The organism is Pseudothauera nasutitermitis, assembly GCF_004801295.1.
GTDB classification, from domain to species: domain Bacteria; phylum Pseudomonadota; class Gammaproteobacteria; order Burkholderiales; family Rhodocyclaceae; genus Pseudothauera; species Pseudothauera nasutitermitis.
In genome coordinates, this window is the sequence record NZ_SSOC01000001.1 from 337,331 (window position 1) to 785,377 (window position 448,047).

406 protein-coding genes, 9 tRNA genes and 3 pseudogenes (2 of these 418 only partly in view) are annotated in these 448,047 nt (G+C 67.6%); 216 read left to right on the top strand and 202 right to left on the bottom strand.

The window, feature by feature from the left end; all coding sequences use genetic code 11:
• The 8 genes from purL to E6C76_RS01640 form a co-directional block, all read left to right on the top strand.
• On the top strand, positions 1-859 hold the 3' end of the coding sequence (gene purL / locus E6C76_RS01605; protein WP_136346518.1) for a phosphoribosylformylglycinamidine synthase. It extends 3,083 nt beyond the left edge of the window; 859 of the gene's 3,942 nt are visible here — the last part of the coding sequence; its start codon lies beyond the left edge, outside the window; it ends in the stop codon at positions 857-859.
• A gap of 2 nt (positions 860-861) precedes the next feature.
• Positions 862-1,587: a hypothetical protein gene (locus tag E6C76_RS01610; RefSeq protein ID WP_136346519.1), complete on the top strand. Its 726-nt coding sequence runs from the start codon at positions 862-864 to the stop codon at positions 1,585-1,587.
• Positions 1,588-1,597: 10 nt separating this feature from the next.
• Positions 1,598-2,842: an Eco57I restriction-modification methylase domain-containing protein gene (locus E6C76_RS01615; RefSeq protein WP_136346520.1), complete on the top strand. Its 1,245-nt coding sequence runs from the start codon at positions 1,598-1,600 to the stop codon at positions 2,840-2,842.
• A gap of 25 nt (positions 2,843-2,867) precedes the next feature.
• On the top strand, positions 2,868-3,260 hold the full coding sequence (locus E6C76_RS01620) for a DUF2946 domain-containing protein (RefSeq protein ID WP_136346521.1): 393 nt from the start codon (positions 2,868-2,870) through the stop codon (positions 3,258-3,260).
• A gap of 218 nt (positions 3,261-3,478) precedes the next feature.
• Positions 3,479-3,934 carry a copper chaperone PCu(A)C gene (locus tag E6C76_RS01625; RefSeq protein ID WP_136346522.1) on the top strand — a complete coding sequence of 152 codons (456 nt, stop codon included), beginning with the start codon at positions 3,479-3,481 and terminating at the stop codon, positions 3,932-3,934.
• 55 nt (positions 3,935-3,989) lie between these two features.
• Positions 3,990-4,403, top strand: coding sequence for a DUF2946 family protein (locus tag E6C76_RS01630; RefSeq protein ID WP_136346523.1), 414 nt, complete (start codon positions 3,990-3,992; stop codon positions 4,401-4,403).
• Between the two features lie 143 nt (positions 4,404-4,546).
• The gene (locus E6C76_RS01635) at positions 4,547-6,610 is read left to right on the top strand and encodes a TonB-dependent copper receptor (RefSeq protein ID WP_136346524.1); all 2,064 of its coding nucleotides are present in this window, start codon (positions 4,547-4,549) and stop codon (positions 6,608-6,610) included.
• A gap of 206 nt (positions 6,611-6,816) precedes the next feature.
• On the top strand, positions 6,817-7,815 hold the full coding sequence (locus tag E6C76_RS01640) for a DUF481 domain-containing protein (RefSeq protein ID WP_168734203.1): 999 nt from the start codon (positions 6,817-6,819) through the stop codon (positions 7,813-7,815).
• Positions 7,816-7,870: 55 nt separating this feature from the next.
• Here the strand turns inward: E6C76_RS01640 and E6C76_RS01645 are convergent, their stop codons facing one another.
• Positions 7,871-9,508, bottom strand: a complete 1,638-nt coding sequence (locus E6C76_RS01645; RefSeq protein WP_136346526.1) for an electron transfer flavoprotein-ubiquinone oxidoreductase — start codon at positions 9,506-9,508, stop codon at positions 7,871-7,873.
• A gap of 151 nt (positions 9,509-9,659) precedes the next feature.
• Here E6C76_RS01645 and E6C76_RS01650 point away from each other — a divergent pair, with 151 nt between their 5' ends.
• From E6C76_RS01650 to E6C76_RS01660, 3 genes are read left to right on the top strand one after another with little or no spacing between them, the layout of a single operon-like run.
• Positions 9,660-10,070, top strand: coding sequence for an acyl-CoA thioesterase (locus tag E6C76_RS01650; protein WP_230976126.1), 411 nt, complete (start codon positions 9,660-9,662; stop codon positions 10,068-10,070).
• A gap of 35 nt (positions 10,071-10,105) precedes the next feature.
• The gene (locus E6C76_RS01655) at positions 10,106-12,067 is read left to right on the top strand and encodes an acetoacetate--CoA ligase (protein ID WP_136346528.1); all 1,962 of its coding nucleotides are present in this window, start codon (positions 10,106-10,108) and stop codon (positions 12,065-12,067) included.
• Positions 12,068-12,078: 11 nt separating this feature from the next.
• Entirely contained in the window at positions 12,079-12,621 is a 543-nt protein-coding gene (locus E6C76_RS01660; RefSeq protein WP_136346529.1) for an isochorismatase family protein, read from the top strand.
• Here the strand turns inward: E6C76_RS01660 and E6C76_RS01665 are convergent.
• The 6 genes from E6C76_RS01665 to E6C76_RS01685 all read right to left on the bottom strand — a co-directional run bounded on the left by E6C76_RS01665 (position 12,611) and on the right by E6C76_RS01685 (position 20,310).
• A complete protein-coding gene (locus E6C76_RS01665) occupies positions 12,611-13,888 on the bottom strand; it encodes a DUF4857 domain-containing protein (RefSeq protein WP_168734204.1) in 1,278 nt (425 codons plus the stop codon). The two genes, E6C76_RS01660 and E6C76_RS01665, sit on opposite strands and share 11 nt — an antisense overlap.
• Positions 13,885-14,577 carry a hypothetical protein gene (locus E6C76_RS21965; RefSeq protein ID WP_168734205.1) on the bottom strand — a complete coding sequence of 231 codons (693 nt, stop codon included), beginning with the start codon at positions 14,575-14,577 and terminating at the stop codon, positions 13,885-13,887. The genes E6C76_RS01665 and E6C76_RS21965 overlap by 4 nt, the downstream gene beginning before the upstream one ends.
• Before the next feature lie 13 nt (positions 14,578-14,590).
• Positions 14,591-15,478, bottom strand: a complete 888-nt coding sequence (locus E6C76_RS01670) for an ABC transporter ATP-binding protein (RefSeq protein WP_136346531.1) — start codon at positions 15,476-15,478, stop codon at positions 14,591-14,593.
• 17 nt (positions 15,479-15,495) lie between these two features.
• Entirely contained in the window at positions 15,496-18,429 is a 2,934-nt protein-coding gene (locus E6C76_RS01675; RefSeq protein WP_168734206.1) for a TonB-dependent receptor, read from the bottom strand.
• Between the two features lie 262 nt (positions 18,430-18,691).
• Positions 18,692-19,723 (bottom strand): FecR family protein, encoded by a 1,032-nt coding sequence (locus E6C76_RS01680; protein WP_136346533.1) that lies wholly within the window; start codon positions 19,721-19,723, stop codon positions 18,692-18,694.
• Entirely contained in the window at positions 19,720-20,310 is a 591-nt protein-coding gene (locus tag E6C76_RS01685) for an RNA polymerase sigma factor (protein ID WP_136346534.1), read from the bottom strand. The genes E6C76_RS01680 and E6C76_RS01685 overlap by 4 nt, the downstream gene beginning before the upstream one ends.
• 268 nt (positions 20,311-20,578) lie before the next feature.
• Here E6C76_RS01685 and rimP point away from each other — a divergent pair, with 268 nt between their 5' ends.
• The 7 genes from rimP (at position 20,579) to pnp (ending at position 29,274) form a co-directional block, all read left to right on the top strand.
• Entirely contained in the window at positions 20,579-21,007 is a 429-nt protein-coding gene (gene rimP, locus E6C76_RS01690) for a ribosome maturation factor RimP (RefSeq protein ID WP_136346535.1), read from the top strand.
• Between the two features lie 27 nt (positions 21,008-21,034).
• Positions 21,035-22,510, top strand: a complete 1,476-nt coding sequence (gene nusA, locus E6C76_RS01695) for a transcription termination factor NusA (RefSeq protein WP_136346536.1) — start codon at positions 21,035-21,037, stop codon at positions 22,508-22,510.
• A gap of 13 nt (positions 22,511-22,523) precedes the next feature.
• Positions 22,524-25,307, top strand: a complete 2,784-nt coding sequence (gene infB / locus E6C76_RS01700; protein WP_136346537.1) for a translation initiation factor IF-2 — start codon at positions 22,524-22,526, stop codon at positions 25,305-25,307.
• Between the two features lie 2 nt (positions 25,308-25,309).
• Positions 25,310-25,690: a 30S ribosome-binding factor RbfA gene (gene rbfA / locus E6C76_RS01705; protein WP_136346538.1), complete on the top strand. Its 381-nt coding sequence runs from the start codon at positions 25,310-25,312 to the stop codon at positions 25,688-25,690.
• Between the two features lie 57 nt (positions 25,691-25,747).
• Complete coding sequence (truB, locus tag E6C76_RS01710) at positions 25,748-26,665, top strand: tRNA pseudouridine(55) synthase TruB (RefSeq protein WP_136346539.1); 918 nt, start codon at positions 25,748-25,750, stop codon at positions 26,663-26,665.
• Positions 26,666-26,741: 76 nt separating this feature from the next.
• The gene (gene rpsO, locus E6C76_RS01715) at positions 26,742-27,011 is read left to right on the top strand and encodes a 30S ribosomal protein S15 (protein WP_136346540.1); all 270 of its coding nucleotides are present in this window, start codon (positions 26,742-26,744) and stop codon (positions 27,009-27,011) included.
• A 160-nt stretch (positions 27,012-27,171) separates the two neighbouring features.
• Positions 27,172-29,274, top strand: a complete 2,103-nt coding sequence (gene pnp / locus E6C76_RS01720; RefSeq protein ID WP_136346541.1) for a polyribonucleotide nucleotidyltransferase — start codon at positions 27,172-27,174, stop codon at positions 29,272-29,274.
• Between the two features lie 96 nt (positions 29,275-29,370).
• On the opposite strand, the gene dksA is transcribed toward pnp, so the two are convergent.
• Entirely contained in the window at positions 29,371-29,796 is a 426-nt protein-coding gene (gene dksA / locus E6C76_RS01725; RefSeq protein WP_136346542.1) for an RNA polymerase-binding protein DksA, read from the bottom strand.
• Positions 29,797-30,203: 407 nt separating this feature from the next.
• Here dksA and E6C76_RS01730 point away from each other — a divergent pair, with 407 nt between their 5' ends.
• The 4 genes from E6C76_RS01730 to E6C76_RS01745 all read left to right on the top strand — a co-directional run bounded on the left by E6C76_RS01730 (position 30,204) and on the right by E6C76_RS01745 (position 31,776).
• The gene (locus E6C76_RS01730; RefSeq protein ID WP_168734207.1) at positions 30,204-31,301 is read left to right on the top strand and encodes a bacteriohemerythrin; all 1,098 of its coding nucleotides are present in this window, start codon (positions 30,204-30,206) and stop codon (positions 31,299-31,301) included.
• Positions 31,302-31,473: 172 nt separating this feature from the next.
• Positions 31,474-31,550, top strand: a tRNA-Pro gene (locus E6C76_RS01735).
• Positions 31,551-31,577: 27 nt separating this feature from the next.
• Positions 31,578-31,654 (top strand) — tRNA-Arg (locus E6C76_RS01740).
• 46 nt (positions 31,655-31,700) lie between these two features.
• A tRNA-His gene (locus E6C76_RS01745) sits at positions 31,701-31,776 on the top strand.
• Between the two features lie 67 nt (positions 31,777-31,843).
• On the opposite strand, the gene E6C76_RS01750 is transcribed toward E6C76_RS01745, so the two are convergent.
• Positions 31,844-32,179 (bottom strand): c-type cytochrome, encoded by a 336-nt coding sequence (locus E6C76_RS01750; protein ID WP_168734208.1) that lies wholly within the window; start codon positions 32,177-32,179, stop codon positions 31,844-31,846.
• Between the two features lie 195 nt (positions 32,180-32,374).
• Here E6C76_RS01750 and E6C76_RS01755 point away from each other — a divergent pair, with 195 nt between their 5' ends.
• Positions 32,375-32,773, top strand: coding sequence for a c-type cytochrome (locus E6C76_RS01755; RefSeq protein WP_136346545.1), 399 nt, complete (start codon positions 32,375-32,377; stop codon positions 32,771-32,773).
• Positions 32,774-32,877: 104 nt separating this feature from the next.
• Here the strand turns inward: E6C76_RS01755 and E6C76_RS01760 are convergent, their stop codons facing one another.
• From E6C76_RS01760 to nosZ (E6C76_RS01805), 9 genes are all read right to left on the bottom strand, one after another.
• Complete coding sequence (locus tag E6C76_RS01760; RefSeq protein ID WP_136346546.1) at positions 32,878-33,492, bottom strand: nitrous oxide reductase accessory protein NosL; 615 nt, start codon at positions 33,490-33,492, stop codon at positions 32,878-32,880.
• The gene (locus tag E6C76_RS22330; protein WP_230976127.1) at positions 33,489-34,139 is read right to left on the bottom strand and encodes a hypothetical protein; all 651 of its coding nucleotides are present in this window, start codon (positions 34,137-34,139) and stop codon (positions 33,489-33,491) included. Before E6C76_RS22330 ends, E6C76_RS01760 begins: the two co-directional genes overlap by 4 nt.
• A 6-nt stretch (positions 34,140-34,145) precedes the next feature.
• The gene (locus E6C76_RS01775; RefSeq protein WP_136346547.1) at positions 34,146-34,685 is read right to left on the bottom strand and encodes a nitrous oxide reductase accessory protein NosL; all 540 of its coding nucleotides are present in this window, start codon (positions 34,683-34,685) and stop codon (positions 34,146-34,148) included.
• Between the two features lie 35 nt (positions 34,686-34,720).
• Positions 34,721-35,536 (bottom strand): ABC transporter permease, encoded by an 816-nt coding sequence (locus E6C76_RS01780; protein ID WP_136346548.1) that lies wholly within the window; start codon positions 35,534-35,536, stop codon positions 34,721-34,723.
• A 19-nt stretch (positions 35,537-35,555) separates the two neighbouring features.
• Positions 35,556-36,455, bottom strand: a complete 900-nt coding sequence (locus E6C76_RS01785) for an ABC transporter ATP-binding protein (RefSeq protein ID WP_211090100.1) — start codon at positions 36,453-36,455, stop codon at positions 35,556-35,558.
• A gap of 40 nt (positions 36,456-36,495) precedes the next feature.
• Positions 36,496-37,788, bottom strand: coding sequence for a nitrous oxide reductase family maturation protein NosD (locus E6C76_RS01790; protein WP_136346549.1), 1,293 nt, complete (start codon positions 37,786-37,788; stop codon positions 36,496-36,498).
• A 14-nt stretch (positions 37,789-37,802) separates the two neighbouring features.
• Positions 37,803-38,228: a transcription regulator gene (locus E6C76_RS01795; RefSeq protein WP_136346550.1), complete on the bottom strand. Its 426-nt coding sequence runs from the start codon at positions 38,226-38,228 to the stop codon at positions 37,803-37,805.
• A gap of 16 nt (positions 38,229-38,244) precedes the next feature.
• Entirely contained in the window at positions 38,245-40,440 is a 2,196-nt protein-coding gene (locus tag E6C76_RS01800) for a NosR/NirI family protein (RefSeq protein WP_136346551.1), read from the bottom strand.
• Between the two features lie 253 nt (positions 40,441-40,693).
• Positions 40,694-42,652, bottom strand: coding sequence for a TAT-dependent nitrous-oxide reductase (gene nosZ, locus E6C76_RS01805; protein ID WP_136346552.1), 1,959 nt, complete (start codon positions 42,650-42,652; stop codon positions 40,694-40,696).
• 206 nt (positions 42,653-42,858) lie between these two features.
• Here nosZ (E6C76_RS01805) and E6C76_RS01810 point away from each other — a divergent pair, with 206 nt between their 5' ends.
• A complete protein-coding gene (locus tag E6C76_RS01810; RefSeq protein WP_136346553.1) occupies positions 42,859-44,130 on the top strand; it encodes a sensor histidine kinase in 1,272 nt (423 codons plus the stop codon).
• Positions 44,127-44,696: a response regulator transcription factor gene (locus E6C76_RS01815; RefSeq protein WP_136346554.1), complete on the top strand. Its 570-nt coding sequence runs from the start codon at positions 44,127-44,129 to the stop codon at positions 44,694-44,696. Before E6C76_RS01810 ends, E6C76_RS01815 begins: the two co-directional genes overlap by 4 nt.
• Positions 44,697-44,757: 61 nt before the next feature.
• Here the strand turns inward: E6C76_RS01815 and E6C76_RS01820 are convergent.
• The 3 genes from E6C76_RS01820 to E6C76_RS01830 form a co-directional block, all read right to left on the bottom strand.
• Positions 44,758-44,833 (bottom strand) — tRNA-Asn (locus E6C76_RS01820).
• A gap of 52 nt (positions 44,834-44,885) precedes the next feature.
• A tRNA-Asn gene (locus tag E6C76_RS01825) sits at positions 44,886-44,961 on the bottom strand.
• Positions 44,962-45,045: 84 nt separating this feature from the next.
• On the bottom strand, positions 45,046-46,254 hold the full coding sequence (locus tag E6C76_RS01830) for an amino acid aminotransferase (RefSeq protein ID WP_136346555.1): 1,209 nt from the start codon (positions 46,252-46,254) through the stop codon (positions 45,046-45,048).
• Between the two features lie 142 nt (positions 46,255-46,396).
• On the opposite strand from E6C76_RS01830, the gene uvrB reads away from it, so the two are divergent.
• Both uvrB and E6C76_RS01840 read left to right on the top strand, forming a co-directional pair.
• Positions 46,397-48,460: an excinuclease ABC subunit UvrB gene (gene uvrB, locus E6C76_RS01835; protein ID WP_136346556.1), complete on the top strand. Its 2,064-nt coding sequence runs from the start codon at positions 46,397-46,399 to the stop codon at positions 48,458-48,460.
• Positions 48,461-48,501: 41 nt separating this feature from the next.
• On the top strand, positions 48,502-48,972 hold the full coding sequence (locus E6C76_RS01840; protein WP_136346557.1) for a low molecular weight protein-tyrosine-phosphatase: 471 nt from the start codon (positions 48,502-48,504) through the stop codon (positions 48,970-48,972).
• A 27-nt stretch (positions 48,973-48,999) separates the two neighbouring features.
• On the opposite strand, the gene E6C76_RS01845 is transcribed toward E6C76_RS01840, so the two are convergent.
• The 3 genes from E6C76_RS01845 to E6C76_RS01855 form a co-directional block, all read right to left on the bottom strand.
• Entirely contained in the window at positions 49,000-50,127 is a 1,128-nt protein-coding gene (locus tag E6C76_RS01845; RefSeq protein WP_230976128.1) for a PA0069 family radical SAM protein, read from the bottom strand.
• 82 nt (positions 50,128-50,209) lie between these two features.
• The gene (locus E6C76_RS01850; protein WP_136346559.1) at positions 50,210-50,641 is read right to left on the bottom strand and encodes a GFA family protein; all 432 of its coding nucleotides are present in this window, start codon (positions 50,639-50,641) and stop codon (positions 50,210-50,212) included.
• Positions 50,642-50,844: 203 nt separating this feature from the next.
• The gene (locus tag E6C76_RS01855) at positions 50,845-53,841 is read right to left on the bottom strand and encodes a ribonuclease E/G (RefSeq protein WP_136346560.1); all 2,997 of its coding nucleotides are present in this window, start codon (positions 53,839-53,841) and stop codon (positions 50,845-50,847) included.
• A gap of 408 nt (positions 53,842-54,249) precedes the next feature.
• Here E6C76_RS01855 and E6C76_RS01860 point away from each other — a divergent pair, with 408 nt between their 5' ends.
• From E6C76_RS01860 to E6C76_RS01870, 3 genes are read left to right on the top strand one after another with little or no spacing between them, the layout of a single operon-like run.
• Complete coding sequence (locus E6C76_RS01860; protein ID WP_136346561.1) at positions 54,250-55,209, top strand: RluA family pseudouridine synthase; 960 nt, start codon at positions 54,250-54,252, stop codon at positions 55,207-55,209.
• Positions 55,202-55,888: an HAD-IA family hydrolase gene (locus E6C76_RS01865; RefSeq protein WP_136346562.1), complete on the top strand. Its 687-nt coding sequence runs from the start codon at positions 55,202-55,204 to the stop codon at positions 55,886-55,888. The genes E6C76_RS01860 and E6C76_RS01865 overlap by 8 nt, the downstream gene beginning before the upstream one ends.
• Complete coding sequence (locus tag E6C76_RS01870) at positions 55,867-56,217, top strand: Rieske (2Fe-2S) protein (protein WP_136346563.1); 351 nt, start codon at positions 55,867-55,869, stop codon at positions 56,215-56,217. Before E6C76_RS01865 ends, E6C76_RS01870 begins: the two co-directional genes overlap by 22 nt.
• On the opposite strand, the gene E6C76_RS01875 is transcribed toward E6C76_RS01870, so the two are convergent.
• Positions 56,218-56,934: an SAM-dependent methyltransferase gene (locus E6C76_RS01875; RefSeq protein ID WP_136346564.1), complete on the bottom strand. Its 717-nt coding sequence runs from the start codon at positions 56,932-56,934 to the stop codon at positions 56,218-56,220.
• Positions 56,931-57,506 (bottom strand): Maf family protein, encoded by a 576-nt coding sequence (locus E6C76_RS01880; RefSeq protein WP_136346565.1) that lies wholly within the window; start codon positions 57,504-57,506, stop codon positions 56,931-56,933. Before E6C76_RS01880 ends, E6C76_RS01875 begins: the two co-directional genes overlap by 4 nt.
• Positions 57,507-57,597: 91 nt before the next feature.
• Between E6C76_RS01880 and E6C76_RS01885 the strand changes: the two genes are divergently transcribed.
• The 9 genes from E6C76_RS01885 (at position 57,598) to E6C76_RS01925 (ending at position 64,237) form a co-directional block, all read left to right on the top strand.
• The gene (locus tag E6C76_RS01885) at positions 57,598-58,110 is read left to right on the top strand and encodes a YceD family protein (protein ID WP_136346566.1); all 513 of its coding nucleotides are present in this window, start codon (positions 57,598-57,600) and stop codon (positions 58,108-58,110) included.
• A gap of 29 nt (positions 58,111-58,139) precedes the next feature.
• Positions 58,140-58,319, top strand: coding sequence for a 50S ribosomal protein L32 (gene rpmF / locus E6C76_RS01890; protein ID WP_136346567.1), 180 nt, complete (start codon positions 58,140-58,142; stop codon positions 58,317-58,319).
• 92 nt (positions 58,320-58,411) lie between these two features.
• The gene (gene plsX, locus E6C76_RS01895) at positions 58,412-59,425 is read left to right on the top strand and encodes a phosphate acyltransferase PlsX (protein WP_136346568.1); all 1,014 of its coding nucleotides are present in this window, start codon (positions 58,412-58,414) and stop codon (positions 59,423-59,425) included.
• Positions 59,422-60,387 (top strand): beta-ketoacyl-ACP synthase III, encoded by a 966-nt coding sequence (locus tag E6C76_RS01900; RefSeq protein WP_136346569.1) that lies wholly within the window; start codon positions 59,422-59,424, stop codon positions 60,385-60,387. Before plsX ends, E6C76_RS01900 begins: the two co-directional genes overlap by 4 nt.
• Positions 60,388-60,444: 57 nt before the next feature.
• A complete protein-coding gene (fabD, locus tag E6C76_RS01905; protein ID WP_136346570.1) occupies positions 60,445-61,377 on the top strand; it encodes an ACP S-malonyltransferase in 933 nt (310 codons plus the stop codon).
• Positions 61,378-61,381: 4 nt separating this feature from the next.
• Positions 61,382-62,137, top strand: coding sequence for a 3-oxoacyl-ACP reductase FabG (gene fabG / locus E6C76_RS01910; RefSeq protein ID WP_136346571.1), 756 nt, complete (start codon positions 61,382-61,384; stop codon positions 62,135-62,137).
• A gap of 92 nt (positions 62,138-62,229) precedes the next feature.
• Positions 62,230-62,469: an acyl carrier protein gene (gene acpP / locus E6C76_RS01915; RefSeq protein WP_136346572.1), complete on the top strand. Its 240-nt coding sequence runs from the start codon at positions 62,230-62,232 to the stop codon at positions 62,467-62,469.
• An 87-nt stretch (positions 62,470-62,556) separates the two neighbouring features.
• On the top strand, positions 62,557-63,795 hold the full coding sequence (gene fabF / locus E6C76_RS01920; protein WP_136346573.1) for a beta-ketoacyl-ACP synthase II: 1,239 nt from the start codon (positions 62,557-62,559) through the stop codon (positions 63,793-63,795).
• Between the two features lie 10 nt (positions 63,796-63,805).
• Entirely contained in the window at positions 63,806-64,237 is a 432-nt protein-coding gene (locus E6C76_RS01925) for a protein YgfX (RefSeq protein WP_136346574.1), read from the top strand.
• Positions 64,238-64,249: 12 nt separating this feature from the next.
• On the opposite strand, the gene E6C76_RS01930 is transcribed toward E6C76_RS01925, so the two are convergent.
• The gene (locus E6C76_RS01930) at positions 64,250-65,227 is read right to left on the bottom strand and encodes a LysR family transcriptional regulator (RefSeq protein ID WP_136346575.1); all 978 of its coding nucleotides are present in this window, start codon (positions 65,225-65,227) and stop codon (positions 64,250-64,252) included.
• 114 nt (positions 65,228-65,341) lie between these two features.
• Between E6C76_RS01930 and E6C76_RS01935 the strand changes: the two genes are divergently transcribed.
• From E6C76_RS01935 to E6C76_RS01960, 6 genes are all read left to right on the top strand, one after another.
• A complete protein-coding gene (locus E6C76_RS01935; RefSeq protein WP_136346576.1) occupies positions 65,342-66,640 on the top strand; it encodes a D-amino acid dehydrogenase in 1,299 nt (432 codons plus the stop codon).
• Between the two features lie 122 nt (positions 66,641-66,762).
• A complete protein-coding gene (locus E6C76_RS01940; protein ID WP_136346577.1) occupies positions 66,763-67,731 on the top strand; it encodes a TAXI family TRAP transporter solute-binding subunit in 969 nt (322 codons plus the stop codon).
• A gap of 164 nt (positions 67,732-67,895) precedes the next feature.
• Entirely contained in the window at positions 67,896-70,499 is a 2,604-nt protein-coding gene (locus tag E6C76_RS01945; RefSeq protein WP_136346578.1) for a TRAP transporter permease, read from the top strand.
• Between the two features lie 34 nt (positions 70,500-70,533).
• The gene (locus E6C76_RS01950; RefSeq protein WP_136346579.1) at positions 70,534-71,316 is read left to right on the top strand and encodes an enoyl-CoA hydratase/isomerase family protein; all 783 of its coding nucleotides are present in this window, start codon (positions 70,534-70,536) and stop codon (positions 71,314-71,316) included.
• A 2-nt stretch (positions 71,317-71,318) separates the two neighbouring features.
• Entirely contained in the window at positions 71,319-73,514 is a 2,196-nt protein-coding gene (locus E6C76_RS01955; protein WP_136346580.1) for an acetate--CoA ligase family protein, read from the top strand.
• A complete protein-coding gene (locus tag E6C76_RS01960; protein ID WP_136346581.1) occupies positions 73,511-74,323 on the top strand; it encodes an enoyl-CoA hydratase-related protein in 813 nt (270 codons plus the stop codon). The genes E6C76_RS01955 and E6C76_RS01960 overlap by 4 nt, the downstream gene beginning before the upstream one ends.
• A gap of 71 nt (positions 74,324-74,394) precedes the next feature.
• Here E6C76_RS01960 and nadB read toward each other — a convergent pair whose 3' ends face one another.
• Positions 74,395-75,990 (bottom strand): L-aspartate oxidase, encoded by a 1,596-nt coding sequence (gene nadB / locus E6C76_RS01965; RefSeq protein ID WP_136346582.1) that lies wholly within the window; start codon positions 75,988-75,990, stop codon positions 74,395-74,397.
• Positions 75,991-76,210: 220 nt separating this feature from the next.
• Here nadB and rpoE point away from each other — a divergent pair, with 220 nt between their 5' ends.
• From rpoE to uvrC, 16 genes are all read left to right on the top strand, one after another.
• A complete protein-coding gene (gene rpoE / locus E6C76_RS01970) occupies positions 76,211-76,810 on the top strand; it encodes an RNA polymerase sigma factor RpoE (RefSeq protein ID WP_136346583.1) in 600 nt (199 codons plus the stop codon).
• Positions 76,811-76,822: 12 nt separating this feature from the next.
• Positions 76,823-77,410 (top strand): sigma-E factor negative regulatory protein, encoded by a 588-nt coding sequence (locus E6C76_RS01975; RefSeq protein WP_136346584.1) that lies wholly within the window; start codon positions 76,823-76,825, stop codon positions 77,408-77,410.
• Positions 77,407-78,378 (top strand): MucB/RseB C-terminal domain-containing protein, encoded by a 972-nt coding sequence (locus tag E6C76_RS01980; protein ID WP_136346585.1) that lies wholly within the window; start codon positions 77,407-77,409, stop codon positions 78,376-78,378. Before E6C76_RS01975 ends, E6C76_RS01980 begins: the two co-directional genes overlap by 4 nt.
• The gene (locus E6C76_RS01985; protein ID WP_136346586.1) at positions 78,375-78,839 is read left to right on the top strand and encodes a SoxR reducing system RseC family protein; all 465 of its coding nucleotides are present in this window, start codon (positions 78,375-78,377) and stop codon (positions 78,837-78,839) included. Before E6C76_RS01980 ends, E6C76_RS01985 begins: the two co-directional genes overlap by 4 nt.
• Entirely contained in the window at positions 78,836-80,278 is a 1,443-nt protein-coding gene (locus tag E6C76_RS01990; protein ID WP_408003458.1) for a DegQ family serine endoprotease, read from the top strand. Before E6C76_RS01985 ends, E6C76_RS01990 begins: the two co-directional genes overlap by 4 nt.
• A gap of 8 nt (positions 80,279-80,286) precedes the next feature.
• Positions 80,287-80,544 (top strand): glutaredoxin family protein, encoded by a 258-nt coding sequence (locus E6C76_RS01995; protein WP_408003459.1) that lies wholly within the window; start codon positions 80,287-80,289, stop codon positions 80,542-80,544.
• 69 nt (positions 80,545-80,613) lie between these two features.
• A complete protein-coding gene (lepA, locus tag E6C76_RS02000; protein ID WP_136346588.1) occupies positions 80,614-82,416 on the top strand; it encodes a translation elongation factor 4 in 1,803 nt (600 codons plus the stop codon).
• Between the two features lie 36 nt (positions 82,417-82,452).
• Complete coding sequence (gene lepB / locus E6C76_RS02005) at positions 82,453-83,241, top strand: signal peptidase I (protein WP_136346589.1); 789 nt, start codon at positions 82,453-82,455, stop codon at positions 83,239-83,241.
• Between the two features lie 14 nt (positions 83,242-83,255).
• Positions 83,256-83,615, top strand: a complete 360-nt coding sequence (locus E6C76_RS02010; protein WP_136346590.1) for a DUF4845 domain-containing protein — start codon at positions 83,256-83,258, stop codon at positions 83,613-83,615.
• Between the two features lie 5 nt (positions 83,616-83,620).
• Positions 83,621-84,292 carry a ribonuclease III gene (gene rnc / locus E6C76_RS02015; protein ID WP_136346591.1) on the top strand — a complete coding sequence of 224 codons (672 nt, stop codon included), beginning with the start codon at positions 83,621-83,623 and terminating at the stop codon, positions 84,290-84,292.
• On the top strand, positions 84,289-85,206 hold the full coding sequence (gene era / locus E6C76_RS02020; protein ID WP_136346592.1) for a GTPase Era: 918 nt from the start codon (positions 84,289-84,291) through the stop codon (positions 85,204-85,206). Before rnc ends, era begins: the two co-directional genes overlap by 4 nt.
• A gap of 18 nt (positions 85,207-85,224) precedes the next feature.
• Positions 85,225-85,956, top strand: coding sequence for a DNA repair protein RecO (gene recO / locus E6C76_RS02025; protein WP_136346593.1), 732 nt, complete (start codon positions 85,225-85,227; stop codon positions 85,954-85,956).
• Positions 85,953-86,711, top strand: coding sequence for a pyridoxine 5'-phosphate synthase (locus E6C76_RS02030; RefSeq protein WP_230976129.1), 759 nt, complete (start codon positions 85,953-85,955; stop codon positions 86,709-86,711). The genes recO and E6C76_RS02030 overlap by 4 nt, the downstream gene beginning before the upstream one ends.
• A 13-nt stretch (positions 86,712-86,724) precedes the next feature.
• Positions 86,725-87,102, top strand: coding sequence for a holo-ACP synthase (gene acpS, locus E6C76_RS02035; protein ID WP_136346594.1), 378 nt, complete (start codon positions 86,725-86,727; stop codon positions 87,100-87,102).
• On the top strand, positions 87,099-88,199 hold the full coding sequence (gene nagZ / locus E6C76_RS02040; protein WP_136346595.1) for a beta-N-acetylhexosaminidase: 1,101 nt from the start codon (positions 87,099-87,101) through the stop codon (positions 88,197-88,199). Before acpS ends, nagZ begins: the two co-directional genes overlap by 4 nt.
• A gap of 10 nt (positions 88,200-88,209) precedes the next feature.
• A complete protein-coding gene (uvrC, locus tag E6C76_RS02045; RefSeq protein WP_230976130.1) occupies positions 88,210-90,048 on the top strand; it encodes an excinuclease ABC subunit UvrC in 1,839 nt (612 codons plus the stop codon).
• A 19-nt stretch (positions 90,049-90,067) separates the two neighbouring features.
• On the opposite strand, the gene E6C76_RS02050 is transcribed toward uvrC, so the two are convergent.
• Positions 90,068-91,729: an alpha/beta hydrolase gene (locus tag E6C76_RS02050; RefSeq protein ID WP_136346597.1), complete on the bottom strand. Its 1,662-nt coding sequence runs from the start codon at positions 91,727-91,729 to the stop codon at positions 90,068-90,070.
• A 146-nt stretch (positions 91,730-91,875) separates the two neighbouring features.
• Between E6C76_RS02050 and pgsA the strand changes: the two genes are divergently transcribed.
• From pgsA to E6C76_RS02065, 3 genes are all read left to right on the top strand, one after another.
• The gene (gene pgsA, locus E6C76_RS02055; RefSeq protein ID WP_136346598.1) at positions 91,876-92,469 is read left to right on the top strand and encodes a CDP-diacylglycerol--glycerol-3-phosphate 3-phosphatidyltransferase; all 594 of its coding nucleotides are present in this window, start codon (positions 91,876-91,878) and stop codon (positions 92,467-92,469) included.
• A 41-nt stretch (positions 92,470-92,510) separates the two neighbouring features.
• Positions 92,511-92,586: transfer RNA gene (locus E6C76_RS02060), tRNA-Gly, on the top strand.
• A 74-nt stretch (positions 92,587-92,660) separates the two neighbouring features.
• Positions 92,661-92,734 (top strand) — tRNA-Cys (locus E6C76_RS02065).
• A gap of 92 nt (positions 92,735-92,826) precedes the next feature.
• Here the strand turns inward: E6C76_RS02065 and E6C76_RS02070 are convergent.
• The 11 genes from E6C76_RS02070 to cysT form a co-directional block, all read right to left on the bottom strand.
• Positions 92,827-93,402 (bottom strand): flavin reductase family protein, encoded by a 576-nt coding sequence (locus E6C76_RS02070; protein WP_230976131.1) that lies wholly within the window; start codon positions 93,400-93,402, stop codon positions 92,827-92,829.
• A 158-nt stretch (positions 93,403-93,560) separates the two neighbouring features.
• Entirely contained in the window at positions 93,561-94,475 is a 915-nt protein-coding gene (gene lepB, locus E6C76_RS02075; RefSeq protein WP_168734209.1) for a signal peptidase I, read from the bottom strand.
• 161 nt (positions 94,476-94,636) lie between these two features.
• Entirely contained in the window at positions 94,637-94,942 is a 306-nt protein-coding gene (locus tag E6C76_RS02080; protein ID WP_136346600.1) for a DUF2149 domain-containing protein, read from the bottom strand.
• A complete protein-coding gene (locus tag E6C76_RS02085; protein WP_136346601.1) occupies positions 94,942-95,460 on the bottom strand; it encodes a MotA/TolQ/ExbB proton channel family protein in 519 nt (172 codons plus the stop codon). The genes E6C76_RS02080 and E6C76_RS02085 overlap by 1 nt, the downstream gene beginning before the upstream one ends.
• A gap of 29 nt (positions 95,461-95,489) precedes the next feature.
• Positions 95,490-99,398 (bottom strand): cobaltochelatase subunit CobN, encoded by a 3,909-nt coding sequence (gene cobN / locus E6C76_RS02090; RefSeq protein WP_136346602.1) that lies wholly within the window; start codon positions 99,396-99,398, stop codon positions 95,490-95,492.
• A complete protein-coding gene (locus tag E6C76_RS02095; protein ID WP_136346603.1) occupies positions 99,398-101,374 on the bottom strand; it encodes a TonB-dependent receptor domain-containing protein in 1,977 nt (658 codons plus the stop codon). The genes cobN and E6C76_RS02095 overlap by 1 nt, the downstream gene beginning before the upstream one ends.
• Before the next feature lie 193 nt (positions 101,375-101,567).
• On the bottom strand, positions 101,568-101,969 hold the full coding sequence (locus E6C76_RS02100; RefSeq protein WP_136346604.1) for a Fur family transcriptional regulator: 402 nt from the start codon (positions 101,967-101,969) through the stop codon (positions 101,568-101,570).
• A 134-nt stretch (positions 101,970-102,103) separates the two neighbouring features.
• On the bottom strand, positions 102,104-103,036 hold the full coding sequence (locus E6C76_RS02105; RefSeq protein ID WP_136346605.1) for a CysB family HTH-type transcriptional regulator: 933 nt from the start codon (positions 103,034-103,036) through the stop codon (positions 102,104-102,106).
• Positions 103,033-104,118, bottom strand: a complete 1,086-nt coding sequence (locus E6C76_RS02110; RefSeq protein WP_136346606.1) for a sulfate/molybdate ABC transporter ATP-binding protein — start codon at positions 104,116-104,118, stop codon at positions 103,033-103,035. Before E6C76_RS02110 ends, E6C76_RS02105 begins: the two co-directional genes overlap by 4 nt.
• Before the next feature lie 14 nt (positions 104,119-104,132).
• Complete coding sequence (cysW, locus tag E6C76_RS02115) at positions 104,133-105,017, bottom strand: sulfate ABC transporter permease subunit CysW (RefSeq protein WP_136346607.1); 885 nt, start codon at positions 105,015-105,017, stop codon at positions 104,133-104,135.
• Complete coding sequence (cysT, locus tag E6C76_RS02120; RefSeq protein ID WP_136346608.1) at positions 105,017-105,874, bottom strand: sulfate ABC transporter permease subunit CysT; 858 nt, start codon at positions 105,872-105,874, stop codon at positions 105,017-105,019. Before cysT ends, cysW begins: the two co-directional genes overlap by 1 nt.
• A 370-nt stretch (positions 105,875-106,244) precedes the next feature.
• Between cysT and E6C76_RS02125 the strand changes: the two genes are divergently transcribed.
• From E6C76_RS02125 to E6C76_RS02140, 4 genes are all read left to right on the top strand, one after another.
• Entirely contained in the window at positions 106,245-107,258 is a 1,014-nt protein-coding gene (locus E6C76_RS02125; protein WP_136346609.1) for a sulfate ABC transporter substrate-binding protein, read from the top strand.
• A 151-nt stretch (positions 107,259-107,409) separates the two neighbouring features.
• Entirely contained in the window at positions 107,410-109,476 is a 2,067-nt protein-coding gene (locus tag E6C76_RS02130; RefSeq protein WP_136346610.1) for a cation:proton antiporter, read from the top strand.
• Between the two features lie 192 nt (positions 109,477-109,668).
• Positions 109,669-110,271, top strand: coding sequence for a methyltransferase family protein (locus E6C76_RS02135; RefSeq protein WP_136346611.1), 603 nt, complete (start codon positions 109,669-109,671; stop codon positions 110,269-110,271).
• Positions 110,272-110,296: 25 nt separating this feature from the next.
• On the top strand, positions 110,297-110,959 hold the full coding sequence (locus E6C76_RS02140; protein WP_136346612.1) for a BUD32 family EKC/KEOPS complex subunit: 663 nt from the start codon (positions 110,297-110,299) through the stop codon (positions 110,957-110,959).
• Between the two features lie 210 nt (positions 110,960-111,169).
• Here the strand turns inward: E6C76_RS02140 and E6C76_RS02145 are convergent, their stop codons facing one another.
• The 6 genes from E6C76_RS02145 to E6C76_RS02170 form a co-directional block, all read right to left on the bottom strand.
• Positions 111,170-111,862: a thioredoxin family protein gene (locus E6C76_RS02145; protein ID WP_136346613.1), complete on the bottom strand. Its 693-nt coding sequence runs from the start codon at positions 111,860-111,862 to the stop codon at positions 111,170-111,172.
• A gap of 16 nt (positions 111,863-111,878) precedes the next feature.
• Positions 111,879-112,703 (bottom strand): ABC transporter permease, encoded by an 825-nt coding sequence (locus E6C76_RS02150; RefSeq protein WP_136346614.1) that lies wholly within the window; start codon positions 112,701-112,703, stop codon positions 111,879-111,881.
• A 59-nt stretch (positions 112,704-112,762) separates the two neighbouring features.
• Positions 112,763-113,605 (bottom strand): ABC transporter ATP-binding protein, encoded by an 843-nt coding sequence (locus tag E6C76_RS02155; protein ID WP_136346615.1) that lies wholly within the window; start codon positions 113,603-113,605, stop codon positions 112,763-112,765.
• Positions 113,606-113,893: 288 nt separating this feature from the next.
• On the bottom strand, positions 113,894-114,937 hold the full coding sequence (locus E6C76_RS02160; RefSeq protein WP_136346616.1) for an HlyD family secretion protein: 1,044 nt from the start codon (positions 114,935-114,937) through the stop codon (positions 113,894-113,896).
• Between the two features lie 26 nt (positions 114,938-114,963).
• Entirely contained in the window at positions 114,964-116,478 is a 1,515-nt protein-coding gene (locus E6C76_RS02165; RefSeq protein WP_136346617.1) for an MFS transporter, read from the bottom strand.
• 68 nt (positions 116,479-116,546) lie between these two features.
• The gene (locus E6C76_RS02170) at positions 116,547-117,977 is read right to left on the bottom strand and encodes an efflux transporter outer membrane subunit (protein WP_211090077.1); all 1,431 of its coding nucleotides are present in this window, start codon (positions 117,975-117,977) and stop codon (positions 116,547-116,549) included.
• Positions 117,978-118,262: 285 nt separating this feature from the next.
• Between E6C76_RS02170 and E6C76_RS02175 the strand changes: the two genes are divergently transcribed.
• Positions 118,263-118,913, top strand: coding sequence for a TetR/AcrR family transcriptional regulator (locus tag E6C76_RS02175; RefSeq protein WP_136346619.1), 651 nt, complete (start codon positions 118,263-118,265; stop codon positions 118,911-118,913).
• A 445-nt stretch (positions 118,914-119,358) separates the two neighbouring features.
• Here E6C76_RS02175 and E6C76_RS02190 read toward each other — a convergent pair whose 3' ends face one another.
• A complete protein-coding gene (locus E6C76_RS02190) occupies positions 119,359-120,633 on the bottom strand; it encodes an FCSD flavin-binding domain-containing protein (RefSeq protein WP_136346621.1) in 1,275 nt (424 codons plus the stop codon).
• Positions 120,634-120,649: 16 nt separating this feature from the next.
• Positions 120,650-120,964: a c-type cytochrome gene (locus E6C76_RS02195; protein WP_136346622.1), complete on the bottom strand. Its 315-nt coding sequence runs from the start codon at positions 120,962-120,964 to the stop codon at positions 120,650-120,652.
• A gap of 292 nt (positions 120,965-121,256) precedes the next feature.
• Between E6C76_RS02195 and E6C76_RS02200 the strand changes: the two genes are divergently transcribed.
• From E6C76_RS02200 to E6C76_RS02230, 7 genes are all read left to right on the top strand, one after another.
• Positions 121,257-121,598, top strand: a complete 342-nt coding sequence (locus tag E6C76_RS02200; protein ID WP_136346623.1) for a DUF2325 domain-containing protein — start codon at positions 121,257-121,259, stop codon at positions 121,596-121,598.
• Between the two features lie 51 nt (positions 121,599-121,649).
• Positions 121,650-121,865 (top strand): TOBE domain-containing protein, encoded by a 216-nt coding sequence (locus E6C76_RS02205; RefSeq protein WP_136346624.1) that lies wholly within the window; start codon positions 121,650-121,652, stop codon positions 121,863-121,865.
• 109 nt (positions 121,866-121,974) lie between these two features.
• Positions 121,975-122,946: a sulfonate ABC transporter substrate-binding protein gene (locus E6C76_RS02210; protein ID WP_136346625.1), complete on the top strand. Its 972-nt coding sequence runs from the start codon at positions 121,975-121,977 to the stop codon at positions 122,944-122,946.
• A gap of 14 nt (positions 122,947-122,960) precedes the next feature.
• Entirely contained in the window at positions 122,961-124,130 is a 1,170-nt protein-coding gene (gene ssuD / locus E6C76_RS02215; protein ID WP_136346626.1) for an FMNH2-dependent alkanesulfonate monooxygenase, read from the top strand.
• Positions 124,131-124,161: 31 nt separating this feature from the next.
• Positions 124,162-124,956, top strand: a complete 795-nt coding sequence (gene ssuC, locus E6C76_RS02220) for an aliphatic sulfonate ABC transporter permease SsuC (protein ID WP_136346627.1) — start codon at positions 124,162-124,164, stop codon at positions 124,954-124,956.
• A 10-nt stretch (positions 124,957-124,966) separates the two neighbouring features.
• Positions 124,967-125,986: an ATP-binding cassette domain-containing protein gene (locus E6C76_RS02225; protein WP_136346628.1), complete on the top strand. Its 1,020-nt coding sequence runs from the start codon at positions 124,967-124,969 to the stop codon at positions 125,984-125,986.
• 83 nt (positions 125,987-126,069) lie between these two features.
• Positions 126,070-126,984, top strand: a complete 915-nt coding sequence (locus tag E6C76_RS02230; RefSeq protein WP_136346629.1) for an EAL domain-containing protein — start codon at positions 126,070-126,072, stop codon at positions 126,982-126,984.
• A 53-nt stretch (positions 126,985-127,037) separates the two neighbouring features.
• Here the strand turns inward: E6C76_RS02230 and E6C76_RS02235 are convergent, their stop codons facing one another.
• The 8 genes from E6C76_RS02235 to E6C76_RS02270 form a co-directional block, all read right to left on the bottom strand.
• Positions 127,038-127,499: a hypothetical protein gene (locus E6C76_RS02235; protein ID WP_136346630.1), complete on the bottom strand. Its 462-nt coding sequence runs from the start codon at positions 127,497-127,499 to the stop codon at positions 127,038-127,040.
• A gap of 153 nt (positions 127,500-127,652) precedes the next feature.
• Positions 127,653-128,177 carry an L-2-amino-thiazoline-4-carboxylic acid hydrolase gene (locus tag E6C76_RS02240; RefSeq protein WP_136346631.1) on the bottom strand — a complete coding sequence of 175 codons (525 nt, stop codon included), beginning with the start codon at positions 128,175-128,177 and terminating at the stop codon, positions 127,653-127,655.
• Entirely contained in the window at positions 128,174-129,370 is a 1,197-nt protein-coding gene (locus E6C76_RS02245) for a M20 aminoacylase family protein (protein WP_330999995.1), read from the bottom strand. Before E6C76_RS02245 ends, E6C76_RS02240 begins: the two co-directional genes overlap by 4 nt.
• Positions 129,367-130,755 (bottom strand): NAD(P)/FAD-dependent oxidoreductase, encoded by a 1,389-nt coding sequence (locus E6C76_RS02250; RefSeq protein WP_136346632.1) that lies wholly within the window; start codon positions 130,753-130,755, stop codon positions 129,367-129,369. The genes E6C76_RS02245 and E6C76_RS02250 overlap by 4 nt, the downstream gene beginning before the upstream one ends.
• A 28-nt stretch (positions 130,756-130,783) precedes the next feature.
• On the bottom strand, positions 130,784-132,427 hold the full coding sequence (locus E6C76_RS02255; RefSeq protein ID WP_136346633.1) for an ABC transporter ATP-binding protein: 1,644 nt from the start codon (positions 132,425-132,427) through the stop codon (positions 130,784-130,786).
• A gap of 8 nt (positions 132,428-132,435) precedes the next feature.
• Positions 132,436-133,266, bottom strand: coding sequence for an ABC transporter permease (locus E6C76_RS02260; protein WP_136346634.1), 831 nt, complete (start codon positions 133,264-133,266; stop codon positions 132,436-132,438).
• An 84-nt stretch (positions 133,267-133,350) separates the two neighbouring features.
• Positions 133,351-134,328 carry an ABC transporter permease gene (locus E6C76_RS02265; protein ID WP_136346635.1) on the bottom strand — a complete coding sequence of 326 codons (978 nt, stop codon included), beginning with the start codon at positions 134,326-134,328 and terminating at the stop codon, positions 133,351-133,353.
• Positions 134,329-134,340: 12 nt separating this feature from the next.
• Positions 134,341-135,951: an ABC transporter substrate-binding protein gene (locus tag E6C76_RS02270; protein WP_136346636.1), complete on the bottom strand. Its 1,611-nt coding sequence runs from the start codon at positions 135,949-135,951 to the stop codon at positions 134,341-134,343.
• 406 nt (positions 135,952-136,357) lie between these two features.
• On the opposite strand from E6C76_RS02270, the gene E6C76_RS02275 reads away from it, so the two are divergent.
• Complete coding sequence (locus E6C76_RS02275; protein ID WP_136346637.1) at positions 136,358-136,636, top strand: DUF1640 domain-containing protein; 279 nt, start codon at positions 136,358-136,360, stop codon at positions 136,634-136,636.
• A gap of 213 nt (positions 136,637-136,849) precedes the next feature.
• Here the strand turns inward: E6C76_RS02275 and E6C76_RS02280 are convergent, their stop codons facing one another.
• From E6C76_RS02280 to E6C76_RS02290, 3 genes are read right to left on the bottom strand one after another with little or no spacing between them, the layout of a single operon-like run.
• Entirely contained in the window at positions 136,850-138,268 is a 1,419-nt protein-coding gene (locus tag E6C76_RS02280; RefSeq protein WP_330999996.1) for an efflux transporter outer membrane subunit, read from the bottom strand.
• Entirely contained in the window at positions 138,265-141,405 is a 3,141-nt protein-coding gene (locus E6C76_RS02285; RefSeq protein WP_136346638.1) for an efflux RND transporter permease subunit, read from the bottom strand. Before E6C76_RS02285 ends, E6C76_RS02280 begins: the two co-directional genes overlap by 4 nt.
• A 31-nt stretch (positions 141,406-141,436) precedes the next feature.
• Positions 141,437-142,660, bottom strand: a complete 1,224-nt coding sequence (locus E6C76_RS02290) for an efflux RND transporter periplasmic adaptor subunit (protein ID WP_136346639.1) — start codon at positions 142,658-142,660, stop codon at positions 141,437-141,439.
• 216 nt (positions 142,661-142,876) lie between these two features.
• Here E6C76_RS02290 and baeS point away from each other — a divergent pair, with 216 nt between their 5' ends.
• The 9 genes from baeS to E6C76_RS02335 all read left to right on the top strand — a co-directional run bounded on the left by baeS (position 142,877) and on the right by E6C76_RS02335 (position 152,377).
• Complete coding sequence (gene baeS / locus E6C76_RS02295) at positions 142,877-144,259, top strand: sensor histidine kinase efflux regulator BaeS (protein WP_136346640.1); 1,383 nt, start codon at positions 142,877-142,879, stop codon at positions 144,257-144,259.
• Positions 144,256-144,990, top strand: a complete 735-nt coding sequence (locus E6C76_RS02300) for a response regulator (RefSeq protein WP_136346641.1) — start codon at positions 144,256-144,258, stop codon at positions 144,988-144,990. The genes baeS and E6C76_RS02300 overlap by 4 nt, the downstream gene beginning before the upstream one ends.
• 251 nt (positions 144,991-145,241) lie before the next feature.
• The gene (gene groES, locus E6C76_RS02305; protein WP_136346642.1) at positions 145,242-145,532 is read left to right on the top strand and encodes a co-chaperone GroES; all 291 of its coding nucleotides are present in this window, start codon (positions 145,242-145,244) and stop codon (positions 145,530-145,532) included.
• Between the two features lie 20 nt (positions 145,533-145,552).
• Positions 145,553-147,190 carry a chaperonin GroEL gene (gene groL, locus E6C76_RS02310; protein ID WP_136346643.1) on the top strand — a complete coding sequence of 546 codons (1,638 nt, stop codon included), beginning with the start codon at positions 145,553-145,555 and terminating at the stop codon, positions 147,188-147,190.
• A gap of 280 nt (positions 147,191-147,470) precedes the next feature.
• A complete protein-coding gene (hutW, locus tag E6C76_RS02315) occupies positions 147,471-148,880 on the top strand; it encodes a heme anaerobic degradation radical SAM methyltransferase ChuW/HutW (protein WP_230976132.1) in 1,410 nt (469 codons plus the stop codon).
• Positions 148,858-149,397 carry a heme utilization cystosolic carrier protein HutX gene (hutX, locus tag E6C76_RS02320; protein WP_136346644.1) on the top strand — a complete coding sequence of 180 codons (540 nt, stop codon included), beginning with the start codon at positions 148,858-148,860 and terminating at the stop codon, positions 149,395-149,397. The genes hutW and hutX overlap by 23 nt, the downstream gene beginning before the upstream one ends.
• Before the next feature lie 79 nt (positions 149,398-149,476).
• Entirely contained in the window at positions 149,477-150,124 is a 648-nt protein-coding gene (locus E6C76_RS02325; protein ID WP_136346645.1) for an NAD(P)H-binding protein, read from the top strand.
• 167 nt (positions 150,125-150,291) lie between these two features.
• On the top strand, positions 150,292-150,960 hold the full coding sequence (locus E6C76_RS02330; protein WP_136346646.1) for a response regulator transcription factor: 669 nt from the start codon (positions 150,292-150,294) through the stop codon (positions 150,958-150,960).
• On the top strand, positions 150,947-152,377 hold the full coding sequence (locus E6C76_RS02335; protein ID WP_168734210.1) for a sensor histidine kinase: 1,431 nt from the start codon (positions 150,947-150,949) through the stop codon (positions 152,375-152,377). Before E6C76_RS02330 ends, E6C76_RS02335 begins: the two co-directional genes overlap by 14 nt.
• Before the next feature lie 103 nt (positions 152,378-152,480).
• Here the strand turns inward: E6C76_RS02335 and E6C76_RS02340 are convergent, their stop codons facing one another.
• The 20 genes from E6C76_RS02340 to E6C76_RS02435 form a co-directional block, all read right to left on the bottom strand.
• Entirely contained in the window at positions 152,481-152,924 is a 444-nt protein-coding gene (locus tag E6C76_RS02340; protein ID WP_136346648.1) for a YbaN family protein, read from the bottom strand.
• 71 nt (positions 152,925-152,995) lie between these two features.
• Positions 152,996-153,583 (bottom strand): biliverdin-producing heme oxygenase, encoded by a 588-nt coding sequence (locus tag E6C76_RS02345; protein ID WP_136346649.1) that lies wholly within the window; start codon positions 153,581-153,583, stop codon positions 152,996-152,998.
• 172 nt (positions 153,584-153,755) lie between these two features.
• The gene (locus tag E6C76_RS02350) at positions 153,756-155,963 is read right to left on the bottom strand and encodes an HlyD family secretion protein (protein ID WP_211090078.1); all 2,208 of its coding nucleotides are present in this window, start codon (positions 155,961-155,963) and stop codon (positions 153,756-153,758) included.
• A gap of 3 nt (positions 155,964-155,966) precedes the next feature.
• Positions 155,967-157,334, bottom strand: coding sequence for an efflux RND transporter periplasmic adaptor subunit (locus E6C76_RS02355; protein ID WP_136346650.1), 1,368 nt, complete (start codon positions 157,332-157,334; stop codon positions 155,967-155,969).
• Entirely contained in the window at positions 157,331-158,125 is a 795-nt protein-coding gene (locus E6C76_RS02360) for an efflux RND transporter periplasmic adaptor subunit (protein ID WP_136346651.1), read from the bottom strand. Before E6C76_RS02360 ends, E6C76_RS02355 begins: the two co-directional genes overlap by 4 nt.
• Positions 158,115-159,800 (bottom strand): TolC family protein, encoded by a 1,686-nt coding sequence (locus E6C76_RS02365; protein WP_136346652.1) that lies wholly within the window; start codon positions 159,798-159,800, stop codon positions 158,115-158,117. Before E6C76_RS02365 ends, E6C76_RS02360 begins: the two co-directional genes overlap by 11 nt.
• Positions 159,801-159,808: 8 nt before the next feature.
• Positions 159,809-169,531, bottom strand: a complete 9,723-nt coding sequence (locus E6C76_RS02370) for a putative Ig domain-containing protein (protein WP_136346653.1) — start codon at positions 169,529-169,531, stop codon at positions 159,809-159,811.
• A gap of 52 nt (positions 169,532-169,583) precedes the next feature.
• Entirely contained in the window at positions 169,584-171,185 is a 1,602-nt protein-coding gene (locus E6C76_RS02375; RefSeq protein ID WP_211090079.1) for a pilus assembly protein, read from the bottom strand.
• 2 nt (positions 171,186-171,187) lie between these two features.
• Positions 171,188-171,787 carry a TadE/TadG family type IV pilus assembly protein gene (locus E6C76_RS02380; RefSeq protein WP_136346654.1) on the bottom strand — a complete coding sequence of 200 codons (600 nt, stop codon included), beginning with the start codon at positions 171,785-171,787 and terminating at the stop codon, positions 171,188-171,190.
• Positions 171,784-172,368 carry a hypothetical protein gene (locus tag E6C76_RS02385; RefSeq protein ID WP_230976134.1) on the bottom strand — a complete coding sequence of 195 codons (585 nt, stop codon included), beginning with the start codon at positions 172,366-172,368 and terminating at the stop codon, positions 171,784-171,786. Before E6C76_RS02385 ends, E6C76_RS02380 begins: the two co-directional genes overlap by 4 nt.
• Complete coding sequence (locus E6C76_RS02390; RefSeq protein WP_136346655.1) at positions 172,365-173,276, bottom strand: tetratricopeptide repeat protein; 912 nt, start codon at positions 173,274-173,276, stop codon at positions 172,365-172,367. Before E6C76_RS02390 ends, E6C76_RS02385 begins: the two co-directional genes overlap by 4 nt.
• Positions 173,273-174,220 (bottom strand): type II secretion system F family protein, encoded by a 948-nt coding sequence (locus tag E6C76_RS02395; protein WP_136346656.1) that lies wholly within the window; start codon positions 174,218-174,220, stop codon positions 173,273-173,275. Before E6C76_RS02395 ends, E6C76_RS02390 begins: the two co-directional genes overlap by 4 nt.
• A gap of 13 nt (positions 174,221-174,233) precedes the next feature.
• Positions 174,234-175,214: a type II secretion system F family protein gene (locus E6C76_RS02400; protein ID WP_136346657.1), complete on the bottom strand. Its 981-nt coding sequence runs from the start codon at positions 175,212-175,214 to the stop codon at positions 174,234-174,236.
• On the bottom strand, positions 175,214-176,626 hold the full coding sequence (locus tag E6C76_RS02405; protein ID WP_136346658.1) for a CpaF family protein: 1,413 nt from the start codon (positions 176,624-176,626) through the stop codon (positions 175,214-175,216). Before E6C76_RS02405 ends, E6C76_RS02400 begins: the two co-directional genes overlap by 1 nt.
• Positions 176,627-176,642: 16 nt before the next feature.
• The gene (locus E6C76_RS02410) at positions 176,643-177,881 is read right to left on the bottom strand and encodes a response regulator (protein WP_136346659.1); all 1,239 of its coding nucleotides are present in this window, start codon (positions 177,879-177,881) and stop codon (positions 176,643-176,645) included.
• A 2-nt stretch (positions 177,882-177,883) separates the two neighbouring features.
• Positions 177,884-178,573: a CpaD family pilus assembly lipoprotein gene (locus tag E6C76_RS02415; protein ID WP_136346660.1), complete on the bottom strand. Its 690-nt coding sequence runs from the start codon at positions 178,571-178,573 to the stop codon at positions 177,884-177,886.
• Between the two features lie 20 nt (positions 178,574-178,593).
• Positions 178,594-180,033: a type II and III secretion system protein family protein gene (locus E6C76_RS02420; protein WP_136346661.1), complete on the bottom strand. Its 1,440-nt coding sequence runs from the start codon at positions 180,031-180,033 to the stop codon at positions 178,594-178,596.
• A 76-nt stretch (positions 180,034-180,109) separates the two neighbouring features.
• On the bottom strand, positions 180,110-181,051 hold the full coding sequence (gene cpaB, locus E6C76_RS02425; protein WP_168734211.1) for a Flp pilus assembly protein CpaB: 942 nt from the start codon (positions 181,049-181,051) through the stop codon (positions 180,110-180,112).
• 65 nt (positions 181,052-181,116) lie between these two features.
• Positions 181,117-181,632 (bottom strand): A24 family peptidase, encoded by a 516-nt coding sequence (locus E6C76_RS02430; protein WP_211090080.1) that lies wholly within the window; start codon positions 181,630-181,632, stop codon positions 181,117-181,119.
• Positions 181,633-181,660: 28 nt separating this feature from the next.
• Positions 181,661-181,879 (bottom strand): Flp family type IVb pilin, encoded by a 219-nt coding sequence (locus E6C76_RS02435; protein ID WP_136346664.1) that lies wholly within the window; start codon positions 181,877-181,879, stop codon positions 181,661-181,663.
• A gap of 338 nt (positions 181,880-182,217) precedes the next feature.
• On the opposite strand from E6C76_RS02435, the gene E6C76_RS02440 reads away from it, so the two are divergent.
• The 9 genes from E6C76_RS02440 (at position 182,218) to E6C76_RS02480 (ending at position 190,837) form a co-directional block, all read left to right on the top strand.
• Positions 182,218-182,610 (top strand): DUF2946 domain-containing protein, encoded by a 393-nt coding sequence (locus E6C76_RS02440; protein WP_168734212.1) that lies wholly within the window; start codon positions 182,218-182,220, stop codon positions 182,608-182,610.
• Between the two features lie 264 nt (positions 182,611-182,874).
• The gene (locus E6C76_RS02445) at positions 182,875-183,342 is read left to right on the top strand and encodes a heavy metal-responsive transcriptional regulator (RefSeq protein ID WP_136346666.1); all 468 of its coding nucleotides are present in this window, start codon (positions 182,875-182,877) and stop codon (positions 183,340-183,342) included.
• 108 nt (positions 183,343-183,450) lie between these two features.
• Positions 183,451-185,622 (top strand): TonB-dependent siderophore receptor, encoded by a 2,172-nt coding sequence (locus tag E6C76_RS02450; protein ID WP_136346667.1) that lies wholly within the window; start codon positions 183,451-183,453, stop codon positions 185,620-185,622.
• Entirely contained in the window at positions 185,609-187,387 is a 1,779-nt protein-coding gene (locus E6C76_RS02455; RefSeq protein ID WP_230976135.1) for an ABC transporter ATP-binding protein/permease, read from the top strand. The genes E6C76_RS02450 and E6C76_RS02455 overlap by 14 nt, the downstream gene beginning before the upstream one ends.
• The gene (locus E6C76_RS02460) at positions 187,384-188,148 is read left to right on the top strand and encodes an energy transducer TonB (RefSeq protein ID WP_136346668.1); all 765 of its coding nucleotides are present in this window, start codon (positions 187,384-187,386) and stop codon (positions 188,146-188,148) included. The genes E6C76_RS02455 and E6C76_RS02460 overlap by 4 nt, the downstream gene beginning before the upstream one ends.
• Before the next feature lie 2 nt (positions 188,149-188,150).
• The gene (locus E6C76_RS02465) at positions 188,151-188,855 is read left to right on the top strand and encodes a MotA/TolQ/ExbB proton channel family protein (RefSeq protein WP_136346669.1); all 705 of its coding nucleotides are present in this window, start codon (positions 188,151-188,153) and stop codon (positions 188,853-188,855) included.
• Positions 188,852-189,262: an ExbD/TolR family protein gene (locus E6C76_RS02470; RefSeq protein WP_136346670.1), complete on the top strand. Its 411-nt coding sequence runs from the start codon at positions 188,852-188,854 to the stop codon at positions 189,260-189,262. The genes E6C76_RS02465 and E6C76_RS02470 overlap by 4 nt, the downstream gene beginning before the upstream one ends.
• 94 nt (positions 189,263-189,356) lie before the next feature.
• A complete protein-coding gene (locus E6C76_RS02475; protein WP_168734213.1) occupies positions 189,357-190,226 on the top strand; it encodes a nucleotidyl transferase AbiEii/AbiGii toxin family protein in 870 nt (289 codons plus the stop codon).
• Positions 190,223-190,837, top strand: coding sequence for a hypothetical protein (locus E6C76_RS02480; RefSeq protein WP_136346672.1), 615 nt, complete (start codon positions 190,223-190,225; stop codon positions 190,835-190,837). The genes E6C76_RS02475 and E6C76_RS02480 overlap by 4 nt, the downstream gene beginning before the upstream one ends.
• A gap of 63 nt (positions 190,838-190,900) precedes the next feature.
• Here E6C76_RS02480 and E6C76_RS02485 read toward each other — a convergent pair whose 3' ends face one another.
• The 16 genes from E6C76_RS02485 to E6C76_RS02560 form a co-directional block, all read right to left on the bottom strand.
• Complete coding sequence (locus E6C76_RS02485) at positions 190,901-191,890, bottom strand: ABC transporter ATP-binding protein (protein ID WP_136346673.1); 990 nt, start codon at positions 191,888-191,890, stop codon at positions 190,901-190,903.
• Positions 191,887-192,933 carry an ABC transporter ATP-binding protein gene (locus E6C76_RS02490; protein ID WP_136346674.1) on the bottom strand — a complete coding sequence of 349 codons (1,047 nt, stop codon included), beginning with the start codon at positions 192,931-192,933 and terminating at the stop codon, positions 191,887-191,889. The genes E6C76_RS02485 and E6C76_RS02490 overlap by 4 nt, the downstream gene beginning before the upstream one ends.
• Positions 192,930-193,835 (bottom strand): ABC transporter permease, encoded by a 906-nt coding sequence (locus E6C76_RS02495; RefSeq protein WP_136346675.1) that lies wholly within the window; start codon positions 193,833-193,835, stop codon positions 192,930-192,932. The genes E6C76_RS02490 and E6C76_RS02495 overlap by 4 nt, the downstream gene beginning before the upstream one ends.
• Complete coding sequence (locus tag E6C76_RS02500) at positions 193,832-194,812, bottom strand: ABC transporter permease (protein WP_136346676.1); 981 nt, start codon at positions 194,810-194,812, stop codon at positions 193,832-193,834. Before E6C76_RS02500 ends, E6C76_RS02495 begins: the two co-directional genes overlap by 4 nt.
• A 24-nt stretch (positions 194,813-194,836) precedes the next feature.
• Positions 194,837-196,429, bottom strand: coding sequence for an ABC transporter substrate-binding protein (locus tag E6C76_RS02505; protein WP_136346677.1), 1,593 nt, complete (start codon positions 196,427-196,429; stop codon positions 194,837-194,839).
• A gap of 144 nt (positions 196,430-196,573) precedes the next feature.
• Complete coding sequence (locus E6C76_RS02510) at positions 196,574-197,044, bottom strand: HAD family hydrolase (protein ID WP_136346678.1); 471 nt, start codon at positions 197,042-197,044, stop codon at positions 196,574-196,576.
• Positions 197,045-197,051: 7 nt separating this feature from the next.
• A complete protein-coding gene (locus E6C76_RS02515) occupies positions 197,052-197,465 on the bottom strand; it encodes a DUF6691 family protein (RefSeq protein ID WP_136346679.1) in 414 nt (137 codons plus the stop codon).
• Positions 197,462-197,911 (bottom strand): YeeE/YedE family protein, encoded by a 450-nt coding sequence (locus tag E6C76_RS02520; protein ID WP_136346680.1) that lies wholly within the window; start codon positions 197,909-197,911, stop codon positions 197,462-197,464. The genes E6C76_RS02515 and E6C76_RS02520 overlap by 4 nt, the downstream gene beginning before the upstream one ends.
• A gap of 8 nt (positions 197,912-197,919) precedes the next feature.
• A complete protein-coding gene (gene xsc / locus E6C76_RS02525) occupies positions 197,920-199,665 on the bottom strand; it encodes a sulfoacetaldehyde acetyltransferase (RefSeq protein ID WP_136346681.1) in 1,746 nt (581 codons plus the stop codon).
• Positions 199,666-199,746: 81 nt separating this feature from the next.
• Positions 199,747-200,787, bottom strand: coding sequence for an ABC transporter ATP-binding protein (locus E6C76_RS02530; RefSeq protein WP_136346682.1), 1,041 nt, complete (start codon positions 200,785-200,787; stop codon positions 199,747-199,749).
• Positions 200,784-201,821 (bottom strand): ABC transporter ATP-binding protein, encoded by a 1,038-nt coding sequence (locus E6C76_RS02535; protein WP_136346683.1) that lies wholly within the window; start codon positions 201,819-201,821, stop codon positions 200,784-200,786. Before E6C76_RS02535 ends, E6C76_RS02530 begins: the two co-directional genes overlap by 4 nt.
• The gene (locus tag E6C76_RS02540) at positions 201,818-202,717 is read right to left on the bottom strand and encodes an ABC transporter permease (RefSeq protein WP_136346684.1); all 900 of its coding nucleotides are present in this window, start codon (positions 202,715-202,717) and stop codon (positions 201,818-201,820) included. The genes E6C76_RS02535 and E6C76_RS02540 overlap by 4 nt, the downstream gene beginning before the upstream one ends.
• Positions 202,714-203,691 carry an ABC transporter permease gene (locus E6C76_RS02545; RefSeq protein ID WP_136346685.1) on the bottom strand — a complete coding sequence of 326 codons (978 nt, stop codon included), beginning with the start codon at positions 203,689-203,691 and terminating at the stop codon, positions 202,714-202,716. The genes E6C76_RS02540 and E6C76_RS02545 overlap by 4 nt, the downstream gene beginning before the upstream one ends.
• 66 nt (positions 203,692-203,757) lie before the next feature.
• Positions 203,758-205,356 (bottom strand): ABC transporter substrate-binding protein, encoded by a 1,599-nt coding sequence (locus E6C76_RS02550; RefSeq protein ID WP_136346686.1) that lies wholly within the window; start codon positions 205,354-205,356, stop codon positions 203,758-203,760.
• A gap of 158 nt (positions 205,357-205,514) precedes the next feature.
• Positions 205,515-207,149, bottom strand: coding sequence for an amidohydrolase (locus tag E6C76_RS02555; protein ID WP_136346687.1), 1,635 nt, complete (start codon positions 207,147-207,149; stop codon positions 205,515-205,517).
• Positions 207,146-208,108 carry a CobW family GTP-binding protein gene (locus E6C76_RS02560; protein WP_136346688.1) on the bottom strand — a complete coding sequence of 321 codons (963 nt, stop codon included), beginning with the start codon at positions 208,106-208,108 and terminating at the stop codon, positions 207,146-207,148. The genes E6C76_RS02555 and E6C76_RS02560 overlap by 4 nt, the downstream gene beginning before the upstream one ends.
• Positions 208,109-208,277: 169 nt before the next feature.
• Between E6C76_RS02560 and E6C76_RS02565 the strand changes: the two genes are divergently transcribed.
• The 10 genes from E6C76_RS02565 (at position 208,278) to E6C76_RS02610 (ending at position 219,754) form a co-directional block, all read left to right on the top strand.
• Positions 208,278-209,900: a GMC family oxidoreductase gene (locus tag E6C76_RS02565; RefSeq protein WP_136346689.1), complete on the top strand. Its 1,623-nt coding sequence runs from the start codon at positions 208,278-208,280 to the stop codon at positions 209,898-209,900.
• Positions 209,901-209,975: 75 nt separating this feature from the next.
• On the top strand, positions 209,976-211,313 hold the full coding sequence (locus E6C76_RS02570) for an aminotransferase class III-fold pyridoxal phosphate-dependent enzyme (protein ID WP_230976136.1): 1,338 nt from the start codon (positions 209,976-209,978) through the stop codon (positions 211,311-211,313).
• Positions 211,314-211,356: 43 nt separating this feature from the next.
• The gene (gene tauA, locus E6C76_RS02575) at positions 211,357-212,373 is read left to right on the top strand and encodes a taurine ABC transporter substrate-binding protein (protein WP_136346690.1); all 1,017 of its coding nucleotides are present in this window, start codon (positions 211,357-211,359) and stop codon (positions 212,371-212,373) included.
• Positions 212,373-213,230, top strand: coding sequence for a taurine ABC transporter ATP-binding protein (locus E6C76_RS02580; protein WP_136346691.1), 858 nt, complete (start codon positions 212,373-212,375; stop codon positions 213,228-213,230). Before tauA ends, E6C76_RS02580 begins: the two co-directional genes overlap by 1 nt.
• Complete coding sequence (locus E6C76_RS02585; protein ID WP_136346692.1) at positions 213,227-214,066, top strand: ABC transporter permease subunit; 840 nt, start codon at positions 213,227-213,229, stop codon at positions 214,064-214,066. Before E6C76_RS02580 ends, E6C76_RS02585 begins: the two co-directional genes overlap by 4 nt.
• Before the next feature lie 136 nt (positions 214,067-214,202).
• A complete protein-coding gene (locus tag E6C76_RS02590; protein WP_136346693.1) occupies positions 214,203-216,131 on the top strand; it encodes a methyl-accepting chemotaxis protein in 1,929 nt (642 codons plus the stop codon).
• A 201-nt stretch (positions 216,132-216,332) separates the two neighbouring features.
• Positions 216,333-216,860 carry a sigma-70 family RNA polymerase sigma factor gene (locus E6C76_RS02595; RefSeq protein ID WP_136346694.1) on the top strand — a complete coding sequence of 176 codons (528 nt, stop codon included), beginning with the start codon at positions 216,333-216,335 and terminating at the stop codon, positions 216,858-216,860.
• Between the two features lie 31 nt (positions 216,861-216,891).
• Entirely contained in the window at positions 216,892-217,866 is a 975-nt protein-coding gene (locus E6C76_RS02600; RefSeq protein ID WP_168734214.1) for a FecR domain-containing protein, read from the top strand.
• A gap of 276 nt (positions 217,867-218,142) precedes the next feature.
• Positions 218,143-218,739 (top strand): DUF6088 family protein, encoded by a 597-nt coding sequence (locus E6C76_RS02605; RefSeq protein WP_136346696.1) that lies wholly within the window; start codon positions 218,143-218,145, stop codon positions 218,737-218,739.
• Positions 218,732-219,754, top strand: coding sequence for a nucleotidyl transferase AbiEii/AbiGii toxin family protein (locus tag E6C76_RS02610; RefSeq protein ID WP_136346697.1), 1,023 nt, complete (start codon positions 218,732-218,734; stop codon positions 219,752-219,754). Before E6C76_RS02605 ends, E6C76_RS02610 begins: the two co-directional genes overlap by 8 nt.
• A gap of 361 nt (positions 219,755-220,115) precedes the next feature.
• On the opposite strand, the gene E6C76_RS02615 is transcribed toward E6C76_RS02610, so the two are convergent.
• The 4 genes and pseudogenes from E6C76_RS02615 to E6C76_RS02630 all read right to left on the bottom strand — a co-directional run bounded on the left by E6C76_RS02615 (position 220,116) and on the right by E6C76_RS02630 (position 227,546).
• On the bottom strand, positions 220,116-220,340 hold the full coding sequence (locus E6C76_RS02615) for a DUF2274 domain-containing protein (RefSeq protein WP_331000000.1): 225 nt from the start codon (positions 220,338-220,340) through the stop codon (positions 220,116-220,118).
• A pseudogene (locus E6C76_RS22600) lies at positions 220,318-220,374 on the bottom strand (hypothetical protein); the annotation flags it as partial. The pseudogene E6C76_RS22600 and the gene E6C76_RS02615, both read right to left, overlap by 23 nt.
• A 33-nt stretch (positions 220,375-220,407) precedes the next feature.
• A complete protein-coding gene (locus E6C76_RS02625; RefSeq protein ID WP_168734215.1) occupies positions 220,408-222,111 on the bottom strand; it encodes a ShlB/FhaC/HecB family hemolysin secretion/activation protein in 1,704 nt (567 codons plus the stop codon).
• 20 nt (positions 222,112-222,131) lie between these two features.
• Positions 222,132-227,546, bottom strand: a complete 5,415-nt coding sequence (locus tag E6C76_RS02630) for an MBG domain-containing protein (protein WP_136346699.1) — start codon at positions 227,544-227,546, stop codon at positions 222,132-222,134.
• 233 nt (positions 227,547-227,779) lie between these two features.
• On the opposite strand from E6C76_RS02630, the gene E6C76_RS02635 reads away from it, so the two are divergent.
• Positions 227,780-228,568 (top strand): helix-turn-helix transcriptional regulator, encoded by a 789-nt coding sequence (locus E6C76_RS02635; protein ID WP_136346700.1) that lies wholly within the window; start codon positions 227,780-227,782, stop codon positions 228,566-228,568.
• Between the two features lie 4 nt (positions 228,569-228,572).
• Here the strand turns inward: E6C76_RS02635 and E6C76_RS22665 are convergent, their stop codons facing one another.
• Complete coding sequence (locus tag E6C76_RS22665) at positions 228,573-228,989, bottom strand: DUF3363 domain-containing protein (protein ID WP_456320480.1); 417 nt, start codon at positions 228,987-228,989, stop codon at positions 228,573-228,575.
• The gene (locus E6C76_RS22735) at positions 228,905-229,237 is read right to left on the bottom strand and encodes an integrase arm-type DNA-binding domain-containing protein (RefSeq protein ID WP_330999998.1); all 333 of its coding nucleotides are present in this window, start codon (positions 229,235-229,237) and stop codon (positions 228,905-228,907) included. The genes E6C76_RS22665 and E6C76_RS22735 overlap by 85 nt, the downstream gene beginning before the upstream one ends.
• Positions 229,238-229,581: 344 nt before the next feature.
• Between E6C76_RS22735 and E6C76_RS02645 the strand changes: the two genes are divergently transcribed.
• From E6C76_RS02645 to E6C76_RS02660, 4 genes are all read left to right on the top strand, one after another.
• Positions 229,582-232,974: a TonB-dependent receptor gene (locus E6C76_RS02645; protein WP_168734216.1), complete on the top strand. Its 3,393-nt coding sequence runs from the start codon at positions 229,582-229,584 to the stop codon at positions 232,972-232,974.
• Positions 232,975-233,043: 69 nt separating this feature from the next.
• Positions 233,044-233,937 carry a HupA family protein gene (locus E6C76_RS02650; RefSeq protein WP_136346702.1) on the top strand — a complete coding sequence of 298 codons (894 nt, stop codon included), beginning with the start codon at positions 233,044-233,046 and terminating at the stop codon, positions 233,935-233,937.
• A gap of 86 nt (positions 233,938-234,023) precedes the next feature.
• The gene (locus tag E6C76_RS02655) at positions 234,024-235,502 is read left to right on the top strand and encodes a surface lipoprotein assembly modifier (protein ID WP_168734217.1); all 1,479 of its coding nucleotides are present in this window, start codon (positions 234,024-234,026) and stop codon (positions 235,500-235,502) included.
• A gap of 290 nt (positions 235,503-235,792) precedes the next feature.
• Positions 235,793-236,677: an NYN domain-containing protein gene (locus E6C76_RS02660; RefSeq protein WP_136346704.1), complete on the top strand. Its 885-nt coding sequence runs from the start codon at positions 235,793-235,795 to the stop codon at positions 236,675-236,677.
• A gap of 169 nt (positions 236,678-236,846) precedes the next feature.
• Here the strand turns inward: E6C76_RS02660 and E6C76_RS02665 are convergent, their stop codons facing one another.
• Positions 236,847-238,178 carry a phenylacetate--CoA ligase family protein gene (locus tag E6C76_RS02665; RefSeq protein WP_168734218.1) on the bottom strand — a complete coding sequence of 444 codons (1,332 nt, stop codon included), beginning with the start codon at positions 238,176-238,178 and terminating at the stop codon, positions 236,847-236,849.
• A gap of 109 nt (positions 238,179-238,287) precedes the next feature.
• A complete protein-coding gene (locus E6C76_RS02670; protein ID WP_136346706.1) occupies positions 238,288-239,916 on the bottom strand; it encodes a long-chain-fatty-acid--CoA ligase in 1,629 nt (542 codons plus the stop codon).
• A gap of 326 nt (positions 239,917-240,242) precedes the next feature.
• Between E6C76_RS02670 and E6C76_RS02675 the strand changes: the two genes are divergently transcribed.
• Positions 240,243-241,271: an ABC transporter substrate-binding protein gene (locus E6C76_RS02675; RefSeq protein WP_136346707.1), complete on the top strand. Its 1,029-nt coding sequence runs from the start codon at positions 240,243-240,245 to the stop codon at positions 241,269-241,271.
• A 67-nt stretch (positions 241,272-241,338) separates the two neighbouring features.
• Here E6C76_RS02675 and E6C76_RS02680 read toward each other — a convergent pair whose 3' ends face one another.
• The 3 genes from E6C76_RS02680 to E6C76_RS02690 form a co-directional block, all read right to left on the bottom strand.
• Positions 241,339-241,959: an EF-hand domain-containing protein gene (locus E6C76_RS02680; RefSeq protein ID WP_136346708.1), complete on the bottom strand. Its 621-nt coding sequence runs from the start codon at positions 241,957-241,959 to the stop codon at positions 241,339-241,341.
• 279 nt (positions 241,960-242,238) lie between these two features.
• Entirely contained in the window at positions 242,239-243,477 is a 1,239-nt protein-coding gene (locus E6C76_RS22180; RefSeq protein WP_136346709.1) for an alpha/beta hydrolase family protein, read from the bottom strand.
• The gene (locus E6C76_RS02690; protein WP_168734219.1) at positions 243,474-244,013 is read right to left on the bottom strand and encodes a Spy/CpxP family protein refolding chaperone; all 540 of its coding nucleotides are present in this window, start codon (positions 244,011-244,013) and stop codon (positions 243,474-243,476) included. The genes E6C76_RS22180 and E6C76_RS02690 overlap by 4 nt, the downstream gene beginning before the upstream one ends.
• Positions 244,014-244,167: 154 nt before the next feature.
• Here E6C76_RS02690 and E6C76_RS02695 point away from each other — a divergent pair, with 154 nt between their 5' ends.
• The 8 genes from E6C76_RS02695 to E6C76_RS02730 all read left to right on the top strand — a co-directional run bounded on the left by E6C76_RS02695 (position 244,168) and on the right by E6C76_RS02730 (position 252,702).
• Positions 244,168-244,884 carry a response regulator transcription factor gene (locus tag E6C76_RS02695; RefSeq protein ID WP_136346711.1) on the top strand — a complete coding sequence of 239 codons (717 nt, stop codon included), beginning with the start codon at positions 244,168-244,170 and terminating at the stop codon, positions 244,882-244,884.
• A complete protein-coding gene (locus E6C76_RS02700; protein WP_230976138.1) occupies positions 244,881-246,107 on the top strand; it encodes a HAMP domain-containing sensor histidine kinase in 1,227 nt (408 codons plus the stop codon). Before E6C76_RS02695 ends, E6C76_RS02700 begins: the two co-directional genes overlap by 4 nt.
• A gap of 93 nt (positions 246,108-246,200) precedes the next feature.
• Entirely contained in the window at positions 246,201-247,682 is a 1,482-nt protein-coding gene (locus E6C76_RS02705) for an efflux transporter outer membrane subunit (protein ID WP_230976139.1), read from the top strand.
• Positions 247,679-248,962, top strand: a complete 1,284-nt coding sequence (locus E6C76_RS02710; RefSeq protein ID WP_136346713.1) for an efflux RND transporter periplasmic adaptor subunit — start codon at positions 247,679-247,681, stop codon at positions 248,960-248,962. The genes E6C76_RS02705 and E6C76_RS02710 overlap by 4 nt, the downstream gene beginning before the upstream one ends.
• On the top strand, positions 248,959-249,735 hold the full coding sequence (locus E6C76_RS02715) for an ABC transporter ATP-binding protein (protein ID WP_136346714.1): 777 nt from the start codon (positions 248,959-248,961) through the stop codon (positions 249,733-249,735). The genes E6C76_RS02710 and E6C76_RS02715 overlap by 4 nt, the downstream gene beginning before the upstream one ends.
• Complete coding sequence (locus E6C76_RS02720; RefSeq protein WP_136346715.1) at positions 249,735-250,952, top strand: ABC transporter permease; 1,218 nt, start codon at positions 249,735-249,737, stop codon at positions 250,950-250,952. Before E6C76_RS02715 ends, E6C76_RS02720 begins: the two co-directional genes overlap by 1 nt.
• A 436-nt stretch (positions 250,953-251,388) precedes the next feature.
• Positions 251,389-252,105 (top strand): hypothetical protein, encoded by a 717-nt coding sequence (locus E6C76_RS02725; protein ID WP_136346716.1) that lies wholly within the window; start codon positions 251,389-251,391, stop codon positions 252,103-252,105.
• A 96-nt stretch (positions 252,106-252,201) separates the two neighbouring features.
• Complete coding sequence (locus E6C76_RS02730) at positions 252,202-252,702, top strand: GNAT family N-acetyltransferase (RefSeq protein ID WP_136346717.1); 501 nt, start codon at positions 252,202-252,204, stop codon at positions 252,700-252,702.
• 88 nt (positions 252,703-252,790) lie between these two features.
• On the opposite strand, the gene E6C76_RS22670 is transcribed toward E6C76_RS02730, so the two are convergent.
• Entirely contained in the window at positions 252,791-253,003 is a 213-nt protein-coding gene (locus tag E6C76_RS22670; RefSeq protein WP_136346718.1) for a SymE family type I addiction module toxin, read from the bottom strand.
• A gap of 911 nt (positions 253,004-253,914) precedes the next feature.
• Between E6C76_RS22670 and E6C76_RS02740 the strand changes: the two genes are divergently transcribed.
• From E6C76_RS02740 to E6C76_RS02780, 9 genes are all read left to right on the top strand, one after another.
• Positions 253,915-254,448: a P-loop NTPase family protein gene (locus tag E6C76_RS02740; protein ID WP_136346719.1), complete on the top strand. Its 534-nt coding sequence runs from the start codon at positions 253,915-253,917 to the stop codon at positions 254,446-254,448.
• Positions 254,449-254,543: 95 nt separating this feature from the next.
• The gene (locus tag E6C76_RS02745; RefSeq protein ID WP_136346720.1) at positions 254,544-255,416 is read left to right on the top strand and encodes a homing endonuclease associated repeat-containing protein; all 873 of its coding nucleotides are present in this window, start codon (positions 254,544-254,546) and stop codon (positions 255,414-255,416) included.
• Positions 255,417-255,480: 64 nt separating this feature from the next.
• Entirely contained in the window at positions 255,481-256,053 is a 573-nt protein-coding gene (locus E6C76_RS02750) for a hypothetical protein (RefSeq protein ID WP_136346721.1), read from the top strand.
• 63 nt (positions 256,054-256,116) lie between these two features.
• Positions 256,117-256,356, top strand: a complete 240-nt coding sequence (locus E6C76_RS02755; RefSeq protein WP_136346722.1) for a helix-hairpin-helix domain-containing protein — start codon at positions 256,117-256,119, stop codon at positions 256,354-256,356.
• A gap of 73 nt (positions 256,357-256,429) precedes the next feature.
• Positions 256,430-256,771: an antibiotic biosynthesis monooxygenase family protein gene (locus E6C76_RS02760; protein ID WP_136346723.1), complete on the top strand. Its 342-nt coding sequence runs from the start codon at positions 256,430-256,432 to the stop codon at positions 256,769-256,771.
• Between the two features lie 155 nt (positions 256,772-256,926).
• Positions 256,927-257,292 carry a hypothetical protein gene (locus E6C76_RS02765; protein WP_136346724.1) on the top strand — a complete coding sequence of 122 codons (366 nt, stop codon included), beginning with the start codon at positions 256,927-256,929 and terminating at the stop codon, positions 257,290-257,292.
• Positions 257,289-258,032 (top strand): LysE family translocator, encoded by a 744-nt coding sequence (locus E6C76_RS02770; RefSeq protein WP_230976140.1) that lies wholly within the window; start codon positions 257,289-257,291, stop codon positions 258,030-258,032. The genes E6C76_RS02765 and E6C76_RS02770 overlap by 4 nt, the downstream gene beginning before the upstream one ends.
• A 69-nt stretch (positions 258,033-258,101) precedes the next feature.
• Entirely contained in the window at positions 258,102-259,004 is a 903-nt protein-coding gene (locus E6C76_RS02775) for a macrolide 2'-phosphotransferase (protein WP_136346725.1), read from the top strand.
• A 10-nt stretch (positions 259,005-259,014) separates the two neighbouring features.
• Entirely contained in the window at positions 259,015-259,281 is a 267-nt protein-coding gene (locus E6C76_RS02780) for a YdeI/OmpD-associated family protein (RefSeq protein ID WP_211090082.1), read from the top strand.
• Here E6C76_RS02780 and E6C76_RS02785 read toward each other — a convergent pair.
• From E6C76_RS02785 to E6C76_RS02800, 4 genes are all read right to left on the bottom strand, one after another.
• The gene (locus tag E6C76_RS02785; protein ID WP_136346726.1) at positions 259,267-260,085 is read right to left on the bottom strand and encodes an AadA family aminoglycoside 3''-O-nucleotidyltransferase; all 819 of its coding nucleotides are present in this window, start codon (positions 260,083-260,085) and stop codon (positions 259,267-259,269) included. The genes E6C76_RS02780 and E6C76_RS02785 overlap by 15 nt on opposite strands.
• A 45-nt stretch (positions 260,086-260,130) precedes the next feature.
• On the bottom strand, positions 260,131-260,814 hold the full coding sequence (locus tag E6C76_RS02790) for a DNA-3-methyladenine glycosylase I (RefSeq protein ID WP_136346727.1): 684 nt from the start codon (positions 260,812-260,814) through the stop codon (positions 260,131-260,133).
• A gap of 87 nt (positions 260,815-260,901) precedes the next feature.
• Positions 260,902-261,408: a GNAT family N-acetyltransferase gene (locus tag E6C76_RS02795; RefSeq protein WP_136346728.1), complete on the bottom strand. Its 507-nt coding sequence runs from the start codon at positions 261,406-261,408 to the stop codon at positions 260,902-260,904.
• Positions 261,405-261,689, bottom strand: coding sequence for a type II toxin-antitoxin system TacA family antitoxin (locus tag E6C76_RS02800; protein ID WP_136346729.1), 285 nt, complete (start codon positions 261,687-261,689; stop codon positions 261,405-261,407). Before E6C76_RS02800 ends, E6C76_RS02795 begins: the two co-directional genes overlap by 4 nt.
• 180 nt (positions 261,690-261,869) lie before the next feature.
• Between E6C76_RS02800 and E6C76_RS02805 the strand changes: the two genes are divergently transcribed.
• The 4 genes from E6C76_RS02805 (at position 261,870) to E6C76_RS02820 (ending at position 267,638) form a co-directional block, all read left to right on the top strand.
• On the top strand, positions 261,870-263,159 hold the full coding sequence (locus E6C76_RS02805) for a sigma-70 family RNA polymerase sigma factor (protein ID WP_136346730.1): 1,290 nt from the start codon (positions 261,870-261,872) through the stop codon (positions 263,157-263,159).
• 129 nt (positions 263,160-263,288) lie between these two features.
• A complete protein-coding gene (locus tag E6C76_RS02810) occupies positions 263,289-265,664 on the top strand; it encodes a TonB-dependent siderophore receptor (protein ID WP_136346731.1) in 2,376 nt (791 codons plus the stop codon).
• A gap of 6 nt (positions 265,665-265,670) precedes the next feature.
• Positions 265,671-266,651, top strand: a complete 981-nt coding sequence (locus tag E6C76_RS02815) for an alpha/beta hydrolase (RefSeq protein ID WP_168734220.1) — start codon at positions 265,671-265,673, stop codon at positions 266,649-266,651.
• A gap of 27 nt (positions 266,652-266,678) precedes the next feature.
• Positions 266,679-267,638, top strand: a complete 960-nt coding sequence (locus tag E6C76_RS02820) for an alpha/beta hydrolase (protein WP_168734221.1) — start codon at positions 266,679-266,681, stop codon at positions 267,636-267,638.
• A 14-nt stretch (positions 267,639-267,652) separates the two neighbouring features.
• Here the strand turns inward: E6C76_RS02820 and E6C76_RS02825 are convergent, their stop codons facing one another.
• The 11 genes from E6C76_RS02825 to E6C76_RS02875 all read right to left on the bottom strand — a co-directional run bounded on the left by E6C76_RS02825 (position 267,653) and on the right by E6C76_RS02875 (position 276,389).
• Entirely contained in the window at positions 267,653-268,900 is a 1,248-nt protein-coding gene (locus E6C76_RS02825; RefSeq protein WP_136346734.1) for an ATP-binding protein, read from the bottom strand.
• A 139-nt stretch (positions 268,901-269,039) separates the two neighbouring features.
• Entirely contained in the window at positions 269,040-269,795 is a 756-nt protein-coding gene (locus E6C76_RS02830; protein ID WP_136346735.1) for an ABC transporter permease, read from the bottom strand.
• Positions 269,795-271,033, bottom strand: coding sequence for an ABC transporter substrate-binding protein (locus tag E6C76_RS02835; protein ID WP_136346736.1), 1,239 nt, complete (start codon positions 271,031-271,033; stop codon positions 269,795-269,797). The genes E6C76_RS02830 and E6C76_RS02835 overlap by 1 nt, the downstream gene beginning before the upstream one ends.
• 70 nt (positions 271,034-271,103) lie before the next feature.
• On the bottom strand, positions 271,104-271,946 hold the full coding sequence (locus E6C76_RS02840) for an ABC transporter ATP-binding protein (protein WP_136346737.1): 843 nt from the start codon (positions 271,944-271,946) through the stop codon (positions 271,104-271,106).
• Positions 271,943-273,034 carry an acyl-CoA dehydrogenase family protein gene (locus E6C76_RS02845; protein WP_136346738.1) on the bottom strand — a complete coding sequence of 364 codons (1,092 nt, stop codon included), beginning with the start codon at positions 273,032-273,034 and terminating at the stop codon, positions 271,943-271,945. The genes E6C76_RS02840 and E6C76_RS02845 overlap by 4 nt, the downstream gene beginning before the upstream one ends.
• Positions 273,031-273,591 carry a carboxymuconolactone decarboxylase family protein gene (locus tag E6C76_RS02850; protein WP_136346739.1) on the bottom strand — a complete coding sequence of 187 codons (561 nt, stop codon included), beginning with the start codon at positions 273,589-273,591 and terminating at the stop codon, positions 273,031-273,033. The genes E6C76_RS02845 and E6C76_RS02850 overlap by 4 nt, the downstream gene beginning before the upstream one ends.
• A gap of 167 nt (positions 273,592-273,758) precedes the next feature.
• The gene (locus tag E6C76_RS02855; protein WP_136346740.1) at positions 273,759-274,370 is read right to left on the bottom strand and encodes a hypothetical protein; all 612 of its coding nucleotides are present in this window, start codon (positions 274,368-274,370) and stop codon (positions 273,759-273,761) included.
• 52 nt (positions 274,371-274,422) lie between these two features.
• Entirely contained in the window at positions 274,423-275,013 is a 591-nt protein-coding gene (locus tag E6C76_RS02860; protein ID WP_211090083.1) for an SCO family protein, read from the bottom strand.
• Positions 275,010-275,366: a hypothetical protein gene (locus E6C76_RS02865; RefSeq protein WP_136346741.1), complete on the bottom strand. Its 357-nt coding sequence runs from the start codon at positions 275,364-275,366 to the stop codon at positions 275,010-275,012. Before E6C76_RS02865 ends, E6C76_RS02860 begins: the two co-directional genes overlap by 4 nt.
• A 34-nt stretch (positions 275,367-275,400) precedes the next feature.
• Positions 275,401-275,865: a copper chaperone PCu(A)C gene (locus E6C76_RS02870; protein WP_136346742.1), complete on the bottom strand. Its 465-nt coding sequence runs from the start codon at positions 275,863-275,865 to the stop codon at positions 275,401-275,403.
• A gap of 38 nt (positions 275,866-275,903) precedes the next feature.
• Complete coding sequence (locus tag E6C76_RS02875) at positions 275,904-276,389, bottom strand: hypothetical protein (RefSeq protein WP_136346743.1); 486 nt, start codon at positions 276,387-276,389, stop codon at positions 275,904-275,906.
• A 407-nt stretch (positions 276,390-276,796) separates the two neighbouring features.
• Here E6C76_RS02875 and E6C76_RS02880 point away from each other — a divergent pair, with 407 nt between their 5' ends.
• The 17 genes from E6C76_RS02880 to E6C76_RS02960 all read left to right on the top strand — a co-directional run bounded on the left by E6C76_RS02880 (position 276,797) and on the right by E6C76_RS02960 (position 294,326).
• The gene (locus E6C76_RS02880; RefSeq protein ID WP_230976141.1) at positions 276,797-279,334 is read left to right on the top strand and encodes an ATP-binding protein; all 2,538 of its coding nucleotides are present in this window, start codon (positions 276,797-276,799) and stop codon (positions 279,332-279,334) included.
• Entirely contained in the window at positions 279,331-280,461 is a 1,131-nt protein-coding gene (locus E6C76_RS02885; RefSeq protein WP_136346744.1) for an ATP-binding response regulator, read from the top strand. Before E6C76_RS02880 ends, E6C76_RS02885 begins: the two co-directional genes overlap by 4 nt.
• The gene (locus E6C76_RS02890) at positions 280,458-281,114 is read left to right on the top strand and encodes a response regulator transcription factor (protein ID WP_136346745.1); all 657 of its coding nucleotides are present in this window, start codon (positions 280,458-280,460) and stop codon (positions 281,112-281,114) included. Before E6C76_RS02885 ends, E6C76_RS02890 begins: the two co-directional genes overlap by 4 nt.
• 275 nt (positions 281,115-281,389) lie before the next feature.
• Positions 281,390-283,675, top strand: a complete 2,286-nt coding sequence (nosZ, locus tag E6C76_RS02895) for a Sec-dependent nitrous-oxide reductase (RefSeq protein WP_136346746.1) — start codon at positions 281,390-281,392, stop codon at positions 283,673-283,675.
• A 68-nt stretch (positions 283,676-283,743) separates the two neighbouring features.
• Positions 283,744-284,055 (top strand): c-type cytochrome, encoded by a 312-nt coding sequence (locus E6C76_RS02900; RefSeq protein WP_136346747.1) that lies wholly within the window; start codon positions 283,744-283,746, stop codon positions 284,053-284,055.
• Between the two features lie 52 nt (positions 284,056-284,107).
• The gene (locus tag E6C76_RS02905) at positions 284,108-284,827 is read left to right on the top strand and encodes a c-type cytochrome (RefSeq protein ID WP_136346748.1); all 720 of its coding nucleotides are present in this window, start codon (positions 284,108-284,110) and stop codon (positions 284,825-284,827) included.
• A 101-nt stretch (positions 284,828-284,928) separates the two neighbouring features.
• Positions 284,929-285,906 (top strand): hypothetical protein, encoded by a 978-nt coding sequence (locus E6C76_RS02910; RefSeq protein ID WP_136346749.1) that lies wholly within the window; start codon positions 284,929-284,931, stop codon positions 285,904-285,906.
• Positions 285,907-285,909: 3 nt separating this feature from the next.
• The gene (nosD, locus tag E6C76_RS02915) at positions 285,910-287,271 is read left to right on the top strand and encodes a nitrous oxide reductase family maturation protein NosD (protein ID WP_230976142.1); all 1,362 of its coding nucleotides are present in this window, start codon (positions 285,910-285,912) and stop codon (positions 287,269-287,271) included.
• A complete protein-coding gene (locus E6C76_RS02920) occupies positions 287,268-288,128 on the top strand; it encodes a 4Fe-4S dicluster domain-containing protein (protein ID WP_136346750.1) in 861 nt (286 codons plus the stop codon). Before nosD (E6C76_RS02915) ends, E6C76_RS02920 begins: the two co-directional genes overlap by 4 nt.
• A 3-nt stretch (positions 288,129-288,131) precedes the next feature.
• Positions 288,132-289,097, top strand: coding sequence for a NapH/MauN family ferredoxin-type protein (locus E6C76_RS02925; RefSeq protein ID WP_136346751.1), 966 nt, complete (start codon positions 288,132-288,134; stop codon positions 289,095-289,097).
• A gap of 16 nt (positions 289,098-289,113) precedes the next feature.
• Entirely contained in the window at positions 289,114-289,965 is an 852-nt protein-coding gene (locus tag E6C76_RS02930; RefSeq protein WP_136346752.1) for an ABC transporter ATP-binding protein, read from the top strand.
• A gap of 2 nt (positions 289,966-289,967) precedes the next feature.
• Complete coding sequence (locus E6C76_RS02935; protein WP_136346753.1) at positions 289,968-290,492, top strand: hypothetical protein; 525 nt, start codon at positions 289,968-289,970, stop codon at positions 290,490-290,492.
• Complete coding sequence (locus E6C76_RS02940; protein WP_136346754.1) at positions 290,493-291,320, top strand: ABC transporter permease; 828 nt, start codon at positions 290,493-290,495, stop codon at positions 291,318-291,320.
• An 8-nt stretch (positions 291,321-291,328) separates the two neighbouring features.
• Positions 291,329-291,811, top strand: coding sequence for a TlpA family protein disulfide reductase (locus E6C76_RS02945; protein WP_136346755.1), 483 nt, complete (start codon positions 291,329-291,331; stop codon positions 291,809-291,811).
• On the top strand, positions 291,808-292,533 hold the full coding sequence (locus E6C76_RS02950; protein ID WP_136346756.1) for a class I SAM-dependent methyltransferase: 726 nt from the start codon (positions 291,808-291,810) through the stop codon (positions 292,531-292,533). Before E6C76_RS02945 ends, E6C76_RS02950 begins: the two co-directional genes overlap by 4 nt.
• Entirely contained in the window at positions 292,503-293,438 is a 936-nt protein-coding gene (gene menA / locus E6C76_RS02955; protein ID WP_136346757.1) for a 1,4-dihydroxy-2-naphthoate octaprenyltransferase, read from the top strand. The genes E6C76_RS02950 and menA overlap by 31 nt, the downstream gene beginning before the upstream one ends.
• A gap of 12 nt (positions 293,439-293,450) precedes the next feature.
• Entirely contained in the window at positions 293,451-294,326 is an 876-nt protein-coding gene (locus E6C76_RS02960; RefSeq protein WP_136346758.1) for a bile acid:sodium symporter family protein, read from the top strand.
• A gap of 2 nt (positions 294,327-294,328) precedes the next feature.
• Here the strand turns inward: E6C76_RS02960 and nosD (E6C76_RS02965) are convergent, their stop codons facing one another.
• The 9 genes from nosD (E6C76_RS02965) to E6C76_RS03005 form a co-directional block, all read right to left on the bottom strand.
• The gene (gene nosD, locus E6C76_RS02965; protein ID WP_230976143.1) at positions 294,329-295,534 is read right to left on the bottom strand and encodes a nitrous oxide reductase family maturation protein NosD; all 1,206 of its coding nucleotides are present in this window, start codon (positions 295,532-295,534) and stop codon (positions 294,329-294,331) included.
• Positions 295,535-295,632: 98 nt separating this feature from the next.
• Positions 295,633-296,571 carry an AraC family transcriptional regulator gene (locus E6C76_RS02970; RefSeq protein WP_136346760.1) on the bottom strand — a complete coding sequence of 313 codons (939 nt, stop codon included), beginning with the start codon at positions 296,569-296,571 and terminating at the stop codon, positions 295,633-295,635.
• Positions 296,572-296,698: 127 nt separating this feature from the next.
• Positions 296,699-297,673, bottom strand: coding sequence for a hydroxyacid dehydrogenase (locus tag E6C76_RS02975; RefSeq protein WP_136346761.1), 975 nt, complete (start codon positions 297,671-297,673; stop codon positions 296,699-296,701).
• 10 nt (positions 297,674-297,683) lie between these two features.
• Positions 297,684-298,697: a D-cysteate sulfo-lyase gene (gene cuyA, locus E6C76_RS02980; RefSeq protein ID WP_136346762.1), complete on the bottom strand. Its 1,014-nt coding sequence runs from the start codon at positions 298,695-298,697 to the stop codon at positions 297,684-297,686.
• A 22-nt stretch (positions 298,698-298,719) separates the two neighbouring features.
• On the bottom strand, positions 298,720-299,478 hold the full coding sequence (gene cuyB, locus E6C76_RS02985) for a cysteate racemase (protein ID WP_211090084.1): 759 nt from the start codon (positions 299,476-299,478) through the stop codon (positions 298,720-298,722).
• Positions 299,475-300,356: an ABC transporter permease gene (locus E6C76_RS02990; protein WP_136346763.1), complete on the bottom strand. Its 882-nt coding sequence runs from the start codon at positions 300,354-300,356 to the stop codon at positions 299,475-299,477. Before E6C76_RS02990 ends, cuyB begins: the two co-directional genes overlap by 4 nt.
• Before the next feature lie 109 nt (positions 300,357-300,465).
• Complete coding sequence (locus E6C76_RS02995; protein ID WP_136346764.1) at positions 300,466-301,413, bottom strand: ABC transporter ATP-binding protein; 948 nt, start codon at positions 301,411-301,413, stop codon at positions 300,466-300,468.
• A 3-nt stretch (positions 301,414-301,416) separates the two neighbouring features.
• Positions 301,417-302,451, bottom strand: a complete 1,035-nt coding sequence (locus tag E6C76_RS03000) for an ABC transporter substrate-binding protein (RefSeq protein WP_136346765.1) — start codon at positions 302,449-302,451, stop codon at positions 301,417-301,419.
• Positions 302,452-302,568: 117 nt separating this feature from the next.
• Positions 302,569-303,375, bottom strand: a complete 807-nt coding sequence (locus E6C76_RS03005; protein ID WP_136346766.1) for a class II glutamine amidotransferase — start codon at positions 303,373-303,375, stop codon at positions 302,569-302,571.
• A 496-nt stretch (positions 303,376-303,871) separates the two neighbouring features.
• On the opposite strand from E6C76_RS03005, the gene E6C76_RS03010 reads away from it, so the two are divergent.
• Positions 303,872-304,801: a family 2A encapsulin nanocompartment shell protein gene (locus tag E6C76_RS03010; RefSeq protein ID WP_136346767.1), complete on the top strand. Its 930-nt coding sequence runs from the start codon at positions 303,872-303,874 to the stop codon at positions 304,799-304,801.
• Positions 304,776-306,524, top strand: coding sequence for a family 2A encapsulin nanocompartment cargo protein cysteine desulfurase (locus E6C76_RS03015; protein ID WP_136346768.1), 1,749 nt, complete (start codon positions 304,776-304,778; stop codon positions 306,522-306,524). The genes E6C76_RS03010 and E6C76_RS03015 overlap by 26 nt, the downstream gene beginning before the upstream one ends.
• A gap of 73 nt (positions 306,525-306,597) precedes the next feature.
• On the opposite strand, the gene E6C76_RS03020 is transcribed toward E6C76_RS03015, so the two are convergent.
• Positions 306,598-307,299 carry an MgtC/SapB family protein gene (locus tag E6C76_RS03020; protein ID WP_136346769.1) on the bottom strand — a complete coding sequence of 234 codons (702 nt, stop codon included), beginning with the start codon at positions 307,297-307,299 and terminating at the stop codon, positions 306,598-306,600.
• 181 nt (positions 307,300-307,480) lie between these two features.
• Here E6C76_RS03020 and E6C76_RS03025 point away from each other — a divergent pair, with 181 nt between their 5' ends.
• The 12 genes from E6C76_RS03025 (at position 307,481) to E6C76_RS03085 (ending at position 321,580) form a co-directional block, all read left to right on the top strand.
• Positions 307,481-308,242, top strand: a complete 762-nt coding sequence (locus tag E6C76_RS03025; RefSeq protein WP_136346770.1) for a GntR family transcriptional regulator — start codon at positions 307,481-307,483, stop codon at positions 308,240-308,242.
• 169 nt (positions 308,243-308,411) lie between these two features.
• Complete coding sequence (locus E6C76_RS03030; RefSeq protein WP_136346771.1) at positions 308,412-309,821, top strand: ABC transporter substrate-binding protein; 1,410 nt, start codon at positions 308,412-308,414, stop codon at positions 309,819-309,821.
• 7 nt (positions 309,822-309,828) lie between these two features.
• Entirely contained in the window at positions 309,829-310,689 is an 861-nt protein-coding gene (locus E6C76_RS03035; protein WP_136346772.1) for an ABC transporter permease, read from the top strand.
• Positions 310,686-311,534, top strand: a complete 849-nt coding sequence (locus E6C76_RS03040; RefSeq protein WP_136346773.1) for an ABC transporter ATP-binding protein — start codon at positions 310,686-310,688, stop codon at positions 311,532-311,534. Before E6C76_RS03035 ends, E6C76_RS03040 begins: the two co-directional genes overlap by 4 nt.
• Before the next feature lie 52 nt (positions 311,535-311,586).
• Positions 311,587-313,314, top strand: coding sequence for a fumarate reductase/succinate dehydrogenase flavoprotein subunit (locus E6C76_RS03045; RefSeq protein ID WP_136346774.1), 1,728 nt, complete (start codon positions 311,587-311,589; stop codon positions 313,312-313,314).
• A 15-nt stretch (positions 313,315-313,329) separates the two neighbouring features.
• Positions 313,330-313,563: a 4Fe-4S dicluster domain-containing protein gene (locus tag E6C76_RS03050; RefSeq protein WP_136346775.1), complete on the top strand. Its 234-nt coding sequence runs from the start codon at positions 313,330-313,332 to the stop codon at positions 313,561-313,563.
• Between the two features lie 7 nt (positions 313,564-313,570).
• On the top strand, positions 313,571-314,536 hold the full coding sequence (locus E6C76_RS03055; protein ID WP_136346776.1) for a HEAT repeat domain-containing protein: 966 nt from the start codon (positions 313,571-313,573) through the stop codon (positions 314,534-314,536).
• On the top strand, positions 314,533-315,873 hold the full coding sequence (locus E6C76_RS03060; RefSeq protein WP_230976144.1) for a 4Fe-4S binding protein: 1,341 nt from the start codon (positions 314,533-314,535) through the stop codon (positions 315,871-315,873). The genes E6C76_RS03055 and E6C76_RS03060 overlap by 4 nt, the downstream gene beginning before the upstream one ends.
• Before the next feature lie 174 nt (positions 315,874-316,047).
• Positions 316,048-316,584, top strand: a complete 537-nt coding sequence (locus E6C76_RS03065; protein ID WP_136346777.1) for an RNA polymerase sigma factor — start codon at positions 316,048-316,050, stop codon at positions 316,582-316,584.
• A 61-nt stretch (positions 316,585-316,645) separates the two neighbouring features.
• On the top strand, positions 316,646-317,785 hold the full coding sequence (locus tag E6C76_RS03075; protein WP_211090085.1) for a FecR family protein: 1,140 nt from the start codon (positions 316,646-316,648) through the stop codon (positions 317,783-317,785).
• 169 nt (positions 317,786-317,954) lie between these two features.
• A complete protein-coding gene (locus E6C76_RS03080) occupies positions 317,955-320,363 on the top strand; it encodes a TonB-dependent siderophore receptor (RefSeq protein ID WP_168734223.1) in 2,409 nt (802 codons plus the stop codon).
• Between the two features lie 71 nt (positions 320,364-320,434).
• Positions 320,435-321,580, top strand: coding sequence for a YncE family protein (locus E6C76_RS03085; protein WP_136346779.1), 1,146 nt, complete (start codon positions 320,435-320,437; stop codon positions 321,578-321,580).
• Between the two features lie 570 nt (positions 321,581-322,150).
• Here E6C76_RS03085 and E6C76_RS03090 read toward each other — a convergent pair.
• The 16 genes from E6C76_RS03090 to E6C76_RS03165 all read right to left on the bottom strand — a co-directional run bounded on the left by E6C76_RS03090 (position 322,151) and on the right by E6C76_RS03165 (position 336,274).
• Complete coding sequence (locus E6C76_RS03090) at positions 322,151-322,969, bottom strand: MetQ/NlpA family ABC transporter substrate-binding protein (RefSeq protein WP_136346780.1); 819 nt, start codon at positions 322,967-322,969, stop codon at positions 322,151-322,153.
• A 48-nt stretch (positions 322,970-323,017) separates the two neighbouring features.
• The gene (locus tag E6C76_RS03095) at positions 323,018-323,680 is read right to left on the bottom strand and encodes a methionine ABC transporter permease (RefSeq protein WP_136346781.1); all 663 of its coding nucleotides are present in this window, start codon (positions 323,678-323,680) and stop codon (positions 323,018-323,020) included.
• Complete coding sequence (locus E6C76_RS03100; protein WP_136346782.1) at positions 323,673-324,530, bottom strand: methionine ABC transporter ATP-binding protein; 858 nt, start codon at positions 324,528-324,530, stop codon at positions 323,673-323,675. Before E6C76_RS03100 ends, E6C76_RS03095 begins: the two co-directional genes overlap by 8 nt.
• Before the next feature lie 222 nt (positions 324,531-324,752).
• Entirely contained in the window at positions 324,753-325,430 is a 678-nt protein-coding gene (locus tag E6C76_RS03105; protein ID WP_136346783.1) for a helix-turn-helix domain-containing protein, read from the bottom strand.
• The gene (gene epsC / locus E6C76_RS03110; protein ID WP_136346784.1) at positions 325,427-326,371 is read right to left on the bottom strand and encodes a serine O-acetyltransferase EpsC; all 945 of its coding nucleotides are present in this window, start codon (positions 326,369-326,371) and stop codon (positions 325,427-325,429) included. The genes E6C76_RS03105 and epsC overlap by 4 nt, the downstream gene beginning before the upstream one ends.
• A gap of 38 nt (positions 326,372-326,409) precedes the next feature.
• The gene (locus E6C76_RS03115; protein ID WP_136346785.1) at positions 326,410-326,961 is read right to left on the bottom strand and encodes a cupin domain-containing protein; all 552 of its coding nucleotides are present in this window, start codon (positions 326,959-326,961) and stop codon (positions 326,410-326,412) included.
• Positions 326,962-327,087: 126 nt separating this feature from the next.
• On the bottom strand, positions 327,088-327,291 hold the full coding sequence (locus E6C76_RS03120; RefSeq protein ID WP_136346786.1) for a hypothetical protein: 204 nt from the start codon (positions 327,289-327,291) through the stop codon (positions 327,088-327,090).
• A 216-nt stretch (positions 327,292-327,507) separates the two neighbouring features.
• Complete coding sequence (locus E6C76_RS03125; RefSeq protein ID WP_168734224.1) at positions 327,508-328,068, bottom strand: phasin family protein; 561 nt, start codon at positions 328,066-328,068, stop codon at positions 327,508-327,510.
• A 137-nt stretch (positions 328,069-328,205) separates the two neighbouring features.
• Complete coding sequence (gene metX, locus E6C76_RS03130; RefSeq protein WP_211090086.1) at positions 328,206-329,369, bottom strand: homoserine O-acetyltransferase MetX; 1,164 nt, start codon at positions 329,367-329,369, stop codon at positions 328,206-328,208.
• Positions 329,366-330,694 (bottom strand): O-acetylhomoserine aminocarboxypropyltransferase/cysteine synthase family protein, encoded by a 1,329-nt coding sequence (locus E6C76_RS03135; RefSeq protein WP_136346788.1) that lies wholly within the window; start codon positions 330,692-330,694, stop codon positions 329,366-329,368. The genes metX and E6C76_RS03135 overlap by 4 nt, the downstream gene beginning before the upstream one ends.
• Before the next feature lie 185 nt (positions 330,695-330,879).
• Complete coding sequence (gene cysK, locus E6C76_RS03140; RefSeq protein WP_136346789.1) at positions 330,880-331,866, bottom strand: cysteine synthase A; 987 nt, start codon at positions 331,864-331,866, stop codon at positions 330,880-330,882.
• A 43-nt stretch (positions 331,867-331,909) separates the two neighbouring features.
• Positions 331,910-332,407 carry a rhodanese-like domain-containing protein gene (locus tag E6C76_RS03145; protein ID WP_136346790.1) on the bottom strand — a complete coding sequence of 166 codons (498 nt, stop codon included), beginning with the start codon at positions 332,405-332,407 and terminating at the stop codon, positions 331,910-331,912.
• Positions 332,408-332,562: 155 nt separating this feature from the next.
• The gene (locus E6C76_RS03150; RefSeq protein ID WP_136346791.1) at positions 332,563-333,357 is read right to left on the bottom strand and encodes a CoA-transferase subunit beta; all 795 of its coding nucleotides are present in this window, start codon (positions 333,355-333,357) and stop codon (positions 332,563-332,565) included.
• A gap of 79 nt (positions 333,358-333,436) precedes the next feature.
• Entirely contained in the window at positions 333,437-334,492 is a 1,056-nt protein-coding gene (locus E6C76_RS03155) for a CoA transferase subunit A (protein ID WP_230976145.1), read from the bottom strand.
• Positions 334,493-334,514: 22 nt separating this feature from the next.
• Positions 334,515-335,642, bottom strand: a complete 1,128-nt coding sequence (locus E6C76_RS03160; protein ID WP_136346792.1) for an acyl-CoA dehydrogenase family protein — start codon at positions 335,640-335,642, stop codon at positions 334,515-334,517.
• Positions 335,643-335,647: 5 nt separating this feature from the next.
• Entirely contained in the window at positions 335,648-336,274 is a 627-nt protein-coding gene (locus E6C76_RS03165) for an RBBP9/YdeN family alpha/beta hydrolase (protein ID WP_136346793.1), read from the bottom strand.
• Positions 336,275-336,504: 230 nt separating this feature from the next.
• Here E6C76_RS03165 and E6C76_RS03170 point away from each other — a divergent pair, with 230 nt between their 5' ends.
• A complete protein-coding gene (locus E6C76_RS03170; protein ID WP_168734225.1) occupies positions 336,505-337,314 on the top strand; it encodes an EAL domain-containing protein in 810 nt (269 codons plus the stop codon).
• A gap of 12 nt (positions 337,315-337,326) precedes the next feature.
• On the opposite strand, the gene E6C76_RS03175 is transcribed toward E6C76_RS03170, so the two are convergent.
• The 3 genes from E6C76_RS03175 to E6C76_RS03185 all read right to left on the bottom strand — a co-directional run bounded on the left by E6C76_RS03175 (position 337,327) and on the right by E6C76_RS03185 (position 342,342).
• A complete protein-coding gene (locus E6C76_RS03175; protein ID WP_136346795.1) occupies positions 337,327-338,451 on the bottom strand; it encodes an AI-2E family transporter in 1,125 nt (374 codons plus the stop codon).
• Positions 338,452-338,554: 103 nt separating this feature from the next.
• On the bottom strand, positions 338,555-339,889 hold the full coding sequence (locus E6C76_RS03180) for a hemolysin family protein (protein WP_136346796.1): 1,335 nt from the start codon (positions 339,887-339,889) through the stop codon (positions 338,555-338,557).
• A gap of 434 nt (positions 339,890-340,323) precedes the next feature.
• A complete protein-coding gene (locus E6C76_RS03185) occupies positions 340,324-342,342 on the bottom strand; it encodes an autotransporter domain-containing protein (RefSeq protein ID WP_168734226.1) in 2,019 nt (672 codons plus the stop codon).
• A 450-nt stretch (positions 342,343-342,792) separates the two neighbouring features.
• Here E6C76_RS03185 and E6C76_RS03190 point away from each other — a divergent pair, with 450 nt between their 5' ends.
• Genes E6C76_RS03190 through E6C76_RS03200 form a run of 3 tightly spaced genes read left to right on the top strand, consistent with a single transcriptional unit; the run spans position 342,793 to position 346,959 of the window.
• Positions 342,793-343,755 carry a TerC family protein gene (locus E6C76_RS03190; protein ID WP_136346798.1) on the top strand — a complete coding sequence of 321 codons (963 nt, stop codon included), beginning with the start codon at positions 342,793-342,795 and terminating at the stop codon, positions 343,753-343,755.
• A gap of 37 nt (positions 343,756-343,792) precedes the next feature.
• On the top strand, positions 343,793-346,459 hold the full coding sequence (locus E6C76_RS03195; protein ID WP_136346799.1) for a cation-translocating P-type ATPase: 2,667 nt from the start codon (positions 343,793-343,795) through the stop codon (positions 346,457-346,459).
• Positions 346,460-346,500: 41 nt separating this feature from the next.
• A complete protein-coding gene (locus tag E6C76_RS03200; protein ID WP_230976146.1) occupies positions 346,501-346,959 on the top strand; it encodes a YqaA family protein in 459 nt (152 codons plus the stop codon).
• Here E6C76_RS03200 and def read toward each other — a convergent pair.
• Positions 346,956-347,492 (bottom strand): peptide deformylase, encoded by a 537-nt coding sequence (gene def / locus E6C76_RS03205; RefSeq protein WP_136346800.1) that lies wholly within the window; start codon positions 347,490-347,492, stop codon positions 346,956-346,958. The genes E6C76_RS03200 and def overlap by 4 nt on opposite strands.
• 15 nt (positions 347,493-347,507) lie before the next feature.
• A complete protein-coding gene (locus tag E6C76_RS03210) occupies positions 347,508-347,876 on the bottom strand; it encodes a cupin domain-containing protein (RefSeq protein WP_136346801.1) in 369 nt (122 codons plus the stop codon).
• Between the two features lie 114 nt (positions 347,877-347,990).
• On the opposite strand from E6C76_RS03210, the gene E6C76_RS03215 reads away from it, so the two are divergent.
• From E6C76_RS03215 to E6C76_RS03225, 3 genes are all read left to right on the top strand, one after another.
• On the top strand, positions 347,991-348,554 hold the full coding sequence (locus E6C76_RS03215) for a flavin reductase family protein (protein WP_136346802.1): 564 nt from the start codon (positions 347,991-347,993) through the stop codon (positions 348,552-348,554).
• Positions 348,555-348,684: 130 nt separating this feature from the next.
• Positions 348,685-348,760 (top strand) — tRNA-Gly (locus tag E6C76_RS03220).
• 225 nt (positions 348,761-348,985) lie between these two features.
• On the top strand, positions 348,986-349,330 hold the full coding sequence (locus tag E6C76_RS03225) for an Arm DNA-binding domain-containing protein (protein WP_456320481.1): 345 nt from the start codon (positions 348,986-348,988) through the stop codon (positions 349,328-349,330).
• Here the strand turns inward: E6C76_RS03225 and E6C76_RS03230 are convergent.
• The 4 genes and pseudogenes from E6C76_RS03230 to E6C76_RS03245 all read right to left on the bottom strand — a co-directional run.
• Positions 349,234-349,521 (bottom strand): AcaB family transcriptional regulator, encoded by a 288-nt coding sequence (locus tag E6C76_RS03230; RefSeq protein ID WP_456320482.1) that lies wholly within the window; start codon positions 349,519-349,521, stop codon positions 349,234-349,236. The two genes, E6C76_RS03225 and E6C76_RS03230, sit on opposite strands and share 97 nt — an antisense overlap.
• Before the next feature lie 211 nt (positions 349,522-349,732).
• Entirely contained in the window at positions 349,733-350,098 is a 366-nt protein-coding gene (locus tag E6C76_RS03235; protein ID WP_136346803.1) for a type II toxin-antitoxin system RelE/ParE family toxin, read from the bottom strand.
• Positions 350,098-350,388, bottom strand: coding sequence for a type II toxin-antitoxin system ParD family antitoxin (locus E6C76_RS03240; RefSeq protein ID WP_136346804.1), 291 nt, complete (start codon positions 350,386-350,388; stop codon positions 350,098-350,100). The genes E6C76_RS03235 and E6C76_RS03240 overlap by 1 nt, the downstream gene beginning before the upstream one ends.
• A 125-nt stretch (positions 350,389-350,513) precedes the next feature.
• A pseudogene (locus tag E6C76_RS03245) lies at positions 350,514-350,684 on the bottom strand (ParA family protein); the annotation flags it as partial.
• A gap of 69 nt (positions 350,685-350,753) precedes the next feature.
• Between E6C76_RS03245 and E6C76_RS22675 the strand changes: the two are divergent.
• Complete coding sequence (locus E6C76_RS22675; RefSeq protein WP_136346805.1) at positions 350,754-351,158, top strand: TetR family transcriptional regulator C-terminal domain-containing protein; 405 nt, start codon at positions 350,754-350,756, stop codon at positions 351,156-351,158.
• On the opposite strand, the gene E6C76_RS21975 is transcribed toward E6C76_RS22675, so the two are convergent.
• Positions 351,153-351,389 (bottom strand): hypothetical protein, encoded by a 237-nt coding sequence (locus tag E6C76_RS21975; protein ID WP_168734227.1) that lies wholly within the window; start codon positions 351,387-351,389, stop codon positions 351,153-351,155. The genes E6C76_RS22675 and E6C76_RS21975 overlap by 6 nt on opposite strands.
• 46 nt (positions 351,390-351,435) lie before the next feature.
• Here E6C76_RS21975 and E6C76_RS03255 point away from each other — a divergent pair.
• From E6C76_RS03255 to E6C76_RS03270, 4 genes and pseudogenes are all read left to right on the top strand, one after another.
• Positions 351,436-351,684: pseudogene (locus E6C76_RS03255) on the top strand (acetyl-CoA C-acyltransferase); the annotation flags it as partial.
• 55 nt (positions 351,685-351,739) lie between these two features.
• Positions 351,740-352,864: an NAD(P) transhydrogenase subunit alpha gene (locus E6C76_RS03260; protein ID WP_136346806.1), complete on the top strand. Its 1,125-nt coding sequence runs from the start codon at positions 351,740-351,742 to the stop codon at positions 352,862-352,864.
• A gap of 14 nt (positions 352,865-352,878) precedes the next feature.
• On the top strand, positions 352,879-353,193 hold the full coding sequence (locus tag E6C76_RS03265) for an NAD(P) transhydrogenase subunit alpha (RefSeq protein WP_136346807.1): 315 nt from the start codon (positions 352,879-352,881) through the stop codon (positions 353,191-353,193).
• Complete coding sequence (locus tag E6C76_RS03270) at positions 353,190-354,569, top strand: NAD(P)(+) transhydrogenase (Re/Si-specific) subunit beta (RefSeq protein ID WP_136346808.1); 1,380 nt, start codon at positions 353,190-353,192, stop codon at positions 354,567-354,569. Before E6C76_RS03265 ends, E6C76_RS03270 begins: the two co-directional genes overlap by 4 nt.
• Before the next feature lie 219 nt (positions 354,570-354,788).
• Here the strand turns inward: E6C76_RS03270 and E6C76_RS03275 are convergent, their stop codons facing one another.
• The gene (locus E6C76_RS03275; protein ID WP_136346809.1) at positions 354,789-355,469 is read right to left on the bottom strand and encodes a Fe2+-dependent dioxygenase; all 681 of its coding nucleotides are present in this window, start codon (positions 355,467-355,469) and stop codon (positions 354,789-354,791) included.
• Between the two features lie 91 nt (positions 355,470-355,560).
• Complete coding sequence (locus tag E6C76_RS03280; RefSeq protein ID WP_136346810.1) at positions 355,561-357,705, bottom strand: TonB-dependent receptor; 2,145 nt, start codon at positions 357,703-357,705, stop codon at positions 355,561-355,563.
• Positions 357,706-357,922: 217 nt separating this feature from the next.
• Here E6C76_RS03280 and E6C76_RS03285 point away from each other — a divergent pair, with 217 nt between their 5' ends.
• Positions 357,923-358,690 carry a response regulator gene (locus tag E6C76_RS03285; RefSeq protein ID WP_136346811.1) on the top strand — a complete coding sequence of 256 codons (768 nt, stop codon included), beginning with the start codon at positions 357,923-357,925 and terminating at the stop codon, positions 358,688-358,690.
• Positions 358,691-358,697: 7 nt separating this feature from the next.
• Here E6C76_RS03285 and E6C76_RS03290 read toward each other — a convergent pair whose 3' ends face one another.
• The 3 genes from E6C76_RS03290 to E6C76_RS03300 are packed head-to-tail and all read right to left on the bottom strand — an operon-like array spanning position 358,698 to position 361,873.
• Positions 358,698-359,813, bottom strand: a complete 1,116-nt coding sequence (locus E6C76_RS03290; protein ID WP_136346812.1) for an alpha-hydroxy acid oxidase — start codon at positions 359,811-359,813, stop codon at positions 358,698-358,700.
• Between the two features lie 3 nt (positions 359,814-359,816).
• Complete coding sequence (locus E6C76_RS03295; protein WP_136346813.1) at positions 359,817-361,160, bottom strand: sensor histidine kinase; 1,344 nt, start codon at positions 361,158-361,160, stop codon at positions 359,817-359,819.
• Positions 361,157-361,873 carry a response regulator transcription factor gene (locus E6C76_RS03300; RefSeq protein WP_136346814.1) on the bottom strand — a complete coding sequence of 239 codons (717 nt, stop codon included), beginning with the start codon at positions 361,871-361,873 and terminating at the stop codon, positions 361,157-361,159. Before E6C76_RS03300 ends, E6C76_RS03295 begins: the two co-directional genes overlap by 4 nt.
• Before the next feature lie 229 nt (positions 361,874-362,102).
• Here E6C76_RS03300 and E6C76_RS03305 point away from each other — a divergent pair, with 229 nt between their 5' ends.
• The 6 genes from E6C76_RS03305 to E6C76_RS03330 all read left to right on the top strand — a co-directional run bounded on the left by E6C76_RS03305 (position 362,103) and on the right by E6C76_RS03330 (position 368,942).
• Positions 362,103-363,170, top strand: a complete 1,068-nt coding sequence (locus E6C76_RS03305; RefSeq protein ID WP_136346815.1) for an ABC transporter ATP-binding protein — start codon at positions 362,103-362,105, stop codon at positions 363,168-363,170.
• A gap of 47 nt (positions 363,171-363,217) precedes the next feature.
• The gene (locus tag E6C76_RS03310; protein ID WP_136346816.1) at positions 363,218-364,255 is read left to right on the top strand and encodes an extracellular solute-binding protein; all 1,038 of its coding nucleotides are present in this window, start codon (positions 363,218-363,220) and stop codon (positions 364,253-364,255) included.
• A 14-nt stretch (positions 364,256-364,269) separates the two neighbouring features.
• The gene (locus tag E6C76_RS03315) at positions 364,270-365,895 is read left to right on the top strand and encodes an ABC transporter permease (RefSeq protein ID WP_211090087.1); all 1,626 of its coding nucleotides are present in this window, start codon (positions 364,270-364,272) and stop codon (positions 365,893-365,895) included.
• On the top strand, positions 365,892-366,398 hold the full coding sequence (locus E6C76_RS03320) for a Fur family transcriptional regulator (RefSeq protein ID WP_136346817.1): 507 nt from the start codon (positions 365,892-365,894) through the stop codon (positions 366,396-366,398). The genes E6C76_RS03315 and E6C76_RS03320 overlap by 4 nt, the downstream gene beginning before the upstream one ends.
• Positions 366,399-366,535: 137 nt before the next feature.
• Positions 366,536-368,314: a sensor histidine kinase gene (locus E6C76_RS03325; protein ID WP_136346818.1), complete on the top strand. Its 1,779-nt coding sequence runs from the start codon at positions 366,536-366,538 to the stop codon at positions 368,312-368,314.
• Complete coding sequence (locus E6C76_RS03330; RefSeq protein ID WP_136346819.1) at positions 368,307-368,942, top strand: response regulator transcription factor; 636 nt, start codon at positions 368,307-368,309, stop codon at positions 368,940-368,942. The genes E6C76_RS03325 and E6C76_RS03330 overlap by 8 nt, the downstream gene beginning before the upstream one ends.
• A gap of 33 nt (positions 368,943-368,975) precedes the next feature.
• Here E6C76_RS03330 and E6C76_RS03335 read toward each other — a convergent pair whose 3' ends face one another.
• Genes E6C76_RS03335 through dsrO form a run of 3 tightly spaced genes read right to left on the bottom strand, consistent with a single transcriptional unit; the run spans position 368,976 to position 373,981 of the window.
• Entirely contained in the window at positions 368,976-372,059 is a 3,084-nt protein-coding gene (locus tag E6C76_RS03335) for a molybdopterin dinucleotide binding domain-containing protein (RefSeq protein ID WP_136346820.1), read from the bottom strand.
• A gap of 59 nt (positions 372,060-372,118) precedes the next feature.
• Positions 372,119-373,216: an NrfD/PsrC family molybdoenzyme membrane anchor subunit gene (gene nrfD / locus E6C76_RS03340; protein WP_136346821.1), complete on the bottom strand. Its 1,098-nt coding sequence runs from the start codon at positions 373,214-373,216 to the stop codon at positions 372,119-372,121.
• Positions 373,217-373,228: 12 nt separating this feature from the next.
• Entirely contained in the window at positions 373,229-373,981 is a 753-nt protein-coding gene (dsrO, locus tag E6C76_RS03345) for a sulfate reduction electron transfer complex DsrMKJOP subunit DsrO (protein ID WP_136346822.1), read from the bottom strand.
• A gap of 411 nt (positions 373,982-374,392) precedes the next feature.
• On the opposite strand from dsrO, the gene E6C76_RS03350 reads away from it, so the two are divergent.
• The 7 genes from E6C76_RS03350 (at position 374,393) to E6C76_RS03380 (ending at position 379,168) form a co-directional block, all read left to right on the top strand.
• A complete protein-coding gene (locus E6C76_RS03350; RefSeq protein ID WP_136346823.1) occupies positions 374,393-374,839 on the top strand; it encodes a hypothetical protein in 447 nt (148 codons plus the stop codon).
• 17 nt (positions 374,840-374,856) lie between these two features.
• Complete coding sequence (locus E6C76_RS03355; protein WP_136346824.1) at positions 374,857-375,255, top strand: hypothetical protein; 399 nt, start codon at positions 374,857-374,859, stop codon at positions 375,253-375,255.
• A 616-nt stretch (positions 375,256-375,871) separates the two neighbouring features.
• Positions 375,872-376,231: a lysozyme inhibitor LprI family protein gene (locus E6C76_RS03360; RefSeq protein WP_136346825.1), complete on the top strand. Its 360-nt coding sequence runs from the start codon at positions 375,872-375,874 to the stop codon at positions 376,229-376,231.
• Between the two features lie 95 nt (positions 376,232-376,326).
• Entirely contained in the window at positions 376,327-376,842 is a 516-nt protein-coding gene (locus tag E6C76_RS03365) for a hypothetical protein (RefSeq protein ID WP_136346826.1), read from the top strand.
• A gap of 70 nt (positions 376,843-376,912) precedes the next feature.
• Positions 376,913-377,995, top strand: a complete 1,083-nt coding sequence (locus tag E6C76_RS03370; RefSeq protein ID WP_136346827.1) for a hypothetical protein — start codon at positions 376,913-376,915, stop codon at positions 377,993-377,995.
• Positions 377,996-378,097: 102 nt separating this feature from the next.
• Entirely contained in the window at positions 378,098-378,463 is a 366-nt protein-coding gene (locus E6C76_RS03375; protein ID WP_136346828.1) for an SH3 domain-containing protein, read from the top strand.
• Between the two features lie 144 nt (positions 378,464-378,607).
• Positions 378,608-379,168 (top strand): hypothetical protein, encoded by a 561-nt coding sequence (locus E6C76_RS03380; protein ID WP_136346829.1) that lies wholly within the window; start codon positions 378,608-378,610, stop codon positions 379,166-379,168.
• Between the two features lie 71 nt (positions 379,169-379,239).
• Here E6C76_RS03380 and E6C76_RS03385 read toward each other — a convergent pair whose 3' ends face one another.
• The 5 genes from E6C76_RS03385 to E6C76_RS03405 form a co-directional block, all read right to left on the bottom strand.
• Entirely contained in the window at positions 379,240-380,136 is an 897-nt protein-coding gene (locus tag E6C76_RS03385; protein WP_136346830.1) for a carbohydrate ABC transporter permease, read from the bottom strand.
• Positions 380,133-381,029, bottom strand: coding sequence for a carbohydrate ABC transporter permease (locus tag E6C76_RS03390; protein WP_136346831.1), 897 nt, complete (start codon positions 381,027-381,029; stop codon positions 380,133-380,135). Before E6C76_RS03390 ends, E6C76_RS03385 begins: the two co-directional genes overlap by 4 nt.
• A gap of 13 nt (positions 381,030-381,042) precedes the next feature.
• Positions 381,043-382,335: an ABC transporter substrate-binding protein gene (locus E6C76_RS03395; protein ID WP_136346832.1), complete on the bottom strand. Its 1,293-nt coding sequence runs from the start codon at positions 382,333-382,335 to the stop codon at positions 381,043-381,045.
• 62 nt (positions 382,336-382,397) lie between these two features.
• Entirely contained in the window at positions 382,398-383,426 is a 1,029-nt protein-coding gene (locus E6C76_RS03400) for an ABC transporter ATP-binding protein (protein ID WP_136346833.1), read from the bottom strand.
• Between the two features lie 49 nt (positions 383,427-383,475).
• Entirely contained in the window at positions 383,476-384,282 is an 807-nt protein-coding gene (locus E6C76_RS03405) for a DeoR/GlpR family DNA-binding transcription regulator (protein WP_136346834.1), read from the bottom strand.
• 181 nt (positions 384,283-384,463) lie between these two features.
• Here E6C76_RS03405 and E6C76_RS03410 point away from each other — a divergent pair, with 181 nt between their 5' ends.
• Positions 384,464-385,645, top strand: a complete 1,182-nt coding sequence (locus tag E6C76_RS03410; RefSeq protein ID WP_136346835.1) for an alkaline phosphatase family protein — start codon at positions 384,464-384,466, stop codon at positions 385,643-385,645.
• A gap of 7 nt (positions 385,646-385,652) precedes the next feature.
• Here E6C76_RS03410 and E6C76_RS03415 read toward each other — a convergent pair whose 3' ends face one another.
• The 11 genes from E6C76_RS03415 to E6C76_RS03465 all read right to left on the bottom strand — a co-directional run bounded on the left by E6C76_RS03415 (position 385,653) and on the right by E6C76_RS03465 (position 393,520).
• On the bottom strand, positions 385,653-386,099 hold the full coding sequence (locus E6C76_RS03415) for a DUF1178 family protein (RefSeq protein ID WP_136346836.1): 447 nt from the start codon (positions 386,097-386,099) through the stop codon (positions 385,653-385,655).
• Positions 386,100-386,209: 110 nt separating this feature from the next.
• The gene (locus E6C76_RS03420; protein WP_136346837.1) at positions 386,210-386,806 is read right to left on the bottom strand and encodes a hypothetical protein; all 597 of its coding nucleotides are present in this window, start codon (positions 386,804-386,806) and stop codon (positions 386,210-386,212) included.
• A gap of 5 nt (positions 386,807-386,811) precedes the next feature.
• The gene (locus E6C76_RS03425) at positions 386,812-387,345 is read right to left on the bottom strand and encodes a superoxide dismutase family protein (protein WP_136346838.1); all 534 of its coding nucleotides are present in this window, start codon (positions 387,343-387,345) and stop codon (positions 386,812-386,814) included.
• A 118-nt stretch (positions 387,346-387,463) separates the two neighbouring features.
• Positions 387,464-387,548: transfer RNA gene (locus E6C76_RS03430), tRNA-Leu, on the bottom strand.
• Positions 387,549-387,556: 8 nt separating this feature from the next.
• On the bottom strand, positions 387,557-387,817 hold the full coding sequence (gene minE / locus E6C76_RS03435; RefSeq protein ID WP_136346839.1) for a cell division topological specificity factor MinE: 261 nt from the start codon (positions 387,815-387,817) through the stop codon (positions 387,557-387,559).
• 1 nt (position 387,818) lies between these two features.
• Complete coding sequence (gene minD / locus E6C76_RS03440) at positions 387,819-388,631, bottom strand: septum site-determining protein MinD (protein ID WP_136346840.1); 813 nt, start codon at positions 388,629-388,631, stop codon at positions 387,819-387,821.
• Between the two features lie 22 nt (positions 388,632-388,653).
• Positions 388,654-389,439 (bottom strand): septum site-determining protein MinC, encoded by a 786-nt coding sequence (gene minC, locus E6C76_RS03445; RefSeq protein WP_136346841.1) that lies wholly within the window; start codon positions 389,437-389,439, stop codon positions 388,654-388,656.
• A 95-nt stretch (positions 389,440-389,534) separates the two neighbouring features.
• Positions 389,535-389,933 (bottom strand): DUF4870 family protein, encoded by a 399-nt coding sequence (locus tag E6C76_RS03450; RefSeq protein ID WP_408003461.1) that lies wholly within the window; start codon positions 389,931-389,933, stop codon positions 389,535-389,537.
• Between the two features lie 12 nt (positions 389,934-389,945).
• The gene (gene hslO / locus E6C76_RS03455; protein WP_136346842.1) at positions 389,946-390,806 is read right to left on the bottom strand and encodes an Hsp33 family molecular chaperone HslO; all 861 of its coding nucleotides are present in this window, start codon (positions 390,804-390,806) and stop codon (positions 389,946-389,948) included.
• Positions 390,803-391,171, bottom strand: coding sequence for an ArsC family reductase (locus E6C76_RS03460; protein WP_136346843.1), 369 nt, complete (start codon positions 391,169-391,171; stop codon positions 390,803-390,805). The genes hslO and E6C76_RS03460 overlap by 4 nt, the downstream gene beginning before the upstream one ends.
• A gap of 18 nt (positions 391,172-391,189) precedes the next feature.
• Positions 391,190-393,520 carry a Tex family protein gene (locus tag E6C76_RS03465; protein WP_136346844.1) on the bottom strand — a complete coding sequence of 777 codons (2,331 nt, stop codon included), beginning with the start codon at positions 393,518-393,520 and terminating at the stop codon, positions 391,190-391,192.
• Between the two features lie 245 nt (positions 393,521-393,765).
• On the opposite strand from E6C76_RS03465, the gene E6C76_RS21980 reads away from it, so the two are divergent.
• On the top strand, positions 393,766-394,110 hold the full coding sequence (locus tag E6C76_RS21980) for a hypothetical protein (protein ID WP_168734228.1): 345 nt from the start codon (positions 393,766-393,768) through the stop codon (positions 394,108-394,110).
• Positions 394,085-394,537, top strand: a complete 453-nt coding sequence (locus tag E6C76_RS03470; protein WP_168734229.1) for a nucleotidyl transferase AbiEii/AbiGii toxin family protein — start codon at positions 394,085-394,087, stop codon at positions 394,535-394,537. The genes E6C76_RS21980 and E6C76_RS03470 overlap by 26 nt, the downstream gene beginning before the upstream one ends.
• On the opposite strand, the gene E6C76_RS03475 is transcribed toward E6C76_RS03470, so the two are convergent.
• The 4 genes from E6C76_RS03475 to E6C76_RS03490 form a co-directional block, all read right to left on the bottom strand.
• Entirely contained in the window at positions 394,524-395,870 is a 1,347-nt protein-coding gene (locus E6C76_RS03475) for a tryptophan--tRNA ligase (protein WP_136346846.1), read from the bottom strand. The two genes, E6C76_RS03470 and E6C76_RS03475, sit on opposite strands and share 14 nt — an antisense overlap.
• A 92-nt stretch (positions 395,871-395,962) precedes the next feature.
• Positions 395,963-396,811 (bottom strand): D-hexose-6-phosphate mutarotase, encoded by an 849-nt coding sequence (locus E6C76_RS03480; protein WP_136346847.1) that lies wholly within the window; start codon positions 396,809-396,811, stop codon positions 395,963-395,965.
• An 8-nt stretch (positions 396,812-396,819) separates the two neighbouring features.
• Positions 396,820-399,507 carry a bifunctional acetate--CoA ligase family protein/GNAT family N-acetyltransferase gene (locus tag E6C76_RS03485; RefSeq protein ID WP_136346848.1) on the bottom strand — a complete coding sequence of 896 codons (2,688 nt, stop codon included), beginning with the start codon at positions 399,505-399,507 and terminating at the stop codon, positions 396,820-396,822.
• Between the two features lie 162 nt (positions 399,508-399,669).
• Positions 399,670-401,016, bottom strand: a complete 1,347-nt coding sequence (locus E6C76_RS03490; RefSeq protein WP_230976147.1) for a sensor histidine kinase — start codon at positions 401,014-401,016, stop codon at positions 399,670-399,672.
• 172 nt (positions 401,017-401,188) lie between these two features.
• On the opposite strand from E6C76_RS03490, the gene E6C76_RS03495 reads away from it, so the two are divergent.
• Complete coding sequence (locus E6C76_RS03495) at positions 401,189-402,643, top strand: NAD-dependent succinate-semialdehyde dehydrogenase (protein ID WP_136346849.1); 1,455 nt, start codon at positions 401,189-401,191, stop codon at positions 402,641-402,643.
• A 5-nt stretch (positions 402,644-402,648) separates the two neighbouring features.
• The gene (locus E6C76_RS03500; protein ID WP_136346850.1) at positions 402,649-403,185 is read left to right on the top strand and encodes a class I SAM-dependent methyltransferase; all 537 of its coding nucleotides are present in this window, start codon (positions 402,649-402,651) and stop codon (positions 403,183-403,185) included.
• A 4-nt stretch (positions 403,186-403,189) separates the two neighbouring features.
• Here the strand turns inward: E6C76_RS03500 and mnmH are convergent, their stop codons facing one another.
• Positions 403,190-404,245, bottom strand: coding sequence for a tRNA 2-selenouridine(34) synthase MnmH (gene mnmH, locus E6C76_RS03505; RefSeq protein WP_136346851.1), 1,056 nt, complete (start codon positions 404,243-404,245; stop codon positions 403,190-403,192).
• A 45-nt stretch (positions 404,246-404,290) separates the two neighbouring features.
• On the opposite strand from mnmH, the gene selD reads away from it, so the two are divergent.
• The gene (selD, locus tag E6C76_RS03510) at positions 404,291-405,331 is read left to right on the top strand and encodes a selenide, water dikinase SelD (RefSeq protein WP_136346852.1); all 1,041 of its coding nucleotides are present in this window, start codon (positions 404,291-404,293) and stop codon (positions 405,329-405,331) included.
• A 15-nt stretch (positions 405,332-405,346) separates the two neighbouring features.
• Here the strand turns inward: selD and E6C76_RS03515 are convergent, their stop codons facing one another.
• Positions 405,347-405,964: an arylesterase gene (locus E6C76_RS03515; RefSeq protein WP_136346853.1), complete on the bottom strand. Its 618-nt coding sequence runs from the start codon at positions 405,962-405,964 to the stop codon at positions 405,347-405,349.
• On the opposite strand from E6C76_RS03515, the gene E6C76_RS03520 reads away from it, so the two are divergent.
• Together E6C76_RS03520 and E6C76_RS03525 are read left to right on the top strand one after the other, a co-directional pair.
• Positions 405,948-406,670 carry an ABC transporter ATP-binding protein gene (locus E6C76_RS03520; RefSeq protein ID WP_136346854.1) on the top strand — a complete coding sequence of 241 codons (723 nt, stop codon included), beginning with the start codon at positions 405,948-405,950 and terminating at the stop codon, positions 406,668-406,670. The two genes, E6C76_RS03515 and E6C76_RS03520, sit on opposite strands and share 17 nt — an antisense overlap.
• Positions 406,671-406,744: 74 nt before the next feature.
• A complete protein-coding gene (locus E6C76_RS03525) occupies positions 406,745-407,506 on the top strand; it encodes a hypothetical protein (RefSeq protein ID WP_136346855.1) in 762 nt (253 codons plus the stop codon).
• Between the two features lie 51 nt (positions 407,507-407,557).
• Here E6C76_RS03525 and E6C76_RS03530 read toward each other — a convergent pair whose 3' ends face one another.
• Entirely contained in the window at positions 407,558-410,854 is a 3,297-nt protein-coding gene (locus tag E6C76_RS03530; RefSeq protein ID WP_136346856.1) for an EAL domain-containing protein, read from the bottom strand.
• Positions 410,855-411,025: 171 nt separating this feature from the next.
• Between E6C76_RS03530 and E6C76_RS03535 the strand changes: the two genes are divergently transcribed.
• Positions 411,026-412,927: a SurA N-terminal domain-containing protein gene (locus tag E6C76_RS03535; protein ID WP_136346857.1), complete on the top strand. Its 1,902-nt coding sequence runs from the start codon at positions 411,026-411,028 to the stop codon at positions 412,925-412,927.
• 98 nt (positions 412,928-413,025) lie between these two features.
• On the opposite strand, the gene fabI is transcribed toward E6C76_RS03535, so the two are convergent.
• Positions 413,026-413,817 carry an enoyl-ACP reductase FabI gene (fabI, locus tag E6C76_RS03540; RefSeq protein WP_136346858.1) on the bottom strand — a complete coding sequence of 264 codons (792 nt, stop codon included), beginning with the start codon at positions 413,815-413,817 and terminating at the stop codon, positions 413,026-413,028.
• Positions 413,818-413,935: 118 nt separating this feature from the next.
• Here fabI and E6C76_RS03545 point away from each other — a divergent pair, with 118 nt between their 5' ends.
• The 7 genes from E6C76_RS03545 to moaE all read left to right on the top strand — a co-directional run bounded on the left by E6C76_RS03545 (position 413,936) and on the right by moaE (position 421,047).
• Complete coding sequence (locus tag E6C76_RS03545; protein ID WP_136346859.1) at positions 413,936-416,107, top strand: ABC transporter substrate-binding protein; 2,172 nt, start codon at positions 413,936-413,938, stop codon at positions 416,105-416,107.
• Entirely contained in the window at positions 416,107-417,084 is a 978-nt protein-coding gene (locus E6C76_RS03550) for an ABC transporter permease (RefSeq protein ID WP_136346860.1), read from the top strand. The genes E6C76_RS03545 and E6C76_RS03550 overlap by 1 nt, the downstream gene beginning before the upstream one ends.
• Before the next feature lie 7 nt (positions 417,085-417,091).
• Positions 417,092-418,507 carry an ABC transporter permease gene (locus tag E6C76_RS03555; RefSeq protein ID WP_136346861.1) on the top strand — a complete coding sequence of 472 codons (1,416 nt, stop codon included), beginning with the start codon at positions 417,092-417,094 and terminating at the stop codon, positions 418,505-418,507.
• A 90-nt stretch (positions 418,508-418,597) separates the two neighbouring features.
• Positions 418,598-419,095 carry a molybdopterin-guanine dinucleotide biosynthesis protein B gene (mobB, locus tag E6C76_RS03560; RefSeq protein ID WP_136346862.1) on the top strand — a complete coding sequence of 166 codons (498 nt, stop codon included), beginning with the start codon at positions 418,598-418,600 and terminating at the stop codon, positions 419,093-419,095.
• Positions 419,092-420,297: a molybdopterin molybdotransferase MoeA gene (locus tag E6C76_RS03565; RefSeq protein WP_136346863.1), complete on the top strand. Its 1,206-nt coding sequence runs from the start codon at positions 419,092-419,094 to the stop codon at positions 420,295-420,297. Before mobB ends, E6C76_RS03565 begins: the two co-directional genes overlap by 4 nt.
• A 33-nt stretch (positions 420,298-420,330) precedes the next feature.
• Positions 420,331-420,588 carry a molybdopterin converting factor subunit 1 gene (gene moaD / locus E6C76_RS03570; RefSeq protein WP_136346864.1) on the top strand — a complete coding sequence of 86 codons (258 nt, stop codon included), beginning with the start codon at positions 420,331-420,333 and terminating at the stop codon, positions 420,586-420,588.
• Positions 420,589-420,591: 3 nt separating this feature from the next.
• A complete protein-coding gene (gene moaE / locus E6C76_RS03575; RefSeq protein WP_136346865.1) occupies positions 420,592-421,047 on the top strand; it encodes a molybdopterin synthase catalytic subunit MoaE in 456 nt (151 codons plus the stop codon).
• Between the two features lie 71 nt (positions 421,048-421,118).
• Here moaE and E6C76_RS03580 read toward each other — a convergent pair whose 3' ends face one another.
• The 3 genes from E6C76_RS03580 to E6C76_RS03590 all read right to left on the bottom strand — a co-directional run bounded on the left by E6C76_RS03580 (position 421,119) and on the right by E6C76_RS03590 (position 425,021).
• On the bottom strand, positions 421,119-421,628 hold the full coding sequence (locus E6C76_RS03580; protein WP_136346866.1) for a phasin family protein: 510 nt from the start codon (positions 421,626-421,628) through the stop codon (positions 421,119-421,121).
• A gap of 244 nt (positions 421,629-421,872) precedes the next feature.
• On the bottom strand, positions 421,873-423,066 hold the full coding sequence (locus E6C76_RS03585; protein ID WP_136346867.1) for a hypothetical protein: 1,194 nt from the start codon (positions 423,064-423,066) through the stop codon (positions 421,873-421,875).
• Positions 423,063-425,021, bottom strand: a complete 1,959-nt coding sequence (locus tag E6C76_RS03590; RefSeq protein WP_136346868.1) for a hypothetical protein — start codon at positions 425,019-425,021, stop codon at positions 423,063-423,065. The genes E6C76_RS03585 and E6C76_RS03590 overlap by 4 nt, the downstream gene beginning before the upstream one ends.
• 159 nt (positions 425,022-425,180) lie before the next feature.
• Between E6C76_RS03590 and clpB the strand changes: the two genes are divergently transcribed.
• Positions 425,181-427,760 carry an ATP-dependent chaperone ClpB gene (gene clpB / locus E6C76_RS03595; protein WP_136346869.1) on the top strand — a complete coding sequence of 860 codons (2,580 nt, stop codon included), beginning with the start codon at positions 425,181-425,183 and terminating at the stop codon, positions 427,758-427,760.
• A gap of 78 nt (positions 427,761-427,838) precedes the next feature.
• Here the strand turns inward: clpB and E6C76_RS03600 are convergent, their stop codons facing one another.
• From E6C76_RS03600 to E6C76_RS03610, 3 genes are all read right to left on the bottom strand, one after another.
• Positions 427,839-428,294 carry a GNAT family N-acetyltransferase gene (locus tag E6C76_RS03600; protein WP_136346870.1) on the bottom strand — a complete coding sequence of 152 codons (456 nt, stop codon included), beginning with the start codon at positions 428,292-428,294 and terminating at the stop codon, positions 427,839-427,841.
• A 7-nt stretch (positions 428,295-428,301) separates the two neighbouring features.
• On the bottom strand, positions 428,302-428,727 hold the full coding sequence (locus E6C76_RS03605) for a hypothetical protein (RefSeq protein WP_136346871.1): 426 nt from the start codon (positions 428,725-428,727) through the stop codon (positions 428,302-428,304).
• A gap of 130 nt (positions 428,728-428,857) precedes the next feature.
• Positions 428,858-429,316: an SRPBCC family protein gene (locus E6C76_RS03610; RefSeq protein ID WP_136346872.1), complete on the bottom strand. Its 459-nt coding sequence runs from the start codon at positions 429,314-429,316 to the stop codon at positions 428,858-428,860.
• 483 nt (positions 429,317-429,799) lie between these two features.
• On the opposite strand from E6C76_RS03610, the gene E6C76_RS03615 reads away from it, so the two are divergent.
• From E6C76_RS03615 to E6C76_RS03625, 3 genes are all read left to right on the top strand, one after another.
• A complete protein-coding gene (locus tag E6C76_RS03615; protein ID WP_136346873.1) occupies positions 429,800-432,661 on the top strand; it encodes a putative bifunctional diguanylate cyclase/phosphodiesterase in 2,862 nt (953 codons plus the stop codon).
• Between the two features lie 85 nt (positions 432,662-432,746).
• Positions 432,747-435,173: a Lon protease family protein gene (locus tag E6C76_RS03620; RefSeq protein ID WP_136346874.1), complete on the top strand. Its 2,427-nt coding sequence runs from the start codon at positions 432,747-432,749 to the stop codon at positions 435,171-435,173.
• A 34-nt stretch (positions 435,174-435,207) separates the two neighbouring features.
• Positions 435,208-436,989 carry a M61 family metallopeptidase gene (locus E6C76_RS03625; protein ID WP_136346875.1) on the top strand — a complete coding sequence of 594 codons (1,782 nt, stop codon included), beginning with the start codon at positions 435,208-435,210 and terminating at the stop codon, positions 436,987-436,989.
• Positions 436,990-436,996: 7 nt separating this feature from the next.
• Here E6C76_RS03625 and E6C76_RS03630 read toward each other — a convergent pair whose 3' ends face one another.
• Both E6C76_RS03630 and lexA read right to left on the bottom strand, forming a co-directional pair.
• Positions 436,997-437,557: a hypothetical protein gene (locus E6C76_RS03630; RefSeq protein ID WP_136346876.1), complete on the bottom strand. Its 561-nt coding sequence runs from the start codon at positions 437,555-437,557 to the stop codon at positions 436,997-436,999.
• A gap of 142 nt (positions 437,558-437,699) precedes the next feature.
• Complete coding sequence (lexA, locus tag E6C76_RS03635) at positions 437,700-438,308, bottom strand: transcriptional repressor LexA (RefSeq protein WP_136346877.1); 609 nt, start codon at positions 438,306-438,308, stop codon at positions 437,700-437,702.
• Between the two features lie 144 nt (positions 438,309-438,452).
• On the opposite strand from lexA, the gene E6C76_RS03640 reads away from it, so the two are divergent.
• From E6C76_RS03640 to E6C76_RS03650, 3 genes are read left to right on the top strand one after another with little or no spacing between them, the layout of a single operon-like run.
• Positions 438,453-438,959: a peroxiredoxin gene (locus E6C76_RS03640; RefSeq protein ID WP_136346878.1), complete on the top strand. Its 507-nt coding sequence runs from the start codon at positions 438,453-438,455 to the stop codon at positions 438,957-438,959.
• A complete protein-coding gene (locus tag E6C76_RS03645; protein ID WP_136346879.1) occupies positions 438,926-439,411 on the top strand; it encodes an FKBP-type peptidyl-prolyl cis-trans isomerase in 486 nt (161 codons plus the stop codon). Before E6C76_RS03640 ends, E6C76_RS03645 begins: the two co-directional genes overlap by 34 nt.
• A gap of 60 nt (positions 439,412-439,471) precedes the next feature.
• Positions 439,472-441,481: an ABC transporter ATP-binding protein gene (locus E6C76_RS03650; protein ID WP_136346880.1), complete on the top strand. Its 2,010-nt coding sequence runs from the start codon at positions 439,472-439,474 to the stop codon at positions 441,479-441,481.
• Positions 441,482-441,548: 67 nt separating this feature from the next.
• Here the strand turns inward: E6C76_RS03650 and E6C76_RS03655 are convergent, their stop codons facing one another.
• Positions 441,549-442,769: a transglycosylase SLT domain-containing protein gene (locus E6C76_RS03655; protein WP_136346881.1), complete on the bottom strand. Its 1,221-nt coding sequence runs from the start codon at positions 442,767-442,769 to the stop codon at positions 441,549-441,551.
• A 158-nt stretch (positions 442,770-442,927) separates the two neighbouring features.
• On the opposite strand from E6C76_RS03655, the gene E6C76_RS03660 reads away from it, so the two are divergent.
• On the top strand, positions 442,928-443,902 hold the full coding sequence (locus E6C76_RS03660) for a diguanylate cyclase (RefSeq protein WP_136346882.1): 975 nt from the start codon (positions 442,928-442,930) through the stop codon (positions 443,900-443,902).
• Positions 443,903-443,944: 42 nt separating this feature from the next.
• On the opposite strand, the gene gloB is transcribed toward E6C76_RS03660, so the two are convergent.
• Positions 443,945-444,706, bottom strand: a complete 762-nt coding sequence (gene gloB / locus E6C76_RS03665; RefSeq protein WP_136346883.1) for a hydroxyacylglutathione hydrolase — start codon at positions 444,704-444,706, stop codon at positions 443,945-443,947.
• A 28-nt stretch (positions 444,707-444,734) separates the two neighbouring features.
• Between gloB and E6C76_RS03670 the strand changes: the two genes are divergently transcribed.
• Genes E6C76_RS03670 through dnaQ form a run of 3 tightly spaced genes read left to right on the top strand, consistent with a single transcriptional unit; the run spans position 444,735 to position 446,682 of the window.
• Positions 444,735-445,472: a class I SAM-dependent methyltransferase gene (locus E6C76_RS03670; RefSeq protein WP_136346884.1), complete on the top strand. Its 738-nt coding sequence runs from the start codon at positions 444,735-444,737 to the stop codon at positions 445,470-445,472.
• A 4-nt stretch (positions 445,473-445,476) separates the two neighbouring features.
• On the top strand, positions 445,477-445,935 hold the full coding sequence (gene rnhA / locus E6C76_RS03675; RefSeq protein ID WP_136346885.1) for a ribonuclease HI: 459 nt from the start codon (positions 445,477-445,479) through the stop codon (positions 445,933-445,935).
• A gap of 18 nt (positions 445,936-445,953) precedes the next feature.
• Complete coding sequence (dnaQ, locus tag E6C76_RS03680; RefSeq protein ID WP_136346886.1) at positions 445,954-446,682, top strand: DNA polymerase III subunit epsilon; 729 nt, start codon at positions 445,954-445,956, stop codon at positions 446,680-446,682.
• Between the two features lie 8 nt (positions 446,683-446,690).
• On the opposite strand, the gene E6C76_RS03685 is transcribed toward dnaQ, so the two are convergent.
• Positions 446,691-447,824 (bottom strand): NAD(P)/FAD-dependent oxidoreductase, encoded by a 1,134-nt coding sequence (locus E6C76_RS03685; protein WP_136346887.1) that lies wholly within the window; start codon positions 447,822-447,824, stop codon positions 446,691-446,693.
• A gap of 25 nt (positions 447,825-447,849) precedes the next feature.
• Positions 447,850-448,047: the 3' portion of a CBS domain-containing protein gene (locus E6C76_RS03690; RefSeq protein ID WP_136346888.1), read on the bottom strand. Its footprint extends 201 nt past the window's final position; only the last 198 of its 399 coding nucleotides appear in the window; the start codon falls outside the window, past its right edge; it ends in the stop codon at positions 447,850-447,852.

Genomic DNA, 448,047 nt, shown 5'->3' on the forward strand with positions numbered 1-448,047 from the left:
CGACCCCAGCGACCCCGGCCTGTCGGTGGTCGCCAGCTTCGACGTCACCGAGGACGTCGCCGTGCCCTTCATTGCCACGGGCAGCCGGCCCAAGGTCGCCGTGCTGCGCGAGCAGGGGGTGAACTCCCAGGCCGAGATGGCCGCCGCCTTCGAGCGCGCGGGCTTCGCGCCGGTGGATGTACACATGTCCGACCTGCAGGCCGGCCGCGTGCAGTTGGCCGCCTTCCACGGCCTGGCCGCGTGCGGCGGGTTCTCCTACGGCGACGTGCTGGGCGCGGGGCAGGGCTGGGCCAAGTCCATCCTGTTCAACGAGGCGCTGCGTGCGCAGTTCGCCGCCTTCTTCCAGCGCACCGACACTTTCGCGCTGGGCGTGTGCAACGGCTGCCAGATGATGGCCCACCTGGCGCCCATCATTCCCGGCGCGCAGCACTGGCCCACCTTCCAGCGCAACCGCAGCGAGCAGTTCGAGGCGCGCTTCGTGATGGCCGAGGTGCTGGAATCGCCCTCCATCCTGCTCGCCGGCATGGCCGGCAGCCGCATGCCCATCGTGGTCAGCCACGGCGAGGGCAGGGCGGTGTTTGCCAGCGCGGCGGACCATGCGGGCGCGCTGGCCGCGCTGCGCCACGTGGACAACCACGGTGCGCCCACCGAGCGCTATCCGTTCAACCCCAACGGCTCGCCCGGCGGGCTGGCCGGGGTGACCACGGCGGACGGGCGCTTCACCATCATGATGCCGCACCCCGAGCGCACCGCGCGCAGCGTGCAGATGTCCTGGGCGCCGCGCTGGCTGGTCGAGGCCAGCCCGGACGCCTCGCCGTGGCAGCGCATGTTCCGCAACGCGCGGGTCTGGCTGGGCTGAGCATGAGCGCGCTGCGCGGGCCGCTCAGTGACCTGTCCTCGCCGGGGGCCATCCTCGGTGAGCTGGAGCACTATCTTTCTGCCGCGCTGCGCGCCGGCGACCTGCGCCTGTCCAACGCGCAGGGCGATGGGCGCAGCAACTCCAGCGAGGACGAGCGCCGCATCTCCTCGGCGCTGCGCTTCTTCGCGCACGCCAATCAGGCCTTCAAGCAGCACGGGCTGAGCATCGAGATCGCCCCGCCGCGCTGCTGGTACGACTTTCTCGTGCGCAACGAGGACGAATCGGTGTGGCTGCCGGTGAACGTCAAGGTCACTGCGATGCGCGGGCAGGACAACATCTCCTCCAAGGAAGGGCTGTTCTACGCGGTCACCGGCATCCGCCCGGAACGCATCGGGCTGAACAACTGGGAGCGCTACTGCGAGGCGGTGGCCGAGCACCTCGATCCGGACACCACGGCGGACTACTACTTCCTGGTGGTGTCCAAGAACGACGTCGGCCACGTGTTCTGGACCAGCCTCAAGCAGATCAACCGGGTGGTGCCCAACGGCAACAATCCGCCCTTCCAGTGCGCCTGGCGCGACAACCAGGTACGCGTGGAGCGCCCGCCGCGCGAGGCGGTGGCCCGTCTGCTCGGCGTGCTGGGTGAAACCTTCCGCCTGCGCGCCGAGGCCTGGCGCTACTACGGCGAAATCCTCGCGCCCCGCGTCAACGGGCTGGAAGCCGACTGAGAACGTACCGATGAGCCGCAAGCTCGACGTCGCCACGCTCGGCCAGGTGTTCACCCCGGACGACATCGTCGCCACCATGCTCGCCCTGCGCCGCAACCACGGCCGCGTGCTGGAACCCTCGGCCGGCGACGGCGCGTTCTCGCGCCATCTGCCCGGCTGCGTGGCGATCGAGATGGATGCGCGGGTGGCGCCGAAAGGGGCGAAGGTGATGGACTTCTTCGCCTACTCGCCGCGTACGCGCTTCGACACGGTGATCGGCAATCCGCCCTATGTGCGCCATCAGGACATTGCCCCGGAAACCCGCGCGCGGCTCGATTCGCAGCTGTTCGACGCGCGTTCCAACCTGTTCCTGTTCTTCATCGAGAAGAGCGTGCGCCTGCTGCGCGACGGCGGTGAACTGATCTTCATCACCCCGCGCGAGTTCATCAAGCTCACCGCCGCCGCGCGGCTCAACGACTGGCTGTTCGAGCAGGGCACCATCACCCACTGGATCGAGACCGGCGACACGCGCATCTTTGACGGCGCGGTGCCCAACTGTGCCATCTTCCGCTTCGTGCGCGGCGACTTCTCGCGCCGCACGCTGTACCGGCGCATCACCGATGCCGACTGGGACGAGCGCGAGATGGTGCACATCGACGGCCAGCTCGCCTTCACCCATGCCCACCTCACGGTGCCGCTGGCCGAGCTGTTCGACGTGCGCGTAGGCGCGGTGTCCGGCGCGGACGACCTCTTCGAGCACCGCGACGGCAACCTGGAATTCGTCTGCTCACGCACCGCCGCCACCGGCGAGACGCGGCGCATGCTCTACGACCTGCGGCACCCTTCGCTGAACAAGCACAAGAAGCGCCTGCTGGCGCGCCGCGTGCGCCACTTCGACGAGAGCAACTGGTGGAAGTGGGGGCGCGCCTACCACGACGCGTCCGGCCCGCGCATCTACGTCAATGGCAAGACGCGCCGCGCTCGGCCGTTCTTCACCCACGCGTGCACCGCCTACGATGGTTCGATCCTGGCGCTGTTTCCAAAGGTCGAGATCGACATCGCGCGTGCCATCGAACTGCTCAACGACGCGGTGCCGTGGGAGGAACTCGGCTTCGTCGTCGATGGCCGCTATCTGTTCACCCAGCGCACCCTGGCCACGCTGCGCCTGCCGGCAGTGTTCGCCGAACTCCTCGGCGCGGCACCCGCCGCCACGCCGCAGTCTGAGCAGGATCAAGTCGCGCGGGACGGCGCGGCGGCTATAATCGCCACGTCCTGAACGCCGCGCACCGCTTCCGCCGCCCATGTCCATCCTCCATCGCACGCGCCTGACAGCCTGGCTGGCCGCCTTCGCGGTGGCCATCGCCGCACTGGCGCCCACGCTCACCCAGGCCATGGCCTGGGCCGGCGATGGATCGGTGCGCTGGGTGGAAGTGTGCACCGTGCTCGGGGTGAAGATGGTGGCGATGCAGGAGGACGGCGCCGATACGGACGCGCCGGCCTCCGGCGACCTGCCGTCCGCCTCCTGCCCGTACTGCAGCCCCCATGCCGGCAGCTTCGCGCTGCCGCCGGGCTCTGCGCTTGCCGTGGCCGCCCTCCAGCCGCGGGAAACGCTGTTTTCCGCGCCGTCCGCCGCGCCGCCGCCGGCTGCTTCGCGGGGCATCCCCCAGCCCCGCGCTCCGCCTTACCCCGCCTGATTTCCGGAACGGCGGCCCGCCCCCGCGGGGATGGGCCGCTGGTTCCGGTCGGCCGATCGGGAAAGGCGGGGGCAATCCCCGCGCAACGCATCGCATGCCTTCGTCGCCATATCCGGCACGACAGGCGTGCGCCGCGCCAGCGCTCCCCTGCGTTCCCGGGACGGCCCGCCTTGCCGTAGCTGTCCATCCCCCGTGGTTCACAAAAGGAGTGCTTCATCATGAAACGCATCGTTCTGCCGCTGTGCTTCGCGCTGCTGTCCGGTTCCGCCCTGGCCCAGGTCCAGGTCGACGAGCCCTGGGTGCGCGCCACCGTGGCCCAGCAGAAGGCCACCGGCGCCTTCATGCGCCTGACTTCGCCCACCGACGCCCGTCTGGTCGGAGTCGCTTCCCCGGTTGCCGGTGTGGCCGAAATCCACGAGATGGTCATGCAGGACAACGTGATGAAGATGCGCCCCATCGAGGCCCTCGCGCTGCCCGCCGGACAGGCCGTGGAACTGCGCCCGGGCGGCTATCACGTGATGCTGCTCGATCTGCGTGCCCAGGTGAAGGCGGGGGAGGAGGTGCCGCTGTCCATCGTCGTCGAGCATGCCGGCGGACAACGCGAAACCATCGAACTGCGCGTGCCGGTGCGCGCGCTGAACGCGGCGGGCGGCCACGCGCCGGCCAGGCACTGAGCAGCGTTTTCGCGCAATCCGCCGAGCTGAGCGCCGTTTTCCCCTCCCGCCCGTGATGCCGCGTTCCTTGCGCCGTATCCGCCTGTTCGCCCGTTTCGCCGTGCTGGTGATCCTGGTGGGCACGCTGGCGCCCGCGCTGATGCAGGCCACCGTGCGTGCGGCCGATGCCGGGCGCTGGATGGAGGTGTGCTCGGTGGCCGGCATGATCCGCGTCGCCAGCTCGCCGGTGGATGCGCAAAGCGATGCCCGCGCGGAGAATGCGCTCGATCTGCGCTACTGCCCGCTGTTCGTCCCGCTGGGCGGCCATGTGGCGCTGCCCGGCAGCGTGGCGTGGCTGCCGCCGAGGCTCCCGGGCGCGCATGTACGGCAATCGTATTCGCGCCCGCCCGCCGTTGCCGCGCGGACCTGGCTGAAGACCTCGCCGCGTGGCCCGCCGGATTCCTGGATACCGCCCATGTCCGCCGCCTGAGGGCGCCGGGCACGCCTGCGCGCCGGCGGCGCGCGCTTTTCCCGATGACACCGCATCACCGTCGTGGCCCGGTCTTCCGGCGCCGCGTGGGCGCGTTCGCCCGTGTCGATCGATCGCACAAGCTTTGTTCAAGGAATCCGGCAATGAAATCCCTGCCATCTCCCAGCCGTCTGGCACTGGCGCTGTGCGCCATGCAGACCGGCATGCTCTGCTCTCCGGCGCTGTCCGCCAGCGCAACCGAAAACACCCTGGGCACCGTGGTGGTCACCGCGCCCACCAGCGCCGAGGCGCTCACCGTGGTCACCGACCCGAAAGCCCCCCGCCAGCCCATTCCCGCGCATGACGGCGCGGACTTCCTGAAGAGCATTCCGGGCTTCGCGGTGATCCGCAAGGGCGCCACCGATGGCGACCCGGTGTTCCGCGGCATGGCCGGCTCGCGCCTGGGCATCTTCCTCGATGGCCAGGAAATCTACGGCGGCTGCGGCGGCCGCATGGACCCGCCGACCGCCTACGTGTACCCCGAGTCCTACGACCGTGTGACCGTGCTGAAGGGCCCGCAGACGGTGCTCTACGGGGCCGGCGTGTCGGCCGGTGCGGTGCTTTTCGAGCGTGACCTGCGCCCGTTGAAGGAAACCGGCTGGAGCCTGAATGGCAGCCTGACGGTGGGCAGCTTCGGGCGCAACGACCAGGTCATCGACGTGAAGGGCGGCACCCCGCAGTTCCAGATCCGCGCGGGCGCCACGCATGCGCACGCCAACGACTACGAGGACGGCGACGGCACCCGCATCCACTCGCGCTACACGCGCTGGAACACCCAGGCCGCGCTGGCGTGGACGCCCGACGAACATACCGCGCTGGAACTCTCCGCGGCGCGCAGCGACGGCAAGGCGGCCTATGCCGACCGGGGCATGGACGGTTCGCGCTTCGCGCGCGACAACGTCGCGCTGAAGTTCGAGAAGCGCGAACTGTCGCCGCTGGTGCAGAAGATCTGGGCGCAGGCCTACCACAATTACGTGGACCACGTGATGGACAACTACAGCCTGCGCGATCAGGTGAACGCCAACGGCTTCGCGGCGATGAATCCCGACCGCATCACCGTGGGCGCGCGCGCCGGCATCACGCTGACGCCCGGCGAGGCGTTGAGCGTGACCCTGGGCATGGATACCAAGCGCGACACGCATCGCAGCCGCGGCGCGATGATGCAGGCGAGTGCCGATGCGGCCAAGGCCGCGTACCGCAGCCTGCCTTATGTGAAGGACATGAACTTCCGCCAGTTCGGCGTGTTCGGCGAGGCGGCCTATACGTTGCAGGACGGCGCGCGGATGGTGGGCGGCCTGCGCGTGGATCGCCATGCCGCCAAGGATGAGCGTGCCTGCGTGGATGCAATGATGTGCATGATGTCGCCCAATCCGACCCGCGGCAAAACGGACCGCGATACGCTGACCAGCGGCTTTCTGCGTTACGAAGGATTGTTGGCGCTGGGCAACTGGTATGCCGGCCTGGGACATGCCGAGCGTTTCCCCGATTACTGGGAACGTCTCAAGCGCGACGAGGACACGCTGACCAGCGCCTTCCTCACCATCAAGCCGGAGAAGACCACGCAGCTCGACGTGGGGCTGAACTGGCAGCATGGTGCATGGAACGGCTCGGTGTCGGCCTACTACGGCAAGGTGCAGGACTACATCCTGCTGAAGTGGGTGGCCCCCACCCGCGTGCGCAACGTCGATGCCACCATCTATGGCCTGGAGGCCGACGCGACCTGGCGTTTCGCGCGTAGCTGGAGCACCACCGCCACGCTGGCCTGGGCACAGGGCGCCAACGACACCGACGGCAAGGCGCTGGCCCAGCAGCCTCCGCTGGAAGGCCGGCTGTCGCTGGACTACGACGACGGCACCTTCTCCTACGGCGCGCTGCTGCGCCTGGTGGCCGCGCAGAAGCGTGTCGATATCGGTTCCGGCAACATCGTCTCGAACGGTCAGGACATCGGCAAATCCTCCGGCTTCGGCGTGCTCTCGCTGAACGCCGGCTGGCGGCCGAAGAAGGGCGTGCTGCTGACCGCCGGCATCGACAACGTGTTCGATCGTGCGTACGCCGAACACTTGTCGCGCACCGGTGCCTCGCTGCCCGGCTTCGTGTTCCCGGCCAACACGCGCATCAACGAACCGGGCCGCAATGCCTGGCTGAAGGTACAGATTGCGCTGAACTGAAGGTTGCGTCCCGTCCCCGCCGTATCGCCGCGCCTGTCGTGGCGATACGGCGCAGCGCAGGGGTAACAAAGTTATGGTGCCGCATTGCAGCAGACACGCCAAACCCTTAGGCTTGACCGTCTTCGGCGCTTCCGACGCCGCATTCGCTCGAACCCGCCCCCGCCATGTCTCGACAGCGTTCTTCGACTTCACGCTTCGCCGTTCTCTTGTTTCTGCTTTCCGCGCTCGGGGTGTCGACAGTGCGTGCCGATGAGGTCATCCTGACCAACGGCGACCGGCTCACCGGCACCGTGATCGCCAAGACCCCCGAAGGCCTGCAGTTGCGCACCGACTACGCGGGCACCGTGCGCATCGACTGGCGCATGGTGGACACGCTGCGTACTGACGAGCCGGTCAGCGTGCTGATGCGCCAGGATGGCGGGATGCTCGATTCGCGCCTGGAACGTTCCGACGAGCCCGGCACGGTTCGTCTGGAGGCCGCCCCCGAGGTGCCGCCGGTACGGTTGGAGCGCATCGCCTACCTGAATCCCACGCCCAGCCAGTCCGGCATGGGCACCGAGTACCAGGGACGCGTCAACCTGGGGGGCAGCGCGAGCAGCGGCAACAGCGATGCCCGCCAGCTGTCTGCCGAGGGTGAATTGAGCGGCGTGGCGCGCGATTCGCGCTTCACCGCCCGCCTGCGCGGCGAACGGCGCACCGAAGGCGGCAACGAGACAGCCTCGAACTGGCTGGCGAATGCCGACCATGATTGGTTCGTTTCGCCCAAGCGCTTCGTCTACGCGCGCGGTTCGGCGGAGCGCGACCGCTTCCGCGACCTGTCGTATCGCCTGACGGCGGGTTCCGGCTACGGCGTGCAACTGATCGACGACGACCGGACCGGCCTGTCGTTGCGCGGCGGCCTGGACTATGTGCGCGAGCACCGCTTCGAGGCCGACGGGCAATCCTACCCGGCCTTCGGCTGGGGTTTGCGCTTCCGCCACTGGCTGATGGGGCGCACGGCAGAGTTCTTCCACGAACAGGAAGGCTACGTGAAGATGGACGACGCGCGCGATGCCACCGTGCGTCTGCGCACCGGCCTGCGCGTACCCATCGTGGACCAGCTGAGCGCGCAGGTGCAGGGCATCGTCGATTGGGAAGGGCGCCCGGCCGAAGGGCGCGAGGCCACCGACGTGACCGTGCAGTTCGGCCTGGGCTACGAGTGGTGAACCGGCAGCCGCGAGCCGGAAACGGAGCGGGGCGCCGAGGCGCCCCGCGTGTGGTTCACATGCCCTGGTAGATCGGCCCTTCGCCGCCCTGCGGGACCACCCAGTCGATGTTCTGCGTGGGATCCTTGATGTCGCAGGTCTTGCAGTGCACGCAGTTCTGCGCGTTGATCTGCAGGCGCGGGCCGCCCTGTTCCTCGACGATCTCGTATACCCCGGCGGGACAGTAGCGTTGCTCGGGGGCGTCGTACTTCGCCAGGTTGATGGCGATGGGCACCGAGGCGTCCTTGAGGCGCAGGTGACAGGGCTGCTCTTCCTCATGGTTGGTGTTGGAAAGGAACACCGAGGACAGACGGTCGAAAGTCAGCACGCCGTCCGGTTTGGGGTAGGCGATCCGGGCGCACTCGGCGGCGGGTCGGAGCTTGTCGTGGTCGGCCGTGTTGTGCAGCGTCCACGGCAGCTTGCCGCCGAACAGCTTCTGGTCGATGCCGAACAGCAGCGAGCCCAGGTACAGGCCCTTCTTCATGTAGGGCTTGAAGTTGCGCGTCTTGTGCAGTTCGTCGTGCAGCCAGCTGCCGCGGAAGGCGGCCGGAAAGGCGGCGAGTTCGTCGCGCTCGCGCGCTGCGCCGACGGCTTCGAAGGCCGCGTCCGCAGCCAGCATGCCGCTCTTGATCGCCGCGTGGCTGCCCTTGATGCGCGCGGCGTTGAGGAAACCGGCGTCGTCGCCGATCAGCGCGCCGCCCGGGAACACCAGTTTGGGCAGGCTCTGCAGCCCGCCGGCGGTGATCGCCCGTGCGCCGTAGGCCAGGCGCTTGCCGCCTTCCAGGTACTTGCGGATTTCCGGATGGTTCTTGTAGCGCTGCATCTCCTCGAACGGGGAGAGATGCGGATTGGCGTAGTTGAGGCCGACCACGAAGCCGACCGCCACCAGATTGTCTTCCAGGTGGTAGACGAAACCGCCGCCATAGGTGGCGTTGTCCATCGGCCAGCCGGCAGTGTGCACCACCAGGCCAGGCTCGTGGCGCTCGGCGGGTACTTCCCAGAGTTCCTTGATGCCGATGCCGTAGGTCTGCGGATCGACGCCCTCGCGCAGCTTGAAGCGGGCTTCCAGCTGTTTGCCGAGGTGGCCGCGACAGCCTTCGGCGAACAGGGTGTATTTGGCATGCAGCTCCATGCCGGGCTGGTAGTTGGGGCCGGGCTCGCCCTCGCGGGTGAGGCCCATGTCGCCGGTGGCCACGCCCTTCACCGCGCCATTCTCGTCGTACAGGATCTCGGCGCCGGCAAAGCCCGGATAGACCTCCACGCCCAGCGCCTCGGCCTGTTCGCCCAGCCACTTGGCGACGTTGCCCAGGCGCACGATGTAGTTGCCCTCATTGTGGAAGCTGTCCGGCAGCAGGGCATTGGGCACGCGGTGCGCGCCGGTCTCGGAGAGGAACAGCACGCGATCCTCGGTGACCTCGGTGTTCAGCGGGGCGCCGCGTTCACGCCAGTCGGGGAACAGTTCTCCGAGCGCGCGCGGGTCCATGACCGCACCGGAGAGGATGTGGGCGCCGATTTCCGCGCCCTTTTCGATCAGGCAGACCGAGAGTTCGCTGCCTTTTTCCTCGGCAAGTTGCTTGAGGCGGATTGCCGCCGCCAGTCCCGCCGGGCCGCCGCCCACGATCAGGACGTCAAACTCCATGGATTCGCGTTCCATCCTCTCTTCTCCTCGGTGTCGCGGGTGCATCGTTGTGCTTGCCATGCGCACGCCGCCGATATTCTACGCCGCCTCCGCGCGGGGGCGGTTGAACATACGGTGGCGTATGTTACAGTACCCGGACACCAAGACCAATAGAGAGGAGACCTGTATGTCATCCGAGCGCAAGCTCCTGCTGACCACCCGCATCCCGGTGCGTTGGGGCGACATGGACGCCTACGGCCACGTCAACAACACCGTGTATTTCCGCTATTTCGAGCAGGCCCGGGTGGAATGGCTGGAGTCCATGGACTTCGCGGTATCGCCGGAACGCGCCGAGGCGCCGGTGATCATCAACGCCAGTTGCACCTTTCTGATGCCGGTGAACTATCCGGCCACGGTGGAAGTTCGTTTGTACGCCGGCGAGCCCGGACGCAGCAGCGTGATGACCTGGTACGAACTGCGCGTGGAGGGCGACGACCGCCTGTATGCCGAAGGCGCCGCCAAGGTGGTGTGGATGGACATGCGCACTGGCCGCTCCGTCGCGCTGCCGGATACACTGAGGACCGTGTTCGACCAATAACGCCGGGCAACGCATCCGGTGCGCAGGAGACAAGCATGAACACCGCCGAACAACCGCTGTGGCGGCCGTCGGAGGCGCGCATCGCCGCCGCCGGCATCACCGCCTTCACGCACCGTGCGGAAACCCGCTGGGGCATCGCACTGCCCGATTACGAGGCGCTGCATGCCTGGTCGGTACGGGCGCCCGAACAATTCTGGACCAGCGTCTGGGAGTATGGCGAAGTGATCGGCGAGCCCGGTTCCACCGTACTCGCCGATGGCGAGTGCATGCCGGGGGCGCGCTGGTTTCCCGAAGCCCGCCTGAACTTCGCGCAGAACCTGCTGCGCGCGCGCGACGAGCGCGATGCGCTGGTGTTCTGGGGCGAGGACCGGGTGAAGAACCGCCTCTCGCACGCCGACCTGTACCGCCAGGTGGCGCGCTTTGCGGCGGCCTTGCGCGAGCAGGGCGTGGGGCCGGGCGACCGTGTCGCCGCCTATCTGCCCAACCTGCCGGAAACCGTGGTGGCCATGCTGGCCACCGCCAGCCTCGGCGCCATCTTCAGCTCCGCCTCGCCGGACTTCGGCGTGCAGGGCGTGCTGGACCGCTTCGGGCAGATCGAACCCAAGGTGCTGGTGGCCTGCGACGGCTATTACTACAACGGCAAGGTGATCGACTGCCTGGGCAAGCTGGCCGAGGTCGCCGCCCGCCTGCCGTCGGTGAAGCGCGTGGTGGTGGTGCCCTACGTGCATGCCCACCCCGATCTGGGCGGCATCGCCCACGCACGCCTGCTGGCGGATTTCGTCGCTGCGCAGCATGACGTCACCGAGATCGAATTCGCCCAGCTGCCTTTCGATCATCCGCTGTACATCCTGTATTCATCCGGCACCACCGGCGTGCCCAAGTGCATCGTGCACGGTGCGGGCGGCACGCTGCTGCAGCACATCAAGGAGCATCGCCTGCACGCCGACGTGCGCCCTGGCGACCGGCTGTTCTACTTCACCACCTGCGGCTGGATGATGTGGAACTGGCTGGTGTCCGGCCTGGCCCCGGGCGCCACGCTGCTGCTCTACGACGGCTCGCCCTTCGCCGGGCAGGGCACGCTGCTGTTCGACTATGCCGACGCCGAAGGCATGACCCATTTCGGCACCTCCGCCAAGTTCATCGACGCGCTCGCCAAGGCCGGCGCCGCGCCCGCGCGCAGCCACCGGCTGGACACGCTGCGCGCGGTGCTGAGCACCGGCAGTCCGCTGGTGCCGGAAGGCTTCGACTACGTGTATCGCGACATCAAGGCCGACGTGTGCCTGTCGTCGATCTCCGGCGGCACCGACATCCTGTCCTGCTTCGTGCTGGGCAATCCGGCGCTGCCGGTATGGCGCGGCGAGATCCAGTGCAAGGGCCTGGGCATGGCGGTGGACGTGTTCGACGAGGACGGCTCGCCGGTACGCGAACAGAAGGGCGAACTGGTGTGCACGCGGCCTTTCCCGTCCATGCCGATCGGTTTCTGGAAGGACGATGACGGCGCGCGCTACCGCGCCGCGTACTTCGAACGTTTCCCCGGCGTGTGGTGCCACGGCGATTTCTGCGAAATCACCGCGCATGGCGGGCTGATCATCCACGGCCGCTCGGACGCCACCCTGAACCCTGGCGGGGTGCGCATCGGCACCGCGGAAATCTACCGCCAGGTGGAAAAGCTTGAAGAAGTGATCGAGGCGCTGGTGATCGGCCAGGACTGGCAGGACGACGTGCGCGTGGTGCTGTTCGTCAAGCTGCGCGAGGGCAGGGTGCTCGACGACGAACTCGTGCAGCGCATCCGCCGCACCATCCGCGACAACACCACGCCGCGCCACGTACCGGGCAAGATCCTGCAGGTCGACGACATCCCGCGCACCAAGAGCGGCAAGGTCGTCGAACTGGCGGTGCGCAACCTGGTGCATGGCCGTCCGGTGAAGAACATCGAGGCGCTGGCCAACCCGGAAGCGCTGGAGCAATTCCGCGACCGCAGCGAACTGAGCGACTGAAGGAGACCGCCATGCTGATGAACGCCGCGCGTTCCACCCTGTTGATCATCGACATCCAGAGCCGCTTGGCGCCGGCCATCGCCGACGGCGAGCGGGTGATCGAACATTGCGTATGGCTGGCGAAACTGGCCGAGCGTGTCGGCGTGCCGACCGTGGTCACCGAGCACTTCCCGGACAAGATCGGCGCCACCGTGGAGGCGCTCCAGGCCGCCACCGGCACCGCCCGCTATGTGCGCAAGGAGTGCTTCTCCGCGCAGGCCGAGGGCCGGCTGGCCGGCACCGCCGTGGAGGCGCGCCCGCAGGTGGTGGTATGCGGCACCGAGGCGCACGTGTGCGTGCTGCAAACCGCGCTGGAGCTGCGCTGGGCGGGCAAGGAAGTGTTCGTGGTGGCCGAGGCGAGCGCCTCGCGCGACCCGGCCAACCGCGATCTGGCCTTCGCGCGCATGCGCGCCCACGGCATCGAGATCGTCGCCCGCGAGATGGTCGCCTTCGAATGGCTGCAGCGCGGCGGCACGCAGTTGTTCTCGGCGATCAACCGCGAGTTCATCCGCTGATTGGCAAGTCCGGGCATCGGCGCATCAGTGGGCCCAATACCGCCAGTGTGATGGCGCCGAACCAGCCGGTAAGCAGGACGAACAACAGATCCAGTCCATGCGGCAGACAGCCATGACGCCGTCGGCACCACAGGATGTATGCGCACAGAGCCGCGGCAATGCCAGCCAGCGTTGCCGGCCAGGGCGCGCCGAAGGTGCTGAAGTACAGGCTGCGCTGGGTGTTTTCGTCGATGTGGAATTCGAGCCTGAAGGGAAACAGGAGTCCCATGCTGTTGGCGCGTATGGCCCGCTTGCCGGCGTCGGCATCGCCTTCATGCCAGGTATGACGCAGCAAGGGGTTGAGCTGCCGGTCGGCCAATACGAATTTCCGGACTCCCGTCTCGTTTCGGGCGTGCGAAAACTCCCAATGCAAGGGGGTTTCTTCCGCGGAAAAAGATTCGGCTGCGGGGCGGTGGCCGTCCAGAGGCAGGCGATGCGGGATGTGGTTTTCCCAATCCAGAAGCAGCAGCTGGTCCGGAAATATGACGATGCCGTGGTATTCGCGGCTGGGCGGCTGCAGCACGCGGATGGCCAGCACGGATGGCGGCAGAATGGTGTCGGTGCGCGTCACCCGTGGCTCGCCATTGACCTGCCACAGATGGAAGACCCGCCATTGGGCATCCACCAGCAAGGCGCCGTTGTCGTAGCTTTTCAGCGTGCTTGCATTGTCTCCGACCAGCCTGGCGGGGTGCGTGAATCCTGCGGCGGCCAGCGCCCGGCTGAAGCGCCGGCTTTTGTCTTCGTCGATCCGGTTTGAAGCGGCGTCGATGAACTCGATGCGATCCGTCATGCGGAACAGGTCGGGCGGGGTTTCCAGACCCTTGACGCCCGGCACCGACTCCATCAGCGTGTAGAGGGAAAAATCAGGTTTGTCCAACTGGCGCGGCGTCAGCCGCATGCGGGTCCCGTGCCTGGCGGCCGCCTCGGGGTCGAACGGCCAGCCGGCAACCTCGTCGGGCAGTCTGCCAAGTCTTTCCAACTCGCGGATATGGGCGAATGGCAGCGCCGCGCGCATTTCATCCTCGGTCAGGCGATTGCCCCGGTCGTCGCTGTAAGACCAGTTGCCGCCACGGTAGTGCTTGAATATCAGGCGTTCCTGATCCGCGCTGTAGGCAATGAGGACGGTTTCATAATCCCTGGGAAACACCTGCTCGACGTAGCCGGGCAGTATCTTCGCCAGCGCCAGCACGGACAGCAGCGCCAGCGCCAGACGTGAGAGCAGCATCATGACGATCCCCTTTTGGCACGGTCGAGGACGTTGCTGATGGTGGCGAACCAGAGCGCAGCGATCAGACCGAACCACGGCAGACCGTCGATGTGGCTGCCATAGCCGCGGGCGTCGACCAGCGCCAGCACGAATACGGTGCCGGCGCCGCCATGCCACAGCCGCCGCACAGGCGAGGTTTCGATAAGAATCAGTGCCGTGGCGGCATAGGCGATGAATCCCGCCAGGCACCAGGGGGCAAGCGTGAGGATCGACAGTCTGGCGGCTTCCGCAGGCATGAACAGGCTGGTGATACAAGCCTGGGCAAGGCACAGGATGCCGACCAGCGCCGACAGCAGGCCGGCGCCCAGTCCGAGGATGAGGAAAAGGGCCTTGTGCTCGTTGACCGGCAGGTGGAAAAACAGCCTCAGCCGCCGGTTGAAGCATTCGGGCACGAACTGGACGGCGGCCAGCCAGACGCCCGAGAACAGCGGCAGATATCGCATGGGTTCGAAGGGCATATGCGAACGGAAAATCACCGCGTTCCACAGGGACAGTCCGCCATTGGCCGATTTCATGCCATGCATGTCGTAGAACGAATCGCCCAGTCCGACCAGTAGCAGCGCAAAGGGAACCAGCCCGAGGTAGCGCAGCTTGATCCATTCCTTGTACAGCAGGCCGCGTACGGCCTGTGTTGCATGCATGTTTTTCATCAACGCGCCGTGCTCAGTATTTTCCGGTCAGGTTCAGGAAGGCATCCTCGAAACCCAGCGGGATTTCCTGCCAGTCTTCCAGGGCGGCATCTTTCTGCAGCAGGGCCTGGCGTACCTGCGCCTCGTCATGGAACGAGCAGACGATGCTGTGCTTGCCGATATGCTCGACGCTGGTCAGCACATCCGTCTTTTCCAGCCGGTCGGACTGCGGGGAACGCTGGAAACGCCATTGCCTGAACGACTCGAAGAAGCGGCCTCGTTCGGCCGAATACAGCAGGCGGCCGTTCTGGATGATGAACATGTGGTCCATCAGGCGTTCGAGATCCTGCACGACATGCGAGGTCAGCAGGATCGTCGTGCCGTGTTCCTGCGCGTAGGCATGCAGGTAGTCGAGGAGCAGCCGGCGGTAGCCGGCGTCCAGGCCCATGGAGTAGTCGTCCAGAATCATCAGCTCGGGCAGCTGCGCCATGACCAGCCCCAGGCACACCTGCGAGCGTTGCCCGAACGAAAGCCGCGACAGGCGCCGGCTTGCCGGCACCTGCAGCTTTTGCACCAGTTGAGTGAACACCTCCGGCCGCCAGTGCGGGTAGAAGTGACGGTAGAACTTTTCCAGTTCCGCAATCGTCATGAAGTCGTGCTGCGTGAAGCCTTCATGCAGCAGGCCGATCTTCCGGCGCGTCTCGGGCCGCAGCCGGTGGCTGGGATCTCCCAGCACCCGGCAGCGGCCGCCGGACGGTTCCAGGAAGCCCATCAGGATGTTGATCGTGGTGGTCTTCCCCGCGCCGTTCTTGCCCAGCAGGCCGTAGATGCCGCCTTTCCGAACCTGGAAGGACAGGCCGTCGAGCACCTGTTTTCCGGCGTAGCTGTGGCGCAGCTGGTCGCATTCGACCAGCGTCGCCATGGACTGCCTTTCCACGGTCAGAATCGGTATTCCAGCCTGGCCTGGACCGAGCGTCCGGGCGCGTAGTAGTCGAAGGACACCGGCTGGCCGCCGACGGTGTACGAGCCGATACCGTTTTTGACCTTCTTGTTCATCACGTTATACACGTCCAACGTGGCGCGCATGGCCGAGTCCTTGTGGCGGAAAAGGTCGATGTCCAGGGACATGTCAATGACGAAGCGCGACGGCAGTTTCCCCTTGCTGTAGGAGTTCACCCGCCAGCCGTCGGCGAGCGTGACCCTGGCGTTGTTGATCAGCACGTCGGTTTTTTTCGTCCAGGTTCCCGTGGTGACCAGACTGACGCGCTCCGACAGCCTGGCCTTCCAGTAGCCGACGATCTGCTGGGGACGGTTGAACTCGCTCATGTCCAGTTTGTTCGCGTCGATCAGCTTGCCGTTGTACATGACGCGGGAACGATCGATCATGCTGGTTTGATCGAGATAGCTGGCGCTGTCCGCCATGTAGTCGATGTAGTTCGATTTGTTGTCGGCAAAGGTGGTGCTGAGGCGGAAGAAATGGTTCCTGAAGTAGTTGTTCGAGATCGAGATGGTGTGGCCGGTATAGGTGTTTTCCCCATCGTTGGTTGCCGCGTAGGAGTTGTTGCCGTTCTCGTCCCGGAACAGCCTGCGCATGATGCCGTCCTTGCCCTGCCGGTAGACGTAGTTGTAATTGACCATGAACCCGGCCTGGAGATTCAGATCGAGGCCGAGGCTGGTTTCGTCCGAATAGGGCGTTTTCATGTCGCTGGCTTCATAGTCCACGCCGGTGTTGTAGAACGTGGGCGCTGACCACTCCAGCATGCCGTTGGCGTCGACGGTGTTGGCGGCACCGCGCGTGTAGCGGTGATAGCCCGAGGTCTTGTACAGGGCATAGTAGAGGTTCGGGCCGCCGTAGTAGCGGGCCTGCCCGGCATGCAGCACGGCGACGTCCTTGCCGAGGATGTTCCAGCTGCCGGCCACGCGCGGGGCGATGTTCAGGTTGCGGTACTGGTCGTCGTAATCCAGGCGGACACCGGGGCGCAGCATGAAATCGGAGAAGGTGATGGTGTCCTGCAACCACAGCGACCAGGTCTGTGTCCTGGCTTTGCGGTCGAATGGCGCGGTCACGTCCTTGGTGCGAAAGTACTGGTCATAGAGCGCGCCGTTGGTGCGCTCCCAGTTGTAGCTCACGCCATCCTGGCCGGAGGCCAGCGGGCCGTCCACTGCTGCGTAGTTCAGGCCGTAGGTGGTACTGCCGCCGCTGACGGCCTCGCCATGCACGATTTCGTTGTTCAGGCCGACAGCGAAACGGTGTGTGGTGGCGCCCAGTTGCAGTTCGTTGAACTCGAAGTCCAGTGCAGCCTGGAAGGTACGCTGCTTGAATTCCAGATCGCTGGCAGCAGTGATGCCATCGGCGGAATAACCGCTGCCGCCCAGCATTCGGCCGTAGTTGGCATTCATAACGGCGGTATATATGGTGGGGGGAGGGGTTCCGGAAGAGCCCCAGTTGGTTTCGCCATAGGTGAACCAGGGCTTGTAGACGTCGGATTCGACGTCCCTGGACGAAACCATGTTGCCGTACTTGACCCGCGCGCTGGCCTTGCCGGCCGGCAGGATTTTCGACAGGTTCAGGGCGAAGTCGTAGGTTCCCTGTTCCAAATCCCATTCGGAATTGATGGCGCGGTTGTTGTAGTAGTTGCCGTTGTATTTGTAATAGACACCGGTCAGGTTCACGTCCAGGCCGGAAGCAGTCTGGCCGCCGACCGAGGCGAAGAAGGTTTCGGCAGTGCGGATCTGATCCTTGGTCGTCGCGGTCGTGGTGTCGATGGTGGTGGCGGAGCGGGCCTGGTACTTGAGTGGAATGCGCGAGTGCGTTTTGTCATACGAAAAGATGGCGGCGAAACGCTCGTTCAGCGGCACGTTGAGCATGAAGCCGCCGCTGTTGCGGGTGTACTCCGGCTGCCGCTGCGCACTGAAGGACTGGTCGAAATCCTCGCCCCGCAGCCCCGCCTCATCGTAGAAAAGCTTGTCCCAACCGCTGCGGCTGTGGCCCCAATGGACTTTCCCGCTGAACCGGCTGGGGTCGGGCTTGCGAGTTTCGGCGGAAACGACGCCGCCGGTAAAGCCGCTGTGATTGACCGGGATGCGCGAGTCGTGCAGTTCGATATTGTCGAGCAGGTCGGGATTCAGGTTGTAGGATTGCGCCGTGCCCAGCGGCTGGGTACCGACGACGACGTTTTCGATGTATGCCGATTGCACGGTGCCGTTTGCGGCTGCGCCCGAGCCGACCGTGGGCGGCGCGACATAGTTGTTGTTGCCCAGGCCGTTGATGACGTAGCGGCTTTCGTAGGGTTTTCCGCCCGAGATGGAAATCTGCGGCGGCTTGATTTCACCGCCCTGCAACGATCTCTCCGCGCTGTTGCTGGTCTGCACCTCCGAATGGAGGGCCAGTGCTTCTTCGATGGAGCCGGACTTGTTCGGCATCTTGTCCAGCAGGTCGCGATCGATGCTCCATTCTGCCCGGTCGGTCACCGTCACCGGCGCCAGCGTACTTTCCCCTGAAGCTGTCCCCGGCTTCAGGGTAAACACCCCCGGCCGCGACACGTTCGCCGTGATGCCCGTTCCCGCCAGCAAGCGCGCCAGGGCCTCGCCCGCGGTGTAGCTGCCCTTGAGCGCGGGTGCCCGCAGTCCGGCGACGGTCGTCTCGTCGAACAGGACCTGGGCCTTCGCTTGCTGCGAGAAAACGCGCAGGCTGCTGTCCAGCGCCTGGGCCGGAATGCTGAATTCGATCCGCGCTTCCTGCGCGCCGGCCGGCGCAGCCATCACCGCGAGTGCCGATGCCACCATCAGCGGAACCGTCGCCGGCCGGAATGCCGCTGCGCAACGGCGCAGATGCGCGGCCAGCCGCCGCCCCTTGAATTTGTTTGCCTGCATTACCACTCCATTCGTCATCGAGATGAAGCGCGATCCCCATCGCGCCCCGGATGCACGCCAAGTGGACATGGCGCGCCGCATAAGCGGCCGGTGGCTAGGTCAGGATTTTCCCGAGACGTGGCTGGCAGCCGTCAGGCCCGAAAAATCCGGGCACTGATAGCTAGAACGGTGTTTTCAGGAAAGTGGGAACCTTCCGGGTGAAAATTTCTGGCAGCCGTTTCCCAGGTACGATCGAAAATGCGGGAAGCGGTCGATTGGCCGTTCAGCGTCCGGCAATCACATACGCCCCGTCGTCCTGCCGCTGCACCCGTACCGGCAACAGATCGGGCAGGGATTCGAGAAAGGCTTCCGGGGCCCGGGTGGCGGCGTAGCCGGAGACGCGCAGGTCGGCGATGCCGTCGCCGTGCAGGTTGACCGGCTGGCCGAGGTAGCGGGCGAGATCCTCGGCGACTTCGGCGAGACGGGTGCGGCGGAAGACCAACTGGCCGTCACGCCAGTCGCCGATGGTGTCGGCGAGTAGCGTGATGGTCTGGTAGCGCCTGCTGACCGGATCGAGGACGAGGCCCTGCTGGGCGGCAAGCCGTATCGGTGGCCGGTTGGCGGACGTGTCCGCGCGGACCTCGACCTGGCCTTCGAGTACCTTGACGACCAGCCGGGGCGGCGCAGCGCGGACGTTGAAGGCGGTGCCGACGACGCGTACTTCGCTGCTGCCGGTGCGCACGGTGAACGGGCGTTCCGGTCCCGGTTCGACATGGAAGAAGGCTTCGCCGTGGCTGAGCCGGATTTCGCGGCGGCGGGGGTAATAGCGGACCTGCAGGTGGCTGTCCATGTTGACGACGATGCGGGAGCCATCGGGCAGGTCGAGCTGTTCGGTCTGGCCGTGGACGGTGGCGAGTTCGGCACTGTAGCGGGGGGTGTTGTCCCAGGCGAACCAGCCGCCGACGATCAGCGCGATGCAGGCGGTGGCGATGGCCGGGGCAGGGAGGCCGCCGAACAGGCGGGGAAGCCGGCGCATGCGCCGGCCGGGCGATGGCCGGGGCGTATCGGCGTACCGGCCGGCCGGGGCATCGGCCGTTTCGGCATCGGTGTCGGCGGCCAGCGCAGGGCGCTGGACATGGGCGAGGTCGTCCCAGGTGCGGGCGAGGCTGGTGTAAGCCTGGCGGTGTGCCGGGTCAGCGGCCAGCCAGTCGGCGAACGCCGCTTCGTCGTCCGGCGTCCATGGCGTGTCGCGGCGGCGCAGGAACCATTCGGCGGCGGTTTCGTGGAGTTCGACGGACGGGGCGGGGGCGGTCATGAGTCGTCATCCGCGCGCCTTGTGGCGGCGGGGTGCAGGTGTTCCATTTGCTCCAGGCTGGCATATTGAACGCGAATCTCGCAATAGGCAAAGGCGCGGGCGAGGTGCTTGACGACCATCCGCCGGGAGATGCCCATGCGCTCGCCGACCTGGTCCTGGGTCAGGCCGTCGAAACGGTGCAGCACGAAGGCTTCCCGCTGGCGTTCGGGGAGTTCGTCGAGCGCCTGTTGCAGGCGTTCGAGACGCTGACGCTGTTCGGTGCGGGCGCAGGGGCAGTCGCCCTCGGCGGCGATGTCGGCGGCCGGTATTTCGCCGTCGTCGTAGGCGACGAGATCGACCTGTTGCCGGGCCGGGCTGTTTCGCCAGAGGTCGTGCGACAGGTTCAGGGCGATCCGCTGCAGGTACGGCCCCTGTTCGTCGAGCGGCAGCGCCTTGCCGGCGGCGGCGAGGCGGAGGAAGGATTCCTGGGCGATCTCCTCGGCATCGTCGCGGTTGCCCAGGCGCCGGAACAGTGCCCGCAACAGCTTCGGCCGCCAGTGGGCAAAGGCGGCGGCGAGGTCGCTTGAGGAATCGGCGCGGTCGCTCATGGATCAAATGGAATGAGAAGCACTCTCGATTATCTCCGCTGTTGGTGCCGGTGGCAATTTCCGTGCGCGATCGGCCGTCTCCCGCGACCTCCTGGTGGCGTGCCTGGAGCGCGGTTTTGTGCATCTTTGCCAGTGCATCGACAACCGGCTATAATCCAAAGGCTTTTTTGGACCCGGGCGGATCTGGTGGATTCGGCGGGTCCGGCTGTTTCCGGTTGAGTTCAACAGGGATGGGCGTTTCGCCCATTTTTTATTTGTGGGCGGTCAAATGAATCTGGAAGCTCTCGTCGAGCAGGTGGTGAGCGGCCTCGGCTTCGAACTCGTGGACTTCGAGCTGTCGCCGCGCGCGCGGCTGCTGCGCGTGTTCATCGATATCGAGCGCGGCATCACCGTGGACGACTGCGCCACGGTCAGCAACCAGCTCACCCGGGTGTTCGAGGTGGAGAACGTCGATTACGACCGCCTCGAGGTTTCCTCGCCCGGACTCGACCGGCCGGTCAAGAAACTCGCCGATTTCGAGCGTTTCACCGGGCAGGAGGCCCAGGTGCGTCTGACGCTGCCGATCGGCAATCAACGCAATTTCGTCGGCGTGCTCGGCGGTGTGAAGGACGGTGCGGTGCTGCTGCGCACCGAGAAGGGCGAAGTCGCTCTTCCCTTCGACGACATCGAGAAAGCGCGCCTTGTCCCCAAGTTTTGAGCATTCGGATGTGGAGGTTTTGAGGAAATGAGCCGCGAAATTCTGCTGCTTGTGGATGCCCTGGCGCGCGAAAAGAACGTCGCCAAGGACATCGTGTTCGCCGCGCTGGAGTCGGCGCTCGCTTCCGCGACCAAGAAGCGCATCCATGACGATGCGGACGTGCGCGTGACCATCGACCGCGAGAGCGGCGACTACGAGTCGGCGCGCCGCTGGGTGGTGATGCTCGACGAGGAAGTGACCAACGATGAGGCCGAGATGGGCATCATCGATGCGCGCGAGATCAATCCGGACATCCAGATCGGCGAGTACATCGAGGAGCCGCTGGAGCCCATCGACTTCGGCCGCATCGGCGCGCAGGCCGCCAAGCAGGTGATCCTGCAGAAGATCCGCGACGCCGAGCGCGAGCAGGTGCTCAACGACTTCCTGGAACGCAAGGAATTCCTGGTTTCCGGTTCGATCAAGCGCATGGAGCGCGGCAACGCGATCATCGAGGTCGGCCGCATGGAGGCCGTGCTGCCGCGCGACCAGATGATCCCCAAGGAAAACCTGCGCGTGGGCGACCGCGTGAAGGCCTTCCTGCTGCGCATCGACCGCGGCGCGCGCGGCCCGCAACTGATCCTGTCGCGCACCGCGCCCGAATTCCTGATGAAGCTGTTCGAGCTGGAAGTGCCGGAGATCGAGGACGAACTGCTGGAGATCAAGGCCTGCGCCCGCGATCCCGGGCTGCGCGCCAAGATCGCCGTCAAGTCCAACGATCCGCGCATCGACCCGATCGGCACCTGCGTGGGCCTGCGCGGCTCGCGCGTCACCGCGGTGCGCAACGAGATCGGCGGCGAGCAGATCGACATCATCGTGTGGGCGCAGGACCCGGCCCAGTTCGTCATCGCCGCGCTGCAGCCGGCGGAGGTGGTGTCCATCGTCGTCGATGAGGAAACCCACGCGATGGACGTGGTGGTGGACGAGAACAACCTCGCCATCGCCATCGGCCGCAGCGGGCAGAACGTCAAGCTGGCCTCCGAACTGACCGGCTGGACCATCAACCTGATGAGCGAGGAAGAATCGGCCGAGAAGTCCGAGCGTGAGCGCGAAGGGTTGCGCAGCCTGTTCATGAGCAAGCTGGACGTGGACGACGAGGTGGCCGACATCCTGATCGACGAGGGCTTCTCCTCGCTGGAGGAAATCGCCTACGTGCCGCTGGCCGAAATGCTGGAAATCGAAGCCTTCGACGAAGACACGGTCAACGAGCTGCGCAACCGCGCGCGCAACGTGCTGCTGACCGAAGCCATCGTCACCGAGGAGCAGCTGGAGAAGGTCTCCGACGATCTGCTCGGCCTCGAAGGCATGGACAAGGCCCTCGCCGCCGAACTGGCCGGCAAGGGGGTTCGCACCCGCGACGAGTTGGCCGACCTCGCCGTAGACGAGCTGGTCGAGCTTGCCGGGATTGACGAAGAACGAGCCAAGGCGCTGATTTCCACGGCCCGCGCCCATTGGTTCGAAGAGTAATGGGAGGGCATCGATGGAACAGATGAGCGTGACCCAGTTTGCCGGCGAACTGAAAATGCCGGCCGCGGTACTGCTCGAGCAGCTCAACAAGGCCGGCGTCGAGAAAAGCGGTGCCGACGATCTGTTGAGTGAACAGGACAAGTCCCGGCTGCTCGAGTACCTGCGCCGCTCCCACGGTGACACCGAACCGAAAGGCAAGATCACCCTGACCCGCAAGCAGACCACCGAAATCCGCGCGACCGACTCCACCGGCCGTGCGCGCACGGTGCAGGTCGAAGTGCGCAAGAAGCGCACCTTCGTCAAGCGTGACGAACTGATCGCCGATCTGCAGGGCGAAACCGAGGAAGTCGCGCCGGTCGAAGCCGTTGCCGCCGTGCCGGTGGCCGAGCTGCCGCCCGAACCCGAGCACGTGCCGGAGCCGGTCGTCGAGGTGGTCGAGAGCGCTCCGGAGCCGGAGCCTCAACCGGAGCCCGAACCCGCGCCGCCGGTCGAGCCGGCGCCCGCTGCCGCGGCCGAAGTGCCCGCCGCCGAGGCCGGGGAGGCGCCCGCCGCCGCACCCGCCGCGCCGGTCAGCATCACCGCGCTGCTCAGCGACGAAGAACTGGCCACGCGCGAGCGCGAAACCCGCCGCCAGCGTGAACTGCTGGAACGCCAGGCCGCCGACATCCGTGCCCGCCAGGAGCGCGAGGCTGCCTCGCGCGCCGCTGCCGAAGCACGCAAGGCCGAGGAAGAGGCCCGCGTGCGTGCCGAGGCGCAGAAGAATGAAGCCGCGGCCGCCAAACCGGCGGCCAAGGGGCCCAGCGGCACCCTCCATCGTCCGGCGAAGACCGAAGAGAAGGGCAGCAAGGACGTCAAGCGCGGGGCCGGCCGTACCGATACCCGCAGCGATGCCGACAGCGCGCGCCGCCGTGGCGGGTTGAAGACCCGCGGTGAGGTTGGCGGCGGTGGTGGCGGCTGGAAGGGCGCCAAGGGCGGCGGTCGTCATGGCGGCCGCCACCAGCAGGACGATCGTTCCAGCTTCCAGGCGCCAACCGAGCCGGTGGTGCGCGAGGTGCACGTGCCCGAGACCATCACCGTGGCCGATCTGGCCCACAAGATGTCGGTGAAGGCCACCGAGGTCATCAAGGCACTGATGAAGATGGGCACCATGGTGACCATCAACCAGGTGCTGGATCAGGACACCGCGATGATCATCGTGGAAGAAATGGGCCACAAGGCGCTCGCCGCCAAGCTCGACGATCCCGATGCCTTCCTGGAAGAAAATGCCGAGCACAAGGATGCCGAGTTCAAGCCGCGTGCCCCGGTGGTGACCGTGATGGGCCACGTGGACCATGGCAAGACCTCGCTGTTGGACTACATCCGCCGCGCCAAGGTGGCCGCCGGCGAACACGGCGGGATCACCCAGCACATCGGTGCCTACCACGTGGAAACCGCGCGCGGCATGATCACCTTCCTCGACACCCCGGGCCACGAAGCGTTCACTGCGATGCGTGCCCGCGGCGCCAAGGCCACCGACATCGTCATCCTGGTGTGCGCGGCCGACGACGGCGTGATGCCGCAGACGCGCGAGGCGATCCACCACGCGCAGGCGGCCAACGTGCCCATCGTGGTGGCGATCACCAAGATCGACAAGCCGGAAGCCAACGCCGACCGCGTCAAGCAGGAACTGGTCGCCGAGAACGTGATTCCCGAAGAGTATGGCGGCGAGGTGATGTTCGTGCCGGTGTCGGCGAAGAGCGGGCAGGGCATCGACGAGTTGCTCGAAGCCGTGTTGCTGCAGGCCGAGGTGCTGGAACTGACCGCGCCGGACGACACGCCCGCCAAGGGCCTGATCATCGAAGCGCGCCTGGACAAGGGCCGCGGTCCGGTGGCCTCACTGCTGGTGCAGTCCGGCACGCTGCACAAGGGCGACGTGCTGCTGGTCGGCGCCACCTTCGGGCGCATCCGCGCGATGCTGGACGAAAACGGCAAGCCCATCGACGAAGCCGGCCCGTCCATTCCGGTCGAGATCCTCGGCCTGTCGGACGTGCCCGGTGCCGGCGACGAGGCCATCGTGCTGGCCGACGAGAAGAAGGCGCGCGAAATCGCCCTGTTCCGCCAAGGCAAGTTCCGCGACGTCAAGCTCGCCAAGCAACAGGCCGCCAAGCTGGAGAACATGCTCGAGCAGATGGCCGAAGGCGAGGTCAAGAGCCTGCCGCTGATCGTCAAGGCCGACGTGCAAGGTTCGCAGGAAGCCCTGGTGCATGCGCTCAACAAGCTGTCCACCGACGAAGTGCGCGTCAACGTCATTCACGGCGCGGTCGGCGCCATCTCCGAGTCCGACGTCAACCTGGCGCAGGCTTCCGGTGCGGTCATCCTGGGCTTCAACACCCGGGCCGACGCCGGCGCGCGCAAGCTGGCCGAGAGCTTCGGCGTGGATATCCGCTACTACAACATCATCTACGACGCCGTGGATGAGGTGAAGGCAGCGCTGTCCGGCATGCTGGCGCCCGAGAAGCGCGAGGAGGTCATCGGCCTGGTGGAGATCCGTCAGGTGTTCAACATCTCCAAGGTCGGCGCGGTGGCCGGTTGCTACGTGCTCGAAGGGCTGGTCAAGCGCAATTCGTCCGCGCGCCTGCTGCGCAACAACGTGGTCACCTGGAGCGGCGAGCTGGATTCGCTCAAGCGCTTCAAGGACGACGTCAAGGAAGTCAAGTCGGGCTATGAGTGCGGCCTGCAGCTGAAGAACTTCAACGACATCCAGGAAGGCGATCAGCTCGAGGTCTTCGAGGTCCGCGAAGTCGCCCGGACGCTCTGACGATGGCCAAGGAGTTCTCCCGCGGCCAGCGCGTGGCGGAGCAGATCCGCCGCGAGCTGGCCGAGCTGATCCGGCTGGAAGTGAAGGATCCGCGCGTCGGCTTCATCTCGCTCACCGAGGTGGAAGTCACGCCCGACTACGCCCATGCCAAGGTGTACTTCACCTCGATGCACGGCGAGGAAGGGCTGGACGAAATCCTCGCCGGGCTGCGCCGCGCCAGCGGCTTCCTGCGCCGTGAGCTGGGCCGGCGGGTGCGCATCCACACCACGCCGGAACTGCACTTCCAGTACGACAAGTCGCTGGAGCAGGGCAGCCGCCTGTCCAGGCTGATCGACGAAGCGGTGCGCGAGGACGAAGCGCGCCACGATCCCAAGGAAGATTGACGCCCGGCACGGCCCGCGCCGTGCCGGTTGCGCCGGTTCCCATCCCCGCCTTCCATCATGCAATTCCGCCACAAGCGCCGCCCCATCGACGGCGTGCTGCTGCTCGACAAACCGCAGGGGCTGAGTTCCAACCACGCCCTGCAAAAGGCGCGCCGCCTGCTCAACGCCGCCAAGGCCGGGCATACCGGCACGCTGGATCCGATGGCCACCGGCCTGCTGCCGCTCGCCTTCGGCGAAGCCACCAAGTTCTCGCAGATGCTGCTCGACGCCGACAAGGGCTACGAGGCCGACGTGCGCCTGGGGGCGGAAACCGATACCGGCGATGCCGAGGGCGAGGTGATCGCCAGCGCGCCGGCCACGGTCGATGAAGCCGCCGTGCTGGCCGCGCTGGACGGCTTTCGCGGCACCATCCAGCAGATTCCGCCAATGTTTTCGGCGCTCAAGCGCGACGGCAGGCCGTTGTACGAGTACGCCCGCGCCGGCGTGGAAGTGGCGCGCGAGGCGCGCACCATCCACATCCACGAACTGGAAGCGCTGGGTTTCGACGGCGCCACGCTGCGCATCCGCGTGCTGTGCAGCAAGGGCACCTACATCCGTACGCTGGCGGTCGATCTGGGCCGCGTGCTGGGTTGCGGCGCGCACCTGAGCGCCCTGCGGCGCACCCGCATCGGACCGTTCACGGCAAGCGACGCGGTATCCATGGAAACCCTGGAGGCCGCCGCCGAAGGTGCCGCGTGCGACGCGCTGCTGGCGCCCGCCGACGCGCTGGTGGCGCATCTGCCGGCGATCGAACTGGACCCGGCATCCGCCGCCCTGCTGCTGCAGGGACGGCAGTTGCCGCTGCCCGGCACCTCGGCCGGTCTGCTGCGCCTGTACGCGGGCGGCCGCTTCCTGGGGCTGGGTGAAACCGACGGGGCGGGGCGCTTGTTGCCGAAACGCCTCGTCGCAACCGGAGAGGGCGCGCCGGGCGCCTGATTTTGTTTGAATTTCCGCTGCGGACTCGGCTATAATCCGCCGCTTCTGATTGACAGAACAACGAGTACGAACGCACATGGCTCTCGATACCACTACCAAGGCGCAAGTTGTTGCCGACTACCAGCGCGCCAAGGGCGATACCGGTTCCCCGGAAGTGCAGGTGGCCCTGCTGACCGCCCGCATCAACGGCCTGACCGGCCACTTCAAGGCCAACGCCAAGGATCACCACTCCCGCCGCGGTCTGCTGAAAATGGTCAGCCGTCGCCGCAAACTGCTCGACTACCTGAAGCGTACCAACGCCGACGGCTACCGCAACCTGATCGAGCGTCTGGGCCTGCGCAAGTAAGTCGCCGGTCGTGACCAGCCCGTCAGCGCCGAATTCGGCGAACTAAGCCGGCAAAGCCGGGGCGTGCCCAAACGGGCCGGCCCGGCTTTGTTGCTTTGCGCGTCCGGGCGTCCCATCCATGCAGTTGTAGTCCGCTGCACTCTGAATAAGGAATATTCCCTTGCCTAACGCCATCAAGAAAACCTTCACCTACGGTGCCCACACCGTCACCCTGGAAACCGGCGAGGTCGCCCGCCAGGCCGGCGGCGCCGTCCTCGTCAACATGGATGACACCGTGGTGCTGGCCACCGTGGTCGCCGCCAAGGATGCCAAGCCGGGCCAGGACTTCTTCCCGCTCACCGTCGATTACGTCGAGAAGTTCTACGCCGCGGGCCGCATCCCCGGCGGCTTCTTCAAGCGCGAGGGCCGTCCGAGCGAGAAGGAAATCCTCACCTCCCGCCTGATCGACCGGCCGATCCGTCCGCTCTTCCCGGACGGCTTCTACAACGAAGTGCAGATCATCGTCACCGTGCTGTCGCTCAATCCGGAAGTGGATGCCGACATCCCCGCGATGATCGGCGCCTCCGCCGCGCTGGCGATCTCCGGCGTGCCGTTCAACGGCCCCATCGGCGCCGCGCGCGTCGGTTACGCCAACGGCGAATACCTGCTCAACCCCACCGCCGAACAGCTCAAGAGCAGCGAACTGAACCTGGTCGTGGCCGGTACCGCCAGCGCCGTGCTGATGGTTGAGTCCGAAGCCCAGGAACTGTCCGAGGCCGTGATGCTGGGTGCCGTGGTGTATGGCCACGAGCAGATGCAGAACGCCATCAACGCCATCAACGAACTGGTCGAAGTGGCCGGCAAGCCCGAGTGGGACTGGCAGCCGCCGGCCGCCAACGAGGCGCTGATCGCCCGCGTGAAGGAACTGGCTTCCGCCGAGCTGGAGCAAGCCTTCAACATCACCAGCAAGCAGGCGCGCAGCACCCGCATCGCCGAGATCCAGAAGCACGTCATCACCACGCTGACCGAAGGCGTGGAAGACGCGCCCTCGGTCAACGAACTGAAGGACATCTTCTTCAGCCTGGAAGCCGGCATCGTGCGCAGCCGCATCCTCAACGGCGAGCCGCGCATCGACGGGCGCGACACCCGCACCGTGCGTCCGATCGACATCCGCGTCGGCGTGCTGCCGCGTACCCACGGTTCCGCGCTGTTCACCCGCGGCGAGACCCAGGCCATGGTGGTCGCCACGCTGGGCACCGGGCGCGACGAGCAGATCATCGACGCGATCGCCGGCGAGTACCGCGAAAACTTCCTGCTGCACTACAACTTCCCGCCGTTCTGCACCGGCGAGACCGGCCGTTTCGGCGTGACCAAGCGCCGCGAAGTCGGCCACGGCCGTCTGGCCAAGCGCGCCCTGGTGGCTGCACTGCCGAAGGGCGAGGACTTCAGCTACACCATCCGCCTGGTTTCGGAAATCACCGAATCCAACGGTTCCAGCTCGATGGCCTCGGTGTGCGGCGGCTCGCTCGCGCTGATGGACGCCGGTGTGCCGCTGAAGAACCATGTGGCCGGCATCGCCATGGGCCTGATCAAGGAAGGCAACCGCTTCGCCGTGCTGACCGACATCCTCGGTGACGAGGACCACCTCGGCGACATGGACTTCAAGGTGGCCGGTACCGAGAACGGCGTGACCGCCCTGCAGATGGACATCAAGATCCAGGGCATCACCAAGGAGATCATGCAGGTCGCGCTGGCCCAGGCCGGCGAGGGCCGCCAGCACATCCTCGGCAAGATGAAGGAAGCGCTGACCTCCGCCCGCGGCGAAGTCTCCGAGTTCGCGCCGCGCATGATCACCATGAAGATCAACCCCGAGAAGATCCGCGACGTGATCGGCAAGGGCGGCGCGGTGATTCGCGGCCTGCAGGAAGAAACCGGCACCGTCATCGAGATCGAGGACGACGGCAGCATCACCATCTCCTCGGTGAGCTCCGAGGGCGCCCAGGCCGCCAAGGAAAAGATCGAGGCGATCACCGCCGAGGTCGAAGTGGGCAAGGTCTACGAAGGCACCGTGCTGCGTCTGCTGGACTTCGGCGCCATCGTCAACATCCTGCCGGGCCGCGACGGTCTGCTGCACGTTTCGCAGATCGCCAACGAGCGTGTCAACAACGTGGGCGACTACGTCAAGGAAGGCCAGGTGGTGCGCGTGAAGGTGCTGGAAACCGACGAGCGCGGCAAGATCCGCCTGTCCATGAAGGTGCTGCTGGAGCAGCAGAGCGCCGGCTGAGCCGTGCGGACGGCATGAAAAAGGGACGCTTCGGCGTCCCTTTTGTTTTGTGCCCCGCGCCTTCGCGGGTGGCCCCGGCGTGGCCGGCGCGCTGGCTTACTTGGCGACCTGGCGTTCGCGCATTTCCTCCAGCGTCTTGCAGTCGATGCACAGCGTGGCGGTGGGGCGGGCTTCCAGGCGCTTCAGGCCGATCTCCACGCCGCAGCTGTCGCAGTAGCCGTATTCGCCGTCGTCGATGCGGCCGAGCGCCTCGTCGATCTTCTTGATCAGCTTGCGCTCGCGGTCGCGGTTGCGCAGTTCCAGCGCGATGTCGGATTCCTGGCTGGCGCGGTCGTTGGGGTCGGCGAATACCGTGGCTTCGTCCTGCAGGGTATGTACCGTGCGGTCGATGTCGTCCATCAGTTCGCGCTTCAGGGTATCGAGAATCTCACGGAAGTGCGCCAACTGCTTTTCGCTCATGTAGTCCTCGCCCTTGGCCGGAACATAGGGCGGGAACTGCTTGTGCAGGGTGTCATCGGGCATGGCTGCGATGTCCGTTGTTCAGGGAAGCGACTTAATAGCAGAAACGTTCCGGGTGGGCAAGGGCGGATTCCGGGGCCTGTGAAGGCCAGGCGAGTGGCCCGCCCTGGAGCGTGTTCCGGAGCCGTCCGCTCGTGCAAACGATCGCCTAATCCCTTGGATGTAGAAGGAAGATGCGTCGGAAGCATGATGGATGGACCTGCAGGCACGACTCTTCCCGGTTCTGGCGTAGCCTTGAAAGGTTTACGGAATGCGCCGCGCGGATATGGCGCGCACTATGCGCTTCGGCATAGAATTCACTCATTTCCGAAATGGTCTTTGGCGCCGCTAGTGGCGCCAAGGCGCAGGCTGTGCGCCGTGGGCGGTGGATGGGCCGTCCGCAGGCGCGCTCTGACGATAGGGCAATAGGCATGAACGAGCTTTCTCCGCTGGCATTGCCCGATCGGCCGGCGCTGACCGTCGAGATGCGGCTGCGCCGTGCCGAATGGCAGATCGAGCGCGCGCAGAAGGTGGCCGTGATCGCCCTGGCGGATCTGGCCGAGCATCGCGACCGGGCCACCGGCGAGCACGTGCTGCGCGTGGCGCGCCTGACTCACGAGATGGCCCGCCACCTGGCCGAATCGGCTGAGCGGCCCGAAGAGCTCGATGACGATTTTCTGCGCCAGGTCGGCATCGCCAGCATCCTGCACGATGTCGGCAAGATCAGTGTGCCGGACAGCATCCTGCACAAACCCGGGCCGCTGACCCCGGAAGAGCGCAAGGTGATGGAGCGCCACGCGGTGGATGGCGGCGCAATGCTGAAGCGGGTGGAAACCCTGTTGAGCGGCAGCCGGCAGTTCGAACTGGCTGCGGAGATCGCCGTGCATCACCATGAGCGCTGGGATGGCAAGGGTTACCCGCATGGCCTGGCCGGAGCCGCGATTCCGTTGTCGGCCCGCATCGTCGGCGTGGCCGACGTGTTCGATGCGCTCAGTTCGGAGCGTCCCTACAAGCGTGCGTGGACGCAGGCGGAAACCCTGGAATACATGCGCGCAGGGGCCGGCACCCAGTTCGATGCGCGCATCGTGGCCGCGCTGCACGGCGTGCTCGAGGAGCGTGACCGCACCCGCCGCATCGTCTGGCAGCCGCACATGACGCTGGGGCACCCGCTGATCGACCACGATCACCAGACACTGCTGGAACTCGTGAATCAGGTGTCCAGCCCATTGACCCGGCGCGACCCCGTGGCGCTCGAATTCGTGCTCGACGAACTGCTGGCCTACACGGTCTACCACTTCGCACGCGAAGAAAAGCTGATGGAGGCCGCGGGCTATCCCGATCTGGCGCAGCACAAGCGTGTGCATGCCCACATGATCGCCCAGGTGCGCGAGCTGCAGGCCCGGCTGGCCGAGGCAGACGAGGCGCTGGGGGACGAACTGCAGGCTTTTCTCGAACGCTGGCTGGTGGAGCACATCCTGGGCGAGGACCGCCGCTACATCCCCTTCGTGCGCGCCGATGCCGAACTTTGAGGAGAGGGGGCGAACGGCACATTTTCCACCCTGTCCGCTTTCCGGCAGGGCGATGTCTGCGGGGATGCCGTCCGTTGCGCGCAAGCCGCCAGGGGTAATGATTTCGACTGTTCGGGCGAGGCGAGAAAGCCGTTTGACGGCCCTTGGGCGAGTGTGTATGATTCGCGGCTCTCGGGGTGTAGCGCAGTCCGGTAGCGCGCTTGCTTTGGGAGCAAGATGTCGGGGGTTCGAATCCCTCCACCCCGACCAGCTCACCCCCGGATGCCCGCGTGGAATCTGCCCGTAGCTCAATTGGATAGAGCACCGGCCTTCTAAGCCGGGGGTTGCAGGTTCGATCCCTGCCGGGCAGGCCAGAGTGAAAGTTTCCGGGTTTCGCCGCAAGGCGGAATCCTGATGGTGGCGGCATTAGCTCAGTTGGTAGAGCGTTGGATTGTGGCTCCAAAGGTCACCGGTTCGAAACCGGTATGTCGCCCCACACAAACAGAAAAAGCCCCGATCGCCCGGGGCTTTTTGCTTTTCCGGGCGTCCGTGCCGCGTCTGGCTCAGAGGCCCAGGATCCACTTCACCACGGCTTCGGCCTCGGCCGCGTTGATCTTCGCCGAAGGCGGCATCGGCGCCTGTCCCCAGATCTTCGCATCCGAGCCCTTGAGCACGCGTTCCGCCAGCACGGGCACCGCGGCGGCCTTGTCGTCGGCGTAGCGCGCGGCGATCTCGGAATAGGCCGGGCCGACCACCGTGCGGCCGCTGAGCAGGTGGCAGGTCGTACAGTTGTTGGCCTTCAGTACGCCGGCCAGTTCGGCGGGCGGCGGGCTGACCGCGGCGGCGGGCAGGGCCAGGCCGGCGGCCAGGACGAAGAGGGCGGTCGTTCGGGTTCTCATTGATTGTTCCTCCCTTGCGGTGGATTGGTTGTCGATGTTGCCAGTGTAATCGAGCCGGGATCGCGCCGTCATGTGGCCAGGAGTCCGATACGTGGGCGGAATTGATGGGAGTCAATCCAATTTGCGCGGGGGCTCTCTAGCATTTGGACCCGTGGCCGTGTTGGCGGCCATCCCGACAGATCAGGAGAGAACCTAATGAACAAGATTTCCCTTGCCGCTGCCGCGTCGCTGGCGGTTCTGCTCGCTGCCTGTGGGCAGGACGCACCCGCGCCCGCCGCGCAGCAAGCGCCTGCTCCGGCTCCCGTCGCCCAGGCCCCGGCTGCACCGGCTCCGGCGGTGAATACGGTGGGCGAGAGCGTCTATAAGAAGACCTGCGCGCTGTGCCATGCGGCAGGTGTGGCGGGTGCGCCGAAGCTGAAGGACAAGGCCGATTGGGAGCCGCGCCTGGCCCAGGGCATGGAGACCGTGTATGACCACGCGATCAACGGATTCACCGGCGAGAAGGGCATGATGCCGGCGCGCGGTGGCGGTGCTTCGCTGACCGACGATGAAGTGAAGGCCGCGGTGGATTACATGGCCTCGACCGTGCAGTAAGCGGCGGATGTTCCGTGCCCGCGCGAAGTGCGCGGGCGCCGACGGAATGTGGAACGGGGAGCCCGAGGGCTCCCCGTTCTGTTTTTGTGCGCCCGCAACGGGTGTCAGTGCGGGTGCGTGGCCGCGCGCAGGGTGGCGAGGCGTTCCGGCGTGATTGCTTCGAAGACGAGTACTTCGCCGCCATGCCGCGCGGCGAAGGTGGTGGCTGCCCCGGCGTCGCGAAAGGCCGGCAGGTCGGGGCCGCGCATCGGGCCGGTGGCGCTGGAGCCGCTGACGAAATGGGCCGTGCGTGCGTCGATCCAGCCGCCTTCCTGATGATCGCTGACGTACAGCGCGAGAATGCCGGCGTCGGCGCGCTGGACATCGTAGCGGCCGGGGTCGGCGAGGAACAGCAGCAGATCCACCGGCGAATCGAAGAAGTGCGCGGCGCCGTCCGTGAAGATGAGCTGGGCGGCCCAGCCCGGGTAGCGCGCTGGATACATGCCGCAGATCGGGCAGCGCGCGTCGGCCGGCACGGCGCGTGCTGCCGCCACCGGCAGGCCGCTGGCCGGATCGTACGGCGTGGCGGCGAATCCGCGCGGCGGGGGGACGATGCAGATGTCGTCCTCCGGCGGGGTGAAGCTGGCGCCCGGCGGCGCCTGCGGCGGAAGCACGAAGGCAGCCGCGAGCAGGGCGGCGAGCGCCGCCCCCGCAGGGAGCAGGACGGCGGCGCGTCTCATCCGTGGCGGGTGAGCAACGGATCGGCCAGCACGGCCTCCAGTACCGCGCGCAGGTTGTCCCAGGGGTCGCGGCCCGGACGGGTCAGCGGATCGGCGACGACCCGGCCGTCGGCGCGGTGCAGATGCTGGGGGCCGTCGCCGGCCAGCGCATGGCCCGGCGCGGTGTCGATGCCCAGGGTGGCGCCGTCCGGCGTGGTCCAGCGCAGCGAGTATTCGTCGGCGGAGAAGTAGTGGGCGGTGAGCTGCACGCCGTCCGGCAGGGTGAGCAGCAGGGCGTCCTGGCGCAGTTCGGCGTGGATGCTGGCGGGTGCGTCGGGCAGGGCCAGCGCGGCGTGCAGCTGCAGGTTCGCGGAGGCGTCCGGCAGTGCGTCGCCGTCCTCGCCCTTCAGGCGGGCGGCCATCAGGCTGCGGGCGGCGTGGCGGGTGGCGTCCAGCGTGCGCGCCGCGAGGTAGTGTTCGTATACCGGGTGCTCGCTTTCGCCGGAGGCGGCCAGTTCGCGTGCGCGGGCGAGCAGCTCGCCGGGCTCCTCGGCCTGGTATTCGGCGAGAATCTGCCGGCGGTGTTCGCGGGTTTCGTACATCAGGCGGGCAAGCCGTTCCATTTCGAAAGCCTGCTCCGGTTCCATCGCCTCGTAGATCGGGTCCATGCTGTTTTACATCCTCTGGTCGTGAAGAGCGCCGCCGTCGAGCACCACCATGTCGGGCTGGACGTCGGCAAAGCGTACGATCTGGCCGCCGAATTCGCCGGCGAACTTCTGCGCGTCTTCCTGGCTGGAGAAGGGCGCGATGGTCGGGCCCATGGCGCCGCGCCGGTTCGAGCCGTGCACGTACCAGGCGCCGCGCGCCTCGATCCAGTGGCCCACCGGTTCGTCCCAGCTGGCCTTGCCCATGTCCTGCACGTAGATCGCGCGCACCTTGCGGATCTGCTCCGGGCTCAGGTAGATGGAGAACATCTCCACGGTGTCGCAGAAGAAGTCCGGCTCGGCCGCCCCTTCATAATGGATCTGCGCCTTGGGGCCAGGGTAGTCGGCCAGCAGCATGCCATCCAGGGCGCAGGAGGTGCTGCGGTCGATCTCGACCGGCACCAGCGCGCCGGTGCCAGTGGAGGACTGTCCGCAGGCGGCGAGCAGGCCGGTGGCCGCGCCGGCCAGCAGGAAATGCCGGCGGTTGAAGCAGCGGTGATGGGTGCACATGGGTTTTCTCCTGAAGATGCCGGCTGCGGGCCGGTCTATTTTCCGAAGCGCCAACTGGCGATGCCCAGCGGCGCGGCGATCCAGCCGAGCATGACCAGGGCCAGCAGCCAGGGCTCGGCGAGCGAAGGGGGGAGCACCGTGGCCAGCCCGTACAGCGTGCGCACGTCTTCCAGACTGAAGATGTTGAGGATGCGGAACACGTCGGCCGGATTGAGCAGCAGCAGCCAGGGGAAAAGGTCGCCGCCGTACTGCCCGCCGGTGACCACCAGGGCGCCCAGCAGCAGCAGGTCGAACACCAGCACGAAGAAGAACCACAGGGCGATGGCCAGCCCCGAGGCGCGCGTGCGGTCGGCGGCGAATACCGACAGCATCACCGCCAGGCTGAGGAAGGCCATGCCCAGCAGCACCGAGGAAGCCATGAAGCCGAAGTAGTGGAACAGGGCGTTGAGATCCAGTTGCGCGGCCAGCACTATCGCCACCAGGCCGAAGCCGGCCACGGTGGAAAAGGCCAGCGCGCCGGCCAGACCGAGGTATTTGCCCAGGATCAGCTCGAAGCGGGTGATCGGCATGGACAGCAGCAGGTCCAGCGAGCCGCGTTCGCGCTCGCCGACGATGGCGTCGAAGCCCAGCAGCAGGGCGATCAGCGGGATCAGGTAGATCACCAGGCTGACCAGGCTGGCGATGGTGACCTCGATGGAGCGGAAGCCCACCGCGCCCTGCTGGGCGGCGCCGAAATAGGCGATGACCAGCGCGAACACGGTGAACACCAGCGCTACCGCCAGCACCCAGCGGTTGCGGATGCGGTCCCAGAATTCCTTGCCGGCGATGGTGGCGACTTGCGAGATTTCCATGGTCGTGTCTGCCCCTTCGTCAGTCCGAGAAACCGAAGAACACGTCTTCCAGCGACGGTTCACGCACATGCAGGTCCAGCACCCGCCCGCCCAGGGTGGCCAGCGCGGCGAACACCGCCATCTTGGCTTCGCGCCGCACCTGCACCGCCACGCGGCCGTCGTGCGCCTCGATGGCGACCACCGGCAGGCTGCCCAGCGCGTCGCGCACCGCGGTGAAGTCGGCCTCGGCCACCCGCAGGTCGAACCACAGCGGCAGGTCCATCTCTTCACGCAGCGCCTGTACCGTGCCCAGTGCCTGCACCTTGCCCGAGGCCATGATCGCCAGGCGGTCCACGCGCTCCTGGATCTCGGCCAGGATGTGCGAGGTGATCACCGCGGTCACCCCTTCGGCGCGCAGGCCGCGCAGGATCACGTAGAACTCGCGGATGGCCTCCGGGTCCAGGCCGGTGGTGGGTTCGTCGAGGAAGAGGATCTGCGGCCGGCCCAGCAGGGCCTGCGCGAAACCCAGGCGCTGGCGCATGCCCTTGGAGTATTCGCGCACCCGGCGCGCGGCGGCATGGGCCAGGCCGACGCGCTCCAGCACCGCGCCGCAGTCCGCAGCCGGCGCGTTCTTCAGCTTGGCGAAGAAGTGCAGCGTCTCCAGCCCGGTGAGGTTGTCGTAGAGCACGACGTTTTCCGGCAGGTAGCCGATCCTGCGCCGCACGGCGCGGAAGCCGCCGCCGCTCACCGGCGCGCCGTCGATGGTGATCTCGCCCGCGCTGGACGGGATCAGGCCCAGCAGCATCTTGAACAGCGTGCTCTTGCCCGCGCCGTTGTGGCCGATCAGGCCGAACAGTTCGCCGCGCTGCACGGCGAGATCCACGCCGTCCACCGCGCGTACCGCGCCGTAGTGCTTGGCGGCGCCGCGCACGCGGATCACCGCTTCGCCGGGCGCATCGGGGGCACCGCCGGCGAGGGGCTCAGCGGCTGCCTGGATAGTGCTTTCCACGCCAGTCTCTCCAGTTCTCGTTCTTGGGCTGCATGCGCGGGTTCGGGTCGACCACGCTGGGGGCACGCAGCAGGGGGAATTGCTGGCCTACAAGACGCAGCGTCTGCACCGCCGGGCTGGCGAGCAGTAGTTTCATCAAGGGGTGGCGCCAGGACAGGCGGTCCACCAGATCGTTGGCTTCGTAAGGCACGTCGCCCAGGCCGTCGCCGTTGCGGTCCCAGCCCAGGTAGTTGCTCCAGTGGTTGCCGGCTTCTTCGCCCCACACCATGTCGCGCGCGCCCACGTAGCGCACCTGTTCGCGGTTGCCGACGAAATCGTTGAGTTCGATCTCGTTGTTCTTGGAGCCGGCCCACAGGTGCACGCCGACGATGTTGTCGGTGACCAGATTGCCGCGCAGGGTGTTGTATTCGGCATCGTAGATGAAGAAGCCGCGCGAGTTGCCGGCCACCACGTTGTTCTCCACCACCGCATCCTGGATGGTGCGCAGCATGATGCCGTGGTCGGAGTTGGCCCACACCCGATTGTTGCGCACCATCTGGTCGCGCACTTCCATCAGCGCCAGGCCGCCGCGGTTCATCCACACGTCGTTGTCCTCCCACAGATTGCGGTAGGAATTCATGTAGTGGGTGCCGTAGCGGCTGTGGTGCAGGCGGTTGCCGCGGAACACCGCATCGTGGCTCACATCCACGTACAGCGCGTCGCGCACGAAGCTCACGTTGTTGCCGATGACCTGCACGCGCCGGGTGTTGTAGAGCTGGATGCCGTTGCCGCGCATCGGCGAGCGGTATTCGCGCTTTCCCGTGATCAGGTTGCCCTCGATCCGCACGTCGTTGGCCTGTTCCACCCACAGACCGAACAGGCTGTAGGTGATGTCGCAGTTGCGGATCACCGCGCGGTGCGAGCCGGGCCAGATGTAGATGCCGGCGTTCTGCTCGCGCAGGCTGTCGCCGGAGTCGGAGACGATCAGCCCTTCGAGGGTGACGTCTTCGGCGGTGACGCGGATCACGTCGCCCTTGAGCCCGCCGCTGATGGTGGGGCGATCCACGCCACGCAGGGTCAGCGGCTTGTCGATGCGCAGGTTTTCCGCGTAGCGGGCGCGCTGCACCTCGACCACGTCGCCGGCGCCGGCCGCGTCGATGGCGGCCTGGATGGATTCGCCCGGACGCACCGTCCACACCGTGGCCGCGCCCGCGGGCAGGGCGAGCAGGGCGGCGAGCAGGGCGCAGGCGCGGAGCAGGGCGGAGCGGTCCGGAAACTGGCGCATCGGCACGACCGTCCTTACAGCACCAGCAGGCCGGTGGACTTGAGCGCGATGAACAGGGCCGCGCCGATCAGCAGGTTCTTGAAGCCGACGTAGCACAGCATGTCCATCAGCGTGGCCCTGCGGTAGCGCCGGCCCCACCACGGGCCTTCCTTGACGTAGGGTTTGGAGCCCAGGCGCACCACCACCTCGAACACGCTCCAGCCGAACCACCAGCCGATGATGGCGCCGGCTTCCAGACGGCCCAGCGCGGCCAGCACCCACATCAGCGTGGCGCCGGCGGCCAGCGCCAGGCCGGCGGCCTGAAGCGCGCGCTGGCCGGCGAAACCACGGCGGCTCCACGGCCACAGGTGGTCCCAGATTTCGGCGGCGATCAGGCCCAGGGTGCCGTGGCCGGCGTAGGGCGGTTCGACCGGGTCGGTGGGCATCGTCGGGTTGACCATGGGGTTCTCCTTGTCCTCAGGCGGCGGCGGGCTTGGCGGCCGGCACCGGCTTGATGGGAATATAGTAGCCGTCCGCGCCGATCGGCGTCAGCGGCAGGCCGGCCTTGGTGCGCCGCTTGCGCTCCTGGGCCAGCGGCGGGCAGGCGTGATCGTCGGTGTACAGCACCATGCAGTCCAGGCACAACATGCATTCGCGCGGGTCGATGCGGCCGTCCTTGTCGATCGCCAGCGAACCGCAGCCCTTTGCACAGGCCTTGCAACTGTCGCACTCCTGTTTGCGCTTCAGGCCGAACCAGCGGAAGGTGGTGGGCATGGCCAGCGCGGCGCCGAGGGGACAGAGGTATTTGCAGAATGGCCGTTCGATGAAGATCGACAGGCCCAGCAGGCTGGCGGCGAACAGCGTGTAGGGCCAGCTGCGGTTGAACAGCCCCACCAGGAAGGTGGTCTTGAACGGTTCCACCTCCGCCAGCATCTCGGCCAGCGTCATGGAGAACACCGACACCGCCAGCAGGCCGAAGAACACCGCGTACTTGATCCACTTCAGGCGGTCGTGCAGGGCCTGGGGCAGCTTGAACTGGTAGCGCTTCAGGCCGATCGCGCCGCCGACCTTGTAGAGCAGCTCGGAGAGCGAGCCGAACGGGCACAGCCAGCCGCAGAACAGCCCGCGCCCCCACAGGAAGACGGTGACGATGATGAAGATCCAGAACAGGAAGATGAACGGATCGGTGAGGAACAGCTCCCAGGTCCATTGGAACAGCAGGGCGTGGAACCAGGTGAGCACCTGGGTGATGGAGGGCTGGGCCATCAGATGGAAGCCCACGTAGCCGATGCTGATCACCCAGGCGGTGTACTTGAAGGCGTTCACCGGCCACTTGTTCTTGTGCGTGGAAGCACGCGTAAGGCGGTCGCGCTGGGCATACACCGCGGCCACCGCCACCAGCAGCACGGCGAACAGGCCGATTTCCAGCGCGCGCGTCTGCCAGACGCGCAGCCATACCGGGGTGGGCTTCTTGATCGCCGGACGGCCGCCTTCCAGGTAGTGGGCGGGAATCCAGAATTCGGTGTCGAAGTTGGCGAAGCTGCGCTGGCCGGTGGCGCGGTCGACGCGGTTGCCGAGGAACACGAACTTCCACGGATAGGCGGCGGAGAAGCTCGCGCTCTGGTGTTCCGGGCGGATGATGAAGATGGCTGATTCATCGTAGGCTGGCGCGCCGGCGGCGGCCAGGCCGTACAGGTTGCGGTAATCCAGGTCGCGGAAGGTGAAGGTGTCGGAACCCTGGCGCACCTGCACGCGGTCGTACAGGCCGCCGCGCACGAAACCGGAGCCCTTGAAGGATTCGCGCCCGCCGCTGCGGAGGACGAACAGGGCGTGCTCGTCCTCGCGCAGCTGGGTCATCAGGTTGCGCCAGGCGGTTTCGCCGAGAAGTGTGCGTCCCACGTCCGGCTGGTTGAGGTAGCCGAACCACAGGTCGATGAAGGGCGCTCCGCCGTCGCGGGGCAGGCCCACCTGTTCCGGACGCACGGTGAGGCGCTTCACGCTGCCTTCCTTGACCAGCGCGCCCCAGTCGAGCGCCGCGCCGGTTTCCTTGAGGCGCGCCGGCTCGCGCACCACGGGCTCCAGGATGCCGACCTGGCGGGCCACCGCGCCGCCGGAGGCCATCATCACCTGGTTCTGCGCGATCACCGTGACCGTGGCCCCGGAGATGGCGTCCAGGCCGATCACGTCCTCGCCCGGGCGGGTGCGGCCCACTTCGATGTTGGCGCCGACGAATTTGCCCAGGTATTGCTCGTTGAACTTCACCATCGCCGATTCGGGGATGCCCAGCAGCAGGATGGGTTCGGAGTGCTTGAGGATCTTCACCCCGGCGAAGTGGCCCTGCGGGCCCATGCCGATCAGGGTGACCACCGGCTTGCCCGAGTAGGCGGGAATGTCGGTGATGTCGGTGGACAGCATGACGTAGCCCACCAGTTCGCGCCGGCCATCGCGCTGGGCGTAGCCTTCCACGTAGAACGGCCGGCCCTTGCGTTCGCTGAATTCGGTGGCGCCGGGCAGCACTTCGCTACAGGGCGCGTAGCTGCACAGATCGGGCGCGGTGTTGATTTCGTCCGGCAGCCGGGCGTTGTAGGCGTCGGCCAGGGCCGTAGGGACCAGCAGGGCCAGTGAAACTGCGCCGAGCAGATTGCGCAGGAAGGCCGGTATTGTCGTTTTCATGTTCTCTGGAGGGGCGCTGCGGAGTTGTGCATGGTTGCGGCCACTCTAGAAGCGGATGCTTAAGTTGTACTTGTTCCGTATCAATTCACCTGGATGGCCTTTGTGGTCGGGCGCGCAGGCAAAAAAACGAGGGGCACGCGGCCCCTCGAAGAGATCACCCGATCGACCCGCTCCTGGCAGGAGCGGTTTGCACGGAGCGAGGCGCGAACCTCGCCCCAGTGCGCGGTGACGCAGTCGGAATATCGTTGTCGGCTCAGGCCTCGACGATCATCCGGCCGCGCATTTCCAGGTGCAGCGCGTGGCAGAAGTGGGTGCAGTAGTACCAGTACACACCCGGCTTATCGACCTTGAAGGTCACCGACGCGGTTTCCTGCGGATTGACGATGAAGTTGATGTTGTGGTTCGGGATGGCGAAGCCGTGGGTGAGGTCCTCGATCTTGTCCAGGTTGGTCAGGATGATGGTGACCTCGTCACCGCGCTTGACCGTGAATTCGCGCGGATCGAAGGCCGGCGCCAGCGAGGTGATCTTCACGGTGACCTTGTTGCCGTTGCGGGTCACGCCAGCTTCCTTCGGATCCTTGACGGCCAGCGGGAACTCGTCGAGCGAGTAGACCTGCTTCGGATTCAGCAGCTCACGCTTGAAGATGATGAAGTCGTGCGGCTCCGGGCGTACCGGGTGGTCGGCCACCAGCTTCATCTTGTCGCCGGAGATGTCGACGATCTGCTCGGTTTCGGCGTGCAGCGGGCCGACCGGCAGGAAGCGGTCCTTGGAGAACTTGCAACCCACCATCAGCCACTTGCCGTCGGCGGCCACGGTTTCCGACTGCGAGGCGTTGGTGTGGCCCGGCTGGTAATGCACGTCCAGGCGGTCGACCACATACTGTGCGGAGGTGTCGCCACTGTGGAACTTGATGGCCGCGTCGATGTTCCACTTGACCATCTGGCTGTCCAGGAACAGCGTGGTGTAGGCGTTGCCACGACCGTCGAAGGCGGTGTGCAGGGGCCCCAGACCCAGTTCGACCTCGGCGACGATGGCCTGGTCGATGTCGGCCAGCTTGCCGTCGAACCAGTCGAGCACCTTGGCCAGTTCGATCACCGTGGCAGTGGGCGACAGCTTGCCGGCGCAGATGAAGTACTTGCCGTCCGGGCTGGCGTTCACGCCGTGCGGGTTCTTCGGCACCGAAACGTAGCCCACCAGTGCGGTGGCGGGGTCGGCGTTGGTGGCCTTGGTGCCGTCGACCACGGGCACCTTGGAGTCGCCGTAGGTGGTGAACTTGCCGTCCTTGACCGCCTGCTCGATGCGCGCGATGTTGAAGAAGATGCACGAGTCGCGCTCGGCCGACATCATGCCTTCATAGTGGTGGCCGCCTTCGGTGTTGTACTGGTTGGACGCCGCCAGCTTGCCGTCGTAGGAGGTGGCAACCAGGTCGCAGTTGCCGTCGATCAGCACCTGCCAGCGCACTTCCATGGTTTCCGCATCGACGCAGGAGAACAGCGCGCGGTACTTCTCGGTGTTTTCCGTGTCGCGCCCGTCGTTGGGCAGCGGGGTGTGGAACTCGGCGCCGCAGAACACGCGGGTGGTGTAGTTGATCGCCGGGTCCACCGGGTCGCGCTTGTCCGGGAAGATGCCGTGGAAGCCCTGCACATTGGGCAGTTGGGTGATCTTGTCGCAGATGAAGTAGTCGAGGCGGATACGCGCGATGCGGCTGTTGATCTTGTCGTTGATCCAGGCGTAGCGGCCGTCGTAGTTGCCGTCCTTGTAGGAGGCGTGGGTGTGGTGGGTATCCGCCACGGTGTAGCGCAGGCTGCCATCCGGCTTGGTGCCCATGATGGCCTTGGATTCGTTGGTGTGGCCCCAGCCCACCAGCGCGTCCGGCACGAAGCACGGCACGCGGTGCAGTTCGCGTCCGGAGGGCAGGCCCAGCACGCGGAAGTCGCCGGTGTGGCCGCCGGACCACAGGCCGTAGTAGGTGTCCAGTTCGCCCGGTTCGAGGTGGTACTTGCCGGCAGCGCCGGCGCTGGCCGCAGCGGCGGCCCGCGGAGCGGCGGCCGGAGCCGCGGCGGCGGGGGCCGCTGCCTGCTCCTGTTTGCAAGCCGACAGGCCCACGGACAGGCCGGCGCCGGCCAGGCCGGCGAAGGCCGCGGTGTTCAGGAATTTGCGACGGCCCTGATCGGGTTGGGCGTCGAGCGTTGTGGTTTGGTCTTGGCTCATGGTGGTGCGGCTCCCTTCAACAAGAGGTGATCGGTGATCGGCCCTGCGCGGCCCGTGTCCACGCGTGCGTCGTTTTGACGCTGCGACGATTTGTCGCACTCGCACTGTAGGGGAGGCGCAGCCGGACTCACCTTGATTTAGGACAAAAACGAAAATTTCTTTGGAATGCGCGCCATGCTGTCCCGCGCGCGTGATAATCCCGGCTCATGAAAACCTTCCCGGACACGGAAAGCACCGCGCAGCCGCTGGGGCGCGTGCAGTTCGCGCGGCTGGTGCAGCTGCGCTGGCTGTCGGTCGGCTGCATGGCGCTCGCGGCATTCGCGCTGCCGCCGCTGCTGGGGATCGAACTGCCGCAGGCGCATCTGTTGGCGGTTGCGCTGGTACTGGCCGCGGCGAATCTGTTCAGCATCGCCTGGGCGGCGTATCGTCCGGCCCATGGCGCGCCGGTCCTGTTCGGCCAGCTCGCGGCCGACCTGGCCGGCTGGAGCGTCTTCCTGTATTTCAGCGGCGGCGCCACCAATCCGCTGATCTCCCTGCTGCTGCCGCTGGTGGCCATCGGCGCGGCCATCCTGCCGGCCGCCCTGGGCTGGCTGCTGGCGGCACTGGCGGTGGCGGCCTATTCGCTGCTGTGGCACCTCAACCGGCCGGTGGCCTTCCACAACCATGCGGACGCGATGCACTGGCATCTGGCCGGCATGGGGTTCACCTTCGCCCTGTCCACCGTCGTGGTGGTGTGGTTCGTGGCGCGCGCAACCGCCGCGCTGCGCCGGCGCGAACGCGAACTCGCGGCGGCGCGCGAGGCGCGCGCGCGCGACGAACGCATCGTCGCCCTGGGCAATCTGGCGGCAAGCGCCGCGCACAAACTGGGCACGCCGCTGGGCACCCTGCGCATCCTGATCGACGAGCTCGAGCGCAGCCAGCCCGCGGGCGCGCCGGCGCGGGAAGATCTGGCGCTGATGCGCGAACAGGTGGAGCACTGCAAGCAGATTCTGGGCGGGCTCACCGCCGACGCCGGTGCGCTGCGCGCCGAGGGCGGTGCGGCGATGCCGGCGGAGGACTGGGTGGGCGGGGTCGTGCGGCGCTGGCAGGCCCTGCGTCCGCACGTGACCGCGCGCCTGCACTGCGATGGCGATCTGGCCCATACCCGGATCGTGGCCGATGCCACGCTGGGCGAAGCCCTGCACACGCTGATCGACAATGCCGCCAATGCGGATCCGCAGGCGGTGGAGATCGACGCGCGCCTGCGCGCGGGCGTGCTGCAGATCGAAGTGAAGGACCGCGGCCCCGGCATTCCACCGCCCTTGCTGGCGACGCTGGGCCACGCCCCGGTGGCGCCCGGCGCGGACGGCCTGGGCATCGGCCTGTTTCTCGCCCGCGCGACGCTGGCGCGGCTGGGCGGCGACCTGGCACTGGGCGCGCGCGAGGGCGGTGGTACGATCGCGCGGCTGACTGTTCCGCTGGAAAGCATCCGCGCATGAACGCATCCCATGCCGCCGAGCCCCATCCCGGCGCATCCCATCCCCATCTGCTCGTGGTCGATGACGATCCGGTGTTCAACCGCGTACTGTCGCGCGCGCTGGCGCAGCGCGGCTTCACGGTGTTCAGCGCGCACAACCAGGAGCAGGCCCTGTTGCTGGCCGACGCGCAGGAGCCGGAATTCGTCGTGCTGGATCTGAACCTGGACGGCGAGTCCGGGCTGAAACTCATTGCGCCGCTGCTGGGCATCAACCCCAATGCACGCATCCTGGTGCTGACCGGCTATGCCAGCATCGCCACCGCGGTCAACGCGGTCAAGCTCGGCGCGGTGCAGTACCTCGCCAAGCCGGCCGACGTGGAAACCCTGATCAAGGCCCTGCAGGCGGACGAACTGGCGATCGACGATGCAATCGGCAGCCAGCCGCTATCGGTGGATCAGGTGGAGTGGGAGCACATCCAGCGCGTGCTGGCGGAGCACGATGGCAACATCTCGGCCACCGCGCGGGCGCTCAAGATGCACCGGCGCACGCTGCAGCGCAAGTTGGCCCGTCCGCCGGGACTGCCCTGATCTTTTCCAGGAAGCGGGGCCAAAGAAAAAGCCAACCCGGAAGGATTGGCTTTTTCTTTTCTGGCTCCCCGACCTGGGCTCGAACCAGGGACCTACGGATTAACAGTCCGGCGCTCTACCGACTGAGCTATCGGGGAATAAACGAATTGTGTGCTGCATGTTCCCTGGCGGGCCACGGAACGGAATTCCTGGCTCCTCGACCTGGGCTCGAACCAGGGACCTACGGATTAACAGTCCGGCGCTCTACCGACTGAGCTATCGAGGAACAGAGCCGCGCATTCTAGGTGGCGAACGGCGGTTCGTCAATAAACCGGCGGCAATTTTTCGCCTGCCGCCGGGGTGGCGGAGATCAACCCTTGGTGACCGCGGCGATGGCCTGGGCCACGTAGCCGATGTTCTTCGAGTTCAGCGCGGCCAGGCAGATGCGGCCGGTGGACACGGCGTAGATGCCGAACTCGGCGCGCAGGCGCTCCACCTGGGCGGCCGACAGGCCGGTGTAGGAGAACATGCCACGCTGCTTGGCGACGAAGGAGAAATCCTGCGTGGCGCCGGCGGCCTTCAGCTGATCCACCAGGCCGGTGCGCATGGCACGGATGCGGTCGCGCATGCCGGCCAGTTCGGTTTCCCATTCCTGGCGCAGTTCGGCGGAGTTGAGCACGGCCGCGACCACGGCGCCGCCGTGGATCGGCGGGTTGGAGTAGTTGGTGCGGATGACGCGCTTGACCTGCGACAGCACGCGGGCGGATTCGTCCTTGCCGGCGGTGACGATGGTCAGCGCGCCGACGCGCTCGCCGTACAGCGAGAAGCTCTTCGAGAACGAACTGGAGACGAAGAACTGCAGGCCGCTGGCCGAGAACGCGCGCACCGCCACGGCATCCGCGTCGATGCCGTCGGCGAAGCCCTGGTAGGCCATGTCGAGGAAGGGCACCAGGCCGCGCGCGCGGCAGGCGTCCACCACCTCGTTCCATTGGGCGTCGGAAAGGTCGGCGCCGGTGGGGTTGTGGCAGCAGGCGTGCAGCACGATGATGGAGCCGGCCGGGGCGGCTTCCAGGCTGGTCTTCATGCCGGTGAAGTTCACCCCGCGGGTGGCCGCGTCGTAGTAGGCGTAGGTATCCACCGGGAAGCCGGCGGATTCGAACAGCGCGCGGTGGTTTTCCCAGCTCGGGTCGGAGATGTACACCGTGGCGCCGGGCAGCAGGCGCTTCAGGTAGTCGGCGCCGACCTTCAGCGCACCGGTGCCGCCGAGGGCTTCGACGGTGACCACCTGGGCGTTGGCGATGAGGGCGGAATCCTTGCCGAACAGCAGGTTCTGCACCGCGCCGTTGTAGGCCGCCGGGCCTTCGATGGGCTGGTAGCCGCGCGGCGGCTGGGCTTCCAGGCGGGCCTTTTCGGCGGCGCGCACGGCGCCCAGCAGCGGAATCTTGCCGTTGTCGTCGTAGTACACGCCGACGCCGAGGTTGACCTTTTCGCTGCGGGTATCGGCGTTGAAGGCTTCGTTGAGACCGAGGATCGGGTCACGGGGCGCCATTTCGACGGCGGCGAAGATCGAGGCGGACATGTGGGCTCCAGTCGTTGGGGAAGGGCGCGCCGCGGGGCGGTCGGCAGGCCGTGCCGTGACGCGCGAAATGGTCAATAATCGACGTTTGGCGTGGCGTCCTGCGAGGCGCCGCGGCCACCCGAAACGAAGCGGAAATTCTAGCATGACGAGTCCTGCGGCCAGCGCGCGCGTGATCACTTACGAAGGCAGTCCGTTCCGCCTGCATCAGCCGTTTCCGCCCGCCGGCGATCAGCCCACGGCCATCGAGCAACTGGTGGAAGGCATCGGCGACGGGCTGATGTTCCAGACCCTGCTGGGGGTGACCGGCTCCGGCAAGACCTACACCATGGCCAATGTCATCGCGCGCTGCGGGCGCCCGGCGCTGGTGCTGGCGCCCAACAAGACGCTGGCCGCGCAGCTGTATTCGGAGTTCAAGGAGTTCCTGCCCGAGAACGCGGTGGAGTATTTCGTTTCCTACTACGACTACTATCAGCCCGAGGCCTACGTGCCCTCGCGCGATCTGTTCATCGAGAAGGATTCCAGCATCAACGAGCACATCGAGCAGATGCGCCTGTCGGCCACAAAGAGTCTGATGGAGCGCCGCGACGTGGTGATCGTGGCCACCGTGTCGTGCATCTACGGCATCGGCGACCCGGTGGACTACCACAGCATGGTGCTGCACCTGCGCGAGGGCGAGCGCATTGCCCACCGCGACCTGATCGCCCGCCTGGTGGCGATGCAGTACACCCGCTCGGACATGGATTTCCGCCGCGGCACCTTCCGCGTGCGCGGCGACGTGGTGGACGTGTTCCCCTCGGAAAACGCGGAACTCGCCGTGCGCATCGAGATGTTCGACGACGAGATCGAGCACCTCACCCTGTTCGACCCGCTCACCGGCCACCTCAAGCAGAAGATGGTGCGCTTCACCGTGTATCCGTCCAGCCACTACGTGACGCCGCGCGCCACGGTGCTGAAGGCCATCGAGGCGATCAAGGAGGAGCTGAACGAACGGGTGAAGTTCTTCCAGCGCGAGAACAAGCTGGTGGAGGCGCAGCGCATCGAGCAGCGCACCCGTTTCGACCTGGAGATGCTCAACGAGATGGGCTTCTGCAAGGGCATCGAGAACTACTCCCGCCACTTGTCCGGGCGCGGGCAGGGCGAGGCGCCGCCCACGCTGATCGACTATCTGCCGTCGGATGCGCTGCTGTTCGTGGACGAATCGCACGTCACCGTGCCGCAGGTCGGCGGCATGTACAAGGGCGACCGCTCGCGCAAGGACAACCTGGTGGAATACGGCTTCCGCCTGCCCTCGGCGCTGGACAACCGGCCGCTCAAGTTCGACGAGTTCGAGCGCCTGATGCCGCAGACCATCTTCGTCTCCGCCACGCCGGCGGCCTACGAGGAAGCGCACCAGGGCCAGGTGGTGGAGCAGGTGGTGCGCCCCACCGGGCTGATCGACCCGGTGGTGGCGGTGCGCCCGGCGATCACCCAGGTGGACGATCTGCTCGGCGAGATCCGCCGCCGCGTGGCGGCCGAGGAGCGCGTGCTGGTCACCGTGCTGACCAAGCGCATGGCCGAGGACCTCACCGACTACCTGGGCGAGAACGGCGTGCGCGTGCGCTACCTGCACTCGGACATCGACACCGTGGAGCGCGTGGAGATCATCCGCGACCTGCGCCTGGGCGAGTTCGACGTGCTGGTGGGCATCAACCTGCTGCGCGAGGGCCTGGACATCCCGGAGGTGTCGCTGGTGGCCATCCTGGACGCGGACAAGGAAGGCTTCCTGCGTTCCGTGCGTTCGCTGATCCAGACCATCGGCCGCGCCGCGCGCCACATCCACGGCACCGCCATCCTGTATGCCGACCGGATCACCGATTCGATGAAGGCGGCGATCGGCGAAACCGAGCGCCGCCGGCAGAAACAGATCGATTTCAACGCGGCCCACGGCATCGTGCCGAAGACGGTCACCAAGCGCATCAAGGACATCATCGACGGCGTCTACAGCACGGCGGAAGGCAATGCGCGCGATGCGCTGCGGGTGGCCGAGGACAGTGCCGATTACGAAGTCATGGATGAAAAAGGGCTGGCCAAGGCCATCAAGAAGCTGGAAAAGGCCATGCAGGAACACGCCCGCAACCTGGAATTCGAAAAAGCGGCGGCCGCGCGCGACGAGTTGTTCCGTCTGCGCCAGCGAGCCTTCGGCGCGGACCGCCACGACGAAGCGTGACCCGGAGACGGGCTCTGACAGAGAGGGAGGAAGCCGTACGCATGAAGCGCATCTTGTTCGTTTGCACCGGGAATATCTGCCGCTCGCCCACCGCCGAAGGCGTGGCGCGCGCCTTCATCGAGCGTGAGGGCCTGGGCGGCGAGGTGGAGGTGGATTCCGCCGGCCTGAGCGGCTATCACGTCGGCGAGGCGCCCGATCCGCGCAGCCGCAAGGCCGCGCTGAAGCGCGGCTACGATCTTGCCGGATTGAGCGCGCGTCGCCTGGAAGTGGTCGATTTCCAGCGTTTCGATGTGCTGCTGGCGATGGACCAGGAGCATCTCGAATCCATGCTGGAAATGTGCCCGCCGGTCTACCAGCCCAAGGTGGCGCTGTTTCTCGACTACGCGCACGGCACGCAAGGCGAGGAGGTGGCCGACCCCTACTACGGCGGGGACGCGGGCTTCGAGGCGGTGCTCGATCTGTGCGAGGCGGGTGTGCGCGGCATCCTGGAGAAGCTCGGCCTGCCGCGCTGAGGGCGCTGCCGGCGCGTTCGGTGCTGGCTACTCGTCGAACAGGCGCAACTGGCGCGCATCCGCCGCAGGCGGGCGGAAGCGCGTGGTGTCGAACACCGGCATGGCGCGTGCATGCAGGCCCAGGCGGGCGCAGGCGCGTTGCAGGCGCTGGCGGTAGAGATCGGCGAACACGCCTTGGCCGCGCATGCGGTGGCCGAAGCGCGCGTCGTTGAGGCGGCCGCCGCGTGTCTGCGCAATCAGGCTCAGCACGTGGCGCGCGCGTCCCGGGTAGTGGCGCACCAGCCAGTCGGCGAACAGTTCGCGCAGCTCGTGCGGCAGGCGCAGCAGCACGTAGCCGGCCGTGCGCGCACCATGCGCCTGCGCGGCTTCCAGCACGCTTTCCAGTTCATGGTCGTTGAGCGCCGGGATCAGCGGCGCGCACAGCACGCCCACCGGAATGCCGGCCCGCGCTAGCCGCGCCATCGCCGCCAGCCGGCGTGCCGGCCGCGCCGCGCGCGGCTCCATGCGGCGCGCCAGTTCGTCGTCCAGCGTGGTCACCGAGAACATCACCTGGGCCAGCCCGTCGCGCGCCAGATCGGCGAGCAGGTCCACATCGCGCTCGATCAGCGCGGACTTGGTGATGACGTGCACCGGATGGCGGGTGGCGGCGAGCACTTCGAGGATCTGCCGGGTGATGCCCAGGCGGCGCTCCACGGGCTGGTAGGCGTCGGTGTTCACGCCCAGCGCGATGGGCGCGCAGCGGTAGCCGGGGCGGGCCAGTTCGGCGCGCAGCAGGCGGGCGGCATCGGGCTTCCAGCTCAGCCGGGTCTCGAAATCCAGGCCCGGCGAGAGGCCCAGGTAGGCATGCGTGGGACGCGCGAAGCAGTAGCTGCAGCCGTGCTCGCAGCCCCGATAGGGGTTGATCGAGCGGTCGAAGGGAATGTCCGGCGAGTGGTTGTAGGACAGCACGCTACGCGCACGGTCGATTTCCAGCACGGTGGCCGGGTTGCAGCCGTCTTCGCCATCGTCGCAATCGGCGCCCGCGATGCCGTGCGCGGCCAGAGCCTCTTCCGCATCGTGGATGCGCGTCCAGGCCGCGTAGCGGCTGTCGGGCGACAGCGTGCTGCCGCGTCCGCGCGGTACTGGCGTGAAAGAGGCGGGGGGCGGTTCGGGCATGGCCATACTTTGAACTGTTCAAAAATACAGTTCAAAGTATGATCCGTAAGACACGCGGGCTCAAGAGCCGCCGGCGGGTGTTTCAGCCCTGCGTGCCGGGCGGAGCGTAGAGCGCGAACACTTCCGCGCCGGTGAGATCGCGCGTGGCATTGGCAAAGCGGTACCAGACGGGTTTGTCGTCGATGAAGATCTGGCTGTCGAACAGCCACGGCTGTCCGCCATCCACCAGTCCCACCGGCACGGCGTAATGGCTGCCGTCGCGCAGGCGGTAGAACAGGTGGGTGCCGCAGGTCTTGCAGAAACCGCGTTCCGCCCAGTCGGAGGAAGGATAGACGGCGAGCTGCGCTTCGCCTTCGATGCGCGGTGCACCCACGCATTCGAAGGCGAACATCGGCCCGCCCGACCATCTGCGGCAGATGCCGCAGTGGCAGGCGCCGACTTCATGGCTGGCCGCCGTGGCGGCGATGCGTACCGCGCCGCACAGGCAGCGGCCGTCGAGTTCGAAGGTATCCATGGGGCTCCTCCTGATGCGTGCCCGGTAGGCGAGGTGCCGGGCGGGAATGCAGATCCGGATTTCCTGGCAGGCCCTGGCAGCACCACTGCTGTGGGCGCGGATGTATGCAGTATAGGCGGTACCCCGGAGCGGGCCGAAAAGCGAACGGGCCGCCATGCCCGAGGACATGGCGGCCCGTTCGTGCGTCTGCACGCGGTAGTGGATCAATCCTTGCGGACGGTTTCCACCTGCTGCAGCGGTTCGTCAGGCAGCGGCTGCACCGGCTTCGGCCGGCGGCCCAGCGGCTGCTGAGCGGGCGGCTCGACCTGGCCGACGGTGTCGGCGAGCTTGTCGCGGCTGGTCTCGATCATCACCAGGCCGCTCTGCTCCAGGGGGTCGCCGAGGTCGATCGGCGCGGCCGGCGAGTGCGACGGCGCCACATCGGCCGCCACCGGTTCGGCGATCAGCACCGGCGCCGCTTCCACTGCGGCGGGCTGGACGATTTCCTCGGCAGGCGCGGGCTCGGCGGCAACGGCCAGCGCCACTTCGGCCACGGCGGGGGTTTCTTCCGCCGTACCGGCAGCCGCTTCCGCGACCACGGCTTCGGCCGTTTCCACGCCGTTCATCAGGGCGGGGGAGGCTTCCTCCGCCGTCACCGGCGCGGCGTCTTGCGCGGCGTCGCTGAGAGCCGGTTCGGCGGCCTCGTCCACGACCGGGGCCGGGACGTCGTCGATCGGCAGTTCGCCTTGTTGAGGCGCTTCCGTGCGAGCGGCCGGCTGGGCGGCTTCCTGCTCCGTGTCCGCTGCGGGCTGCGCGGCGTCCGCGAGGACCACCGGCAGCGGAGCCGGTGCGCTGTCCTCGGCCGGGGCGATGGTTTCCACCGCGCCGACCGGCACCGGTGCGGGGGCTTCGCTCTGCACGCCGCCTTCTTCCGCTGCTTCGCTGGCGCCTTCGGCGGCGATCACGTCGGTCGCGCCTTGCTCGCCATTGGCGCGACGGTCGCGGCGGCCGCGGCTGCGGCGGCGGCGCTTCTCGGTGCCGCCTTCCTCGCCGGCGGCCTGGGTGTCCGGCACGCTGTCGGCATTGCCTTCGATCGCTGCCGGCGCGACGAGCGCGGCGGTGGCGAGCTCGACGGCCGGCGTTTCGGCGGCCTTGTCGGTGGTGGCGGCTTCGGCGTTGTTGCGCGGACTGTTGCGGCCACGGCCGTTGCGGCCACGGCCGCCTTCGGCGCGCTCGGCCCGCTGCTCGGTGCGTTCAGGACGTTCGGTGCGCTCCGTCCGCTCGGCGCGTTGCGGCTTCTCGCGTTCCGCGGTCTGTTCGGTCTTGTCGGCGCGGCTGCGGCTGTTGCCGCCTTCCTCGCGTTCGCCGCGGGCGTTCTGGCCCTGGCCGTCACGCCGGTTGCGGCTGCCTTCGCGGCGCGTATCGCCGCGGCCGCGGCCACGGCTGTCGCGCTTCTGCGCGCCAGTGCCGGCGGCGGCAGGTTGCGCGGCCGGGGCGCTGGCCGGGCGTTCGCCGCGCAGCCAGCCCATGAGGCGGGCGAACAGGCCGCTGCCCTGGGGCTTGGCGGCCGGCGCGGCGGGTGCCGCCGGCTTGCTTTCGGCGATGGGGGCGGGTTGTTCGGGGGAGATGCCCTTGACTGCGGCTTCCGGGCGGGCCGGCTTGCCTTCGCCGTTCTTGGCCGGCAGGCGCAGGTCGGCTTCGGCCGGCTTGGCGGCCATCTGGTAGCTCGCCAGCGCGATGTCTTCCAGGTTGAGCTGGTCGTGGCGCAGGCGGATGATCTCGTGCTGCGGCGTTTCCAGGTGGCGGTTGGGCACGATGATGAGCTGGATCTTGTGGCGCATCTCGATGCGCGCGATGTCCACCCGCTTCTCGTTGAGCAGGAAGGTGCCCACGTCCACCGGCACCTGCAGGTGCACCGCGCCGGTGTTCTCCTTCATTGCTTCCTCTTCGAGGATGCGCAGGATGTGCAGCGCCGAGGATTCGGTGCTGCGGATATGGCCGGTGCCGTTGCAGCGCGGGCAGGGGATGTAGCTGGTCTCGGCGAGCGCCGGGCGCAGGCGCTGGCGCGACAGTTCGAGCAGGCCGAAGCGGCTGATCTTGCCGGTCTGCACGCGGGCGCGGTCGTGGCGCAGGGCGTCGCGCAGGCGGTTCTCCACCTCGCGCTGGTTCTTCTGCGACTCCATGTCGATGAAGTCGATGACGATCAGGCCGCCCAGGTCGCGCAGGCGCAGCTGGCGGGCGATCTCGTCGGCCGCTTCCAGGTTGGTGCGGAAGGCGGTTTCCTCGATGTCGGCGCCCTTGGTGGCGCGTCCGGAGTTCACGTCGATGGACACCAGCGCCTCGGTGTGGTCGATGACCACCGCGCCGCCGGAAGGCAGGTTGACCTGGCGGGAGTAGGCCGATTCGATCTGGTGTTCGATCTGGAAGCGCGAGAACAACGGCACGTCGTCGTTGTAGCGCTTCACGCGGTTGACGTTGTTGGGCATGACGTGGGCCATGAACTGGCGGGCCTGTTCATGCACGTCGTCGGTGTCGATGAGGATTTCGCCGATGTCCGGCTGGAAGTAGTCGCGGATGGCGCGGATCACCAGGCTGCCTTCCTGGTAGATCAGGAAGGCGCCGGTCTGCTCCTGCGCGGCGCCGTCGATGGCGCGCCACAGCTGCAGCAGGTAGTTGAGGTCCCACTGCAGTTCCTCGGCGCTGCGCCCGATGGCCGCGGTGCGCGCGATCAGGCTCATGCCGGCGGGCACTTCGAGCTGGTCCATGACTTCGCGCAGTTCGGCGCGCTCGTCACCCTCGACGCGGCGCGAAACACCGCCGCCGCGCGGGTTGTTGGGCATCAGCACCAGATAGCGGCCGGCCAGGGAAATGTAGGTGGTCAGCGCGGCGCCCTTGTTGCCGCGTTCGTCCTTCTCGACCTGGACGATGAGCTCCTGGCCTTCGCGCAGGGCTTCCTTGATGCTCGATTTGCCGTCTGCGCCGGGCTGATAGTAGGCGCGGGCGATTTCCTTGAACGGCAGGAAGCCGTGGCGCTCGGCGCCGTAATCGACGAAGGCGGCTTCGAGGCTGGGCTCGAGGCGGGTGATGACCGCCTTGTAGATGTTGCTCTTGCGTTGTTCCTTGGCGGCCGATTCGATATCGAGGTCGATCAGTTTCTGACCATCCACGATTGCGACGCGCAGTTCCTCGGCCTGCGTCGCATTGAAAAGCATGCGCTTCATTTTTGATCGTTCTCCCGCGAAGCATTCCACGGGCAGGACGAACGGCGCGCACCATCGCGCTTACGGGTTCAGGAGCGGTTGGGTAGGGCTTCTTTCATCCGTTGTTGTCTGGCTTTGATGGGTCGGCTGGTCGATGTCTCTTGTTCTCACGGGCGCAGCCGGTTCCGGCGCACCGCGCGGGAACCGTTGATTCCTGCGTGGAAGTGACGCGTCAAGGTCCAGCGGTCAGGCTGGAGTGTGTCGAAGATTGCGGTTTGCGTTACCATCGACGCCTTTTTTGGGCGGCGATGTCGCGCTTCGGTCGTCCGGGAGCTCACCTCTGGGGGCTCGTCGCCGTCCTGCCGTCCGCGCATTCGCAGCGGGGGAGTCGGCGCAACCGGACCGTACCGAGCGGCAAGTATATTCGGGATGACGATGCAAGGTAAAGCAATCGCGGTACGCCATGAACGGATCGACGAGGCGGCGGCCGGCCAGCGCATCGACAACTGGCTGATGCGCATCGCCAAGGGCGTGCCCAAGAGTCATGTGTACCGCATTCTGCGCGGGGGCGAGGTGCGCGTGAACGGGCGCCGGGTGCGCCAGACCTATCGCCTGCAAGAGGGCGACGAGGTGCGCATTCCGCCGATCCGCATCGCCGAGCGCGAGGTCGATACGCCCGCGCCGGCCGGCAAGCCGCTGCCGGTGGCCTGGGAGGACGATGCGCTGGTGGTCATCGACAAGCCGGCCGGCAAGGCCGTGCATGGCGGCAGCGGCGTCAGCCACGGGGTCATCGAGCAGTTGCGCAGCCAGCGCCCGCAGGCGCGCATGCTGGAGCTGGCGCACCGCCTGGACCGCGAGACCTCGGGCCTGCTGATCGTCGCCAAGAAGCGCTCCGCGCTCACCGCGCTGCACGACATGCTGCGTGCGGGCAGCATGGAAAAGCGCTATCTCGCGCTGGTGCCGGGGCGCTGGAGCAATCCGCTGCAACATATCAAGGCGCCGCTGTTCAAATATCTAACCGCCGACGGCGAGCGCCGCGTACGCGTCAGCGCCGAGGGCAAGCCGGCGCACAGCGTGGTGCGCCTGGTGCGGCGCTGGAAGCGCTTCTCGCTGGTCGAGGTGGAACTGAAGACCGGGCGTACGCACCAGATTCGTGTGCACCTTGCCCACCTGGGTTTTGCGCTGGCCGGCGACGACAAATATGGCGATTTCGCGCTCAACAAGGCGCTGGAGGGCGAAGGCCTGAAACGCATGTTCCTGCATGCCGCCAGCCTGCGTTTCCGCCATCCGTTGACGGGCGAGGAACTGGCGCTGCAATCGCCGCTGCCGGAAGACCTGCAGCGTTTCATCGATCATCTGGATGCCGAGGACGAACCCGAACATGGCTGAGCCTGCAGCGAACGCCGCGCAATCGGTGCGGGGTTTCGATCTGATCGTTTTCGACTGGGACGGCACGCTGCTCGATTCGGCGGCGGCGATCGTCTCGTCGATCCTTGCCGCCTGCCGCGATCTCGGCCTGCCGGAGCCACCGGAATCGCGCGCCCGCCACGTGATCGGCCTGGGGCTGGGCGATGCCCTGCGTCATGCGGTTCCCGAACTGGCAGAGCGCGATTATCCGCGCATGGTGGAGCGCTATCGTCACCATTACCTGTCGCGTGACCACGAACTCACCCTGTTCCCCGGCGCTTTCGCGATGATCGAGGCGCTTGCCGCGCGCGGGCGCATGCTCGCGGTGGCCACCGGCAAGAGCCGGGTGGGGCTCGACCGCGCACTCGATCATTCCGGGCTGGGGCCGTTCTTCCACGCCACGCGCTGCGCGGACGAGTGTTTTTCCAAGCCCCATCCGGCGATGCTGGAGCAGTTGATGGACGAACTGGGCGTACTGCGCGAGCGGGTGCTGATGGTGGGGGATACCACCCACGATCTGTTGATGGCGAAGAATGCCGGGGTGGCCGGGCTGGCGGTGAGCTTCGGTGCGCATCCGCGCGAGGTGCTGGAGGCCGAGGCGCCGCTGGCCTGCCTGGATACGCCGCAGGCGCTGTCCGCATGGCTGCACGCGAACGCCTGATCTGCGCCTCGGCCGATCTGGCCGACGGCGGTGGCGGGGTACGCTTCGAGGTCACCCGCTGGGGCGAGGCGCGCGCGGCGTTCGCGGTGCGCTACGGCGGCAAGGTGCACGCCTATCTGAACAGCTGTGCGCACGTACCGGTGGAGCTCGATCTGCTGCCCGGGCATTTTTTCGACCTCACCGGGCACTACCTGGTGTGCGCCGCGCATGGCGCACATTACCGCGCCGGCGACGGTTTCTGCGAGATGGGGCCGTGCAAGGGCAGGAGTCTGCGCGCGCTGGAGATCGTCGAGCGCGACGGACAGGTGTTCATCGTCGAAGAAGGCTGATCAGGCCAACAGCAGGAACAACGCTGGGCGGCGGGCCAGTTCCGGGCGCGGCGCGCGGCGCCATTCGGCGACCGGCTGGCTGCGCACCCATTCCTGCGCGGTGGTCAGTTCGCGGGCGATGCACAGCCGGGTTTCGGCGCGGCACACGCGCAGCAGCGCGTCCAGCATGCGTTCGTTGCGGTAGGGCGTCTCGATGAAGATCTGCGTGCGCTGCTGGCGGCGCGATTCCTCTTCCAGCGCGCGCAGGCGGGCGTCGCGCTCGGCGTCGCCCACCGGCAGGTAGCCGTGGAAGGCGAAACTCTGTCCGTTGAGGCCGGAAGCCATCAGCGCGAGCAGGATGGAAGAGGGGCCGACCAGCGGCACCACGCGGATGCCCAGCGCGTGCGCGCGCGCCACCAGGCGGGCGCCGGGGTCGGCCACCGCCGGGCAGCCGGCTTCCGACATCAGGCCGATGTCGTGCCCGGCCAGCGCCGGGGCGAGCAGGGCATCGAGCGCGGCGGGGCTTTCCTCGCGCGGCAGTTCGCGGATGTCGGTGTCGCGCAGGGCGCCGGGGTAGTCGAGCAGCTTCAGTTGGGCGCGCGCGGTCTTGGCGTTCTCGACGACGAAATGCTGCAGGCCAGCCGCCACCGTCTGGGCCTGCGCGGGCAGGAAGTGCTGCCAGGGTACGTCGCCCAGGCTGACCGGAACCAGATACAGCGTGCCGCGCGGCGTACTCACGGCAGCTCCACGCCTTCGGCGCGCAGCATGCGGGCGAGTTCGATCAGCGGCAGGCCGACCAGCGCGGTGGGGTCGTCGCCGGACAGGGCTTCGAGCAGGGTGATGCCCAGCCCCTCGGACTTGGCGCTGCCGGCGCAGTCGAGCGGGCGCTCCTTGTCCACATAGCGCACGATTTCCGCATCGGAGAGCGCGCGGAAGCGCACGGTGGTCGGCACCGCGCCCTGCTGCACGCGGCCATTGGCCGTATTGAGCAGGGCCAGCGCGGTATGGAAGACCACCGACTGGCCGCGCATGCGCTGCAACTGTGCAACGGCGCGCTCCACGGTACCGGGCTTGCCGAACACCTCATCGCCCAGGTGGGCGACCTGGTCGCTGCCGATCACCAGGGCGTCCGGGTGGCGCGCGGCGACCGCGCGGGCCTTGGCGAGCGCGAGGCGTTCGGCGGTGGCTGGCGGAGCCTCGCCCGGCAGCGCGGTTTCGTCGACCTCCGGCCGATCGGTCTCGAAAGGCAGGCCGAAGCGTTCGAGGAGCATGCGGCGGTAAGCCGAGGTGGAGGCGAGGACGATCTTCATCGGGAGGCGCGGAAAGGGGCCGCACGGGCGCTTGCACCGGTGCGATGCCATCTTTGACAGGGGAAGCCGAAAATAATATCATGCGCCCCTTATGTCGCAACAAGGCTCCGATCCGGTCAGGCTGGCCGATCCCATCCGTTTTGCGCGGGATGCCCGCGTGGTGCGCGGGAACGTGGCGGTGGCCGGTCTCGGGCGGCTCGCGGATCAACTCACCGACGGCACCGGCACGGTGGCGTGGGAAGTGGTCGGCGAGGTCGGCGAGGACCGCAAGGCGCGCCTGCTGCTGACGGCGTCCGGTGCGTTGCGCCTGCGCTGCCAGCGTTGCCTGGGCGCGCTGGAGTGGCCGCTGTCGCTGTCGACCACGCTGCTGCTGGTGCCGGTCGGGCAACCGATTCCGGAGGAAGAGCTGGAAGACGACGAGCAGGACGCCATCGAGGCCGTGGCCGACATGGACGTGGTGGCGCTGGTCGAGGAAGAGATTCTGCTCGCCCTGCCGATCGCCCCGCGACACGATGATTGTGAGGTTCCGCGCCCGGAAAGCGCGGACGAGAAGAAATCGCCCTTCGCGGCGCTGGCGGGTCTGAAGATCCCCACGCAGCGCTGATGGGCACGATATTGTCTTAGGAGCATTTCATGGCCGTTCAGCAAAACAAGAAGTCCCCGTCCAAGCGTGGCATGCACCGTGCGCACGACTTCCTGACCACCCCGCCGCTGGCCGTCGAAGCCACCACCGGCGAGGTGCACCTGCGTCACCACATCAGCCCGAACGGTTTCTACCGCGGCAAGAAGGTCGTCAAGGTCAAGGGCGAATAAGCCCCGTCCTCGGACTCAAGGCGGCGCAGCGCCCCGGGCGCATGCGCCGTTTTTTCGTTCTGATTCCCCGTTTCATTCCACGCGAGTAGCCGATGAGTGTCACCGTTGCGATCGACTGCATGGGTGGCGATCACGGTCCGTCCGTGACCGTTCCGGCCGCGCTGGCCTTTCTGCGCAGCCACGCCGCCGCCCGTATCGTCCTGGTCGGTCAGCCCGAGGTGCTCGGTCCGGCGCTGGGCAAGGCCGCCACCGAATTTGGCGAGCGCCTGCGCATCCATCCCGCCTCCCAGGTGGTGGGCATGGATGAATCGCCGACCATCGCCATGAAGAACAAGAAAGACTCGTCGATGCGGGTCGCCATCAACCTGGTGAAGGCGGGCGAGGCCCAGGCGGCGGTGTCCGCCGGCAACACCGGCGCGCTGATGGCGATCTCGCGCTTCGTGCTGAAGACCCTGCCGGGTATCGACCGTCCGGCCATCGCCACCGTGCTGCCGTCGAAGAACGAGCGTGTGTACATGCTCGATCTGGGCGCCAACGTCGATTGCACGGCCGAGCATCTGCTGCAGTTCGGCATCATGGGCGCGCAGCTGGTCGCCGCCGTGGAGCATGTCGAGCGTCCGCGCGTCGGCCTGCTCAACATCGGCGAAGAAGAGATCAAAGGCAACGAGGTGGTGCGCGAAGCCTTCGCGTTGCTGCGCGCCAGCGATCTGAATTTCTGTGGCAACGTGGAGAACATCTACGACGGTTCGGCCGACGTGGTGGTGTGCGACGGCTTCGTCGGCAACGTGGCGTTGAAGACCACCGAGGGCCTGGTGCAGATGCTCACCGCCTTCCTCAGGCAGGAATTCTCGCGCGGCGTCTTCACCAAGCTGATGGCGCTGGCCGCGTTGCCGGTGCTGAAGTCATTCAAGAAGCGCGTCGATCACCGGCGCTACAACGGCGCGGCCCTGCTCGGCCTGCGCGGTGTGGTGGTGAAGAGCCACGGCTCCGCCGATGCCTACGGCTTCGAACACGCCATCCATCGCGCCGCCGAGGCGGCGGCCAACCGGCTCATCGAGCGCATCAGCGACCGCATGGCGGCGATGGCACAAGGGGAGGCAGCATGATCTACGCACGCATCGCGGGTACCGGCAGCTATCTGCCCGGTGATCCGGTCAGCAATGATGATCTGGTCGCACGCGGGGTGGATACCTCGGACGAGTGGATCGTCGGGCGCACCGGCATCCGCAGCCGCCATCTGGCGCCGGCCGGCGTGAATGCCAGCGACCTGGCCCAGGTGGCCGCCGAGCGCGCCATCGAGGCGGCCGGCTGCATGGCGGACGACATCGATCTGCTCATCGTCGCCACGTCCACGCCGGATTACGTGTTCCCCAGCACTGCCGCGCTGCTGCAGGCCAAGCTGGGCATGCGCAGCGGCGGCGCGGCGTTCGACGTGCAGGCGGTGTGCAGCGGCTTCGTGTATGCGTTGAGCATTGCCGAGAAGTTCATCCGTTCGGGCAGCCACAAGCGCGCGCTGGTGGTCGGCGCCGAAGTGTTCTCGCGCATCCTCGACTGGTCGGATCGCGGCACCTGCGTGCTGTTCGGCGACGGCGCCGGCGCCGTGGTGCTGGAAGCCAGCCCCGCGCCGGGCATCCGTGCCAGCGCGCTGCATGCGGACGGCAGCCACCATGCCATCCTGTGCGTGCCGGGCAACGTGGCCGGCGGCGTGGTCACCGGCGATCCCTTTCTGCGCATGGACGGGCAGGCGGTGTTCAAGTTCGCCGTCAAGGTGCTCGGCGACGTGGCCCTCGAGGTGCTCGAACAGGCCGGCGCCGTGCCGGCCCAGATCGACTGGCTGATTCCCCACCAGGCCAACATCCGCATCATCCAGGCCACCGCGAAGCGGCTGGGGCTGTCGATGGAGCGTGTGATCACCACCGTCGATGTGCACGGCAATACCTCGGCGGCCTCGGTGCCGCTGGCGCTCGATCTGGCGGTGCGCGACGGCCGCATCCGCCCGGGCCACCGCATCGTCCTCGAGGGCGTGGGCGGCGGCTTCACCTGGGGCGCGGTGCTGCTCGATTTCTGATCCAACGCATTGTGAACGCGGCCGTGCCCGTGGCGCGGTCCACACGTGGGAGGCACGATGAGTTTTGCTCTGGTTTTCCCGGGACAGGGTTCCCAGTCCGTCGGCATGATGGCCGGCTACGGCGACAGCGCGGTGATCCGCGACACCTTCGCGGAGGCCTCCGAGGCGCTCGGCGAGGATCTGTGGCAGATGGTCGATGAAGGCCCGGCCGAGCGTCTGGCGCTCACCGTCAATACCCAGCCGCTGATGCTGACCGCCGGGGTGGCGGCCTGGCGCGCCTGGCAGGCCGCCGGCGGTCCGCTGCCGGCTGTGGTCGCCGGGCACAGCCTGGGCGAGTATTCCGCGCTGGTCGCCGCCGGCGCGCTGGCCTTCGCCGATGCCGTGCCACTGGTGCGCTTCCGCGCGCAGGCCATGCAGGAGGCGGTGCCGGCCGGCGAGGGCGCGATGGCCGCGCTGCTCGGCCTGGAGGCCGACGCGGTGCGCGAGGCCTGTGCCGAGGCCGCGCAGGGCGAGGTGGTGGAAGCCGCCAACCTGAACGCGCCGGGGCAGATCGTCATCGCCGGCGCCAAGGCGGCGGTGGAGCGCGCAGTGGAGGTCGCCAAGGCCAGGGGCGCCAAGCGCGCCGTGCTGCTGCCGGTGTCCGCGCCCTTCCATTGCGCGTTGATGAAGCCGGCCGCCGAACGCCTGGCCGAGCGCCTGGCCGGCGTGGCGATCGCGCAGCCCCGCATCGCGGTGCTCAACAACGTGGATGTGGCGGTGTACGACGAACCTGCGAAGATTCGCGACGCGCTGGTGCGCCAGGCCTTCTCGCCGGTGCGCTGGATCGAGAGCGTGCAGGAGATGGGCCGGCGCGGCCTGTCGCACGTCATCGAGTGCGGCCCGGGCAAGGTGCTGGCGGGCATGACCAAGCGCATCGCCAAGGAAGTCGAAGGCGGTTCGGCACACGATGCCGCCAGTCTGGAACAGGCCGTCGCGGCCGTGAAGGGGTAAGCGCATGAGCAATGTGTTCAGTCTGCAAGGGCAGGTCGCCCTGGTCACCGGCGCCTCACGCGGCATCGGCCGCGCGGTGCTGCTGGAACTCGGGCGCCTGGGCGCCACCGTGGTGGGCACCGCCACGTCGGCGGCGGGCGCCGCCGACATCGGCAAGGCCATCGCCGACGCCGGCCTGCAGGGCGCCGGGCTGGCGCTCGACGTCACCGATGCGGCGGCCTGCGAGGCCGTGGTGGGCGACATCGAAAAGCGCTTCGGCGCCGTGGGCGTGCTGGTGAACAATGCCGGCATCACCCGCGACAATCTCGCCATGCGCATGAAGGACGAGGAGTGGGACGCGGTCATCGATACCAACCTGAAGGCCGTGTTCCGCATGAGCCGCCTGGTGATGCGCGGCATGATGAAGGCGCGCAACGGGCGTATCGTGAACATCACTTCGGTGGTCGGCAGCGCCGGCAACCCGGGCCAGGCCAACTACGCCGCCGCCAAGGCCGGCGTGGCCGGCATGAGCCGCGCGCTGGCGCGCGAGCTGGGCAGCCGCAACATCACGGTGAACTGTGTGGCCCCCGGTTTCATCGATACGGACATGACCCGCGCCCTGCCGGACGCCGCGCGCGACGCGCTGCTCGGCAACATCGCGCTGGGTCGTCTGGGCAAGCCGGAAGAGATCGCTGGCGCGGTCGCCTTCCTGGTTTCGCCGGCGGCGGCCTACGTCACCGGCACGACGCTGCACGTCAATGGCGGTATGTACATGTCGTGAGCGCGGCTCGCGATAGCGGTTCCGGTGCTTTTTGGTAGAATACGCCGGCTTTTTTTTCTTATACCCCCATCTTTCAGGGAAGGAGTTTTTTCATGGAGAACATCGAACAGCGCGTCCGCAAGATCGTCGCTGAGCAACTTGGCGTGAACGAATCGGAGATCAAGAACGAGTCTTCGTTCGTGGACGATCTGGGCGCGGATTCGCTGGACACCGTGGAACTGGTCATGGCGCTGGAAGAAGAGTTCGAGTGCGAGATCCCGGACGAGGAAGCCGAGAAGATCACCACCGTCCAGCAGGCGATCGACTACGTCAACGCCCACCTCAAGCAGTAAGCATTCGCTTGTCTTCCAGCCGGGCCCCGCACGCGCGGGGTCCGGTGCTTTGCATTTCCTCCGCCTCGTTTCCTTACGGAGTCGCCTGTGTCGCGTCGTAGAGTCGTCGTTACCGGTCTGGGTGCCATCTCGCCGGTCGGCAATAGCGTTCCCGAAGCCTGGGAAAACCTGATTGCCGGGAAAAGCGGCATCGCCCCGATCACCCGTTTCGATGCCAGCGCCTTCCCGGTGCGCATCGCCGGCGAAGTCAAGGGCTTCGACGTTGCCGAATACCTCTCGCCCAAGGAGGCCCGCCGCATGGATGTGTTCATCCATTACGGCATGGCCGCCGGCATCCAGGCCATCCGCGATTCGGGCATCGAGGTCACCGAGGCCAACGCCGACCGCATCGGCGTGAACATCGGTTCGGGCATCGGCGGCCTGCCGATGATCGAGGAAACCCACGACGATTACCTGAACGGCGGTCCGCGCAAGATTTCGCCGTTCTTCATTCCCGGCACCATCATCAACATGATCTCGGGCAACCTGTCGATCATGTTCGGCCTGAAGGGCCCCAACATCGCCGTGGTCACCGCGTGTACCACCGGCCTGCACGCCATCGGCACCAGCGCGCGCATGATCGAGTACGGCGATGCCGACGTGATGGTGTGCGGCGGGGCGGAATCCACCGTCACCCACCTGGCCATCGGTGGCTTCTCCTCGGCCAAGGCGCTGTCCACCCGCAACGACGATCCGGCCACCGCCAGCCGTCCGTGGGACAAGGAACGCGACGGCTTCGTGCTGGGCGAGGGCGCCGGCGTGCTGGTGCTGGAGGAGTACGAGCACGCGGTCAAGCGCGGCGCGAAGATCTACGCCGAACTGGCCGGCTTCGGCATGAGCGGCGACGCCTATCACATGACCGCGCCGGATACCGACGGCCCGCGCCGCAGCATGGTCAATGCCATGAAGAACGCCGGCGTGAATGCGGACCAGGTGCACTACCTGAACGCCCACGGCACCTCCACGCCGCTGGGCGACAAGAACGAAACCGAGGCGATCAAGCTCGCCTTCGGCGCCGATGTGGCGAAGAAGCTGGTGGTCAACTCCACCAAGTCGATGACCGGCCACCTGCTGGGTGGCGCGGGCGGCCTGGAGTCGGTGTTCACCGTGCTCGCGGTGCACAACCAGATTTCCCCGCCGACCATCAATCTCTTCGAGCAGGATCCGGAGTGCGATCTGGATTACTGCGCCAACGTGGCGCGCGAAATGCGCATCGACGTCGCGCTGAAGAACAACTTCGGCTTCGGCGGCACCAACGGCACGCTGGTCTTCCGCCGGCTGAGCTGACGGGCGGCGGGTGGCGGCGCGTTATCCGCTCCACCTGCCCCTGCGTTCCTCGCGCCACCTGGTGGCGCTGAGCGGCGCGGTCCACCTGGCGGCCGCGCTGGCTTTCCTGTTTTCCTCGCTGCCCTGGCCGGCCCGGCTGGCCGGCGTGCTGCTCATCCTGGCGAGCGTGTTCCGGCATGCCCGGCGCTGGCGCCATCCGCTGCAGCAGGTACTGGTGCTGCGTGCCGATGGCCTGCTCGATGTGGACGGCGAGGTCGTTGCGCTGGAGGCGGGCAGTACCGATTTCGGCTGGGCGATCTGGCTGCACTGGCGCGCCGCCGCGGGCAGACGCCAAAGCCTGATGCTGCTGCCCGATGCGCTGCCGTCCGGACGATGGCGGCCGCTGCGCATCTGGCTGCGCCACCGCGCCCGGGCAGATGGCGGAAGGGCGGACGAGCGCTGAACGCGCGCGTGTTCAACTCTCCATCTGCAGCCGCCAGGGCGACAGATGCTGCCAGAGCAGCTTGCGCCGCTCATCGACGGCCTGCAGCAGGGATTTCTCCAGGCGTGCCAGCAGCACCGAGCGCGGCGTGGCAACGTGGCGCAGCATGCTGAGCTGGAACGGGATGCCGTTTTCCAGGCGCAGCAGCAGAACCTTGCGCGGATTCAGGCCGGCGGCGGTGAACGAATCGACGAAGGCGTAACCCAGGCCATGTTCCACCAGCGTGCCGGCCAGCGCATAGGTCTGCACGCTCAGCGAATGGCGCAGCGGCCAGCCGTGCGCGCCCAGCGTGGCGGCCAGGCGCTCGCCGAGCGCGGTGGCCTCGGACAGGCCGATGTAGGGCTGTTCTCCCCATTGTGCATACCAGCGTGTCGAAGGCACGGGGCCGTCGCCGGTGAACAGGCCGGCCATGGCCGCTTCCCAGGCGCGCGGAACGGCCAGCAGCATCTCGCCGCCGGCCAGCGGCGCGCTCATCAGGGCCACGTGGGCGCCGGGTTCGATGACCACGCCCACATCGACGTCGAAGGCCAGCAGGTGGTCCTCGATTTCCGGGGTATGGCTGGCCCACAGATCCAGCACGATCTCCGGCGTCGATTCACGCATGCTGGTCAGCGCGCTGGGGAGCAGGGTGACCGCCAGCGAAGGGGTGACCGCCAGACGCAGCAGGCCGGAAGTACCGCGCCGCAGATTGCCCGCGAGCGCGTCGACGCGCTCGATCTCCCGCCAGGCGCGACCGACCTGGGCGAACAGGGTATGGGCCTCCGGGGTGGGCGTCAGCCGTCCACGCCCGCGCTCGAACAGCGGAAAACCCAGCGAAGCCTCGGCATGCCGCAGCACGCGGGAGACCACCGGCTGGGACACGTGCAGCATGCGTGCCGCCTCGCTGACCGAGCCGGCGATCATCACCGCGCGGAAGATTTCGATCTGGCGCAGCCGCAAGAGAGCCTCCATTCATCCATGTCTTGAAGGCATACCTTACCGCAGGATCTGCACGCTGTCCTTGTAACGCTCCCGCTATATTCGATTCTCGGGTCGCCTTTCGGCGACACAGCGTGTGGAGACATCGTGCGTATTGCGGTCATTGGAGCGGGAATCGTCGGTCTGGCCAGTGCCTGGGCGTTGCGCGAGGATGGGCACGAGGTGGTGGTGATCGACCGCCATGCCCAGACCGGCATGGAAACCAGCCATGCCAACGGCGGGCAGTTGAGCTACCGCTACATCGCCCCGCTGGCCGATCCGGACATCCTCGCCAAGATTCCCGCGTGGCTGATGCGGCGCGATGCGCCGGTGCGCTTCCGCCCGTGCTTCGATCCCCGGCAATGGCAGTGGCTGCTGAGTTTTCTCAAGGCCTGCAACCAGAACGACAAGCTGCGCTCGGTCGGCAACCTGCTGCCGCTTTCGCTGTACAGCCAGTCGCTGGTGCATGCCATGGTCGAAAGACATGGGCTGGATTTCGATTTCGTGCGCAACGGCAAGCTGGTGGTGCACCGCGATCCGGCGACCTTCGCCGCCGCGCGCCGGCTGATCGCCTCCTCGGCGGATCTGGCCTCGGAGCAGCGTGCGCTCGATGCCGACGAGTGCGTGGCGCTGGAGCCCGCGCTGGCCCGCCTGCGCCCGCATCTGCAGGGCGGCATCCATACCGCCAGCGAGGACGCCGGGGACTGCCTGAAGCTGTGCCGCGAACTGGAAACGCGCCTGTGCGAGGGCGAGCGCCCGGCCGAGTTCGTGCTGGGCGATGAGGCCACCGCGCTGGAAGCGGGCGATGGCCGCGTGCGTGCGGTGCTGCTGCGCGAGCGCGGGCGGCTGGCGGTGGATCAGCTGGTGATCGCCGCCGGGGCCAGCGCGCCGGCGCTGCTGGCCCCGCTGGGCGTGCGCCTGCCGATCTATCCGGTGAAGGGCTACAGCATCAGCGTGGCGCTGGGCGAGCAGGGCGCCGCGGCGGCTCCACGGGTCAGCGTCACCGATTTCCAGCGCAAGATCGTCTATGCGCCGCTGGCCCACCAGCTGCGCGTGGCGGGCATGGCCGACATCGTCGGCGCGGATGCCTCGGTGCAGCCCGATCGCGTCGCCACGCTGATCCGGGAAACGCGCGAGGCCTTTGGCGACTGGGTGGCCGATGCGCAGATCTCCACCTGGGCCGGCCTGCGTCCGGCGACGCCCACCGGGCGGCCGATCATCGACCGGGCCGGCGCCGTGAACCTGTGGATCAACGTGGGCCACGGCGCCCTGGGCTTCACCCTGGCGATGGGCAGTGGGGGGCTGCTGGCCGATCTGCTCGCCGGCCGTCATACCGCGGTGCCCCATGAAGGTTTCCTGCTGGCCAACGCGACGCCGCAAGGTTGGCGCAAACCGTTACGTGCTTAGCAGGGGAAATGAGAAATATTGAGCACAATTTGATTTCAACCGTATTAGTTTGTTTCAATGCAAACCTTTCACCCCGCCAATTCCGGCGGAACGCCCTGTGCATCACCCTTGGAGGACGTAGCATGAAAAAACTGACCGCCATCGCCGCAGCCTGCGCGACCGTCGCCGCGCTGGGAGCCGCTCCGGCCCATGCGCAACAGAAATTCGTGACCATCGGTACCGGTGGGGTCACCGGGGTGTACTACGCCGCCGGTGGCGCGATCTGCCGCCTGATCAACATGAACCGCGCGGAACATGGCATCCGCTGCTCCGTCGAGAGCACCGGCGGTTCGGTCTACAACCTGAACACCATCCGCGCCGGCGAACTGGATTTCGGCGTGGCGCAGTCCGACTGGCAGTACCACGCGTACAACGGCTCCAGTTCCTTCGCCAATGCCGGCGCCTACCCTGACCTGCGTGCGGTGATGTCGCTGCACCCGGAGCCGTTCACCGTGCTGGCGCGCAAGGAAGTCGGTGCCAAGTCCTTCGACGATCTGAAGGGCAAGCGTTTCAACATCGGCAATCCGGGCTCGGGCACGCGCGCGTCGATGGAGGAGCTGCTGGGCGCGCTGGGCTGGAAGACTTCGGACTTCTCCCTGGCCTCCGAGCTGAAGGCCGACGAGCACGGCGCCGCGCTGTGCGACAACAAGATCGACGGTTTCTTCTACGGCGTGGGCCACCCCTCGGCCAACATCCAGGATCCGACCACCACCTGCGGCGCGCAGCTGGTGCCGCTGACCGGTCCGGCGGTCGACAAGCTGGTCGATGGCGCGCCGTACTATGCCAAGGTCGAGATTCCCGGCGGTCTGTACAACAACAACCCCAACCCGACCCCGACCTATGGCGTCGCGGCCACCTTCGTGACCTCCGCCAAGGTGCCGGACGAAGTGGTCTACACCATGGTCAAGGCCGTGTTCGAGAACTTCGAGGACTTCAAGCGCCTGCACCCGGCGTTCGCCAACCTGAAGCCCGAAGAGATGGTGAAGAACGGGCTGAGCGCGCCGCTGCACGAAGGCGCCATCCGCTACTACAAGGAAAAGGGCTGGCTGTAAGCAAGCCGCGGGGCGCCGGAACCTGACAGGTTCCGGCGCCCGCTTTCATTTCTCCGGGCACATGGGCACGCCATTCCGTGCCGTGCCCGGACGGTTCTCCGCTCCGGCTATCGCCGGATGCGGCGGAGCCGGCGGATTCCAGGCCTTTTTCAGGAGACGGCTGCATGTCGAACCCGACCCCAACCCCCCATGCGATGACCGATGAAGAGCTGAAACGGATGATTGCCGAAGCCGATACCGGCGGACGCAGGCCGATCGGCTGGGCCGCCGGGGTGCTTTCCTTCGCCGCGCTGGCATGGTCCCTGTTCCAGCTCTGGTTCGCCTCGCCGCTGCCGTTCTCGTTCGGCTTCTTCATCCTCAACGATACCGAGGCCCGTGCCCTGCATCTGGCGCTGGCCGTCTTCCTGGGTTATCTGGCCTATCCCGCCTTCAAGCGCTCGCCGCGCGCCTACATCCCCGTGATCGACTGGGTGCTGGCCGCCGCCGGGGCATTCTGTGCGGCCTACCTGTACCTGTTCTACCGCGAACTTTCCACGCGTCCCGGCCTGCCGACGCAGATGGATCTGATCGTCGCCATTGCCGGGATCACCCTGCTGCTCGAGGTCACCCGCCGCGTGCTCGGCCTGCCGATGGTGATCCTCGCCATCGTGTTCATCGGCTACATCTTCCTCGGCCCCTACATGCCGGAGATGATCGCCCACCGCGGGGCGTCGCTGAACAAGGGGATGAGCCACCTGTGGCTGTCCACCGAGGGCGTGTTCGGCGTGGCGCTGGGCGTGTCCACCAGCTTCATCTTCCTGTTCGTGCTGTTCGGCGCGTTGCTGGAGACGGCCGGCGCCGGCAACTACTTCATCAAGGCCGCCATCTCCATGCTCGGCCACATGCACGGCGGTCCGGCCAAGGCCTCGGTGGTGGCCTCGGCGACCACCGGGCTGATTTCCGGCTCGTCGATCGCCAACGTGGTGACCACCGGCACCTTCACCATCCCGCTGATGAAGCGCGTGGGCTACAAGCCCACCAAGGCGGCGGCCATCGAGGTGGCCGCGTCGGTGGACGGGCAGATCATGCCGCCGGTGATGGGCGCGGCGGCCTTCCTGATGGTGGAATACGTCGGCATCACCTACAACGAGGTCATCAAGCACGCCTTCCTGCCGGCGATCATCTCCTATACCGCGCTGTTCTATCTGGTGCACCTGGAGGCCATGAAGGCCAACATCCGCGGCTTGCCCCGGCGCAACATCGCACCGGCCAGCAAGCGGCTGATCTCGTTCGGGCTCACCGTGAGCGGCCTGATCATCCTCGCCGGGCTGGTGTATTACGGCCTGGGCTGGATCAAGGATCTGACTGGAGAAGCCTCCACCCTGGTGGTTTCCGTGTTGATGCTGATCGCCTATGTGGCGCTGGTGCGCTATTCTGCCCAGCAGCCCGAACTGCACATGGACGACCCGAACAAGCCGCTCACCGAACTGCCGGAAACCGGCCCGACACTGAAGACCGGGCTGTATTTCCTGCTGCCGGTGGTCGCGCTGATCTGGAACCTGATGGTCGAGGAACTTTCGCCCGGCCTGTCGGCGTTCTGGGCCACCGTGTTCATGATCTTCATCCTGGTCACCCAGCGTCCGCTGCAGGCCTTCTTCCGCGGCCAGGGCAATCTGCCTGCGGCGACCATGCGCGGCCTCGGCGATCTGTACCATGGCCTGGTCAACGGCGCGCGCAACATGATCGGCATCGGCATCGCCACGGCCGCCGCGGGCATCATCGTGGGCACGGTGACGCTGACCGGCGTCGGCCTGGTGCTCACCGAGTTCGTCGAACTGGTCTCCGGCGGCAACCTGATGATCATGCTGTTCATGGTGGCCTTCATCTGCCTGATCCTCGGCCTGGGGCTGCCCACCACCGCCAACTACATCATCGTGTCCACGCTGATGGCGCCGGTGGTGGTTGAGGTGGGCGCGCAGAACGGCCTGCTGGTGCCGCTGATCGCGGTGCACATGTTCGTGTTCTATTTCGGCCTGATGGCCGACGCCACGCCGCCGGTGGGTCTGGCCGCCTATGCGGCGGCCGGCATCGCGCGCTGCGATCCGATCGTCGCCGGGGCGCAGGCCTTCCTGTACTCCATCCGTACCGCGATCCTGCCGTTCATGTTCATCTTCAACACCCAGTTGCTGATGATCGGCATCGACTCGTGGTGGATTTTCGTCCTCACCGTGTCGAGCGCCATCCTCGCCAACCTGATGTTCGCGGCGGCCACGCAGGGCTGGTTCTTCACGCGCAACCGCGCCTGGGAAGGCGTGGCGCTGCTGCTCATCACCTTCAGCCTGTTCCGCCCCGGCTTCTGGATGGATATGCTCTATCCACCGTATGAACAAGTGCCGGTCAGCGAGTTGACGCGCGTGGTCGAACAGGCGCCCGACAATGCCAGCCTGCGGGTGTTCATCGAAGGCATCAGCATTGAGGGCAAGGACATTTCCAAGGGCGTGCTGCTGCCGCTGGGTCCGCAGGGCAGCTTGCAGGAGCGCCTGAACCACGCCGGGGTGATGGTCAGCTCGTTCGGCGGCCAGGTGTCCGTGGTGTCGGTGCGCTTCGGCAGCCAGGCCGCGAAGCTGGGCGTGGAGCAGGGCCTCGACATCGCCTATATCGAACTGCCGACCGACCGGCCGCGCGACGAGTGGATGTTCATCCCGCCGCTGCTGCTGCTCGGCCTGATCGCCTGGCTGCAGCTGCGCCGCCGCGCGCTGCATCCGGTGCATCAGCCGATGGCCACCTAGACCGAAGGTTCAAACCGCCGCACGGGGGATGCGCATGGCTTACGAAACGATTGTGTATGAGCGCCGCGAGGGTATCGCGGAAATCCGCCTGAACCGGCCGCAGCGGCTCAACGCGGTCACCGAGCAACTGTATGCGGAGCTGCAGGAGGCGTTGGCCGAGGCGGAAGCCGACGGCGATGCGCGCGTGGTGCTGCTCACCGGCGAGGGCCGGGCCTTCTGCGTGGGCGCCGATCTGAAGGCGCACAAGGAGGGGCGCACCGCTTACGACCGCCGGCAGTACCTGCACGGCGAGCAGAAGGTGTGCCGCCGCCTGCAGCAACTGTCCAAGCCGGTGGTGGCCGCGGTGAATGGCTACGCGCTGGGCGCCGGCGCGGAAATGGCGGTGGCCTCCGACTTCATCGTCATGGCCGCCGGTGCGCGCATCGGTTTTCCCGAGATCGGCATCGGCAGCTTCCTGGGCGGCGGGGTGACCTGGCTGCTGCCGCGCCTGGTCGGCCTGGCCAAGGCGCGCGAACTGGTGTTTCTCGGTGAGCGCATCGACGGCGCCGAGGCCGTGCGCATCGGCCTGGCCAATCGGGTGTTGCCGGACGAGGGCTTCCTGGACGCGGCGCGCGAGTTCGCCGCCGCCATCGCCGGCAAGGCGCCGTTTTCCATGCAACTGGCCAAGGAGCAGCTCAACTTCGCCGCCGAACGTACCTTCGACGCGGCGCTGAGCGCGGAACTGGAAGGCATGACCTTCGTCAGCACCACGCAGGACTGGCAGGAAGGCGTGGACGCCTTCGCCGAAAAGAGATCACCCGTTTTCAAGGGACGCTGAACATGAACCGCATAACCATCGCCGAAGCGGCCGCGACCGTGCACGGCGAGCGCAGCCCGCTGCACGACTTCCTTTCCCCCGATTCCATCGCCATCATCGGCGCCTCGGCCGACCCCACCAAGCGCGGCTACAAAGCCATGGTAGGGCTGATCAAGGGGCATTACGCAGGCGCCATCTACCCGGTGCATCCCAAGCTCGCCGAAGTGCTCGGCGTGCGCGCCTACCCGTCGCTGGATGCGCTGCCCGGCCCGGTGGATCTGGCGCTGATCTGTACGCCGGCGGCCACCGTGCCCGGCATCCTCGAGGAATGCGGGCGCAAGGGGGTCAAGGGCGCCATCGTGCTGGCCAGCGGTTTCAAGGAAACCGGCGAGGAGGGCGCCCGCCTGGAGCGCGCCGTGCTGGAAGCCGCCCGTGCCGGCGGCGTGCGGGTGATCGGTCCGAACACCTCGGGCATGTTCAACCTGCACAAGAAGGTCAATCTGCTCGACCTGGCCAATGTGAAGGCGGGCGACATCGGCTTCATCTCGCAGTCCGGCAACATGCTGCTGTCGCTGGTGCTGGAGGCCGAACACAACGGCCACGTCGGCTTTTCCACCTACGTCGGTCCGGGCAACCAGACCGACATCGGCTTCAACGATTACCTGCGCTACCTGGGCGAGGATCCGCGCACGCGCGTGGCCACGCTGTACGTGGAAGGCTTCCGCGACGGGCGCCGCTTTCTCAGGGTGGCGCGCGAAACCACGTTGAAGAAACCCGTGGTGGTGTACAAATCCGGCGCCACCGAGGAAGGCCGCAAGGCCGCCAGTTCGCACACCGGTGCGCTGGCCGGCAGCTATGCGATGACCGTCGATCTGCTGCGCCAGATGGGCGTCAGCGTGGTGGAGGATTCCGACGAAATCCTGCCGGTAGCCGAAGGCCTGGCGCTGCTGCAGCAGGCGCGCGGCAAGCGCGTCGCGGTGGTGTCCGACGGCGGCGGGCAGGCCACCATCGCTTCCGACCGTCTCGCCGAGGCCGGGCTGACGCTTGCGCCGCTGAGCGAGGAAACCCGCCGCCGCCTGGCGGAAATCCTGCTGCCGCAGGCCTCGCTGGTGAACCCGGTGGACGTCGCCGGCAGCAGCGACGCCAATCCGGCCCTGCTGGCCGATTGTCTGCGCATCGTCGCCGAGGATGAAAACGTCGACAGTGTGTTCTTGGTCGGCATGTTCGGCGGCTACTACACGCGCTTCGCGGAAAACCTGCTGGGCGGCGAGATGCGCGGCGCCGAAGCGATGATCGAACTGGCGCGCGCCACCGACAAGCCGCTGGTGATCTACAGCCTGTACGCGCCGGTGAAACCGCCCGCGCTGCGCCGCCTGCACGAGGCCGGGCTGCCGGTGTACGCCTCCATCGAGCACGCCGTGCGCGTGCTGGCGGCCCTGGGCGAGCGCGGCATCCATCTGGCCACGCGCGGCCAGTCGGAACCCGCCGCCGCGCCTGAGCCGGATGCCGCCGTGCTGGCCGCGTTCACCGCCGCGGGCGAGCAGGGGCGTGACCTGTTCGAGTACGAGGCGCGCGCGCTGCTGCGCGCGCACGGCGTCGCGGTGGCCGAGGAACGCGTGGCGCGCGGCGCCGACGAACTGGCCGGCATCGCGGCCCACTTCGGCGAACAGGCGCTGGCGATGAAGGTGGTGTCGCGCGACATTCTGCACAAGTCGGACGCGGGCGGCGTCAAGCTCGGCCTGCGCGGCGAGGCCGAACTGCGCACGGCCTACGACGCCATCCTCAGCTCGTGCCGCGCCTACGCGCCGCAGGCCGACATCGAAGGCGTGCTGCTCACGCCGATGGCCCGCAAGGGCGTGGAAATCATCATCGGCGTCAGCCGCGACCCGATCTTCGGGCCGGTGCTGATGTTCGGCCTGGGCGGCATCTTCGTCGAGGTGCTGGAAGACGTGGCCTTCCGCTCCATCCCGTTGTCGCGCCACGATGCGCGCTCGATGGTCGACCAGATCAAGGCGCGGCGCATCCTCGACGGCGTACGCGGCCAGGTGCCGGTGGATACCGAGGCGCTGGTCGATCTGTTGCTCAAGGTTTCGGGCATCGTTTCCGCCTATCCGCAGATCGCCGAACTCGACCTCAACCCGGTGATGGCCTACGAGGACGGCTATGCGGTGGTCGACGCGCGCGTCATCGTCGATGCCGGCGAGGAGGGCAAGTCATGAACACGCAAGCATTGCCGAAGCTGATCGACGCGCGCCTGGAGGTGGCGGAGCGTGTCGCCACGCTCACCTTCGACCGCCACGACGTGCGCAACGCGCTCACCGGCACGCAGCTGGTCGACGATCTGCTGGCCGTCGCTGAATGGATCAACCGCGAGGCCGCCGAGGTTTCCGTGCTGGTGCTCACCGGCGCCGGCTCGGCGTTCAGCGCCGGCGGCAACGTCAAGGACATGGCCGCGCGCGGCGGCGACTTCGCCGGCGACGTGGCCGAGGTCGCCCAGCGCTACCGCACCGGCATCCAGCGCATGCCGCTGGCCCTGCAAGGCATCGAGGTGCCGGTGATCGCCGCGGTCAACGGGCCGGCCATCGGCGCGGGCTTCGATCTGGCCAACATGGCCGATCTGCGCATCGCCTCGACCAACGCACGCTTCGGCGAGACCTTCCTGAACCTGGGGATCATTCCCGGCGACGGCGGCGCGTGGTTCCTGCAGCGCCTGATCGGCTACCAGCGCGCCTTCGAGCTGACCCTGAGCGGGCGCATCGTCGATGCCGGGGAAGCCCGCCAACTGGGCATCGTGCTGGAAGTGGTGGAACCGGCGCAGTTGATGCCGCGCACGCTGGAAATCGCCGCGCGCATCGCCGAACAGCCACCCAAGGCCACCCGGCTGACCAAACGCCTGATGAAGATGGCGCAGCGCATGGAGCTGAAGGATTTCCTCGATCTGTGCGCCTGCTTCCAGGGCATGTGCCACAACGAGGGCGAGCACCTCGACGCGGTCAACAAGATGCTGGCCGCGATGGCCAAACGCTGACCGGCGTGTTTGGAATGCCGGAATGAAAACGGGGCCTCAGGCCCCGTTTTTCTTTGGATGGCGCGCCGTGTTCAGGCCCGCTTGCCGCGCGGCGGGCGCAGCACCGTGTCGCGCGCGCGCGGCAGCAGATCCGGATAATCGCGCGAATGGTGCAGGCCGCGGCTTTCCCTGCGGCGCAGCGCGCAGCGCACGATCAGGTCGGCGGTGACCACGAGATTGCGCAACTCGATCAGATCGTTGCCGATGCGGAAGTGCGAGTAGAACTCGTGGATCTCGCGTTCCAGCAGGCGGATGCGATGCTGGGCGCGGCGCAGGCGCTTGTTGGTGCGCACGATGCCCACGTAGTCCCACATGGCGCGGCGCAGTTCCGCCCAGTTGTGCGAGATCACCACTTCCTCGTCGGCGTCGGTGACCCGGCTTTCGTCCCACTCGGGCAGGGTCGGCGCCGCGCCGCGCGGCTTGGCGAGGATGTCCCTGGCGGCGGCCTCGCCGAACACCAGGCATTCGAGCAGCGAATTGCTTGCCAGCCGGTTGGCGCCGTGCAGGCCGGTGCACGCCGATTCGCCCACCGCGTAGAGATTGGCGACGTCGGTGCGCGCGGCCAGGTCGACCACGATGCCGCCGCAGGTGTAGTGCGCCGCCGGCACCACCGGGATCGGCGAACGGGTGATGTCGATGCCCAGCTCCAGGCAGCGCGCGTGGATGTTGGGGAAGTGCCCGCGCAGCCAGTCGGCCGGCTTGTGGCTGATGTCCAGATACACGCAGTCGAGGCCGCGCTTCTTCATCTCGAAGTCGATGGCGCGCGCCACCACGTCGCGCGGGGCGAGTTCGGCGCGCTCGTCGTGCTCGGGCATGAAGCGCGTGCCGTCGGGCAGCTTGAGCAGGCCGCCTTCGCCGCGCACGGCCTCGGAGATCAGGAAGGACTTGGCCTGCGGGTGGTACAGGCAGGTCGGGTGGAACTGGATGAATTCCATGTTCGCCACCCGGCAGCCGGCGCGCCAGGCCATGGCGATGCCGTCGCCGGTGGCGACGTCCGGGTTGGTGGTGTACAGATACACCTTGCCGGCGCCGCCGGTGGCCAGCACCGTGTTGCGCGCGCCGAAGGTGAGCACCTGATTGCGCTCGATGTCGAACACGTAGGCGCCCAGGCAGCCCGCGCCGGGCTGGCCGATCTTGTCGCCGACGAGCAGATCGACGGCGATGTGGTTCTCGAAGATGGTGATGCCCGGATGGGCCACGACCTGCTCGGTGAGCGTGGCCTGCACGGCCGCGCCGGTGGCGTCGGCGGCGTGGATGATGCGCCGGTGCGAGTGGCCGCCCTCGCGGGTGAGGTGGTAGCCCAGCGCCGACTGGTCCTCGCGGGTGAAGGGCACGCCGCGGCCGATCAGCCAGTCGATGGCGGCGCGGCCGTTCTCCACCACGAAGCGGGTGGCGCGCGCGTCGCACAGGCCGGCACCGGCGGTGAAAGTGTCCTGGATGTGCGCCTCGATGCTGTCGGTGTTGTCGAGCACGGCGGCGATGCCGCCCTGGGCCCAGGCGCTGGCGCTGTCGGCCAGGCTGCGTTTGGTCACCAGTGCCACCCGCTGGCCGCTTTCGGCCAGGCGCAGCGCGAGGGATTGCCCGGCGGTGCCGCTGCCGAGAATCAGGACGTCGAATTGGTGGATCAAGATCGGAGGACCGGTTGCGGGCTGGGGTTGCCCGGGGAAATATAGCACGGCGCACGCCCGGGGCCCGAAGGGAACGGTATTTCGCACAATCCCGCGTCGGCATCTGAACTATTTATTTACACCCGTGTCTTTCGCTTAGGCCGTGGTTTTGCCGCGCGGATGGGCGGTCGCTTATACTTCGGCGGTTTGATCCCCGAACGTATAAAAAAACGACCTGCCCATGAGCGATCGCGAAATCGATCAGTTGCTTGTCGAGCGTGTGCAACGCGGCGACAAACAAGCCTTCGGCCTGCTGGTGTCCAAGTACCAGCGCAAGCTGCACAGGCTGTTGTCGCGGCTGATCCGCGACCCGGCCGAGGTGGAAGACGTGGCGCAGGAAACCTTCATCAAGGCCTACCGCGCCCTGGGTTCGTTTCGTGGCGATAGTGCGTTCTACACATGGCTGTATCGCATCGGCATCAATACGGCGAAGAATTTCCTGGTGTCGCAGGGGCGGCGGGCGCCGACGTCCACCGAGTTCGACTCCGAGGAGGCCGAGACCTTCGAGGAAGGCGATCAACTGCGCGACATCAACACGCCCGAACGCCTGCTGATGACGCGCCAGATCGGCGAAACGGTGGAAGAGGCGATGTCCGCGCTGCCCGAGGAACTGCGCACGGCGATCATCCTGCGCGAGATCGAGGGGCTGAGCTACGAGGAGATCGCCGGCATCATGGACTGTCCCATCGGGACGGTGCGCTCGCGGATTTTCCGGGCGCGCGAGGCAATTGCGGAAAGACTGCGGCCGTTGCTCGATACGGCACCTGACAAACGTTGGTAGTGGGTGGTACTCATGAAGGACAAATTGTCGACCCTGCTCGATGGCGGCCTGGACGAACCGGCGATGAACGCCATGTTCGATACCTTGCGGCGCGATCCGTCCGCGCGCGAGGACTGGAACACCTACTGCCTGATCGGTGACGTGCTGCGCGGCGAGCACGGTGGCCCGGAGGGGTTCGTCGACCGCGTGATGGCCGTGATCGAGGACGAGCCGGTGGTCTTCGTGCCGGCACTGGCGGCCTCCGCCGAGCGCCGCCGCGGTCTGTGGCAGTCGATGATGCCGCTGGCCGCCTCGGTGATGGGGGTGACGGCGGTCGGCTGGGTGGCCTACACGCTGTCCGCGCAGGATGCCGCCGTGCGTCCGGAGGTCGCGGTGGTGACCGTGCCGGGCGCGTCGTCGTCGGCGGTGCTGCCGGTGGCGCAGGCTGCCGAACGCAGCGCGCCCAATGTGGTCGAGTTCCGCGCGGCGCCGCAGGCGCTGAACGATCCGCATCGCGAATATGTCTTCGTCCATCAGGCAATGTCCGGCGGCGGGCCGATTCCGGGGGCTGTGCAGTACGTGCGCAGCGTCTCCGACGTTCGCGCGGAAGGCGGCCGATGAAGGGTTTCGCCGCTGTTGTCTGTCTGGCCGCCGCGTTTGTCGCGCCCGTCCCGGCGGCGCATGCCGAGCCTCCGGGCGATCCGTTGTCCTGGCTGGGGCGCATCGCCTCGGCGTCCCGGCAGCTGAACTATTCCGGCACCTTCATCTACCAGACCGGCCGCCAGTCCGAGACTTCGCGCATCGCGCATATGGTCGATGCCAGCGGCGAGCACGAACGCCTGGAGGTACTCGACGGCAGCCCGCGCGAGGTCATCCGCTCGAACAGCGAGGTGCGCTGCGTGCTGCCCGAGCAGAAGGTGGTGATCATCGACGAGTCCGCCGACCGGCGCGCGTTCCCGGCGCGTATTCCGGCCTCGTTCTCCGGGCTCGCCGAGCACTACCGCATCAGCAAGGGCAAGGTCGGCCGCGTGGCCGGCTACGAGACTCAGTTGATCGTCCTCGAACCGCGCGACGAACTGCGCTACGGCCATCTGTTCTGGGCCGAACTGCAGTCCGGCCTGCTGCTCAAGGCACGCATGGTCGACGAAGGCGGCGAGATGATCGAGCAGTTCACCTTCAGCGAAGTGAAGATCGGCAGCGTGGACCGCGAGTCGCTGTCGCCGCGCTACCGCAAGGATGGCGACTGGCGCGTGGTCAACACGCGCGGCAGCGAGGTGCGCAAGGAAGACGCCGGCTGGGTGCTCGCCGAGGCGCTGCCCGGTTTCACCCTCAGTTCGGTGGTGCGCCGCCCGCTCGGTGCAGGGCGCGGAGAGGTGGTGCATATGGTGTTCAGCGACGGGCTGGCTTCGGTGTCGGTGTTCATCGAGCCGCTCGGCGGACATGAGCACGGCGTTGAAACCGGCGCGCAGGCGTCCGGCTCCATCAACATCTACAAGCGCCCGGTCAACGGCCATCTGGTCACCGCGCTGGGCGAGGTGCCCCGGTTGGCCGTGCAGCGCCTCGGCGACGCCATCCGGCCCGCCCCATGATCGAGGCACGCGCCCGGGTGCTGCGCGTCGACGGCGAGCAGGCCTGGCTGTGCATCGACGAGCAAGCGGGTGGCTGCGGGCGCTGCGATGAACCGGGCGGTTGCCGCTCGGTGAAGATTTCCACCCTGTTCCGTTCCCCACAGCAGACCTTCCGCGTCCGCAACGAAATCGGCGCGCAGCCGGGCGATGCCGTGCGCGTGTGCATGGAAGACGGCGCGCCGCTGCGTGCGGCGCTGGTCAGCTACGGGCTGGGCGCGTTGCTGGCGGTGCTCGGCGCGGCTCTGGGAAGCGCCCTGGTCGGCGGCGACCCGGCCACCCTGGCCGGCGCGCTGGGCGGTCTGTTGGCTGCGCTGGGGCTGAACCGGATGCTGGCGCGCAGCCGGCGTTGGCGCGGTGGCCTGCGGATGAGCGTGTTGCCGGCGGGCGCCTGCGCGCACCGGCACGATGAGGCGGTTCGATGAATTCCTTTCCCGTCGTGTGGACGGCGCGCGGCCTGCGTTTGCTGCGCATGCTGGTGGTGGCCTACGGCGCCTTGGCCTGGAGCGGCGTGTCGTCGGCGGCCGATCTGCCGGACTTCACCGCTTTGGTGGAACGCCAGGCCGCTGCGGTGGTGAACATCAGCACCACCCAGGCGGTGCACAGCGGCCTGCCGTCGCTGCCCGGCTTCAGCGAAGCCGATCCGATGTTCGATTTCTTCCGGCGCTTCATCCCCGGCCATCCGCGTATTCCGCGCGCCGATCCCGAGGGGCGCTCGCTGGGCTCCGGTTTTCTGATCAGCGCCGACGGCTACATCCTGACCAACGCCCACGTGGTGGATGGCGCGGACGAGATTCTCGTGCGCCTGGTCGACAAGCGCGAGCTGCCCGCGCGCCTGATCGGCGCCGATCCGCGCAGCGACGTGGCACTGCTGAAGATCGACGCGCAGGGCCTGCCCCATGTGGTGCTCGGCGATCCAGACCGTCTGAAGGTGGGCGAATGGGTGGTGGCCATCGGTTCGCCGTTCGGCTTCGACCATTCGGTGACCGCCGGCATCGTCAGCGCCAAGGGGCGTACGCTGCCCGACGAGAATTTCGTGCCCTTCATCCAGACCGACGTGGCGATCAATCCGGGCAATTCCGGCGGGCCGCTGTTCAACCTGCGCGGCGAGGTGGTCGGCATCAATTCGCAGATCTACAGTCGCACCGGCGGCTTCATGGGCCTGTCGTTCTCCATTCCGATCGACGTGGCGATGGCGGTGCAGGCCGAACTGCGCGAGGCCGGCCGGGTGCGGCGCGGGCGCATCGGCGTGGCCATCCAGGAAGTCTCCCGGGAATTGGCCGAGAGCTTCGGCCTGCCGCGCGCGGCGGGAGCGCTGGTCAGCTCGGTGGAGCCGGGCGGGCCGGCCGCCGCCGCGGGCGTGGAGCAGGGCGATGTGATCGTGCGTTTCGGGGGCAGGGCGGTGGAGTCGTCCGCCGATCTGCCGCGCATCGTCGCGGCCATCCGGCCGGGGGAACGCGTGGAGCTGGAAGTGGTGCGCGGCGGAAAGCCGCGCACGCTCAGCGTGGTGCTCGGCGAATGGCAGGATGACGAGGCCGTGCCGCAGGCCCGCCGGGAACAGCGCCCGCGCGGCCAGCCCAACCGCATCGGCCTGGTGGTTTCCCAGCCCAGCGCGGCGCAGCGCCGCGAGCGGGGGCTGGAGCACGGCCTGCTCGTCGAGCGCGCGCAGGGGCCGGCGGCGCGTGCCGAGATCCAGCCCGGTGATGTGATCCTCGCCGTGGTCAGCGGCGGACGGCAGACGCCGCTGCGTACGCTGGAGGAGTTCAACCGCGCGGTCGGCGGTCTGAAGGACGGCCAGAGCGTGACGCTGCTGGTGCGCCGGGGCGACGGCGCTTCCTACGTCAGCCTGAGGGCCGGCGAATGAGCGGCGGGATGCGTGAATTCACGGTGATGAGCCGGGAATGGTGCCACCTCTGCCACGATCTGGTGGCGCAGCTCGAGCCGATCGCCGCCGAATACGGCTGGAGCGTGAAGGTGGTCGATGTGGACCAGCACCCGGAACTGGAGGCGCGCTGGGACGAACTGGTGCCGGTGCTGCTGGCGGGCGACGTGGAACTGTGCCATTACCATCTCGACGAGCTTGCCGTCCGTGCCCACTGTGCGGGTTTTCCGCTAGAATCCAGCCTTTAGCCCGCAGCGGGTGCCGCGCGGGCGTCCATTCCAACAGGGTGCCGCAAGGCGCCCTTTCTGTTGTCATCCATGCAGCAACATATCCGAAATTTCTCCATCATCGCCCACATCGACCACGGCAAGTCCACGCTGGCCGATCGCCTGATCCAGTATTGCGGCGGCCTGTCCGACCGCGAGATGGAAGCCCAGGTGCTCGACTCCATGGACCTGGAGCGCGAGCGCGGCATTACCATCAAGGCGCAGACCGCCGCGCTGCAGTACAAGGCGCGCGACGGGCAGGTGTACAACCTGAACCTGATCGACACCCCGGGGCACGTGGACTTCTCCTACGAGGTGAGCCGCTCGCTGGCCGCCTGCGAGGGCGCGCTGCTGGTGGTGGACGCCTCGCAGGGCGTCGAGGCGCAGACCGTGGCCAACTGCTACACCGCGCTCGACCAGGACGTCGAGGTGGTGCCGGTGCTCAACAAGATCGACCTGCCGGCCGCCGACCCCGACAACGCCCGTGCCGAGATTGAGGACGTGATCGGCGTCGATGCCTCCGAGGGCATCCTGTGCTCGGCCAAGACCGGCCTGGGCATCGAGGAGGTGCTGGAGGCCATCGTGCATCGCATGCCGCCCCCCAAGGGCGACGCCGCCGCGCCGCTGAAGGCGCTGATCATCGACTCGTGGTTCGACAACTACGTGGGCGTGGTGATGCTGGTGCGCGTGGTCGACGGCGTGCTGCGCCCCAAGGACAAGATCCGCTTCATGTCCTCCGGCGCCCAGTACCTGTGCGAACAGGTCGGCGTGTTCACGCCGAAGTCGGTGGCGCGCGAGGAACTGGCCGCCGGCGGGGTGGGCTTCATCATCGCCGGCATCAAGGAGCTGGAGGCCGCCAAGGTCGGCGACACCATCACCCTGGCCAGCCGCCCGGCCGCCGAGCCCTTACCCGGCTTCAAGGAAATCAAGCCGCAGGTGTTCGCCGGGCTGTATCCGGTGGAATCCTCCGAATACGACCAGTTGCGCGACTCGCTCGAAAAGCTGCGCCTCAACGACGCCTCGCTGCAGTTCGAGCCGGAAGTCTCGCAGGCGCTGGGCTTCGGCTTCCGTTGCGGCTTCCTCGGCCTGCTACACATGGACATCGTGCAGGAACGTCTGGAGCGCGAATTCGACATGGATCTGATCACCACCGCGCCGACGGTGGTGTATGAGGTGGTGTTGAACAGCGGCGAGGTCATCCACGTGGAAAACCCCGCCAAGCTGCCGGAAGTGGGCAAGTACCAGGAGATCCGCGAACCCATCATCACCGCCACCATCTTCATGCCGCAGGAGTACGTGGGGCCGGTGATCACGCTGTGCAACCAGAAGCGCGGCGTGCAGGTGGACATGCGCTACCACGGCCGCCAGGTGCAGTTGATCCACGAACTGCCGATGAACGAAGTGGTGATGGATTTCTTCGACAAGCTGAAATCCGTGTCGCGCGGCTACGCCTCGCTCGACTACGAATTCAAGGAGTACCGCCCGGCCGATCTGGTCAAGCTCGACATGATGGTCGGCGGCGAGAAGGTCGATGCCCTGTCGGTGATCGTGCACCGCGCCAGCGCGCAGTACCGCGGGCGCGAGCTGGCCGCCAAGCTGCGCGGGCTGATCCCGCGCCAGATGTTCGACGTGGCGGTGCAGGCGGCCATCGGCTCGCACATCATCGCGCGCGAGACCATCAAGGCGCTGCGCAAGAACGTGCTGGCCAAGTGCTACGGCGGCGACATCACCCGCAAGAAGAAACTGCTGGAGAAGCAGAAGGAAGGCAAGAAGCGCATGAAGCAGGTGGGCAACGTGGAAATTCCGCAGGAAGCCTTCCTGGCCGTGTTGCGCGTCGAGGATGGTGGCAAGTAGTAGCGGCGCGCCCCGCCGCGATTCGATGGAGACCGCGTGAATTTCGCCCTGATTCTGTTCCTGTTGCTGGTGATCACCGCCGTGCTGTGGGCGGCCGACCGTTTCTATGCGCGCAAGCGCCGTGCGCCCGATGAGCCGGCGCCCTGGTGGGTGGAGTACGGCGCGAGCTTCTTCCCGGTGATCCTGATCGTGTTCGTGCTGCGCTCCTTCCTGGTCGAGCCGTTCAAGATTCCCTCCGGATCGATGATCCCGACCCTGCTGGTCGGCGATTTCATCCTGGTCAACAAATGGACCTACGGCATCCGCCTGCCGGTGATCAACCAGAAGATCATCCCGGTGGGCGACCCGCAGCGCGGCGACGTGATGGTGTTCCGCTTCCCGTCCGATCCGTCGGTGGATTACATCAAGCGCGTGGTCGGCCTGCCGGGCGACCGCGTGGAGTACCTCAACAAGCGCCTGAGCATCAACGGCGAGGCGGTGGCGCTGCGCGCCGAGGGCGAATTCCTGCATACCGACCGGCTGTACTACTCGCCGCGCTACGTCGAGCAGCTCGGCAAGCAGGAGCACGCCGTGCTGATCGAGGACGATGCGCCGCCCTATGTCAGTCAGGTGGTGGATTTCCCGTTCCGCGAGAACTGCACCTATACTAGCGCCGGCGTGCGCTGCGTGGTGCCGCAGGACCATTACTTCGTCATGGGCGACAACCGTGACGGCAGCTACGACAGCCGCTCCTGGGGTTTCGTGCCGGACGAGAACATCGTCGGCCGGGCCTTCTTCATCTGGTTCAATTTCAACGACATGAAGCGCATCGGCAGCTTCCACTGACGGAGAGCCCGCACATGAAGCGCAAGCAAGCCGGCCTCAGCCTGATCAGCGTGCTGATCCTCGGCGCCGTTCTGGCCTTTCTCCTGTTGCTCGGTTTCCGTACCGTGCCGGCGGTCACCGAGTACTACGCCATCCAGCGCATCCTGCCGCAGCTCGCCAGCGAGGGCGACAACGGTTCGTCGATCACCGAAATCCGCCGCAGCTTCGAACGCCGCGCGCAGATCGACGACATCCGTTCGGTCACTGGCACCGACCTGCGCATCGCCAAGCAAGGCGGCAGGACAGTCATCGATGTGGCCTATTCGCGCGTCGTGCCGGTGGCCGGCAACGTCAGTCTGCTGCTGGATTTCAACGCCTCCAGCGCGAAGCGTTGAGCGGCATGCAGCTGGCGCGCCTGCAACGCGGGCTGGGCCACCCGTTCGCCGACGCCGCGCTGCTGCGCCAGGCGCTCACCCACCGCAGCTACGGCCAGCCCAACAACGAACGGCTGGAATTCCTCGGCGACAGCATCCTCAACGCCGTGGTGTCGATGGCGCTGTTCGAACGCTACGGCGAACTGCGCGAGGGGGAGCTGTCGCGCCTGCGCGCCTCGCTGGTGCGCCAGGAGGCGCTGCACCGCATCGCGTTGAAACTCGAACTGGGCGACTGCCTGCTGCTCGGCGAGGGCGAATTGAAGTCCGGCGGCGCGCGCCGCCCGTCCATCCTCGCCGACGCGCTGGAGGCGCTGTTCGCCGCGGTGTTCCTCGATGCCGGTTTTCCCGCCGCCAAGGCGGTCATCGATGGCCTGTACCAGCCGGCACTCGAAGAGCTCGACCCGCGCGCACCCACCAAGGATCCCAAGACCGCCCTGCAGGAATGGCTGCAGGGCCGCAAGTACAAACCGCCGCGCTACGAGATGGTCAAAGTGCTGGGCGAGGCCCACGCGCAGGAATTCGAAGTGGCCTGCGTGATCGACGCGCCGGCCCTGCGCACCGTCGGGCGCGGCCCCAGCCGGCGTTTCGCCGAACAGCAATCGGCCGAGCTCGCGCTGGCTCAACTGAGAACGAAATGAACGCATCCGCTCCCACTCCGCCGGCCGGGGAAGAGTCCTTCCGCACTGGCTTCGTCGCCATTGTCGGGCGCCCCAACGTCGGCAAGTCCACGCTGCTCAACCGCCTGATCGGGCAGAAGATCAGCATCGTCTCCAGCAAGGCGCAGACCACCCGCCACCGCGTCACCGGCATCCGCAGCGACGCCGGCGCGCAGTTCGTCTTCGTCGATACGCCGGGTTTCCAGACCCAGCACCGCAACGCGCTCAACCGTTCGATGAACCGTACCGTCACCCAGGTGCTCAGCGACGTCGACCTGGTTTTCCTGGTGGTCGAGGCCGGGCGCTACGGCGAGGACGACCGCAAGGTGGTCGAGGTACTGCCCGAGGGCGCGCGCGTGGTGCTGGTGATCAACAAGGTCGACCGCCTGGCCGACAAGCGCATGCTGCTGCCCTTCATCGAGCAGATGAGCGCGGCCTATCCTTTCGCCGAGATCGTTCCGCTGTCCGCCGAGCGCGGCACCAACGTGGACGAACTGGTGCGCGCCGCCACGCCGCTGCTGCCCACCGGTGCGCCGATGTACGACGAGGACGAGATCACCGACCGCAGCGAGCGTTTCCTGGCCTCCGAATTCCTGCGCGAGAAGCTCTTCCGTCTGCTCGGCGACGAACTGCCCTACGGCATGGCGGTGGAAATCGAGAAGTTCGAGACCGAGGGCCGGCTGCGCCGCATCCACGCCGCGGTCATCGTCGACAAGCCCGGCCACAAGGGCATCGTCATCGGCAAGGGCGGCGAGCGCCTCAAGCGCATCGCCTCCGAGGCGCGCGTGGAACTGGAAAAGCTCTTCGACGGCAAGGTCTTCCTGGAAGTCTGGGTCAAGGTGAAGAGCGGCTGGGCCGACGACGAGCGCGCCCTGAAGAGCCTGGGCTACGAATAAGCCAGCGGGCGGCACGGCGTGGCCACCAAGCAGCGCATCCTCGAGCAGCCTGCCTATGTGCTGCACACCTATCCCTGGCGCGAAACTAGCCTGATCGCCGAGGTGTTCTCGCGCGACCACGGCCGCGTGGCGCTGGTCGCCAAGGGCGCGCGGCGCCCGCATTCCGCCTTCCGTGGCGTGCTGATGGCTTTCCAGCCCCTGCTGGTGGATTGGTCCGGCGGCGGCGAGGTGAAGACCCTGGTGCGCGCCGAATGGCAGGGCGGCCAGCCCTTGCTCACCGGCCGCGCGCTGCTCTGTGGCTACTACCTCAACGAACTGCTGGTGCGCCTGACCGCGCGCGAAGACGCCCATGCCGCGCTGTTCGCCGACTATGCGCAAGCGTTGCGCGAACTGGCCGCCGGCGCACCGCTCACCGCGCTGCTGCGCCGCTTCGAACTGGCCCTGTTGAATGAGCTGGGCTATGGCGCGGGGTTGGAACTGGAAGCCGACAGCGGCGCGGCGGTGCGGCCCGAGCATCACTACCTCTATATAATCGAGCGCGGTCCGGTGCCGCTGGCCGGCGACATGCTGCCCGACGACGGCACGCCGGTGATCAGCGGGCGCAGCCTGCTGGCGATGGCGCGGGGCGACTTTTCCGCCGCCGAAACCCTGGCGCAGAGCAAGGCCGTGCTGCGCGCCGTCATCAACCACTACCTGGGCGGCCAGCCGCTGCAGTCGCGCCGGGTGCTCAAGGAGTTGCAGGAACTGTGAGCGCTGCCATTGAACTCGGCGTCAATATCGACCACGTCGCCACGCTGCGCCAGGCGCGCCGCACCTGGGAACCGGACCCGGTGTGGGCGGCCGTGGAAGCCCACCTGGGCGGCGCGGACGGTATCACCATCCACCTGCGCGAGGACCGCCGCCACATCCACGACGAGGACGTGCGCCGCCTGCGCGAGCTCACCCAGGTCAAGCTCAACCTGGAAATGGCCGCCACCGCCGAGATGGTGGACATCGCCTGCCGGGTGAAACCGGAAATGGCCATGCTGGTGCCCGAAGGCCGCCTGGAAGTGACTACCGAGGGGGGCTTGGACATCCTCGCCAACGAGGCCGCGCTGAAGGACCGCGTGGCGCGCCTGGCCGATGCCGGTATCGTCAGCAGCGTGTTCATCGATGCCGAGCCGGCGCAGATCGAAGCCGCTGAGCGCATCGGCGCACGCGTCTGCGAAGTGCACACCGGCCCCTACGCGCACGCCTTCCACGCCGCCGGGCGCGACGTGGACGCGCCGGCGGTGGTTGCCGAGCTGCGCCGCGTCGCCGTGGCCGGCGAGGCCATCCGCGCGCTGGGCATGCGCTTCAACGCCGGTCATGCGCTCAACTACTACAACGTGCAGCCCATCGCCCGGCTGGCCGGCGTGCGCGAACTGCACATCGGCCACTCCATCGTCAGCCGTGCGGTGTTCGTCGGCCTGCGCGCGGCGGTCGCCGAGATGAAGCGGCTGATGCGCGAGGCCGCCGGCCGCTGAAGGCGGGCAGGGCATGATCCACGGCATCGGCACCGACATCGTGCGCATCGAGCGCGTGCGCGCCGCGCTGGAACGCCACGGCGCGCGCTTCGCCGAGCGCATCCTGGCCGAGGGCGAGCGCGTCGCGTGGGCGGCCAGCCGCGATCCCGCGCGCTTCCTCGCCAAGCGTTTCGCCGCCAAGGAAGCCTTCGGCAAGGCGCTGGGCACCGGTATCGCGGTGCCCGCCACGCTGCACGCCATCGCGGTGGGGCACGACGCGCTGGGCAAGCCGGTGTATGAGTACGACGGGCGCCTGGCCGCGCATATGGCCGAACACGGCCTCAACGCCCACCTCAGCCTGTCCGACGAGGACGAGCACGTGGTGGCCTTCGCGGTGATCGAACGCACATGAACATGCCCGCCAGCGCCCTGGGCCCGGTGATGCTCGACGTCGCCGGCACCGCGCTCACCGACGAGGAGCGAGAGCGCCTGCGCGACCCGCTGGTCGGCGGGGTGATTCTGTTCGCGCGCAACTACACCGATTCCGAACAGATCGCCGCGCTCACCGCCGACATCCGCGCCGTGCGCGCGCTGCCGCCGCTGATCGCCGTGGACCACGAAGGCGGGCGCGTGCAGCGTTTCCGCGACCACGGCTTCACCCGCCTGCCGGCCATGCGCACGCTGGGCGCGCTGTGGGCGGAGGATTCGCTGGCCGCGCTGGAAGCCGCGCGCGATACCGGCTACGTGCTGGCCGCCGAACTGCTCGCCCACGGCGTGGATCTGAGCTTCGCGCCCGTGCTCGATCTGGACTACGGCTGCAGCCGGGCCATCGGCAACCGCGCCTTCCACCGCGACCCGACGGTCACCGCCGCGCTGGCCCAGGCGCTGGTGGCCGGCATGGCCGAGGCGGGCATGAAGAGCGTGGGCAAGCATTTCCCCGGGCACGGCTTCGTGGAGGCCGATTCCCACGTCGATATCCCGGTGGATGAACGCCTCTTCGACGACATCTGGGCGCAGGACATCGCGCCCTATCGCCACCGCCTGGGCCGCCAGCTTGGCGGGGTGATGCCGGCGCATGTCATCTATCCGGCGGTCGATCCGCACCCGGCGGGTTTCTCGCGCTTCTGGCTGCAGGAGGTGCTGCGCGGGCGGCTGGGCTTTGACGGCGCGATCTTCAGCGACGACCTGAACATGGAAGGCGCGCTGGTGGCCGGCGACATCCTCGGCCGCGCGCGCGCCGCCTTCGAGGCCGGCTGCGACATGGTGCTGGTGTGCAACCGCCCCGATCTGGCCGCCGAACTGCTCGACCGCTGGGCGCCGGAAGCCGACCCGGACGGCCAGCGCCGCATCGCCGCGCTGCGCGGCCAGCCGCGCCACGCCGATCCCTTCGCGCTGGAACTGGCGCCGCGCTACGCCGCCGCGCGCACGGCCGTGCAAGCGCTGGCCGAGCGCGATGCCGTCGCACCGATGCTGGCGGCCGGGACCAGCGGCGACGCGCCGGCAGGCTGAGGAGGCGCCTGTGAGCGACGCCGCCGCGCCCGACCCGCGCAAACCCGTAGCGGCCTTCGACGCGCGCGCCTTCCTGCGCACGGTGCCGGAGGAGCCCGGCGTCTACCGCATGATCGGTGCGGAAGACCGCGTGCTCTACGTCGGCAAGGCCAAGAACCTCAAGCGCCGCGTTTCCAGCTACTTCCAGAAGACGCTGTCCAGCCCGCGCATCGCCATGATGGTGGCGCAGGTGCTGCGCGTGGACGTGACCCCGACGCGTTCCGAGGCCGAGGCGCTGCTGCTGGAGAACAACCTCATCAAGAGCCTGGCGCCGCGCTACAACATCCTGTTCCGCGACGACAAGTCCTACCCCTACATCGAACTTTCCGGCGACGAATTCCCGCGCCTGGCCTACCACCGTGGTGCCTTCGCCAAGGGCGCGCGCTATTTCGGGCCGTTCCCCAATTCCTGGGCGGTGCGCGAGAGCATCCACCTGCTGCAGAAGACCTTCCAGCTGCGCACCTGCGAGAACTCGGTATTCCAGAACCGCTCGCGGCCCTGTCTACTGTACCAGATCAAACGCTGCAGCGGGCCCTGCGTGGAGCTGGTGGACCGCGAACGCTACGCCGCCGACGTGAAACTGGCCGCGCGTTTCCTGGACGGGCGTGCCAGCGAGGTGGTCGATGATCTGTCCGCGCGCATGCAGGCTGCCGCCGAGCGTCTGGATTTCGAAGAGGCCGCCGCCTGCCGCGACCAGGTGCGCGCCCTGCAGGCGGTGCTGCACCGCCAGTTCGTCGACAGCCGCAAGGACGAGGACGTGGATATCATCGCGGCAGTGGAAGAGCAGGGCATGGCCTGCGTGAACATCGCCATGGTGCGCGGCGGCCGCCATCTGGGCGATCGTCCGCAGTTCCCTGGCAATGCCGCCGGATGCAGTGCCGAGGACGCGCTGCTGGCCTTCGTCGAACAGCATTACGCGGTGCATGCCATGCCCGCGCGTCTGCTGGTGGAAGCGCCCTCGGCCGCGCTGCGCGAGGTGCTCGCCGAGCTGTCCGACACGCCCTGCGCGCTGGCCGCGCCGCGCTTCGCCGCCGAGAAGGCATGGATGGAGATGGCCCGCAAGAACGCCGGGCTGGCCATCCTGGCGCGCGCGCGCGATACCGGGCGGGCCGAACAGCGCCTGGAAGCGCTGCGCGAGGCGCTCGATCTGCCGGATCCGCCGCGCCGCATCGAATGCTTCGACATCAGCCACACCATGGGCGAGGCCACCGTGGCCTCCTGCGTGGTGTGCGTGGATGGGCAGATGAAGAACTCGGAGTACCGGCGCTACAACATCACCGGTATCACCGGCGGCGACGACTTCGCCGCCATGCGCCAGGTGCTGGAGCGGCGCTACGGCAAGGTGGCGGCGGGCGAGGGCCTGTGCCCGGACCTGATCCTGATCGACGGTGGCAAGGGGCAGGTGAGCGCCGCGCGCGCCATCCTCGCCGAGGTGGGGCTGGAATCGGTGGCAATGATCGGCGTGGCCAAGGGCGAAGGGCGCAAGCCGGGGCTGGAATCGCTGATCTTCCCGGATGGCCGCGAACCCCTGCATCTGGAGCCGGATGCGCCCGCGCTCCATCTGATCCAGGAAATCCGCGACGAGGCGCACCGCTTCGCCATCACCGGGCACCGCGCGCGGCGCGCCAAGGCGCGCATCGGCTCGCGGCTGGAGGACATTCCCGGCGTCGGCCCGTCGCGGCGGCGCAACCTGCTGGCCGCCTTCGGCGGACTGGATGGCGTGCGCACGGCCACCGTGGAAGACCTGTGCCGCGTCGAGGGCATCAACGCGGCGCTGGCCCAGCGCATCCACGACCAGCTGCGCGGCTGAGCGCCGCGCATCCCACCTTTTATTCGCGTGTGCGGTCGAGGTCGCCGATGGTGGCCTTGAGGCGGCGTATTTCCGCTTCCGGCCAGTTCTCCGGCGCGCTCACCGCCAGCCAGCCGTCGATGTAGTGCTCGGTGGCGTAGGCGTGACCGTAGCCGATGGGCGCATGGTCGGCGGCGGCGATATCCACGGCGAGCTGCAGCATGGTCACCACCGGAAACCAGCGCAGGCTGGGCGAGACGTCCGATCCGCGCGGACCGGACAGCCATTCCGGCTCGCGCAGGAAGGCCAGCGGGTCGAAGAAGGTGATCGGGTCGCTGGCGTACTGCAGATAGACGATGCGCAGTGGCCCCCAGGGCGCGTCGAAATCTTCCAGCGCGCCCGCCTGGTTGGCGAAGCGGATCAGCGCGCCGTCGCGGAAGCGCGGCAGCCAGGCGGGGGAGCCGGCGTTGCGGTGCGCGATGATCCACTGCCAGTTGGTGCTGCGGAACGGCGGCCCGCTCCACAGCGCGCCGTGCAGCGGATCGCCGACGATGTCCCAGGCGTCCGCCGAACGCTGCGAGTTCAGCGCGCCCAGGCTCAGGCCCTGCAGGTACAGGCGCGGGCGCCGGTCGGCCGGCAGGGTCTGCCAGTGGCCATAGACGCGCTGGAACAGGGCGCGCGCGGTATCCGCGCCGTAGTCGGGCTGGGCGAGCAGCGACAGCCAGCTGGGCAGGTAGGAGTACTGCACGGCCACGCTGGCCACGTCGCCGCGGTGCAGGTATTCCACGCTGTCGATGGCGCCGGGATCGACCCAGCCGGTGCCGGTGGGCGTGACGATGACCAGCACCTTGCGCTCGAAGCCGCCGGCGCGGCGTAGTTCGTCGAAGGCCAGTTCCACGCGTTCCTCGATGGTTTCGGCCGAGTTCAGCCCGGCATACACGCGCAGCGGCCGGCGCACCGGCTGGTCGGCGAAGCGCGCCAGCTCCTCGGGCGTGGGCGTGGCGGCGACGAAACGCCGGCCCTGGCGGCCGAGATCCTTCCAGGCGATCAGCGATTCGGCGCTGCCAGTGAACAGCGGATCGGCGGGAGCAGCCACGTCGTCCTCGATCAGCGCATCGAGCTGGCTGAACGAGACATCGAAGGTGTTCAGGACGAAGCGCGCGAACACCCCGTCGACCAGCGACCAGAACAGCAGAAAGGCCACCAGCAGGCCGGCCGCCGCCGAGATGCGGCGCGGCACCAAGCGGTTCAGCCAGCCCGACACCAGCCGCGCGCAGAGGCCGAACAGGCGGGCCACGGCGAGCAGCAGGGCGAACACCCCGGTGGCGATCAGGCCCACGGAGAGCGGCCGGCTGCTGTCCACCGGCGGCAGTTCCATCAAGGCGCGCAACGAGTTCTGCCAGGCCGAGGCCTGCAGCAGGAAGGCGACCGCCACGCCCAGGCAGATCAGCCCCAGCACGCCTTTCAGCACCCAGCGCGAGCGCCCGTGCGCCACCGGCAGTTCCAGGTAATGCCAGATGCCGCGGCCGAGCACGCCGATGCCGTAGCCGGCGGCCAGCGCCATGCCGGACAGCAGCCCCTGCATCACGAAAGGGCGCGGCACCAGGCTGGGCGTCAGCGACATGGCGAAGAACAGGGTGCCGAGGATCAGCCCGACCGGGGAGAGCGAGCGCAGCAGGCGTTCGAGCAGGGGTGGCAGCATCGGTTCAGCGCTGGCGGGCGTGCCAGCGTATTCGTCATGAAGGGGCCAGTATACGGGTGCCGGTGCCGGGCGCCGCCCACCGAATGCGGGGCCGGGGCGGCTATACTACGCTTCCGCTTCAACCTGCCGGCCCGAGGGCCCGTTCGATGCCGCTGAACATCCCCAACACGCTGACCTGGGCGCGCATTGCGCTGATCCCGATCTTCGTCGGCGTGTTCTATCTCCCCGATCCCTGGCTGGGCGCCGCCGCGCGCAACCTGATCGCCACCTCCATCTTCGTGGTCGCCGCGGTCACCGACTGGTTCGACGGCTACCTGGCGCGCAGCCTGGGGCAGACCTCCGCCTTCGGCGCCTTCCTCGATCCGGTGGCCGACAAGCTGATGGTGGCCGCCGCGTTGATCCTGCTGGTCCAGCTCGGCCGCGCGGATGCGGTGATCGCGGTGATCATCATCGGCCGCGAGATCACCATTTCCGCGCTGCGCGAATGGATGGCCAAGGTGGGCAAGTCGGCCAGCGTCGCGGTGGCCTACGTAGGCAAGCTGAAGACCGCCGCGCAGATGACCGCCATCCCCATGTTGCTGTTCAACGCGCCCCTGCTCGGGCTGAACATGCGCGTGCTCGGTGAGTGGCTCATCTACGTCGCCGCCGCGCTCACGCTGTGGTCCATGGGCTACTATCTGCACCGCGCCATGCCGTTGCTGCGCATGCACGACGATGCGGGCGGCGGCGCGGCGGGGTAGTTGACAGCAGCCGGCCGCCGTCTATAATAGCGGCCTTTCCAGCGGGAATAGCTCAGTTGGTAGAGCGCAACCTTGCCAAGGTTGAGGTCGCGAGTTCGAGACTCGTTTCCCGCTCCAGCATTCAAAAACCCTGCAGAATTGCGGGGTTGGCGCAGACCGATAAAGATTTCGGAATGGCCATTCAGTACAACGGCGCGATGGCAGAGTGGTTATGCAGCGGCCTGCAAAGCCGTGTACCCCGGTTCGATTCCGAGTCGCGCCTCCAGTAAAAAAACGAAAATTCATACCCGCTTCGGCGGGTTTTTTATTGCCGAAAAACCGCTTTGAAGTGGTCCGAAGGCATGCGCGCACGGCTCCTTAGACACCGGGCGGCAGCTTCGAGGCCATCATGGTTCGCCGGTCGAATTTGCGGCCGTCCACGATGAACGTTCCATCTCCCACGGCGTGAACGGTCCGGCGCTCCCGGCGTTCCGGATCGATGTGGGCCGCCACCGCTTCCAGCACGACGATGCCGTGACGATCGATGATGTCGGCAACCGTGCATTCGATGTTGGCCAGGCACTCCTTGATGAGTGGTGCCTTGACGGACTTGCCCGGCATCGCCGTCAGGCCGAACCTGGAAAACTTGTCGGTATCGCGCCCGGAGCATGTGCCGATGCCCACCACCGTATCCAGCAGGTCTACCGTGGGGATGGCGAGCACGCATTCACGCCGCTTGCTCAGCGCCGCGAACGAATGGTTCCACGCGCCCGTGGTGATCGCGAACACCGGGGTGAAATCCATGACCATGGTCCACGAGATGGTCATGATGTTGGGCACATGCCCGTCATGGGTGGTCACCAGCACCACCGGGCCTGGTTCGATCAGCGTGAAGGCCTTGGATAGTTCCAGTGTTTGCATGTCGGCACCTCCGGTAACGTGGGCAGCGCTCATCGATTCTCCATGGTAGGCCTTTGCGGGCAATGCTGGGCGCCGCGCGCTCCCCGCCCGGTGCTGCGCACCGGATGCCGTGGTGTTCGATGAGGGCCAGACGCACCGTGGACACGCGGTTATTTAATCGCCGGCAGCTTTCCCGGCAGCCCGGTCCGGCCCTACGGAACGATGCGCACGACCTTGCCGACGATGTGGTCGGCGGGGACGAAGCCGAAGACCCGGCTGTCGTAGCTGGCGTCGCGGTTGTCGCCCAGCATGAAGTAATGGCCGTCGGGAATCCGGCAGGTGATGCCCTGAGCCGTGTAGGCGCATTGTCCCTGGAAGGGGAAGGTCTGGCGGAGGGCGGCGAACGCCGGCGGCGTGTCTTCGCGGATCAGCACGGTGTATTCGGTGCCGTCCAGCGATTCGCGGTAGGCCGGGATGCGTGTGGCGGTCCGCATGTCCAGATGGTCGGCGACCCGCTGGTGGGAGATTGGCGTGCCGTTGATGGTCAGTTCCTTGTCCTGGTAGGCCACCGTGTCCCCGGGCAGGCCGACCAGCCGTTTGACGTACTGGATGCTGCGATCCGCGGGGAATTCGAAGACCACCACGTCGCCGCGCTTCAGCGGCGCGGAGGCGGCGGGGCCGGGCAGGCGGATGCCGTAGGCGCCGTAGTGCCCGTAGCCCCATTTCTGCACGATCAGGTAGGCCTGGATCGGGATGGCGGGCTGCATGGAGCCGGAAGCCGCGCGAAACGGCTCGAAGAGATAGGCACGCAGCACCAGGACGAGCAGCAGCAGGGTGCACAGCGCGCCGAGTAGTCCATACCAGCGGCTGTAGGCCGGACGGCTCCTGTCCTTGGGGTAGTTCGCGGCCGCGCGGTAGGCATGGATGGCGCACACGGCCGCGAGGATGAGCGCGAGCATGCCGTCCACGCCCGATCCGCGCAGGTAGAGTTCCCCGGTGAATACGATGGCCAGGCTCAGCAGGAAATAGATGCCCGCCCAGCGGGCCTGCCCGACATACAGCATCGACAGGGGTTGAGCGAGAACGCCTAACAGCGCGGCGATCCATTTGCGGGGCGGATTGGGCATGGGCTGGCTTGGGAGCGGGTGGGGCGGGGCGATCCGCCGCGCCGGGCGTGCGGATGACCGATTCATGCACTGTAATGGATGAACGCGCGCGGTGTCCGTGCTGTCCGCCCGCCAGCGCCTATGCCATGCCCGGTGGCGGGCGCCTCGATCGCGCTGCCGGCTCAGCGCTCGGGCACGTAGATCATGCGCCCGTCGTCCAGGCGGTAGGTGATCCCCGCGCGCGAGCCCAGCCCTTCGCCGACTTCGCCGCTGGACTCGTAGCGCGTCAGTTCCTGGCCGTCCTTGATGGTGATGCGCATGTCGGCTTCCCCCGGGTTTTCGACCACGACGACCCTGTCCTGCGAGAAGGGGTTGAGCGGATTCTGGGCGATCACCACCATCAGCACGCCGATGATGACCAGGAACAGGTCGATCAGGTTGACCACCGAGAGCATCGGGTCGTTGTCCTCTTCATCGAGAAAGCGCATCAGGCCGGCTTCCCTTCGCGCTGCCGCTCGACGTCGCGCAGATCCTGCAGCAGCCAGCGCCGGCGGATGGTCAGGATGAAGAAGCAGATGCTGGCCGCGAGCAGCGCGAGGATCACCGCCGAGAAGGCGGCCACCATGTTCCTGCCCACCGCCGAGGCGTCGTTGCTGCCCAGGGCCAGCAGTGCCGGGCCCATCGGGATCATGGTGGCGATCAGCCCCAGCATGGGGGCGGTGCGCGAGACGATGCGCAGCCACTCCAGCCGCCGCATGATCCACAGTTCCAGATCGTCGCTGGCGAGCAGCGCCTGCCCGCCCGCGCCGCCGTCCGGGGCCTGCCGCGCGTAGGCGAGCAGGGCGCGCGGGTGGGAAGGCCGCCGGCGCTGCCAGGCCTCGACGGCGAACGCGCCGAGCATCACCAGCGCATAGGCCAGCGCGGCGGCGATCAGCAGCATCACCGGGGCGAGGAAGACCCGCGAAACGGCATAGAGAAGGGTTTCGATTTCGGCAAGTACGGGCATGGGGTTCCCTGGGTGGATCGGTTGGTCGGTCATCCCGCGGCGCGGCCGCCGGCGATGGCCTGGCGCAGGCCTCCGGCGCACAGCAGAAGCAGCATCGCGGCCAGCGCCCAGCGCTGCGGGGAATCGTCTGGCAGGGGTGTTTCCAGTGCTTCCAGGACTTGTCCCTGCACGGCTTCGCGGGCGCGCTCGGCGCTGTCTGCCGCGTCCGGGGTGTCGGAAGACACGGGCGCGGCCTCGGCGTCCGGGGCGGCCGCCGTGTCCAGGCCGAAGCCGCGCGCCAGATCGTCGATGAAGCGGCGCGTGGTTTCGGCGCCGGTGGCCACGCCGTGCTGCCGCGCCAGTTCCTGCCAGCGCTGCGCCAGCGCGCGCCGGGTGTCCGCGGAGGCGTCCCAGTAGCCCTTGCGGATGGCCTCGGCCATGCGTTCGAGGATCTGGGCCTGCGCCGTGGGGTTGTGCTGCTCGAACCATTCGCGCGTGCCCAGGGCGCGGGTGTCCGTCACGTAGGTGTCGAACAGCGCCTGCCACTGGTCGGCGCGTACCGTGGAGGTGTCCATGGCCTGCCAGCCGAACAGGTTGTTGGTGACGTTGAGCACCTGCAGCGTGCCGGCGTAGCCCTCCTGCTGCATGGCGGCGATCCATTGCGGGTTGAGGTAGCGGACGCGCATCTCGTCGGCGAGGAAGCGCGCCAGCCCGGTGGTCCTGACCTCGCGGCCGCGCAGGTCGGAGACCAGCAGCTGCGGCGCCTGGCCGTCCAGGTGCCGGATGGCCGCCGACAGGCCACCGAGGAATTCGAACGGATGATCGGTGGACAGCACGCCATGCACGTTCGACGAGCGCGCCATGACCGCCGCCTGCGTGCCGCGCAGTTGCTCGGCCAGCAGATTGGCCCGCGCCGGCGCCTCGCCCCATCCACGGCTGCCGTAGGCGTGGCGGCTGCTGGCGAGGAATTGCCGCGCCAGCGCGTCATCGTCGTCCCATTCGGTGGAGCGCAGCGCCAGGTCGGGCACGCCGGTGCCGTATTCGCCCGGCGCGTTGCCGAAGATGCGGTAGCGCGCCGCCGCAGCGGCCTCGCCGGCCGGCATCCCCCGCTCGCGGAGGGCCGCGGCGATGCGGCGGTTGTTGGCGGCGACGGGGTTGCCGGGTTCGTCCAGTTCGGCCAGGCGCGCCAGCGCGTCGTCGAGCAGGCGCATGAAGCTGTCGAACTGGTCGCGATACACGCCGGTGACCTGCACCACCACGTCGCTGCGCGGACGGCCCAGCTCCCTGGCGGGAATGACCTCCAGCGCGGTGACGCGCCCGCCGGCGTCCCAGCGCGGGCGCAGGCCCAGGGCGTGGAGGATCTGCGCCTCGGTCACGCCCAGGTGGCGGATGGCCTCCGAAGACCACAGGCTGAAGGCGAGCTTTTGCGGCCAGGCGCCGGCGTGCTCGGCGCGGAAGGCGCTCACCAACTGCTCGTAGGCCACGGCGGCCGATTCGTAGGCGGCGCGCGCCGGAATCTTGTCAGCCTCGAAGGCGTAGAGGTTGCGCCCGCTTTCCACTTCCGGGTTGCGGATCGGATCGCCGCCGGCGCCCGGCGGCACGAAGCGGCCGGCCAGTCCGGCCAGCAGTGCCTCGTTCTCGCGGGTGTCGCGCAGGCGGCGATCCAGTTCGCGCGCGCGCTCGGTGAAGGCCGCCACACCGGGGGGCAGCAGGGCGGCAGCCTCGGGCGACAGCATGGCGCGCACCGCGAGATAGGCCGGGTTGTCCGCCAGACTGGCGTGGTCCTCCACGAACAGTTCTTCCCGGTCGATGCCCAGCGCGGCGTAGAACGGCTCGCCGAGCTGCTGCACGATGGTGCTGGCGCGGTGTTCGGCGCCGGCCGGCTGGCCGAAGGTGTGCAGGCCCAGCGGCATGGCGCTGCGGGCCAGTTCGTGCAACTGGTCGTGCAGGGCTTGCAGGAAGCCGTTGAAATCCTGCTCGGCCTGTTGCGCCGTCCAGCCCAGATCCTCATGCAGATGGGCGGCGACGGCCGCTTCGCGGATGCGGGCGCTCACCTGTTCGCGCACCTGGCCGTCGTCGAGTTGCTGGTACTCGTGGATCAACTGGTGCAGGTCGCGCAACTGGTCGTACAGCCCGGCCGGGGCGAAGGGCGGCGTCTGGTGGCTGACGGTGACGGCGCGGCCGCGCCGCTTGGCCTGGATGGCCTCGCCGACGTTGTCCTGGATGTAGGGATAGAACACCGGCAGGCTGCCCACCGCCAGCCAGGGGTAGTCGCTGGCGGCCAGCCCGCGGTCCTTGCCGGGCAGCCATTCCTGCGTGCCGTGGGTGCCCAGGTGGATCAGCGCATGCGCGCCGTAACGCTGCTGCAGATACAGATAGGCCGCCATGTAGAGGTGATCGGGCGCGCTGGCGGTGTCGTGGTAATGGGCGTGCGGCTCGGCGTGGCGCGGCATCTGCGGCATCACCAGCAGGTTGCCGATCCGCCAGTGGGGAATGACGAAGTAGCGCTGGCCGTCGATCTCGCGGATGGCCCGGTGGCCGGCGGGTGGCCCGGCGTGGCGCAGTTCGGCCCGGCGTGCGGGCGGCAGCGCGGCAAGCCAGCGTTCATAGTCGGCCAGCGGGTAGAGTCCGGCCTTGCCCTCGGCCAGCAGGGCGTCCAGCGTGACGCTGCCGTACAGCGCGCCCAGCATGCGCTGCCCGGCTTCGATGACCTGCTGCTCGTCGAGCGCTTCGCCCACCGCGTAGCCCTCGGCCGCCAGCGCGGCCTGGATAGAGACGATGCTGCGCGGAATGTTCAGGTTCGAGGCCCCCAGGTTCTTCTCGCCGACCGGGTAGTTCCAGAACATCAGCGCCAGTTTTTTGTCCGCCGGCGCGCGATGGCGCAGCGCCACCAGGCTTTGCAGCTTGGCGATCAACGCATCGGCCTGTTCGGGCAGCAGGTTTTCCACGCCCGCGGTGGCCGCGGACAGCACCAGCGGATCGCTGATGCCCCAGCCCTCCGGCCCGGCCAGGAACACGGCGGTAGTGCGCGGCGCCACGCCGCTCACGGCGGCGGGCCAGTCGGCGGCTGCGCCCTCGCGAAAGCGCAGGGCCTGGAGGACGGGCACGTCGAGCGCGAGGAAATCCCGGCTGCGCGCCGCGCCGTTCTGCATGTGGGACAGATTGACCAGCGCGTCCACCTGCCCGGCGCCGAGCACGGCCGCCAGGCCGTCCGGCGCGCTGCCATCGAACCAGAAGGCCACCGGCTGCAGGCCGGCCGCCTCGCTGCGGGCGATCAGTTCGTCCACCTCGCGGGTGAGCAGGTCCGCCACCACGCCCCGGTGGAGCAGGAATGCGACCCGGCCGCGCTGCCGCGCGGCATCCTTCCCGGCATGCGAGGCGTGCCACGCCAGATAGGCTTCCAGATGCTCGAAGAGGCGCGGGGCCTGCGGGTGGTAGAAGGCGGTGGCGGGCAGGCGGGCAGGGGGCTCCAACAGATGCGGCGGGGGCGCCAGGCCCGCGTGCAGCATCCTGGCCAGGGCGAAGAAGCGGCGGAAGTTGTCCGCGCCGCCCGCATCGTAGAGCGCCGCCAGCGCGCCGCCCTGTGCCGGCGGCAGATTCTCCCAGGCGGGGCGCCCGCCGCCGACGGTCAGGCGGCGGAGCCCGGCCGGCGCGGCTGGTTCTGCTCGTTGCTCGACCATGGCGCGGTCGTTGGGCCGGGGCACGTCGAGCACGGCCAGCGATGTGGCAGCGAGTGCCTGCCGCAGGTCGTCCGCCGAGCTGGTTTCGACGTCCAGATGCCGCAGCGTCACGCCTTCCTGCTGCGCGAAGGTCTGCAGGCGCTGGAATTTCTCGGCCGACACGAAGCGGTTGTGCACCACCTGCACCACCGGCGCGCTGTCCGCCAGTGCCGGCGCAATGCACAGCAGGCCCGCCAGCAGGCCGCCGCCCAGCAGGCGGGTGAAGCGCGCAGCGGACATCAGAACCTCGCCGTCAGCCCCGCGAAGTAGCGCCGCCCTTCATCGGCGCGGCCGTAGAGGTCGGCATCGTCGTTGGCCAGGCGCTTGTCGGTCAGGTTCTCGACGCCCGCGTGCAGGCTCAGGCCGCGGCCCAGTTCGTGGTCCACGTACCAGTGCAGCAGGGTATGGCCGGGCCGGTCCTTCAGCGTTGCGGAGCGGTACTGCGAGCCGGTGTACTCGACCCGCAGCCGGGTGGCGAGGCGGTCGCGCACCGCCCAGGCCAGCGTGGCGTTGGCGCGGTGGCGGGAGCGGTCGGCCAGGCGTTCGTCGTCGGTCCGGTCGCGCGCATTGAGGTAGGTGTAATTGCCTTCCAGCCGCCAGCGCGCGGACAGATGGGCGGCGGCGGTGAGTTCCAGCCCCTGCAGGCGGACCTCGGCGACGTTCTCGTAGTTCAGGCAGACCCGCCCGGGGACGAAGCAGGTCGGCTGCCGCACGGTTTCGATCAGATTGCGCACGTCGTTGCGGAACACGGTCGCGCCGACGGACCAGGTTTCCTGTTGGTAGGCGGCACCCAGTTCGAAGGAGCGGTTGGTTTCCGGCTGCAGATCCGGGTTGCCGCGGATGATGCCGCGCCCGCCCATGGCCGCGCGGGATTCGTATTCCGCGGAAAGCTGCTTCAGGGTCGGCGCCTTGAAGCCCCGGCCCATGCCGGCCTTGAGGGTCAGCGCGGCGGAGGGGTGGAACAGCAGATAGGCCCGTGGGCTGGTTTCCCAGCCGTACTCTTCGTGCTGGTCGAAGCGGCTGCCGAGCACCAGTTCCCAGCGCTGGCCCAGGCGGATTTCATCTTGGACGAAGAGGGCGTGGTGGGTCAGGGATTTCTTGCCGGCGCGGTTGACGCTGGGTTCCTCCAGGGTTTCGCGGCGGGCCTCGGCGCCCAGGGTGAACCTGTGGGACGGGCCGGCGGCAAAACCCAGCCTGCCGTCGAGCACGGTGTCGGTGAAGCGGTTCGGCCCGGTGGCGTCGGCGCCGTCGCTGCGGCGGGCGATCCGCTCCAGGGTGCTGCGGTACAGACGCACCTGGCTGCTGCCCCAATCCCATTCGCCCAGGTGGGTGAGCGCGTAGCGGCGGCGCTGGACCTCGTTCTCGGCCTTGTAGAACGGGCTGGTGCTGCTGCTGCGGAAACCTTCCTGGTCTTCATTGCCGGCGCTCGCGGACAGATCGATGCGCTGGCGGTCGTCGGGCGTCCAGGTCAGCCCGAGGTGGCCGTTCGTGGCGCGCTGTTCGTCGAGCGCACTGAGCGCCTTGTTGCCGGCGTCGCGCAGCGCGTCGCGGTAGCGGTATTCGCCCCATGCGTTCAGGCCCAGACGACCGGGAATCAGTGGGCCGCCCAGATAGAACCCGCCCTTGTACTGGTTGCCGTCCAGGCCGTGGTCGCCGACCAGCGCGTAGGCGCTGACCGAACCCCGCCAGCGGTCGGTAGCCGAGCGGGTGATGGTGTTGACCACGCCGCCCAGAGCTTCGGAGCCGTACAGGGAAGACATCGGCCCGCGTACCACCTCGATGCGCTCGATGGCCTCGGCGGGAACCCAGCCCAGTTCGAAATCGGAATGCGCGATGGCGGACGCGGAGGAGTTGATGCGCTGCCCGTCGATCAGCATCAGCGTGTGCTCGGAACTCATGCCGCGGATCGAGACGCCCTGCCGCCCGAGGCCGAGACTGTCCAGGCCGAGGCCCACCGAACCCTTGAGCGCGTCGGCGAGATCGTTCACGGGGCGGCGGCGCAGGCTTTCGCCCTCGATGACGGAGACACTGGCCGGGGCGTCGGCCGCGCTGCGTTCGGAAGTGGTGGCGGTGACCACGACGGAGGGCAGGGCTGCGATCTGCCAGGGTGCTTCTTCGAGGCCCGTTCCGTGCCGGTGACCTTCTGCTGCCTGGGCCCAGGCGGTGCTTCCCAATGCCGCCAGGGTGATCAGGCAGGCACCATGTCTTGCATTCATTTCTTCCACGTCCTTTCGCGCGGGGCTCGGTCCAGCCCGCATCAATTTGAATGCAATGTTATAACATAACAATCCGCGGCCGGAAAAGCCTTTCTGCCGGGATGGCGGCGGTACCTGGTGGATTGGGATTGGGGGGGCGCGCTGCAGGCGGGCGCAGGCCCGGTGCGCGGGAAATGGCCGGGGAGCGGCGTTGCTAGCGCTGGGTGCTCAGGCAGTTCTTGCAGGTGCCATGCATCTCGATGGTGGTCTTGGCCATCTTGAACGCGTGTTCCGTCGAACACCCCTTCAGCCCGCGTTCGACCGTCCGGTCGGAAAACTCTTCCACCGAGCCGCAGTGGTCGCAGATCGCGAAGATGGCCTGGCCGTGTTCGTGCTCATGCGGGTGGGCACAGGCCACGAAGGCATTCAGGCTGTCCAGCTTATGCACCAGCCCATGGCCGATCAGCTTGTCCAGGGCACGATAGATCTGCGGCGGCGCGCGGAAGCCCTCGTCGCGCAGCCGTTCGAGCAGTTCGTAGGCGCTGGCGGGCTCGTTCGCGCGCAGCAGCGCATCGAGGACGAGCGTCTGCTGCTTGGTGAGTTTCGTGTGGTCCATCGCTCTGGCATTCCCCGGGCGGTTCGTGCCCCGTACAGGCATTCTGCGGAAGTGTGCGAGCGGTACTGTACAACGTCGCCGGCATCCGCCAAAGAATGGACCGCCGCATGCCGGCCCGGATGGCCGGCATGCGTTCAGGCTTCGGCCGTGGGGAACAGCGCGGCCTTGATCTTGGCCTCGTCGAGTTCCGGCGCGCAGTACTCGATGAAGCGCAGCGCGTAGCCGCGCAGGTAGTGGCCGCGGCGCAGGGCGATGCGGGTGGTGTTGAGTTCGAACAGGCCGCGGCCGTCGAGCAGGGCCAGGCCGGCGTCGCGGTGCGGATGGAAGGCCATCGCGGCGATGATGCCCACGCCCAGGCCGAGTTCCACATAGGCCTTGATGACGTCGGCGTCGAGTGCGGACATGACGATGTCCGGCGCGATGCCGGCGGCGGCGAAGGCCGAGTCGATGCGCGCCCGCCCGGTGTAGCCCTCGTGGTAGGTGATGATGGGGTATTCGGCCAGGGCTTCCAGGGTCAGGCGCGGCAGGCGGGTCAGCGGATGGTCCTGCGGCACCACCAGGGCGTGCTGCCACTGGTAGTAGGGGAAGCTGACCAGATCGTCCTCGTCGCCCAGCGCCTCGGTGGCGATGCCGATGTCCACCTGGCCGTTGCGCAGCAGGGTGACGATTTCCTGCGGTCCGCTCTGGTGCAGTTCCAGATGCACCTTGGGAAAGGCCTGCTTGAAGCGGGTGACCACCGGCGGCAGGGCGTAGCGCGCCTGGGTGTGCGTGGTGGCTACGCTGAGGTGGCCCTGGTCCTTCTGCGCGAACTGCTCGCCCAGGCGCTTGATGTTGTGGGTGTCGAGCAGGATGCGCTCGACGAAGGGCAGCAGTTCCTTGCCCGGTTCGGTGAGGCCGAGCAGGCGCTTGCCGCGCCGCACGAACAGTTCCACGCCCAGTTCGTCCTCCAGATCCTTGATGTGCTTGGAGACGCCGGACTGCGCGGTGAACAGGGCGGCCGCAACCTCGGTCAGGTTGTAGCTGCGCCGTACGGTCTCGCGGACGATGCGGAGTTGTTGCAGGTTCATGCGGCTTCCCGGGGAAAGACGCGCAGCGAGGACGGCACCAGACGCACGTGCTGGCCTTCGCTGAGCGCGAGTTCGGCGACGCGCTCGCGCGTCAGCACGACTTCGTAATGCACCGGCTCGCCGCGCTCGGCGGCGCCTTCCAGCGCGTCCAGTTCGATGCGCGCGCTGGCGCCGAAGGCCAGCACGCGGCTGACCACGGCTTCCACGCCGCGCGTCTCGGCCAGGTCGGTGACGATGTCCAGCTCGTGCGGACGGGCGAAGCCCACCACCTCGACGCCGTGGTCGGCGTCGCGGCCGTCGTGGGGCAGGGTGGCCTCGCCGACCTTCACGTGTTCGCCCTCGACGCGGCCGTGGAACAGGTTCACCGCGCCCAGGAAGCCGTACACGAAGGGCGTGGCCGGATGCTCATAGACCTCTTGCGGGGTGCCCACCTGTTCCACGCGGCCCTTGTTCATCAGCACCACGCGGTCAGCCACTTCCAGCGCTTCTTCCTGGTCGTGGGTGACGAAGATGGAGGTGACGTGCAGTTCGTCGTGCAGGCGGCGCAGCCAGCGGCGCAGTTCCTTGCGCACCTTGGCGTCGAGCGCGCCGAAGGGCTCGTCGAGCAGCAGCACGCGCGGTTCCACCGCCAGCGCGCGGGCCAGCGCGATGCGCTGGCGCTGGCCGCCGGAAAGCTGCGCCGGGTAACGGTCGGCCAGCCAGTCGAGCTGCACCAGTTCGAGCAGGCGATGCACGCGCTTGTTGATCTCGGCCTCGTTCGGGCGCTCCTTGCGCGGTTTCACGCGCAGGCCGAAGGCGACGTTCTCGAACACCGACATGTGACGGAACAGGGCGTAGTGCTGGAACACGAAGCCCACCTGGCGCTCGCGCACGTGGGTGTCGGAGGCGTCCTCGCCTTCCAGGATCACCCGGCCGGAATCGGCCGTTTCCAGCCCGGCGATGACGCGCAGCAACGTGGTCTTGCCGCAGCCGGAGGGGCCGAGCAGGGCGACCAGCTCGCCGGTGGGGAAGTCGAGCGAAACGTTGTTGAGCGCGGTGAAGCTGCCGAACTGCTTGTTGATCTCTTGTACCTGGATGCTCATCTCGGGGTTCCCTTTTATTCCGTGTCCTTGGCTGCCTGGCTCGCCTTCCACTCGATGAAGGACTTCAGGCACAGCGTCACCAGCGCCAGCAGGGCCAGCAGCGAGGCCACCGCGAAGGCGGCGGCGAAGTTGTATTCGTTGTAGAGGATTTCCACATGCAGCGGCATGGTGTTGGTCATGCCGCGGATGTGCCCGGAAACCACGCTCACCGCGCCGAATTCCCCCATCGCCCGCGCGTTGCACAGGATCACCCCGTACAGCAGGCCCCACTTGATGTTGGGCAGGGTGACGCGCCAGAAGGTCTGGAAACCGTTGGCGCCCAGCACCGTGGCGGCTTCCTCCTCCTCGCGGCCCTGCGCTTCCATCAGCGGAATCAGTTCGCGGGCGATGAAGGGCACGGTGATGAATACCGTGGCCAGCACGATGCCCGGCACCGCGAAGATGATCTTGATGTCGTGGGCGATCAGCCAGGCGCCGAACCAGCCGTGCGCGCCGAACAGCAGCACGAAGATCAGGCCGGCAATCACCGGCGACACCGAGAACGGCAGATCGATCAGCGTGGTCAGGAAATGCTTGCCGCGGAACTCGAACTTGGCGATGGACCACGCCGCCGCCACGCCGAACACCAGGTTGAGCGGCACCGACACCGCGGCCACCAGCAGGGTCAGCCTGATCGCCGCCAGCGCATCGGCGTCGGTGAGCGCGTGTACATAGGTGCCCCAGCCCTTGCGCAGCGCCTCGGCGAACACCGCCACCAGCGGCAGCACCAGGAACAGCACGAAGAAGGCCAGCGCCACGCCCAGGATGGCGCGCCGCACCCAGGGCGATTCGCGCGTGGCGGCGTTGTTCTCGAAACGGCGGGCGTCCACGCGCCCGTGCAGGATTCCGGCGGCGGACATCAGCGGTTCCTCCCGCTGCGCTTGGCGCTCCACGCCTGCAGCAGATTGATCGCCAGCAGCATCACGAAGGAGAACACCAGCATCACCACGGCGATGGCGGTGGCGCCCACGTAATCGTACTGCTCCAGCTTGGTGATGATGATCAGCGGAGTGATTTCGGAGACCATCGGAATGTTGCCGGCGATGAAGATCACCGAACCGTACTCGCCCACCGCGCGCGCGAAGGCCAGCGCGAAGCCGGTGAGCAGGGCCGGGGTGAGGATGGGCAGGATGACCCGGTGGAAGGTGGTCCAGCGCTGCGCGCCCAAGCTGGAAGCGGCTTCCTCCAGCTCGGTTTCCAGGTCTTCCAGGATGGGCTGCACGGTGCGCACCACGAAGGGCACGCCGATGAACACCAGCGCCACCAGCACGCCCAGCGGGGTGAAGGCGACCTTGATGCCCAGCGGTTCGAGCACCTGGCCCACCCAGCCGTTGCCGGCGTACAGCGCGGTGAGCGCGATGCCGGCCACTGCCGTGGGCAGCGCAAAGGGCAGGTCGATCAGCGCATCCACCAGCTTCTTGCCCGGAAAGCTGTAGCGCACCAGCGCCCAGGCCAGCGCCAGACCGAACACTGCGTTGACCGCCGCGGCCAGCAGCGAGGTGCCGAAGGACAGCTTGTAGGTGGCCACCACGCGCGGGTCGGAAACGATGTACCAGAACTCGCTCCACGACAGCGTGGCGCTCCTGAGGAATACCGCCGACAGCGGAATCAGCACCATCAGCGACAGATACACCAGCGTGTAGCCCAGCGACAGGCCGAAGCCCGGCAGCACGCGGGTCTGCCGCGTGGGATTGAAGAAAGTTGCGACGGCGCTCATCAAGAGGCTCCGAGGGACGATGTGCGCAGAATATTGCGATGCAAAAATAACTTGAAGCACTAATCTGGAATTTTGATATTCCATATTGTGTATATATGAATCACCGGCAGGGGGGCCGGCCCGCTGCGCATCGGGCACCGGGATTGCGCATCAAGGACTTAGGGCGGCGCGCCGGGCTCGCGGCGCGTTTCCCCGCGGCCATGGATTTATCTGAATAGTTCTGCATTGCTGCGCAGAATTTTCGCAAAGCGGCATCGGGGGTGGTTTCGATAAGCAATGCAGATTTTGTTATTTCGGTTATAAGGCTGGCGCAAATACATTCCTCGGGACTCTTAACAACTCGTTCATAACCCGACCGCGAGGATTCGCCATGCACCCCACCACCCGACTCAAGACCCTGCTCGCCGGCGCCGCGCTGGCGTTCGCGCTGCCGTTCTCCGCCGCCCAGGCGCAGAACATCACCCTGCTCAATGTGTCGTACGACCCCACCCGCGAGCTGTATCAGGAGTTCAACCCACTGTTCATCAAGCACTGGGAACAGAAGACCGGCCAGAAGCTGACCATCCAGCAATCGCACGGCGGTGCCGGCAAGCAGGCGCGCGCGGTGATCGACGGGCTGGAGGCCGACGTGGTGACCCTGGCCCTGGCCTATGACATCGACGCGATCTCCGAGCATGGCCACCTGGTCAAGGACTGGCAGGCGCGCCTGCCGCACAACAGCTCGCCCTACACCTCCACCATCGTGTTCCTGGTGCGCAAGGGCAATCCGAAGGGGATCAAGGACTGGGGCGACCTGGTGAAGCAGGGCGTGAGCGTGATCACCCCCAACCCGAAGACCTCCGGCGGCGCGCGCTGGAACTACCTGGCGGGCTGGGCGTGGGCGCTCAACCAGCCGGGCGGCAATGAAGAAAAAGCCAAGGAGTACATCAGCGCGCTGTACAAGAACGTCGCCGTGCTCGACTCCGGCGCGCGCGGCGCCACCACCACCTTCGTGCAGCGCGGCCTGGGCGACGTGTTCCTGTCGTGGGAAAACGAAGCCTTCCTGGCGCTGAAGGAATTCGGCGCCGACAAGTTCGAGATCGTCGTGCCCAGCCTGTCCATCCTGGCTGAACCGCCGGTCACCGTGGTCGATCGCGTGGTCGACAAGAAGGGCACCCGCGCGGTGGCCACCGCCTATCTGGAATTCCTGTACTCCAAGGAAGGCCAGGAACTGGCCGGCAAGCACTTCTACCGCCCGAGCGACACGGAAGTGGCGGCCAAGTTCAAGGACCTCTTCGTGCAGACCAAGCTGATCACCATCGACGACCTGGGCGGCTGGCAGGCCGCGCAGAAGAAGCATTTTTCCGATGGCGGGGTGTTCGACCAGATCTATACCCAGCGCTGAGCAGTCGGCGAAAACGGGGCGGCCCCTTGCGGGGCCGCCCCGTTTTTTTGTCTGTTTTTCCGGTTTGCTGCATAGCGGCAAGAGCGGCATACTCCCCGCTCGTGGCAGCCCGCAGGCGGACTGCCATCCCCGTAATTCAAAAGGAAGCGCGATGTCCGAGTACCTGCCGATCACCAACCCGGTACTGGTTTTCGCCATCGTGGCGATGCTGATCCTGTGGGCGCCCATCGTCATGGGGCGCTGGCGGATGCCGGGGATGATCGGCCTGCTGCTCGCCGGCGCCATCCTCGGGCCCAACGCGCTGGGCGTGCTGGCGCGCGACCAGTCCTTCGTGCTGTTCGGCACCGTGGGCCTGCTGTACATCATGTTCATCGCCGCGCTGGAAATCGACATGGCGGTGCTCAAGCGCTACCGCCTGCACAGCCTGGTGTTCGGCCTGCTCACCTTCACCATCCCGATCAGCATCGGCCTGTTCGTCTCGCGCGTGCTGCTCGGCTTCGACTGGCCGGCGGCCGTCCTGCTGGCCAGCACCTTCGCTTCGCACACGCTGCTCACCTATCCCATCGCCAGCCGGCTGGGCATCACCCGCAACCAGGCGGTGACCACCGCGGTGGGCGGCACCATCGTCACCGACACGCTGGCGCTGCTGGTGCTGGCCGTCATTGCCAGCTCCACGCGCGGCGAGGTCGATGAACTGTTCTGGTACCGCCTGGGTTTCAGCCTGGCGGTGTATGTGGGCGCCATCCTCGTCGGTCTGCCCATCGTGGCGCGCTGGTTCTTCCGCAACGTGGCGCGCGACGGCGTGGCGCAGTTCGTCTTCGTGCTCGCCACGGTGTTCGCCATCGCCGCGCTGTCGCATCTGGCCGGCTCCGAGCCCATCGTCGGCGCCTTCCTCGCCGGGCTGGCGTTCAACCGGCTGATTCCGCACCACAGCACGCTGATGAACCGCATCCAGTTCACCGGCGAGGCCATCTTCATCCCGTTCTTCCTGCTCTCCGTGGGCATGCTGCTCGACTTGGGCGTGTTCCTCGGCGGGCTGCGCGCCTGGGCGGTGGCCATCGCCATGGTGGTCACCATCCTGGTCACCAAATGGCTGGCCGCCGAGGCCACCCGGCCCATCCTGCGCTACAGCCGCGATCAGGCGCGCCTGGTGTTCGGCCTCAGCCTGCCGCAGGCGGCCGCCACGCTGGCGGCGGTGATGGTGGGCTACGACCTCGGCCTGTTCGATGACACCGTGGTCAACGGCGCCATCCTGACCATCCTGGTGAGCTGCCTGGTGGCGCCGGTGATGGTGGACCGCCACGGCCGCGCGCTGGCATTGTCCGCCGCGCCCGAACCGGCCGAACTCAGCGCCGCGCCGCAGCGCATCGTGGTGGCATGTTCCACGCCCGCCGCCGCGCGTCCGCTGCTCGAACTGGCGGTGCTGATCCGCGATCCGGCGCAGAACCAGCCGGTGTTCCCGCTCACCGTGGTGGAAGAAGGGCTGCACAGCGCCACCGAGGTCGCGCAGTCCGAACGCGCGCTGGCCGCCATGGTGGGGCAGCTGTCGGCGGCCGAGGTGCCTGCCCAGCCGGTCACCCGCATCGCCTTCAACGCCGCCACCGGCGTGCTGCACGCGCGCCGTGAGCTGCGCGGCTCCGAGGTGGTGGTGGGCTGGCGCGGGCGGGCCACGCCGCAGGAGCTGTTCTTCGGCTCGATGGTGGAGCAACTGCTCAGCGACCGGCACTACACCTTGCTGCTTGCCCGTCTGAGCGAACCGCTCAACACCACCCGGCGCATCCTGTTCGCGCTGCCACCCCACGCCGAACGCGAAGAAGGCTTCGGCGCCGCGCTGAGCCTGGTCAAGCGCCTGTCGCAACAACTGGGCGCACCCATCCACGTGGTCGCCCAGCAGGCCGCCGACGAGGGCCTGCAGGCCAGCCTGCAGCGCGTACGCCCGCTTGCCGACCTGCGCCCCGCGCCGCTGACGCGCTGGAGCGAGGCCTTGTCCACCCTGCGTGCGCAGTACGCCGATGGCGATCTGGTGGTGCTGTACGGCGTGCGCGCCGGCGGCCTGGCCGCTGAACCGATCGGCGCCAGCCTGCCGCGCCGGGTCGCCGAGCAACTGCCCGCCGCCGGCCTGCTGGTGATCTATCCGGCCGAACCGCAGGCCCACGAGGATGTGGTGGACAGCGGCGAGGCCACCGGCCTGGGCAGCGCGCCGATCCGCTGGGCGTGAGGCGCAGGCCCCTCCGCTTTCCGCGGGCATTCCGCGATCGCCCTGACTCGCCTGCCCAAGGGGCTTTGCCGGGCACCGGGGCAGGGGTATCCTGCCCTGGTCCCGGTGCCTATGGCTGTCTGCCGTGTGCAGCGCCGTTCAATCCCCGCCGGCAGCCGTCGGCATGGGGCCGTGAAACGAGAGTGAGACGCGATGACCGAAGACCACGCAGAGTTCCTATTGGTGTTTCTGGTGCTGTCGGGCCTGGTCCTGGTCGGCGATGCCTGCGTGTCCCTGTGGCGGCGATACGGCGACCCGGTGGGCGTCGGAGGCGGGGCGGACGCCGAACTCTACTGGCTGATGATGATCACTGGTTGCAGCATGGTGGTGGTGCCGCTGGTCGACGCCTTCGTTCCCTGGCTGGAGTTCGCCGATTTCCATTTCAGTGCCGACTTGGCCTGGTTCGGGCTGCTGGTCGGGCTGCTGGCGGTATGGCTGTGCTGGCGATCCCTGCGGGACAGGCCGGGCAGCCCGCAGTCTCCCGGGCAGGAGCAGTTCGCGGTGAGCGGCATCTACCGCCATATCCGCCACCCGTTCTACACGGCTCTCATGCTGCTGGCCATGGCGCAGGTGCTGCTGAGCCAGAACTGGCTGGGCGGACTGGCCGCGGTGCTGAGCTTCGCGCTGGTGTACGGCCTGCGGGTGCCGAGGGACGAACTGGCGGCCCTCGAGCGTTTCGGACACAATTACCTCGACTACATGAACATGACCGGCAGCCTGCTGCCGCGACTGTTCTCCCGCCAGAGAGAGGACTGAGCGGTCGCAGGCCGTGGGAGACGCCATGATCACCGTACGACCCCTGTCCCCGGATGAACTCGCCGAACTGGCGCGCACCGCCGAGTTCATCGAGCAGGATGAACGGGGTTTCAAAGTGCTGCGGCTGCCCGATGGCCGCTACCTCAAATACTTTCGCCGCAAGCGTTTTTTCAGCAGCGACCTGATGGCGCCGGCGGCCATCCGCTTTGCCCGCAACGCCCGCCAGCTCTGGCAGATGGGGGTGCCGACCCTGCGTGTCACGGCGCTGCACCGCATCGTCGGGGAGCCCCACACGGTGGCGATCTATCAACCCCTGCCGGGCCTCACCCTGCGGGAGTTGCTGGCCGCCGACAGGGTCGACGTGCCGCTCATGTACCGCATCGGGGAGTTTCTCGCCCAACTCCACCGCCTGGGCATCCTGTTCCGTTCCGTGCACCCGGGCAACATCGTGGTCAGCGAACAGGGCATCGGGCTCATCGACGTGCTCGACATCCGCTTCCGCTCCTACTCCCTGACCCGCTGGGAGCGTCGCCGCAACTGGCTGCACCTGTTGCGCTGCCCGGATGAGTGGCGCCGCCATCCCCACCTGGTTTCAGCGCTGCTCCGGGGTTACCGCGACATCGCCGACCTGCCGGGCCGGGAGCTCTCGGGCCTGCCGTCGCGGGTCAGGGGTATTCTTTCCCGCTGACGGTTCTCTTCCAGCCCAGGCGGCCGGGGCATCAAGAGAGTCCGTACGATCGGCACAGGGGAGCCCCGTGCTGCTGCTTCGATGCTGTGCTTGCCGCTCGTCTTGCCGGTAAGGATCAACCAAGGAAGTGCCAGGTGTTGGACCAGCAATCACACGAGGCCCCCGGTGCGCCATGCGCCGGGGGCCTCGTGCGTTGAGCGGGCGGAAGAATCAGTTGGCTGGCTGCCAGTGCGAGAACGGTGCCTCGTCGTAGCCCCGCTCGGCCACGTAGCGCGCCAGGCGCACCCAGTCGGCCACCTCGCCGGCGCTGCCGACCTGGCGGGCCACCGGCAGGGTGTCGAGGTCGTAGAACACCAGCGTGGGCAGGGCGAACACGCGTTCGCGCTGGGCGAACTCGGTCTGCTCGGTGGCCTGGCCGTCGAAGTCGACCAGCGGCAGCGGGTGGTCGGCGAGCAGGCTGAGGGTGACGAACTGCTCGTTGTACGACGCGCGCAGTTTCTCGTCCTTGAAGGTGGTGGCGCGCAGCTTGGCGCATTCGCCGCAGCCTTCCATCTCGAACAGCACGGCCACGCCCCGGCGGCCGCTGCGGCGGGCTTCCTCCAGGGCGCTGGCGAGGTCGTCGCCGGGCAGGAAGAAGCCGTCGTAGTCCTTCTGCTGCGCGGCGGGGGGCGCTGCCGGATTCCCGGCGCCCTGCGTGCCGCCGGACGCCTGCAGGGCGCTGGCGGCCACGCTGACCAGGAACAGCCCGGCCAGCGCGAGGATGAACCAGGGCACGCGGCGTGCCTGCGGATGGCCTTCGTCGTCCGCCGGGGCGTCCGGGGTGCTGGCGGAGGGTTCCGGCACGGTGGGGTCGAGGAAGATTTCGCGGTAGCCGCGCTGGCGGCGCTCGGTCGATTCGCTCATGCGGGAAGGCCTCCGTTCAGCGCAGCCAGAACAGCGCGCGGTGGCGCAGCTTGTCGAGCAGGGTCATGGCCGCCCAGGTCACCGCGCCGGTGTAGAGAATGCCGGCGACCATGCGCGGGTAGTCGGCGAAGTCCGCGTAGTACTGCACGAAGCGGCCCAGCCCGGCGTTGGCGCCGAACAGTTCGGCCACGGTCAGCAGGATGAAGGAGAAGCCCAGGCCCACCGCCATGCCGGCGAAGATGTGTGGCAGGCTGGCCGGGAAGACCACCTTGTACAGATATTCGAAGTGCGAGAAGCCGAGCACGCGGGCGTTGTCGCGGTGCCGGCCTTCCACCGCCTGGGCGCCGGAGGCGGCGTTCATGAAGATCGGCCAGAACGCGCCGAGGAACACCACGAAGGTGGCCGACAGGTGGAAGGTGGGCAGCACGGCGATGGCGTAGGGGATGAACACGGTGGGTGGAATCGGCGCGGCCACGCGGGCGAAGGGGAAGAAGGCGCGCGCCAGCCACGGCGTGGTGCCGGAGAGCAGGCCGAGGGCGACGCCCAGCGCCAGCGCGGTGCCGTAGCCTGGAAGCAGGATCAGGAAGGAGGAGATGGTGCCGCGCCACAGTTCGGGCAGCGAATCCCACAGCGCCCGGAAGACCACCGCGGGCGGCGGCAGCAGCGGATTGCCCTCGCCGGCCAGCGCGTTGCCGGCGATCTGCCAGGCGACCAGCAGGATGGCAGCGAGCGCCCAGGGCTCCCAGGCGAAGGCGGCGAGCCAGCGGCGCAGCAGGCCGGCCGGCGGGGTGGAGGGGGGCGCTTCGGCCTGCAGGGCGAGCGCCTTGTGCGGTGCGGTCATGCGGAAATTCCTTGGTCGTGCGGAAGCGAAAGACGCCGCGCCCTGGAGGGCGCGCGGGGTCAGGCGGCTTCGAGATGGGCGAGGGTGTCGGCGTCCAGGGCCTCGGCGATCTCCTCGCGCAGGCGGTGGAAGCCGGCGTCCTTGAACAGCGCGGCGCGCTGGCGCGGGCGGGCGAAGGGCACGCTGTGCTCGGCGATGATGCGCCCCGGGGTGGCGCCCATGACCGCGATGCGGTCGGCGAGCAGCAGGGCCTCGTCCACGTCGTGGGTGACGAACACCACGGTGCGCCGGGGCGTGCTGCCCTGCCAGACTTCGATCAGCAGATCCTGCAGCTTGGCGCGGTTGATCGGGTCGAGCGCGCCGAAGGGTTCGTCCATCAGCAGGAAGGGCGACTCCAGCGCCAGGGCGCGGGCGATGGCGGCGCGCTGCTGCATGCCGCCGGAGAGTTCGAAGGGGTGGTTGCCGCCGACTTCACCCAGGCCGACGCGTTCGAGCTGCTTCAGCGCGCGGGCGCGGCGCTCGCTGCGCGGCAGGCGCGGATGCGCCTTGGCGACGGCCTCGGCAACGTTGTCCACCACGGTCATCCAGGGGAACAGCGCGTAGTGCTGGAAGACCACCGCGCGGTCGGTGCCGGGGCCGCTCACCGGCCGGCCGCTGGCGTCCAGGCGGCCTGCCGTGGGGCTTTCCAGCCCGGCGATGAGGCGCAGCAGGGTGGATTTGCCCGAGCCGCTGGGGCCGAGCAGGGCGAGGAATTCGCCCTCGCGCACGTGCAGGTCGATGCCCCGCAGGATGGGCGTGTCGCCGTAGGCGAAGTTCAGCCGTTCGATGCGCAGCGAGTGCTCGCGGGCCTGGCCTGCGGGCGCCTCCGCGTGCCGCGTATCGGTTCGTCGATGCTCGGTCATGAAGCTTTCCGTGTTGCCCCGAGGGTAGGAAAAGGCCTCATGGTAGGGAGGCCGGGGGCGGCGGCGAACCAAGAAAAACTTAGTTGGAAAGCAGAAAAAACGGCTTGCCCGCGGGCCGTCACCCCGGCCGCGCGCGCCTCATGGCCGCTCGCCGCCGATGCCGGCGGGGGCCTTCGCCGAACCGCTAAGAACGTGTTCAAAGTCTTCTGAGCAGGAGCCCCGGAAATGCCAGATGGACGAACTGCAGGCTGGTGTTGAGCCGAGCCATCCTTGAGAAAGTCTTGAGGTTCAGGGTGCCTTTGCTGCAACGTCGATGATGGGGCGTACCGACATGCCGACGCGCAATCGGCGAGCATCTTCTTGGCCCGGTTCCAGATGGATACGCACCGGAAGACGCTGCACGATCTTGGTGAAGTTGCCGGTGGCGTTGTGCGGCGGTACCGTTGAGAAACTGACACCGCTGGCCGGCCCCAGGCTTTCGACACGGCCTTTGAGATGTACATCCGGCAGCGCATCCACGGTTATGTCCACCGGTTGGCCAACTCGCACGCGGGCCATCTGCGTCTCGCGGAAGTTGGCTTCCACATAGACGGCATCCAGCGGCACCAGGGTCAGCAACGGCTCGCCGACGCGGGCATAGCCGCCGACCCTGGCCTTGCGCTGGGCGATGACGCCGCTGACGGGCGCGACGATGCTGGCATGGGACAGGTTCAGATCGGCAGCGGCCTTCTCGGCCTGGGCCGCCAGCAGCGCGGCACGCGCTTTCTCCAATTCGGCGCGGAGAATGGCGATCTGCTGTTCGGCCGAGCGCAGGCCGGCTTGATCTCGTTCGCGTGCGGCGCGTTGAACGTCCCATTCGGCCTCGGCCTGCTGGTGGGCCTGGACTGTGCCGGAACCATCGCGCGCCAGATTGGCGAAGCGGTTGCGGTTGGCCTCGGCGAGCTTGAGATTGGCACCGGATGCGGCAAGCGCCGCGCGCGCCTGCGCGATGGCGCTTTGCTGCCGGTCGAGCTGGGCTTGCAGGCTTGCGATGGTGGCCTCGGCGCTGGCGATGTGCGCCTTGGCGTTGTCCACCGCGATTCGCAGGTCACGCTCGTCGATGCCAACCAGCGGCGCACCGGCCTGTACCTCCTGGTGGTCGGCAACGTCCACACGGGTGATGACGCCGGCCACCTGCGGAACGATCACGGTGAAGTCGGCCTGCACATAGGCGTCGTCGGTACTCTGCGTGCCGGCACTGGACTCCGAGCGGTTGAGGATCAGGAAGGCAGCCACCAGGGCGATGGCAGCGGCCGAGCCGGCGATGATGCGGAAGCGAAGATTCTTGGACATGAGGAGCCGCTATTCGATAAGAGGGGTCAAGAAGCTGCCGCCGGCGCTGCGGCGGGTGGCGTGACAGGGGGCGTGCGCGTCACCACGGGCGCCGGAATGTGCTGGAGCATCAGGACGAGCGGAACCATCAGCAGCGCAACCACGGCGAATACGCGATAAATGTCCGCTGCCGCCAGGATGTTGGCCTGCTGCGCGACCGTGTTGCCCAGTGATGCCCAGGCCGGATCGTTCGATGGCAGGCGCGCCAACAGTTGCCCGGCATTGTCGAGCAGCATTTCCGAATGGAAGCGACTGCGTACTGCCGTGATTTGTCCGATGATGGCGGCGCCGATGGTGGTGCTGAACACACGCACGATGTTCACAAGGCCCGAAAGGAATGGCCCCTCCATTGGCTGTACAACACTCGTCAGCAGGAACAGCAGCGAAACCATCGTCAGTGGCTGTCCGACCATGTGCAGCACTTGCGTCCACAAGAACTGCCGCACCATCCACTCGCTCGTGATGCCGGATGCCAGCCAATTGGCGGCGATCATGCAGAGCAATCCCGCGACGAACACATGGCGCGCATCGACCCATTTCCGATACAGCAGCAGTGCCACGCATGGCCCGAGCAGCAGTTGCGGCAGACCGACGATCAGGCCGAGCGAAGCGCTCTGTTCCATGCGGAAACCCTGGAAATTGGCCATCAGGTTGGCCGGCAGGGTGACGGCGGTGGCCATCGTCATCAGCAGCAATGCGAAGATGATGAAGCCAATCCAGAGGTTGCGCCGCTCCAGCAGTTGCAGGCGGACGAACGGTGCCGGATGGAACCATTCGCTTGCTAGGAACAGGGCCAGCAGCGCACCGCCGGCAACGAACGCAGCGACGATCAGCGGCGAATGGAACCAGTCCAGCCGCACGCCTTGATCCACGCCGACGACCAGCAGCATCAGGCCGGGGATACCCAGGGCCATGCCGAACCAGTTGGCTTGCGGTATGCGCGGCAGGGCCATCGGCATCTTCGGAATGCCCCAGCCGACCAGCGTGGCCGCCACCAAGCCCAGCGGAATCACATGCCAATAGACCCAACGCCAGTCTTCAAGCCGGTCAACCCACTGTGCGGCGAGCCACAAGGCGATGTTCGGCGAGAAGGTGGCGACCAGCGCGAAGATCGCCAAGCCGTGCAGGCGGATGGGCGGCGGCAGGAACCGAAGGCAGGCCATCATCAGCACGGGGATCAGCGCGCCGCCGAGCATGCCGTGAAGTACGCGCAGGGTCAGCAGCAGATGCAGGTCTTGCACATAGGGCATGACCAGCGACAACAGCAACGTGCTGAACAGCATCGTCAGGTGGAAACGGCGCAGCGAGAACGTGATGGCAAACCACGTTGCAAACGGCATCGCGGCCAGTTCGCCAGCGGCATACGCCGTAGTCAGCCAGGAAGCATCGTCCAGGCCGAAACCCAGGGCACCCCGCAAGTCAGGCAGTACCAGGCCGGGTATTCGGCCGTTCAGGCCAGCCACCATCGAAGCCAGCAAGATGCCCAGCAGGCCGACAGCCATGCGCGGGCCGAATCGGGGCTGCGGGGGGCCACCAGGCGGCCCGGCTGGCGGTGTTACTGCCGGCGCTGTCACGATGCGCCTTCCACGATGGCCGGGGCGGCCCGCAATTCCGGCGACCAGCCGCCGCCGAGTGCTCGGTAGAGTGCCACGACTGACAAGGCCGATGCGGTGGCGCAGTCGGTGAGTTCGGCCTGGCTCGCCAGCAGCGAGCGGCGAGCCACCAGTACGGAGGTGAAATCGGCGGTGCCTTGCTGGTAGGCGCGCTGTGCCACATCCAATGCGGTCTGGTTCTGTGTCAGCGCGATCTGCAACTGCTCATGCCGTTTCAGTTCGGTGGCGTAGGCGTTCAGCGCATCGTCCACTTCATGCCAGGCGCGCAACACGGTTTGCTGATACGAGATTCCCGCCAAGCGGTGCCGCGCTTCGCTCAACGCCAGATTGCTCTTGAGCCGCCCGCCCTGGAAGATTGGCAGGTACAGCGTCGGCCCCACGGAAAAGCGCCGGGAGTCCCAACTGCCGAGGTCGGAGAAGTCGAATGCCTGGACGCCCACGCTGCCGGTCAGGCTGATGCGCGGGTAGAAGTCGGCCTTCGCCGCGCCAATGTCGGCAACCGCAGCGCGCAGGCGTGCTTCCGCCTGCAAAATGTCGGGCCGCTGACGGGCCAGTTCAGAGGGCACCCCCACGGGCAAACGCTCGGGCATCGGCGGCAGGCCGGCACTATCGAGACGTGCATCCAGCTCGCGTGGCGGCTGGCCCAGCAACAGTGCCAGCGCGTTCAGGAGCGCGTCGCGCTGCTGTTTCAGTTGCGTCAGGCGGGCTTCGATGCCGGCCAGGTCGGCGCGGGCGGCGGCGGCATCGTATCGGGTCGCTACGCCGTTGCGCTGACGGCTCTCGGTCAGGTTCACCAGGTTCTCGGCAATCCGGCGGTTTTCCTCGACGATGGTTTGCTGTGCCTGGATACCACGCAGCAACAGATAGGTGCGGGCCACGTCACCCGCGACCGACACCTTCACCGCATCCATGCCGTAGGCGCTGGCTTGCAGCCGGGCTTCGGCCGAATCGCTGAGGTAGCGCAGGTGGCCCCATAAATCCAGTTCCCAGCCGGCTTGAAGGCCCATCGACCAGTTGTCCGATGCGCTGGCCGGTGCGCCCAGCGCCGCCATCGGCGAGTTTTCGCTGAGGGCCGAACGCGCGTAGCTGGCATCCGCGGACAGTTGCGGGCGGCGGGCGGCATTAGCCAGTCCCAGTTGTGCGCGGCTTTCCTCGATGCGCGCGGCGGCGGCCTGGAGATCGAGGTTGGATGTGGCGGCCTCGGCCTGCAAGGCCGTCAGCGTGGCATCGCCGAACAGTTGCCACCATTCGGACGGCGCCGGCTCCTCAACCAAGGCGGCTTCATCCGCCACGACCGCCGCACGGGCATGCAGCGCCGCATCCGGCGAAGCCAGCGACGGCTCCCGAACATCGGGGGCCGTCATGCAACCAGCAAGTACCAGCGCCAATGCGGGCGCTCCATGAGCGACCCGGCGAAGTCCCCGGCCTCGAAAAACGCGATCCATAGAAGTCCTCTAGCAATGCGACGCGGGCGGGTGTGTGCGGACGCATGCCTCCCTAGGTCGCTGTACCGAGCGGTACTATACCGATCGGTACTCCGATGCTGCAAGGGATTTCCGTCAAAATTTGAGTCGAAATTGCGACTGTATCAGGATGGCAATGCGGCCGTTTTGCCGAATCTAATACCGTTCGGTATAGTTGCACCTATGTTTTTTTCAGTTGAAAGAGAGCCGATGCTCGCCCCCCTCGCTGCCGAGCAAAACGACAAGCAACTGGCCGTACTGACGGCGGCCAGGAAGGTGTTTCTGGAACATGGTTTCAGTGCCGCCACCACGGACATGATCCAGCGCGCGGCGGGCGTCTCCAAGGCCACGATGTACGCCTGCTTTCCCAACAAGGAAGCCTTGTTTGTTGCGGTGATCGAGCACCTATGCGCGTCGATGACGTCGACATTCAAGGCCATGCGCCCCTCTCCCGGCAGCATCACCAAGACGCTGACCGACCTGGGCATGTCCTGCCTCGATATCGTTCTGTCACCGGACGCATTGGCGTTGAACCGGGTGATAATGGCGGAAGCACCAAGATTCCCCGAACTGGGGCGGCGGTTCTATCTGGCCGGCCCGAAGGTCGTCATCGCCATGATTGCCGAGCAGTTGCGCGAGGCGGTTGAAATCGGAGAAATCAACGTCCAGTCGATCGGCATGGAAGCCGCCGCGACACTGTTCCTGAGCATGATTCGCGCGCAGGCGCAAATGGAGTGTCTGACACACCCTGGCACCCGGCCATCTGCCGCGCAAAAGGACTACTGGGTGCAGATCGCGGTAACGACTTTCCTCGCGGCCTTTGGTGTGGCAACTGCCGCGCCAGTGAGCGCTAAGGATTAGGCAACGCCCATCCACGCTGCCGCCCAATCTCCCACGACACACCACCTCCGCGCACTGTCATCGAGCATCGCATAGCGTCCGCTGGCGATCATGACGGAGCGCCGCTCGGCCAGCCCCCTTTGCGGCCACCCGGCGGCCCGACGGGGCAATCTTGCAGAGAAAGCCGGGTAGCACGGTATCCCGCAGTTCGACAGCGTCCGCCCCTGGGGTTGCGCCGCTTCCACGGCGGTCTTGATGAGCGTGATCTTAGCCATGCTGACTCTTTGGGCAGCCCCGGAATCCAAGTGCCAGCCAGGAGCAGTCAGAGGGGAAACCGGAGCAGGTCGCGGAAAGCGCCGGCATATGGCCGATTCGCACTCCGTCGAACTTCGGTGGTGGAGTCGGCGTGAAACAAAAAACGGGGGCGCCCGAAGGCGCCCCCGCTGCGGTCCGCATGCGGGCCGGGTCAGAGCAGGGCGTCCGACCAGATGTTGCGCGCCCACGAATCGGCGTACTTGCCTTCCAGCTCGTTGGCCGCCGACGAGAGGCCGCCTGCGCCCTGCACCGCCACCAGGGTCTTCTTCTCGGCGTCGTACTTGTGCACCGAGGCCACGTGCACCACGTCGGTGTCGGAGACGAAGCTGTAGCAGGTGTTGGCGATGATCGGGTGGGTGTTCACCGCGCGCCCGGTGAGCAGCGCGATGGCCGCGTCGGCCGCCAGCTTGGCGTGGTTGTTGGCCATGAAGCCGGACTTGGGCATGCCGGGCGCCGACAGGGTGGCGTCGCCGAGTACGTGGATGCCCTTGACCGCCAGCGATTCGGTGGTGATCCAGTCCACGCCGCACCAGCGGTCGTTGGCGGTGATCAGCCCGGCCTGCTTGGCGATGTCGCCGGCGCGCTGCGGCGGCACCACGTTGAGCACGTCGGCCTTCACGTCGCCGTTGATCAGCTTGATGGTCAGACTGCCGGCATCGACCTCGATCAGCTCGCTGTTCGGGCGGTATTCCACGATGCCCGGGTAGCGGTCGTTCCAGGCCTTGGTGAACAGGCCCTTCTTGGAGACGATGTCCTCGTTCGAATCGAGGATCAGCACCTTCGAGCGGGGCTTGTGCTGCTTGAAGTAGAAGGCCACCTGGGCGGCGCGCTCGTACGGTCCCGGCGGGCAGCGGTAGGGCGCCTTGGGGATGTGCAGGGCATACACGCCGCCGTCCGGGATCGCTTCGAGCTGCTTGCGCAGCGCCACGGTCTGCGGGCCGGCCTTCCAGGCGTGCAGCACGCGGGCCTGGGCTTCGGCGCTCTCCAGACCGGGCACCAGGTCGTAGAGGAAATCCACACCCGGGGAGACGATCAGGCGATCGTAGGAGATCGGGTCGCCGGCGGCCAGGCGCACCTGGCGCTTGTCCGGATCGACGGCCAGCGCGGTGTCGCGCACCAGCTTCACACCGTAGCGGCTCTGCAGCGTGTCATAGCCGGTGGTCAGGTCCTCGATCTGGCGGGTGCCGCCAAGTACCAGGTTGGACAGCGGGCAGGATACGAAGGCCGGGTTGCGTTCGACCAGCACCACTTCGATTTCGGGGGCCCACTTGCGGATGTACTTGGCAGCGGTGGCGCCGCCGTAGCCGCCGCCGATGACCACCACGCGGGCGATCGGCTTGCGGGGCGTGGAGGCGCAGGCGGTCAGGGAGAGCGCACCGGTCGCCGCTGCGGCCTTCAGGAAATTGCGTCGATTGAAAGTCGTCATGATCGGTTCCTTGCGGTCACGGGCGCTGGCGCGAGAAATAGGCGGCGAGGCTCTTCAGCTCTTCGTCGGTGTAGCCCTTGGCGTGCTGGTGCATGACCGTGGCCGGACGGGTGCCCTCCTTGAATTCCTTCAGCAGGGTGTAGGCGCGCTCGCTGTCCAGGCCGGCGATGGCCGGAATGCCGGTGGCACTGGCCCCGTTGGTGCCATGACAGGTGGCGCAAGTCGCGGCCCAGGCCCGCACTTGCGGGTCTTCGGCCGCCTGGGCGGCGGTCGCGCCGAGCGCGGCGCCCGCGAACAGGGCCGTGCTCAGGGCCCGTTGGATTTTGGTCATGAGTACTTACTCCTGGCTCGAAAAAGTGGCCGCCGCGCGATGCGGATGGCGCTTCCACGCGGCATTGGCGGCAATCCTAGGGAGCGCTTCGATGGGCGGGAACGAATCATTCCTGCATAACAGCGCAGAAAACACGATAAGTCCTGTGCCGCCCCGTAGCTTCGATCTGATTTTACGGAATATGCATCTCAGAAAATAGTATTGGAGGTTATATCAATAGCGCTGCACAGTGCCTCTCATGCCGCAGCGCACCATTCGGCGCGTGATCGTGGCTGGATCGAGGAGAACGTCGATGAAGGCATTGGTGGTGGGAGCGGACAAGGTGCGCACGATACGCGCCGAACTCGAGCAGACCGCGCACTTGGGCGTGACCCGCACCGAATGCTGGTCCGGCCGCCAGCCGGGCGACGTGCGCCGCTGCATCCCGGCCGATACCCGCGTGGTGGTGGTGCTGTGTGATCGCGTCAATCACAACCTGCTGTTCAGCGTGCGCCGCCAGGCCGAAGGGCGCGGCGTGCCGGTGCTGTACTGCCGGCATTCGGTGGTCGATGTGCGCGAGAAGCTGGCCCGCCTGGTGGTGGCCGATGCCGAGCGCCGCGCCGCCGCGCAGGGCTATGTCGGGCGGTGCGCCTGAAATCCGCGTCCGATCCCCATCGGTAATCCAAGAAGACACAAGAGGAAAGTCATGAGCATTCATTCGGTCAATGTGCGCAACCAGTTCCGCGGGCGCATCAAGGAGATCATCCACGGTCCGGTGGTTTCGGAGATCGACGTGGAAACCCCGCACGGCATCGTCACCTCGGTGATCACCACGCGCTCGGTCGAGGAACTCGGCCTCAAGCCGGGCAGCGAGGTGATCGCACTGGTGAAATCCACCGAGGTGGCGATCGCCAAGATCTGAGCGCCGCGCGCCCCTGCGTTCCGCCTTTCGTTTTTCCCGCATGCCGATGGCCGCTCGCTCGCGCGGGCGGAATCGGTCCGTCCATTGATCTGCCGAAGGAGTCGTGAAGATGAGTTTCCGCAAGTTCCCGCTGTCCCGCCGGGTGGCGCGCGCCGCGCTGGCCCTGGCCGCCGTGCTGGGTCTGACGGCCGCGCCGGCCCAGGCGCAGCAAGCCGGCAAGGAGTTCCGCATCGGCTGGCAGAAGGGCTCCAGCATCGCCGTGGTGAAGGCGCTCGGCTATCTGGAAGAACGCCTGACGCGCGAAGGCGTGGCCGTGCGCTGGATCGAATTCACCGCCGGCCCGCAGATGCTCGAAGGGCTCAACGTGGGCAGCATCGATTTCGCCTCGGTGGGTGAGACGCCGCCGGTGTTCGCCCAGGCGGCCGGCGCCAATCTGGTATACGTGGGCAACGAGCCGCCCGCGCCGCGCGCCGAGAAGCTGCTGGTGCAGAAGGACTCGCCGATCCAGTCGGTGAAGGAGCTGAAGGGCAAGCGCATCGCGCTCAACAAGGGCTCCAACGTGCATTACCTGCTGGTGAAGCTGCTGGAGCGCGAGGGGCTGAAGTATGCCGACGTGGAAGTCGCCTTCCTGCCGCCGGCCGACGCGCGTGCGGCCTTCGAGCGCAAGGCGGTGGATGCGTGGGTGATCTGGGATCCGTTCGGCGCCGCCGCCGAAGCGCAGATCGGCGCGCGCATCCTGGCCGACGGAACCGGCGTGGTGAACAACTACATCTTCTATCTGGCCACCCGCCCGTATGCCGAGAAGCATCCGGAAGTGATCGCCGCGGCCATCGAGGAAGTGAACCGCAGCGGCGCATGGACCGTGGGCAACTACGCCGAGGCCGCACGCATCCTGGCCCCGCAGATCGGCCTCACCCCGGAAGTCACCCAGGTGTCGGTGGAACGCTACGCCTACGGCGTGCAGCCGCTGAGCGCGGACGTGATCCGCCAGCAACAGCAGATCGCCGACGTGTTCTTCGAACTCAAGCTGATTCCGAAGAAGCTCGACGTGGCTTCCGTGGTCTGGCAACCGAAGAAGTAAGCGGAGGGCGCGCGATGAGCGACAAGAAGCTGAACGTGTTCTGGTTCCTGCCCACCCACGGCGACGGCCGCTACCTGGGCAGCGCCCGCGAGGCCCGCGTGGTGGACCAGGCCTATCTGCAGCAGGTGGCGCAGGCCGCGGACAACCTGGGCTACGGCGGGGTGCTGATCCCCACCGGGCGCTTCTGCGAGGATTCGTGGATCGTCGCCGCCAGTCTGATTCCGGTCACCCGGCGCCTGAAATTTCTCGTCGCGCTGCGCCCGGCGACCGTTTCGCCGACCGTGGCGGCGCGCCAGGCGGCCACGCTGGACCGCCTGTCGGGCGGTCGCCTGCTGGTGAACGTCGTCGCCGGCGGCGATGCCGACGATCTGGCCGGCGACGGCATCTTCCTCGGTCACGACGAACGCTACGACCACGCCGACGAGTTCATCGAGGTGTGGAAGCGCGTGCTGGCCGGCGAGACGGTCGATTTCGACGGCCGCCACGTCAAGGTGAAGGGCGCGCGCCAGCTTTTCCCGCCCGTCCAACAGCCGCATCCGCCGCTGTTCTTCGGCGGCTCGTCAGCGCGTGCCCACGATACCGCGGCGAAGCACGTGGAACTCTACCTGTCATGGGGCGAGCCGCCCGGCGACGTGGCGCGCAAGTTCGCCGACGTGCGGGCACGCGCCGAGAAAGAGGGCCGCCAGGTGCGCTTCGGCGTGCGCCTGCACGTGATCCCGCGCGCCACCGAGGCGGAAGCCTGGGCCGCCGCCGAGCGCCTGATCAGCGAACTGGACGATGAGACCATCGCCGGCGCCCAGCAGACCCTGGCGCGCCTGGATTCCGAAGGCCAGCGCCGCATGCGCGAACTGCACGGCGGGCGGCGCGACCGGCTGGAAGTCTCGCCCAACCTGTGGGCCGGCGTGGGCCTGGTGCGCGGCGGCGCGGGCACCGCGCTGGTGGGCGACGGCAAGATCATCGCCGAGCGCCTGCAGGAATACGCCGCCATCGGCGCCGACACCTTCGTGCTGTCCGGCTATCCGCACCTGGAAGAAGCCTACCGTTTCGCCGATCTGGTGTTCCCGCATCTGCCGCTGGCGAACGCCACGGCCGACAACGTGGCGCAGTTGCAGACGCCCAGGCTGGCCAGTCCGTTCGGCGAGATCATCGCCCACGACCGCTTCCCCAAGGCCGCGCAGAGCTGAACGGGCGTTGCGCACGGAGGGAAGAATCGGCATGGCAACGACAATCCAACGCATCCGCCGGAACGGGCTTGCGGACCGCCTGATGCCCTGGGCGGTGCCCGCCGGCCTGCTGGTGCTGTGGCAGGCGGCCGCCCAGCTGGGCTGGCTGTCCACCCGCGTGGCGCCGGCGCCGTCCGACGTGCTGCGTGCCGGCTGGGAACTGGCGTCCACCGGCGAACTGTTCGTGCATCTGTGGGCGAGCTTCGTGCGCGCGGCCATCGGCTTCGCCATCGGCGGCGGGCTGGGACTGCTGTTCGGCCTGCTCAACGGCGGCTTCCGCCTGTTCGAGCGGCTGTTCGACACCTCGATCCAGATGGTGCGCAACGTGCCGCATCTGGCGCTGATCCCGCTGGTGATCCTGTGGTTCGGCATCGACGAGGGCGGCAAGCTGTTCCTGGTGGCGCTGGGCACGCTGTTCCCGATCTACCTGAACACCTTCCACGGCATCCGCTCGGTGGATGCCGGGCTGGTGGAGATGGGGCGCTCCTACGGGCTGTCGAACTGGCAGCTGTTCCGCCGCGTGATCCTGCCCGGCGCGCTGCCCAACATCCTGGTGGGCGTGCGCTATGCGCTGGGTTTCATGTGGCTGACGCTGATCGTCGCGGAAACCATCTCGGCGACCAGCGGCATCGGCTACATGGCGATGAACGCGCGCGAATTCCTGCAGACCGACGTGGTGGTGCTGGCCATCCTGCTGTATGCCCTGCTGGGCAAGTTCGCCGACGTGGCGGCGCGCGCGCTGGAGCGCCGCTGGCTGCGCTGGAACACGGCCTTCCAGCCGAGTTGAGGAATCCGCGATGAGCGCATCCAACGATACCGAACTGGCCCGCGTGGCCGAATCGGCCACCTTTTCCACGACTCGCCCGGACAACGGCCTGGCGGTGCGCCTGGAGGCGGTGGAGCGCCGCTTCGGCGAGCGCATCGTGCTCGACCGGTTGTCGCTCGCTGTCGGCGCGGGCGAATTCATCGGCGTGGTGGGCAAGAGCGGCTGCGGCAAGAGCACGCTGCTGCGCCTGCTGGCGGGGCTGGACGCCGCCGACGGCGGACGCATCGAATCGGACGGGCGCAAGCTCGCCGGCGAGGGTGGCGACGTGCGCATCATGTACCAGGACGCCCGCCTGCTGCCCTGGCAGAGCGTGGCCGACAACGTCGCCCTGGGCCTCAAGGGGCGCCGCCGGCAGGTGCGCGCCCGCGCGCTGGAGGCGCTCGACCAGGTCGGCCTGGCCGACCGCGCCGACGAATGGCCCAGCCGCCTGTCCGGCGGCCAGCGCCAGCGCGTGGCCCTGGCGCGCGCGCTGGTGCATCGCCCGCGCCTGCTGTTGCTCGACGAGCCGCTGGGCGCGCTGGACGCACTCACGCGCATCGAAATGCACCGGCTGATCGAACGCATCTGGCGCGAGCACCGCTTCACCGCCGTGCTGGTGACCCATGACGTGAGCGAGGCGGTGGCGCTCGCCGACCGCATCGTGCTGATCGAGGACGGCCGTGTGGCGCTCGACCAGGAGGTGGCCTTGCCCCGGCCGCGCGCACGCGGCGACGCCGCCTTCGCCGCGCTCGAAGGGCGCGTGCTGGATCGCCTGCTCAACGTCCAGGCGCTCAATCCGCGCAACCAGATCCGCGGGCGGGTCAAGGCGATCCGCGTGGATGAAGTGCTCGCCGAGATCGAGATCGAGGCCATCGACCGTTCCGGCAGGCGCGACGTCCTGGTGTCCACGCTCACCGCGCGCAATCTGCGCGAGCACGCGCTGGAAGTCGGCGCCGAGGTGCTGCTGGTGGTGTTCAAATCCAACGAAGTGGCGCTGGCCACGCCCCTTTGAGATGAAACGGCCCCCACGCTCACTGCGTTCGCTGCCCCCCGAGGGGGTGTCAGTACGCTTGAGACGGCTCGGCGCATACTGACATGGTCGCGCCGCCCCCGCCCGGGTTCTCCCTCCCCGAACCGGCCTCTCTCCCTTCACGCGCCGGCGGCGGGGCGGCGCACCTCGCGCCCGAAGGCGTGGCGGCCTATTTCCGCCGCGCCGGCACGCCCGGCGGCGGTGCCGAGGGCCTGTACGAAACCGGCGCCGGCACCGGCGGGCGCTTCGCCGGCCTGCGCCTGAGCAGCGCCTTCCAGCCGCTGCTGTACGCCCACAGCCTGCTGCCCGCCGCGCACGAGGCGCTGCTGCGGGTGGAGGACGGCCAGGGGCGGGCGCTGTCTCCGGCCGATGCATTCGCGCGTGCCGCCGATGCCGGCGAGATGGTGTATCTCGACCGCCTGTGCCGGATGATCCACGTGCTCAACTTCGTCCGCCAGCGCGCGCCGGACGACGACCTCTACCTCAACGTGCATGGCGGCCACCTGCTGGGCGTGGCCGGCGGGCACGGCAGCACCTTCGAGATGCTGCTGCGCCATTGCGCGCTGAGTCCGCGCCGCGTGGTGCTGGAGATCATCGAGGCCGGCATCGACGACATCGGCCATCTCAGCGAGGCGGTGGACGCCTACCGCGCGCGCGGCTACCGCGTGGCCATCGACGATTTCGGTTGCCAGCACTCCAATTTCGACCGCCTGTGGCGGCTCTCGCCCGACATCGTCAAGCTGGACCGCAGCCTGGTGGTGCAGGCCACGCTCAATCCGCGTGCGCGGCGCATGCTGCCGCGCCTGGTGGAACTCATCCACGAACTGGACGCCAGCGTGGTCTGCGAGGGCATCGAAACCCCGGAGCAGCACGCCCTGGCCATCGACGCCGGCGCCGATCTGCTGCAGGGCTTCCTGTACGCGCGGCCAGCGGCGGACTTGTTCCAGTCCCGCTCGGGGCTGGCGCTGGTCGGCGGCTGAGGGCGTAAAAAAGCCGGCCCAGGCGGGGCCGGCTGCTTTGGGAACGCCCCGGCTCAGGAGAGCAGGACGTCGAGCCGGGCGAGCGGGTGGCAGGCGTAGGCCTGGATGCCCCAATGGCCGTCCTGCAGGGTCACCACGTAAAGCGCGCGGAAATGGCCTTGCGGGCCATCGGCCTCCTCGTCGCGGCGGAAGCTCACCGCGATGTGCAGGCGCTCGGTGGTGGCGTGCAGCAGTTCGCGCTCTTCCCAGGGGGAGTGGTCCCAGGCGTCGCAGCCGAAATCCGTTCCCGCGGCGGCGTTCTCCCACACGCGCAGCTGGCCGTGGGTGAGGTGCACGTGCGGGTAGTTCAGCGTGGCGTTGCGGGCCTGTGCGTCGCCGTTGTGCAATGCGGCCAGAAAGGCATCCAGGCAGGCATTGCCGGCGGCGATGGCGGCGAGGGTCGCGGGGTCTTCCGATGATTCGACGGAAAACGCGGAGAGCGGTGCGGAAACGGCGGCAAGGGCGGTCGTGACCATGACAGACTCCGGATGGAAGGCGATGTGGTTGACGCTAGCGTTTCGATCGGCGGGAAGCAACGAATTTATGTTGCAATGCAAAAATTTCACACGGATGAAGCGCAGTCAACGGGTCCATCGGCCAGTGCCGTGGCGGGATGCGCACCCGAGTCGCTATGGCGTTGCCGGCGGGGTGTCGGTGCCGTAGCGGAAATCGCAGTGCGGAGCGCCCTGCATGATGGTCTGCGTGCGGCTGAACTTCACCTCCGGCGCGAAGCCGGCGATGAACGCCGCGTCGCGGTTGCAGGACAGCAGGTGGCCGATCTTGCCCAGGCCCAGCGCGCGGTACATCTCGGCGTAGCGGCAGCGCGTGACGTCGAAGTCGAAGCGCCGCGCATCCTGTTTGCGCACCTCGACTTCCAGTGCGCCGTCGCGCGTCCACAGCGGCTGGATGGCGATGAAGCCTTGCAGCGTGCCGCCGGCCGGCTCGCGCGCGGCCATCTCGCCGGCGGCGCGCACGGCGGCGGCGGTGACCGCCTCGTCGATGATCGCGCCGGCGCGTTCCTCGCCCAGTTCGCGTTCCAGGATGTCGTAGATCGGCTTGATGATCTCCGCCTCGATGCGGCGGCGCACCAGGATGCCGAGGTCGGCGGGAATGGGCGGCAGGACGTCGGCGGATGGGGGGGCGGTCGTGCTCATGCGGCGCTTCCGGTGTGCTGCGCGGCGTCGAGCGGCAGGAGCTGGCGGGTGAGCTGCACCCAGTAGCTGGCGCCGACGGAGAGAATCTCGTCGTTGAAATCGTAGCCCGGATTGTGCAGCAGACAGCCCGAGGCGCCCGGGCCGGCGCCCAGCCAGATGTAGGCGCCGGGGCGGGCCTGCTGCAGGAAGGCGAAGTCCTCGGCGCCCATCGACGGCACCGGGTCCAGATCCACGCGTTCGGCGCCGACCAGCGCGGTGGCCGCGGCGATGGCCTGTTGCGTGGGTGCGGGGGCATTCACGGTGGGCGGGTAGCGCCGCTCGTAGCACACCGCGGCCTGGATGCCGAAGGTGGCGGCGATGCCCTGGGCGATCTCGCGGATGCGGCGTTCGGCCAGATCGCGCACCGCCGGGGTGAAGCTGCGCACGGTGCCGCGCAGCACCACGTTTTCCGGCAGGACGTTCCAGGTGTCGCCGGCGTGCAGCTGGGTGACGCTGACCACCAGCGCGTCCAGCGGGTTGATCTCGCGGCTGGCGATGGTCTGCAGCGCGCCCACCAGCTGGCCGGCGGCCACCGTGGCGTCGCGCCCCAGGTGCGGCATGCCGGCGTGCGCCCCGCGCCCCGTCAGGGTGATCTCGAAGATGTCGTAGGCGGCCATCTGCGGGCCCGTGCGGATGGCGAAGTAGCCTTCCGGCAGGCCCGGCCAGTTGTGCAGGCCGAACACGCTTTCGATGGGGAAGCGCTCGAACAGGCCTTCCTCGACCATCACCCGGCCGCCGCCCTCGTTTTCCTCGGCAGGCTGGAAAATCACCGCCACGGTGCCGGCGAACTCGCGTGTTTCGGCCAGGTGGCGGGCGGCGCCGAGCAGCATGGTGGTGTGCCCGTCGTGGCCGCAGGCGTGCATCTTGCCGGGCACCCTGGAGCGGTGCTCGAACTGGTTGGCTTCCTCGACGTGCAGGGCGTCCATGTCGGCGCGCAGGCCGATCCACGGCCCCGGCGCCTTGCCGGGGATGACGCCGACCACGCCGGTCCTGGCCAGCCCGGTGTGCACCTCGATGCCGAAGGAGGCCAGCAGTTCGGCGACGAAGGCGCTGGTGCGCACTTCCTCGAAGGCGGTTTCCGGGTGGGCGTGCAGGTGGTGGCGCCAGCCGCGCATGGTTTCGTGCAGGGCGGTGATCTCGGGCAGTACGCTCACTGGACGGCCCTCCCGTCGCGATGCGACGCCCTCCCCGGGGGAGGCGGAGCGCCCCCTTCGGGCGGCCGGGCGGGGGCGCTCTGGGCGATCCTCACTTCGCGGGCGTCGCGCCAGCGGTAGCGCAGCAGCTCCAGCGGTGCGATCCGGTGCAGCAGGCCGTGCAGCGGCAGCGGGCGCAAGGGGGTGACGGGCAGGTCCAGTTCGGCGGCCGGGCGGCCTTCCACGGCCTGCACCAGCACCGGGCCGCTGGCCACCGCCAGGGCCACGCCGCGGCCGTTGAAGCCGCCCAGGGTGAACAGGCCGGGTTCGGGGTTGTGCAGGCGGGGCAGGAAATCGGCGGTCATGCCGACCAGGCCGTCCCAGGCGTATTCGAAGCGCAGATCCTCGCCGAGTGCCGGGAACAGGCTGCGCAGGCGCTGGCGCACGTGGCGCTCCAGGCGCCGCCGCCAGTCGTGGGTGAGCACCAGCGCGCCGCCGGACACCAGGCGGCCATCCACCGTGGGGCGGGCGAAATGCAGGTCGCCGTGGGTGTCGGACAGCGCGTGGCCGCCCGGCAGCGCGCCGGCGCGCTGGGCGTCGTCGAGTACCGTGGTGGCGAGCTGGAAGAAGCGCACCGGCACCACCGAGCGGCGCAGGCGCGGCAGCAGGGCGTCGGTGTAGGCGTCGGTGGTGAGGATGACGCTGCGCGCGCGCACGGCGCCGTTGGCGGTATCCACGTGCCAGCCGCTTTCGTCGCTCCGCAGGGCGGTGGCGGGGGACTGGCCGTGCAGGCGCGCGCCGGCGGCCTGCGCGGCGCGCGCCAGGCCGCGCACCAGCTTGAGCGGATTGACGTGGCCGCCGTCGCGCGCCAGCCAGGCGCCGTGGTAGATCGGCGAGCCGGTCAGCGCGGCGGTTTCCCCGGCATTCAAAAACGCCACGTTGGCGCCCAGCGCGTCCCACTGCTCGAAACGCTCGCGCGCCTGGCGGGCGCGTCCCGGGGAGTGTGCGGGTTGCAGCCAGCCGTTTTGCACGGCGTCGGCATCGATGCCGTGGCGGCGCGCGAGTTCGAAGGTGAAGGCGGCGGAGCCGGCCACCAGCCGGGCGAAGCGCTCGCCGGCCTGGTCGCCGAACTGCGCGCGCAGATCGTCCGGAAAGGCGCGGCTGAGCGCCGGGATGACCATGCCGTTGTTGCGCCCGGCGCCGCCGTGGCCGGGTTCGCCGGCTTCCAGCACGCTGACGCGGTGGCCGGCCTCGGCCAGATGCAGCGCGGCCGACAGCCCGGCGTAGCCGGCGCCGACGATGGCGACGTCGGCCTGCTCGCTGCCTTCCAGCGCCGGGGCATGGGGCGCCGGCGGGGACGAGGCGTTCCACAGGGTGGTTTCAAGCGGGGTTAGATTGATGGCCATTGGAGGCGGATCTCCATGCGTGGGTGGATCACGCTGCGTCGCGCACCACAGACCGTTCCGCCAGCGCCTCGCCGGGCGGGTTCCAGTGGCGGCCCGGCACGGCGGCGAGCAGATCGCGGGTGTAGGGGTGTTGTGGGTCAGCGAAGACCTGTGCGGCCGGGCCGTGCTCGACCACCTGGCCGTTCTTCATCACCGCGATGCGGTCGCAGATCTGTGCGGCCACGCGCAGGTCGTGGGTGATGAACAGCAGCGACAGGCCGAGGCGGGTGCGCAGGTCGGCGAGCAGGGCCAGCACCTGGGCCTGCACCGAGACGTCGAGCGCGGAGACCGGCTCGTCGGCGACCAGCACGCGCGGCTGCAGAGCCAGCGCGCGGGCCAGGCCGATGCGCTGGCGCTGGCCGCCGGAGAATTCGTGCGGGAAGCGCCCGGTGGCTTCCGGGTCCAGGCCGACCAGTTCGAACAGTTCGCGCGCGCGGCGCAGGGCCTCGCGGCGCGGCACGCCGTGCACGATGGGGCCCTGGGCGACCAGGTCGCCGACGCGCTTGCGCGGGTTGAGCGAGCCATAGGGGTCCTGGAACACCATCTGGATGTGGCGCGAGTGTTCGCGCAGCGCCCGCCCGCGCAGGCCGGCGAGGTCGATGTCGCCCAGCCGGATGGCGCCGCCGTCCGGTTCCAGCAGGCGGACGATGCAGCGCGCCAGGGTGGATTTGCCCGAGCCGCTTTCGCCGACGATGCCCAGCGTGCCGCCCTGGGGCAGTTCCAGCGTGGTCTCGCGCACCGCGTGCACCACGCGCCGGCCGGTGAACAGGCCGCCGCTGCGGTAGGTCTTGGAGACGCCTTCGACGCGCAGCGCCGCCGCGGCGCTGACCGCGCGTTCGGGCGGCGGGGTGAGCGGCGGCACGGCGGCGATCAGCGCGCGGGTGTAGGGATGGCGCGGGGCGTGCAGGATTTGCGCGGCCGCGCCGTGTTCGACCAGCACGCCGTGCTGCATGACCGCCACGCGGTCGGCGATCTCGGCGACCACGCCGAAGTCGTGGGTGATGAACAGCACCGCGGTGCCGCGCCGTTCCTGCAGTTCGCGGATCAGCTTGAGGATCTGCGCCTGGGTGGTGACGTCCAGCGCGGTGGTCGGTTCGTCGGCGATCAGCACGCCGGGTTCGAGCGCCAGCGCCATGGCGATCATCGCGCGCTGGCGCTGCCCGCCGGAAAGCTGGTGCGGGTAGGCACGCGCGGCGGCCGGCGGGTCGGGGATGTGCACGTCGGCGAGCAGGGCCAGCACGCGCTGTTCGATCTCGCGCCTGCTCAGGCGGGTATGCGCGCGGAACATCTCGCCGATCTGGTCGCCGATGGTGCGCAGCGGGTTCAGCGCGGTCATCGGCTCCTGGAAGATCATGCCGATGCGCGCGCCGCGAATGGCGCGCAGCTCGGCCGGCGCCAGTTCGAGCAGGTTGCGCCCGTCGAATTCGATGCGCCCGCTTTCCGCGCGCACGCGCTCGGGCAGCAGGCCGAGGATGGCGCCGGCGCTCATCGACTTGCCGGAGCCGCTTTCGCCCACCACGCAGAGGATTTCGTTGGCGCGCAGGTCGAGGTTCAGGTGCCTCAGCGCGTGGCTGCGGTCCGCGCCCGGGGGCAGGGCGACGCTGAGGTCCTGGATGGAAAGGACGGTGCTCATCGCGGTGCCTATCGGTTTCTCAGTCGGGGGTTGAGCGCGTCGTTGAGGCCCTGGCCGACCAGCGAGACCGCCAGCACGGTGAGCAGGATGGCCACGCCGGGAATCGCCGACACGTACCACTGGTCGCGCAGCACGCTGCGTCCGCCGCCGATCAGGTTGCCCCACGAGGGCACGTTGGGGTCGGACAGGTTGAGGAAGGCCAGCGCGCTTTCCAGCAGGATGGCCACCGCCATGATCACGCTGGCGTACACCACCACCGGCGGCAGCGCGTTGGGCAGGATCTCGCCGAAGATCAGGCGCAGGTCGCCCAGCCCCAGGGTGCGCCCGGCCTGCACGAACTCGCGGTTGCGCAGGCTGAGGAATTCCGCGCGGGTCAGGCGCGCGGCGGGCGGCCAGGAGACCACGCCGATGGCCACGATGATGGTGTTCAGCTCGGAGCCGAACACCGCCACCAGCACCAGCAGCAACAGGAAGTTGGGCAGGATCTGGAAGGCTTCGGTGATGCGCATCAGCACGTCGTCGACCACCCCGCCGTAATAGCCCGACAGCGCGCCCACGACGATGCCGATGAGGATGGCGATCAGCGTGGCGACGAAGCCGATCACCAGCGACACGCGCGCGCCGTGGAAGATCTGCGCGGCAATGTCGCGCCCGCTGTGATCGGTGCCCAGCCAGAAGGCGGCGTTGGCGAACGGCCATTGCAGCGGCCGTCCGGCCAGCCCGAGCGGATCGTCGGGGAACAGCAGGCCGGCGGTGGCCGCCAGCGCCAGCACGGCGGCGAGCAGCAGCAGGCCGATGGCCGCCGCCGGGTTGCGCAGGTAGTCGCGGATGAACTGCATGTCAGTACGCGCTGAGCCGCCTCAAGCGTACTGGCTCCCCCTTGGGGGGCAGCGAACGCAGTGAGCGTGGGGGTCGTTTCATCTTCAGTGCTCCCCGCTGATGCGCGGATCGAGCTTGGCGTACAGCAGATCGACCACGAAGTTGATGAAGATCACCAGCAGCGCGGAGACGAACACCACGCCGAGCAGGGTGTTGAGGTCGCGCTGCATCACCGATTCATAGGCCAGCCGGCCCAGGCCGGGCAGGGCGAAGACGCTTTCCACCACCACCGAGCCGCCCAGCATGGTGCCGGCCTGCAGGCCGATCAGGGTGACCATGGGCAGCAGGGCGTTGCGCAGCACGTGGCGTACCACCACGGCGCCCTCGGCGAGGCCCTTGGCGCGCGCGGTGCGCACGAAGTCCAGCGTGGACACCTCCAGCATCGAGGCGCGCATGATGCGCAGGTAGATGGCCAGGAAGATCAGCGCCAGGGTGAGCGTGGGCAGCACCAGATGGCGCAGCGTATCGACGAACAGCGCCCAGCCCTGCAGCCCGCCGCCGATGGTGCCGAAGCCGCCGGCCGGCAGCCAGCCCAGGTACACGGCGAAGAAGAACATGCCCATCAGCCCGAACCAGAACGACGGGGTGGCGTAGAACACCAGGCCCAGCGTGGAGATCAGCGTGTCCGGCCAGCGGTTGACGCGGCGCGCGGCAAGGATGCCCAGCACCATGCCGGCGGCGAACGCGAAGGACAGCGCGGAGCCCATCAGCAGCAGGGTGGCCGGCAGGCGCTCGACGATCACGTCGATCACCGGCTTGCCGTAGATCGCCGAATGGCCCAGGTCCAGATGCACCAGGCGCCACAGGTAGTCGGCCAGCCGCGCGCTGGTGGATTGGTCCAGCGCGTAGTGGCGGCGCAGTTCCTCGATCATCGTCGGGTCGCCGCCGCCGACCTGGGCGACCAGCGCATCCACGGTGTCGCCCGGGGCCAGCTGCAGCAGCAGGAACAGCCCGGCCAGGATGATCAGCAGGGCGGGCAGGGCGGCGAGCAGACGCCGCCCTGCCAGGGTGAGCAGACGCATCGATTCCGTGCCTCAGGCGGTGAGCCAGGTGTCGTGCCAGCTGCTCGACGGCCAGCGCGCGGTGTTGTGGCCGTTGTGCACCTTCTTGCTGACCACGGAATAGAAGTCGCGCTCGATGGCGAACCAGATCGGGAACTGCTCGTCGATCTCGCGCACCACCTCGGCGTACAGTTCGCGGCGCTTGGCCGGATCGATCTCGGAGGCGGCGTCCTCGATCAGCGTGTCCACCTTCTCGGACTTCCAGCCGTACTGGTTGGTCCACGGCGAACCGGCCGGGCTGCCGGAGTGCAGCCACACCGTGGTGGATACCGCCGGGTCGCCGCGGTACTGGTGCCAGCCGGTGGCGATGTCGAAGTTGTGTTCCTTGTACACCGCGGCCAGCGAGGCGGCGTAGTCGAAGTTGGTGATTTCCACGCGGATGCCCACGGCGGCCAGCGACTGCTGGATGAAGGTGGCGAACAGCGGCACGTCCTCGCCGTTCTGGATCGGCACCAGCTTCAGCGTGAAGCGCACGCCGCCCGCGCCGCGCCGGTAGCCGGCCTCGTCCAGCAGGGCCTCGGCGCGCGCCTTGTCGAAGGGGTAGGCCACCTTGGCGTCCTTCGGATAGAAGGCGGTGGAGGTGGACGGAATCGGCCCGGTGCCCGGCCGGCCCTGGCCGTACAGGAAGTTCTCGATGAAGAAGGGGATGTTGATGGCGTGGGCGATGGCGCGGCGCACGCGGATGTCGGCGATTTCCTTGCGGCGGAAGTTGAATTCCAGCGTGTTGTTGAACTGGTTGGCTTCCAGGCCCTTGGCGGTGACCTCGAAGTCCGGGTTCTTGGAGAGGCGGTCGAGATCGGCCAGCGCCAGCTGCGAATAGGCGCTCAGCTGCACCTGGCCGGTTTCCAGCGCGGCGGTGGCGGCGCTGCGGTCGGTGATGATGCGCCACACGATGCGGTCCAGATAGGGCTGGTCCTTGCGCCAGTAGTCCGGGTTGCGCTCGGCGATGATGTACTGGCCGCGCTCGTACTGCACGAAGCGGTACGGGCCGGTGCCGATGGGCGCGGTGTTGGCGGGGTTCTCCAGCACGTTGGTGCCCTCGAACACATGGCGCGGCACCACGTAGCCCAGGTCGGCCAGCGCGCGCAGCAGCAGGTCCAGCGGAATCGGGCGGGAATAGCGGAACACCGCGGTGTGCGCGTCGGGCGTATCCACGGCTTCCAGGTTCTGCTGCAGGCCGGTGGAGAAGTTCAGGTGCTTCTTCCACAGCTCCAGCGCGTTGTACTGCACGTCGGCGGCGGTGAACGGCTTGCCGTCGTGCCACTTCACGCCCTCGCGCAGCTTGAAGGTGATCGTCTTGCCGTCCTTGGAGGACTCCCACGCGGTGGCCAGCTGCGCAACGATCTTGCCGTCGGCATCCAGGTCGACCAGCGATTCGATGATCTTGCTGGTGACGATGTACACGCCGGTGGAAGCGCGCAGCGAGGGGTTCAGGATGCGTTGTTCCGAAGCCAGGTGGACGTTCAGCACGCCCCCCTTGCGCGGCGCGCCGGCTTCGGCGCGCGCATGGGCGAAGGGCGGAAAGAACGCCGAGGCGGCCAGCGCGCCGGAGGACAGCAGAAGTTCGCGACGGGTGAGTTTCATGGTGCGGACGGCTCCGTTTGAATGGATGAACGGCGCCGAGTGTAGGAGGGTGCGGAGCACCGGCGGAACTGAGGAAAACTGCGTTCGTTATCACTTGCGCCGGGGGTGGACGCGTGGGGAAGTGGCTTCGGAATTCCATTCGAGAATGAAAATGGTGGTTATCCGAAATAAAACTTGTCACAGATAGGTCCGCCCGCTGGCGAATCCGGCGGGGCAGACACGGTCGACCGCGACCGCAAAGCCGTGAGGCGCCCTGGGGCGTTTTGCTTTGTACCGGCGGGCAGGACCTTTTGGTGACACGGAGGACCTGCCAGGTGGCGGTCCTGTCACCAAAACGGTAGAGTCCGCCTTGGTGACAGACAGATTCATCGAGCAACTGCGTTTGTCACCATTCTAGGAGCACACAATGGCCGCCATCACTTTCGACACGCTGAAATACGTTGAGCGCCTCAAGGCCGCCGGCCTGCCCGAGCAGCACGCCAAGGCCGAGGCCGAAGCCCTGCGCGATGCGCTCGGTGATCTGGTCGAGATGCGAAGCCTCGCCACCAAAGAAGACGTCAACGTGCTTAGAGCCGAGATCGAAACCAAAATCTCCGACGCCAAGGCCGACATCATCAAGTGGATGGCCGGGCTGTTGCTCGCCCAGGCTGGACTGGTGACCGCACTGGTCAAACTGATCGGATAATTGGTGACACGCCCAGGCCGGCGCCGGCCCGGCCGAGGACAAACCTGTCACCAAAAACGAACGCCCCAGCGATGGGGCGTTTTGCTTTTTTGGTGACACCGCGGTGGATCTCGAGGATCTGTTTGTCACCAAAAGGCATGGTTTTGGTGACGCCGGCAACTCAACTGCGCCACGTTTTGCTTTGTACCTGCGGGCAGGACTGTTCACTCAGTTTCAGTCGGTTCCGTCCCCCAACACCTTGTAGAGCGTGACGCGATTGGTGGCTTCGTTCAGCATCAGCGTGATCAGTGTCTGCTGGGCGGAGTAGAGGGTACGCTGCGCGCTCAGCGCTTCGAGTGAGCTGTCAACGCCTTCGCGCCAGCGCGCATCGGCCAGTGTGTGGCTGCGCTGGGTTGCCTCGACCAACGCGCGCTGCGCCGCCAGGCGCTCGTCGATACGGGCGCGTTCGTCGAGCGCATCGGCTACCTCGCGGAAAGCCGTCTGGATGGCAAGTTCATACTCGGCCACCGAGATATCGCGCGAGATCGTGGCCACGTCCAGTTCCGCGCGCAGGGCGCCTGCGTTGAAGATCGGTACGGTGATGCTGGGCACGAAGGACCAGATGCGCTGCGCCCCGTTGAACAACGCCGACAGCGAACTGCTGCCCACGCCAGTCGAGGCAGTCAGGGATACGCTGGGAAAGAAAGCTGCGCGCGCGGCGCCGATATTGGCATTGGCCGCTTTCAGGTTGTGCTCGGCCGCCAGCACGTCCGGGCGCTGCAGGAGGACGCTGGAAGACAGGTGCGCAGGGATGGGCGCCAGCGCGACCAGGATGTCGAAGGCGTCTTGCGGCACCGGCAGCAAGGCGTCCGGCACCGGCGCGCCGACCAGCAGGCTCAATGCATTGCGGGCCTGGGCCAGGCTGGTATCGTAGCTGGCGACGTCCGCGCGGGCGCTCTCCACACTGGCCTGTACCGAGGCCAGATCCACGCCCGAGACCATGCCTTCCTGATGGCGGAAGCGGGTCAGCGCCAGCGAGCGCTGCTGGCTCTGCAGCGTTTGCTGCGCCAATGCCGATTGCTGCTGGTAGGCCGCCATCGACAGCCATTGCCCGGCCACTTCGGCCAACAGGCTCAGGCGTGTGCTGCGCTGGGTCTCTGCGGTGGCCAGGAACGTCTCCAGCGCTTCGTCACGCAGGCTTTGCACGCGGCCGAACAAGTCCAGCTCCCAGTTGCTGAGGCCGACTTCGGCCGAGTAGCTGCGCGTGGTGCCGCCGCTTGTGGTACGTGCTGCGCTCTGGCCACCGGCGGCCTGGATGGAGGGCCACTGCTCGGCGCCCTGGATGCGGTACTGCGCGCGCGACTTCTCGATATTGAGCACGGCTACGCGCAGGTCGCGGTTGTTGGCCAGCGCCAGATCCACAACCTGCTGCAGGCGCGGGTCGATGAAAACCTCGCGCCATGGCCTCAACCCGGCATCGGCACGGTCCAGGCCGGCACTGCCGGTGGCATCGGCTTGCGATGGCGTGGAAAAGTGCCCGGGCACCGGCGCTTCGGGGCGCTGGTACTCGGGCGCCAGGCTGGCGCAGCCGGCCAGCGCCAGGGCGCAGTACAGCGCGGCGACGCGCGAAGCGGGCGCGACAGGCATCATCATTGGCTCACCTCCTCATGCGCCCTGTCGCCGTGCTGGCGGGGTTTTCCGGGAAACAGACTGCGCACGATCACATAGAACAGGGGCACGAAGAACACGCCCAGGAAGGTCGAGGCCAGCGTGCCGCCGAACACGCCAGTGCCCAGCGAGTGCCGCCCGCCGGCACCGGCGCCGCTGCTGACCACCAGCGGCAGCACGCCGAGCAGAAAGGCCAGGGAAGTCATCAGGATCGGCCGCAAGCGCATGCGCGCCGCCTGCAGCGTCGCCTCGATCAGCGACAGACCCTTTTCCTCCAGCTCCTTGGCGAACTCCACGATCAGGATGCCGTTCTTGGCCGCCAGGCCCACGGTGGCCAGCAGGCCGACCTGGAAGTACACATCGTTGGAGAGGCCGCGCAGCGAGGTCAGCAGCACCGCGCCGACGATGCCGATGGGGACGGCCAGCATCACCGAGAAGGGCACCGACCAGCTCTCGTACAGTGCCGCCAGGCACAGGAACACGAACAACAGCGACACAGCGTACAGCAGCGGTGCCTGTGCGCCGGAGAGCTGCTCCTGGTAAGACAGGCCCGACCATGCATAGCCCATGCCCGCAGGCAGTTGCCCCACCAGTCGCGCCATTTCGCTCATGGCCGTGCCGGAGCTGACGCCGCTGGCGGCTTCGCCGGTGATCTCCATTGAGGCCGAGCCGTTGAAGCGCGCCAGCGACGCCGGCGCATGGCGCCACCCGCTGGTGGCGAAGGCGTCGAACGGCACCATCTGGCCCTGGCTGTTGCGCACCGACCAGCGCTGGATGTCCTGCGGCAGCATGCGCGTGTCGGCCTGGCCCTGCACGTACACGCGCTTGATGCGGCCGCGGTCGATGAAGTCGTTCACGTACGAGCCGCCCATGGCGATCGACAGGGTATCGTTGATGTCGCCGATGCTCAGGTTCTGCGCGGCGGCCTTGGCGTCATCGATGCGGATGTCGAAGGTCGGCGCATCCTCGGCGCTGCCGTAGCGCACGTTGCTGACCGAGGGATTCCCGGCGGCCCAGGCCAGCAGTTGTTGGCGGGCCGCCACCAGGGCGTCGTGGCCGGCGCCGCCCAGGTCCTGCAGTTGCAGGGTGAAGCCCGAACTCTGGCCCATGCCGGGAATGCCGGAGGGCGCCATGGCGAAGATCTCGGCGTCCTTGACGCTGGACATGGCCATGCTGATGCGCATGCCGATCTCCTGTGCGTTGGCCTCGCGCAGCGACCAGTCCTTGAGCTTGACGAAACCCATGCCGGCGTTCTGCCCGCTGCCGCCGAAGCTGAAACCGGCCACCGCCATGATGGATTCGACTTCGGGCTGTTCGAGCACGTAGCCGGAAAGCTGCTCCATGGTGGCCAGGGTCAGCTCCTGCGTGGCGCCGGGCGGCAGCTTGACCTGCACCATCAGCATGCCCTGGTCTTCTTCCGGCAGGAAGGCGGTGGGCAGGCGCCAGAACAGCACCGCCAGTGCACCGACCAGCAGCGCATAGCCCAGCAGTCCCAGGCCGCGCCGACCGAGCAGGCTGTGCACGCCATCATGGTAGCGGCCGTTGGCGCGGTCGAACCAGCGGTTGAAGGCGGCAAAGAAGCGCCCCAGCGGCCCGCGCGGCGAGACCTCGCCGCCCTGGGGCACATGCTTGAGCAGGCTGGCGCACAGGGCGGGCGTGAGCATGATGGCCACCAGCAGCGACAACAGCATGGCCGCGGCGATTGTTACCGAGAACTGGCGGTAGATCATGCCGGTGGAGCCGCCGAAGAAGGCCATCGGCACGAACACCGCGGTCAGCACCAGCGCGATGCCGATCAGTGCGCCGGTGATCTGGCCCATCGACTTGCGCGTGGCCTCGCGCGGCGACAGGCCTTCCTCGCGCATCACGCGCTCGACGTTCTCGACCACGACGATGGCGTCATCGACCAGCAGGCCGATGGCCAGCACCATGCCGAACATGCTCAGCGTGTTGATCGAGTAGCCCAGCGCGGCCAGTACGCCGAAGGTGCCCATCAGCACCACCGGCACCGCGATGGCGGGGATCAGCGTGGCGCGCCAGTTCTGCAGGAACAGGTACATGATGAGCACCACCAGCGCGATGGCTTCCAGCAGGGTCTTGGCCACTTCCTGGATGGAAATCTCCACGAAGGGCGTGGTGTCGTAGGCGATCGCGTAGCTCAGGCCGGCGGGGAAGAACACCGACAACTCCTTGAGTCGCGCATCGACGGCCCTGGAGACGCTCAGTGCATTGGCACCGCTGGCCAGCTCGATGCCGATGCCTGCGGCAGGCTTGCCATTGAAGGCGCCGACCTGCTCATAGTCCTCGCTGCCCAGTTCCACCGTCGCCACGTCGCCCAGGCGCACCAGGGCACCGCCGCTGTCGGCCTTGAGCACGATCTGGCGGAACTGCTCGGCGGTCTGCAGGCGGCTGCGCGCCGAAATGGTGGCGTTCAGGCGCTGGCCCTGCACCTGCGGCAACGCGCCCAGCGCGCCCGAGGACACATCGCTGTTCTGCACCTGGATCGCGCTGGACACGTCGCTGGGCATCAAGTCGTAGGTACGCAGCCTCTCGGGGTCCAGCCAGATGCGCATCGCGTACTTGGAGCCCATCACCCGCACGTTGCCCACGCCCGAGACCCGGCTGATCGGGTCCTGCAGTGTGGAACTCATGTAGTCGGCGATGTCGGTGCGGTCCATGCTGCCGTCCTCGGAGAAGAAGGCCAGCACCATGAAGATGTTGCCCGAGGACTTGCTCACCGTGACTCCGGTGTTCTGCACCGCATCGGGCAACATGGATTCGGCCTGCTGCAGCTTGTTCTGCACCTGCACCTGGGCGGTGTCCGGGTCGGTGCCGGATTCGAAGGTCAGCGTCACCCGCGCGCTGCCCGAGGACGAACTGGTCGACGACATGTACATCAGGTTGTCCAGCCCGGTCATCTGCTGCTCGATGACCTGGGTGACCGAGTTCTCCACCGTCTCGGCCGAGGCGCCGGTGTAGCTGGCGCTGATCGACACCGATGGCGGCGCGATGTCGGGGTACTGCTCCAGCGGCAGGGTGGTGATGGACAGGATGCCCGCCAGCGTGATGACGATGGCGATCACCCAGGCAAAGATCGGGCGGTCGATGAAAAAGCGTGACATGGGGCGCTGCGCTCCGTGCGATCTGGTGGTGTTATCGAGCAGCGCTCTGAGCGGCCTGCTGTTGCGGGGCGTCGGCCGCGGCGTCCGGCGCAGCGCGTTCAGCAGCACTGGGCGCTTGCGCCACCACATGCACCTGTATGGTGTCGCCCGCCTTGACCGCGTTGCCGCCGGCCACGATCAACTGCTCACCCGCCTGCAACCCGCTGTTGACCACCCACTGGTCATGACGCGCCTCACCGACGTCGATCACGCGCTGTTCGACCTTGCCGCCGGCGCCCACCAGCAACACCGTGGCCTCGCCCCGGGTGTTGCGCGTCACCGCCGTCTGCGGCACGAGGATCGCCTGCTGGTTGACGGCCATCGGAAGTTGCGCGCGCACATACATGCCCGGCAGCAGGGTACGGTCCGGATTCGGCACTACGGCGCGCAACGTCAAGTTGCCGGTGCCGGTATCGACGGCATCGCCCACCACCTCCAGCGTGCCGGTGTGGGCATGGGTACTGCCGTCCTCCAGCAGCAGGCGCACCTGCACCTTGCCATCGACGGCCCGCAGTGCACCGCTGGCCAATTGACGCTGCAGGGCCAGCAGCTGCGCGCTCGACTGCGCGACATCCACGTACAGCGGGTCGATCTGGCGGATCGTGGCCAGCGCCGATTCCTGGCTGGCCGTCACCAGCGCCCCGGGGGTGACCGTCGAAGTGCCGATGCGCCCGTCGATCGGGGCCTTGATACGCGTGTAGTCGAGGTTGATGCGCGCGGTCCGTACCTCGGCCTGTGCGGCCTGCACCGCAGCCTGATTCTGGCGCAGCGTGGCATGCGCCTCGTCCAGATCCTGCTGGCTGACGGCATCCAGCTTGACCAGCCGCTCATAGCGCTCGGCCTTGGGGCGCGCCGACAACACGGCGGCCTCTCCCTGCGCCAGCGCAGCACGGGCGCTGTCATAAGCGGCCTGGTAGCTGGACGGATCGATCTGGTAGAGCACTTCGCCGGCCTTGACCTGCTGCCCCTCGGTGAACAGGCGCTTTTGAATGATGCCGCCGACCTGCGGGCGCACTTCCGACACCATGTAGGCCACCGTACGCCCGACCAGCGTCTGCTCCATCTGGAGTGGCTGTGTCTGCACCGGCCATACGTCGACCCGGGTCGCCTGAGGGGGCGGCAGTCCAACCGGCTCCTGTGAACAAGCGCCCAGCGCCAGGGACAGCAACAGCGCCATGGCCGGCAGCACATTGGCAGGACCCCAAAGACGCTGCATGCCGCCGCCAGGGATGCGCAAGCTCATGGAAAAACCTCGAAGAAAAATGTTCCGACGGAATGGATCGGGGCAGCAGCCCACGACGCAGTCCCAAGGCTAATGACGAAAATCGCAGGAAATTAGGAATTTTGATCACTGCCACCGAACCAGGCCCACCTGGAGCAGTGTCGGGGCTAAAGTAATCCGATAGTCCGTTTCCCCAGGGGCCTGCGCCTTATGAGGCTGAATATCACCGCCAAGCTGTTCCTGACCATGCTGATTACCTGCGCGCTGGTGCTGCTCATCAATAGCCTCGCCGGGCGCATCAGTTTCCAGCGCGGGTTCATGGACTATCTCAACGAGCAAGGCGTGACGCGCATGCACGAACTGCTGCCCCGCCTGCAGCAGGAATACCGCGAGCAAGGCGGCTGGCAACGCCTGCAGGACAACCTGCCCGCGCTGGGCGTGCTGATGCGGCCCGCAGTGCCGCAGGAAACCGGCCGCCCACAGGCGCCGCCGCTGTCGGACCAGACCGGCGCCATCTTCCGCCTGGCGTTGCTGCACCCGGACTACAGCATGGTCACCGGCAATCCCGAGGCAGGACGCGACTCCATTCTGGTGCCCGTGGACGTCGATGGCGCCACCGTCGGCTGGCTGGCCATGGTGCCCTTCCAGCAAGTGCTGGCCGCTGGCGACGTACGCTTCTACGACGCGCAGTTGCGCGCCTGGTGGATCATCGGCACCAGTTCGGTATTGCTGGCGGCGCTGCTGGCCTGGTTGCTGGCACGCGCCCTGCTGCGGCGCCTGCGCGGCGTGACCGACGCCACCCAGCGCCTGGCCGAGGGCGACTTCAGCACACGCGTGCCCGTGATTGCACGCGACGAACTGGGCACGCTGGCGCAGAACTTCAACCTGCTGGCCCAGGGGCTGGAGCGCAACGAAAGTGCGCGCCGTACCCTCATGGCGGACATCTCGCACGAATTGCGTACGCCGCTGGCGGTGATGCGTGCCGATCTGGAAGCGATGCAGGATGGCATCAGCCCGGTCGATACCGAATCGCTCGCCGCACTGCATCGGCAGGTCGGCCAGCTTGGCAACCTGGTCGAGGATCTGCACGAACTGTCCCTCACCGAGGCCGGCACACTGGCCTACCGCTACGAACCCATCGACCTGGCGACCGTTCTGCATGCGAGCGTCGCCAGCATGGCGGCGCGTTTCGAGGCGGCGGGGCTGCGTCTGCGTGCCGCGATTCCTGACGAGGCGCTGCGGCTCATGGGCGACGAGCGCCGCTTGCTGCAATTACTGACCAATCTGCTGAACAATGCGTTGCGCTACACCGATGCAGGGGGACAAGTGCGTCTGGCCTGCGACCGCAGCAACGGCGGATGGCTGCGCCTGTCGATCGAAGACAGCGCGCCGGGCGTGTCCGACGACAAGCTGCCGCGCTTGTTCGAGCGTTTCTATCGTGCCGATGCCTCGCGCAACCGCAGCAGCGGCGGCAGTGGCCTGGGCCTGGCGATCTGCCGCAACATCGTCGAAGCGCATGGCGGGCGCATCGTCGCCGGTCAATCGCCGCTGGGGGGCCTGCGCATCAGCATCGAACTACCGGAGGCGGCATGACGAACGGTTCCGTTGCTTCGCCGCATCCGGCCCTCCCGCCGCAACAGAGCGGACGGGTGCTGGTCATCGAGGACGAGCCGCGCCTGGCCGCAGTGCAAGTGAAGTATCTGCAGGCGGCCGGCTACGACAGCCGGCCGTTGCACGATGGCGCCGCCGCGATCGACACCATCCGCGACTGGAAGCCCGATCTGGTGCTGCTGGACCTGATGCTGCCCGGCCGCGATGGTGTGGACATCTGTCGCGAGTTGCGTCGCTTCAGCGCGGTACCCGTCATCATGGTGACCGCGCGCGTGGAAGAAATCGACCGCCTGCTCGGCCTGGAGATCGGCGCTGACGACTATATCTGCAAGCCCTTCAGCCCCCGGGAGGTCGTGGCACGGGTGCATGCGGTGTTGCGCCGCTACCGTCATGCTCCGGAAAGCGCAGCCAGCGTCGATTCTCGACAGCCACGGCTGGTCATCGACTCCGAAGCCTGGCGTGCCAGCGTGGACGGTTGCGTACTGGAGCTGACCCAGGTGGAGTTTCGTCTGCTGCGGGCGCTGGCCGCCGCACCAGGCCGGGTGTTCTCGCGCGATCAATTGATGGACCATGCCTACGCCGACAGACGCGTCGTCACTGACCGCACGGTGGACAGCCACATCAAGAATCTGCGCCGCAAGTTGGCCAAGGTGCAGGCCGGGGAATGGATCCGGTCGATATACGGGGTAGGCTTTCGCTTCAGCGATGAATGACGCCGGCTGACACAAGCCGCAGCAACGATGCCGACACGAGTTTTTTCCCGTTGGCGCCTCGGGCATAGCAGCCCAGCTGAAAACCAATGCGGAAATTATCGATTCAGTTCGCGGTCGTTGTGCGCCAGACTGCGTGGGCCTTAGCACTCTACGCATGAGAGTGCTAACAAGCGGGGCGGACAGGCCGCCCGCGCCTGGCATCAGACTCCCGCGCCTGCATGGCGTAACCCAACAGACTGGAGGTTCAGCACATGGCCCTGCGTCCCCTGCACGACCGTGTCATTGTTAAACGGCTGGAAGCCGAACGGACCACTGCGTCCGGCATCGTCATTCCCGATTCGGCCGGAGAGAAGCCCGATCAGGGCGAAATCCTGGCGGTCGGCAACGGCAAGATCCTCGACAACGGCCAAGTGCGTCCGCCCGCGCTGAAGAAGGGCGACAAGGTACTGTTCGGCAAGTACGCGGGGCAGTCCGTCAAGGTGGACGGTGAAGAACTGCTGGTGGTGCGCGAAGAGGACATCTTCGCGGTGATCGAGAACTGAGAAAAACAGGGAGCCATTACATGGCAGCCAAGCAAGTATTGTTCGGTGACGACGCCCGCGCGCGCGTCGTCCAGGGCGTCAACATCCTCGCCAACGCGGTCAAGGTGACGCTGGGCCCGAAGGGCCGCAACGTGGTGCTGGAGCGTTCCTTCGGCACCCCCACGGTGACCAAGGACGGCGTGTCCGTGGCCAAGGAAATCGAGCTGAAGGACAAGTTCGAGAACATCGGCGCGCAACTGGTGAAGGAAGTCGCCTCGCGCACCTCCGACAACGCCGGCGACGGCACCACCACCGCCACCGTGCTGGCCCAGGCCATCGTGCGCGAGGGCTTCAAGTTCGTCGCCGCCGGCTTCAATCCGGCCGACCTCAAGCGCGGCATCGACAAGGCCGTGGCCCGCGTGGTCGAAGAGATCGCCAGCATCTCGCGCCCGGTGACCACCAGCCGCGAAGTGGCCCAGGTCGGCGCCATCTCTGCCAACTCCGACGCCGACATCGGCCAGATCATCGCCGACGCCATCGACAAGGTGGGCAAGGAAGGCGTGATCACCGTGGAAGACGGCAAGAGCCTGGCCAACGAGCTGGACGTGGTGGAAGGCCTGCAGTTCGACCGCGGCTATCTCAGCCCGTACTTCATCAACAACCCGGACAAGCAGGTCGCGGAACTCGACGATCCGTACATCCTGCTGTTCGACAAGAAGATCTCCAACATCCGCGACCTGCTGCCGGTGCTGGAGCAGGTGGCCAAGGCCGGCCGTCCGCTGCTGATCATCGCCGAGGATGTGGAAGGCGAGGCGCTCGCCACCCTGGTGGTCAACACCATCCGCGGCATCCTCAAGGTGGTCGCGGTCAAGGCGCCGGGCTTCGGCGACCGCCGCAAGGCCATCCTGGAAGACATCGCCATCCTCACCGGCGGCCAGGTGATCGCCGAGGAAGTCGGCCTCACCCTGGAGAAGGCCACGCTGGACGATCTGGGCCAGGCCAAGCGCATCGAGGTGGGCAAGGAGAACACCACGGTGATCGACGGCGCCGGCAGCGTGGACGCCATCAAGGCGCGCGTGGCCGCGATCGATTCGCAGATCGCCGCCGCCACCTCCGACTACGACCGCGAGAAGCTGCAGGAGCGCAAGGCCAAACTGGCCGGCGGCGTGGCGGTGATCAAGGTCGGCGCGGCCACCGAGGTCGAGCTGAAGGAGAAGAAGGCGCGTGTGGAGGATGCCCTGCACGCCACCCGCGCGGCCGTGGAAGAGGGCGTGGTGCCCGGCGGCGGCGTCGCGCTGCTGCGCGCCCGCGCGGCCATCGCCGAACTGAAGGGCGACAACGCCGACCAGGATGCCGGCATCAAGATCGTGCTGCGCGCCGTGGAAGAGCCGCTGCGCCAGATCGTCGCCAACGCCGGCGACGAGGCTTCCGTGGTGGTCGCCAAGGTGCTGGAAGGCCAGGGCAACTACGGCTACAACGCCGCCACCGGCGAGTACGGCGACCTGGTGGAGCAGGGCGTGCTCGACCCCGCCAAGGTTACCCGCTCCGCGCTGCAGAACGCTGCCTCGGTGTCCGCGCTGATCCTCACCACCGATGCGCTGGTGGCCGAGCAGGCCGACGACAAGCCGGCCCCGGCGCTGCCGCCGGGCGGACCGGGCGGGTTCGGCGGCGATTTCTGAGTCCTCGCGCCTGAGCTGTACTGGAAAGGCCGGATGCCCATAGGGCATCCGGCCTTTTCTTTTTCTGCCCTGACTGTTTGTCCAGACGGCAAACCGGTCCAATGGGGTGAATTCGGCAATCGGGGCCGACCCACGTCCATGCAATCGGGCTACCGCATGCCTCCATTGAATCCAGATATTTCAAGCTGCATCAGGGGTTAAGGAAACTTAACCCTCCCGGCGTTGAGTTGAGCCATGGGTGGGAATTATTCTCAACAAAAATATATGACTGCTCTGGACCATGGCTTACCCACTGCCCCTTGCCGAACTGATGGCGCCTTTCGAGCGCCGTATCCTGCACCCCTGGATGAACCGCAACGTGCGGCCGATTTCAGATCCGGGGCAGGTCTATCCTGCCCTGCTGCACACCACGGCGCCGCGCCTGGCCTATCTGCACGTGCCTTTCTGCGCCAATCACTGCCTGTTCTGCGGTTTCTACCGCAACAAGTCCAACGAAGAGGCGATGACGGACTACACCGATCGCCTGATCGACGAGATCGTCCAGGATGGCGCCCGGGCCGGCATGCAGGGCGCGCCGGTGGAAGCCGTGTTCTTCGGCGGCGGCACGCCGAGCGCGCTGTCCGCGCAGGATCTGAACCGCATCCTCAGGGCGCTGCGCGAGCATCTTCCCCTGACGCCGGACTGCGAGATCACCATCGAAGGGCGCGTGGCCGGGTTCGATGACGAAAGGATCGATGCCTGCATCGAAGGCGGGGCCAACCGCTTCTCGATCGGCATCCAAACCTTCGACACGGCGCTGCGCCGCCGCATGGGCCGCAAGGCCTCGCAGGAAGAGGCCGTGGATTTTCTCTCCAGGCTGGTCGCGCGGCAGCGCGCCGTGATCGTGTGCGACCTGATCTACGGCCTGCCCGCGCAGACCGACGAGATCTGGCGGCGCGACGTGGCGTTGTGCGAAGAGATCGGCCTGGATGGCGTCGACCTGTACTGCCTGACCCTGCACGCGGGCAGTCCGCTGGCCCTGTCCATCGACAAGGGGGCCTTGCCCCAGGCTGGCGATCACGAGCTTGCGCAGCGCCGCTACCGCGAAGGCGGGGAAATCCTCGAAGCGGCCGGCTGGACCCGTATCAGCCAGGCGCACTGGCGCCGCTCGGCGCGCGAGGGCAACCGCTACAACAACGCCACCAAGACGGGGGCCGACTGCCTCGCCTTCGGGGCCGGCGCGGGCGGCATCCTTGCGGGCTACCGCTTCCTGCTGGAAAGCGACACCGAAGCCTACCAGGCACGCGTCGCCGCAGGCGAGAAGCCGCTTGGCGGCATGCTGGCGCCCACGCCGCACCACCGCGTCTGCGGCATGGTGATGGAGGGCCTGGAGGAGGGCTCGCTCGACCTGCGGCGTCTTGAACAGATGGTGGCGCCCGGTTTCGTCGCGGCGCTGGAACCCCTGTTCTCCTATTGGGCGGCACAGGGGCTGGTCAGCCGCGAGCGGGGCAGCCTGAACCTGAGCGTCAGCGGCCGCTACTGGTACAACAACATCGCCGCGCAGCTCTTCATGCTCATCGGCACCTACCTCGACGGGCCGCCGCCCGCCGCAGCGGCGCATCCCGGCGGCCATCCCACGGGCATTCCGCGCCCGCTCCCTTTCTCTTCGAAGCCACAAGGCCATCCCCATGAACGCAGTCACCACGCATGAAACCAACGCGGCACGTCTGGACGAGCTTCGCGCCCGCCTGAGCGCCGATGCCTCCGGCGTGCTCGAAATGCTCGCCCAGGAATTCGCGGTCAGCATGAAGACCGTGATCGAATGCCTGCCCGAATCCTCCCGCGCCCTGGCCGCCGGGACGCACGCCGAGGCGGTGCTGCTGGAGATCGCCGACTGGGGGCCGGTAACGGTACTGGTGCATACCCCCGACGTGATCCTCGAATGCAAGGCATCGCTGCCCGCGGGCCGCTTCGGCCACGGTTTCTACAATATCGGCGGCGGCAGCCCGGTGAGCGGCCATCTGCGCCTGGAGCGCTGCAAGACGCTGGCTTTCGTGCGCCGCCCCTTCATGGGGGCGGACAGTTGTTCGGTGAACTTCCTCAACGCCGACGGCGAGGCCATGTTCAAGGTCTTCGTCGGCCGTGACGAGAAGCGCGCATTGCTGGCCGACCAGGTGGAACGCTTCACCGCGCTGTGGAACCGCCTGGGCACGGAGGTGGCGGCATGAGCGCCCCCGCCCGCCCGCCCGAAGGGGGCGCTCGTCCTCCCCTGGGGAGGAGGTCGCGCAGCGACAGGAGGGTAGTCCAATGAGCGCGCCGTCGCTGATCGTCTTCGGCGCGCGCAAGGGCGCCGGCCTGGCCGTCGCGCAGGCGGCGCGGGCCGCCGGATGGGCCGTCACCGTGGTCGTCCGTCCGGGCGCGGACGCCAGCGCGCTGTCCGCCGCCGGCTGCCAGGTGCGTGAAGCCGACGCCCTCGACACCGCCGCCGTGTCCGAGAGCTTTGCCGGCCTGCCGTCTGCGGCCTGGGTGGTGAGCACGCTGGGCGGCTTCGACCCCGTGGTCGACAACTTCGGCAACCGCAACGTGATCGCCGCCGCGCGGGCCCATGGTGTGCAGGGCATGCTGCTGGTCTCGTCACTGGGGGCGGGCGACAGCCGTGCATACGCCTCGCCGAAACTGGTGGCCGCCATCGGTCCGGTGCTCGATGCCAAGACCCGGGCGGAAGACGCGCTGCGCGCCAGCGGTCTGGCCTTCGCCATCGTCCGCCCCGGTGGCCTGGTGGATGGGCAGGCCAGTGGCAGCGGGCAGCTCGTCGAGGCGCAGGACGTCCATGGCTACCTGAGCCGTACGGAGTTGGCCAGCCTGATCCTGCGCCTGCTGGCGGGAGGAGGTCTGTCGGGCCAGACGCTTGCCGCCATCGATCCAGCGTGTCCGCCGCCTGCCCGGTATGCATGACAGCCTGTTGATTCTCACGACCGTGCAATCCACCACATCGCGACATCCGGGTCCGGCAAGGATTGGCATGGAGGATTAGTTTATGAGAACTGTTCTCATGTAGAATATTTGGGTTTTGATCATCCAGATGATGCCGGGCTTGGCGCTGCGCCGGATCGGGGGTGGGTATGCGGGTACTGATTGTTGAAGATGATCCTCAGGTGAGCTATTGGCTCGGCTGCAAGCTGCAAGGCTGCGGCCATGGTTGCCGCCTGGTCGACAGTGGCGAGCAGGCGCTCGAGATCATGGCGAGCGAGGCCTTCGATGCAGTCCTGCTCGACCGCATGCTGCCCGGCATGGATGGCATAGAGGTGCTGCGGGCCATGCGCGGGCGGTCGCATCCGCCGGTGATGATCCTGTCCGCCGTGGACGAATCCGGTGATCGCGTAGAAGGTTTGCGCGCCGGTGCCGAGGACTATCTCGGCAAGCCCTTCGATTTCACCGAGCTCCTGCTGCGGCTGGAGGGCCTGGTGCGCCGCTGCGGGGTGCTGCCCGACGACGAAAAGGTGCTGGTGCTCGACGATCTGGTCATCGACCTGCGCCAGCGGCGTGTCACGCGCGGCGGTGAGGCCATCGACCTGACCGAGAAGGAATTCGCCTTGCTGCAGGTGCTCGCCGAGAACCTCGGGCGCACGGTGACCCGCGCCATGCTGCTGGAAAAAGTCTGGGGCTACCAGTTCGATCCGCAAACCAACCTGATTGATGTCCATGTTTCCAAGCTGCGAGGCAAGATCGACCGCAACTTCCCGCGTACGCTCCTGCGCACCGTCAGATCGGTGGGTTATGCGCTGGGCTGAGCGCCTGGTCAGTCTGCTGGAGACGAGCACTTTTCGGTATGCCTCGCTGATCGCCTTCATCTTCCTGCTGGTCGTGGCCGGCTCGGTGCTGTTCAGCCGCAGCCAGATCGAGCGCCTGCTGCACGACCATGTGCACGAGATGATTCTGGAAGACATCCAGGACCACGAACACAAGCAACTCCTGAGGAACGCCGAAAGGCTCGCGCATGCGCTTGCGGATGGCGAAATGCGCGAGCGCACCGACAGCCTGGCGCTCGTGCTCAACGCGCAGGGCGAAGTGCTGTTCGGCGCCAGGGAACTGGCCGATGCGCTGTCCTGCCGGCCGCCTTGCGCCCTGGGCTGGCGTACCGTGGTGATGGCCGGAAACGACGGCTATCCCATGCAGATCATCGGCATGCAGCTGCCGCTGTCGGATGGTGGCGTGCTGTTCCGCGCCTACGACGTGCTGCCGATGCTCGAACGCGTCCGCATCATCCCGCTGGTGGCCGGCGCGGGCCTGTTCGCCGTCCTGCTCTCCAGCCTGGGGATCGGCCTGTGTTCCAGCCTGCGCAGCATGCGCCGGGTCGATCGCATTCGCAGCGCCCTGAGCCGCTATGCCAGCGGCGACCGCGAGGTGCAGGTGCCCTCGCGCGAAGGCGGCGGCGATGAGTTCGATCTGCTGGGCATGGACATCAACCATGTGCTCGGGCGCGTCAATATCCTCATGGAAGAGGTGAAGAGCGTGAGCGGCCATCTCGCCCACGAACTGCGCACGCCGCTGACCCGCCTGCACAGCCGTCTGGCCGGCGTGGCCGAACGCCTGGACGACGACATGCGCGGCGACGTCATGGCCGCGGTGGGGGAGGCCGAGCGCATCCAGCGCATGTTCAAGGCCGTGCTGCGCATCGGTGAGATCGAGGCCGGGCGCTGCGCGCACGTGTTCGAATGGTTCGACAGCCGGGCCTTGCTGTGCGACGTGAAGGACTATTACCAGCCATTGGTCGAGGCGGCGGGCATGCGGCTGAGTCTGGAGGAGTCGGCTGAGGAACTGGAACTGTACGGGGATCGCGCATTGTTGTTCCAGGCGCTTTCCAACCTCCTTGAAAACGCCGTCAAGTACGCCCCCGACGGGGATGGCATTGTGTTGATGGCCCGTAGGCGGGGCTCGGAATTCGAGCTCGGCGTGGCGGATGATGGCCCGGGCATCCCTGAAGCGAAGCGAGGCGAAGCGGTCGAGCGCTTCCGCCGCATGGGTGGAAATGCGCAGGGCAGTGGCCTTGGACTGGCCCTTGTGAATGCCGTCGCCAAGTTGCACGCGGTGCCGCTGGTGCTGGCGGACAACGTGCCGCGCGGGCTGGTCGCGACCCTGTGCTTCAAGCGCTCGCAGTGGCGCCATCGTCCGCCTGCCGATCCAGGCAGGGCAATCGATGAAGCCTGAAGCCGTGGCCGGCGTATTGGCGTATTGAAATCCTCGGCAGGCCGGTAGCACATCCCTCCCTTCCTGGGAAGGCGTTGCACCATCAAAGCCTGGGATCAAACATCTACTGCCCGGCCTGAGGAGCGCGCGCCCGCGCTTCGTCCACCGATTCCGGGCGGGACCACATCCAGCATGCCCCGATCGCCATGCCGATGGCCGCCACGACGATGACCCAGCGATGCGGCACCGTCCAGAGCATGACCAGCAGGCAGGCACTCATCGCCAGTGAAGCGCTCAGCTTGGCCTTGTGCGCGACGACGCGGCCATTGTGCCAGTTGTGGAGCATGGGCCCGAACACCCGGTGGCGCGCCAGCCAGGCGCTCAGGCGCGGCGAACTGCGGTTTGCCGCCCACGCCGAGAGCAGGATGAATTCCGTGGTCGGGATGCCGGGGATCACCAGTGCGAGCAACCCGACCGCCAGACTGGCGTAGGCCAGTGCCAGCCAGGCCCAGCGTTTGCCGCGCGACAGCGGAGGGGGCGTGGATTGCAGTTCGGTCGAAGACTTCATCGGATGTGGCGGAAGTAGGTCTGCGGAACGGGTTTTCCGGCGCCAGCGGGCGAGCTGGCGCCGGCGGAAGCTCAGGCAAGCTCGAAGTGCTCTTCCAGCAGCACCCCGAAACGGTCATAGGCCGCGCTTGCGCCGGTGATGACGGCGTCGTGGACCGCCGGGTCGAGGTGCTCGTTGTCCAGCGCCGCGACGAAGCGGCGCCATGCGTTGGCGCGGCCTTCCGGATAGGCGGCGAGGTTGCGCGCGCCGAACTCGGCGGTCAGCCCCAGTTGTTCCTGGGCTTCCTTGAACAGGAAGGCAGCACCCAGCGTCGAGCCTTCGGAGACGTACAGCCAGCCCAGTGCCTCGGGCATGGCCACGCCCTCGCTGGCGATCGACCCCTGCGGCGCGCTGGCGCCCAGGTCGGCGAGGTCGGCCAGCGAAGCATCGTCGCGGCCGCGCTGATCCAGATCGGGCACGGCCGCCTTTACCGCGGGATCGGCGAACAGGTGTACCACGTCGCGCTGGAACAGGTACTGCGCAGCCACGAAGCGTGCATAGTTCTCGCGGCTGGCAAAAGGACGGGCCTGCTCCATGAGGCGGTGCATGCGCGCATGCTGCTCAGCGGTTTCGGTCTTGAGGCGCTGGGCGAGGCCCGGCGCGGTGATCGTGGTCGTCATGGTTCTTGCTCTCTGTGGTTTATTGGAGGAAGGGCGGTCGTACGGTGCGTACCGCCTGATCTCGTTGTACCGCAAGCTCCGCCGTGAAGCACGTTAAGCCTGCTTCATCTTTTGGCGGCCGCAGGGGCAGGCAGAGCGCAGCCCGGTGACGGCTCCCTGGCTCCGGTAAACCTCAGAACCCGGTTTCGCGGACCAGTACCGCGAGCGTGCGGCGCCAGGCGCGCAGCAGCAGGCTGGCGGGCGCGCCGTCGATGACCACGGTGCCGCGCAGCACTTGCAGGCGCGGCAGGGCGCTGGCGTCCTCGGGGGCGAGCCGCACGCGGTAGATCGCCTGTTCGGGCACCCAGGCGCGCCCGTCCGGGGTGGCTTCACCGGCCAGCGCCGGGGCTTGTGTGGCGGCAATCGCCCCACCGTTCGGCGAGACCAGTTCGGGGCTGCCGGTCAGCCGCCGGGTGGCGGTTGCGGCGATGTCCTGCACGCGCAGCGGGAGCGCACCCACGCCGGCATCCTCGGCGAGAAAGCGCGCGCGGTTGCCGGCCGCGAGGCGGGCCAGGTCGGCCTCGGCCACGTAGGCTTCGACAAGCGCCTGGCCAGGGGCGGCCAGCGTGCCCAGCCATTCGCCGGCCGGCACCCACTCGCCGGGCGCCAGTGGTTCGGCCAACTCGGCGACGATGCCGTCGAAGGGCGCGGCAATGCGCAACTGCGCCCGCTGGCGGGCGAGTACCGCGTGGCGGGCCTGTGCGGCCTGCAACTCGCGCTGGGCCACCGGCACGCTGGAGGCGGTTTCCGCCTTCATGGCCTGGAAGGCGCTCTGCCATTGCAGCACGCGGATGCGCTGCGCGAGCACCGCGAGTTCGTGTTCCAGTTCCGGCGCATGCAGCTCGAACAGTGGCGTGCCGGCGGGCACCGCCTGGCCCGGCTGCGCTTCGATGCGTTCGATGCGCGCGCCCACCGGCGCCAGCAGGTGCGCCTGCTGCGCCGCGCGCAGCAGGGCCGGCGCTTCGACGTGCGTGCGCCATGGGATCGCAGCGCACAGCAGGGCGCCCAGCAGCAGGCCCAGGGTGAGCCGGCTGCGCGGGTTCCAGGCGGTGGCTCCGTCCTTGCGCAGGCGCTCGAACCAGGCGCGCAGCTCGGTGTAGACCGGCCGCGCCACGAAGGCGATGATCTCCACCACGAAGAGCAGGATGCCCAGCAGCTTGAAGGCCATGTGATAGACCAGCAGCGCGATGCCGAGGAACAGGAAGAAGCGGTAGATCCATACGCAGAAGGCGTAGGCGATCAGCATGCGCTCGCGCCAGGGGGCAAAGTGCTCGGGCTTCCCGTCGCCGAAGCCGAACAGCCACTCGCGCAGCCGCCAGCGCGCCAGCGCGAAGGCGCGGCCTTGCAGGTTGGGCACGTTGAGCGCGTCGGCGAGCAGGAAATAGCCGTCGAAGCGCATCAGCGGGTTGAGATTCACCACCAGGGTGAGCAGCACCGTGGTGGTGGCGAGCATGAAGGCCGCGCTGCGCAGCATGCCGTCGGGCAGAAAGCTCCAGGCCAGCAGCGCCCAGGCGGCGATGGCCGCCTCGGTGAGCATGCCGGCGGCGCCGATGGCGAGGCGCTGAGCGTGGCGGCGCAGGCGCCAGGCGCCCGAGGTGTCGGTGTACAGCACCGGCCACATCACCATGAAGGCCACGCCCATGGTGGCCACGCGGCAGCCGTGGTGCTTGGCCACGCAGGCGTGGCCGAGTTCGTGCAGCACCTTGGTGGCGGCCAGGGTGAGGCCGGCCAGCGCCGCGCCTTCCAGCGTGAAGAAATGCAGAAAGGTGTGCAGGAAGGCGTCCCATTGCCGCGCGGCGAGAAACAGCCCCAGCGTGCCGGCCAGCGCCGTGGCCCAGGCGAAGCGGCGGTTCAGGAAGACACGCCGCACCCAGGGCAGGGCGCGTTGCAGGAAGGCATCGGGGCGCGCCAGCGGAATGCGGAAGAACAGGTAGTGGTGCAGCGCCCACTTTGCCCAGTGGCCGCCCCGGCGGGCCTGGGCGGCGCGCTGGTAGCGCTGCAGCGCCTGCGGGCCGCGCCCCTGGACCAGATCATTGGCTTCGAGGAAGCGGGCGAATTCGGCGACCTCCTGCGCGGACACCTCCAGCGTGGTGTCGCGGCCGATCTCCCGCGCGATGCGTTCGGCGTCGCCGAGCGCCCAGCGCGCCAGCATCTCGGCCTCCAGCCAGCCGATCTGGAAGAACAGGTTGCGGCCGGGGTCTTCCAGCGTCCACCCCGGCGCGCCGTCATGCTGGCGCGGCGCCTCGTGCAGCAGCAGTTCCTCGCGCAGCGCGGGCAGGGCGGGCGCACCGGCATCCGGGCGCGGCACGCCCGCGGGCAGGGGAAGCGTGGCGGCGGACACCGGTCACACTCCCAGCCACACGCGCAGGCGCGCGAGCGGCCGGCGCAGCAGGTAGGCGGCGAGCAGGGTGCGCTCGCCGTAGAGCTTGGCCGTGCCCTTGAGGCCGACGCGTGCGGCCTCGCCCGTATCGAAGCGGGCGCGCACGCGGTAGGCCAGGGTGCCATCCGGCGTCGGGCTGGCGCGGTAGCCCACGCGCAGCAGGGTGGCGGCCAATGGCGTGGCCGGCGCGGTATTCAGAAACAGGCGCAGCGGTGCTTCGTGCGGCAGGGCGATGGCATCGGCCACCGGCAGCAGCACTTCCAGTTCGATCTCGTCCGGGTCGGCGATCTGCATGATGCGCTCGCCCAGCGCCACCGGCTTGCCGATCCAGTCGGCCACGTCGTCGAAGATCACGATGCCGGCGCGTTCAGCGCGCAGCTGGGTGCGCGCCAGCGCTCTTTGCAGATGGTCGGCCTCACTCGCGGCCTGGTCGCGGCGGCCTTGCAGCAGCCTCACGGCGGCCTTGCTGCGTTCGTCGAAGAGTGCCTGCTGCTGGCCCTGGCGCAGTTCGGCCTCGGCCACGGCCAGCCCCTGGCGGGCGGCTTCCAAGCGGCCTTCGAGTTCGCGCGCATCCAGCGCCACCAGCAGTTCGCCGGCCTCCACACGCTGGTTGGGCTGCACCGGGATACGGTCCACCACACCCTGCAAGGGCGCGCGCACCGCAACCGGATTGCGCGCCACCACCTCCGCGGGGGCAAGCACCGACTGGCGCACCGGCAGACACAAGGCCGCGAGCAGCACGGCGGCCGCGATCAACCAGGTGCGGCGCGTGCGCGCGTACCGGCGCAGACGCTCGGCAAAGGTACCCTCGGGGCGTTCCGCGCCATGCTTGCGCAGGGCGCCCCAGGCGTGCGCGCAGGTTTCCGCGAACAGTGCCAGCAGGTTCGTTTCAGCGGGCTGCCAGGGCGCCTCGCGCAGCAGCAGCAGGCCGGCGCCGCGCCCGCACCCATCCCCGCCGGTTGGCAGCGGCAGCCACCAGGCCTGCGGCGGCAGGTGCTCGGCCCACATCGCCGCGTCGTCGCCTTCCTCAGGCGGGGGCAGCGCGCCTGGCGCGCCGGCCTGCGCGGCATGCGCCGCGAGCAGGCGCGCCAGCCACACGTTGAAGGGCGCGTGAGGGTCCGGCACGGCCAGTCCGGAGAGCGCCGCGATGCGTCCGCCGCCTGGCTGTGCCTGCCACAGCACGGCCTGCCGGTAGGGCGCCAGCGCATGCGTGTCGTTGACCATCAGGAAGGCCAGTTCCTCCTCGCTGGCGCACGCGCGCACGCGCCGCTCCAGCTGCAGCAGCACGGCGAGGCGGTCCTCGCGCGAGGGCCGCGGCGCGGCGGCGTTCATGGCGCGGCGACGGGCCCGGCCGGTGCGGCGGTGGGCGGCTCGATGCGCACGACGCCGCTCATGCCCGGCAGCAGCGTGCCGCCGTCCTGCCCGGCGCGGCCGTTGTCGAGCCGCCCGATGACTTTCACCGACTGGCTCACCGGGTCCACGGTGCCGGCGATGCGCGCCACGGCGGCGGTGTAGGCCTGGCCGGTTTCCTCGACGCTGACCTGCATCGGATAACCGGGCCGGAGCCAGGCCAGCCAGCGCGAGGGCACGATGGCTTCGACCTCGAAGGCGCTGTCGTCATAGATGCTCATCAGCTCCTTGCCCTCGGCGACGTGCTCCGCGGCCCGCACGAAGGTTTCGCCGACACGGCCGGCGAAGGGCGCGGTAATCGCGCAGCGGTTCACCATGGCGCGTTCGACGCCGCTCTCGGCCCGGGCCACGGCAAGGCCCGCGCGGGCCTGTTCGAAATCGGCCTTGCTGATGGAGGCGAGCTGGTCGAGCTGCGTGGCCACCTCCAGCTTCTTGCGCGCGGCGATCTCGGCCTGGGTGGCGCGTTCCAGCCGGGCGCGGTGCAGCGCGCAGTCGTAGGCGACCAGGGTTTCGCCCTGGCGGAAGCGCTGGCCCTCGCGTACCGGCAGGCTGCTGATCTTGCCGGCCAGTTCGCTGGCGAGCACGGCGTGGCGTACCGCAACGAGCTGGGCGCGCACGCCGTCCGGCTGTGCGGAGGCAGCCCCCGCCCCCGCGAGGGCGAGGCCGAGGGCGAACACGCGCGCCAACTGCGCCGGGCGTTTCTTACCGCCCATGCGCATCGGCTCCGGCGACCGAGCCCAGCGCGGACCAGCGGTTGCCGCTGACCGTGCGCAGCGCCGGCTGCGGCGCGGGTTCGGCCGGCGCCACGGCCACGGCCTGCGGCGCCGCCACGGCGACGTCGGCCTGATGCAGGCGCGGAATTTCGACGTGGCCGCGCTCGATGAGGCGGTTGGTGTCGGCGATCACGCGGGCCAGCCCGTCCACGCTCAGGTCGGCGACCTGATCCGGCAGCGGGTCGATGCCGGCGGCCTGGTAGACCGTGTTCTGCGCATTGAGCAGTTCGGCGTAGGCCAGATCACGGGCGCGGGTGGCGAGCAGCGTCTCGACGCGCGCGCGCACCAGTTCGAGCTGGGTCTCGGCCTGGCTGCGCGCAGCGTTCTCGGTCTGATCGCGGATCGCATCCTGCAGGCGGCTCAGTTCGTTGGCGCGCTTGAACACGGCCTCGGCGCGCTCGCGCTCCAGCCAGGCGACGTTGACCTGCGTCAGCACGGTCATGCGCAGGGCCTGGCGGCGCAGTTCGGCAACCTGTTCGCGGGTCTTGCCGGCTTTCTCGATGGTGGGCCAGGAAAGCACGTTCATCAGGTTCCAGCTCACCTGCATGCCGGCATCGGCCCAGTTGCTGTTCACCAGGTACTTGTTGCTGTCGTAGTTCACCCCGCCGAACAGCGAGGCGTTGGGCAGCAGGCGCAGCAGCGACATGCGTGTTTCCAGCACCGCGTTGCGGGCCTGGTAGCCCTCTTCGCGCAGTTCGGCGCGGCGTACCATTGCCAGTGCTTCGAGATCGTCGCGCTCGTAGGGCAACTGCGGTGCGACCAGTGCATCGTCCGCCACGCTGGCGAGCTGGAATTGCGCGCCCGGCGCGAGGTTCATCAGGCTCGCCAGGCGCGAGCGGGCCAGCGCGAGGTCGGCTTCCAGGGTTTCGAGCTGGCGCACCATGCCGAGCAGATCGCGCTGGTAGCGCAGCGCGGAGAGCGGCGCTACCAGCCGCCGTTCGCCGCTCTGGCGCGCGTAGTCCAGGCTTTGCCGGGTTTCCGCCAGGGTCTGCGCCACGCGCTCTTTGAGGCGTTCGGCGGTCACCGCATCCCAGTACGCGCTGCGCGTCTGGCGGATGATGTCGGCGACCACGCGGCGGCGGCGCTCCTCGGCGGCCAGCGCCTTGTTGCCCTGCGCCTTGGCGCCGAAATAGCTCAGGCCGAAGTCCAGCACGTTCCACGACAGCTGCAGGTCCGCGCTGTGCATCGTGCGCTCCTGGCTGGTCGAGGGCTCCAGCGACTGTGCGCCGGTGCGGACCGATTCGCTGGAAGAGGCGTAGTCGTTGCTGCGCGTGCGCAGCCCGGCGCGCGCGGCGAGCTTGGGCAGCATGCCCTGGCTGTGCACGTCGATGAGGTTGTCCTCCAGCGCGCGTTCCATCAGCGCCAGGCGCTGCTGCAGGTTGTACTTGATGGCGCGGGCGATGGCCTCGTCCAGCGTCACCGGCGCGCTGATCGGCTCCTGCGCGGCGAACATGGCCTGGCGGTCGGTCCTGTCCTGCTGCAGCAGATCCTGGGTGGTGAAGGCGGCCGGCGGCGTGACCGCGCAGCCGGCCAGCACGGCGGCGGCGATCAGGCTCAGGGCGAGGGGGCGCGCTGCGCGCGCGGCGGGGCGAAGCGGAAGGTGGGCGTGAGTCATGGGTGTCATCAGCTTTCTGTGGAAACGAGGGGAGCGGGCGCGGAGGTCTGCGCGGCGCCGGAGGGGAGGCTGGTTGGCGTGGCGGCGGCGTCGCTGCCCAGCGTGGCAAGGAAATCGCGGGCCTGGGCGAACAGATCGCGTGCCGCGCTTTCACGCAATTGCAGGCTGAGGGCTTCCTTGCCCGCGGCCTGCGACGCCGCGTCGGGCACATCGCCGTCGCGCGGGGTATCGGGTTGCTCCAGACCATTCAGGGTGATCGGGATATCCAGTACGCGGCCATCGCTGGTCTGTACGCGCAGCACCAGTTCGAGCACGCGGCTGCTGCCCTGCAGGCCGCTGCGGATGACCAGGCCGCGCTCGACGTCCAGGCGCAGGTTGGCCGGCAACGGGCGGCCGTCGGCCATGCGCAGGGTCAGCGCGGCAATGGGTTCGCGGCTGGCGAACAGGCCGGCGGGCAAGGCGAAGACCTGGCGATTGCCCGCCACGTCCGCGCGCCAGGCGCCGCGCAGCGCTTCGACGCTGGCGGCGAGCAGCGGGCCGTCCGGCGCGGCGAGCGTCACCAGTGGCGTGACGCGGCCGTCGGCGAGTTGCAGCGCGCCGGCGGGCGCCGATGCGGACTCCGCCTCGCGGCGGGCATGGAGTGTATCCAGCAGCGCCAGCGTGGCGCGCGCCGTGGGCGGCGCGGAAGCCGCCTCGTGGCCCGGAGTCGGCGTATCGAACAGCGCCGGCGCGCCCAGGCCGGCAAGGCTGGCGGGCGCCGCGGGCTGTGTGGCGGCGAACAGTTCCGGTGCGCGTTCATTGCCATCGGCCTCGGCGGCCTCGAAGCGGGTCGCACTGAAGTAGTCGGCCGGCAGGGTCGAGGGCGCGACTTCCGACGACGGCTCGTCGGTCGGCTCCGGCTCCGGTTCGGGCTCCGGCTCGGTGCCGGCTGCCTGCACGCTCAGGCTCAGGCTGCGCTCGGCGCTGGCGCCGGAGGGGTCTGTGACGGTGATGGTCAGTTCGATCTCGCCGGCGGCGGTCGGTGTGCCGGAAATCGTGCGCGTGGCCGGATCGAAGCTCAGGCCTGCGGGCAGGCCCTCGACGCTCCAGGTCAGCGTGTCGCCGTCGGCGTCGCTGAACAGGTCTTCCGGCAGCACGATGCTGTAGCTTTCGCCAACGGTGGCTTCGGTCAGGGCGTAGCCGTCTTCACCGGCGACCGGCGCGTGGTTGTCGTCCTCGACATTCAGCAGGGTGACCAGCACCGTGTGGACCGCGCTGTCCGCCGCGCCGTCGTTCAGGGTCAGGGTGACGGCGCGCGTGCCGGCCTCCCCGGTCGTGGCGGCGTAGGTGATCTGGCGCAGCAGGGCGTTGGCCTGGTCCTTGGTCAGGGCTGCGGTGAAGCTCAGCGTGGCGCTGCCGCCGGCCTGCGTCAGCGTCGCCACCGCCGTGCCGTCCAGCCTGATGGTGTCGCCATCCAGGGTGTAGCCGTTGCCGGCCTGGAAGCCGAAGACGTCGCCGGCCTGGCCGCCGAAGGTGACACTGGCGCCCTGATAGCTGCCGGCACCACCGGCGGCGGCATCCAGTTCGGCGTCGCCGAGCGCCAGGGCCGGTGCCAGCAGTACCGGGTCGCCACCGATCACGAAGGTGGGGGCGGCCACCGGCGGTGCGTTCAGCACCTCCAGCGCATCGCCCACCACGAGCACGCCGCCGTCCGCCGACAGGGCGATCTGCCCCGCGCCGTCCAGCCCGCTCTGCGCCGAGACCAGCGCCAGGGTCGCGGTGGCGTAGTAGTTCAGCGTGCCGTCGGCCAGGGTGACGAACAGCGCCTTGCCGTCGGTGGAAACGGCGATGTCGCGGATGGATTCACCGGTGATGCTGCCGAGGTGGGTCAGCGTGCCGCTGGCGGCATCCAGGCTGAAGGCGTCGATCCGCGAGTCGCTGGCGACGAAGATCGTGCCGCCGTCGGCGCTGACCGTGACGTGCTGGAGCCCCGTCAGCGAGTCGCTGCCGCTGCGGGTGTAGCCCAGCAGTTCGAGCGCGCCGTTGGCATCGCGCTGATAGACGATCAGCGTGGAGCCGCTGCTGGCGCTGGTGACGACGAACACCAGATCATCCTGGATGACGATGTCGGTGGGCTGCCAGAGATAGGGTTCGCTCCACATGCTGCCCGCGATCTCTCCGACATAGCTGAGCGCACCGGTCGTCGTGTCGCGGCTGAAGTAGGCCACGTTGTAGGCATTGACGAGATAGAGGTTCCGCCCATCTGCCGACAGGGCGATGCTCTGGATGCCATAGAGGTTGCCGCCATCCACGCCGTAGTCGCTGATGATCGTGGCCTGGTGCGTGAGCGTGCCCGCGGCATCGGCGCTGAACCAGGCGATGGCGTTGCTGTCCGCGCGCAGGGCGTAGAGGCTCGTGCCGTCGGCGGAGAGCAGCAACTGGCTGATGCCGGCCAGCCCGTCCACGGCTGCGAAGGTGCTGACGTAAGTGAGTTCGCCGCTGTCCGCGTCGCGGCTGAACAGGGCGATGGCGCCCTGTTCGTCGGCGAGGTAGAGGCGCGTGCCGTCGGCTGAGACGACGCTGGAGGACAGCGTGCCCAGCCCGGCGATGTCGGTGAGCGTCTGCAGATGGTCCAGATCGCCGAGCGAGAGCACCGGGTCGGCATCGATGGTCGGCACGTCGTTGACGGCGGTGATGGCGATGGCGAAGTCCAGCGCCGCCGAGTCCAGGCCGCGCTGGTCGCTCAGGGTGACGCTGACGGCCACGCTGGCCGCCGGCGCATCGCTGCCGTTGGCGTAGGTGATCTGGCGCAGCGCGTTCTGTACGTCCGCCGTGGTGGGAATGGCGCCGTTCGCGTCGGTGAAGGTGATGGTCAGCACGCCATCCGCGTTGCTCACGCTGCCGATGGTCACGCCGTCCTTCTTCAGGCTGCCGTTTTCCAGCGTCAGGCCGCTGCCGGCCGCGAAGCCCAGCACGTCCGCCGTGCTGCTGCCTTCGCCCAGGGTGAGGGTCAACACCGCGCCGTCGTAGTTGCCGCTGCCGCCGTTGAAGGCATCCATCTGCGCGTCGGACACCGTGGCGCCCGGGGCGATGGCCACGGCATCGGCCTGCTCGGTGTACGCCGTCGTGGCGCCGCCGCCCAGGCTCGGAGCGGTATTTTCGGCGGTGGCGTTCGCCAGGGTGACGACTGCCGTCGCGTCCACCACCGTCGTGTCGTTGCCGCCATCCGCATACTCTTTCACGCTCAGGCTGATGCTGCGGGTGCCGCTCAGATCGCTGCCGGTGTTGCCGTAGGTCAGGCTGTCGATGACCTCGGCCGCGCGCTCGGGGGTGCTCATCAGGTACAGGGTGACGATGGTCTTGCCATCCAGGATCTGCACGTTGTACGACAGGCCCGTGCCGGTGGTCCGCGTGCCGCTGGTGGCCGTGTCGAGCGCGATCCTGCCGCCATCCACGCCCAGCACGTCGCCGGCGTCGGCGGGCTCCAGGGTGACGACGACCTGCCAGATCTGCTGGCCGGCCTCCACCGTGTCGATGACGGTGTTCTCGAACAGACTGACCCGCTCGCCCTCGGCGTTGTAGGTGGGGGCGAGCGCATCGGTTCCGATGACGGGCGGGTCGTTGACGCCTTCGAGGATGACGCTGGCGCTCAACTCGTCGCTGTAGCCGGTGCCGTCGTTGAACTGGATGGAGAAGGTGGCCTGGCTGCCGTACTGCGTCGGATCGTCGCTGGTGTTGCTGTAGGCGATGCGGCGCAGCACGCTCTGCGCGTCGGCCTGGCTGACGGCGGCGGTGAAGGTCACGATGAACGACGAACCGGTGTCGATCACCGAGGCGATGACCGCGCCGTCGCGCTTGATGCTGCCGTTCTCGAAGGTCAGGCCATCGCCGTCGATGAAGCCGAACACGTCGTGGTCGCCGCCGCCGTCATCCGTGCGGGTCACGACGATGCTGGCGCCCTGATAGTTGCCCGCGCCGCCGTTCAGGGCGTCCAACTGCGGATCGCTCAGCGTGCCGCCGGGCAGCAGGGCGACCGCGTCGCCGTCTTCGGTATGGATGGAACTGGCCGCCTTCAGGTCGAGCACCAGCAGGCCGTCGCTCCAGGAGAAGGTGCCGGCCACATAGAGCCGGGTGCCGTCGGCGCTGAGCGTGGCGCCGCGCAGTTCACCGAAGTTCTTGCCGCCGGCGCCTTCCAGAGTCTGTGCCAGGGTGGGCGTGCCATCGGCGGCGCGCGTATGGATGCCGATGCTTTTCTCGCCGATCACGAACAGCGCCGCGCCGTCGGCAGAGACGATGATGCCCTTGACCGCTTCGTCCAGTTCGGTGGTGGCCACGGCGTCCAGATTCCCCCCGGCGTCCACCGAGAGGGTGTACAGGCGGTAGGTGCTGCCGTCGTAGTCGACGGCGTAGAGCGTCGCGCCGTCGGGCGAGAGCGTCAGCGCCGAGGTGTAGTAATACTGTTCCTCGGCCGCCGGGTCCGTGCCCTGCGCCGCCATCACGAAGCTCAGGCTGCCGTCGCCGGCCACCCGATACACGCTGGCCAGCGTGCTGCCGCCGGAGGTGCCGACGAACAGGTACTGGCCATCGGTGGAAAGTTGCAGCGCACTGAACTGCGCGTCTGTGCCGGAAGCCGTGTAGCTGTTCTTCTGCGTCAGCGTGTCGCCGCTGCGCTCGAAAACGATCAGCTCGGAGCCCGCCGTCACATAGACGAGCTCGCCATCGGCCAGCACGTCGCTGATCAGGCCATGCTCACTCACCAGATCGGCGCCGAAGCTGCCCAGCGATTCCAGCCCGCCGCTGCCCGCATCGACCGCGAACAGGGCCACGCTCTCGCCGCCGATCACGTAGACCGTGCCGCCATCGGCCGATACCTGGATTTCCGCCGCGCCGGTCAGCGCGGCCACGTCCGTGCTGGTGATGCTCTGCAGCAGCGTGAGCGCGCCGTCGTCACCGCGCTGGAAGACATACAGCGTGCTGACGTTGCTCGATTGGTAGGTGTTCCAGTCAAACACCTCGGCCGTGCGCACCACATAGACCCAATCGCCCGCGCTGGCGACATCCTGGATGCCTTCGTACGGGCTGGGCCAGTCGTTGGAGGAAATGAGGTCCGCGTAGTCGAGCGTGCCGGTCTCGGCGCCGAGCGTGGGGCTCTGTCCCACCTCGACCAGCACCGTGGCCGCAATGGACAGCTCGGCCGTATCCACGCCGCCATTGTCCGTGCCGCCGTTGTCCTGAATTTCGACCAGGGTGACGACGCGCTCGCCGACCGTGCCGGTGGCCTGGTCCGTGTTGGCATAGGCCAGGCCGTCGATCAGCGCGGCGGCGGCCTCGCCGCTCATGCCCTCACTGCTGGAGATCGTGACGGTGGCAACGCCGCTGTCGGCATCGATGGCGACGCTCCAGGCATGGCCGTTGGTCGTCGTACCGCTACCTTCCACCAGCGCGACGGTGCTGCCGTCGATGCGCAGCGTTTCGCTTGCGCCATCCCGCAGGCCGGAAACGGTGAGCGTCAGGCTGGTGATGGCCTGCGCGCTTTCCACGGCGGAAACCTCGACATCGCTGAACAGATCGGCGGCGGCCTTGCCCGCGTCCTGCTTGGTGCTGGCCGGCGTGGCGCTCACCACCGGGGCGTCGTTCACCTCGGTGACGGCCAGCGCCAGGGTGATGCGGTCGGTGCCGCTGGCGAACTGGTCCTTCACGCCGAGCGTCAGGCGGATGCTGGCCCCGGGGTCCCCGCCCTGGTAGGTGTAGCTGATCTGCCGCAGCACCGCGTTGGCGGTGGCCGTGCTCACCTCGGCGGTGAAGAGGATGGTCAGCGTGCCGTCCGCGCTGGTGAAATCGGCGATCTTCTCGCCGTTGAGCAGGATGCTGTCGCCATCCAGGGTCAGGCCGTTGTCCTCGCTGAACCCGAAACTGTCGTCGGCGTTGGCCCCGCCCTCGCGTTGCAGGGTGATGGTGGCGCCGTTGTAGTTGCCGGCACCGTCGGCCAGGGCGTCGTAGTCGGCGTCGGAGAGGGTGATGTCTGCGAACGGCAGGGCCGTGCTGGCCTCGGTGTAGGCAGCGCCCATCGACGTGCTGATCAGGCCCAGGCCGGGGACGTTGTAGAAACCACCGATGTAGATGGAAGAGCCATCCGATGACATGGCATAGCGCAGGCCGCGTGAGTCACTGGTGGTCATCGTGCCGGACTGGGTCAGCGTGCCATCGTCATTGACGCGGAAGATATACAAAGAAGGAGTGCCGTTGATGCCCGCATAGAGCGCGGTGCCGTCGGACGAGAGCGACAAGCCCCAGACTTGTCCAGGACTGGACACCGTGGCCACGCTGGTGACGGTGTTGCTGTCCTTGTCGTAATGCAACACTGAAATACCGCTAGTGCCGCGCGACACATAGACGTAACCGCTGTCGGTAGCGGCAATGCTGCGCATAAGAGTGCTACCGCCAGACCAAGTGGTGGCCCACGTCAGGCTGCCGTCGTCGTTGACTGTATAGATAGCGACGCGGGAACTGCCTGCCACATAAACCACGCCATTGGCGATAGCGAGCGCGTTGGAACTGCTGATGCCGTCGGTGTAACTGCCGAGCAGGGTCAGCGAGCCGTCAGCAGCAGTGGAATAGGCATAGAGATAACTGTTGGAAACGACGTAGAGCGCCTTGCCGTCGTCCGACACGACCATCTGCCGGACGGTGGACGAATCAGCGATCGTGATGCTCAGACCGGTGGTGCTGAGGGTGCCGTCCGCGTTGACTTGCAGCGTCGTGACGGTATAGGTGCCGGAACTGTTCTTGCCGACCAGATAGACGTACTGGCCGTCGGCGGAATACACCGCCGAGGTGGCGCTGTCCAGACCGTCGATTTCGATGCCGTTGCTGTCGTCACCGTCATCGCTCGCGCCCTGCACGAAGGTCTGTACCAGCGTCAGGTTGCCATCGCTGTCGCGGCTGTAGACGTACAGCGTGCTATTGCCGGAGGGGGTCACAGCGTGGCTGTTGCTGCTGTTGCCTACGACGATCAGGGTGCTGTCGTCGGATGACAGTTCCAGGCTGTAGACGTACTGGCTGAAACCAGTGATGGCACCCTCGTAGGCATGGATCAGGTTGATGTCGTCCGTGCTCAGTACCGGCGCGTTGTTGTCGGCTTCCTCGGTGGAGATCACCCGCAGGGTCAGTTCCACCGTGGCGGTGGCGCCCGATTCGTCGGTCACCGTCACCGTAAGGTTGTAGTCGCCCAGCGCGCTGGAGGTGCCGGAAATGGTCAGGGTTGCGGCGTCGAAGGTGAAGCCGTCGGGCAAGCCCGTCACCGTCCAGCTCAGGGTGTCGCCATACAGGCTGTCGGCGTCGCTGAACAGACTGCCGTCCAATGTGGCGCTGTAGGCCGTACCTTCGGTGGCTGAGGCCAGCGTGCTGGCCGCATCGGCGTTGACGGTGGGCGCGCGGTTGGCGATCTGCTCGACCACCAGGTCGAGGGTCCGCGAGGCACTGGCGCCGTGGGTGTCCGTGACCTTGACCGTCAGCGTGAACGTGCCGATTTCGGTGGTCGTGCCGGAAATCGTGCGGGTGGCCGCATCGAAGGCCAGCCCCGAGGGCAGGCCCGTGACTTCCCAGGTCAGCTTGTCGTTGCCGGCATCCGTGAACAGGTCGGCAGGCAGGACGAAGGTGTAGGCGCTCTCGGTGGTGGCCTTGCCCACCTCGGTGGAAGCGCCGGCATTCACCTGTGGTGCTTCGTTGGCGCGCAGCAGCAGCGTCACGGCATTGCTGGCAAGCGCGTCGTCGCTGCCTTGCACGGTGAGCGTAACGAGCGTGCCGGCGACGGTACCGGCGGCGCTGGTATAGGTGATCTGGCGCAGCACCTGATTGGCGACCGCCTTGCTCGTGTCGGCGGTGAAGACGACGGTGAGCCTGCCGTCGGCATCGACGGTGAAACTGGCGATGGCCGCGCCGTTCAGGGTGAGGGTGCTGCCGGACAGGGCGAGATCGTTGCCGGCGGCGAAGCCGAAACTGCCCCCCGTGGCATCGGCGCTGAAAGTGAGGCTGGCCCCTTTGTAGTTGCCGGCGCCGCCATCGAGCGCGTCGTAGTTGCTGTCCTTGAGCGTCAGCCCGTCGGCGAACGCGGTGGGCTCGCCAAGGTTCAGGGTCTGCACGACGGTGTAGCGGGTGAGGTTGCCGCCCGTCACCAGCAGCGATCCGTCGCTGCCGATGGCGATGTCGCTGCCGCTGGTGCCGGTACCGATGCTGCCGGCCAGGCTGAGCGTGCCGTTGGCCGCGACCGTATAGACGTTGAGCTGGCCGTCCGAGGTGGTGGTATACAGCGTCTTGCCGTCGCTGCCCAGGGCGATGCTGGCGAGATTGCTTTGCGTGATGGTCTCGACCGGCGTGAGCTCGCCGTCGCTGAAATGGAAGACCCGGATGACGTTGTGTTCCGGGTCGCCGACGTAGAGGTACTGGCCGTCCGGCGAGACGGCCAGACCGTAGTCCACGGCGCCGCCGCCGCTGGTGCTGAAGGCATAGCTGGCTGCCGTGCTCAGCGTGCCGTCGTCGTTGCGCTGGTAGACGAATAGAAGACGGCCGGAAATGTGACCATAGGCCACGTAAACATAATTGCCGGAGGTGATGACAATACCGTTGCGGGTATTGCTGCCGCCTTCACCCGGAGCCCGGTCGGTATAGCCGTCGCCATTCACGTCCAGATGGCTCAGCGCACCCGTGCCGGCGTCGCGGACGTAAATGGCGACGTCGTTGTTCGTGGTGCCCACGTAAACGTACTGGCCGTCGTCCGAGATCGCCAGACCCCCGGTTGCGTTGCCGTTGCCGGTGGGAATGGTCTGCGCGGCGCTGATCCTGCCGTCTTCGCCAAGGCTCAGATGCACGATGCTACTGTTGCCGGAGATGGCGTAGAGCGACTTGCCGTCCGCGCTGGCCACCAGGTGGGTGACGGTGCCCAGGTCGGCGTAGGCATAGGTCTGCAACGCGCTCAGCGCGCCCGTGTCGTCGACAGTGAACACCGCGATGCCGCCGGTGCCGGCCACGTAGGCGTACTGGCCATCGGCGGAATAGGCCACCTCGCTGCTGTTGCCGATGCCCAGTTCATCGGGCGTGAAGGTTTCCCGGGATTCCAGTCCGCCATTGCTTTCCAGCACCGGGGCGACGTTGATCTGGCTGTCGATGGTGACGGTGGCACTGATGTCCAGAACAGCGGTGTCGCTGTCGTCGCTGAGGCTTTTCAGGGTCACGGTGACGGTGCCGCTTTCCACCGTCTTGTCCAGCGGCCTGTAGGCGATGCCGTCGATCAGGGCCTGGGCATCGCTGGCGCTGGCGTCGGCGGAAGAAAGGGTGATGGTGATGGTCGTGGCGCCGCCGCTGACCGAGACGGTATAGGTGTAGCCATTGCCCGATGTGAAACCGGGCAGATCGGTGGTTTCCAGCGTGATCTCGCTGCCGTCGATCACCAGCGCCTGGTTGGCGCCGCTGCTGTCGACGGTGATGACCAACTCATTCAGGGCTTCCGTCCCGCCAGTCTCGGTCGACACCGTGACGTCCTTGAACAGATCCACCGCCGGGAAACTGTCCGTGCTGTCGGTGATCGTGACCGTACTGTTGATCGGCGTCGCCTCGACGCCCGGCGCGCTGTCGGTGGGCGGCACGGCCTCGGCCGCGACCTCCGCGGCCGTGGTGACGGCGGCGGCATCCAGCAGGATGCGGGGCTCCAGGGCGAGCGCCCGGTGAGGACGGAGGGGGAGTCGGCGTGTGGTCATGGCAGCCTTCCGGGATAGGGGATGAATGGGAGGATCGGGATGGCGGGGGGCGTTATTCGATCAGCCGGATGAAGTTGCTCTTCTGGCGCAACTCGTCGGCGATGTTGTCGAGGCGGCTCTGGATACGGCCTTCCGCGGCGACGAAGTCGTAGCCGGAGAGATAGGTCAGGTCGGCACTCTTTTCCGCGCAGCCCTCCAGGCCGGGGCCGGCGATGCGGCGGAACTCCGAGGCGCCGTCGACCGTGCCTTCCGCGCCCAGGTCGTTGTTCTCGATCTCGTCCTGGCCGACGACGATCAGGAAGAAGCGCAGCTTGCGTGCCTGGAAACTCTTGCAGAGATTGGCGAAGCGCTGGGTGATGACGCTGTCGTGGACGCAGCCCAATTCCTCGCAGCCCTGTACCGCCTCGCCCACGTAGGCGTTGTAGGAATCGGAGTCGAACCAGCGCTGGTCGGTGGTATTGCCGAGCAGGATGATGGCCTTGACCGTGTCGCCGCCGTCATCGTCGAAATCGCGCGGCAGATCGTCTTCCAGGTTCCAGCCGGCGGCGCCGCGAAAGGCGGGTGCCAGGGCCATCGCGCTCCAGCCCATGGCGATGGCGTAGTTGACGTTGAAGCGGGTGGACATCTGCTCCAGGCGCTCCTCGATCTTGTCCAGATCGTTGGTCAGCGGCAGCAAGGGCGCCGAGGGGCAGCCCTTGTCGGCCACCATGGAGCGCGTGTCGTTGACGCCGGTGGCCTGGCCGAAATCGGGATTGGGGCCGACCCACGAAATCGGATCGGCACCCGGGCTGCCGTTGACCGGCAGGTCATGCCGGTAATAGATCCTGAACTGCCCGCTCGGCGCTGCGTCCCAGAAGTAGTTCTCGCCCCGGTAGAGGCCGCGGTACATGCACAGCAGGTTGGCGCGGCGGTCCGGGATGCGCGCGTCGTGCAGGCCGCTGTAGCCCGTGCGGAACAGCGAGGTGAGTTCCACCGGCCGCAGCGCGCTGGACATCGCCCATTGCGTGAGGCGCTGCCGGTGGTCGGCGCTGGGTCCGCGCGGGCTGCGCGTCGTGGGGTTGGTGTAGTCGGGGGAGACGTTCACCGCCTGGCTGTAGGGCACCAGTGCCAGCCAGGCGTTGTTGCGGCCGGCCACCAGGTTTTCCGCGAACTGCTTGCCCAGCCGGCGCAGCACCGCCAGGTTGCTGCTGTTTTCCGCGCCGGTATTGGGCAGTGCCAGCGCGACTTCGAGCGACTTGCTCAGCGCCACGGCGGCCGAGGACACGGTGACGTCGGCGCCGGGGCCGAGCATGGAGGCCTCGGCGCGGAAGGTGGCGGAGACGCGGAAGCCCTTGGCGTCGTCCCGCGTGACCCGTTCGAGGGCGACGTCGAGGCCGTTTTCGAGTTGTATGGCGTCCATGCCGAGGTTGGCGCGCACGTATTTCTCGGCCAGCGCCTGCACGTCCGTCCCGGAATCGCCGGCATAGGCCTGGGTCACCGCCATCGCGGCCGCGTCGGTGGCGTGCTTGAGCTGGGCGGCACTGGATTTCAGGCGCGCGCCTTCGGTGGTGTACGCGGCGAGGGTCAGGCCGGCGCCGATGAGCAGGAGCAGGAAGGGGAGGGCGCCGCCGCGCAGGCGGCGGCGCGCTGGGGCGAAGGGGGCTGTGCGGGGCATGGTCATTCGCTCGTGGACAGGCCGTTGGCCTGGCTTTCTTCCTGGAGGGCTTCGTCCAGGGCGATCTTCAGCGCCACGGCGCGGTAGATGACCCGCACGCCGAGCGTGTCGGGCAGTACGACGCCGCCGGTGAGGGCGAGGTCCGAACTCTTGCGGCAGACCTGCACGACGACCATGGAAAGCGTGCTGGCATCGTCGTCGCCGGAATCGCCGTCTTCCTCGGGCGGGTCCTCGGGCAGTTCGCCGAGGTAGTCCCGTCCGTTGCTCATGGATGCGCACAACTCGCCCGCCTCGCCGCGCTCGAAGCCCCAGTTCACGCGACCGGACTGCATCACGTTCATGATCTCCACCTGGTAGTTCTGCGGGCGGCCGAGCGTGAGTACGTCGATCAGCCCCTGCAGGCCGGCCTCGGTGAGCTGGCTCTGCGCCGCCAGGGTGATGGCGGCGCTGCCGGCGGCCTGTTCGATCTGCGCGCGCTCGATGCCGACGCGGTGCATGTCGGTGCCCACCAGGCCGATGCCGAGCAGCATCGGCAGGAGCAGCGCGGCTTCGACGGCGATGGAGCCAAGCTGGCGGGCGCGCCGCGGTTGGCGGGCGCTCATTGCTCGTCCTCCGCCGGCAGGTAGCCGAGCAACTGCTGGTAGCGGTAGCGGAACACGCTGCTCTCGGTGACCAGCAGGCGCGGCAGGGGGGTGATGAAGTCCTTGCGGATATCGACGGTGACGCGCCAGATGGGGACTCTGTCCGTACTGCCGCCTTCGTCGTCGTCTTCTTCTTCGTCGGTGGTGCCGCCGCCCATGGCGTCGAGCGAGTTGAAGCTTTCCACGTTGACGCTGGCGATGTTGTCTTCCGAGAGATAGCCGTGCGAGGCGGCCGCCATGCGCTGGCGCACCAGCGGCTCCATGGCGGCGGTGTCGAGCGTGCCGGAATCGTCCTGGCGGAACTGCTGCAGCGCGCGTTCGAGCGCGGTGCCGCCCATGTCGATGGTGAGGCCGATGTTGGCCAGCTCCATGAACATCATCGTGCCGGTGATCACCACCGGCAGCACGAAGGCCGCCTCGACGGCCAGCGCGCCGCGCTGCAGGCGGGCGCGCAGCGTGTTGATACGGCCGCTGCCGTTGCGTGCTCCCCCTGACGCGGGAAGAGGCGCGCGCTTTCCGGATGGAGGGCGCAGGCGGCTCATGGCGCGTCCGCCTCTTGCAGGGCCAGCGCCTGCCGGCTGGCGGCGAGCAGTTCGCTGCCCACCGGCGCGCCCTGCGCGATGCGCTGGCTGCGCGCCTCGAAAGCTTCCAGCGCGCGTTTGGCCAGGGCGGCGGGCATGAAGGATTCCAGCGTGCGCCGCGCGTCGTCGCGCTGCCCCTCGATGGCGTAGGCCAGGGCGAGGTTCAGGCGCAGCGCGGGCATTTGCGGCGCCTCGGTCTGCGCGAGCAGGCGCACCGCTTCGGCCGTTTCGCCGGCGGCCAGGTGCGATAGCGCGAGGTTGTTGAGCACGCGCAGATCGGCGGGGTCCTGCTCGATGGCATGGGCGAAGAGCGCGCGTGCCTCGGCGTGGCGGCCGCGCGCGTCGAGCAGCACGCCCTTGGCGTTGAGGGCGGCGACGTTGTCGGGGTCGGCCGCCAGCACGCAGTCGAAATCGCCCAGCGCGGCGTCGGTCTGGCCGAGCGCGAGGCGGGCGCGGCCGAGGCCGCCGCACAGGGCGGCGTGGGCGGCCGGCGCAAGCGTGCCGCCTTCCTTGCTCAGGGCGCGGCGAGCGCGGCCGAACAGGGCGAGGCTGTCCTGCGCGCCCTGCACCGGTGCGGCCACACTGGCGTATTCGAGCAGCTCCAGCGCTTTGAGCGCGTTGCGCGCTTCGAGCTGGGCATAGACCTCGGCGGCGGCCTGCGGGCGGCCCTGGTCGCGCAGCAGGCGGGCCAGCCTGAGGCCCTTGGCGGTGTTGTCCTGCGTCTCCCCGGTGCCGGCCGGCATGGCCGCGGCCGGTGCGGCGAGGGTGCGCGCGCTCAAGGCCGGATCGGCCTTGAGCGTGAGGGCGCCGCAGCCGGTGAGCAGGCTGAGCGCGGGTACGAGCAGCAGGTGGAGCGGATTCGGTCTCATTGCATCAGGGTCCGGACGACGCGCATCAGCGCGGGGGTGGCGACCACCGCCACGACGGGCGGGAGGATCAGCGTCATGAGCGGCAGGGAGAGCTGCGCGGGCAGCTTGCCGGCCTTCTCTTCCAGGCTGAGGATCAGCGTGCTGCGGCTTTCGTCGGCGATGGTGCGCAGCGCCTGCGCCAGCGGCGTGCCGTAGCGCTCGGCCTGGATCAGCGAGCCGACCATGCTTTCCACTGCGCCGACCTGGGTGCGCTCGGCGAGGTGGCGCAGCGCCCTGGCGCGGTCCGGCAGCAGTTGCAGTTCGGCGCTGGTGTAGGCCAGTTCGTCGGCCATGGCCGGCGCGCTCAGCGCCAGTTCGCGCGCGACGACCTTGAGGATGCGCGGGAAGGGCAGGCCGGCCTCGGCGCAGATCACCATCAGGTCGAGCGCGTCGGGCATGCTGCGCGTGAGCGCCTCGTGGCGCCGTCCGGCGCGGATCTTGACGAGCAGTTCGGGCAGCGTGGTGCCGACGAACAGCGCCGTCAGCCCGACGGCGAGCCCGGTGGCGCCGAAGCGGCCGGCCGGGCCGACCAGGCCCCACAGCGCGGCGGCGACCAGCACCAGGCCGCAGCCGTACTTGGCCACCATCAGCAGGCCGAGTGCCTCGGGATTGCGCAGGCCGGCGGTGCCGAGCAGGCGTTGCAGCTTGGCGCGGTCGGCGTCGCCGCCGGCGAGCGGTTCGCCGAAGGCGGCCAGGGCGCGCAGGAAGGGGGGCAGCGGCCGGTGTTCGTGGATGATGCCGTCGGCGACGATCTCCAGCTCGCGCTGCGCGGCGCCGCTGGCGAGGCGTTCGCGCAATGGATTGCGGCGCAGCTCGGCGCGCAGCAGGAGCAGGGTCAGCACGAGTCCGGCCGCGCAGAGGAAGAGCAGGGCCTGCACGAGCGGATCGGAAAAGGGGGCGTCCATGTTTTCGACTCCCTCAGCCGATGCGCCGCACCATCAGGTGCGTGATGAGCAGGCCGAGGCCGACGCTGACGGCGGCGTAGACCACCACCTTGATGCCGGCCGGATCGCTGAACAGGAAGCGGAAGTCTTCCGGGGCGTTGAGGTACATGTAGCCGAGCACGCCGGGCACCAGCAGGGCGACGATCTTGGTGGAGGCGCGCGCCTCGGAGGTTTTGGCGAGCACCTTCATCTTCAGTTCGGCGCGGGCGCGCAGTGTGGCGGAGAGGCGGTCCAGCGTGTCGCCCAGGCGGCCGCCGGATTCCTGGCTGATGATCAGAATCACCGCGAAGAAGCGGTATTCGGCCAGCGGCACGCGCAGCGCCGAATCCTGCATGGCCTGGCGGATCGGCACGCCCAGGCGCAGCCACTGGTCGACCTGGCGCAGTTCGCCCACCAGCGGGCCCTGCAGGTGGTCGGCGGCGATGGCGAAGGCGCTGTGCAGCGGCACGCCGGCGCGGCATACGCGGGTGATGGCGTCGATGGCCTCGGGCAGGCTGCGCGCCAGTCCGGCGAGGTATTTGGCCATGGCCGACTGGTAGGCGAGGGCGGCGACCGCCACGAACAGGACCACGCCGGCGAGCAGGCTGACGAGCAGCGGCGAGGCCGTCATGCGGCCCAGCAGCAGGCCGCCGATGAAGGCGCCGCAGGCCGTGAACAGGACGCGCTGGCGCAGGCTGGGCAGCCAGCCGAGCTGGCGCAGGCCCTCGCGCAGGCGTGCGAGGCGGGCGCTCAGCCAGGGCCAGGCCGGCACCAGGGGGGCTTCCGCGCTGAGCAGGATGCTGTCGCCTTGCAGCGCCTGCGCCGCGCCGCCGGATTCGCGCAGCAGTTGCGTGCGCAGGGTGGCCAGGCGCGCGGCCACGGCTTCCTCGCGGCGCTGGCGGCGGCCGAATGCACGCGCGGTGTAGACGCCGGTGAACACGAGCAGGAAGACGAGGAAGGTGAACAGATCGAGCATCACGCGCCGCCCTGGTCGAAGAGGTGGGCCTTGTCGGCGTAGAAGTGCGGCCGCAGGCCGCTGCCCAGGTGTTCGCCGATCAGGTTGCCGGCGGCGTCGCTGCCGCGCGTGCGGAAGGCGAACAGTTCCTGGGTCTGGATGATTTCCTCCTCCATGCCGCAGACCTCGATGATGGAAACCAGGCGGCGCGCGCCGTCGCGCATGCGCTCGATCTGCACGATGAGGTCCACCGCGCTGGCGATCTGGCGGCGGATGGCGCCCAGCGGCAACTGCATGTTGGCCATCATCACCATGTTCTCCAGCCGCGCCAGCGCGTCGCGCGGCGTGTTGGCGTGCACGGTGCACAGCGAGCCGTCGTGGCCGGTGTTCATGGCCTGCAGCATGTCGAAGCATTCGCCGCCGCGCACTTCGCCGAGGATGATGCGGTCCGGGCGCATGCGCAGCGCGTTGCGCAGCAGGTCGCGCTGGTTCACCAGGCCGGTGCCTTCGGCGCTTTCCGGGCGGGTTTCCAGGCGCACCACGTGGATCTGCTGCAGTTGCAGCTCGGCCGCGTCCTCGATGGTGACGATGCGTTCGACCGGGCTGATCTTCTGCGACAGCGCGTTGAGCAGCGTGGTCTTGCCGGCGCCGGTGCCGCCGGAGACGATCACGTTCAGGCGCGCTTCCATCGCGCGGCGCAGCAGTTGGGCCATCTCCACGGACATCGCGCCGCGCTCGGCGAGCGACTCCAGCGAGAGGTCGCGGCGCATGAACTTGCGGATCGAGATGGTGGTGCCGTCCAGCGCCAGCGGATGGGTGACCACGTTGACGCGGCTGCCGTCGGGCAGGCGCGCGTCCACCATCGGGTTGGCCTCGTCGATGCGCCGGCCCACGCGCGCGGCGATGCGCTGCGCGGTGTTGAACACGTGTTCCTCGTCGATGAAGGTGATCGGCGTGAGTTCCAGGCGGCCGTTGCGCTCGACGAAGACCTGGCGCGCGCCGTTGACGAGGATGTCGTTGATGCTGTCGTCGTGCAGCAGCGGCTGGATCGGGCCGATGCCGACCATCTCGTCGAGCATCTGCTGCGAGATCAGGTCTTCTTCCTGCGAGGAGAGCTGCAGGCGGTGTTCGTCGCAGATCTGCCGGATCAGCGCGTCGATCTGCCCTTGCAGCTTGTCGTGCGGCATCGTGGCGGCCTTGAGCGGGTCGATCTGCTCGAACAGCCGGGTGTGGATGGTGCGCCGGTGGTTGAGGGCTTCGCCATGCGTGGCGGCGGGAGCGGCCGGGGCGGCGGCCGGACGCGGGCGCAGCGGCGCGGGTTGGGTGGCGGCGGGCGCTGCTGCCGCGTTGGCGGGCGCGGCCACCGGCGCCGGGCGGGCGGCGGGGGCCGGGGTATGGATGGCGGGGCGGACGGGGGCTTTGCGAGGCAGCATGGTGTCGGTGTTCCGGTCAGGCGGCCTTGCCGCCGAGCAGGCGGTGCAGCCAGGACGGATTGGCCGCCGCCGCTGCGGCGCCGGCCGGGCGGCCCAGCACGCGGTCGGCCAGCGCCAGCAGGGCCTGCTCGAAACCGCGATGGCGTGCGAGCGAGAGCGGGCCGGCGAGCAGGCCGTCGGCCAGCGCGCTGCCGGCGTGCGGCAAGTGCAGATCGATGCGGCGGCCGACGAACTCTTCGAACTGGCTGCGGCTGATCGCCGGCCTGTCGGCGGGGCGCACGGCGTTGGCGACCAGCAGCAGGCGCTGGCCGGCGCTCTCGTCGCCGATCTCGGCGAGCAGGCGGTGCACGTGGCGCGCGTGCTGCACGGTCTGTTCGCACAGCACGATGCGGATCTCGGCGTGTTCCAGCACTTCGGTGACGCCTTCGGTACGGCAGGCGGGCAGATCCCACACGCTCAGGGAGAACAGCTGGCTCAACGCGCCGCCCAGCTGCAGCACGTGTTCGGGGTCGACGGCGACGTGCGGGCCGGGGCGCTGGGCGAGCAGATGCAGGCGCTGCGCCGCCCCTTCCTTGCCGCCCGCGCCAACGGCCTGCAAGCTGCGCTGCAGCAGGCGCGGATCGATCTCGGGCGCGGCGAGCACCGAGGACAGGCCGGCGTCGGCCTCCATGCCGAGCAGCAGGGGAAGGTCGCCTTTTCCGCGGTCGAAATCGACGAGCACGGTCGGCGTATGCCGCACGCTGGCGAGCAGCCTGCCCAGGCCGGCGACCACGGTGCTGGTGCCGATGCCGCCGCCGGCGCCGATGACCGCCACCGTGCGGCCGGCGCGCACCGCCGCGCCCAGGCCGAGCGGCGTGCCGTCGGCGGCGCGTGCCAGGGTGGCGGCGAGCAGGTCCAGCTTGAGCGGCTTGACCAGATAGTCGAAGGCGCCGGCCTGGAGCAGGGCGCGGTAGAGATCGACGTCCTGGCGCTCGCCCAGGGCGATGATCTGCGTGGTCGGGCCGTACAGGCCGGCCAGTTCGTTGAGGGCCTGGAGGGGATGCGCGGCGCCGGAGAGGTCGACCAGCAGGACGGCCACCGGTGCATGGTCCGCGCACCAGGCCGCGGCTTCGCCTGCGCCGCCCGCCTGCAGGGCGGCCGGCGTGCGCTTCAGGCGCTGCAGCAGGTCCGCCAGCAGGGGCAGGTCGGCGGCGGCGGCGAAGACGGCCAGGTCGCCGTCTTCGTGCTCATGCTGGGAAGAGGTGTTGTCGCTCATGCTCAGTCGTCGTTGTCGAAGTTGATGTCGATGAGGTCGCGCAGTTCGCCGGTCTGGTAGCGCTCGACGGCCAGCGCGGCGGCGCTGCCATCGGCGCCTTCCAGCGTGCGCGGGCGCGTGAGATCGCGCGGGTCGCTGACCATGCGGGCGATGTTGGCGCGGTTGGCGCAGCCGAGCGGGCCGACGCCGCGATAGGGGTGAACCATCCAGTCCTGCGGCTTGGCCACGCTGCAATCCGGGGTGATCACGGCCAGCGCTTCGGATTGCAGTTCGAGATCCCAGCGCTGGCGCTGGGCGACTTCGAGGCGCTCGGCGTCCGCCGGGATGGCGAGCACCTGCGGCGCGTTGGCGCCGCTGGCCGCGAGGGCGCTGGCGAGGCGCTGGGCGAAGGCTTCGCCGCGCGCATTGAAGGGGGTGATGCTGAGGCGCTGCGCATGGAGGCGGCCCTGGCTGCCCAGCATGGCGTTGGCCTGGCGCAGGGATTCGGGCGTGAGCCCCTGGCCGTCCGCGGACACTTGGAGCGCGAGGGCGAGCGCGCGCGGTTCGACGGTGGGCGCCTCGGCGACCGTCTGCGGGAACCGGCTGGCGCGCATGGCGTGGATGGGGGTTTCGCAGGCGGCGAGCAAAAGCATGAGTGGCAGGATGGCCAGTGCCAGATTGGCGGGGCGGTGGCGGGGCAGGGTTTTGGTCATGGCTTGGGGGCGCTGGCAGGTCAGTACAGGTAGCCGGCGGTGGCTTCGCGCGGCACCAGGGAGTCGATGGTGGCCAGCGCGCGGCCGGGCACCTGGAGGTCGGCGGCGGAGACCGGATCGACGACGTTGGCGGTGACCAGGATCACCAGCTCGGTTTCCTGGGATGCGGTGGACTCGTTTTCGAACAGGCGGCCCAGCCAGGGGATGCTGGACAGGCCCGGCACGCCGGTGACTTGCTGCGAGGAGTTCGAGCGCAGCATGCCGGCGAGCGCGAAGCTCTGGCCGCTGGCCAGTTCCACGGTGGTGTCGGCGCGGCGCACCTTGAAGGCGGGAATGGTGGAGCCGCCGGTAAGCGTCACGGAGCCTTCGTCGGTGAGTTCGCTGACTTCCGGCGCGATGTGCAGGCTGATGCGGTTGGCCGACAGCAGGGTCGGGGTCATGCGCAGGATGACGCCGTAGGACTTGTAGTCGATCTGTACGTTGTTGTTGGTGATGATGACGACGGGCACCTCGCCGCCGGCGGCGAAGGCCGCGCTTTCGCCGGACATGGCGGTGAGGTTGGGCTCGGCCAGCACCGTGGCCATGCCTTCGCTCTGCATGGCGGTCAGCAGCATGCTCAGGCTGCCGATGCGGCCATTGCGCGGCACGAAGCTGCCGCCGAGCATGACGCCGCCGGTGACGCCGGAGGCGTCGAACACCGTCGAGCCCCCGGTGGCGATCTGGATGCTGCCATCCGCGCCGAACAGGCCGTGCTTCGGATTGAGCACGGTGGACCAGTTGAATCCGAGGTCGTGCGACAGCGAGCGCGATACTTCCACCACGCGTACCTGGATGTTGATCTGCGAGGACAGCTCGACCTTGAGCTGGTTGACCACGCCGCTCTGCTGGCCGCCGCCTCCGCCTTGGCCTGCGCCGCTCGAAGCATTGGCGTCGAGGTAGGCCTGGACCTGGTCGACGACCTGCCTGGCCTCGATCGGCGTGCGCACCGTGCCGCGCACGATGATGCGGTTGTTGAGCGCAGGCTCCAGTTCGACACGGACATCCGGCACGGAGCGCGAAATCTGCGCGCGCAGGGCGTCGAGGTTGTGTTCGGCGACGATGCGCACGGCGGCGATCACGGCGTCCTGGGCGTCCAGCGCGTACAGCGTGGTGCTGCCCACGCGCTCGGCGAAGACGAACAGGCTGGTGGGCGAGGGCACCTGGAAGCTGGCGACCCTGGGATCGGCGACGAGCACCTTGGCCGCCGCGCGCGGCAATTGGAGCAGATTGCCTTCGCGCACGCGCAGGGTCATCTGGCTGGTTTCGCCGATCTGGCGCAGGGATGGCGGCAATGTGGACGGGCTGCTCAGGACTTCGACGGCAGCGCCCTGGGCATCGGCCGCCGCGCAGGCCGGCGTGGCGATGCCGGACAGGCAGCCCAGCGCGACGATCAGGGCCAGCAGGGAGGGGCGGTGTTTCATGTACGGGCGCGACGGATGGGAAGTGGAGGCGGTCATGAGGTGGGAGTGGTTTCTGGGGGCAGCGCCCCGACGTGGATCAGGGGGCGCGGTTGAAACTCAGGACGCCTTGCTGGTTGCCCTGGAAGGTTTTCACCGTGACGGCGGTGGCGGAGCCGGTGGGTGCCCGGAAGATGGCGGTGGCGTCGTCGATGCGCGTGACCTGCCGCGCAGCGGCGGGCTGTATGTCCTCCACTTCGTCGTGGACGCCGCGCAGGGCCACCTGCAGGGTGCCGGCTTCCTTGGCCACGGCGAGCTTCTCGGCGGCCTCGGGGGTGACCTCGAGGGTCAGCGTCTCGAAATGCGGCCGTGCGGACGACGTGCGGGGCCTGTCGGCAGCGGTTTCTTCCTTGGTGCCTGCCGGGGCGATGCTCGCGGCGTTGTTGTTGAGGGCCAGCACGCGCACGTGCCGCAGGATCGTCTGGGCCGCCAGCGAAACCAGCGGGTTTTTCGCTTCGCTGCCGGCCGTCGTTTCGGAACTCGTGCCGCGCTCCAGGCTCAGGATCACGTCCACCCAGTCGCCCGCCGACACGAGGCCGGCGTTGCTGGAAACGGCGCTGGTCGGGATGGAAATCGCGCGCATGCCGGGCGACAGCACGGCGGCGATGAAGCCGGGCTCGCCGGGGCGGACCAGCATGTCGTTGGAGAGGGGTTCGCCGGCCGCGAGCGGGCGGCGCAGCGCGGCACCGGTCAGGCTGCGCTCCTGGGTGCGCCGTTCGCCCTCGCCGGCGGCGGTGAAATGGCTGGCATGCACGCTCGCTTCGGGGCGTTCGCGCCATTCGAGCGCGGCGGCGTCGAGAAAGGCCCCGGGCGACAAATCCCGCCGCGCGGCCAGCACCTGGTAGACGACCGGTTTGGCTGCCTCGACCTCCTTGATGATGGTGACCGGCGGCGGTGGCTTCATCAGTACGCGGGCGACGAGAGCGGTGCCGGCCGCCAGCGTCAAGGCGCCGGCCAACAGCAGAACGGATGAGGTTTTCAATGCAGACTCCGTGATACGGGTACGGGCGGGGCGGTCAGGGGGAAACGTGTCGGACCAGCCCTGCGTCAGCTGCCGTAAAGTACGATTCCGGCACCCAGTGCGATTGCGATGCCGTAGGGAATGCCCGGCGTGGCGTGTTCACTCAGTGCGACGGGTTGCGGCGGGTCGGGCAGCCGCAGCAGGAAGAAAATTTGCATGAAGCCGTGGGCGAACCGGGTTTCCAGGGCGCTCAGCAGCGGCAGCGCCAGGGCCAGCAGGCCGCCGCACAGCGAGGCGGCCATCAGGAAGACGATGGCCTGGTCGCCGAACCACAGGCACAGCACCGCCATCAACTTCACGTCCCCGGCGCCCACCCAGCGCAGGCTGAACAGCACGCAGCCGATCACCAGCACGAAACCCGCCGCCGTGGCGCCCGCGACCAGATCCTGCCACCCCGGGAACGTGCCCTGCCAGACGGAGAGCGCGGTGCCCAGGCCCCACACCAGCAGCAGGGCCAGTACCAGCCTGTTGGCGATCCGGCGGTAGAGGAGGTCCGTTACGGCGATCCATGCGAGCACCGGCGCGAGGAAGATGAGGTTCAATGAAGACGCCACGGCGGGGCTGGCCGGATCAGTTGCTGGCGTCTTTCTTGATGTCGGTGCCGGAAGAGGTGATGTCTGCCGCGATGGCGGTGAACTTGTCGCGCAGGGCCGTCACGAAGGCGCCGTCCGAGCCGAAGATGACGCCGACGGCGGCGGCCATGGCAGCCGCGAGAATGCCGTACTCGATGGCGGTGACGCCGCTTTCGTCATGCAGGAAGGCTTTCAGCTGCCGGGTGAAGGAATTCATGAAGTGCTCCTTGGAGGTGATATGGGGGGCGTCCGTTTGTCTAGACAGATGCTTGTGCGATATTAAGAATCGTTCTTGTTTGTAGCGCAACACATGAAGCATTAAGAGTTCTTAATTAAGAGTTCTTAACAAATCGTTGAAAGAATTTGCACGGCAGGCGTGCCGGTGCGTGGGCCGCCCCGGGCGGTGCTGCGAGCAGCCATTCCGCCGGCCTGCTCCCGCAGGGCGGCCGGCGAGAGACGCCTGCAGGGGTCTGGCATTCCGCTTATCGTGGACTTATGATTTCGCGCTGCTGCCGCTCCGTGGCGGCGCAGGCATCGTCCGCCGTGATTCGACCCATGTTCCGCAACGCTCTCCAACTACGCACCGGCGCGCTCATCGCGATTTTCGCGGTGCTGCTGGGCGCGCTTGCGCCGACCGTCAGCCGCGCGCTGCTTGCGGATGCGCGGGGCGATAGCGCGTGGATGGAGGTGTGTACCCCCGACGGCATGATGCAGGTGGCCGTCGGTGCCGGCGGCACGGACGGCCCCGGCGATGCCGCGGGCAGCATGGACGCATGCGCCTATTGCTGCCCGCACGCGGGTTCGTTCGCGCTGTTGCCGCAAGTCGCCCAGGGCTGGCAGCTATCCGCCGTCACGGCAGACGTCCATGCGCGTTCCCCGTCCGTTGTTCCCCGCGCGCAGTCCGCGTGGGCGCCGCTCCAGCCCCGCGCCCCGCCTTCCCTTTCCTGATCCTCGTCTAAAACGCCGTGCGTCGTTCCCTCGGAACGGCGCTTGCGCGCGCACAAGCAGGCTTCTGGCCGATCCGTCCGCCGTCCGCCCTGGCCCTCGATGAGGCCGGGCGTCCGCCGTGCCGTCGTCCCGACGTCCCACCCCCGCTTGCCCGGACACTCTTCCCGCTCCCTCGCGGGAACGCTGGATATCGCTAAAACGCTGATTTTCTTTGCAGCTTTTGTTGCTTGACTCTGGTGTCCGGTCGGCTCGTAGGCTGACCACATGAGCCTGAATACTTCTCCATCCCGAGTCCTCACCATCGGTGCGCTTGCCCGTGAGTGCGGTGTGCCCGTCGATACCTTGCGCCACTGGGAGCGCGAGGGATTGCTGGAGCCGTTGCGCCGGGCCAGTTCCGGCTACCGCCAGTACGACCGTGGGTCGGCCGACCGGGTGCGCTTCATCCAGAGCGCCAAGACGCTGGGTTTCACCCTGGTGGAAATCGCCGAACTGCTCGACTTCTCCACCGACGCCGAACACGGCGTCCAGGGCGTGAAGGACCGGGCCAGCCGGCGTCTGGCCGAGATCGAGCGGCAGATCGGCCAACTGGTGGCGATCCGCGACCGGCTGTCCAGGCTGGTGGAAGCCTGCCCGGGCAGCGGTTCGCCGGATTGCTGCCCGATCCTGACGGGGATTCGCGAAGAGGCGGCCGCAGAGCCGCGGGCTTGCTGCGCCAAACCGCCCGCGACCTAGCGCGGGTGTTGGATCGAACCGCCTCGCAGGCGAGGGCGGCCCGGATGGTCAGGGGCCGTTTCGGCCGGTGGCGGGTAGCTTGAACAAATTGAAAGGGGTTGATGTTCCATGAAGAAAGTACTCGATTGCGCGTGCGCGTGCGCGTGCGCCGCGCCTCGTCCGGCCGTGCTGGCCGTCCTGGTTTCCGCCGCGTTTTCCTCGGTCGCCTGGGGGCAGTCCTCTACGGAGGATATCTATCTCGAACCGGTGGTGGTGACCGATACGGAGCTGGGAAGCTACGTCAGCGAAGTCACGGTGGGCGGCAAGGAGCCCCTCACCGCGCGGGAGATTCCCCAGTCGGTCTCCGTGATCACCCGCAAGCAGATCGAAGACCAGGACATGGTCACCATCACCGAGGCGATGCGCCAGGTGACCGGCGTCAACGTCATCGCCAACGATACGGTGAACAACCAGTATTTCGTCCGCGGTTACGGGCTTGGCGTCATGTACGACGGCGTGCCCTCCTATAACGGCATGACCCCTTCGCACCAGCTCGACTTGGCCGCTTATGAACGTATCGAGGTGCTGCGCGGACCGGCGGGTGTGCTGCGTGGCTCCGGCGAACCGGGCGGCGTGGTCAACTTCGTCAAGAAGCGGCCGCGGGACAAGTTCGGTTTTTCCTGGGAGGCGAGCGCGGGGTCGTGGGACAACTATCGTGCCGCGGGGGACGTCACCGGCCCGTTGAATCAGGACGGAAGCCTGCGTGGGCGGCTGGTGGTTTCCAACGAGGACCGCCGCTATTTCTACGACCACACGCAGAGCAAGAAGTGGCTGGGTCTGGCCGCCTTCGAATACGACGTCACGCCGCGCACCACCCTGTCGCTGTCCTTCGCCGCGCAGGACCAGGACGTGGATGCGCCGTGGTCCGGCCTGCCTGCCATCCGCAATCTGACCGACCCGGACAACGGCGTGTATCCGTTGCTGGACGTGGCGCGCTCCACCTTCCATGCGCCGGACTGGGGCAAGCTGAGCTACAAGACCGAGGAAACCACGGCCAGCGCCGAGCACCGCTTCGACAACGGCTGGGTGGCCAAAGCGGTGGTCAATCATCGCAAGCAGAACCAGTACTACAAGTACGCCTTCATCGGCACGGGCGTGCACCCGGTCACCAACCTGGTCGATTACTGGACCCAGCGCGGCGACTACGACTACACCCGCGACGGCCTGGACCTGTATGCCAGTGGCCCGTTCGAGTTCCTCGGACGGACCCACAACTTCCTCGTCGGCTGGAACACCGAGGTCTACAACAGCAAGGGGAAATTCGCCTGGGGCCCCGATTTCTTCGATGTTCCCTTCGGCGATACCAGCAGCCTGATCGAACCGGACATCGATTACGCCTCCGGCAGCGAGAGCGAAACCAAACAGCACGGTCTCTACACGCAAGTGCGCCTGAGCGTGGCAGACCCGCTGACCCTGGTGCTGGGCGCGCGCACCACCACGTTCAAGGCCAAGTCCCGCAACCGGGCACCGTCGAACCCGACCGCATGGCGCGACGGCGCCGAGGCCGACAACGAGATCACGCCCTACGGCGCGGTGCTTTTCGATCTGAACCAGAACATCACGCTGTACGGCAGCTATACCAGCATCTTCGCGCCGCAGACCCAGGAGAAGCTCGGCGGCGGCACGCTGGATCCGCGCACCGGCCACCAGTACGAACTGGGCGGCAAGGCCGAGTTCTTCGACGGCAAGCTCGCCGCGTCGCTGGCCGCCTTCAACATCCGCGACAAGGACCGCGCCTATGCTGCAACCCCTCCGAACGACAGCTTTTATCTCAATGCCGGGGAGATCGAGAGCAAGGGCTGGGAGGCCGAAGTCAGCGGTTCGCCGCTGCCGGGCCTGGACCTGATTGCCGGCTACACCCGCCTGACCACGCGCTACCTGAAGGATCGCAGCAGCCAGGGGATGGACTACTCCATCGCCTCGCCGAAGCACCAGTTCAAGCTGTGGGCCAACTACCGCTTCGCCCAGGATAGCGATCTGGCCGGCTTCAGCGTCGGTCTCGGCCTGCTGGCGCAGAGCAAGACGCAAAGTTCGCGCGGCTGGCGCGACCAGTTGCTGAACAGCGGCTACGGCGTGGTCAACGGGCGCATCGCGTACCAGATCGACAAAAACTACTCGCTGAGCCTGCTGGTGAACAACGTGCTGGACCGCAAGTACTACGCATCCGTAGGTACTCCGAACATCTACAACTTCTACGGCGAACCGCGCAACTTCACGCTGACGCTCCGTGCAACGTACTGAGGAAATGGGCGGCCAGGCAGCGGTGGCCGCGCCGCCGCTTCCCGCGAGGCCGGCGGACGTCCCGCCGGCCTCGCGGCGCGCGCGCCTGGGCGCCGCCTGGCGGCTGGCGCGCGCCTACTGGGTGTCGGAGGAGCGCTGGCCGGCGCGCGGGCTGCTCGCATTGGTGGTCGTACTCGATCTGCTGATCGTGTATCGCTACACGCGCATCAGCTACTGGCAAAAGGACTTCTACGATGCCTTGACCAACTACGACGTCGACGCCTTCTACCTTGGCCTGCTCGAACTGCTGATCATCGCCATGATCGGCATCGTCCTCGACGCCAGCCGCACCTACACCGCGCAGTACCTGGAAATCCGCTGGCGCAACTGGATGACCGACGTTTTCCTGCAACGCTGGTTCTCCGGCAGGGCCTACTATCGTTTCGAACGCGGCAACGGGGCCGACAACCCCGACCAGCGCATCGCCGAGGACCTGCGCCTGATGGCCAGCAACACCCTGGAACTCGGCCTGGGCCTGCTGAGCAACCTCACCACGCTCGCCTCCTTCGCCGTCATCGTCTGGGGGCTGTCCGGCACGCTGTCACTGGCCTTGGGCGGCACCACGCTGGAGGTGCCGGGCTACATCTTCTGGGCCGCCGTGCTGTACGCCCTGGCGGGCTCGTGGGCGATGGAGAAGATCGGCGGCCGCATGGTGACGATCGACTACACCCAGCAGCAGCGCGAGGCGGACTTCCGCGTGCTGCTGGTGCGGGTGCGCGAATACGCCGAGCAGATCGCCTTCTACCGCGGCGAAAAGGCCGAGGAAGCGCGCTTGCGCGATTCCTTCCGGGCCATCCGCGCCAATTGGCGCGAGATCATGACCTACACCAAGCGCATCACCATCGCCGACAGCTTCTATACCGAGGTCGGCGCCATCGTGCCCACCTTGCTGGTCGGGCCGCGCTACTTCGCCCACCAGATGACCTTCGGCGATTACATGCAGCTCGGGCAGGCCTTCATGCGGGTGCGCGTGTCCCTGTCATGGTTCATCTATAAATACAAGGAACTGGCCCTGCTGCGCTCGGTGTACCGGCGCCTGGTGGAGTTCGAACGCGTGCTGGCCCATCCGCCCGACGCGCGGACGCTGGTCCGGCCCGAGCCGGATGCCGCTGCGATCGAGGCGCGCGGCCTGAGCCTGCGTCTGCCCGACGGCCGACAGCTGGTCGATACGCTGGACTGGCGCATTGCCCCCGGCGAGCGCTGGCTGATCCGCGGGCATTCCGGCGCCGGCAAGAGCACCTTGCTGCGCGCCCTGGCCGGGCTGTGGCCGCACGGCAGCGGGGAGATCGCCATGCCGGCGGGGCGGGAAATGTTCCTGCCGCAGCAGAGCTATCTGCCCGTCGGCTCGCTGCGCGCCTGTCTGTGCTATCCGAGCGATGAGCAGTGGTTCGGCATCGGCGAGTGCCTGGCGGTGTTGCGCGAGGTGGGGCTGGAGGAGTTGGCCGGCGAACTGGACGTGCACGACAACTGGGCCAAGCGCCTGTCGCCCGGGGAGCAGCAGCGTCTGGCGTTTGCGCGCCTGCTGCTGCACAAGCCGGCCTGGGTGTTCCTGGACGAATCGACGTCCTCGCTCGACCCGCGCAACGAGAGCCGGCTGTACGAACTGCTCATCGAGCGCTTGCCGGGCGCTGCCATCGTCAGCGTCGCGCACCGTACCAGCCTGGCGCGCTTCCATACGCACGCCCTCGAACTCGGCGAGGGGCGCGCGGCGGTGGTGGCGCCATGACCGGGCGCTTGCGCGGAGGGGGCGGGGAGCGCTCCTCGACGCATGCCGTCGCCTTCCTGCTTGCCCTGGGCCTGCATGCCGCCCTCGGCGCGTGGATGTTGAGCCGGCCCAGCGGGCTGGTGTCGGCGGGGGATACGCCCCAGCCCATGTTCGTTGCGCTGATCGACGCACCCGGCCCCGTGGCGGAAGTGCCGGAACCGTCCGCCGTTGCCGAGCCGCCGCCCGCGCCGCAGCCGGGCAAGCCGGCGGTGCGTCCGCGCGCCGAGCCCGCGCGTCCGGCGGTCAAGCCCCGCAAGCAGGCCGAGGAGAAGGTGCTGGAGACGGCCGCGGAAACCGCGCTGACCTCGGCGCGGGAGGCCACGGAAGCCGCCGCGTACGAGTCGCCGGCCACCGCCAGCCCCGCGCCGGCGGCCGAAAGCGCCGCGCGCCCGGCAGCCGCCGCGGCGCAAGGCGTTCCGGCGGCGGAGTCCGCCCGCCCGGTGGCCTACGCGGAGGCCTCCTATCTGCACAATCCGCGCCCGGCCTACCCGCTCAAGGCACGCCGCCAGCGGGCGGAGGGCAAGGTGCTGCTGCGGGTGCTGGTGACCGAGGAAGGCAGGCCGGCCCGGGTGGAAATCATCGCCAGCTCGGGTTCGGAACTGCTGGATCATGCCGCCCGCGAGGCGGTGGAAAGATGGCGCTTCGTCGCGGCGAAACGGGGGGATTCCCCGGTGGAGGCCACGGTGGTGGTGCCGGTTGTATTCAAGATAGGAGTCGGTTGAACATGGATGTGGATGCGTTCGGTATTCAACACCTCTGGGCGCAGGCCGATACGGTGATCCGTGTCGTTGCCGCGGCCCTGCTGGCGATGTCGGTGGCGAGCTGGTACGTGATCGCCCTGCGCGGCCACCGCGTGCTGCGCGCGAGCCGCCAGCGTGTGGTGCTGCAAGGCCTGTGGGCGCTGCGGCGGCCGGAAGAGGTGGCGGAAGCCCTGGAGCGGCGGGCTGCCGGGTCGGTATTCGCGGAGCTGGCCGGGCGCACGGTCGCGGCCGTCGAGCAGTGGAAAACGCATGGCGCGGGCACGCCGGACGCCGAGGACTGCGTGGCAAGGGCCTTCCGCCGGGTCGCCGGAGAGGCCGCCGCACGGCGCGAGCAGGGCCTCACCCTGTTGGCCTCGGTGGGTTCCACCGCGCCGTTCATCGGCCTGTTCGGCACGGTGTGGGGGATCTACCATGCCCTCGTGGCCATCTCGGCATCCGGCGCGGCCACCCTCGACAAGGTTGCCGGGCCGGTCGGCGAGGCGCTGATCATGACCGCCTTCGGCCTGTTCGTGGCGATTCCGGCGGTGCTCGCCTACAACGCCTTCGGCCGCGCCAACCGCATCGAGCAGGCCCGCCTGGAGTCCTTTGCGCACGATCTGCATGCCTGGCTGGAAGAGGCGGAACGGCGCGGCGGGCCGGCGCGTTTGTCGCAGCGTGCCGCGTCATGAAGATTTCCAGCGAAGTCGGCGCTGAGGGCGTTCCGCAGCACGAGATCAACATGGTGCCGCTGATCGACGTGATGCTCGTGCTGCTGATCATCTTCATGATCACCGCGCCGCTGGTGACCCGCGCGGTCGAGGTCGATCTGCCGCGTGCCGCCGCGCCCGTGCAGGAGCGGCCGGCGGTGGTGGCCCTGTCCATCGACGCGGCGGGCGGCCTGCACTGGAACGGCGCCGCGTTGGCGGATGCGGAGCTGGCGGACAGGTTGTCGGCGGCGGCCGCGACGACCCCCCAGCCCGAACTGCACCTGCGCGCCGATCGGGCGACTCCTTACGAGCGCGTTGCCCGGACGCTGGCGGCCGCACGCGCCGCCGGCCTGGAACGCATCGGCTTCGTCATGCTGCCGGAAGGTTGATCGCAGGACGGCAGATGATTTTTCATCTGTGCTTCCATGATGATTGAACTTATCTAAAGTTTTTTAGATAATTTTCTGCATGGAGGGTTTCAACATGGCGAAACGGCAACTCACGGCGACGGAAGCATTCGACCTGCGTCAAGCGCTCCACGTTGCGACCTTGGACGCCTTGATGGCATCACGACGCTGGGAACCGGGCGATCTCGTATTCCAAGGGGGGACCAGCCTGCATCTGGCCCACGGTTCACCCCGGTTCAGCGAAGACCTGGACTTCCTCGTCCGTTCCGCGCTCAAGCTCGATTCCATCGGCGAGTCGGTTCAGGCCCGCCTCGATGGCACCGCCTGGCTTCCCGGCGACACGCGCCTGACCGTCGGCAAAGCCAAGGACGGACGCAACCCTCATGCTTTCGTTGTGTCCATCGGCGGCCCCGAAGTGATCGGTGCCGTGCGGGTCAAGGTCGAGATGTGGCAGACCCAGGAGACGGCACTGTCTGCCGTGAAAGCCATCATTGCCCCGGTGAGGCTGGCCCGTGGGCCTGCCGCCGGCATGCAAACCTTCGTGCCCACGGCCGACCTGCCGGAAATTTTCGCCGACAAGGTCTTCGCGCTCGCGGCACGCGCCTATCTCAAGCCCCGGGATGTGTTCGACCTGCACTGGCTTGGCACTTACGGCGGCCTGCGAGAGTGCTCGGCAGACGACCTGCGCGTCAGGCTTGCGACCTACCCCGGCGAGACGCCGTCGGCGTGGCTTGAAAAAGCGTTCGCACGCCGTATGGAACTGCGCGACGCCGGGGATGCCATCACCACCGACCTCAAGCGATGGTTGCCTTCGTCATGGCCTTTGACCGAAAGCATGACGAAGGACATGGCCCGGTTTGCGATTCATGCCCTTGAGCAAGGCATTGATGCGATGCGCGAGGTCGGGGCCGGGTACCCCGGCGATGATGAAATCCCAAGGCCATGAGACAGCAAACCTCAGCCATCGTGCGGCTGCAAAGTCTGCCGCCCATTTTCCGTGGCGCCGATCTGACGATCCGCTTCCAATGGACGTCCAAGGCCGCCTCCCAGTACCTCTACCTGTGGAAACGGCGAGGACTCGTGCAGGGGCTTGGCGGACACAGCGACGTGTATGCCAACCTGCTGACGAATCCGAGGCCCGACTGGGAAAAGGCGGTTCTGACCGCCATGCCCTCTGCCGTGGCCATCGGCATCGAGGCACTGCGTCAGGCCGGATGGACGACACAGGTGCCTCATCGTCCCAGCGTTGCCGTGAATGCCAGGCAGTCGGTGTTCAACGTCGCCCCCTTCGAGATCGTCGCCCGCGATCCCAAGTGGTTCGAGGCGGCCCGCAGCGGCATCCAGGGCGACCGTGCCTTGGGTCTGCCCGTGCTGCGCCCGTCCTGGGCACTGGCTGACATGCTGCGCACCCACGGCTGGGGAAAATGCGGCTTGTGGCCCGATGACATCGACTGGGACGAGATCGGCGAGCAGGACGAAGCGGACTGGCAAGCTGCCTGTACAGCCTTTGGGATGGCTTGCCGCTCCCTTCAGGAACAGGCCGTCGCATCCCGCTGACCCGGAAAATTACCTGTCGCCCGACGTTGATCCCTTGCCGCGGGTGCCGGCGGCAAGCCGCCTTCAGCCGGCCGCTTCGTGCAGGTGGCAGGCCGCGTGGCGCCCGGGGGCGATCTCGCGCAGCGCCGGGCGTTCTTCGCGGCAGCGCGCGAAAGCCCGCGGGCAGCGCGGGTGGAAATGGCAGCCGGGGGGCGGGGCGAGCGGCGAGGGCAGTTCGCCGCGAATGGCGACGAAGTGCTTCTTCTCCGCCTTGAGCGTCGGGGTGTCGGCCAGCAGGGCCTGGGTGTAGGGGTGGGCCGGCGCGGCGAACAGTTCGTCCGCCGGGGCGAGTTCCACGACGCGGCCCAGGTACAGGATGGCGACGCGGTCGCACAGGTGGCGCACCACGCCGAGGTCGTGGCTGATGAACAGATAGGTCAGGCCGAGGCGGCCGCGCAGTTCGCCGAACAGGTTGAGCACCTGCGCCTGCACCGACACGTCCAGCGCGGCGACCGGTTCGTCGCAGACCAGCAGCGCGGGCTTCACCGCCAGCGCGCGGGCGATGCCGATGCGCGCGCGCTGGCCGCCGGAGAACTGGTGCGCAAAGCGCCCCGCGGCGCCCGCGTCCAGCCCGACCTGATGCAGCAGCCCGGCAACGTATTCCGCCTGTGCGGCGCGGGTGATCAGCCCGTGCGTGCGCGGCGCCTCGGCGATCAGTTCGCCCACCCGCATGCGCGGGTTCAGCGAGGCGGAAGGGTCCTGGAAGACCATCTGGATGCCGTGCGCGGCCACCGGCGTGGCGTCGATCTCTGCGCCGCGCCACAGGCGGCGGCCGTGCTCGGGCCGCAGCAGGCCGGCGGCGACCCGGCCGAGCGTCGATTTGCCGCTGCCGGATTCGCCGACCAGGCCGAGCACCTCGCCCGCGCCGATCTCCACATCGACGCCGTCCAGCGCCTGCACGCGCGCGGGCGGGGGCAGCCAGCCCAGATGCATGCCGAGGCGTTCGAGCCAGTCCGGGCGCGGGCCGAAGTGCTTGTGGATGCCGCGCAGGGCGAGCAGCGGCGGCGTGTTCATGGCGCCTCCAGGCTTGCGGCCGGGCCGGACAGGGCCGCGCCCGGGGGCAGCGGATGCCAGCACAGCGCGCGTTGCCCGCTGGCCGGTTCGGCCTGCGGGGGGGGGGGCAGGCACTGTTCATCGGCGCGCGCGCAGCGCGGATGAAAGGCACAGCCGGCCGGCAGGGCCGCCAGCGGCGGCGCGGCGCCGGGAATCGGGCGCAGCGCTTCGCCGCGCCGGTGCCCGCGCGCCAGCGCGGCGGCCGGGGTGGAATCGAGCAGGCCGCGCGTGTAGGGGTGGGCCGGGCTTTCCAGCACCTGCGCGGTGCTGCCCTGTTCGACGATGCGCCCGGCGTACATCACGCACACGCGGTCGGCCAGCCCGGCGACCACCGACAGGTCGTGGGTGATCCAGATCAGCCCGGCGCCGGCCTCGCGGCACAGGGTCTGCATTTCGTACAGGATCTGCGCCTGGATGGTGACGTCGAGCGCGGTGGTGGGTTCGTCGGCGATGATCAGGTCCGGTTCGTTCAACAGCGCGATGGCGATGGCCACGCGCTGGCGCATGCCGCCGGAAAGCTGGTGCGGATAGCTGCGCAGGCGTTCGCCCGCGGCGGGGATGCCGACGCGCACCAGCGCGGCGTGCGCGCGGTGCAGCGCCTCGGCGCGCGTGAGGCGGCGGTGGGCGAGCACGGTTTCGACCATCTGGGTGTCGATGCGCAGCACCGGGTTGAGGGTCAGCATGGGGTCCTGGAAGATCATCGCGATGCGGTCGCCGCGCAGGGCCTGCCAGTCCTTCGCCGGCAGGCCGCGCAGTTCGCGGCCGCGCAGGCGCACCGAGCCGCCGGCGATGTAGCCGGGCGGGTCGACCAGGTCGAGCAGCGAATAGCCGGTCATCGACTTGCCGGAGCCGGATTCGCCCACCAGCCCGAGGATTTCGCCGGCCGCCAGTTCGAAGCTCAGTTCGTTCACCGCCGTCACGTCGCCGCCGCGCGTGCGAAAGCGCGTGGTGAGGCGTTCGACGCGCAGCAGGGTTTGCAGGTCTTGGGCGGCGGGCGTGCTCATTGCGGCCTCAGGCGCGGGTTGAGCACCTCGCGCAGACGGTCGGCGACCAGGTTGAGCGCGACGATGGTGAGCAGCAGGGCCACGCCGGGGAACACGCTCATCCAGTAGCGCCCGGAGTACAGGTACTGGAAGCCGTTGGCGATCAGCAGGCCCAGCGAGGGCTCGGTGACCGGCAGGCCCAGGCCGAGGAAGGACAGCGTGGCTTCCAGCGCGATGGCCGCCGCCACCTGCAGCGCGGCCACCACGATGAGCGGCGGCAGGCAGTTGGGCAGCAGGTGGCGGAACAGGATGCGCGGCGTGGACAGGCCGAGCAGGCGCGCCGCCTCGATGTATTCCCGGCGGCCTTCCACCAGCGCCGCGCCGCGCGTGGTGCGCGCGTAGTAGGCCCATTGCGAGGCCACCAGGGCGATGACGATCTTGTCCGTGCCCTGGCCGAACAGCGCCAGCAGGATCATCGCGGTGAGGATGGCGGGGAAGGACATCTGGATGTCCACCGCGCGCATCACCAGGGCGTCCGTGCGTCCGCCCGCGTAGCCCGCCGCCAGCCCCAGCGACATGCCCAGGGCCAGCGCCAGCAGCGTGGCGGCGAAGCCCACCGCGACGCTGATGCGCAGGCCGTAGAGAATGGCGGAGAGCATGTCGCGGCCCTGGCCGTCGGTGCCCAGCAGATAGGTCAGCGAACCGTCGGCGCTGAGGCTGCCCGGCGGCAGGCGGGAATCCATGATGTCCAGGCGGGCGAGGTCGTAGGGGTCCTGCGGGGCGATCCACGGCGCGGCCAGCGCGGCCAGCACGATGGCGAGCAGCAGTGCCAGCCCGCCGAGCGCCAGCGGGCTGCCGGCATACGCGCGGGCGAGCGCGCGCCAGCCGCCGGCGGCGTCGGTGTGCGAAACGCCACCCGTCATGCCGCCTGCCCCCCGGCGAGGCGCACGCGCGGGTCGAGCGCCGCATAGAGCACATCCACCACCAGGCTGATCAGGGTGTAGATCAGCACGATCAACAGCAGGTAGGCCACCACCACCGGGCGGTCGAGCAGGGTGATGGAATCGAGCAGCAGCTTGCCGATGCCCGGCCAGGCGAAGATGGATTCGGTGACCACCGAAAAGGCGATCAGCGTGCCGAACTCCAGGCCGACCACGGTGATCACCGGAATCATGATGTTCTTCAGCACATGCACGCCGACGATGCGCCGGGGCGCCAGCCCCTTGGCGCGGGCGAAGCGCACGTAGTCCTGTAGCAGCGCCTCGCGCGTGCCGCTCTGGGTCAGGCGGATCACCAGGGCGAGCTTGAACAGCGCCAGGTTGAGCGCCGGCAGCAGCACGTGGCGCCAGCCCTCGGCGCCGAGCAGCGACCAGTGCATCCCGAGGACTTCGCGCGTCGGCCCGCGCCCGCCGGAGGGCAGCCAGCCGAGGTAGACCGAGAACACCATGATCAGCATCAGCCCGACCCAGAAGGTGGGCAGCGAAAAACCCAGGATGGAGCCGGCCATGATGGTCTTGCCGCTGGCCGAATCCGGCCGCAGCCCGGCCCACAGGCCGAGCGGAATGCCCAGCAGCACGGCGATCAGCAGGGCGCTCACGGCCAGTTCCAGCGTGGCCGGCAGGCGCTGCAGGATCAGCTGCAGCGCCGGCGTGCCGTGCAGGAAGGAGTTGCCCAGGTCGCCGCGCAGCGCGTTGGCGAGAAAGCGCCCGTACTGCACCCACACCGGCTGGTCCAGCCCCAGCGCGGCGGCCACGCGGGCCACGTCGGCCCGCGTGGCCTGCGGGTCCACCAGCATGTCGAGCGGGTTGCCGACGGCGTAGATGCCGACGAACACCAGCAGCGACATGATGAACAGCACGTTGACGGTCTGCAGCAGGCGGCGCAGCAGGAACAGGGTCATGCGCGGGTTCCGGCCGTGGGGCGCTCAGCGCACGCTGCGGATCTCGTGCGCAAAGGTGAACTCGTCGATGCGTCCGTCGTAGGCGAAGCCCTTGCGCAGCGCCCAGGTGGCGAGCTGGTGGTGCGAGGGGATCACCGCCAGGTCGGTCAATGCCACGCCGGCCGCTTCGCGGGCGAGGCGTTCGCGCTCGGCCGGTTCCACCGCCGCCAGCGCGCCGGCCACCAGTTCATCCACCTTCGGGTTGCTGTACTTGCCCCAGTTCCAGGTGCCCCAGCCGGTGTCCGGGTTGGGCGTGCCGGCGATGGAGCGCAGGGTGAAGTCCGCCGCCAGCGAGCCCCAGCCGAGCAGGGCGAAGCTGTATTCGTGCGCGCGCGCCTTGCCGAAGTAGGTGGCCACCGGCTGGGTATCCACCTTGGTGCGGATGCCGACGCGGTTGAGGAACTGCGCCACCGTCTGCACCACCTGCTCGTCGTTGATGTAGCGGTTGTTGGTGCCGTGGATGGTGAGCGAGAAGCCGTCCGGGTAGCCGGCCTCGGCGAGCAGCTTCCTGGCCCCTTCGGGGTCGTAGGCATCGACCTTGATGGCGTCGTTGTAGCCGAAGATGCCCGGCGCGTTGATGTTGGAGGCCGGCACCGCCAGCCCTTCCAGGCTGCGATCCACCAGCGCCTGGCGGTTGATGGCCTTGGAGATGGCCTGGCGCACGCGCAGGTCCTTCAGCGGGTTCTTGTCCAGTGGCTTGCCGGCGTGGTCGGTGACGAAGGGGCTCTGGTCGCGGAACTGGTCGAGCTGCCAGAACAGCGTGCGCCAGGTGGTGTGCTGGGCCAGCGTGACCTGGCTGTTGGTCTTGAGCCTGGCGAGGTCGGCGGCGGGCACGTTCTCGATCACGTCCACGTCGCCGGCCAGCAGCGCGGACAGGCGCGGCGCGCCGGAGGCGAGAATGCGGAAGCTGACCTTGTCCCACTCCGGCCGCTTGCCCCAGTGGCGCTCGTTGCGGGTGACCTCGATGCTTTCGCCCTTGCGGAAGGCGGCGAACTTGAACGGGCCGGTGCCGATCAGCGCCTTGCCGGTGTTGAAGTCCTCGGTTGTGGCGTTTTCGGCGGCCTTCTTCGACACCACGTAGATCGAGATCAGGTCCAGCGGCAGCGGGCCGTAGGCCGACGCGGTGTGCAGATGCACGGTGTGCGCGTCGATGGCTTCCTTCTTGACGATCTGGTTGGTGTAGCTGGTGAACGGGCCCGGGCTGTTCTGGATGGTGGCCGGGCGGTCGAGGGAGAACACCACGTCCTCGGCGGTCAGCGGCGTGCCGTCGGAGAACACCACGCCCTGGCGCAGCTTGAATTCCCAGGTGGTCGGCGACAGCGCGCGCCAGCTTTCCGCCAGCCCCGGCACCAGTTTGCCCTTGGCGTCGGATTTCACCAGGGTGTCGAAGATGTGGTCGGAAAAGGCGATGTTCGGCGCGATGTTGACGAAATGCGGGTCCAGCGAGGTGACGTCGGACGACAGGCCGATGCGCAGGTCGGCGGCCCAGGCGGGCAGCAGGGCGCCGGCCAGCAGGGCGCCGAGCAGCAGGCGCGGGAGGCGGGGCGAACGGCGGGGAGATGACGTGTGCTGGGGCATGGATGAACCTCCTGGCGGATGCGGGAAAGGCGCGGACGAGGTGCGCCGCGATGCGTTCCGCATTGTCCGCCGCCGGTGCCAGCGGACGGAACGATGAAATATTGGATTGCTTATGCCCGTGCGTGCCGAGGCGGCGCGGACGCTTCAGGAGCGCAGTGTGGCGATCAGCCGTTTCGGATGAAGCAACAATTCCAGCGCATCCACGACGTTCGTGCAAACGATGTGCGCGCCATTCACCGTGGCCGTCGAGCCGCCCTCGCGCTGGATCAGCGCGATGCCCAGCGCCGCGGCGCCGACCATGCTGTGGTCGTTGCGGCCGTTGCCGATGGCCGCCAGCGTGCCGGCACCCAGTTCCTCGACGTAGCGCAGCTTGGTCTCGGCCTGCGATTCCAGCGGCGCGATGACCAGCCGCACGGGCAGGTTCGCCAGTTGCGCGCGCGCCAGCCCGAAGGTGTCGGCGGTGATCACATGCACGTCGAGGTCGGCGGCCAGCCGGGTGAGCAGTTCGGCCACGCCGGGCAGCAAGTGGCCGTCGACGGCCAGCGTGCCGTTGTAGTCGGAGACCAGGTGGCGCAGTTCGAGGCGGCCGAAGCCGGGGATGTCGATGGCGATCATGATTTCATCATTGTGCCGGTTTTTCCACCGGGCCGCGCGCCAACCAGCGCTCGGTGAGCCACAGCCCGGCGAGCAGGGCGGGCAGCAGGATCCACGCGGCGGGGGAGAGCGCGCCGCCGGCCACCACCGCGGGGCCGGGGCAGTAGCCGGCCAGCCCCCAGCCGGCACCGAACAGCGCGCTGCCGATCAGCAGGGGTGCATCGACCCGGCCGCCGCCGTGGTCCAGGCGGCCGGTGGCGCGATAGCCCAGGTGGGCGGCGCCGATGGCGCCCACCATGACCAGCGCCAGCGACGGGTCCCAGGCCCCGGCCACGTCGAGAAAGGCCAGCACCTTGGCCGGGTCGGTCATGCCGGAGACGATCAGCCCGGCGCCGAACAGCAGGCCGGCGGCCAGCGCGCCCAGGGTTTCGCGTGCCTTCATGCGCTGTCTCCCGCGAGATGGCGCAGGGCGAACACCACCAGCCCGGCCGTGCCCATGAACACCGCCACGGCCCACAGCGAGCGCGGCGACAGGCGCGCCAGGCCGCACACGCCGTGGCCGCTGGTGCAGCCGTTGGCCAGGCGCGTGCCGATGCCGACCAGCAGCCCGGCAACGATCAGGCGCGGGAAATCCGCCGTCGACCAGGGTTCGCCGGTCAGCGGCAAGCGGGGCGCCAGCACGCCGAGCAGCCAGGGCGCGGCCAGCAGGCCGGCAGCGAAGGCCACCCGCCAGGCGGAAAAGCCGCCGCGCCGCGCGAAGCCGGCGAGGATGCCGCTGATGCCGGCGATGCGCCCGCTGCTCCACATCAGCACCACGGCCGCCGCGCCGATCAGCAGCCCGCCGAGCAGCGCGGACCAGGGGGTGAAGGTTTGCCAGTCGATGTGCATGCGGCGGTTCAGCCGCGCGCGCTGTAGGCCGCGTACTTGGCCAGCAGGCGCCTGGGCGGCTTGAAGGCGTCGCGGCGGAAGGGGTCGCCCAGCGCCTGGGTCAGGCGCAGGTTGATCACCGTGGGGCGGTTGGAGCTGATCGCCAGGCGCAGGGCGTCGCCCACCTGGTCCTCGTGCTCCACGGTGTAGCCGTTGGCGCCCATGGCGCGCGCGACCTCGGCGAAGTTGGGGTTCTGCAGTTCGGTGCCGAGGAAGCGGCTGTCGAAGTAGTCGATCTGGTTGCGCTTTTCCGCGCCCCACTGGGCGTTGTCGAACACCACCGCGACCACCGGGATGTTCTCGCGCACGCAGGTGAGCACCTCGGCCAGGCTCATGCCCCAGGCGCCGTCGCCGATGTAGGCGATGGAGGGGCGGTCCGGGCGGCCGACCTTGGCGCCGATGGCGGTGGGGAAGGCGTAGCCGCAGTTGCCGAAGCTCATCGCGGCGAAGAAGGAGTTGGGCGTGTCGAACTGCAGGTAGCTGTTCGACACCGAGCACACGTTGCCGATGTCGGTGGCCACCATGGCATTGGCCGGGCGGGCGGCGGCCAGCGCGGCCAGCGCGCGGCGCGGGTCGACGCGGCCCGCTTCGTTGGTGCCGGCCTGGGCGGCCAGTTCGGCGGCCCAGGCTTCGCGCTCGGCGGCGATTTCCGCCAAGCGTCCGGCGTTCGGCACGCGCTCGCCCAGGCGGGCGGACAGTTCGGCGTCGATGGCCCGCGCGGCGGCGCGCGCGTCGCCGTGGATGCCCAGGGCGATCTTCTTCACCAGACCCAGCACGCGCAGGTCGGCATCCACCTGGATGATCTTCGCCTGCGCCGGCCAGTAGTCCAGGCCGTACTGCGGCAGGGTGCCGAAAGGCCCCAGCCGGGTGCCCAGCGCGAGCACCACGTCGGCCTTGGCGATCAGATGCATGGCGGCTTTCGACCCCTGGTAGCCGAGCGGCCCGGCGGCGAGCGGATGGCTGGCGGGGAAGCTGTCGTTGTGCAGGTAGGAATTGACCACCGGGGCGGACAGGCGCTCGGCCAGCGTGATCAGTTCGGCCACGCCGTCGGCCATCGCCACGCCGCCGCCGGCGACGATCACCGGGAACTTCGCCTCGGCCAGCAGGCGGGCGGCCTGGCGGATGGCCTCGGCGTCGCCGGGACCGCGCTCGACGCGGAAGGGGCGGGGGATTTCGGTGTCGATCTCGCCGTAGAAGTAGTCGCGCGGAATGTTCACCTGCACCGGGCCGCGCTCGTGCAGCGCGTAGTGGAAGGCCCGCCCGGTGAGTTCGGCGATGCGCGCCGGGCTGTTCACATGGGTCTGCCACTTGGTGATCTTGGAGAAGATCGGCAACTGCTCGGTTTCCTGGAAGCCCCCCAGCCCGGCGGTGGCGCTGCCCGCCTCCGGGGTGATCGCCACCACCGGCGAATGCGCCCAGTAGGCCGCGGCGATGGCGGTGACGAAGTTGGTGATGCCCGGCCCGTTCTGCGCGATGCACACGCCGTGGCGCCCGGTGGCGCGCGCGTAGCCGTCGGCCATGTGGGCGGCGTTCTGCTCGTGGGCCACCGAGATGAAGCGGATGCCGGCCAGCGGGAACAGGTCGTGGGCGTCCATGTAGGCCGAGCCGACGATGCCGAACACGTCGGTCACGCCCTGGGCCACCAGGGTTTCGACGAACGCTTCGGAAGCGCTGACGCGTTGGCGGCCTTCATATACGGGAGCGGGAGCGGACATTTTCCAGGGGTTCCGTGAATTGCAAAGAGGTAAAAGTCTAGAAGTGCGTGGTTTGGCTAGAAACGAACGAAAAGTGCGTAGCTAAGCTGAATTCGTGCATGCGGCCGTGTCGTTTTCGTAGTGCGCCCGGGCATCGTCATCCACGCGGTGGCAGGCCACGTGCTGGTGCGCGGTGAGCCGGCGCAGTGCCGGGCGTTCCGCATGGCAGCGGGCGTTGGCGAACGGGCAGCGCGCGGCGAAGCCGCAGCCCGGCGGCAGGTCGAGCGGGCTGGGCGGATCGCCGTTCAGGCGGATGCGGCGCTCGCGCCCGCGCTCGCGCGAATCGAAGGAGGGCGCCGCCGACCACAGGGCGCGGGTGTAGGGGTGCAGCGGGCGTTCGAAGAGGGTTTCGCGCGGGGCGCGCTCGACGATGCGCCCCAGGTACATCACCGCCACTTCGTCGCACAGGTGGCGGATCACGCCCAGGTCGTGGCTGATGAACAGATAGGTCAGCCCCAGTTCGCGCTGCAGCCTTTTCATGAGGTTGAGGATCTGCGCCTGGATGGCCACGTCCAGCGCCGATACCGGCTCGTCGCAGACCACCAGTTCCGGGTGGGCGGCCAGCGCCCGCGCGAGCACGATGCGCTGGCGCTGGCCGCCGGAGAACTGATGCGGAAACAGGTTGCGCTGCTCCGCGCGCAGGCCCACCTGGGCGAACAGCGCGGCGGCCTGCGCGGCGCGCCCGTCCGGCGTGCCGACCGCCATCAGGTCGAGGGCCTCGCGCACCGTGTCGATGGCGCGCTTGCGCGGATTGAGCGAGGCGAAGGGGTCCTGGAACACCATCTGGAAACGCCGCCGCGCGCTGCGCAGCGCCGTGCCGCGCAGGCGGCCGATGTCCGTGCCGTCCAGGCGGATTTCCCCGGCGCTGTGCTGCAGCAGCCGCATGATGGCCAGCGCGGTGGTGCTCTTGCCGGAGCCGCTTTCGCCGACCAGGCCGAAGGTGGTGCCGCGCGCGATGGCGAAGCTGACGTCGTCGACCGCATGCACCTGGGCGCGGCTGCGCCAGCCGCCGGTGTTGAAATGTACGTGCAGGCCCTGGACGTCGAGCAGGGGCGGGGCGGTTTGCGGAGCGGGGGCGTTCATGCGGGGCTGGCCGTGTCGGCGGGAGTGGTTTCCGGGTACAGCCAGCAGCGCACCCGCCGTCCGGACGCGGGCTGCGAACCGGGCGGCGGGCGCTGGCGGCACAGCGGGCGGGCGTGCTCGCAGCGTTCGGCAAAGGCGCAGGCCTCGGCGCGCCGCAGCAGCGAGGGCACGGTGCCGGGAATCTCCCGCAGCGTCTCGCCGGGGGCGGTGCGCCGGCGGCCCGGCGCACAGGCCACCAGCCCTTGGGTGTAGGGGTGCAGCGGGCGTTCTAGGATGTCGTGCACGCCGCCTTCCTCGACGATGCGGCCGGCGTACATGACGGCGACGCGGTCGGCCATCTCGGCGACCGCGCCCATGTCGTGGGTGATGAGGAGGATGGCCGTGCCGGTGCGTTCGCGCAGTTCGGCCATCAGGTCGAAGATCTGCGCCTGCACGGTCACGTCCAGGGCGGTGGTGGGTTCGTCGGCGATCAGCGCGTCGGGGCTGCACGCCAGGGCCATGGCGATCATAGCGCGCTGGCGCATGCCCCCGGAAAAGTGGTGCGGATAGTCGTGCGCGCGCCGCGCGGGCGCCGGGATGCCCACCGCGGCCAGCATGTCCACCGCGTGCGCCAGCGCGGCGCGGCGGTCCAGTCCGAGGTGCAGGCGTACGCTTTCGGCGATCTGTTCGCCGATGGTGAACACCGGATTGAGCGAGGTCATCGGCTCCTGGAAGATCATCGACAGCCGGTTGCCCCGCACGCGGCGCATCTCGGCTTCCGGCAGGGCCAGCAGTTCGCGGCCGTGCAGGCGCACGCTGCCGGCGGCGATGCGCCCGGGCGGCTGCGGGATCAGGCGCATCATGGCCAGCGCGGTCATGCTCTTGCCGCAGCCCGATTCGCCGACCAGCCCCAGGGTTTGGCCGCGCGCCAGGGTGAAGCCCACCTCGTCGAGTACGTGCGCGGTTCCGCGCCGGGTCTGGAACTGCACCGACAGGCCATCCACGGCGAGCAGCGGCGCATCGTCCCCGGAGGGTGTGGTGGTGGAGGCGGTCATCGCTGATGCAGGCGTGGATTGAAGGCGTCGTTGAGGCCGTCGCCGACCAGGCTGACGCCCAGCACGGTGACGAAGATGGCCAGGCCGGGGAAGGTCACCGCCCACCAGCAGTCGAGGATGTAGGCGCGGTTGGCGCCGATCATCAACCCCCAGCTCATCACGTTGGGATCGGACAGGCCGAGGAAGCTCAGCCCGGCTTCGAACAGGATCGCCGTGCCGACGATCAGCGTGGCCGAGACGATCAGCGGCGGCAGGGCGTTGGGCAGGACTTCGCGCAGCATCAGGCGCAGCGGGCCGGCGCCCATGGCGCGCACCGCGTTGACGTATTCGAGGCGGCGCAGGCGCATGAATTCGGCGCGCGCCAGGCGGGCGGTGGTGGTCCAGCTCACCGCGCCGATGGCCAGCGTGACCACGGTCAGCGAGGGCGAGAACAGGGTGACCAGGACCATGGCGAAGAGCAGCGAGGGCAGCACCTGGAACAACTCGGTGAGGCGGGTGAGCAGTTCGTCCGCCCAGCCCTGGAAGTAGCCGGCCAGCGCCCCCACGGTGACTCCGATGAGCACGGTGATGGCCGCCGCGGCCAGCCCCACGGTGACCGTGGCGCGCCCGCCCACGGCGATGCCGGCAAGGATGTCGCGCCCCAGGTAGTCCGAACCCAGCGGCACGGCGGCATTGGTGAAGGGTTCGGTGAACGGCTGGCTGGCCAGGCCGAACGGGTCCACCGGGTAGAGCGTGGGGCCGAGCAGCATGACCAGCGCCACCAGCCCCAGCAGCGCCAGGCCGAGCAGGGCGGCCTTGTTGCGGCGGAACACGCGCCAGGCCTCGCGGCCCGGGGAGCGCGCCGCTTCGGCGGCGGCCGTGTCCGGAGAGGGGGCGGAGTCGGGGAAGGCGCTCATCGGCGGCCTCTCAGGCGGGGATCCAGCCAGCGGTAGGCCAGATCGGTGAGCAGGTTGGCGACGATCACCAGCGCGGCTGAACAGGTCAGCACGCCCAGCACGGTGGGATAGTCGCGCCCCAGGATGGCGTCCAGCGCCAGCGTGCCCAGGCCGGGCCAGGAGAACACCGTCTCCACCAGCACCGCGCCCGAGATCAGGTTGCCGAACTGCAGGCCGGCCACGGTCACCACCGGCATCAGCGCGTTGCGCAGCGCGTGCTTGTAGACCACGCTGCTTTCGGGCAGTCCCTTGGCGCGCGCGGTGCGGATGTAGTCGGTGCCCAGCACCTCCAGCATGCTGGCGCGCGCCAGCCGGCTGTATTGCGCCAGGTACACCAGCGACAGGGTCAGCGCCGGCAGCACCAGATGGTGCAGCACGTCCAGCATGACCACCCACCCGTCGCCGTAGATGCGCACGTCGCGCATGCCGGCGATCGGCAGGATGGGCAGCACCTTGCCGAACAGCAGCACGAGCAGGATGCCGGTCCAGAACACCGGCATGGCGTAGCCGACCAGCGAAAGCACGGTGATCACCCCGCTGGCCGCGCTGTCGGGCCGGCGCGAGGCGGCCACGCCCAGCAGGGTGCCGATCACCATCGCCAGCAGCAGGGCGGTGGCCACCAGCAGCACCGTGGGGCCCAGGCGTTCCAGGATCAGATCCACCACCGGGCGGCTGTACAGGTAGGAGGTGCCCAGGTCGCCGGTCAGCGAATGGACGATGTAGCGCGCGTATTGCAGCGGAACCGGCTGGTCGAGTCCGTAGGTGGCGCGGATCTGCGCCATCACGGCTTCGTCGGCGCCGCCCATCTCGCCGGCGATGACCTCGGCCGGATCGCCCGGCGCGGCGCGGATCAGGGTGAAGTTCATGGCCTGCACCGCGGCGATCAGCAGCAGTGCATAGGCCAGGCGTTTTGCCAGTAGCAGGAACAGGGACATGACTGGGGCTGCCGGTGCGGCGGCACCGGCAGCGTGTGGGGTAGGGCGATGGGGGGATGGGGCGGGTCAGCCTTGTTTCAGGCCGAATTCGTCCAGCGGACCGACCAGGCCCCAGATGTTGTCCACCGGCTCGGCGATGCGCTTGCCGTAGCCGAGATAGAGATTGACCTCGTGCAGGAAGGCCACCGGCACGTCGTCCACGACGATTTCCTGGAACTCGCGGTACAGCGCCTTGCGCCGGGCCGCGTCGCGCTCCTGGCCGGCGGCGGCGAGCAGTTCGTCGACCCGGGGGTTGGAATAGCTCTGGGTGTTGGACCAGATCACCCCCTTGCGGATGTTGGCGGTGAGCCAGGTACGGTGCACGCCGATCACCGGATCACCCCAGTTCCACACCGAGTCCAGGGTGAGCTCGAAATCCTGATTGCTGATGCGCCGCGACCAGATGGGGAAATCGGGCGACTGGCGCACGCTGACGTCGATGCCGATCTTGGCCAGCGCGGGCTTCAGGTATTCCTGGATCGCACGCTGGTCGGACGCGCCGGGGATGGCGTCCACGGTGAGCGCCAGGCGCACGCCGTTGGCGCCGGGCCGCAGGCCGGCGGCATCGAGCAGTTGGCGGGCCTTGTCGAGGTCGAGTTCATAGGCTTCGACCTCCTTGCTGTAGAACGGGCTGCCGGCCGCGATGGGGCCGGTGGAGCGCAGGTGTACGCCGCCGAACAGGGTGTTGATGATGAAGTGCTTGTCGATCGCGTAGTTGATCGCCTGGCGCACGCGCTTGTCGGCCAGCTTGGGGTTGGCGGTGTTGAAGGCCAGCCAGACCAGGCGGCCGATGGCCGGGCCGGTGTTGGGCACGACGTTGACGCCGGGAATCTTCTTCGCGCGTTCGATGTCGCGCGGCTCGGTCAGGCCGGGGTGCACGTCGATCTCGCCGCGTTCCAGGGCCAGCAGCAGGCTGGCCGTGTCCTTGTACTCGCGGATGATGATGCGCTCCAGCTGCGGCTTGCCCGGCAGGAAGAAATCCTTGAAGCGTTCCAGGATCACGTGCTCGCCGGGCTTGAACTCGACCACGCGGAACGGCCCGGAGCCGATCACGTCGGTGCTGTTGCGCGGATGGGTGGGCACCGGCTGGCCGTCGCCGTAGATGTGTTTGGGGATGATGGGCAGCAGCGAGGTGGTCAGCACCAGCTCCAGTGCCGGATGCGGCTCGGCCAGGCGCACGATGGCGGTGTGCGCGTCGGGCGTGGTGATGGCGTTGACCGGCGCCAGCATGGACTTGAACGGATGGTTGTCGCGCACCGTCTCGATGGAGAACTGCACGTCCGCCGAGGTGACCGGCCGGCCGTCGTGGAAGCGCGCGTCCTTGCGCAGTTGCAGGGTCACGCTGCGCGCGTCGTCGGAGATGCTCCAGCGCTCGGCCAGGTAGGGGTGGGCCTTCCAGTTGCCATCCACGGTCAGCAGCGGCGCGAAGATCTGCACGCCCGGGAACATGGTGGCGATGCCCGACTGCACGGCCGGGTTGAGGTGGCGCGGCTTGTTGGTGGAGCCGATCACCACGACGCCGCCGCGGGCGGCGGCGGCCAGGGTGGACAAGGGGAGGCCGAACAGGCTGGCGGCGCCGGTGGCGACAGCCGCGCGCAGCACGTCGCGGCGAGAAACGGAAGTCATGGACGTGTTTCCTTGCAGGCTTGATGGGTTGATTGCGCCAACGGCCCGGGGCGGTGGCATCGGTTGGGTGCGGTGAGTCTACTGGGCGGGTTTGGGGGCCGAATGGCTCATTTCTTCTATCGTTATCGGATTCATTGCGGGTCGCGCGCGGCGGGTGTTCATGCGTCCGCCCTGAAGATTCGGCCGCCCTGCACGGTGCCCCAGACGCGCAGATCCTTCAGCGCCTGCGGGGCGGCGGTGCCGGGGTCGTCTTCGAGCACGCAGAAATCGGCCCGCTTGCCGCACTCGATCGAGCCGATCTCGCTGTCCAGCTGCAGCGTGTGGGCCGCGCCCAGGGTGATCGCGTGCAGCGCCTCGGGGAGGCCGATGCGCTCGTGCTCGCCCAGTACCCGGCCGGAGGCCGAGACGCGGTTGACCGCGCACCAGGCGGTGAACAACGGGCTGAGCGGGGTGATCGGCGCGTCGGAATGGATGCCCAGCACCACCCCTTCGCGCAGCGCGCTGGCGCAGGCGTTCATGCGCGCCGCGCGTTCCGGCCCCACGGTGGTGCTCCAGTGCTGGTCGCCCCAGTAGAACAAATGGTTGGCGAACAGGTTCACCGACACGCCCAGCGTGGCCATGCGGCGGAACTGGGCGCGGTTCGCCAGTTGCGCGTGTTGGATGGTGAAGCGGTGGTCGGGCGTGGGCCGCGCGCGCAGGGCCTGCTCGATGCAGTCCAGCGCCAGTTCGGTGGCCTCGTCGCCATTGGTGTGGGTGTGCACCTGGACGCCGTGTTCCAGCGCCAGCGTGTAGCACTCGCGCATGGCCTCCGGCGCGGTGTACCACAGGCCGGCGGGCGCGCCGTTGTAGTAGCCGGGCCAGCGCAGGCGCGCCGAGAAGCCCTGGATGGAGCCGTCGGCCACCACCTTGATGCGGCCCAGGCGCAGGCGTTCGGTGCTGCGCGCCTTCAGCGCCCTGGCGCGGGCGACGGCCTCGGCCGGGGTGGTGCCGATCATGCGCTGCAGCGGGACCAGGCGCACCGGGTAGTCGGGCGCGCCGGTGGTGCGCAGCAGGGTGTCGATCTCGGTGTCGCCGTGCTGCGCGGCCAGATCGGTGGCCGTGGTGACCCCGGCGCGCACGCACAGCCGGCCGAAGTCGAGAATGCCGCGCTCGTCGCCGGACAGGAAGGAGCGGTGCAGCCCGAGCGCTTCGAGCACCGGGCCCATCGCGTCAGGGCCCTTCAGTTCGCCGGTGGGCAGCCCGTCTTCGCCGAGCGGGATGCCGGGGTGCTCGATGCCGGGGCGCAGCAGTCCGGCGTGTTCCAGCGCGGCCGTGTTGACGTTGACGATGTGGCAGCTCGCATGCATCAGGCCGACCTGCCGCGTCGTGCTGACCCGGTCGAGATCGGCGCGGCTGCAACGCCGGGCGCCGAAATAGATCGGGTCGAAGCCCCAGCCGGTGACCGCGCCGCCGGCGGATTTCGCCGCCGCGGCGCCCAGGGTGGCGATCACCTCGTCCAGCGAGCGCGAAGCGGGAACGTGGCGACCGTCCGGGTCGCGCACGTCGAACCAGCCGCAGTAGGTGTAGCGCCACAGGGTGCCGGCCATCAGGTGGCAGTGGCCTTCCACCAGGCCGGGCAGCAGTACCTTGTTGGCGAAGCGTTCGTCGATGCGCGCCTCTCCCCAGCCGCGCAGTTTGTCGAGCCCGCCCACGCCGAGGATGCGCCCGTCGCGCACCGCGACGTGGGTGGCTTCGGGGCGCCAGGGCGCCATCGTGAGAATCTTGCGGGCCGGGTAGATGACGGTGTCGCTCATGAAACGCTCCGGATGGGTGAGGCAGGGGCGGGTACGATGCGCGCGGCCCCGATGGCAGCGAGCAGGGTGTCGCGGTCGGTGCCGCTGCCGGCCCAGATGGCCACCAGGCGGCCGCCGCCCCGGGCGTGCGCGGGGGCGGGGGCGGTGTTCCAACGCCGGCCGACCACCTGCACGGCGTGCAGGGCGCCGCTGGCATCCGCCACCAGCCCTTTCGCGCGCAGCAGCGCTACGGGCAGTTGCGCGAGTGCCGCACCCAGGCGCTGCGCATCGAGCGGGCCGTCGATCTGCAAGGCCGCGCTGCCGTAGCGCGCGTCCGCATGGGCGAAGGGCCGCCAGGCGCCTTGCCGGGGCGCGGGATCGCTGGCCCGTTCGTGCTCGCCGAGCAGCACTTCCGGCGGTACATCGCCAGCGCTTGTGCGCAGGATCGGGGCGCGTACGCGGGCGCCGAGCCATTGTTCGACCTCGTCGAGCGCCTCGGCGCCGGGGAGGTCGCATTTGCTGAGCAGCACCAGGTCGGCGGCATCGAGCTGCGCACGCACGGTGTCGCCCACGTAGGCGTCGCCGGCCAGCCGGCGGATGCCGTCCGCGTCGGCGAGCACCACGATGCCGGCCACCTGGAAGCCCGGCGCCAGCGACACCGTGGCCAGCAGGTTGCGCGGCAGGGCCACGCCGCTGGTCTCGATCAGTACGTGGTCGAACGGCTCGGCCGCATCGCGCAGCGTGCGCAGGGTATCGAGCAGGTCGTTGCCGAACGCGCAGCACACGCAGCCGCCGGCGATGCTGATGGTGTCCCGGGTGCGGGCCTCGATCAGATCGGCGTCGATGGCAATCTCGCCGAAATCGTTGACGATGATCGCCAGCCGGCGGCGGTCGGCTTGGCGCAGCAGGCGGTTGATCAGCGTGGTCTTGCCGGCGCCGAGGTAGCCGCCGAGGATCGTGACCGGGCAGGGCGATGCCATCCGGCGGACTTCCAGTGGATGCGAAGGGCCGGAGTCTAGGAGGGTGGATGAAGGGCCGGAACGAATGAAAAGTGCGTAGCTAAGCTGAATTGATGCATGAAGCGCACGAAGGGCTTGCGTACAGTCTTCCGTTGTTTCAGCGGGCCGGCCCGCCCGTGGAGAGTGCGACTTGAGCGATCAGACCTGCGACTACGTCATCGTCGGCGGCGGCACCGCCGGCTGCGTGCTGGCCAACCGCCTGTCGGCCGGCGGGCGCCATCGCGTGGTGCTGCTGGAGGCCGGGCCGGCGGACCGCTCGCCGTGGATCCACCTGCCCATCGGCTACGGCAAGACCATGGTGCATGACGAACTGAACTGGGGCTTCCACACCGAACCCGAGCCGCACATGAACGGGCGGCGCATGTACACCCCGCGCGGGCGCTGCCTGGGCGGCAGCAGCTCGATCAACGGGCTGATCTACATCCGCGGCCAGGCCGCCGACTTCGACGCCTGGGCGCAGGCCGGCAACCCCGGCTGGGGCTGGGCGGACGTGCTGCCGTACTTCCGCCGCGCGGAGCACAACGCGCGCGGCGCGGATGCCTGGCACGGCGCCGACGGGCCGGTGCATGTGGACGACATCCGCGAGCGCCACCCGCTGATGGAAGCCGTCATCGCCGGCGCGGGCGAACTGGGCGTGGCCGCCAACGCGGATTTCAACGGCGCGGAGCAGGGCGGGGTGGGCTACTACCAGCTCACCACGCGCAAGGGCCTGCGCGTTTCGGCGGCCACCGCCTACCTGCGCCCGGCGCGCCGGCGCGCCAACCTGCGGGTGATCACCGGGGCGCACGTCTCGCGCATCGAGTTCAACGGCGGGCGCGCCAGCGGCGTGCGCTACCGGCGCGGCGAAAGCGAATTCCGCATCCATGCGCGCCAGGAAGTCATCCTCGCCGCCGGCGCGCTGCAGAGCCCGCAACTGCTGCAATGCTCGGGCGTGGGCGACCTCCGCCTGCTCGGCGAACTGGGCGTGCCACCCGTGCACCACCTGCCGGGCGTGGGCGAGAACCTGCAGGACCATCTGCAACTGCGTCTGCTCTATCGCGTGGCGCAGCCCATCACCACCAACGATGAACTGCGCACGCTGCACGGCCGGCTGGGCATCGCCCTGCGCTGGCTCACCCGGCGCGCCGGGCCGCTGGCGGTGGGCATCAACCAAGGCGGGTTGTTTACCCGCGTGCTGCCGGAATCCGCCTCGGCAGACGTCCAGTTCCACTTTGCCACGCTGTCCGCCGACATGGCCGGCGGCAAGGTGCATGCGTGGCCGGGGTGCACCTTCTCGGTGTGCCAGCTGCGCCCGCGTTCGCGCGGCTGGGTGCGCGCGCGCAATGCCTCCACGCGCCACGCGCCGGCCATCCGCTTCAATTATCTGGAACATGAACTGGACCGCCGCGCGGCGGTGGCCGGCATCCGCTTCGCGCGCCGCCTGGCGGGCACCGAGGCGCTGCGCGGACTGCTGGCCGGCGAATACCGCCCGGGGCCGGGCTGCGCGGACGACGACGACAGCCTGCTGGGCTTCGCGCGCGAGCACGGCGCGACCATCTTCCATCCCGTGGGCACCTGCCGGATGGGCCGCGACGAACTGGCCGTGGTGGACGAACGCCTGCGCGTGCATGGCATCGGCGGGCTGCGCGTGGTGGATGCCTCGGTGATGCCCACGCTGGTGTCCGGCAACACCTGCGCGGCCACGGTGATGATCGCCGAGAGGGCGGCGGACCTGATCCTGGCGGATGCGGAGGCTTCGCTGACGGCGGCATAAGCAACGCAGAATTGCTTGGTTCCGGGCGTCCGGTGCGCTCCCTAGCATGATGGGATTGCGCTTCCGGAGCCGATCTTGAGCCGATCCGACACCGCCCCGCGTGGCCTGCCCGCCACGCTGGAGCACTACTGGCTGCCCTTCACCCCCAACCGCGATTTCAAGCGCGAGCCCAGGGTGTTCTCGCGGGCCGCCGGCCTGTACTACTACGACACCGCCGGGCGGCCGATCCTGGATGCCGTGTCCGGCCTGTTCGCCACCGCGGCGGGCCACGGGCGCGAGGAAATCGCCCGCGCCGTCTACGAGCAGTTGCTGGAACTGGATTTCACCTCCAGCTTCTACCGTGCCCACCCGCTCGCCTTCGAGGCGGCCAGCCGCGTCGCCGGCCTGCTGCCGGCCGGGCTGGACCGCGTGTTCCTGGTCAATTCCGGTTCCGAGGCGGTGGATACCGCCATCAAGATCGCCCTGGCCTGGCACCGCGCGCGCGGCGACGGGCAGCGCAAGCTGCTGATCAGCCGCGAGCGCGCCTACCACGGCGTGAACCTGGGCGGCACCGCGCTGGGCGGGTTGATCAACAACCGGCGCGCCTTCGCCGGCGTGCTGCCGGCGGTGGCCCATCTGCGCCACACCTGGCGCGCCGACAACATCTTCTCGCGCGGCCAGCCCGAGGCCGGCGGCGAGGAACTGGCCCACGACCTGCAACGCCTGATCGACCTGCACGGCGCGGAGAACATCGCCGCCGTGTTCATCGAGCCGGTGGCCGGCTCCACCGGCGTGCTGGTGCCGCCCAAGGGCTACCTGGAGCGCGTGCGCGCGATCTGCGACCAGCACGGCCTGCTGCTGGTGTTCGACGAGGTGATCTGCGGCTTCGGGCGCACCGGCAAGGCTTTCGCCGCGCAGACCTTCGGCGTGCGCCCGGACATCCTCACGATGGCCAAGGCCATCACCAACGGCGCGCAGCCGATGGGCGCGGTGGCGGTGGACCGGCGCATCCACGACGACATCCTCGCCGCCGCGCCGGACGAGGCCATCGAGTTCTTCCACGGCTACACCTGGAGCGGCCACCCGGCGGCCTGCGCGGCCAGCGTCGCGGCGCTCGACCTGTACGCGTATGAGGACCTGTTCGCGCGCGGCGAGGCGCTCGCCCCGCACTTCGCCGAAGGCCTGCACGCCTTCGCCGACCTGCCGGCGGTGGCCGACATCCGCAGCATCGGCCTGCTCGGCGCCATCGAGCTGAAGCCCGCAGGCGGGCCCGGCAAGCGCGGCTACGCGGTGCAGAAGGCGCTGTTCGACGCCGGCCTGCACATCAAGAGCACCGGCGACGCGCTGATCTTCGCGCCCGCGCTGGTTTCCGGGCAGGCGCACCTGGACGAAGCGTTTTCCATCCTGCGGCGCGTGCTCTCGGCCCTGCGCTGAAAGCCCCGCCCACCGTTTTCCTTCCCACCACGGAGTCGCACAGATGAGCAGCAGACGCAGTTTCCTCCTCGGCGCGGGCGTGCTCGCCGCAGCCCTCTACGCAGCGCCGGGCCTGGCGCAGCAGAAAGAAGTCACCATCGCGTACCAGGACATGTTGGTGCCCTGGCGCGTGGCGCACGCGGCCGGCGAGGTGGAGAAGGCCACCGGCTACAAGATCAACTTCCGCCAGTTCTCCGGCGGCGGCGACGTGATCCGCGCGCTGGCCTCCAACCAGGTGCACATCGGCGAGGCCGGCTCCGCGCCCATCGCCGCCGGCCTGTCGCAGGGACTGCCGGTGGAACTGTTCTGGATTCTCGACGACATCAACGACGCCGAGGCGCTGGTGGTGCGCAACGGCAGTGGCGTGAACAGCGTGGCCGACCTGAAGGGCAAGCGCATCGGCGTGCCGTTCACCTCCACCACCCACTTCCATTCCCTGGTGGCCCTCGAACACGCGGGGGTGAATCCCTCCGACGTGCGCATCGTCAACCTGCGCCCGCCCGAGATCGCCGCCGCCTGGGAGCGCGGCGACATCGACGCCACCTTCGTCTGGGAGCCGGTGCTGTCGCGCGTGAAGGCCAGCGGCAAGGTGCTGGTGTCCTCCGGGCAGATCGCCAAGCAGACCGGCAAGAGCACCTTCGACGGCATCGTGGTGAACCGCGACTGGGCCAGGCAGCATGGCGAGTTCCTCGACAAGTTCGTCCAGGTGCTCGCCGCCGCCGATGAAAGCTACCGCCGCGACGCGGCCAAATGGACCGCCGGCTCCGCCGAAGTGGCGGCGGTCGCCAAGATCACCGGCGCCAAGCCGGAAGACGTGCCGGCCGGCATCGCGCTGTACCGCTTCCCCACCCCGGCCGAACAGGCCTCGGCCACCTGGCTGGGCGGCGGCGCCCAGGGCGGCGCGGCGCAGTCGCTGGCGGCCACGGCGGCCTTCCTGAAGAGCCAGGGCACCATCGCCAACGTGCTGGGCGACTACTCGGTGGGCGTCAATCCGGCCTACGTGGAGCGGGCGGCGCGCTGATGCCGGCGGCCGCACTGGCGCTCCAGGCCACGCAGGCCGCCTTCGCGGGCGATGGCGAGCAGGCCGTCGCCCACGAGGCGGCGGCCGGGCTGCGCATCCGCGCGCTCAGCGTGCGCTTCGCGGGGCAGGGCGGGGCGCTCGCCCTCGATGGGGTGAACCTGGCCATCGGCGCGGGCGATTTCGTCGTCGCCCTGGGCGCCTCCGGTTGTGGCAAGACCACGCTGCTGTCGTGCATCGCCGGCTTCCTGAAACCCTCGGCCGGCGAGATCGAACTGGACGGCCGCGCGGTGGACGGGCCGGGCGCGGACCGCGGCGTGGTGTTCCAGAAGCACGCGCTGATGCCCTGGCTGAGCGTGCGCGAGAACGTCGAGCTGGGCCTGCGCCTGCGCGGCGTGGGGCGCGAAGAGCGCCGGGCGCGTGCCCTGGAGAAGCTGCGCACGGTGGGCCTGGAGCAGGCCGCCGAACGCCCGGTGTATCAACTCTCAGGCGGCATGCAGCAGCGCGTGGGCATCGCCCGCGCGCTGGCCTGCGACCCGCGCGTGCTGCTGATGGACGAACCTTTCGGCGCGCTCGACGCGCTGACCCGCGCGCAGATGCAGGAACTGGTGCTGCGCCTGTGGGCGCAGGAGCGCAAGATCGTCCTGTTCATCACCCACGACGTGGAAGAAGCCTTGTTCATCGCCACCCGGCTGGTGGTCATGACGCCCTCGCCGGGGCGCGTGGCGCATGAATTCGAACTGCCGTTCTCGCGGCGCTTCGTCGAATGCGGCGACGCGCGCAAGGTCAAGTCCGACCCCGAATTCATCGCCTGGCGGGAGCGCCTGATCCGCCTGATCCAGCGCGAGGGCGGCGCATGACGGCGCCCGCCTCCGCGCAGGAACGCGCCGCCCTCGAACTGCCGGCGGCGCGCTTCTACCACTTTCCCGAACCCGGCCGCGCCGCCGGGGTGTCGCTGTTCACCGTGTTCGCGCTGCTGCTGGGCTGGTGGACGGCCACCGAACTGGGCTGGCTGCCGCCGCTGGTGCTGCCCACGCCGCGCGCGGTGGGCGAGGCGCTGCTGGCCGCGCACCGGGGCGAACTGCAGGGCGGGCGCACGCTGACGGAGCACTTTTTATGGAGCTTCGGGCGCGTGCTGGCGGGTTTTCTGCTGGCCTGCGCCACGGCCATTCCGCTGGGCATCCTGATGGGCGTGTCGCGCATCGCGCGCGGCGTGTTCGACCCCCCGGTGGAGTTCTACCGCCCGCTGCCGCCGCTGGCCTATCTGCCGCTCATCGTGATCTGGTTCGGCATCGACGAAACCTCCAAGATCCTGCTGATCTTCCTGGCCTGCTTCGCGCCGCTGGCGGTCTCCGCGCGCGCCGGGGTGCGCGCCGCGCACGCGGAGCAGATCCACGCCGCGCTGTCGATGGGCGCCTCGCACGCCCAGGTGGTGCGCCACGTGATCCTGCCGGCGGCCTTGCCCGAAATCCTCACCGGCATGCGCATCGCGGTGGGCTTCGGGTGGACCACGCTGGTGGCCGCCGAACTGGTGGCCGCCACGGTGGGCCTGGGGCAACTGGTGATGAACGCCTCCAACTTCCTGCGCACCGACGTGGTGCTCATGGGCATCTTCGTCATCGGCGCGGTGGCCTGGCTGTTCGATCTGGCCATGCGCGGGCTGGAGGCGCGCTTGGTGCCGTGGCGCGGGCGTTAGATGAAATGCGCTGAAGTGCGTGCATTCGGTGCTTTTCAGTTGATCCGCATCAAAACTTCCGGTACTAAGTAACAATTACGCCCGGAACGCGGAAACGCCCGCCGCCGGGAGATTCTGGCGAACCTGGGAGAGTTGGATGCGGCTCGCGCGCAATTGGTCGTTGGCCTTCAAGTTGAACCTGGTGACCGTGCTGTCCGCGGTCGTGCTGTTCGGCGGCATGACGCTGTTTCTCGCCCAGCGGGTGGGGCAGACCCTGGAAGAAGACAGCCTGCAGGATCTGGAGCGCATCACCCGGCTGGCGATGGACATGGCCGACGCCTACAACGCCAGTCTGGTCAGCGGTGTGGACCAGTTGGCCGGCCTGTTCGCCGCCGGTTTTCCGGGGCGTTTCTCCCTGGATACGAGCGAGAGCGTGACGATTGCCGGGCGGGCCACGCCCACCCTGCGCCACGACGGCTCGACCCTGAACCTCGATTTCGCCGAGGTTGATCGCTTCAACGCGGCGACCGGCGGCGTGGCCACCTTGTTCGTCCGCCAGGGTGACGATTTCGTGCGCATCGCCACCTCGGTGAAGAACGAGAAAGGCGAACGGGCCATCGGCACCGTGCTGGACCGGGCGGGTCCGGCGTACGCGCGCCTCAGCGCGGGCGAGGAGTACGTCGGCACCGCACGCCTGTTCGGGCGCGATTACATGACCAAGTACCTGCCGATCCGCGACGCGGGCGGGCGCGTGATCGGCATCCTGTTCGTCGGCCTGGACTTCACCGAGGGGCTGGCGCACCTGAAGGACAAGATCCGCGGCATCAAGGTGGGCGATACCGGTTATCTGTACGTGCTGGATGCACGCGCGGGCAACGAGCGCGGCACCCTGGTGGTGCATCCGTTCAGCGAGGGGCAGAACCTCATCGAGGCGCGCGACAACGACGGCAATTTCTTCATCCGCCAGATGCTCGACCAGCGTACCGGGGTGATCCGCTACCCGTGGAGGAACCCCGGCGAGAGCGCGCCGCGCGACAAGATCGTGGTGTTCGAGCATTACCCGGACTGGAACTGGGTGCTCGCCAGCGGCAGCTACCTGGACGAATTCACCGCGCTCAGCCGCAGCATCCGCAACATGCTGGCGCTGTCGGTCACTGCCGCTTTCGTGGTGCTGGTGCTGCTGTCCTGGTACGGCGTGCGGCGCTGGGTGGCCCAGCCCATCAGCGAAGTGCTGGCGGTGACCCGCAAGGTGGGCGAGGGCGACCTCACCGTGCGCCTGGAAAGCCGCTCCGGCGACGAGGTCGGCCAGTTGATCGACGCCACGCGCGGCATGGTGGACAAGCTGGCGACCACCATCGGCGACGTCAACGAGGTGGCGCGCACGCTGGACAACGCCGCCGGGCAGGTATCGGCCACCGCGCAGTCGCTGTCGCAGGCTTCCAGCGAGCAGGCCGCCTCGGTGGAGGAAACCGGCGCGTCGATGGAACAGATGAGCGCCTCCATCGCGCAGAACAGCGAGAACGCCCGGGTCACCGACGAAATCGCCGGCCAGGCCGCCGAGCAGGCGCGCCAGGGCAGCGAATCGGTGAAGGAAACCGTGGAGGCGATGCGCGCGATCGCCGCCAAGATCAGCATCGTCGACGACATCGCCTACCAGACCAACCTGCTCGCCCTCAACGCCGCCATCGAGGCCGCGCGTGCCGGCGAGCACGGCAAGGGCTTCGCGGTGGTCGCCGCCGAGGTGCGCAAGCTCGCCGAGCGCAGCCAGGTGGCCGCGCAGGAAATCGGCGCGCTGGCCGGTTCCTCGGTGGAACTGGCCGAACGCGCCGGCGGGCTGCTGGATGAGATGCTGCCCAGCATCCGCCGCACCTCCGATCTGGTCGGCGAAATCGCCGCCGCCAGCCAGGAGCAGAGCAGCGGGGTGGGGCAGATCAACGGCGCGATGACCCAGCTCAACGGCGCCACCCAGCAGAACGCCTCGGCCTCCGAGGAACTGGCCGCCACCGCCGAGGAGATGAGCGGGCAGGCCGGGCAGTTGCAGGATCTGATGGCCTACTTCCGCATCGACGAAAACCGGCGCGGCTGAGCGGGGCCGCCCCAGGCACGGCGGGCATGTGCGCGCTTCCGTGAAATGGAGCGCCGCATGCCCGCTTCCGCGTCGGCAGCTCCGCTGCCGGGCATGCCGTCCCGTTCGCCGATTAACCCTACAGAGAGCCGGGTCGTATCTCCGCCGAACTTATATATAATGGGAATCGTTATCAATTGATGGCTCTCCTCCATTCCCATCATGGAAACGACCGGCACTTCCGCCGAGGTTTGTGCGCAGGATGTTGAAACGCTTTACCAGGCCAATCACCGCTGGCTGAGCGGTTGGCTGCGTGCACGGTTGGGGAGCAGGGCGGATGCCGACGATCTGGCGCAGGACACGTTCATCCGCGTGCTGTGCCTGCATGCGGGAAAGAGCATCGCCATCCGTGAGCCGAAGGCCTATCTGGCCACGATCGCCGGGCGGCTGGTCACCAACTTCTACCGGCGCCAGTCGATCGAACGGGCCTATCTCGAGGTGCTGGCGACCCTGCCGCAGGATGAGATCCCGTCGCTGGAAACCCAGGCGCTCATGAGAGAGGCGCTGCTGGAAATCGACCAGATGCTCGATGGCCTCGGCGCCAAGGTCAAGCAGGCCTTCCTGCTGGCGCAGTTCGAAGAACTGCCGTATGCCGAGATTGCAGAGCGTCTGGGGGTTTCGCTGCGTACGGTCAAGTACTACGTGGCACGCGCGATGGTGCATTGCTGCGCGATGCAAGAGTCAAGTTGAAGGCCGCAACCGATCCGCGCAGCGTGGGCACATGAGCAAACCATCCACTCCCATTGAAGAAGCGGCGTTCTGGTACGCCTGTCTGCACGCCGGGGACGCCACCGAGCGGGAGCGCGGGCGCTGGCAGCAGTGGCTCGATGGCAACCCGGCCAACCAGCGGGCGTGGGCGCGCATCCAGGAGGTGCACGACCTTTTCGCACGGGTGCCGGGGAAGTTCGCTGCACCGCTGCTGGAACAGAAAAAGGTTTCCCGCCGCGCGGTGCTGCGCAGTGTGGTCGTGGCCCTGGGCGCCGGCCTGGCCGGAGTGGAAACCTACCGGCACTTCTCCTGGCATGAATGGCGGGCCGATCTCCGCACCGCTGTCGGCGAGCGGCGGCGGGAGGTGCTGGCCGACGGCTCTTTGCTGTACCTGAACACGGGCACCGCCGTCGATGTGGCCTTCGACCAGGACGAACGCCGGATTCTGCTGCATGCCGGAGAAATCCTGGTGGAAACCCGGCCGGACAATCTGCCTGGAGTCGTACGCCCATTCAGCGTACACACCCCGCATGGGAGGGTGCGCGCGCTGGGAACCCGTTTCGTGGTCAGGCTGTACGAAACCCATTCCAGCGTTCAGGTCCTGCAGGATGCCGTTGAAATCCGCCCGGCCTTGTCCGTCGCCCGGCCCGTCCGGCTCGCGGAAGGGCAGGGGATGCTCTTCGACCGCCATGGCGTGAAGCTGCCGCAACCCCTGCCCACCGGAGCGGGGGCATGGTCGCAGGGAAGGCTGAGCGCGGTGGATATGCGCTTGCAGGAGTTCTTGTCCGAACTCGCGCGCTACCGCACCGGCTACCTGGGCTGTGCTCCCGAGGCTGCCGACCTGCGCGTATCCGGCGTCTTCCCGCTGGACGATCCGGAAGAGGCATTAAACATGCTGGTGGAAACCTTTCCCGTGACCGTCCGCCGCCTGACCCGCTACTGGGCCAGGGTTGAACTGCGCGACGCGCGGAACGCGGCGCATTCCTGATTCCTTCGTCTGCCGGACAAGAAAGGGCCTCACGCTCTCCCGCTGCGCGGGGTCGCTGCCCCGAGGGTGCGCTTTTTGCCTTGGGGCGGCCCGGCGGCAAGAAAGGGCCGGCGTCAAGCCCCTGGCTAGTGGCATTCGACATGCCATGCTCGCCGAGGCCTTCGGCACCGAAGCCGTCAGCCCATGCATCCCGCCATCCTGCCGCGGATTGGCAGAATCTGCTACTTTCAAGATGTCAGAAATCGGTATATGGTATCTGACACCAAGAGGTGCCTTATGAACACACTGCCCGAAACAATCTTTCAACAAGCACGCTCCCTGCCCGAGGGGGGGGTGCTATCGCCCAAGGAGTGCCTGCACTTGGGAAGCCGGTCGGCGGTGGATCAGGCGTTCTCGCGGCTGACCAAGGCCGGCAAGCTGCTGCGCGTGGCGCGTGGTGCCTACGTCGCCCCGATTTCCAGCCGGTTCGGCTCTCGCGCCCCGGCCCCCGAGAAAGTTGTCCAGGCGCTGGCCGAACAGCGCGGCGAAATCGTCGTGCCGCACGGCGCCAGCGCAGCCAATGTCCTGGGCCTGACGCAGCAAGTGCCGATCCGCGAGGTCTATCTGACCTCCGGCCGCACCCGCAAGCTCAAGCTCGGGCGTTCGGAAGTGCTGGTCAAACACGCACCGCGCTGGATGCTGATGCTGGGCGCACGGCCGGCCGGCGCGGCCGTGCGCGCCTTGGCCTGGATCGGCCCTGCGCACGCTAACGAGTCCCTGGCATCGCTGCGCCGCAGCCTTCCCCTTGCCGAATGGCAGGCGCTGGCTGCGGCACGTGCAGCATTGCCCGGCTGGATGGCGCAAGCCATCGGCAAGGAAGCCGCACGTGGATGAGTATTTCTTCGACCTCAGCAAAGAAGATCAACGCGAAGCGCTGGAATACGGGCGCGCTGAAACTGGCCGCCCCGCCCACCTGCTCGAAAAAGATGTTTGGGTGGTGTGGGCGCTGCGCGCCCTGTTCGAGTCGCCCCTGTCAGCCGACCTGACGTTCAAGGGCGGCACGTCGCTGTCAAAGGTTTACCAAGTCATCGACCGCTTCTCCGAAGACATCGACCTGACCTACGACATCCGCAGGCTGATCCCCGACCTGATCGGCGAAAGCGGCGAGTTGCCGGCAAGCCGCAGCCAAGCTGGCAAATGGACGCAGGCCGTGCGGCATCGGTTGCCGGATTGGATCACCCGGAATGTGCAGCCGGTGATTGAAGTGGCCTTGGCGCACGAGCATCTGGCCGCCCGGCTGGAACTCGGTGGCCCGGAGAACGATAAGCTGTTCTTGCACTATCCCGCTCTCACGCAGGGCACAGGCTATGTGGCGTCCGTCGTCACACTGGAATTCGGTGCGCGCGCCACTGGCGAACCGCATCAGGTATTCCAGGTGGCTTGCGACATCGCGGCACATTTTAGCGACGTGTCATTCCCCATCGCCTCGCCACAGGTCATGAGCCTCGCACGCACATTCTGGGAGAAGGCCACGGCTGCGCACGTGTTCTGTGCGCAAGGCCGTATCCGCAGCGAACGCTATGCGCGCCATTGGCATGATCTGGCCGCGATCGCGCGGAGTCCTCATTTTGCCGCTGTCATCACCGATCGCACGGTGGCAATGGCCGTCGCCCGCCACAAATCCTGCTTCTTCATCGAGAAAGACGCCAGTGGCCAGGTCATCGACTACGCTGCAGCAACCGCCGGACATCTGAAAATCGTTCCTGAAGGCGAAGCCAAAACCGCGCTCTCCAAGGACTATGCGGCGATGCTGGCCGACGAAGTGATGGTGGGAAACGCCTTATCCTTCGGCGAATTGCTGGAAGCCTGTGCAGACCTCGAAGCCAAGGTGAACAGGGCCGCCTTGTAACAGCACAAGATCAACAAGAACCACAGCCCCGAGGGGGCGCTTTTTGCCTTGGGGCGGCCCGGCGGCAAAAAAGGGCCAGTGTCAAGCCTTTCATGCAAATCACGCGAGGCTTGAAACCATATACGGGGCAATAGGTTAGCTCTGTTTCGTGCCGCTTGCAGAGGATGCGGCGTTGTGGGCTGGGAGCCACATAAGAGCCTGGAGAAAGCAAGCCGGGTCGCGTTGTAGCGATGGAGATTGCCAAGGGCTGGCAGGCTTGTTTATTCATCTTAGCCCATTCCCTCGCAGCCCATCCAGAACGAAGAACGCGCAGCGTTGGGCTGCGCGTTCGAGGGATGGTCAGTCTGGTTCCAGTGCATCTTCAGCTTGGCTTCGGTGGCACGGCCTTGCTGGCGTTTCCTTTCTTGAACCCTCGATCTCCAGCCATGAACGCCTCCAGCATGTGCGGAATCAGCGTCATGGCATCGACCGCTTCGCCATACGCCTGCGCGTGCAGCGCGGCGTAACGGTCGAGGTCGGCTTTCAGGCTGCTCGATGTGCAGTTTTTCCGCAGCGCGGGCGAAGTGAAGTTCTTCTGCAACTGCAAGAAAACAACGAAGGTGGCGAAGCTCCATGCACATTCCTCCATCTCATGCCCCCTCATTCGGTAATCGTCAATAGGCGACCTGCAATCGGAAATTCACACGAGTTCCGTCTGCACCTGCAACGTTTTTCTCCAAGGGACGGCCAACCGACATATCCAACGAGAGAGCCTGCGCTAAGCGCAGCGAAGCGCCGAACCCAATGCTACTCAGGTGAATGGATTCGGCATCCAGTCCAACCGTCCGCAGCCATCCCAGGTCGTAAAACACATATGTGTCCAAGCTCACATCGTTCAGACCACCCAGTGGGAGTGGCGGCAGGTGCAGTTCGTTGCGCAACACGACGCCCTTGTCCCCAAACGCCTGGGACTCGGGGTAACCACGCACGGCATAGGTGCCACTGCCTGCAATCTGCTCGCTACCCAAGAGCGGCGCATTGCTGTATTGCGCATTGCCTCGGACATCCCACCTGAAACCAGCCGGCAGTCGCTGGGAGTGCTCTGCATCCAATTTGAAATAGGCGTACCGGGCCTTTGCGCCGAAACGCGATCCGTCGAACGCTTCGTCGGTGTTGTATTTCGACAGGCCACCGGGGCTCAATACCAACTGGGGCGAAATGAAGCTGCTGCTGTTGGCGCCTTCCCGGTTCAGGGAGTACCCCAACGTCAGTTGCGCCACATCCGTTTTGTTGTCCATGACGGGTATGGTTGCGAATTCCAGGTTGTTGTTCGAGTACTTGAAATCCAGACCGACGTAAAAATCCTGTCTGAGTACCGTTTGGTCCATCGGGAGCGTGGGCAGCGGAACGTGATACTGGGCGCCAACCTGCCAGCTCTCTCCTTTCTGATCGAACGTCGGCCCCAAGTCCGGCGTCGTCTCGGACCACGCGCCTGACAAGGCGATCCAGTGGCGCCACGGCAAGTCAGCCAGGTAGCTACCGGAATGCGTGATGCTGTGCTTCCGGGAAGGATCGGCGCGGTATTGGTAAGACAGTTGATCGCCACGACCGAACGCATTGCCCCAGTTGAAGCCCGCGAAAATTCGCTGCTCATCGGTGTTTTCCGTGCCGGTGTTGTCCAGGCCCGCAAACACGCGGACAGGACGGCGCTCGCGTACCCGAAGTGCCAGCAGGGTGGTGTCTGGCGTGCTCCCTGGCGCGGCGGCCAAGGTCGCATTGCGGAATGGGTTGCGATTGATCCAGTCGATGTCTTCCTGCAACCGTGCCGCGTCCGGTTCGACACCCGGTTGCTGGCGTATCCATTTCAGATAGGACTCGTCACTGAAATGCTCCGCGCCGGTCACCTGCATCGGGCCTTCCATCAGGGCCGGGACGACGGCGATACGCACCACGCCATCGGTCAGATCCTGCGGTGGAACCCACACCGAGACGAACACCCGGCCCTGCTCGCGCAGCAAGCGGGTAAGGTCATTGGCCAGACGCTGCAAGGACGCCAACGAGGCCGGCTGGCCGATGCTCGCTTGCAGATGCGCGGCGATGATCTGCGGCTGTGTCAGCGGCACGGCGGACACGTCCACCCCCGTGGCCAGACGTTGCAGCGACGCCTCGCTGGTATCCGGCACCAGCACGATGCCCCTGAGCGCAGCCAGCAGCGGCGTTTCGTCGGCGGGCAGCACGGACGGCGCCTGTGGCGCGGGCAGCGGCGCGCTCGGTGCCAGCGGTGGTACTTCGGGCGGCGCGGCGTGGCGCAGTTCGTCGGCGTGGGCGGTGGCAGCCAGCAAGGTGAGGGAAGATGCCAGGGACAGTGCGCGCAGCATGCGCGGTGGGTTGCCGCGTGTCATTGTGCGCTCCCCAGGCTGGCCGTAGCCATGGCGCTGATGGCGGTCATCAGTTGCATCACATGATCCTTGTTGTTCAGGTTCAGCCCCGACAGCGAGTCCACGGCCTGGTTGTTTTCCTTGTAGGCGACATAGCGGTCGTAGTTGTTGGTGGACTCGGCAATGAGTATGGCTTCCGCCGTGCCAATGGCGGCGGCGATCACCGCGACTATCGCCGGTGCCGCCACCCCGGCGGCACCCGCCGCGCCAGCGGTATAGGTCGCACCGGAGCTACTGACCACGAGATTGATGGCCGTGAGCATGCTCTGCCCCCCTAGGCCCACAATCGGCATGGATGCGGCGACCAGTGTGACCCCTGCGATAGCGGCACCACCTACGACAGCCGCGGCGGCCCCCCCAGCGATAATGGCGGCCTGCTTCATCTGGTCTCCACCGACTTCGACGCTGGCCTCGCCGATGATGTCGCGGATTTTCGGTGCCGAGTACACGTTGTGCAGGCCACGGGCCTTGCTCGCCTCCAGGATGCCCTCATAGGCCGCATCCGCTTGGCTGATGACGTCATAGCGTTGTTGGTTGATCAGTCGTACCAACGCGTTTTCCGTATCCGGTGTCAACGTGCCCTCCACTGCATCACGCATCAGCTTGCTGGTGATCAGCGGCATCAGTGCCTTGACGGTGTCCGCATCGCCCTGCGCCAGTTTCTGGCGCAGGCCGTCCATGCTGGGGAAGGCGTTGAGCTGCTTGCGCCAGACGATGATGTCGGCCTCTGCCTTGGCCACCAGGCTGTCGTAGTTGGCCGGGCGCGGCTGGGTTCTGGCCAGGTCGGCCAGCCATTGCTCGGTTTCGGCGATAGTCTGGATGTACCACTGGTTGCCGTTCTCATTGTTCATCGCCGTGTTCAGGTAGATGCGCACATCGTCGGACATGGCATCGACCAGCTTCTTGGCGGCATCGGCATCCGGCCCGCTCTTGCCAGCCCGCTCGAACAGCGACTGAATTTCGTCGATCAGCGTGCGGTTGTCGGGAAAAACGTCGTCGATCAGATGCCCCATGGCGGGGATTTCATAGCTCGGCGGCTGGGCTAGGTTGATCTGACTACCGGAGCGATCCACCGTCACGATGGGTTCCGGCTCCGGCGGCTGCCAGTCGCGGTTGATCTGGTCGTTGCTGTCATGGCCGACGCGCACCTGCGCCACGCCGGGTTTGGACGTCACGTCGTAGTACCGGAACACCTCGTCCAGACTGCTGCCCGGCGCCGGCTCGATAAAGGGCATGCCGACATAGCTGAACAGATCACCGCCGCGCGTGCCGTCGGAACTGGCCAGAATGCTGAATTGCGGGCCACCGGGCAGCAAGGTGGTGGCGTAGCTGTGGTAGGCGCGGCCATTGCTGTCATAGCGGGTGATCAGGACGGGTTCCAGCCTGCCGGGGTTGATCTCCCTGATCTGCGCCGCCGAGCTGACCAGGTAATCGCCGACGATGGTGATCGGCCGGCGCAGCACCTGCACCATCGGCGCGCCGTCGAGTACTGCGTAGTAGTTGTTGCCCAGCGCGCTGTTGGCCAGGGTGATAGCGTAGAGGCCCGGTGGCGCGGAGCTGTGGCTGGCCAATGAGGTCAGTTGGGCCTTGCCCTGGCTGTTGACCGTTGCCGCATCGTCCCAGGGCATCAGCCAGCCGGTGATGTCGTAATCGAGCGGCGGCAAGCCATCGCCCCAGATGATGGTCTGCGGTTTGGCACGGATTTGCGCCAGCGCGCGGTTGATGGTCAGGATGCCGGGGGCGAAGGTCACGGCGTAGTTGGCCAGGTTGTCGAAGCGGTTGTCGCCATAGGGGTTGAGGGTCGGTGTGATAGCGTAATCGCCGGCATCGCTGCGCTGGCTGGCGCTGGTCTCACCCACCCAGAAGCTGGCGGCCTGCCCGGCATCCCAGGCGGTGGCGCCGCTGACGGATACGCCCAGCACCGGGTTGTTCAACTCGCCATAGGTGCGGCTGGCATTGTTGACGGTCACCAGCAGCGGGCGCGGCGCCACCGTCAGTACCCCGGCGTAGAAGGTTGGCAGGTAGTTCTGGAAGGTCGTGGTGCCACCGGCCGAGATGACGTAGTCGCCCACTGGCGTGTATTGATTGGTGTTGCTCACCGGACTAAGCCCCGGCAGCGTGGTTTCACCATTTTTCAGGCCGTTGTAGGTGGCGCTGAAGTGCGGGTCGGCATCGCCGTAATAGCGCCTGGCGGCATTCAGCCAGACCTCCAGCGGCGCCTTGTTCACCGTGAGCAGGCCGCTGCCGGCTACGAACTCATAATTGGTGGCGCTGCCCGTGGGCACGATGGCATAGGCGCCGACGTTGCTGGTGGCCGTGGCGCTGCTGGTGAGCAGCAGGTCCGGCAGGATCGACTCCAGGGTGTCGCCGTTCCGCCAGCCGGTGGCCGAGGCCAGACTGAACGCTGGGTTGGCGTCGCCATACAGGCGGCTGGCGTTGTGCGCATGGATAACCAGTGGCGCCTTGGTGATGCTGAGTTCGCCCAGGCTACCGATGCTGAGCTGGTAGTTGGGGTTGCTCAGGTTGCCGCCGAGGTTGACCGCGTAGCTGCCCACCGAGGCCGCCGAGTTGGCCAGCGTGGTGAAGCTGGCGCCGGGGAAGGCGCTGGCGACGGTGTCGCCATTGTAGGTGCCGCTGAGGGTGGCGAAGTTGTGGAAGTTCGGCAACGCCGAGCCGTAGACCATGGAGGTGGCGCCCAGGCTCAGGGTGACGGGGGTTTGCTGGATGGTCAGCGTGCCGGGGGTGAAGCTCAGGCTGTAGTTGGGGTTGAGGTCGTGCGCGTTGCGACTGGCGCTGATGGCGTAGCCGCCGACGCCCGATGCGCGCGTGGCGCTGCTGACCAGGTTCCAACCGACCAGCGCGCTGGCCAGGCTGTCACCGTTCTTCAGGCCGCTGGCCGTGGCGCTGAACGCGGGGTTGAAGTCGCCGTAGAAGCGGCTGGCGTTGTTGATGTTCACCTGCACCGGCGCGGCGTTGACCGTCAGCGTGCCGCCGACGAACTGGAAGCCGTAGCTGGCCGAGGCCAGCGTGCCCTGGCTGATGTTGATGGCGTACTGGCCGACGCCCGATTGCATCGTCGCCGTGGTGTACAGCAGCGGCGCGCCGGTGACGACGTTGCCCAGCAGGTCGCCATTCTGCAGGCCGCTGACGCTGTAGCTCAGGCCGGGGTTGGCGTTGCCGTAGAAGCGCGACAGGTTGTCGGCGCGGTAGGTCAGCTCCTGAATCGACGGCGAGAAGGCTGCGCGGTAGAGAAAGCGGCTGGTGTCGTCGTTGTAGTCCTCCGGCGGGTTGCCGACGAAGGTGCGACTGAACTCCTCGGTGCCGCTCAGGCCACCCTTGCTGGTGCCGGCCTGGCTGCCGGTGTAGATCAAAAAGCGCGAAGTGCCGCTCAGAACCAGGGCATTGGCACCGGCCTGGTTGATGAAATTGCCGCCGGTGCTGGCCAGCACGATCTCGCCCCGGTCGGAGGCCAGTTGGCTGCCCGCCTCCAGGGTAAGGTCGCCGGGGGTGACGATCTGCATGCCGAACACGGCGGACGATTGCACATTCAGGCTGAGGTCGCTGCCGTGGTTGGTGATGCCGACCCAGCCCATGGGGCCGTTGCCGATGGTGTTGAAGGCGGCAATGTTGTAGGTGCCGCTGCCGGTTTCCAGGCCGCTGGAGGCGTGGGTCAGATCCAGTTCCAGGGTGTTGACGCTCAGGTTGCCGTCGATGTCGAAGCTGTCGGTGTAGGGCTCGGGGTCGGGGCTGTAGCCTGCCGGGGCGGCGGCGTTGCTGGCGCCGTAGCGCAGGCGATCCACCCAGATGGTCTTGCCGCTCTGGAGCCAGGCACCACCGTTGACATCATCCAGCCCGCTTTCGTCCGGCGCTCTTGCGGCGCGGCCGACCTGCATGTCCAGCGCACCTTGCACGGCGGTGATGTTGGCGTCGATGTTGATCATGTTGCCCGCTTGCAGGGTCAGCGTGTGGGCGCTGTTCCAGGCGATGTCACTGTTGACGTTGATATCGCCGCTGCCGCTGGCCGGGTCGAAGCTGGCGGTGCTGATGAGGTAGTTGGCGCTGGCCAGTCCGGCCTCGACGCCGGCGGCGGCGATCTGGTTGGCGCCGGTCACATTGTCGACGATTTCCATCTCGTCCGGGTCGAGCAGCACGGTGCCGGTCTTGCCTTTTGCAGCGGAGAGGTCGATGGGGGCATCGGGGCGAAAGTCCAGGCTGCGCTTGCCGGATACTTCGACGAAGCCACCGTCGCCGCCCTGCTCGCCGCCGCGCGCGGCGATGCGCCCGGCAAAGCTGGTGCTGTCGTCGGCCCAGACGATAACGCGGCCACCATCGCCCTTGGCCGCCGTGGCGCTGGCCTTCATGCGCGCATTGGCGGTGACCTCGGTATGGCTGGCGTTGGCGACAGCGGCGTTCTTGCCTTGAAAATCTCCACCGACCAAAATCTCACCGCCGGAACCGTTCGCGTTGTGCGCGCTCAACACACCATCCTGGCGGACAGTGCCGCCATCAGCGGTCAACACGATGCGACCGTTCTTGTTGCTGACGCCGCTGGCGCGGATGACGCCAGCCTGATTGATGGCCAAGTTGTACAGGTTGCCATCGGCGGTCTGCAAACGTGCCTGAGCCGCTTCGATCAGGCCGACATTGGTCACTCCTGTGTCCGCAGTTGCACTGCCTTCCCCCAGACTGACCAGCAGGCCGGGCGAGTCGGGTGAGGCGAGGAAGACTTCCTGTCCGGCTAGCAGTTCGACCGCCCCTTGCGAGGCCTGTATCGTTCCCGTGTTGCGCACGCTGTGGGCGACCAGGGCGACGTTGCCAGAGTTAGCCTGAATGTTGCCGAGGTTGACGATGCCGGCACGGCTATCACCAAAGAAACGCAGGCCGCCGCCCGCCATGAATTCGTCGTCGCGGACGTCCAGCGTGGTCGCCATGAAACCCGCCGCGTTGATTACGCCTTCGCTGCCAACGATGACGCCGTTGCGATTGACCAGATACAGGGAACCGGTCGCCGTAAGACTGCCGTTGATGGACGATGGCAGATTTCCCGTGACCCGGTTCAACGTGGCGCCGTCCGCGTTGTTGAAATGAATACTGGCGCCTTTGCCTAAGGAGAAGTCATTCCAATTGAGAACGGCATTCCTGGAGGTCTGGTTCACCTGCATATGGGAACCAGACTGCGAGATCGCTGCCTGCCCGCGAATGACATTGCCGCCGCTGGGCAATGCATTGCCGCCGAAGGCAATCGCGGGCGCCAAGATCAGACCTGCGGCAAGCACCGTACTGGAACTGCGTTTGCCATTGCTACGGGCGATTTCGGAAACAACTACCCAAGTATTTGTGACATGATTCCAGATCAGTCGATAAGCTTGATTCATACACCGCACGCCTCAAGACCTCGGACGGTGCCAAGCTGCCGAATCACGCGGGACTTACCCGCCGAACCCTATGCAAACGACCGAGCAATGTTGTGGTTAAATAAAGAGGAGCCTTAAGCCATGACGAAGGACTCGTGAAGAACTGTAACAACACCGTTGCCGGGATGCATATCCTCTAATGAGTAGGGGTGGGCGCGTCAGGTCTTAGAAAAACAAAGAAGAAAGATAACGAGATGAGTGAAGTCGCCGTAGAAGTACAAGACGAAATACATCGCCTATGGGATGAAATTACCGACTTCGAAGTTAGCCAAACCGACTCAGCACGACAACATCTGCAAGACCGACTGTGTCAGATGGTCGGCGCCTGGAACTCGACATGGGGCGGCGCGCTGCGCTTCGACACTGATCCGGTTTGCGACGATCTGCTGCAAGGTTGGCGAGTAGCCGTGACGCAAGTGCTGCACCCATTCGAAGCGCAAGCAGAGAATGGGCCGTTCAAGGAACTCCAAGACCGCTGGAACAACCGAGATATGGATCCTTCGTTCTTGCTGCCCATGCGCAATATCGGCAAGTTCAGAACCTACGGACATCGGCGTGACATGCCAGCGGAGTGGTTTGACGGTCCGGTTTTTCATCATTACAGCAGCCGCTTCGGAACGATGGATTCGGTTTGGGTAGGTTTCCCACTCAATCACGATGCCGAATCTCATTTCGGCTTTTATTCGCGAGGCATTTTCACGGAACAGGATATTGCGCTGCTCGCCTATGCCTTGCGCGGGATCAAATGGTTTCATCGGCAATTGATGCTGACCAGCGGCCCGCTGATTGCCAAGGCTCCATTGACGCCGACCGAGCGCAAAGTGCTGCGCTTGCTGCTTACCAAGGCGTCGGAGAAGGTGATCGCCGACCAGCTTGGCTTGGCTGCTTCCACGACCCATCAGCATATCGTGTCGCTATTTCGAAAGTTTTCTGTGCGTAGTCGTGCCGAGTTGATGAGTTTGTGGTTGAGCCACCCGTTCTAATCAGTCACCGCCCCGTCGCACGTCCAATGCGCCATTCCGCTGACAAGCCATGCGCAGTCGCAGCTATCTGCTGTCCCAGCTTGTTCTCGATCACCGGCTTCCACGGCACCAGACTAAAACCCATGCCGTCATCAAGCAACGCGTAGCGTCCACTGGCGAGCTTGTAGGCCAGCTTCTTCATCAGCGCGGCCACGTCCGGGCGCTTCACGTCCTGCACCTTCATCCGGCCCATGATCGGGACGATGCAACGATCAATGACGCCCTGATAGCCGCGCTGCGTGCTGGGCTTGTTGCGCTGTTTGGAGTAGTCCTCCATAAAGGTGTGGCAGAACTCCCTCATGGTCGGCGCCTTGCGGGCAGCGTCCTTGGCCGCGCTGGGGTCGCCACCCTTGCGCACCTCGGCCAGCCACTCCTGCGCCACGTGCGCGCCTGATCGACCGTCAGTTCCCCGTATTGGCCCAAGGCGGGCTTGCGACGCTCACCGGCGTTGGTGCGGTACTGGAGCATGAACACCTTGCGGCCGGGGTGATCTTGCACAGGAAGCCGGGCACCACGGTATCCCGCAGTTCGACGGCCTTGGCCTGGGGGGGGCCGCATCGACTGCGGACTTGGTGAGCTTGATCTTCGCCATGATAACTCCTCGGAAAGCCCGGTTTCCAAGAGCCGCATGGGAGCCACGCGAGGGGAAGCCGGGTCAAGCTTCGGAAAGCACCGGCATATGTTGAACTCCGCTAAGTGATTGATAAACCTGATGTACAGAGCCTTAGCGTAGTCCAGCGAATTGCGGTACTGGAGTCATCGTGAAACAAAAAAGGCGGCGATATCGGTGAGTGCCTTTGCACTTTCCGCAGCGCTCGCGTGTTCCTACGAGAGTAACAGTTCTCATTACTGCTATTTCTCATGGAATCGTGATGCCCGGAAAATACCCACCCCATAAACCTTCGTTCCGCTCGGGCCGGCGCAATGCCCGCAGGTTTCGGTCGTTTCCCCTGAACGCAACCCTGCTGTGCATCGTGGCGGCCTTCCTGCCGGATACGCCTGTCCACGCCCAAGCCCTGCCAGCCGGGGCGGGGGACATCCAGCAGCATGGCGCGCGCGCCTACGACATTCCTTCGGGGCCGCTCGCCCAGGTGCTGACCCGTTTCGCGCAGGAAGCCGGAGCGCTCCTGTCGTTCGACGCGGGGCAGCTGCAGGGGCTGCGCTCGGCCGGCGTGCAGGGCGTTCATTCCGTGGATGAGGGCTTCCGCCAGATACTGGCCGGCAGCGGGCTGGAGGCGATCGCCACGGCGGCCGGCCGCTACGTGCTGCGCCCGGCCCTGCCGGACATCTCGGCGGAAGGCGGCCGCGATGCCGTCGAACTGAAGAACGTCCTGGTGACCGGCCGCCGCACCCGCGACGAGGCCGGCCACGACGCCGTCTATGAAAAGGACATCTCCAATGCCTATGTCGATCGCCAGTACATGGAACGCTATCGTGGCGTCTCGGTGGGAGACGTGTTCGCCGGCGTCAATGGTGTGTACAACAGCGACAACCGCAACGGTGCCGCCCTGTACCCCAACATCCGCGGGCTGTCCGGCAACGGGCGCATTCCGGTCACCGTAGACGGCACCGTGCAGTCCATCGACGTATGGATGGGGCGGCAGGGCATCAACAACCGCAACTACGTCGATCCCAACCTGTTCCGCAGCATCGAGGTGGAAAAAGGCCCGTCGATGACGCGCGGGCTGAAGAGCGGCATCGGCGGCGCGGTCAACATCCGCACCATCGACGCCGACGACATCGTCGAGAACGGCCGCAACTGGGGGCTGGAACTCAAACTGGGCACCGCCAGCAATTCGATCAAGGACTCCACCGACGCGCACGCCCTGGCCGGCAAGGATTACCGCAACATTCCCGGTGCCATCACCGCTGCGCCGATCGGAACTCCAGGGCTGGCCTTTCTCGAACCGCAGATTGAATCGCGCAAGAGGAGTGATACCCGCCTGTTCAACCTGGACGACCGCAAGCTGTTCCTCGCCGGTGCCTACAAGCACGAGGTCTTCGACGTGCTGGCGGCCTACACCAACAGCCGGCGCGGCAACTACTTCGCCGGCAAGAAGGGCGCCAGCGACTATCTGCAGAACGAACGCACCAATCCCGCCATCCTCGGCAGCACCAAGGGCATGTACCCCAACATCGCCCGCCTGTTCACGCCCGGCTGGGAGGTGCCCTATACCAGCACCGATCTGGAAAGCCTGCTGCTGAAGGCCAACTGGAACCTGCCCGACGGCCAGAAGCTCAGCTTCAGCTATACCCGCAACGACCTGGCCTTCAGCGAACTTCCCTCATCCATCACGGCGGATTACGTCTACCGGCTGGATTCGGATGCACACCTCGATCTGGGGAAGCGGAACAGCCGCTATCCCTTCCCGGCCACCACGGTTGACCAGGATATCTACCGGCTGGGCTACCAATGGAAGCCGGCCGATTCCCGCTGGATCGACCTCGATGTCGGGCTGTGGCAGACCGACAGCAAGAGCCGGCGCTATCAGAACGGTGACTACACCTACCAGATGAAGGACTGGGACCTGGCCTGGGACAACTGGGTCCGGTGCAACTACGCCGGAGCAACCTTGTGCACCAACCCGGCGCTGATCGGTACTCCGGAGCCGGCCAAGGGGCCGAATACCGACGACCGGTACACGGTGTTCATCGGCAACGAAATCCAGACCCGCTCGACCCGCAGCGGGGTGGACCTCAGCAACCGCTTCCGTTTCTCCGACCACCTGGCGCTGACCGCCACCGCCGACTGGCAACACGAACGGCAGAAGGACCACACGCCGGTGGAAACCTCGGTCATGGGCATGGGGGTCTCACCCTCGAAATTCGGCCCCGCTTCAGGACGGCGGCAGGAATACGGCGCCGGCGCCCTCGTCGAATGGCGGGCCACCGACCGGCTGCAACTGAGCGCCGGCACGCGCTACGGCGCCTACTGGGCCTACGACGACGAACTGGACAAGCGCCGCGCCGAGCGCGACGAGCTGTGGAAGAGCACCGTGGTGAATACGCACCAGCAACTGCAATACCGTCGCCTGGTGAGCGATGACGAGATGGCGATCATAGCGGGAAACAATGCCTTGGCCGATGCTGCGAGTGCCGCGTTGATGAACTGGCTGATGGCGACAGGGGGACTGGTTCAGGCTGGGCCGGAGTGGGACGCCTTCCAAATCGCCGGCGCCGCCAGTGTTGCCGCGCAGCAGGCGTTCAACGACTACAAAACGGCCAACAACATCACCGACAACAATCCCATGGTGGACAGCAGCACCGGCCTGCACTGGTGGAACACCTACGCCGCCGTACCGCTGCAGGACGGCAAGCCGGACAGCGGGCAGAACCCCTTCCACAACGGCACCCTCGACATCGACGAAACGGTGGACAACCCGCAGGGAGTTGCCGGCACCTACCAGAAGTATCAGCCGAACAGTCACGTTTTCGGCGGCGACTTCATCGGCCGGGCCTCCGCCGACCCGTGGAAGCGCCCGGAAACGCAGCGCGCGCACGCCTGGTCGCACATGCTGGCGGCCTCCTATCTGCTGGGCGAGCGTGCCAGGGTGTATGCGCGCTACGCCAGCATGCCGCGCTTCCCGAGCATCCTGGAGATCGCCAACCGGATCAGTGTCGTCGGCGGGGAGTTCCTTTATGACTCGCCGAAGCCCGAGCGCAACGATGCCTGGGAGGTCGGCTACACCTACGACCTGAGCGGCCTGCTGCCCGCACTGCGGCGCGCGGACGTCAAGCTGAGCTACTTCCACAACACCATCCGCGATTTCTACGACCGCACCACCGACATGGCGATGGTCCAGTTCGACCGCAAGGTCATGAGCGGCGTCGAACTGCAGAGCCGCTTCGACACCGGGCGCTTCTACGGCGGCCTGGGCGCCACCTGGCGGGAGCGCCAGGAGATGTGCGACAAGGACTACGCGGTGTTCCTCGACCCGTACTACAGCCGCCTGCCGGAATGCATGGAAGGCGGCTTCCCCGGCACCCTGTCGTTCGCCAGCATGCAGCCCAGGTACTCGATCAACCTGGACCTGGGCGCGCGCCTGCTGGAGCGCAGGCTCGATCTGGGCGTGCGCCTGCGCTACCACAGCAGCACCGAGAACAAGAAGCTCGGACGCCTGCTGCGGCGCTACAACGGCGAAGGCGCGACCTACCCGCTGAACATCACCACCGGCACCATCCGGCCCTATGACTGGCAGCCGGTGAAGCTCATCGACCTGTACGCCGAATACCGCTTCGACCGCCATACCACGCTGCGCCTGTCGGTGGAAAACCTCACCGACCGCTATTACCTCGACCCGCTGAACCGGGTGGCGGTGCCGGGGCCGGGGCGCACGGTGATGCTGGACCTGGGGTTCCGTTTCTGATTTCCGCCTTTTGCTGGTTTTCGTGAAAAACCAGATTTTCGCAGTGCTCAACCTCTCAGGAGAAATGGTATGAAGATGACTGTGATTGCCACCGCCGTGCTGTCCCTCGCCGCCGCCGCGCCGGCCTTCGCGCAGGCGCCCAACGTGCAGGGCGGCTCCTCGAACACGGCCAACGTCCAGGTCGGCCCGTCCGCATTTCCTCCCGGATCTCCGACTGGATTCGCCGGAATCCGCATGCAGCGTTCGGATGGAACTTGGTCGGGTTACGTGAACATCGCCGCCGCGCCGATCAACCAGGTGACCACCTTCGCGACGGCAAATTCGGCGGGACCGTTCTACGCCAATCATCCGGACGGCTACCGCATCGCCCAGGTCTGGTACAACAACCAGAATGCCGTGGCCAACGTCTACAGCCTGCGCCAGGTTACGTATGCGCAGGCCGCGCCGTGGCCGCAGTTCGGCGGGCTGGTGATCGGCCAGTTGAAGGGCAACACGCCGGGCAGCGCGGTGTACTTCGGCGAGTGGTCGCCGACCGTGAGCGGCACGCCCAACCAGGGTGACAGCACCGACCTGAACATGGCGAGCAGCGGCCGCACCGTGTGGTACGTGGGTGACAACGCCGTGACCAGCATGCCTGCGCTGGTCAACGCACAGTACAGCGTGGTGGGTATCCGCCAGACCGGCGTCGGCACCAACCTGCCGTACGCACCCGCGCTCTACACGGGAACCCTGACCGCCAACTATTCCACCAACATCGGCCTCGGCGCGATCACCGGTTCGATCAGCCGCAACGGCGACAGCGTGAACTTCCTGGGCACGCTCATCAGCTCCAACGGTACTTTCGCCAATTTCGGCAACACCATCAGCGGCCGCTTCTACAACAATGCCGCTGCGCTGGCGGGTATCTATACGGGAGGCGGAGCTGGCAACCATATCGCTTTCGGCGGCAGTCGCTCGAATTGAATGCGCCTGAAGTGATGTGACATCTGGAGGCCGGCCCGCCGGCCTCCATTTTATTCATGCCCCCCTTCTCTGTCAGGGGAATGCCGATGCCTTGCCGCTTTTTCGTCGCACTGGCCGTGCTGCTGGCTGCGTCGATGACGTCCGCCGTTCATGCGGACGACGACGACACCCGCTTCCTGCTGGAGCAGGCGCGCCGCGCCGCCGAACGCCGCGCCGCGCCGCCAGACGAGTTGATTGCACCGCCCGGTTCGCTGGTCTATGAAGGGCGCATCTACGAAGTTCAAACGCGCCTGGAGGAGCTGGAGCCGGCCATCTACATCGCCATCAACAGCGGGCAGTGGGACCGTCTGGCCGAACTCGTCGGCCGTTATCGCATGCTGCGCGAGCATCGCCCGGCGCTGGCGGACATGGCCGAGGCGCTGCTGGCCCGCCAGCGCGGCGACCATGCACTGGCGCTGCGCCGCATGCAGGCCGCACATGAGGCCGACCCCGTGGATGTCCGCATCCGCCTGGAACTGGCGCGCCTGCGCTTCGAGGACAACCAGGACGGCGCCGCCCGTGCGGGGTTTGCGAGCGTGGTGGCCGGCGGCCTGCCGGAAGCGGTGCAGATGATGACGCAGCAGTACCTGCTGGCGCTGGACGACCGCGCGCGCTGGCACGGCAGCATCGCGTTGGGCATGGGCTACAACGACAACATCAACCAGGCCAACGGCGATTACAGCTGCCTGTTCGAGTGGGGCGGCTACTGCCTGTTCGAGCGCCGCATGCCCGAGCCGATCGGTTCCGACATGGTGCACTACGAACTGGCGCTGGGCCGCCGCATCCACCTGGGCGGCAATCACAACCTGCAGATTCGCCCGATGGCCTACGGCAGCCATTACCGCCGCAACGACGGGGCGGACGACGCCCCGATCAAGGATTACAGCAGCAACACCACCCTGCTGTACCTGGGCTACAACTGGCTGGATGCGCGCAACAGCATCAGTGCCACGCCCTATGTGGAGCACTACTACCGCAACGGGCATTCCCAGTACCTGGCCAATGGGCTGCAGCTGGAATGGCGCCGCATGCTGGGCAGCCGCTGGCAGCTGGGCGGCAGCATGGATGCCAAGCGCTATGACCACACTTCACGGGGTGCGCGCCTCGCCGCCGATTACTGGCAGTACCAGTGGGGTGTTTCCGCCAGCTACATGCCGCAGGCCAGCACCACGCTCTACGGCGGCCTGGATGCCGTCCGCAAGAAATACGAGGTCGAGCAGGCGAGCAGCCGGGAACTGGCGCTGCGCGTCGGGGTGTACCACGTCTTCGACGGTTCGGCCGGAGTGTTCGTCAATGCGATGGGAATTTTCCGCGCCAGCCGCAACGATGCGTTCGATGGCTTCCTGGGCGAGCGCCGCCGCGATCTGCAACAGGTCTACATCGTCAGCGCCGGGGTGAATGCCTGGAAGATCGCCGGGATGGTGCCGGAGCTGCGGGTGCGGCACAGCATCAACCGCAGCAATCTGGACTGGGCCTTCGGCTTCCGGCAGACCGAGGCCAGCTTGATGCTGCGCCATAGTTTCTGAGGGCGGTTCCGTGCCGTTCCGCCGGTCTCCCCGCGACAGTTCTCCATCGACGAACCAATCCTCCAGCTTGGTCCGTGATGCAGCGCCTTGGGGAAGGCTTGGGCGGCAATCGCCCGCAGCAGCGGGGTGATGATGTGGGTACAGTCCGCAACTATTGACTGCTCCAACGATCAACGTTAGCATCTACCCTTCGCTGCCCGCGTCCACTACGATATTTGGCGCGGCAGCCTACACAAAGCCCCGAAAGGGGCTTTATCTTTTTCTACTTAACTCCGAAAGGATATTAATGTATGGATCGCTACGCCATCTTCGTTGACGCTGGCTATTTCTTCGCTGCCGGTGCCCAAGCCACCTTCGGCAATCAGACCCCACGCAAACAAATCGCTTTGAAATCGCCCGCCGCAATGCTGGCCGATCTCTGCGGCAAGGCTTCCCTGGTCGCCGACAGGCTTCCGCTCCTGCGTACCTATTGGTATGACGCCATGCCGGGTCCGCGCCTTTCCCTGGAGCAATCTGCGCTGGCCATGCTGACTGGCATCAAGTTACGGCTTGGCGTCCTTAATAGTGTCGGCGAACAGAAAGGCGTCGACTCCCAAATCGTGACCGACCTCATCGACCTTGCCCGGAACCGGGCCATTGCCGATGCGGTCTTGGTGACCGGTGACGAGGATTTGCGCATCGCTGTCCAGGTGGCGCAGTCGTACGGCGTTCGCGTCCACATTCTCGCAGCAGGCGATCCATCGAAAAACGTTAGTTCAACGCTACAGATGGAAGCTGATTCCGTTGCAGTGCTTGATGCGGACTGGTTTGCTGCACATTTTGAGTTGCTGCCTGCAACGGCGCAGGCGTCCATCGCGGCAGCTCCAGTTCCAGCTGCGCCGGCCGGTCAGGTTGCAACGCCGGCCACTGGTACGCCAGCAGCCGACGAGATCGGTACGGCCGCCACCGTCGTTATCGAAGCGATGCTGAAAACCATCGCTCCAGAGCAGTTGGAACAGTTGGTTCAACACTTTTCGACTCAGCAAACCGTTCCTCCCGAATATGATCGGCCCTTGGTTGCGAAAGTGTCGGTCGCCCTTTCCGGCAGGCGCTTCATTGGCGCAGAGATGCGTCATATCCGCGGGTTGTTCGTGCGTGCGGTAAAAGACCATTCCAGCGCTGCCGAGACCACGTAATCCATCCGGGAAGTGGCGGCGCCGCTTCCCGGCTTGCCCGTAGGCAGAGCTGGCACGGTTGCACAATCCTGCGACCATCCGCAAGGTCGATGGCTGGGCGAGCGTCGGCGGGTGGAGTGGCCGTGACCCGTGGAGGCGGCCACTCCCTACCGCGCTGAGCGGTGGAGGCTCAGCGCGTCCACACCTGCCCGCGCCGGTCCTCCACGCGCTTGGCCTTGTGGGTGGCGCGCGGCAGGGTGTCGGGGTCGAGGATGGAGACGTGGGCGCCCACGCCGGTGAGCGCTTTCACCTTGTCCTTCAGGCGTTCGGCCAGTTCGGCGGAGCTGCCGCGGAAGTCGGCGTGGTGTTCGGCTTCGATGGTGAGGCGGTCGAGGTGGTCGACGCGGTCCACCACCAGGCGGTATTCGCCGCTGAAGTCGTGGTCCTTGCGCACGATGGCTTCCACGTCGCTGGGGAAGATGTTCACGCCGCGGATGATCAGCATGTCGTCGCGCCGGCCGTGCACGCCGAGCAGGCGCTGGCTGGTGCGCCCGCAGCCGCAGGGCGCGTCGGTGAAGCTGACGATGTCGCCGGTGCGGAAGCGGATCAGCGGGCGGGCGCGCTTCTTTAGCGTGGTCAGCACCATCTCGCCGCGTTCGCCGTAGGGTACGTGCTCGCCGCTGTCGGGGTCGATGACTTCGACCAGGATGTGGTCCTCGGCCCAGTGCAGGCCGTCCTTGTGTTCGCACATGCCGGCGCAGGAGCCGAAGATGTCCGACAGGCCGTAGTAGTCATACACGTCCGCGCCCCACAGGGCCTCGATGCGCGCGCGGGTCTCGGGGATGGAGCCGCCCGGTTCGCCGGCGACGAAGATGCGCTTGACGGCCAGTTCGGTCTTCGGGTCGATGCCTTCCTTCTGCGCGGTCTCGCCCAGGTACCAGGCGTAGGACGGCGTGGTCCAGATGGCGGTGGCCTGGAACTGCTTGAGGATGGCGAGCAGACGTTCCGACGGTACGGTGCCGGCGTGGATGGTCAGCGCGCCGAGCTTCTGCGCACCCAGTACGCAGGGGCCGCCGATGAACAGCGAGAAGTTCAGCGAGTGGGCGTAGCGGTCGTGCGGGCGCAGGCCGGAGGACCAGAACTGGCGCGCCTCGTAGTCGATCCAGTCGTCGAAATCCTGCTGGGTGAACGGCGACACCGTGGGCACGCCGGTGGAGCCGGAGGAGGCGGAGACGTACACCACCTCGCGCTCGGGCACGGCGGCCAGGTCGCCGAGCAGCGGGGCGGCTTCCTGGCGCTCGCGCAGGATCTTCTTGTCGAGGGTGGGGAAGCGGCGCAGGTCGTCCAGGGTTTTCAACTGGTCGGGATGCACCCCGGCGGCGTCGAAGCTGGCGCGGTAGTAGGGCGAGTTGGCGTAGGCGTGGCGCAGGTGTTCCTGCAGCAGGCCGAGTTTGAGGGCGTCCCACTCGGCGCGGGATTGGGTTTCGAGTTTTTCGTCCCAGTATTGACGGTCTTGGCTCATTGCGGCGGCTTTGGTGATCGGCGGGAAAGGGCTAGCCGGTTTATATACGGGCTGGGGTATGTGCGCGGCAAGAATAGATTCGTGCATTGCTTATCTGTTTTTCTGCGCTTCACGCCGGCCACTGGTGCCCGGCGTGCGCTTCGCGCAGTTCGCGCTTGCTGACCTTGCCGGTGCCCGTGTAGGGGATCTTGTCGACTTCGACCAGATCGTCCGGAATCCACCACTTGGCCACCTTGCCTTCGAAATGGGCGCGCATGGCGTCGCGCTCCAGCGTCTCGCCGGGGCGCAGCACCACGGCCATCAGCGGGCGTTCGTTCCACTGCGGGTGGGCCACGGCGATGGCGGCGGCGTCCTGCACGGCGGGGTGGGTGAGCAGGATGTTCTCCAGTTCGATGGAACTGATCCACTCCCCGCCCGACTTGATGACGTCCTTGGCGCGGTCGGTGATGCGCACGTAGCCGGCCGGGTCGATGGTGGCCACGTCACCGGTGCGGAACCAGCCGTCAGCGGTGAAATCCGGCGCCGAATCGCGGTTGAAGTAGTTGCCCACCACCCACGGCGCGCGCACCACCAGTTCGCCGAAGGCCGTACCGTCGTGCGGCAGCTCGCGGCCGTCGTCATCGAGGATGCGGAACACCACGCCGGGCAGCGGGCGGCCCTGCTTGTCGCGCCGCGCGGCGCGGGTTTCGGGGTCCAGGTGCTCGTGGTCGGCCTTGGGCGTGCTGATCAGGCCGATCGGCGCCACCTCGGTCATGCCCCAGCAGTGGCGCAGTTCGATGCCGCGCGCGGCGTAGGCGTCGATCAGCGCGGGCGGGCAGGTCGAGCCGCCCACCGCCAGGCGGCGCAGGCTGTCGATGCGCGTGCCGGTTTCGTTGAGGGTGTCGAGCAGGCGGCTCCACAGCGTGGGCACGCCGTTGGAGAAGGTGACGCGCTCGGCGTTGATCAGTTCGAGCAGCGCCGGGCCGTCCTGCAGCGGGCCGGGCAGCACCAGGCTGGCGCCGACCAGTGCGGCGATGTAGGGCACGCCCCAGCCATTGACGTGGTACATGGGCGTCACCGGCATGACCACGTCGCGCGCGCTCAGCCCGAAGGTGTCGGGCAGGGCGCAGGAATAGACCTGCAGCACCGTGGTGCGATGGCTGTACAGCACGCCCTTGGGATTGCCGGTGGTGCCCGAGGTGTAGCACAGGCCGGCCGGGCTGTTCTCGTCGAGCAGCGGCCAAGCGTAGTCGTCGCCGTGTTCGGCCAGCAGGGTTTCGTAGGCCCGCAGCGGCGCGGGGAAAGCCGCCGGCAGGTGCTCCTCGTCGCTGAGCAGGACGAAATGCTCCACATGCTGGAGCTGCGGCGCCAGGCCGGCCACCAGTTCGCTGAAGCTCAGGTCGAAGCACAGCACGCGGGCGCGCGAGTCGTTGAGAATCCACGCGAGCTGGGCCTCGTACAGGCGCGGGTTGACGGTGTGGCAGACCGCGCCGCTGCCGGAGATAGCGTAGTACAGCTCCAGGTGGCGGTGGGTGTTCCACGCCAGCGTGGCGACGCGGTCGCCCTGGCGCACGCCGAGCGAGCCCAGCGCGTTGGCGAAGCGCCGTGCGCGGCCATGCACCCCGCGCCAGTTGCTGCGCTGGAGCGGGCCGCGCGGATCTTCCACGCGCCGGCTCAGCACCGGCGTGTCGCCGTGCTGGCGGTCGGCATGGGCGATCAGGTTGGAGAGCAGCAGCGGCAGGGGGGCGGGTGCGGACATGCATGGACCTCTATCTTCGAAAGACCGGGCGGTTACGACGAAGTATATAAATCCGGGCGGCCTTCCAAGCGCAGTAAATTTGCATTGATCTGCGCGCATTCTGGATTGCCCGCGGGCGGATTTCCTTCAATTCCCGGGGAGTCCGGCGCTTTCACGGCGCATGCGGGGCGGCCGGGAGGAGGTCGCCGGGGCATTCATGCGTTTTGCTGATTACCTATCTATTTTTTCTTGGTTCCCGCGTCCGGCGGGTCTGCCTAGGATGCGTCGCAAGTGCGCCGTGCCCGGCCGCTTCCCGCATTTCGTCAACAGTGAATCAAGGAATCAGGATGAAAACGAGTCGTCACCTGCTGCGCGCCGGCCTTGCCGCGCTCTGCCTGAGTACGTTTGCCGGCGCCGCGCTGGCCGAAAAGCTGAAGGTGGGTTACCTGCCCGCCAGCGGCCACGCCAAGTTCTTCGTCGCCCAGGAACAGGGCCTGTTCAAGCAGGAAGGGCTGGAGGTCGAACTGGTGGAATTCGTCAACCAGGCCGACGGCCTGCATGCGGTCACCTCCGGCAAGATCGACATCGGCGCCTTCGGCACTTCCGCGCCGCTGGTGCACTATTCGCGCGGTGCCGACCTGAAGGTCATCGGCGGCATCATGGGGCAGGATTCCTCCATCGTCGCCAAGCAGGAAAATGCCGCCGCCTACCGCAACATCGCCGACCTGAAGGGCAAGAAGATCGCCACCGTGCGCCTGGCCACCGGCGACGCCGTGCTGCGCGGCGCGCTCAAGGCCGCCGGCCTGGACTGGAAGACGGATGTGCAGATCTTCGAACTGAAGAACCCGCCGGCCGTGGCCGAGGCGGTGAAGTCCGGCCAGGTGGACGTGGGCGTGACCTGGGCGCCGCACGACGTGCTGGCCGAGCGCCAGGGCCTCAAGGTGGTGATCCGCTCCGGTGAGCTGCAGCCTGGCCACCCGTGCTGCCGCCTGGTGGTGAAGTCCGCCCGGCTCAACGATCAGGCCACGCTGGAGAAGTTCGTGCGCGCGATCCTGAAGGCCGAGAAGTTCGCCGCGCAGAATCGCAAGGAAACCATCGATTCCCTGCAGAAGTACGTGAAGCTGGACCGCGAGATCCTGGAAACCAGCTACTACTCGGCATGGCTGGACCAGACCTCCGACCCCAATGCCAAGGGCACCGCGCAGTTCTGGGAGACCCTGGCCGACTCGGGCTTCATCGAGGGCAATCGCGACATCAAGGGACTGTTTGCCCCGGAAACCTATCGCCGCGCGCTGGAGAGCCTGGCGAAGGAAGAGCCCAACGAGGCCTTCTGGCGCGAGCGCATCGCGCTGGAGAAGACGCGCAACACACTGTAAGCCCCGCAAGGGACTGTGTGTTGCGGAAAACGCCGCCCGGACAACCGGGCGGCGTTTTTCGTTGCGCCTACGCGCTCACCGAGAACTGCGACAGGCTGGCCTGGATGGTCGAGATGCCGTAGGTCTGCGCCAGTTGCAGGATGCGCGCGAGCACCAGATCGGTTTCCTGGGTCTGCGTGCTCGAAGCGCTCGTGCTTTCGCTGCCGGACTGCGATTCCTGCAAGGCCATGGCTTCCTTGAAGGTGACCTTGCCGTCTCCGTCGCTGTCGGCGGTATCGAAGTTCTCGATGACGCTGGACAGCAGGCTGGCGCGGGTGGGATCGCTGTCGCCGATTTCCTCCAGCTGGGCGGTGAGTTCTTCCAGCGAGAAGCCTTCGTCCTCGCCCTCCGGCGGGGGAGGCGGCGGCATGCCGCCGACACCGCCCGGACCGCCAGGTCCCTGACCCGAACTGCCGACCTGCTCGTTCAGCCGCGCGAGCAGGGAAGACAGCGCATCGCTGAATTCCTGCTCGGTGACGCTGCCGTCGCTGTCGCCATCCAGCGTGCTGAACAGCTCGCTGACCGAGCTCGTGGCACTCGTGGAAGAGGCGGTCGCGCTGTACGTGGTACTGCCTGTGCGCGCCGCCTGTGCCTGGATCGCGGCCAGCGTGGTGTAGACGCTGCTGCTTCCAATGCTGCTGATGCTCATGATGATCTCCCGAAGTGGAAGGTGGTTGAATGCGCGCTGCTTCGCGCGCACGGCTCTCCTATGCAAGTTTGCGGCCGGAAGCCCATGGCCGCGGCGTTAATCGGGGTAAAAGCGGGTTAACGAACATGCTCATGGATTGATTTTTCCATGGTGGGTGGTGGCGCTTGTGCCGTCCGCCGATTCAGGCCGGCAATTCCTGCCGCTCCGCCGCCTGGCTGGAAGCCTTGCGGCCGCAGGCCTGCGGGCCGTCCGGCGGCAGCCATTGCCGCACGCCGCGGTTCACTTGCTGCGCAATTCGCCGTCGCCGCCGATCCACTCCGCCGCCTCGCGGGTCAGCCAGACCTGGGCGCGCGCCTGATCGCGCAGCTGGGCATCCAGAAAGGCCGTGCTCAGTTCGGCGATCAGCCTGCGCTCGCGGCCGTTGCCAGCCGGCCCCCGGCCTTCGCCTCCCGGCGGTGGGCCGCCACGGCCTCCGTCGGGGCCGCGGCCGCTCATGCCGCCGCCACCGGGGCCCCCTCCACCCATTCCACCCATCCCTCCGCCACCACCGGGGCCCGCTCCGCCGCCGAATCCGCCGGACGGTCCATCCCCCATGCCACCGCCGGAGCCCCGCGTACCACGTTCCGCGCCCCGCGCCTCGTCGGTGCCGGACAGCGTTCGCCGCGTACTCCGGGCCAGCGTCAGCAGGTACTTGTCGCCGGCGGGCAGGGCGTCGAAGGGCAGGGGGCGGGGCGCCGCGCGTGCGGGTTCGAGCGGATCGTCGAGTCCGTGCGCGGTGACCAGCAGCAGGGGGGCGTGAATGGCGCCAAGGCGTGCGTCCGCATCCTCTGTCGCCGCGCGGACGGGCGGCGACAGGGCGATGGCCGCGCGCAGCATGGGCAGATCCAGTGCGCTCCGGGCCGCGTCGCTCAGGCCGTCCTGCCGTTCGCCGGCGAAGGCCAGCGCGGTTTGCGCGCCCAGGTCGAACCCGGCCAGCGCGACGCGCCGCCAGTCGATGCGCCCGTAGGGCGTGGAGGCGTCGCCGCCGCGCCGCGCGAGATCGTCGACAAGCCGGCGGGTGCGCAGGATGCGGCGCGACAGAGCCTGCGCGCCGAAGCGTTCGCGGGCGATGGCGGAAAAATCGCCGCGCCGTGCGGCGGCCGAAGACCATACCCCGGCATCGTCCGCGCCCTGGAAACTCAACACCGCATGGCCGGCCCGCGCCCAGGCCTGCCGCCACGCCAGCCCCGCGCCGGCGGGCTCGCCCAGGCCGGGCAGGTAGATCACCAGCGGCACCTGTGCGGCGTCGCGCGGCAGCAGCCATTCCAGCGCCAGTTCCTCGTCGCCGGTTCGCCAGACATCGTGGAAGCTTTCTTCCCGGTAGGGCGCTTCCGCCAGATAGCCCGGCTTCTCCGGCTGATTGCGCGGATCACCGCCGTCGGGTCCGCGCCGGGGCGGCCGGGCGCAAGCACCCAGCAGGGCCGCGCAGGCCAGTTGCAGGGCCAGCCGCCGCGCGGGCTGGAACAGGTGCGCGCTCAAGGCCGGCGCTCCGGCGCGGGAGCGCGGCGCGGCGCGCCGTCGGGCGGGTGGTTGTCCGCGCCCGCTCCATGCGCGGGTCCGGCGCCCGGCCCCGGCCGCGCTTCGGTGCGCTCCGCTTCCAGTGCCTGGCGCTGCGCTGGGCTCAGTACGGCGCGCGAACGCGCGTCGAGTTCGGTGCGCGCGAGCAGCAGGGCGGCCAGCGCCCGCCCGTGGCGTTCGGCAGCGGCGCGGGCGCGCGTCGCGTCGAAGGACTCGGCTTCGCCCAGCGCGCGCAGTTCGCGCAGGGCGGCATCGGCCTCGCGCTGCAACTGGCGCAGCCGGGGCGCCTGGGCGTGGTGCAGGTCGAACAGCTGATCCTGCTGGGCTTCGCTCAGTTCGATGCCCGGCGGAAGCCGCAGTCCCGGAATGAAGGCAGGCGAGGGCGGCGGCGCGAATCCGGGCGGCGGTGCGTCGGGGGCGGCCGAGGCCTGCAGCGACACGGCCAGCAGCGCGGCGGCCAGCCAGCACGGGAAGCGTCTGGAAATGATGGAGGGCATGATGTCTTTCCTCTGCGAGTTGGGAGTCCGCCACCGGTCTCCGGCGACGGCGTGGCCATTCTCGGCAGGGGGCGGATCAAGTGCCGTTGCACGGGGGTAAAAACGGGTAAAGAGGCATGGCCGCGCGCCTGGGCGCTGCCCTATGATGGGCGCCATGAATCCCATGGAAACCGCCGTCTCCTCCGCATCCCGCGTGCTGCTGGTGGACGACGACACCGAACTGCTCGATCTGCTGCGCGACTACCTGGAAGGCGACGGCTTCGCCGTCGAATGCGCGCACGACGGCGTCAGCGGGGTGGCCGAGGCGCTCTCCGGCCGCCACGACATCGTCGTGCTCGACGTCATGCTGCCGGGCCTGGGCGGCATCCAGGCGCTCAGCCGCATCCGCGCCGAAAGCCTGCTGCCGGTGCTGATGCTGACCGCGCGCGGCGACGACACCGACCGCATCGTCGGCCTCGAACTGGGCGCCGACGACTACGTGCCCAAGCCGTGTACGCCGCGCGAACTGTCCGCGCGGCTGAAGGCCATCCTGAAGCGCGTGGATGCCTCCGCGCGCACCGATGCCGCGCGCCAGCTGGTGGCCGGCGACCTGTGCCTGCGTCCTGGCCGGCGCAGCGCCGAACTGGGCGGCGCGCCGCTGGAACTCACCAGCACCGAATACTCGCTGCTGGAAACCCTGGTGCGCCACGCCGGCCGGCCGGTGAGCAAGCAGACCCTGTCGGAAGAGGCGCTGGGGCGCCCGCTGGCGCGCTTCGACCGCAGCATCGACGTGCATATCAGCCGCATCCGCCAGAAGCTGGGCAATTTCGCCGATGGCCGTGCGCGCATCCAGACCGTGATCCGCCGGGGCTACCAACTGGCCGACGAATGAGACCGGGCAACGCGCGCAACGGCGGCATGGGCCGCCTGTTCTGGAAATTCTTCTTCTTTTTCTGGCTGGCCCAGCTGGTCACCTCGCTGGGCGTGGGCGTGACCATCTGGCTGTTGAGGCCGGACAGCGATGCGTCGACGCCGGTCTTCCAGCACCCGCCGCCGGGCGTGTTTCCTCCGCCCGGCGCGCTGGCGCCGCCGCCCGGGGGGCAGGACCATCCGCCGCCCGCTCCGGCGTCCGCGCCGCCGCAGCCGGATCGCTCCCCGCCGGCGCCGCCGCCCTGGATGCCGCCGCTGATGCCGCTGATGGCCGGCAGCCTGGTCAGCCTGCTGTTCGCCGCACTGCTGGCCTGGTACTTCGCGCGGCCCATCCGCAAGCTGCGCGGCGCCTTCGAGGCGGTGGCCGCCGGCCGGCTGGATACCCGCATCGGCGACTCGCTGGCCAGCCGCGACGATGAACTGGCCAGCCTGGGGCAGGACTTCGACCGCATGGCCGAACGCCTGCAGGACCTGCTCGACGGCCGCCAGCGCCTGCTGCACGACGTCTCCCACGAACTGCGCTCGCCGCTGGCCCGTTTGCAGGCTGCCGCCGACCTGGCGCGCCGGCACCCGGAACGCGGCGTGGCCTTCATCGAACGCGTGGAGCGCGAAAGCGTGCGCATGGACCGCCTGGTGGGCGAACTGCTCACCCTGGCGCGCCTGGATGCGGGCATGGCGGAAGGGGCTGCCGAGGAAGTCGACTTGGCCGACCTGATCGCCCGCATCGCCGAGGACGCCGAACTGGAAGGCCGCGCGCGTGCCTGCGCCATCGCCATGGCGGTGGAAGAAGGCCTGCACGTGGCGGGACAGCCCGAACTGCTGCACCGCATGCTGGAGAACGTGGTGCGCAACGCCGTGCGCCATTCGCCCGAGGGGGGAAGCGTGCGTATCGAGGCGTATGGGGACTCGGGGCAGGGCGTGGCCGTGGTGGACATCGCGGATATGGGCCCCGGTGTGCCGGAAGAGGATCTGGAGCGCATCTTCCAGCCCTTCCGACGTGGAGAAGGGGCCGGTGCGGGCGGTTACGGGCTGGGGCTGGCGATCACCCGCCGGGTTGCCGAGGCGCATGGCGGCAGCGTGCGCGCCGCCAACCGCCCTGGCGGCGGCCTGCGGGTATCCATCGCCCTGCCGATGCGCGCGGCACGCGCCGCCGTGCCGGCCGGGGAGGGCGGCGACGGCCGGTGATGGGCGCGCATGCCCGCGCGCTGGCAGGTTCGTGCCGGCTTTTCTCCCCGTTTTCGTTTAAGGTTGCGGACACTTTTCATGCGGATTCTCGACGTGCCGAAGTCATTCCTCCCATGCGCCGTTGTGGCCGTGGCGCTGGCCGCCTGCGCCACGCAGCCCTATACCCCGGCCAGCGGCGATCTGCCCGTGGTGCCGCCGGCCTGGACCGAAGCGCTGGACGCGGCCCCGGCGGCGGCCGGCGGCGAACGGCTGGCGTACTGGTGGCGGCACTTCGGCGATGCCGGACTGAGCACGCTGGTGGAACAGGCGCTGGAACGCAACAACGACGTGCGCAGCGCGCGCGCCGCGTTGCGCCAGGCACGCGCGCAACGCGCGGTGAGCGCGGCCGGCCTGCAGCCCACGCTGGATTTCGCCGGCTCCGCGCAGCGCGCGCGCACCGACAGCCAGCCCGCCGACAACCTGTTCCAGGTGGGCGTGGATGCCGCCTGGGAAGTGGATCTGGCCGGCGGCCTGCGCGCCGGGCTGGCCGCCGCCGAGGCCGACCTGCTGGCCAGTGCGGCCTCGCTGGACGACACCCGCGTATCCATCGCCGCCGAGGTGGCGCTGGCCTACATCGACCTGCGCGGCAACCAGCAGCGCCTGGCGGTGGCGCGCGCCAACCTCGCCAATCAGGAAGAAACCCTGCAGATCACCCGCTGGCGCGAGCAGGCCGGGCTGGTCACCCAGTTGGAAGTGGAGCAGGCGCGCACCTCGGTCGAGCAGACCCGCGCCAGCCTGTCCAGCCTGGAAGACGCCGTCGCCCAGGCGATCAACAGCCTGGCGGTGCTCGGCGCGCAGACGCCCGGCGATCTGCGCGCCCAGTTGCTGGAAGCTCCCGGCGGGGCGCTGGCGGTGGTGCCGCGCCCGGCCGACACCCTGGCGGTGAGCCTGCCGGCCGATACCCTGCGCCAGCGCCCGGACGTGCGCGCCGCCGGGCTGCGCGTCGAAGCCGCGCGGGCGCGGGTGGATGAAGCCCAGGCCGCGCGCTACCCCAGCCTGCGCCTGTCCGGTTCGCTCGGCCTGTCCGCGCTCACCTTCGGCGCGCTGGACAGTGCCGGCGTGGCCAGCAGCCTGCTCGCCAGCGTCGGCCTGCCGCTGTTCGACGGCGGCGCGCTCGCCGCCCAGGTGGAAGTGCGCGATGCCGCGCTGGAGCAGACCTACCACGAGTACGGCGCGGCGGTGCTGACCGCGCTGGGCGAGGTGGAGAACGCGTTGACCGCGCTGCGCACCTCGCGCGACAGCCTCGCCAGCCTGGACCGCGCGGCCGAGGCCGCCGCCAATGCCGACGAACTGGCCGGCCAGCGCTACGCCAGCGGGCTGGTGGACTTCCAGGTGGTGCTGGACACCCAGCGTACCCGCCTCAACGCGGAAGACGCCGTGGTCAGCGCCGCCGCGCAGTTCGCCGCCAACCACGTGCAGCTCTACAAGGCGCTCGGCGGCGGCTGGTCCGCCCAGCGCGCAACCGACCCCCAGTCCGCTTCCGACGCCGCGCCCGCGGCGCTTTCCGCAACCGCTGCTTCATCCTCCGCGCCATGAACGACAAGACCCGCAACGACGCCTCCGATTTTTCGCTCGACGACGCGCCCGCCCGCAGCTGGTGGCGGCGCCCCCGGACGTGGATCGCCGCCGCGCTGATCCTGCTCGCGCTGCTCGGCCTGCGTTTCTGGCTCGGCGCGGGCACCGCCGGCGCGCCGCAGTACGTCACCGAAGAGGTCACGCGCGGCACGCTGCGCCTGTCGATCAACGCCACCGGCACGCTGCAGCCCACGCGCAGCGTGGAGATCGGCAGCGAACTGTCCGGCACCGTGGCGCGCGTGCTGGTGGACGTGAACGACCGGGTCAAGATCGGCCAGGTGCTGGTGGAACTCGATACCGCCAAGCTGCACGACGACGTGGAGCGCGCCCGCGCCAGCCTCGCCAGCGCGGAAGCCTCGGTGGCCGAGGCGGTCGCCACCGTGCAGGAGAACCGCAGCACGCTGGCGCGCCTGGAAGAGGTCGCCCGCCTGTCCGGCGGCAAGGTGCCCTCGCGTACCGAACTGGATACCGCGCGCGCCGCGCTGGCCCGCGCCGAGGCGGCGGAAACCTCCGCCCGCGCGGCGGTGGTGGAGGCCAAGGCCACGCTGGCCACCAACGAGACCAATCTGGGCAAGGCCTCGATCCGCTCGCCCATCGACGGCGTGGTGTTGGCCCGCGACGTGGACCCCGGCAACGCCGTGGCCGCCTCGCTGCAGGCCGTCACCCTGTTCACCCTGGCGGAGGACCTGTCGCGCCTGAAGCTGGAAGTGAACGTGGACGAAGCCGACATCGGCCAGGTGGCAACGGGGCAGCCCGCCAACTTCACCGTCAGCGCGTGGCCCAACCGGCGCTACCCGGCCACCGTCACGCGGGTGGATTTCGGCTCGACCACCACCGACAACGTGGTCACCTACACCACCACGCTGGACGTCGCCAACGAGGACCTGTCGCTGCGCCCCGGCATGACCGCCAGCGCCATCATCACCGCCACCGAGCGCGAGAACGTCATCCTGGTGCCCAACATGGCGCTGCGCTTCACCCCGGTGCTGCCCGCCGCGAGCGGCGGCGGCGGGGGGCGCGGGCTGGTCGGCAGCCTGCTGCCGCGCCCGCCCGAACAAACCGTCGTGCCGCGCAGCGGCGGCGCGGATGCGCGCCAGGTGTGGGTGCTGCGCAACGGCCAGGCGGTGGCCGTGCCGGTGAGCACCGGGCTGTCCGACGGGCGCACCACGGAAATCGTCAGCGGCGAGCTGCAGCCGGGCGAGCGGGCCATCGTCGACCAGCGCAGCGGAGCCGCGCGGTGAGTTCAACGCCCGAGGACAATCTGCCGCTGATCCGCCTGCGCGGGCTGACCAAGGTCTACGGCCAGGGGCAGGCCGCCTTCCAGGCGCTCAAGGGCGTGGATCTGGACATCGAGGCCGGCGACTTCGTCGCCATCATGGGGCCGAGCGGCTCGGGCAAATCCACCGTGATGAACACCCTGGGCTGCCTGGACACCCCCACCGGCGGCGAATACCTGTTCCACGGCCTGCACGTCGAGCGCCTGGGCCGCGACCAGCGCGCCCGCCTGCGCCGGCGTTACCTGGGCTTCGTGTTCCAGGGCTTCAACCTGCTGGCGCGCACCTCGGCGCAGGAAAACGTCGAACTGCCGCTGCTCTACCGCGGCGAACCGGCCGCCGCCCGCCACCGCGCCGCGCGCGCCGCGCTGGCCTCGGTGGGCCTGGATGGCTGGGAGCACCACACCCCGGCCGAACTCTCCGGCGGGCAGCAGCAGCGCGTGGCCATCGCGCGCGCCATCGTCACCGAGCCGGAAGTGCTGCTCGCCGACGAACCCACCGGCAACCTGGACACCCAGCGCAGCCACGAGATCATGGAACTGCTGTGGCGGCTCAACGACGAGCAGGGCATCACCGTGCTGATGGTCACCCACGAGCCGGACATGGCGCAGTACGCCCGCCGCATCGTGCACTTCGTCGACGGGCGCATCGACAGCGACACGCGCAACCCCCAACCCGCCGCGCTGGCGCGCCGCGCGGCGAACACGGCAAGCGTGGCAAGCGCCGAGGGGGCCAACTGATGCTGCTCAACACGCTCCTGCTCGCGCTGCGCGAAATCCGCCGCAACCTGCTGCGCTCCTTCCTCACCATCCTCGGCATCGTCATCGGCGTGAGCGCGGTGATCACCATGGTCACCCTGGGCAACGGCGCCACCCGCGCGGTGCAGCAGCAGATCGCCGCGCTGGGCACCAACCTGCTGATGATCATGCCCGGCCAGCGCCTGGGGCCGGGGCGCAGCAGCGCCGGCGCGCCGACCTTCAAGGAAGCCGACGTGGAGGCCATCCGCCAGCAGATCGGCGGCGTCAACGTGGTCGCCCCGCAACTGATGTCCAGCGTCACCCTGGTGGCCAACGGGCGCAACTGGTCGTCCACCATCAACGGCACCAGCAACGAGTACTTCATCTCCAACAACTGGACGCTGGTCTCCGGCCGCCAGTTCGAGGAGGCCGAGGAACGCGCCGGCAGCGCCGTGTGCGTGATCGGCGAAACCGTACGCCGCGAACTGTACGGCAGCGCCAGCGCCCTGGAGGTGCTCGGCCAGCCGCTGCGCATCAAGAACTTTTCCTGCGAGATCATCGGCGTGCTGCTCTCCAAGGGCCAGTCCGGCATGGGCAGCGACCAGGACAACATGGTGGTGATGCCGCTGCGCACCGTGCAGCGGCGCATCTCCGGCAGCCAGCGGGTGGACGTGCTGCTGGTGTCGCTGCAGGACGGCAGCGACAGCGAGCGCGTCAAGGCCAGCCTGACCAACCTGCTGCGCGAACGGCGCAACCTGTCCGACACCGACGAGGACAACTTCAACATCCTCGACACTCGCCAGTTCGCCGACGCCATGGCCGGCACCACCCAGGTGATGACCATGCTGCTCGGCGCCGTGGCCGGGGTGAGCCTGCTGGTGGGTGGCATCGGCATCATGAACATCATGCTGGTGAGCGTCACCGAGCGCACCCGCGAAATCGGCATCCGCCTCGCCATCGGTGCGCTGGAACGCGAGGTGCTGCTGCAGTTCCTCATCGAGGCGGTGGCCCTGGCCGCGCTGGGCGGGCTGATTGGCGTCGTGCTGGCCACGCTGGCCTCGCTGGCGCTCTCCGCCATCATGCAGATGCCCTACGTGTTCAACCTGGGCATCAACGTGCTGTCCTTCGCCTTCTCCGCCGCCATCGGCGTGGTGTTCGGCTACTTCCCGGCACGGCGCGCGGCGCGGCTGGACCCGATCGAGGCGCTGCGGCACGAGTGAGCGAGGCGCGCGGTTGTGGGGAATCCGCGGGCGGCGGTTCCTGGCGGATCGGAGCGCTCAAGGTGATGGCTGCAGGGGTTAGCGCAGCCTGCCAACCTCGGCTGGAAAAGCCGGAGGTTCCTCCATCCTGGCCCTTTCATACTTTTGAGAGATGGGTTGGAATGATGTATCGTTCCACTCGATATCCATAGGTATTTTCTCGCGAGTGCTGCAGCGTTCCAAACGTACTCGTTCGTCCTGTGCCTCAAGCAAGTTGAGAGGATGGGGCGAGGCTGCGGGCGGATTCATGTTAGGCGTCAAAGTGCTATCGATGCTGAAAGCTAATAGGCGACGAATCAATATCTTGCTAGGCTTTGTTCATCTTTTCTGATAAGTCGGATAACATGATTACGCCGACATTTGCCGTCTACTAAGATGTTAGAACCCAATCTACGCCATGTCTCAGTTCAAGCTCGAAAAACAGCTCCCATCTTGCACCGTCAGCAAAGATTTGCTGAGGGAGCTAGAAGCATATTTGCTCGCTAAAGCTAAAGCACTCGCTGGCGATGAAGTTCTTGAAGAAGGTCGACATTTTCGCGTCCGCATTCACGACGACCTTGGCGTTGAAACAATTTCGACCGTAGATAGCATTCCCGGTGGCCAGTTCTTGGACAGTACTAGCCAGGTGGCACTTGAACTCGACCTCAGGTATGGGAAGACATCATTTCCGTTGGAAGTAGATATCCGGTTCAACAAGGACCGTTCGTTTTCCAAACTTACAATCGCCTACAGCGGTGATGATGCGCGGTCTGTGGTTGCTGGACTAAACGACGGAGTATTGCGATTGGTTCTTTCGGCAAAGAATGGAAACAGATTCTTCAATCCACCACCGGCGTTTGAGGGCGCTTTATGGGTTGCAACCTCTTTACCCTTATTCGCCGGCTCGGTTATAGAGAAGACGCTGCCATCCGGGTTCGCCTTTGGCGCTCTCCTTGCGGCACTTATGTATGCCTACCTGATAGCGGGCAAACGCTTGCGCCCTTACACGGCGTTTGACACCCCGTCGACTGAAAGAAATTCAAAGATCGTCGAGTGGTTTATCTACGGACTCGCGGGTTTTCTTGTCTTCGGCACTCTGTTTGTTGTCCTCAGAAAAAGTGCCATTGGGTTCTAACATGGCGCTCAACCTCGCTCCCTTCGGTCGCTGGACGCTGTGCGATAAAGCCGCGCAGCGCCGGTTAGCTCTACGTTAGACCTTGGATCAAGCATCATGAGAATCCGAAGCGAACTGCCTTCAGATACTGTCGCCATTGAGGCGGTCACTGTCGCGGCATTCAGAAATGCTCCCCACACCGACCACACGGAACATTTCATCGTTCGAGAGTTGCGTAACGCAGGTGTGTTGTCTGTGTCTCTCGTTGCGGAGGACGGTGGCACAGTCGTTGGGCATGTTGCTGTGTCACCCGTTACCATCTCAAATGGCGCACTCGGATGGTATGGGCTCGGGCCAATCTCCGTCGAGCCGGAACGACAAGGTACTGGCATCGGCACGCAACTCATGCAAGCTGCGCTTAATGAGCTGCGTTCAAGCGGTGCCTGCGGATGTGTTGTGCTGGGAGAGCCTGGTTACTACTCCCGCTTCGGCTTCGTCGCAGACCCAAGACTGGTGTTGCCCAGGGTGCCACCAGAGTACTTTCAATCCATATCTTTCAACGGCTCACTACCTACTGGCACTATTTCGTACCATGATGCATTCGCAGCCAAGGTCTAACAATTCATTCAAGCCGACGCCGCTTCGCGGCGCGGCTTAATTCAGGCGTTAGGCGAACGAAGCAGCCATACTCCGCTGGCGTGACTTTCTATGCAGGAACGATTGTGAGAGAGTGGTCAGAAATTAATACTTTTACTCGCTGACCAGCGGAGAAGCCCGCCCGATGAATCCAATATCCACGAAGCGTAATCCAGGGAACCGCCGGCGGTCGCGGCCCCCTGCCTTTGAGGTGGTATTCGTAGTAGCTTCTGCGAATAGTGAGCAGACGTGGCTTGAGCGCTATGGCGTTTCGAACGGCCATGAAGAGACTCCTGGTGGTTTGTTCAATTCGCCTCCTGTTCAGGGAGGCGGCCGGGTACTTGAACACGGCCACCAGACCGCCCGCAGCTTTCCCCTTTCGGGTCTTGTATGACTGCGCGCTACCCGGCCATAGCAAGAACTATGGGCGTAAAAAAACCACAGCTATCGGGTGTAGTGTCCGCTGGTGGAAAGGTGTGTTCAGCACCTGAGCTACAGGCTAGCGACTTCACGCAGCAGGGTCAACCGACTTCTATCCATTGCACCACAACCGACACCTGCCTAACATTTTGGTCGAGAGGGACGGCCTGCAAGCTGTGCTTGCAGGTTCCCTCCGCGCTACGCGCTCCGGCCGCCCCTCACCTCAAACGTTAGATTCCTCATCCATTTAAACGCCCTCATGACTGAAGAAAGTTACAGCTTTCGTTGCCGCAAATACAAGCGAAACAATGATGGGACAGTTAGTCACTACATACTGGAAATCATTGGCAGGGAGAGTGGAGAAACGGAAGAGCTTCTGTTAACTCCAAAAGAGCTGCTTTCTCCCGTGTCCATGAAGAGAATTCTTATAGACCGGAGAATTTTCTACTCAGCAACAAAGAAGAAACACAATGAGATGCTCAAAGAGCTTTTCGCCAGTCCACTCAGTGCCATCTAACATTCCGCTCCAGTGGGACGCTCCGCCGGCAAGCCGGCTTCGCGCCCCTGAGCTTGAACGTTAGGTGCATACCATTACACACAACTCGTATGGAATGAGTGGAGTTCAGCCCTGATCGGATGTAAATCATTGATTTTATTGCGAACCAATGGCTTGGCATGCCGATCTGATGGGTTGTTCATAAGCTGTTGATTTTGTGGAAAAAAAGACATGTCTTATGAGTTGTGTGGAACGGGATGCGTTAGGTGCCGGAAAACATGCGCTTTGTAATCGTTGGAACAAGCGGATCGGGAAAGACTGCCTTCGCGAATTCGCTGTCCAAAGCCATGGGATACCCACACATCGAACTCGATCGACTCTACTGGGGGCCAAACTGGGCGGCCGTACCGCCTGAAAAGTTCGAGACTGCTGTACGGGGGTTTACCAATGATGATAACTGGGTAGTTGATGGAAACTACAGCGCCGTCCGTGATGTGCTCTGGTCTAGAGCCACACATATCGTCTGGCTCAACTTTGATCGCTTTACGGTGTTCTCACGGGTATTCTGGCGCACGGTTAGTCGAGGTGTTATGCGCACCGAACTTTTCAATGGCAACCGTGAGTCGCTGCGCATGGCTTTCTTCTCCAAAGATTCTGTGCTCCTTTGGTCGCTCACCACGTTTGCCAAGAATCGAACCAAGTTTCAGCTTCTTCGTAAAGACCCGAAGTTCGCACATTTACAATGGACAGAAATCACGAAACCGTCTCATGCTAACGCTGTCATCCAGTCTTTTGCCCGTGTTCACACCTAACATGGCGCTCAACCTCGCTCCCTTCGGTCGCTGGACGCTGCGCGACAAGGCCGCGCAGCGCCGGTTAGCTCTACGTTATGCGCTAAAAGCCCGCGATGTTTGAACTCAAGACACTTGATGAATACTCAGATGATGCGCTGCTTGATGAGATCAAGCGGGTAGCACTCGCAATTGGCGGCCAACGCCTTACGCAGCAGAAGTTCCTAGAACTGTCAAAGGTGCACGTAACAACCGTGCGCAGGAGATTTGGCTCGTGGAAAAATGCTCTTGACCTTGCGGGAATTGACGAGAAAGTTGCGCCTCGTTTCAACCCCGTTTCACGGGAGGCGGTTATTCAAGCTATCTCACTGCAAGCACAGGAACTCCCCGACGTATCACCAACTCTTGAGTCAGTCGCTCAACGCCTTGGAGTGCACAAGACAACTCTGGCCGGAAAGTTTGGCACCTGGCAAAGTCTTCTGCGTGAGGTAGGACTTGATCCTGTTCCTATGGGGCGCCGCTACACGGATGAAGAATGCTTTGAGAACATCGTGGCTCTCTGGACGTACTACGGCCGTCAACCAAACTTCGCGGAACTCAATCAAGCGCCATCCACCGTAGGCTCCAAAGCATACGTAAGGCGCTGGGGTGGTTGGCGCGCTGCCCTGAGCGCGTTCATCAAACACGTCAATCAGTCACCTCAGGGTGCTTCACAAACACCCCCAAGCCATGTCATTCAACAGCAAGAGGAATGCGCTCCAGCTTCTGCGCCACGGAGCATCAGTCTTTCACTTCGTTACAGGGTGCTCTGCCGTGACCACTTTAGATGTGTCATATGCGGTCGCTCTCCGGCCAAAGGCCATAGCGTGGAGTTACATGTTGACCACATTATTCCTTGGTCTAAAGGCGGACAAAATGTTGAGGAAAACTTGCGCACGCTTTGCTTTGATTGCAACTTGGGCAAGGGTGACAAGCAAGAGCACGCATAACAATTCATTCAATCCGACGCCGCTTCGCGGCGCGGCTTAATTCAGGCTACAAGGGCGCTTACGCATGGATGACTGGCTCGTCAAACTTATTGCTCCGGTTCTTGCCGCTGCTGCGGGCGTTTACCTTGGTTTCCTTCAAGGTCGCTGGAGCAAGTACAGGGAGATCGTCTACGCGAAGAAGATCGAGATATATGGCAATCTCGTCACGCAGCTTCTCGAATTTACGTCGCTTTGCGCACCCAATGACAAACTGACCATGGACCAATATGCCAAAGTGGTCTCGGGGTTCATTGAAACGCAGAACGCATTTTTTAGGGCAAGTCTGTTTATGCCCGAAGCACTGCACAGAGATATACAAATTGCTTTCACTCCCGCCAATGATCGTATAGCGAGAATCCATGCAACCCTTGATAGCCTTAAAAAGATGCGCAATGGTGAGGCGAAGTCAGAGCAGGAGTTGGGAGTGCAGGACTATGCAGAATTCAAAACCAGAACCCTTGGCGCACTGGAAGACTTAAAGGGCCTACCAGGCCCATTCCTGCCGTTGGTTCAGGAGGTGCCGCGCATGGTGAAGATGCTGAAGAAAGATCTGGGCATTTCCACTTTGGATAGTCGGTTTTATGAAAAAGCGCCCTAACCCTGCATTCAAGCCGATGCCGCTTCGCGGCGCGGATTAATTCAAGCGTTAGTGGAGGATATTATGCCATTCCCGCCGGAAGAGCGTAAGGCATTGCTGGGTGTGAAGGGCGTTGGCCCTACGGTGGTGGCTCGCCTTGAGCAAATGGGATTTGAATCACTGGCTCATCTGAGCAAAGCCAATGCGCTGGATATCGTCTCTCAAGCCTCGGCTATCGTCGGCTCCACTTGCTGGAAGAACAGTCCACAGGCCCGCGCTGCCATCCAGGCTGCAATTGCATTGGCGCAATCGCGCCATGCATGATAAGTCCGTCAACCGGATCGCCAAGATGCTGCGCCCTTTGTTGTCCGGTTACATCCAAGGTTAGGCCGCAGACATGAGTACAGCATCTCCCTTTGCCCATACATCCGAACCGCCGTATTACGCCGTAATTTTTTCTTCTCGGCGCACCGAAGGCGACAACGGTTACGAAAGTATGGCTGAAAGAATGGTTGCTCTTGCCGCCAAGCAACCTGGCTTTCTCGGGGCTGAAAGCGCCCGTGGTGTCGATGGCTTTGGCATCACGGTCTCATACTGGACATCCCCCGAGTGTATTGCCGCTTGGAAGGCGAATGTCGAGCACTGTGCCGCGCAAGAAATGGGTAAACATGCATGGTACGAACACTATGAAATCAGAGTCGCAAAGGTTGAGCGGGCTTATGGCAAGCCATCAGTCTGACGTCTCGGTCGAGGGAGGCTCCGTAAGCGGGCCTCGCCTACTCGCTTCACCTTAAGCGTTGGCCTGCTTAGAACTTTCTTTCATCGCTCGCCATGAATCCATACACAATTTGGGAGTCAAGGCTATTTCGCATCTCCCACTCCTATGATTTCCGCTTGCCAGGCTATCTGTTTGTCGAGAATCGCATTGGTGCTCCCAGCTTGGAGAGTTTTCCACCCAATACGCACGGGCAGCTTGGTGAAGCGCTCAGGCTCGCTGAACATCTTGTACGCAAGATTGTGTCTCCCGAACGGGTGTATATTCTGAAATTTGGAGAGTCCGATGAACGCGTCCATTTCCATGTAATTCCACGTACACGCAAGCTGCTGGACGCTTACCTGTCTTCCGAGAAAGACGAGCCTCCATTCAATGGGGCTCTGATAACCGCCTGGGTCTGGAAAAATGTAGATCGGCTCGGCCACACAATGGAGGAAGTCCATGCTTTTGTGCAGCGTGCCCGGGCAGAAAGTGCGGTCTCATGAGCGCTTCGAGCCGACCGCCCAAAATCTACACTTTTTGTTTGTTCCGCACTTTGCGCCCCGGCGTCGGCTCAAACTGCACGTTGGGCGTCACAATCATTCCACCAATCCGACCGGAGCTTTACCAAATGATTAGCCTTGAGTTCCTCGTTACCTCGCTCATTGTGGTGCTCATTCCGGGCACGGGCGTCGTCTACACGGTATCGACCGGCCTCGTCCAAGGCCGAAAGGCAAGCGTGTTCGCCGCACTCGGATGCACGGCTGGAATCATTCCCCACCTCATGGCTACCGTTCTTGGCCTGGCCGCTGTCATGCACACGAGCGCCGTCGCATTTCAAGTGCTCAAATACGCAGGCGTTGCATACTTGCTCTATATCGCCTATGTAACCTGGCGCGACAAATCCGCCTTCGCTGTTGATGAAAGCTTGTCCAGAAGTTCAGCGTCAGGCTTGGTCGTTAAGGCGTTTCTGCTGAACATCCTTAACCCGAAACTGACCATCTTCTTCCTCGCCTTCCTGCCCCAGTTCATTCCCCCCAGTGCGAGTAACCCGCTTTTGCAGCTTCTTCTGTTGAGTGCCGTTTTCATGGCGATGACTTTTTTCGTATTCGTCATCTACGGCCTGCTTGCCCATGGGTTTCGCAAGGCGGTTATCGAGTCGCAGCAGATTCAATCCTGGCTGCGCCGTGGCTTTGCGGCCACCTTTGCAGGCCTGGGGGCAAACCTTGCGTTTACGGAGAAATGAGGCTCAATCCATCATTCCATCGGCTCTGCGCGAGAAGCGGCGCAGGCTGATGGATTCAGGCCTTATCCGATGGCAGAAGATTCTTCCCGGCTTGTCGCCGAAACCTTCGCACTAGCGGCCCGGCACGGCTTGCATTTGGCGGGCGCCGTTACCTTCAACGAGACGGGTCTCGACTTTCGGGTCGGATTCGCGACGGACACGGCGGGGCGGCGCTGGGTGCTCAGGATTCCCCGCCGCGATGACGTGCGACCCAAGATCGAACGCGAGGCACGAATCCTGGATTTCGTGAAGCAGCGGCTTCCGGTCGAGGTGCCGGACTGGCAGGTGCGGGGCCCCGATCTGGTGGCGTATCCCATGCTGACGGACCCCATGGCGCTCGTCTTCGACGCCGGGACCCATGCCGTTACCTGGAACATCGACCAGGGGGCTGAAATCTATGTGACCAGCCTCGCCGAGGTGCTTGTGGCGTTGCACGCGTCACCAGTGGAGGAGGCGGTAGCGGCCGGTATTCCTGCCTCCTCTCCGGAGGAGGCACGGATCAAGGTCCGCCAGGATCTGGAGCGCGTGAAGCAGGAAATCGGCATCGGCCGGGATCTGGAAGCGCGGTGCCGGCGCTGGCTGGACAGCGATAGGCTCTGGCCCGACTTCTCCGTTCTCACCCATGGCGACCTCTACATCGGGCATGTCACTGCTGCGGCCGATGCACGCGTCAGCGGTGTGATCGACTGGACGGAGGCGGAGATCAGCGATCCGTCGATCGACTTCGCCGGCCATCTCGCGGCCTTCAGTCCGGAGAGCCTGGAGCGGCTCGTCGCCGCCTACGAACTCGCCGGCGGCCGTACCTGGCCCGCCATGGTGGCGCACATCGAGGAGAGGCACGCCGCTTCGCCGATCAAGTACGGCATCTTTGCGATCAGCACCGGCAACGAGCAGAACCTCGCGGCGGCCAAAGCCCAGCTTGGTGCGGGATAGGCGGCAATACATGGAGGACGCGGTGAGTTCTGAGTTCTCTGGCTTGAAGCGGCCAAAGCATCCAATGCCGGAATTCGTTGCACGGGCACTGAATGAGCGTGGCCTGATGGGGGCTTACAAGGACCGTCCCGCCTATCAGCAGAACGACTACATCGGCTGGATAAACCGGGCGAAGCGCCAGGAAACCAAGGAGAAGAGGCTCTCCCGGATGTTGGATGAGCTTGAAGCCGGTGGTATCTACATGAACATGAAGCACACCGCGTCAGCAAGGAAATGATCGGTCGGCTTTATGCTCATTGAGCAGCTTGGCGATTTCGGCTTTGACGAAAAGAACGTACCCGGCCACCTGGCCCGCGCGCAAGGCCAGGCGGTCCTCCGCATGCCCAAGATAGGCCTGCCGGGCTTCAAGCAATACGGCATGATGTTCGGCGGGCAAACGCGCCAGCGCCCAGTCGGCAGCGGTGTCCTTCGGTACGATCTTTCCGGTTGCCGCGCTGTACCAGATGCGGGCCAGGGTGAGCACGACATTCCGTTCATCGCCCGCCCAGTCCGGCGGCGAGTTCCACAGTTTCAGCGCGTCGGCCAACGCCATGGCAAGATCGCGCTCGGGTACCGGATCGAAAAAGTCCTCCGCCGGTGGGCCCACCAAGGCGGTGCTGTGTTGCCTTGCCTTGGTCAGCAGGATCGCCAGATCGGCATCGCTGGCGGCGGGCTCGCAGACGCCGGCAAGAATGTCGTGGCGCAGCCATTCCCCGAATTGCAGTTCCCGCCTGGGCGGGTAACGCCACGGCACGATGTCGCCGTGCCCGACCACGGTGACTTCCAGGGCGCGCAGGGCTGCGTCCTGGCCGGGCGGTGCGGAAATTTTCAGCAGGTCGAGCAGCAGCGCCTGCCGCACGGCTTCTGCGGGCCGTGCCGCCACGGTAACCAGCAGATCAATGTCGCTGTAGGGCTTCAGGCCGCCATCCAGCACGGAGCCGTACACATGCACGGCCAGCAGCGTCGGGGCCAGATGACGCTCGATGACGCCGAGCGCCTGTGACAACTGCGCGGAGATTTCGGTGGGTACGCGGTTGTTCATGGCATGAAGCGGGTTCCGCCTCGGGGGAGGCGGAAACGGAGATGGCTAGAATCTCGGGTTGATGCTCAGCGACAGCATGGCCGATAGCTGGCACAGCGGCCTTCCTGAGTCTTGCTGCAATGCATTGAAGGCCTCCTGCACGGTTTGCATGTCGCGCTGGCTGGTGGGGTCGTGGTCAATGATGCCTGCGGCTTTCAGGCGCGCGACCACGTCGCTGGTCAATAGGAAGGTGTCCTTGCCGACCAGGCGCAGGAATCCGGCGGCCGAGCGTCCGCCCAGGCGAGCGCCCCGTTTGCCCAGCAAATGCCATAGGCCGATGATGTCGGTGCCCGGCCAGTCGGCGATGAATTCGCCGAAACTGCGGCCCTGTTCCTGGCGAATGTCCAGGATGAACTGGGCGTTCTGGGGGATGGTCTGCAGTTTGGCGAGGTGGCGGATGATCCGGTCGTTTTTCATATGGCCTTCGATCTGCTCAGGGCTGAGCAGCGCCATTTTCTCGGGCGCAAAACCCCAGAAGGTTTCTTCGAAGGCAGGCCATTTTGCATCGACCACCGAGTGCTGCATGCCGGCCTGGAATACCCGCTGGCTCATGGCAGACAGATAGCGGTCGTCGCTTTTCTGCTTCAACTCTTCGGGGGTAAGCGCCTTGGGCAGGAAAGCCTCCATGGCTTCGTCCGATTCGAAGCGCTTGCGTACGGTGTCGTAAAGCCAGCGGTAGTCAAGGGTCATGCTTGCCTCATTTTGTTCCGGCATCGAATGCCTCGTGGAATTTGGCGATGCCTTGCGGCACAGATTGCGAGAAGGAAATGGGCTGCGTCATTGTGGCGCTCCGGCAAAACGCCGTGCATCCTTGAGCAGCAGGATCAGCTGCCCCTCACGCACCGGCGTCGGCTCGAAGCCGAAGCGCCGGTAGAAGGCATCCGCCTGGGCGTCGACCGGGTGCGTCAGCAAGGCGCGGATGCCCGCTTGTTCCGCAATGACCATCGTGCGCAGGATGGCGTCCTGCAGCAGGCTGGAGCCCAGGCCTTTGCGCTGGTAATCGAGGTCGACGGCCAGCCTTGCCAGAATCACCAGCGGAATCGGATATCGGCCCATGCCGCGACGAACGCGCTCGGGCGCTTCCAGCGTATCGATCTGGCCGACGGTCAGGCTGTAGTAACCGGCAATCCGGTCACCTGCGCAGGCCACGAAGGTTCTCGCCGAGCCGCCGGCCTGCGCCTGGCGTGCATGCTGCAGCAGCCAATGGGTGAGTGCCGGTTTGCCGCAGTCGAAATCGTCCAGGCGGTGGTGCGCCCCGAGTGCTTGCGGCTTCGACAGCTTCATTTACCGGCCCAGACCGGGGGCCGGGAAAAAAGGTCGGCCAGCCCGGAGTTGTCCGATTCCGGGCGGTCCAGCATGTCCATGAGTGCCTGATACTGGCTGCCGGAAACCATGAACAGGCGCTGGTCGAGCAGGGTCTGCTCGGCGGCCTGGCAGGCGGCATCGAGAATGAAGTCGGTCAGTGACTTGTGTGCAGCCTCGGCCGCCCGACGCAGCACGGCTTCCTGTTCAGGGGTTGCGCGCAGGCCGAGCCGGGCAGAGCGGGCAGAAGTGGCGGTGGGCATGGCAGTGCCTCCTCATTCGGGTACATCGGCTGCCATGTTAGTACAAATGACGCAATGCGGCTAATTGCGGCCGATCCGGGCGGCACCGAGGGGCATGGGCTCCGGGCGGGTGCATCAGGGTTTCAAATAGGAATCAGTTGCACATAAAATCGCCATTTCCCCTTTTCTCCAGGAAAAACGGTGCCCGGTTCCGCTTCCAATCCCTTGCTGGCTTGCTATCAGGAGCATTACACAGGTCTGCTGCAGTTTCTGATCAAGCGCACCGGCTGCCGCGAAACCGCGCGCGAACTGGTGCAGGAAACCTGGCTCAGCCTGGCTGAGCAACCGCTCGACAGCCTGCCCGAATCCGCCGGGCAGGATTGGCGCGCCTACATCTTCACCATCGCCGCAAACCGCGCCATCGACCACCAGCGCCGTGCGTGCCTCGCCCGCGAGCGCTTCGCCGAACTGCCGGACGGCGTGGAGGCCGAGGCCGGCGCCGGCAGCGACACGGTGCGCCGCCATGCCCATCGGGAAGCGCTGCAAGCGGTGCAGGACTGCCTCGACGGATTGCCCGAGCGCACCCGCGACATCTTCCTGGCCGACCGCCTGGAGGGCGAGAAGCGCGAAGGCATCGCGCGGCGCCACGGCGTTTCGCTGGCCACGGTGGAGCGCGAGGTCATGCTGGCGATGGACCACGTCGAACAGGCCATGCTGAGCTGGCAGGGCGAGGCGGTGCCCGAACGCCGGGGACGGCGCCGGAACCTGGCGCGCCTGCTCGGCCTCGGCGCCGGCACGGCGGTGCTCCCCACACTGTGGCAGGCTTGGCGGCACTGGGTGCCGGTCTACCACGCCGACCTCGCTTCCGCGCCCGGCCGCTTCCACGGCGAAGCCCTGCCGGACGGCAGCACCGTGCTGCTCGACGGTGCCAGCGCCATCGCGCTGGCCTACTACCGCACGCGGCGCACCGCGCACCTGCGCCAGGGCGGCGCCTTCTTCGCCATCGCCCCGGATGGCGCGCGGCCCTTCACCGTCACCGCGCTCGACGTCTCGGTCGAGGTGCTGGGCACGCGCTTTGCCGTGGATATCGAACGCGACTGGGTGAGGGTGGATGTCGAATCCGGCCGTGTCCAGGTGCGGGCCGGCGATGGCGGGCAACACCTGCTGACCGCCGGGCAGAGCCTGCGGGTGCGCGCAGGGGGCAGTTCCGCCGAACCGGGCGGGGCCGGGCAGGGCGCGGGCCTTCCCGTGGCGCCGTGGCGCGACGGCTGGCTGGACTTCCAGCACACCCCGCTGGCGCTGGTGGCCGAACGCCTGTCGCGCTACAGCGCCGAGCCGATCCGGGTCGCGCCGGCCGTCGGCGGGCTGCCGGTGATCGCGCGCGTCCACATCGCCGAGCGCGACAACTGGCTGCGCCTGTTGCCCGCCATCCTGCCGGTGGAGGCGCGCCGCAGCACCGACGGAAGCTGGCGCATCGAGGCACGGCACTGAGGCCGGCGCAGAAGCCGGCGGCGCCGCGCGCGGGCGGAAATTTCCGTGGTGCGTGAGGGTAATTTTCGTCTCGTTCGTTCTGCGGGTTGAAGTCTCCTTTTTTCAACCCGAACAGGAACACGCCCCGCCATGAAGCTACGCAAACCTCTGCTGGCCGCCGCTGTCCTTTCCCTGGGCATGCATGCCGCCACGGCATCTGCCGCAGCGTTCGAACTGCCCGCCCAACCCCTCGACCAGGCCCTGGGCGAGTTCGCCCGCCAGGCCGGCCTGCAACTGCTGGCTTCTCCATCGCTCACCCAGGGCCTGCAAGGCCGTCCCGTCGCCCGCACCACCAGCGTTTCCGGCGCATTGGCGCAACTGCTCGCCGGCACCGGGCTGCGCGGGCGGGTGGAGGGCGACACCCTGATCATCGAACGCGCCGGGGGCGAGACCGTGCTGGAGGTGGTGTCGGTGACGGCGCAGGGGCTGGGCGGCGCCCACGATGCCTCGCCCATCGCCACGCGCAGCTATGGCGCCAGCAAGACCGATACGGCGATCGTCGAGATCCCGCAATCGGTTTCCGTGGTCACCCGCCAGCAGATGGACCAGATGGGCGCGCAGAGCGTGGAGCAGTCCGTGGGCTATCTGGCCGGGGTGGGCACGGGCATCTACGGCAAGGACAGCCGCGTGGATGAAATCTGGGTGCGCGGCTTTCGCACCGGCAGCTTCGCCAACAACATGTACGTGGATGGCCTGCGCCCGCCGGGCAGCAGCGCCGGTGCCGCCGCGCTGTCCACGCGCTTCGACAGTTATGGCCTGGAGCGCGTGGAAGTGTTGCGCGGCCCCTCGTCCGTGCTGTACGGGCAGGTGACCCCCGGCGGCCTGGTCAACATCCGCAGCAAGCGGCCGCCGCAGGAAGCGCAGCGCCAGGTGGGGCTGCAGACCGACAGCGAAGGGCTGATCCGCGCCAATGTGGACATCGGCGGCCCCATCGACGAAGAGCGCACCTGGCTGTACCGGCTGGTCAGTTCGGCCTCGCGTACGGACACGGAGGTCGATCACGTCGAACTGAAACGGGTTTTCTTCAACCCCAGCCTGACCTGGCAGCCCTCCGCGCGCACTTCCGTGACCATGCTGGTCAATTACCAGCGTGATCGCGGCGGCGCCACCTGGCAGCGCCTGCCGGTGGTCGGCACCTACCTGGATTCGCCCTACGGCAAGGTGCCGCGCAGCTTCTTCCAGGGCGAACCGGACTTCGACCGCTACGACCGCGACCAGATCGCCATCGGCTATTCGCTGGAGCAGTTCATCGGCGAATCGGTCAAGTTGCGCCAGAACGTGCGCTACATCGAGGTGGACATGAACTACGACAGCGTGGCACGCCGCACGCTGGGGGCCGACGGGCGCACCCTGACGGGCAACGCGGAATCGCACGAAAACCACAGCAAGGGGTTCAGCGCGGACACCAACCTGCTCTACGCGCTGGAAACCGGCGCGGTCGCGCACATGCTGCTGGGCGGGTTCGACTATCAGAAGACCGATATCGAACTCGCCTCGGCCACCGGCACGGTCGGCCCGCTGGACCTGTACGCGCCGGTATACGGCTCGCCCGTGGTGATCGGCGAACGCACGCCCAACTCGGAGAGCGGCCGCATCCAGTCGGGCGTCTATCTGCAGGATCAGATGTTCTGGAACAACTGGACCTTGACCGCCGGTCTGCGCCACGACTGGGCCAGGACCAGGACGGTAGCGCTGCGCAGCAACACGCGCACCAGCGAGTCCACCGAGGCCACCACCGGCCGTATCGGGGTGACCTATCTGTTCGACAGCGGCGTGGCGCCGTATGCGAGCTATTCGACCTCCTTCGTGCCGTCCAGCGGCGAGGACTATCACGGCAAGGCCTTCGATCCGGTGGAAGGCAGGCAGATCGAGCTTGGCATCAAATACCAGCCGCCCGGCAGCCGCAATCTGGTGACGGCCTCCCTCTACGAGATCACCCAGAGCAACATCCTCACCCCCGACCCGGACCCGACCCATACCTGCAATGGCGGCCTGTGCCGCGTGCAGACCGGCGAAGGCCGGGTGCGCGGCTTCGAGCTGGAAGGCAGCTACGCGCTGACCAGGACGCTGAGCATCAGCGCTTCCTACACCTACATGGATACCGAGGTCACCGAGAGCAACAGCACCGACCTGGGCAAGCGCCTCGCGCACGTGCCGAAGGAAATGATGGCGGCGCGCTTCGACTGGCGCGCCGCGCGCGGCCTGAGCCTGGGCATGGGCGCGCGCTACACGGGTTCCTCCTACGGCGACAACGCCAACACGCTGAAAAACGCCTCGCGCACGCTGGTGGACGCCTCGCTGCGCTACGATCTGGCGGAACTGGATGCCAGCCTGCGCGGCCTGCACCTGAACGTGAACGCCAGCAACCTGTTCGACAAGGAATACGTCACATGCAACAGCCTCACCTCGTTCTGCTTCTATGGCGCGGGCCGGCTGGTTTCCGCCACCCTGAGCTACGACTGGTGAATGGCCATGAGCCCGGTTGATCTCCTCAAACGGCGCGGCGTCCTGCTGGGGCTGTCCGCGTTGGCACTGCCCCGGCCCCTGCGGGCGCAGACTGCCGCCGGCGCGGCCGAAAGCGCGGAAAGTGTGGAAAGCGCCCGCCCGCGCCGCGCCAGCCAGACGCCCGCCGAAACGATCGTCGATGAACGGGTGGAATCCTTCACCCTCAACAGTTCCGCGCACAGCGGCGAGCCGTGGCGCATCCATCTGGCCCGGCCGCGCGGCGCGGCGCCGGCGGCGGGCTACCGGGCGCTCTACCTGCTCGACGGCAACGCCAGCTTTCCGCTGGCCTGGCACGCCCTGGCCGCGCTGCGCGCGGCGCGGCCGGCGCTGGCCGAGGCGCTGGACCGGCTGGCGCTGGTGGGCATCGGCTACCCGTCCGGCCTGCGCATCGACACACCGCGGCGCTACCACGACTTCACCCCCTACACGGCCGAGGAGTTCCGCCGCGCGCGCGGCGTCGATCTGGCCACCGGCGGGCGGCAGGTGTTTCTGGACTTCCTGGCGCGGGACGTCCGCGAAGCCATCGCCCGGCGTTTGCCCATCGACCCGCAGCAGCAAACCCTGTTCGGCCATTCGCTCGGCGGCCTGTTCACCCTGCACGTGCTCTACAACCGGCCCGAGCTGTTCCAGCACTACGTGGCCACCGACCCCTCCTTCTGGTGGAACGGCTCGTCGGTGCTGCAGGAACAGGCGGCTTTTGTGGCGGGCGCGCGGGCGGCAGGGGGAAAGCTCGCCAGCCCACTGCGGCTGCTGGTGGAAAACGCCGGCGCCGACGCGGAACGCGCCGCCCGCCCGACCCCCGCCGCCAGCCTGGCGGGCCTGGACGGCCTGCGGGTGTGGCACCGGATCGTCGCGGGAGAAACCCACGGCTCGCTGATCGGCCCGGCCGCGGCCGACGCGGTGCTGTTTGCCGTGGACCAGGTGCCGGAAGGCGCGCAAAGGCTTTGACGGATGCCAGGAAAAACAACCGCCCGGATGTTCCGCCGCATCGACCGCCGCACGGCCCTGCTGGGGCTGGCGGCAATCGCGGGTTCGGCCTTGGCGCGGCAAAACCCTGCCGGCGCCGCAACGCCGCGCCAGCAGGCCGCGCTGCCGCCGGAACAGATCCGGCACGAACGGGTAGAGCAGTTCCTGCTGGGCGGTTCGCGCCACGCGGGCGAACCCTGGCGCATCCACGTGGCCTGGCCGCAGGGCGAGCCGCCCGCGCAGGGCTATCCGGTCATCCATCTGCTCGACGGCAATGCCAGTTTTCCGCTGGCATGGCATGCGCTGCAGGCCATGCAGCGCAGCGACCCGCAGGGGGCCACGCAACGGGTGGTCCTGGTCGGCGTCGGCTATCCGGCCGAGGTGCGTTTCGATGTGGAGCGCCGCTATTTCGACCTCACGCCCCCCACCGCCAGCGAGTACCTGCGCGGCGCCATCCGGACCGGCGGGCAGGACGTTTTCCTGGATTTCATCGAGCACGACCTGCGCCCGGCCATCGCGCGGCGCATTGCCGTCGACCCGCAGCGGCAGGCGCTGTTCGGCCATTCGCTGGGCGGCCTGCTGGCGCTGCACGCCTTGTACACCCGCCCGTGGATGTTCCAGACCTGGATTGCGGCGGACCCCTCCATCTGGTGGAACGGCGCTTCCATCCTGCACGAGGAAGCCGCCTTCCTGGCCGGCGTGCAGGCTGCCGGAGGCCGCCTGACGCAGCTGTTGCGGCTACTGATCGAGCAGTCCTCCGGCCAGGACGCACGGCAGCAACGGGCCGGCGCCGGCGAATCCCGCCCGGACATCCTGGGCAGCGCCCGCCGGCTTGCCCGCATCGACGGCCTGGACGTGTTTTTCCATCGCTTCGCCGATGAATCGCATCCTTCCATGCTGGGACCCTCCATCGGCGACGGGCTGCGGTTTTTTCTGGGCCAGGCGCCCGCGCATTTGCGGCGCGTTTGAATTTTCCGGATGGGCTACGGAACATCAACGCCCCACAGGGAAGACAGCGGCGCGGCCCACAGGCCCTTGCCCAAGGGCAAGGTTTCCTTGCCGTCGTAGAGCAGCACACCCATCCTGAAGCGGTCGCCAGCCAGCCCGGCGAGCTTGCGCAGACCACGCAAGTCGCTTTTCTGCACCGTTGCCGAGGCCTTCACTTCGACCCCGACCAGGTCGCCGACGGTGTCCTCGATGACGAAATCGACTTCCACCTTGTCGGCATCGCGGTAATACATCAACTGGTAGTCGCCGTTCGCCCACGTCATGTGCTTGAGCAGTTCACCAAAAACGAAGGACTCCAGGACATGGCCAAAACGGGCGCGATCCCGGGTCACGCGCTCCTCGCCAAGATCCATCAGCGTTGCCAGCAAACCGGAGTCGATGAACTGCAGCTTCGGCGTTTTCACCATGCGGCTGAGCTGGTTGCGTGCCCAGGGAGCGATCCGCTTGAGCAGGTGCATCTGCTCGAACACGCCGACGTAGCGTGACGCCGTCTTGCCGTCCAGGCCGATCTGTCCGCCCAACTGGGAGTAGTTGCACATCTGCCCGGCAGTCTGCGCCAAGGCTCGAAGGAAGCGCGGCAACTGTTCCAGGCGCTCGATGCCGGCGATATCCTGGACATCGCGCTGAATGATGGCGTCGATGTATTGCCGCGTCCAGGCCACGCGCCTGCGCGGGGAGTTTCTGGCAATGGCCTCGGGATAGCCGCCACGCAGCACCCGTCCGACCAGTTCGTCGCCCAGCGCAAACATCTTGACCTCGGGCAGCGCACCGCCGAATGCGGCATCGACCCAGTTTGTCGCGCCCCCCTCGATTTCACCTTGCGCCAACGGTAGTAGAGACAGGGTTTCCATCCTTCCGGCGAGCGAGTCGGCCACGGTCGGCAGCGTCATCGGATTGGCCGAGCCTGTGAGCAGGAAGCGGCCAGGGCGGCGATCTTCATCAATGCTGGCCTTGATTGCCAGCAGCAATTGCGGCGCACGCTGGATTTCGTCGATGACAGCCCGGTCCAGGCTGCGGATCATCCCGGTCGGGTCTTCGCGGGCAGACAGCAGCGTCAGTTCGTCATCGAGCGTGAGATAGCGAAATCCCTGCCCGGTGAACTGGCGTACCAGTGTCGTTTTGCCGGCTTGCCTGGGGCCGGCAAGCAACACCGCCGGCGTGTCGAGCAAGGCCTCGGCAATGCGAGGGGCAATCCAACGAAGGTAGAGCGCAGCGGAATCCATGCCTGAACTCTACCGTAAATCCCGGAATCAATGAGCGTAAAATCCGGAATGGTTTCTCGTAAACTTCGGAATAAATTCCCGTAAATTCCGGAATATTCCTCATTCGTAAATGTTGAGTGAATGCAGCAGGCAAGCGTGCTCAGCGGCCGTGCAGCCACCGCCGGTGCAGCCAGCGCGCCGCGTGGTCGAGCAGGAAGCCCAGCGCGCCCACCAGCACTACGGCGGCCATCAGTTCGGCGTAGGCCAGGCGGTCGCGCGTGTCGAGGATGAAGTAGCCGAGGCCGGCATCCACGCCGAGCATTTCCGCCGGCACCAGGATGATCCAGATGATGCCGATGGCCAGGCGCACGCCGGTGAGGATGTGCGCGGTGATGCCGGGCAGGATCACCCGCGTGATGGTCTCGAAGCGCGTGGCGGACAGGCTCTTCGCCAGCAGCAGCCAGTTGCGGTCGAGCTGGGCGACGCCGGCGGCGGTGTTGAGCAGGATGGGCCACACCGCCGCGAAGGCGAGCAGGAAATACACCGGCGCGTCGCCGATGCCCAGCACCATGACCGCGATGGGCATCCACGACAGCGGCGAGACCATGCGCAGGAACTGGAACAGCGGCCCGGTGGCCTGGGCGAACAGCGCGGAGATGCCGGTGAGCACGCCCAGCGGCACGCCGATGGCGATGGCGAAGGCCAGCCCCACGGCGACGCGCTTGAGGCTGACCGCCACGTGTTCCCACAGCAGCGCCTCGCCCAGCAGCCCGGCCAGCGCGCGCAGCGCGCCGAGCGGGGCGAAGTGGCTGGCGATGGGGATGCTGCGCGCGAGCAGCGCGGCGCCCAGCCACCACAGCGCCAGGGCGGCGGCGAGGCCGCCCAGGGGCAGGAGGAAACGCAGGCGCGGCGGCATCAGACCACGATCACTTCTTTGCGGGCGAAGTCCGCCGGCAGGTCGAACACCGCCGGCCCGCCCAGGTCGGCGATGGCCTTGCGCACGAAGCGGTCGTCCACCAGGTCGCGCGCGGCGAAGGCCGGGTCCAGTTCGCGCAGGAAGGCGTTGTCGCCTTCCACGTGCGTTTCGCGCAGCAGGCGCACCAGTTCCTCGGTGTAGGACGGGAAGGGGTAGGGCTGGAAGGTGATGCGGCGCTGGTGCCAGCCCTTGTTGTGCACCACGCCGCTGGCCTCGTAGCGCGCGTAGTCGGCGGTGGAGAACACCTTGGCGAGCGTTTCCACCGGATGCGGGGTGTAGCGCTCGGCGCCGGTGCTGGAGAGTTCCTTGGCGGTTTCCAGCTGGTTGTCGCGCGCCCACAGCTGGGCCTTGACGATGGCGCTGGTGACGCGCTGCGCCCATTCCGGGCGCTGGGCGATGTCGCGTTCGGCGAGGAAGGTGACGCAGCACGCGTGGTCCTTCCACACGTCGCCGGAGAAACGCAGGATCTTGCCCACGCCATTGACCTCGGCGGCGGCGTTGAAGGGTTCGGCGACGATGTAGCCGGCGATGGCGCCGCCGGCCAGCGCGGAGACCATCTCGGCGGGCGGCTGCACCACCAGGTTCACCTCGTTGGGCGCGATGTTGCCGCCGCGCGCGCGGCTCACCGGGGTGAGGCCGTTGGCGCGCAGGATCTGCTGCAGCAGGATGTTGTGGATGGAATACCAGAACGGGATGGCGAAGTTCTTGCCGCCCAGGTCGGTGACCTTGTCGATGTGCTTGGCCACCGTGGCGCCGGAGCCGTTGATGTGGTTCCAGGCCACCACCTTGGCGGGGAACTTGGTGCCGTAGCGCACCCACAGGGTGGACGGCGAGAGCAGGTGGATGACATTGACCTGGCCGGCGACGAAGGCTTCGACGATCTGCGCCCAGCTGCGGAACAGGCGCGGCTTCTCGGTGCTGAGCCCTTCGGCCTCGAACAGCTTGCGCGCGTGGGCGATCAGCAGCGGGGTGGCGTCGGTGATCGGCAGGTAGCCGATCTTCACCGGCACGTCGTCGCCGCGCGCGCTCTGCGCCAGCGCGTCGCCGGCACGCAGGAAGGGCGCGGCGACGGCGGCGCTGGTGAGCGCGGAGAGGCGCAGGAAGTCGCGCCGGGTCAGGCCGCAGCCGCAATCGGGGGTGGCGCAGACGTGGGGACGGTCGGATTTGCGATAGCTCATGGTCGGAACCTCTTGCGGGTTGAATGGGCGAGGCGTGCGGAACGGGGAGTCAGGGGGGATGGCCGGCGCGTCAATCGACGCCGGCCGTGGCTTGGGTGAAGGTGTCGCGCAGCGCGGCAAGGATTTCCAGGCGCAGCGCGGTGACCGCGCCGGGGTGGTCCTCGCGCGGACGGGGGACGTCCACCGTCCATTCGGCGAGGATGCCGCCGGGGCGGCCGCCCATCAGCAGGATGCGGTCGGCCACCAGGATGGCTTCGTCGATGTCGTGGGTGACCAGCAGCACCGCCGCGTGCCAGCGGTGCACCACGTCCACCAGCAGGTTCTGCATCTCGGCGCGGGTGATGGCGTCGAGCGCGGAGAACGGTTCGTCGGCGAACAGCAGTTCCGGCTCGCGCGCCAGCGCGCGGGCCAGCGCCACGCGCTGCGCCTGCCCGCCGGACAGTTCGGCCGGCCAGGCGTGTTCGCGCCCGGCCAGGCCCACGGCGGCCAACGCCTCGCGCACGCGGGACTGGCGGACGCCGGCGGCGATGGCCGGCTGGTGGCGGAAGTCCAGGCCGAAGGCGGCGTTGGCCTCCACCCGCAGCCAGGGCAGCAGGCTGGCGTGCTGGAAGATCAGCGCGCTGCGCGGGTGCGGGCGTTCCAGGGGTTGGTCGAGAAAGCGCACCTGGCCGGCGCTGGGCGATTCCAGCCCGGCCAGCACGCGCAGCAGGGTGGATTTGCCGCAGCCGCTGCCGCCCAGCAGCGCGACGATCTCGCGCCGGCGGATGGACAGCGACACCTCGGTGAACACCGGCAGCGCGCCGTAGCGGAAGTCCAGGCCGTCCGCCGTGAGCAGGCCATGGCTTGTCTCCGTGGCCGCTGCGGCGTCCGCGTCCGCCGCGTTGCCGGGGGCCGGGCGGGCGGCTGCGTTCATCCTTGCCCCTGCGCGGCGTGGCGCGCCAGTTCGCCCTGCAGCTGGGTCAGGCTGGGGGTGATGACCGGCACGAAGGCGCCTTCCACCCAGCGCCGCGCGAATTCGCGGTTCTGGTCGAGCAGGTAGGCGCGTCCGCCGGTGGCGTCCAGTTCCAGACCCAGTGCGCTTTGCACCAGTTCGGCCAGGCGGATGCGGATGCGGAACAGCGTGGGCGCATCGGCGACGAAGCGTCCGTCCGCCAGGCCGGCGTGCAGTGCAGCGGCCTGGGCTTCGACTTCGGCGGAAACTTCCGCCACCTTGGGCAGCACGATGGCGTGGGCGCTGCCGGCGCGCTCGCGCGCGGTGCGCAGGGCCACGCGCGCCAGGCCGATGGGCATGCCGAGCTGCAGCGCCAGGAAGGCCGGGCGCACGGCCGGGCAGAAGGTGCGCGCGTCTTCGTGGATGAGCCATTCGGGGCCGAGATCGACCGCGTCCACGTCGATGGCGGCGGTGTTGCTGCCGCGCAGCGCCACCAGATCCAGATCCGCGCTGCGCCGCACGCCGGGCTGGCTGTCGGCCAGGGCAACGATGGCTGCGCCGCCATCCTCGCGCTGCACGGCGGCGGCCGCGGCGAAACCGGCGTGGCGCAGGTTGGTGACCCAGGGCAGGCGGCCATCCACGCGCAGGCGGTCGCCCTGGGCGCGCGCCGTGAGCTGCAGCGCTTCGATGCCGGAGAGGTACTTCATCGCGTTCGACAGCCCGGTGGCGCCGGCGAAGCGGCCCGCGAGCAGATCGGCCAGCCAGCGTTCGCGCAGGCCCTCGTTGGGGCTGGCGAGCAGGTATTCGATGAAGGTGCGCTGGCCCCAGAACACGAAGGCGGCGGTGAGCGAGCGCTCGGCCACGGCGGCGATGGCTTCCAGTGAGTCGGAAGTGGTGCCGCCGCTGCCGCCCAGCGCGGCGGGCACGCCGATGCGCAAGAGGTCGCGGCGGCCCAGTTCGGGCAGCACGTCTTCGGCGTGTTCGGCGCTGTTGTTGAGCGCTTCGGCGCGCTCGGCGAACCAGTGCAGATCGGTGGCAACGGACGTGGAAATGGAAGCAGGGGCGTTCATGACTGGAAGACTCCGGGGCGGAAGGGCTGCAGTTCCGGGTTGATGTCGTTGCGCGCCAGGTTGTTGGCGAAGTTGCACAGCGTGGCGAGGCTCACGCCCAGCACCACTTCGAGCGCCTGCGCGTCGTCGAAGCCGGCGCGGCGGAAGTCCGCCAGTTCGCCGTCGCCCACGTTGCCGCGCGCGGCGATCACGGCGCGGGTGAAGTCGGCCAGCGCATCCAGGCGGGCGTCGCCGGTATGGCCGCGCAGTTGCAGGGCCTGCACCGTGGCCGGTGGCAGGCCGGCCTTCTTGAGCGCCAGCGCGCTGTGGCCGCTGACGCAGAATTCGCAGCCGTGCAGGCTGGCGGCGGTGATCTGCACCACCTCGCGCTCGGCCAGCGCGAGGCTGGCACGGCCGTTGATTTCGCCCACGGTGAGGTAGGTTTCCAGCGCCACCGGCGCGTTGGCCAGCACGGCGACCAGATTGGGCAGGAAGCCGTTGTTGGCGATCACCCGCTCGACCAGCGGGCGGGCGGCGTCGGGGGCGGATTCGGGGGTGCGCAGGGGAAGGCGGGACATGGCCGTGGAACGTGGTTGGACACGGGGCCATTGTCCACGGCCGGATCGGGGCGTTCTATGCCGCTACGTCGCGTTGTTTTGTCCGATCGTCCAGCGTGGGGAGTACGGTGCGGATGGAGGATTCCCGCGCGCCGTGGGGGCCGGGGTGGCGCGGCGCGCGGGTGGGTTCAGGGTTTCCAGGCGCAGCCGCTCAGGGTTTCGCCGTCGATGTGCCCCGTGGCGGACCAGCCCGAGGCGAAGCCCTGTTCCCGCTTCAAGCAGGTTTTCTTTTCCAGCGTCCATTGCCGGGCGCTGCCGTCGGTGGCGCGCAGATGGACGGCGGCGGCCGTTTCCACCCGGATGGGCGTGCGCAGGGCGGGCTGTTCGGCGCGTTCCAGGTGCATCACCTCGCCGACCAGATTCATGCGCCAGGCAGGGGAATCCCCCGCCGCCTGCCAGGCGCCGGTGGCGTGTCTCGGCGCGGGGCAGCGTGCCTCGGTGTGCGCGAAGTTCAGGCCGCGCATGCGCAGCGCGCCGCCTTCCGCGCTGCCGAACAGTTCCACGTAGAGCGGGATGTCCTGCGCCAGCCCGAGGGCGCGCAGCGCCGCGACGGTCTCGCCGCCGGGGGATTCGTCTTCCACCTGCACGTAGCTGCGTTCCCGGCAGGGCGAGAAGATCAGCCGTTCGCCGTGCAGGATCATCAGGCCGCGGGCGATGCTGTCCTGCGCCGGGGCGCTCCAGGCGGAAGAGTGGGTGAGCAGGCCGGCGGTGGCCAGGGCGAGAAGCAGGGTACCTTTCATGGGTGGGCTGGATCGTGGTGGAGGTTGGTGGGGCGCCGGGTGGGGGTGTGCGTCATTCGCCGGACGCGTAGGCGCGGATTTCTGCGGCGATCTGCGCCGGTGGGGTGCCGTAGGCGAACTTGCGCAGGAACAGCCCATCCTTGTCGAGCAGGTAGAGTCCCGCGGCGTGGTCCACCGCGTAGTTCTCCGGGTCGGGGCCGGTTTCCACGCGCGCATAGCGCACCCTGAAGTTGGCGGCCGCCCGCGCGACCAGTTCCGGGGAGCCGCCCAGGCCGAGGATGCGCGGATCGAAATACGCGGTGTAGGTCTTGAGGACTTCGCGGGTGTCGCGCTGCGGATCCACGGTGACGAAGAGGCCTTGCACGGGCAGGCCGTCCAGCTGGCGCAGGGCTTCGGCCATGTCGAGCAGGGTGGTCGGGCAGATGTCCGGGCAGAAGGTGTAGCCGAAGGTGATCAGCTGGAAGCGCCCGCGGAAATCCTCGTCGGACACCGCGCCGCCGTCCGGCCCGACCAGCAGGTAGCGGGCGCGCAGCGGCATCGGTTCGTCGAGCGCCCAGACTGGCGTTTCCGTCGCCTGCGCGAGGGCGGTGTACGCGAGCAGCGCCGCGCCCAGCAGGCGGCGGCCCCATTCCCGCCTGTTCATGGCTGTCCGCCCACCGCTTGCAGCAGGGCCTGGCGTACGCCCTCGATGCGTTCGGCCAGTGTGCGGCCGTCCGGGCATTCGCTGCCATTGCGGCCCATTTCGAGGAAGGCTTCGCTGGTGGCCTCTTCGAAGTATTCGCCGACGCCGCGCTCCTTGGGGGCGACTTCGATCATCAGGCTGCGCATGCGGGCGGAAAGCGCGCCCTGCCGGCAGGCCAGGGCGACGCCGTTGAGCTGGCCGAGATCGCGCACCGCTTGTTCGAGCGCGCCGGGGGATTCGGCATGGACGGGCGCCGGGCCGAGCAGCGCGGCGCCCGCGCAGAGGGTTGCCAGTAGGCGGATGGTGGGGTGCATGGCGTTCTCCTGCTGCAGGGAGGGGAAGGAAGGATCAGTGCCGGGGTGCGTGATCCGCGGTGGGGATCTGGCGCCGCACCGGCGCATCGACCCGCAGGCTGGCGCCGCCGTCGAAGTGCAGGGTGAGCGGAACGCTGTCGCCTTCGGCGAGCGGCGCGTGCAGATCGATCAGCATCACATGCAGGCCGCCCGGGCGCAGCACCGCCTCGCCGCCGGCGGGGATGTCGATGGCCTCGACGCGGCGCATCTTCATCATGCCGTCCTCTTCGTGGTGGGTGTGCAGCTCGGCCGTGCCGGCGGCCGGGGTGCTTGCCGCGACCAGCCGCAGGGCAGTCTGCCCGGTATTGCGCAGGGTCATGAAGGCCCCGGCCGCGCGTGCCGAGGGCGGCGGCTGGCGGACGTAGGGGGCGTCCGCGGTGATGGTGGCGGTACCGTCCGCCGCCCAGGCGAGCAGGGGCAGGGCGAGCAACAGGGAAAGGATCAGGTGTCGAAGGCGCATGGGGTAGCCTGCATGGAGAAGGAAGGTGGGGAAGGCGGTCAGGTGGGGGAGGCTTCCGGGCCGGGTGCCGTGTCGCCGTCGCCGGTGTGGAATTCGTAGGGGACCAGGATGCGCCGCGCCCTGGTGTGCAGGGTCAGCGTGGCGCGCCATGCCATTGGTCCGCTGATGCACGCCGGCAGTGTGGCGTCGGCTTCGTGGATGCCGTTTGCGCTGGCGGCCAGGGTGAGGCGGTTGGGGCCCATGTCCATGTCGACGCCGGCGAATTCGATGTCGACCCGATGCGCGGCAAGGCCCGTGGTGGCGACCCGGACCTGGAAGGGCCTCGCGGCAGGCGGTGGATGGGGGGTGAAGCGCAGCTCGATGCGGCCGCCTTCCGGCAGCACGGCGCAGAATCCGTCCGGCGGGGCGCAGCGGATGTCGGGGAGGGCGACGAGGTCGGGCTGCGGGAGCAGGTGGCCCTGGTACAGGTAGGCCGCACCGCCCAGGAAGATGGCCGCCGCCAGCGCGATCCACAGGGGACGCAAGCGTCGTCCGCCGATGGAACAGGAGGCGATCCGGGGTAGTGCTTGCCGCATGGCGATGGTTCTCCGCTACCGGGTATCCGGCGTACCGATGTCTCTGGCTCCGGCCGGCTGGCGCGGGGCGGGAGATCGATCCGGTTTCTCGGTCTGGATTGTGCGCACCGCCGTGCGCGAACCGTAAGGTGACGATTGCTGAAAGGTGCCGGTAAATAATTCCATGGCACCTTAGGAATAATCCTAAGTTTTTATTTTGATTGGTTTTTTAAGTGCGCCGACATTGATTTTCCGCATTGACGGGCCGATCAAAGGGGCGCAGAGTGCCCCCGGCGATTCGTCGCCGTCGCAACAGGCCTGTTCCCGTGAAAGTCATACCCGGACCTTTTCGCCCTCTTGCCGCATTCAAGGGGGTCGTGCTGTTCTCCCTCATCTGGACCGTGCTGGTGCTGGCTTCCCTGATGACCCAGCGCGAGCAGTTGAACCGTACTGCCGCCGAACTGGCGCGCATCGCGGCGGTCGCCAATCTCAAGAAGGACATGGCGATCCGCGAATGGGCTTCGTCGGTCAAGGGCATCTTCATCCGCGAAGAGTATGTGAAGGCGCTGCCCTCGCTCGACCAGGAGCAGCGTTTCACGGTCCTGGACCGCTCCGGCGAGCATTTCGGGCTCGTCCTGGTCACGCCGATGCACTTGCTGCTGGCGATCCAGGACATGTCGAACCAGAAATCCGGCTTTCACGAGCGCCTCACTTCCAAGCAGTTGCGCAACCGCGACAATGTCCCGGACGAGTGGGAGATCAAGGCGCTGGAGAAGCTGGAGGGGGGCTCCTCCGTGATCACCGAGACGCTGCCGCGGCGCGGCGGGCACGGACTCATGCGGGTGATGATTCCGATGCGCATGGAAAAGGAATGCCTGGAGTGCCACCGCGACACGCTCGTTCCGGTCGGCGGCCTGCGCGGCGGGGCGAGCATTTCCATCGATCTGAACACCTACCGGGCGGCGCAGGAGCCGACCTGGCGGACGATCCAGTACTGGCACGGGGGAATCTGGCTGCTGGGGATGGCCACCATCTATCTGCTGCACTGTTTCTCGCGCCGGCGTGCGGGGGAACTGCTCCGCCAGGATCAGGAGCGCCGCGAGAACGAAACCGCGTTCGCGGCGATGGCCGAGGGCGCGGTGATCACCGATGCGGACGGCACCATCCTGTGGGTGAACGACGCCTTCTGCGAGATCACCGGCTACCCGCGCGAGGAGGTCATCGGCGCCAATCCGCGCATGCTCAAGTCGGGCATGCACGACGATGACTTCTACAGGGAGATGTGGGCGCGCCTGCGGCGCGACGGGCTGTGGCGCGGCGAGCTGTGGAACAAGCGCAAGACCGGCGAGGTGTACCCGGAGGAAATCTCCATCCAGGCGTTGCGCCAGGCCGACGGCAGCATCCGGCGCTACATCTCGATCTTTTCCGACATCTCCCAGCGCAAGAAGAACGAGCGCGAACTGGCGGCCTACCGCGAGCACCTGGAAGAGCTGGTGCGCCAGCGCACCGAGGAACTCACCGTGGCGCGCGATCAGGCCGAGGCCGCCAACCGCAGCAAATCCACCTTCCTGGCCAACATGAGCCACGAACTGCGCACGCCGCTCAACGCGGTGATCGGCTTTTCCAAACTGATGGAAAAGGACGCCGCGCTGTCGCCGGAGAACCGGCGCACCCTGGCGACCATCAACCATTCGGGCCAGCACCTGCTCACGCTGATCAACGACGTGCTGGAGCTTTCCAAGATCGAGTCCGGCAAGATGGCGATGCGCCCGGAGGAGGTCGATCTGGTCGAACTGCTCAAGCAGGTCACCGAGATGATGCGCCTGCGTGCCGAGGAGCAGGGGCTGAGCCTGCATCTGCTGACCGAGGCGGTGCCCGCGCTGGTGCTGATCGACCCCGGCATGCTGCGCCAGGTGCTGCTCAACCTGCTGTCCAACGCGGTCAAGTTCACCGAGCGCGGCGAGATCACCGTGCGGGTGCAGGGCTACCCCGTCTCCAGCGCGTCGCAGCGCCTGCGCTTCAGCGTGCGCGATACCGGCATCGGCATCAGCGCGGAGGACCAGCGGCGCATCTTTTCCTCCTTCGAGCAGGTTGGTTCCGTGCATCGCGCCGGCACCGGGCTCGGCCTGACCATCAGCCGGCGCTACGTGCGCATGATGGGGGGCGAGCTGGCGGTCGAATCGCGGCCGGGCGAGGGGGCCGACTTCCGTTTCTCGGTCACCGTGCCGGTGGTCCACGGCGAGCCGCTGCGCAGTGCCGGCGAACCGCTGCCGGCCGGCTGCGATCTGCAGCGTCCGGCGTCCGTGCTGGTGGTGGATGACACGCCGGAAGGGCGCTTCCTGGTGCGGGCGATTCTCGAACCGTTCGGCTTCCAGGTCGAGGAGGCGGGCTCCCTCGAACAAGCCTGGTCGGCGGTGGAGAACCAGAAGATGGATCTGGTGCTGCTCGACTGGTATCTGCCCGACGGCGAAGGGCTGGAACTGATCCGCCTGTGCAAGACGCTGGGCGGGGACTGCCCGGCGATCGTCATGCTGACGGCCAATGCCATGTCGGAAAGCCGCGAGGCGGCGCTGGCCGCCGGGGCCGACGCCTTCCTGAGCAAGCCTTTCGATGAAGGCGGGCTGCTGCGCCTGATCGACAAGGTGCTGGTGCCCAGGCGCCCCTGTCCGCGCCAGGCCGGTCCGCAGCAGGGCCTTGCGCAGGACATGCGCGGACTGCTCGATGCCCTGTCGGCGGAAGAGCGCGAGTGCCTCGTGCGCGCGGCGATCTCGCTGAACCGCGAGGAGATCGATACCGCCATCGCGGCCATCGCCGACAAGGTGCCCGCGGTCGGCGAGGCGCTGCTCTCGCTTTCCAGGGAGCGCCGTTATCAGCAGCTTTGGGAGGCACTCGGCCTGGAGGGAAGCGAATCATGAACGACCGCGCCGCGCTGCCTGTGGAGCAGGCGGAAATACTCATCGTCGATGACACCATCGGCTCACTCAATCTGCTGGGCGATCTGCTGTCCGGCGCCGGCTACACCGTGCGCGCGGCGCAGGACGGGCGCATGGCGCTGCGTTCGGCGCGCGCCCGCCCGCCCGAATTGATCCTGCTCGATGTGCGCATGCCGGGCATGGATGGCTACGAACTGTGCCGCCTGCTCAAGCAGGACCCCCAGATCGGTGACATTCCGGTGATCTTCCTGTCCGCATTGCATGAAACCGGCGACATGGTGAAGGGCTTCTCGCTGGGCGCGGTGGATTACGTCGCCAAGCCCTTCCAGCCCGACGAGGTGCTCGCCCGGGTACGCACGCACATCGAGCTGTACCGGCTGCAGACGCGGCTGGAGGAGCGCGTGGATGAACGCACCGAGCAGTTGCGCCGTTCCGAGTGCGCGCTGCGCCACTCCCAGGAGCGCCTGCGCGAACTGACCCGCTTTCTGCAGAACGTCCGCGAGGACGAGCGTACCTCCATCGCGCGCGAACTGCACGACGAACTGGGGCAGGCGCTGACCGCGCTGCGCATCGACCTCGGCTGGCTCCGCAAGAAGTGCACCAGCGCGGGGGGAGATTGCAGCGAGCGCATCGGCGGCGCCTACACCCTGGTCGAGCGCACCATCGAATCGCTGCGGCGGATCTCCGAAGGGCTGCGCCCCGGCATGCTCGACGTGCTGGGGCTGTGCGCGGCGCTCGAACACCTGGTCCGGCAGTTCGAGACGCGCGCGTCCATCGCCTGCACCTTCCGCGCGGACCGCGACGAATACGACCTGGATGCCAGCCAGTCCATCGCGGTGTTCCGCCTCGTGCAGGAGGCGCTGACCAACGTTTCCCGGCATGCGCGGGCGACCCACGTGGAAATCCGCCTGGAAGAACGGGGCGGGCAACTGCACCTGCTCATCCACGACAACGGCGCGGGCTTCGATCATCACGCGCCGAAAAAGGGCTTCGGCCTGCTCGGCATGTCCGAGCGGGTGAGCATGCTGGGCGGAGAAATGAACGTCGATGGCAGCCACGGCACCCGCATCGCCGTGGTGCTGCCCCTGAATACTGGAGACAAGCGATGATCCGCATACTGATCGCCGACGATCACGACATCCTGCGCGCGGGCCTCAAGCACATCCTGAGCGAGTCCGGCGACATCGCCGTCGGCGGCGAGGCCTGTAACGGCGCCGAGGCGATGGTCAGGCTGCGCGCAGGGCAGTGGGATGCCGTCGTGCTCGACCTGAACATGCCGGGGCGCAACGGCATCGAACTGATCAAGCAGGTGAAGAGCGAGTTTCCGCGCCTGCCCATCCTGGTGCTCAGCATGTACCAGGAGGACATCTACGCGGTGCGCGCCCTGAAGGCCGGCGCCTCCGGCTATCTGTGCAAGGACAATGCCGAGGCGCTGCTCGCCGAGGCCATTCGCAAGATCGTCGGCGGCGGCCTGTTCATCAATCAGAGCGTGGCGGAGAACCTCACCCGCGACATGCTCCAGGGCCGCCATACGCAACTGCCGCACAACCGGCTCACCGACCGCAACTACCAGATCTTCCTGATGCTGGTGCAGGGCATGGGCGTGTCGGAAATCGCCAAGCGGCTCAGCCTGAGCGTGAAGACGGTGAGTACCCACAAGGCCAACATCCAGCTCAAGATGGGGCTGGGCAACACGGCGGAACTGGTGCGCTACGCCATCCAGCACCACCTGATCGAGAACGACGTACCGCTTTCGGAATAGCGCCCGCGCGCAGCGGGGCTGGGTGGTGCGCATGCGAATCTTTCCTCCCCCGCAAGGGGGAGGGAGCAGGGCCGTGCCCGCCGGCGCGCGAACTCCCTAGGAACATTCCTAGCTCCCCACTCCCCGAATCCCAGCGCGCATATCAGGATTCGTCACCTGTTGGCGTTCCGACCCGCGGCGCAGAATTCGTCCGAGATTACCGCATAAGTAATGTTGCGACCGCGCGGTGATCGGGAAAAGAAGCACCTTCTTCTTTCTCTTGGGGAGAACGAACAATGAAAAGCCTGGCAGTCAAGGCAACGGCAGTGTTGCTGGCGACAGGAATCGGGGCGGGGGCGGCGTGGTCCGCCGAGTCCCTGCAGGACGTCATGAAACGGCGAGGGCTCAGCCAGCAGGATCTGATGGCGGCGGCCAAGACCTACACGCCCACCGGCAAGCGCGATGAATTCCTCGCCTTCAGTTCCGGCGGCCAGTCGGGGCAGATTCTGGTGTACGGCATCCCCTCGATGCGCATTCTCAAGTACATCGGGGTGTTCACGCCCGAGCCCTGGCAGGGCTACGGCTACGACGAGGAATCCAAGGCGGTCCTCCGCCAGGGCTGGATCGACGGCAAGGAAATCACCTGGGGCGATACTCACCACCCGGCGATTTCCGAGACCCAGGGGCAGTACGACGGCCAGTTCCTGTTCATCAACGACAAGGCCAACCCGCGCCTGGCGGTGGTCGACCTGCGCGACTTCGAGACCAAGCAGATCGTGGTCAACCCGATCTACAAGTCGGAGCACGGCGGCGCCTTCGTCACCCCGGACACCGACTACGTCATCGAGGCCGCGCAGTACGCCACGCCGCTGGAAAACCAGAAGTTCTATCCGCTGGAAGAGTTCAACGAGAAGTATCGCGGCGGGGTGACCTACTGGAAGTTCGACCGCAAGGCCGGGCGCCTCGACCCGTCGAAGTCCTTCTCGCTCGAACTGCCGCCGTACTCGCAGGATCTGTCGGACGCCGGCAAGGGGCCGTCGGACGGCTGGTCGTTCACCAACTCCTTCTGTTCCGAACGCTACGTGGGCGGCATCGAGAAGGGTCGTCCGCCGTATGAGGCCGGCTGCTCGGCCAAGGACACCGACTACCTGCACGTGGTCAACTGGAAGAAGGCCGCCGAACTGGTCGCCCAGGGCAAGGCGAAGAAGATCAACGGCCACGACGTGCTGATGATGGAAACCGCGGTGAAGGAAGGCATCCTCTTCCTGATCCCCGAGCCCAAGTCGCCCCACGGCGTCGACGTGACCCCCGACGGCAAGTTCATCATCGTCGCGGGCAAGCTCGACACCCACGTCTCGGTGTATTCCTTCGACAAGATCCAGGCCGCCATCAAGGCCGGCAAGTTCGAATCGAAGGACCCGTACGGCATCCCGGTGATCGGCATGAAGGACGCGCTGCACACCCAGGTGCCGCTCGGCCTCGGGCCGCTGCACACCCAGTTCGATGCCAAGCAGTGCGTGGCCTACACCTCGCTGTACGTGGACTCCCAGGTCGCCAAGTGGGACTTCTGCGAAGGCAAGGTGCTCGACAAGATCTCCGTGCACTACAACATCGGCCACCTGATGACCATGGAAGGCGATTCGGTCGATCCCAAGGGCCGCTACCTGGTGGCGCTCAACAAGCTGTCCATCGACCGCTTCAACCCTGTGGGGCCGCTGCATCCGCAGAACCACCAGCTCATCGACATCAGCAACGACAAGATGCAACTGCTGTACGACATGCCGTTGCCGCTCGGCGAGCCGCACTACGTGGTGGCCATCGAGGCGTCCAAGCTGAAGCCGGGCGTGCGCTACAAGGTCGGCACCAACAGCCGCACCGACGAGCCGCATCCGGGCAAGGTGCGCGCCGGCGAGGAGCGCATCGAGCGCGACGGCAACAAGGTGACGGTGTACGGCACGCTGATCCGCTCGCACATCACCCCCGAGACCATCGAGGTCGAGGTCGGCGACGAGGTGACGATCAACCTGACCAACCTGGAACGCGCGCAGGACGAGACCCACGGCTTCGCGGTATCGACCTACAACGTGCATGCCTCCATCGAGCCGGGCAAGAGCGTGTCGGTGAAGTTCAAGGCGGACAAGGAAGGCGTCTATCCGTACTACTGCACCGAGTTCTGCTCCGCGCTGCACCTGGAGATGCAGGGCTACCTGCTGGTCAAGCCGAAGGGCTGGAAGGCCACCACGAAGGAAATCGCCAAGGCGGCCTACACCGAAAGCGACTACCAGACGACCTTGAAGAAGGTGGTCGATACCCAGGCGGTGATCGACTCGGTGGTGGCCTTCATCACCAGCACCAACTACAAGGACTTCCCCGACGTGGTGAACATGGTCGAGGACGCCACCGACCAGCTCGGCAAGGCGGCCGACGCCAAGTCCCGCCACGAGGCCGCCGCGGCCAAGCAGGACTGGGAGCAGGCCAATCTGTGGGCCGAGCAGGTCTGGCAGTACCAGGTGAAGGCGGCCGACATCGGCATCCGCGCCAAGACCTACCTCGAACAGAACGGGGCCAAGAAGATCCAGTGATCGGCTGATGCCCGCCGGCGGGGCCTTCGGGACCCCGCCGGTTCCACCCCACACGGACAAGGAAACCCATGAAACGACAACTCATCCTCGCGCTCGGCCCGCTGCTCGTCTGCTCGGCGGCCGTCGCCGCGCCCGATGGCGCCAAGCTGTACGTCGAGAAGACCTGTGTGGCCTGTCACGGCCCCAAGGGCGACAAGCCGCTGCTGCCGAGCTATCCGCGCATCGCCGGACAGAACGCGGCCTACGCCGAGCAGCAGATGAAGGACATCAAGAGCGGTGCGCGCAACAACGGGCAGGCCGTGGCCATGCAGGGCGTCATGCACCTCGTCGATGACGAAGAGATCAAGGCGCTGGCCGTCTACCTGGAAAGCCTGAGGTGAACCGTTCCGGCCCCGGCGCGCCGCACACCACCCATAAAGAGAGGAAACCGAAATGAAAGCATCCGTTCTGTTGATCGCCCTGCTGGGTGCCAGCGTCGCAATGGCCGCGCCGCCCGCGCCGAAGAAGGAGGGCATCGAAAGCCAGGACTACACCTGGAACGCCCAGGAAGGCGAAAAGATGGAGGCGCTCAAGCTCAAGGGCGACAAGGTCGCCGGCGAAGAAGCCTATGAAGTGTGCGGCGCCTGTCACCTGCCCTCCGGCGCGGGGCGGCCGGACGGCACCTTCCCGCAGCTCGCCGGCCAGCACACCACCGTGCTGATCAAGCAGATGGCCGACATCCGCGCCGGCCTGCGCGACAACCCGACCATGTACCCGTTCGCGGTCACGCTGGTCGATCCGCAGGAACTCGCCGACGTCTCGGCCTACATCGAGAACCTGTGCATTCCGGTGGACCACGGCAAGTACGAAGGGCCCGACGCGGCCATCCAGGTCGCCAAGGGCAAGGAACTCTACGAAAAGCAATGCCTGGAGTGCCACGGCAAGAACGGCGAGGGCGACAAGGAGCAGTTCTACCCGGTGATCGCCGGCCAGCACTACAAGTACCTGCTGCGCCAGATGACCGAGATCCGCGACGGCCACCGGCGCAACGCCAACCCGGACATGGTGAAGGTCATCAAGCCCTACACCGACGAACAGCTGGTGGCCATTTCAGCCTACCAGGCGAGCCTGAAGATGCCGGGTGCGATGTGCGAGCCCAAGGCCGCCAAGTAACCTGCTTCGCATAGAAGAATCGGTGCCCCGTCCGCGTTGCGGGCGGGCGTGGCGCCGGACAGCAGCAAGGCCGTCACGTCCCATTTCCGAGAGAGAAGCAGATGGACAAGCAGAACAGAATCGTCGGCGGGCTGGCCATGATCGCCCTGGTCGCCCTGGTCGCCGCCTACTTTTCGCCGATCTGGTGGGTGTCGCTCACCGCGCCCAACTATCCCGAGGATGCCTTCCCCGACGGCATCCGCATCCATTTCCACTTCGACGGCGTGTACAACGGCTGCAAGGCGGCGGGCAAGGGCACGCGCATGGCCGACGAGATCATCCAGAAGGACCTCTCCCACGAGGATGAACGCTGGAACCCCATCCTGGACGCGCAGAAGAACGTGGACCACGGCGCCGAGGGGCTGGACTGCGTACATGAGATGAACACCATCAACCACTACGTCGGCATGTTCCCCATCGACACCGGCGCGCCGGTGGAAAAACCGCTGGCGAAGTTCTTCTTCGGCTTCTTCGCCACCATGATCGTGGCCTTCGCGGTGCCGCGCAAACGCGCCCGGCTGATCGTGCTGGCCACCGGCTTCGCCGCCGTGGCGGTATGGATGATCGGCGACCAGTTCGCGCTGGGCCGGCTGGAGGCCCACGTGCAGCACTACGTCAAGGAGGCCGGCACCTTCTTCAAGGAGCCCGAGCGCATCCAGGGCTGGGGCAACAACGTGCGGCTGATCTCGCAGATCGTCATCGTCGCGCTGATCGCGGTGATGGGCGGGGTGATCGCGGGCGTCGTGCGGCTGCGCAGCTTCCAGCTGCTGCTGGCCCTAGTGCCGGCGCTGCTGCCGCTGTTCTTCCTGGTCACCTACTCGGGCTGGCTGTGGTTCTTCGGCCACAACCTGCACCCCTGGGGCGCGTTCACGGTGAAACCCTTCATGCCCACGGTGTTCGGCGAGGGCAAGGTGGCGCAGTTTTCCACCTACTCCTATCCGTACTGGGGCTACGCGCTGCTCATGCTGATCTTCGTCTGCCTGATGCTGGCGCTGCTGATCCGCCGCAAGCAACTGCGCGAGCACGCGGAGATGGAGTAGAGCGTGCCTGGCCTGCCAAAGCGTCTGCGCACCGGGCTGGCCGCCGCGCTGGTGCTGGCCTGCGCGCAGGCCGGCGCCGAAGCGGAGGCACCGGGCGCCAACGCCGATTTCAGCACCGCGCCGCGGGTCACCATCGACCGCCCCAAACCGATCTACATGCTGATCGAGCGCGACCCGCGCATCTACGGCCTGAAGCCCTTCCAGGATCTCGTCGATGCCGCGGCGCCGGGCGCGGTGCTGCGCCCGCCGCCCGGCGCCTACGCCGGCCCGGTGACCATCGACAAGCCGCTGACCATCGACGGCGGCGGCCAGGTGAGCATCGACGCCGGCGGCAAGGGCACGGTGATGGTGCTCAACGCCGACGGCGCCGTGCTGCGCGGCCTGCACCTGACCGGCTCGGGCGACTCCCACGACACCGACGATTCCTGCCTGGACGTGCGCGGCCACCACAACGTGATCGAGAACCTGGAGATCGACGACTGCCTGTTCGGCATCGATCTCAAGCAGTCCAACCACAGCGTGGTGCGCGGCAACCGCGTGCGCTCCAAGGACCTGGAACTGGGCGTGCGCGGCGACGGCCTGCGCCTGTGGTACAGCCACGACAACCTGATCGAAGGCAACGAGGTGATCGATTCGCGCGACATGGTGGCCTGGTATTCGCACCGCAACGTGTTCCGCGACAACCTCGGGCGGCGCAGCCGCTATTCCATCCACTTCATGTTCGCCCACGACAACCTGGTGGAAAACAACCGCTTCCAAGACAACGCGGTGGGCGTGTACTTCATGTACACCCAGGGCGGCGCGGCGCGCGGCAACCTCATCTCGCACGCCACCGGCGCCACCGGCATGGGGGTCGGCTTCAAGGAGGCTTCCGGCACGGTGATCGAGAACAACGAGATCATCTACTGCGCCATCGGCGTGGGCTCCGACCTGTCGCCCTTCGAGCCGGACACCACCATCGAACTGCGCGGCAACCGCTTCGCCTACAACGGCATCGCCGTGCAGTTCAACTCGGAGACCGGCGGCAACAACCTGCGCGACAACGTCTTCGAGGGCAACCTCACCCAGGTGAGCTACGGCGGGCGCAGCGACAACCCGGAAAAGAACTTCTGGGAAGGCAACTACTGGGACGACTACCAGGGCTTCGACCGCGACCACGACGGCTACGGCGACCAGCCCCACGAAATCCGCGCCTACGCCGACCAGATCTGGATGGAATTCCCCGTGGCGCGCTTCTTCCGCAGCGCGCCGGTGCTGGAGCTGCTGGATTTCCTGGAGCGCCTGGCGCCGTTCTCCACCCCCGACCTCATCCTGCGCGACGCCAGGCCGCGCTTCGTCAAACCCCAACGGGAGAGTTTGCTGTGAGCGCTCCTGATACCAACGACAAGGCCGCCCCGAAGCGGCCGCCCGTATCCCTCGAAAAGGCGCGCAAGGCGCGCCGCAAGTTCATCCGCTCGGCGGGGCTGACCGCCGGCGTGATCGGCCTTTCGCTGCTCGGCTACATCCCCGTGCTCGACGCGCGCGCGCCGCGCCTGCGCCCGCCGGGCGCGCTCGACGAGGCGGATTTCCTCGCCTCCTGCATCAAGTGCGGCCAGTGCGTGCAGGTCTGCCCGGTGAGCGCGATCCGCCTCGGCGACCTGACCGATGGCTTCGGCATCGGCGTGCCCTACATCGACGCCCGCGAACAGGCCTGTGATTTCTCCTGCGACGCGGTGCAGTGCATCCTCGCCTGTCCCACCGGCGCGCTCACCTACACCAAGCCGGACTTCCTGCCGGTGCGCCACGGCGCCGCGCTCGCCCAGGCGCCGGTGCTGAAGGCCAAGGCGCAAGACCCGGAACCCACCCTCAACCTCAAGGAACGCTTCGGCCTGGCGCGCCTGGCGCGCCCGGAAGCCTGTCTGGCGGTACAGGGCAGGGGGTTCTCCGGGCAGGCGCGCGGGCCGGCCTTCAAGGGGCGCATGCGCTACGTGGAGGTGGACCGCTGGCAGCCCATCGCGCTGCGCGACCACCCCTACGAACGCGAGCTGTGCGACCTGTGCGTCACCGAATGCCCGATCGAAAACGCCATCGCCATGGAATCCTTCACCGGCGCGGACGGCGTCGCCCGTTTCCGCCCGGTGGTGGGCGAGCAGTGCGTGGGCTGCGGGGTGTGCGAGATGGTCTGTCCGGCCGAACCCGCCGCCATCGTGGTCGATGCGCAGGCCGTGTGGAAGGAGGGCTGAGCCATGGGCCGTTTCGCCGATCTCTTCCTGGGCATGCTGGGCGCCGAACCGAAGAAGCCGGAAAAGGTTTCCGAGGACGTGCGCCGCATCATGATCGTCAAGTACGAGGACAAGGAGCGCTACATCAAGGAGAAGCTGCACGCGCGCGCCCACCACCACCCCAGCCACGTCTGGCGCAACCGGCGCTGGGCGGTGCTGCTGGCGGTGAACCTGTTGTTCGTCGTGTCCTTCTGGCTGGACATCCAGATCCTCGAAGGCGCGCTGACCGCCTCGCGCTTCGTCGGCTTCCACATGGTGGACCTGAACTCCGCGCTGCACGTGATGCTGGCCCACAAGCACATCATCGTGAACCTGTTCATCGGCACCTTCACCGTGTTCCTGCTGTGGGTGATGCTGGGCGGGCGCACGTTCTGCTCCTGGGTGTGCCCCTACCATCTGGTCGCGGAACTCACCGAGAAAATCCACCTGGCGCTGGTCAAACGCAAGTGGGTCACCGACCACGAATTCCATCGCGGCACGCGCACGGTGTTCTGGGCGCTGTTCGCGGTAATGTCCTTCGTGACCGGCTACACCATCTTCGAGACCCTGTCGCCCACCGGCATCCTGTCGCGCGCGCTGATCTACGGGCCGGGGCTGGCGCTGGGCTGGGTGTTCCTGCTGCTGCTCTTCGAGGTGTTCTGGTCGCGCCGCGCCTGGTGCCGCTACATCTGCCCGATCGGCCTGACCTACGGGGTGGTGGGCGCCATCTCGCCGCTGCGGGTGAGCTACCGCGTCGAACACTGCTTCCACGAGGGCGACTGCCGCAAGGTGTGCCTGGTGCCCCACGTGCTGGACGTCACCATCAAGGGGCGCGCCAGCGAGGCCAGCATGGGCCTGGGCCCGGACTGCACGCGCTGCGGCCTGTGCGTGGATGCCTGTCCCACCGGCGCGCTGCGCTATGAAGTCAAAGGGCTGTCGCAACTGCTCTGACCTGGACCGTATTGCCATGATCCTGCTCGAAAACCTCACCAAGACCTTCCGCCGCGCGCCGGTGCTCAACGGCATCGACCTCGCCGTCGGCCTGGGCGAGCGCGTCGCGCTGATCGGCTCCAACGGCGCCGGCAAGACCACCCTGATCCGCTGCCTGCTGGGCGAATACGCCTGCGAGGGCCGGGTGCGCATCGACGGCCTCGACCCGCGCCGGCAGCGCACCGCGGTGCTCGGCCAGATCGGCTTCGTGCCGCAGCTGCCGCCGCCGCTGCGCATGCCGGTGGGGCCGCTGATCGAATTCTCCGCCGCCCTGTGCGGCACCGACCCGGCGCGCATCGCTGCGGTCGCCGGCCGCCTCGGGCTGGACGTGGCGGCGATCCGCGCGCGTCCGTTCGTGCGCCTGTCCGGGGGCATGAAGCAGAAGCTGCTGATCGCCATTGCCCTGGGCCGCGACGCGCGCCTGCTCATCATGGACGAGCCGGCGGCCAACCTCGACCCCGAGGCGCGCAAGATCTTCTTCGACCTGCTCGCCGAGCGCCTGGCGGACGCCACCATGATCATCTCCAGCCACCGCCTGGACGAGGTGTCCGCGCTGGTCAACCGCGTGGTGGAGATGGACACCGGCCGCGTGGTGCTCGACGACAAGGTGGCCGAGGACGTTGCGCTGACCAGCAGACTGGTCTGCCGGATCGCGCTGAAGCGCTTCGAGCCGGCCTTCGCCAAGGCGCTGGACGGCTGGAACTTCGCCGCCGACGCCGGGCAACTGGTCTGGCGGGGCAGCATCGCCGGCGCGGACCGCCTGCGCTTCCTCGGCATCCTCTCGCGCTACACCGGCCTGGTGAGCGATCTTTCGCTGATGGAGTCCTGACCATGTGCGATGCCCATACAACATGCCACGGTGACGCCTTCCGCCCGCCGCGCCGCGACTTCCTCCTGCGCGCCGGCGCCGCGCCGCTGCTGCTCGGCCCGCTCGCCGGCCTGCTCGCCGGCTGCGGCAAGGACGGCGACTGGCCCGAGGGCATGGCGCCGATCCGCTGGGACCGCGACACCTGCGCGCGCTGCAACATGGTGATCTCCGACCGCCGCTTCGCCGCCCAGCTGCGCGGCGGCGCGGCCGGCACCGCGTTCAAGTTCGACGACCTCGGCTGCCTGCTGTTCTGGATGCAGGAAAAGGCGCAGGCCCATCCATGGATGGGCGAGGCCGCCACCCGCCTGTGGGTGGCCGACTTCACCAGCCCCAGCCGCGAGGCCATGCGCTGGCTGGACCCGCGCCAGGCCCAGTACGTGGAACGCAGCTCGCCGATGGGCTACAACTTCGCCGCGCTGGCGGCGGTAGAGGAACAGGCCATCGGTTTCGAAGAAATGCGCCGGCGCACGCTGGCAAAGGGGAAGTGAATGAAGCAATTGTTCCTCACCGCCCGGCTGGACATCGTCGAATCGCTGCGCGCGCGCTGGTTCCAGATCTACACCCTGGTGTTCGGCGGCATCGTCGCGCTGCTGTTCGTCTTCGGGCTCACCGAATCGCGCGTACTGGGCTTCATCGGGCTGTCGCGCCTGCTGGTCACCTACATCCAGCTCACCATGGCGATCCTGCCCATCTTCGTGCTCATCACCACCGTGCGCTCGGTGGCCGGCGACCGCGAGGCGGGGGTGTTCGAATACCTGCTGGCCCTGCCGGTGTCGCTGGGCGCCTGGTTCTGGGGCAAGATCCTCGGCCGCTACGTGGTGGTGTTCGCCCCGGTGTTCCTCGCCATGCTGGGCGCGGTGATCTGGGGGCACGTGGACGGCATCGAGATTCCCTGGAGCATGTTCGCCTATTACACCGCGCTGCTCGCGGCCATGGCGCTGTGCTTCCTCGGCCTGGGCATGTTCATCTCCGCGCTCGCGCGCACCACCGACATGGCCCAGGGCGCGGCCTTCCTGGTGTGGCTGGCGCTGCTGCTGTTCCTCGACCTGATCCTGCTCGGGGTGATGATCCAGGGCCGCATCGACCCCGAACTGGCGGTCACCATCGCCCTGGCCAACCCGCTGCAGGTGTTCCGCACCGCCGCGCTGGCGATGTTCGACCCGCAGTTGGTGGTGCTCGGCCCGGCCGCCTACGTGATTCTCGACCTGTTCGGCACGGCGGGCTTCCAGTTCTTCGCGCTGGCCTATCCGGCCGCGCTGGGCATGGGCGCGGCGCTGTGCGGCTACTGGCTTTTCCGCCGGGGGGACCTGCTGTGAAACGCTTCATGGGAAGGGTGCTGCTGTGCTGCGCCGTGGCCTTCGCCCCGAACGCGGGCGCGGCCGGCGTGGATTCGCTGTTCGCCGCCACGCTGGTGGGCACGGACGGCGGCGAAATGGCGCTGGCCGACTACCGGGGCAAGCCGCTGGTGGTCAACTTCTGGGCGCGCTGGTGCGTGCCGTGCCGCACCGAACTGCCGGAACTGGCCGCCTTGCAGGCCGAGTATGCCGAACGCGGGCTGACCGTGCTGGGCATCGCGGTGGAGGACGACCCGGCGGCGGTGCGCGAATTCCTCGCCGCCTACGGGGTGAAATACCCGGTGGGGCTGGGGCGCAGCAAGGCCATCTGGCTGATGCAGACGCTGGGCAATACGGGCTCCGGCATGCCGTTCACCCTGGTCATCGACCGCCACGGCGAAATCGTCCTGCGCAAGCTGGGGCTGTTCCACAAGGCGGACTTCGAGGCGGTCGCCGGGAGCCTGCTGGAGTGACCGCCGAGACCCCGGATTCGGCCCGCTTCGGCCGCTTCGCGGTGTCGCCCGAGGAGCGCCGCCGGCGCATCCGCGCGCTGTTCGAGGCCGTCGCGCCGCGCTACGACCTGATGAACGACCTGATGAGCTTCGGCATCCACCGCCTGTGGAAGCGCACCCTGGCGCGGCGCTGCGCCGGGCAGGGCGGGGTGGTGGTGGACCTGGCCGGCGGCACCGGCGACCTGGCCAGGCTGCTGTGCGCGGAAGGGCGCACGGTGATCGTCTGCGATCCGTCGTGGGGAATGATGGCCGTGGGCCGGCGGCGCGGCGTGCCCGCCGCGTGGAGCGCGGGCGAGGCCGAGCGCATGCCCTTCGCCAGCGCCAGCGTGGACCTGCTGACCATCTCCTTCGGCCTGCGCAACGCCACCGAGATCGGCGCGGCGCTCGCCGAAATCCACCGCGTGCTGAAGCCCGGCGGGCGCTTCGTGTGCCTGGAATTCTCCCGCCCGGCCTGGTGGCTGGCGCCGTTCTACGACCTATACTCGCGTCTGGTCATCCCGCGCCTGGGCGCCCTGGTGGCGCGCAACCCGGGGGCCTACGACTACCTCGTCGAATCCATCCGGCGCTTTCCCGACCAACCGACCCTGGCCGCGACCCTCTCGGCGGCGGGCTTCGAGTCGGTGTGCTGGGAAAACCTCTCCTTCGGAATCGCATGCATACACTACGCCAGACGTTCCCCCTGAGCCGCTCCTCGCCGCAGCGCCATGCCGCGCCGCGCGTCTGGTGGGCCGCCATCCGCCCGCGCACGCTGGGCATCGCGGTGGCCCCGGTGATGGTGGGCACGGCGCTCGCCGTGGCCGACGGCGCGGCGCTCGACTGGCTGGTGCTGCTGGCCGCGCTGGGCAGCGCGGTGCTGATCCAGATCGGCACCAACCTCTACAACGACGCGGCCGATTTCGAGCGCGGCACCGACGGGCCGCGCCGCGTGGGGCCGCTGCGGGTCACCGCGGCCGGGCTGGCGAGCGCCACGGCGGTCAAGCGCGGCGCGTGGCTGTCGTTCGCCGCCGCGCTGGCGCTGGGCGGCTATCTGGTGGCGGTGGGCGGCCCGTTCATCCTCGCCATCGGCATCGCCTCGCTGCTGGCCGGCTGGGCCTATTCGGGCGGGCCCCGGCCGATCTCGCACACGCCGCTGGGCGAATGCTTCGTGCTGGTGTTCTTCGGCGTGTTGGCGGTGTGCGGCAGCCACTGGTTGCAGGCCCAGGCGCTCTCGGCCGCCGCGGTGGTGGCGGGGCTGGCGGCCGGCGCGCCAGCCGCCGCCGTGCTGCTGGTGAACAATTACCGTGATCTCGATACCGATCTGCTGAGCGGGCGGCGCACGCTGGCCGCGCTGCTGGGCCGCGTCGGCTGCCTGCGCGCCTATGGGCTGCTGGTGCTGCTGCCGCTGCCGCTGCTCGGCGTGCTGGCGCTCGCCGGCCATCCCGGCGCGCTGCTCGGCCTGCTGTGCGCCCCGGCGCTGCTGCGTCTGGCCGGGCGTTTCCGCGCCGCGTCCGGGCCGGGCTTCAACGCCGTGCTCACCGATACCGCGCGCCAGGGCAGCCTGCTGGGGCTGTCCATGGCCGCCGGCCTGCTGTTGCAGAGCGTGCTCTGAACGTTGCCCGTCATGCTGGCCGAGATGCTGCTGCCCGCCGCGCTGGCGTTCATCATGTTCTCGGTGGGGTTGTCGCTGCGCACGGCGGATTTCCGCCTGGTCTTCGCGCGGCCGGCGGCGCTGGCCGCCGGGCTGGCCGGGCAGTTGCTGCTGATGCCCCTGGTGGCCTTCGCGGTGGTCCTGCTCACTGGTATGCCGGATGAACTCGCGGTCGGCCTGATGATCCTCGCCGCCTGCCCGGGCGGCGCCAGCTCAGCCTTCCTGACCCGGCTGGCGCGCGGCAACGCCGCGCTCTCGCTGTCCATCACCGTCCTCAGCAGCCTCGCGGCGCTGCTCACCTTTCCGCTGCTGGTCAAGCTGGTGTTCGTGCATCTTGCCGGGGGCGCCTTCGCCGAGGGCACCCGCCACCTCGGCGCCTTGCCGATGGAGCGGCTGGTGGGCAGCGTGCTGGCGGTCAGCACCCTGCCCACCGCGCTCGGGGTGCTGCTGCGGCACTGGAGCGGGCCGTGTGCGGCGGCGCTGGAGCGGGTGGTCGGCCGGGTGGCGCTGGTGTTCTTCGCCGCCATCGTGCTGGGCACCTTTCTGGCCCACAGCGAGACGATCCTCGCCAGCCTTGCGACGCTGGGGCCGGCCGCGCTGCTGCTCAACGTGCTGGCGATGGCGGGCGGCTACATGCTGGTGGCGGCGGTGGGCGCCGGGCGCCGCGACGCCGTGGCCGGGGCGATGGAGTGCGGCTTGCAGAACGCCGGCCTGGGCATCTTCGTCGCCATCACCCTGTTGCAGCGTCCGCCGATGGCCGCGCCCAGCGTGGTGTATGCGCTGATGATGAACGTCGGCGCGCTGGCGCTGGTGTATCTGGCGCGCACCCGCCTGCTGCGAGGGCTGTAGCGTTACAGCATGCGCGGCGCGGTGTCGCGCAGGATCAGGTTGGGGGCGGAGAAGGGCGCCAGGCGTTCGAGGAAGTCGAGCAGTTCGAGCACCGGCGAGCTGCGGAAGAAGGTGGCCTGCGGGGTTTCCAGCCAGATGCGGTCGGCGTAGGTGTAGATTTCGTGGGGCCGGTCGCCGCGCCCGTCGCCGTCCAGATCGAAGCCCTCGTAGTTGTCCCAGGCGTTGCCCCACCAGGTGTCGTTGAGCGGGTCGCCGTCACCGACGATGGTGACCGGCCACAGGTTGCCGCGGAAGGTGTTGTCCACCGCGATGTGGCCGCCGCGCACGCCGTAGAAGTGGATGCCGGTGACGTTGTGGGCGATCAGGTTGCCGGCGAACACCACGCGGTTGAGCGGATTGGTGGGTGAATCGGCCATGATGCCGTGGGCGCAGTGCACGATTTCGTTGTCCTGGACCAGCGCGGCGGAAATCTCCTTCAGCGCGATGCATGCGCCCCCGGCCTCGACGGCGTGCAGGATGTGGTTGCGGCGCACCAGCAGCCCATCGGAGTTGAGCGCCACGACGCCGGCCGAGTTGTGTTCGAACAGATTGTCCTGCACGAGGCTGCGGTGGGCGAAGAGGAAGTTCAGCGCGCGCCGGCTCTCGCGCACGGTGTTGCCGCTGAAGCGGTTGCGCGGCGAGTTGCTCACCGTGAGATCGCGCACCCGCGCGATGTCGTTGCCCTCGATGCGGTTGTGTGTGCTGTACCACAGGCGCAGGCCGTCGCCCCGGTCGGCCGGGTCGGCGCCGCGCGAGCGGATGCGGTTGCCGCGTACCGTGCTGTGGTGGGTGTTGTGCAGGGAGATGCCGAAGAGGACGTCCTCGATCACGTTGTCCTCGATCAGCAGGGCGCGCCCTTCGGCCATGATGCCGCCGTCGAGGGCGTCGTGGGAATCGCCGCTGCCACGGATGGTCAGGCCGCGCAGGGTGACGCCGTCGGCGCGCACGGTGAGCACGGTGCCCCGCCCGCCGCCATCGATGACCGCTTCGTGGTTGCCGTCGAGGACGAGGGGCTTGTCGATGGTCGCCGGGCCGGCATACAGGCCTGCGGGCAGGCGCAGCACGCTGCCGGCGGGCACCGCGTCGATCCAGGCTTGCAGGGACTGGCCCGCGAGGGCGGCGCCGGTGCCGGACAGACAGGCCAGCAGGAAGAGGAGAGTGCGCAACATGGTACCTGTCATTGTCGCGCCAGGAGCCCCGCAGGCTTTCGATCTGGATCAAGCCTTGGGGATTCTTCCGGCCGCTTCGGCGTTCGCCGTCTGGCGTTTCAGTGCGAAAGCAGCGCGGCGGATCTGGCGGGGGCGTTTCTGCGCGTGCGCTGGTAGGCGCCGGGCTGTTCGCCGATCACCTTCTTGAACGCGCGGGTGAACGCGGCCTGGGAGTGGTAGCCGACGTGTTCGGCGGCGCGCAGCACGCTGTCGCCCCCACGCAGGCGATGCGCGGCGATGCGCATGCGCAGGCCGAGCAGGAACTGCGCGGGCGGCTGGCCGCAGGTGTCCAGGAAGTGCTTGAAGAAGCTGGCGCGCGACATGTTGGCGATGCGCGCCATGTCTTCCACCGACCAGTCGCGCCCCGGTTCGCGCAGCAGGCGCTCCACCAGCGGGGCGAACTGCGGCTTGCGCCACACCGCCCACAGGCCGGCCTCGATGTCCTGGTGATGGGCGAGTTCGCGCACCAGGTAGAAGAACAGCAGTTCGGTGAGGCGTTCGATCAGCGGCGAGGCGGCCTCGCCATCGCGCTCGGCCTCGGTCAGCAGCAGGTCGAACAAGGGCGCGACGGCCGCCAGCGCGGGGTTGCCGGCGCGCAGCAGCAGGCAGTCCGGGAAGGCGGCGGTGAGCAGGTCGCCCGGCAGCGCGCGGAAATCGAAGAAGCCGCAGGCCAGCGTGGTGCCGCCGACCATGGGCGGCTGCGCGGGCAGCATGGCGCGCGGCCCGCAGGCCGGGCCGGGGTCGCGCTGGGCGGTCAGCGAGTGGGGCAGGTCGCGCAGCAGGAACACCGCCTCGCGCGGGCCGAGCTGCAGGGATTCGGCACCTTCGCGGTGCAGCCAGCAGTGCCCGCGCAGCACCAGATGGAAGCTGGCGCGCGCCCGTCCGGCGGTGGAGGCCCGCCAGTCGCTGCCGCAGTACTGGCCCACGTGGAACACCGAGGCCCGGGGCTCCAGGCCGCTGACCAGCCAGTCGACGATGCGGTCGGTATCGGCGTGCATGGGGATCGCCTCTGCAGGGAAACGCACCGATTGTCCGGTGCCGCCGCCGGCCGGCGAACCAAGAAAAACGGCAGAGCTTTTCCGTTTTCCCGCTGCAGGCGCCGGAAGGCGCAGGCCGTGCCCGTGCTCAGTGCGGCCCGCTCCGGCCCAGGATGTCCAGCACCTGTTCGGCCACCAAGGTGCTGACCCTGACATTGGCTTCGCGGCTCAGGCCGGCGACGTGCGGCGTCAGCCAGACGTTTCTCAGGTTGGCGAGCGGGCTGCCGGCGGGTAACGGTTCCTGCCCGAACACGTCGATGGCGGCGCCGCTCAGATGGCCGCTGCGCAGAGCCCCGGCCAGTGCGGTTTCGTCCACGATGCCGCCGCGCGCGGTGTTGATGAATACCGCGCCGGGACGGATGCGGGCCAGGGTGGCTGCGTCGAACAGGCCGCGCGTGCTTTCGTTCAGGGGCACATGCAGCGAGACCGCATGCGAGCGTTCAAGCAATGCTTCCAGACTGACGCCCTCTACCCCGCTGCGTTGCCAGAACTCGGGGGTGTGAGCCGGATCGGTGGCGATCACGTGCAGGCCGATGGCCTGCGCCAGGCGTGCGGTGAGCTGGCCGATGTTGCCGAATCCGACCAGTCCCAGCGTCTTGCCATCGGCTTCCTGCCCATCGATGAGCGCGGTGCGGGGCCACGTTCCCGCCGCCATGTCGGCGCCCACGGCAGGATTGTGGAGCCCGCGCAGGGTGACCAGGACGGCGGTGAGCGCGTATTCGGCCACGGCCCGGGCGTTCGCGCCACGGGCTGGGCAAACGGCGATGCGGCGTTCGGCTGCGGCCTCCAGGTCGATGTTGTCCAGGCCGACGCCGAGGCGGCCGATCACCTTGAGTCGGGGGGCCGCGTCCAGCAGGGCACGGGTGACCTGGGTGCGGTTGCGCACGATCAGGCCCTGTGCCTGGCCGAGCAGGTCGGCGAGTTTTCCCGGTTGCCCGGCGAGGTCGGGATCATGGTGGACGTCGTGATGCGCGCGCAGGGCGTCCACGGCGGGGGTGTCCATGAATTCGCTGATGACGATGCGCACGGGTGCAGTGGATGGGGGTGGAGAGGCCGGGGGCATGGCGGGTTTTCTAAGCTGCGGCGTGCAGCGGATCGAAGGTGTCGCGGTAGCCGAACAGGCCCACGGCGCCGCCGGTATGCACGAACACCACGTTCTCGTCCTGGCGGAAATGCCCCTTGCGGATCAGGTCGAGCAGGCCGGCGAAGCCCTTGCCGGAGTACACCGGGTCGAGCAGGATGCCTTCGGTGCGCGCGAGCAGGGTCAGGGCCTCGACCATCTCCGGGGTGGGTCGGCCGTAGCCGGCGCCCACGTAGTCGCTGTTGGCGCGTACCGCCTCGCGCGGCAGCGGTGCGGAAACGCCCAGGTGCTGCAGCGTGCGGCTGGCCAGTTGCCACACCTTGTCTTCCTGCGCCGCACGTTCGGCGCGCACGCTGATGCCCAGCACCGGCACGCCGCTGTGGCTGCCCTGGAAGCCGGCCACCAGGCCGGCCTGGGTGCCGGTGCTGCCGGTGGCGTGCACCACGTGATGCACCACGATGCCGGCCGCGTCGGCCTGCTGCAGGATTTCCTGCGCGCTCGCCACGTAGCCCAGCGCGCCGATGTGGTTGGAGCCGCCGCCCGGAATGGCGTAGGCCTTTTCGCCCTGTTCGCGCAGCCGCGCGGCGTACTGTTCGACCTCCGCGTTCATGTCCAGCCCGGCCGGGCGGTGTTCCAGCCGCGCGCCGAACAGGCGGTCGAGGAACACGTTGCCGCTGTTGCGGTATTCCACGCTGCCGTCGGCGATGCGCGCTTCCAGCAGGGCGGTGCATTGCAGCCCCAGGCGGGCCGCGGCGGCGGCAGTCTGGCGCACGTGGTTGGATTGCGTGGCGCCGTGGGTGACGATGTGCGTGGCGCCCTGGGCCAGGGCGTCGCCGAGCAGGAATTCCAGTTTGCGCGTCTTGTTGCCGCCGGTGGCCAGCCCGGTGCAGTCGTCGCGTTTGATGTACAGGCGCGGGCCGCCGAGCTGTTCGGTGAGCCGGGGCAGGAATTCCAGCGGCGTGGGGGCGTGGACCAGGCGGACGCGGGGGAAGCGGGCGAGATGCATGAAAACTCCGGGCAATGAACGGTCAGGTGGTGGTGCGTGGTTGTTGCTGCCACCAGCGCACGCAGGCGCGTGCCAGGGCGCGGGTGGCGTCGATTTGCGCGGGCAGGCCAGCGGGGTCCAGGCGGGCGAGAGCGGGCGGCACTTCGGTGCAGGCCAGCAGCAGGCGTTCCGCGCCGCGTTCGGCGAGGCGGGCGGCGGCCTCGCCGAGCAGGCGGGCGCCGCGCTCCAGGTCGCCGGCCTTCACGGCGTAGCAGCCCGGGGTGAACCAGGCGTCGAATTCGTCGTCGCGGTTGTGCAGCACCTCGATGCCGCGCGCGCCCAGGCGCTGCTGGTAGAAGCCGGCACGCAGCGTGCCTTGCGTGGCGAGCAGGCCCACCCGGGCGGGGGCCGGGCCATCGGCCAGCCCATCGGACAGTACCTCGGCGACGGCGTCGGCGATGTGGATCAGCGGCGCGCGGCTGTGCGCCGCCAGCGTGTCGAACCAGATGTGCGCGGTATTGCACGGCATGGCGATACAGCCCGCGCCGATGGCGTTGAGGCGGGCGATGCCGGCGTGCATCGCGGGCAGCGGCGAAGGGCCGTCGCCGGCGACGAAGCGCTGGCGGTCGGGAATCTGCGCGACGTTGTGGGCGACCACCGGCACGTGGTCCTGGTCGATGCCCGCCGGGGTTTCCTCGATGATCTTGGCGAGCAGATCCACGGTGGCCAGCGGCCCCATGCCGCCGAGCACGCCGACGAAGGGGCCGAGGACCGCGCTGGCGTCTGCGTGCATGCTGCTCATGCCTGGCGCTGCATGCCCCAGCGCCGCACCGTGAAGCGTTCGAGCACGTTGAACACCAGGTTCTCGACGATGAGGCCGATGAGGATCACCGCGACCAGGCCGGCGAACACGCGGTCGGTGTACAACTCGTTGCGGTTCTGGAAGATGTACCAGCCCAGGCCGCCCTGGCCGGAGGAAGCGCCGAACACCAGCTCCGCGGCGATCAGCGTGCGCCAGGCGAAGGCCCAGCCGATGCGCAGGCCGGCGAGGATGGACGGCAGCGCCGCCGGCACCAGGATCTGCAGCACGTAGCGCAGCCCGCTCAGGCCGTAGTTGCGCCCGCCCATGCGCAGGGTTTCCGAGACGCCGAGAAAGCCGGAGTAGGTATTGACGGCCAGCGCCCACAGCACCGAGTGCACCAGCACGAAGATCAGGCTGCCTTCGCCCAGGCCGAACCACAGCAGGGCCAGCGGAAGCAGCGCGATGGCCGGCAGCGGGTTGAACATGGCGGTGAGCGTGGACAGCAGGTCGCGCCCCAGTTGGGTGGAGACGGCCAGCGTGGTCAGCACGAAGGCCGCGACGATGCCGATCAGATAGCCCTTGGTCAGCACCAGCAGCGAGCGCCCGGCGCGGTCGAACAGCTCGCCGCTGACCAGGCCGTCGAAGAAGGCGGCGGCGGTCTGCAGGAAGCTGGGCAGCAGCAGATCGTTGTTCTGCCAGCGTGCGGCGATTTCCCACAGCAGCGCGAGCACGGCGAGCACCAGCGCCTTGCGCAGCCAGCCCTGCTGCCACAGGCGCTGGTGCAGGCGCAGGGGGATCTCGGCGGGCAGATCGTCGAGCGGTTCCAGCGGGCGTTCGTATTCCGGGCGCCGCGCCAGTGCGGTGGTCGGGGTGGTCATGTCGGAGACTCCGTGGCTAGGGTCTGTTGCCCATGAAGCGCATCGCAACAGGCCCTAGATCTGCGCCCGGTTGGGCGGTGGCGCGACCGCCGGGGATAGTGTGCCTGCCCTAAAGTGCAAAGCGCAGATCGGTGGGCGAGAGCAGCTGCGCAGGGTCGGCGCGCCCCGGTGGCGGCGCGTCGGGGAACAGCAGGTGGTGGATGCGCTGCACGGTGTTCTGGAAGCGTTCGCTGCCCAGCCCGGCGAGGTCGAAATCGGCGGTGTCCAGTTCGGCGCGCACGCGTCCCGGGTGCGGGGAAAGCAGCAGCACGCGGTTGCCGACGATCACCGCTTCCTCGATGGAATGGGTGACGAACAGCAGGGTGAAGCGCACGTCGTCCCACAGCGCCAGCAGTTCTTCCTGCATCTTGCGGCGGGTCAGCGCGTCGAGCGCGGCGAACGGCTCGTCCATCAGCAGGATCTTGGGCTGCATGGCCAGCGCGCGGGCAATCGCCACGCGCTGCTTCATGCCGCCGGACAGGGTATGCGGGTAGGCTTCGGCGAAGGCTGCCAGACCCACCTTGTCCAGATAGTGCAGCGCGCGCTCGGCGGCTTCCCTGCGTCCCAGCGTGCGCGAGGCGAGCAGCGGGAACATCACGTTCTGCTTCACCGTCTTCCAGGGCGGGAGCTGGTCGAACTCCTGGAACACCACGATGCGGTCCGGGCCGGGGCCGCGTACCCGTTGGCCGTCGAGCAGGATTTCGCCGTCACGCGGACGCAGAAAGCCGGCCACCGCCTTGAGCAGCGTGGATTTGCCGCAGCCCGAGGGGCCGAGCAGCACGAAGCGGTCCGCCGGCAGCACGTCGAAGCTGACCTTGTGGGTGGCGCGCACCACGCTCTGCGCGGTGCGGTACTCCAGTCCCACGTTGTCGACGTGCAGCAGCGGGGCCGGCGCGCTGCCCGCCTCGGCGGCAGGGGGAGGGGCCGCCTGCAGGGCCGCGCGCCGGCCGGTGTCCGCGGCGGCAGCCGGCGGCGCGTCGACGGCGGAAGCCGTCGCGCGCAATTGCCGTGCACTCATCGTTCAGCTGCCGGACGCGGTCAGCGGATCGTCGAAGAAGTAGTCCTTCCACGACGCCGGCTTGTTCTTGATGGCGCCCACGTCGAAGAGGAATTCGGCCAGCTTGTAGGTGTTGCTCGGCGCGGTGTTGAAGCGGATCTCGGGGTTTTCCAGGATGCGGATGAGGAAATCGCGATCGATCTTGGCGCCGGTGACACGGATGTAGGTGTCGGCCGCCGCCGCCTTGTTGGCGGCGATGAACTCGGAGGCTTCCTTCAGCGCCGCCTGGAAGGCCGCGTAGGTTTTCGGGTTTTCCTGGCGGAATTTCTCGGTGGCGTACAGCGCGGTGGGCGAGTTGGGACCCAGCACGTCATAGGAATTGAGCACCACGCGCACGTTGGGGTTCTCCAGCGCCTGGTACTGGAACGGCGGATTGGAGAAATGCGCAGTCAGTTCGGTGCCGCCCGAGATCAGCGCGGCGGTGGCGTCCGGGTGCGGAATCGCCACGCTGAACTTGTCGAGGCGGTTGAACTGGTCCTTGCCCCACTTCTGCGCCACGGCATATTGCAGGAAGCGCGACTGTACCGACACGCCGACGGCCGGCAGCGCGATGCGGTCCTTGTCGCTGAAGTCCTCGATGCTCTTGACGTTCGGGTTGTTGGTCAGCAGGTAGTAGGGGAATTCACCCAGCGAGGCCACGCCGCGCACGTTCTGGCGGTCCTTGGTGCGGTCCCAGATGGTCAGCAGCGGGCCGATGCCGGCACCGGCGATGTCGATGTTGCCGGACAGCAGGGCATCGTTGATCGCCGCGCCGCCGGACAGGCGGGCCCATTCCACCTGGATGTCCACCCCGGCGGACTTGCCGTGCTTCTCGATCAGGTTCTGATCGCGCACCACGTTGAGCAGCAGGTAGACGATGCCGAACTGTTCGGCGATGCGGATCTTGCCTTCGGCATGCGCGGGCGCGGCCACGCCCAGCGTGCCGGCGGCGATGCCGAAGCTGAGGCCAAGGGCGCCGAGCAGGCGGCCGAACTTGCGGGAAAGGATGGGGGCTTGCATGGGACACGGACTCCAGGGGAACAAGGTCCGGCCGATTGTAGGAATGCGGAATAATGCATTCCAGCAATTAAAAAATATTTTGTTATATGTAGAAATGATTTTTTCGCATATGCCCGCTCAAACCGCGAGCAGCAAGGGGGCGCGCTTTTCCACACCCTGCGGCAGATCGCGGCCATCGCGGAAGTAGCGCAATTCGCCAGGCTGCAGCGCTTGCCAGGACTCGTCCTCGGTCAATGGGGCGGTGGCCACCAGGCACATGCGGTCGTCCAGATGATTGTGGTGGCCGAGTTCCACGGCAACGCCGTCATCGACCCGGCGCGCGCGGCTGAAGGGGTAGCCGCGCTCCAGCACGTGCAGGGTGGTGGAGCAGTGGGCGAACAGCCCGGCGCCGTCGGAGAGCAGGAAATTGAAACTGCCGCAGGCGGAAATTTCGCGCGCCAGCTCGGCCAGCGCGGCATACAGCGCGGCGGGTTGCGGGGCGCGGTGGCCGAACTGGCGCACCAGCGTTTCCAGCAGGTAGCAGAACGCGTGTTCGCTGTCGGTGGTGCCCACCGGAGTGAAGCGCCCGCGCAGCGGCAGGTGCGGATCCTTCAGGTTGCCGTTGTGGGCGAAGGCCCACTGGCGGCCCCACAGTTCGCGCACGAAGGGGTGGCAGTTCTCCAGCGCCACCGCGCCGCGCGTGGCCTTGCGCACGTGCGCGATGATGTTGCGAGAGCGCAGGGGCTGACGGTGCAGCCAGTCGGCCAGCGCGGAATCGGCGGAGGGCGCGGTTTCCACCAGCAGCCGGCAGGCGGGCCCGTCGAAATAGGCCGCGCCCCAGCCGTCGCTGTGCTCGCCGGTGCGTCCGCCACGGCACAGGAAGCCCGCCAGCGAGAAATGCAGGGAGGCGGGTTTGTTGGCGTTCATGCCGAGCAGCTGGCACATGGGGCTTGGTGTCCGGTGCGGGTGGGGATGACGCGGATTCTTGCGCGCGTGCGCGGCCAGGCCAACGAAGCAATCGCGCATTGGATATTCCGTGGGGCGAATTGCGTGTGTGCGCGGAGGCGGGCAGGGTGGCGGCGCGTCTTTGCGGCGGCGCGGCATTGCTTATCCGAAATCATTGGTTCGGCCGCCGGGGGTGGGCGCGGAATACTGCTGCGGACGTCTTCCTCCCCACGCGCAGCTGCGCGTGTTGTGTCCGGCGGCGGGGGCCGCCGGACTTTTTTCTACATGACGAAGTGTCGATTCCGCGATCGCGGAGGAGTGGACGGCTGGTTCGCGGAAATTTCCGATACAACAGAAGCGTATCTGCTAACGAAGATGAAAGCGCTTATAAAACATATGGATAAGCTTCACAGAAAAAATTCTTAGCCCTATCCTCGAACATGCATTCCGGCTGTGCCGGAAACCCGAACATCACTGACCGTAACGGAGCATCAACATGGCCAAGGAATCCCTGATCCATACCGCGCTGGGCGACGTCGCCGCCCGCCAGCTGGCGAACGCGACCAAGACCGTCCCGCAGATGTCCAGCATCACCCCGCGCTGGCTCACCCACCTGCTGCACTGGCTGCCCGTGGAGGCCGGCATCTACCGTGTGAACAAGGTCAAGGACGCCGATTCGGTGGAAGTGGACTGCTCCGGCCGCGACGAGCGCGAACTGCCGCAGACCTTCGTGGATTACGAGGAAAGCCCGCGCGAGTACATGCTGTCCGCGGTGAATACCGTGCTCGACGTGCATACCCGCGTGTCGGACCTCTACAGCAGCCCGCACAACCAGATCGCCGAGCAACTGCGCCTGACCATCGAGACCATCAAGGAGCGCCAGGAAAGCGAACTGATCAACAACAAGGAATACGGCCTGCTGGCCAACGTACACGCCAACCAGCGTCTGAAGACGCGCGGCGGCGCGCCCACCCCGGACGATCTGGACGAACTGCTGGTGCGCGTGTGGAAGGAACCCGGCTTCTTCCTGGCACACCCGCGCACCATCGCCGCCTTCGGCCGCGAATGTACCCGGCGCGGCGTGCCGCCCCCGACGGTGTCGCTGTTCGGCTCGCAGTTCATCACCTGGCGCGGCGTGCCGCTGATCCCGTCCGACAAGATCGGCATCGAGGACGGCAAGTCCAGCATCCTGCTGCTGCGCACCGGCGAGAGCCGCCAGGGCGTGGTCGGCCTGTACCAGCCCAACCTGCCGGGCGAACAAAGCCCCGGCCTGTCGGTGCGCTTCATGGGCATCAACGACCGCGCCATCGCCTCCTATCTGGTGTCGCTGTACTGCTCGCTGGCCGTGCTGACCGAAGATGCGCTGGCCGTGCTCGATGACGTGGAAGTGGGCAAGTACCATGCGTACGAACACACCTACGCCTGATCCGGCGGGCCTCGGCCTGCCCGATACGGCGACGCTGCAGCGCCTGGCCAACGAGTTCTTCGCCTCGTTGCCGGGCAGCCAGCAGGAAGCGCCGCGCGCGCCGCTGCCGGCGCCGGACCGCTTCGCCACCGCCTCGGCGGTGAGCGCCAGCCCCACCGGCACCGGCCAGGTGCCGGCGCTCGCGCCCGCCGCTGCTTCGCTGGCCTCGGCCGAACCCGCGCTGCCGCCCCTGCCGCACGACCCCAGCCTGCTGCACGGCAGCCGGCTGGTGCCGGGCGGGGTGGATCCAGTGCTGTTCGGCGTGCCCGGCGAACAGGAACTGCGCGGTCTGCTGGCGCCGTCCCTGCCGGCCTCGCCCAAGGGCGTGGAGCCGGCACGGGTGAGCAGCGCGCCGTCGTACTACTTCCTGGAAAGTGCGCGTTTCGGCGAACCGGGCATCCGCGTGCCCGGCTATGAGCATGACGCGGCCCAAGCGGTGCCGCAGGCCGCGCGTCCGCCGCTGGACGTGAACCTGATCCGGCGCGACTTCCCCATCCTCTCGGAACGGGTCAATGGCCGCCAGCTGGTCTGGCTGGACAACGCCGCCACCACCCAGAAGCCGCAGTCGGTGATCGACCGCATCAGTTACTTCTACGAGCACGAGAATTCCAACATCCACCGTGCCGCGCATGAGCTGGCGGCGCGCGCCACCGACGCCTACGAGGCCGCCCGCGAGAAGGTGCGCGGCTTCCTCAACGCGCGCTCGGTGAATGAAGTGGTGTTCGTGCGCGGCGCCACCGAGGCCATCAACCTGGTGGCGCAGAGCTGGGGGCGGGCCAACATCCGCGAGGGCGACGAAATCGTCGTCAGCCATCTGGAGCATCACGCCAACATCGTGCCGTGGAAGCATCTGGCGGACGAGAAGGGCGCCAAGCTGCGCGTGGCTCCGGTGGATGAAAGCGGCCAGATCATCCTGGACGAGTACGCCAGGCTGCTCGGCCCGCGCACCAGGCTGGTGGCCTTCACCCAGGTGTCGAACGCGCTGGGCACCATTACCCCGGCCAAGCGCATGGTGGAGCTGGCCCACGCGGCCGGCGCCACGGTGCTGGTCGATGGCGCGCAGTCGGTCTCGCACATGGCGGTGGACGTGCAGGATCTGGACGCGGACTTCTTCGTGTTCTCCGGGCACAAGGTGTTCGCGCCCACCGGCATCGGCGTGGTGTACGGCAAGGAAGCCATCCTCAACGCCACGCCGCCGTGGCAGGGCGGCGGCAACATGATCCGCGACGTCACCTTCGAGCACATCGAGTACCACGACGCACCGGGCCGCTTCGAAGCCGGCACCGGCAACATCGCCGATGCGGTGGGGCTGGGTGCGGCCATCGACTACGTCAGCGCGCTGGGCATGGACAACATCGCGCGCTACGAGCATGAGTTGCTGCTGTACGCCACCCGTCTGCTCAAGGACGTGCCGGGCCTCACCCTGGTGGGCACGGCGGCCGACAAGGCCAGCGTGCTGTCCTTCACCCTGGCCGGCTTCAAGACCGAGGACGTGGGCGCGGCGCTCAACAAGGAAGGCATCGCGGTGCGCTCCGGCCACCACTGCGCCCAGCCCATCCTGCGCCGTTTCGGCCTGGAAGCCACGGTGCGCCCGTCGCTGGCGTTCTACAACACCTGCGCGGACGTGGATGCGCTGGTGAGTGCGCTGTATCGTCTGGTGAGCGGGCGCCGGCCGATCTACTGAGCGGCCCCGGCGGCACAAGGGGGAGCAGGGCCTGGCAACGGGCCTTGCTCCCTTTTTTTCGCATGCCGGAGAATCAGTCCCCGGTGGGCGAGATGCGGAACGAGCGCACCCGCTCGTCACCCAGCAGGTGATCGGACAGCGCACGGGCGCTCGCCTCGTCGGAAGCGCGGATGACCATGCGGTACTCGAAGCTGGCGCCCTCGTCGTCCAGCCGGTAGCTGAGGTTGTGCACAGCGAAGCCGTGGCGGGTCAGCAGTCCGCGCACCTCGTCCTCGCCGGGCACTTCGCTGCGCTTGAAGCGCAGCATGCAGTGCGCGTAGGACTGCGAAGGCATGCGCGCCTCGATCCAGCGGAACCCCGACAGGATGCCCAGCGTGAACAGCGTGGCCAGTATGGCGGGGAAGTGGAAACCCACGCCGAACAGGATGCCGATGGCCGCCGTCATCCAGATCGACGCGGCGGTGGTCAGCCCGCGCACGCTCAGGCCTTCCTTGAAGATCACCCCCGCGCCGAGAAAGCCGATGCCGGTCATGATGCCCTGGGCCATGCGGGTGGGGTCCGTGCGCACGGTATCGAGCGGAATGCCCGGCAGCCATTGCCACTGGAACAGCGTCACCAGCATCAGCAGGCTGGAGGCCAGGCACACCAGCGTGTGGGTGCGGAAGCCCGCCGGGCGCGCGTGATAGCTGCGCTCCAGGCCGATGGCGGCGCCGGCGGCGAGCGCGGCGCCCAGATGGATGGCAACGACCGGGTAATCGGTAAAGCTGGTGTTCATGGGGATGCTCCATGCCGGCCATGGGGTGCGTCACCCGTTTCGACGCTGCCACAGGGTATTCCGTTTGTCGCGCGGCCGCATTCCGCATTTTTGGAAAATTCTAAGCAGAACTTCTTCGTTTCTCCCCCGATGAGCGCACTTTAGACTCCGGCTAACTTGTCATTACAAGTCATGCCAAAAAGTGCAAAGCAAATCAAAACTCGAACTCGTCAGCGGCGCGCCGACGCCCTTGTACACCCAGCTCAAGGATCTGCTGCGCGGGCGCATCCTGGACGGCAGCTATCCGCCGCACAGCCGCATGCCCTCGGAACATGAACTGTGCGCGCACTTCGGCGTGAGCCGCATCACCGTGCGCCAGGCCCTGGGCGACCTGCAGAAGGAAGGGCTGATCTTCCGCATCCACGGCAAGGGCACCTTCGTCTCGCGCCCCAAGGCCTTCCAGAACGTCACTTCCCTGCAGGGCTTCGCGGAGGCGATGTCGTCCATGGGCTACGAAATCCTCAACCGCGTGCTGGACTTTTCCTTCGTGCCGGCCGATGCGCGCATCGCCGAACGCCTGGGCATCGCCGAGGGCGACGAGGTGGCGGCGATCCGCCGCGTGCGCCTGCTCAACCGCGAGCCGGTGTCGCTGGAGCTGACCTGGATTCCGTCGCCGCTGGCACGCCGTCTGGAGCATGCCGATCTGGTCACCCGCGATGTCTTCCTGATCCTGGAAAACGACTGTGAGACGCCGCTCGGCCATGCCGACCTGGCCATCGACGCGGTGCTCGCCGACGACGAACTCACCGAGGCGCTGCGCATCGAGGAAGGCGCGCCGGTGCTGCGCATCGAACGGCTGACCCACGACACGGCAGGCCGGCCGATCGACTTCGAACACCTGTATTTCCGCGGCGATGCCTTCCAGTACCGCCTGCGCACCGACCGCCAACGCAATGGAGCCTGACATGCCCGAGGCAGCCCAGATCAGAACGTCCTGTCCCCGCGTGCGGTGCCGCTGTCCGCTCGGCGCCGCGCGGCGTGATGCCCGGCCCTGCGGCCGGGTGTCCGGCGTCCGGTGTCGGTAGGCAAGTTCAACCCACTCGGCAACCCATCACCGCATTCAGGGGATATTCATGAAAATCGGAGCATTGCTCGCCGGCGCGGCTTTATCGCTGACCGCGCTCACGGCCTCGGCGCAGACCATTCGCGTCGCCATCGGCACCCAGGACACCACCATCAATTGCGCCACCGCCGGCCTGCTGGTGCGCGAACTCAATCTGCTGGAAAAGTATTTGCCGCGCGACGGCAAGTACAAGGACGTGAAGTACGACATCCAATGGAAGAACTTCACCTCCGGGCCGCCGCTGACCAACGAGATGGTCGCCGACAAGCTCGACTTCGGCGTGATGGCCGAATTTCCCGGCACCCTCAACGTCACCGCCTTCCAGCGCGCCGGCAAGCGCAGCTTCTTCATCGCGCCGATTTCCGGCAGCGTGATCGGCAGCGGCAACGGCGTGGTGGTGCCGGTGAATTCGCCCGTGCAGTCGTTCGGCGAACTCAAGGGCAAGACCATCTCGGTGCCCTTCGGCTCCACCGCGCACGGCGTGCTGCTGCGCGCCGTGGCCGCGCAGGGCTGGGACCCGGCGCGCGACGTGAATCTGATCTCGCAGGCGCCCGAGGTCGGCGGCTCCGCCTTGCAGGCCGGCAGCATCGATGCGCATGCCAACTTCGTGCCCTTCCCGGACCTGTTCCCGTTCCGCGGCTTCGCCCGCAAGATCTTCGACGGTTCGCAGACCAACGCGCCGACCTTCCATGGCGCGCTGGTCAATGCCGAGTACGCCGAGAAGTATCCGGAAGTCGTGGTGGCCTATCTGCGCGCGGTGCTGGAGGCCGAGCGCCTGTTCGTCGCCGAGCCGGAAAAGCACAGCGAACTGATCGCCAAGGTCGCCGGCATCGACGCCGAGGTGAACTACCTGTTCCACGGTCCGATCGGCCTGCAAACGCGCGACTACACGTGGAAGCCGGAGTTCTACAGCGCCATCGAGACCGCCATCAGCACGCTGCGCCTGCTCGACCGCCCGGTGGCCGATCTGAAACCGCAGGAACTGGTCGATGAACGCTACATCCGCGAGGCCTACCGGCTCTCCGGGCTGGACTACGAGGCGCGCCTGAAGGTGTACGACAAGCTGCCGCTGCAGGCCAGGGACGCGGCCAGCGGCGCGCAGATCACCGACTTCAAGAACGCCGCGCACCTCTGGCTGAAGGGGGAGCCCGGCGCGCGCCACTACGCCTCCCCGCAAGCCGCCCTGGCCGCGCTGAAGCAGGCCGAGGCCGCTGGCCAGGAAGCCCGCGTGGTGTTCGTGCATGACCGCAACACCGGGCTGAAGCTGTTTGCCAACCAGGCCTGGTACGTGCGCGACGGCAACGGGCTGGCGGCCTTCCTGCTCAAGGACGATGCCGAGGCGTGGGCCAAGTCCCATGGCGGCAGCGTGAATTCCTTCGCCGATGCGAAGAACGCGGCGGTGGCCGTCGCCAGCCGGTGAGGCGCAGATGAGCAGCGCGAAACTCGAACTCGCGCCGGCCGTGCCCCTGTCCCCAGCCACCGGCGGTTCCAGACCGCCGGCCTGGCTGGGGCCGGCACTGCGCTGGCTGCTGCGCCTGGGCTCGCTGGTCGCCTGTGTGCTGGTCTGGGAGTTTGCCGCCGCCAGCCGGCTGAATCTCGGCCTGGTGACTTTCGCCAACGTGCCGCCGCCCAGCGAGGTGGGGCCGGCGATCTGGAAACTGGTCAGTTCGCCGAAGTTTTCCAACCACGTCGGCGCCAGCCTCACCCGGGTGTTTTCCGGCTTCTTCGCCGCGGCCCTGGCCGGCGTGCTGCTCGGCCTGCTGGTCGGCCGCTCGCGCCGCCTGGAGGACGTGGTGATGCCGCCGCTCGAAGCGCTGCGGCCGATTCCGGCGGTGTCGTGGATTCCGTTGGCGATATTGATGTTTCCGTCCTCGGAGCTGTCGATGATCTTCATCACCTTCATCGGCGCGCTGTTCCCGGTGCTGCTCAACACCGTGCATGGGGTGCACGCGGTGGACGGCCGCCTGGTGGCCGCCGCGCGCAGCCTGGGCGCCGGGCGCATCGCGGTGCTGCGCGAGGTGGTGCTGCCGGGTGCGGCGCCCAGCATCGTCACCGGGCTGACCATCGGCATGGGCACCTCGTGGTTCTGCCTGGTCACCGCGGAAATGATCGCCGGGCAGTACGGCATCGGCTACTACACCTGGGAGTCCTACACCTTGCAGAACTACGCGGACATCGTCGTCGGCATGGTGTTCATCGGCCTGTTCGGCATGGCCAGCAGCGCCGCGCTGCGCCGCCTGGGCGCACTGGCCACGCCGTGGTACCGGCTGCGGGAGAAGCAATCGTGAATACCACCGCCACCCCGCAGGGGAACATCGAAATCCGCCATCTGGACATCCACTTCGGCCGCGGCGCGGCACGCTTCCAGGCGGTCAGCGACGTGGACATCCAGGTGCCCGGCGGGCAGTTCGTCTGCCTGCTGGGGCCGTCGGGCTGCGGCAAGTCCACCGTGCTGGGCGCGCTGGCCGGGCATCTGGCCCCCAGCCGGGGGGAATTGCGCCTGGACGGCGAGGCGATTTCCGGGCCGCACCCGGAACGCGGGCTGGTGTTCCAGCACCACACCCTGTTCCCGTGGAAGCGGGTGATCGACAACGTTGCCTTCGGCCTCAAGATGAAGGGGCTGGCACGCGCCGAACGCGAGGGCAGGGCGCGCGAACTGCTGCACCTGATGGGCCTGGAAGGCTTCGAGCGCCACTATCCGGCGCAGCTCTCCGGCGGCATGCAGCAGCGTGTGGAAATCGCCCGCTCGCTGATCAACCGCCCGCGCGTGCTGCTGATGGACGAACCCTTCGGCGCGCTCGACGCGCAGACCCGGCTGCTGATGCAGGAACTGCTGCTCGACGTGTGGACCCGGGTGCGCACCACGGTGCTGTTCGTCACCCATGACATCGACGAGGCGCTGTTCCTCGCCGACCGCATCCTGGTCATGAGCGCCCGCCCGGGACGCATCATCGAAGACCTAGCGGTGGATTTCGCCCGCCCGCGCGACGCGCTGCTGACCACCACCGAGGACTTCAACCGCCTCAAGCGCCATTGCATGGACCTGCTGCACCACGACCGCGGCGAACGGGTGCTCGAACGCCTGTCGCCGATCGGCGAGGCCAACGCCAAGTCATTGAGCTTCGCCGTCTGAACGCGCGGCGGGTCCGCCCGCCGCGCCCAACCCCCAATGGAATGACCGAACCATGGAAACACGCCATCTCGAAGCCGACGTGCTGGTCATCGGCGGCGGCACCGCCGGCCCCATCGCCGCCATCAAGGCCAAGGCGAAGAACCCGCAATTGAAGGTGCTGCTGCTCGACAAGGCCAACGTCAAGCGCGCCGGGGCCATCGCCGAAGGCATGGACAGCGTCAACAACGCCATCGTCCCCGGCTTCGCCACCCCCGAGCAGTACGTCAAGGAAATCACCATCGCCAACGATGGCATCGTCAACCAGGCGGCGATCAACGCCTACGCGGTGCGCAGCTACGCCATGATCCGCGAGCTGGACGAGTGGGGGGTGAAGTTCGAGAAGGACGAAACCGGCGACTACGCGGTGAAGAAGGTGCACCACCTGGGCGCCTACGTGCTGCCCATGCCGGAAGGCTACGACGTCAAGAAGGTGATCTTCCGCCAGTTGCGCAAGCACGGCGTGCAGGTCTCCAACCGCCTGGTCACCACGCGCCTGCTGGTAGGCGAGGGCGGGCGCGTGGCCGGGGCGATGGCGCTGGACTCGCGCAGCGGCGAATTCGTCGTCATCCGCGCCAAGGCGGTGGTGCTGTGCACCGGTGCCGCCGGGCGGCTGGGCCTGCCCAGTTCCGGTTATCTGTTCGGCACCTACGAGAACCCCACCAACGCCGGCGACGGCTACAGCATGGCCTACCATGCCGGCGCGGAACTCTCCGGCCTGGAATGCTTCCAGATCAATCCGCTGATCAAGGACTACAACGGCCCGGCCTGCGCCTACGTCACCGGTCCGTTCGGCGGCTACACGGTCAATGCCAAGGGCGAGCGCTTCATCAAGAGCGACTACTGGAGCGGGCAGATGATGCTGGAATTCTGGCGCGAGCTGGAAGGCGGCAACGGCCCGGTGTTCCTCAAGCTCGACCACCTTGCCGACGAGACCGTGACCCGCATCGAGAACGTCCTGCACATCACCGAACGCCCCACGCGCGGGCGCTTCCACGAGGGGCGCGGCACCGACTACCGCAGCGACCTGGTGGAGATGCACATCTCCGAGATCGGCCTGTGCGGCGGGCACAGCGCCTCCGGCGTGTGGGTGGACGAGCACGCGCGCACCACGGTGCCGGGGCTGTATGCCGCCGGCGACCTGTGCAACGTGGCGCACAACTACATGCTGGGCGCCATGGTGTATGGCCAGATTGCCGGCGAGGACGCGGTGGACTTCATTGCCGGCAAGGATTTCGCCGGCTTCGACGAAGATCAGGTGGCGCTCGAACGCCAACGCGTGTTCGCCCCCCTGCTGCGCGCGGACGGCCTGCCCCCCACCCAGGTGGAATACAAGCTGCGGCGCATGGTCAACGACTACCTGCAGCCGCCCAAGGTCACCCGCAAGATGGAAATCGGCCTGCAGCGCTTTGCCGAGATCCGCGCCGACCTCGCCCAGTTGAAGGCGAACAACCCGCACGAACTGATGCGCGCCATGGAGGTGTACGCCATCCTCGACTGCGCCGAACTGGCCGCGCAAGCCTCGTTGTACCGCACCGAAAGCCGCTGGGGTCTGTACCACTACCGCGTCGAGTACGAAGGGCGCAACGATGCCGAGTGGTTCGCCTTCGTGCAGGTGAAGAAGGGTGCGGACGGCCGTCCGCACTGCTTCAAGCGCGCAGTGCCAGCGTATCTGTACCCCATCGATGCCTCCGAGCGCGACGCCTACGACCGTCTGCGCTTCGAAGAGCCCGCAACCGTCTGATCAGGAAGCCGAAGCATGTCCGTCCTCGTCAACCAGAATGTTGTCTCGGTGATCGTCGATCACGACAAATGCATCGCCGGCAAGGGCTGCCGGGTGTGCATCGACGTCTGTCCCACCGACATCCTTGCGCTCGACCAGGAGGACGGCAAGGTGAAGATGGTGTACGACGAATGCTGGTACTGCCTGCCTTGCGAGCACGACTGCCCGACCAAGGCCATCCACGTTGAAATCCCCTACCTGTTGCGCTGAGGCGGGCATGCCGGAGTTCGAGGATCATCCCCTGCTCGGCGGACTGGCCGGGCTGCTCGCCCACGCAGACCCCGAAGTGCGCCGCATCGCCCTGTTGCAGGCCGCCGAACTGGTGGACGCCGACGACGTGGCGGTATTCGTCCACGCCAGCCGCGACGCCGATCCAGGCGTGCGCCTGGAAGCCCTGCGTGCGCTGGAAGGCAGCGCCGCGGCGGACGGCGTGGCCGCGCTGCTCGGCGGGCTGGCCGACCCGGACGCCGAAGTGCGCGAGGCCGCCGCGCTGTCGTTGGCCGAAATCCGCGACCCGGCGGCCGGCGCCGCACTGGTCGCCGCCTTCGACGGTGCCGGCTCCCCGGCGCGCGCGGCCATTCTGGGCGCGCTGCGCAAGCTGCGCGTAGCCGAGGCGCGGGCGCCGGCGCTGGCGGCGCTGGCCGACCCCGCGGCGGAAACCCGCCGGCAGGCGGTGGGCGTGCTGGCCTGGCTGCGCGACCCGGCGGCCTTGCCCGCGCTCGCCGCCGCCCTGAGTGATGGGGCCGCCGAAGTGCGGCGCGCCGCCGCCGGCGCCTTGAGCTACGCGGGCGGGAAGGCAGCAACCGTGCTGCCCGCACTGCTCGGTGCATTGGCCGACGAGGACTGGCAGGTGCGCGAGGAAAGCGCGGAGACGCTGCGCAAGCTGGGCCATGCGGACGCCGCCGGCGGGCTGATCGCCGCGCTGCAAAGCGATGCGTTCTGGCAGGTGCGCCTGAAGGCCGCCTCCGCGCTGGGCGCCCTGCGCGCCGTTGCCGCCGTGCCCGCCCTGGCCGGCGCGCTGGAACACCCGGTCAGCAATCTGCGCAAGGAAGCCGCCGCCGTGCTCGGCGCCATCGGCGCCGCGGATGCCGCGCCGGCGCTGCGCGCCGCCCTGGACGACCCCGACGTGGACGTGCGCAAGACCGCCGCGCACGCACTGGCCAGCCTGCGGGCCGCGCAGTGAGCGTTCCGGCGGCGCGCCAACCGGGCGACGAACGCAAGGAGGTTCTCGGCGCGGCCCTGCGCGCGTTCGGCGACACCCTGCGGCGCCGGCAGGACGTGGTGCGCGCGCTGCAATGGGGCTTCGTCGCCCTCTATCTGTTCCTGCTCTTCGTGCCGCTGCTGGCGCCGCTCGCACCGGCCCACGGGGCCTTCTTCGCCCGCGTCGCGCACTGGGCGGAAGCTCTGTTCTGGGGCTTCTGGTGGCCGGCGGTAATCCTCAGCATGATGCTGTTCGGCCAGTTCTGGTGCGGGGTGTTCTGCCCCGACGGCGCGCTGACCGAATTCGCCAGCCGGCGTGGCCTGGGGCGCAAGATCCCGCCATGGATGCGGCGCGCGGCGTTGCCGCTGGCATTGTTCGCGCTGATCGTGGTGTACGAGCACCTGAGCGGCGCGCGCCACAGCCACGGCGGCACGCTGCTGGTGCTGGGCACGGTGTCGCTGGGCGCCGTGCTCACCGGCCTGCTGTACGGGCGCGGCAAGCGGGTATGGTGCCGCTACCTGTGCCCCACGGCGAGCATCTTCTCCATGCTGGCGCGCTGCGCGGTGCTGCATTTCAAGGTGGATCGGGAAGCCTGGGACCGTGCGCCGCGCCCGCTGCCGGGCGCGGTGGACTGCCCGCTGCTGCTTGACGTGCGCCGCCTCAGATCGAACGAGAAATGCAGCATGTGCGGGCGCTGCAGCGGCCACCGCGACGCGGTGCGGCTGGCCTGGCGCGCGCCGGGGCAGGAGCTCGCCACCCTGGGCGACGGCGAGGTGCGCGAGTGGGAGGCGGTTGGCATCCTGTTCGTGCTGATCGGCCTGTTCTACGGCGCCATGCACTGGCAGGGCAGCGCCTGGCACGGCTGGCTGGCCGCTGCCCTTGGCGGGGCCGGAGGGTGGAGGGGCGGCACGGCGGCCGCGCTGCTCGCCATCCTGCTTGCCGCCGGCACGCTGGGGGGCACGATCGGATTACTGCTGCTCGCCGCCGCGCGCGGGCGTTACCGCGAGGCCTGCCGCCTCGCCTACGGGCTGATCCCGCTCGGCGGCGCGGGCCTGATGCTGGGCGCCATGGAGCATTCCTTCGCCATCCTGCGGCGGGCGGACGTGCTGCTGGATGCCACGCACCTGCATGCGCTGCGCGCGATGGTGCTGATGGTCGCAGCGGCCTGGAGCGTGGTACTGGGAATGCGCATGCAGCGTGCCGTTGGCCGCGCGCGTGGCTTCTATCCGATGAGCGTGCTGCTGCTCCTCATCGCCTATCTGTTCGCGCCGGTATCCCCGGCGATCCTTGCCGGACTGCAAGCTGTAGCGGCGGCTTGAAGACGGAATTGTTCAGAATGGGCTCGGGGCTCTGGAGCAGGGCGCTCTGTTCGCCTGCCATTTTTTCAGGGACAATAGGAATGGGAATGGTTCTCATTGTTTGATTGATCAGGTCAGCCACGTTTCCAGCCAGCCTGCCGTTGGATTCCTTCACGCCGAGCCGTCGGATATTTCGTGGTTACCCGCTATTACCGAGAACTGCTGGCTTTTTGCATCCGTGTCGTCCGCGACCGGGATGCGGCCGCCGATGCCGTCCAGGAAAGCTATGCCCGCTTCCTGAGCATCGAGCAATCCAGTGTCCCCGTCCTGGAGCCGCGCGCCTTGCTGTTCCAGACCGCGCGCCGCGTGATGGTGGACCAATACCGTCGCGGCAAGCTGCGCCTGCACGAGGATCTTGCCACCCTGGCCGAAGCCGAGCAGCCGAGGCTGCCGGCACAGCAGCAGCCGGAAGCGATCCTTGCCGGGAAGCAGGCTGTCGAGGCGTATGTGGCGGCCATTGCCGGATTGCCGCCGCGCTGCCGCGAGGTGTTCATCCTGCACGTCTTCGACAATCTGTCGCATGCGCAGATCGCCGAATGCCTGGGGATGACGGTGAGCATGGTGGAGAAGCACGTCGCCCGGGGGCGTTTGACCTGCCGTGCCTGCGAACGGGAAATCCAGGGCCTGCCCGCCCAGCCCGGGGCGGAAAGCAAAGGCAGGCAAAAAACATGATTTTCCCCTGCCGACGACCTGCGGTTTCGCCTGCTTCGTGCGACGATATATGTGACGCCCGATGAAATCCCTCGTTTTTTCCATGGCCAACACGACCCGCCGGCACGACCCCGATGAACGCGAATTCGACGATTATGCGTGTACGCAGGATGCCGTCGAACTCGATGCCGCGCTGTGGGCGACGCGTCGTGAAGCCGGGCTCGATGCTGCCGGGGAGGCCGAGTTCGCTGCCTGGCTGGCCGCCGATCCGGCGCATGCGGCGGCCTATGGGGAGATGACCCGGAGCTTCGAGCGCGTGCGCGCGCTGCCCGACGACGCGGTGCGGGCGCTCAGGGCCGGACTGGGCGAAAGCGCCGCCGGATCCGGTGCGTCCACCGCGCCTCCGGCGACGCCGTCGGCGCCTCGCCGGGGCTGGCTGGATGCGTTCGGCAGCCTGTTCCTCCCCCGCCTGGCGACGGCCGCCATCGTGCTGGCCGTGGCCGGCGGTGGCTGGCTGGGCTGGGCGCATTGGTATGGCCAGCCGGTGTTCACCGCCGACTATGCGACCGAACGCGGCCAGCGCCTGGCCGTCGATCTGCCCGACGGCAGCGCCCTCCTGCTCGACACCGCCACGCGCATCGAGGTCCGCCTGTACCGGAAACGCCGCGAGGTGCACCTGGCCGACGGCCAGGTCATGTTCGACGTGGCAGGCGACGGCGCCAGGCCCTTTGCCGTGCTTGCCGGCGCTGCCCGCGTCACCGTGGTCGGCACGCGTTTCTCGGTGCGCCATACGCAGGCCGGGCTGGCGGCGGGGCAGACCGTCGTCGCCGTCGAGTCGGGGACGGTCCGGGTCGCCGGCGACCGCCTCCTGCCGAGCGGCACGGCGGGCGTGGCGCTGACCGCCGGCCAGGGCGTCAGCGCCGGCCGGGGTGGGCAGTTGGCGCCGGTTGTGAGCTTTCCGGCCGAAGGCGTCGGCGCCTGGCGCAACAGCCGCGTCAGTTTCGACGACACGCCGCTGGCCGACGCGCTGGCCGAGTTCGAGCGCTACGAGGATACCGGCCTGGTGGTGCGCGATCCGCGGGTCGGTGCGCTGCGCCTGGGCGGAAGCTTCGACCTGCGGCAGGCCCGGACTTTTGCCCAGACCCTGCCGCTGATGCTGCCGGTCAGGCTGGAGCAGCGCGGCACCGAAACCGAGATCGTCGCGCTGGACCAAGCGGACTGACGCAAAAAAATTTCAGGTCGACCTGAGGGTTGTGCGGGCTCGTGCGACTTCAACAGTAGTAATTCTCGTTTCGATACTACTGTTTGGAGATCAACCCATGCGGCAACCGCGTTCCGCACTCGCGCCCCTGGCCCTCGCCATCCTTCTCGCAGCCGCTCCAGGCCAAGTCATGGCCCAGACGGCCGCAGCCACCCCGCTCGACATCACGATCACGGCGCAGCCGCTCGGCCAGGCACTCAACGAACTTGCCCGGCAGGCCGATCTGCAACTGCTGTTTCCGCCGGCGCTGGTGGCCGGAAAAATGGCTCCGGAAGTCGTCGGCAAGCTGACGCCGCGACAGGCGGTCGACCGCCTGCTTGCCGGCAGCGGCCTGGTGGCGATCCAGGAGGGGCAGGCCATCGTCGTCAGGGCCGTGCCGTCAGGCGGTGCCGGCACGATGCTGGAACCGGTGACGGTGACCGCCACCGCCGAACGCAATGCCAGCACCGAAGGCAGCGGCCGCTACGGCAGCAACGTCGGCACCACGGCGCTGCCGTTCAACGCGACCCTGCGCGATACGCCGCAATCGATCAGCATCATCAGCAGCCAGTTGATCGAGGACCGCAAGATCGACCGCCTGTTCGACGTCATCGAGCAGGCCACCGGGCTGTCGGTGAATCGCTATGAAAGCAACCGCGGCAGCCTGTTCGCACGCGGTTTCAACATCACCAACTATCTGATCGACGGCGCCCCCACCGGCATCAACGAACAGTGGAGCGCCGGCGAAGTGTTCAGCAACACGGCGATCTACGACCGCGTCGAGATCCTGCGTGGTTCGGATGGCCTGATGACCGGCGTCGGCAATCCGTCGGCAATCATCAACATGGTGCGCAAGCGGGCGGACAGCAAGGTGTTCAAGGGCTCGGTCTCAGCCGAGGTCGGGAGCTGGTCGCAGCGCGGTCTGACGGCGGACGTCAGCACGCCCCTGAACGCAAGCGGCTCGACCCGGGCGCGCTTCGTCGCCGATTACGAGGAGGGCAAAAGCTACATCGACCGCCTGAAGAACCGCGAGAAGATCTTCTACGCCACGATCGAGCAGGACATCGGCGACCGGTCGCTGATATCGGGCGGGATCAGCCGCCAGGACAACCATACCGGCAGCCCGACCTGGGGCGGCGTTCCCGCCTGGCTGGCGACCAATGCCAACGATGCCGTGCGCTCGAACTGGAGCCGCAGCAAGACCACGGCGCCGCACTGGTCGTACTGGGATGCCGACTACACCAACTGGTTCGTGCGCGGCGAGCACGACTTCGGCAATGGCTGGCAGATCAAGGCCAACTACACGCGGGGCGAGCGCAACTCGGAGGCGAAGCTGGCCAATTTCTACCAGTACGGCACCCTCCATCCCGTGCTCGGAACCTCCTTCATCCATATGGAGCTGTTCCCCGGTTTCACTTACAGCATGCCGATGTCGGGGTATGCCGGGCTGTACTATGTGGATAACGTCAAGGAAGACACCAACTTCCAGGTCGATGGCGAATTCCGGCTGTTCGGGCGCGATCACCAGCTGGCTTTTGGCTACGATCATTCCCGGGAAAGCCTGAAGACGATCGGCAATCCGGGGAATACCAGCGCCGCGGTGCTTCCCGCCCCGAACCTGCACACTTGGGACGGGCACGGCCATGAACCGACTTATGCCTATCCGGTGGGCGGTGGTGGCGTCTACATCGATCAGAAGGTCACGCAGAAAGCCTGGTATCTGGCCGGCCGGTTTTCGCTCGCCGAGCCGCTCAAGCTGATCCTCGGCACCCGGGTGATCGATTACAGCGTCGTCGATCACAAGGATCGCAACAACGATTTCAAGGCCGACAACGAGGTGATTCCTTATGCGGGCGTGGTCTTCGACCTGACCCGCAACCTCTCGGCCTATGCCAGCTACACCACCATCTTCGAGCCGCAGAGCAAGCGCGATGCGAGCAACAAGCAACTGGCGCCGATCGAGGGCAACACGCGCGAGATCGGTCTGAAAGGCGCCTTCTTCGACAATCGCCTGAACGCCAGCCTCTCCGTGTTCAAGATGCAGCAGGAGAACGTGGCGCGGGCCAGCGGCCTGATTCCCGGCATCACGCCGCCACAGACCGCCTATGTCGAAGTGGACGGGGTGGTCAGCAAGGGTTTCGAGGTGGAGATCGCCGGTGAAATCCGGCCGGGCTGGAATGCCAGCATCGGCTATGCCAAGTTCCGGGCCAAGACTGCCGACGGCGTCGAAGTCAATTCCCTGATGCCGCGCCAGCAGTTCAACGCCTTCACCAGCTACCGCCTGCCCGGCGCCTGGAGCGGGCTGACCGTCGGCGGCGGCGTCCGCTGGCAGAGCAGGACCTACGCCGATGTGCTGTTCCTGACCGGCAAGAAGCTGGAGCAGAAGGCCTATTCCGTCGTCGACCTGATGGCGCGTTACGAGATCGACAGGCAGTGGTCGCTGCAGCTCAACGTCAAGAACGTGTTCGACAAGAAATATTTCGCGCCGCCCGAAAGCGGCCTGGAAATTTTCTGGCAGGAGCCGCGCAACGCCAGCCTCAGCCTGAAGTACGAGTTCTGACGGGCCGACGATGAAGGTGCCGGATCGAACGGCAGCCGGCACGCATTCGTAATCGAACGTATGGGAGCATCATGTTCAAGCGTCGTTTCTATATTTCAGCACTGATCTTCGTCTTTCTTGCCCTGGGTGGCCTGGCGTGGTGGCTGCTCTGGTCGGGCGAGGCGGCGCAGCCGCTCTCGCCGGACAGGGAGCAAGGCGCACTTGCCGCCCCGGACGGCACGCTGAGCAAAGTGCTGTCCCATGGTCTCTACCAGGCCGTCCACAACCCCCGGGACGGATTGCTGTACGTCGCCTCGGCCGAAATGGCGCCCGACGTACGGGGCGGCACGATCTACCAACTGGACCCGCAGACCCTGGATGTCAAAGGGCTGATCCATACCGACGAAAAGAACTTCGGCCTGGCCCTGAATGCCGCCGGCGACGCCCTGTTCGTCACCAACAGCCTGGCCTCGGCCGTCACGCGGGTGGGCCTGTCGGACAAAGGCGAAGTCAGACGCACCCGCTTCACGGACAAGAGCCGCGACAGTTCCAGCCTGGGTGCGCGCACGGTACGCTACGACGCCGTGCGCAACCGCATCTACGTCGGCGGCGTGGGCGATCCCGGGGTCATCTGGGTACTGGACGCGGAGAGCATGGACCTGGTCGCCACCATCGGCGATGCGGGCAAGTGGGTGACCGGGCTGCTGCTCGACCCCGAGGCCGATCGCCTGTACGCGGCCAATGGCGACGGCGAGGTGCTCGTCATCGATCTGAAGGAAGACCGTATCGCGCAGCGCTGGAAGCTGGCGGGAGAGGCCGAGGCGCTACCGCTGAACTTCGCCCTGGACCATAAGCGCAAGCGCTTGTACGTCACGGAAACCCAGCACGAGAAGACCGTGTTCGTGCTGGATGCGTCCGATGGCAAGGTTCTGCAACGCCTGCCAGTGGGCGACGCCATGGATGTGCTCTACGATCCGGCGCGCGACGAGCTGTACCTGACGCATCGCGAGCAGGGCAAGGTGTCGATCCTTGACGGGGAGACGCATGCGGTCAAGGCCGCATACAGCCTGCCGACCCATCCCAACAGCCTCAGCCTGGGAGAAGGCGGCCAGTTGTACGTCACGGTCAAGGAGCCATTCAGGTTGTATACGACCCGGCAGAATCTGCTGGCCCCGCAGTACTACGCCAGTACGCGTGAGCGGGTGGTGCGTATCGATCTGGACAAGGCCGCTCGCTGACCGTGTGGGTGATTCCTGCAAATGAAATGACGGAAGTATCTGATCCCCCATTACTGCCGGCTTTCCAGATGGCCGTCCTTTGGTTTTCGAGAGGTTTTTTTGATGGCTATGCCAATTATGTAAATAAATATTCCTGATGGTATGGATATTATTGATCCAAACGCTGAAATGTAGTGCCAAAGAAGGGCTGTGTTTTCTCCAAGAATTGATGAAAATATTGACGTGAATAAAAATACAAAGATGGGGCCAAAAGCCACTGCAAAACCGATTCGCGTGATCAGAATGCCAAGAGATTCATTGCTCTCTTCGCTGGAAATGGCATTGGCGCGCGCGGGAGCTTCGCAGTGTCGACATGCCTCTGTATGAGGAAGGTTCGTTGCTTCGCACTCGGAACATTTCCATTTATATGACGGCATCTGCTTCCCGGCATTCGAGGTAACCAACCTGAGTGTGGATCAATGCGACAAAGATGAAAAGGCCTGTTTTTAGATGAAAAATGCGGAAGCCCGTCGTATAGACGGGCTTCCGCATTGCGTTGGCGCTGGCACCTTTGCGGTGCTGTCCGGAGGCTTACTGCAGCGTGGCCGGGCGAGCGTAGCCGGGGAAGTGCTTGTCCAGCACGTCCTTGAAGAACGGCGCCTTGAAGGCTTCCTGCAGGTCGGCGACCCACGGTTGGTCCTTGTCGGCGGTGCGCGTGGCGGCGACCAGCAGGTAGTAGTCCGGGGTCTTTTCCAGCGCGACGGCTTCGGTCAGCTTGAGGCCGGAGGAGATGGCGAAGTTGCCGTTGATCACGGAGAAGTCGGTGTCCTCCAGCGCGCGCGGCAACTGGGCGGCTTCCAGCGGGACGAAGCGCAGCTTCTTCGGGTTTTCGGCGATGTCGCGTTCGCTGACCTTCAGTGGATCGACGCCCGCCTTGGCCTTGACCAGGCCGTACTGTTCCAGGAAGACGAAGGTGCGTGCGAGGTTGGTCGGGTCGTTGGGCACGGCGATGCGCGCGCCTTCGCGGATGTCGTCGATGCTCTTGAACTTCTTGGAGTACAGGCCGAGCGGGGCGATGGGGCCTTGCACCACGTCCACCAGATCCAGCTTGTTCTTCTCGGCGAAGTTCTTCAGGTAGATGATGTGCTGGAAGTAGTTGGCGTCCAGCGAGCCCTGGGCGAGCGCGTGGTTGGGCTGCACGTAGTCGCTGAATTCGACCAGCTTGACCTTGTAGCCCTTCTGTTCGAGCTGGGGCTGGATGCCGCGCCTGAGCACTTCGATGTTGGAACCGGCGGTGGTGCCGATGACCAGTTCGCTCTTCTTGGCCTGGGCGTGCGCGGCCAGCGGGGAGAGCAGGGCGGTGCCGGAGGCCAGCAGGGCGATCAGCAGGTTGCGGCGGAAAGAACGCATGGAACGTTGCTCCTTGGGTAATGGCGATTGAGACGGTGGAAGAGGGGTTCAGCGCTTGTCGAGGCGGTGCGCGATGGCGTTGCCGCCGAACTGGATGATCTGCACGATGACGATCAGCAGGGCCACGGTGAGCAGCATCACGTCGGTCTGGAAGCGGTAGTAGCCGTAGCGGATGGCCAGGTCGCCGATGCCGCCGCCGCCCACCACCCCGGCGATGGCCGAGTAGGACAGGAAGCTCACCGCTAGCACGGTGAGCGCCAGCACCAGGCCGGAGCGCGCCTCGCGCACCAGCACGCGCCAGACGATCTGCAGTTCCGAGGCGCCCATGGCGTGGGCGGCCTCGATGACGCCGCGCGGCACTTCACGGATGGTCTGCTCGACCAGCCGGGCGAAGTAGGGGATGGCGGCCACCGACAGCGGCACGGCCGCGGCCAGCGGGCCGATGGAGGTGCCGGCCACGATGCGGGTGAAGGGCACCAGCGCGACCATCAGGATGATGAACGGGAAGGAGCGCACGGTGTTCACCACCCAGCTCAGCACCAGATAGGCGGGCCGGTTGGCCAGCGACTGGCCGGGGCTGAGCATGAACAGCAGCACGCCCAGCGGGCCGCCGAGGATCACCGCAGCGCTCAGGCCGATGCCCAGCATCAGGAAGGTTTGCCCGATGGCCACCCACAGTTCGGGCAGCAGTTCGATCAGCGAGTCATGCATTGGAGGCCTTCGGGAAGGAGATGACGGAGGAGGATTCGCTGCCGGCGGCCAGTTCGGCACGGCGGCGGCGTTCGCGTACCAGATCGGCCAGTTCGCGGCCCAGCACGCTGGTGCGTTCGGCGGAAATGTCCTCGATGGCGAACTGTTCGATGAAGCGGCCCTGCTCCAGCACGGCGGCGTGGTCGCACAGCTGATCGACCACCGGCAGTTCGTGGGTGACGATGACGATGGTCACCCCCAGCTTCTCGTTGATGTCGCGCAGGGTCTGCAGCAGCGAGCGGGTGGTTTCGCTGTCGAGCGCGGAGGTGGGCTCGTCGCACAGCAGCACCTCGGGGTGCGGCGCCAGCGCGCGGGCGATGGCCACGCGCTGCTTCTGGCCGCCGGAAAGGCGCGCCGGGTAGGACTGCAGCTTGTCGGAAAGGCCCACCAGCTCCAGGCATTCGCGCACCCGCGCGTCGATCTCGGCGCGCGAGTGGCGGCCGTGGATGCGCAGCGGGAAGGCGACGTTTTCATACACCGTGGCGTTTTGCAGCAGGTTGAACTGCTGGAAGATCATGCCGATGTTCTGGCGCGCCTCGCGTAGTGCGCGGCGACCCAGCACGGTGAGCTCGCGCCCGGCCACGGTGACGCGGCCGGCGTCCGGGCGCTCCAGCAGGTTGATCAGGCGCAGCAGGGTGGATTTGCCTGCGCCGCTCTTGCCGACCAGACCGAAGACGTCGCCCCGGGCGATTTCCAGCGAGATGGGCTGAACGGCGTCGAAACGGCCCCCATCCGGAAGGATGAAGGTCTTGCGCACCGAATCGAGCTGGATGATCGGAGTGCTCGGCGGGGAGGAGGCGGTCTGGGTCATGGCAATGGTGGAACGGGTGGCCGAAAGTTGTTGTTTACCCGCGCGGCGCGCGGGCGAAGGCCGAGTATCCGGAAATCCGTGTGGATATAGAACGAATAAAAATGGCTATCCTCATAACGGACGGGAATAAGTCTGCAAAAACGGAAGTCTTGCCGCGCATGGCGGACATGGAAGGCAGAGGCGGATTGTCCGAACAGGGGAAGGTGCTGCCCGCCGCGCCGTTCAGCCGTCCGCGCGCGGGTAGGTCTTCACCAGATAGAGCAGCGCGTCGCTGTCGGCCAGGTTGCGGAAGGCGTGCGCCTCGTCGGCGATGAACTGGATGGCGTCGCCGGTGGCCAGCGGGTATTCCTCTTCGCCGACCACCACGGCGACGGAGCCGTGCACCACCACCAGATTGGCGCGCGTGCCCGGCGGGCTGGCCGGCAGGTGCTCTTCGGCCAGGCGGCTCAGGCGCAGTTCGAAGAATTCGGTGCGCGTGGGCGGATCGGCCGGGAACAGCGCGCGGGTGCTCACCTTGCCGCGCGCGGAGAGCACCACGCGGGTTTCGGCGGCGCGCAGCACCACGTTGCCCGGCTCGTGGCGGGCGCCGAGGAAGCTGGTCACCGGCACTTCCAGCGCGCGCGCCACCTTGTACAGCACGGTGATCGACGGCACGCTGCGGCCCAGTTCCACCTGGCCGAGCATGGCGCGGCTGACGCCGGACAAGCGCGCCAGCGCGTCCAGCGAAAGCTGGTGCTGGGTGCGCAGGCGGCGCAGGTTGATGCCCACCGACTGGGCGATCTGGGCATCCGGGTCGGCGGCCAGGGGGGCGGCCGGGGCGGTGCGGCGGAACACCGGCGTGGCCGGCGCGGCGGTCTTCAGGGCCGCCGCCGAGAGGATGGGTTCGCCGAGCAGGTTCATGGGTTGGGCACCTCGTGCTGGGAATGCGCTTGGGTCACGTGGCTGCCGGGCGGTACGCTGCGGGTCAGCCAGACGTTGCCGCCGATGGAGGAACCCCGGCCGATGGTGACGCGGCCCAGGATGGTGGCGCCGGCGTAGATCACCACGTCGTCCTCGACGATGGGATGGCGCGGCAGGCCTTTTTCCAGGCCGCCGTCCTCGCCCACCGGGAAGCGCTTGGCGCCCAGCGTGACGGCCTGATAGATGCGCACGCGCTCGCCGATCACCGCGGTTTCGCCGATCACCACGCCGGTGCCGTGGTCGATGAAGAAGCTGTTGCCGATGCTCGCGCCGGGATGGATGTCGATGCCGGTCTCGGAATGGGCGATCTCGGCGATGATGCGCGCCACCAGCGGGGCGCCCAGGGCGTACAGGGTATGTGCCAGACGGTGGTGGATGATGGCCAGCAGGCCCGGGTAGCACAGCACCACCTCATCCACCGTGCGTGCCGCCGGATCGCCGCGGAAGGCGGCCTCCACGTCGGTGTCGAGCTGTTCGCGCACGCCGGGCAGGGCGTCGGCGAAGCGCTGCAGGATGTAGGCGGCCTGGCGGTCTGGATCGTTGCCCGCCTCGCCCTCGCGGCGCGCGTGGTTGTGCAGTTCCAGCTTCACCTCGTTGAGCAGGGCGTAGAGTGCCGCGTCCAGCGTGTGGCCGACGTAGTAGTCCTCGCTCTCCTGGCGCAGGTCGGCCGGCCCCAGGCGCATCGGGAACAGCGCGCCGCTGAGCTTCAGGGCGACCTCGCGCAGCGCCTCGCGCGAGGGAAACTCCCGCCCGCCCAGATGGCGGTCGCGCTGCTGGCCCTCGCGCCAGCGTCCGCGGATGGCCCGCAGGCGGGTGACGATGCGGTCCAGGTTCCAATGCACCGGGTCTTCGGCGGCTTCGGGGCGGTAGGGAGCGTTCATGTTCACCAGGCAGGGGCGGGGCGGTGGTCAGACCGGGGTCAGGCCGGGGTCAGGGCCGGATCGATGCGGTGGGCGGAGGGGATGGCCACCCATTCCTGCTGGGTGGCGAAGTAGCGCACCGCCTTCAGGCGCGGGTCGCTGCCCAGCGTGAACCAGTGTTCCGCGCCGCGCGGCACGTTCAGGTAATCGCCGGATTCCACTTCCAGCAGGGTCTGGCTGCCGTCCGCGGTGACGAAGCCGAAGTAGCCGGTGCCGCTGAGGATGTAGCGCACCTCGTCGTCCGGATGGCTGTGGATGGTGGCGAACTTGCGGCGCAGTTCGTCCAGCCCCGGCAGCGCGGCGTGGAATTCCACCAGATCGCGCGCGGCGTGGCTGCCCGGCGGCAGCCAGTCGGCCACGTGCGCGTCCACGGCGGCGAGCAGGGCGGCCTGGCCGTCTTCGTCGAGCTGGTCGTGGGCGAGCAGGGCATCGATCTGCGCGCCGCCGGGCGGCGGCAGGTGGCGCAGCTGCGCGCCCAGCCCGGCCACGGCGGCGGTGATCGCCGCGCGGTCGCGTTCTTCGCTGCCATTGGGGAAAATCAAACGGGCCATGAGGTTCTCCTTACCGTGAGGCGTATGGGGCGCCCTGGACGGATGCGTGTTCGGTGGCTGCCGTGCCGGGCGCTGGATGCGGGACGCCGGTGGAGTTTGCCATTCGCTGCGGGATTGCGTGCGCGCTCATCGGATCGCGGCCGGAATCGGACCGGCGGCGTGCGGGCGCGGTGGAGCGGCGGATTCGCCGGAACGCTCGCGCAGCACGGCCTCCCCGCGTACCAGTGCGCCGCCGCGGCTCAGCACATCGTCGCGGAAGCGCAGGAAACCGCCCGCGGGGCGGGCGTCCGCGTGGAGGCGTTCGGTGGCGGTGAGCAGGTCGGGGAGCAAGGGAGCGGATTGCCGGAAAACGTGGATGGGCGTACGTCGCACACGATAGACCCTGCTCGCCTCGTGGCGAACCAACAAAAATTCACAAGGAATTCTGATGGCGCGCATTGGCCCGGGTGCCGACGCATCCAGGCGTGTCGGCGCGTGCCGCCCGGTCGACGCAAACCGGGAACGCCAAAGAGGCGTTCCCGGCCGCGATGGAATGTCGTGCGAGGCTTAGGCCGCCTTGCGGGCAGCGCTGCGCGAGGCGCCGGATGCGCTCTTCACCGCCGCGCTGGCGGCTGCGGCAACGTTGGCATCGGTGATTTCGGCGACCTTGCGGCTGGCCTGGCTGATGTTCTCCAGCGTGTTGCGCGTGGCCGAGAGCGCGGTGCGCACCGCGGCGATGCCGTGCTCGGAGCCGGAGGGGGCGTTGCGCTCGGCCTGATCGAGCAGGCTGGCGAGCGACTTGTTCACTTCGGAGAGCAGGGCCTCGCCCTCGCGGGACAGGCTCTGCTGGCTGTTCGAGGAGATCTCGTACAGGCCGCGCGACCAGCCTACCAGTTCCTCGATGCCAGGCTGGGCGAGCTTGGGCGCCTGTGCCCAGAAGGTCTGCGGGGTGTCCGCCTCGGCGAGCGTGCGCAGGGTGGCCAGGTTGTGTTCGAACAGGCTGCGCGTGGTGCGCAGATTGAGGGCGAGCGTTTGTTCGGTGGCGTTGAGCAGGGTGCCGCCGATGGTCTGGATGCTGTCGATCGATTGGCGGCTGAGTACGCCGATGGGAGGATTGCCGGATGCCATGGTGGGAGTCTCCGTGGGGGAAGGGTGGGCGGGCATGGGCCGCGCGGCAAGCGGAACGTCCGCCTGTCGATCGCGGCCCATTGTTCCAGTATGGATGCTGATCCGGCGTCTGGAAATATGAATTTCTTCGATCGATTTCAGGTACTTGCGGCACGTGTCTGCAGCGTTTCGCGCGGGCTTGGCGGGGGGCTTGCCTGTGCGCCGCGCGAGGCCGTGGGGTGGCGTTCATGGCGCTGGCGGAAGTCGAGCAGGGCGTCGTGGAAATCCGCCGCGTCGATCAGAAAACCGTCGTGGCCGTGGACGGAATCGATGGTGAGCAGCTCCGCGCGCGGACTCAGGCGGGCCAGTTCGTGCTGGTCGGCCGGCACGTAGAGTGTGTCGCTGGCGATCGAACCAACCAGCACCGGTTGGCGGATGGCGCGCAGGGCCTGCTCATAGCCGCCCCGGCCGCGCCCCAGATCGTGGGTGTCCATGGCGTCGATGAGCACGCGGTAGCTGTGCGCGTCGAAGCGCTCCACCAGCGCCTGGCCGTGGTGGCGCAGCCAGCCGCGCGCGGCCAGTTCGTCCGGGGAATGGGCGCGCTCGCCGAAGGCCTCGGCACCCGTGCTGCGGCCGAAGCGTTCACCCAGGGAAGCCGCGCTGCGATAGCTCACCATGGCCACGGTGCGCGCGGCGGCGAGGCCCGCACGCGGCGGATCGGCCGGGTCGTAGTGGCCGTCGCGGTACTTCGGGTCGGCGGCCAGTGCCTGGCGTTGCGCCTCGCTCCACACCGCGCACCACGCGGAATGCCGGCCGCTGGCGGCCAGCGTGGCCACTGTGTGCACCCGCGCGGGGTCGAGCAGCGCCCATTCGAGCGCCTGCAGGCCGCCCATCGAGCCGCCCAGCACCAACTGGATGCGGCGGATGCCCAGCGCGTCGGCCAGGGCGATCTGTGCGCGCACCTGGTCGCGGATGGTCAGCGTGGGGAAGCGTCCGCCCCAGCGCCGGCCGTCCGGCGCGATGGAGGCCGGACCACTGCTGCCGTAGCAACCGCCCAGCACGTTGCTGCACACGATGAAATCGCGCTGCGGGTCGAGCACCCGGCCGGCGCCGAAGAAGGGCGCCCACCATGCGTCGGCATCCGCCGAGCCGGTGAGGGCGTGGCACACCAGCACGGCGTTGTCGCCGCCGGGGGCGAGCCGCCCCCAGCCGCGCCAGGCGATTTCCAGACGGGGCAGGGAGGCGCCGGATTCCAGTAAAAACGGCTGGTCGAGGACCAGCCGCCGGGTTTCCCTGGAGAGCTGGAAGCCCGTCATGGTCATGCAGCGGCTTCCAGCCCGGCGCGGCGCAGCGCGTGGTCGAAGTCTTCCTTGATGTCATCGATGTGCTCGATGCCCACCGACACGCGCACCAGATCCGGACGCACGCCGGCGCTCTTCTGCTCGGCTTCGTTGAGCTGCTGGTGGGTGGTGGAGGCCGGGTGGATGACCAGCGTCTTGGCGTCGCCCACGTTGGCCAGATGGCTGGCCAGCTCGACGTTGTCGATGAAGCGCTGCGCGGCGTTGGGGCCACCCTTGATGCCGAAGTTGAGCACTGCGCCGAAGCCGTTGCGCAGGTACTTCCTGGCGAGCGCGTGGTAGGGGCTGTCTTCCAGGCCGTTGTACTCCACCCAGGCGACCTGCGGATGGGACTTCAGCCACTTTGCCAGTTCCAGCGCGTTATCGACGTGGCGCTGGGCACGCAGGGAGAGGGTTTCCACGCCCTGGATGAGCTGGAAGGCGTTGAACGGCGACAGGCTGGGGCCGATGTCGCGCAGGCCTTCCACGCGCACGCGGATGGCGAAGGCGATGTTGCCGAACGGGCCGCCGCTGCCGAACACTTCCCAGAAGTTCAGGCCATGGTAGCCGGGCGCCGGATCAGTGAACAGCGGGAACTTGCCGTTGCCCCAGTTGAACTTGCCGGAATCGACGATCACCCCGCCGATCGAGGTGCCGTGGCCGCCGATCCACTTGGTGGCCGATTCCACCACGATGTCCGCGCCGTGGTCGATGGGGCGGGCGATGTAGCCGCCGGCACCGAAGGTGTTGTCGACGATCAGCGGAATGCCGGCATCGTGGGCGATCCTGGCGAGCGCCTCGAAATCCGGGATGTTGAAGCGCGGGTTGCCGATGGTCTCGACGTAGATGGCCTTGGTCTTGTCGTCGATGGCGCGGCGGAAGTCCTCCGGATCGTCACCGTCGACGAACTTCACGTGGATGCCCAGGCGCGGCAGGGCGACCTTGAACTGGTTGTAGGTGCCGCCATACACATAGCTGGTCGACACGATGTTGTCGCCGGCCTGCGCGATGGTGGTGATGGCGAGGAACTGCGCGGCCTGCCCGGAACTGGTGGCCACCGCCGCCACGCCGCCTTCGAGCGCGGCGATGCGCTGCTCGAACACGTCGGTGGTCGGATTCATGATGCGCGTGTAGATGTTGCCGAACTCCTTCAGCGCGAACAGGCGCGCGCCGTGGTCGGCGTCGTTGAAGGTGTACGAGGTGGTCTGGTAGATCGGCACCGCGCGGGCGTTGGTGCCCGGTGCCGGGGTCTGGCCGGCGTGGACCTGCAGGGTTTCGAAGCGGTGCTTGCGCGGCGTTGTCTCGCTCATGATCTCGGATTCCTCGTGGTGGAACGGGTGGATGGGAACGAGGGCACGATAGCAACGTGTAACGGCGCGGCGAACCAAGAAAAACGGCATTGCATATCAGCCCCGGCGCGCAGCGCAACGCGTCGGCGGCGGACAAGAAAAAACCGGCCAGCGGCCGGTTTTTCCGTGAGCAGCAGGGCTGTCGTTCAGGCGGCCGTGGGCAGCCCGCTGGCGGCATCGAACACCCCTTCGAACAGGATGGAGCTGAGGTAGCGTTCGCCCGAATCCGGCAGGATCACCACCAGCGTCTTGCCGGCGTTTTCCGGCTTGCGGGCGAGGCGCGCGGCCACCGCCACGGCAGCGCCGCTGGAGATGCCGGAGAGGATGCCTTCTTCCTTGGCGAGCCGGCGGGCGTATTCGATGGCCTCCTCGTTGCCGACCTGTTCGACGGCATCGACCAGGGAGAGATCGAGCACCTCGGGCACGAAGCCGGCGCCGATGCCCTGGATCTTGTGCGGCGCGGGTTTGAGCGGCTCGCCGGCGAGCTTCTGGGTGATTACCGGGCTGGCCGAAGGCTCCACGGCCACCGACTGGATGGCCTTGCTGCGCGTCTTCTTGATGTAGCGCGACACGCCGGTGATGGTGCCGCCGGTGCCCACGCCGGACACCAGGATGTCGATCTTGCCGTCGGTGTCGTCCCAGATTTCCGGGCCGGTGGTGGTTTCGTGGATGGCCGGGTTGGCCGGGTTCTTGAACTGCTGCAGCAGCACGTAGCGCCCCGGGTCGGCGGCGGCGATCTCTTCCGCCTTGGCGATGGCGCCGCCCATGCCCTTGGCGCCCTCGGTGAGCACCAGCTTGGCACCGTAGGCGGTGAGCAGCTTGCGGCGCTCCAGGCTCATGGTTTCCGGCATGGTGAGGGTGAGCGGAATGCCCTTGGCGGCGGCCACGAAGGCCAGTGCGATGCCGGTGTTGCCGCTGGTCGGCTCCACCAGCTCCTTGCCGGGGCCGAGCAGGCCGCGCTTTTCGGCATCCCAGATCAGCGCCGCGCCGATGCGGCATTTCACCGAATAGGCCGGGTTGCGGCCTTCAATCTTGGCCAGCACGGTGGCCTGGGCGCCATCGAGGATGCGGTTGAGGCGGATGAGCGGAGTGTGGCCGATCGATTCGGCGTTGTCGGAGAACCAGTTGGACATGTGCGTTCCTTCCTGAGCGGTGTGCGTGGCGGCGGCGGACGGATCAGTCCCGCGTCCACGGCAGGCCGCGCTGCTGCCAGCCGTTGCCGTGCCCGAGTGTGCGGTCGCCCTCGAAACCTTCCAGCACGTTGAAAACCAGACTGTACCCCGCTTCGGTGGCCGTGCGTGCGGCGGCCACCGAACGCTTGCCGCTGCGGCACAACAGCAGCACCGGTTCGTCGCGCGCGATCAGGTCGGCCAGGCGGTCGAGGAAATAGGGGTTGCGCTCCATGCGCACGCCGATCGCCCAGGGCAGGTGCTGCGCACCTTCCACGCGGCCGATGTCGCGCAGCTCTTCCGCGGTGCGCACGTCGATCAGCAGCACGCCGCCCTGCTGGTGCAGCGCCCAGGCTTCTGCCGGGGTGACGTTGCCGGCGTAGCCCAGGCCGGAAACGATGGCCGCCTGGCGCGCACCTTCCAGGGTGGGGTGGAGTCTGGTGCCGGCGCTCTGCGAGGCGGGGCGGAACGCGGTGGTGGCGTGCGTGGTGGCGGCGAGCGACATGGTGTTCTCCTGTTCGGGGGGCGGCCGCCGCTTGGCGGGCGGCCCGCGAGATCAACCTTAGCGATGCGCCGGATGCGGGAGAACCAATTATTGACGCGAAGTTTCGCAGGAAAACTGCGATGCGTGCCGCGTCTCTTCGCGTGCGGTGCCGGGGCTCAGCCCTTGCGGCGCAGCATGCCGGTTTCGTCCACCTGGCGCAGCGCGGCCAGTTCTTCCCCGTCCGGCGGCGGAATCCGCCCGGCGTGCGGGAATACCTTCAGCGCCCAGCCGGTGGCCGTGCGGATCTCCTCGGCGCTGGAGAACTCGAACCAGCCGTCCAGCCAGAATTCGCGCGTTTCCGGATGCGGGCGCAGGATGCCCAGGGTGGTGACGATGGCGCTCGGCCCGCCGCCGGCGAAGCCGTAGCGCTCGCGCGCGTCGCCGCCTTCCAGATAGCCGGGCGAGGAGATGTAATCCACCTGCTCGACGAAGCGTTTTTTCTCGTGGCTCACCATGATCACCGTGCGCTTGGCGCCGCAGGCGATCTCGTTGGCGCCGCCGCTGCCGGTCAGCCGCGTGCGCGGCGGGCCGAAGCGTTGCGGGCGTTCGCCCCAGATGCCGGTGGTGTTCACGTTGCCGTGGCGGTCCACCTGGGCGGCGCCGATCAGGCCGAAATCGCAGCGCCCGGAAGCCACCAGGAAGCCGAGCGCGTCCAGCCCGCTGGTGAAGCTGGTGGCGTTGACCGCCAGGCGGTTGCATTCGATGCCCCAGGGCATGCCGCCCATCGGCGTGGCGCCGTACACGCCGCCCTCGGTGATGGCGCGCACGTTGGGGGCGTGGTGGGCCTTGGCGAAGTAGCCGGCGAGCAGCGACAGGCCGACGCCGAAGATGGCCAGTTCGCCGTCGCGGATCTCGCGCCCGGCGGCGATCGCCATCATTTCCTGGCGGGTGTAGTCGGGTGTGGCGCTCACTGGACGACCCTCCTGTCGCTGCGCGACCTCCTCCCCAAGGGAGGGCGAGCGCCCCCTTCGGGTGGCCGGGCGGGGGCGCTCATGCCGGCACCTCCGTGGCGGCGTTCCGTGCGCTCGTGCCGGCGAGGTTGGCGGCGGCGAGCGCCTCGATGCGCTCGCGCGGCAGGAACCAGCGGCGGTAAGGGTCGAGCAGGAAGGCGGTGGCGGTGTCGGCCAGCGCGCGCCGGTTGTCCTCGCCGATCAGCGCCAGATAGGCGTCCAGATCCGCGTAGCCGTGCACGTATTCGGCCAGGTAGGCCGCGGTGCCCTCGGCGCTGCCCAGCGCCTCGTTCATCCTCTTCATGTGTGTCTCGTCGGCGTCATGCACGCCGGGCGAGGCCGCCGGCCAGGCGGAGAACGGCCACCACACCACGGCCTCGACGATCACGTCGGGAATGCGCACCAGGTTGGGATATTGGCGCATGCAGTCGGTGTCGACGATGTGGTCGGCGATCAGCACCACGCGCCTGGCGGCGCGCGACAGCTCGAAGCGGCTCCATTCGCTGCCGATCAGGATGCCGTTGCCGCGCGGGTCGGCCAGGGTGACGTGGATGGCCGCTAGGTCCGGGCGCAGTGGCGACAGCGCGCCGATCTCGCGGCCGCTGAAGGGGTCGCGCACCGGCGGGATCTTGCCGCGCGCGGGCACCTCGTCCGGCGCGTAGGCGCTGAAATGCTGGATGTCCGAGCCGATGCAGGTGGTGGTCGGCACGAACGGCCAGTTCAGCGCGCCGCCGAGGAAGCGCAGCGGCATGGCGAGGTTGGAATAGTCTTCCAGCAGCAGCTGGCCGCTTTCCACGGCGCGCCGCAGGCCGTTGGCGAAGCCGAAGCCTTCCAGCCCGGAAAAGCCGCATTCCAGCTTGTCCAGCGCGCCCGCGCCGGCCAGCAGGTTGCTCTGCTGGGAGTTGCAGTGGAACAGCGCGTGCAGGTTGCGGCGACCCTGGCGCAGCAGTTCGCGGCCGAAGGCGATGGCGTCGGCGCCCACCGGCAGGGCGGCGCCGGCGGCGTACTGCATGCCGTCGAAGGTGTAGCGCTGGACGGCGCTGGCGAGATCGATCAGGCGGTTGTCCGCCGGCAGGGCTGGGGGCGTGGTGCTCAAGGGGAAGCTCGTCTTGCAGTGATTAGGTGCCGACCTGCTTCATGCGCCGGTCGAAGCCGGAAAGCTCGCGGCGCAGCTGGGCGATGGAGGGAGCGGCGGTGCCGATGTAGGCGGCCTCGCGCAGGCGCAGCCAGGCCCCATGCCCGGCGGTCAGGCCGGCGGGGCCGGCGTGCAGCACGGCGGCGTTGGCGGCGCGCAGGACCAGTTGCGCGGCGTGCGCGCGCAGGCGCAGCACGTCGCTGAACGCCGCCCGCCCGTTGTCGGCCTGCGCGGCCAGCCGGCGGGCCTTGGCGCGCGAGGAGGACAGCGCGACGGCGAGGATTTCCTCGTGGTCGAGCTGGTAGGACCCCAGTTCGTCGGTGTCCGGCGATGCGCGCATCAGACGCAGGCAGCCCTCGGTGACGCCGAAGATGAAACCGAGCTGGGCGAGCAGCAGGGGCACGCGCAGGCGTCCGGCCAGATCGTCCCCGTCTTCCGGCGCGGCCAGCACGCCTGCCGGGCCGATCCGCACGTCCTTGAACACGACCTCCGCGGGCAGGGCGCCGGCCAGCACCGTGGGGGATTCGGCCGGATGGATTTCCAGGCCCGCGGCATCGCCGCGCACGGCGAAGCACAGCGGGGCGCCGTCGTTGCCGGCCATGCCGGCGGTGGCGATCAGCAGATGACCGGGCGCGGCCTGCAGCACGCCGCGCAGCCGGCCGTCGATGCGGTAGGCCTCCTGCACGGGGCGGGCCCGCAGGCCGGATTCCGCTTCGTCGCCCGGCAGGCGCAGCAGATCGGCGGGGGCGCAGCCGGCGGCCAGGGTGCCGTCGAGCACGCTGGCCAGCCAGGCCTCGCGCGGCGTGGCACGCGGCGCTTCGGCGAGCAGCGCGATGCAGGCGTGGCGCAGCCAGTAGAGCAGGGCGGTGGTACCGCAGGCCGCACCGAGCGCGTCGCCGACGGCGATGGGAATGGTATGCCCCAGCCCGGCGCCGCCCAGCGCGCGTGCCAGCGGCGTGCGCCAGGCGCCCACGCTGGCCAGGGTGCGCAGCACCTCGGCCGGGTAGCGCGCGTGCCGGTCGATGTCGGCGGCGTGGGGAACGAGTTCCTGCGTGGCGAGATGGCGGACCTGGGTGAGCAGGGTATCGGCGGACAGCAGCGGACTGCGCATGAAACTCAGTACAGCGGTGCGAAGCCGTTCAGGCTGGCCGCCACGGCGCTGTCTGTCTGCGTGCCGATGCCGTTGCGTGGCGCGCGGCGGGCGCGGGGCGGCAGCGCGGTCGGGCGCAGTACCGAGGCGACCAGCGATTCGTACAGTTCGAAGCCTTCCGGCCACGGGCCGAAACCGGCGTCCACGTTGATGTGGCCCTGGTCGCCGACGTTGATGAAGCGGCTGGCCCAGCGTCCCGCCCAATGGCGGGCGGTGGCCAGCGATACCCAGGGGTCGTTGGCGCTGGCCACGACGATGCTGGGAAAGCCCAGATGGCCGGCCGGCAGCAACTGGCTGACGCCGAACTTGCGCGGATCGGCGGGCGCCACCAGCAGCGCGGCGGCGATGCGGTCGGGCTGGCGGGCGGCGGCGGCCACGCTGGCCAGACAGCCGAAGCTGTGCGCCACCAGCACCACGCGGCCGACGGAGGCGTCGATGCTCGCCTGCACGCGCTCGCGCCAGCGCGGCAGATCGGCGGTGCTCCAGTCGTCCTGGACCACACGGCGCGCCTCGGGCAGCAGCTGTTCGAACCAGCTTTGCCAGTGCGTGGGGCCGCTGCCGTTGAGCCCCGGCACGATCAGGGTGCTCAGCATCTCTAGCTCCTTGGGTGTCCGTTGCGGCAGAGTATCGTCAGCCCGTGCGTCGCCGCGAACGAAGATTTTCTGCTTTGCTTATCCGGGTCCGGCTGTGCGCAGCGCGTCCGGGTGGAGCGCGTTCGCAGGGCGCCGATATGCTTCGCAGTTCTTCTTGGTTGGGTGCCCGGCGCGTGCTGGCTAGACTGCCGCTTCGATCAAGCAGCGAAGCATCCGGCATGAGGTGGGCGATGGAGACGAACAAGGACAAGAGAGGCGAACGCTTCGACTGGTTGCCGCTGGACTGGCAGCCGGGGCAATCCCTGCGCCGTCTGGATTCGGGCGTGGTGGTCGGGCGCTTCCTGGGCGCCGAGCTGTCCAGCGTCTATCAGCCCATCATCGAAGTCGGCAGCGGCCGGCAGGTGGGCCGCGAGGCCTTCGTGCGCTGCCATGCCGGCGGCGAGGCGGCGCTGTCGCCGTGGAATCTGTTCTCGCTGGTGGCCGACGACGTTACCCTGGTGGGCCTGGACCGTCTGTGCCGCACCCTGCACGCGCTCAACGATCCGCGCACCGACGAGGACGAACTGCTGTTCCTCAACGTGCATGGCCGCCTGCTCGCGGCGGTCAGCGAGGACCACGGCGCGGCGTTCCGCCGCGTGCTCGACGTGCTGCGCCTGAAGGCCGCCAACGTGGTCATCGAGACGCCCGAGGTGACCTGCCGCGATCCGCGCCTGCTGTCCTTCGTGCACGCCAATTACCGCATCAACGGCTTCCGCGTGGCGGCCAACCTCGGTTCATTGGCCGATGCGCGCACGGTGTTCGCGCAACTGCGGCCGAACTTCGTCAAGATCGACCCCCGCAACCTGCGCAGTGCCGAGGAACGCGCCGAACTGCTGGCGCTGGCCGCCGCGCACGGCACCGCCGTGGTGTTCACCCGGGTCGGCGAATATCGCCAGCTCGACGAGTTGGGTACCGACGCCGGGGTGTATGCGCAGGGTTATGCGATCGCCGACGTCTCGCCGCCGGGGCGCCGCGCGCCGGCGGCTTCGCTGGCGGCCTGAGCCCGCCGCGCTTTACGGCGCGGGCCCGTCGGGCGGCGGGGCATCCGCCGGAGCGGGTGCCGAGGTCTTCTGCGGCAGGGGCGTCAGGTGGGCGTCCTCGATCCATTCCCGCCACACTGCCATCAGCACGGCGAGGATCACCGGGCCGAGGAACAGCCCGACCAGGCCGAAGGCCGCCAGCCCGCCCAGCACGCCGAACATCACCAGCAGGAAGGGAATGCGTGTGGCGTTGCTGATCACCAGCGGACGCACCAGATTGTCCACCCAGCTGACCACCAGCACGCCCCAGGCGAGCAGTCCGATGCCTTCCACCATGTCGCCGCGCACCAGCAGCCAGACGGCCACCGAACCCCAGGCGAACGGTGTGCCGAACGGAATCAGCGCGATCAGCGCGGTGATCGCGCCGAGCAGCACCGGCGCCTGCACGCCGGCCCACCAGTAGCCCAGCCCGGCGACGAAGCCCTGCGCCAGCGCGGTGGCCACCAGCCCCCACACCACCGCCTTGGTCATGCTGCCGACCGCAGCCAGATAGCCGTCGATGCGCGCGCCGAGGAAATGGTAGAGCACGCGGCGTACCTGGCGCAGTACGTTTTCGCCGTCGCGGAACAGGAAGAACACGGTGATCAGCGCGAAGCCCAGCTTGGCCGCGTTGCGGCCGACGTCGCCGACCAGGGCCATCAGCGCGTCGGCGCCCTTGCTGACCCAGCCGGTCATCTGCTGGCGGATGGATTCCGGGTCGCGCATCACGTTGTCGATCAAGGCCTGCAGGTAGTCGCCCAGCCAGGGCAGGCCGCGTATGAAATCGGGCAGGGTGGGCGGCCCCTGGCGGATCTGCGCGACCAGCGCGCTGATCGCCGCGCCCAGTTCGCCGCGCAGCAGCACGGCGATCCACAGCGCCGGCAGCACGAATGCGGCGGTGAGCAGCAGGGTCATCAGCAGTGCGCTGGCGGTGCGGTGATGCACCACGCGGTCGCGCAGGCGCTGGTACAGCGGCCAGGTGGCGTAGGCGACGATGACCGCCCAGGCCACCGGCACGATGAACAGATGCAGTACGGAATAGCTCAGCAGCAGCAGGCCGCCGAGCAGGAAGGCGAGGATGAGTCGGCGCACCAGCCGTTCGGCGACTTCGTCGATCATGGCCGGCGGCGCGCTCCGGAGCGGGGCGCGTGGCGGGAAAGCGGCGGCATGCGTTTCATCGATGGCTCCGCACGGACAGGAACGGACGGCACCGGGGTGGGGCTCAGTTGTCGCCCGGTGCGGCCGCTTCGCCTTGGATGGGGGTATCGCCCTCGGGTTCCGGCAGGCGGCTTGCCAGCACCTTGTCGATGCGCTTGCCGTCCAGATCGACCACCTCCAGACGCCAGCCTTCCCAGGTGGCCACGTCGCCGGTGCCCGGCAGGCGGCCGAGCAGCCACATCATCATGCCCGAAAGCGTGTGGTAGCGCCCCTTTTCCTCTTCCGGCACGGTATGCAGGCCCAGGCGGTCCTTCATCTCGACGATGGGGATCAGGCCGTCGAGCAGCCAGGAGCCGTCCTCGCGCTGCACCGCCCAGCCTTCCTCGGTGTCGCTCGGCACGAACTCGCCGGTGACCGATTCGATCAGGTCGTGCAGGGTGACGATGCCCTGGATCTCGCCGTATTCGTCGATGACGAACACCATGTGCGTGCCCGAGGCGCGGAACTGGTCGAGCAGTTCCATGCCGGTGAGCGATTCGGGCACATACACCGGCGGCTGCAGATCCTGCTCCAGGTTCATCGCCATGCCGCGCACGGTCTGGTTGAACAGTTGCTTGGCGCCGATCACCCCGAGGATGTCGTCCGGGCCGCCACGGCACACCGGGAAGCGCGAATGGTCGGTTTCCGCCACCAGGGTGAGGTTTTCCTCCAGCGGGCGGTTGACGTCCAGCCACACGATGTCGGAGCGCGGCACCATCAGCGAGGCGATCTGGCGTTCGTCCAGGCGGAACACGTTGCGCACCATCTCGTGCTCGCTCTTCTCGATGATGCCGGCCTCCGAGCCTTCGGCGAGCAGGGCGCGGATTTCTTCCTCGGTCACGCTCGGCGCCTGGGTCTCGCGCTGGCCGAGCAGGCGCAGCAGCACGGAAGTGGACACGGACAGCAGATGCACGAAGGGCCGCGAGGCCACCGCCAGCATGTTCATCGGGCGGGCCACCAGGCGGGCGATGCCCTCCGGATTGATCTGCCCCAGGCGCTTGGGCACCAGTTCGCCGATCACGATGGACACGTAGGTGATCACCACCACGACCAGCACGGTGGCGCCGATTTCGCTCGGCCGCTGGGCGGCGCCCAGGGTTTGCAGCCATTCGGCCAGCGGGCCGGCCAGGGCCGCCTCACCGAAGATCCCGCTGAGGATGCCGATCGAGGTGATGCCGATCTGGATGGTGGACAGGAAGCGGGTGGGGTCTTCACCCAGCTTGACCGCGACGGCCGCCGCGCTGTCGCCTTCCTCGGCCTGCCGGGCGAGCCGTGCACGGCGCGCGGTGACCAGGGCGATCTCGGACATGGCGAAGAGGCCGTTGAGCAGGATCAGAATGACGAGTATCAGGATTTCCATGGTGTAAAGGCCCGTTTGGACAGACGTGCGGCGGCCTGCCGGCGGGCATCTGCAGAGTGGAACAAGTAAGGGGAAACGCGACGGTGGCGCGGCGGGATGCGCGCCGGAGTCTGAAAAACGGAACAGCCGCGGGGCGCGGCATGGAGCACCGGCGGGCGACTTCGCCCGGGGGTGTCGGCTTCGCCGTCGTCTTCGGCGGCGGAAGGGGCCGGCGTGGCGGCCTCGATGGGTGTGAAAAGACTCATAGGGCGGGACAGAATCGGGTCCCGCGATATCCTTCGTCCGTTGGGATGCCGGCCATCATGCCGCATTCCAGCGCCCTTGTCATCCCTGCCAGGGGCGGCCATATCGAGCCGCTCGAGGCCCCGGGAGAGCTGCCGTGCGGCGGTGTGACGGCGGCAACTGCTTGCCGCCGTTGCTACGAGCCTGCCGGGTCAGAACGTTTTCTGCCAACCGCCAGCCAGCCAGTAGCTCGGCGTCTCGCCGCGGCTGGTGGCGTTCAGCGTCAGCGAGGCCCGCCCCCCGGCCAGCCGGCCTTCCAGGCCGATTCCGGCGCGCAGCCAGTTCTGCCGGTTCTTCTCGCCGTCGAGGGAGAAGCCGAACAGGCCGACCATCTGGCCAGAAGTGCGCGCGCCCTTCTTTTCGAAGCGATGTGCGGCTTCCAGCGTGCCGATGAGGTCCACCCCGTTGTCCAGGGGCTTGGCCGCGTGCGCGCCCAGGCGCAGTTCCGTGGCTTTTTCCTTGCGGCGGTCGAAGTGCGCCGGGAAACCGCCGCCGGTTTCGGTATAGGCCTCCAGCCTGGCCCGGCTGTAGCTCAGATCGACATACGGAGAAAGGCTGCTGCCGGCGACCTGGTAGGCACCGTCCCAGTCCAGCCGGGCGCGCAGGCCCCAGGTGTCTACATCCGGCCGGCCCTTGGAGGCATCCACCGTACCGGCGTTGAGATAGGCGCGCTTGAGGTCGGCTTCGCTGCGGTGCAGGTAGGCGCCCACCGTGGTCCACAGCTTTCCGCTAACGGGAATCAGTGCTTCGGCCAGCAGGTACGTGCCGTCCACCTTGGCGCGGCCGTTCAGTGCCTGATCCTGCTTCGCCCAGGTGCGGCCGAGCGAAACCTGCACCTGCGCCAGGCCGAAATTGCGGCCGAAGCCGGCTTCGGCCAGCCCGAGATCGCCGGAGCGCGAGCCATGGTCATCCTTGCCCCAGTCTCCGGCCAGCCAGAAGGTCGTCTGTCCCGCCCCCACGCGGCGGGCCAGCGGCCGGCTGTGCGCACCGTGGAGCAAGGTGCCGGCGGTGGACAGCGCCATGGCGCCGCCGCTGGCGGTGCCGGCCAGGCTGGCCTGCACGTCGGCGAGGCTGACCAGGCCGCTGCCGGCGCTGCCGACGCGGGCGATGAAGGCCTGGTCGTTCGTCAGGCCGCCGACCACCACGCTGCCGTCGCTGTTGGTCGCGTAGGCTCCGTAGGTGATGTCGCCGGCCACCGCGACGCCGGCGGCGCGCAGCCAGTCCTCGACGCTCTGCATGCCGTCGGCCTGCGTCCAGCGGAAGGCACGCTCGTCCGTATCGCCGGTGATCGCGGCGCGGCCCACGACCACCGAACCGTCGGCGGACGCGGCGAAGGCGACCGAGTCGGTTCCGCCCAGGGTGCCGAGGTCGGTCATCGCGCCGTTTTCCCAGCGGAAGGCGTGCCAGGCCATATCGCCGGAAATCGCGGCCTCGCCCACCACCACCGAACCGTCGGCGGAAGTGGCGAAGGCGACCGAGTCGGTTCCGCCCAGGGTGCCGAGGTCGGCCATCACGCCGTTTTCCCAGCGGAAGGCGTGCCAGGCCATAACCCCGGCAATCGCGGACTCGCCCACGACCACCGCACCGTCGGCGGACACCGCATAGGCCCTGGAATCGTCGCCGCCCAGGGTGCCGAGGCCGGCCATCACGCCGTTTTCCCAGCGGAAGGCGTGGAAAGCCATATCCCCGGCAAGCCAGGACTGGCCCACGACCACCGAGCCGTCGGCGGAGACGCCAGATGCGTCCGAGTAGGCGCCGCCCAGGGTGCCAAGGTCGGTCATGGTGCCGTTCGTCCAGCGGAAGGCGCGGTATGCCGTATCGCCGGTTGTACCGGCGTAGCCCACGACCACCGCACCGTTGGCGGAGACGCCGGAGGCTTCCGAGAAGGTGCCGCCGAGGGTGCCGAGATCGGTCATTACACCGTTCGTCCAGCGGAAGGCGCGGTAGGCCGTATCGCCGGTTGCATGAGCGTAGCCTACGACCACCGAGCCGTCGGCGGAAACGCCGTAGGCGGATGATTCACCCTTGCCGTTCGGCGTGCCGATATCCTCGATGCTGCCTTGCGCCTGGACTGCAGCGCTACCCAGTGCCATGCAGGCGAGCCAGATCGCCGCCGGGATGTGGCGAAGGCGGAGCAGGCGGAAAGCATTGGGATGGACTGCACGGCGCATATCGTTTCTCCTCTCGTACATGAAGGCGGGGCCGGCGGGGCCGGTGGGGGCGATGAATGTCGATTCGTTTGGAATCAGAAAATTTGCATATGATGTCAAAATGTAAATTTAAGTGTTTTTCATTTTCTGATAGGAGGCTTGAATGGAATGAGGCTGCCCGGGAGGTCGTTCCGGCAGTTTTCGCCGATCTGCGGGGTTGTTGACTTTGAAACGCGCTTGCCTACACTGCACGCCATCAAGGGGAGTAGCTTCTGAAGCTGCGGCATCGTCATCACGGCAGGCCGGTCAACCCACCGCCTCCCGGTGCCGCGGGCAATCCGGCGATCCGGTTGCAAGCGAGACCTTGCCGCAGGGCAAGGTACGCGTTCGTTCAGTGATTCGTTCAGTGATCCCTCGCATGGCCTGTGTCCTTCCGGAACAGGCCATTTTTGTTTTTTAGCGGAGTTTCTCGTGCATTCGATCGGAACCTGGTGGATGTGGCTGGTGTTCGCCGCCATCGTGCTGGCCATGCTGGCCATCGATCTCTTCATCTTCAAGGGGGGCAAGCAGCACCGCGTGTCGCTGAAGGAGGCTGCCGCCTGGTCGGTGGCCTGGGTGAGCGTGGCCCTGCTGTTCTGCCTGGGCCTGTGGTGGTACCTGGATGCCAGTGCCGGGCGCGCGGTGGCCAACGAGATGTCGCTGCTGTTCCTCACCGGCTATCTGGTGGAGAAATCGCTGGCGGTCGACAACGTGTTCGTCTGGATGATGGTCTTCGGTTTCTTCTCGGTGCCGCTGGAACTGCAGCGCCGCGTGCTGCTGTACGGCATCGTCGGCGCCATCGTGCTGCGTACCATCATGATCCTCGCGGGCAGCTGGCTGATCACCGAATTCCACTGGATCCTCTATCTCTTCGGAGTGTTCCTGATCCTCACCGGCATCAAGATGGTGTGGTTTGCCGAGCACGATCCGGATCTGGAAAAGAACCCCTTCATCCGCTGGATCCGCAAGCACTATCCGGTCACCGAGCGGTTGGAGGGCGAGCGCTTCTTCGTGATGCGCAACGGCGTGCGCATGATGACCCCGCTGTTCCTGGCCCTGGTGCTGGTGGAAATCTCCGACGTGATCTTCGCGGTGGACAGCATTCCGGCGATCTTCGCGATCACCACCGATCCGTTCATCGTGCTGACCTCCAACCTGTTCGCCATCCTCGGCCTGCGCGCGATGTACTTCCTGCTCGCCGACCTGGGCGACCGCTTCGAACTGCTCAAGTACGGCCTGGCGGCCATCCTGGTGTTCATCGGCACCAAGATGCTGGTGGTCGAATGGGTCAAGGTGCCGGTGGGCGTCTCGCTGGGCGTGGTGGCCATCATCCTGACCATCTCGGTCGTCGCCAGCCTGTGGGTCAGCGCGTCGCGCAACCGGCACGGCGGCTGATGCCGTCCGGCAGGGTGAGATCTCGGGAGCGGGCGGCATGAGTTCCGGAAAACAGCAGGATGTTCCTTGGCACGCCTATCCCGCCGACCAGGTGGCGGCGGCGTGCCAGGTGGATCCGGCGTTCGGCCTGAAGATGGCCGACGCGGCCGGCCGGCTGGCGGCCTACGGGTCGAACCGGTTGGACGAGCGTGCACCGCGCCCCGCGTGGCTGAAATTCCTGGACCAGTTCCGCGGCGTGCTGATCCTGATCCTGCTGGGCGCGGCGGCGCTGGCGGGGGCGATCGGCGAACTGAAGGATGCGATCGTCATCCTCGTGGTGGTGCTGATCAACGCCACGCTGGGCTTCTTCCAGGAGCACCGCGCGGAGAACGCGCTGGCGGCGCTCAAGGACATGCTCGCCCCCAGCGCGCGCCTGCGCCGCGACGGGCACGTGCAGGTGCTGCCGGCGGAAGACCTGGTGCCGGGCGACATCCTGCTGCTGGAGGCCGGCGACCGCGTGCCGGCCGACGCGCGCATCGTGCAGGCACACGGCGTGGAGGTCGCCGAGGCGGCCCTGACGGGCGAATCGCAGCCGGTGGCCAAGAGCGTGGCGGCGGTGGCGGCCGAGGCGGCGCTGGCCGAGCGTGCCGGCATGGTGTTCATGAACACCGTGGTGACGCGCGGGCGCATCGAGGCGGTGGTGGTGGGCACCGGCATGCATACCGAAATGGGCCGGCTGGCCGGGCTGCTCGCCGAGACGGCGGAATCGGCCACGCCGCTGCAAGTCCAGCTGGATGTGCTGGGCCGCCGGCTGGCGATGATCGCCGGCGTGGTGGTGGTGCTGATGTTCTTTGCCGGTCTGCTGCGCGGTGACGATCTGATGACCACCGCGATGACCGCCATCGCCTTGGCCGTGGCCGCCATCCCGGAAGGCCTGCCGGCCGTGGTGACGGTGACCCTGGCGCTGGGCATGCACCGCATGGCGCGCCGCAACGTCATCGTGAAGCGGCTGGCGGCGGTGGAGACGCTGGGCTGCACCTCGGTGATCTGCTCGGACAAAACCGGCACGCTGACCCTCAACCGCATGACCGCGCGTGCGCTGTTCTGCTTCGGCCGCCGGCACGCGGTGGAGGGCGAGGGCTACGACGTCGAGGGGTGCATCGCTGCGGAGGAAGGCGAGGCAGAGGCCCTGCGCCTGGCGCTGCTGCCCGCCGCGCTGTGCGAGGACGCGCGCCTGCGCGACGGGCAATTGATCGGCGACCCGACCGAAGGCGCCTTGCTGGCGCTGGCGGCCAAGGGCGGCGTGGAGCGTGCCCGCGAGGCCGAACGCATGCCGCGCTGCGCGGAGATTCCGTTCGATTCCGCCTACAAATTCATGGCGACCTTCCACCGCAGCGGCAACGAAGTGGTGGTGTGGATCAAGGGCGCACCGGACGTGCTGGTCGGCCGCGCGGTGAAGGTGCTCGGCGAGGACGGCAAGTCGCGCGCGCTGGAATCCGCGGACCGCCAGCAGTTGCTGGAAGAGAACCAGGCGCTGGCCGCCGAGGGCATGCGTGTGCTGGCCCTGGCCGCGCGACGCGTGCCGGCGGCCGATTTCGACCCGCAGGGCGACCTGATGCGCTGGGTGGATGAGCTGACCGTGTTCGCCCTGGTCGGCATCGTCGATCCGCCACGCGCCTCGGCGCGTGCTTCCATCGAGGAATGCCACGCGGCCGGCGTGCGGGTGAAAATGATCACCGGCGACCACCCGCTCACCGCCGCGGCCATCGCCCGCGAGCTGGGCATGTCCGGCGAGGTGTGCGAGGGGCGCGAACTCGATGGCCTGAGTGACGAACAGCTCGACGAACGGGTGGACAACTGCGCGGTGTTCGCGCGCGTGGCGCCCAAGCACAAGCAGCGCATCGTCGAGGCCCTGCAGCGGCGCGGGCACGTGGTGGCAATGACCGGCGACGGGGTCAATGACGCGCCCGCGCTGAAGAGCGCCGACATCGGCGTGGCGATGGGCATCACCGGCACCGAGGTCACCAAGGAAGCCGCCACGCTGGTGCTCACCGACGACAACTTCGCCTCCATCGTGCGCGCGGTGCGCGAAGGGCGCACGATCTACGAGAACATCGTCAAATTCGTGCGCTTCCAGCTGTCCACCAACATCGGCGCCATCCTCACCGTGCTGGGCGCGCCGCTGTTCGGCTTCGCCACGCCGTTCACCGCCGTGCAGATCCTCTGGGTGAACATCATCATGGACGGCCCGCCGGCGATGACCCTGGGCGTGGAGCCGGCGCGCCCCGGCATCATGACGCAGCCGCCGCGCGCGCAGGACGCGGCCATCCTCTCCATGGAACGCATGTGGCGCATCGGCCTGTACGGCCTGACCATGGCCGTGGGCACGCTGAGCGTGTATGCCTGGGCGCTGGGCGGCGGGGACGTGGCCCATGCCACCACGCTGGCGTTCACCACCTTCGTGCTGTTCCAGTTCTTCAACATCTTCAACGCGCGCAACGAGCACGGCAGCGCCTTCAACGCGCAGTTCTTCAGCAACGGCAAGCTGTGGCTGGCGCTGCTGGGCGTGGTGGTGCTGCAGGCCGTGGTGGTGCATTGGACGCCGGCGCAGGCGGTGTTCGACACCGTGGATCTTTCCGCGCGGGACTGGGTGGTGGCCGCCGTGGTGGCCTCCAGCACGCTGTTCCTGGAGGAGATCCGCAAGTTCGCGCTGCGCGGGTGGTGACGGCGGGCGCCCCGGCCGCCGCGCGGCGCTGAGGGCGCGGCGTGCATCCCCCGGACATGCTGGCCTATGGCGGCCTGTGGCTGTCTGCATTCGGTGCGGCCACGCTGCTGCCCTTGCAGTCGGAAAGCGTGCTCGCCGGCCTGCTCGCGCTCGGCGAGCAGCCGGCCTGGGCCTTGCTGGCGGTGGCCACCTTCGGCAACGTGCTGGGCTCGGTGGTGAATTGGCTGCTCGGACGCTACCTCGAGCACTGGCGCGGGCGGCGCTGGTTTCCGGTGAGCGAGGCGCAGCTGGCCGCCGCGCAGGCGCGCTACCGCAGGTTCGGGCGCTGGTCGCTGCTGCTGAGCTGGGTGCCGGTGATCGGCGATCCGCTCACCGTGGTGGCCGGGCTGATGCGCGAGCCGCTGCCCAGCTTCGTGGCCATCGTCACGCTGGCCAAGCTGGGGCGCTATCTGGCGGTCGCGGCGGCGGTGTTCGGCGTGCTCGGGGATGGAGCGTCCTAGTCGTCTGCGTTGGCGTCCAGGTCGGGAAACAGCACGTCGGTGAAGCCGAAACGGCTGAAATCGCGCACCCGCATGGGGTAGAGCGTGCCGAACAGATGATCGCATTCGTGCTGCACCACGCGGGCGTGGAAACCGTCGGCCTCGCGCTCGATGGGCTGGCCGAGCGGATCGAAACCGCTGTAGTGGATGCGCCGGTGGCGCGGTACCACGCCGCGCAGGCCGGGCACCGACAGGCAGCCTTCCCAGTCCTCCTCGGTTTCCTCGTCGAGCACGACGATGCTCGGGTTGAGCAGCACCGTGGTGGGTACCGGCGGTGCGTCCGGGTAGCGCGCGCTGCGCTCGAAGCCGAAGATCACCACCTGCAGATTCACGCCGATCTGCGGCGCGGCAAGGCCCACGCCGCCCGCGTCGCGCATGGTGTCGAACAGGTCGGCGACCAGTTCGTGCAGTGCCGGCGTGTCGAATTCGCCCACCGGCTCGGCGTGGCGCAGCAGGCGCGGATCGCCCATGCGCAGGATGGTTCGGACGGCCATCGTCGATCCTCCGGGTCAGGTGCCGCCGCCGGGGCGGCGGACGAACACGTAGTGCTTGGTTACCGGCTCCAGCACCTCGAACAGGCCCTGGAAGCCGGACGGAATCACGCAGGCCTCGCCGGGACCGAATTCACGCGCCTCGCCGGCCGCGTCGGTGATGCGGAGGCGCCCGGCGAGCACATGGAAGAACTCGTCGGTGCCTTCGACGAAGGCGATGCGCCACGCGCCCGGCTCGCACGACCAGGTGCCGGCCGACATGCCGTCGCGCTCGAAATGGTTCCAGGTGGTGCGCAGCGGATTGCCGCGCTCCAGGCGTTCGGGGCGGGGGCGGTCGAATTCGGCGGGTGTGGCCGCGCCGGTGAAGCAGGTCAGGGCAGGGTGCATGGCGATCGGGCGGAAAGGACTGCCACCGATTGTAGCGGCGTGCGCGGACTCGCGCGCGGTGGGGGGCTGGCGTATCCTGCCAGCCCGTTCCATTGCATGGTCCATCATTCGCCCATGAGTTTCCGCACGCCCGTCGCACTGCCGAAGTCCTACCTTTTGCTCAATCATGGCCCGCTCACGCTGGTGAGCAGCGCGGCCGGTGGCCGCAAGAACGTCATGGCCGCATCGTGGGCAATGCCGGTGGATTTCGATCCGCCCAAGGTCGCGGTGGTCATCGACCGCAACACGTTGACCCGCGAACTGGTCGAGGCCAGCGGGGAATTCGTGCTCAACATCCCCGCGCGCCACATCGCGCGCGAAGCGCTGGAAGCCGGTTCGCGCAGCGGGCGGGAGGGCGACAAGCTGGCCGCGCTGGGGCTCGGCCACGCGCCCGCTTCGCAGGTCGGCGCGCCGCTGATCGAAGGTTGCCTGGGCTGGCTGGAGTGCCGCGTGCTGCCGGAGCCGGACAACCACCGCAAGCATGATCTGTTCGTCGCCGAGGTGGTTGCCGCGTGGGCCGATCCCCGCGTGTTCGACAACGGCCGCTGGCGCTTCCACGACGATCAACTGCGTACCGTGCATTACAGCGCCGGCGGGCATTTCTTCGCCACCGGGGAAGGCTTCGACATCCCGATCTGAGCGTTTCCGGCACGTGCCGGGCGGGAGGCCGGGGGCTCTTCAGAGCACGGCTGCATGCCGTTCTCGGGGGTGTTGCATGGTGCCCGGAAGCACGGTATAGTTCGCCCCCTGTCGCGCAAGGCGACACCACGCGGGAATAGCTCAGTTGGTAGAGCGCAACCTTGCCAAGGTTGAGGTCGCGAGTTCGAGACTCGTTTCCCGCTCCAGAATTTGATCTGCAGACGTCCACTGAAGTCTGCATGTCGTTGGAAAATGGGGCGAAAGCCCCATTTTTCATTCCGGCGAAGGCCACCGGAATCCACCCGCAGCCACGACTTTTTAGTCCATTTCTTAGTCCATGTTTGCGGGGGACGACGGACCCGGATTCCTGCTGGCGGAGCGAGAGGAGCGTGACGAGCATCCAGCCCTGACTCATGTTCAGGAGCTCAAGCATGGCACTCTCAGATCTGGCCGTCCGGCAGGCCAGGACCACCGGCAAGGCCTACACCCTCGGCGACATCGACGGCCTTTCCCTCCACGTTTCGCCCAAGGGCGGCAGGTGCTGGCACTTTCGCTACTGCTGGGCCGGCAAGCAAAAGCGTATCTCACTCGGCACCTACCCGGAAGTCAGCCTTCGGGAGGCTCGTGGCCTGCGCGATGAAGCGCGCGCCTTGCTGGCCAAGGGCATCAATCCCCGGGTTCATCGCAAGCGGAAGCGCCAGGCCGTGCGCCTGGCATCAGTCAACACCTTCAATGCGGTGTATCTCCTGTGGCTTGAGCACCGCAAGTCCGAGTAGGGATCGTCCTGCTCGGCGCCACGCTTCATCTTGTTCATGACGGCGATGAAGCCGTTCAGGCCGACGATGCCCGGTTTGCCTTCGGCGGGCGCGCGGCCGTGCCAGATGCGCGAAGCGTGGTGGGTGTGCAGCGTCAGCGACATCGCGCTGCGCAGCGATCCGAGATTGAGCTGCAGGGGTTCGGTGGCCATGGAAGGCGGCTCGCGGTAGTGAAACGAGTCGCCAGCTTCCGCGGGGGGCGGAAGGCGGTCAGTCAACAAAACGCATCATGTGCCAGCCGGTTTGCCGGACGGCGGAAGGCCAGCCGCTCCAGCTATACCAGTGGTATAGCTCCACCAAGCGCCAGGGACATCCATGACACCGGTGGTATCGCATTGCCCGGCGGTGGAAATGTGCGCCGGGCTATTCCCAGGACGCCTCGGGGTCCAGATGGCGCGCCAGTTCCATGGCGTCGTGCAGGACCCGGCCGATGACGACCAAGCCGTTTTCTGCGCGGTAGATCAGGAAGTGTCTGGGACGGCGCACGATGCCGGTTTCCGTGCGGGCGCGTTCCCGGCTCAGGCGCAGGTGCCAGGAGCGGATCCCGGCGCCGAGTTCCGGCCGTTCGATGCTGCCGACCCGATCCGGCTGGGCGGCGATGTCGCGCAGCGCGGCGATGACCAGCACCTCATAGCGTTTGCGCGCCGCTTCGCCGAAATGTGCGTGCGTCCAGGCCAGGATGTCGATGAGGTCGGCCTGGGCTGCGGCGGAGAGGCGATAGCGGGCCATCAGCCTGCGGTACGTCCTTGAACGGCGGCCTGCTGCCCCAGTTGCCCGATGAAGTCTTCGAGCCGGTCATCGTCGACGTCCACATAGCGACCGGCGGTGACGTCGGCCCAGCCCTTGTCGGCGGCCTCCTGCAGCGCCTTGAGCCTGGCCGCTTCGAGCCGTTCGCGCTGCTCGATCAGGCGCAGGCCTTCGCGCAGCACTTCACTGGCGTTCTGGTAGCGCCCCGACAGTACCAGGGCTTCGACAAAATCGTGTTGATGCTCGCTGAGCACCACGTTGCGCGTCGGCATGGCGGGCGGCTCCCGTAACGAAACGATCCAAACATAGCAGGACTGGCAGATTATGCCAATACGCCGCGCAGCGGCTGGATATCCCTGGTGCTTGGTGGAGCCATACCACTGATATAGCTGGAGTGGCCGCCGGGTGCGCGGCTGGCCAGGTCGTAGTAGGACGACAGCGTGGGCTGCACGTCCAGATCCAGCAGCAGCACGCGCAGGTCGGCGTCGGCCATGAAACCGCCAAGATTGGCGGCAATGGTCGTCTTGCCCACGCCGCCCTTGGTCGAAATGATCGACATCACCTGCATGAGGCTGCTCCTCGTGGAATTTTGACGGAAATCCTGGAAGTTCATGCCAGTATCCTTGATCGCGCCGACATGCTTGAAGGACTGCTTTCCCACGTGGTGGAGGTATCCATCCAGTTCTCGCGTCTCGAAAACGCGAGGCTCAGACTGGAGATACTGTCCGAAGCCACACGCAATACTCGCTTGGCCCGTATTGTGCGGGACTTCGATCAACGGACGCGGGAGAGCATGCTCAAGATATTGAAACGTATCGATGAATCGAGAGCCCCGTACTTGAGTGGCAACGCAATCGAATCCCGGTTGGAGCTTCTCAGCGCTTTGGTGTCCGGCTTTCTCTCGCGTGCTGTGAAGGGGGGCCATGCCGACGAACATGATCTTCGGAAATCGCTTCGTCAGACCCTTCGTTTCATCCTGATGTCGGATGTTCCAGAGAAAAGCGTTCAGACAGGAGCGGTGGTGTCGCGAGGTCGGTCATAGCCAGTATTTATGGAAATAACATGTGCGCTGAATCTTCAGTTGATCGTCCAAGTGCTGGCGTTTCGTCATGCGTTTGCGCGCAGGTGCTCCGACGAGCCCAACAGCTTCGGCCCGTGGCAGGCGCAAGCCCAGTTCGAGGAGCCGCCGCTGCGCCTGACCGGCGAAGCCAGGCACTGGTCCTGCCACCAGGACGACAGCAACTGCTTCGAGCAGCCGCGCAAACTGTTCCAACTGATGACGCCGGCACTGCAGGAGGCCCTGTCCGCCAACACCGGCTATCATCGAATCCAACGAAGCGTTCGCGTCGCAGGCCACCGCCGTGAGCCGGGCCCTGGGATTCGACCCGGCGAAAGTGAATCCGAACGGCGGGGCGGTGGCGCTGGGGCACCCGGTCGGCGCGACCGGCTCGATCCTCGTCATCAAGATGCTTGCCGAACTGGAGCGGATTGACGGACGCTTCGGGTTGATGACCATGTGCATCGGTGGAGGGCAGGGGATCGCCCTGATCGTCGAGCGCATCGGTTGAGCGGCGCGCTCTGCGCGGCCTGTTCCCATTCTCCAGGAGCGATCCGTTGTCAAACATGCCTATCAAGATTGGTATACCCGCCGAAACCGTCCCCGGCGAACGCCGTTTGCCGGTGGTGCCGGAGGTGGTCAGGAAATACCAGGACCTCGGCGCACAGGTGCTGATGCAGCCCGGCGCCGGCCTGCCGGCGCATTTCCGCGACGATGCCTTCGCCGGCGTGGCATTCGCCGCCGACGCGGCGGCGCTGTACGCCGAGGCCGACGTGCTGCTGTGCGTGCAGCCGCCCGCGCCCGAGTACCTCGCCGCGCTGAAGCCGGGCAGCGTGCTGCTGGGCATGCTGCAGCCCTGGGCCGACGCGGAGCGGGTGAAGCTGCTGCAGGAGAAGCGGATCACCGCCTTTGCCCTGGAACTGCTGCCGCGCATCACCCGCTCGCAATCGATGGACGCGCTCTCCAGCCAGGCCGCGGTGGCCGGCTACGAATGCGCGCTGATCGCCGCCGACCACAGCCCCAAGTTCTTCCCCATGCTCACCTACGCCGCGGGCACCATCCGCCCGGCCAAGGTGCTGGTGATCGGCGCCGGGGTGGCGGGCCTGCAGGCCATCGCCACCGCGCGGCGCATCGGTGCCATGGTGGAAGCCTACGACGTGCGCCCGGAAACCAGGGAGCAGGTCGAATCCCTCGGCGCCCGCTTCGTGGACACCGGTGTGTCGGCGGCCGGCAGCGGCGGCTACGCGCGTGAACTCACCGACGAGGAAAAGGCGCAGCAGGCGGAGCGTCTGGCGAAGGCGGTGGCCCAGTGCGACGCGCTGATCACCACCGCCGCGATTCCGGGCAAGAAAGCGCCGCGCATCGTCACCGCCGACATGATCGCGCGCATGAAACCGGGCGCGGTGGTCGTGGACATGGCCGCCGAGAGCGGCGGCAACGTGGAAGGCACGGTGCCCGGCGAGAAGATGTGGATCAACGACGTGCTGGTCATCGGCCCCACCCACATCGCCAGCCGCATGCCGGTGCATGCCTCGGAGATGTACGCCAGGAACCTGTTCAACTTCATCTCGCCCTTCATCCAGGACGGCGCGCTGGCGTTGGACTGGGAGGACGAAGTGATGGCCGGCTGCTGTCTCACCCACGCGGGCGAACTGCGCCACGCCGGGGTGAGGCAGGTTCTTGGACTCTGACCGGAGAGACGCACATGGAAGGCTTTAGCGCACTCTACATCTTCATGCTGGCCGCGTTCACCGGGTACGAGGTGATCTCCCGCGTGCCGGTGATCCTGCACACGCCGCTGATGAGCGGTTCCAACTTCGTCCACGGCGTGGTGCTGGTGGGCGCCATGGTGGTGCTCGGCCATGCCGACCCGGAGAGCCCGCTGCAACTGGCGATCGGCTTCGTCGCGGTGTTCCTCGGCGCGGCCAACGCGGCCGGCGGCTATGTGGTTACCGAACGCATGCTGGCGATGTTCAAACCCGGCGGCGCCAAGGCCGCGGCCAAGGAGGGCGCGCAATGACTGCCCAATGGTTTATCGACGCCTCCTATTTCGCCGTCGCGGTGGTGTTCATTCTCGGCCTGAAGGCCATGAGTTCGCCGGTGACGGCGCGCAAGGGCATCGTCTGGGCCGGGCTGGCGATGATTGTTGCCACCCTGGTCACCTTTGCCACCCCGGGCATGCAGAACTTCGACCTGATGATCCTCGCCATCGTGCTGGGCGGGGCGCTGGCCTGGTGGAGCGGCCGCGTGGTCAGGATGACCGACATGCCGCAGATGGTGGCGATCTACAACGGCATGGGCGGCGGTGCAGCGGCGGCCATCGCGGCGCTGGAGTTCGCCCGTGGCGAGGTGCATGGCACCGTGGTCACCACGCTGGCGGTGCTGGGCGCGCTGATCGGCTCGGTGGCGTTTTCCGGCTCGTGCATCGCCTTTGCCAAGCTGCAGGGCATCATGAAGAAAGCCTGGCGGCTGCCGGCACAGAACGTGGTGAACATCGTGCTGGCGCTCGCCGCGCTGGTACTGGGCGGCACGATCGTGGCCGCGGGGGAGGTGAAGGGCGAACTCATCGTCGCCTTCTTCATCCTCGCGCTACTGCTCGGCGCCATCCTCACCAGCCCCATCGGCGGGGCCGACATGCCGGTGGTGATTTCGCTGCTGAACGCCTTCACCGGCCTGGCCGTGGGTTTCGAAGGCTACGTGCTGGGCAACCCGGCGCTGATCGTCGCGGGCATCGTGGTGGGCGCCTCGGGCACGCTGCTCACCCAGTTGATGGCGAAGGCGATGAACCGGCCGATCTCCAACGTGCTGTTCACTCCGATCAGCGGCGCGGCGTCCGGCGGCGGAGAGGCGATCGAAGGCAGCATGAAGGAATTCTCCGCGCTGGATGCGGCCTCGGTGATGCGCTATGCCTCCAAGGTCGTGATCGTGCCCGGCTACGGCATGGCGGTGGCCGGGGCCCAGCACAAGGTCTGGGAGATGGCGCAGTTGCTGGAAGAAGGCGGGGTGGAGGTGGCCTTCGCCATCCATCCGGTGGCCGGGCGCATGCCGGGACACATGAACGTGCTGCTGGCCGAGGCCGGGGTGCCCTACGACAAGATCTTCGATCTGGAGGAGATCAACGCCGAGTTCCCGCAGGCGGACGTGGCGCTGGTGATCGGGGCCAACGACGTGGTCAATCCGGTGGCGCGCACCGACAAGACCAGCCCGATCTACGGCATGCCGATTCTGAACGTGGATCAGGCGCACAACGTCATCGTCGTGAAGCGCGGCAAGGGAGCGGGTTATTCCGGCATCGAGAACGCGCTGTTCTACAAGGACAACTGCCGCATGCTGTACGGCAGCGCGCAGCAGGCCATCGCCGAGGTCATCACCCACATCAAGGCGCTGGAGGCCTGAGCGGGCGGCGCGAAGGCACCCGATTGCCGGGCCGATGACTCAGAACACAGGAACAGGGGGCAAGACGACAAGCCTGGAAGCATCGGCTGGACGAGGCGGAACGACGGGCGGCCGATCTGGTGACGCTCGTGCAGCCGCTCGAATCCAGGGCACGGCAGGCCGAGCGTGAACTTCGGACCGCGCACAACCCCCGTGCGCGAGTTTCCCGGTGAGCGCGGCTCAGGTTTCGGCCCAGAGTTGCAGCAGCTTGTGGTAGTGCCCCACCAGCGCGACGGTTTCGGCGGTTTCACCGACTTGGGCGCGCAGCTTCTGGATGTTCATGTCGAGCTCGAAGAGCATGTGGCGCTTCCAGTCGTCGCGCACCATGCTTTGCGTCCATAGGAAGGACGCGAGGCGAGCACCCTTGGTGACGGGTTCCACCCGGTGCAGGCTGGTCGATGCGTAGACGATGGCGTCACCCGCTGGAAGTTTGGCTTCGTGGGTGCCGTAGGTATCCTCGATGACCAGATCGCCGCCCTCGTACTCGTCCGGGTCGGAAAAGAGAACAGTGGTGGATACGTCGGTGCGCACCGGCATGCGGCTACCGTGCGCATAGCGGATGGCATTGTCGATGTGATTGCCGTAATGCCCCCCGTCCTCGTAGCGGTTGAAGAAGGGCGGCAGAATACACTTGGGCAGTGCGGCGGAGAAAAACAGCGGATTGCGCAGCAATGCCTCCGTGACGATTTCGCGTAGGCGCGCGATCGTCGGGGTGTTTTCCGCCAACTGGCGGTTGCGCTTGACCAGGGCGGCCTGGCCGCCGGCGGTGGTCAGACCGTCCTCCCATTGCGCGGCGGCGAGCAGGGCGCGGCATTCGGCCAGTTCTTCCGGGGTCAGTAGCCCGGGAATATGGAGCATCATCGGTGTCGATTCCAGAAAGGCTGGCTGGAGGAACCGGATTGCGTCCCGCCAGCCAGATGTTCCCGGGGGCATGCCCCCGGAAGCGGATGGGTCAGAACCGGAAGTTCGCGGTCAGTTCGGCCGAGCGGCCGGGGGCGACGTTGGCGAACAGACCGACATGGGACGCATCGTAGATGGTCTCATCGGTCACGTTGAGGACGTTCAGGCGCAGGTCGATGTTCTTGCTGACCTTGTAGCCGAGCATCGCGTCGTAGCGCCAGTAAGAATCCACGCTGATGGTGTTGGCGTCGTTCATGTAACGCTTGTCCATGTAGTTGGCCCCGCCGCCGACCGTCCAGCGGTCGTTGAGGGCGTAGGTGGTCCACAGGGTGAAGCTGTTCGGCGCGACGAACTTCGACCGATTGCCGTCGTTGGCTCCGCTGCCGCCGGCCTTGACCACCTTGGCGTCGAGATAGGTGTAGCCGGCCCAGATCGACCAGGCGTCGGTGATCTGGCCGGTGGCGCCGATCTCGAAGCCGTTCACCCGCTGGTCGCCGGCGAGGACGACATCGCCGCTGACCGGGTCGGTGACGCGGGCGTTGGTTTTCTCGATGCGGAAGACGGCGGCGGTCAGCGACAGCCGGCGGTCGAGCAGATCCCATTTCGTGCCCAGTTCCCAGCTGCGGTTCTTCTCCGGGTCGAGATCGCTCTTGTTGCCGTTCAGGTTGCCGGCGCCGGCGCCGTCGGCCCCGCCGGACTGGGTATTTTCGCCAGAGGGGTTGGAGGAGGTGGCGTAGGTCAGATAGATGCTGCCGTAGGACACCGGCTTATAGACGACTCCCGCCTGGTAGTTCCACATCTGGCTGGAAGACCGGGCGCCGCTGGCAACGCGGTTTTCCACGTCGTAGTCGTCGTAGCGCAGGCCGAGGTTCACATCCCACTGCGGGTTCAGCGCGATGGTGTCGAAGAGGTAGGCCGCGAGGACATCGGTGCGGAACCTGCTGGAGACCCGGCCGTTGCCGCGCCCGACCGTCCAGCCGCCGGCGTAGGGGTCCGGGTTGTGCAGACTGCCGTTGGTGTTGTTGCCAGTGTATTTGTTCCGGTTGGTGATGGTTTCCCGGCTGATTTCCAGGCCGGCGGCGAAGCTGTGCTTGAATCCGCCCAGCTCGAAGCTGCCGAACAGGTCGGTCTGGTTGATGAATGAGCGGTTTTCCACGTAGCGGCTGCGGAAGTCGTTGCCGACCATGCCACTCTGCTCCTGCGCCACATTGCGGAAGACCGGCCGGCCCATGATGTAGTCCTGCATGGTTTCCGCGTAGCGCAGGGTGTTGCGCAGCGTCACCGCGTCGCTGAAATCATGTTCGACGCCGAGGGTGGCGATGTCGGCGGTGGTCTTGCGGAAATCGCGGTCGGCATGGCTGTAGAAGTTTTCGCGCTTGACCTTGGCCGGCTTCATGGTAATCAGCGACACCGGGTGGCCCTGATCGGGAATGTCGTCGGTCTTCAGGTGGTAATAGCTCGCCGTCACGCGGGTCGGGCCGGACAGACCCCAGGTGACGGTGGGCGCGATGCCCCAGCGGCTGACCTCGGCCACGTCGCGGCCGGCGACGTCGGCATCGTGTTTCATCGCGTTCAGGCGGACGGCGATGTCCGGCTCGGCGAAATAGCGGTTGACGTCCACCGTCGTGCGCCGGAGCTTGTCGGTGCCCAGGGTGACGCTGCCGGCGGTGAAGTCTTCCTTGCGCGCCGTCTTGCTGGCCAGATTGATGCTGCCGCCGGTCGAGCCGGTGCCGGAATAGGCAGAGCCCGGTCCCTTGACGATTTCGATGCTTTCGACGTTGAAGGCTTCGTGGGAGGCGCGGCCGAGGTCGCGCAGGCCGTCGATCTGGATGTCGGTGCCGGCCTCGAAGCCACGGATGAAGGGTCGGTCGCCCAGCGGTGTGCCGCCTTCGCCGGCGCCCAGGGTGACGCCGGGCGTGGTGCGCAGCACTTCGGTCAGCGAGGTGGCGCCGCGTTCGCGCATCAGTTCCTCGGTGATGATGGTGACCGATTTCGGGGTTTCCAGCAGCGGCGCGGTGAATTTCGGCGAAGAGCCGAATTCTTCGACATAAGGGCGCGGGGCCGGCGCGGTGACTTCGACCGGTGGAAGGGTTGTCGCTGCGCCCTGGGCGAGCGCGGTATTCGTGCCGGCGCACGTGAGCGCCAGCGCGATTGGCGTAACGGGGAAAGCTCGGTGGCGACGCTTGGAGACAATCATCTCGGAAATCCTTCCATGGCAATAAAAGAAAAATCCGGATTCCGGAGTGCAGAGAAAGCTTCCTTTGCCGGAATCAAGGAATTAAAATTCCCGTCTGGCGGGAATAAGAATCGTACTCATTGATCTTGTCTCTAATTTGCCGGCGCATGTTTTGTATTGTTTTAATGTGTTTTGATGTGCCGTAATCAAGAATGAAATTTTCTTTTGAAAGATACAAATGACACATTCAGGCAAGATTCTTATCGTCGATGACCATCCGGATATACGCGAATCGCTGACGGAATATCTGCACAACTACGGATTCGCGGTAACGAGTGCGGCGGACGGCGTGGAAATGCGCAGTCTGCTCGGCAGCACACGCTTTGATCTGATCGTGCTCGACGTCATGCTTCCTGGGGAAGATGGTCTGTCGTTGTGCCGCTATGTGTCCGAATGCCATCGGATTCCGGTGATTCTGCTGACGGCGATGAGTGAGCAGGACGACCGGATCGTCGGGCTGGAAATCGGCGCGGACGATTACGTGGTCAAACCTTTCAGCCCGCGTGAACTCGTTGCCCGTATCAAGATCGTATTGCGGCGCACACGCATGGCTGCCGTGGGGACATCGACGGCCGAACAGCTCCCCCGGACGCGCGAAACCGGTGAATCCTCGGCGAGAGTCTGCTACGTGTTCGAAGGATGGAAGCTCGACATGCGGCGTCGAAAGCTGTGCAACAAAGAGGGGGAGATCATGGCGCTCAGTACGGGCGAACTTCGTATCTTGAGTGTGCTGGTTGAACACCCCAATGTGGTTTTGAGCCGAAACCGCCTGCTCGATCTGACCGGACGCGGTATCGGTATCGGCGTGTTCGACCGGAGCATCGATACCTTGATCAGCCGTCTGCGCAAGAAACTGGAGGTCGATCCCGCGGCGCCGGCACTGATCCAGACAGTGTATGGGGAGGGTTACGTGTTCGCCGCGAACGTCGCGGTTGTTCCGGCCTGAATCTGCTTCAGTCCCGGCGGGGCGCCGGGGCCAGCAAATCGCGCGAGATGTCGGCCAGGGTACGGCAGCCGGTCAGCGCCATGGCGATTTCCAGTTCGTCGCGCAGCAGGCGGATCACGTGGGCGACCCCCAGAGGACCGGCGGCGGCCAGGCCGTACAGCCAGGCGCGGCCGATCATCACCGCGCGGGCGCCGAGGGCCAGTGCCTTGAGCACGTCGGTGCCCCGGCGGATGCCGCCATCCATCAGCACCACCAGGCGATCGCCGACGGCGTCGGCGATGGGGGGCAGGGCGTCGATCGCCGATGCCAGGGTGTCGAGCGTGCGCCCCCCGTGGTTGGACACGACGATGCCGTCGGCGCCGGCTTCCAGGGCGCGGCGGGCGTCCTGCACGCTGAGGATGCCTTTCAGGATCAGCGGCAGGCGGGTGGCCGAACGCAGTGCCTCGATGTCGTTCCAGGTCGGCGCGTGGGTCATCAGACGGTCGAACACCGCACTTTCGCCGGGAGCGAGCGGCGCCGATGGTGTGGCCGGCATGCCCTGCAGGTTGACGGCCCCGATGCCGGCCGGCAGGTGGAAGCCGGCACGCTGTTCGCGGTTGCGCACGCCGGCGATGGGGGCGTCCACGGTGACGACCAGGGCCTGATAGCCGGCCGCCTCGGCGCGCCGCACCAGATCCATCGTGAAGGCGCGGTCGGGCTGCGGGTAGAGCTGGAACCACAGCGGCGCCCGGGTCTGGCGGGCGATGTGCTCGATCCGGCAACTGGCCAGCGTGCTGACCACCATGCCGGCATCGAGCGCGTCGGCGGCCTGGGCCGTGGCCAGTTCGCCATCCGGATGGGCGAGTTTCTGGTAGGCCACCGGCGCGAGCAGGATGGGGTGGGCGAAGGTCTGGCCGAACAGTTCCAGGCGGGTGTGGCCGCCGCGCACGTCGGCCAGCACCCGGCTCTGGAGGCGCAGGCGGTCGAACGCGGCGGCGTTGTCCTGCCAGGTGAGTTCATCGGCGGCGCCGCTGGAGATGTAGGCCCAGGCATTGTCGTCGAGGCGGACGCGGGCATGAGGCGGATAGTCGGCGGCGGCGGCGACGTCGCGCGGGATGGCGGAGAGCGGTGGCAATAGGTTCATGGATTACTGTGCCCGGGCAATCGCGCCCTGATCGAAGCACAAGGTAAAGCTGGTGCCTTTCCCCGCGTTTGCCGGGGATGCAACGTCCAGATTCCAGGACTGGATGATGCAGACCCGCTTTGCGATGGCCAGTCCCAGTCCCGTCTGGTTGGCTCTGGAGGAAGACGCCGGCGCGCCGCCCTCATCGCGGGCCTGGTCCGAGCGGCGGTTGCTGAAATAACGTTCGAAGATATTGGGAAGCTCCGACGGCTCGATGCCCGGCCCGGAGTCGGTGAAGCGCAGGCCGTGGGGAATGGACTCGATCACCAGCGTCGCCGGCGCGGCATGCAGCACAGCGTTACGGATGATGTTGCGCATCACGATCATCAGCGCATGGTGGTTGAGCGTTTCTTCGTGATCGGGGCGCACTTCATTCACGAACAGCAGGCCGGCCTTGTCGGCTTCGAGGTGCAGGTTCTGGAAGATGTCCTCGACGCATGCGTGCATGTTGAAGGGCGCCTTGTCCTCGAAACGGGCGTACGCGAGGCTGAACGTGCCTTCCAGGGACTGGCTGATTTCATGGACGGCCTTGATGATGCGCTCCAGCTTGGGGCGCAGGACATCCGGGTCCGTCATCTTGTTGCGGATCATCAGTTCGGCATCGCTGCGGATGACCGTCAGCGGGGTGCGGATCTCGTGATGCAGGTTGGCGGAGAATTCGCGCTGGTCGGCGATCGACGCATCGACCTGGGCCTGCACGCGGTTGAAGACCTCCATCAGCCGGTCCACTTCATTGACGTGGCGGATTTCGGCCATGCCGGAACTGGGTACCCATCTGGTCAGCCGTTCGGTCAGCAGGTTCAGCGGGGTAATCAGCCAGCGCGCGACGGTACTGCTGATGAGCACGGCCAGCAGCGAGCATCCCGCGACGATGCCCAGCAGGGCGAGGGAGAAATCCCTGAGCTGCCGTTCCACGACGACGGTGTCGTACACCACGTAGAGCCGGCCATCCATCGCGTCCGCGACCGCCACGTGCCAGGTGCTTTCGCCCCGGTCCAGATCGTGCAGGCCCACGGGCAGGCCGCGCAGTTCGTCCGGCAGGCTCTCGGCCTGAACGTTTCTCGATTCCCCCCAGGCGAACATCGAAGGCCCCATGTCCCGCTCGAAGGGACGCTCCCAGTTGCCGCCAAAACGTGAAACGCGCTTGACCAGGCGGCTTGATTCTGTCTGGATCAAGTCCCTGATCATCCGGTTTTCCATGTACTGATAGACACAGTAGGTCAGCAATGCCGCCACGCATACGGCCAGGCTGATGAGCCCGGTCAGCACGAGCCGGATGCGCCATGCAATGGATGTTTTTTTCGTCATGCCTGTGGGTCGTGTGAATCAACCAGCCGCCAGCCGATGCTGTGCACCGTCTCGATACCATCGTATCCATGTGTATGCAGCGCCTTGCGCAGCAGGTGGAACTGGCTGCGCAAGGCTTCGGAAGAAGGCGGTTCGCCTTGCCACAGGTAATCCTCGAGTTTTTTCCGCGGAACGACTCTGCCGGCATATCTCATGAGCAGTTCCAGAATCATGAGACTCTTGCGCGAAAGCTTGACCTCGCATCCGTTGACGGTGACGAGCTGATCCGCGACCACATAACGCAATGGCCCATGCTTGAGAACGAAGGCGGTGTCGGAAAGCTGCTTGGAACGGCGGATCAATGCCTTGGCGCGCATGAGCACCTCTTCAAGCGCGAAAGGCTTGGTGAGGTAGTCATCCGCACCGCCGGAGAAACCCATCTGCTTGTCTTCCAATGCGGTGCGAGCCGTCAGCAGCAGCACGGGCGTTGATAATTGCAGCGCTTCGCGCATTTGTTTGAGCACGTGATAGCCATCCATGCCTGGCAGGCCGATATCAAGAAGAACCAGGTCGAACGATTCGTGCCCCAACTGTTCCAGCGCGGATCTGGCATCCCGTGCGATGTCGGGAATGAATCCTTCGCTCTCCAGCGCAAGAAACAAATTTTCCGCGATAGCGTGCTCATCTTCGACGATCAGGACGGTGTAGGGAATCTGCTGCTTGTTGCTGGGCATCTGAACCTCATGGCCTGGCGCATCGAGCGCAAGCCAGTGTCTTCCGGCAGGCTAGCGGGTCGTGCGTGAAAAAAACGTCAATTGAAATACAGCTGGTTTTTGTTCGCATTCTTATTCTAATTACCGCTCTCATTCAATGAAAGTTCGACGGGGAAGGGCTTACCCTCGTCCCGGGTTCCGCTCCGCCAGCCGTCCATGGGGAGGAACCATTTTGAATGGTGCTGAATACATGTTTCTTGCCGTCGAGCAGTTGAAGGTTTCCTATCGGGGCCAGGCCGTTCCTGCCGTGGATGATGTATCGCTGGGCTTGAACGCGGGTGAGATCGGCGTGCTGGTCGGCCCTTCGGGATGCGGCAAGACGACATTGCTGCGTACCGTCGCGGGTCTGGAGGAGGCCAGCGCCGGGCGCATCGCCCTGCAGGGCGAAACCATCAGCAGCCGGCAGAAGCACAAACCGGTGGCGCAGCGGCGTATCGGCATGGTGTTCCAGGACTATGCCTTGTTTCCACATCTGGACGTCAGCGGGAACGTGGCCTTCGGCATCCATGATATGCCCGTTGCCGAGCGGAATGCGCGCGTTGCCGAGGTATTGGCGCGGGTCGGACTGGACGGCTTGCAGGCGCGCTATCCGCACGAGTTGTCCGGCGGCCAGCAGCAGCGCGTTGCGTTGGCGCGTGCCCTCGCTCCCCGTCCACGCCTGCTGTTGCTCGACGAGCCCTTTTCCAACCTCGATGCGGAGCTGCGCGAACGCCTGGCCCATGAGATGCGAACCATCTTCAAGGCCGCCGGCGTCACGGTACTGTTCGTCACGCATGACCAGATGGAAGCGTTCGCCATCGGTGACGTGGTGGGCGTCATGAACCGGGGCCGCCTGCATCAGTGGGCTGATGTGCATACGGTTTATCACCGGCCGGCGACACGTTTCGTGGCCCGCTTCATCGGCGATGGTGTGTTCATCCCCGCACGCTTCGAGCCACGGGACGAGGGCGCGGCGATGCGGACGCCATTGGGGCTGCTGCGCGCCGCCTCCGGGAGCCCATTGGCGGAGTTCCAGGGCGCCGGCCAGTGCCAGGTCTTGCTGCGGGCTCACGACATTGTGTACGACGAGACCTCGCCGGTGAGGGCAAGGCTCGTGCGCAAATCGTTTCAGGGGGCCTGGTTCCTTTGCACGCTGCAACTGTCTTCGGGCGATCTGGTGCTGGCCTACCTTCCTTCATACCTTGAACACGCGGTGGGCGATTGGGTCGGCATCCGTCCGCAGGTCCGCCACCTGGCCGCATTTGCCCAGGAAAGCTGACCGTCGCCGCCCGAAGCTTTTCGTTGTCATCAGCAGGAGTCATTGCAATGAGTCGCCTGGTTACCCTCATTTTTGCCGTTGCAGCCGTTCTTACCCTTGGCGGCCTGGCTGCCCCGCCCGTGCAGGCGCAGGGGCAGCAGACCGTGACCGTCTATTCGTCGCGCATCGAACAGTTGATCAAGCCCTTGTTCGACCGCTATACCGCCGAGACCGGCGTCCAGATCAACCTGCTCACCGACCGTGGCGGCGCCATCGCCGAGCGCCTGGCCGCCGAGGGGGCCGGCTCGCCGGCCGACATCCTGCTGACGGTGGACATGGGCAACCTGTGGAGCGCGGCCGAACGCGGCCTGCTGCGCAAGATCGACTCGCCTGCCCTCAATGCCAACGTGCCGGCCAATTTCCGGGACCCCGGCGACCACTGGTGGGGCCTGTCACGCCGTGAGCGCACCATCTTCTTTGATCCGTCCAAGGTCAAGCCCGAGCAGCTGTCGACCTACGAAGACCTGGCCGAACCGAAGTGGAAGGGTAAACTGTGCCTGCGCACCGGCAAGCAGACCTACACGCAGTCGCTGGTGGCGATGCTGCTGGTCAAGCACGGCGAGGCGAAGGCCGAGCAGATCGTGCGCGGCTGGGTCGACAACCTGGCCACCGACGTGTTCACCAATGATGCCAGCCTGCTGCAGGCCATCGCCGCGGGCCAATGCGAGGTGGGGATCGCCAATACCTATTACTACGGCCGCCTGATCTCGCGCGATGCCGGCATCAAGGACAAGGTGCACCTGTTCTGGGCGAACCAGGGCAAGGATGAGGGCGGCGCCCACGTCAACCTTTCGGGCGGGGGCGTGACGCGCCACGCCAAGAACCCGGCCGGCGCGCAGAAACTGCTGGAATGGCTGTCCTCGGCCGACGCGCAGAGCGGATACACCCACGGCACCTTCGAGAGCCCGGTCAACCCGGCGGTCGAGCCCGACGCCATCATCAAGGACTGGGGTATCCAGTTCATACCCAGTCCGCTGAATGCGGCTGAAATCGGCGCAAGACAGCCCGACGCCATCCGCCTGCTGGACCGCGTGGGCTACCGTTGAGCCTGGCGCTGTCCGTGCCCGCGCCCTCCCGCGCGCGGGGTCTGCCCGGTTGGGCGCTGGCCCTGCCGATCGCGCTGCTCACATTGATTCCGGTGGCTGCCGTGATCGGAGCGGCGCTCTCGCCCCAGCCCGAGGTGTGGGACCACCTGATCCGTCACGTGCTGCCGCGCGTGACGGCCAACACCGCGCTGCTCATGCTGCTGGTGGGCCTGGGGGTGTTGTGCGTGGGCGTGCCGCTGGCCTGGCTGACGGCGCTGTGCGTGTTTCCGGGCCAGCGTTTCTTCGCCTGGGCGCTGATGCTGCCGCTGGCCTTCCCGGCCTACGTGCTGGCCTTCGTGCAGATGGGCCTGTTCGAATTCGCCGGCCCGGTGCAGAGCCGGCTGCGCGACTGGTTCGGCAGCAGCGCCTGGTTTCCGGAAATCCGGGGCAGCTTGTGGGGCACCGTGCTGGTCTTGACCATGGCGTTCTATCCTTACGTCTACCTGCTCACGCGCAACGCCTTTGTGACCCAGGGGCGTCGCGCGCTGGAGGCCGCACGCATGCTGGGCGAGAGCGCGCCCCGGGCATTCTGGCGCGTATCGGTGCCGATGGCGCGGCCCTGGATCGTCGGCGGCCTGGCGCTGGCCTGGATGGAAACCCTGGCCGACTTCGGCGCCGTGGCGGTATTCAACTACGACACCTTCACCACCGCGCTCTACAAGGCCTGGTTCGATTTGCACAACCTGGGCGCGGCCGCCCAGCTTGCCGCGCTGCTGGTGCTGCTGGTGCTGGTCATGGCTGCGGCTGAACAACGCTCGCAGCGCGGCCGCAGCTACCAGGTCGCTTCCAGCCACTGCCAGCCCATCGTCCTGCGCGGCTGGCACCGCTGGGTGGCCTTTGGCGCCTGTGCGCTGGTGTTCGCGGCTTCGTTCGCCATTCCCATCGTGCAACTCGTGTTGTGGTCGCTGTCCACCTGGCGCGAAGAACTGGAGCCGCGTTATTGGGATTTCGCCAGAAATACCGTGCTGCTTGCCGTGGGCACCGCCTTCATCGCCACGACTTTGTCGCTGGTACTGGCCGGCGTACGCCGACGCCATGCCGACCGTATCACCGCCTGGGTGGTGCGTTTGGCCGTCATTGGCTATGCGGTGCCCGGTGTCGTGCTCGCAGTGGGCGTGTTCATTCCCATCGCCTGGCTGGATAACCTGCTCATTGCCTGGCTGCGGCCGCTGGGCTTCGAGGGTTTCCAGATCCTCAAGGGCAGCGTGGCAACCATGCTGCTGGCACTGTCGGCGCGTTTTCTGGCCGTGGCCTACCACGCAAGCGACAGTGCCATGCAGCGCATCACGCGTAGCCAGGAGGAAACCGCGCGCACGCTCGGGCTTGGCTCCTGGGGGCTGCTGCGCAGGCTGTACCTGCCGCTGCTGCGCGGCGGCCTGCTGACGGCCTTTCTGATGGTCATGGTGGATGTCATGAAGGAAATGCCGATCACGCTGATGACGCGCAGTTTTGGCTGGGACACGCTGGCGGTGCGCGTCTTCCAGCTGACCACCGAGTCGATGTGGGAGAACGCCGCCGTGCCGGCGCTGGCGATCGTCGCGGTGGGGCTGCTGCCCGTCGTGCTGATCTTTCAGCGGGCGGAACGCATCCAGGGCGCGTGAGCCGTTTTGTCCCGCACAACACCAACAGGGTACCGATGAGCGCAACCGCGGCAGACGACAAGACAGCCTTGCTGCAGCGCCTGCGCGCGGCGGGCCTGCGCCCGACCGTCGCACGCATTGCCGTGTTGCAGGCGCTGGAAGCATGCGCGCCTGAGCGCCTTGATGCCGAGGGCGTGTTCCACAGCCTGCTGAAACGCGGAACATCCACAAGTCTGGGGACGGTGTATCGGGCGCTGAAGGATTTTGTCGAGCGCGATCTGGTGTCGCAGGAATGGTGGAGCAACAGCCTGGTCGGCGGGGGAAAAGCGCTGTACGGACTCCGGCAGGAAGGGACGAAAGCCGGTGACATTCGCATCGTCTGCAAGCAGTGTGGTTGCTCGGTGGACGTCCAGGATTCCGCATTGCGAGAAGAGTTGCGGCTGTTGGCGGAAAGCCGGGGACTGACGTTGACCGAACTTCCCATGACGGCCGTAGCGCTCTGCGCACGGTGCGCGCGCACATAGCGTGGTTTCCCGCGAATCGTCCGCTAGATGCTTTTACCTATTGCCTGCCCAGGCATGGCGCGGTGAAATCGGGGGGCGGCCCCATGCAACCGTATCGTCCCGTCGTGTTGTCGATTCTTCCGCTTTCCGCCCCTTACATGCCCGCTTTCCGTCGTTCACCGCTCGCGGCCGTCCTGTTCTGTGTGCTGCTGGCCGCCGGTGCGTGGCTGGCGCCGGCGCGCGCCGATGATGCCGTGGTGCGTATCGGCGTGCTGGCCTTCCTGAGCGGGGACGATACGCTGCAGGCCTGGAAGCCGGTGCGCGAGCAGTTGCAGCGCGGCCTGCCGGCGTACCGCTTCGAGTGGCTGCCGCTGGATCACGAGGGCATGCGGAGCCGCGCGGCGCGCGGCGAGCTGGATTTCGTCATCACCAATCCCGGCCACTACGTGGATCTGGAGGCCGAACTGGGCGCCAGCCGGGTGCTCACGCTGGATTCCGGCGAGGCGCGGCCGGAACGCGCCATCGGTTCGGCGGTGGTGGTGCCGCGTACCGCCGAGGTGCCGGCCCGGCTGGAAGAACTGCGCGGCAAGCGCGTGGCGCTGGTGTCGCGCGATGCTTTCGGCGGCTATCAGCTGTTGTGGCGTGAACTGCTGGCCCTCGGCATCGACCCGGACCATGCCTTCGCCGCCTGGGAGGTGGTGGGCTTTCCGATGACCAGGGTGTTCGACGCGGTGCTCGACGGGCAAGCGGATTTCGGCATCGTGCGCGCCTGTCTGCTCGAATCCATGCCGCAGTACGCCGAACGCCTGCGCGTGCTGGCGCCGCGCGACGAGCCCGGTTTTCCCTGCGCGACCACCTCGCGCCTGTATCCGGACTGGCCGCTCGCCACGCTGCGCCACACTTCGCCCGAACTGGCCAGAGAGGTGGCGGTGGCCCTGCTGTCCATGCCGCGCACGGCGCAGGGCGTGTCCTGGGCGGTGCCTGCGGATTACCAGTCGGTGCATGAACTGTTCCGCGAACTGCAGATCGGCCCGTACGCCTATCTGCGCGCGCCCACGCTGATGGCACTGGCCGAGCGTTACTGGCAATGGGTGGCGGCGCTGGTGATGGGCATCGTGGTCTGGGTGATCTACACCGTGCGCGTGGAGCACCGCGTGCATGTGCGCACGCAGGAACTGCGCGCCGCGCTGGAAGAGCGCCAGGCCATCGAGGCGCGCATGCGCGCCAACCAGGAGCAGGTGGATCACCTGACCCGCCTGTCGGTGCTCGGCGAGCTGTCCGGCACGCTGGCGCATGAACTCAACCAGCCGCTCGCCACCATCGGCAATTACGCGCAGAGCGTGCTGCGCCGCGCCGACGCGGGACGGCTCAGCGAGGCGGCCAGCCGCGAGGCGGCGGGCGAGATCGCCGAGCAGGCCGAGCGCGCGGCGGCCATCCTGGCGCGCATCCGCGCCTTCGCCAAGAAGCGTGTCGGGCAGCGCGAGCGGCGCGATCCGCGCGCGGTGGTGAGCGAGGCGGTGGCACTGTTCCGCGGCATGCTGGCGCAGGCACCGGAGGTCACCCTGGACGACCGCCTGGCGCCCGGCATGGCGGTGGAAATGGATGCCCTGCAGATTCAGCAGGTGGTGCTCAACCTGCTCAAGAACGCCTACGATGCCTGCCGCGACCTGGGGCCGGAGCGCTGCTCGATCCGCGTGGGCCTGTCGATTTCCGCTGGGGTACTGCGCATCGCCGTGCGCGACCAAGGGCCGGGCCTAGACCCGGTGATCCGCGCGCGCCTGTTCGAACCCTTCCTGAGCACCAAGGCCGATGGCCTGGGGCTCGGCCTGTCGATCTGCAAGACCATCGCCGAAGCCCACGGCGGCCGGCTGGAGGCGCGCGAGGCCGCGGACGGCCCCGGCATGGTCTTTACCCTGAGCATTCCCGCCCATGACTGAAACCCATTCCCGCACCGTGCATGTCGTCGATGACGACGCCGCGTTCCGCCGCTCGCTGGTGTTCCTGCTCGAATCGGTGGGCTGGAGCGCGCGGGCGCATGCCTCGGCGGAGGAGTTCCTCGAACAGTGCCATGCCGCGCACGGCGACATGGCCTGTCTGGTGCTCGACATCCGCATGCCGATGATGAGCGGGCTGGAGTTGCAGCAGCGTTTGCGCGCCGAGGGCTGCGCGGTGCCGGTGGTGTTCATCACCGGGCACGGCGACGTGGAGCTGGCGGTGCAGGCGATGAAGCACGGTGCCAGCGATTTCCTGGAAAAACCGTTCAAGGATCAGGCGCTGATCGACGCCGTGGTGGCCGCCGTGCGCAAGGGCGACGCGGCGCGCGCCGATGTGGCGCGCCGCGAGGAGGCGCTGGCGGTGCTGGAGCGCCTGTCGCCGCGCGAGCGTGAGGTGGCCCGCCTGGTGGCGCTGGGCTGGCCCAACAAGCTGGTGGCGCGCGAACTCGACATCAGCGAGAAGACGGTGCATGTGCACCGCCAGCACGTCATGGAAAAGACCGAGCTGGGCAGCGCTGCCGAACTCGCCCGTCTGATGCTGCGCGCTGATCCGCACGCATTGGACGGGTGAGGGTAGGGCGCCCACCCTATCCGTTCATGCGCCTCAGACACGCTCCAGCCGCGCCGGCAAACCGTTGCGCACCGAGGCACCGGATACCGTATCCACCCAGATCGGCCGCCCCTCGCGGGTCGGGTCCACCAGCCCCAGGTCGTTGATGTTGAAACCCGCCGCCAGATCCGGACGTTCCGGCTGGCGCCGGTCGCCGATGCGGTGGGCGCGTGCGCCCAGCTCACGGTGGCCGAAGCCGTGCTCCACCGCCACCACGCCGCGCATCACGCCGTGGTGCACCAGCACCGTGCAGCGCGCGCGGCCGCCCGGGGTGGCGAGCCAGGCGGTGTCGCCGGTCTTCAGACCGAGCTTCGCGGCATCGTCCGGATGCACGATCAGCGGGTTTTCCGGATGCAGTCCGGTGATCGGCGTGGCAATGCTGTAGGAGTTCTGCAAGGCTGACTTGAAACTCATCGCCAGCAGCGGCCAATCCGCCTGGGTGTGGATGGCGCGCATCGGCGTGCCGTCAGCGAATGCCGGCTCCTGCCAGGTGGCGCAGCCGGCGTAGCGTTTGCCGGTGAGCGCGTTCTTCGCCCCGCCGATGTGCTCGTTCCAGATCCACAAAGGCTTGCCAAAGCGCTGGGCCTGCCATGCCGGGTTGCCGGCATCCTGCGCCTGGCTGGCCGGCTGGTAGCGCCCGCCGCGGGTGTACAGCAGGGCCACCTTGCGCCATTCCTCCGGCTTCAGTGTGTCTTCCAGCAACGGGCGGATGCGCTCCACGCCGCTCAGCGCGATGTCTTCGTCGCTGGCGTCGGCAACTGGTTCGCCGGCATACGCGGCGTTCGCCCCGGCGCGCAGGTACCAGTGCTCCGGGCGCTCCAGCGGCAGGCGGTTGCCGGCGGCGTCGGCCATGCCCTCGGGGCCGAAACCGGGCAGGTCCATGGCCTTGGCGAGCGCGATGAGGAAGGTTTCCATGCCGATGGCCTGGCCGTCCGGGGTCTGCGCCGCGCGCGGCTCGATGACCGGCCAGCGCGCGGTGAGCGTGCGCGTGGGCACGCCGTTCCAGGCACCGGTCCAGCCCCAGCTTTCGTACATCAGCGAATCGGGCACGATGTAATCGGCGTAGGCGTTGCTTTCGTTGATCAGCGGGTCGATGGAAATGACCAGCGGCAGCTTCTGCGGGTCGGCCAGATCCGCGCCGAAGCGTTCGCGCAGGCCGGGAATGCCGTACACCGGGTTGGCCATCCACAGGATCAGCGCCTTCAGGCTGTACGGATAGCCGCCGAAGGTGCTGGCGAAGAATTCCGTGCCCAGGCCGGGCGCGCCGGGAAACCATTGGTCGCGCGCCGGGTAGGGCTGGCCGGCCTCGCGCTTGCGGGCGAATTCGGCGGTGCGCTCGTAGGGGAAGTTGCGCCCCAGCGGCGTGCCGCGCGGCTGGATCTTGCCGGGGAAGTTGAGCAGGTCGTAGCGCGGCCCGGCCGCCACGTGCGGGAAGCCGCCGCCGTTCATGGCGAAGCCGCCCTTCCAGTTGAGGCTGCCGATCAGCGCGTTCAGGGTGACCACCGAGTAGGCGTTGTAGAAGCCCGCGCCGGACATCATGCCGCCGTGCGCCACGGCGCAGGCGCGCCGGCCGTGGCTGGAGAACTCGTCCGCCAGCCCGGTGATGATTTCGACCGGCACGCCGCAGTCGGCGGCATATTCTTCCAGGCTGCGGGACATCGCCGACTCGCGCAGCAGATCATGGCCGGTGCGCACTCGCAGCGGCTTGCCGCCGACTTCGATGTGCGTATCCACCTCCAGCGGCGCGGCGGCGCTGGTTTGTGCGACCGGCATCGGCTTGCCGTCCGGGCCCATCACCAGATAGGGGTCGACCTCGCCGTAGCGTTCGGCGCCTTCCGGCAGCGCCAGGCCGATGTCGGAGCCGCGCAGGCAGCGGCCCTCGCGCGGGTGGCCGGGTTCCATCAGCACCAGCCAACTGGCAGTGGTGAAGGAGGGCTCGCTGTTGGCCTCGGCCACCTGTTGGCTGGGATTGGCGAGATAGGCGGTGTTGACGCGGCCGTGTTCGAACAGCCAGCGCATCATGCCCATCACCAGCGCGCCGTCGGTGCCGGGCAGGATCGGTACCCAGCGGCCTTGTTCGCCGGCCGCGCGGTTGTCGGCGTTGCTCAGTACCGGGTCGACCACCACGTATTCCAGGCGGCCGGCGCTGCGCCCTTCGGCGAGCAACTGCCCGGTGCGCTTGAACGGGTTGCCGGCATTGCCCGGCGCGGTGCCGATGAACAGCACGAATTCCGCGTTGGCCAGATCGGGCTTGGCGTGCGGCATGGCGCGGTGGTCGCCGAACAGCGCGCCCGAGCCGGAACGGTAGGAACCGCCGCAGTATGAGCCGTGGCCCACGTAGTTCTGCGTGCCGTAAGCCTGCTGCCAGAAGCGCCGGCTGAACTGCTCGCGGCCGTCATTGACGCTGACGATGTGGCCGACCTGGTTCACCCTGGGGCCGAAGGCCGGGTTGTCCGGGTCGATCGGCGTGTCCAGATCGCGCAGCGCGCGCAGGCCGTCCACATGGCCCTCGCCGAACAGGTCGCCACCCTCGACCACCTCGTGCACCAATTGCTCGAAGGAAATCGGTTTCCACTGGCCGGCATTGCGCGGGCCGACGCGCTTGAGCGGGGTGAGCACGCGGAACGGCGAATCGATCTGCGCCAGCGCCGCGTTGCCGCGCCCGCAGGCGGTGGAGCGCCCGTCCAGCCCCTTGTCGGCGAAGCGCGACAGGGCGACGAAGCTCTCCTTCACCGAGGCCTTCATCGGCAGGTGCGGCTCGGTGGACAAGGGGCTGTAGGGGTTGCCGGCCACGCGCAGCACCTTGCCGCTGTCCTTGTCGATGCGCACGCGCACGCCGCACAGCGTGGTACAGCCCAGGCAGCCGGTGTAGCTGACCTGTTGATGCGGATTGACGCTGAGTTCGCCGGTGGCCGGATCGACGCGGAACTCCGTCTCCAGCGCACGGCCGTGCAGCTTGTGCTGCTCCGGGCGCTCGCCGGTGAAGGCGTCGGCCATGCGGCCGAAGGTCTGCGAGAACCCGGCAGCGAAGGCGGCCAGGCCGCCGGCGGCGAGCAGGTCGCGGCGTTGGATTTTCATGATGGCTCTCCTGTTCCGGCACCGCCCGGGGCGGACGGCGCCGCGATGATCGGGTTGGGTCAGGCGCCGTGGCCGCGCGTGCCGGCCAGACGGTCGAGGGGCAGCACGGTGGTCAGCAGGACCAGGATGAACACCCACAGGCCGGCAGTGCCGACGATGCCGAGCAGGCCCTCCGGGCCCAGCGGCAACTGGTAGCTGTACAGGCCGGCGCCGGTCTTGGGCACTTCCTGGCCGCCGATGAACACCGTCCAGCGCATCATCCACGCGGAATGCAGGGCCAGCAGGCCGATCAGCAGACCCGAGCCGGGGCGCAGGGCGGCCAGCGCCCAGGTCAGCACGGTGGCGCCCACCGCCCACGCGGCGGTGAGTCGCCAGCCCGGCAGATCGGCGACCTGGGCCAGGGCCTCGGCATGCACCGGGGCGAGTCCGCTCAGCCCCATGACCAGCCACAGCGCGCCGGTGAGCAGCGCGGCCAACTGGGTCGCGGCCAGCACGCCCGCCAGGCGGCGGATGGTGGCGGTATCCCGCGTGCCGGCGCTGAAGCGGTTGAACAGCAGCGTCAGGCCAACCGCCCCGGCCAGCGCGGTGAGGGCAAACTGCACCGGCAGCAGCGGGGTGTGCCACAGCGGCCGGGCGCGTACCACCATCACCTCGGCACCGGTATAGAGCGCCACCAGCAGCGCGCCGAGCAGCGCCGCGAGCGCGGCACCCAGCAGGGCGGAGCGGCTTTCCAGTCCGCCATAGGCCAGCAGGCGCGCCACGCCGGCCAGGCGCCCGCCCTCACGGCCGTGCGCGGCGAGCAGCGGACGGAAGGCCAGCCAGGCATAGAGCAGCAGGCCGCCAAGGTAGAGAGGGATGAAGAACGCCCCCCAGGACATCCACGACCCTGGGGAGAAATAGGCATAGAAGTGCCAGAATCGCCCCGGCTGATGCAGGTCGGCGAGCAGCGCCACCGGCGCGCTCAGGCCGCACACCAGCGCGCCCAGCAAGGCCAGGCGCGAGATGCCTTCCCAGCCTGGGCGGCGCAGCACGATGCCGGGCAGCGACAGCAGGAAGGCGCCGTAGGACAGTCCGATCAGGAAGAAATACGACACCGCCCAGGGCAGCCAGGCGACTTCCCGGGTGACGTTGATGGTCTCGACGATGGCCGTGTTCATGATCCGCCCTCCTTACGCATGGGAAGCGCGCGGCTTCCACAGACTGCCCTGGCCGACCACCTTGCCGGCGAAGCGCTCCTCCAGGCCGATGTAGAACACCTGCGGCGCGGTGCGCTGCTCCGGCTTGAGCACCTTGGTCTCGACCCCGGCCGCGTCGAGCCGTCGGCGCAGTTCGCCCTGCGGGTCGTTGAGGTCGCCGAACACGCGCGCACCGCCCACGCAGGTCTCCACGCAGGCCGGCAGCAAGCCGGCTTCCAGGCGGTGGGCGCAGAAGGTGCACTTGTCCGCCTTGTTGGTGTCGTGGTTGATGAAACGCGCGTCGTACGGACAGGCCTGCACGCAGTAGCCGCAGCCCACGCAGCGCTCGGCATCCACCAGTACCACGCCGTCGCCGCGCTTGAAGGTGGCGCCCACCGGGCACACCGGCACACAGGGCGGCTTGTCGCAGTGGTTGCACAGGCGCGGCAGCACATAGGTGCCGGCCGGTTGTGCGCTGTCGGCGAGCGCCACGCTGTAGGTGGACACCACGGTGCGGAAGCTGCCTTCCGGCATTGCGTTTTCCTGGATGCAGGCCATGGTGCAGGCCTGGCAGCCGATGCAGCGGCGGATATCGACGAGCATGCCCCAGTGGGGCGTGTCGGCGCTGGCCGCCACAGCCGGTGCGGGCAGGGCCGCTGCGGCGGTGAGGACGGGAATGCCGCGCAGGAAGTTGCGCCGCGATACGCCGGTGGGCGAGCAGGCCCTGGTGGAAGGATCGGATTTCATGACTACGCTCCTGTTCGTGCTGTGCTGGAGTCGTAGTCAGCTTAGGGTGTTCGAAATGGTACGAATATTGGCTGGATCGAGCAGTGGGCTAGATGGTTTTACCTAGTGGGTGTGGGGTGGGGGGCTCTGGGACGTGCTCAGGGGCCTGGCAAGAGGATGCGGGATGGGTGGATGCCAACCTCAGTCTGTGCGGCCAGGAAAAATGCCGTCATAATAGACGCAAGAGAATGGTGTCCGGGCAGGTTTGTTCGGACATGACTGATTTGTGGATACCTGAATCGTGTAAAGGTGTGCGGGTTTTTTGGTGATGTATTGATTTTAATTAAAAGATGGCATGTCAACTTGCTGGCTTTATCCGTCAAATTTCTCGTATACGCAGCAAATTTGCTGTCTTACAACACGTTAGCCGCTATGAATTCCACTGCCCGGGTTCTTTTGATCGCCCTGCTTCTTGCTTCAACTACGGCTTTTGCTCAAGTCCGTACAGCAACCATTTTTCTTGTTCCATGGGAGATAGAGACAAGATCGGCATTGGGTCCATCTAAGGTGAGAGAGTATGCTTTGGTCAAGACCGTGATATTTGAAAAGCATCTGGCCCAATCACTGCTGAAGTGGCTTACAAGCGAGAGTTTCAACCCACCGGAGGTGAATCCACCTTTGAACTTCCGATTGGTAATTGACTTTACACTGGAAGACGGATCGGTTGAGTCCTACTATGCAAACCGTCAGACGCTACTTGAAAAGAGGTCGGGAAAGGTCCGGAGTATTGATGAAGAATTTAGGTCCCGTTTTAGTTTTTTTCTAATCCCCTCTAACATTCCGCTCCAGAGGGACGCACCGCAAGCGGCGCGCCCCTGATCTAGCACGTTAGCCCCATGGCCAAGATCATCCCGGACATTCTCAAAGACCACATCCTTCCGTTTGACTGGGATGTCCGTAAGGTTTGGGAACTCAGCGCCGATGTGATTGAGGTTCTAACTTCTGAGTTTGTCTATTTGCTGAAATTACCCCTGTGGTCTTCCGTTTCCAAGCAAGGGCTGCTATTTGATATCTGTCCCATGGATGTGATCCATGATCCCCACGCCTCTATCTATCAGGCTCAACGGCTACAGCAAACGGAGCTTCGATACCCAATTGAAGTATTGACCGTGAAAGGAAAGCGTTGGGTTCTTGATGGAGTCCATAGAGTTGCCAAGAGTTTCACCCTCAACAAATCTGCTCTTTTCGTTCGGTTCCATGATGAATCAGTCATCCCAAGCATCAAAATTGGCTAACAAACCAATCCACCGAACCACGCCTCCGCTTCGCTCCGGCGCGGCCACTGCTTATGCTCGACGTTAGAGCAAAAAGCGTGATTTGCAGAACTATCTCCGGCATATTGATCTGGTTATGTGTATCACACGCTGCGGTCCCGGGTGAGCTAGATGGAAGATATGAAAGGTCCGTCAGTATTCTTAATCTTGGGAGTAGTGCTAGAACCAGCATGACCGACTTTCTAGAAATAGAGAAAAGAAGACCGTCCGAGATATTCTTTGTCTATGAATCGTGGCATACAAACGGACATTCCTGCAGACTCTGGGGGGCAGCAAGAGAGAGCGATGCAGGTATGTACGAGTACCTAGGGAGATCTGGGGCTGTATCTGATGCATCCGATTGTCGTGCTCTTATCTATATGGCGAGTGAGTACATCGTCGTTGAAGATGTTAAAGGCACCTGCCGTAGCAACTCATGCGGTCCACGAGGCAGCATAGGCAAAGACTATTTCTCGATAAAGAGCCGGGTTGAGCTGAAACGTGCCGTACAAGTGCCTTGGTAGCTCTAATCAATACTTGCAGTGGACTATAAATCTCTGCTTTCGCCATCCGTTGACGCTTCACGTTAGAGGGAAAAATGCCTGGCCGCCAAATTTCAGCCCTTGCATTTGTTATCTGGCTATTCGCCGTAAGCAGTTATGCAGTCGCTGAATCACAGATGGAGTATGCGGAGAAAACACAGGGGTCATGGCTGCGGCAGAATGAACTAATGGAAAATAGCTACAACCGCCTTCTATTGGAAGCTGAGGCGGAGCTAAATGAAGGTCCCGCTCAACAGCTAATAAAGGCGAAAAAGCAATGGGAAGATTTTAGAAAACTATTCTGCAAATCTGTAAGTAGTATCTATGGTGGGCAATGGGCCTCCGTCCATGAGTCAGAGTGCAGAGCAAAGCTTGCAAAACAGCTTCAAAACACTGCCGATAGCTACGGGTGGTAGCCTCTAACAATGCGCTCAACGTTGCCCGCTTCGTTCGCTGGGCCACCAAAAGCTACGCTTTTGCCGGCCTGTTGGCTTAATCGTCAGGGGTGGCAATGCGCCAATTCGCACTACTGCTGCTTACCACAGCTTGCCTTTCATGCTATGCGGAGGGCCTGCCCCCGCCCGAGAGCGCAAAGTCTCGCAATGACAAGATTGCTGGCGTAGTCACAAAGCACGCAGAGACACTGGGCTGCTCTGTATCCTTCGATCCCAATAACATCGTCCTTTATCGCCTCAACCAACAAGTCGTTTATCTGGCGCTTTATTCGGCAGACATTGGATGTAGTGGCGGAATGGGCATGAACCGTCCAGTCATTGCTGTGCTCAAAGAAGGCGCCTATGGCATGTACTTTGTTGATCTCAATTACTCGTCGCCCGCTCAGACTTCAAGCTCGTTTCCTCAAGTCGTGACTGAGATCTTTATCGCCAATGGGGAGCTTTGGTACAAGGCCAGGCAGTATGAATTCAAGAAAGATCCTCGTTGTTGTCCGTCATTAAAAGAGATAGGTAGGGTGAGGTTTGAGAATGGGGTGTGGTCCCCCATCCCAGTGAAGGCAGGCCACCCCTAAATTCATTCAAGCCGGCGTCGCTTCACGGCACGGCTTATTCAAGCATTGGATATCAGCACGGAGGCGCCACATGATTGCCCGTTTAAGCATTGCGGTCGGCCTTCTCCTGGGAGCTACGGTAGCTCTTGCTTCGTTCCCATTTGCTGCTGGTGATATTTCGCGCTCGGAGTGCATTGATGCGCTGAAACTCGCAAAAGAAATGTTTCAGTCAACTGCCCAGCGCCTTTACGCACCGCTCACAATTCCGACAGGTTTGCGAAGTACATTGGTGCTAGGTGCTTCAGAATTGGATATTTCGGGAGGGAGTGCGCTGACAAGCACCGATGATTTTGAAATGCTTTCGCAAGACATTCGCAATATTTATTGGGGTAAAGAAACGGATGGTGCGCTACGAGTCGTCGTGAGAGAAATTTCCGTTGGTTGGCGCGGTAATAGATACGATTTGTATCTCCTTGATGCTGCGGTGGAAAAGAACGATTTTCTAAATGGAATTAATCCTGCTGCTGGCAGTGACCACTATCGGCCGGTGGTTTCGGGTACATGGCGGCCTCCGCTTGTTTTTCAGCACCCTCAAAATAAGGAGAAATGGTTCATTGACGTAGGGCAACCTTTCCAGATACTTGCAGATTGGCGTGTGTACTCATCAAAGGAAATGCGTGCAATTTGCACAATCGTCTTTAGCCCACTTGGCAACGATGCAGCAGGGATTCTTCCACGTCCGGTAAGGAGACTCGCTCGCAAACTTGACGAGGCATTGGGGCCCGGAAATGATGAAGGAACCCTACAGCCGACCGCAAGAACGAGGCTTGATACCAAGCATGTATTGGCTAATGCCGCCCTCCGCCCTTGGGCGCTTGTCGATGGAGACGCATATAACTCACGAAGCGAAGTCGATGCTGGGCTAGAAGACTGGGCTAGGGTAAACAATTCTCGCCGTCGCCTATATGAAGAAATACTGAAAGAGTACCCGGTGGCCGAACGCTCGCTGGCAGCGTATTACGTAAATACATATGGATTGCAGCCGCAGGAGGCGCAGGAGGCCGCGGCGTGGATTCTTGATTTGATTTTTCGGTCATTCTTCGTATTTTCAAACGGGCAAAACTATTTTCGCTACGACGGCGTTAGAACGAATCCGTGGCCGCTAAAGCACTGAACTGCGTTCACTACAGATGCCGCCCAGCTCATCATTCCACCTGACCTGCGCCAAAAGCCACGCAGGCTGGTGAATTCAGACGTTGGCCCGTAAGGCAAAAGCATGGAAGTCAAGACATACCGTGTCATCCAGGACCACACCAGCGGGTACCCAGAACCCATCACCTTTGCGAAAGGGGCTCCTCTTGCCGTTGGTGAAAAATATGCAGGCCCGGAGGGCTGGGATAACTGGCTGTTTTGTGAAACGCCCGGGCAAAAGGGCGGTTGGGTTCCAGCGCAAGTCATCGAAATCATCAATGGCACAACTGGCCGCGCTCGTGACGACTACACAGCTAGAGAGTTGAATGCACAGGAAGGGGAGTCGCTTCTTGGTACAAAAACGGTGAATGGCTGGGTCTGGTGTGAAAAGCCTGATAGTTCAGAGTCGGGGTGGATTCCACTCGCAAACCTCAAAGAGGCTCGTCAGTGAATTGTGCATTGGCCAAGGCTGCTTTCCAGTCTGAGGGGGGCTCTCTATAGCACTCTTTCTGCAAAGGAAAATGGCTGGCAACTCAACCCGGCAGACGTCTTGCGGGTGCCGGCTGATTTCAAAAATTATGCATCTGGAGGGCCTATGAAGCTGTGTTGCTTGCTGTATTTCTGCTTGCTCGCACCGAGCGTTTGTCTCGCTCAGCTAAGTGATGAGAACCTGCTGCAGAGCTTCCCGCAGGGTTACAAAGTCGACTTTCAAACCAAGAAAGGGAACATGGTCATGACCGAGATGGTTCCCCAAGCGGAAACGGTCGACAACTGGACTGAAATGATCACGACCCAGATTTTCCTGGGTATGAAGAATGCAACGCCGGAACAGTTCCAGGCGTTCATGTCGAAAGCCTGGTTAACTGCTTGCAAGGATGGCGGAGTTGCGCCAATTGCAAAAGGCGAAGAAAACGGCTACCCGTTTTCCATATGGGTGCAGGACTGCCCCTTGAATCCAGCGACAGGCAAGCCGGAGAAGACATGGTTCAAGGCGATCAAGGGCAATGATAGTTTTTACGTAGTTCAAAAGGCATTCAAATTCGAACCTTCCAGGGAACAGGTTGTTCAATGGATGCAGTACTTCCGTTCAATAGTGGTCTGCGATACCCGGCTCGCGGATCGCCCATGCCCAGAACTCGAAAAGGTAGGCCAATAGCAAATGCATGGCACGGCGATCAGCACGGACGCTCAGCGCAGGCTACCTTCACGCTGTTCAGCACTTCTTCCTCACCGTATCCCCGCCCGCAAGAAACTCTGCACGAACTGCCTTTGAAACAGCAGAAACGCCACCAGCAGCGGCCCCGAGGCGAGCAGCGTGGCAGCGCTGATGACGGCCCAGTCGATGCCCTGGTCGGTGCCGGCGAACACCGCCAGCCCCACGGTGATGGGGCGGGTGTTGACGGTGTTGGTGACGATGAGCGGCCACAGGAAGTTGTTCCAGTGGTGGCTCACCGAGACCAGCGCGTAGGCCAGGTAGGTGGGTTTGGCGAGCGGCACGTACACCCGCCACAGCACGCCAAGGGTGCCGCAGCCTTCGATGCGGGCGGCTTCTTCCAGTTCGCGCGGGATGGTCTTGAAGGTTTGCCGCAGCAGGAAGATGCCGAAGGCCGAGGCGATGTAGGGCAGGGCCATGGCGCTTACGGTATCGACCAGGCCGAGGGCGTGGATGCTGCGGTAGTTCTCCACGATCATCATGTCCGGCATGATCATCAACTGCACCAGGACCAGCGCGAACACCACGTCGCGCCCGGGGAATTCGAAGCGCGCGAAAGCGTAGGCGGCCAGGGTGCCCAGCACCAGCTGGCCGGCCAGGATGGTGGCGACCAGCGCGCTGGTGTTGAGGAAGTAGCGCGGAAAGGGCGCGGCTTCCCAGGCGGCGCGGAAGTTGTCCAGGGTGAGCGGGGCGAGGGGCGCGAAGCGGGTGGAGAATTCCGCCGGGTGAAAGGCCGTCCAGATGGCGTAGAGCAGCGGGGCCAGCCAGATGATGCCCAGTGTCCAGGCGCCCAGGGTGTTGAGCCAGCGGTCGACGGGCAGCGGCCGGGCCGCGTGCCGTGCCGGGGTGCCGGCGCGTTCCGTGGGCGGCTGGGCGGCGAGGGCGGCCGGGGGATTGGCGGGCGTGTTCATTGGTAATGCACCTTGCGTTCGAGCCAGAAGAACTTGAACAGCGCGACCACGGCCAGGATGGCGAGCAGCACCATGGTGAGGGCGGCGGCGTAGCCCTGGTCCCAGAAGCGGAAGCCCACTTCGTAGATGTAGTAGAGCAGCAGCGACGAAGCGTTGTCCGGGCCGCCGCGGGTCATCACGAAGATGTGGTCGATGAGGCGGAAGGCGTTGATGATGGCGTTGATGAGCACGAACAGGGTGGTCGGCATGAGCAGCGGAAAGGTCACCTTCCAGAACGCCTGCCAGCGGCTGGCGCCTTCCAGGCGGGCGGCCTCGCGCAGTTCCGGGGGGATCTGCTGGAGCGCGGCGAGGTAGAAGATCATGAAGAAGCCGGCTTCCTTCCACACCGCCACGACGATGATGGCGCCCAGCGCGGTTTCGGTGCTGCCCAGCCAGTTGTGCGCGGGCAGGCCGAACAGGCCGCGCACCTGGTCGAACAGGCCATAGTCCGGGGTGTAGAAGAACAGCCAGATGTTGGCCACTGCGATCATCGGCAGCACGGTGGGGGTGAAGTAGGCCAGGCGCAGCAGGCCGCGCCCGGCGATGCGCTCGTTGACCCACAGCGCCATCACCAGCGCCAGCGCGATGGAGGGCAGGATGGTGCCCGCCGCGAAGATCAGGTTGTTGTTGAGCGCCGTCCAGAAGATCGGGTCGGCGAGCAGATCGCGGTAGTGCTCCGCGCCGATGAAGACCGCCGGGCGGTTGGGGCGCGGGGTGGAGAACAGGCTGTGCCAGAAGGTGGCCACCGCCGGGTAGTGGGTGAAGGCGGCCAGCAGCACCGCCGCCGGCAACAGCAGCAGCCAGCCATGCAGCGCCGCGCGCGGTCCGCTGTTGCCGAGGGGGTGCGTGCTCATCGCGTCAGCCAGGTCAGCGGTAGGCGCGCAGGATGCGTTCGGCTTCGCGCTGGGCGTCGCGCATGGCCTGCTCGGGCGTCTTGGTGCCGTTGAGCGCGGCCTGCAGGCCGTCGTTGAGCGCCTTGGTGACGCGCTGGTTCTCGTGGGTGGACAGTTCCGCCACGGCGTATTCGAGCTGGTCGCGGGCCACGGTGGGCGCGGGGAAGTCGGCCACGTACTTTTTCATCGTGTCGGTTTCCCAGGCAGCCGGGGAGACGGCCACGTAGCCGGTGGCGATGGACCATTCGGCGGCGCGCTGCGGGGTGGTCATCCAGCGCACGAACTTCAGCGCGGCCTCGCGCTCTTCCGGCGTGGAACGCTTGAAGACGTGGAAGTTGCCGCCGCCGGTGGGCGAACCCAGGCGCTTGCCGGCGGGCAGCATGGCCACGCCGAAGTCGAAGCCCGCGTTGGCGCGGATGTTGGTCAGGTTGCCGGTGGTGGTGTAGATGATCGCGGCCTTGCGCTCGAAGAAGTCCTTCGGCGTGGTGCCCCATTCGACCACGCCCGGCGGGTGGATGCCGTGCTTGCGGGAGAGATCCACCCAGTACTGCAGGGCTTCGACCACCTCCGGCTTGTCGAAGTAGGTTTCGTTGCCGGCGGCGTTCATCAGCTCGATGCCGTTCTGCGTGGTGAAGGTCTGGAACAGCCAGTAGGGGAAGCCGGAGGAGGGCACCTGCACGCCCCAGGTGGTGACGTTGCCGGCGGCGTCGCGCTTGGTGAGCTTCTTGCCGTATTCGATCAGTTCGTTCCAGTTCTGCGGCGGGCGTTCCGGGTCCAGGCCGGCCTGGGTAAACAGTTCCTTGTTCCAGTACATCACCACGGTGGAGCGCTGGAAGGGGATGCCCCAGGTCTTGCCGCCGGTCTGGCTGTTCTGCATGAAGCCGGGGTAGAAGCTGGTCATCCAGGCGCGCTCTTCGGCGGTCTTGACCAAGTCGTCGAAGGGCACCACGGCGTCTTCGTCGATCAGCGTGTACATGTCGGTGGACAGCAGCACGGAGACGTGCGGCGCGTCGCCGCCCTTCACCGCGGTGACCACCTTGGTGATGGTGTCCTGATAGCTGCCGGAATATACCGGCTTGACGCGGATGCCGGGGTTGTCCTTCTCGAAGGCCGCAGCCATGTCGTCGATGATCTTGGTGACCGGGCCGCCGACCGCGACCGGGTAGAAGAAGGTCAGTTCGGTGGCGGCGGCCGGGGTGGCGGCCAGCGCGGCGGCCAGGCCGAGGCCGGCCGCGATGCGGGTGAGGGCGGAGAGCGGCTTGCTCATGGGGTGGGACTCCTGCGGTGGTAAAGGCAGTGGGTGGAACAACGGATGGCCGGGCGGCGCGCTCAGAGACTCACGCGCTGCCCGTCGGCGCGGGAAAACAGGTGTTGCTCGGCGGGATGCCATTCCAGCCCCACCGGCTCGCCCGGACGCAGCGCGACGCGTCCCGGCGCGCGCACGGTGATGCGATGTACGGTGTCCGCGTGGCGGCAGATCAGCATGGATTCGGCGCCCAGGTATTCGACGGCTTCCAGCGTGGCCGGCAGGCCGTTGGCCGGCGCGCACAGGCCGATGTGCTCGGGGCGCACGCCCAGCCACAGATCGGTGGGGGGCTTGCCGCCGGGCAGCGGCACGCCGGCCGGCACCGGGAACAGATTCATCGGCGGCGCGCCGATGAAGCCGGCGACGAAGGAAGAGGCCGGGCGTTCGTACAGGTCGGCCGGGCTGCCTTCCTGCTCGATGCGCCCGCCGCGCATCAGCACCACCTTGTCGGCCATGGTCATGGCCTCGGTCTGGTCGTGGGTGACGTACACCATGGTCATGCCCAGGCGTTGCTGCAGGCTGCGGATTTCCGCGCGCATCTGCTGGCGAAGCTGGGCGTCGAGGTTGGACAGCGGTTCGTCCATCAGGCACACCGGCGCCTCGGCGACGATGGCGCGCCCCAGCGCCACGCGCTGGCGCTGCCCGCCGGAGAGCTGCGCGGGGCGGCGCTCCAGCAGTTCGCTCAGGCCCAGCAGCCCGGCGGCGCGCTTCAGCCGCGCGGTGCGTTCGGCGGCCGGCACCTTGCGCACGCGCAGGCCGAACAGGATATTGTCGCCCACGCTCAGGTGCGGAAACAGCGCGTAGGACTGGAACACCATGGCCACGCCGCGCCTGGCCGGCGGCAGGTGGGTGACGCGCTGGCCGCCGATGTCGATCTCTCCGCCATCCACGGCCTCCAGCCCGGCGATCAGCCGCAGCGTGGTGGATTTGCCGCAGCCCGAGGGGCCCAGCAGGGCGACCAGCTGGCCGTGCGGCACGCGCAGGCTGACGTTGTCGACGGCGCGCGTGGCACCCCATTGCTTGACCACGCCGTGCAGGACGATTTCGCTCATCGCGGGCTCCTGTGGCATGCGGGTGGCCGGGCGCGTTGTTGCGGGTGTTTCATGCGCAGGACTCCAGATGGCGCGGCGCCGTGTAGTCGGACGCCACGTGCAGCTGCGGGCGGCCGCCGTGCAGGGCGTCGAGGTATTCGGCCGGCGGCGGGGCATCGAGGAACAGGTGGTCGGCGTCGGCCAGCCGCCCGCCGCGCGCCAGCGCGCCGCGTCCGAACTTGGTGGTGTCGGCCACCAGCAGGGCGTTGCGGCAGTTGTCCATCATCGCCAGGCGGGCGGTGACCTCGTCGGCGTCGAAATCGAGCAAGGCGCCGTCACGGTCGATGCCGCCGATGCCGAACACCGCGTAGTCGGTCTTGTAGGCCGCGAAGCAGTTGGCCGCCGCCGCGCCCACCACGTCCAGATCGTTGGCGCGCAGCGCGCCGCCGGCGATGATCAGTTCGATGCCGGGGCGGCCCGCCAGCGCGTTGGCGGCGTTGAGGCTGTTGGTGATGACGCGCAGGCGTTCATGGCGGCGCAGCGCCACGGCGACCTGCTCCGGCGTGGTGCCGATGCCCAGTGACACGCTGGCGCCATCCGGGATGAAGGCCGCCACCGCGGCGGCGATGCGCCGCTTGGCGTCCAGGTGGAGGATCTGGCGGCGCTGATAGGGCAGGTTGGCTGCCGGCGCGGGCAGATCCACGCCGCCATGCACGCGGCGCAGCAGGCCGTGCTCGCACAGTGGATTGACGCAGCGGCGGATGGTCTGCGGGGTGACCTCGAAGCGCCGGGCCAGATCGTCGATGCCGACGAAGCCGTCGCGGCGGACCAGTTCAAGGATTTCCCGTGCGCGGGGGTCGAGGCTGGGCAGGGACATGAGTCATTCGAATGAGTGGTATGTTCATTCGAAACTCTATCCGGCCAATATTGCCGTTCGTTTGCGCCAATGTGATCGTCGAGTGAAGGCGGGCGCGTCCCGGCATGGTGCGCCGGCGAGCCAGCCCGCGCGGTGGCGCGCTATCATGCTGCCATTCCCGTGCGTCTTTCCGGAATCGCCCATGCCCCTCGGTGCCGCCTTGAAACTGCCTTCCGGGGCCGTCCTGCCCGATTACGGCGCCGGCGGCCTGTACGGCCTGATCGGCGGCGTGCGGCGCTGGCTGGGCGGCGAGCGCGACGATCTGCCCTGGCGTCCGGACGGGCGCGCGGCCCCGGTGCTGGTCTTCCTGCTGATCGACGGCCTGGGCGACGATTTCCTGCAACGCCACGGCGCCGGCAGTGCATTGCTCGCCCACCGGCGGGGACGGTTGACCAGCGTGTTCCCCAGCACCACCGCGAGCGCGGTGACGATGACCATGACCGGCCTGTCTCCGGCTGCGCACGGGCTCACCGGCTGGTTCATCGACGACCGGCGCTTCGGCGGTGCACTGGCGCCGCTGCCGCTGGTGCGCCGGGGGGGCGGCGCATTGCGCCAGCCCATGCTGCTGCCCCGCTTGTTCCCTTATCGCACGCTCTATCAGGATGCCCGCGCGTCCTGCGTGGTGGTCAGCCCGCGTGCCATCGCCCACTCGCGCTTTTCCCTGCGCCATGCGCGCGGCGCGCGGGTCGTCGGCTATGCGGGGCTGGATGGGCTGGTGGAGGCGGTGCTGGCCGCCGCTGCGGAACTCGGCGCGCAGGGCGGCGGCTACGTGCATGCTTACTACGACCGTTTTGATGCCCTCAGCCATGAATTCGGTAGCCGTTCGGCACGCGCGGTGGCGTGCTTCGAGCGAGTGGATGCGGCCTTCTCCAGTCTGCTGAGCGGTCTGCGCGGCCTGGAGGCGGACGTGGTGGCGAGCGCCGATCACGGTTTCACCGACAACCGCGAAGAGCGCCGCCTGCGTCTGCCCGACGAGGTGGCAGCCATGCTCGCCGGGCCGCTCACCGGCGAACGCCGCGCGGCCTTCTGCCGGGTGCGCGCGGGCGCGGGGGGCGAGTTCGAAGCCTGGGCACGCGCGGAACTCGCCGGACGCGGGTGCGTGCAGCGTTCAGCGGCCGTGCTGCGCGCGGGGCTGTTCGGCCCGGGGCCGCGTCACCGCCGCCTGGAAGAGCGTGTGGGCACGCATGCCCTGCTGATGGAGCCGGGCTGGACCATCCAGGACCGCGTGCCGGGAGAGGCCGCGCACGACATGCTGGGCGTGCATGGCGGCCTGAGCGCGGAGGAGATGTGGGTGCCGCTGATCGCGGCGCGCACGGCTGGCTGACGACGGGTCAGTGCAGTTCGTCGTCGGGCGGTACGGGCAGTACCAGGATGCCTTCGTCGTGCAGCTCTTCCAGTTCGTCGCGCTTGGCCTGCCCACGGATGTTGCGCGCTTCCGCGTCGCCGTGGTGGATCCGCCGTGCCTCTTCAGGAAAGCGTTCGCCCACGTCCTCGGATTCGCGCGCCATGCGGCGCAGCAGGGCCATCACCGCGGCGGCTTCGGGGGTCGGTTCGTTGGGAATGGGCGGCCGGGATGTGCTTTCGGCGACCGCTTCGGGCTGGTGCGCGGCGGAGCGGGTAAGCACGTAGGGCGCCGACGGCAGACGTTCGATCGTGCCGGAACCGCATACCGGACAGGTGACCAGGCCACGCGCCTGCTGGTTTTCGAAGGCCTCGGTGGAGGCGAACCAGCCCTCGAAACGGTGATGGCCGCCGCATTCCAGATTGAAAACGATCACGAATCCTTCTCCAGACCTCAGTCGCGCTGCTGTGCATCGGTTCCGGAGAGGCCTCCGGATGCCCGTCGTGCCAAGGTTTCGTCGTTTCGGACGGGCACCGGGCGGGCGGATTATAGCCCGGAGGATGGCACGCCGGACGTGCCGCTGGCGCCGGCCGGGCTGGAGGCGGTGCGGCCGCCGAAGTGCAGGGCCAGATCGCAGGTGCCGCCGCCGGCGAACCAGCGTGCGACGACTTCCGCGCCATGGTCGAACTTCAGGCGGTATTCCTCCGATGCGGGATTGGCGCGCGGGGGAAGGGGGCGGTAGACGCCCAGCGTGGTGCGCAGCGCATCGGCATAGCGTTCGCCGAGTTCGCGGCAGGCACTGGCGGGCAGGGAGTACGCCGCGCCGGAAGCAGGCAGGGCGATGATTTCTTCGATGCGGCCGTCGCCTCCGGCCATCGCCATGACCGTGGATGGAATGCCGGCGATGCGCAGCAGCACGCTGTTCTGTTCCCGCTCATCGCAGCCGGGGCCGATCAGCGCGGCGGAAGGGACGAGAACCGCCGTGCGCGCGGCGGCGATGCGCAGCGGGGCGCCCAGTGCGAGCGGGCCGATGCCGCGGGCGTGCAGGGAAATGGCCGGTGGTGGCGCATCCGCCACGGTGGCGCCCGCGAGCGCCGCCGCGTAGAGGCCCAGCAAAGGCGGCCAGGACCCCCTGCGCGGCATGGTGCTTACGGCGTGGCCTTGAGCACGCCGCACGCGATGCGCGCGCCTGCGCCGCCGATGGGCTGGCTGACGTGGTCGTCGCGGTTTTCGTGGATGACCAGCGCGGCGCCGTCGGCGTCCAGCAGGGTGGCCCGGCCATCGGTGCCGCTCAGGCTGGCCAGCGGGGTGAACAGTTCGGCTTCCACGCTGCCGTCCGCATGCGCGAAGATGTTCGGCAGGTCGCCGGCATCCGGGCCTTCGGGGTTCAGCAGGCCATGCTTTTTGCCAGCCGGATTGACGTGGGCGCCGGAGGCGGTGAAGCCCTTGTCGTTGTCCGCGCAGGTGCCGATGCCGTGGATGTGGATGCCCTTCGGGCCGGCAGGCAGGCCTTTCGCGGAAACGTGGATGAGCAGGCCGTGCGGGCCGTCGACCAGCGTGGCGGTGCCGATCGCGTTGCCCTGGCGATCGACCAGTTCGGCGGTGGCGCGTTCAGCGGCGTGCGCAGCGGTGACGGAAGCGGCGATCAGGGCGGCGGCAAGCAGGCGTTGACGAGTGTTCATCGAGTGACCTCCATTCATCGTTTTTTGGTGGAACCGAAATGATAAATGGAAAGCGCCGCGCGGATCGTGATCCGTGCCCGCCGGGCGCCCGCGTACGGCGCGCCCGCGCCGGTTCAGGTGGTGCCCGGAGCGGGAATCGAACCCGCACGGCTTGCGCCGAGGGATTTTAAGTCCCTTGTGTCTACCAGTTTCACCATCCGGGCTGCACTGCTCAACGGCTGTTCTCGGGCAGCACGATGTTGACTTCCAGCACCTCGTAGTTGTCCTGCTTCTCCAGCTGGACCTTGATGTCGTCGGGGTTGACCGCGACGTACTTGGAGATCACCTGGATCAGTTCCTGCTGCAGCGCGGGCAGGAAGTCCGCGGCGCCGGAAGAGCCGCTGCGTTCGTGGGCGATGAGCAGCGACAGGCGGTTCTTGGCGATTTCCGCGGTTCTTTTCTTTTCGCCGAAAAGTTTGGCCAGCAGCGACATCTTACTTGCCTCCGAACAGGCGCTTCATCAGGCCGGGCTTTTCGTAGTTGACGAAGCGCAGTTCGTGTTCCTCGCCGAGGAAGCGGCTCACCACGTCCTGATAGGCCTCGGACACGTCGGTGCCCTTCAGGTGGATGGCCGGCATGCCCTGGTTGGAGGCGTGCAACACGGACTCGGATTCGGGGATCACGCCGATCAGCGGCACGCGCAGCAGTTCCTGCACGTCCTTGTAGGAGAGCATTTCACCGTCCTCGACGCGCTTGGGCGAGTAGCGGGTGAGCAGCAGATGCTCCTTGACCGGATCGCGGCCTTCGGCGGCGCGGCGCGACTTGGATTGCAGGATGCCCAGGATGCGGTCGGAGTCGCGCACCGAGGAGACTTCCGGGTTGGTGGTGACGATGGCTTCGTCCGCGAAGGTGAGCGCCAGCACTGCGCCGCGCTCGATGCCGGCGGGGGAGTCGCACACCACGTATTCGAAGCCCAGGTGTTCGAGTTCCTTCAGCACGGCCTCGACGCCTTCCTCGGTGAGCGCGTCCTTGTCGCGGGTCTGCGAGGCGGGCAGCACGAAGAGGTTCTCGCAGTGCTTGTCCTTGATCAGCGCCTGGTTGAGCTTGGCCTCGCCGTTGATGACGTTGACCAGGTCATACACCACGCGGCGTTCGCAGCCCATGATCAGGTCCAGGTTGCGCAGGCCGACGTCGAAGTCGATGACCGCGGTCTTGAAGCCGCGCAGCGCCAGGCCGGACGAGAAGGCCGCGCTGGTGGTGGTCTTGCCCACACCGCCCTTGCCGGAAGTTACGACGATGACTCTCACGGTTTCCCCTTGGAAGATTGGTTTAGTCCAGCTGAAGCGGCTGGAGGTCGAGTTTGTGATCGTTGGCCGGGCCGGTCAGGCGCACGTGCGCGGCGCGTCCGGCCAGGTGTTCGGGTATGCCCTTCTCGAAGGTGCGATAGACCCCGGCGATGGAAACCAGCTCGGGGCCGAAGTTGGTGGCGATGATGCGCGCCGCGCTGTCGCCCTGGGCGCCGGCCAGCGCGCGCCCGCGCAGCGGACCGTAGCAGTGGATGCTGCCGTCGGCGATGACCTCGGCGCCATGGCTCACGCCGGCCAGCACGACCAGATCGCCGCCGCGCGCGTAAACCTGCTGGCCGGAGCGCAGCGGTCGTTCGATGAACATGGTGCCGGCGCGGATGGTGGTCGGCGCGGGGGCGGGCGCAGGCTGCGGAGCCGGTTCCACGCGCGCAGGCGCCGGTGTGGGCGCGGCGGCCGGGGCTGCGCCCTGGCGGTCGCGCAGTTCCGCGCCGTCGAGCAGGGCCAGGCCGGCGCGGCGGGCGCCTTCGACCAATTCGGGCGCCAGGTTGCGCACGCCCATCGGCTGCAACTGGTAGCGCCGCAGCAGGCTCAGCAGACCGGCCCAGTCGATGCGCGCGGGCTGGGCGGCGAGCGCGCCGAAATCCAGCACCGCGGCCTCGCCGTTGAAGAAGTCCGGCATGCCGCCGAGCATCTTGTGCAGGGCGTCGGCCAGCGCGGGCGGCTCGGTCTCGTGCAGCACGGCGATGGTGGCGCCGAGCGCGGCATTGCGGAACTCGATGGCACGGGCGGCGGAGGAGGCTTGGGTCATCGGCGTGGGCGGCCTGAAAAATCCTGTGAGTCTACTGAGCAGCCGGGTTTCCGGCAAGGCGGGCCATGACGTTGCGGGTGCGCAAAATGCGCACTTCAGTCGGTTTTCTCGGGCATCGGCTGCCCGTCTGCCAGCCGCCACCAGCCTCGCACCACGCGGTACACCACCCAGGCGGAGACGATGACGAAGGCGGCCAGGGCGAACGGGATGCCGATCAGCGTGAACACCAGCACGGTGGCGATGACGATCCAGGCCAGCGTCCACCAGAAGGTTCGGATCTGCCAGCTGAAGTGCGAATCCAGCCAGGTGTCGCGCACTGCGCCGCGGTTCCAGTAGTTCAGCACGATGGCGGCCAGCGAGGGCAGGCTGGCGACGAAGCTCAGGATGATGGTGGCCGAGCCGAGCAGCGCGGAGAACACCGCGAAGGCGTGCAGCGCGTAGATCAGGTGGGTGAGCCGGACCATGCCGGGGGTGGGCGTGCGCGTGTTCATCATGGAGCCTCCGGGTCAGTGCAGGGTGGGCGGGCGGAACAGCGTGTCGATGTCGTCGGCGTCGAAGCGGTAGGTGTGATTGGAGAGGTCGTCGCGCACTTCCACCGCGCCGTGCTCGGCGAGGATGGCGCGCACTTCTTCCTCGCCCAGGCTGTGCAGCATGCCGGCCACCTTGCCGGGGTCGGGCGGCCAGTGGTGGATCACCGGGCGGGCTTCGTACAGGCGCACGTCTTCCTCGGCGAACAGGCGGCCGAGCAGCTGTTCCGGCGTCAGGCCGAGCAGTTCGTCCTCGCGCACGGTGTTGGCGAGCAGGTGGGCGCGCTCCCAGCCATCGATGTCCTTCTGGTCGGCGCCAGGCAGCTTTTGCAGGAACAGCGCCACCACGGCGTCGCCGTCGGCAGCCAGCCACAGGCCGGCGGGCTGCTGTTCGGACTGGCTCAGGTAGTGCTCGAAGACCTTGGCCACGTCCTCGCCCTCCAGCGGCACCACGCTCTGGTAGGGATGTTCCAGGCCTTCGACGTCCAGGGTGAGTTGCAGGCGGCCGTCGCCCACCAGCTGCTCCAGGCTGGCGCCGCGCAGCGGGCCATCGACGCGCGCGTGGGCGCGCAGGTTGAGCTCGGCCGTGCAGTCGACCACCAGCAAACTGACCGGGCCGTGACCCTGGATCTGGAAGGTGAGCCGGCCGGGCTGCTTGAGGTTGCCGGTGATCAGCGCGGCCACGGCGCTCATGCGGCCCAGCGTGGCGGCCACTTCGGGCGGATAGTCGCGCCCGGCGCGCAGCGCGCCCCAGACATCCTCCAGGCGTGCCACGGCGCCCCGGATGTCGAGGTTTTCGAGCAGGAAGCGGCGCACGTAGCTGTTGGGGCGGGCGCTCATCCGGCGTGGTCCTGGGGTTTGATGAAGCTGGAGAAGGTGTTGGGGTCGAAGCCTACCAGCAGGTGGCCGGTGGTGGTTTCCACCACCGGGCGGCGGATCAGGCTGGGGTGCTCGGCCATCAGCTGCACGGCAGCGCTCTGCGTTTCGATGTTCTGCTGTTCCGGGGTGAGCTTGCGCCAGGTGGTGCCGCGCGTGTTCACCAGCGTGCGCCAGCCCAGCACCTTGCACCAGGCGTGCAGCTTGGCGGTGGCGATGCCGGCCTTCTTGTAGTCGTGGAAATCATAGGCGATGCCGTGTTCGTCCAGCCAGGCGAAGGCCTTCTTCATCGTGTCGCAGTTCTTGATGCCGTAGATGGCCGGTTTCATCGTCCGTTCTCCAGATGTTCACTTCTGCCGGGCGCGCGCGAAAGCGGCGGCCAGCGCATTGTTCGCCGCCGGCTGGCGCTCGCGCGGCGCGTTGCGCGGGGCGTTCCGGCGCGCGTCCTGCGGCTTGCCGCCGGGGCCACGCCGTTCGTTGCCGTGCTCGGTGCGCGGCTGGCGCGCGGCTTCGTCGCCCATGCGCATAGTTAGGGCGATGCGCTGGCGTTGCAAGTCCACTTCCAGCACTTTCACCTTCACCACTTGGCCGGCCTTGACCACGCTGTGCGGGTCCTGCACGAAGCGGTCGGCCAGCGCGGAGACGTGCACCAGGCCGTCCTGATGCACGCCCACATCCACGAAGGCGCCGAAGTTGGTGACGTTGGTCACCACGCCTTCGAGCATCATGCCGGGCACCAGATCCTTGAGGGTTTCCACGCCCTCGCGGAAGGTGGCGGTGCGGAATTCCGGGCGCGGGTCGCGGCCGGGCTTCTCCAGTTCGGCGAGGATGTCGCGCACCGTGGGCAGGCCGAAGCGTTCGTCGGTGAACTGGCCGGCTTCCAGGGTTTTCAGGAAGCCGCCGTTGCCCATCAGCTCGCGCACGCTCTTGTGCACGCGGGCGAGGATGCGTTCGACCACCGGGTAGGCTTCCGGGTGCACGGCGGAGGCGTCCAGCGGGTTGTCGCCGGCCGGAATGCGCAGGAAGCCGGCAGCCTGTTCGAAGGTCTTGGGGCCCAGGCGCGGCACGGCCTTGAGCGCGTCGCGGCTGGCGAACGGGCCGTTGGCGTCGCGGTAGTCGACGATGTTGGCGGCCAGCGTGCCGTTGAGGCCGGAGATGCGCGCGAGCAGGGGCGCGGAGGCGGTGTTCACATCCACGCCGACGGCGTTCACGCAGTCTTCCACCACCGCGTCCAGGCCCTTGGCGAGACGGGATTGATTGACGTCGTGCTGGTACTGGCCGACGCCGATGGACTTGGGGTCGATCTTCACCAGTTCGGCCAGCGGATCCTGCAAGCGGCGGGCGATGGACACCGCGCCGCGCAGCGAGACGTCGAGGTTGGGGAATTCCTTGGCGGCCAGTTCGGAGGCCGAATACACCGAGGCGCCGGCTTCCGACACCATCACCTTGGTCAGGCGCGCTTCCGGGTTGCGGCGGATCAGCTCGGCGGCCAGTGCGTCGGTCTCGCGCGAGGCGGTGCCGTTGCCGATGGCGATCAGCTCCACGGTGTGGCGCCTGGCCAGCGCGGCCAGGGTGGCCAGCGTGCCTTCCACGTCGCGGCGCGGCTCGAAGGGATACACAGTGGCGGTGTCGAGCACCTTGCCGGTGGCGTCGACCACGGCCACCTTCACGCCGGTGCGGATGCCGGGGTCCAGCCCCATGGTGTTGCGGCTGCCCGCCGGGGCGGCGAGCAGCAGATCCTTGAGGTTGCGCGCGAACACGCGGATGGCCTCTTCTTCGGCACGCTCGCGCAACTGGTTCATCAGTTCCAGTTCCAGATGCAGCGAGATCTTCACGTTCCACGCCCAGCGCACCGTGTCGGCCAGCCAGCGGTCGGCGGCGCGGCCCTGGTCGCGCACGCTGAAGCGCGCGGCGATGCGGCGTTCGCACGGATGCGGGCCGCTTTCCGGGTCGTGCGGCACGGCCAGCGCCAGGCGCAGAACGCCTTCGTTGCGCCCGCGCAGCAGGGCCAGCGCGCGGTGCGAGGGGATCTTGGCGATGGGTTCGCGGAAATCGAACCAGTCGCGGAACTTGGCGCCTTCGTTCTCCTTGCCTTCGACCACGCTGGAGGCCACTTCGCCCTGGTCCTCGAGCAGTTCGCGCAGCGTGCCGAGCAGTTCGGCATCCTCGGCGAACTGCTCGATGAGAATCTGGCGGGCGCCGTCTAGCACGCTCTTCACGTCGGCGAAGCCGGCTTTTTCGTTGAGATAGGCGGCGGCCTCGCTTTCCGGGTTCAGCGTGGGGTCGGCCAGCAGCGCTTCGGCCAGCGGGCCGATACCGGCCTCGCGGGCGATCTGCGCCTTGGTGCGGCGCTTGGGCTTGTAGGGCAGGTAGAGGTCTTCCAGGCGCTGCTTGGTCTCGGCGCCGCCGATCTCGGCGCGCAGCGCATCGGTGAGCTTGCCCTGTTCCCCGATGGAGGCCAGCACGGTGGCGCGGCGGTCTTCCAGCTCGCGCAGATAGCCCAGGCGCTCTTCCAGCGTGCGCAGCTGAGTGTCGTCCAGTCCGCCGGTGGCTTCCTTGCGGTAGCGCGCGACGAAGGGCACGGTGGCGCCTTCGTCGAGCAGAGCGACGGCGGCGAAGACCTGGCGGGGCTGGACGCCGATTTCGGCGGCGATGCGGTGTTCGATGGGTGGCAGCATGGCGTACGCCCCGGCGGGCGGGGGAAGAAACGGAAACGGGGCGGCGATGGTGCTATAGATTGCGCGGGCGATGCAAGGCTGGCGGCGCTGCCGCGGCGTGCGCCCGATGCGCCCGGTCATGAAAACGATGGGTGGCAATGGTGCAATCTTTCCGATTGCTGCAACATTGGCGGCACGATTGAACATGCTCGGCAAGCGTATCTTGTAAGATGCAGAGCATGCCGTTGATGTGGATGGAGGTGGCGATGAAGCACCTGCGGAATACTGCCGAATCGGGGGCGGTGGAAAAGAACCGCAGCGTAGCCGTGCGCCGCTACCTCGCCCTTGCACGGGCCCGGCAGACGGTGTCCGCGCTCAAGCTGCAATTCGCCTATGACTGGTCCAACCCGAACATGCCGGCCGAAACGCTGATCCGCAAGGTAGTGGACAAGGGGCGCTTCCACGATCTGGCAGTGATTTGCAAGCGATATGGATTGGAGCGCGTACGCGAGCTGGCCGGCGACCAGATCGCAGCCTCGCCTGCCCTGCAACGTTCATTTGCCAACATCGAACGAGGCTTCGCGCGTGCCAGGGAACAGCATCCGGCTTGATGCCATCCGGCCGGAGACGGCAAGCCTGTTTTCCGTCCTGGCCAGTTTTCCCCAGTTGAGCGGTTTTGTCTTGATCGGCGGTACGGCGATAGCCCTCCTCATCGGGCACCGCTTGAGCGACGATCTCGATTTCGCTTTTTTTGGAGACCACCTGCCCACAGGGCAGGTCGATGCGCTCGTTGCGGAACTGAAGGCGGCCGGCATACCCAGCCGGTTGGTCACCGACTCCAGCCAGATTTCGCGTTTCAAGAATGCAGGGTTTCCGCCACCATTCCGGCCCACGTGCTGTCCGGTTTCCTCAAGAATGCTCGGCACAGGCCATTTCACCCGAACCATGCCGAGCATCCTTTATTCACCTCGCCCCATCGATGCGATCCGTACGGGCCGCATCGCCTGCATCTGCCGGATCGGAATCAGTCGGTATTGAACGAGTCCAGCGCGGACTGCAGGGCAGCGGAAGTGCAGCCTTCCGCCAATGCGCCGATGGTCTGTCCTTCGATGCTCACACCGCCGTCCGCCGCCACGGTCGCGCCGACCTGTTTGAGCCGGCCGATGGTCTGCCCGGCATCGCGCGGAGCGTTGAAGCCGGTGCTTTGCAGCAGCAGGGTGCCGTCGCCATCGACCAGCTTGAAGTAGAACAGCCCGTCGTTGTCGCGGTATTGCTTGAACTGCGGTAAGGCGGCGGATTTTTCGGTGGCGGCGGCCGGCGTGGCGCCGAGGGCGCTGTCCAGCCGGCGCAGGCCGACGGCGTGGCGCAGTTCGGCGAGGAAGGGGGTGGCGATGGCGCGCGCGCGCTCGGCGCCTTCGCGCAGGCAGGCTTCGATTTTGGCCGGTTCGGCGATCAGCGCATGGTAGCGCTCGCGCATGGGCGCGAGGCTGCGGTCGATCTGCTCGAACAGCACCTGCTTGGCGTCGCCCCAGGCGATGCCGTCGGCGAAGGCCTGGCGCATGGCGGCGGTCTGCGCCTCGTCGGCGAAGGCCTGGTAGAGCTGGAACAGGGCGGAGCCTTCGGTGTCCTTGGGTTCGCCCGGTTTGCGCGAGTCGGTGACCATGGAGAAGATGAGTTTCTTCAGTTCGGCCGGCGCGGCGAACAGCGGAATCACGTTGTCGTAGCTCTTGCTCATCTTGCGGCCGTCGAGGCCGGGCAGGGTGGCGACGTTTTCGTCGATCGCCGCTTCGGGCAGCACGAAGTGCTCGCCGTACTGGTGGTTGAAGCGTGTGGCGATGTCGCGCGCCATTTCGATGTGCTGGATCTGGTCACGGCCGACGGGCACGCTGTTGCTCTTGAACATCAGGATGTCGGCGGCCATCAGCACGGGGTACATGTACAGGCCCATGGTGACGCCGGCATCGGGGTCCTCGCCGGCCTCGGTGTTCTTGTCCACGGCGGCCTTGTAGGCATGGGCGCGGTTGAGCAGGCCCTTGCCGGTCATGCAGGTGAGCAGCCAGGTGAGTTCGGGGATCTCGGGGATGTCGGACTGGCGGTAGAGCGCCACGTGGCTGGTGTCCAGCCCGGCGGCCAGCCAGGTGGCGGTGATTTCTAGCGTGGAGCGCACCACGCGCAGCGGGTCGGTAGTCTGGATCAGCGCATGGTAGTCGGCCAGGAAGTAGAAGCTTTCCACGTCCTTGCGCCGGCTGGCCTCGATGGCGGGGCGCAGGGCGCCCGCGTAGTTGCCGAGGTGGGGCGTGCCGGTGGGCTTGATGCCGGTGAGGACGCGCTGCACCGGCGGGGTGGCGGAAGACGTGGAGGAGGTCGACATGTGGCGTGAATCCGGCAAGACCAAAGCCCGGCATTCTACCGTGCCTGGGCTCCGCCTTGGTCTGGGGCGGTGTGCTGGGGGTGGTCAGGCGCTCAGAGGCACACCAGGGTCTGCCGCCCGTGCCAGCTTTCGCCCGGCTCCAGGGCGATGCGCCGGTGGGTGGCGGCGGCTTCCACGCACAGCATGCGGCGGAAGTCGCGCGGGGCCATGTCGTCGATGCGCGCGTTGCCGTCTTCCCAGGGATTCCATACCACCACGTCGGGGAAACCCTCGGCGTGGATGCCCAGCGCGGCGCCGTTGTCGCGCAGCAGCAGGGGGCGTTCGACGTCGCGGTAGTGGCGGTCGAGGGGGCCGTCGAAGAGCAGGACGTCGCCCGAGTCGCGCCGCGCCTGCGCGCCGGCATCCAGGGCATCGAGGTAGTCGAAGCCGTGCAGGCCCTGCAACTGGCATTCCTCCAGTTCGGCGACGCGCAGATAGGTGTGCAGCGCGCCGGTGAAGGCGAACGGCGCATGGCCGCTGTTGATGACCTCGAGTTCGAGATCGAGGCGGCCGCCATCCATGGCCACGGTGAGTTCCAGGATGAACGGGTGCGGCCACAGGGCGCGGGTCTGCGGGTCGTCCACGAGGCGCACGGTGGCGAGCGCGAAGTCGTCGCCGGTGCGCTGTTCGGTGACCGTCCACATGCGGGTGCGCGCGAAGCCGTGGCGCGCCAGCGTGCCCTGGGTGGAGAACTGCGGAAAGCACACCGGCACGCCGCCGCGGATCGGGCCGTCGCCGAAGCGCGCGCGTTCGCTCAGATAGAGGCGTTCGCGCCCCCGGGCGGGCACCCAGGAGAGCAGTTGCCCGCCGTACAGGGAAAGCACCGCGCTGGCGCCGGCGGCCGTGCTCAGGCGCAGGGCGGGGAGGCCCTGGTATTCGATGGTCTGGATGTCGCCGGACATGGAGGCGCTCAGTCCTGCAGGGCCAGCACGCCGAGCTTCACCGAGTTGTCCTCGGGGTCGTTGGAGAGCACGAAGCCGAGGCCCTGGACGAATTTGAGCATGCGTTCATTGTTGGCCAGGAACACGCCGTTCATGTAGGCCAGCCCGCGGTTGCGCGCGGTTTCGATGAGGATGCCCATCAGCCGGCGGGCCAGGCCGCGGTGCTGCCATTCGTCGGCGACCACCACGGCGAATTCGCAGGATTCGCCGTCCGGATTGACCGCGTAGCGGCATACGCCGATCTCGACCTCGGTGCCGTTGTCGTCGACGGTGGCGACGAAGGCCATTTCGCGATCGTAGTCGATCTGCGTGAGGCGCGCGACCATGGCCGGCGGCAGTTCGCGCATGGTGTTCATGAAGCGGTAGTACTTGGTTTCCGCCGAGAGCTTGCGGACGAACTCGATCTCCAGTTCGGCGTCTTCCGGCTTGATCGGGCGGATGGTGACCTCGGTGCCCTCTGGCACCGTCCACTTGCGCGTCAGGTGCGAGGGGTAGGGGTGGATCGCCATGTGGTCGTAGCGATCGGCCGTGGGCGAGACGTTTTCCGCGATGATCCGGCAATCCACCGCGACCGCGCCCTTCTCGTCGACGATCAGCGGGTTGATCTCCATCTGGTGGATCCACGGCAGTTCGCAGACCATCTCGGAGACGCGCAGCAGCACCAGTTCCAGCGCGTCCATGTCCACCGCCGGCATGTTGCGGAAGTCGGCGAGCAGCGGGGCCACGCGGCTGGAGCGGATCAGGTCGCGCACCAGGAAGTTGTTGAGCGGCGGCAGGGCGACGGCCAGATCGCGGTTGGCCTCCACCCGGTTGCCGCCCTCGCCGAAGGTGATCACCGGGCCGAACGCCGGATCGCGCTTGACGCCGACGACCAGCTCGCGGCCGTTGCGCTTGAGGATCATCGGCTCGATGGCCACGCCGTTGATCACCGCGTCCGGCTTGTTCTTGCGCACTTCGTCGAGGATTTCCTGGTAGGCGGTGCGCACCGCCGCCAGGCTGCCGAGGTTCAGGCGCACGCCGCCCGAATCGCTCTTGTGGATGATGCTGGGCGAGTCGATCTTCATCACCACCGGCAGGCCGATCTCCTCGGCCAGCACCATGGCCTCGGTGGCCGAGCGCGCCACCACGGTCTGCGCGATGGGGATGCGGAAGGCCGCCAGCAGGGCCTTCGATTCCATCTCGTTGAGCGCCTTGCGGCGTTCGGCCAGCGCGGTCTCGATGACTAGGCGGGCGCTTTCGATGGACGGCGGGTTCAGATGCGACAGCGAGGCCGGCGTCTGCATCAGCAGCTTCTGGTTGCGGTAGTAGGCGGAAATGTGGCTGAACAGCTCCACCGCCGGTTCAGGGGTGCGGAGGGTAGGGATGCCGGCCTGGATGAACAACTGGCGGGCTTCCTGCACCTGGGTGGAGCCCATCCAGCAGGTCACCAGCGGCTTGTCGGCATTCTTTTCCAGGTCGATCACCGCCTGCGCCACCGCGCTCGGATCGGTCATCGCCTGCGGGGTCAGCATGACCAGCACGCCGTCCACGTTGGGGCCTTCCAGCACGGCCTGCACGGTCTTGCTGTAGCGCTCCACGTCGGCGTCGCCGAGGATGTCCACCGGGTTGCCGCGCGACCAGCCGGCGGGCAGGGCGGCGTTGAGCTTCTCCATGGTGCCTTCGGAGAACTCGGAGATCGGAATGCCGAGGTCCGCGCAGCGGTCGGCCGCCATCACGCCCGGCCCGCCGCCGTTGGTGATGATCGCCAGGCGGTTGCCGCGCGGGCGGAAGTGCGAGAACAGCGCGCTGGCGGCGGAGAACAGCTGCGCCATGTTGTACAGGCGGATCACCCCGGCGCGGCGCAGCGCGGCGTCGAACACCGCGTCCTCGCCGACCTGCGCGCCGGTGTGCTGCAGCACCGCGCGCGAGGCGTCCGGATGGCGGCCCACCTTCATCAGCAGCACCGGCTTGACGCGCGCCGCGCCGCGCAGCGCGCTCATGAAGCGGCGGGCGTCGCGGATGCCCTCGACGTACAGGAAGATGCTCTCGGTGCGTGGGTCCGAGATCATGTATTCGAGCACCTCGCCGAAATCGACGTCCGACGAGGAACCCAGCGAAACCACCGCCGAGAAGCCCACGTTGTTGGGCTTGGCCCAGTCCAGGATGGCCGCGCACAGCGCGCCGGACTGGGAAATCAGGCCGATGGAGCCCTTGTTGGCGCTGGCGTGCGCGAAGGTGGCGTTGAGCCCCAGTTCCGGGCGCATGATGCCCAGGCAGTTGGGGCCGAGCAGGCGGATGCGGTGGCGGCGTGCGGCCTCCACCACCTGGCGTTCGAGCTTGGCGCCGCGCGGTCCGGTTTCGGAGAAGCCCGCCGACAGCACGACCACCGCCTTCACCCCGGCGCGGCCGCAGGCATCCACCAGGGCCGGGGTCTTTTCCGCGCGTACCGCGATGACGGCCAGGTCGAGGCGATGGGGCACTTCCTCCACCGACTTGTAACAGGGCACGCCGAGTACCGATTCATGCTTGGGATTGATGGCGAACAGCCGGCCCTTGAACCCCGATTCCAGCATGTTGCGGATCAGCACATGGCCGAGTGAGGACTCCCGTTCACTGGCGCCGATGATGCCGACCGAGCGAGGTTCCAGCAAAGGCGCGAGGTAGTGCTTTTCTTTCATGGTACGAGTACCTGTGGCGGTATGGGGTGTTCCGGGCGGTGCCAGCCGATTCCGGGAGGCGGCTGCAAGGGTAGTGCAGTGCACAACGACGCATTGTGACACAAGTCAAATCCGCTCTTCGTGCGTTGCATGCCTGCCACGTGAACGAGTTGGTTGCGTTCATCAGCTATCCAGCGTGAAGTAGAAGCGCGCACCCTCGCGGGGACGGGCTTGCGCCCAGATCAACCCGCCGTGGCGCTGGATGATGCGTTGCACGGTGGCCAGGCCGATGCCGGTGCCGGCGAATTCGCTGTTGCTGTGCAGGCGGTGGAAGGGGCGGAACAGATTGGCGGCGAAGGCCATGTCGAAACCGGCACCGTTGTCGCTGACGCAGAAGATGCGCCGCTCGCGGTCGCGTTCGGCGCTCAGGCCGATGCAGGCGTGGGGCTCGTGCGCGGAAAACTTCCAGGCATTACGCAGCAGGTTCTCCAGCACGATGCGCATCAGGTTGCGGTCCGCCTGGACCTGCAGGCGCGGGACGATGCGGATTTCCACCTGGCGCTGGGGTTCTTCCGCGCGCAGTTCGTCGATGATCTGCGTGGCCAGTTCGGACAGATCGACGCTTTCGCGTTTGAGCGGCTGGCGGGTCAGGCTGGCCAGGCCGATCAGGTCGTCGATCAGTTGCGACATGCGCTGGGTGGCGTTGCGGATGCGGTTCAGGTGGGCGCGCGAACTGGGTTCCAGCTTGTCGGCCAGCTCTTCTTCGAGAATCTGCGCGAAGCCGTCGATGGCGCGCAGCGGCGCGCGCAGGTCGTGCGAAACCGAATACGAGAAGGCCTCCAGTTCGCGGTTGGAGGCTTCCAGTTCGGCGGTGCGGATGCGCACGCGCGTTTCCAGCTCCTGGTTGAGGTTCTTCAGCGTCAGTTCGGCGACCTTGCGCGTGGAAATGTCGTCCAGCGTGCCGGCCAGCCCGAGGGCCTCGCCATCGTGCACCACGCGGCCGGCGGCCTCGATCCAGCGGATCTCGCCGCCGTGCGTGCGCAGGCGCAGTTCGCAGTGGCATTCGGTGCGCTCGCCCCGCGCCACCTGGCGCAGCAGTTCGCGCGCCAGGCCCATGTCGTCAGGATGGAGGAATTCGGGCAGTTCGTGCCCCAGGCTGTCGGCCACCGGATAACCGCTGATGCGCTCCCAGGCGTGGTTCAGGAAGGTCAGCCGCCCGCCCGGATCGGTGCGGAAGATCACCTCATTGACCGATTCGACGACTTCCTGATAGCGCCGCCGGCTTTCGCGCAGGGCGAGCTCGGTGGCCTGGTGTTCGGGATCCCGCCGGGCAGGCGCGGCGGCGCGCGAGCGGCGCCAGCGATGGATGCCCAGCGCCACGGCCGAAATGGCGAACAGGGCGAGGGCGGCCAGCGAATTGGGCAGCCCGAGGCTGTCGTTGCCGGCATCGGCGGCCGCTTGCGCGCAGGCCGCGGCGGCAGGTAGCGCCAGGGTGACGAGCAGCGGGAGTCGGATGATGAAACGCTTCAAAGGGCCTCCGTCGGTCGCCGACGTTTCCTATCTCGCATCGTGATCCTTCTATAACACACATCCGCCGGCCTGTGAGTGTGCGGGCGTGGCGCCGGCCTTCCGCGCTAGAATCGTCCTTCCGCGCCACGCGCCGGTATTCCGCCGGCGCCCGCGCCAACGCAGGAAGAACACCATGTCCAGCATCGACGCATCGCCCCTTTTCCGCCAACTGGCCTACGTCGACGGCGCCTGGGTGGAGGCCGACGACGGCCGCCGCCTTGCCGTGGAAGACCCGGCCACCGGGCAGTGCATCGGCAGCGTGCCGGACATGGGGGCGGCCGAAACCCGCCGCGCGGTGCAGGCCGCCGATGCGGCCTGGGGTGCCTGGCGCCGGCGCAGTGCGCGCGAGCGCGGCGGCCTGCTGCGCCGCTGGTTCGAACTGATCGTCGCGCAGGCCGCCGAACTGGCGCGGCTGATGACCGCCGAACAGGGCAAGCCGCTGGCCGAGGCGCGCGGCGAGGTGCTGTACGCGGCGTCCTTCGTCGAATGGTTCGCCGAAGAAGCGAAACGCGCCGGCGGCGAGGTGGTGCCCAGCCCGGCCGCGGACCGCCGCCTGCTCAACGTGCGCCAGCCGGTGGGCGTGTGCGCGATGATCACGCCGTGGAACTTCCCGGCGGCGATGATCACCCGCAAGGTCGCCCCGGCGCTGGCCGCCGGGTGCACGGTGGTGGTCAAGCCGGCCGAACAGACCCCGTTCACCGCGCTGGCGCTCGCCGTGCTGGCCGAACAGGCCGGCATGCCGGCCGGCGTGCTGAACGTGGTGACCGGCGACCCGGTGGCCATCGGCGGCGAGCTCACCGCCAACCCCACGGTGCGCAAACTGTCGTTCACCGGTTCCACCGAGGTCGGCCGCCTGCTGATGGCGCAGAGCGCGCCCACGGTGAAGAAACTGTCGCTGGAACTGGGCGGCAACGCGCCTTTCATCGTGTTCGACGATGCCGATCTGGATGCCGCGGTGGAAGGCGCGCTGGCCTGCAAGTACCGTAACGCCGGGCAGACCTGCGTATGCGCCAACCGCCTGCTGGTGCAGGCGGGCATCCACGATCGCTTCGTCGAACGCCTGTCCGGCGCGCTGGCGCGCTTCAAGGTCGGGCGCGGCAGCGAGGAAGGCGTCACCATCGGACCGCTGATCGATGCCGCGGCCGTCGCCAAGGTCGATGCCTTGCTGGCCGACGCGCTTGCCAAAGGTGCGAAGGTGGTCGCTGGCGGCGGCCACCACGCGCTGGGCGGCAATTTCTATCAGCCCACCGTGCTGACCGGCGCGCAGGCCGGCATGCGTGTGGCGCGCGAGGAAATCTTCGGCCCGGTGGCACCGGTGTTCCGCTTCGACAGCGAGGAAGAAGCGATCCGCATGGCCAACGACACCGAGTTCGGCCTGGCCGCCTACTTCTACACGCGTGACGTGGGCCGGGTGTTCCGCGTCGCCGAGGAACTGGAATACGGCATGGTGGGCGTGAATACCGGCATCCTGTCGAACGAGGTGTCGCCATTCGGCGGCATCAAGCAGTCCGGCCTGGGGCGCGAGGGTTCCAGCCACGGCATCGACGAATACCTGGAACTCAAGGCCATCCACCTGGCCGGGCTGTGAGCGGCATGCACGCCATCGGTGAACCTTCGCCTTGGGTTACACGCTTCGCCGCGCTGATCCGCCCCGGCGGCCGCGTGCTGGATCTGGCCTGCGGCGGCGGGCGCCACGCGCGCTGGCTGGCCGCGCGCGGCCAGGCGGTGGAGGCGGTGGATCGCAATGAACAGGTACTCGCCGCGCTTGCGGACGTGGCCGGGGTGCGCACGCGCCACGCCGATCTGGAGGGCGGCCCGTGGCCGTATGCCGGCGAGCGTTTCGACGGCATCGTGGTGACCAACTACCTGCACCGTCCGCGCTTCGCCGATCTGCTCGCCTGCGTGGCGCCCGGCGGCGTGCTGATCTATGAGACCTTCATGCAGGGCAATGAGCGCTTCGGCAAGCCGTCCAGCCCGGACTTCCTGCTGCGCCCGGGAGAATTGCTGGAGCGCGTGAACGAGGGTTTCACCGTGGTGGCCTTCGAGCAGGGCGAACTGGGCGATCCACGCCCGGCTGTGGTGCAGCGCATCTGTGCGCTGCGCGGGGCCGGGCCGGCGCTTCTGTCTTAGAAGCTTACTGCCGGGTCGTTCTTTCCAGGATGGCGCCGGCTACCCGGTCGATGCCCGCCGAGTCCAGCGTATCGCATTCGATTGCCGCGGCGCCTTCCAGCCGGGTGAAATGCTGGCCCTGCGAGCGGCGGTACAGCGGGTCGTAGTGCAGGTCGATCAGTTCGGCGAACAGCGCGGACAGATCGCACCGGGCCGCCAGATCGTTCCAGCGCTCCAGCGTTTCGTTGCTCTGCAATCCTTTCAGGCGGCCCAGGCTGGCCTGCAGGCGGACGGGGTCGTCGCCCAGCCAGGCATAGTCGCGCAGCAGGAACTCCAGGCGCGCCGCGCGGCTGGCTTCGATGGCCACGCAGGGGCTGGCGCGCATGCGGCCGATCAGCGTTTCGGGCACGTGCAACTGGCCGATCTTGCGGCTTTCCGCCTCGATGAACACCGGGCGTGCGGGGTCGAGGGCGTGCAGCGTGGAGAACAGCGCGGTTTCGAAGGCTTTCTGCGAGGGCTGCGGGCGGTCGGGCAGGGCGCCGAGCACCGAGCCGCGATGCGCGGCCAGCCCTTCCAGGTCGATGACCTGCGCGCCGTGCCGGGCGAGCGCTTCCAGCACGCGGGTCTTGGCGCTGCCGGTGGGCCCGCAGATCACCCGCAGGTCGAGCGCGGCGCAGCGCTGTTCAATCTCCTCGACCACCATGCGCCGCCAGGCCTTGTAGCCGCCCTCCATCTGATGGGCGTTCCAGCCCACGGTGCGCAGCCAGGTGACGAAGGTGCCGCTGCGCAGGCCGCCGCGCCAGCAATACACCAGGGGGCGCCAGTTCTTGGGCTTGTCGGCGAGCGGGCCGGAGAGGTGGCGGGCCAGGTTTTCCATGACCATCGCCGCGCCGATGCGGCGGGCTTCGAAGGGCGACTGCTGCTTGTAGCAGGTGCCGACGACGATGCGCTGCTGGTTGTCGAGCACCGGCAGGTTGATCGCGCCGGGCAGGTGATCCTCGGCGAACTCGGCCGGCGTGCGGGCGTCGATGATCTCGTCAAAGTCGGAGTGCTGTGCTACGGTCGCAAGGCCTTTTTTCATTGCTTGCGGCGCCCTTTCAGCGGCGCCGTCCTTCGGCTGGATTTCATGGATTCGATCAAACTCACGCAATTTTCCCACGGTGGCGGCTGCGGCTGCAAAATCGCCCCGGCGGTGCTTTCCGGCCTGCTCTCCAGAATGCCGGCCGGGTTGGTGCCGCCTGAGCTGCTGGTGGGCACCGAGCATGCCGACGACGCGGCGGTGTATCGCCTGAACGACCGCCAGGCGGTGGTGGCGACCACCGATTTCTTCACCCCGATCGTCGACGACCCCCACGATTTCGGCCGCATCGCGGCGACCAACGCGCTGTCCGATGTCTACGCGATGGGCGCGCGGCCCATCCTGGCGCTGGCCGTCGTCGGCATGCCCATCGACAAGCTGCCGCCGGAGGTGATTGGACGGATTCTGGAAGGCGGCGCATCGGTGTGCCGCGACGCGGGCATTCCGCTCGCCGGCGGGCATTCCATCGACGTGCTGGAGCCGATCTACGGGCTGGTCGGCCTGGGTGTGGTCGACCCCGCGCAGGTCAAGACCAATGCCGGTGCGCTTGCCGGCGATGTGCTGATTCTCACCAAGCCGCTGGGCGTGGGCATCCTCTCCGCCGGCCTGAAGAAGGGCATCCTGTCACCGCAGGGCTATGCCGAGATGGTGCGCTGGACGACCACGCTGAACCGCGTGGGCGAGCGCCTGGCCGGCATCGACGGCGTGCATGCGATGACCGACGTGACCGGCTTCGGCCTGGCCGGCCATCTGCTGGAGGTCTGCCGTGCCTCGCAACTGGGCGCGGAACTGGCGTTCGCCGACCTGCCGCTGATCGACGAGGCCGAACGCCTGGTCCGGGAAGGCGTCGCCACCGGCGCGTCCACGCGCAACTGGGCGAGCTACGGCGAAGCGGTGCATCTGCCGGCCGACACGCCCGAATGGCAGCGCAAGCTGATCACCGACCCGCAGACCAGCGGCGGCCTGCTGGTTGCCGCTGCATCCGGCGCGGTGGATGCCGTGCTGGCCGCCGTGCGCGAGATGCAGGGCAGCGAGGCGCGGGTGATCGGCCAATTGGTGGCCGGCAGCGCCGGCATCCAGGTGCGCTGAGCGCCGGCCACGCGTTCAGCGTCCGGCCTTGTCGAGCAGCGGGACGAGGTGAGGCCAGACGTTGTCGACGATCAGCGGCTGGGCTTCGGCGGTGGGATGGATGCCGTCGGCCTGGAACAGTTCGCGGCGTTCGGCGAAGCCTTCGAGCAGGAAGGGCAGCAGCGCCGCGCCGCGCGCGCCGGCCACTTCCCCGAAGGTGGCGGCGAAGCGCCGGGTGTAGGCCGGGCCGTAGTTGGGCGGCATCTGCATGCCGACCACCAGCACGCGGGCGCCGGCAGCCTGCGCGGCATCGACCATGGCGCCCAGGTTGTCGGCCAGTTGTGCCGGCGGCAGGCCGCGCAGGCCGTCGTTGCCGCCCAGCTCGAGGATCACCACTTCGGGGCGGTGGTGTTCCAGCGCGGCGGGCAGGCGGGAGCGTCCGCCGGCCGAGGTTTCGCCGCTGACGCTGCCATTGACCACCTGGTGCGGGAACCCTTCGCGCGTCAGGCGCGTCTGCAGCAGGGTGGGCCAGGCTTCTTCGCTGCGCAGGCCGTAGCCGGCCGACAGGCTGTCGCCCCATACCAGGATCGTCGCCGCCTGCGCGGCGCCGGAAAACAGGACGAACAAGAAGAGCACCATGGATCGAAGCGGCATCGAGTTTTCCCCTCCCGTCCTCGAAGTGGACGGTCTGTGCAAGACGGTGGAACTGGCCGACGGCCAGGGCGAGTTGCGCATTTTGCGCGAGATCGGTTTTTCGGTGGGCCCGGGCGAATCCGTGGCCATCGTCGGCGCCTCGGGCTCGGGCAAATCCACGCTGCTGGGATTGCTCGCCGGGCTGGACGTTCCCAGCGCGGGCAGCGTGCGCATCCTCGGCACGGATCTGTTCGCGCTGGACGAAGACGCGCGCGCCGCGCTGCGCGGCGAGTCGGTGGGCTTCGTGTTCCAGTCCTTCCAGTTGCTGCCGGCGCTGACCGCACTGGAAAACGTCATGCTGCCGCTGGAGCTGGCCGGCGCGTCGAACGCGCGCGAAACGGCCCTGCAGTGGCTGGAGCGCGTGGGCCTGGGCGGGCGCACCACGCATTACCCCAAGCATCTTTCCGGCGGCGAACAGCAGCGCGTGGCCCTGGCGCGCGCCTTCGCCAGCAATCCGCGCCTGCTGCTCGCCGATGAGCCCACCGGCAACCTGGACGCGGCCACCGGCGCGGCGGTCATCGAGCTGATGTTCGCGCTCAACCGCGAGGCCGGCACCACGCTGATCCTGGTGACCCACGACGAGATGCTGGCGGCGCGCTGCGGGCGGCGCCTGCGCATGAAAGCCGGTGTGCTGGAGGCGGCGGAAGCCGAGCCCGTAGCGGGCTGAGCCCTGCCGCCGGTTTGCCCTGCATGGCGGCGGGGCGGCACAATGGCGGCCTTTTTCGCCGAGGAAGCCCGCTCATGACCCAGGACGCCGCGTCCCCCATCCCCGCCGATCCGCTCGCCGCGCTGGCCTCGTCCGAAGAGCAGCGCCGCGCCGCGCGCATGGCGCAGGACGCCTTTGCCCAGGTGTTCCGCCTGACCCTGGAAGCCGATGATGCGCAACGCGAGTCCGGTGTGGGAGAACTGCGTGCCGCGCTGGGCAACTGGGCTGCGGCCGGGCAGGGCGAGGATGGCACCGCACTGCGCCTGGCGATGCTGCTGAACGGGCTGGATCAGTGGGGTGTGGCCTACAGCCGCGCCTACGGGCTCAACGCGCTGCCGGGCTTGAGCGAACTGGTCGGCGCCCTGCGCACCGCGCTCGACGAGTGCGCGGAGGCGCGCTTTCTGACCCAGTTCGAGGCGCTCGGCGCAGCCGAGCACCATGCCATCGATTTCAAGGTGGATCTGCGCCGCGCCATCCACCTGGCGCTGTGGCACGGCGCCATCGCCGCCGGGGAGCGCGAAGAGGCGCTGCGCCTGGCGGGCGAACTGGGCGGCGTGCTGTTGGCGGTGGCGCGCGAGATGCCGGAGCTGGGCTGGCGCCTGGTGGCCGATGCGCTGGCGCACATCCAGATCCAGTGCCTGGCGCACGGGCTGGCCGCCGAGGGCACGGCGCGCGAGGCCACCGAAGCCTTGTTCGCCGCCTTGATGCGCGAACTGCCGGCCGGGACGCGCGATGCGACGATGGCGCATGCCGCGCAGGCGGTGGTGGGCTGGCGGCAGGCCAACCGGCCGCACTGATACGGCTGGCTGTGGGGCAACGGGCCCCATGAAACGGCCGTGGCCGGGTTCTCAGGACTTGCCGGGCGTGGCCGGCGCGGCTGCGTGGCGGGCGGCCCAGGTTTCGAATTCGGCGACCGGCAGCGGGCGGGAGAACAGGAAACCCTGCACACTGTCGCAGCCGCGCGCATGCAGCCAGGCGAGCTGTTCCGCGTGCTCCACGCCCTCGGCCACCACGTCCAGCCCGAGGTCGCGCGCCAGGGAGAGGGTGGCGGAGGCCACCGCGGCGTCCTCATGGTCGCCGGGCAGGTCCATGATGAAGGAGCGGTCGATCTTCAGGCGGCTGATCGGCAGGCGCTTCAGATAGGACAGGCTGGAGTAGCCGGTGCCGAAATCGTCCAGCGCCAGCTTGAGGCCCAGGCGGCCGAGTTCGAGCAGGCGTTCGTGCAGGGCATCGGTGGGCTGCATCAGCGCGCTTTCGGTGATTTCCAGTTCGATGCGTTGGGGGGCCGCGCCGGTTTCGCGCAGGATGGCCACGACCTGCTGGGTGAAGTCTGCGCGGCGGAACTGCAGCGCGGAGATGTTGACCGCGACGACCAGCCAGCCGAGCCCGGCGCCGGCCCAGGTCACCTGCTGGCGGCAGGCCTGGCGCAGCACCCATTCGCCGAGCGGCACGATCAGGCCGGAATCCTCGGCCACCGGGATGAACTGGCCGGGCAGCACCTGCCCCATGTCCGGATGCTGCCAGCGCACCAGGGCCTCGCAGCCCACCAGGCGGCCGTCGGCCACGCTGACCTGGGGCTGGTAGTGCAGGGTGAGTTCGTCGCGCTCGATGGCGCGGCGCAAGGCGCTTTCCAGCACCAGACGTTCGAACACGCGCACGTTCATTTCCGGCACGAAGAACAGGTAGTTGCTGCGCCCGGCCTCCTTGGCGCCGTACATCGCCGTGTCGGCGTGCTTGAGCAGGGTGTCGACGTCGTCGCCGTCAGCCGGATACAGGGCGATGCCGATGCTGACCGAGGGGCGCAGTTCGTGGCCGTCGATGTCGATCGGTTCGGCCAGCGTGGCGAGCATGCGGTGCGCGACCAGTGCAGCGTCCTCGGGCTGGCCGAGATGGGGAAGCAGGGCGACGAATTCGTCGCCGCCGAGGCGGGCGAGCACGTCTTCGTCGTGCAGGCAGCCTGACAGACGACGTGCCACGGTGGCGAGCAGGCGGTCACCGACCGGGTGGCCGAGCGAGTCGTTGATCGTCTTGAAGTGGTCGAGATCGAGGAACAGCACGCCCAGCATGCCGGCGCGCGCCTTGGTCTCGGCCAGCGCGGCCTGTGCCTGCTTGAGCCACAGGCTGCGGTTGGGCAGGCCGGTGAGGGTGTCGTAGTGGGCCAGATGCTGGATGTGCGCCTCGGCCTGGCGCGTGGCGGTGATGTCCTGCACGGTGCCGCGCAGGCGCAGCGGGCGGCCGTTGCGCCATTCGGCTTCGATCTGCACGTGCGCGGTGCGGTGCGGAGAATCCTGCAGGTGGCAATCCATGGCTCGTTCGCCCGGTGCTTCCAGGGTGGCGGCGATGGCCTGGTGCAGGGCGTCGCGGCTCTGTTCCTCGAAGCTGCCGAGCAAGGCTTCCAGCGTGCCCGGCAGGCGGCTGTGGGGCGGGCCGAGCAGGCTGGCGAGGCCGTCGGAGCAGATCAGGGCGCTGCCATCCGGTTCGCATTCCCAGCTGCCCAGGCGGGCGATGCGCTGGGCGCGGTCGAGCGCGGCGCGCTGGTCGCGCAGTTCCTGCGTGGCGTGCGCCAGTTCGGCGGTGCGCCGGTCGATGAGCCGGGAGATCTGTCGCGTGTGGCCGCTGCTCATCAGCAGGAAGGCGCCCAGCATGCCGAGGGTGGAAAGTCCGAAGACCACTGCGGCCCAGGCTTCCCAGCCGCGCAGTGCATTGACGTAGCTTTGGCTGCCGTGCATGAGGATCTGCCATTCGCGTCCGGCGAACGAGACTGGTACCGCACGGCTGACCTGCGGGGCCGGACGATCCCCCGCCTCGCAGCCTTCCGGGCCGTACAGGCGGCGGTTGCCGGGCGTGCCGGCGAGGTCGATCAGGCACATTTCCACGGTGCCTGGGGACGCCTCGCCGAGAATGGCATCCAGGGTGTCGTCCATGCGGAACACTGCGGAGATCATCCCGAGCATGGCCGGCTGCATGCCGTCGCGCGGGCGCTCGAAGACCGCCTGATAGATCACCACGCCGCGTTGCGTGGCGTTTTCCTGCACCAGATGGATGCCTTCCGTGGCCACCGGCAGGCCGTGCGTGCGCGAGCGTTCGATGGCCAGCGCGGTTGCCGGCAGCGAGAGGGGGTTGAGTCCGTAAACCGAACGGTTCGCTCCGAACGGTTCGACGAAGACGATGGGCAGATAGAGGGGGGCCTCGCTCGCCGGGAAGGTCTCTCCCCCCGGCATGCGGTCGAAGATGGCAAAGCCGTCGCCGTGCGCCTCGCGTACCGTTTCTTCGAAGGATGGGCGCTGGGAGTGCTCGACGAGCGGACTCCAGCCGAAATTCTGCGTGCCCGGGTAGCGCTGCAGCCAGGGGGTGACGAAATCGTGGAAATCGCGCCGGTCGACGTGATCGGAGGCAGCCATGAACTGCTGCACGGCGAGGATCATGTCGATCTGCGCGTCCAGGCGCTTGCGCACCAGACTGGCGAGATGCTCGCTGTCGCGGTTGAAGTGCGCCTGGATGCGCAGGTATTCCCAGTGGCGGATCTGCAGCAGCGCCACGCCGGTGATCAACAGCGCGACGGCCAGCGGCAGGGCCACCGCCAGCCGGCGCGGCTGCCAGTCTTCCACGGGCCGGCCGAAGAGGACGAACATCAGCGGTGAGAACACCAGGACGCCCAGGGTATCGCCCAGCCACCAGCTCCACCAGTTGAACAGCGCTTCGTCGGACGGCATCAGCCCGGCGTGGACGAGCAGCGGCACCGCCGCGCTGGCGCTCACCAGGCAGCCGAGCGGCGCCACCATGGTCATGAAGCGCAGGATCGATCCCGGCGCGTCGAGCGCGTTGGGCCAGCCCACCAGGCGGCGGGTCAGCCACACTCCGGTGAGCGCCTGCATGCCGGCGAACAGCGGCACCACGAACACCGGCCAGGGCAGGTCGGCGAGCGGCACGGTCTGAATGGCGAACAGGATCAGCACGGCCAGCGAGCCGGCCACCACGCCGCCGACATGGCGACGGCCGAAGATCAACAATGCGGCCAGGGCGATGCCGGAGGAGGGAAAAAACGGAACGGAATAACCGGGTGGAATGGCGAATTTCAGCGACACCCAGCCGAACAAGGCATAGACGACGGCCAGCAGGGAAGAGATGATCAGCGGGTGGCGCATGTCAACGGATTATAGCGGGCGGGCGCCCCCCGGTCCGTGCGCCGTGTGCATGGAACGCGCGGGCCGGCCGCATTCTGGCCTAGATGTGCGGCTGATGCGATAATTGCCCGCTTGACCGCGCGCGGCGCAATCCGGCGCGTAGCCCTTTCCACGGATTTCACGGGAATCAAGATGTTCGAGGCAGTCCGCAAAAACAAACGTTTCGCCCAGATCATCCTGGCGCTCCTGATCGTGCCTTTCGCGTTCTTCGGCATGGACGCCTATTTTGCCGACGGGCCCGCCGGCAACGAGGTGGCGGTGGTCGGCGATTCGAAGATCTACGCCTTCGAATTCGACGAGGCGCTGCGCACCCAGCAGGACCGCCTGCGCGAATCGATGGGCGCGCAGTTCGACCGCAGTCTGCTCGATTCGCCGGAACTGCGCCGCGCGGTGCTGGACAACCTGATCAATCAGCGCCTGCTCGCCCTGCATGCCGCCGAGCATCGCCTGGTGGTCACCCCGCAGCAACTGCAATCGACCATCTTCGAAGTGCCCGCCTTCCAGGACAACGGACAGTTCTCCATGCAGCGCTACGAAGCCGTGCTGCGCGGCCAGGGCATGAATCCGGCCACCTTCGAGAGCCGTCTCAGCCAGGACCTGCGCGTGCAGCAGATGGCCATGGCGGTCAGCGATGCGTCCTTCGTCGCCACCGAATCCGCGCGCCGCTTCCTGCTCTCCCAGGGCGAGGAGCGCGAGGTGCGCGAAATGGCCTTCCCGGCCGCCGAGTACCTGGACCACGCCAAGGTGGGCGAAGAGGCCGTGCGCGCCTTTTACGACGCCAACCCGGAGCGCTTCGAGCAGCCGGCGCGCGTGAAGGCCGAGTACCTGGCCTTCGACGAAAGCGCGCTGCTCTCCCAGCTGGAGGTTTCCGAGGACGACATCCGCCAGGCCTACGAGAGCAGCGCCGAGCGCTACGGCGTGCCGGAAGAGCGCCGCGCCCGCCACATCCTGCTGGAACTGGGTCCCGACGCGAGCGAGCAGCAGCTTGCCGAAACCCACGCGCGCGCCGAACAGCTCACCGAGCAGGTGCGCAAGGAGCCGGGCCGTTTCGAGGCGCTGGCGCGTGAGAACTCGGTGGATACCGGCTCCGCCTCGCGCGGCGGCGATCTGGGTTTCTTCGGCCGCGGCGTGATGGTCAAGCCCTTCGAGGATGCGGTGTTCGGCGCGGCCAAGGACGAGGTGCTCGACCCGGTGCGTTCGGACTTCGGCTATCACATCATCCAGGTCACCGACATCCGCGCGCCGCAGCAGCGCCCGCTGGCCGAGGTGCGCGGCGAGATCGAGGAAGAACTCAAGCGCCAGCGCGCCGGCCAGCGCTACGCCGAACTGGCCGAGCAGTTCGCCAACACGGTCTACGAGCAGGCCGACAGCCTGGCGCCGGCCGCTGAACTGCTGGGCCTGCAGGTGCAGCAGACCGACTGGATCGCGCGCAACTCCGCTGCGGTCGGCCCGTACAACAGCGAACGCCTGGTCGAGGCGCTGTTCTCCGACGAGTCGGTCAACGCGCGCCGCAATGTGGACGCGGTGGAGGTGGCGCCCAGCGTGCTGGTGGCCGCCCGGGTGATCGATCATCAGGCCGCGCGCCGTTTGCCCTTCGAGGAAGTGCGCGCGGGCATCGAGGGCGAACTGCGCGAGGCCGAGGCCGAGCGCCTGGCCCGCGAGGATGGCGAAGCCGTGCTGGCCGCCCTGGAACGCGGCGAGCAGCCGGTGCGTGAATGGGGGCCGTCCGCCACCCTGCAGCGCGCCACCGCCTCGCTCACCCAGGATGCGCTGCACGCGGTGTTCGGCGCGCCCTCCACCAATCTGCCGGCGCATGTCGGCGTGACGGTGCCGGGCAGCGGCTATGCGCTGTACCGCATCGAGACGGTCACCCGCCCGGAACTGGCGGAGGACGATCCGCGCGTCGGAATGATCGGCGGACAGTACGCCCAGCTGCTGGCCGAGCGCGATTTCGCCGCCTTCCTGAGCCTGCTGCGCGAGCGCTACAAGGTCGAGGTGCGCGAGTCGACGCTGCGCGCCGCGCAGCAGCAGTAAATTCTCCGCATCGACGCACGGGCCCCGCGGCCTGTGCGTCAGAAAACAAAAACGCCCGGCACGTGCCGGGCGTTTTGCATTGGGGGAACGGGCCGGGTTCAGCCCTGGTCCGGGTTGCCCAGCGCGGTGGTGTTGAAGCCGCCATCCACGTACATGATCTCGCCGGTGATGCCGCTGGCCAGATCAGAACAGAGGAAGGCGGCGGCGTTGCCGACTTCCTCGATGGTCACGTTGCGGCGCAGCGGGGCGTTGCGCTCGTTGAACGACAGCAGCTTGCCGAAGCTGCCGATGCCCGAGGCCGCCAGGGTCTTGATCGGGCCGGCGGAGATCGCGTTGGCGCGGATGCCTTCCGGCCCCAGGCAGACGGCCAGGTAGCGCACCGAGGCTTCCAGGCTGGCCTTGGCCATCCCCATGATGTTGTAGTTGGGCATGGTGCGCACCGCGCCCAGATAGGACAGCGTCAGCAGCGCGCCGTTGCGGCCCTTCATCAGCGGGCGGGCGGCCTTGGCGAGCGCCGGGAAGCTGTAGGCGGAGACGTCCTGCGAGATGCGGAAGGCCTCGCGCGAGAAACCGTCGAGGAAGTCGCCTTCCAGCGCGTCGGTGGGCGCGTAGGCGATCGAGTGCACCAGGGCGTCGAGGCCGTCCCAGTGTTGTCCGAGCTGCTCGAACAGGGCGGTGATCTGCGCGTCTTCCTGCACGTCGCAAGGCAGCACCAGCGAACTGCCGAACTCGGCCGCCATCTTCGCCACCCGCTCCTGGAAGCGCTCGTTCTGATACGTGAAGGCCAGTTCGGCGCCTTCACGGTGCATGGCCTTGGCGATGCCGTATGCAATCGAGCGATTGCTCAGCAACCCGGTGATCAGGATGCGTTTGCCTGCAAGAAAGCCCATCGTCGATATTTCTCCAGTGATCAAGCGCGCGATTATAGCCGATGCGCGAGCATGGAAATGCGCTGGTGATCGGCTTCTCGCCGTCATCGCCGCACAGCTGCGCGTTAGAATGCCCGCCATGAATCGCCGCGTGGGCCTGCTCCTGCCGCTGTTCCTGTTGCTGACCGCCTGCGGCGGAGCGTGGAACGACCCCTATCCGGCCGCCGAGCGCGGCCGGAACATTCTGTATACCGCGTTCACGGAACGCCCCAAGCACCTGGATCCGGTACAGTCCTACAGCGAGGACGAGGCGGTCTTCCTGTACCAGATCGTCGAACCGCCGCTCGAATACCACTATCTGAAGCGCCCCTATCAACTGCGTCCCGGCTCGGCCGCCGACTTGCCGCTGGTGCGCCTGTTCGATGCGCAAGGGCGAGAACTGCCGGCGGACGCCGATCCCGCGCGGGTGGCGCGCAGCGAATACGAGATCCACGTGCGGCCCGGCGTGCTCTACCAGCCGCATCCGGCCTTCGCCAAACGCACGGACGGCACGCCGCGCTATCTCGACCTGCAGCCCGAGGACCTGCGCGGTGTGCGCGGGGTGGGCGATTTCGCCGAGACCGGCACGCGTGAGCTGGAAGCAGGCGATTTCGTCCACCAGATCAAGCGGCTCGCCCATCCGCGCCTGCATTCGCCGATCTTCGAACTGATGGCCGAGTACATCCCCGGGATGAAGACGCTGCAGGAGCAGTTGGCCGAAGAAGCGCGTCGCGAGCCGGGCTGGCTGGATCTGACGCGCTTCGAACTGCCCGGCGTGGAGGTGGTGGACCGCCACACCTACCGCGTGCGCCTGGAAGGCAACTACCCGCAGTTCCTGTACTGGCTGACCATGCCGTTCTTCTCCCCAATGCCGCCGGAGGCCGACCGCTTCTTCGGCCAGCCGGGCATGGCGGAGCGCAACCTCACCCTGGACTGGTGGCCGGTGGGCACCGGCCCTTACATGCTGGCGGAGAACAACCCCAACGCGCGCATGGTGCTGGCCAGGAATCCCAACTACCGGGGCGATATCTACCCCTGCGAGGGCGGGCCGGAAGATGCCGTGGGCGGCCTGCTGGCCGATTGCGGCAAGGCCTTGCCCTTCATCGACAAGGTGGTGTTCACCCGCGAGCGCGAGGGCATTCCGTACTGGAACAAGTTCCTGCAGGGCTATTACGACGCCTCCGGCGTGTCGGCGGAGAACTTCGACCAGGCGGTGAGCATGACCAGCCAGGGTGACGTGACGCTGTCCGACGAGATGGGCGAACGCGGCATCCGGCTGATCACCTCGGTGTCGCCCTCGGTGTTCTACATGGGCTTCAACATGCTTGATCCGCTGATCGGCGGCGACGGCACGCCGGCCGGGCGCGAGCGTGCGCGCAAGCTGCGCCAGGCGATTTCCATCGCGCTGGACATGGAGGAATTCGTCTCCATCTTCCTCAACGGGCGCGGTGTGCCGGCCATGCACCCGATTCCGCCCGGCCTGTTCGGCGCGCGCGAGGGCGAGGAGGGCATCAACCCGGTGGTCTACGAATGGCGCGACGGCGCGCCGAGCCGCCGCGGCAAGGACGCCGCCCGCCGCCTGCTCGCCGAGGCCGGCTGGCCCAACGGGCGCAACGCGCAGACCGGCGAGGCGCTGATCATCAACCTGGACACCACACCGGGCGGGCTGGGCGACAAGGCACGCTCGGACTGGCTGGCCAAGCAGTTCCGCGACCTCGGCGTGCAGTTCGTGGTGCGCGCCACCGACTGGAACCGCTTCCAGGAAAAACTGCGCACCGGCAACGCGCAGCTGTTCTTCCTGGGCTGGAACGCCGACTACCCGGATCCGGAAAACCTGCTGTTCCTGCTCTACGGCCCGCAGGGCAAGGTGAAGTTTTCCGGGCAGAACGCCGGCAACTACCAGAACGACGAATACGACCGCCTGTTCGAGAAGATGAAGGCCATGCCCGACGGCCCTGAACGCCAGGCCATCATCGACCGCATGGTGGCCATCCTGCAGCACGACGCGCCGTGGCTGTTCGGCTTCCATCCCAAGGCCTACTCGCTGCAGCACGGCTGGGTGCACAACCGCAAGCCGGGCGTCATCGTGCGCGGCACGCTGAAGTACCAGCGCGTGGATACTGCCGCGCGCGAGGCCGCACGCGCCGCCTGGAACCGCCCGGTGCTGTGGCCGCTGGCCGTGCTGGCGGTGCTGCTGGCTGCCATGGTGGCCCCGGCGCTGGCGCACTGGCGCCGCCACGAACGCGCTACGGCCGGGGGAGGGCGGCGCTGATGCTGGCCTACATCGTCCGTCGCCTGCTGTACGCGCTGCCCATCCTGATCGGCGTGAATCTGCTCACCTTTCTGTTGTTCTTCGTGGTCAATTCGCCCGACGACATGGCCCGCATGAACCTGGGCGCGCGCCACGCCACCGCCGAGGGCATCGAGCGCTGGAAGGTGGAGCGCGGCTACGACAAGCCGGTGTTCTGGAACGCGGACGCGGCCGGCGCCGAGAAGCTCACCCACACCATCTTCTTCGACAAGTCGCTGCGCATGTTCGCCTTCGACTTCGGCGCGGCCGACGACGGACGCGACATCGGCCGCGAGATCCGCGACCGCATGGGGCCGTCGCTGGCCATCGCAGTGCCCACCTTCCTGCTCGGCCTGTTCGTCTCGGTGTCGCTGGCCCTGCTGCTGGTGTTCTTCCGCGCCACCTACCTGGATTTCTGGGGCGTGGTGATCTGCGTGGCGATGATGTCCATCTCCAGCCTGTTCTACATCATCGGCGGGCAGTGGCTGGTCTCCAAGGTATGGTCGCTGGTGCCGATCTCCGGCTACGCGCCGGGGCTGGACGCGGCGCGCTTCCTGATTCTGCCGGTGCTGATCAGCGTGATCGGCGGGGTGGGCTCCAGCGTGCGCTGGTACCGCACCATCTTCCTGGAAGAGATCTCGCGCGACTACGTGCGCACCGCGCGCGCCAAGGGGCTGTCGGAACTCGCCGTGCTGTTCCGCCACGTCCTGAAGAACGCCATGATCCCCATCCTCACCGGTGTGGTCGTGGTGATCCCGCTGCTGTTCATGGGCAGCCTGCTGGTGGAATCCTTCTTCGGCATTCCCGGCCTGGGCAGCTACACCATCGACGCCATCGGCGCGCAGGATTTCGCCGTGGTGCGTGCCATGGTGTTCATCGGCTCGGTGCTGTACATCGTCGGGCTGATCCTCACCGACCTCTCCTACACCCTGGTCGATCCCAGGGTACGGCTGGAGTAGGGCGCCCATGAGTTTCCAGCCCGTGCTGCTGTGGACCGACCTGCTGTTCTTCCTGCTGCTGCTCGCCGCGGCCGGCACGGTCTGGCACGCGCGCCGCAGCGTGCCGCTGTCGGCGGCCTGGCGCAAGGTGGGGCGGCGCCCGGTGGGCATGGCTTCGGCCACCGTGCTGCTGGCCTTCCTGGCGGTCGGCGTGGTCGACAGCCTGCATTTCCGCCCGCAGCTGCCGGCGGTGGAAGGCGCGCCGGCCGATGCCGCGCCGGTGTATTCGTCCGAGGTGTTGTCGGCGCTCGACGTGTTGCTCGAACCCTTGCGCACGCGTACCGAGAAGACCTATTCCGCGCCGTTCGCGGATCGCCTGTACGCGCGCGAGACGGTGGAGCTGCCGGAAGGCGGGCAGGCGCGCATCTTCCCGCGCCTGGAATATGGCGCGGCGCATCTGCAGGATCCCGATGCCGAGCGTGCGGCGGATGTCGCGCGCCGCCTGGGCACCGGCGTGCTGGTTGCTGCCGTGCTGTGGGTGCCGCTGGCGCTGCTGGTGGCCGCCGGCGTGGCGCGCCGTGCCGGCGAGCCGTTCGCGCAGGGGCTGCGCCGGCTGGCGCGTGGCGAGACGGGGCTGGCCTGGCGCACGGTGCTGCTCACCCTGGCGGCGATCCTGCTGGTGGCCTGCGCAGCCGCCGCGCTGGCGCCGTGGTACCACATCCTGGGCACCGACAAGGTCGGCCAGGACGTGTTCTACCAGTCCCTCAAGAGTGTGCGCACGGCGCTGGTGATCGGCACGCTGACCACGCTGGTGATGCTGCCCTTCGCGGTGGCGCTGGGGGTCATGGCCGGCTACCTGGGCGGCTGGGTGGACGACGTGATCCAGTATCTGTACACCGTGCTCAACGCCATTCCCGGCGTGCTGCTGATCGCCGCCGCGGTGCTGATGATGCAGGTGGTCATCGACACCCACCCGCAATGGTTCGCCACCGCTGCCGAGCGCGCCGACGCCCGCCTGCTGGCGCTCTGCCTGATCCTCGGCATCACCAGCTGGACCGGGCTGTGCCGCCTGCTGCGCGGCGAGACGCTGAAGCTGCGCGAGCTGGAATACGTGCAGGCCGCACGTGCCTTCGGCGTGCAAACCCCGGCCATCCTGCGCCGCCACATCCTGCCCAACGTGCTGCACATCGTGCTGATCGCGCTGGTGATGGATTTCTCCGGGCTGGTGCTGGCCGAGGCGGTGCTGTCCTATATCGGCATCGGCGTGGATCCGACGATGATCAGCTTCGGCACCATGATCAACATGGCGCGCGCCGAGCTTGCCCGCGAGCCCATGGTGTGGTGGTCGCTGGCCGCCGCGTTCTGCTTCATGTTCGTGCTGGTACTGGCCGCCAACCTGTTCGCCGACTCGGTGCGCGATGCCTTCGACCCCCGGCGGGGGTGAGCCGGGCAGCCTGCGCATGGTCAAGTTCGAGCGCCTGCCGTCTGTAGTATCCTGCGCCCCACCAAGCGTGTTCCCATTCCCCGCGACCCGATGAAAGTGTTTGGCATCGCCGGCTGGTCCGGTTCCGGCAAGACCACCCTGCTCGAAAAGCTCATCCCGGAGATCACCGCGCGCGGGCTGAGCGTGTCGGTGATCAAGCACACCCACCACGATTTCGACATCGACAAGCCCGGCAAGGACTCCTGGCGCCACCGCGAGGCGGGTGCCAGCCAGGTGCTGCTGCTGGGCAGCCAGCGCTGGGCGCTGATGCACGAACTGCGCGGCCGGCCGGAACCCACGCTGGAAGAGCAGTTGAGCCTGCTGCAAACCGTCGATCTGGTGCTGATCGAAGGCTACAAGGCTTCCGCCGTGCCCAAGATCGAAATCCACCGCCCGGCGCACGGCAAGCCGCCCCTGTGGCCGGACAACGATTCCGTGGTGGCGGTGGCCAGCGACGTGGAACTGGCCGACTGCCCCCTGCCGCTGCTGCCGCTCAACGAGCCGGCGGCGGTGGCCGAATTCATCCTTGCCCATCTGGAGTCTGCATGAGGGCCGAACTGATTTCCTTCGACGAAGCCTTCGAACGCCTGGTCGCCGCCGCGCGTCCGCTGCGCGAGATCGACGAGGTCGATCTGCACAGGGCGGCCGGCCGCGTGCTGGCCGTCGATCTGGTCTCGGACATCGATCTGCCGCCGATGGACAACTCGGCGATGGACGGCTACGCCCTGCGCGTGGCCGATGTCCCCGCGCCGGGCACGCGCCTGCCGGTTTCCCAACGCATTCCCGCCGGCAGCGTGGGTCATGCCCTGCAGGCGGGCACGGCGGCGCGCATCTTCACCGGCGCGCCGCTGCCGCCCGGCGCCGACGCGGTGGTCATGCAGGAGTTGTGCGAGCACACGGGCGACAGCGTCCTCATCAACCACCTGCCGCGCCAGGGCGAATTCATCCGCCGCGCCGGGGGCGACATCGCGCGCGGGCGCCGCGTGCTGGCCGCGGGCACCCGCCTGCGCGCCCAGGAAGTCGCCCTGGCGGCCTCGGTCGGCCTGCCCGCGCTGGCGGTGCGCCGGCGTCTGCGCGTCGCGCTGCTGTCCACCGGCAGCGAACTGAACCAGCCGGGCCAGCCGCTGCCGCCGGGCGGCATCTACAACTCCAACCGTTTCCTGCTGCGCGCGTTGCTGACCGGACTGGGCTGCGAGGTGACCGACCTGGGCATCGTCGCCGATGAACTGCCCGCCACCCGCCGCGCCCTGCGCGAGGCTGCCGAGGGGCACGACCTGATCCTCACCACCGGCGGCGTCTCGGTGGGCGAGGAAGACCACGTGAAACCGGCGGTGGAGGCCGAGGGCGAACTGCACATGTGGCGCATCGCCATGAAGCCGGGCAAGCCGCTGGCCCACGGGCGCGTACATGCCGCCGCCTTCATCGGCCTGCCGGGCAACCCGGTGGCGAGTTTCGTCGGCTTCCTGATGCTGGTACGGCCCTTCATCCTGGCCTCCCAGGGCGTGGCCGAGGTGCAGCCCGACAGCGTGCGCCTGCGCGCGGATTTCGATTGGACGAAGCCGGATTCCCGCCGCGAATTCCTGCGCGCGCGCATGACTGAGACGGGCGGCGTGGAGCTGTTCGACAACCAGGGCTCCGCCGCACTCAACGCCGCCAGCTGGGCCAACGGCCTGGTCGATATTCCCGCCGGCCAGGCGGTGGCGCGCGGCGAGCCGGTGCGCTTCCTGCCGTTCGGCGGCCTGCTATCCTGAAAGCGGCGGGCGTCTGCCGCTGGAGAAAGAACCATGAGCGAACTGAACATTCTGTACTTCGCCAGCCTGCGTGAAGCGCTGGGTTGCAGTGGGGAGCGCCTCGCGCTGCCCGATGGCGTGCGTACCGTGGGTGCGCTGCGCGAGCACCTCGCCGCGCGCGGCGAAGGCTGGGCGGCGCTGGGCGCCGGGCGCAACGTGCGCGCCGCGCTCGACCAGCGCATGGTCGGGCCGGATGCGCCGCTGGCCGGAGGCGAGGAGGTGGCCTTCTTCCCGCCGGTGACCGGGGGCTGAGCGATGTCGGTCAGCGTGCAGCGGGAGGACTTCGACGCCGGCGCGGAAATCGCCGCGCTGTCGGCCGGCAACGCCGGAGTCGGCGCGGTGGCCAGCTTCGTCGGCCTGGTGCGCGATGCGGGCCACGACCAGCGCGTGGAGGCGATGACCCTGGAACACTATCCGGGCATGACCGAACGCGCGCTCGCCGAGATCGTCGTCGAAGCCGAAGGGCGCTGGCGCCTGCTCGGCACGCGGGTGATCCACCGCCACGGCCGCCTGCTGCCGGGCGAGCGCATCGTCTTCGTCGGCGTGGCCAGCGCGCATCGCGGGGACGCCTTCGCGGCCTGCGAATTCATCATGGACTACCTGAAGACGCGCGCACCGTTCTGGAAGCGCGAGGAAACGCCGGAAGGCGCCCGGTGGGTGGATGCGCGCGAGAGCGACGACGAGGCTGCGGCGCGCTGGAACGCGAACTGAGCAAAAAACAAGGCGCCCGCGGGCGCCTTGTGATCTTCCAGGATGGCGCAGAGCCGTCCGGTGAAGTGTGCTTACTTGCGGCCCTTGGGCGGCTGGAGGTTGCTGAACGCCTGGAAGGCCTCGGTGGAGGCGCGGGTGACCTGCTCGAAGGCGCTGCGCGTGGTGTCCATCGCGGTCTGGATGGCGCTGATCGCGTTCTGGTCGGTGATCGGCAGGCCCTTGAAGAGCTTCTGCAGGGCGTCGAACACGTCGTTGCTGCCGGTGGACAGCTGTTCGCCGACCAGCTTGCCGACCTCGGTCTGTGTGCGCGTGGTGATCTCGGCGATCTCGCGGGCGGTGGACAGCAGCTTCTCGGTGGTGGCCTGGGCGAACTGGGTGCGCAGATCGATCGCAGCCTTCGGGTCCTTCAGCGTGCTCAGCGCCTTGGCGTTTTCCACGCCGTCCTCGAACAGGGTCTTGGCGGTCGCAACCTGCAGTTCCAGGATGCGCTGGGAGTTCTCGATGGACAGCTGCGCCAGGCGCACGGCCGCTTCGAGGTTTTTCTTCTGCAACTCGCTGGTTTGGTCTTGCTTGATGGCCATGTGTATCCTCCAGGCGCTCGGTTGGTGTCGGGCGCGGCGCGCCCCGATCCGGTGACGATGACGCCGATCGGCATTCCCATGCCGCTCCCTCGGCCTCGGCAGCAAACATAGCACAGGGAAATGTGCAACTGTTGTAGACCGCGACAATTCGCTTTTCCGGATGGAGCGATCGTGCATCAAGGAGCGCCGTCCGGGCGGCCGGGGGCGTGCCGGATTCCCCGCTCTGGGTAATCCGCCCTGGCGCCTACCAGGCCACGGCGAAGTCGCCGACGGCGCCGTCGCGCCACACCCGCGCCGCCGCCTGCGCCGCCAGGCAGTCCGTGCGCCGGGCCGCGTCGTAGCTGCACAGCAGCTGGCCGGAGGAGGGCGAACCCGCCGCGTTGAAGGACGGCTGGCCGGCGCGCGGCACGGCCGGGCTCAGTTCGACCCAGCCGCCCGGCTCGCCGGCGCGCCGCACGTACAGCAGCACCACCGTCGTGGACGGCAGTTCGCAATCGGCCGGGCCCTGCCAGGTATAGCCGCCGTCCACGGTGGGCTCGCCCAGGAGCACGCCCAGGTTCCAGTGCACGGTGAATGATTCCACCCCGCAGCGGCCGACCGTCAGGTTGCGCTTGGTCATGCTGCCGCGGCCCGGCCCCTGTCCGGCGCCGTTGGCCTCGGCGCTGGCCGCCTCGATGCGCACGCCAGCGCCGCTGCTGCCGGGCTCGACGCGCGCGGGCAGGGGCGTGCCCGCCGTGCCGGTGGCGAACGACGTGGAAGGGGAAGCCGGCGCGGCGGCCGGCGCGGACGGGCCGCCGGCCGCAGTCGCCGTCGTGTCCGGCCCGTGCTGCGTTTCCGCCGGGCGCTGCCGCTGTCCGGCTTCGCGCTCGCGGCGCTGCGCCTCGGCCTGCTGCTGCCGCTCGCGCTCCCACTGTGCCTGCCGTTCGCGTTCGAGCCGCTGCCGTTCGTGCCGCTCGACCATGCGCTCGGTGCGGCGCAGGCGTTCCAGGTCCGTCTGCACGCCCGCGCCGATCCTCCTCGCAGCGTCGCCCAGGAAATCGGGCTGCGGCTGGTCGGCGATGCGTTCGGTCCGTTCGCGCTCTTCCCGCAGCGCGCGGGCGCGCCGCTGTTCGGCCTCGGCCTCGGTTGCGGCGCGTTCCTCCTCCTCGCGCCGCTGCGCCGCCTCGCGCAAGGCCTGCTGGCGTTGTTCTTCCGCCAGCCGCCGGGCCTCGCGCTCGCGCGCGGCCTGTTCCTGGGCGGCCTCGATCTCGCCGCTGCGCACGGCGCCGGAAAACAGCGAATCCGCCGCCGGCGCCCCGCTTGCCGGCGGCACAGCGGGCGCCGCGCCGCCGCCCACGGCCTGGGAGAACAGGCCGCCGCCCTGCTGCGCCCAGCCTGGCGCCGCGGCGGCGCAGAACAGCACGCCCAGGGCGGCGGCGCAGCCCGCGCGCCGGCTCACGGCCGCGCCTCCGTCTGCGCCTGTGCGGCAGCGGGCTGGCGCTGGAGCGCATAGGTCAGGCCGCCGCCGGTGCCGACCAGCACGCGGCCGTCGGCCAGTTCGGCCCAATGGCCGAAGCGGTAGCCCTGGTTGCCGGCATATTCCCTGATCTGGTGGTCAGGGGGAATGACGAAGCCGCTTGCGGGATTCTGCCGAGCCGCTTCAGCCGCCTTGCGCGCGAAGTCGTCGATGCTGGCCTTGTTCCCATGGCGCAGCGGCAGGGCCCATTGGAGGCCGCCGGCATCGAAGGCGGCCAGCACGGCCAGCGGCTGCCGGTCCAGCCACAGGTCGGCGTCCAGCCGCTGGCCGTCGGCCAGCACCGTGGCGTGCAGGTCCTTGGGAAAGCTCAGGTTCAGCAGTGCCAGCACGCTGCCGTCGGCCAGCCGGCCGGCCTGGGCCAGCGCCACCTCGCCGGCCAGATCGGCGGCGATGAGATCATGTTCCCGGCCGGCCACGCGCAGGCGGTGGCTGTCCGCGCCGGAGGCGGGGGCCAGCAGCTCGGCCACGGCTTCGTCCGCGCCGGGCTGGCGGGGCGTGGCACTGAGGCCGGCGCGGGTGTCGATGCGCCACTGCCCCCACAGCCACTCCCAGCCTTCGCCCGCACTGCCCGCTTCCAGGCGCGCGGGCGGCCACCAGTCGGGCCGCCGCGCCGTGCCGGTCTGCAGCAGCAGGCTGGCGCGCAGGCTGCCGTCGCGCTCGAAGATGCGCAGCGCGCGCAGCGGTTTGTCGGCCTCATGTGCCTTGCCCAGCCCACCGTCAGCGGCGGTGCGCACCGCGCGGCCGGCCACCAGCAGGGCGCCGTCGGGCAGCACGGCGCAGTCGTCCAGGCCGCTGTCGAACCAGTAGCGGCGGCCGCCGGCAAAGGCGCCTTCGGGATGGTCCTGGGGCATGCCCCAGGCGGTGCTGTCGGCGACTGTGCCCTGCGCGTCGACCCAGGCCCACAGGCCGGCGCGCTTGGGAGCGGCACCCAGCTGCAGGTTGGCGCAGATGCGCAGTTCGCCGGTTGCGTCGGCGGCCACGCGGACGATCTCGCTGCGCCAACCGGCGGAAAAGTACTCCGGATGCCCCTGGTGCGCGGGCCGCCCCGGCACCAGGTAGCCGTGACTCCCCCATTCTCCGACCGCATGGCCGCTGTCGAACATCGCCGCGGTGACCACATCGAGGGATGGGGGGGCTGAAGAGGAGGGCGAGCGTAGCCAGATGCGGTTGAAATCGTAGACCTGCAACCATGCCGGCTGCCCGTCGGCGGCGAAACTCCGCAGTGCGGCCGGGGGCAGTTGCGGCAGGTCCAGGCGCGGCCAGCTGCCGTCGATCTTCGCCGCGTCCAGGGCCGTGCCGGTCGGCCGGTGGCCGTAGGCCAGCCAGCCGCCGCCGGGCAGGGCGTGCAGGCCGTTCTGACGCTCGCCGGCATACCACTCGTAGTTCCATCCGCCGAGCCAGCGGGTGTCGCTGGGCAGGGCGCTCACCGTCACCGCCCGCGGTGCGCGTTCCATGGCCCGCAGCAGGGGCGCATCCAGCAGCGCCCGGGCGCGTTCACGCTCGCGCGCGGCGGCGCTGGCGGCCTGTTCCAGCGCGTCGTAGCGCGACAGCGCCTGCGCGTACAGCGCGTGCTCGCGCCCGGCCTGGGCGATGAAGGCTTCGAGTGCGGCGCGCGCCTCCAGCGGCTGGCCGGCCTTTTCCAGTGCCACGCCCTCGTAGTAGCGCATCTCGGCGCCCACCGTGCCGTCGGCGCCGCGGAATTCGGCCAGATGCTTGAGGAAGTCGGCGTAGCGTTCGGTCTTGACAGCCTCGACCATGCGCAGCTCCAGCAGGTCGCGCTGCGCTGCGGGGGACAGCTGGGCGTGGGCGGCGGACAGCGCCAGGGCCAGGCCGGCGGCGGCCAGCAAGCGGGTTGCGGAGGCAGTTGTCGTTCTCATGGCGGCATCGGTCTCGCTGGGTCGTGGGTCGGGGGTACGGAATCATAACAAACTGTAACCGCTCGACTTCCGCGCGGCCGCCGCGCGCGGCTTCTCTTGAACGTGCCGGAATGCACCCCACATAGGAGGCAGTTCAAATCCATCGGGGAAATTCCTGCCATGCGCTTCGACAAGCTCACCACCAAGTTTCAGCAGGCCATCGCGGATGCGCAGAGCATCGCGGTGGGCAACGACCAGCAGTTCATCGAGCCGGCCCACCTGCTCGCCGCCATGCTCGACCAGGACGACGGCGGCACGGTTTCTCTGTTGCAGCGCGCCGGCGTCAACGTGCCGCCGCTGAAGACCGCCCTGCAGCGCGCCATTGAGCGCCTGCCCAAGGTGGAAGGCCACGGCGGGGAAGTGCAGGTGGGGCGCGACCTGAACAATCTGCTCAACCTCACCGACAAGGAGGCGCAGAAGCGCGGCGACCAGTTCATCGCCAGCGAGATGTTCCTGCTCGCGCTGGCCGACGATAAAGGCGAGACCGGCCGCCTGCTGAAGGAATACGGCCTGACCCGCAAGGCGCTGGAGGCCGCGGTGGATGCCGTGCGCGGCGGGCAGCACGTGGACAGCCAGGAGGCCGAGGGCCAGCGCGAGGCGCTGAAGAAGTACTGTCTGGACCTCACCGAGCGCGCCCACGCCGGCAAGCTGGACCCGGTGATCGGTCGCGACGACGAGATCCGCCGCGCCATCCAGATCCTCCAGCGCCGCACCAAGAACAACCCGGTGCTGATCGGCGAGCCCGGCGTGGGCAAGACCGCCATCGTCGAGGGGCTGGCGCAGCGTATCGTCAATGACGAGGTGCCGGAGAGCCTGAAGGGCAAGCGCGTGCTGTCGCTCGACATGGCCGCGCTGCTGGCCGGCGCCAAGTACCGCGGCGAGTTCGAGGAGCGCCTGAAGGCGGTGCTCAAGGACATCGCCCAGGAAGAAGGGCGCATCATCGTCTTCATCGACGAAATCCATACCATGGTCGGCGCCGGCAAGGCCGAGGGCGCCATCGACGCCGGCAACATGCTCAAGCCTGCGCTGGCGCGCGGCGAGCTGCACTGCATCGGCGCCACCACGCTGGACGAATACCGCAAGTACATCGAGAAGGATGCCGCGCTGGAGCGCCGCTTCCAGAAGGTGCTGGTGGACGAGCCCACGGTGGAATCCACCATCGCCATCCTGCGCGGCCTGCAGGAGAAGTACGAGATCCACCACGGCGTGGACATCACCGACCCGGCCATCGTCGCCGCGGCCGAACTCTCCCACCGCTACATCACCGACCGCTTCCTGCCGGACAAGGCCATCGACCTGATCGACGAGGCCGCCGCGCGCATCAAGATGGAGATCGATTCCAAGCCGGAGGTCATGGACAAGCTCGACCGCCGCATGATCCAGCTGAAGATCGAGCGCGAGGCAGTGAAGCGCGAGAAGGACGAGGCTTCGCAGAAGCGCCTGCAGCTGATCGAGGAAGAACTCGCCAAGCTGCAGCGCGAGTACAACGACCTGGAAGAGGTGTGGAAGGCGGAAAAGGCCAAGGTGCAGGGCTCCGCCCACATCAAGGAAGAGATCGACCGGGTGCGCGCGCTGATGGCGGATTTCCAGCGCAAGGGCCAGCTCGACAAGGTCGCCGAACTGCAGTACGGCAAGCTGCCGCAGCTGGAAGCACAACTGAAGGCGGCCGAGCAGGCCGGCGGCGATGGCACGCCCAACAAGCTCTTGCGTACCGAGGTGGGCGCCGAGGAAATCGCCGAGGTGGTCTCGCGCGCCACCGGTATCCCGGTCAGCAAGATGATGCAGGGCGAGCGCGACAAGCTGCTGCACATGGAAGAGCGCCTGCACGCCCGCGTGGTGGGGCAGGACGAGGCCGTGCGCCTGGTGTCGGACGCCATCCGCCGCTCGCGTGCCGGGCTGGCCGACGAGAACCGCCCCTACGGCTCCTTCCTGTTCCTCGGCCCCACCGGCGTGGGCAAGACCGAGCTGTGCAAGAGCCTGGCGGAATTCCTGTTCGATTCGGAGGAGCACCTGATCCGCATCGACATGAGCGAGTTCATGGAGAAGCATTCGGTCGCCCGCCTGATCGGCGCGCCGCCGGGCTACGTGGGCTACGAGGAAGGCGGCTACCTCACCGAGCAGGTGCGCCGCAAGCCGTACAGCGTGATCCTCTTCGACGAGGTGGAGAAGGCCCACCCGGACGTCTTCAACGTGCTGCTGCAGGTGCTCGACGACGGCCGCATGACCGACGGGCAGGGCCGCACGGTGGACTTCAAGAACACCGTGATCGTCATGACCAGCAACCTCGGCAGCCAGATGATCCAGCAGATGTCGGGCGATGACTACCAGGTGATCAAGCTGGCGGTGATGGCCGAGGTGAAGACCTTCTTCCGCCCGGAGTTCATCAACCGCATCGACGAGGTGGTGGTGTTCCACGCCCTGGACGAGAAGAACATCGCCGGCATCGCGCGCATCCAGCTGAAGTATCTGGAAAAGCGCCTGGCGCGCCTGGAGATGGGGCTGGAGGTCAGCGACGCGGCGCTCGCCGAGATCGCCGAGGCCGGCTTCGATCCGGTGTTCGGCGCGCGGCCGCTCAAGCGCGCCATCCAGGAGCGCATCGAGAATCCGCTGGCCAAGGCGATCCTGGAAGGCCAGTTCGGCGCCAAGGATCGCATCCGCGTGGATGCCGCCAACGGCAAGCTGAAGTTCGCCCGCGCCTGATCCAGCCCATCTCGCGCGCCGCCGCACGATGCGGCGGCGCGTGCTTTCGGGCCGTGGCGGCTGCGCTGGCCACAGGGGTCAGCCCTGGATTCTCTTTTCCATGAACACGCTGTTGGGGTCTTCGCCATAGCCGCCGAACGGGCCGCGCCGTCTGTACCCCGCGCGTTCATACAAGGCGATGGCTGCGGGTTGGAGGTAGCCGGTTTCCAGCATGAAGCGGTGGCAGCCGTGCGTGCGCGCTTCGGCTTCGAGCCAGGCGAGCAGCGCGCGGGCGATGCCCCGGCCGCGCTGCGCGGGGCGCACGAACATGCGCTTCAGTTCGCCGTATGCGTCTTCCAGCACGATGGCCCCGCAGCCGATGGCTCGTCCGCCACCGTCGCGGGCCACGGCGAACAGGACGTTGGGCCGCGACAGCGCAGCGACATCGATGCCGTGATGGCTTTCGGCCGGGTAGAGAGGCTTCTGGTAGGCGTCGAGTTCTTCGATGAGCGCCAGGACGTCGGGCTGGTCGGCGGATTCGAGGGCGATGTGCATGGACCGATCAGCGGGCGTCGATGAGCTTGCGCAGGACTTCGATGAATTCCTTGATCTGTTCGACCCGCTTGCTGACTGCGGCAAGGCTGCCGAGAACCGCCAGCAGCCAGTCGAAGACGCCCAGCAGCTTACGGACGTCCGGCGCCCTGGCGAAGTCGCTCAGCGCTTCGGAGACGGCCGACAGTTTCAGGTCGAGTTGCGCGCCCTCCAGCCCCACTTCGGCCAGATCGGCATCCTGGATCTCGATGCGGGTGAGCTCGAAGTTCAAATCGTCCCAGGCGGCTTCGATCTGCGGGCGCAGGCGCTCAGGAAAGAGCAGGTAGCTCCAATTGTCGACCGTGTCGGTCAGGATCTCGCGCGTTGCATCGAGGAAATCGTCGATGGAGTCGACATGGGTCGGGATCGGTGTCTGGTGCTGCTGTACGGCAGGCATGGCGGCGTTCTCCTGATCGGGCAGGTCGGGGCTGGGCGTTCAGTGCTTCCAGCGGGTGCCATTCCACCGTAGTGCGGCCGCCCGGAGGATGCAAACGGCGTGTGGGCGGACGATTGCAGGGGGCAGCGCTTCAGATGCTACGGCCGGATTCGCACAGCTTCTTGAGCCGCTCCAGTGCGCGCGGCCAGGCGTCGAGCAGATAGCGCTCGAATTCCTCGGTGACGTCCTGCTCGATGAGCAGTTCGGTGCCGTCGGGCACGGGGCGGAAGGTGTAGTTCTCGAAGGCCGGCGCCCAGGCGCGTACCGCGTCGCTGTCGGTGTCTTCCACGCCCTGCAGGATGTGGCCGAGATGGCGGATGGAGAGGTATTCCTGCGGGTGGTTCTCGGCGATCTCGGCGAGCATGCCGTCGCCGCCGGGGGCGAGGAAGCGGATGCGTTGGCCCTGTTCCCAGGAGCCCTCGTAGCGCGAGCCGGGCGTGAAGGCGGCGGTCCAGTGCTCGTAGGGCTCGGGGTCCAGCATGGCATGCCAGACGGTGGCGACCGGTGCGTGGATGAGGACGGAAAAGTGGATGCGTCGGATGTCGGGCATGGCATTCTCCAGAGGGTTGGCTCGATCCGTCCAGGCGGATGTGGCCGGCGTCGTTCTGGCAATCCGTCGGCTATGCTGTGAATAGGTTCGGGGTGGACAGTGCCTGGCTCAATGAAAATCCCGACCAGTCCGGTTTCCTTCTCCAGGGTGGCGAACAGCGGCCAGGCGCTCGCACAGCAGGGCAGTAAAGTCCGCTGCCGGAGCCGCCCGTGAATTCGCTGAAACCGCCTTCTGGCGGGTTTTTCCGCCGAATCTGATGTGCCTTCTTGACAGTTTGTCCGCCAGTACGCTATTAGCGTGTAGAAAAAATACACATGCCTGGATAAGGGATTTTTCAATGCGGGGAATTACTGTCGGAGGGAGGTTTGGGGTGCCGGCCATGGTGCGTGGTGCGCGCGGCGGCCCGGCCGCCCGTGAACCCATGGCCGGATTTGGCCGGGCCACATCCCCGAGCGCGGATCACCTCGGATCGATCCGCTGATCATGTCCCGTCGCTTGAGCCTGACCCACCGCCTGCTGCTGCTCTGGTTCGCTTCGGTTGCAGCCGTATTGGCGGTCTCCGGCGTGGCCTTCCTGCTCTTCGAGAACCACGAGATCGAGGTCGAGCGCCGCGCCCGCATCGAGGCGGCTTTCGGCACCCTGCAGAATCATCTGGATCAGCGCGCGCAACTGCTCGGGCGTTCGGCCGATGCGCTGGCCGCGCGCCCCGGCGTGGCAGGCGTCGTCGGCCTGTACGATCAGGCCGGGCCCGAGAACGGCGATGCGGCCGCCTTCAACGGGGCCGTGCGCGATCTCGCGGCGGATCTGGGCGAACTGGCGCGCGCGGCGGATGCCACCTGGGCCGCGGTGATCGGTCCGCAGGGGCCGGTGAGCGCCTACTGGCGCCATGGCGACGACGACCGGCAGGTGTATTTCCCGCCTCGCGGAGACGCCGCCTACGTCAGCGCCGGAGATGGTGCGCCGTTCGTGAGGATCGAGGCCTTGCCCGAATTCCTCGGCCGCGTCACCGCGGCGGCGGGCTCCTACGGCGACGCGGCGCTGGTGACCCGCTGCCCGACCGGCGCCGGCCCGGCGCTGATGGTAAACAGACCGATCCGTGTCGATGCGCGGGACGGCGCGCGCGAACCCGGCCGGGTGCTGCTCGGCGCCTGCCTGGACGAAGCCTTCGTCGAGCGTGTGGCCGCGCAGGCCGGCGCCGCCTTCGGCATCGTCGGCGAGCGCAAGCTGCTCAGCCACGCGATGCCGGACATCATCCCGCCGGCGGTCGCCAACGGCGTCGGCGAACCGCTCCGGCGCGGCGCGCTGGCGCTGGACGGCATCCGCTGGCACAGCGACGAAGGGCACGTGCTGGGCGCGGGCGACTGGCTGCTGGGCGACGGCAGCCGCAACACCGCCATGTTCGTGCTCAGCCGCCAGCAGCTTTCCGAACAGCGCGAGGCCTTGTTCACCGCCGGGCTGGCCGGCCTGGCGCTGGCCGGCGCGGTGGTCTTCGTGGTCGGCCTGCTGTATCTGCGGCGCAACGTCACCCGGCCGCTGGAAAACCTGCTGGGCGCGGTGGCCGGCATGCGCAGCGGGGAGTACCGGCAGGTCGCCGGTGTGCGCGCGGGCGACGAGATCGGCGATCTGGTGCATACCTTCAACAACATGACCGAGCAGATCCGCGAGCGCGAGCGCGCGCTGCGCCGTCTGTCGAGCGCGGTGGAGCAGAGCCCGGCATCGGTCATCATCACCACGCCGGAAGGGCGCATCGAATACGTGAACCCGCGCTTCTCCGAGATCACCGGCTACAGCACCGACGAGGTCATGGGGCGCAAGCCGGGCTTCCTGAAGAGCGGGCAACTGCCCGGCGAGGTGTACCGCGAGCTGTGGGAAACCATCCTGTCCGGGCGGGTGTGGCGCGGCGAACTGTCCAACCGCGCCAAGGACGGGCGTGTGGTCTACGAGCAGACCTCGATCTCGCCGATCTTCGACAATGCCGGGGAGCTCATCCATTTCGTCGCGGTCAAGGAAGACGTGACCCGGCGCAAGGAGGTCGAGGCGCATATCAACCATCTGGCCTATCATGATGTGCTCACCGACCTGCCCAACCGGCGCCTGTTCCGCGACCGCCTCAATCAGGCCCTGCGCACCTATCAGCGCCACGGCACGTGCTTCGCGCTGCTGATCCTCGATCTGGACCACTTCAAGGACATCAACGACAGCCTGGGGCACACCGTCGGCGACGAGCTGCTGCGCCTGGTCGCGGGCCGCCTGCTCGGGCTGCTGCGCGAGACCGACACGCTGAGCCGCCTGGGCGGCGACGAATTCGCCATCCTGCAGTCCGGCGTGCATGGCCCGGCGGATGCGGCGGTGCTCGCCGAGAAGATCATCGCCAGTTTCCGCGACTCCTTCGATCTGGGGCTGATGCGCCTGCACAGCAACACCAGCATCGGCATCGCCGTACCCAGCGGCGATGTGGTGGACGTGGACGACCTGATCAGCCGCGCCGACATCGCGCTGTACAAGGCCAAGGGCGCCGGGCGCGCCGGCTACGTGTATTTCGACGACGCGATGACCGCCCAGGTGCAGAACGACGCCGAACTGATCCACGATCTCGCCCGCGCGCTGCAGAACGGCCAGCTCTCGCTGGTCTATCAGCCCCAGGTCGAACTGGCCAGCGGACGCCTGGTGGGCGTCGAGTCGCTGCTGCGCTGGCGGCATCCGCAACTGGGTGACATTCCGCCCGGGCGCTTCATCCCGCTGGCCGAAAGCCGCGGGCTGATGACCGAGATCGGCCTGTGGGTGCTCGCCGAATCCTGCCGCCAGTGGCATGCCTGGAGGGCGCAGGGACTGGAAGTGGGGCACATGGCGGTCAATGTCTCCGCCGTGCAGTTCAAGGGCGCGCGGGCCTACGAAAGCATGCTCGAAGCCGTCGAGCAGGCCAGCATGCCGCCCGGCATGCTGGAGATCGAATTCACCGAATCCGCCTTCGTCGAGGTCAGCAGCGAAACGCTGCGCTGGATCGGCATGCTCAGCGAGCGCGGCGTGCATTTCGCCATCGACGACTTCGGCACCGGCTATTCCTCGCTGATCATGCTGCGCCAGTTGCGCGCCCACAAGCTCAAGATCGACCGCGAGTTCGTCAAGGACATGCTCGGCGACCCCAACGACGCGGCCATCGTCCATGCCACCGTGTCGCTCGCCAAGACCCTGGGCATGACCGTGGTCGCCGAGGGCATCGAGGAGGCCGCGCAGGCCGAGTACCTGATGGGCCTCGGCTGCGACATCGGCCAGGGCTACCATTTCGCCCGACCCATGCCGGCGGCGGACATTCTCGAGCGCTACGGCCCCGGCGCGGCGCGCTGAGCGGCGTGCCCCGCGCGCGGTTTGGTGAGAAGATGACGCCCCGGCGCCATCCGCGCGCCCGTTTTGCCCTGGAGAATTCCCGTTTATGGCCGACGGTATCGACCGCGCCCTGGAACCCGCCCGCCTGCGGGCATGCTGCGACCCCGAACAATTCCCCTTCGCCACCACCGCCGAACTCGAAGATGTACCGGGCGGGCTAGGGCAGGAGCGCGCCGAGGAGGCGCTGCGCTTCGGCCTGGAAATGCGCCATTCCGGCTATCACGTGTTCGTGCTCGGCGGCAGCGGCACCGGCCGCCGCGCCATCGCCCTGCGCCTGCTGCGCGAAGCCGCCGGTGCGCGGCCCACGCCACCGGACCTGTGCTACCTGCATGACTTTGACAAGCCCCTCAAGCCGCGCCTGTTGACCCTGCCGGCCGGGCGCGGCAGCGCGCTGCGCGCCGACATGCAGACCCTGATCCGCGACCTGCGCCCGGCCATCGAGGCCGCGCTGGACAGCGACACCCATGCCAAGCGCGTCGAAGCGCTGCGCGAAGCGCACGAAAACCGCGAGGAAGCCGCGCTGCGTGAACTCGGCCATGCCTGCGCCGCCGACGGCCTGGTGCTGCTGCGCACCGCGCAGGGTTTCGTGTTCGCCCCCAGCCGCAACGGCGAGACGCTCAGCGCGGAAGAATTCGAGGTGCTGCCGGACGACGACCGCAAGGCCTGCGAGGTGCTGGTGGATACCTGGAGCGACCGCCTCGGCGATCTGCTGATGCAGCTGCCGGACTGGCGCAAGACGCTGCAGGAAGCCGTGGCGCAGGCCGAGCGCGACGTGCTGGAGCCCACCGTCACCCACCTGATGCGCGGTCTGTGCGAGCGTTTTGCCGATCTGCCGGAAGTGGGCACCTTCCTCGACGCCGTCCGCCACGATCTGCTCGACCGCGGCACGCTGTGGCGCGGCCTCTCCGAAGAGAGCGAGGACGAGGAGGACGAGGACGGCAGCCGCTTCCAGCGCTATCAGGTCAATCTGCTCGTGGACCATGCCGAAACGCGCGGCGCGCCGGTGGTCGAGGAAGACAATCCCGGCTTCGGCAACCTCATCGGGCGCATCGAACAGGTCTCGCAGATGGGCGTGGCGATGACCAACTTCACGCTGATCCGCGCCGGCGCCCTGCATCGCGCCAGCGGCGGCTATCTGGTGCTCGACGCCGAGCGCCTGTTCAGCCACCCGTTCGCCTGGGAAGCCTTGAAGCGCGTGCTGCGCAGCGGCGAGATCCGCATCGAGCCGCCTTCCGAGGCGCAGGGCTGGAACCCCACGCTGACCCTTGACCCGGCGCCGATTCCGTGCGACCTGAAGGTGGTGCTGATCGGCGACCGGGAGCTGTTCTATCTGCTCAACGAACACGATTCCGATTTCCCCGACCTGTTCAAGGTGGCCGCCGACTTCGACGACGACCTGCTGCGCAATCCGCGCAACGAACTGCACTACGCCGGCTTGCTCGCCAAGCTGGCCCGCCTGTCCGCGCTGCGCGACCTGGAGCGTGCGGCGGTGGCCCGCCTGATCGAGCACGGCGCGCGCCTGGCCGAGGACGGTGGCCGTCTGTCGCTGCGCACCCGGCAACTCGCCGACGTGATGCGCGAAGCCGATCTGCTGGCCGCGCAGGCCGGGCGCGACCGCATCGGGCGCGCCGACATCGATGCCGCGGTGGCGGCACGCGCGCGGCGCTTCGGGCGCTACGCCGAGAAAGTGCGTGAATCCATGCTCGACGGCACCACGCTGATCGCCACCGACGGTGCCAAGGCCGGGCAGATCAACGGCCTGGTGGTCATCGAACTGGGCGGCGAGCGTTTCGGCCATCCGATGCGCATCACCGCCACGGTGCGCCTGGGCGACGGCGACGTGCTCGACATCGAGCGCGAAACCGAGCTGGGCGGCGCCATCCACTCCAAGGGCGTGCTCATCCTCACCGCCTTCCTGGCCAGCCGCTACGCCCGCCACCAGCCGCTGTCGCTGTCCGCCAGCCTGGTGTTCGAACAGTCCTACGCGCCGGTGGAAGGCGATTCCGCCTCGCTGGCCGAACTGTGCGCGCTGCTCTCCGCGCTGGCCGACGTGCCGATCCGCCAGTCGCTGGCGATCACCGGCTCGGTCAACCAGTTCGGCGGCGTGCAGGCCATCGGCGGCGTCAACGAGAAGATCGAGGGCTTCTTCGACCTGTGCGCCGCGCGCGGCCTCACCGGCGAGCAGGGCGTGGTGATTCCCACCGCCTGCGTGCGCCACCTGATGCTGCGCGACGACGTGGTCGACGCGGTGGCTGCCGGGCGCTTCGCGGTGCATGCGGTCGACAGCGTGGACCAGGCCATGGAAGTGCTCACCGGCCTGCCCGCCGGGGTGGCCGACGCCAAGGGCATCCTGCCGCGCGACACGCTCAACTGGCGGGTGGCCGCCGCGCTCGCCGACATGACCGCCGCCCGCCACGGCTGGGACGACGGTTCGGCGCGCGGCCGCCGCCGCGCGCGCCGCCAGGAACACTGACCCTCCCCGATATCCACCAAGGCCGAACAACGCCATGACCGAAGCGCTGCGCTACGCCATCCGTCCCGCCGATCCCGCCGCCCACCTGTTCGCCGTCGAACTGACGGTGGCCCGGCCCGATTCCGCCGGCCAGCTGTTCAGCCTGCCGGCGTGGATTCCGGGCAGCTACATGATCCGCGAGTTCGCCCGCAACATCGTCGCCATCCACGCCGAAAGCGGCGGCCGCGCGGTGGCCCTGGAGAAGCTCGACAAGCACACCTGGCGCGCCGCGCGCGTGCCGGCGGGCCAGGCGCTGGTGCTGCGCTACGAGGTGTATGCCTGGGATCTGTCGGTGCGCGGCGCGCATCTGGACCAGACCCACGGCTTCTTCAACGGCACCAGCGTGTTCCTGCGCGTGCACGGGCAGGATGGCGCGTCCTGCGTGGTCGATCTGCAGGCCCCCGCCGACCCGGCGCTGCGCAGCTGGAAAGTGGCCACCAGCCTGCCGTGCGCGAGCGGCAAGGGCGCGGCCAAGGCACACGGCTTCGGCCTGTACCGCGCCGCCGACTACGACGAACTGATCGATCATCCGGTGGAAATGGGGTGCTTCACCCTGGCCACCTTCGAAGCCGGCGGCGTGCCGCACGAAATGGCCATCACCGGCCGCCACGACTGCGACACCGCGCGCCTCGCCGCCGATCTGGCGCGGGTGTGCGCCTGGCAGATCGACCTGTTCGGCGCGCCCGCGCCGATGGCGCGCTACGTCTTCCTGACCACCGTGGTGGGCGACGGCTACGGCGGCCTGGAGCACCGCGCCTCCACGGCCCTGCTGGCCAGCCGGGCGGACCTGCCGTATCCCGGCATGCAAGGCCAGAGCGACGGCTACCGCCAGTTCCTCGGCCTGTGCAGCCACGAGTATTTCCATACCTGGAACGTCAAGCGCATCAAGCCGGCGGCCTTCGTGCCCTACGACCTGGCGGTGGAGAACCACACCCGCCTGCTGTGGGCCTTCGAGGGCTTCACCTCGTACTACGACGACCTTGCCCTGGTGCGCAGCGGGGTGATCGGCAACGACGACTACCTGACGCTGCTCGGCAAGACCGTCTCCAACGTGCTGCGCGGGGCGGGGCGGCTGCGCCAGAGCGTGGCGGAATCGAGCTTCGACGCGTGGACCAAGTACTACCGCCAGGACGAGAACGCCCCCAACGCCATCGTCAGCTACTACGCCAAGGGTGCGCTGATCGCCCTGGCGCTCGATCTGCGCCTGCGTGCCGAAAGCGCCGGCGGGCGCAGCCTGGACGACGTGATGCGCCTGCTGTGGCGCCGCCACGGGCAGACCGGCGTGGGCGTGGCGGAAGACGGCGTGTTCGCGGCGGTCGGCGAGATCGGCGGCGAGGCGCTGGCGCGCTGGCTGCGCCGCGTGGTGGAAGGCACCCAGGACCTGCCGCTGGCGCGGCTGCTGAAGCCCTTCGGCATCGAGTGGACGGCCGCCCCGGCGGCGGCAGGTCCATGGCTGGGCGTGAAGCTGGGCAACGGCAAGGACGAGGCCCGGCTCGCCAGCGTGTATGACGGCGGCCCCGCACGCCGCGCCGGGCTGTCCGCCGGCGACGTGCTGGTGGCCTTCGACGGACTGAAGGTGAACGCGGGCGGGCTGGATGCCCAACTGGCGCGCCGGCGGCCCGGCGAGCGCGTGCGGGTGCACGCCTTCCGGCGCGATGAGCTGATGGAGTTCGAGGTCGAACTGTCCGCCGCGCCGGCCGACAGGATCACCCTGAAGGCAGCCGTGCGGCCTCCGGCCGCCGCCGCGCGCCTGCGGCGCGGCTGGCTGGGGCGCTGAGGCCGATTCAGGCGTCCTGCGCGGCCTCGGCGCCGAGCAGCTTGCCGCGCCAGTAGCGCCACGCCAGGAAGGCGAGCAGGCCGGCCATGATCAGCCAGAAGCCCACGCCCTGCCAGAACGCGGTGGGGTCGGTGGCGAGGAAGTAGTCGCGCGGGGGGCGCACGAAATGCACGCGCCCGCTGGCCAGCGCGATCGCCGCCGAGGCGACGGCTGCCAGTGCCGGGGTGAACCAGATCAGCAGGCCGAGGCCGACGATGACGCGGTCGGTCAGCGGCGTTTCCGTGCTGCGCGGGCGATACACGCTTTCCACCCCGTACCACAGCGCGAGGATGAAGCCGGCCGCGGCGATCACCGGCAGCACCGCCATGACGGCGCCCAGCGCGGTGGCGGCGAACATGAAGGTGGCACCTTCCAGTGGCATCACCCGCGCCCAGATTTCCGGCAGACGGATGAAGATCCAGGCCGATCCGGCCACCCCGAAGAGCAGGGCGATCAGGGCGTAGGCGGCGAGTCGGCGGGCGAAATCGCCCATCAGTTCGGTGGAGCGGGGCTGCGGCAGGAAGGACATGGGTACGAGGTGGAACGGAAAGGCATAAGTCTAGCCCGGTTTGCCGGCGCCGATCTGTCGGGCGTCAACCAAAGCGGGCAATGGCATTCCATGGCGGCGCGGCCCCAGTGACACGGGGCGGCGCATGGGCGCGGCAGCCGGGTCAGCCGTCCTGGCGGATCAGGCCGACCATGATGCCTTCGATGTCCAGCGCCTCCCGGCGGGTGTCCACGACGATGGGGGCGAAGTCCGGGTTGGCGGGCAGCAGTTCGACCATCGGGCCGTCGCGCCGGAAGGTCTTCACGGTGACGTCGTCGTGCACGCGGGCGACGACGATCTGGCCGTTGCGCGCCTCGGTGCGGCGGTGTACGGCGAGCAGGTCGCCGTCGAGGATGCCGGCGTCGCGCATGCTCATGCCGCGCACGCGCAGCAGGTAGTCGGCGCGCGGCGAGAACATCGCCGGGTCGAGCTGCAGGCGGGCCTCGACGTGTTCGGTGGCGAGGATGGGGCCGCCGGCGGCCACCCGGCCGACCAGCGGCAGGCCCAGCCCTTCGGCCAGGCGGATGCCGCGCGCGCGGCCTTCCTCGAGCAGGATCGCGCCCTTGGCGGCGAGCGCGCGCAGATGCGATTCGGCGGCGTTGGGCGAGCGGAAGCCGAACGCGGCGCACAGTTCGAGGCGGGTGGGCGGGCGGCCCTCGCTTTCCACGCTCTGGCGGATGAAGTCGAGGATTTCGCTCTGGCGTTCGGTGAGGCGGTCGCTGCGGGGAGGCATGGAGAACTCCGTGGGGGAGGTTGGCTGTAATTTTAAACAGCTTTGCGGGGCGGCGTCGAGCATCGCGCTTGTCCACGGCTATGCCCAACGCGGTAGAGTTCGTGCTGGCTCTCGGATAGAATCCCCCGCACGTCAGGAGACCCCATGCTGCAGAGCGGAGACATTGCCCCGGCCTTTTCGCTGCCGGACGCGGATATGGAGACCTTCGACCTTGCCGACCAGCGCGGCAGGCATCATGTGGTCCTGTACTTTTACCCCCGCGACAACACGCCGGGATGCACGCTACAGGCGGCCGACTTCAGTGACCATGAAGACGAGTTCGCCCGTCACGATTGCATCGTGGTCGGCGTCAGCCCGGACGATTGCCTCACCCACGCGGAGTTCCGCGATCAGCATGGCCTGTCGGTACGTCTGCTGTCGGACCCCGATACTGAGGTCTGCAGGCTGTACGGCGTATGGCTGCCGAGGGAAGTCGACGGTGTGAAAAAGATGGGCGTGCGGCGGTCGACCTTCATCATCGACAAACAGGGCACCGTCCGCCACGCGCTCCACGACGTCACCCCCCGCGGCCATGCGGCTGCGGTCTTTGAACTGGTCAGGAAACTGGAGGCAGGCCCATGCAAGCCGAAATCGTCAAGAACACCGTCGTAACCCTCAACTACACCGTGCGCGATCCGGACGGCAACATCATCGACGACGGCGAGCAGCCGCTGGTCTATCTGCACGGCGGTTACGACGGCATCTTCCCGGTGCTCGAAGAGCTGCTGCAGGGCAAGAAGGAAGGCGAGCAGTTCGAGGTCAAGCTGCAGCCGGAAGACGCCTTCGGCGAATACGACGAGGAACTGGTGCTGATCGAGGACGCCGGCCTGTTCCCCGAGAACATCGAGGTGGGCATGTCCTTCGAGCGCGTCACCGACGACGGCGAGGAAGAGCTGATCTACCGCATCACCGAAATCGCCGACGGCAAGGTGGTGGTCGATGGCAACCACCCGCTGGCCGGCACCGCCCTGGTGTTCGACCTCACCGTGGCCTCCGTGCGCGCCGCCAGCGCCGAGGAAATCTCCCACGGCCACGTGCATGGCGCGGGCGGCCATCACCACTGAGCCGTGCCGGGGCCGCGTCAGCGGCCCTTTTCACATCGGCCGGCCGCCGTTTCCTCACCCATGACCTCCGCGCCCGCAGACGCCCCGGCCCTGCTCGAAGTGGCAGGCCTGCGCGTGCGCATCGGCGCCGGCGTGCGTCCGGTGGCCGGGGTCGATTTTCGCCTGAACGCCGGGGAAACCTTCGCGCTGCTCGGCGAATCGGGCTGCGGCAAGTCGATGACCGCGCTGGCCATCGCCCGTCTGCTGCCGGACAACGGCCGCATCGAGGGCGGCAGCCTGCGCCTGCGCGGCGAGGATCTGCTGGCGCGTGCCGAAGCCGAGATGCGCGCGGTGCGCGGCGGACGCATCGGCATGGTATTCCAGGAGCCGGGCACCAGCCTCAATCCGGTGATGACGGTGTTCGCCCAGATCGCCGAGGTGCTGGCCCGCCATCGCGGCCTGCGCGGCGCTGCGGCGCGCGCCGAGGCCTGTCGTCTGCTGGAGGCAGTGGGCATCCCGGATGCCGGGCGCCGCCTCGACGACTATCCTTTCCAGTTTTCCGGCGGCATGAAGCAGCGCGTGATGATCGCCATCGCGCTGGCCGGCGAGCCCGAACTGCTGATCGCCGACGAACCCACCACCGCGCTCGACGTCACCATCCAGGCCCAGGTGCTCGATCTGCTCGCCCGCCTGCAGGCCGAGCGCGGCATGGGCATGCTGCTGATCACCCACGACCTGGGCGTGGTGGCGCGCATGGCGCAGCGCGTGGGCGTCATGTACGCCGGTGAGCTGATCGAGACCGGTGCGCGCGCGGATTTCTTCGCCGCGCCGCTGCATCCCTATTCGCGCAAGTTGTTCGCCGCGCTGCCCGAAGGCGCCCGGCGCGGGCGTCCGCTGGATGCCCTGGCCGGCGGCGTGCCGGCGCTGGATGTGGATTTCCCCGGCTGCCGCTTCGCCGCGCGCTGCCCGGCGGCCTTCGAACGCTGCCGCCGCGAGGCGCCGGGCTGGCAGGTGCGCAGCGGGCAGGCGGTGCGCTGCCATCTGTATGAAGGGGATGCCGTGCCCGCAGTGCCGGCGCGAGGGGACGGTGGCGAGCCGCTGCCACCATCCGCAGTTGCCGCGCCCCTCCTCGAAGTGCGCGATCTGCGCGTGCATTTCCCGGTGCGCAAGGGCGTGCTGCGCCGCGTGGCCGGGCAGGTGCGCGCGGTGGACGGCGTGAGCCTGGAACTGGCGCCCGGACGCACGCTGGCCCTGGTGGGCGAATCCGGCTGCGGCAAGACCACGGTGGGCAAGGCCATCCTGCAACTGCTGCGCCCCAGCGCCGGACAGGTGCTGTTCGAAGGGCGCGACATGGCGGGCGCGAAGGCCGCGCAACTGCTGCCGATGCGCCGCGCCATGCAGATGGTGTTCCAGGATCCGTTCGCCTCGCTCAACCCGCGCATGCCCATCGGCGAGATCATCGAGGAAGGCATGTTGGCGCTGGGCGTGGGCGGCGACGCCCAGGCACGCGCGCGGCGGGTGGATGCGCTGCTCGAACGCATCGGCCTGTCGGCGGCCATGCGCAACCGCTATCCGCATGAATTCTCCGGCGGACAGCGCCAGCGCATCGCCATTGCCCGCGCGCTGGCGGTGGAGCCGCGCGTGATCGTCTGCGACGAGCCGACCAGCGCGCTCGACGTTTCGGTGCAGGCACAGTTGCTCAATCTGATGCGCGACCTGCAGCGCGAACTGGGGCTGGCCTATCTGTTCATCACCCACAACCTGGCGGTGGTGGAATACCTGGCCGACGAGGTGGCGGTGATGTACCTCGGGCGCATCGTCGAGCGCGGTCCGGTGGAACGCCTGCTGGCCGCGCCCGCGCATCCCTACACGCGCGCGCTGCTGGCCGCCGTGCCGCGGCTGGACGACGCGGCGCGTCCGGCCGTGCCGCAGCCGGCGGCGGATCTGCCGTCGCCACTGGCGCCGCCCTCTGGTTGTCACTTCCACCCGCGCTGCGCGCTGGCCGACGAGCTTTGTCGGCGCGAATACCCGCTCGTGCGCGTGCTGGGCGATGGGTACGAGGTGCGCTGCCACCATTCGCCGGCAGCCTGATTTTTTTCAGATTTTCAGAGCTTGATGGGCCTGCGCGCCGTACGGGGGCCGTGCCGCTACGCCGTCGTCAACGCGATGCCGGCCGGCTGTTGCGCGCCTGATCGGGAATGATCCGCGCCGCGCTCAGCGCGCCGCGCGGGTCGACGCCCTCGGGCACCAGCAGGGCGTAGCCCGCCGATACCCGCGCGCGCGCGCCGAGGCCGTTGAGCTGGCGCAACTGGGCCAGGGTGAGGCGGTGCCGGCGGGCGACCGCTTCGAGCGTTTCGCCGCGCTTGAGGCGATGGGTCTTCCAGCCCGGGCCGGCCTCGGCGAGTTCCTTCAGGCGCTCGCTGAAGCGGTCGGCCACGCTGACCGGAACCACCAGACTCAGCCCGCTGCGGGTGATCGCCGGGCGGTTGAAGGAGGGGTTGAGTGCGATGAATTCGTCGATGGGCATCTCCGCCAGCCGGGCGGCGGCGCCCAGATCGATGCCGACCGGCGATTCGACGGTGACGAAATAGGGGCGGTTGGGTACGTAGGGCAGTTCGAAGCCGAAGCGCTCGGGCTGCAGCACGATGTTCTTCACCGCCTGCAGCTTGGGGATGTAGTTGCGCGTCTCGTCGGGCATGCGCAGATGGGCGTACTCGGTGGGCAGACCGGCGTCCTCATTGCGCTGCACCGCGCGCGCCACCGCGCCTTCGCCCCAGTTGTAGGAGGCCAGGGCGAGCTGCCAGTCGCCGTGCTGATCGTAGATGCGTTGCAGATATTCCAGCGCGGCATCGGTGGAGGCCAGCACGTCGCGGCGCTCGTCGATCCACTTGTCCTGGGTCAGGTTGTAGTGGCGCCCGGTGGACGGGATGAACTGCCACAGTCCGGAAGCGTGGGAGCGCGAGTAGGCCAGCGGGTTGTAGCTGCTTTCCACCATCGGCAGCAAGGCCAGTTCGGTGGGCAGGCCGCGCGCTTCCAGTTCGGCGACGATGTGGTAGAGGTAGCGCCCGCCGCGGGCGAACACCTGCTGCAGGAAACCGGGGCGCTCCAGGTAGAAGCGCTGGTATTCGGCGACGCGCTCGTCCTCCAGATCGGGCATGGCGAAGCCGCGCCGGATGCGGTCCCAGATATCGTTGGCGTCGCGGGTGAGATCGAGGGTGAGCACGCGCGGCAGCGTGGGCAGGAGATCGGCCGGCACCGCCGCCGGCACGGCGGCGGGCGGGCTGGAGAGCAGGGCCACGGTCTTGGGCTGCCCGCCAGCGTGGAGCGGGGCGGAGAGCGGAAGCAAGAGGGCGCAGAGCAGGGCAAAACGGAGATGCATGTGCGCCAGGATCGGTGAAGCCGCGAAGCGGAGAAGTCTATCGACATGTGTGTCGATACGTCAAATTTATGGGTAAAACGCCTTCATTCCTCTGCATTGGCGGGGGATTCAACTGATACGATTACGCCATTCGTCCGATTGCGCCCACTATTCCCGCCATGAAGGCTCTGGTCATCGAGGACACGCTCACCAGCGCAACCCTGGTCTGCCACCAGCTTGGCAAGATGGGGCTGGAGGCCGTGCACGCGAAGAACGGCGAGGCGGGCATCGAGGCCTTCAAGTCGGAGCGTCCGGACCTTGTGCTGCTCGACATCATCATGCCCGGCATGGATGGTTTCGAGGTTGCGCGGCGCATCCGCCAGCTGGAAAGCGATGGCGACTGGACGCCGATCATCTTCCTGACCGCGCGCACCAGCGACGAGGATCTCGAGCGCGGCATTGAGGTGGGTGGCGACGACTACCTGATCAAGCCGGTTTCCGAGATGGTGCTGAAGGCCAAGGTGCGTGCCATGCAGCGCATCGCGCAGATGCGCTCCTCGCTGCTGGTGCTGACCCGCAAGCTGGACGAGGCCAACCGCGAACTGACCCGCCTGTCGTCCGCCGACGGACTGACCGGCATTGCCAACCGCCGGCGTTTCGACGAAACCCTGCTGAAGGAATGGCGGCGCTGCGCGCGCGACGGCAAGCCCTTGTCGCTGCTGCTCATCGACGTGGATTTCTTCAAGCCGTTCAACGACAACTACGGCCATCAGGTCGGCGACGAATGCCTGAAGGCCGTGGCGCGCACGCTGGCCCAGGCGCTCAACCGTCCGTCCGACCTGGTCGCGCGCTACGGCGGCGAGGAGTTCGGCGTGATCCTGCCGGATACGACGGAGAGCGGTGCGCTGGCGGTGGCCGAGGCCCTGCGCGGCGCGGTGCAGACGCTGGGCATCACCCATCGCTTCTCGGAAGTCTCGCCGGTGGTGACGATCAGCGCCGGGCTGGCGTCCACCACCCCGCAGCGTGGCGACGACAGCGGCTTCATCGCGCTGCTGCGGCGCGCCGACGCGGCGCTCTACCGCGCCAAGACCGAAGGGCGCAACCGCGTGGTGTGCGCGCCGGAGGAAAGCGTGGCGGTGGGCGCGCGCGGCTGAGCACGCTACACCCGCCAGCATTTCAACGCCTTTTCCAGGTCCTCAGAATTCGTCCTTCCAGGCGCGCAGCAGCGCGAAGCACTCGCGTTCGTCCGCCGGGCGGCGCCCGGCGTGGCGGGTGACCGCCTCGACCACCCCCGGCTGCGCCGTGCGCAGGAAGGGATTCACCGCGAGCTGTTCGTCCATGCGCGCCGGCAGGGTTGGCAGGCCGCGTCCGCGCAGCGCCTCGCAGTGCCGGCGGCAGGTCTCGATGGCGGGATTGTCCGGCTCGGCCTCGGCGGCGAAGCGCAGATTGGCCAGGGTGTATTCGTGGCTGCAATACACCGCCGTGTCGCCGGGCAGCGCGGCCAGACGCCGCAGGGAGACATATAGTTGCGCGGCGCTGCCGCCCAGCAGACGCCCGCAGCCGGCGGCGAACAGGGTGTCGCCGCAGAACAGCAGGCCGGGCGCGTAATAGGCCACATGGCCGGCGGTGTGCCCCGGCACGCCCAGCACCTCTAGGCGCAGGGCCGGTTCGTCCAGCGCCACCGTATCGCCGTCATTCACCGGGCGATCCACGCTGGGAATCGCCTCTCCGGCCGGGCCGAACACCGGCACGCGGTGTCTGGCGGCCAGGGCGGGCACACCGCCCACGTGATCGGCGTGATGGTGGGTGATCAGGATGGCGCGCAGCGCGAGGCCGCGCGCGGCCAGTTCGGCCTCGACCACGCCGGCGTCGCCCGGATCGACCACGACCGCGTGGCGGCCCGCGTGCAGCAGCCAGATGTAGTTATCCCTGAACGCCGGAAGAGCGATAATGTCCATGTACGGGATTCTGAATCGCCCATCGCCCATGTCAATCCTCAGCCTGACCGACTGGCTGGACACCCCGCAAGGACGCTACCTGCTCCAATGGGAGCAAGCCATGCTCGACCGTCTGGTGGCCGACATCTTCGGCTACCATGCGCTCCAGGTCGGCTTGCCCGAGGTGGATTTCCTGCGCGCCAACCGCATGCCGTTCCGCTTCCATTCGGCGCGTTTCGGCAGTGCGGTCGTGGTGGCGCGCGCGGAGGCCCTGCCGTTCGCCAGCGCCAGCCTGGATCTGGTGGTGCTGCCGCACGTGCTGGAGTTCTCCGCCACGCCGCACCAGGTGCTGCGCGAGGTGGAGCGCGTGCTGATGCCGGAAGGCAGCGTGGTGCTCAGCGGTTTCAATCCCTACAGCCTGTGGGGGCTGCGCCGCGTGGCGGCGGGCCGGCGCGGGGCGTTTCCGTGGCGCGGGCAGTATCTGTCGCCGTTCCGCATCAAGGACTGGATGACCCTGCTGGGCATGGAAACCCAGGCCGCCGGCTTCGGCTGCTTCGCGCCCGCGGTGCGCAGCGAGCAATGGCTGGCGCGCTGGCGCTTCATGGACGATGCCGGCGCGCGCTGGTGGCCGGTCTGCGGCGCGGCCTACGTGCTGCACGGCATCAAGCGGGTACAGGGCATGCGCCTGATCACTCCCAACTGGCGCGAGAAGCGCGCCACGGCGAAACGCATGGCGCCGATTGCCGAACGCGGCCGGACTTCGGCCGGAACAAGGAAGACGCAATAGCAAGATGGAAATCGTGGAAATCTTTACCGACGGTGCCTGCAGCGGCAATCCGGGGCCCGGCGGCTGGGGCGCGATCCTGCGCTCGGGGGCGCACGAGAAGGAAATCTGGGGCGGCGAGCCGCATACCACCAACAACCGCATGGAGCTGCTCGCGGTGATCCGCGCGCTGAACGCGCTCAAGCGCCCGGTGGATGCACGCGTGCATACCGACAGCCAGTACGTGCAGAAGGGCATCTCCGAGTGGATCCACGGCTGGAAGGCGCGCGGCTGGAAGACTGCCGGCAAGGAGCCGGTGAAGAATGCCGATCTGTGGCGGGCACTGGACGACGCGGCGCGCCGCCACAAGGTGGACTGGATCTGGGTGCGCGGCCATGCCGGCCATGCGGAGAACGAACGCGCGGACGCCCTGGCGCGGCGCGGCGTGGAGGCGGTGCGCAAGGCCGGCGCCGCCGTGGAAAACTGAGAAAGGGCAGCACGAATCATGCGACAGATCGTCCTCGATACCGAAACCACCGGCCTGGACTGGCGCAACGGCCACCGCGTCATCGAAATCGGCTGCGTGGAGCTGCTCAACCGCTCGCTCACCGGCAAGCACTATCACATCTACATCAACCCGGAGCGTGGCATCGACGCCGAGGCGGAAGCGGTGCACGGCATCAGCGCAGAGTTTCTCGCCGACAAGCCGCGCTTCGCCGATGTGGCGACCGACTTCGAGAATTTCGTGCACGGTGCCGAACTGGTGATCCACAACGCCAGCTTCGACGTGGGCTTTCTCGACCATGAACTGTCGCGGCTCGGCCGCCCGAAGATCGCCGAACTGTGCGCCGGGGTGATCGATACGCTGCGCCTGGCCAAGGAGCAGAACCCCGGCAAGAAGGCTTCGCTGGATGCCTTGTGCGAGCGCTACGAGGTGGACAACGGCCACCGTACGCTGCACGGCGCCTTGCTGGACGCGGAGATTCTCGCCGAGGTCTATCTGGCCATGACGCGCGGCCAGGAAAGCCTGATCATGGCCCTGGAAGAGAGCGGCTCGGCCAACGCGGAAAGCGCGGCGCAGCTGGGCGAACGCCCGGTGCTGCGCGTGCTGCGCGCCAGCGCGGAAGAACTCGTCGAGCACGAGCGCGTGCTCGACGACATCGCCAAGGCCAACAAGGGGGCCTGCCTGTGGCGGCCGCCGGAGCCCGCCGCCGAACCCGCCGGCGCGGCCTGACCGGAGACTCAGGTGCCGCGCAGGCGGCGCACGGCTTCCTCGGCAATGGCCAGTGAAGAGGTCAGTCCGGGCGATTCGATACCCAGCAGATTGACCAGGCCGGCGATGCCGTGGACGTCCGGCCCGTCGATGCGGAAGTCCGGAAAGTCCGCTGGCGAGGTGGTCGGACCGCCGATCTTCGGACGAATGCCGGCGTAATCCGGCAGCAGCGCGCCTTCCGGCAGTTCGGGCCAGTAGCGCAGGACGGAGGCGCGGAAGCGCGCGGCCTGGGCGGCATCGACACGGTAGTCGAAATCCCCGCCGTCCACCGGGGCATCCACCCATTCCACGTCCGGGCCGAAACGTGCGCGCCCTTGCAGATCCAGGGTCAAATGCACCCCGAGTCCGCCCGCGATGGGCACCGGGTAGATCAAGTGCGAGAACGGCGCACGGCCCTGCAACGAGAAATAGCTGCCTTTGGCGAAAGCCGCCTTCGGCACGTGCCGGGGTGGCAGGCCTTCCAGTCTGCCCGCGAGCGGCAGCGCGTTCAGCCCGGCGGCATTGATGACCGTGTGGGCGAGAATGCGGGTGGGTGCGCTGCCGCCGGTGTGCAATTCGATGCCCCTGGCGGTGCAGGCTCCGCCGAGTACCGGCGTGTTGGGTACGAACAGGGCACCATCGGCTTGCGCGTCGCCCAGCAGGGCGAGCATCAGCGCGTGGGAGTCGACGATGCCCGTGGAGGGCGAAAGCAGGGCGCCGACGCAATGCAGGGCGGGTTCCAGCCGGATCGCCTCGGCGGCGCTCAGGGGTTGCAGGTCGTCGACGCCATTGGCCGCCGCGTGCGCGGCGATGTGCCGCAAGGCATCCTGCTGCTCGGCCGAGGTGGCGACCACCAGCTTGCCGCAGCGCCGCTGCGGTACGCCGCGCTCCGCGCAGTAGCGATACAGCAGCTGTTTGCCGCGCACGCACAGCACGGCCTTGAGCGAGCCGGGGGGATAGTACAGGCCTGCGTGGATGACCTCGCTGCTACGGCTGGAAACACCGCCGCCGAAGCGCTCGCCGGATTCCAGGATGAGGACTTCGCGCCCTGCGCGGGCGAGTTCGCGCGCGCAGGCCAGACCGACCACACCGGCCCCGATGACCACGCAGTCGAGTTGTTCCATGTTGTGGCCGCCTGGGACGAGTGGGTCAGCGCAGCGCTTTTTCGATCGCCCGCAGCGCGTCGCGGCGGGAAATCTGCCCGACCAGCAGATCACCGTCGACCACCGGCAGGCAGCGGTGCGGATGCTTGAGGAACAGATCGATGGCGTCGATCAGGGTGGCGTCGACCGACAGCGTGCGCACCTCGTGCGCCATGTAGTCGCTCACCGGGCCGCCGCGTCCGTC

Excerpts from the sequence above, each read along its gene's own strand:
- E6C76_RS01610 (WP_136346519.1), top strand. The coding sequence starts at position 862 with ATGAGCGCGCTGCGCGGGCCGCTCAGTGACCTGTCCTCGCCGGGGGCC.
- E6C76_RS01615 (WP_136346520.1), top strand. The coding sequence starts at position 1,598 with ATGAGCCGCAAGCTCGACGTCGCCACGCTCGGCCAGGTGTTCACCCCG.
- E6C76_RS01620 (WP_136346521.1), top strand. The coding sequence starts at position 2,868 with ATGTCCATCCTCCATCGCACGCGCCTGACAGCCTGGCTGGCCGCCTTC.
- E6C76_RS01625 (WP_136346522.1), top strand. The coding sequence starts at position 3,479 with ATGAAACGCATCGTTCTGCCGCTGTGCTTCGCGCTGCTGTCCGGTTCC.
- E6C76_RS01630 (WP_136346523.1), top strand. The coding sequence starts at position 3,990 with ATGCCGCGTTCCTTGCGCCGTATCCGCCTGTTCGCCCGTTTCGCCGTG.
- E6C76_RS01635 (WP_136346524.1), top strand. The coding sequence starts at position 4,547 with ATGAAATCCCTGCCATCTCCCAGCCGTCTGGCACTGGCGCTGTGCGCC.
- E6C76_RS01645 (WP_136346526.1), bottom strand. The coding sequence starts at position 9,508 with ATGGAACGCGAATCCATGGAGTTTGACGTCCTGATCGTGGGCGGCGGC.
- E6C76_RS01650 (WP_230976126.1), top strand. The coding sequence starts at position 9,660 with ATGTCATCCGAGCGCAAGCTCCTGCTGACCACCCGCATCCCGGTGCGT.
- E6C76_RS01655 (WP_136346528.1), top strand. The coding sequence starts at position 10,106 with ATGAACACCGCCGAACAACCGCTGTGGCGGCCGTCGGAGGCGCGCATC.
- E6C76_RS01660 (WP_136346529.1), top strand. The coding sequence starts at position 12,079 with ATGCTGATGAACGCCGCGCGTTCCACCCTGTTGATCATCGACATCCAG.
- E6C76_RS01665 (WP_168734204.1), bottom strand. The coding sequence starts at position 13,888 with ATGATGCTGCTCTCACGTCTGGCGCTGGCGCTGCTGTCCGTGCTGGCG.
- E6C76_RS21965 (WP_168734205.1), bottom strand. The coding sequence starts at position 14,577 with ATGAAAAACATGCATGCAACACAGGCCGTACGCGGCCTGCTGTACAAG.
- E6C76_RS01670 (WP_136346531.1), bottom strand. The coding sequence starts at position 15,478 with ATGGCGACGCTGGTCGAATGCGACCAGCTGCGCCACAGCTACGCCGGA.
- E6C76_RS01675 (WP_168734206.1), bottom strand. The coding sequence starts at position 18,429 with ATGCAGGCAAACAAATTCAAGGGGCGGCGGCTGGCCGCGCATCTGCGC.
- E6C76_RS01680 (WP_136346533.1), bottom strand. The coding sequence starts at position 19,723 with ATGACCGCCCCCGCCCCGTCCGTCGAACTCCACGAAACCGCCGCCGAA.
- E6C76_RS01685 (WP_136346534.1), bottom strand. The coding sequence starts at position 20,310 with ATGAGCGACCGCGCCGATTCCTCAAGCGACCTCGCCGCCGCCTTTGCC.
- rimP (WP_136346535.1), top strand. The coding sequence starts at position 20,579 with ATGAATCTGGAAGCTCTCGTCGAGCAGGTGGTGAGCGGCCTCGGCTTC.
- nusA (WP_136346536.1), top strand. The coding sequence starts at position 21,035 with ATGAGCCGCGAAATTCTGCTGCTTGTGGATGCCCTGGCGCGCGAAAAG.
- infB (WP_136346537.1), top strand. The coding sequence starts at position 22,524 with ATGGAACAGATGAGCGTGACCCAGTTTGCCGGCGAACTGAAAATGCCG.
- rbfA (WP_136346538.1), top strand. The coding sequence starts at position 25,310 with ATGGCCAAGGAGTTCTCCCGCGGCCAGCGCGTGGCGGAGCAGATCCGC.
- truB (WP_136346539.1), top strand. The coding sequence starts at position 25,748 with ATGCAATTCCGCCACAAGCGCCGCCCCATCGACGGCGTGCTGCTGCTC.
- rpsO (WP_136346540.1), top strand. The coding sequence starts at position 26,742 with ATGGCTCTCGATACCACTACCAAGGCGCAAGTTGTTGCCGACTACCAG.
- dksA (WP_136346542.1), bottom strand. The coding sequence starts at position 29,796 with ATGCCCGATGACACCCTGCACAAGCAGTTCCCGCCCTATGTTCCGGCC.
- E6C76_RS01730 (WP_168734207.1), top strand. The coding sequence starts at position 30,204 with ATGAACGAGCTTTCTCCGCTGGCATTGCCCGATCGGCCGGCGCTGACC.
- E6C76_RS01750 (WP_168734208.1), bottom strand. The coding sequence starts at position 32,179 with ATGAGAACCCGAACGACCGCCCTCTTCGTCCTGGCCGCCGGCCTGGCC.
- E6C76_RS01755 (WP_136346545.1), top strand. The coding sequence starts at position 32,375 with ATGAACAAGATTTCCCTTGCCGCTGCCGCGTCGCTGGCGGTTCTGCTC.
- E6C76_RS01760 (WP_136346546.1), bottom strand. The coding sequence starts at position 33,492 with ATGAGACGCGCCGCCGTCCTGCTCCCTGCGGGGGCGGCGCTCGCCGCC.
- E6C76_RS22330 (WP_230976127.1), bottom strand. The coding sequence starts at position 34,139 with ATGGACCCGATCTACGAGGCGATGGAACCGGAGCAGGCTTTCGAAATG.
- E6C76_RS01775 (WP_136346547.1), bottom strand. The coding sequence starts at position 34,685 with ATGTGCACCCATCACCGCTGCTTCAACCGCCGGCATTTCCTGCTGGCC.
- E6C76_RS01780 (WP_136346548.1), bottom strand. The coding sequence starts at position 35,536 with ATGGAAATCTCGCAAGTCGCCACCATCGCCGGCAAGGAATTCTGGGAC.
- E6C76_RS01790 (WP_136346549.1), bottom strand. The coding sequence starts at position 37,788 with ATGCGCCAGTTTCCGGACCGCTCCGCCCTGCTCCGCGCCTGCGCCCTG.
- E6C76_RS01795 (WP_136346550.1), bottom strand. The coding sequence starts at position 38,228 with ATGGTCAACCCGACGATGCCCACCGACCCGGTCGAACCGCCCTACGCC.
- E6C76_RS01800 (WP_136346551.1), bottom strand. The coding sequence starts at position 40,440 with ATGAAAACGACAATACCGGCCTTCCTGCGCAATCTGCTCGGCGCAGTT.
- nosZ (WP_136346552.1), bottom strand. The coding sequence starts at position 42,652 with ATGAGCCAAGACCAAACCACAACGCTCGACGCCCAACCCGATCAGGGC.
- E6C76_RS01810 (WP_136346553.1), top strand. The coding sequence starts at position 42,859 with ATGAAAACCTTCCCGGACACGGAAAGCACCGCGCAGCCGCTGGGGCGC.
- E6C76_RS01815 (WP_136346554.1), top strand. The coding sequence starts at position 44,127 with ATGAACGCATCCCATGCCGCCGAGCCCCATCCCGGCGCATCCCATCCC.
- E6C76_RS01830 (WP_136346555.1), bottom strand. The coding sequence starts at position 46,254 with ATGTCCGCCTCGATCTTCGCCGCCGTCGAAATGGCGCCCCGTGACCCG.
- uvrB (WP_136346556.1), top strand. The coding sequence starts at position 46,397 with ATGACGAGTCCTGCGGCCAGCGCGCGCGTGATCACTTACGAAGGCAGT.
- E6C76_RS01840 (WP_136346557.1), top strand. The coding sequence starts at position 48,502 with ATGAAGCGCATCTTGTTCGTTTGCACCGGGAATATCTGCCGCTCGCCC.
- E6C76_RS01845 (WP_230976128.1), bottom strand. The coding sequence starts at position 50,127 with ATGCCCGAACCGCCCCCCGCCTCTTTCACGCCAGTACCGCGCGGACGC.
- E6C76_RS01850 (WP_136346559.1), bottom strand. The coding sequence starts at position 50,641 with ATGGATACCTTCGAACTCGACGGCCGCTGCCTGTGCGGCGCGGTACGC.
- E6C76_RS01855 (WP_136346560.1), bottom strand. The coding sequence starts at position 53,841 with ATGAAGCGCATGCTTTTCAATGCGACGCAGGCCGAGGAACTGCGCGTC.
- E6C76_RS01860 (WP_136346561.1), top strand. The coding sequence starts at position 54,250 with ATGACGATGCAAGGTAAAGCAATCGCGGTACGCCATGAACGGATCGAC.
- E6C76_RS01865 (WP_136346562.1), top strand. The coding sequence starts at position 55,202 with ATGGCTGAGCCTGCAGCGAACGCCGCGCAATCGGTGCGGGGTTTCGAT.
- E6C76_RS01870 (WP_136346563.1), top strand. The coding sequence starts at position 55,867 with ATGGCTGCACGCGAACGCCTGATCTGCGCCTCGGCCGATCTGGCCGAC.
- E6C76_RS01880 (WP_136346565.1), bottom strand. The coding sequence starts at position 57,506 with ATGAAGATCGTCCTCGCCTCCACCTCGGCTTACCGCCGCATGCTCCTC.
- E6C76_RS01885 (WP_136346566.1), top strand. The coding sequence starts at position 57,598 with ATGTCGCAACAAGGCTCCGATCCGGTCAGGCTGGCCGATCCCATCCGT.
- rpmF (WP_136346567.1), top strand. The coding sequence starts at position 58,140 with ATGGCCGTTCAGCAAAACAAGAAGTCCCCGTCCAAGCGTGGCATGCAC.
- plsX (WP_136346568.1), top strand. The coding sequence starts at position 58,412 with ATGAGTGTCACCGTTGCGATCGACTGCATGGGTGGCGATCACGGTCCG.
- E6C76_RS01900 (WP_136346569.1), top strand. The coding sequence starts at position 59,422 with ATGATCTACGCACGCATCGCGGGTACCGGCAGCTATCTGCCCGGTGAT.
- fabD (WP_136346570.1), top strand. The coding sequence starts at position 60,445 with ATGAGTTTTGCTCTGGTTTTCCCGGGACAGGGTTCCCAGTCCGTCGGC.
- fabG (WP_136346571.1), top strand. The coding sequence starts at position 61,382 with ATGAGCAATGTGTTCAGTCTGCAAGGGCAGGTCGCCCTGGTCACCGGC.
- acpP (WP_136346572.1), top strand. The coding sequence starts at position 62,230 with ATGGAGAACATCGAACAGCGCGTCCGCAAGATCGTCGCTGAGCAACTT.
- E6C76_RS01930 (WP_136346575.1), bottom strand. The coding sequence starts at position 65,227 with ATGGAGGCTCTCTTGCGGCTGCGCCAGATCGAAATCTTCCGCGCGGTG.
- E6C76_RS01940 (WP_136346577.1), top strand. The coding sequence starts at position 66,763 with ATGAAAAAACTGACCGCCATCGCCGCAGCCTGCGCGACCGTCGCCGCG.
- E6C76_RS01945 (WP_136346578.1), top strand. The coding sequence starts at position 67,896 with ATGTCGAACCCGACCCCAACCCCCCATGCGATGACCGATGAAGAGCTG.
- E6C76_RS01950 (WP_136346579.1), top strand. The coding sequence starts at position 70,534 with ATGGCTTACGAAACGATTGTGTATGAGCGCCGCGAGGGTATCGCGGAA.
- E6C76_RS01955 (WP_136346580.1), top strand. The coding sequence starts at position 71,319 with ATGAACCGCATAACCATCGCCGAAGCGGCCGCGACCGTGCACGGCGAG.
- E6C76_RS01960 (WP_136346581.1), top strand. The coding sequence starts at position 73,511 with ATGAACACGCAAGCATTGCCGAAGCTGATCGACGCGCGCCTGGAGGTG.
- rpoE (WP_136346583.1), top strand. The coding sequence starts at position 76,211 with ATGAGCGATCGCGAAATCGATCAGTTGCTTGTCGAGCGTGTGCAACGC.
- E6C76_RS01975 (WP_136346584.1), top strand. The coding sequence starts at position 76,823 with ATGAAGGACAAATTGTCGACCCTGCTCGATGGCGGCCTGGACGAACCG.
- E6C76_RS01980 (WP_136346585.1), top strand. The coding sequence starts at position 77,407 with ATGAAGGGTTTCGCCGCTGTTGTCTGTCTGGCCGCCGCGTTTGTCGCG.
- E6C76_RS01985 (WP_136346586.1), top strand. The coding sequence starts at position 78,375 with ATGATCGAGGCACGCGCCCGGGTGCTGCGCGTCGACGGCGAGCAGGCC.
- E6C76_RS01990 (WP_408003458.1), top strand. The coding sequence starts at position 78,836 with ATGAATTCCTTTCCCGTCGTGTGGACGGCGCGCGGCCTGCGTTTGCTG.
- E6C76_RS01995 (WP_408003459.1), top strand. The coding sequence starts at position 80,287 with ATGCGTGAATTCACGGTGATGAGCCGGGAATGGTGCCACCTCTGCCAC.
- lepA (WP_136346588.1), top strand. The coding sequence starts at position 80,614 with ATGCAGCAACATATCCGAAATTTCTCCATCATCGCCCACATCGACCAC.
- E6C76_RS02010 (WP_136346590.1), top strand. The coding sequence starts at position 83,256 with ATGAAGCGCAAGCAAGCCGGCCTCAGCCTGATCAGCGTGCTGATCCTC.
- rnc (WP_136346591.1), top strand. The coding sequence starts at position 83,621 with ATGCAGCTGGCGCGCCTGCAACGCGGGCTGGGCCACCCGTTCGCCGAC.
- era (WP_136346592.1), top strand. The coding sequence starts at position 84,289 with ATGAACGCATCCGCTCCCACTCCGCCGGCCGGGGAAGAGTCCTTCCGC.
- acpS (WP_136346594.1), top strand. The coding sequence starts at position 86,725 with ATGATCCACGGCATCGGCACCGACATCGTGCGCATCGAGCGCGTGCGC.
- nagZ (WP_136346595.1), top strand. The coding sequence starts at position 87,099 with ATGAACATGCCCGCCAGCGCCCTGGGCCCGGTGATGCTCGACGTCGCC.
- E6C76_RS02050 (WP_136346597.1), bottom strand. The coding sequence starts at position 91,729 with ATGCTGCCACCCCTGCTCGAACGCCTGCTGCGCTCGCTCTCCCCGGTC.
- pgsA (WP_136346598.1), top strand. The coding sequence starts at position 91,876 with ATGCCGCTGAACATCCCCAACACGCTGACCTGGGCGCGCATTGCGCTG.
- E6C76_RS02070 (WP_230976131.1), bottom strand. The coding sequence starts at position 93,402 with ATGAGCGCTGCCCACGTTACCGGAGGTGCCGACATGCAAACACTGGAA.
- lepB (WP_168734209.1), bottom strand. The coding sequence starts at position 94,475 with ATGCCCAATCCGCCCCGCAAATGGATCGCCGCGCTGTTAGGCGTTCTC.
- E6C76_RS02080 (WP_136346600.1), bottom strand. The coding sequence starts at position 94,942 with ATGCGCTTTCTCGATGAAGAGGACAACGACCCGATGCTCTCGGTGGTC.
- E6C76_RS02085 (WP_136346601.1), bottom strand. The coding sequence starts at position 95,460 with ATGCCCGTACTTGCCGAAATCGAAACCCTTCTCTATGCCGTTTCGCGG.
- cobN (WP_136346602.1), bottom strand. The coding sequence starts at position 99,398 with ATGTCCGCTGCGCGCTTCACCCGCCTGCTGGGCGGCGGCCTGCTGGCG.
- E6C76_RS02095 (WP_136346603.1), bottom strand. The coding sequence starts at position 101,374 with ATGAATGCAAGACATGGTGCCTGCCTGATCACCCTGGCGGCATTGGGA.
- E6C76_RS02100 (WP_136346604.1), bottom strand. The coding sequence starts at position 101,969 with ATGGACCACACGAAACTCACCAAGCAGCAGACGCTCGTCCTCGATGCG.
- E6C76_RS02105 (WP_136346605.1), bottom strand. The coding sequence starts at position 103,036 with ATGAACCTGCAACAACTCCGCATCGTCCGCGAGACCGTACGGCGCAGC.
- E6C76_RS02110 (WP_136346606.1), bottom strand. The coding sequence starts at position 104,118 with ATGAGCATCCAGGTACAAGAGATCAACAAGCAGTTCGGCAGCTTCACC.
- cysW (WP_136346607.1), bottom strand. The coding sequence starts at position 105,017 with ATGTCCGCCGCCGGAATCCTGCACGGGCGCGTGGACGCCCGCCGTTTC.
- cysT (WP_136346608.1), bottom strand. The coding sequence starts at position 105,874 with ATGAGCGCCGTCGCAACTTTCTTCAATCCCACGCGGCAGACCCGCGTG.
- E6C76_RS02125 (WP_136346609.1), top strand. The coding sequence starts at position 106,245 with ATGCACCCCACCACCCGACTCAAGACCCTGCTCGCCGGCGCCGCGCTG.
- E6C76_RS02130 (WP_136346610.1), top strand. The coding sequence starts at position 107,410 with ATGTCCGAGTACCTGCCGATCACCAACCCGGTACTGGTTTTCGCCATC.
- E6C76_RS02135 (WP_136346611.1), top strand. The coding sequence starts at position 109,669 with ATGACCGAAGACCACGCAGAGTTCCTATTGGTGTTTCTGGTGCTGTCG.
- E6C76_RS02140 (WP_136346612.1), top strand. The coding sequence starts at position 110,297 with ATGATCACCGTACGACCCCTGTCCCCGGATGAACTCGCCGAACTGGCG.
- E6C76_RS02145 (WP_136346613.1), bottom strand. The coding sequence starts at position 111,862 with ATGAGCGAATCGACCGAGCGCCGCCAGCGCGGCTACCGCGAAATCTTC.
- E6C76_RS02150 (WP_136346614.1), bottom strand. The coding sequence starts at position 112,703 with ATGACCGCACCGCACAAGGCGCTCGCCCTGCAGGCCGAAGCGCCCCCC.
- E6C76_RS02155 (WP_136346615.1), bottom strand. The coding sequence starts at position 113,605 with ATGACCGAGCATCGACGAACCGATACGCGGCACGCGGAGGCGCCCGCA.
- E6C76_RS02160 (WP_136346616.1), bottom strand. The coding sequence starts at position 114,937 with ATGTCCAAGAATCTTCGCTTCCGCATCATCGCCGGCTCGGCCGCTGCC.
- E6C76_RS02165 (WP_136346617.1), bottom strand. The coding sequence starts at position 116,478 with ATGGCTGTCGGCCTGCTGGGCATCTTGCTGGCTTCGATGGTGGCTGGC.
- E6C76_RS02175 (WP_136346619.1), top strand. The coding sequence starts at position 118,263 with ATGCTCGCCCCCCTCGCTGCCGAGCAAAACGACAAGCAACTGGCCGTA.
- E6C76_RS02190 (WP_136346621.1), bottom strand. The coding sequence starts at position 120,633 with ATGACGACTTTCAATCGACGCAATTTCCTGAAGGCCGCAGCGGCGACC.
- E6C76_RS02195 (WP_136346622.1), bottom strand. The coding sequence starts at position 120,964 with ATGACCAAAATCCAACGGGCCCTGAGCACGGCCCTGTTCGCGGGCGCC.
- E6C76_RS02200 (WP_136346623.1), top strand. The coding sequence starts at position 121,257 with ATGAAGGCATTGGTGGTGGGAGCGGACAAGGTGCGCACGATACGCGCC.
- E6C76_RS02205 (WP_136346624.1), top strand. The coding sequence starts at position 121,650 with ATGAGCATTCATTCGGTCAATGTGCGCAACCAGTTCCGCGGGCGCATC.
- E6C76_RS02210 (WP_136346625.1), top strand. The coding sequence starts at position 121,975 with ATGAGTTTCCGCAAGTTCCCGCTGTCCCGCCGGGTGGCGCGCGCCGCG.
- ssuD (WP_136346626.1), top strand. The coding sequence starts at position 122,961 with ATGAGCGACAAGAAGCTGAACGTGTTCTGGTTCCTGCCCACCCACGGC.
- ssuC (WP_136346627.1), top strand. The coding sequence starts at position 124,162 with ATGGCAACGACAATCCAACGCATCCGCCGGAACGGGCTTGCGGACCGC.
- E6C76_RS02225 (WP_136346628.1), top strand. The coding sequence starts at position 124,967 with ATGAGCGCATCCAACGATACCGAACTGGCCCGCGTGGCCGAATCGGCC.
- E6C76_RS02230 (WP_136346629.1), top strand. The coding sequence starts at position 126,070 with ATGGTCGCGCCGCCCCCGCCCGGGTTCTCCCTCCCCGAACCGGCCTCT.
- E6C76_RS02235 (WP_136346630.1), bottom strand. The coding sequence starts at position 127,499 with ATGGTCACGACCGCCCTTGCCGCCGTTTCCGCACCGCTCTCCGCGTTT.
- E6C76_RS02240 (WP_136346631.1), bottom strand. The coding sequence starts at position 128,177 with ATGAGCACGACCGCCCCCCCATCCGCCGACGTCCTGCCGCCCATTCCC.
- E6C76_RS02250 (WP_136346632.1), bottom strand. The coding sequence starts at position 130,755 with ATGGCCATCAATCTAACCCCGCTTGAAACCACCCTGTGGAACGCCTCG.
- E6C76_RS02255 (WP_136346633.1), bottom strand. The coding sequence starts at position 132,427 with ATGAGCACCGTCCTTTCCATCCAGGACCTCAGCGTCGCCCTGCCCCCG.
- E6C76_RS02260 (WP_136346634.1), bottom strand. The coding sequence starts at position 133,266 with ATGCAGTTCATCCGCGACTACCTGCGCAACCCGGCGGCGGCCATCGGC.
- E6C76_RS02265 (WP_136346635.1), bottom strand. The coding sequence starts at position 134,328 with ATGCGTCTGCTCACCCTGGCAGGGCGGCGTCTGCTCGCCGCCCTGCCC.
- E6C76_RS02270 (WP_136346636.1), bottom strand. The coding sequence starts at position 135,951 with ATGAAACTCACCCGTCGCGAACTTCTGCTGTCCTCCGGCGCGCTGGCC.
- E6C76_RS02275 (WP_136346637.1), top strand. The coding sequence starts at position 136,358 with ATGGCCGCCATCACTTTCGACACGCTGAAATACGTTGAGCGCCTCAAG.
- E6C76_RS02280 (WP_330999996.1), bottom strand. The coding sequence starts at position 138,268 with ATGATGATGCCTGTCGCGCCCGCTTCGCGCGTCGCCGCGCTGTACTGC.
- E6C76_RS02285 (WP_136346638.1), bottom strand. The coding sequence starts at position 141,405 with ATGTCACGCTTTTTCATCGACCGCCCGATCTTTGCCTGGGTGATCGCC.
- E6C76_RS02290 (WP_136346639.1), bottom strand. The coding sequence starts at position 142,660 with ATGCAGCGTCTTTGGGGTCCTGCCAATGTGCTGCCGGCCATGGCGCTG.
- baeS (WP_136346640.1), top strand. The coding sequence starts at position 142,877 with ATGAGGCTGAATATCACCGCCAAGCTGTTCCTGACCATGCTGATTACC.
- E6C76_RS02300 (WP_136346641.1), top strand. The coding sequence starts at position 144,256 with ATGACGAACGGTTCCGTTGCTTCGCCGCATCCGGCCCTCCCGCCGCAA.
- groES (WP_136346642.1), top strand. The coding sequence starts at position 145,242 with ATGGCCCTGCGTCCCCTGCACGACCGTGTCATTGTTAAACGGCTGGAA.
- groL (WP_136346643.1), top strand. The coding sequence starts at position 145,553 with ATGGCAGCCAAGCAAGTATTGTTCGGTGACGACGCCCGCGCGCGCGTC.
- hutW (WP_230976132.1), top strand. The coding sequence starts at position 147,471 with ATGGCTTACCCACTGCCCCTTGCCGAACTGATGGCGCCTTTCGAGCGC.
- hutX (WP_136346644.1), top strand. The coding sequence starts at position 148,858 with ATGAACGCAGTCACCACGCATGAAACCAACGCGGCACGTCTGGACGAG.
- E6C76_RS02325 (WP_136346645.1), top strand. The coding sequence starts at position 149,477 with ATGAGCGCGCCGTCGCTGATCGTCTTCGGCGCGCGCAAGGGCGCCGGC.
- E6C76_RS02330 (WP_136346646.1), top strand. The coding sequence starts at position 150,292 with ATGCGGGTACTGATTGTTGAAGATGATCCTCAGGTGAGCTATTGGCTC.
- E6C76_RS02335 (WP_168734210.1), top strand. The coding sequence starts at position 150,947 with ATGCGCTGGGCTGAGCGCCTGGTCAGTCTGCTGGAGACGAGCACTTTT.
- E6C76_RS02340 (WP_136346648.1), bottom strand. The coding sequence starts at position 152,924 with ATGAAGTCTTCGACCGAACTGCAATCCACGCCCCCTCCGCTGTCGCGC.
- E6C76_RS02345 (WP_136346649.1), bottom strand. The coding sequence starts at position 153,583 with ATGACGACCACGATCACCGCGCCGGGCCTCGCCCAGCGCCTCAAGACC.
- E6C76_RS02355 (WP_136346650.1), bottom strand. The coding sequence starts at position 157,334 with ATGAACGCCGCCGCGCCGCGGCCCTCGCGCGAGGACCGCCTCGCCGTG.
- E6C76_RS02360 (WP_136346651.1), bottom strand. The coding sequence starts at position 158,125 with ATGGGCGGTAAGAAACGCCCGGCGCAGTTGGCGCGCGTGTTCGCCCTC.
- E6C76_RS02365 (WP_136346652.1), bottom strand. The coding sequence starts at position 159,800 with ATGACTCACGCCCACCTTCCGCTTCGCCCCGCCGCGCGCGCAGCGCGC.
- E6C76_RS02370 (WP_136346653.1), bottom strand. The coding sequence starts at position 169,531 with ATGACCACACGCCGACTCCCCCTCCGTCCTCACCGGGCGCTCGCCCTG.
- E6C76_RS02375 (WP_211090079.1), bottom strand. The coding sequence starts at position 171,185 with ATGCCCCGCACAGCCCCCTTCGCCCCAGCGCGCCGCCGCCTGCGCGGC.
- E6C76_RS02380 (WP_136346654.1), bottom strand. The coding sequence starts at position 171,787 with ATGAGCGCCCGCCAACCGCGGCGCGCCCGCCAGCTTGGCTCCATCGCC.
- E6C76_RS02385 (WP_230976134.1), bottom strand. The coding sequence starts at position 172,368 with ATGAGCCGCCTGCGCCCTCCATCCGGAAAGCGCGCGCCTCTTCCCGCG.
- E6C76_RS02390 (WP_136346655.1), bottom strand. The coding sequence starts at position 173,276 with ATGAGACCGAATCCGCTCCACCTGCTGCTCGTACCCGCGCTCAGCCTG.
- E6C76_RS02395 (WP_136346656.1), bottom strand. The coding sequence starts at position 174,220 with ATGGACGCCCCCTTTTCCGATCCGCTCGTGCAGGCCCTGCTCTTCCTC.
- E6C76_RS02400 (WP_136346657.1), bottom strand. The coding sequence starts at position 175,214 with ATGCTCGATCTGTTCACCTTCCTCGTCTTCCTGCTCGTGTTCACCGGC.
- E6C76_RS02405 (WP_136346658.1), bottom strand. The coding sequence starts at position 176,626 with ATGCTGCCTCGCAAAGCCCCCGTCCGCCCCGCCATCCATACCCCGGCC.
- E6C76_RS02410 (WP_136346659.1), bottom strand. The coding sequence starts at position 177,881 with ATGAGCGACAACACCTCTTCCCAGCATGAGCACGAAGACGGCGACCTG.
- E6C76_RS02415 (WP_136346660.1), bottom strand. The coding sequence starts at position 178,573 with ATGACCAAAACCCTGCCCCGCCACCGCCCCGCCAATCTGGCACTGGCC.
- E6C76_RS02420 (WP_136346661.1), bottom strand. The coding sequence starts at position 180,033 with ATGAAACACCGCCCCTCCCTGCTGGCCCTGATCGTCGCGCTGGGCTGC.
- E6C76_RS02435 (WP_136346664.1), bottom strand. The coding sequence starts at position 181,879 with ATGAATTCCTTCACCCGGCAGCTGAAAGCCTTCCTGCATGACGAAAGC.
- E6C76_RS02440 (WP_168734212.1), top strand. The coding sequence starts at position 182,218 with ATGTTCCGCAACGCTCTCCAACTACGCACCGGCGCGCTCATCGCGATT.
- E6C76_RS02445 (WP_136346666.1), top strand. The coding sequence starts at position 182,875 with ATGAGCCTGAATACTTCTCCATCCCGAGTCCTCACCATCGGTGCGCTT.
- E6C76_RS02450 (WP_136346667.1), top strand. The coding sequence starts at position 183,451 with ATGAAGAAAGTACTCGATTGCGCGTGCGCGTGCGCGTGCGCCGCGCCT.
- E6C76_RS02460 (WP_136346668.1), top strand. The coding sequence starts at position 187,384 with ATGACCGGGCGCTTGCGCGGAGGGGGCGGGGAGCGCTCCTCGACGCAT.
- E6C76_RS02465 (WP_136346669.1), top strand. The coding sequence starts at position 188,151 with ATGGATGTGGATGCGTTCGGTATTCAACACCTCTGGGCGCAGGCCGAT.
- E6C76_RS02470 (WP_136346670.1), top strand. The coding sequence starts at position 188,852 with ATGAAGATTTCCAGCGAAGTCGGCGCTGAGGGCGTTCCGCAGCACGAG.
- E6C76_RS02475 (WP_168734213.1), top strand. The coding sequence starts at position 189,357 with ATGGCGAAACGGCAACTCACGGCGACGGAAGCATTCGACCTGCGTCAA.
- E6C76_RS02480 (WP_136346672.1), top strand. The coding sequence starts at position 190,223 with ATGAGACAGCAAACCTCAGCCATCGTGCGGCTGCAAAGTCTGCCGCCC.
- E6C76_RS02485 (WP_136346673.1), bottom strand. The coding sequence starts at position 191,890 with ATGAACACGCCGCCGCTGCTCGCCCTGCGCGGCATCCACAAGCACTTC.
- E6C76_RS02490 (WP_136346674.1), bottom strand. The coding sequence starts at position 192,933 with ATGAGCACGCCCGCCGCCCAAGACCTGCAAACCCTGCTGCGCGTCGAA.
- E6C76_RS02495 (WP_136346675.1), bottom strand. The coding sequence starts at position 193,835 with ATGACGGGTGGCGTTTCGCACACCGACGCCGCCGGCGGCTGGCGCGCG.
- E6C76_RS02500 (WP_136346676.1), bottom strand. The coding sequence starts at position 194,812 with ATGACCCTGTTCCTGCTGCGCCGCCTGCTGCAGACCGTCAACGTGCTG.
- E6C76_RS02505 (WP_136346677.1), bottom strand. The coding sequence starts at position 196,429 with ATGCCCCAGCACACGTCATCTCCCCGCCGTTCGCCCCGCCTCCCGCGC.
- E6C76_RS02510 (WP_136346678.1), bottom strand. The coding sequence starts at position 197,044 with ATGATCGCCATCGACATCCCCGGCTTCGGCCGCCTCGAACTGCGCCAC.
- E6C76_RS02515 (WP_136346679.1), bottom strand. The coding sequence starts at position 197,465 with ATGAAGGCACGCGAAACCCTGGGCGCGCTGGCCGCCGGCCTGCTGTTC.
- E6C76_RS02520 (WP_136346680.1), bottom strand. The coding sequence starts at position 197,911 with ATGCACATCGACTGGCAAACCTTCACCCCCTGGTCCGCGCTGCTCGGC.
- xsc (WP_136346681.1), bottom strand. The coding sequence starts at position 199,665 with ATGTCCGCTCCCGCTCCCGTATATGAAGGCCGCCAACGCGTCAGCGCT.
- E6C76_RS02530 (WP_136346682.1), bottom strand. The coding sequence starts at position 200,787 with ATGAACGCCCCCGCTCCGCAAACCGCCCCGCCCCTGCTCGACGTCCAG.
- E6C76_RS02535 (WP_136346683.1), bottom strand. The coding sequence starts at position 201,821 with ATGACCGCCTCCACCACCACACCCTCCGGGGACGATGCGCCGCTGCTC.
- E6C76_RS02540 (WP_136346684.1), bottom strand. The coding sequence starts at position 202,717 with ATGAGCGCCTTCCCCGACTCCGCCCCCTCTCCGGACACGGCCGCCGCC.
- E6C76_RS02545 (WP_136346685.1), bottom strand. The coding sequence starts at position 203,691 with ATGTCCCTGTTCCTGCTACTGGCAAAACGCCTGGCCTATGCACTGCTG.
- E6C76_RS02550 (WP_136346686.1), bottom strand. The coding sequence starts at position 205,356 with ATGACTTCCGTTTCTCGCCGCGACGTGCTGCGCGCGGCTGTCGCCACC.
- E6C76_RS02555 (WP_136346687.1), bottom strand. The coding sequence starts at position 207,149 with ATGAGCGACACCGTCATCTACCCGGCCCGCAAGATTCTCACGATGGCG.
- E6C76_RS02560 (WP_136346688.1), bottom strand. The coding sequence starts at position 208,108 with ATGGCATCGCCCTGCCCGGTCACGATCCTCGGCGGCTACCTCGGCGCC.
- tauA (WP_136346690.1), top strand. The coding sequence starts at position 211,357 with ATGAGCAGCAGACGCAGTTTCCTCCTCGGCGCGGGCGTGCTCGCCGCA.
- E6C76_RS02580 (WP_136346691.1), top strand. The coding sequence starts at position 212,373 with ATGCCGGCGGCCGCACTGGCGCTCCAGGCCACGCAGGCCGCCTTCGCG.
- E6C76_RS02585 (WP_136346692.1), top strand. The coding sequence starts at position 213,227 with ATGACGGCGCCCGCCTCCGCGCAGGAACGCGCCGCCCTCGAACTGCCG.
- E6C76_RS02590 (WP_136346693.1), top strand. The coding sequence starts at position 214,203 with ATGCGGCTCGCGCGCAATTGGTCGTTGGCCTTCAAGTTGAACCTGGTG.
- E6C76_RS02595 (WP_136346694.1), top strand. The coding sequence starts at position 216,333 with ATGGAAACGACCGGCACTTCCGCCGAGGTTTGTGCGCAGGATGTTGAA.
- E6C76_RS02600 (WP_168734214.1), top strand. The coding sequence starts at position 216,892 with ATGAGCAAACCATCCACTCCCATTGAAGAAGCGGCGTTCTGGTACGCC.
- E6C76_RS02605 (WP_136346696.1), top strand. The coding sequence starts at position 218,143 with ATGAACACACTGCCCGAAACAATCTTTCAACAAGCACGCTCCCTGCCC.
- E6C76_RS02625 (WP_168734215.1), bottom strand. The coding sequence starts at position 222,111 with ATGCTGCGCGCACTGTCCCTGGCATCTTCCCTCACCTTGCTGGCTGCC.
- E6C76_RS02630 (WP_136346699.1), bottom strand. The coding sequence starts at position 227,546 with ATGAATCAAGCTTATCGACTGATCTGGAATCATGTCACAAATACTTGG.
- E6C76_RS02635 (WP_136346700.1), top strand. The coding sequence starts at position 227,780 with ATGAGTGAAGTCGCCGTAGAAGTACAAGACGAAATACATCGCCTATGG.
- E6C76_RS22735 (WP_330999998.1), bottom strand. The coding sequence starts at position 229,237 with ATGCGGCTCTTGGAAACCGGGCTTTCCGAGGAGTTATCATGGCGAAGA.
- E6C76_RS02650 (WP_136346702.1), top strand. The coding sequence starts at position 233,044 with ATGAAGATGACTGTGATTGCCACCGCCGTGCTGTCCCTCGCCGCCGCC.
- E6C76_RS02655 (WP_168734217.1), top strand. The coding sequence starts at position 234,024 with ATGCCTTGCCGCTTTTTCGTCGCACTGGCCGTGCTGCTGGCTGCGTCG.
- E6C76_RS02660 (WP_136346704.1), top strand. The coding sequence starts at position 235,793 with ATGGATCGCTACGCCATCTTCGTTGACGCTGGCTATTTCTTCGCTGCC.
- E6C76_RS02665 (WP_168734218.1), bottom strand. The coding sequence starts at position 238,178 with ATGAGCCAAGACCGTCAATACTGGGACGAAAAACTCGAAACCCAATCC.
- E6C76_RS02670 (WP_136346706.1), bottom strand. The coding sequence starts at position 239,916 with ATGTCCGCACCCGCCCCCCTGCCGCTGCTGCTCTCCAACCTGATCGCC.
- E6C76_RS02675 (WP_136346707.1), top strand. The coding sequence starts at position 240,243 with ATGAAAACGAGTCGTCACCTGCTGCGCGCCGGCCTTGCCGCGCTCTGC.
- E6C76_RS02680 (WP_136346708.1), bottom strand. The coding sequence starts at position 241,959 with ATGAGCATCAGCAGCATTGGAAGCAGCAGCGTCTACACCACGCTGGCC.
- E6C76_RS02690 (WP_168734219.1), bottom strand. The coding sequence starts at position 244,013 with ATGCCCTCCATCATTTCCAGACGCTTCCCGTGCTGGCTGGCCGCCGCG.
- E6C76_RS02695 (WP_136346711.1), top strand. The coding sequence starts at position 244,168 with ATGAATCCCATGGAAACCGCCGTCTCCTCCGCATCCCGCGTGCTGCTG.
- E6C76_RS02700 (WP_230976138.1), top strand. The coding sequence starts at position 244,881 with ATGAGACCGGGCAACGCGCGCAACGGCGGCATGGGCCGCCTGTTCTGG.
- E6C76_RS02710 (WP_136346713.1), top strand. The coding sequence starts at position 247,679 with ATGAACGACAAGACCCGCAACGACGCCTCCGATTTTTCGCTCGACGAC.
- E6C76_RS02720 (WP_136346715.1), top strand. The coding sequence starts at position 249,735 with ATGCTGCTCAACACGCTCCTGCTCGCGCTGCGCGAAATCCGCCGCAAC.
- E6C76_RS02725 (WP_136346716.1), top strand. The coding sequence starts at position 251,389 with ATGTCTCAGTTCAAGCTCGAAAAACAGCTCCCATCTTGCACCGTCAGC.
- E6C76_RS02730 (WP_136346717.1), top strand. The coding sequence starts at position 252,202 with ATGAGAATCCGAAGCGAACTGCCTTCAGATACTGTCGCCATTGAGGCG.
- E6C76_RS22670 (WP_136346718.1), bottom strand. The coding sequence starts at position 253,003 with ATGGCCGTTCGAAACGCCATAGCGCTCAAGCCACGTCTGCTCACTATT.
- E6C76_RS02740 (WP_136346719.1), top strand. The coding sequence starts at position 253,915 with ATGCGCTTTGTAATCGTTGGAACAAGCGGATCGGGAAAGACTGCCTTC.
- E6C76_RS02745 (WP_136346720.1), top strand. The coding sequence starts at position 254,544 with ATGTTTGAACTCAAGACACTTGATGAATACTCAGATGATGCGCTGCTT.
- E6C76_RS02750 (WP_136346721.1), top strand. The coding sequence starts at position 255,481 with ATGGATGACTGGCTCGTCAAACTTATTGCTCCGGTTCTTGCCGCTGCT.
- E6C76_RS02755 (WP_136346722.1), top strand. The coding sequence starts at position 256,117 with ATGCCATTCCCGCCGGAAGAGCGTAAGGCATTGCTGGGTGTGAAGGGC.
- E6C76_RS02760 (WP_136346723.1), top strand. The coding sequence starts at position 256,430 with ATGAGTACAGCATCTCCCTTTGCCCATACATCCGAACCGCCGTATTAC.
- E6C76_RS02770 (WP_230976140.1), top strand. The coding sequence starts at position 257,289 with ATGAGCGCTTCGAGCCGACCGCCCAAAATCTACACTTTTTGTTTGTTC.
- E6C76_RS02775 (WP_136346725.1), top strand. The coding sequence starts at position 258,102 with ATGGCAGAAGATTCTTCCCGGCTTGTCGCCGAAACCTTCGCACTAGCG.
- E6C76_RS02780 (WP_211090082.1), top strand. The coding sequence starts at position 259,015 with ATGGAGGACGCGGTGAGTTCTGAGTTCTCTGGCTTGAAGCGGCCAAAG.
- E6C76_RS02785 (WP_136346726.1), bottom strand. The coding sequence starts at position 260,085 with ATGAACAACCGCGTACCCACCGAAATCTCCGCGCAGTTGTCACAGGCG.
- E6C76_RS02790 (WP_136346727.1), bottom strand. The coding sequence starts at position 260,814 with ATGACCCTTGACTACCGCTGGCTTTACGACACCGTACGCAAGCGCTTC.
- E6C76_RS02795 (WP_136346728.1), bottom strand. The coding sequence starts at position 261,408 with ATGAAGCTGTCGAAGCCGCAAGCACTCGGGGCGCACCACCGCCTGGAC.
- E6C76_RS02800 (WP_136346729.1), bottom strand. The coding sequence starts at position 261,689 with ATGCCCACCGCCACTTCTGCCCGCTCTGCCCGGCTCGGCCTGCGCGCA.
- E6C76_RS02810 (WP_136346731.1), top strand. The coding sequence starts at position 263,289 with ATGAAGCTACGCAAACCTCTGCTGGCCGCCGCTGTCCTTTCCCTGGGC.
- E6C76_RS02815 (WP_168734220.1), top strand. The coding sequence starts at position 265,671 with ATGAGCCCGGTTGATCTCCTCAAACGGCGCGGCGTCCTGCTGGGGCTG.
- E6C76_RS02820 (WP_168734221.1), top strand. The coding sequence starts at position 266,679 with ATGTTCCGCCGCATCGACCGCCGCACGGCCCTGCTGGGGCTGGCGGCA.
- E6C76_RS02825 (WP_136346734.1), bottom strand. The coding sequence starts at position 268,900 with ATGGATTCCGCTGCGCTCTACCTTCGTTGGATTGCCCCTCGCATTGCC.
- E6C76_RS02830 (WP_136346735.1), bottom strand. The coding sequence starts at position 269,795 with ATGCCGCCGCGCCTGCGTTTCCTCCTGCCCCTGGGCGGCCTCGCCGCC.
- E6C76_RS02835 (WP_136346736.1), bottom strand. The coding sequence starts at position 271,033 with ATGAGCTATCGCAAATCCGACCGTCCCCACGTCTGCGCCACCCCCGAT.
- E6C76_RS02840 (WP_136346737.1), bottom strand. The coding sequence starts at position 271,946 with ATGAACGCAGCCGCCCGCCCGGCCCCCGGCAACGCGGCGGACGCGGAC.
- E6C76_RS02845 (WP_136346738.1), bottom strand. The coding sequence starts at position 273,034 with ATGAACGCCCCTGCTTCCATTTCCACGTCCGTTGCCACCGATCTGCAC.
- E6C76_RS02850 (WP_136346739.1), bottom strand. The coding sequence starts at position 273,591 with ATGTCCCGCCTTCCCCTGCGCACCCCCGAATCCGCCCCCGACGCCGCC.
- E6C76_RS02855 (WP_136346740.1), bottom strand. The coding sequence starts at position 274,370 with ATGAAAGGTACCCTGCTTCTCGCCCTGGCCACCGCCGGCCTGCTCACC.
- E6C76_RS02860 (WP_211090083.1), bottom strand. The coding sequence starts at position 275,013 with ATGAACAGGCGGGAATGGGGCCGCCGCCTGCTGGGCGCGGCGCTGCTC.
- E6C76_RS02865 (WP_136346741.1), bottom strand. The coding sequence starts at position 275,366 with ATGCACCCCACCATCCGCCTACTGGCAACCCTCTGCGCGGGCGCCGCG.
- E6C76_RS02870 (WP_136346742.1), bottom strand. The coding sequence starts at position 275,865 with ATGCGCCTTCGACACCTGATCCTTTCCCTGTTGCTCGCCCTGCCCCTG.
- E6C76_RS02885 (WP_136346744.1), top strand. The coding sequence starts at position 279,331 with ATGAACGACCGCGCCGCGCTGCCTGTGGAGCAGGCGGAAATACTCATC.
- E6C76_RS02890 (WP_136346745.1), top strand. The coding sequence starts at position 280,458 with ATGATCCGCATACTGATCGCCGACGATCACGACATCCTGCGCGCGGGC.
- nosZ (WP_136346746.1), top strand. The coding sequence starts at position 281,390 with ATGAAAAGCCTGGCAGTCAAGGCAACGGCAGTGTTGCTGGCGACAGGA.
- E6C76_RS02900 (WP_136346747.1), top strand. The coding sequence starts at position 283,744 with ATGAAACGACAACTCATCCTCGCGCTCGGCCCGCTGCTCGTCTGCTCG.
- E6C76_RS02905 (WP_136346748.1), top strand. The coding sequence starts at position 284,108 with ATGAAAGCATCCGTTCTGTTGATCGCCCTGCTGGGTGCCAGCGTCGCA.
- E6C76_RS02910 (WP_136346749.1), top strand. The coding sequence starts at position 284,929 with ATGGACAAGCAGAACAGAATCGTCGGCGGGCTGGCCATGATCGCCCTG.
- E6C76_RS02925 (WP_136346751.1), top strand. The coding sequence starts at position 288,132 with ATGGGCCGTTTCGCCGATCTCTTCCTGGGCATGCTGGGCGCCGAACCG.
- E6C76_RS02930 (WP_136346752.1), top strand. The coding sequence starts at position 289,114 with ATGATCCTGCTCGAAAACCTCACCAAGACCTTCCGCCGCGCGCCGGTG.
- E6C76_RS02935 (WP_136346753.1), top strand. The coding sequence starts at position 289,968 with ATGTGCGATGCCCATACAACATGCCACGGTGACGCCTTCCGCCCGCCG.
- E6C76_RS02940 (WP_136346754.1), top strand. The coding sequence starts at position 290,493 with ATGAAGCAATTGTTCCTCACCGCCCGGCTGGACATCGTCGAATCGCTG.
- E6C76_RS02945 (WP_136346755.1), top strand. The coding sequence starts at position 291,329 with ATGGGAAGGGTGCTGCTGTGCTGCGCCGTGGCCTTCGCCCCGAACGCG.
- menA (WP_136346757.1), top strand. The coding sequence starts at position 292,503 with ATGCATACACTACGCCAGACGTTCCCCCTGAGCCGCTCCTCGCCGCAG.
- E6C76_RS02960 (WP_136346758.1), top strand. The coding sequence starts at position 293,451 with ATGCTGGCCGAGATGCTGCTGCCCGCCGCGCTGGCGTTCATCATGTTC.
- nosD (WP_230976143.1), bottom strand. The coding sequence starts at position 295,534 with ATGTTGCGCACTCTCCTCTTCCTGCTGGCCTGTCTGTCCGGCACCGGC.
- E6C76_RS02970 (WP_136346760.1), bottom strand. The coding sequence starts at position 296,571 with ATGCACGCCGATACCGACCGCATCGTCGACTGGCTGGTCAGCGGCCTG.
- E6C76_RS02975 (WP_136346761.1), bottom strand. The coding sequence starts at position 297,673 with ATGCCCCCGGCCTCTCCACCCCCATCCACTGCACCCGTGCGCATCGTC.
- cuyA (WP_136346762.1), bottom strand. The coding sequence starts at position 298,697 with ATGCATCTCGCCCGCTTCCCCCGCGTCCGCCTGGTCCACGCCCCCACG.
- cuyB (WP_211090084.1), bottom strand. The coding sequence starts at position 299,478 with ATGAGCAGCATGCACGCAGACGCCAGCGCGGTCCTCGGCCCCTTCGTC.
- E6C76_RS02990 (WP_136346763.1), bottom strand. The coding sequence starts at position 300,356 with ATGACCACCCCGACCACCGCACTGGCGCGGCGCCCGGAATACGAACGC.
- E6C76_RS02995 (WP_136346764.1), bottom strand. The coding sequence starts at position 301,413 with ATGAGTGCACGGCAATTGCGCGCGACGGCTTCCGCCGTCGACGCGCCG.
- E6C76_RS03000 (WP_136346765.1), bottom strand. The coding sequence starts at position 302,451 with ATGCAAGCCCCCATCCTTTCCCGCAAGTTCGGCCGCCTGCTCGGCGCC.
- E6C76_RS03005 (WP_136346766.1), bottom strand. The coding sequence starts at position 303,375 with ATGTGCCAGCTGCTCGGCATGAACGCCAACAAACCCGCCTCCCTGCAT.
- E6C76_RS03010 (WP_136346767.1), top strand. The coding sequence starts at position 303,872 with ATGGCCAAGGAATCCCTGATCCATACCGCGCTGGGCGACGTCGCCGCC.
- E6C76_RS03015 (WP_136346768.1), top strand. The coding sequence starts at position 304,776 with ATGCGTACGAACACACCTACGCCTGATCCGGCGGGCCTCGGCCTGCCC.
- E6C76_RS03020 (WP_136346769.1), bottom strand. The coding sequence starts at position 307,299 with ATGAACACCAGCTTTACCGATTACCCGGTCGTTGCCATCCATCTGGGC.
- E6C76_RS03030 (WP_136346771.1), top strand. The coding sequence starts at position 308,412 with ATGAAAATCGGAGCATTGCTCGCCGGCGCGGCTTTATCGCTGACCGCG.
- E6C76_RS03035 (WP_136346772.1), top strand. The coding sequence starts at position 309,829 with ATGAGCAGCGCGAAACTCGAACTCGCGCCGGCCGTGCCCCTGTCCCCA.
- E6C76_RS03045 (WP_136346774.1), top strand. The coding sequence starts at position 311,587 with ATGGAAACACGCCATCTCGAAGCCGACGTGCTGGTCATCGGCGGCGGC.
- E6C76_RS03050 (WP_136346775.1), top strand. The coding sequence starts at position 313,330 with ATGTCCGTCCTCGTCAACCAGAATGTTGTCTCGGTGATCGTCGATCAC.
- E6C76_RS03055 (WP_136346776.1), top strand. The coding sequence starts at position 313,571 with ATGCCGGAGTTCGAGGATCATCCCCTGCTCGGCGGACTGGCCGGGCTG.
- E6C76_RS03075 (WP_211090085.1), top strand. The coding sequence starts at position 316,646 with ATGAAATCCCTCGTTTTTTCCATGGCCAACACGACCCGCCGGCACGAC.
- E6C76_RS03080 (WP_168734223.1), top strand. The coding sequence starts at position 317,955 with ATGGCCCAGACGGCCGCAGCCACCCCGCTCGACATCACGATCACGGCG.
- E6C76_RS03085 (WP_136346779.1), top strand. The coding sequence starts at position 320,435 with ATGTTCAAGCGTCGTTTCTATATTTCAGCACTGATCTTCGTCTTTCTT.
- E6C76_RS03090 (WP_136346780.1), bottom strand. The coding sequence starts at position 322,969 with ATGCGTTCTTTCCGCCGCAACCTGCTGATCGCCCTGCTGGCCTCCGGC.
- E6C76_RS03095 (WP_136346781.1), bottom strand. The coding sequence starts at position 323,680 with ATGCATGACTCGCTGATCGAACTGCTGCCCGAACTGTGGGTGGCCATC.
- E6C76_RS03100 (WP_136346782.1), bottom strand. The coding sequence starts at position 324,530 with ATGACCCAGACCGCCTCCTCCCCGCCGAGCACTCCGATCATCCAGCTC.
- E6C76_RS03105 (WP_136346783.1), bottom strand. The coding sequence starts at position 325,430 with ATGAACCTGCTCGGCGAACCCATCCTCTCGGCGGCGGCCCTGAAGACC.
- epsC (WP_136346784.1), bottom strand. The coding sequence starts at position 326,371 with ATGAACGCTCCCTACCGCCCCGAAGCCGCCGAAGACCCGGTGCATTGG.
- E6C76_RS03115 (WP_136346785.1), bottom strand. The coding sequence starts at position 326,961 with ATGGCCCGTTTGATTTTCCCCAATGGCAGCGAAGAACGCGACCGCGCG.
- E6C76_RS03125 (WP_168734224.1), bottom strand. The coding sequence starts at position 328,068 with ATGGCATCCGGCAATCCTCCCATCGGCGTACTCAGCCGCCAATCGATC.
- metX (WP_211090086.1), bottom strand. The coding sequence starts at position 329,369 with ATGACCATGACGGGCTTCCAGCTCTCCAGGGAAACCCGGCGGCTGGTC.
- E6C76_RS03135 (WP_136346788.1), bottom strand. The coding sequence starts at position 330,694 with ATGAGCGAGACAACGCCGCGCAAGCACCGCTTCGAAACCCTGCAGGTC.
- cysK (WP_136346789.1), bottom strand. The coding sequence starts at position 331,866 with ATGTCCAACTGGTTCTCCGACAACGCCGAATCGATCGGCCACACTCCG.
- E6C76_RS03145 (WP_136346790.1), bottom strand. The coding sequence starts at position 332,407 with ATGTCGCTCGCCGCCACCACGCACGCCACCACCGCGTTCCGCCCCGCC.
- E6C76_RS03160 (WP_136346792.1), bottom strand. The coding sequence starts at position 335,642 with ATGCGCAGTCCGCTGCTGTCCGCCGATACCCTGCTCACCCAGGTCCGC.
- E6C76_RS03165 (WP_136346793.1), bottom strand. The coding sequence starts at position 336,274 with ATGCTGAGCACCCTGATCGTGCCGGGGCTCAACGGCAGCGGCCCCACG.
- E6C76_RS03170 (WP_168734225.1), top strand. The coding sequence starts at position 336,505 with ATGGAGACGAACAAGGACAAGAGAGGCGAACGCTTCGACTGGTTGCCG.
- E6C76_RS03175 (WP_136346795.1), bottom strand. The coding sequence starts at position 338,451 with ATGATCGACGAAGTCGCCGAACGGCTGGTGCGCCGACTCATCCTCGCC.
- E6C76_RS03180 (WP_136346796.1), bottom strand. The coding sequence starts at position 339,889 with ATGGAAATCCTGATACTCGTCATTCTGATCCTGCTCAACGGCCTCTTC.
- E6C76_RS03185 (WP_168734226.1), bottom strand. The coding sequence starts at position 342,342 with ATGCGCCGTGCAGTCCATCCCAATGCTTTCCGCCTGCTCCGCCTTCGC.
- E6C76_RS03195 (WP_136346799.1), top strand. The coding sequence starts at position 343,793 with ATGAGTTCCGGAAAACAGCAGGATGTTCCTTGGCACGCCTATCCCGCC.
- def (WP_136346800.1), bottom strand. The coding sequence starts at position 347,492 with ATGGCCGTCCGAACCATCCTGCGCATGGGCGATCCGCGCCTGCTGCGC.
- E6C76_RS03210 (WP_136346801.1), bottom strand. The coding sequence starts at position 347,876 with ATGCACCCTGCCCTGACCTGCTTCACCGGCGCGGCCACACCCGCCGAA.
- E6C76_RS03215 (WP_136346802.1), top strand. The coding sequence starts at position 347,991 with ATGAGTTTCCGCACGCCCGTCGCACTGCCGAAGTCCTACCTTTTGCTC.
- E6C76_RS03225 (WP_456320481.1), top strand. The coding sequence starts at position 348,986 with ATGGCACTCTCAGATCTGGCCGTCCGGCAGGCCAGGACCACCGGCAAG.
- E6C76_RS03230 (WP_456320482.1), bottom strand. The coding sequence starts at position 349,521 with ATGGCCACCGAACCCCTGCAGCTCAATCTCGGATCGCTGCGCAGCGCG.
- E6C76_RS03235 (WP_136346803.1), bottom strand. The coding sequence starts at position 350,098 with ATGGCCCGCTATCGCCTCTCCGCCGCAGCCCAGGCCGACCTCATCGAC.
- E6C76_RS03240 (WP_136346804.1), bottom strand. The coding sequence starts at position 350,388 with ATGCCGACGCGCAACGTGGTGCTCAGCGAGCATCAACACGATTTTGTC.
- E6C76_RS22675 (WP_136346805.1), top strand. The coding sequence starts at position 350,754 with ATGCTTGAAGGACTGCTTTCCCACGTGGTGGAGGTATCCATCCAGTTC.
- E6C76_RS03260 (WP_136346806.1), top strand. The coding sequence starts at position 351,740 with ATGCCTATCAAGATTGGTATACCCGCCGAAACCGTCCCCGGCGAACGC.
- E6C76_RS03265 (WP_136346807.1), top strand. The coding sequence starts at position 352,879 with ATGGAAGGCTTTAGCGCACTCTACATCTTCATGCTGGCCGCGTTCACC.
- E6C76_RS03270 (WP_136346808.1), top strand. The coding sequence starts at position 353,190 with ATGACTGCCCAATGGTTTATCGACGCCTCCTATTTCGCCGTCGCGGTG.
- E6C76_RS03275 (WP_136346809.1), bottom strand. The coding sequence starts at position 355,469 with ATGATGCTCCATATTCCCGGGCTACTGACCCCGGAAGAACTGGCCGAA.
- E6C76_RS03280 (WP_136346810.1), bottom strand. The coding sequence starts at position 357,705 with ATGATTGTCTCCAAGCGTCGCCACCGAGCTTTCCCCGTTACGCCAATC.
- E6C76_RS03285 (WP_136346811.1), top strand. The coding sequence starts at position 357,923 with ATGACACATTCAGGCAAGATTCTTATCGTCGATGACCATCCGGATATA.
- E6C76_RS03290 (WP_136346812.1), bottom strand. The coding sequence starts at position 359,813 with ATGAACCTATTGCCACCGCTCTCCGCCATCCCGCGCGACGTCGCCGCC.
- E6C76_RS03295 (WP_136346813.1), bottom strand. The coding sequence starts at position 361,160 with ATGACGAAAAAAACATCCATTGCATGGCGCATCCGGCTCGTGCTGACC.
- E6C76_RS03300 (WP_136346814.1), bottom strand. The coding sequence starts at position 361,873 with ATGCCCAGCAACAAGCAGCAGATTCCCTACACCGTCCTGATCGTCGAA.
- E6C76_RS03305 (WP_136346815.1), top strand. The coding sequence starts at position 362,103 with ATGTTTCTTGCCGTCGAGCAGTTGAAGGTTTCCTATCGGGGCCAGGCC.
- E6C76_RS03310 (WP_136346816.1), top strand. The coding sequence starts at position 363,218 with ATGAGTCGCCTGGTTACCCTCATTTTTGCCGTTGCAGCCGTTCTTACC.
- E6C76_RS03325 (WP_136346818.1), top strand. The coding sequence starts at position 366,536 with ATGCCCGCTTTCCGTCGTTCACCGCTCGCGGCCGTCCTGTTCTGTGTG.
- E6C76_RS03330 (WP_136346819.1), top strand. The coding sequence starts at position 368,307 with ATGACTGAAACCCATTCCCGCACCGTGCATGTCGTCGATGACGACGCC.
- E6C76_RS03335 (WP_136346820.1), bottom strand. The coding sequence starts at position 372,059 with ATGAAAATCCAACGCCGCGACCTGCTCGCCGCCGGCGGCCTGGCCGCC.
- nrfD (WP_136346821.1), bottom strand. The coding sequence starts at position 373,216 with ATGAACACGGCCATCGTCGAGACCATCAACGTCACCCGGGAAGTCGCC.
- dsrO (WP_136346822.1), bottom strand. The coding sequence starts at position 373,981 with ATGAAATCCGATCCTTCCACCAGGGCCTGCTCGCCCACCGGCGTATCG.
- E6C76_RS03350 (WP_136346823.1), top strand. The coding sequence starts at position 374,393 with ATGAATTCCACTGCCCGGGTTCTTTTGATCGCCCTGCTTCTTGCTTCA.
- E6C76_RS03355 (WP_136346824.1), top strand. The coding sequence starts at position 374,857 with ATGGCCAAGATCATCCCGGACATTCTCAAAGACCACATCCTTCCGTTT.
- E6C76_RS03360 (WP_136346825.1), top strand. The coding sequence starts at position 375,872 with ATGCCTGGCCGCCAAATTTCAGCCCTTGCATTTGTTATCTGGCTATTC.
- E6C76_RS03365 (WP_136346826.1), top strand. The coding sequence starts at position 376,327 with ATGCGCCAATTCGCACTACTGCTGCTTACCACAGCTTGCCTTTCATGC.
- E6C76_RS03370 (WP_136346827.1), top strand. The coding sequence starts at position 376,913 with ATGATTGCCCGTTTAAGCATTGCGGTCGGCCTTCTCCTGGGAGCTACG.
- E6C76_RS03375 (WP_136346828.1), top strand. The coding sequence starts at position 378,098 with ATGGAAGTCAAGACATACCGTGTCATCCAGGACCACACCAGCGGGTAC.
- E6C76_RS03380 (WP_136346829.1), top strand. The coding sequence starts at position 378,608 with ATGAAGCTGTGTTGCTTGCTGTATTTCTGCTTGCTCGCACCGAGCGTT.
- E6C76_RS03385 (WP_136346830.1), bottom strand. The coding sequence starts at position 380,136 with ATGAACACGCCCGCCAATCCCCCGGCCGCCCTCGCCGCCCAGCCGCCC.
- E6C76_RS03390 (WP_136346831.1), bottom strand. The coding sequence starts at position 381,029 with ATGAGCACGCACCCCCTCGGCAACAGCGGACCGCGCGCGGCGCTGCAT.
- E6C76_RS03395 (WP_136346832.1), bottom strand. The coding sequence starts at position 382,335 with ATGAGCAAGCCGCTCTCCGCCCTCACCCGCATCGCGGCCGGCCTCGGC.
- E6C76_RS03400 (WP_136346833.1), bottom strand. The coding sequence starts at position 383,426 with ATGAGCGAAATCGTCCTGCACGGCGTGGTCAAGCAATGGGGTGCCACG.
- E6C76_RS03405 (WP_136346834.1), bottom strand. The coding sequence starts at position 384,282 with ATGTCCCTGCCCAGCCTCGACCCCCGCGCACGGGAAATCCTTGAACTG.
- E6C76_RS03410 (WP_136346835.1), top strand. The coding sequence starts at position 384,464 with ATGCCCCTCGGTGCCGCCTTGAAACTGCCTTCCGGGGCCGTCCTGCCC.
- E6C76_RS03420 (WP_136346837.1), bottom strand. The coding sequence starts at position 386,806 with ATGCCGCGCAGGGGGTCCTGGCCGCCTTTGCTGGGCCTCTACGCGGCG.
- E6C76_RS03425 (WP_136346838.1), bottom strand. The coding sequence starts at position 387,345 with ATGAACACTCGTCAACGCCTGCTTGCCGCCGCCCTGATCGCCGCTTCC.
- minE (WP_136346839.1), bottom strand. The coding sequence starts at position 387,817 with ATGTCGCTGCTGGCCAAACTTTTCGGCGAAAAGAAAAGAACCGCGGAA.
- minC (WP_136346841.1), bottom strand. The coding sequence starts at position 389,439 with ATGACCCAAGCCTCCTCCGCCGCCCGTGCCATCGAGTTCCGCAATGCC.
- E6C76_RS03450 (WP_408003461.1), bottom strand. The coding sequence starts at position 389,933 with ATGATGAACACGCGCACGCCCACCCCCGGCATGGTCCGGCTCACCCAC.
- hslO (WP_136346842.1), bottom strand. The coding sequence starts at position 390,806 with ATGAGCGCCCGCCCCAACAGCTACGTGCGCCGCTTCCTGCTCGAAAAC.
- E6C76_RS03460 (WP_136346843.1), bottom strand. The coding sequence starts at position 391,171 with ATGAAACCGGCCATCTACGGCATCAAGAACTGCGACACGATGAAGAAG.
- E6C76_RS03465 (WP_136346844.1), bottom strand. The coding sequence starts at position 393,520 with ATGCTGCCACCCATCGAACACCGCATCGCCGCCGAAATCGGCGTCCAG.
- E6C76_RS21980 (WP_168734228.1), top strand. The coding sequence starts at position 393,766 with ATGAAGCACCTGCGGAATACTGCCGAATCGGGGGCGGTGGAAAAGAAC.
- E6C76_RS03475 (WP_136346846.1), bottom strand. The coding sequence starts at position 395,870 with ATGTCGACCTCCTCCACGTCTTCCGCCACCCCGCCGGTGCAGCGCGTC.
- E6C76_RS03480 (WP_136346847.1), bottom strand. The coding sequence starts at position 396,811 with ATGTCCGGCGACATCCAGACCATCGAATACCAGGGCCTCCCCGCCCTG.
- E6C76_RS03485 (WP_136346848.1), bottom strand. The coding sequence starts at position 399,507 with ATGAAAGAAAAGCACTACCTCGCGCCTTTGCTGGAACCTCGCTCGGTC.
- E6C76_RS03495 (WP_136346849.1), top strand. The coding sequence starts at position 401,189 with ATGTCCAGCATCGACGCATCGCCCCTTTTCCGCCAACTGGCCTACGTC.
- E6C76_RS03500 (WP_136346850.1), top strand. The coding sequence starts at position 402,649 with ATGCACGCCATCGGTGAACCTTCGCCTTGGGTTACACGCTTCGCCGCG.
- mnmH (WP_136346851.1), bottom strand. The coding sequence starts at position 404,245 with ATGAAAAAAGGCCTTGCGACCGTAGCACAGCACTCCGACTTTGACGAG.
- selD (WP_136346852.1), top strand. The coding sequence starts at position 404,291 with ATGGATTCGATCAAACTCACGCAATTTTCCCACGGTGGCGGCTGCGGC.
- E6C76_RS03520 (WP_136346854.1), top strand. The coding sequence starts at position 405,948 with ATGGATCGAAGCGGCATCGAGTTTTCCCCTCCCGTCCTCGAAGTGGAC.
- E6C76_RS03515 (WP_136346853.1), bottom strand. The coding sequence starts at position 405,964 with ATGCCGCTTCGATCCATGGTGCTCTTCTTGTTCGTCCTGTTTTCCGGC.
- E6C76_RS03525 (WP_136346855.1), top strand. The coding sequence starts at position 406,745 with ATGACCCAGGACGCCGCGTCCCCCATCCCCGCCGATCCGCTCGCCGCG.
- E6C76_RS03530 (WP_136346856.1), bottom strand. The coding sequence starts at position 410,854 with ATGCGCCACCCGCTGATCATCTCTTCCCTGCTGGCCGTCGTCTATGCC.
- E6C76_RS03535 (WP_136346857.1), top strand. The coding sequence starts at position 411,026 with ATGTTCGAGGCAGTCCGCAAAAACAAACGTTTCGCCCAGATCATCCTG.
- fabI (WP_136346858.1), bottom strand. The coding sequence starts at position 413,817 with ATGGGCTTTCTTGCAGGCAAACGCATCCTGATCACCGGGTTGCTGAGC.
- E6C76_RS03545 (WP_136346859.1), top strand. The coding sequence starts at position 413,936 with ATGAATCGCCGCGTGGGCCTGCTCCTGCCGCTGTTCCTGTTGCTGACC.
- E6C76_RS03550 (WP_136346860.1), top strand. The coding sequence starts at position 416,107 with ATGCTGGCCTACATCGTCCGTCGCCTGCTGTACGCGCTGCCCATCCTG.
- E6C76_RS03555 (WP_136346861.1), top strand. The coding sequence starts at position 417,092 with ATGAGTTTCCAGCCCGTGCTGCTGTGGACCGACCTGCTGTTCTTCCTG.
- mobB (WP_136346862.1), top strand. The coding sequence starts at position 418,598 with ATGAAAGTGTTTGGCATCGCCGGCTGGTCCGGTTCCGGCAAGACCACC.
- E6C76_RS03565 (WP_136346863.1), top strand. The coding sequence starts at position 419,092 with ATGAGGGCCGAACTGATTTCCTTCGACGAAGCCTTCGAACGCCTGGTC.
- moaD (WP_136346864.1), top strand. The coding sequence starts at position 420,331 with ATGAGCGAACTGAACATTCTGTACTTCGCCAGCCTGCGTGAAGCGCTG.
- moaE (WP_136346865.1), top strand. The coding sequence starts at position 420,592 with ATGTCGGTCAGCGTGCAGCGGGAGGACTTCGACGCCGGCGCGGAAATC.
- E6C76_RS03580 (WP_136346866.1), bottom strand. The coding sequence starts at position 421,628 with ATGGCCATCAAGCAAGACCAAACCAGCGAGTTGCAGAAGAAAAACCTC.
- E6C76_RS03590 (WP_136346868.1), bottom strand. The coding sequence starts at position 425,021 with ATGAGAACGACAACTGCCTCCGCAACCCGCTTGCTGGCCGCCGCCGGC.
- clpB (WP_136346869.1), top strand. The coding sequence starts at position 425,181 with ATGCGCTTCGACAAGCTCACCACCAAGTTTCAGCAGGCCATCGCGGAT.
- E6C76_RS03600 (WP_136346870.1), bottom strand. The coding sequence starts at position 428,294 with ATGCACATCGCCCTCGAATCCGCCGACCAGCCCGACGTCCTGGCGCTC.
- E6C76_RS03605 (WP_136346871.1), bottom strand. The coding sequence starts at position 428,727 with ATGCCTGCCGTACAGCAGCACCAGACACCGATCCCGACCCATGTCGAC.
- E6C76_RS03610 (WP_136346872.1), bottom strand. The coding sequence starts at position 429,316 with ATGCCCGACATCCGACGCATCCACTTTTCCGTCCTCATCCACGCACCG.
- E6C76_RS03615 (WP_136346873.1), top strand. The coding sequence starts at position 429,800 with ATGTCCCGTCGCTTGAGCCTGACCCACCGCCTGCTGCTGCTCTGGTTC.
- E6C76_RS03620 (WP_136346874.1), top strand. The coding sequence starts at position 432,747 with ATGGCCGACGGTATCGACCGCGCCCTGGAACCCGCCCGCCTGCGGGCA.
- E6C76_RS03625 (WP_136346875.1), top strand. The coding sequence starts at position 435,208 with ATGACCGAAGCGCTGCGCTACGCCATCCGTCCCGCCGATCCCGCCGCC.
- E6C76_RS03630 (WP_136346876.1), bottom strand. The coding sequence starts at position 437,557 with ATGTCCTTCCTGCCGCAGCCCCGCTCCACCGAACTGATGGGCGATTTC.
- lexA (WP_136346877.1), bottom strand. The coding sequence starts at position 438,308 with ATGCCTCCCCGCAGCGACCGCCTCACCGAACGCCAGAGCGAAATCCTC.
- E6C76_RS03640 (WP_136346878.1), top strand. The coding sequence starts at position 438,453 with ATGCTGCAGAGCGGAGACATTGCCCCGGCCTTTTCGCTGCCGGACGCG.
- E6C76_RS03645 (WP_136346879.1), top strand. The coding sequence starts at position 438,926 with ATGCAAGCCGAAATCGTCAAGAACACCGTCGTAACCCTCAACTACACC.
- E6C76_RS03650 (WP_136346880.1), top strand. The coding sequence starts at position 439,472 with ATGACCTCCGCGCCCGCAGACGCCCCGGCCCTGCTCGAAGTGGCAGGC.
- E6C76_RS03655 (WP_136346881.1), bottom strand. The coding sequence starts at position 442,769 with ATGCATCTCCGTTTTGCCCTGCTCTGCGCCCTCTTGCTTCCGCTCTCC.
- E6C76_RS03660 (WP_136346882.1), top strand. The coding sequence starts at position 442,928 with ATGAAGGCTCTGGTCATCGAGGACACGCTCACCAGCGCAACCCTGGTC.
- gloB (WP_136346883.1), bottom strand. The coding sequence starts at position 444,706 with ATGGACATTATCGCTCTTCCGGCGTTCAGGGATAACTACATCTGGCTG.
- E6C76_RS03670 (WP_136346884.1), top strand. The coding sequence starts at position 444,735 with ATGTCAATCCTCAGCCTGACCGACTGGCTGGACACCCCGCAAGGACGC.
- rnhA (WP_136346885.1), top strand. The coding sequence starts at position 445,477 with ATGGAAATCGTGGAAATCTTTACCGACGGTGCCTGCAGCGGCAATCCG.
- dnaQ (WP_136346886.1), top strand. The coding sequence starts at position 445,954 with ATGCGACAGATCGTCCTCGATACCGAAACCACCGGCCTGGACTGGCGC.
- E6C76_RS03685 (WP_136346887.1), bottom strand. The coding sequence starts at position 447,824 with ATGGAACAACTCGACTGCGTGGTCATCGGGGCCGGTGTGGTCGGTCTG.